The organism is Rhodococcus sp. NPDC003322 (assembly GCF_053589555.1).
Window position 1 is genome coordinate 113360 of record NZ_JBSFSC010000004.1, and the last position, 451988, is coordinate 565347.

General features: G+C 70.1%; 434 protein-coding genes, 6 tRNA genes, 2 other RNA genes, 3 pseudogenes and 2 riboswitches (1 of these 447 cut by a window edge). Of the genes and pseudogenes, 257 read left to right on the plus strand and 188 right to left on the minus strand.

Going from position 1 to position 451988, the window contains the following annotated elements; genetic code table 11:
• The 4 genes in view from murJ to ACWDUM_RS16755 are tightly spaced (each overlapping or abutting the next) and all read right to left on the minus strand, a layout consistent with a single transcriptional unit that may run on beyond the window.
• Positions 1-668: the beginning of a murein biosynthesis integral membrane protein MurJ gene (gene murJ / locus ACWDUM_RS16740; RefSeq protein ID WP_450134831.1), read on the minus strand. 814 nt of this gene lie to the left of the window's left edge; the window shows 668 of its 1482 coding nt (coding positions 1-668); it begins with the start codon at positions 666-668; its stop codon lies beyond the left edge, outside the window.
• Positions 581-1342, minus strand: coding sequence for a lysophospholipid acyltransferase family protein (locus ACWDUM_RS16745; protein WP_450134832.1), 762 nt, complete (start codon positions 1340-1342; stop codon positions 581-583). Before ACWDUM_RS16745 ends, murJ begins: the two co-directional genes overlap by 88 nt.
• Complete coding sequence (locus ACWDUM_RS16750; RefSeq protein ID WP_450134833.1) at positions 1278-1583, minus strand: MGMT family protein; 306 nt, start codon at positions 1581-1583, stop codon at positions 1278-1280. The genes ACWDUM_RS16745 and ACWDUM_RS16750 overlap by 65 nt, the downstream gene beginning before the upstream one ends.
• Positions 1584-2369 carry an alpha/beta fold hydrolase gene (locus tag ACWDUM_RS16755; protein WP_450134834.1) on the minus strand — a complete coding sequence of 262 codons (786 nt, stop codon included), beginning with the start codon at positions 2367-2369 and terminating at the stop codon, positions 1584-1586.
• 243 nt (positions 2370-2612) lie between these two features.
• Between ACWDUM_RS16755 and ACWDUM_RS16760 the strand changes: the two genes are divergently transcribed.
• Together ACWDUM_RS16760 and ACWDUM_RS16765 are read left to right on the plus strand one after the other, a co-directional pair.
• On the plus strand, positions 2613-5888 hold the full coding sequence (locus ACWDUM_RS16760; RefSeq protein WP_450134835.1) for an ATP-dependent helicase: 3276 nt from the start codon (positions 2613-2615) through the stop codon (positions 5886-5888).
• Positions 5885-9301, plus strand: a complete 3417-nt coding sequence (locus ACWDUM_RS16765; protein WP_450134836.1) for an ATP-dependent helicase — start codon at positions 5885-5887, stop codon at positions 9299-9301. Before ACWDUM_RS16760 ends, ACWDUM_RS16765 begins: the two co-directional genes overlap by 4 nt.
• On the opposite strand, the gene ACWDUM_RS16770 is transcribed toward ACWDUM_RS16765, so the two are convergent.
• Complete coding sequence (locus ACWDUM_RS16770; protein ID WP_450134837.1) at positions 9245-9616, minus strand: DoxX family protein; 372 nt, start codon at positions 9614-9616, stop codon at positions 9245-9247. The genes ACWDUM_RS16765 and ACWDUM_RS16770 overlap by 57 nt on opposite strands.
• 213 nt (positions 9617-9829) lie before the next feature.
• Here ACWDUM_RS16770 and ACWDUM_RS16775 point away from each other — a divergent pair, with 213 nt between their 5' ends.
• A complete protein-coding gene (locus ACWDUM_RS16775; RefSeq protein ID WP_450115779.1) occupies positions 9830-10891 on the plus strand; it encodes a potassium channel family protein in 1062 nt (353 codons plus the stop codon).
• 181 nt (positions 10892-11072) lie between these two features.
• On the opposite strand, the gene ACWDUM_RS16780 is transcribed toward ACWDUM_RS16775, so the two are convergent.
• Positions 11073-12362, minus strand: a complete 1290-nt coding sequence (locus tag ACWDUM_RS16780) for an MFS transporter (RefSeq protein ID WP_450134838.1) — start codon at positions 12360-12362, stop codon at positions 11073-11075.
• Between the two features lie 261 nt (positions 12363-12623).
• On the opposite strand from ACWDUM_RS16780, the gene nudC reads away from it, so the two are divergent.
• Complete coding sequence (gene nudC, locus ACWDUM_RS16785) at positions 12624-13505, plus strand: NAD(+) diphosphatase (protein WP_450135192.1); 882 nt, start codon at positions 12624-12626, stop codon at positions 13503-13505.
• 125 nt (positions 13506-13630) lie between these two features.
• Here nudC and ACWDUM_RS16790 read toward each other — a convergent pair whose 3' ends face one another.
• Positions 13631-13888 carry a mycoredoxin gene (locus tag ACWDUM_RS16790; RefSeq protein ID WP_450115777.1) on the minus strand — a complete coding sequence of 86 codons (258 nt, stop codon included), beginning with the start codon at positions 13886-13888 and terminating at the stop codon, positions 13631-13633.
• Positions 13889-14020: 132 nt separating this feature from the next.
• Here ACWDUM_RS16790 and ACWDUM_RS16795 point away from each other — a divergent pair, with 132 nt between their 5' ends.
• Complete coding sequence (locus tag ACWDUM_RS16795) at positions 14021-16210, plus strand: ATP-dependent DNA helicase UvrD2 (protein WP_450134839.1); 2190 nt, start codon at positions 14021-14023, stop codon at positions 16208-16210.
• A 500-nt stretch (positions 16211-16710) separates the two neighbouring features.
• Positions 16711-17004, plus strand: coding sequence for a WhiB family transcriptional regulator (locus ACWDUM_RS16800; RefSeq protein ID WP_450115775.1), 294 nt, complete (start codon positions 16711-16713; stop codon positions 17002-17004).
• 66 nt (positions 17005-17070) lie between these two features.
• Here the strand turns inward: ACWDUM_RS16800 and ACWDUM_RS16805 are convergent, their stop codons facing one another.
• Positions 17071-18009 carry an exodeoxyribonuclease III gene (locus ACWDUM_RS16805; RefSeq protein ID WP_450134840.1) on the minus strand — a complete coding sequence of 313 codons (939 nt, stop codon included), beginning with the start codon at positions 18007-18009 and terminating at the stop codon, positions 17071-17073.
• Between the two features lie 173 nt (positions 18010-18182).
• On the opposite strand from ACWDUM_RS16805, the gene ACWDUM_RS16810 reads away from it, so the two are divergent.
• Positions 18183-20540 carry an arylsulfatase gene (locus tag ACWDUM_RS16810; RefSeq protein ID WP_450134841.1) on the plus strand — a complete coding sequence of 786 codons (2358 nt, stop codon included), beginning with the start codon at positions 18183-18185 and terminating at the stop codon, positions 20538-20540.
• A gap of 13 nt (positions 20541-20553) precedes the next feature.
• Complete coding sequence (locus tag ACWDUM_RS16815) at positions 20554-21555, plus strand: HAD family hydrolase (RefSeq protein WP_450134842.1); 1002 nt, start codon at positions 20554-20556, stop codon at positions 21553-21555.
• A gap of 53 nt (positions 21556-21608) precedes the next feature.
• On the opposite strand, the gene ACWDUM_RS16820 is transcribed toward ACWDUM_RS16815, so the two are convergent.
• Positions 21609-22127 (minus strand): nitroreductase family deazaflavin-dependent oxidoreductase, encoded by a 519-nt coding sequence (locus tag ACWDUM_RS16820; RefSeq protein WP_450134843.1) that lies wholly within the window; start codon positions 22125-22127, stop codon positions 21609-21611.
• Between the two features lie 36 nt (positions 22128-22163).
• Positions 22164-23336: an aromatic ring-hydroxylating oxygenase subunit alpha gene (locus tag ACWDUM_RS16825; RefSeq protein ID WP_450134844.1), complete on the minus strand. Its 1173-nt coding sequence runs from the start codon at positions 23334-23336 to the stop codon at positions 22164-22166.
• Between the two features lie 171 nt (positions 23337-23507).
• Here ACWDUM_RS16825 and ACWDUM_RS16830 point away from each other — a divergent pair, with 171 nt between their 5' ends.
• Positions 23508-24125: a TetR/AcrR family transcriptional regulator gene (locus ACWDUM_RS16830; RefSeq protein WP_450134845.1), complete on the plus strand. Its 618-nt coding sequence runs from the start codon at positions 23508-23510 to the stop codon at positions 24123-24125.
• 14 nt (positions 24126-24139) lie between these two features.
• Here the strand turns inward: ACWDUM_RS16830 and ACWDUM_RS16835 are convergent, their stop codons facing one another.
• The 3 genes from ACWDUM_RS16835 to ACWDUM_RS16845 form a co-directional block, all read right to left on the minus strand.
• Complete coding sequence (locus ACWDUM_RS16835; protein WP_450115769.1) at positions 24140-25480, minus strand: ABC1 kinase family protein; 1341 nt, start codon at positions 25478-25480, stop codon at positions 24140-24142.
• A 22-nt stretch (positions 25481-25502) separates the two neighbouring features.
• The gene (locus ACWDUM_RS16840) at positions 25503-26360 is read right to left on the minus strand and encodes a hypothetical protein (RefSeq protein ID WP_450134846.1); all 858 of its coding nucleotides are present in this window, start codon (positions 26358-26360) and stop codon (positions 25503-25505) included.
• 98 nt (positions 26361-26458) lie between these two features.
• Complete coding sequence (locus tag ACWDUM_RS16845) at positions 26459-27841, minus strand: zinc-dependent metalloprotease (RefSeq protein ID WP_450134847.1); 1383 nt, start codon at positions 27839-27841, stop codon at positions 26459-26461.
• Between the two features lie 146 nt (positions 27842-27987).
• On the opposite strand from ACWDUM_RS16845, the gene ACWDUM_RS16850 reads away from it, so the two are divergent.
• On the plus strand, positions 27988-29010 hold the full coding sequence (locus ACWDUM_RS16850; RefSeq protein ID WP_450134848.1) for a YlbL family protein: 1023 nt from the start codon (positions 27988-27990) through the stop codon (positions 29008-29010).
• A gap of 104 nt (positions 29011-29114) precedes the next feature.
• Here the strand turns inward: ACWDUM_RS16850 and ACWDUM_RS16855 are convergent, their stop codons facing one another.
• Positions 29115-29735, minus strand: coding sequence for a PPA1309 family protein (locus ACWDUM_RS16855; protein WP_450115765.1), 621 nt, complete (start codon positions 29733-29735; stop codon positions 29115-29117).
• Between the two features lie 158 nt (positions 29736-29893).
• Between ACWDUM_RS16855 and ACWDUM_RS16860 the strand changes: the two genes are divergently transcribed.
• Positions 29894-32872 carry a UPF0182 family protein gene (locus tag ACWDUM_RS16860; protein WP_450134849.1) on the plus strand — a complete coding sequence of 993 codons (2979 nt, stop codon included), beginning with the start codon at positions 29894-29896 and terminating at the stop codon, positions 32870-32872.
• Positions 32873-32948: 76 nt separating this feature from the next.
• Here the strand turns inward: ACWDUM_RS16860 and ACWDUM_RS16865 are convergent, their stop codons facing one another.
• Positions 32949-33527, minus strand: coding sequence for a transglycosylase family protein (locus ACWDUM_RS16865; RefSeq protein WP_450134850.1), 579 nt, complete (start codon positions 33525-33527; stop codon positions 32949-32951).
• Between the two features lie 502 nt (positions 33528-34029).
• On the opposite strand from ACWDUM_RS16865, the gene ACWDUM_RS16870 reads away from it, so the two are divergent.
• The 3 genes from ACWDUM_RS16870 to ACWDUM_RS16880 all read left to right on the plus strand — a co-directional run bounded on the left by ACWDUM_RS16870 (position 34030) and on the right by ACWDUM_RS16880 (position 35610).
• A tRNA-Met gene (locus tag ACWDUM_RS16870) sits at positions 34030-34106 on the plus strand.
• 272 nt (positions 34107-34378) lie between these two features.
• Positions 34379-34452, plus strand: a tRNA-Met gene (locus tag ACWDUM_RS16875).
• Between the two features lie 201 nt (positions 34453-34653).
• Positions 34654-35610: an NAD(P)/FAD-dependent oxidoreductase gene (locus tag ACWDUM_RS16880; protein ID WP_450134851.1), complete on the plus strand. Its 957-nt coding sequence runs from the start codon at positions 34654-34656 to the stop codon at positions 35608-35610.
• On the opposite strand, the gene ACWDUM_RS16885 is transcribed toward ACWDUM_RS16880, so the two are convergent.
• Positions 35596-37221 (minus strand): acyl-CoA synthetase, encoded by a 1626-nt coding sequence (locus ACWDUM_RS16885; RefSeq protein WP_450134852.1) that lies wholly within the window; start codon positions 37219-37221, stop codon positions 35596-35598. The two genes, ACWDUM_RS16880 and ACWDUM_RS16885, sit on opposite strands and share 15 nt — an antisense overlap.
• Before the next feature lie 210 nt (positions 37222-37431).
• Here ACWDUM_RS16885 and ACWDUM_RS16890 point away from each other — a divergent pair, with 210 nt between their 5' ends.
• Positions 37432-38283, plus strand: a complete 852-nt coding sequence (locus tag ACWDUM_RS16890) for an alpha/beta fold hydrolase (protein WP_450134853.1) — start codon at positions 37432-37434, stop codon at positions 38281-38283.
• A gap of 115 nt (positions 38284-38398) precedes the next feature.
• Here ACWDUM_RS16890 and ACWDUM_RS16895 read toward each other — a convergent pair whose 3' ends face one another.
• Positions 38399-39604: an acyl-CoA dehydrogenase family protein gene (locus tag ACWDUM_RS16895; RefSeq protein WP_450134854.1), complete on the minus strand. Its 1206-nt coding sequence runs from the start codon at positions 39602-39604 to the stop codon at positions 38399-38401.
• 21 nt (positions 39605-39625) lie between these two features.
• Positions 39626-41062 carry an acyl-CoA dehydrogenase family protein gene (locus tag ACWDUM_RS16900; RefSeq protein WP_450134855.1) on the minus strand — a complete coding sequence of 479 codons (1437 nt, stop codon included), beginning with the start codon at positions 41060-41062 and terminating at the stop codon, positions 39626-39628.
• A 185-nt stretch (positions 41063-41247) separates the two neighbouring features.
• Here ACWDUM_RS16900 and ACWDUM_RS16905 point away from each other — a divergent pair, with 185 nt between their 5' ends.
• The 4 genes from ACWDUM_RS16905 to ACWDUM_RS16920 all read left to right on the plus strand — a co-directional run bounded on the left by ACWDUM_RS16905 (position 41248) and on the right by ACWDUM_RS16920 (position 45407).
• Positions 41248-41928: a response regulator transcription factor gene (locus tag ACWDUM_RS16905; RefSeq protein WP_450116705.1), complete on the plus strand. Its 681-nt coding sequence runs from the start codon at positions 41248-41250 to the stop codon at positions 41926-41928.
• On the plus strand, positions 41925-42908 hold the full coding sequence (locus ACWDUM_RS16910) for a HAMP domain-containing sensor histidine kinase (protein ID WP_450134856.1): 984 nt from the start codon (positions 41925-41927) through the stop codon (positions 42906-42908). The genes ACWDUM_RS16905 and ACWDUM_RS16910 overlap by 4 nt, the downstream gene beginning before the upstream one ends.
• Positions 42909-43007: 99 nt before the next feature.
• Complete coding sequence (locus ACWDUM_RS16915; protein ID WP_450134857.1) at positions 43008-44501, plus strand: DUF4153 domain-containing protein; 1494 nt, start codon at positions 43008-43010, stop codon at positions 44499-44501.
• Between the two features lie 69 nt (positions 44502-44570).
• Positions 44571-45407, plus strand: coding sequence for a MerR family transcriptional regulator (locus ACWDUM_RS16920; RefSeq protein WP_450134858.1), 837 nt, complete (start codon positions 44571-44573; stop codon positions 45405-45407).
• Positions 45408-45454: 47 nt separating this feature from the next.
• Here the strand turns inward: ACWDUM_RS16920 and hisN are convergent, their stop codons facing one another.
• Together hisN and ACWDUM_RS16930 are read right to left on the minus strand one after the other, a co-directional pair.
• Positions 45455-46237 carry a histidinol-phosphatase gene (gene hisN / locus ACWDUM_RS16925; RefSeq protein ID WP_450134859.1) on the minus strand — a complete coding sequence of 261 codons (783 nt, stop codon included), beginning with the start codon at positions 46235-46237 and terminating at the stop codon, positions 45455-45457.
• A gap of 30 nt (positions 46238-46267) precedes the next feature.
• A complete protein-coding gene (locus tag ACWDUM_RS16930) occupies positions 46268-46765 on the minus strand; it encodes a beta-class carbonic anhydrase (protein WP_450134860.1) in 498 nt (165 codons plus the stop codon).
• Positions 46766-46909: 144 nt separating this feature from the next.
• Between ACWDUM_RS16930 and prfB the strand changes: the two genes are divergently transcribed.
• The 7 genes from prfB (at position 46910) to ACWDUM_RS16965 (ending at position 52535) form a co-directional block, all read left to right on the plus strand.
• Positions 46910-48013, plus strand: a complete 1104-nt coding sequence (gene prfB / locus ACWDUM_RS16935; RefSeq protein ID WP_450116711.1) for a peptide chain release factor 2 — start codon at positions 46910-46912, stop codon at positions 48011-48013.
• Complete coding sequence (locus ACWDUM_RS16940) at positions 48014-48907, plus strand: mechanosensitive ion channel family protein (RefSeq protein ID WP_450116712.1); 894 nt, start codon at positions 48014-48016, stop codon at positions 48905-48907.
• Entirely contained in the window at positions 48904-49362 is a 459-nt protein-coding gene (locus tag ACWDUM_RS16945) for a hypothetical protein (protein WP_450116713.1), read from the plus strand. The genes ACWDUM_RS16940 and ACWDUM_RS16945 overlap by 4 nt, the downstream gene beginning before the upstream one ends.
• Before the next feature lie 76 nt (positions 49363-49438).
• Entirely contained in the window at positions 49439-50128 is a 690-nt protein-coding gene (gene ftsE / locus ACWDUM_RS16950; RefSeq protein ID WP_450116714.1) for a cell division ATP-binding protein FtsE, read from the plus strand.
• Between the two features lie 51 nt (positions 50129-50179).
• Positions 50180-51085, plus strand: coding sequence for a permease-like cell division protein FtsX (gene ftsX, locus ACWDUM_RS16955; protein WP_450116715.1), 906 nt, complete (start codon positions 50180-50182; stop codon positions 51083-51085).
• A 90-nt stretch (positions 51086-51175) separates the two neighbouring features.
• Entirely contained in the window at positions 51176-51652 is a 477-nt protein-coding gene (smpB, locus tag ACWDUM_RS16960) for an SsrA-binding protein SmpB (protein WP_450134861.1), read from the plus strand.
• A gap of 22 nt (positions 51653-51674) precedes the next feature.
• On the plus strand, positions 51675-52535 hold the full coding sequence (locus tag ACWDUM_RS16965) for an EamA family transporter (RefSeq protein ID WP_450134862.1): 861 nt from the start codon (positions 51675-51677) through the stop codon (positions 52533-52535).
• A 9-nt stretch (positions 52536-52544) separates the two neighbouring features.
• Here ACWDUM_RS16965 and ACWDUM_RS16970 read toward each other — a convergent pair whose 3' ends face one another.
• Together ACWDUM_RS16970 and ACWDUM_RS16975 are read right to left on the minus strand one after the other, a co-directional pair.
• The gene (locus tag ACWDUM_RS16970; protein WP_450134863.1) at positions 52545-54599 is read right to left on the minus strand and encodes an elongation factor G; all 2055 of its coding nucleotides are present in this window, start codon (positions 54597-54599) and stop codon (positions 52545-52547) included.
• A gap of 91 nt (positions 54600-54690) precedes the next feature.
• Positions 54691-56790, minus strand: coding sequence for a membrane dipeptidase (locus tag ACWDUM_RS16975; RefSeq protein ID WP_450134864.1), 2100 nt, complete (start codon positions 56788-56790; stop codon positions 54691-54693).
• A 188-nt stretch (positions 56791-56978) separates the two neighbouring features.
• Here ACWDUM_RS16975 and ssrA point away from each other — a divergent pair.
• Positions 56979-57349, plus strand: a transfer-messenger RNA (tmRNA) gene (ssrA, locus tag ACWDUM_RS16980).
• A gap of 102 nt (positions 57350-57451) precedes the next feature.
• Entirely contained in the window at positions 57452-57784 is a 333-nt protein-coding gene (locus tag ACWDUM_RS16985; RefSeq protein WP_450116720.1) for a hypothetical protein, read from the plus strand.
• Between the two features lie 24 nt (positions 57785-57808).
• On the opposite strand, the gene ACWDUM_RS16990 is transcribed toward ACWDUM_RS16985, so the two are convergent.
• Both ACWDUM_RS16990 and ACWDUM_RS16995 read right to left on the minus strand, forming a co-directional pair.
• Complete coding sequence (locus tag ACWDUM_RS16990) at positions 57809-58996, minus strand: lipase family protein (RefSeq protein WP_450116721.1); 1188 nt, start codon at positions 58994-58996, stop codon at positions 57809-57811.
• A 205-nt stretch (positions 58997-59201) separates the two neighbouring features.
• A complete protein-coding gene (locus ACWDUM_RS16995; protein WP_450134865.1) occupies positions 59202-62471 on the minus strand; it encodes an arabinosyltransferase domain-containing protein in 3270 nt (1089 codons plus the stop codon).
• Positions 62472-62543: 72 nt separating this feature from the next.
• On the opposite strand from ACWDUM_RS16995, the gene ACWDUM_RS17000 reads away from it, so the two are divergent.
• The 7 genes from ACWDUM_RS17000 to ACWDUM_RS17030 all read left to right on the plus strand — a co-directional run bounded on the left by ACWDUM_RS17000 (position 62544) and on the right by ACWDUM_RS17030 (position 67946).
• Positions 62544-63242: an LON peptidase substrate-binding domain-containing protein gene (locus tag ACWDUM_RS17000; protein WP_450134866.1), complete on the plus strand. Its 699-nt coding sequence runs from the start codon at positions 62544-62546 to the stop codon at positions 63240-63242.
• Complete coding sequence (gene crcB / locus ACWDUM_RS17005) at positions 63242-63652, plus strand: fluoride efflux transporter CrcB (protein ID WP_450116724.1); 411 nt, start codon at positions 63242-63244, stop codon at positions 63650-63652. Before ACWDUM_RS17000 ends, crcB (ACWDUM_RS17005) begins: the two co-directional genes overlap by 1 nt.
• Before the next feature lies 1 nt (position 63653).
• Positions 63654-64031 (plus strand): DUF190 domain-containing protein, encoded by a 378-nt coding sequence (locus ACWDUM_RS17010; RefSeq protein WP_450134867.1) that lies wholly within the window; start codon positions 63654-63656, stop codon positions 64029-64031.
• The gene (crcB, locus tag ACWDUM_RS17015) at positions 64028-64396 is read left to right on the plus strand and encodes a fluoride efflux transporter CrcB (protein ID WP_450116726.1); all 369 of its coding nucleotides are present in this window, start codon (positions 64028-64030) and stop codon (positions 64394-64396) included. The genes ACWDUM_RS17010 and crcB (ACWDUM_RS17015) overlap by 4 nt, the downstream gene beginning before the upstream one ends.
• A gap of 88 nt (positions 64397-64484) precedes the next feature.
• Positions 64485-64931 (plus strand): hypothetical protein, encoded by a 447-nt coding sequence (locus ACWDUM_RS17020; RefSeq protein WP_450134868.1) that lies wholly within the window; start codon positions 64485-64487, stop codon positions 64929-64931.
• A gap of 52 nt (positions 64932-64983) precedes the next feature.
• Positions 64984-66627, plus strand: coding sequence for a phosphoglucomutase (alpha-D-glucose-1,6-bisphosphate-dependent) (gene pgm, locus ACWDUM_RS17025; RefSeq protein ID WP_450134869.1), 1644 nt, complete (start codon positions 64984-64986; stop codon positions 66625-66627).
• Between the two features lie 20 nt (positions 66628-66647).
• Positions 66648-67946, plus strand: coding sequence for an MFS transporter (locus tag ACWDUM_RS17030; protein WP_450116729.1), 1299 nt, complete (start codon positions 66648-66650; stop codon positions 67944-67946).
• On the opposite strand, the gene ACWDUM_RS17035 is transcribed toward ACWDUM_RS17030, so the two are convergent.
• Positions 67863-68642 carry a VIT1/CCC1 transporter family protein gene (locus tag ACWDUM_RS17035; RefSeq protein WP_450134870.1) on the minus strand — a complete coding sequence of 260 codons (780 nt, stop codon included), beginning with the start codon at positions 68640-68642 and terminating at the stop codon, positions 67863-67865. The two genes, ACWDUM_RS17030 and ACWDUM_RS17035, sit on opposite strands and share 84 nt — an antisense overlap.
• Positions 68643-68724: 82 nt before the next feature.
• Here ACWDUM_RS17035 and ACWDUM_RS17040 point away from each other — a divergent pair, with 82 nt between their 5' ends.
• The 3 genes from ACWDUM_RS17040 (at position 68725) to ACWDUM_RS17050 (ending at position 70285) form a co-directional block, all read left to right on the plus strand.
• Positions 68725-69213 carry a MauE/DoxX family redox-associated membrane protein gene (locus ACWDUM_RS17040; RefSeq protein ID WP_450135193.1) on the plus strand — a complete coding sequence of 163 codons (489 nt, stop codon included), beginning with the start codon at positions 68725-68727 and terminating at the stop codon, positions 69211-69213.
• Positions 69214-69261: 48 nt separating this feature from the next.
• Positions 69262-70008, plus strand: coding sequence for a DsbA family protein (locus ACWDUM_RS17045; RefSeq protein WP_450134871.1), 747 nt, complete (start codon positions 69262-69264; stop codon positions 70006-70008).
• Positions 70009-70212: 204 nt separating this feature from the next.
• Positions 70213-70285 (plus strand) — tRNA-Ala (locus ACWDUM_RS17050).
• A gap of 107 nt (positions 70286-70392) precedes the next feature.
• Here ACWDUM_RS17050 and ACWDUM_RS17055 read toward each other — a convergent pair.
• Positions 70393-70695, minus strand: coding sequence for a helix-turn-helix domain-containing protein (locus ACWDUM_RS17055; protein WP_450134872.1), 303 nt, complete (start codon positions 70693-70695; stop codon positions 70393-70395).
• A gap of 34 nt (positions 70696-70729) precedes the next feature.
• On the opposite strand from ACWDUM_RS17055, the gene ACWDUM_RS17060 reads away from it, so the two are divergent.
• Together ACWDUM_RS17060 and ACWDUM_RS17065 are read left to right on the plus strand one after the other, a co-directional pair.
• Positions 70730-71005: a MarR family winged helix-turn-helix transcriptional regulator gene (locus ACWDUM_RS17060; protein ID WP_450134873.1), complete on the plus strand. Its 276-nt coding sequence runs from the start codon at positions 70730-70732 to the stop codon at positions 71003-71005.
• 171 nt (positions 71006-71176) lie between these two features.
• Positions 71177-72082, plus strand: coding sequence for an SDR family NAD(P)-dependent oxidoreductase (locus ACWDUM_RS17065; protein ID WP_450134874.1), 906 nt, complete (start codon positions 71177-71179; stop codon positions 72080-72082).
• Between the two features lie 152 nt (positions 72083-72234).
• Here ACWDUM_RS17065 and ACWDUM_RS17070 read toward each other — a convergent pair whose 3' ends face one another.
• From ACWDUM_RS17070 to ACWDUM_RS17080, 3 genes are read right to left on the minus strand one after another with little or no spacing between them, the layout of a single operon-like run.
• Positions 72235-73824 carry a bifunctional 3-(3-hydroxy-phenyl)propionate/3-hydroxycinnamic acid hydroxylase gene (locus ACWDUM_RS17070; protein WP_450134875.1) on the minus strand — a complete coding sequence of 530 codons (1590 nt, stop codon included), beginning with the start codon at positions 73822-73824 and terminating at the stop codon, positions 72235-72237.
• On the minus strand, positions 73725-74399 hold the full coding sequence (locus ACWDUM_RS17075; RefSeq protein ID WP_450134876.1) for a YceI family protein: 675 nt from the start codon (positions 74397-74399) through the stop codon (positions 73725-73727). Before ACWDUM_RS17075 ends, ACWDUM_RS17070 begins: the two co-directional genes overlap by 100 nt.
• Positions 74400-74439: 40 nt before the next feature.
• Complete coding sequence (locus ACWDUM_RS17080) at positions 74440-75729, minus strand: glycosyltransferase (protein ID WP_450134877.1); 1290 nt, start codon at positions 75727-75729, stop codon at positions 74440-74442.
• A 183-nt stretch (positions 75730-75912) separates the two neighbouring features.
• Here ACWDUM_RS17080 and ACWDUM_RS17085 point away from each other — a divergent pair, with 183 nt between their 5' ends.
• Both ACWDUM_RS17085 and ACWDUM_RS17090 read left to right on the plus strand, forming a co-directional pair.
• Complete coding sequence (locus ACWDUM_RS17085) at positions 75913-76962, plus strand: type III polyketide synthase (RefSeq protein ID WP_450134878.1); 1050 nt, start codon at positions 75913-75915, stop codon at positions 76960-76962.
• Between the two features lie 223 nt (positions 76963-77185).
• Positions 77186-78394, plus strand: a complete 1209-nt coding sequence (locus ACWDUM_RS17090; protein WP_450134879.1) for an N-acetylmuramoyl-L-alanine amidase — start codon at positions 77186-77188, stop codon at positions 78392-78394.
• A gap of 100 nt (positions 78395-78494) precedes the next feature.
• Here ACWDUM_RS17090 and ACWDUM_RS17095 read toward each other — a convergent pair whose 3' ends face one another.
• Positions 78495-79175: a hypothetical protein gene (locus tag ACWDUM_RS17095; protein ID WP_450112655.1), complete on the minus strand. Its 681-nt coding sequence runs from the start codon at positions 79173-79175 to the stop codon at positions 78495-78497.
• A gap of 228 nt (positions 79176-79403) precedes the next feature.
• Between ACWDUM_RS17095 and ACWDUM_RS17100 the strand changes: the two genes are divergently transcribed.
• The 3 genes from ACWDUM_RS17100 to ACWDUM_RS17110 all read left to right on the plus strand — a co-directional run bounded on the left by ACWDUM_RS17100 (position 79404) and on the right by ACWDUM_RS17110 (position 83522).
• Positions 79404-80426, plus strand: coding sequence for a CobW family GTP-binding protein (locus tag ACWDUM_RS17100; RefSeq protein ID WP_450135194.1), 1023 nt, complete (start codon positions 79404-79406; stop codon positions 80424-80426).
• Positions 80427-80645: 219 nt separating this feature from the next.
• The gene (locus ACWDUM_RS17105; RefSeq protein ID WP_450112656.1) at positions 80646-80855 is read left to right on the plus strand and encodes a hypothetical protein; all 210 of its coding nucleotides are present in this window, start codon (positions 80646-80648) and stop codon (positions 80853-80855) included.
• Between the two features lie 24 nt (positions 80856-80879).
• Positions 80880-83522, plus strand: coding sequence for a LuxR C-terminal-related transcriptional regulator (locus ACWDUM_RS17110; protein ID WP_450134880.1), 2643 nt, complete (start codon positions 80880-80882; stop codon positions 83520-83522).
• 43 nt (positions 83523-83565) lie between these two features.
• Here the strand turns inward: ACWDUM_RS17110 and ACWDUM_RS17115 are convergent, their stop codons facing one another.
• The 4 genes from ACWDUM_RS17115 to ACWDUM_RS17130 form a co-directional block, all read right to left on the minus strand.
• Positions 83566-85110 (minus strand): DEAD/DEAH box helicase, encoded by a 1545-nt coding sequence (locus ACWDUM_RS17115; protein WP_450134881.1) that lies wholly within the window; start codon positions 85108-85110, stop codon positions 83566-83568.
• Between the two features lie 347 nt (positions 85111-85457).
• Positions 85458-85871 (minus strand): molybdenum cofactor biosynthesis protein MoaE, encoded by a 414-nt coding sequence (locus ACWDUM_RS17120; protein WP_450112852.1) that lies wholly within the window; start codon positions 85869-85871, stop codon positions 85458-85460.
• Complete coding sequence (gene moaCB / locus ACWDUM_RS17125; RefSeq protein WP_450135195.1) at positions 85864-86808, minus strand: bifunctional molybdenum cofactor biosynthesis protein MoaC/MoaB; 945 nt, start codon at positions 86806-86808, stop codon at positions 85864-85866. The genes ACWDUM_RS17120 and moaCB overlap by 8 nt, the downstream gene beginning before the upstream one ends.
• Before the next feature lie 41 nt (positions 86809-86849).
• Entirely contained in the window at positions 86850-88034 is a 1185-nt protein-coding gene (locus ACWDUM_RS17130) for a molybdopterin molybdotransferase MoeA (protein ID WP_450134882.1), read from the minus strand.
• Positions 88035-88135: 101 nt separating this feature from the next.
• On the opposite strand from ACWDUM_RS17130, the gene moaA reads away from it, so the two are divergent.
• Positions 88136-89203 carry a GTP 3',8-cyclase MoaA gene (moaA, locus tag ACWDUM_RS17135; RefSeq protein ID WP_450134883.1) on the plus strand — a complete coding sequence of 356 codons (1068 nt, stop codon included), beginning with the start codon at positions 88136-88138 and terminating at the stop codon, positions 89201-89203.
• 31 nt (positions 89204-89234) lie between these two features.
• A complete protein-coding gene (locus tag ACWDUM_RS17140; protein ID WP_450134884.1) occupies positions 89235-89474 on the plus strand; it encodes a MoaD/ThiS family protein in 240 nt (79 codons plus the stop codon).
• 16 nt (positions 89475-89490) lie between these two features.
• Here ACWDUM_RS17140 and ACWDUM_RS17145 read toward each other — a convergent pair whose 3' ends face one another.
• Positions 89491-90261 carry an SDR family oxidoreductase gene (locus tag ACWDUM_RS17145; RefSeq protein WP_450134885.1) on the minus strand — a complete coding sequence of 257 codons (771 nt, stop codon included), beginning with the start codon at positions 90259-90261 and terminating at the stop codon, positions 89491-89493.
• Between the two features lie 4 nt (positions 90262-90265).
• On the minus strand, positions 90266-91105 hold the full coding sequence (gene nadE, locus ACWDUM_RS17150) for an ammonia-dependent NAD(+) synthetase (RefSeq protein WP_450134886.1): 840 nt from the start codon (positions 91103-91105) through the stop codon (positions 90266-90268).
• Positions 91106-91157: 52 nt separating this feature from the next.
• On the opposite strand from nadE, the gene ACWDUM_RS17155 reads away from it, so the two are divergent.
• The gene (locus ACWDUM_RS17155) at positions 91158-91712 is read left to right on the plus strand and encodes a nucleosidase (RefSeq protein WP_450134887.1); all 555 of its coding nucleotides are present in this window, start codon (positions 91158-91160) and stop codon (positions 91710-91712) included.
• A gap of 18 nt (positions 91713-91730) precedes the next feature.
• On the opposite strand, the gene ACWDUM_RS17160 is transcribed toward ACWDUM_RS17155, so the two are convergent.
• Both ACWDUM_RS17160 and ACWDUM_RS17165 read right to left on the minus strand, forming a co-directional pair.
• A complete protein-coding gene (locus ACWDUM_RS17160) occupies positions 91731-92516 on the minus strand; it encodes an META domain-containing protein (protein ID WP_450134888.1) in 786 nt (261 codons plus the stop codon).
• A gap of 36 nt (positions 92517-92552) precedes the next feature.
• Positions 92553-93131: a TetR/AcrR family transcriptional regulator gene (locus tag ACWDUM_RS17165; protein WP_450135196.1), complete on the minus strand. Its 579-nt coding sequence runs from the start codon at positions 93129-93131 to the stop codon at positions 92553-92555.
• A gap of 138 nt (positions 93132-93269) precedes the next feature.
• Between ACWDUM_RS17165 and ACWDUM_RS17170 the strand changes: the two genes are divergently transcribed.
• Positions 93270-93833: an NAD(P)H-dependent oxidoreductase gene (locus ACWDUM_RS17170; RefSeq protein WP_450112666.1), complete on the plus strand. Its 564-nt coding sequence runs from the start codon at positions 93270-93272 to the stop codon at positions 93831-93833.
• A 65-nt stretch (positions 93834-93898) separates the two neighbouring features.
• On the opposite strand, the gene ACWDUM_RS17175 is transcribed toward ACWDUM_RS17170, so the two are convergent.
• The 6 genes and pseudogenes from ACWDUM_RS17175 to ACWDUM_RS17200 all read right to left on the minus strand — a co-directional run bounded on the left by ACWDUM_RS17175 (position 93899) and on the right by ACWDUM_RS17200 (position 97867).
• On the minus strand, positions 93899-94387 hold the full coding sequence (locus ACWDUM_RS17175) for an FBP domain-containing protein (protein ID WP_450112667.1): 489 nt from the start codon (positions 94385-94387) through the stop codon (positions 93899-93901).
• Positions 94388-94465: 78 nt separating this feature from the next.
• Positions 94466-95824, minus strand: a complete 1359-nt coding sequence (locus tag ACWDUM_RS17180; protein ID WP_450134889.1) for an APC family permease — start codon at positions 95822-95824, stop codon at positions 94466-94468.
• A gap of 303 nt (positions 95825-96127) precedes the next feature.
• Positions 96128-96310, minus strand: a pseudogene (locus ACWDUM_RS17185) (three-helix bundle dimerization domain-containing protein); the annotation flags it as partial.
• 114 nt (positions 96311-96424) lie between these two features.
• Positions 96425-96712, minus strand: coding sequence for a hypothetical protein (locus ACWDUM_RS17190; RefSeq protein WP_450134890.1), 288 nt, complete (start codon positions 96710-96712; stop codon positions 96425-96427).
• 35 nt (positions 96713-96747) lie between these two features.
• Complete coding sequence (locus ACWDUM_RS17195; RefSeq protein WP_450134891.1) at positions 96748-97023, minus strand: hypothetical protein; 276 nt, start codon at positions 97021-97023, stop codon at positions 96748-96750.
• A gap of 82 nt (positions 97024-97105) precedes the next feature.
• A complete protein-coding gene (locus ACWDUM_RS17200) occupies positions 97106-97867 on the minus strand; it encodes a putative protein N(5)-glutamine methyltransferase (RefSeq protein ID WP_450135197.1) in 762 nt (253 codons plus the stop codon).
• A 293-nt stretch (positions 97868-98160) separates the two neighbouring features.
• On the opposite strand from ACWDUM_RS17200, the gene ACWDUM_RS17205 reads away from it, so the two are divergent.
• Entirely contained in the window at positions 98161-98862 is a 702-nt protein-coding gene (locus tag ACWDUM_RS17205) for a TetR/AcrR family transcriptional regulator (protein ID WP_450134892.1), read from the plus strand.
• Between the two features lie 124 nt (positions 98863-98986).
• Here the strand turns inward: ACWDUM_RS17205 and ACWDUM_RS17210 are convergent, their stop codons facing one another.
• Positions 98987-99271: a hypothetical protein gene (locus tag ACWDUM_RS17210; RefSeq protein ID WP_450134893.1), complete on the minus strand. Its 285-nt coding sequence runs from the start codon at positions 99269-99271 to the stop codon at positions 98987-98989.
• A 323-nt stretch (positions 99272-99594) separates the two neighbouring features.
• Between ACWDUM_RS17210 and ACWDUM_RS17215 the strand changes: the two genes are divergently transcribed.
• Entirely contained in the window at positions 99595-100275 is a 681-nt protein-coding gene (locus tag ACWDUM_RS17215) for a TetR/AcrR family transcriptional regulator (protein ID WP_450134894.1), read from the plus strand.
• 33 nt (positions 100276-100308) lie between these two features.
• Here the strand turns inward: ACWDUM_RS17215 and ACWDUM_RS17220 are convergent, their stop codons facing one another.
• Positions 100309-100785 (minus strand): MaoC family dehydratase, encoded by a 477-nt coding sequence (locus ACWDUM_RS17220; RefSeq protein WP_450134895.1) that lies wholly within the window; start codon positions 100783-100785, stop codon positions 100309-100311.
• 172 nt (positions 100786-100957) lie between these two features.
• On the opposite strand from ACWDUM_RS17220, the gene ACWDUM_RS17225 reads away from it, so the two are divergent.
• From ACWDUM_RS17225 to ACWDUM_RS17255, 7 genes and pseudogenes are all read left to right on the plus strand, one after another.
• Positions 100958-101776, plus strand: a complete 819-nt coding sequence (locus ACWDUM_RS17225; protein ID WP_450134896.1) for an SDR family oxidoreductase — start codon at positions 100958-100960, stop codon at positions 101774-101776.
• 71 nt (positions 101777-101847) lie between these two features.
• Positions 101848-103074: an acyl-CoA dehydrogenase family protein gene (locus ACWDUM_RS17230; protein ID WP_450134897.1), complete on the plus strand. Its 1227-nt coding sequence runs from the start codon at positions 101848-101850 to the stop codon at positions 103072-103074.
• Positions 103075-103077: 3 nt separating this feature from the next.
• Positions 103078-103595: pseudogene (locus ACWDUM_RS17235) on the plus strand (SDR family oxidoreductase).
• A complete protein-coding gene (locus ACWDUM_RS17240) occupies positions 103588-103761 on the plus strand; it encodes a hypothetical protein (RefSeq protein WP_450134898.1) in 174 nt (57 codons plus the stop codon). Before ACWDUM_RS17235 ends, ACWDUM_RS17240 begins: the two are co-directional and overlap by 8 nt.
• 10 nt (positions 103762-103771) lie before the next feature.
• Positions 103772-104527, plus strand: a complete 756-nt coding sequence (gene fabG / locus ACWDUM_RS17245) for a 3-oxoacyl-ACP reductase FabG (protein WP_450134899.1) — start codon at positions 103772-103774, stop codon at positions 104525-104527.
• Positions 104528-104599: 72 nt separating this feature from the next.
• Positions 104600-105583 carry an NADPH:quinone oxidoreductase family protein gene (locus ACWDUM_RS17250; protein ID WP_450134900.1) on the plus strand — a complete coding sequence of 328 codons (984 nt, stop codon included), beginning with the start codon at positions 104600-104602 and terminating at the stop codon, positions 105581-105583.
• 53 nt (positions 105584-105636) lie between these two features.
• Entirely contained in the window at positions 105637-106413 is a 777-nt protein-coding gene (locus tag ACWDUM_RS17255; protein WP_450134901.1) for an SDR family oxidoreductase, read from the plus strand.
• A gap of 54 nt (positions 106414-106467) precedes the next feature.
• Here ACWDUM_RS17255 and ACWDUM_RS17260 read toward each other — a convergent pair whose 3' ends face one another.
• The 6 genes from ACWDUM_RS17260 to ACWDUM_RS17285 all read right to left on the minus strand — a co-directional run bounded on the left by ACWDUM_RS17260 (position 106468) and on the right by ACWDUM_RS17285 (position 113937).
• The gene (locus ACWDUM_RS17260) at positions 106468-107103 is read right to left on the minus strand and encodes a TetR/AcrR family transcriptional regulator (protein WP_450134902.1); all 636 of its coding nucleotides are present in this window, start codon (positions 107101-107103) and stop codon (positions 106468-106470) included.
• Positions 107104-107136: 33 nt separating this feature from the next.
• Positions 107137-108771 carry an FAD-dependent monooxygenase gene (locus ACWDUM_RS17265; protein WP_450134903.1) on the minus strand — a complete coding sequence of 545 codons (1635 nt, stop codon included), beginning with the start codon at positions 108769-108771 and terminating at the stop codon, positions 107137-107139.
• Positions 108772-108837: 66 nt separating this feature from the next.
• Positions 108838-109848, minus strand: a complete 1011-nt coding sequence (locus ACWDUM_RS17270; protein ID WP_450134904.1) for a VOC family protein — start codon at positions 109846-109848, stop codon at positions 108838-108840.
• Positions 109845-110711, minus strand: a complete 867-nt coding sequence (locus tag ACWDUM_RS17275) for an alpha/beta fold hydrolase (protein WP_450134905.1) — start codon at positions 110709-110711, stop codon at positions 109845-109847. Before ACWDUM_RS17275 ends, ACWDUM_RS17270 begins: the two co-directional genes overlap by 4 nt.
• Positions 110708-112291, minus strand: coding sequence for a bifunctional 3-(3-hydroxy-phenyl)propionate/3-hydroxycinnamic acid hydroxylase (locus tag ACWDUM_RS17280; RefSeq protein WP_450134906.1), 1584 nt, complete (start codon positions 112289-112291; stop codon positions 110708-110710). The genes ACWDUM_RS17275 and ACWDUM_RS17280 overlap by 4 nt, the downstream gene beginning before the upstream one ends.
• A 164-nt stretch (positions 112292-112455) precedes the next feature.
• Positions 112456-113937: a carboxylesterase/lipase family protein gene (locus ACWDUM_RS17285; RefSeq protein ID WP_450134907.1), complete on the minus strand. Its 1482-nt coding sequence runs from the start codon at positions 113935-113937 to the stop codon at positions 112456-112458.
• 163 nt (positions 113938-114100) lie between these two features.
• On the opposite strand from ACWDUM_RS17285, the gene ACWDUM_RS17290 reads away from it, so the two are divergent.
• The 5 genes from ACWDUM_RS17290 to ACWDUM_RS17310 all read left to right on the plus strand — a co-directional run bounded on the left by ACWDUM_RS17290 (position 114101) and on the right by ACWDUM_RS17310 (position 118460).
• On the plus strand, positions 114101-114535 hold the full coding sequence (locus tag ACWDUM_RS17290; protein WP_450112694.1) for a MarR family winged helix-turn-helix transcriptional regulator: 435 nt from the start codon (positions 114101-114103) through the stop codon (positions 114533-114535).
• A 75-nt stretch (positions 114536-114610) separates the two neighbouring features.
• The gene (locus tag ACWDUM_RS17295; protein ID WP_450112695.1) at positions 114611-115069 is read left to right on the plus strand and encodes a MarR family winged helix-turn-helix transcriptional regulator; all 459 of its coding nucleotides are present in this window, start codon (positions 114611-114613) and stop codon (positions 115067-115069) included.
• Between the two features lie 154 nt (positions 115070-115223).
• A complete protein-coding gene (locus ACWDUM_RS17300; protein ID WP_450135198.1) occupies positions 115224-116867 on the plus strand; it encodes a DHA2 family efflux MFS transporter permease subunit in 1644 nt (547 codons plus the stop codon).
• Positions 116868-116952: 85 nt separating this feature from the next.
• Positions 116953-117549, plus strand: coding sequence for a CHAP domain-containing protein (locus tag ACWDUM_RS17305; RefSeq protein ID WP_450134908.1), 597 nt, complete (start codon positions 116953-116955; stop codon positions 117547-117549).
• 98 nt (positions 117550-117647) lie between these two features.
• On the plus strand, positions 117648-118460 hold the full coding sequence (locus tag ACWDUM_RS17310) for a DUF1206 domain-containing protein (protein WP_450134909.1): 813 nt from the start codon (positions 117648-117650) through the stop codon (positions 118458-118460).
• A gap of 26 nt (positions 118461-118486) precedes the next feature.
• On the opposite strand, the gene ACWDUM_RS17315 is transcribed toward ACWDUM_RS17310, so the two are convergent.
• The gene (locus tag ACWDUM_RS17315) at positions 118487-119323 is read right to left on the minus strand and encodes a siderophore-interacting protein (protein ID WP_450134910.1); all 837 of its coding nucleotides are present in this window, start codon (positions 119321-119323) and stop codon (positions 118487-118489) included.
• A 138-nt stretch (positions 119324-119461) separates the two neighbouring features.
• On the minus strand, positions 119462-119662 hold the full coding sequence (locus ACWDUM_RS17320) for a hypothetical protein (RefSeq protein ID WP_450112699.1): 201 nt from the start codon (positions 119660-119662) through the stop codon (positions 119462-119464).
• A 33-nt stretch (positions 119663-119695) separates the two neighbouring features.
• On the opposite strand from ACWDUM_RS17320, the gene ACWDUM_RS17325 reads away from it, so the two are divergent.
• The 5 genes from ACWDUM_RS17325 to ACWDUM_RS17345 all read left to right on the plus strand — a co-directional run bounded on the left by ACWDUM_RS17325 (position 119696) and on the right by ACWDUM_RS17345 (position 124126).
• Entirely contained in the window at positions 119696-119929 is a 234-nt protein-coding gene (locus ACWDUM_RS17325) for a redoxin NrdH (protein ID WP_450112700.1), read from the plus strand.
• 24 nt (positions 119930-119953) lie between these two features.
• The gene (gene nrdI, locus ACWDUM_RS17330; RefSeq protein WP_450112701.1) at positions 119954-120412 is read left to right on the plus strand and encodes a class Ib ribonucleoside-diphosphate reductase assembly flavoprotein NrdI; all 459 of its coding nucleotides are present in this window, start codon (positions 119954-119956) and stop codon (positions 120410-120412) included.
• The gene (nrdE, locus tag ACWDUM_RS17335; RefSeq protein WP_450134911.1) at positions 120370-122556 is read left to right on the plus strand and encodes a class 1b ribonucleoside-diphosphate reductase subunit alpha; all 2187 of its coding nucleotides are present in this window, start codon (positions 120370-120372) and stop codon (positions 122554-122556) included. Before nrdI ends, nrdE begins: the two co-directional genes overlap by 43 nt.
• A gap of 49 nt (positions 122557-122605) precedes the next feature.
• Complete coding sequence (gene nrdF, locus ACWDUM_RS17340; protein ID WP_450135199.1) at positions 122606-123568, plus strand: class 1b ribonucleoside-diphosphate reductase subunit beta; 963 nt, start codon at positions 122606-122608, stop codon at positions 123566-123568.
• A 171-nt stretch (positions 123569-123739) separates the two neighbouring features.
• A complete protein-coding gene (locus tag ACWDUM_RS17345; RefSeq protein ID WP_450134912.1) occupies positions 123740-124126 on the plus strand; it encodes a VOC family protein in 387 nt (128 codons plus the stop codon).
• A gap of 3 nt (positions 124127-124129) precedes the next feature.
• Here the strand turns inward: ACWDUM_RS17345 and ACWDUM_RS17350 are convergent, their stop codons facing one another.
• From ACWDUM_RS17350 to ACWDUM_RS17365, 4 genes are read right to left on the minus strand one after another with little or no spacing between them, the layout of a single operon-like run.
• Positions 124130-124603 (minus strand): NUDIX hydrolase, encoded by a 474-nt coding sequence (locus tag ACWDUM_RS17350; RefSeq protein WP_450134913.1) that lies wholly within the window; start codon positions 124601-124603, stop codon positions 124130-124132.
• A 1-nt stretch (position 124604) separates the two neighbouring features.
• Positions 124605-125696 (minus strand): HtaA domain-containing protein, encoded by a 1092-nt coding sequence (locus tag ACWDUM_RS17355; RefSeq protein WP_450134914.1) that lies wholly within the window; start codon positions 125694-125696, stop codon positions 124605-124607.
• Complete coding sequence (locus tag ACWDUM_RS17360) at positions 125680-126756, minus strand: ABC transporter substrate-binding protein (RefSeq protein WP_450112706.1); 1077 nt, start codon at positions 126754-126756, stop codon at positions 125680-125682. The genes ACWDUM_RS17355 and ACWDUM_RS17360 overlap by 17 nt, the downstream gene beginning before the upstream one ends.
• A 36-nt stretch (positions 126757-126792) precedes the next feature.
• Positions 126793-126924, minus strand: a complete 132-nt coding sequence (locus ACWDUM_RS17365; RefSeq protein WP_450134915.1) for a hypothetical protein — start codon at positions 126922-126924, stop codon at positions 126793-126795.
• 353 nt (positions 126925-127277) lie between these two features.
• On the opposite strand from ACWDUM_RS17365, the gene ctaD reads away from it, so the two are divergent.
• From ctaD to ACWDUM_RS17380, 3 genes are all read left to right on the plus strand, one after another.
• A complete protein-coding gene (gene ctaD / locus ACWDUM_RS17370; protein ID WP_450134916.1) occupies positions 127278-129008 on the plus strand; it encodes an aa3-type cytochrome oxidase subunit I in 1731 nt (576 codons plus the stop codon).
• 149 nt (positions 129009-129157) lie between these two features.
• A complete protein-coding gene (gene serB / locus ACWDUM_RS17375; protein WP_450135200.1) occupies positions 129158-130378 on the plus strand; it encodes a phosphoserine phosphatase SerB in 1221 nt (406 codons plus the stop codon).
• A complete protein-coding gene (locus ACWDUM_RS17380) occupies positions 130378-131127 on the plus strand; it encodes a peptidyl-tRNA hydrolase (protein ID WP_450134917.1) in 750 nt (249 codons plus the stop codon). The genes serB and ACWDUM_RS17380 overlap by 1 nt, the downstream gene beginning before the upstream one ends.
• Positions 131128-131151: 24 nt before the next feature.
• Here ACWDUM_RS17380 and ACWDUM_RS17385 read toward each other — a convergent pair whose 3' ends face one another.
• The 3 genes from ACWDUM_RS17385 to ACWDUM_RS17395 form a co-directional block, all read right to left on the minus strand.
• Positions 131152-132156 carry an ABC transporter substrate-binding protein gene (locus tag ACWDUM_RS17385; RefSeq protein WP_450134918.1) on the minus strand — a complete coding sequence of 335 codons (1005 nt, stop codon included), beginning with the start codon at positions 132154-132156 and terminating at the stop codon, positions 131152-131154.
• Between the two features lie 80 nt (positions 132157-132236).
• Positions 132237-132977 carry an ABC transporter ATP-binding protein gene (locus ACWDUM_RS17390; protein WP_450134919.1) on the minus strand — a complete coding sequence of 247 codons (741 nt, stop codon included), beginning with the start codon at positions 132975-132977 and terminating at the stop codon, positions 132237-132239.
• 13 nt (positions 132978-132990) lie between these two features.
• Complete coding sequence (locus ACWDUM_RS17395) at positions 132991-133788, minus strand: ABC transporter permease (RefSeq protein WP_450134920.1); 798 nt, start codon at positions 133786-133788, stop codon at positions 132991-132993.
• 225 nt (positions 133789-134013) lie between these two features.
• Positions 134014-134124, plus strand: a riboswitch (TPP riboswitch).
• On the opposite strand from ACWDUM_RS17395, the gene ACWDUM_RS17400 reads away from it, so the two are divergent.
• The 8 genes from ACWDUM_RS17400 to ACWDUM_RS17435 all read left to right on the plus strand — a co-directional run bounded on the left by ACWDUM_RS17400 (position 134116) and on the right by ACWDUM_RS17435 (position 141541).
• On the plus strand, positions 134116-135459 hold the full coding sequence (locus ACWDUM_RS17400; RefSeq protein ID WP_450134921.1) for a purine-cytosine permease family protein: 1344 nt from the start codon (positions 134116-134118) through the stop codon (positions 135457-135459). Its footprint overlaps the riboswitch before it by 9 nt.
• Positions 135456-136061, plus strand: coding sequence for a TenA family protein (locus tag ACWDUM_RS17405; protein WP_450134922.1), 606 nt, complete (start codon positions 135456-135458; stop codon positions 136059-136061). The genes ACWDUM_RS17400 and ACWDUM_RS17405 overlap by 4 nt, the downstream gene beginning before the upstream one ends.
• Positions 136058-136672: a thiaminase II/PqqC family protein gene (locus ACWDUM_RS17410; RefSeq protein WP_450134923.1), complete on the plus strand. Its 615-nt coding sequence runs from the start codon at positions 136058-136060 to the stop codon at positions 136670-136672. The genes ACWDUM_RS17405 and ACWDUM_RS17410 overlap by 4 nt, the downstream gene beginning before the upstream one ends.
• Positions 136673-136727: 55 nt before the next feature.
• A complete protein-coding gene (locus ACWDUM_RS17415) occupies positions 136728-137558 on the plus strand; it encodes an ABC transporter ATP-binding protein (RefSeq protein ID WP_450112716.1) in 831 nt (276 codons plus the stop codon).
• A gap of 70 nt (positions 137559-137628) precedes the next feature.
• Positions 137629-138438, plus strand: a complete 810-nt coding sequence (locus tag ACWDUM_RS17420) for an NUDIX hydrolase (protein ID WP_450134924.1) — start codon at positions 137629-137631, stop codon at positions 138436-138438.
• 75 nt (positions 138439-138513) lie between these two features.
• Entirely contained in the window at positions 138514-139293 is a 780-nt protein-coding gene (locus tag ACWDUM_RS17425; protein ID WP_450112718.1) for an enoyl-CoA hydratase/isomerase family protein, read from the plus strand.
• 99 nt (positions 139294-139392) lie between these two features.
• Positions 139393-140379, plus strand: a complete 987-nt coding sequence (locus tag ACWDUM_RS17430; protein WP_450134925.1) for a class I SAM-dependent methyltransferase — start codon at positions 139393-139395, stop codon at positions 140377-140379.
• Between the two features lie 7 nt (positions 140380-140386).
• Positions 140387-141541, plus strand: a complete 1155-nt coding sequence (locus ACWDUM_RS17435; RefSeq protein ID WP_450134926.1) for a THUMP-like domain-containing protein — start codon at positions 140387-140389, stop codon at positions 141539-141541.
• Between the two features lie 33 nt (positions 141542-141574).
• On the opposite strand, the gene ACWDUM_RS17440 is transcribed toward ACWDUM_RS17435, so the two are convergent.
• From ACWDUM_RS17440 to ACWDUM_RS17465, 6 genes are all read right to left on the minus strand, one after another.
• Entirely contained in the window at positions 141575-142321 is a 747-nt protein-coding gene (locus ACWDUM_RS17440; protein WP_450135201.1) for a sirohydrochlorin chelatase, read from the minus strand.
• Between the two features lie 31 nt (positions 142322-142352).
• Entirely contained in the window at positions 142353-143639 is a 1287-nt protein-coding gene (locus ACWDUM_RS17445; protein WP_450134927.1) for a sulfate adenylyltransferase subunit 1, read from the minus strand.
• A gap of 109 nt (positions 143640-143748) precedes the next feature.
• A complete protein-coding gene (gene cysD / locus ACWDUM_RS17450) occupies positions 143749-144684 on the minus strand; it encodes a sulfate adenylyltransferase subunit CysD (RefSeq protein WP_450112722.1) in 936 nt (311 codons plus the stop codon).
• Positions 144681-145430, minus strand: a complete 750-nt coding sequence (locus tag ACWDUM_RS17455; RefSeq protein ID WP_450112723.1) for a phosphoadenylyl-sulfate reductase — start codon at positions 145428-145430, stop codon at positions 144681-144683. Before ACWDUM_RS17455 ends, cysD begins: the two co-directional genes overlap by 4 nt.
• Positions 145427-147148: a nitrite/sulfite reductase gene (locus ACWDUM_RS17460; RefSeq protein ID WP_450112724.1), complete on the minus strand. Its 1722-nt coding sequence runs from the start codon at positions 147146-147148 to the stop codon at positions 145427-145429. Before ACWDUM_RS17460 ends, ACWDUM_RS17455 begins: the two co-directional genes overlap by 4 nt.
• A gap of 136 nt (positions 147149-147284) precedes the next feature.
• Positions 147285-147374, minus strand: a complete 90-nt coding sequence (locus ACWDUM_RS17465) for an Ms4527A family Cys-rich leader peptide (RefSeq protein WP_450112725.1) — start codon at positions 147372-147374, stop codon at positions 147285-147287.
• Between the two features lie 132 nt (positions 147375-147506).
• Between ACWDUM_RS17465 and hemW the strand changes: the two genes are divergently transcribed.
• Together hemW and ACWDUM_RS17475 are read left to right on the plus strand one after the other, a co-directional pair.
• Positions 147507-148721 carry a radical SAM family heme chaperone HemW gene (hemW, locus tag ACWDUM_RS17470; RefSeq protein WP_450134928.1) on the plus strand — a complete coding sequence of 405 codons (1215 nt, stop codon included), beginning with the start codon at positions 147507-147509 and terminating at the stop codon, positions 148719-148721.
• Positions 148722-149088: 367 nt separating this feature from the next.
• Positions 149089-151986, plus strand: a complete 2898-nt coding sequence (locus ACWDUM_RS17475; RefSeq protein WP_450134929.1) for a UPF0182 family protein — start codon at positions 149089-149091, stop codon at positions 151984-151986.
• A gap of 60 nt (positions 151987-152046) precedes the next feature.
• On the opposite strand, the gene ACWDUM_RS17480 is transcribed toward ACWDUM_RS17475, so the two are convergent.
• Entirely contained in the window at positions 152047-152349 is a 303-nt protein-coding gene (locus ACWDUM_RS17480; protein WP_450112728.1) for a type II toxin-antitoxin system VapB family antitoxin, read from the minus strand.
• 196 nt (positions 152350-152545) lie between these two features.
• Here ACWDUM_RS17480 and hrcA point away from each other — a divergent pair, with 196 nt between their 5' ends.
• From hrcA to ACWDUM_RS17495, 3 genes are all read left to right on the plus strand, one after another.
• Positions 152546-153571, plus strand: a complete 1026-nt coding sequence (hrcA, locus tag ACWDUM_RS17485) for a heat-inducible transcriptional repressor HrcA (RefSeq protein ID WP_450112729.1) — start codon at positions 152546-152548, stop codon at positions 153569-153571.
• 119 nt (positions 153572-153690) lie between these two features.
• Complete coding sequence (gene dnaJ / locus ACWDUM_RS17490; protein WP_450112730.1) at positions 153691-154842, plus strand: molecular chaperone DnaJ; 1152 nt, start codon at positions 153691-153693, stop codon at positions 154840-154842.
• 18 nt (positions 154843-154860) lie between these two features.
• Entirely contained in the window at positions 154861-155622 is a 762-nt protein-coding gene (locus tag ACWDUM_RS17495) for a 16S rRNA (uracil(1498)-N(3))-methyltransferase (RefSeq protein ID WP_450134930.1), read from the plus strand.
• Between the two features lie 47 nt (positions 155623-155669).
• Here the strand turns inward: ACWDUM_RS17495 and ACWDUM_RS17500 are convergent, their stop codons facing one another.
• On the minus strand, positions 155670-156548 hold the full coding sequence (locus ACWDUM_RS17500) for a helix-turn-helix domain-containing protein (protein WP_450134931.1): 879 nt from the start codon (positions 156546-156548) through the stop codon (positions 155670-155672).
• Positions 156549-156650: 102 nt separating this feature from the next.
• Between ACWDUM_RS17500 and ACWDUM_RS17505 the strand changes: the two genes are divergently transcribed.
• The 6 genes from ACWDUM_RS17505 to ACWDUM_RS17530 all read left to right on the plus strand — a co-directional run bounded on the left by ACWDUM_RS17505 (position 156651) and on the right by ACWDUM_RS17530 (position 163010).
• Complete coding sequence (locus ACWDUM_RS17505; RefSeq protein ID WP_450134932.1) at positions 156651-157331, plus strand: SDR family NAD(P)-dependent oxidoreductase; 681 nt, start codon at positions 156651-156653, stop codon at positions 157329-157331.
• 61 nt (positions 157332-157392) lie between these two features.
• The gene (locus ACWDUM_RS17510; protein WP_450134933.1) at positions 157393-158154 is read left to right on the plus strand and encodes an alpha/beta hydrolase family protein; all 762 of its coding nucleotides are present in this window, start codon (positions 157393-157395) and stop codon (positions 158152-158154) included.
• Positions 158155-158325: 171 nt separating this feature from the next.
• Positions 158326-159498, plus strand: a complete 1173-nt coding sequence (locus ACWDUM_RS17515) for an ATP-binding protein (RefSeq protein ID WP_450134934.1) — start codon at positions 158326-158328, stop codon at positions 159496-159498.
• A 72-nt stretch (positions 159499-159570) separates the two neighbouring features.
• Positions 159571-160353 (plus strand): PASTA domain-containing protein, encoded by a 783-nt coding sequence (locus ACWDUM_RS17520; protein WP_450134935.1) that lies wholly within the window; start codon positions 159571-159573, stop codon positions 160351-160353.
• Positions 160354-160458: 105 nt separating this feature from the next.
• Positions 160459-160908: a hypothetical protein gene (locus tag ACWDUM_RS17525; RefSeq protein WP_450134936.1), complete on the plus strand. Its 450-nt coding sequence runs from the start codon at positions 160459-160461 to the stop codon at positions 160906-160908.
• 56 nt (positions 160909-160964) lie between these two features.
• A complete protein-coding gene (locus ACWDUM_RS17530) occupies positions 160965-163010 on the plus strand; it encodes a DUF222 domain-containing protein (protein WP_450134937.1) in 2046 nt (681 codons plus the stop codon).
• A gap of 250 nt (positions 163011-163260) precedes the next feature.
• Here the strand turns inward: ACWDUM_RS17530 and ACWDUM_RS17535 are convergent, their stop codons facing one another.
• From ACWDUM_RS17535 to ACWDUM_RS17545, 3 genes and pseudogenes are all read right to left on the minus strand, one after another.
• Entirely contained in the window at positions 163261-163509 is a 249-nt protein-coding gene (locus ACWDUM_RS17535; protein ID WP_450134938.1) for a DUF7683 domain-containing protein, read from the minus strand.
• Positions 163510-163522: 13 nt separating this feature from the next.
• Positions 163523-163672, minus strand: a pseudogene (locus ACWDUM_RS17540) (colicin E3/pyocin S6 family cytotoxin); the annotation flags it as partial.
• 129 nt (positions 163673-163801) lie between these two features.
• Positions 163802-165202: a hypothetical protein gene (locus ACWDUM_RS17545; protein WP_450134939.1), complete on the minus strand. Its 1401-nt coding sequence runs from the start codon at positions 165200-165202 to the stop codon at positions 163802-163804.
• A gap of 122 nt (positions 165203-165324) precedes the next feature.
• Here ACWDUM_RS17545 and ACWDUM_RS17550 point away from each other — a divergent pair, with 122 nt between their 5' ends.
• On the plus strand, positions 165325-165939 hold the full coding sequence (locus ACWDUM_RS17550; protein WP_450134940.1) for a QsdR family transcriptional regulator: 615 nt from the start codon (positions 165325-165327) through the stop codon (positions 165937-165939).
• A gap of 125 nt (positions 165940-166064) precedes the next feature.
• Positions 166065-166433: an STAS/SEC14 domain-containing protein gene (locus ACWDUM_RS17555; protein WP_450134941.1), complete on the plus strand. Its 369-nt coding sequence runs from the start codon at positions 166065-166067 to the stop codon at positions 166431-166433.
• Positions 166434-166442: 9 nt separating this feature from the next.
• On the opposite strand, the gene ACWDUM_RS17560 is transcribed toward ACWDUM_RS17555, so the two are convergent.
• Complete coding sequence (locus tag ACWDUM_RS17560) at positions 166443-166985, minus strand: AAA family ATPase (protein ID WP_450134942.1); 543 nt, start codon at positions 166983-166985, stop codon at positions 166443-166445.
• A gap of 13 nt (positions 166986-166998) precedes the next feature.
• Complete coding sequence (locus tag ACWDUM_RS17565) at positions 166999-168579, minus strand: MFS transporter (protein WP_450135202.1); 1581 nt, start codon at positions 168577-168579, stop codon at positions 166999-167001.
• A 173-nt stretch (positions 168580-168752) separates the two neighbouring features.
• Here ACWDUM_RS17565 and ACWDUM_RS17570 point away from each other — a divergent pair, with 173 nt between their 5' ends.
• The 5 genes from ACWDUM_RS17570 (at position 168753) to era (ending at position 173489) form a co-directional block, all read left to right on the plus strand.
• Complete coding sequence (locus ACWDUM_RS17570) at positions 168753-169397, plus strand: TetR/AcrR family transcriptional regulator (RefSeq protein ID WP_450112744.1); 645 nt, start codon at positions 168753-168755, stop codon at positions 169395-169397.
• 139 nt (positions 169398-169536) lie between these two features.
• On the plus strand, positions 169537-170625 hold the full coding sequence (locus ACWDUM_RS17575; RefSeq protein ID WP_450135203.1) for a PhoH family protein: 1089 nt from the start codon (positions 169537-169539) through the stop codon (positions 170623-170625).
• Between the two features lie 66 nt (positions 170626-170691).
• Positions 170692-171234 carry an rRNA maturation RNase YbeY gene (ybeY, locus tag ACWDUM_RS17580; RefSeq protein ID WP_450112745.1) on the plus strand — a complete coding sequence of 181 codons (543 nt, stop codon included), beginning with the start codon at positions 170692-170694 and terminating at the stop codon, positions 171232-171234.
• A gap of 6 nt (positions 171235-171240) precedes the next feature.
• Entirely contained in the window at positions 171241-172575 is a 1335-nt protein-coding gene (locus ACWDUM_RS17585; RefSeq protein WP_450112746.1) for a hemolysin family protein, read from the plus strand.
• Complete coding sequence (gene era, locus ACWDUM_RS17590) at positions 172572-173489, plus strand: GTPase Era (protein ID WP_450134943.1); 918 nt, start codon at positions 172572-172574, stop codon at positions 173487-173489. The genes ACWDUM_RS17585 and era overlap by 4 nt, the downstream gene beginning before the upstream one ends.
• 15 nt (positions 173490-173504) lie before the next feature.
• Here the strand turns inward: era and ACWDUM_RS17595 are convergent, their stop codons facing one another.
• A complete protein-coding gene (locus tag ACWDUM_RS17595; protein ID WP_450134944.1) occupies positions 173505-173804 on the minus strand; it encodes a putative quinol monooxygenase in 300 nt (99 codons plus the stop codon).
• A 130-nt stretch (positions 173805-173934) separates the two neighbouring features.
• On the opposite strand from ACWDUM_RS17595, the gene ACWDUM_RS17600 reads away from it, so the two are divergent.
• A complete protein-coding gene (locus ACWDUM_RS17600; RefSeq protein WP_450134945.1) occupies positions 173935-174579 on the plus strand; it encodes a dihydrofolate reductase family protein in 645 nt (214 codons plus the stop codon).
• Between the two features lie 18 nt (positions 174580-174597).
• On the opposite strand, the gene ACWDUM_RS17605 is transcribed toward ACWDUM_RS17600, so the two are convergent.
• Positions 174598-175155, minus strand: a complete 558-nt coding sequence (locus tag ACWDUM_RS17605) for a TetR/AcrR family transcriptional regulator (protein ID WP_450134946.1) — start codon at positions 175153-175155, stop codon at positions 174598-174600.
• A 1-nt stretch (position 175156) separates the two neighbouring features.
• Complete coding sequence (locus tag ACWDUM_RS17610) at positions 175157-176617, minus strand: amidase (RefSeq protein WP_450134947.1); 1461 nt, start codon at positions 176615-176617, stop codon at positions 175157-175159.
• Positions 176618-176754: 137 nt separating this feature from the next.
• Between ACWDUM_RS17610 and recO the strand changes: the two genes are divergently transcribed.
• The 5 genes from recO to ACWDUM_RS17635 all read left to right on the plus strand — a co-directional run bounded on the left by recO (position 176755) and on the right by ACWDUM_RS17635 (position 179641).
• A complete protein-coding gene (recO, locus tag ACWDUM_RS17615) occupies positions 176755-177564 on the plus strand; it encodes a DNA repair protein RecO (protein WP_450134948.1) in 810 nt (269 codons plus the stop codon).
• A complete protein-coding gene (locus ACWDUM_RS17620; protein WP_450134949.1) occupies positions 177521-178333 on the plus strand; it encodes an isoprenyl transferase in 813 nt (270 codons plus the stop codon). Before recO ends, ACWDUM_RS17620 begins: the two co-directional genes overlap by 44 nt.
• Entirely contained in the window at positions 178330-178731 is a 402-nt protein-coding gene (locus ACWDUM_RS17625; protein WP_450112754.1) for a hypothetical protein, read from the plus strand. Before ACWDUM_RS17620 ends, ACWDUM_RS17625 begins: the two co-directional genes overlap by 4 nt.
• A 453-nt stretch (positions 178732-179184) precedes the next feature.
• Positions 179185-179406, plus strand: a complete 222-nt coding sequence (locus ACWDUM_RS17630; protein WP_450112756.1) for a hypothetical protein — start codon at positions 179185-179187, stop codon at positions 179404-179406.
• A 31-nt stretch (positions 179407-179437) separates the two neighbouring features.
• Positions 179438-179641 carry a hypothetical protein gene (locus tag ACWDUM_RS17635; protein ID WP_450112757.1) on the plus strand — a complete coding sequence of 68 codons (204 nt, stop codon included), beginning with the start codon at positions 179438-179440 and terminating at the stop codon, positions 179639-179641.
• A gap of 111 nt (positions 179642-179752) precedes the next feature.
• Here the strand turns inward: ACWDUM_RS17635 and ACWDUM_RS17640 are convergent, their stop codons facing one another.
• Genes ACWDUM_RS17640 through ACWDUM_RS17650 form a run of 3 tightly spaced genes read right to left on the minus strand, consistent with a single transcriptional unit; the run spans position 179753 to position 181314 of the window.
• The gene (locus ACWDUM_RS17640) at positions 179753-180487 is read right to left on the minus strand and encodes a Clp protease N-terminal domain-containing protein (RefSeq protein ID WP_450112758.1); all 735 of its coding nucleotides are present in this window, start codon (positions 180485-180487) and stop codon (positions 179753-179755) included.
• Between the two features lie 55 nt (positions 180488-180542).
• The gene (locus ACWDUM_RS17645) at positions 180543-180959 is read right to left on the minus strand and encodes a Fur family transcriptional regulator (RefSeq protein ID WP_450112759.1); all 417 of its coding nucleotides are present in this window, start codon (positions 180957-180959) and stop codon (positions 180543-180545) included.
• Between the two features lies 1 nt (position 180960).
• A complete protein-coding gene (locus ACWDUM_RS17650; protein ID WP_450134950.1) occupies positions 180961-181314 on the minus strand; it encodes an ArsR/SmtB family transcription factor in 354 nt (117 codons plus the stop codon).
• A 199-nt stretch (positions 181315-181513) separates the two neighbouring features.
• Here ACWDUM_RS17650 and ACWDUM_RS17655 point away from each other — a divergent pair, with 199 nt between their 5' ends.
• Positions 181514-182905: a glycine--tRNA ligase gene (locus ACWDUM_RS17655; RefSeq protein WP_450112761.1), complete on the plus strand. Its 1392-nt coding sequence runs from the start codon at positions 181514-181516 to the stop codon at positions 182903-182905.
• Between the two features lie 62 nt (positions 182906-182967).
• On the opposite strand, the gene ACWDUM_RS17660 is transcribed toward ACWDUM_RS17655, so the two are convergent.
• Together ACWDUM_RS17660 and ACWDUM_RS17665 are read right to left on the minus strand one after the other, a co-directional pair.
• A complete protein-coding gene (locus ACWDUM_RS17660) occupies positions 182968-183708 on the minus strand; it encodes an ABC transporter permease (protein ID WP_450112762.1) in 741 nt (246 codons plus the stop codon).
• A gap of 12 nt (positions 183709-183720) precedes the next feature.
• Positions 183721-185742: a TPM domain-containing protein gene (locus ACWDUM_RS17665; protein ID WP_450134951.1), complete on the minus strand. Its 2022-nt coding sequence runs from the start codon at positions 185740-185742 to the stop codon at positions 183721-183723.
• A gap of 142 nt (positions 185743-185884) precedes the next feature.
• On the opposite strand from ACWDUM_RS17665, the gene ACWDUM_RS17670 reads away from it, so the two are divergent.
• Together ACWDUM_RS17670 and ACWDUM_RS17675 are read left to right on the plus strand one after the other, a co-directional pair.
• Positions 185885-186562: a YdcF family protein gene (locus ACWDUM_RS17670; RefSeq protein ID WP_450112764.1), complete on the plus strand. Its 678-nt coding sequence runs from the start codon at positions 185885-185887 to the stop codon at positions 186560-186562.
• Positions 186559-187854: a deoxyguanosinetriphosphate triphosphohydrolase gene (locus ACWDUM_RS17675; protein ID WP_450134952.1), complete on the plus strand. Its 1296-nt coding sequence runs from the start codon at positions 186559-186561 to the stop codon at positions 187852-187854. Before ACWDUM_RS17670 ends, ACWDUM_RS17675 begins: the two co-directional genes overlap by 4 nt.
• Before the next feature lie 11 nt (positions 187855-187865).
• Here the strand turns inward: ACWDUM_RS17675 and ACWDUM_RS17680 are convergent, their stop codons facing one another.
• On the minus strand, positions 187866-189053 hold the full coding sequence (locus tag ACWDUM_RS17680) for a dipeptidase (RefSeq protein WP_450134953.1): 1188 nt from the start codon (positions 189051-189053) through the stop codon (positions 187866-187868).
• A gap of 61 nt (positions 189054-189114) precedes the next feature.
• On the opposite strand from ACWDUM_RS17680, the gene dnaG reads away from it, so the two are divergent.
• Positions 189115-191019 (plus strand): DNA primase, encoded by a 1905-nt coding sequence (gene dnaG / locus ACWDUM_RS17685; protein WP_450134954.1) that lies wholly within the window; start codon positions 189115-189117, stop codon positions 191017-191019.
• A 15-nt stretch (positions 191020-191034) separates the two neighbouring features.
• On the opposite strand, the gene ACWDUM_RS17690 is transcribed toward dnaG, so the two are convergent.
• Positions 191035-191274 (minus strand): hypothetical protein, encoded by a 240-nt coding sequence (locus ACWDUM_RS17690; RefSeq protein WP_450112768.1) that lies wholly within the window; start codon positions 191272-191274, stop codon positions 191035-191037.
• A 138-nt stretch (positions 191275-191412) separates the two neighbouring features.
• Here ACWDUM_RS17690 and ACWDUM_RS17695 point away from each other — a divergent pair.
• From ACWDUM_RS17695 to ACWDUM_RS17705, 3 genes are all read left to right on the plus strand, one after another.
• Positions 191413-191485: transfer RNA gene (locus tag ACWDUM_RS17695), tRNA-Asn, on the plus strand.
• A 248-nt stretch (positions 191486-191733) separates the two neighbouring features.
• Entirely contained in the window at positions 191734-191883 is a 150-nt protein-coding gene (locus ACWDUM_RS17700) for a hypothetical protein (protein WP_450134955.1), read from the plus strand.
• A 92-nt stretch (positions 191884-191975) separates the two neighbouring features.
• Positions 191976-192049, plus strand: a tRNA-Ile gene (locus ACWDUM_RS17705).
• A 16-nt stretch (positions 192050-192065) separates the two neighbouring features.
• Here ACWDUM_RS17705 and ACWDUM_RS17710 read toward each other — a convergent pair.
• Positions 192066-192302 carry a hypothetical protein gene (locus ACWDUM_RS17710; protein WP_450134956.1) on the minus strand — a complete coding sequence of 79 codons (237 nt, stop codon included), beginning with the start codon at positions 192300-192302 and terminating at the stop codon, positions 192066-192068.
• A 537-nt stretch (positions 192303-192839) separates the two neighbouring features.
• On the opposite strand from ACWDUM_RS17710, the gene ACWDUM_RS17715 reads away from it, so the two are divergent.
• Positions 192840-194411: a S1C family serine protease gene (locus tag ACWDUM_RS17715; protein ID WP_450134957.1), complete on the plus strand. Its 1572-nt coding sequence runs from the start codon at positions 192840-192842 to the stop codon at positions 194409-194411.
• A gap of 129 nt (positions 194412-194540) precedes the next feature.
• Positions 194541-195008 carry a DoxX family protein gene (locus ACWDUM_RS17720; protein ID WP_450134958.1) on the plus strand — a complete coding sequence of 156 codons (468 nt, stop codon included), beginning with the start codon at positions 194541-194543 and terminating at the stop codon, positions 195006-195008.
• A gap of 64 nt (positions 195009-195072) precedes the next feature.
• Here the strand turns inward: ACWDUM_RS17720 and ACWDUM_RS17725 are convergent, their stop codons facing one another.
• A complete protein-coding gene (locus tag ACWDUM_RS17725) occupies positions 195073-195384 on the minus strand; it encodes a hypothetical protein (RefSeq protein WP_450134959.1) in 312 nt (103 codons plus the stop codon).
• Positions 195385-195471: 87 nt separating this feature from the next.
• Here ACWDUM_RS17725 and ACWDUM_RS17730 point away from each other — a divergent pair, with 87 nt between their 5' ends.
• The 5 genes from ACWDUM_RS17730 to ACWDUM_RS17750 all read left to right on the plus strand — a co-directional run bounded on the left by ACWDUM_RS17730 (position 195472) and on the right by ACWDUM_RS17750 (position 199363).
• Entirely contained in the window at positions 195472-195990 is a 519-nt protein-coding gene (locus tag ACWDUM_RS17730; RefSeq protein WP_450134960.1) for a DinB family protein, read from the plus strand.
• Between the two features lie 225 nt (positions 195991-196215).
• The gene (locus tag ACWDUM_RS17735) at positions 196216-197343 is read left to right on the plus strand and encodes an NDMA-dependent alcohol dehydrogenase (RefSeq protein WP_450134961.1); all 1128 of its coding nucleotides are present in this window, start codon (positions 196216-196218) and stop codon (positions 197341-197343) included.
• Between the two features lie 120 nt (positions 197344-197463).
• Positions 197464-198279: a serine hydrolase domain-containing protein gene (locus tag ACWDUM_RS17740; protein ID WP_450134962.1), complete on the plus strand. Its 816-nt coding sequence runs from the start codon at positions 197464-197466 to the stop codon at positions 198277-198279.
• Between the two features lie 137 nt (positions 198280-198416).
• Positions 198417-198935, plus strand: coding sequence for a DUF3145 domain-containing protein (locus ACWDUM_RS17745; RefSeq protein ID WP_450134963.1), 519 nt, complete (start codon positions 198417-198419; stop codon positions 198933-198935).
• A gap of 224 nt (positions 198936-199159) precedes the next feature.
• Positions 199160-199363 carry a cold-shock protein gene (locus tag ACWDUM_RS17750; RefSeq protein WP_450112778.1) on the plus strand — a complete coding sequence of 68 codons (204 nt, stop codon included), beginning with the start codon at positions 199160-199162 and terminating at the stop codon, positions 199361-199363.
• A 76-nt stretch (positions 199364-199439) separates the two neighbouring features.
• Here ACWDUM_RS17750 and ACWDUM_RS17755 read toward each other — a convergent pair whose 3' ends face one another.
• The 6 genes from ACWDUM_RS17755 to aceE form a co-directional block, all read right to left on the minus strand.
• The gene (locus ACWDUM_RS17755) at positions 199440-200873 is read right to left on the minus strand and encodes an acyl-CoA carboxylase subunit beta (protein ID WP_450112779.1); all 1434 of its coding nucleotides are present in this window, start codon (positions 200871-200873) and stop codon (positions 199440-199442) included.
• Positions 200874-200966: 93 nt separating this feature from the next.
• Entirely contained in the window at positions 200967-202208 is a 1242-nt protein-coding gene (locus ACWDUM_RS17760) for a KasA/KasB family beta-ketoacyl-ACP synthase (protein ID WP_450112780.1), read from the minus strand.
• Between the two features lie 8 nt (positions 202209-202216).
• Positions 202217-202498, minus strand: a complete 282-nt coding sequence (gene acpM / locus ACWDUM_RS17765; RefSeq protein ID WP_450112781.1) for a meromycolate extension acyl carrier protein AcpM — start codon at positions 202496-202498, stop codon at positions 202217-202219.
• Between the two features lie 119 nt (positions 202499-202617).
• Positions 202618-203526 carry an ACP S-malonyltransferase gene (locus ACWDUM_RS17770; RefSeq protein WP_450112782.1) on the minus strand — a complete coding sequence of 303 codons (909 nt, stop codon included), beginning with the start codon at positions 203524-203526 and terminating at the stop codon, positions 202618-202620.
• A gap of 128 nt (positions 203527-203654) precedes the next feature.
• Positions 203655-204923 (minus strand): PucR family transcriptional regulator, encoded by a 1269-nt coding sequence (locus ACWDUM_RS17775; protein WP_450134964.1) that lies wholly within the window; start codon positions 204921-204923, stop codon positions 203655-203657.
• Between the two features lie 275 nt (positions 204924-205198).
• Positions 205199-208012: a pyruvate dehydrogenase (acetyl-transferring), homodimeric type gene (gene aceE / locus ACWDUM_RS17780; protein WP_450134965.1), complete on the minus strand. Its 2814-nt coding sequence runs from the start codon at positions 208010-208012 to the stop codon at positions 205199-205201.
• 282 nt (positions 208013-208294) lie between these two features.
• Here aceE and ACWDUM_RS17785 point away from each other — a divergent pair, with 282 nt between their 5' ends.
• The 3 genes from ACWDUM_RS17785 to ACWDUM_RS17795 all read left to right on the plus strand — a co-directional run bounded on the left by ACWDUM_RS17785 (position 208295) and on the right by ACWDUM_RS17795 (position 209357).
• Positions 208295-208717 carry a DUF3052 domain-containing protein gene (locus ACWDUM_RS17785; protein ID WP_450112785.1) on the plus strand — a complete coding sequence of 141 codons (423 nt, stop codon included), beginning with the start codon at positions 208295-208297 and terminating at the stop codon, positions 208715-208717.
• 65 nt (positions 208718-208782) lie between these two features.
• On the plus strand, positions 208783-209247 hold the full coding sequence (locus ACWDUM_RS17790) for a peroxiredoxin (protein ID WP_450112786.1): 465 nt from the start codon (positions 208783-208785) through the stop codon (positions 209245-209247).
• Positions 209248-209285: 38 nt separating this feature from the next.
• Positions 209286-209357, plus strand: a tRNA-Val gene (locus ACWDUM_RS17795).
• Between the two features lie 39 nt (positions 209358-209396).
• Here ACWDUM_RS17795 and ACWDUM_RS17800 read toward each other — a convergent pair.
• The 3 genes from ACWDUM_RS17800 to ACWDUM_RS17810 all read right to left on the minus strand — a co-directional run bounded on the left by ACWDUM_RS17800 (position 209397) and on the right by ACWDUM_RS17810 (position 210791).
• Positions 209397-209765: a hypothetical protein gene (locus ACWDUM_RS17800; protein WP_450135224.1), complete on the minus strand. Its 369-nt coding sequence runs from the start codon at positions 209763-209765 to the stop codon at positions 209397-209399.
• Positions 209766-210315: 550 nt separating this feature from the next.
• Positions 210316-210510 carry a three-helix bundle dimerization domain-containing protein gene (locus ACWDUM_RS17805; protein ID WP_450134966.1) on the minus strand — a complete coding sequence of 65 codons (195 nt, stop codon included), beginning with the start codon at positions 210508-210510 and terminating at the stop codon, positions 210316-210318.
• Positions 210511-210572: 62 nt separating this feature from the next.
• Complete coding sequence (locus ACWDUM_RS17810) at positions 210573-210791, minus strand: three-helix bundle dimerization domain-containing protein (protein WP_450135204.1); 219 nt, start codon at positions 210789-210791, stop codon at positions 210573-210575.
• A gap of 401 nt (positions 210792-211192) precedes the next feature.
• Between ACWDUM_RS17810 and ACWDUM_RS17815 the strand changes: the two genes are divergently transcribed.
• The gene (locus ACWDUM_RS17815; RefSeq protein ID WP_450134967.1) at positions 211193-212698 is read left to right on the plus strand and encodes a hypothetical protein; all 1506 of its coding nucleotides are present in this window, start codon (positions 211193-211195) and stop codon (positions 212696-212698) included.
• Here the strand turns inward: ACWDUM_RS17815 and ACWDUM_RS17820 are convergent.
• A complete protein-coding gene (locus ACWDUM_RS17820; protein WP_450134968.1) occupies positions 212689-213165 on the minus strand; it encodes an SRPBCC domain-containing protein in 477 nt (158 codons plus the stop codon). The genes ACWDUM_RS17815 and ACWDUM_RS17820 overlap by 10 nt on opposite strands.
• Before the next feature lie 16 nt (positions 213166-213181).
• Here ACWDUM_RS17820 and ACWDUM_RS17825 point away from each other — a divergent pair, with 16 nt between their 5' ends.
• Entirely contained in the window at positions 213182-213508 is a 327-nt protein-coding gene (locus tag ACWDUM_RS17825) for an ArsR/SmtB family transcription factor (RefSeq protein ID WP_450112789.1), read from the plus strand.
• Between the two features lie 365 nt (positions 213509-213873).
• Here the strand turns inward: ACWDUM_RS17825 and ACWDUM_RS17830 are convergent, their stop codons facing one another.
• A complete protein-coding gene (locus tag ACWDUM_RS17830; protein ID WP_450134969.1) occupies positions 213874-214866 on the minus strand; it encodes a GlxA family transcriptional regulator in 993 nt (330 codons plus the stop codon).
• 72 nt (positions 214867-214938) lie between these two features.
• Here ACWDUM_RS17830 and ACWDUM_RS17835 point away from each other — a divergent pair, with 72 nt between their 5' ends.
• Positions 214939-216234: an MFS transporter gene (locus ACWDUM_RS17835; protein ID WP_450134970.1), complete on the plus strand. Its 1296-nt coding sequence runs from the start codon at positions 214939-214941 to the stop codon at positions 216232-216234.
• Positions 216235-216270: 36 nt separating this feature from the next.
• Here ACWDUM_RS17835 and ACWDUM_RS17840 read toward each other — a convergent pair whose 3' ends face one another.
• From ACWDUM_RS17840 to ACWDUM_RS17855, 4 genes are all read right to left on the minus strand, one after another.
• On the minus strand, positions 216271-216789 hold the full coding sequence (locus tag ACWDUM_RS17840) for a DUF2231 domain-containing protein (protein ID WP_450134971.1): 519 nt from the start codon (positions 216787-216789) through the stop codon (positions 216271-216273).
• A 44-nt stretch (positions 216790-216833) separates the two neighbouring features.
• Entirely contained in the window at positions 216834-218099 is a 1266-nt protein-coding gene (locus ACWDUM_RS17845; protein WP_450134972.1) for a sensor histidine kinase, read from the minus strand.
• Positions 218096-218770 carry a response regulator transcription factor gene (locus tag ACWDUM_RS17850; protein WP_450134973.1) on the minus strand — a complete coding sequence of 225 codons (675 nt, stop codon included), beginning with the start codon at positions 218768-218770 and terminating at the stop codon, positions 218096-218098. The genes ACWDUM_RS17845 and ACWDUM_RS17850 overlap by 4 nt, the downstream gene beginning before the upstream one ends.
• Before the next feature lie 542 nt (positions 218771-219312).
• Positions 219313-220122: an alpha/beta hydrolase gene (locus ACWDUM_RS17855; RefSeq protein ID WP_450134974.1), complete on the minus strand. Its 810-nt coding sequence runs from the start codon at positions 220120-220122 to the stop codon at positions 219313-219315.
• Between the two features lie 102 nt (positions 220123-220224).
• On the opposite strand from ACWDUM_RS17855, the gene ACWDUM_RS17860 reads away from it, so the two are divergent.
• Positions 220225-220722, plus strand: a complete 498-nt coding sequence (locus tag ACWDUM_RS17860; protein ID WP_450134975.1) for an acyltransferase — start codon at positions 220225-220227, stop codon at positions 220720-220722.
• Positions 220723-220740: 18 nt separating this feature from the next.
• Here the strand turns inward: ACWDUM_RS17860 and ACWDUM_RS17865 are convergent, their stop codons facing one another.
• Positions 220741-221118 (minus strand): type II toxin-antitoxin system Phd/YefM family antitoxin, encoded by a 378-nt coding sequence (locus tag ACWDUM_RS17865; protein ID WP_450112799.1) that lies wholly within the window; start codon positions 221116-221118, stop codon positions 220741-220743.
• A 138-nt stretch (positions 221119-221256) separates the two neighbouring features.
• Between ACWDUM_RS17865 and ACWDUM_RS17870 the strand changes: the two genes are divergently transcribed.
• Positions 221257-222249, plus strand: coding sequence for a cobalamin biosynthesis protein (locus ACWDUM_RS17870; protein ID WP_450134976.1), 993 nt, complete (start codon positions 221257-221259; stop codon positions 222247-222249).
• On the opposite strand, the gene ACWDUM_RS17875 is transcribed toward ACWDUM_RS17870, so the two are convergent.
• The 3 genes from ACWDUM_RS17875 to ACWDUM_RS17885 are packed head-to-tail and all read right to left on the minus strand — an operon-like array spanning position 222175 to position 224312.
• Positions 222175-223140: an SURF1 family cytochrome oxidase biogenesis protein gene (locus ACWDUM_RS17875; RefSeq protein WP_450134977.1), complete on the minus strand. Its 966-nt coding sequence runs from the start codon at positions 223138-223140 to the stop codon at positions 222175-222177. The two genes, ACWDUM_RS17870 and ACWDUM_RS17875, sit on opposite strands and share 75 nt — an antisense overlap.
• Before the next feature lie 52 nt (positions 223141-223192).
• Positions 223193-223663: a low molecular weight protein-tyrosine-phosphatase gene (locus ACWDUM_RS17880; RefSeq protein WP_450112802.1), complete on the minus strand. Its 471-nt coding sequence runs from the start codon at positions 223661-223663 to the stop codon at positions 223193-223195.
• The gene (locus ACWDUM_RS17885) at positions 223653-224312 is read right to left on the minus strand and encodes an HAD-IA family hydrolase (RefSeq protein ID WP_450134978.1); all 660 of its coding nucleotides are present in this window, start codon (positions 224310-224312) and stop codon (positions 223653-223655) included. Before ACWDUM_RS17885 ends, ACWDUM_RS17880 begins: the two co-directional genes overlap by 11 nt.
• A 56-nt stretch (positions 224313-224368) precedes the next feature.
• Between ACWDUM_RS17885 and cobC the strand changes: the two genes are divergently transcribed.
• From cobC to ACWDUM_RS17910, 5 genes are all read left to right on the plus strand, one after another.
• Positions 224369-225406: an Rv2231c family pyridoxal phosphate-dependent protein CobC gene (gene cobC / locus ACWDUM_RS17890; protein ID WP_450134979.1), complete on the plus strand. Its 1038-nt coding sequence runs from the start codon at positions 224369-224371 to the stop codon at positions 225404-225406.
• Complete coding sequence (locus ACWDUM_RS17895) at positions 225403-226530, plus strand: Nif3-like dinuclear metal center hexameric protein (RefSeq protein ID WP_450134980.1); 1128 nt, start codon at positions 225403-225405, stop codon at positions 226528-226530. Before cobC ends, ACWDUM_RS17895 begins: the two co-directional genes overlap by 4 nt.
• Positions 226531-226672: 142 nt before the next feature.
• Positions 226673-227410 (plus strand): zinc ribbon domain-containing protein, encoded by a 738-nt coding sequence (locus ACWDUM_RS17900; RefSeq protein WP_450134981.1) that lies wholly within the window; start codon positions 226673-226675, stop codon positions 227408-227410.
• Complete coding sequence (locus ACWDUM_RS17905; RefSeq protein ID WP_450134982.1) at positions 227407-228540, plus strand: bifunctional RNase H/acid phosphatase; 1134 nt, start codon at positions 227407-227409, stop codon at positions 228538-228540. Before ACWDUM_RS17900 ends, ACWDUM_RS17905 begins: the two co-directional genes overlap by 4 nt.
• A gap of 318 nt (positions 228541-228858) precedes the next feature.
• Entirely contained in the window at positions 228859-230256 is a 1398-nt protein-coding gene (locus tag ACWDUM_RS17910; protein ID WP_450134983.1) for a dicarboxylate/amino acid:cation symporter, read from the plus strand.
• A gap of 21 nt (positions 230257-230277) precedes the next feature.
• On the opposite strand, the gene ACWDUM_RS17915 is transcribed toward ACWDUM_RS17910, so the two are convergent.
• A complete protein-coding gene (locus ACWDUM_RS17915) occupies positions 230278-230802 on the minus strand; it encodes a DUF1697 domain-containing protein (RefSeq protein ID WP_450134984.1) in 525 nt (174 codons plus the stop codon).
• Between the two features lie 37 nt (positions 230803-230839).
• On the opposite strand from ACWDUM_RS17915, the gene rnpB reads away from it, so the two are divergent.
• The 3 genes from rnpB to ACWDUM_RS17930 all read left to right on the plus strand — a co-directional run bounded on the left by rnpB (position 230840) and on the right by ACWDUM_RS17930 (position 233458).
• Positions 230840-231269: RNase P RNA component class A (rnpB, locus tag ACWDUM_RS17920), an RNA gene on the plus strand.
• Positions 231270-231782: 513 nt separating this feature from the next.
• The gene (locus ACWDUM_RS17925; protein WP_450112810.1) at positions 231783-231965 is read left to right on the plus strand and encodes a hypothetical protein; all 183 of its coding nucleotides are present in this window, start codon (positions 231783-231785) and stop codon (positions 231963-231965) included.
• A 92-nt stretch (positions 231966-232057) separates the two neighbouring features.
• A complete protein-coding gene (locus ACWDUM_RS17930) occupies positions 232058-233458 on the plus strand; it encodes an RNB domain-containing ribonuclease (protein WP_450135205.1) in 1401 nt (466 codons plus the stop codon).
• A gap of 10 nt (positions 233459-233468) precedes the next feature.
• On the opposite strand, the gene ACWDUM_RS17935 is transcribed toward ACWDUM_RS17930, so the two are convergent.
• The 4 genes from ACWDUM_RS17935 to panB form a co-directional block, all read right to left on the minus strand.
• Positions 233469-234335, minus strand: a complete 867-nt coding sequence (locus tag ACWDUM_RS17935; protein ID WP_450134985.1) for a CHAD domain-containing protein — start codon at positions 234333-234335, stop codon at positions 233469-233471.
• Between the two features lie 51 nt (positions 234336-234386).
• The gene (gene pip, locus ACWDUM_RS17940) at positions 234387-235346 is read right to left on the minus strand and encodes a prolyl aminopeptidase (protein ID WP_450135206.1); all 960 of its coding nucleotides are present in this window, start codon (positions 235344-235346) and stop codon (positions 234387-234389) included.
• Positions 235347-235402: 56 nt separating this feature from the next.
• Positions 235403-235843, minus strand: coding sequence for a hypothetical protein (locus ACWDUM_RS17945; protein WP_450134986.1), 441 nt, complete (start codon positions 235841-235843; stop codon positions 235403-235405).
• A 149-nt stretch (positions 235844-235992) separates the two neighbouring features.
• Positions 235993-236868, minus strand: a complete 876-nt coding sequence (gene panB, locus ACWDUM_RS17950) for a 3-methyl-2-oxobutanoate hydroxymethyltransferase (protein ID WP_450134987.1) — start codon at positions 236866-236868, stop codon at positions 235993-235995.
• Positions 236869-237052: 184 nt separating this feature from the next.
• Here panB and ACWDUM_RS17955 point away from each other — a divergent pair, with 184 nt between their 5' ends.
• The 4 genes from ACWDUM_RS17955 to ACWDUM_RS17970 all read left to right on the plus strand — a co-directional run bounded on the left by ACWDUM_RS17955 (position 237053) and on the right by ACWDUM_RS17970 (position 243735).
• Positions 237053-238615 (plus strand): alpha/beta hydrolase, encoded by a 1563-nt coding sequence (locus ACWDUM_RS17955; protein ID WP_450134988.1) that lies wholly within the window; start codon positions 237053-237055, stop codon positions 238613-238615.
• A 52-nt stretch (positions 238616-238667) separates the two neighbouring features.
• On the plus strand, positions 238668-240008 hold the full coding sequence (gene glnA, locus ACWDUM_RS17960) for a type I glutamate--ammonia ligase (RefSeq protein ID WP_450112816.1): 1341 nt from the start codon (positions 238668-238670) through the stop codon (positions 240006-240008).
• Positions 240009-240015: 7 nt separating this feature from the next.
• Positions 240016-243030 (plus strand): bifunctional [glutamine synthetase] adenylyltransferase/[glutamine synthetase]-adenylyl-L-tyrosine phosphorylase, encoded by a 3015-nt coding sequence (locus ACWDUM_RS17965; RefSeq protein WP_450134989.1) that lies wholly within the window; start codon positions 240016-240018, stop codon positions 243028-243030.
• Positions 243031-243198: 168 nt separating this feature from the next.
• Positions 243199-243735 (plus strand): C40 family peptidase, encoded by a 537-nt coding sequence (locus tag ACWDUM_RS17970; protein WP_450112818.1) that lies wholly within the window; start codon positions 243199-243201, stop codon positions 243733-243735.
• 68 nt (positions 243736-243803) lie between these two features.
• Here the strand turns inward: ACWDUM_RS17970 and ACWDUM_RS17975 are convergent, their stop codons facing one another.
• Entirely contained in the window at positions 243804-244484 is a 681-nt protein-coding gene (locus tag ACWDUM_RS17975) for a GntR family transcriptional regulator (protein WP_450112819.1), read from the minus strand.
• Between the two features lie 127 nt (positions 244485-244611).
• Here ACWDUM_RS17975 and ACWDUM_RS17980 point away from each other — a divergent pair, with 127 nt between their 5' ends.
• The 3 genes from ACWDUM_RS17980 (at position 244612) to ACWDUM_RS17990 (ending at position 247517) form a co-directional block, all read left to right on the plus strand.
• Positions 244612-245502: a sulfurtransferase gene (locus ACWDUM_RS17980; RefSeq protein WP_450134990.1), complete on the plus strand. Its 891-nt coding sequence runs from the start codon at positions 244612-244614 to the stop codon at positions 245500-245502.
• A 63-nt stretch (positions 245503-245565) separates the two neighbouring features.
• Positions 245566-246414 (plus strand): hydroxyethylthiazole kinase, encoded by an 849-nt coding sequence (gene thiM / locus ACWDUM_RS17985; RefSeq protein ID WP_450134991.1) that lies wholly within the window; start codon positions 245566-245568, stop codon positions 246412-246414.
• Positions 246411-247517: an LLM class flavin-dependent oxidoreductase gene (locus ACWDUM_RS17990; RefSeq protein WP_450134992.1), complete on the plus strand. Its 1107-nt coding sequence runs from the start codon at positions 246411-246413 to the stop codon at positions 247515-247517. Before thiM ends, ACWDUM_RS17990 begins: the two co-directional genes overlap by 4 nt.
• A 27-nt stretch (positions 247518-247544) precedes the next feature.
• Here ACWDUM_RS17990 and ACWDUM_RS17995 read toward each other — a convergent pair whose 3' ends face one another.
• The 8 genes from ACWDUM_RS17995 to glnA (ACWDUM_RS18030) form a co-directional block, all read right to left on the minus strand.
• The gene (locus ACWDUM_RS17995) at positions 247545-248519 is read right to left on the minus strand and encodes a glycine betaine ABC transporter substrate-binding protein (protein WP_450134993.1); all 975 of its coding nucleotides are present in this window, start codon (positions 248517-248519) and stop codon (positions 247545-247547) included.
• A gap of 18 nt (positions 248520-248537) precedes the next feature.
• Positions 248538-249287, minus strand: coding sequence for an ABC transporter permease (locus ACWDUM_RS18000; RefSeq protein WP_450112824.1), 750 nt, complete (start codon positions 249285-249287; stop codon positions 248538-248540).
• Positions 249284-250576, minus strand: coding sequence for an ATP-binding cassette domain-containing protein (locus ACWDUM_RS18005; RefSeq protein ID WP_450134994.1), 1293 nt, complete (start codon positions 250574-250576; stop codon positions 249284-249286). Before ACWDUM_RS18005 ends, ACWDUM_RS18000 begins: the two co-directional genes overlap by 4 nt.
• On the minus strand, positions 250573-251226 hold the full coding sequence (locus ACWDUM_RS18010; RefSeq protein ID WP_450135207.1) for an ABC transporter permease: 654 nt from the start codon (positions 251224-251226) through the stop codon (positions 250573-250575). The genes ACWDUM_RS18005 and ACWDUM_RS18010 overlap by 4 nt, the downstream gene beginning before the upstream one ends.
• A 181-nt stretch (positions 251227-251407) precedes the next feature.
• On the minus strand, positions 251408-253534 hold the full coding sequence (locus tag ACWDUM_RS18015; RefSeq protein ID WP_450134995.1) for an oxidoreductase: 2127 nt from the start codon (positions 253532-253534) through the stop codon (positions 251408-251410).
• A 93-nt stretch (positions 253535-253627) separates the two neighbouring features.
• Positions 253628-254449 (minus strand): class I SAM-dependent methyltransferase, encoded by an 822-nt coding sequence (locus tag ACWDUM_RS18020; RefSeq protein ID WP_450134996.1) that lies wholly within the window; start codon positions 254447-254449, stop codon positions 253628-253630.
• A 98-nt stretch (positions 254450-254547) separates the two neighbouring features.
• Entirely contained in the window at positions 254548-256155 is a 1608-nt protein-coding gene (locus ACWDUM_RS18025) for an AMP-binding protein (protein ID WP_450134997.1), read from the minus strand.
• Between the two features lie 314 nt (positions 256156-256469).
• Complete coding sequence (glnA, locus tag ACWDUM_RS18030; RefSeq protein ID WP_450112829.1) at positions 256470-257906, minus strand: type I glutamate--ammonia ligase; 1437 nt, start codon at positions 257904-257906, stop codon at positions 256470-256472.
• A 189-nt stretch (positions 257907-258095) separates the two neighbouring features.
• Between glnA (ACWDUM_RS18030) and ACWDUM_RS18035 the strand changes: the two genes are divergently transcribed.
• Entirely contained in the window at positions 258096-258569 is a 474-nt protein-coding gene (locus tag ACWDUM_RS18035) for an RDD family protein (protein ID WP_450112830.1), read from the plus strand.
• Between the two features lie 177 nt (positions 258570-258746).
• Here ACWDUM_RS18035 and ACWDUM_RS18040 read toward each other — a convergent pair whose 3' ends face one another.
• The 5 genes from ACWDUM_RS18040 to sucB form a co-directional block, all read right to left on the minus strand.
• Positions 258747-259502, minus strand: a complete 756-nt coding sequence (locus ACWDUM_RS18040; protein WP_450134998.1) for a DUF4191 domain-containing protein — start codon at positions 259500-259502, stop codon at positions 258747-258749.
• An 86-nt stretch (positions 259503-259588) separates the two neighbouring features.
• Positions 259589-260620 (minus strand): lipoyl synthase, encoded by a 1032-nt coding sequence (lipA, locus tag ACWDUM_RS18045; RefSeq protein ID WP_450135208.1) that lies wholly within the window; start codon positions 260618-260620, stop codon positions 259589-259591.
• Between the two features lie 43 nt (positions 260621-260663).
• Positions 260664-261428: a lipoyl(octanoyl) transferase LipB gene (gene lipB, locus ACWDUM_RS18050; protein WP_450134999.1), complete on the minus strand. Its 765-nt coding sequence runs from the start codon at positions 261426-261428 to the stop codon at positions 260664-260666.
• Between the two features lie 49 nt (positions 261429-261477).
• A complete protein-coding gene (locus ACWDUM_RS18055) occupies positions 261478-262368 on the minus strand; it encodes a TIGR01777 family oxidoreductase (RefSeq protein ID WP_450135000.1) in 891 nt (296 codons plus the stop codon).
• A 141-nt stretch (positions 262369-262509) separates the two neighbouring features.
• Positions 262510-264240 carry a 2-oxoglutarate dehydrogenase, E2 component, dihydrolipoamide succinyltransferase gene (sucB, locus tag ACWDUM_RS18060; protein ID WP_450135001.1) on the minus strand — a complete coding sequence of 577 codons (1731 nt, stop codon included), beginning with the start codon at positions 264238-264240 and terminating at the stop codon, positions 262510-262512.
• 277 nt (positions 264241-264517) lie between these two features.
• On the opposite strand from sucB, the gene ACWDUM_RS18065 reads away from it, so the two are divergent.
• A complete protein-coding gene (locus ACWDUM_RS18065) occupies positions 264518-264850 on the plus strand; it encodes an oxidoreductase (RefSeq protein WP_450112835.1) in 333 nt (110 codons plus the stop codon).
• A 59-nt stretch (positions 264851-264909) separates the two neighbouring features.
• Here the strand turns inward: ACWDUM_RS18065 and ACWDUM_RS18070 are convergent, their stop codons facing one another.
• Positions 264910-266424, minus strand: coding sequence for a leucyl aminopeptidase (locus ACWDUM_RS18070; protein WP_450135002.1), 1515 nt, complete (start codon positions 266422-266424; stop codon positions 264910-264912).
• A 140-nt stretch (positions 266425-266564) separates the two neighbouring features.
• Here ACWDUM_RS18070 and gcvT point away from each other — a divergent pair, with 140 nt between their 5' ends.
• Complete coding sequence (gene gcvT / locus ACWDUM_RS18075) at positions 266565-267659, plus strand: glycine cleavage system aminomethyltransferase GcvT (protein ID WP_450135003.1); 1095 nt, start codon at positions 266565-266567, stop codon at positions 267657-267659.
• 85 nt (positions 267660-267744) lie between these two features.
• Positions 267745-268848, plus strand: coding sequence for a branched-chain amino acid aminotransferase (locus ACWDUM_RS18080; RefSeq protein ID WP_450112838.1), 1104 nt, complete (start codon positions 267745-267747; stop codon positions 268846-268848).
• A gap of 219 nt (positions 268849-269067) precedes the next feature.
• Here the strand turns inward: ACWDUM_RS18080 and ACWDUM_RS18085 are convergent, their stop codons facing one another.
• Entirely contained in the window at positions 269068-269946 is an 879-nt protein-coding gene (locus ACWDUM_RS18085) for a sigma-70 family RNA polymerase sigma factor (protein ID WP_450135004.1), read from the minus strand.
• 130 nt (positions 269947-270076) lie between these two features.
• On the opposite strand from ACWDUM_RS18085, the gene ACWDUM_RS18090 reads away from it, so the two are divergent.
• A complete protein-coding gene (locus ACWDUM_RS18090) occupies positions 270077-270706 on the plus strand; it encodes a peroxiredoxin-like family protein (protein ID WP_450135005.1) in 630 nt (209 codons plus the stop codon).
• Here ACWDUM_RS18090 and ACWDUM_RS18095 read toward each other — a convergent pair.
• The 4 genes from ACWDUM_RS18095 to ACWDUM_RS18110 are packed head-to-tail and all read right to left on the minus strand — an operon-like array spanning position 270669 to position 274132.
• Positions 270669-271427 (minus strand): adenosylcobinamide-GDP ribazoletransferase, encoded by a 759-nt coding sequence (locus ACWDUM_RS18095; protein WP_450135006.1) that lies wholly within the window; start codon positions 271425-271427, stop codon positions 270669-270671. The genes ACWDUM_RS18090 and ACWDUM_RS18095 overlap by 38 nt on opposite strands.
• A 5-nt stretch (positions 271428-271432) precedes the next feature.
• The gene (cobT, locus tag ACWDUM_RS18100; protein WP_450135007.1) at positions 271433-272569 is read right to left on the minus strand and encodes a nicotinate-nucleotide--dimethylbenzimidazole phosphoribosyltransferase; all 1137 of its coding nucleotides are present in this window, start codon (positions 272567-272569) and stop codon (positions 271433-271435) included.
• A 42-nt stretch (positions 272570-272611) separates the two neighbouring features.
• Positions 272612-273154: a bifunctional adenosylcobinamide kinase/adenosylcobinamide-phosphate guanylyltransferase gene (locus ACWDUM_RS18105; RefSeq protein WP_450135008.1), complete on the minus strand. Its 543-nt coding sequence runs from the start codon at positions 273152-273154 to the stop codon at positions 272612-272614.
• Positions 273155-273157: 3 nt separating this feature from the next.
• On the minus strand, positions 273158-274132 hold the full coding sequence (locus tag ACWDUM_RS18110; RefSeq protein ID WP_450135009.1) for a helix-turn-helix domain-containing protein: 975 nt from the start codon (positions 274130-274132) through the stop codon (positions 273158-273160).
• Positions 274133-274216: 84 nt separating this feature from the next.
• Between ACWDUM_RS18110 and ACWDUM_RS18115 the strand changes: the two genes are divergently transcribed.
• Together ACWDUM_RS18115 and ACWDUM_RS18120 are read left to right on the plus strand one after the other, a co-directional pair.
• Positions 274217-274423: a hypothetical protein gene (locus ACWDUM_RS18115; protein ID WP_450135010.1), complete on the plus strand. Its 207-nt coding sequence runs from the start codon at positions 274217-274219 to the stop codon at positions 274421-274423.
• A gap of 89 nt (positions 274424-274512) precedes the next feature.
• Complete coding sequence (locus ACWDUM_RS18120) at positions 274513-274827, plus strand: hypothetical protein (protein ID WP_450135011.1); 315 nt, start codon at positions 274513-274515, stop codon at positions 274825-274827.
• Positions 274828-274910: 83 nt separating this feature from the next.
• Here the strand turns inward: ACWDUM_RS18120 and ACWDUM_RS18125 are convergent, their stop codons facing one another.
• Positions 274911-275576, minus strand: coding sequence for a DUF3043 domain-containing protein (locus tag ACWDUM_RS18125; RefSeq protein ID WP_450112848.1), 666 nt, complete (start codon positions 275574-275576; stop codon positions 274911-274913).
• A gap of 82 nt (positions 275577-275658) precedes the next feature.
• Between ACWDUM_RS18125 and ACWDUM_RS18130 the strand changes: the two genes are divergently transcribed.
• The 3 genes from ACWDUM_RS18130 to ACWDUM_RS18140 all read left to right on the plus strand — a co-directional run bounded on the left by ACWDUM_RS18130 (position 275659) and on the right by ACWDUM_RS18140 (position 278358).
• Positions 275659-276792, plus strand: a complete 1134-nt coding sequence (locus ACWDUM_RS18130) for a glycerate kinase family protein (RefSeq protein WP_450135012.1) — start codon at positions 275659-275661, stop codon at positions 276790-276792.
• A 61-nt stretch (positions 276793-276853) separates the two neighbouring features.
• Entirely contained in the window at positions 276854-277237 is a 384-nt protein-coding gene (locus ACWDUM_RS18135) for a HesB/IscA family protein (protein WP_450112850.1), read from the plus strand.
• 155 nt (positions 277238-277392) lie between these two features.
• Positions 277393-278358, plus strand: coding sequence for a carbohydrate kinase family protein (locus ACWDUM_RS18140; RefSeq protein WP_450117251.1), 966 nt, complete (start codon positions 277393-277395; stop codon positions 278356-278358).
• Positions 278359-278447: 89 nt separating this feature from the next.
• On the opposite strand, the gene asnB is transcribed toward ACWDUM_RS18140, so the two are convergent.
• Positions 278448-280373 carry an asparagine synthase (glutamine-hydrolyzing) gene (gene asnB, locus ACWDUM_RS18145; RefSeq protein ID WP_450135013.1) on the minus strand — a complete coding sequence of 642 codons (1926 nt, stop codon included), beginning with the start codon at positions 280371-280373 and terminating at the stop codon, positions 278448-278450.
• Between the two features lie 215 nt (positions 280374-280588).
• Between asnB and ctaC the strand changes: the two genes are divergently transcribed.
• The 4 genes from ctaC (at position 280589) to ACWDUM_RS18165 (ending at position 283401) form a co-directional block, all read left to right on the plus strand.
• Positions 280589-281659 carry an aa3-type cytochrome oxidase subunit II gene (gene ctaC / locus ACWDUM_RS18150; protein WP_450117253.1) on the plus strand — a complete coding sequence of 357 codons (1071 nt, stop codon included), beginning with the start codon at positions 280589-280591 and terminating at the stop codon, positions 281657-281659.
• Between the two features lie 72 nt (positions 281660-281731).
• Complete coding sequence (locus tag ACWDUM_RS18155; RefSeq protein WP_450117254.1) at positions 281732-282148, plus strand: cytochrome c oxidase subunit 4; 417 nt, start codon at positions 281732-281734, stop codon at positions 282146-282148.
• Positions 282149-282331: 183 nt separating this feature from the next.
• Positions 282332-282952 (plus strand): DUF1109 domain-containing protein, encoded by a 621-nt coding sequence (locus ACWDUM_RS18160; RefSeq protein ID WP_450135014.1) that lies wholly within the window; start codon positions 282332-282334, stop codon positions 282950-282952.
• Positions 282953-283173: 221 nt separating this feature from the next.
• Positions 283174-283401, plus strand: a complete 228-nt coding sequence (locus ACWDUM_RS18165; protein WP_450135015.1) for a sigma factor-like helix-turn-helix DNA-binding protein — start codon at positions 283174-283176, stop codon at positions 283399-283401.
• Positions 283402-283500: 99 nt separating this feature from the next.
• Here the strand turns inward: ACWDUM_RS18165 and qcrB are convergent, their stop codons facing one another.
• The 4 genes from qcrB to ctaE all read right to left on the minus strand — a co-directional run bounded on the left by qcrB (position 283501) and on the right by ctaE (position 287824).
• The gene (qcrB, locus tag ACWDUM_RS18170; protein WP_450135016.1) at positions 283501-285168 is read right to left on the minus strand and encodes a cytochrome bc1 complex cytochrome b subunit; all 1668 of its coding nucleotides are present in this window, start codon (positions 285166-285168) and stop codon (positions 283501-283503) included.
• Positions 285165-286301, minus strand: coding sequence for a cytochrome bc1 complex Rieske iron-sulfur subunit (gene qcrA, locus ACWDUM_RS18175; RefSeq protein WP_450116076.1), 1137 nt, complete (start codon positions 286299-286301; stop codon positions 285165-285167). Before qcrA ends, qcrB begins: the two co-directional genes overlap by 4 nt.
• Positions 286298-287149, minus strand: coding sequence for a cytochrome bc1 complex diheme cytochrome c subunit (gene qcrC, locus ACWDUM_RS18180; RefSeq protein WP_450116077.1), 852 nt, complete (start codon positions 287147-287149; stop codon positions 286298-286300). Before qcrC ends, qcrA begins: the two co-directional genes overlap by 4 nt.
• Positions 287150-287212: 63 nt before the next feature.
• Positions 287213-287824 (minus strand): aa3-type cytochrome oxidase subunit III, encoded by a 612-nt coding sequence (ctaE, locus tag ACWDUM_RS18185; RefSeq protein ID WP_450116078.1) that lies wholly within the window; start codon positions 287822-287824, stop codon positions 287213-287215.
• Between the two features lie 126 nt (positions 287825-287950).
• On the opposite strand from ctaE, the gene ACWDUM_RS18190 reads away from it, so the two are divergent.
• Both ACWDUM_RS18190 and trpD read left to right on the plus strand, forming a co-directional pair.
• Positions 287951-288400 carry a hypothetical protein gene (locus ACWDUM_RS18190; protein WP_450135017.1) on the plus strand — a complete coding sequence of 150 codons (450 nt, stop codon included), beginning with the start codon at positions 287951-287953 and terminating at the stop codon, positions 288398-288400.
• Positions 288401-288507: 107 nt separating this feature from the next.
• On the plus strand, positions 288508-289566 hold the full coding sequence (trpD, locus tag ACWDUM_RS18195; protein WP_450135018.1) for an anthranilate phosphoribosyltransferase: 1059 nt from the start codon (positions 288508-288510) through the stop codon (positions 289564-289566).
• Between the two features lie 75 nt (positions 289567-289641).
• Here the strand turns inward: trpD and ACWDUM_RS18200 are convergent, their stop codons facing one another.
• The gene (locus ACWDUM_RS18200) at positions 289642-289917 is read right to left on the minus strand and encodes an Lrp/AsnC family transcriptional regulator (protein WP_450116081.1); all 276 of its coding nucleotides are present in this window, start codon (positions 289915-289917) and stop codon (positions 289642-289644) included.
• Between the two features lie 35 nt (positions 289918-289952).
• Complete coding sequence (locus ACWDUM_RS18205; protein WP_450135019.1) at positions 289953-291665, minus strand: DEDD exonuclease domain-containing protein; 1713 nt, start codon at positions 291663-291665, stop codon at positions 289953-289955.
• Between the two features lie 133 nt (positions 291666-291798).
• Here ACWDUM_RS18205 and ACWDUM_RS18210 point away from each other — a divergent pair, with 133 nt between their 5' ends.
• The 5 genes from ACWDUM_RS18210 (at position 291799) to ACWDUM_RS18230 (ending at position 296810) form a co-directional block, all read left to right on the plus strand.
• The gene (locus ACWDUM_RS18210; RefSeq protein ID WP_450135020.1) at positions 291799-292068 is read left to right on the plus strand and encodes a hypothetical protein; all 270 of its coding nucleotides are present in this window, start codon (positions 291799-291801) and stop codon (positions 292066-292068) included.
• A gap of 128 nt (positions 292069-292196) precedes the next feature.
• Positions 292197-292361, plus strand: a riboswitch (cyclic di-AMP (ydaO/yuaA leader).
• Between the two features lie 12 nt (positions 292362-292373).
• Positions 292374-292940: an NlpC/P60 family protein gene (locus ACWDUM_RS18215; protein WP_450116084.1), complete on the plus strand. Its 567-nt coding sequence runs from the start codon at positions 292374-292376 to the stop codon at positions 292938-292940.
• A 222-nt stretch (positions 292941-293162) separates the two neighbouring features.
• Positions 293163-294206 (plus strand): NlpC/P60 family protein, encoded by a 1044-nt coding sequence (locus tag ACWDUM_RS18220; RefSeq protein ID WP_450135021.1) that lies wholly within the window; start codon positions 293163-293165, stop codon positions 294204-294206.
• Positions 294207-294280: 74 nt separating this feature from the next.
• A complete protein-coding gene (locus ACWDUM_RS18225; protein WP_450135209.1) occupies positions 294281-295585 on the plus strand; it encodes a hypothetical protein in 1305 nt (434 codons plus the stop codon).
• Positions 295586-295685: 100 nt separating this feature from the next.
• Positions 295686-296810 carry a glycosyltransferase family 4 protein gene (locus ACWDUM_RS18230; protein WP_450135022.1) on the plus strand — a complete coding sequence of 375 codons (1125 nt, stop codon included), beginning with the start codon at positions 295686-295688 and terminating at the stop codon, positions 296808-296810.
• 68 nt (positions 296811-296878) lie between these two features.
• On the opposite strand, the gene ACWDUM_RS18235 is transcribed toward ACWDUM_RS18230, so the two are convergent.
• A complete protein-coding gene (locus ACWDUM_RS18235) occupies positions 296879-298687 on the minus strand; it encodes an AMP-dependent synthetase/ligase (protein WP_450135023.1) in 1809 nt (602 codons plus the stop codon).
• A 116-nt stretch (positions 298688-298803) separates the two neighbouring features.
• On the opposite strand from ACWDUM_RS18235, the gene ACWDUM_RS18240 reads away from it, so the two are divergent.
• The 6 genes from ACWDUM_RS18240 to ACWDUM_RS18265 all read left to right on the plus strand — a co-directional run bounded on the left by ACWDUM_RS18240 (position 298804) and on the right by ACWDUM_RS18265 (position 303091).
• Positions 298804-299196 carry a polyketide cyclase / dehydrase and lipid transport gene (locus tag ACWDUM_RS18240; RefSeq protein ID WP_450116088.1) on the plus strand — a complete coding sequence of 131 codons (393 nt, stop codon included), beginning with the start codon at positions 298804-298806 and terminating at the stop codon, positions 299194-299196.
• A gap of 34 nt (positions 299197-299230) precedes the next feature.
• A complete protein-coding gene (locus tag ACWDUM_RS18245) occupies positions 299231-299668 on the plus strand; it encodes an SRPBCC family protein (protein WP_450116089.1) in 438 nt (145 codons plus the stop codon).
• Positions 299669-299697: 29 nt separating this feature from the next.
• Positions 299698-300918: an ArsA family ATPase gene (locus ACWDUM_RS18250; protein WP_450135024.1), complete on the plus strand. Its 1221-nt coding sequence runs from the start codon at positions 299698-299700 to the stop codon at positions 300916-300918.
• Positions 300915-301319, plus strand: coding sequence for a hypothetical protein (locus ACWDUM_RS18255; protein WP_450135025.1), 405 nt, complete (start codon positions 300915-300917; stop codon positions 301317-301319). Before ACWDUM_RS18250 ends, ACWDUM_RS18255 begins: the two co-directional genes overlap by 4 nt.
• Positions 301316-302281 carry an ROK family protein gene (locus ACWDUM_RS18260; RefSeq protein ID WP_450135026.1) on the plus strand — a complete coding sequence of 322 codons (966 nt, stop codon included), beginning with the start codon at positions 301316-301318 and terminating at the stop codon, positions 302279-302281. Before ACWDUM_RS18255 ends, ACWDUM_RS18260 begins: the two co-directional genes overlap by 4 nt.
• A gap of 93 nt (positions 302282-302374) precedes the next feature.
• Positions 302375-303091: a lysophospholipid acyltransferase family protein gene (locus tag ACWDUM_RS18265; protein ID WP_450135027.1), complete on the plus strand. Its 717-nt coding sequence runs from the start codon at positions 302375-302377 to the stop codon at positions 303089-303091.
• Between the two features lie 8 nt (positions 303092-303099).
• Here the strand turns inward: ACWDUM_RS18265 and ACWDUM_RS18270 are convergent, their stop codons facing one another.
• On the minus strand, positions 303100-304452 hold the full coding sequence (locus ACWDUM_RS18270) for a glycosyltransferase 87 family protein (RefSeq protein ID WP_450135028.1): 1353 nt from the start codon (positions 304450-304452) through the stop codon (positions 303100-303102).
• Between the two features lie 64 nt (positions 304453-304516).
• Here ACWDUM_RS18270 and ACWDUM_RS18275 point away from each other — a divergent pair, with 64 nt between their 5' ends.
• From ACWDUM_RS18275 to ACWDUM_RS18285, 3 genes are all read left to right on the plus strand, one after another.
• On the plus strand, positions 304517-305008 hold the full coding sequence (locus ACWDUM_RS18275; protein WP_450135029.1) for a polyadenylate-specific 3'-exoribonuclease AS: 492 nt from the start codon (positions 304517-304519) through the stop codon (positions 305006-305008).
• A 91-nt stretch (positions 305009-305099) separates the two neighbouring features.
• Entirely contained in the window at positions 305100-306485 is a 1386-nt protein-coding gene (locus ACWDUM_RS18280; protein ID WP_450116096.1) for a class II 3-deoxy-7-phosphoheptulonate synthase, read from the plus strand.
• A 150-nt stretch (positions 306486-306635) separates the two neighbouring features.
• Positions 306636-307394 carry a VOC family protein gene (locus tag ACWDUM_RS18285; RefSeq protein WP_450116097.1) on the plus strand — a complete coding sequence of 253 codons (759 nt, stop codon included), beginning with the start codon at positions 306636-306638 and terminating at the stop codon, positions 307392-307394.
• Positions 307395-307446: 52 nt separating this feature from the next.
• Here ACWDUM_RS18285 and ACWDUM_RS18290 read toward each other — a convergent pair whose 3' ends face one another.
• Complete coding sequence (locus ACWDUM_RS18290; protein WP_450116098.1) at positions 307447-307848, minus strand: hypothetical protein; 402 nt, start codon at positions 307846-307848, stop codon at positions 307447-307449.
• 64 nt (positions 307849-307912) lie between these two features.
• Positions 307913-309943, minus strand: coding sequence for a Stk1 family PASTA domain-containing Ser/Thr kinase (gene pknB, locus ACWDUM_RS18295; protein ID WP_450135030.1), 2031 nt, complete (start codon positions 309941-309943; stop codon positions 307913-307915).
• Positions 309944-310066: 123 nt separating this feature from the next.
• Between pknB and ACWDUM_RS18300 the strand changes: the two genes are divergently transcribed.
• A complete protein-coding gene (locus ACWDUM_RS18300; protein WP_450116100.1) occupies positions 310067-310432 on the plus strand; it encodes an Rv2175c family DNA-binding protein in 366 nt (121 codons plus the stop codon).
• A gap of 56 nt (positions 310433-310488) precedes the next feature.
• Here the strand turns inward: ACWDUM_RS18300 and ACWDUM_RS18305 are convergent, their stop codons facing one another.
• The 5 genes from ACWDUM_RS18305 to ACWDUM_RS18325 all read right to left on the minus strand — a co-directional run bounded on the left by ACWDUM_RS18305 (position 310489) and on the right by ACWDUM_RS18325 (position 316762).
• Complete coding sequence (locus ACWDUM_RS18305) at positions 310489-311361, minus strand: hypothetical protein (RefSeq protein ID WP_450116101.1); 873 nt, start codon at positions 311359-311361, stop codon at positions 310489-310491.
• Between the two features lie 59 nt (positions 311362-311420).
• Positions 311421-312410, minus strand: a complete 990-nt coding sequence (locus ACWDUM_RS18310) for a phytoene/squalene synthase family protein (RefSeq protein WP_450135031.1) — start codon at positions 312408-312410, stop codon at positions 311421-311423.
• Position 312411: 1 nt separating this feature from the next.
• Positions 312412-313968: an alpha-(1->6)-mannopyranosyltransferase A gene (locus ACWDUM_RS18315; RefSeq protein ID WP_450116103.1), complete on the minus strand. Its 1557-nt coding sequence runs from the start codon at positions 313966-313968 to the stop codon at positions 312412-312414.
• A gap of 143 nt (positions 313969-314111) precedes the next feature.
• On the minus strand, positions 314112-315674 hold the full coding sequence (gene crtI / locus ACWDUM_RS18320) for a phytoene desaturase family protein (protein WP_450116104.1): 1563 nt from the start codon (positions 315672-315674) through the stop codon (positions 314112-314114).
• Positions 315674-316762 (minus strand): polyprenyl synthetase family protein, encoded by a 1089-nt coding sequence (locus ACWDUM_RS18325; protein ID WP_450116105.1) that lies wholly within the window; start codon positions 316760-316762, stop codon positions 315674-315676. Before ACWDUM_RS18325 ends, crtI begins: the two co-directional genes overlap by 1 nt.
• Positions 316763-317008: 246 nt before the next feature.
• Here ACWDUM_RS18325 and metF point away from each other — a divergent pair, with 246 nt between their 5' ends.
• The gene (metF, locus tag ACWDUM_RS18330) at positions 317009-317974 is read left to right on the plus strand and encodes a methylenetetrahydrofolate reductase [NAD(P)H] (protein ID WP_450116106.1); all 966 of its coding nucleotides are present in this window, start codon (positions 317009-317011) and stop codon (positions 317972-317974) included.
• Between the two features lie 4 nt (positions 317975-317978).
• Here metF and ACWDUM_RS18335 read toward each other — a convergent pair whose 3' ends face one another.
• From ACWDUM_RS18335 to ACWDUM_RS18355, 5 genes are read right to left on the minus strand one after another with little or no spacing between them, the layout of a single operon-like run.
• On the minus strand, positions 317979-319121 hold the full coding sequence (locus tag ACWDUM_RS18335; protein WP_450116107.1) for a glycosyltransferase: 1143 nt from the start codon (positions 319119-319121) through the stop codon (positions 317979-317981).
• Between the two features lie 22 nt (positions 319122-319143).
• The gene (locus ACWDUM_RS18340; RefSeq protein WP_450116108.1) at positions 319144-319878 is read right to left on the minus strand and encodes a DUF3153 domain-containing protein; all 735 of its coding nucleotides are present in this window, start codon (positions 319876-319878) and stop codon (positions 319144-319146) included.
• Positions 319872-320708, minus strand: a complete 837-nt coding sequence (locus ACWDUM_RS18345) for a carotenoid biosynthesis protein (protein ID WP_450135032.1) — start codon at positions 320706-320708, stop codon at positions 319872-319874. The genes ACWDUM_RS18340 and ACWDUM_RS18345 overlap by 7 nt, the downstream gene beginning before the upstream one ends.
• Before the next feature lie 13 nt (positions 320709-320721).
• On the minus strand, positions 320722-322299 hold the full coding sequence (locus tag ACWDUM_RS18350; RefSeq protein WP_450116110.1) for a phytoene desaturase family protein: 1578 nt from the start codon (positions 322297-322299) through the stop codon (positions 320722-320724).
• 19 nt (positions 322300-322318) lie between these two features.
• A complete protein-coding gene (locus ACWDUM_RS18355; protein WP_450116111.1) occupies positions 322319-322909 on the minus strand; it encodes a GNAT family N-acetyltransferase in 591 nt (196 codons plus the stop codon).
• A 202-nt stretch (positions 322910-323111) separates the two neighbouring features.
• Between ACWDUM_RS18355 and ACWDUM_RS18360 the strand changes: the two genes are divergently transcribed.
• The 24 genes from ACWDUM_RS18360 (at position 323112) to ACWDUM_RS18475 (ending at position 350871) form a co-directional block, all read left to right on the plus strand.
• Positions 323112-323513 carry an SAV_6107 family HEPN domain-containing protein gene (locus tag ACWDUM_RS18360; protein WP_450116112.1) on the plus strand — a complete coding sequence of 134 codons (402 nt, stop codon included), beginning with the start codon at positions 323112-323114 and terminating at the stop codon, positions 323511-323513.
• Positions 323514-323702: 189 nt separating this feature from the next.
• Positions 323703-324119 carry a DUF3040 domain-containing protein gene (locus ACWDUM_RS18365; RefSeq protein WP_450116113.1) on the plus strand — a complete coding sequence of 139 codons (417 nt, stop codon included), beginning with the start codon at positions 323703-323705 and terminating at the stop codon, positions 324117-324119.
• Between the two features lie 446 nt (positions 324120-324565).
• Positions 324566-324997, plus strand: coding sequence for a division/cell wall cluster transcriptional repressor MraZ (mraZ, locus tag ACWDUM_RS18370; protein ID WP_450116114.1), 432 nt, complete (start codon positions 324566-324568; stop codon positions 324995-324997).
• Positions 324998-325257: 260 nt separating this feature from the next.
• Entirely contained in the window at positions 325258-326214 is a 957-nt protein-coding gene (rsmH, locus tag ACWDUM_RS18375) for a 16S rRNA (cytosine(1402)-N(4))-methyltransferase RsmH (protein ID WP_450116126.1), read from the plus strand.
• Positions 326211-327047 carry a hypothetical protein gene (locus ACWDUM_RS18380; protein WP_450135033.1) on the plus strand — a complete coding sequence of 279 codons (837 nt, stop codon included), beginning with the start codon at positions 326211-326213 and terminating at the stop codon, positions 327045-327047. The genes rsmH and ACWDUM_RS18380 overlap by 4 nt, the downstream gene beginning before the upstream one ends.
• 65 nt (positions 327048-327112) lie before the next feature.
• Complete coding sequence (locus ACWDUM_RS18385) at positions 327113-328942, plus strand: peptidoglycan D,D-transpeptidase FtsI family protein (RefSeq protein WP_450135210.1); 1830 nt, start codon at positions 327113-327115, stop codon at positions 328940-328942.
• 183 nt (positions 328943-329125) lie between these two features.
• Positions 329126-330775: a UDP-N-acetylmuramoyl-L-alanyl-D-glutamate--2,6-diaminopimelate ligase gene (locus tag ACWDUM_RS18390; protein WP_450135211.1), complete on the plus strand. Its 1650-nt coding sequence runs from the start codon at positions 329126-329128 to the stop codon at positions 330773-330775.
• Positions 330772-332283, plus strand: a complete 1512-nt coding sequence (locus ACWDUM_RS18395; RefSeq protein ID WP_450135034.1) for a UDP-N-acetylmuramoyl-tripeptide--D-alanyl-D-alanine ligase — start codon at positions 330772-330774, stop codon at positions 332281-332283. The genes ACWDUM_RS18390 and ACWDUM_RS18395 overlap by 4 nt, the downstream gene beginning before the upstream one ends.
• Positions 332280-333359 (plus strand): phospho-N-acetylmuramoyl-pentapeptide-transferase, encoded by a 1080-nt coding sequence (gene mraY / locus ACWDUM_RS18400; RefSeq protein WP_450116117.1) that lies wholly within the window; start codon positions 332280-332282, stop codon positions 333357-333359. The genes ACWDUM_RS18395 and mraY overlap by 4 nt, the downstream gene beginning before the upstream one ends.
• A 125-nt stretch (positions 333360-333484) precedes the next feature.
• A complete protein-coding gene (gene murD, locus ACWDUM_RS18405) occupies positions 333485-334933 on the plus strand; it encodes a UDP-N-acetylmuramoyl-L-alanine--D-glutamate ligase (protein WP_450135212.1) in 1449 nt (482 codons plus the stop codon).
• Positions 334920-336647: a putative lipid II flippase FtsW gene (gene ftsW / locus ACWDUM_RS18410; protein ID WP_450135035.1), complete on the plus strand. Its 1728-nt coding sequence runs from the start codon at positions 334920-334922 to the stop codon at positions 336645-336647. Before murD ends, ftsW begins: the two co-directional genes overlap by 14 nt.
• Positions 336648-336649: 2 nt before the next feature.
• Entirely contained in the window at positions 336650-337792 is a 1143-nt protein-coding gene (gene murG, locus ACWDUM_RS18415) for an undecaprenyldiphospho-muramoylpentapeptide beta-N-acetylglucosaminyltransferase (protein WP_450135036.1), read from the plus strand.
• A gap of 59 nt (positions 337793-337851) precedes the next feature.
• Complete coding sequence (murC, locus tag ACWDUM_RS18420; protein WP_450116130.1) at positions 337852-339315, plus strand: UDP-N-acetylmuramate--L-alanine ligase; 1464 nt, start codon at positions 337852-337854, stop codon at positions 339313-339315.
• A gap of 83 nt (positions 339316-339398) precedes the next feature.
• Positions 339399-340091: a cell division protein FtsQ/DivIB gene (locus ACWDUM_RS18425; protein WP_450135213.1), complete on the plus strand. Its 693-nt coding sequence runs from the start codon at positions 339399-339401 to the stop codon at positions 340089-340091.
• A 260-nt stretch (positions 340092-340351) separates the two neighbouring features.
• The gene (gene ftsZ / locus ACWDUM_RS18430; RefSeq protein ID WP_450135037.1) at positions 340352-341581 is read left to right on the plus strand and encodes a cell division protein FtsZ; all 1230 of its coding nucleotides are present in this window, start codon (positions 340352-340354) and stop codon (positions 341579-341581) included.
• Positions 341582-341592: 11 nt separating this feature from the next.
• Complete coding sequence (gene pgeF / locus ACWDUM_RS18435; RefSeq protein ID WP_450135038.1) at positions 341593-342321, plus strand: peptidoglycan editing factor PgeF; 729 nt, start codon at positions 341593-341595, stop codon at positions 342319-342321.
• The gene (locus ACWDUM_RS18440) at positions 342314-343054 is read left to right on the plus strand and encodes a YggS family pyridoxal phosphate-dependent enzyme (RefSeq protein WP_450135039.1); all 741 of its coding nucleotides are present in this window, start codon (positions 342314-342316) and stop codon (positions 343052-343054) included. The genes pgeF and ACWDUM_RS18440 overlap by 8 nt, the downstream gene beginning before the upstream one ends.
• Positions 343055-343104: 50 nt before the next feature.
• A complete protein-coding gene (locus ACWDUM_RS18445; protein WP_450116124.1) occupies positions 343105-343719 on the plus strand; it encodes a cell division protein SepF in 615 nt (204 codons plus the stop codon).
• Positions 343720-343839: 120 nt separating this feature from the next.
• Positions 343840-344127: a YggT family protein gene (locus ACWDUM_RS18450; protein ID WP_450114821.1), complete on the plus strand. Its 288-nt coding sequence runs from the start codon at positions 343840-343842 to the stop codon at positions 344125-344127.
• 147 nt (positions 344128-344274) lie between these two features.
• Positions 344275-345117 (plus strand): DivIVA-like cell division protein Wag31, encoded by an 843-nt coding sequence (gene wag31, locus ACWDUM_RS18455; protein WP_450114735.1) that lies wholly within the window; start codon positions 344275-344277, stop codon positions 345115-345117.
• A gap of 50 nt (positions 345118-345167) precedes the next feature.
• The gene (locus ACWDUM_RS18460; protein WP_450135040.1) at positions 345168-345437 is read left to right on the plus strand and encodes a hypothetical protein; all 270 of its coding nucleotides are present in this window, start codon (positions 345168-345170) and stop codon (positions 345435-345437) included.
• A 298-nt stretch (positions 345438-345735) separates the two neighbouring features.
• The gene (gene ileS / locus ACWDUM_RS18465; RefSeq protein WP_450114823.1) at positions 345736-348876 is read left to right on the plus strand and encodes an isoleucine--tRNA ligase; all 3141 of its coding nucleotides are present in this window, start codon (positions 345736-345738) and stop codon (positions 348874-348876) included.
• Between the two features lies 1 nt (position 348877).
• Positions 348878-350230: a DNA polymerase IV gene (locus ACWDUM_RS18470; protein WP_450114736.1), complete on the plus strand. Its 1353-nt coding sequence runs from the start codon at positions 348878-348880 to the stop codon at positions 350228-350230.
• 143 nt (positions 350231-350373) lie between these two features.
• Complete coding sequence (locus ACWDUM_RS18475; protein WP_450114737.1) at positions 350374-350871, plus strand: hypothetical protein; 498 nt, start codon at positions 350374-350376, stop codon at positions 350869-350871.
• A 78-nt stretch (positions 350872-350949) separates the two neighbouring features.
• Here ACWDUM_RS18475 and ACWDUM_RS18480 read toward each other — a convergent pair whose 3' ends face one another.
• Together ACWDUM_RS18480 and ACWDUM_RS18485 are read right to left on the minus strand one after the other, a co-directional pair.
• On the minus strand, positions 350950-351684 hold the full coding sequence (locus tag ACWDUM_RS18480; protein WP_450135041.1) for a sensor domain-containing protein: 735 nt from the start codon (positions 351682-351684) through the stop codon (positions 350950-350952).
• On the minus strand, positions 351681-352604 hold the full coding sequence (locus ACWDUM_RS18485) for a hypothetical protein (RefSeq protein ID WP_450135042.1): 924 nt from the start codon (positions 352602-352604) through the stop codon (positions 351681-351683). The genes ACWDUM_RS18480 and ACWDUM_RS18485 overlap by 4 nt, the downstream gene beginning before the upstream one ends.
• Positions 352605-352674: 70 nt before the next feature.
• On the opposite strand from ACWDUM_RS18485, the gene lspA reads away from it, so the two are divergent.
• From lspA to rarD, 4 genes are read left to right on the plus strand one after another with little or no spacing between them, the layout of a single operon-like run.
• Positions 352675-353319, plus strand: a complete 645-nt coding sequence (gene lspA / locus ACWDUM_RS18490; protein ID WP_450135043.1) for a signal peptidase II — start codon at positions 352675-352677, stop codon at positions 353317-353319.
• The gene (locus ACWDUM_RS18495; RefSeq protein ID WP_450114741.1) at positions 353319-354245 is read left to right on the plus strand and encodes an RluA family pseudouridine synthase; all 927 of its coding nucleotides are present in this window, start codon (positions 353319-353321) and stop codon (positions 354243-354245) included. The genes lspA and ACWDUM_RS18495 overlap by 1 nt, the downstream gene beginning before the upstream one ends.
• The gene (locus ACWDUM_RS18500; protein ID WP_450114742.1) at positions 354226-354894 is read left to right on the plus strand and encodes a hypothetical protein; all 669 of its coding nucleotides are present in this window, start codon (positions 354226-354228) and stop codon (positions 354892-354894) included. The genes ACWDUM_RS18495 and ACWDUM_RS18500 overlap by 20 nt, the downstream gene beginning before the upstream one ends.
• Entirely contained in the window at positions 354891-355904 is a 1014-nt protein-coding gene (rarD, locus tag ACWDUM_RS18505; protein WP_450135044.1) for an EamA family transporter RarD, read from the plus strand. The genes ACWDUM_RS18500 and rarD overlap by 4 nt, the downstream gene beginning before the upstream one ends.
• Positions 355905-355959: 55 nt before the next feature.
• On the opposite strand, the gene ACWDUM_RS18510 is transcribed toward rarD, so the two are convergent.
• Positions 355960-356409, minus strand: a complete 450-nt coding sequence (locus ACWDUM_RS18510; RefSeq protein ID WP_450135045.1) for an iron chaperone — start codon at positions 356407-356409, stop codon at positions 355960-355962.
• A gap of 141 nt (positions 356410-356550) precedes the next feature.
• Complete coding sequence (locus ACWDUM_RS18515; RefSeq protein WP_450114748.1) at positions 356551-357573, minus strand: alpha/beta hydrolase; 1023 nt, start codon at positions 357571-357573, stop codon at positions 356551-356553.
• Positions 357574-357721: 148 nt separating this feature from the next.
• Here ACWDUM_RS18515 and dnaE point away from each other — a divergent pair, with 148 nt between their 5' ends.
• On the plus strand, positions 357722-361267 hold the full coding sequence (gene dnaE, locus ACWDUM_RS18520) for a DNA polymerase III subunit alpha (protein ID WP_450114749.1): 3546 nt from the start codon (positions 357722-357724) through the stop codon (positions 361265-361267).
• An 18-nt stretch (positions 361268-361285) separates the two neighbouring features.
• Here the strand turns inward: dnaE and ACWDUM_RS18525 are convergent, their stop codons facing one another.
• Complete coding sequence (locus tag ACWDUM_RS18525) at positions 361286-361660, minus strand: CD225/dispanin family protein (RefSeq protein ID WP_450114750.1); 375 nt, start codon at positions 361658-361660, stop codon at positions 361286-361288.
• Positions 361661-361839: 179 nt separating this feature from the next.
• Here ACWDUM_RS18525 and ACWDUM_RS18530 point away from each other — a divergent pair, with 179 nt between their 5' ends.
• Positions 361840-362460 (plus strand): class I SAM-dependent methyltransferase, encoded by a 621-nt coding sequence (locus ACWDUM_RS18530; protein WP_450135046.1) that lies wholly within the window; start codon positions 361840-361842, stop codon positions 362458-362460.
• A 27-nt stretch (positions 362461-362487) separates the two neighbouring features.
• On the opposite strand, the gene ACWDUM_RS18535 is transcribed toward ACWDUM_RS18530, so the two are convergent.
• The gene (locus ACWDUM_RS18535; protein ID WP_450135047.1) at positions 362488-362715 is read right to left on the minus strand and encodes a hypothetical protein; all 228 of its coding nucleotides are present in this window, start codon (positions 362713-362715) and stop codon (positions 362488-362490) included.
• A gap of 109 nt (positions 362716-362824) precedes the next feature.
• Here ACWDUM_RS18535 and ACWDUM_RS18540 point away from each other — a divergent pair, with 109 nt between their 5' ends.
• The 5 genes from ACWDUM_RS18540 to ACWDUM_RS18560 all read left to right on the plus strand — a co-directional run bounded on the left by ACWDUM_RS18540 (position 362825) and on the right by ACWDUM_RS18560 (position 369538).
• The gene (locus ACWDUM_RS18540; protein ID WP_450135048.1) at positions 362825-363259 is read left to right on the plus strand and encodes a nitroreductase family deazaflavin-dependent oxidoreductase; all 435 of its coding nucleotides are present in this window, start codon (positions 362825-362827) and stop codon (positions 363257-363259) included.
• A 38-nt stretch (positions 363260-363297) separates the two neighbouring features.
• Positions 363298-365073 (plus strand): pyruvate dehydrogenase, encoded by a 1776-nt coding sequence (locus ACWDUM_RS18545; RefSeq protein WP_450135049.1) that lies wholly within the window; start codon positions 363298-363300, stop codon positions 365071-365073.
• A 75-nt stretch (positions 365074-365148) separates the two neighbouring features.
• Positions 365149-366489, plus strand: coding sequence for a threonine ammonia-lyase IlvA (gene ilvA, locus ACWDUM_RS18550; RefSeq protein WP_450135050.1), 1341 nt, complete (start codon positions 365149-365151; stop codon positions 366487-366489).
• A 154-nt stretch (positions 366490-366643) separates the two neighbouring features.
• Positions 366644-368002 (plus strand): 4-aminobutyrate--2-oxoglutarate transaminase, encoded by a 1359-nt coding sequence (gene gabT, locus ACWDUM_RS18555; protein WP_450135051.1) that lies wholly within the window; start codon positions 366644-366646, stop codon positions 368000-368002.
• Between the two features lie 78 nt (positions 368003-368080).
• A complete protein-coding gene (locus ACWDUM_RS18560; protein ID WP_450135052.1) occupies positions 368081-369538 on the plus strand; it encodes an NAD-dependent succinate-semialdehyde dehydrogenase in 1458 nt (485 codons plus the stop codon).
• A gap of 48 nt (positions 369539-369586) precedes the next feature.
• On the opposite strand, the gene ACWDUM_RS18565 is transcribed toward ACWDUM_RS18560, so the two are convergent.
• Both ACWDUM_RS18565 and ACWDUM_RS18570 read right to left on the minus strand, forming a co-directional pair.
• A complete protein-coding gene (locus ACWDUM_RS18565; RefSeq protein ID WP_450135053.1) occupies positions 369587-370705 on the minus strand; it encodes a hypothetical protein in 1119 nt (372 codons plus the stop codon).
• Positions 370706-370911: 206 nt separating this feature from the next.
• Positions 370912-371499, minus strand: coding sequence for a TetR/AcrR family transcriptional regulator (locus ACWDUM_RS18570; protein ID WP_450135054.1), 588 nt, complete (start codon positions 371497-371499; stop codon positions 370912-370914).
• 75 nt (positions 371500-371574) lie between these two features.
• On the opposite strand from ACWDUM_RS18570, the gene ACWDUM_RS18575 reads away from it, so the two are divergent.
• Both ACWDUM_RS18575 and ACWDUM_RS18580 read left to right on the plus strand, forming a co-directional pair.
• Positions 371575-373107 (plus strand): MFS transporter, encoded by a 1533-nt coding sequence (locus ACWDUM_RS18575; RefSeq protein ID WP_450135055.1) that lies wholly within the window; start codon positions 371575-371577, stop codon positions 373105-373107.
• Positions 373108-373187: 80 nt separating this feature from the next.
• Positions 373188-373817 (plus strand): TetR/AcrR family transcriptional regulator, encoded by a 630-nt coding sequence (locus ACWDUM_RS18580; protein ID WP_450135056.1) that lies wholly within the window; start codon positions 373188-373190, stop codon positions 373815-373817.
• On the opposite strand, the gene treZ is transcribed toward ACWDUM_RS18580, so the two are convergent.
• Positions 373814-375574, minus strand: a complete 1761-nt coding sequence (gene treZ, locus ACWDUM_RS18585; RefSeq protein WP_450135057.1) for a malto-oligosyltrehalose trehalohydrolase — start codon at positions 375572-375574, stop codon at positions 373814-373816. The two genes, ACWDUM_RS18580 and treZ, sit on opposite strands and share 4 nt — an antisense overlap.
• A gap of 1125 nt (positions 375575-376699) precedes the next feature.
• On the opposite strand from treZ, the gene ACWDUM_RS18590 reads away from it, so the two are divergent.
• A complete protein-coding gene (locus ACWDUM_RS18590; RefSeq protein ID WP_450114763.1) occupies positions 376700-377113 on the plus strand; it encodes a hypothetical protein in 414 nt (137 codons plus the stop codon).
• A 141-nt stretch (positions 377114-377254) separates the two neighbouring features.
• On the opposite strand, the gene ACWDUM_RS18595 is transcribed toward ACWDUM_RS18590, so the two are convergent.
• The 4 genes from ACWDUM_RS18595 to ACWDUM_RS18610 all read right to left on the minus strand — a co-directional run bounded on the left by ACWDUM_RS18595 (position 377255) and on the right by ACWDUM_RS18610 (position 383518).
• A complete protein-coding gene (locus ACWDUM_RS18595) occupies positions 377255-378064 on the minus strand; it encodes a mycofactocin-coupled SDR family oxidoreductase (RefSeq protein WP_450135058.1) in 810 nt (269 codons plus the stop codon).
• A 105-nt stretch (positions 378065-378169) separates the two neighbouring features.
• Positions 378170-380479, minus strand: a complete 2310-nt coding sequence (gene treY, locus ACWDUM_RS18600; RefSeq protein WP_450135059.1) for a malto-oligosyltrehalose synthase — start codon at positions 380477-380479, stop codon at positions 378170-378172.
• Between the two features lie 4 nt (positions 380480-380483).
• Positions 380484-382619, minus strand: coding sequence for a glycogen debranching protein GlgX (gene glgX, locus ACWDUM_RS18605; RefSeq protein WP_450135060.1), 2136 nt, complete (start codon positions 382617-382619; stop codon positions 380484-380486).
• Positions 382620-382717: 98 nt separating this feature from the next.
• On the minus strand, positions 382718-383518 hold the full coding sequence (locus ACWDUM_RS18610) for a siderophore-interacting protein (RefSeq protein WP_450135061.1): 801 nt from the start codon (positions 383516-383518) through the stop codon (positions 382718-382720).
• Between the two features lie 102 nt (positions 383519-383620).
• Between ACWDUM_RS18610 and ACWDUM_RS18615 the strand changes: the two genes are divergently transcribed.
• On the plus strand, positions 383621-384559 hold the full coding sequence (locus ACWDUM_RS18615) for an ABC transporter substrate-binding protein (RefSeq protein ID WP_450135062.1): 939 nt from the start codon (positions 383621-383623) through the stop codon (positions 384557-384559).
• 21 nt (positions 384560-384580) lie between these two features.
• Here ACWDUM_RS18615 and ACWDUM_RS18620 read toward each other — a convergent pair whose 3' ends face one another.
• Positions 384581-386629: an acyltransferase family protein gene (locus ACWDUM_RS18620; RefSeq protein WP_450135063.1), complete on the minus strand. Its 2049-nt coding sequence runs from the start codon at positions 386627-386629 to the stop codon at positions 384581-384583.
• A gap of 173 nt (positions 386630-386802) precedes the next feature.
• Between ACWDUM_RS18620 and ACWDUM_RS18625 the strand changes: the two genes are divergently transcribed.
• From ACWDUM_RS18625 to bioD, 3 genes are all read left to right on the plus strand, one after another.
• Positions 386803-388086 (plus strand): adenosylmethionine--8-amino-7-oxononanoate transaminase, encoded by a 1284-nt coding sequence (locus ACWDUM_RS18625; protein WP_450135064.1) that lies wholly within the window; start codon positions 386803-386805, stop codon positions 388084-388086.
• 74 nt (positions 388087-388160) lie between these two features.
• Positions 388161-389321, plus strand: a complete 1161-nt coding sequence (locus ACWDUM_RS18630; RefSeq protein ID WP_450135065.1) for an 8-amino-7-oxononanoate synthase — start codon at positions 388161-388163, stop codon at positions 389319-389321.
• Positions 389318-390052, plus strand: coding sequence for a dethiobiotin synthase (bioD, locus tag ACWDUM_RS18635; protein ID WP_450135066.1), 735 nt, complete (start codon positions 389318-389320; stop codon positions 390050-390052). Before ACWDUM_RS18630 ends, bioD begins: the two co-directional genes overlap by 4 nt.
• Here the strand turns inward: bioD and ACWDUM_RS18640 are convergent.
• Positions 390003-391289, minus strand: coding sequence for a cytochrome P450 (locus tag ACWDUM_RS18640; RefSeq protein ID WP_450135067.1), 1287 nt, complete (start codon positions 391287-391289; stop codon positions 390003-390005). The two genes, bioD and ACWDUM_RS18640, sit on opposite strands and share 50 nt — an antisense overlap.
• 85 nt (positions 391290-391374) lie before the next feature.
• On the opposite strand from ACWDUM_RS18640, the gene ACWDUM_RS18645 reads away from it, so the two are divergent.
• From ACWDUM_RS18645 to ACWDUM_RS18660, 4 genes are read left to right on the plus strand one after another with little or no spacing between them, the layout of a single operon-like run.
• The gene (locus ACWDUM_RS18645; protein ID WP_450114774.1) at positions 391375-391659 is read left to right on the plus strand and encodes a hypothetical protein; all 285 of its coding nucleotides are present in this window, start codon (positions 391375-391377) and stop codon (positions 391657-391659) included.
• A complete protein-coding gene (locus ACWDUM_RS18650) occupies positions 391656-392474 on the plus strand; it encodes a hypothetical protein (RefSeq protein WP_450114775.1) in 819 nt (272 codons plus the stop codon). Before ACWDUM_RS18645 ends, ACWDUM_RS18650 begins: the two co-directional genes overlap by 4 nt.
• A gap of 37 nt (positions 392475-392511) precedes the next feature.
• Positions 392512-394461, plus strand: coding sequence for a fumarate reductase/succinate dehydrogenase flavoprotein subunit (locus tag ACWDUM_RS18655; RefSeq protein ID WP_450135068.1), 1950 nt, complete (start codon positions 392512-392514; stop codon positions 394459-394461).
• Entirely contained in the window at positions 394458-395207 is a 750-nt protein-coding gene (locus tag ACWDUM_RS18660) for a succinate dehydrogenase/fumarate reductase iron-sulfur subunit (RefSeq protein WP_450135069.1), read from the plus strand. Before ACWDUM_RS18655 ends, ACWDUM_RS18660 begins: the two co-directional genes overlap by 4 nt.
• A gap of 4 nt (positions 395208-395211) precedes the next feature.
• Here ACWDUM_RS18660 and ACWDUM_RS18665 read toward each other — a convergent pair whose 3' ends face one another.
• Complete coding sequence (locus tag ACWDUM_RS18665; RefSeq protein ID WP_450135070.1) at positions 395212-396048, minus strand: nitrilase-related carbon-nitrogen hydrolase; 837 nt, start codon at positions 396046-396048, stop codon at positions 395212-395214.
• Positions 396045-396836 (minus strand): IclR family transcriptional regulator, encoded by a 792-nt coding sequence (locus tag ACWDUM_RS18670; RefSeq protein WP_450135071.1) that lies wholly within the window; start codon positions 396834-396836, stop codon positions 396045-396047. Before ACWDUM_RS18670 ends, ACWDUM_RS18665 begins: the two co-directional genes overlap by 4 nt.
• 172 nt (positions 396837-397008) lie before the next feature.
• Between ACWDUM_RS18670 and ACWDUM_RS18675 the strand changes: the two genes are divergently transcribed.
• From ACWDUM_RS18675 to ACWDUM_RS18730, 12 genes are all read left to right on the plus strand, one after another.
• On the plus strand, positions 397009-398061 hold the full coding sequence (locus ACWDUM_RS18675) for a polyamine ABC transporter substrate-binding protein (protein WP_450135072.1): 1053 nt from the start codon (positions 397009-397011) through the stop codon (positions 398059-398061).
• A complete protein-coding gene (locus ACWDUM_RS18680) occupies positions 398061-399011 on the plus strand; it encodes an ABC transporter permease (protein WP_450135073.1) in 951 nt (316 codons plus the stop codon). Before ACWDUM_RS18675 ends, ACWDUM_RS18680 begins: the two co-directional genes overlap by 1 nt.
• Entirely contained in the window at positions 399008-399820 is an 813-nt protein-coding gene (locus ACWDUM_RS18685; protein WP_450135074.1) for an ABC transporter permease, read from the plus strand. Before ACWDUM_RS18680 ends, ACWDUM_RS18685 begins: the two co-directional genes overlap by 4 nt.
• Complete coding sequence (locus tag ACWDUM_RS18690; protein WP_450135075.1) at positions 399817-400941, plus strand: ABC transporter ATP-binding protein; 1125 nt, start codon at positions 399817-399819, stop codon at positions 400939-400941. Before ACWDUM_RS18685 ends, ACWDUM_RS18690 begins: the two co-directional genes overlap by 4 nt.
• Positions 400938-401624: a DUF1028 domain-containing protein gene (locus ACWDUM_RS18695; protein ID WP_450135076.1), complete on the plus strand. Its 687-nt coding sequence runs from the start codon at positions 400938-400940 to the stop codon at positions 401622-401624. The genes ACWDUM_RS18690 and ACWDUM_RS18695 overlap by 4 nt, the downstream gene beginning before the upstream one ends.
• Positions 401617-402816: a M20/M25/M40 family metallo-hydrolase gene (locus tag ACWDUM_RS18700; protein WP_450135077.1), complete on the plus strand. Its 1200-nt coding sequence runs from the start codon at positions 401617-401619 to the stop codon at positions 402814-402816. Before ACWDUM_RS18695 ends, ACWDUM_RS18700 begins: the two co-directional genes overlap by 8 nt.
• A gap of 71 nt (positions 402817-402887) precedes the next feature.
• The gene (locus ACWDUM_RS18705; RefSeq protein ID WP_450135078.1) at positions 402888-404234 is read left to right on the plus strand and encodes an MmgE/PrpD family protein; all 1347 of its coding nucleotides are present in this window, start codon (positions 402888-402890) and stop codon (positions 404232-404234) included.
• Positions 404235-404318: 84 nt separating this feature from the next.
• On the plus strand, positions 404319-405494 hold the full coding sequence (locus ACWDUM_RS18710; protein WP_450135079.1) for an acyl-CoA dehydrogenase family protein: 1176 nt from the start codon (positions 404319-404321) through the stop codon (positions 405492-405494).
• 83 nt (positions 405495-405577) lie between these two features.
• On the plus strand, positions 405578-406126 hold the full coding sequence (locus ACWDUM_RS18715; RefSeq protein WP_450135080.1) for a flavin reductase family protein: 549 nt from the start codon (positions 405578-405580) through the stop codon (positions 406124-406126).
• Entirely contained in the window at positions 406123-407295 is a 1173-nt protein-coding gene (locus ACWDUM_RS18720) for an NAD(P)/FAD-dependent oxidoreductase (protein WP_450135081.1), read from the plus strand. Before ACWDUM_RS18715 ends, ACWDUM_RS18720 begins: the two co-directional genes overlap by 4 nt.
• A complete protein-coding gene (locus tag ACWDUM_RS18725) occupies positions 407292-408527 on the plus strand; it encodes an allantoate amidohydrolase (RefSeq protein ID WP_450135082.1) in 1236 nt (411 codons plus the stop codon). The genes ACWDUM_RS18720 and ACWDUM_RS18725 overlap by 4 nt, the downstream gene beginning before the upstream one ends.
• 82 nt (positions 408528-408609) lie before the next feature.
• Positions 408610-408774 (plus strand): hypothetical protein, encoded by a 165-nt coding sequence (locus ACWDUM_RS18730; protein ID WP_450114778.1) that lies wholly within the window; start codon positions 408610-408612, stop codon positions 408772-408774.
• Between the two features lie 61 nt (positions 408775-408835).
• On the opposite strand, the gene ACWDUM_RS18735 is transcribed toward ACWDUM_RS18730, so the two are convergent.
• From ACWDUM_RS18735 to ACWDUM_RS18755, 5 genes are all read right to left on the minus strand, one after another.
• Positions 408836-409252, minus strand: a complete 417-nt coding sequence (locus ACWDUM_RS18735; RefSeq protein WP_450135083.1) for a DoxX family protein — start codon at positions 409250-409252, stop codon at positions 408836-408838.
• Between the two features lie 16 nt (positions 409253-409268).
• The gene (locus ACWDUM_RS18740) at positions 409269-409760 is read right to left on the minus strand and encodes a pyridoxamine 5'-phosphate oxidase family protein (RefSeq protein WP_450135214.1); all 492 of its coding nucleotides are present in this window, start codon (positions 409758-409760) and stop codon (positions 409269-409271) included.
• Positions 409760-410557: a lipase family protein gene (locus ACWDUM_RS18745; RefSeq protein WP_450135084.1), complete on the minus strand. Its 798-nt coding sequence runs from the start codon at positions 410555-410557 to the stop codon at positions 409760-409762. Before ACWDUM_RS18745 ends, ACWDUM_RS18740 begins: the two co-directional genes overlap by 1 nt.
• Before the next feature lie 58 nt (positions 410558-410615).
• Positions 410616-411722, minus strand: a complete 1107-nt coding sequence (locus ACWDUM_RS18750; RefSeq protein ID WP_450135085.1) for a lipase family protein — start codon at positions 411720-411722, stop codon at positions 410616-410618.
• A 97-nt stretch (positions 411723-411819) separates the two neighbouring features.
• A complete protein-coding gene (locus ACWDUM_RS18755; protein ID WP_450135086.1) occupies positions 411820-413154 on the minus strand; it encodes a lipase family protein in 1335 nt (444 codons plus the stop codon).
• A gap of 214 nt (positions 413155-413368) precedes the next feature.
• Here ACWDUM_RS18755 and ACWDUM_RS18760 point away from each other — a divergent pair, with 214 nt between their 5' ends.
• Positions 413369-413890, plus strand: coding sequence for a hypothetical protein (locus ACWDUM_RS18760; protein ID WP_450135087.1), 522 nt, complete (start codon positions 413369-413371; stop codon positions 413888-413890).
• A gap of 35 nt (positions 413891-413925) precedes the next feature.
• On the opposite strand, the gene ACWDUM_RS18765 is transcribed toward ACWDUM_RS18760, so the two are convergent.
• On the minus strand, positions 413926-414513 hold the full coding sequence (locus ACWDUM_RS18765) for a TetR/AcrR family transcriptional regulator C-terminal domain-containing protein (protein ID WP_450114785.1): 588 nt from the start codon (positions 414511-414513) through the stop codon (positions 413926-413928).
• A gap of 142 nt (positions 414514-414655) precedes the next feature.
• On the opposite strand from ACWDUM_RS18765, the gene bioB reads away from it, so the two are divergent.
• From bioB to ACWDUM_RS18780, 3 genes are all read left to right on the plus strand, one after another.
• The gene (bioB, locus tag ACWDUM_RS18770; RefSeq protein WP_450135088.1) at positions 414656-415669 is read left to right on the plus strand and encodes a biotin synthase BioB; all 1014 of its coding nucleotides are present in this window, start codon (positions 414656-414658) and stop codon (positions 415667-415669) included.
• Between the two features lie 11 nt (positions 415670-415680).
• Positions 415681-415911, plus strand: coding sequence for a biotin synthase auxiliary protein BsaP (gene bsaP / locus ACWDUM_RS18775; RefSeq protein WP_450135089.1), 231 nt, complete (start codon positions 415681-415683; stop codon positions 415909-415911).
• A gap of 197 nt (positions 415912-416108) precedes the next feature.
• Complete coding sequence (locus tag ACWDUM_RS18780; RefSeq protein ID WP_450135090.1) at positions 416109-416723, plus strand: DUF2567 domain-containing protein; 615 nt, start codon at positions 416109-416111, stop codon at positions 416721-416723.
• 16 nt (positions 416724-416739) lie between these two features.
• Here the strand turns inward: ACWDUM_RS18780 and ACWDUM_RS18785 are convergent, their stop codons facing one another.
• Positions 416740-417429, minus strand: coding sequence for an NUDIX hydrolase (locus ACWDUM_RS18785; protein WP_450114789.1), 690 nt, complete (start codon positions 417427-417429; stop codon positions 416740-416742).
• 93 nt (positions 417430-417522) lie between these two features.
• Here ACWDUM_RS18785 and nadA point away from each other — a divergent pair, with 93 nt between their 5' ends.
• From nadA to nadC, 3 genes are read left to right on the plus strand one after another with little or no spacing between them, the layout of a single operon-like run.
• Complete coding sequence (gene nadA / locus ACWDUM_RS18790) at positions 417523-418554, plus strand: quinolinate synthase NadA (RefSeq protein WP_450135091.1); 1032 nt, start codon at positions 417523-417525, stop codon at positions 418552-418554.
• Entirely contained in the window at positions 418554-420197 is a 1644-nt protein-coding gene (locus ACWDUM_RS18795) for an L-aspartate oxidase (protein WP_450135092.1), read from the plus strand. The genes nadA and ACWDUM_RS18795 overlap by 1 nt, the downstream gene beginning before the upstream one ends.
• Entirely contained in the window at positions 420194-421057 is an 864-nt protein-coding gene (gene nadC / locus ACWDUM_RS18800; protein ID WP_450135093.1) for a carboxylating nicotinate-nucleotide diphosphorylase, read from the plus strand. The genes ACWDUM_RS18795 and nadC overlap by 4 nt, the downstream gene beginning before the upstream one ends.
• A 50-nt stretch (positions 421058-421107) precedes the next feature.
• Here the strand turns inward: nadC and ACWDUM_RS18805 are convergent, their stop codons facing one another.
• On the minus strand, positions 421108-422556 hold the full coding sequence (locus ACWDUM_RS18805) for a cellulase family glycosylhydrolase (RefSeq protein WP_450135094.1): 1449 nt from the start codon (positions 422554-422556) through the stop codon (positions 421108-421110).
• Positions 422557-422606: 50 nt separating this feature from the next.
• Positions 422607-424799, minus strand: a complete 2193-nt coding sequence (locus ACWDUM_RS18810) for a phosphocholine-specific phospholipase C (RefSeq protein ID WP_450135095.1) — start codon at positions 424797-424799, stop codon at positions 422607-422609.
• A gap of 129 nt (positions 424800-424928) precedes the next feature.
• Between ACWDUM_RS18810 and ACWDUM_RS18815 the strand changes: the two genes are divergently transcribed.
• Positions 424929-425342, plus strand: a complete 414-nt coding sequence (locus tag ACWDUM_RS18815) for a VOC family protein (protein ID WP_450114795.1) — start codon at positions 424929-424931, stop codon at positions 425340-425342.
• A 22-nt stretch (positions 425343-425364) separates the two neighbouring features.
• On the opposite strand, the gene rhtB is transcribed toward ACWDUM_RS18815, so the two are convergent.
• Together rhtB and ACWDUM_RS18825 are read right to left on the minus strand one after the other, a co-directional pair.
• Positions 425365-425997, minus strand: coding sequence for a homoserine/homoserine lactone efflux protein (gene rhtB, locus ACWDUM_RS18820; protein WP_450135096.1), 633 nt, complete (start codon positions 425995-425997; stop codon positions 425365-425367).
• 54 nt (positions 425998-426051) lie between these two features.
• The gene (locus tag ACWDUM_RS18825; RefSeq protein WP_450135215.1) at positions 426052-427326 is read right to left on the minus strand and encodes a glycoside hydrolase family 1 protein; all 1275 of its coding nucleotides are present in this window, start codon (positions 427324-427326) and stop codon (positions 426052-426054) included.
• A gap of 166 nt (positions 427327-427492) precedes the next feature.
• Here ACWDUM_RS18825 and ACWDUM_RS18830 point away from each other — a divergent pair, with 166 nt between their 5' ends.
• Positions 427493-428329, plus strand: coding sequence for a thioesterase family protein (locus ACWDUM_RS18830; RefSeq protein WP_450135097.1), 837 nt, complete (start codon positions 427493-427495; stop codon positions 428327-428329).
• Here ACWDUM_RS18830 and ACWDUM_RS18835 read toward each other — a convergent pair.
• Complete coding sequence (locus ACWDUM_RS18835) at positions 428296-429093, minus strand: slipin family protein (RefSeq protein WP_450135098.1); 798 nt, start codon at positions 429091-429093, stop codon at positions 428296-428298. The two genes, ACWDUM_RS18830 and ACWDUM_RS18835, sit on opposite strands and share 34 nt — an antisense overlap.
• A complete protein-coding gene (locus ACWDUM_RS18840; RefSeq protein WP_450135099.1) occupies positions 429090-429563 on the minus strand; it encodes an NfeD family protein in 474 nt (157 codons plus the stop codon). Before ACWDUM_RS18840 ends, ACWDUM_RS18835 begins: the two co-directional genes overlap by 4 nt.
• 418 nt (positions 429564-429981) lie before the next feature.
• Between ACWDUM_RS18840 and ACWDUM_RS18845 the strand changes: the two genes are divergently transcribed.
• Both ACWDUM_RS18845 and lnt read left to right on the plus strand, forming a co-directional pair.
• Complete coding sequence (locus tag ACWDUM_RS18845) at positions 429982-430926, plus strand: alpha/beta hydrolase (protein ID WP_450135100.1); 945 nt, start codon at positions 429982-429984, stop codon at positions 430924-430926.
• Positions 430923-432389, plus strand: coding sequence for an apolipoprotein N-acyltransferase (lnt, locus tag ACWDUM_RS18850; protein WP_450135101.1), 1467 nt, complete (start codon positions 430923-430925; stop codon positions 432387-432389). The genes ACWDUM_RS18845 and lnt overlap by 4 nt, the downstream gene beginning before the upstream one ends.
• Before the next feature lie 57 nt (positions 432390-432446).
• On the opposite strand, the gene ACWDUM_RS18855 is transcribed toward lnt, so the two are convergent.
• A complete protein-coding gene (locus ACWDUM_RS18855) occupies positions 432447-433130 on the minus strand; it encodes a FadR/GntR family transcriptional regulator (RefSeq protein ID WP_450135102.1) in 684 nt (227 codons plus the stop codon).
• A gap of 64 nt (positions 433131-433194) precedes the next feature.
• Between ACWDUM_RS18855 and ACWDUM_RS18860 the strand changes: the two genes are divergently transcribed.
• Positions 433195-434502, plus strand: a complete 1308-nt coding sequence (locus tag ACWDUM_RS18860; protein ID WP_450135103.1) for an MFS transporter — start codon at positions 433195-433197, stop codon at positions 434500-434502.
• Between the two features lie 61 nt (positions 434503-434563).
• On the opposite strand, the gene ACWDUM_RS18865 is transcribed toward ACWDUM_RS18860, so the two are convergent.
• The gene (locus tag ACWDUM_RS18865; RefSeq protein ID WP_450135104.1) at positions 434564-435217 is read right to left on the minus strand and encodes a hemerythrin domain-containing protein; all 654 of its coding nucleotides are present in this window, start codon (positions 435215-435217) and stop codon (positions 434564-434566) included.
• Positions 435218-435310: 93 nt separating this feature from the next.
• On the opposite strand from ACWDUM_RS18865, the gene ACWDUM_RS18870 reads away from it, so the two are divergent.
• The 11 genes from ACWDUM_RS18870 to hisF all read left to right on the plus strand — a co-directional run bounded on the left by ACWDUM_RS18870 (position 435311) and on the right by hisF (position 444328).
• Positions 435311-436462, plus strand: coding sequence for a helix-turn-helix transcriptional regulator (locus ACWDUM_RS18870; RefSeq protein WP_450135105.1), 1152 nt, complete (start codon positions 435311-435313; stop codon positions 436460-436462).
• Positions 436463-436590: 128 nt separating this feature from the next.
• On the plus strand, positions 436591-437928 hold the full coding sequence (gene hisD / locus ACWDUM_RS18875) for a histidinol dehydrogenase (protein WP_450135106.1): 1338 nt from the start codon (positions 436591-436593) through the stop codon (positions 437926-437928).
• Positions 437925-439058 (plus strand): histidinol-phosphate transaminase, encoded by a 1134-nt coding sequence (locus tag ACWDUM_RS18880; protein WP_450135107.1) that lies wholly within the window; start codon positions 437925-437927, stop codon positions 439056-439058. Before hisD ends, ACWDUM_RS18880 begins: the two co-directional genes overlap by 4 nt.
• Complete coding sequence (gene hisB, locus ACWDUM_RS18885) at positions 439055-439669, plus strand: imidazoleglycerol-phosphate dehydratase HisB (protein WP_450114808.1); 615 nt, start codon at positions 439055-439057, stop codon at positions 439667-439669. Before ACWDUM_RS18880 ends, hisB begins: the two co-directional genes overlap by 4 nt.
• Positions 439670-439680: 11 nt before the next feature.
• A complete protein-coding gene (locus tag ACWDUM_RS18890; protein WP_450114809.1) occupies positions 439681-439836 on the plus strand; it encodes a hypothetical protein in 156 nt (51 codons plus the stop codon).
• A gap of 79 nt (positions 439837-439915) precedes the next feature.
• Entirely contained in the window at positions 439916-441079 is a 1164-nt protein-coding gene (locus ACWDUM_RS18895; protein WP_450135216.1) for an MFS transporter, read from the plus strand.
• Positions 441076-441705, plus strand: a complete 630-nt coding sequence (hisH, locus tag ACWDUM_RS18900; protein ID WP_450135108.1) for an imidazole glycerol phosphate synthase subunit HisH — start codon at positions 441076-441078, stop codon at positions 441703-441705. The genes ACWDUM_RS18895 and hisH overlap by 4 nt, the downstream gene beginning before the upstream one ends.
• Positions 441702-441929 (plus strand): hypothetical protein, encoded by a 228-nt coding sequence (locus tag ACWDUM_RS18905; protein ID WP_450135225.1) that lies wholly within the window; start codon positions 441702-441704, stop codon positions 441927-441929. Before hisH ends, ACWDUM_RS18905 begins: the two co-directional genes overlap by 4 nt.
• Positions 441930-441980: 51 nt before the next feature.
• Entirely contained in the window at positions 441981-442715 is a 735-nt protein-coding gene (priA, locus tag ACWDUM_RS18910) for a bifunctional 1-(5-phosphoribosyl)-5-((5-phosphoribosylamino)methylideneamino)imidazole-4-carboxamide isomerase/phosphoribosylanthranilate isomerase PriA (RefSeq protein WP_450135109.1), read from the plus strand.
• A 9-nt stretch (positions 442716-442724) separates the two neighbouring features.
• Positions 442725-443558, plus strand: coding sequence for an inositol monophosphatase family protein (locus tag ACWDUM_RS18915; RefSeq protein ID WP_450135110.1), 834 nt, complete (start codon positions 442725-442727; stop codon positions 443556-443558).
• Positions 443555-444328, plus strand: coding sequence for an imidazole glycerol phosphate synthase subunit HisF (hisF, locus tag ACWDUM_RS18920; protein ID WP_450114813.1), 774 nt, complete (start codon positions 443555-443557; stop codon positions 444326-444328). The genes ACWDUM_RS18915 and hisF overlap by 4 nt, the downstream gene beginning before the upstream one ends.
• On the opposite strand, the gene ACWDUM_RS18925 is transcribed toward hisF, so the two are convergent.
• Complete coding sequence (locus tag ACWDUM_RS18925; protein ID WP_450135111.1) at positions 444315-445154, minus strand: alpha/beta fold hydrolase; 840 nt, start codon at positions 445152-445154, stop codon at positions 444315-444317. The genes hisF and ACWDUM_RS18925 overlap by 14 nt on opposite strands.
• Positions 445155-445292: 138 nt before the next feature.
• On the opposite strand from ACWDUM_RS18925, the gene hisI reads away from it, so the two are divergent.
• Entirely contained in the window at positions 445293-445637 is a 345-nt protein-coding gene (gene hisI, locus ACWDUM_RS18930; RefSeq protein ID WP_345345785.1) for a phosphoribosyl-AMP cyclohydrolase, read from the plus strand.
• Between the two features lie 17 nt (positions 445638-445654).
• Positions 445655-446959 carry an MFS transporter gene (locus ACWDUM_RS18935; protein ID WP_450135112.1) on the plus strand — a complete coding sequence of 435 codons (1305 nt, stop codon included), beginning with the start codon at positions 445655-445657 and terminating at the stop codon, positions 446957-446959.
• Here ACWDUM_RS18935 and ACWDUM_RS18940 read toward each other — a convergent pair.
• The 3 genes from ACWDUM_RS18940 to ACWDUM_RS18950 all read right to left on the minus strand — a co-directional run bounded on the left by ACWDUM_RS18940 (position 446927) and on the right by ACWDUM_RS18950 (position 450194).
• Positions 446927-447550: a class I SAM-dependent methyltransferase gene (locus ACWDUM_RS18940; RefSeq protein WP_450135113.1), complete on the minus strand. Its 624-nt coding sequence runs from the start codon at positions 447548-447550 to the stop codon at positions 446927-446929. The genes ACWDUM_RS18935 and ACWDUM_RS18940 overlap by 33 nt on opposite strands.
• A gap of 81 nt (positions 447551-447631) precedes the next feature.
• Positions 447632-449821, minus strand: coding sequence for a heavy metal translocating P-type ATPase (locus tag ACWDUM_RS18945; RefSeq protein ID WP_450135114.1), 2190 nt, complete (start codon positions 449819-449821; stop codon positions 447632-447634).
• Entirely contained in the window at positions 449814-450194 is a 381-nt protein-coding gene (locus ACWDUM_RS18950; protein WP_450135115.1) for an ArsR/SmtB family transcription factor, read from the minus strand. The genes ACWDUM_RS18945 and ACWDUM_RS18950 overlap by 8 nt, the downstream gene beginning before the upstream one ends.
• Before the next feature lie 130 nt (positions 450195-450324).
• On the opposite strand from ACWDUM_RS18950, the gene ACWDUM_RS18955 reads away from it, so the two are divergent.
• Both ACWDUM_RS18955 and ACWDUM_RS18960 read left to right on the plus strand, forming a co-directional pair.
• Positions 450325-450981: a DsbA family protein gene (locus tag ACWDUM_RS18955; RefSeq protein WP_450135116.1), complete on the plus strand. Its 657-nt coding sequence runs from the start codon at positions 450325-450327 to the stop codon at positions 450979-450981.
• On the plus strand, positions 450956-451597 hold the full coding sequence (locus ACWDUM_RS18960) for a vitamin K epoxide reductase family protein (RefSeq protein WP_450135117.1): 642 nt from the start codon (positions 450956-450958) through the stop codon (positions 451595-451597). Before ACWDUM_RS18955 ends, ACWDUM_RS18960 begins: the two co-directional genes overlap by 26 nt.
• Positions 451598-451988: the final 391 nt, after the last annotated feature.

Sequence of the window (451988 nt, forward strand, 5' to 3'; positions counted from 1 at the left end):
TGACTGATCGCGACGTACAGCAGTACCCACCCGGCCAGTCTCGTGCCGGCGCGGACCGGTCGCCATGTGTACGGCACCGGCCGCACCTGCCAACTCCACCGGAATCCGGTACGTCGCAACGCAGCCACCGTCCAGATGGCCTGTCCCACGATACCGATCGTGGTTCCGACACCCAGAATCAGAACTTGGGTAGTGGTCATCGTTGACGGCAACAACGTCACAGGTCCCGGTACCGCCGCGAAGATCCCGACCGTCGTAAGCACGATCAGATTGTTGACCACCGGCGCCCAGGCCGCGGGCGCATAACTGTCACGCACGTTCAGCACGGCCGTCACGGTCGCGGCGACCGCGTAGAAGAAGATTTCCGGCAACAACAGGTACGCCAGCACCGTCGCCAATTGCGACTGCTCCGCATCGGACACCAGCGCGGCGACCAGCAACGGCGCGCACGCCACCGCCAGGACGGTGATGACCGCGGCCGCGAGAACCGTTGCCAGCAGTAGACGCTGCGTGAAGATCCGCGAGTACGTTCGACCACGGAGCCGCGCACGCGCAAGCACCGGGATGAAGACGCTGCTCATCACGCCGCCGAGAAGAAGCTCGTACACCATGTTCGGCATGCTGTTCGCGCCGTTGTAGGCATCGCCGACCGCCGCTGTTCCCAACACGGCAGCCAACGCAAGGGTGCGGAGAAACCCTGTCGCTCGACTGGCCGCGGTTGCCAATGCGACAGCACCGGTCGCGCGCGCAAACCCGCTCTGAGAAACTGCCATCCGACCATCGTGCACGACCACGTGAGCAGGCGAGGGTTGCCCGCATCCGTGGCTGCGCGGCCGCCGTCCCCACCTGCGTTCCGAAAAGGTGCCAGCTCCGACGGTTCGAGGATCTCGACCCCAACCCTGCGGCACCACCACGGCACACAGGGATCGGGTCGGGTTCCCGTGATCCTCACCGGCACGAGGGGGACACCGGTGTCCATCGCGATGCGGACAGTGCCCGTGCGCCCTCGATGGAGACGACCATCGGGCGATCGTGTCCCCTCTGGGTGCTCCTCCGCTCGATGATCCGGGCCGCGGCCTCGAGCGCCGGTGACGCCCCCGCCCCCGTCGATCGACCGGGATCTGACCCAAGGCAGCGAAGAACCACCGTCGAACACGACCGTTGAAGCCGTCCCCGTTGCAGTACTCGGTCTTCGCCAGGAACGTGACCGCCTTCTCGCCGCCAGCGTCACGGTGATCCACCCGGACCCGAGCCTGTGGCCACCGGTTCGGTGTCGGCTACCCGATTCGGAACCGGTGCCGGGCGGCGCCGAGATCGATCCGCCCGTCGTGGATCGGAACATCTTCGGCGGCAAGACGTTCCAGCTGCCGTGCCGCGAGGTGCGGGGCGGGACGACCGGAGGCGGGCACCACCCGGTGCCACGGCAGGTCCGAGCTGTCGGTGCGCATGATCCAGCCGACCGTCCGCGGGCTCGTGAGGCCGGCCGCCGCGGCGATGTCCCCGTAGGTGGCGACCCGCCCGGCAGGGATCGCCGCGACCAGGTCCCGGACGCGTTCGACCTGCTCCTCGGTGGTCGCGGCCATCTACAACAGCTTCTCGATCAGTGCGGCCACCTCGGCGGGCCGCGAGTTGGCGACCATGTGGTCGACGTCCATCTCCACCACCGTCAGCCGGTCGCCGAGGCGCTCGGCGAGGGCGGCGCGGAACGCGGGCGTCACGTACGGCGGCTGCACCCGCATCGCCTGAACCAGCACCGTCGGCAGGTCCGCGGGTGGGAGCACCATCGGCCGGGCCAGCTCACCCCACGACGCCACGACCGCGGGCACCGCGTATCGCCAGCCGACGCGCCCGTTGTCGAGCGTGATCAGGTGTTCGGCCATCTCCTCGTCGAGCACGCCCTCCGCGACGTCGGCCCAGGCGCCGTGCACCTTCTCCGACCGCGCCTCGGCGGCATCGGTGTAGTCGGGGTAGCGGACGGTCAGGTCGGCGATCTCGAGCATCCTCGCGGGATCGAGACCCATCGCCGGGTCGAGCAGGAGCAGCGCCCGCACCTTCTCCGGTGCGCGGGCGGCCAGGTGTACCGCGACCGCGCCGCCGTACGAGTGCCCGACGAGGACCACCGGTTCCGTGGTTTCGGCGGCCAGCACCTCGAGCAGGGAGTCGACGTGGTCGGCGAGGCCCCACGGAGGGCTCCACGTCGACCGGCCGTGCCCGCGCAGGTCGGGCGCGATCATCCGGGCGCGCGGCAGGTGCCCGTCCGCCAGATGTCGCCACCTCTTGCCGTGGCCCGTCAGCCCGTGCAGGGCGAGGACCGGAGGCCCGTCGACGGGGCCGAAACGATGGATCTTCAGGTCGGACACGGCAGTCATTGTGCCCGACCGCGCGGGGGCGGGCCGGGCGTGGTTCAGGCCGGTTCGCGACAGTGCAGGTGCACGACGCCCGATCTGAAGCGGTGCTCGTCGACCAACTCGGGTTCACGAACAGGTGGTACTCGTAGACCGGGCCCGCCCGGTGGCGGCGTCAACGGTGGGCAACGTGCAGCCCGACGGAGCCGGCGCCGGTGGGACGACGCTCGCGCGGGGCTGTCGGTGGACCGTGATGGAATGCCCGTCATGAGCGACGAGCGGGCGGATCGGCCGGGCACCACCCTGGTGCGGCGCGTCGCGCGTACCCCGGACCGTCGCACCTGGGGGCCGGAGGTTGCCCCGTTGCTCGCCGCGGCCTCGGCACGCGGGAACCGCGACCGGCGGCCGTGGCAGGTGCTCGGCGGCCCGGGTACCGGCAAGACGTCCCTGATCGTCGATCTCGCCGCCGCCCGGATCGGTGGACCGGACGGCGACCCGGAATCCGTTCTCGTACTGACGCATTCGCGTAAGGCCGCGACTGCGGTGCGGGAGCAGATCACCACCGCACTGCTCGGGGCGGGGGAGTCGAGGGCCACCCGCGAGCCGTTGGTGCGGACGGTGCACTCGTATGCGTTCGCGGTGCTGCGACTGCAGGCGGCTGCGCACTCGAACCCGCCACCGCGGCTCATCACCGGTGCCGAGCAGGACGCCGTGCTGCGCGAGCTGCTGCGCGGCGACCTGGAGGACGGCGCGGACTACTGGCCCGAGCGGCTTCGCCCGGCGCTGCCGATGGTCGGGTTCGCGGCGCAGCTGCGCGACCTGATGCTCCGCGCCGGGGAACGCGGCCTCGGCCCCGAGGACCTGATCCGGCTCGGGCGCGAGCACGACCGGCCCGAATGGGTGGCCGCGGGCACGTTCGTCACCCGGTACGAGCAGGTGATGCTGCTGCGCGGATCCGTCGGTGTCGAGGCACCGGAGGCCACCGCGCCGGCGCTCGACGCCGCCGAACTGGTCGGCGCCGCGCTGACCGCCTTCGCCACCGACCCCGACCTGCTGGACCGCGAACGCGCCCGGATCCGGTGCCTGCTCGTCGACGACGCCCAGCACCTCGACCCGCAGGCGGCCGAGCTCGTGCGGCTGCTCGGACGTGGCGCGGACCTCGCGATGGTGGCCGGCGACCCCGACCAGGCGGTGTTCGGGTTCCGCGGCGCCGACGCCCGGTACCTGACCGACCTCGCCGATCCGGGCAGCGACCGGCAGGTGGTGCTGCGCACGAATCACCGCAGCGCCCAGAAGATCTCCGCGGTCACCGCGCGCATCGCGGGCCGGCTGCCCGGGTTACCGCCGCACCGGGGAGCGCGGCCCGTCACGGACGAGGCGGGCGACGCCTCGGTCGCCGTCCTCGCGACCGCGGGCAAGGAGTCGGCCCTGATTGCCGACACCCTGCGGCGTGCGCACCTGCGCGACGGCGTGCCGTGGTCGCGGATGGCGGTGATCGTCCGCTCGGTACCGCGGGTGCTCGCGCCCCTGCGACGGTCGCTGCTCGCGGCCGGGGTGCCGGTCACCACCGCCGCCTCCGAATTGCCACTGGCGCGGCAGCATGCGGTCGGCGGGCTGCTGCTCGCGCTGCGGGCGATCGCCGGCGGACCGTTCACCGGTGAGGACGCGCTCGCGCTGGTGTCCGGGCCGGTCGGCGGCGCGGACCCGGTCACACTGCGTCGGTTGCGCCGCGGGCTGCGCCGCGTGGAACTCGCCGCCGGGGGCGAGCGGGATTCCGCGGAACTCCTGCGCGCCCTGATCGTCGAGGGCGAGCAGGAACACCAGCAGGTGGTCGACAAGCTGACCGACGGCGAATTCGGCGCCCTGCGCCGCACCTTGACCGTGCTGTCCCGGTCCCGCAAGGCGTACCGCGAGGGCCGTGGCGTCGAGTTCGTGCTGTGGTCGTGCTGGCAGGCGACCGGACTGGAGAAGCGGTGGTCGGCGGCGTCCGTGCGCGGCGGCCCGATCGGTGCGCAGGCCGACCGCGACCTGGACGCCGTGGTCGCGCTGTTCGACGCGGCCGCCAACTATGTCGACCGACTGCCCCGGGCCAGCCTCGCCGGGTTCGTGGACTACCTTGCCGACCAGGAGATCCCGTCCGACCCGCGGTCGGCGGCGGCGGGACCGGAGGCCGTGTCGGTGCTCAGCGCGCACGCCGCGGCGGGCCGGGAGTGGGACGTCGTCGTGGTCGCCGGTGTCCAGGAGGGATTGTGGCCGGGGCTGCGCGCCCGCGGCACCCTGCTCGGTACCGAGGCCCTCGTCGACCTGACCGCAGGCGTCGCCGACCCCGGCGAGACCACGCTGTCGCGGACGGCGCCGCTGCTGGCCGAGGAACGCCGGCTGTTCCTGCTGGCGTGCAGTCGCGCCCGCCGCACCCTTCTCGTGACGGCAGTGCGCGCGGCCACCGGCGACGCCGACCTGGAACCGTCCCGGTTCGTCGACGAGCTGCTCAGCGCCGACGAGGAACTCGGCGACTCGGCCGCCGACCTGGCACCCGCCCTGCCGAGCCGGGTGCTGGCGCTGCCGTCCTTGATCGCGGAACTGCGCCGCGTGGTGTGCGACCCGGAGCTCGCCGACACCGATCCCGACAAGCAGCACCGCGCGGCAACCCAGCTCGCCCGGCTCGCCCGCGCCGGGGTGCGTGGCGCCCACCCCGAACACTGGTACGGGGTGGCCGACCCCAGCACCACCGAGCCGCTGTGGCGGCCCGAGGACGGCCCGGTCCCGTTGTCCCCGTCCACGATCGAGCAACTCGACGCGTGCCCGCTGCGATGGGCGCTCGAACGCCACGGCGGCAGCGACGGGGAGAACACGCACGCCGTTACCGGCACCCTCGTGCACACCCTGGTGCAGGCGGTGGCCGGGAAGATGCCACGCGACCAGGTGCGCCGGGCCCTCGCGACCGCATGGGACGCAGTCGATCTGGGATCGCAGTGGTATTCGCGCCGCGAGATGGACCGGACCGCGCAGATGATCGACTCGTTCTCCGAGTGGCTGCGGCGCACCCGCGGTGAACTGACCGAGGTCGGTGTGGAGGTCGCAGTCGACGGGGTGCTCGAGGCCCGCGTGGAGGGGGAGCCGGCGGTGCTGCTGCGCGGCCGGATCGACCGGCTCGAACGCGACGCGGACGGCCGCCCCGTCGTCGTGGACGTCAAGACCGCTCGCACCCCGGTCAGCAAGGAGACCGCCCAGCAGCACGCTCAGCTCGCCACCTATCAGCTCGCTGCCGCGCGGGGCGCGATCGACGGCGAGCCCGCCGCGCAGCCCGGCGGCGCGCGACTGGTCTTCGTGGCCAAGGCGAACCGCAAGGACGGCGCCACCCAGCGGCTGCAGGAACCGCTGACCGAGGAAACCGAGGAACAGTGGCTCGACGTGGTGCACGCAGCAGCGGCGGCGACCCAGGGCCCCGGATACTGGGCACGGCCGAACGACGGGTGCCGGCACTGCCCGGTGATCGGGAGCTGCCCGGCCCAGGAGGAGGGACGGCAGGTGACCCAGTCGTGAGCGCCCGGATCTCGCCCGCGGCGGTGGCCGCCGCACTCGGGCAGTTCCCGCCGACCCCGGAGCAGGCCGCGGTGATCGCCGCGCCGCTCGGCCCGACCCTCGTCGTCGCAGGCGCGGGCGCGGGAAAGACCGAGACGATGGCCGCGCGCGTGGTGTGGCTCGTCGCCAACGGACTCGTCGACCCGGAACAGGTGCTCGGCCTGACCTTCACGCGAAAAGCCGCACAGCAGTTGACGTCCCGGATCCGCAAACGCCTCGCACGCCTCGCGCATCCCGAGGTGGTCGGCGCGCTGGGGCTGAGCGAGGAACTGCGCGGCCGCATCCTCACCGGGGAACCGGAGGTCAGCACCTACCACTCCTACGCGGGCCGGCTGCTCACCGAGCACGGGCTGCTGCTGCCGATGGAACCGTCCGCCGAACTGCTGTCCGAGACCGCGCTGTGGCAGCTCGCGCACCGAGTCGTCAGCGCCTACGACGGCGACCTCGACACCGACCGCAACCCCACCTCGCTCACCGAGGCGGTGCTCGCGTTGTCCGGGCAGCTCGCCGAACACCTTGTCGAACCCGACGACCTGCGGGAGGCCCACACCGAGCTCGACAAGCTGATCCACACGTTGCCCGCCGGGCCACGGCAGCGCGGCGGGCCGAAGAAGGACCTGCTCGACCTGCTCGAGACCCAGCACGAGCGGGTGGCGCTGCTGCCGCTGGTACAGCGGGTCTCCGACGCGCTGCGCCGCGAGGGCGCCCTCGACTTCGGCAGCCAGATGTCCCTCGCCGCCCGCGTCGCCGCCGAACATCCCGAGGTCGGCCGCTCCGAACGGGAGCGGTTCCGGGTGGTGCTGCTCGACGAGTACCAGGACACCGGGCACGCGCAGCGCGTGCTGCTGTCGTCGCTGTTCGGTGGCGGCGAGGACGGTTCCCTCGCGCTGACCGCGGTCGGCGACCCGATGCAGTCCATCTACGGCTGGCGGGGTGCGTCGGCCGCGAACCTGCCCCGCTTCGCGACCGACTTCCCGCTGCCGGACGGGCGGCCCGCGCCACGCCTCGAGTTGCTGACCAGTTGGCGAAACCCTTCGGAGGCACTCGAACTCGCCAACGCCGCCTCGGCGTGTCTGCGCGAACGCGGGGTGCCGGTGCCGGAACTGCGTCCGAAACCCGATGTGGCGCCCGGCGACATCCGTCTCGCACTCCACGAGGACGTCGACCGCGAACGCGACTGGATCGCCGAACGGATCGCCGCCGAGTACGCCGACGCCGCCAAGCGGGGCGAGGCGCCGCCGACCGCGGCGGTGCTGATCCGTCGCAACGCCGACGCCGCGCCGATCGCCGCGGCACTGCGCCGCAGGGGATTGCCCGTCGAGGTGGTCGGGCTCGGCGGCCTGCTGCACGTCCCCGAGGTCGCGGATGTGATCGCGATGCTCCGCCTGGTCGCCGACCCGCTCGCGGGCAGCGCGGCCGTGCGCGTCCTGACCGGTGCCCGCTGGCGACTCGGCGTCGCCGACCTCGCGGCCCTGTGGCGGCGGGCGCGGGAACTCGCGGTCGGCGCGGCGCGCGGCGCGGGAGGTGCGGTCACCGACGCCGCCAGCCTCGACCAGGCCCTGGACGCGGCGCTGCCCGGGGAGTACGCCGAGCAGGCAGGCCTGGCCGACGCGATCGCCGATCCCGGGGCGCCGTCACGGTATTCACCCCTCGGTCACGCCCGTATCGGCGCGCTCGCGGCGGAACTGACGTCGCTGCGCGAACGGATCGGGCAGCCGCTCACCGAACTCGTCGCCGAGGTGGAGCGGGTGCTCGGCATCGGCATCGAGGCACAGGCCCGGCTGCCGTGGACCGGCCCCGGTGGCGCCGGGCGCGAACACCTCGACGCGTTCGCCGACGCCGTCGCCGGCTACGGCCGCAACCCGTCCGCCACCCTGACCGGGCTGCTGGCCTTCCTCGCCGCGGCGGAGACGGTCGAGAACGGACTCGCCCCGGGCGAGGTCGAGGTCGCCCCGGACCGGGTGCAGGTGCTGACCGTCCACTCCTCGAAGGGGCTCGAATGGCAGGTCGTGGCCGTCCCGCACGTGGTCGAGGGGGTGTTCCCGTCCGGCACCGCGACCGGCACCTGGCTCGGCTCGGTCGCCGAACTGCCCCCGCAGTTGCGCGGAGACCGAGCCCAGGACGGTGACGGGTCCGACGGGGTGCCGGTGCTCGACCTGGAGAACGTCTGCGACCGCAAGGATCTCGAGGACGCGCTCACCGCCCACAAGGAGGCACTCGGGCGCCGCAAGCTCGAGGAGGACCGCCGGCTGTTCTACGTGGCGCTCACCCGCACCGAGCGGGCGCTGTATCTGTCCGGGTACCACTGGTCCGAGTCCGGCAGCAAGCCGAAGGGGCCGTCGGAGTTCCTGACCGAGATGCGCGCGGTAGTCGAAACGTCATCGGAGGCCGGTCGTCCGATCGGGATCGTCGAGCACTGGGCTCCCGACCCCGAGCCGGACGTGGAGAACCCGCTCACCGCGGACCCGGTGAACGTGCAGTGGCCGCAGGACCCGTTGGGGGACAGGCGTACCGCGGTCGATCACGGGTCGGAGCTGGTGCTCGCCGCGCTGTCGGCGACCGAACCGGCCGCGGCTCCCGAGGCCGCCGACGAAAATCCGGACCCGGAGGGCTGGGCCGCGGACGTGGACGCGCTGCTCGCCGAGCGAGCGGCCCGGGCGGCGGCCCGGGCGGAGGTGGCACTGCCGAACCAGATGTCGGTCAGCCAGCTCGTGGACCTCGCGGCGGCCCCCGACGAGCTCGCCGCTCGCCTGCGCCGGCCGCTGCCGTTCCCGCCGAACCCGCTGGCACGCCGGGGCACCGCGTTCCACGCCTGGATCGAGCGCAGGTTCGGAGCGACCCGGCTACTGGACATGGACGAGCTGCCCGGCGCCGCGGACACCGACGGCGCCCCCGACGGTGACCTCGAGGCACTCCAGGAGGCATTCCTGCGGTCGCGGTGGGCGCACCGCAGCCCCGTCGAGGTGGAGGTGCCGTTCGAGACCTCCATCGCAGGCACCGTGGTGCGCGGCCGGATCGACGCGGTGTTCGCCGACCCCGACGGCGGGTGGACGGTGATCGACTGGAAGACCGGCGCCGAACCCAGCGCCGCGAACGAGCATGCCGTCGCAATGCAGTTGGCGGCGTACCGGATCGCGTGGGCGGAGCTGATGTCGGCGCGGGCGCTGGCCCGCGGCGGCGACCCGGTCGATCCCTCCCGTGTCCGGGCCGCGTTCCACTACGTGCGGACCGGCCGCACCATCGCACCCGAGGACCTGCCCGACGCCGCCGACCTGGTGCGCCTGATCGAGACCGCAGGCGCCGAGGCGACGGCGGGCTCAGCCCTTGCGCCGCACCTTCAGCGCGGCGACGACGAGCGGGATCTGCAGCGGTAGCCGGGCCACCGCGACGGCCTTCGCCGGCACCGACTTCCTGTCGCTGCGTAGCCAGTCGATCGCCATCTGGACGTTGGCCGGGAAGACGGCGACGAACAGGGCGGCCGCGAGGGTGCCGCCGATCCGGCGGGTGCGGGGCACCGCCAGCGCGGCCCCGATCGCGAGTTCGGCGGCGCCGGAGACCTGGGTGTAGGTGCGGGCGCGGCCCGGCAGCAGGCGCGGGACGATCGCATCGAACGGTTTCGGGGTGGCGAAATGCAGCGCACCGGAACCGAGCAGCAGCGAGGCGAGGGCGGGGGCGGGGGAGATGGGCACGGCTCCACCCTGGCCCACCGCGGTGGAACACGCCAGGGCTGGGGAGGTGACGGTGTCGTGGCCGGGGAGATGAGGGCCGTGTGGTCGCGGAGTCGGGTGCGGGGCCCGGGCGCGGGCGCGGGCGGGTCGGAAGACTGACCGCGTGGCCGCGCGCGATCCGCCGGTGGCGAGGGTTAGGCTCCCTGCCGATGTATGCGAACTGGAGTACCAACCATGGCCGGTAAGTTGCGCCAGCGACTGCGCGTCCAGGAGAACCTCACCGAGCGGCCCGACTACGCGCTGGTCGGTGTGTTGCGGATCCCGGAGGCGGTGCGCAGTCCCTCCCAGCTGATCTTCCGGCGCCTGATGATGGCCGCTGCGGTGCTGGCACTCGCCGTCGCCGTCGTGTACATCGACCGCGACGGGTACAAGGACGCGCAGGAGAACCCGCTGTCGCTGCTCGACTGCATCTACTACGCGACGGTCTCGCTGTCGACCACCGGATACGGTGACGTGACGCCACTGTCCCCGAGCGCGCGGCTGACCAACGTCCTCCTCATCACCCCACTGCGGGTGCTGTTCCTGATCATCCTGATCAGCACGACCTTGGCGGCGCTCACCGAACGGTCGCGACAGGCATACAAGATTCAGCGTTGGAGGCAGAGCATGCGCAATCACACCGTCGTCGTCGGCTACGGCACGAAGGGTCGGACCGCGGTCGACGCGATGCTCGGTGACGGCATCAAGCCGTCCGACATCGTGGTCGTGGACACCGACCAGGTGGTGCTGGACACGGCGGCCGGGCTCGGCCTGGTGACCGTGCTCGGCGACGCCACCAAGTCGGACGTGCTGCGCCTCGCCGGCGTGCAGAACGCGGCGTCGGTGATCGTCGCGGCGAACCGCGACGACACCGCGGTACTCGTGACGTTGACCGCGCGCGAGGTCGGTCCGAAGGCGAAGATCGTCGCCGCGATCCGGGAGACCGACAACGCGCACCTGCTGCGGCAGTCCGGCGCCGACTCGGTGGTGGTCTCCTCCGAGACCGCGGGCCGCCTGCTCGGCATCGCGCGGACGACCCCGACGGTCGTGGAGATGATCGAGGACCTGCTCACCCCGGAGGCCGGGTTCGCCATTGCCGAACGGGAGGTCGAACCCGACGAGGTCGGCGGCTCGCCGCGGCACCTGTCCGACATCGTCCTCGCCGTGGTGCGCGACGGGCACCTCGTGCGGGTCGGCGCGCCCGAGGTGGACGCGGTCGAGGCGACCGACCGACTCCTCTACATTCGCCGCGTCTGATCCCGGTCGCGCGTACCCGAGCACCGCGCGCCGGTTCCGGCCCATCGGCAGTTGTCTGCCTCGATGGTGGGAGACCGCCGGGATGACCTGAAAATGGGCCCGGCGGTGTCGGATCGAGTCGAGGCAGACGGTCCGGGCGCCCGCCGTTCGGTGAACGTCGGTGCGCAGGGCCGGGTTCGGGTCAGCCCAACGGTTCGAGAATTCCCTGTGGCGCAGGTGGCACGGGGCGCTTCTCCGACATGAACCGACCGGTCGCGAACACCACGGCGCACGCGAGCACCGCCAGGCCCGCCCCGACCGCCACCGAGATCGCGGCCGAATGGCCACCCGAGCCGGCGACCTCCCCACCGAACCAGTTGCCGACCGCGGTGCCCAGGGTGATGCCGGCGCTGAGCAGGGTCATGACGAAGCCGAGCCGCCGCGCGGGTGTCCGGTCGCCCGCAACCTTGAACAGCGTCACGAGGATCGGGCCGATCGGGGCGCCGATCAGCAGCAGGACGACCGCCATCTGCCACGGAACACCCGGCAGCCACAGCAAGGCCAGCGCAGGGACCAGCACGACGGCACACGCAAGCCACCGCGCCGACGCGGTCAGACGATGACTCCACCGAGACACGCTCAATGCAGCTGCGCCGGACGTCAATCCGAGTGCCGCATAGATGAGCCCGCCGCTCCCCGGATGCCCGGTCTCGTCGGCGAAGACCGCGGTCGTGGTGGCCAGCGAGCCGAAAATCGTTCCGACACCCACCATGCCGGCGAGGAGAACCGCAACCAGGCTCCACGGCACCGGGACCGGATGGTCGCCGAGTTCCCGATCGGCGGTCGGGCCGCTCCTCGTCACGGGAGCCGCGAAGTCGGCGCTGGGGTGCAGCGCAAACCAGGGGACCACGATCGCGGTGAGCGCGACGATCACATAGAGCGGTGCTGCGGGGCCGAAAATCGAGGCGATGATGCCAACGGCCGCGGGACCGAGGACGAATCCGAGTTCGTCGATCGTGCCTTCGTAGCCCTGCGCTTCCGCCACGGCCCGCTCCGAACCGCGTTCGGACAGCCCCCGGATCCAGCGCACTCGGGTCATCGGACCACACTGCGGCACCACGATGCCGGCGGCGACCGCCGCGACGAGCAGAGGCGGTGACACGGTGTGAGCATCGTCGCCGGTTGCCCCGGTGGCGAGCACTGCGATGACGGCCGCCGCATAGGCCACGGTCGCGACGAGGAGGGTCAGCCGTTGGCCCCAGCGATCGGATGCCACCCCGGACAGTGGTGCGCCGACAGCGACACCGACGCCCGTTGCGGCCGCGGCGATGCCGGCCGCGGCGAAATCGGACGACGACGCGACGACATAGGTGAGAACACCCATGACCAGCATCGACAGCGGCAGTCGAGCCAACGCCGATATCGGGAAGTACGCGGTTCCGACGAGATCGTGCATGGCACGGAAGTGGGAAGGGTTCGAGTTGTGGGTCATCCGCACCTTTTCGGACGGTTTTCTCCATGGAGAAACCACGCGCGGCGTCCCTGCCTCCCGCCGTGCCGAACCCTGAAGCAACCCGCCGAGTCTAACGGAACGTTCGCGCATGCCACCGGCGGCGAGTTCGACCGCAACGTCGGCGACGGAAATCCGCCCGGGGGCGACGCGCGGTTCCGCTGCTCGCCACCGCCTCTCCACGCGCCTGCTGCCGACGTCCGCGCCGTGTCCACCTAATGTGGGTGCGTGGCTGATTTCGTGATGACCGAGGTCCCGTTGCTGTCGCGCTCGGCGCTCGATCGGGCGGAGGAATTGCGTTCCGACACCGACGCGTTGCGCGCCGGATGGGCGGAGGCGCTGGTGTTGCGGATCAACCATCGCGGACAGGCGCGTGTCGACGGAACGGACCTGGTGCTCGAACCGGCCATCTCGCTCGGTGACGAACCCGTCTCGGGCGCGGTGTTCCTCGGCCGACGCGAGGGCCGTCACCTGTGGGCGGTGCGGGTGCCTGCGATGATCGGCGAACTCGCCGACCTCCGCATGATCGGGCACCGGCTCGACGATTCCAGTGCGGGCCTGCTGACCACCGCGGTCGCGGTGCTGAACTGGCACGCCGCCGCCGGATTCAGCGCAATCGACGGGGCGACGACCACGCCGACGATGGCCGGCTGGTCACGGCTCAGCAGCAGCACCGGCCACGAGGAGTTCCCGCGCACCGACCCGGCCGTGATCTGCCTGGTGCACGACGGCGCCGATCGGGTGCTGCTGGCGCGCAACGGAACCTGGCCCGAGCGGCGGTTCTCGGTGCTGGCCGGGTTCGTGGAGGCCGGGGAATCGCTGGAGTCGTGTGTGGCGCGGGAAATCGCGGAGGAGGTCGGGGTGACGGTTCACGACATCCGGTACCTCGGTAGTCAGCCGTGGCCGTTCCCGCGGTCGGTGATGATCGGCTTCTCGGCGGTTGCGGATCCCGATGCGCCGCTGATCTTCGCCGACGGGGAGATCGCGGAGGCCCGCTGGTTCGGTCGCGACGAGGTGCGCGACGCGCTCGCGCTGGGGGACTGGTCGTCGCCCGCGGAGGCGCCGCTACTGGTCCCCGGCTCGGTCTCCATCGCCCGCGGCATGCTCGAGGCGTGGGCCAAGTAGCCGGCTCCGCCGGCGCGGCCAAGTAGCCGGCTCCGCCGGCGCGGCGAAATAGACGGCTCCGCCTGCGCCGCGCACACACGGCGACGGCCGCCTCCGCCCGGGGGGCGGCCGTCGTGCGGTCCGGCTCAGACGCCGAGGACCTTCTTCACCTCGGCGAGGCTGGGGTTGGTGGCCGTGCTGCCGTCCGCGAACTTCACGGTCGGGACGACGTGGTTGCCGCCGTTGACGCTGCCGACGAACTCGGCCGAGGCGGGATCGTCCTCGATGTCGATCTCGACGTAGCTGATGCCGTTCTCGTCCAGCTGCTTCTTGAGCCGGCGGCAGTACCCGCACCAGGTGGTCGAGTACATGGTCAGGGCGGGGGCGGTCTCGGTTGCGGTCACGCGGCATATAACACCACGGTCGCGGCGAATTGTTCCGTGCCGCGTCGCCGCCGGTGAGTGATCTTCACCCCAACGAGGGTGAAAAACACTCACATGCGGCGCAGGCGCATCAGGCTGTCGGACCGCCCTGTCATGATGGAGTCCATGTCAGCGCGCGCCCAGGATTCCCGAGACAACGTCACCGGTGACAACGTCGAGGGCCTGGACCCGCAGCAATCCGCCGCCGTCCTCGCGCCGCGCGGTCCCGTCTGCGTCCTCGCGGGTGCGGGCACCGGCAAGACCCGCACCATCACGCACCGGATCGCCCGGCTGGTCGCGGACGGTCACGTCGCGGCCGGTCAGGTCCTCGCCGTGACGTTCACCGCGCGAGCCGCGGGCGAGATGCGTGGCCGGCTGCGCACCCTCGGTATCGGCGAGGGCGCCAACCAGGTGCAGGCCCGTACCTTCCACGCCGCGGCGCTGCGGCAGTTGCGGTACTTCTGGCCGCAGGTGATCGGCGACACCCAGTGGGAGCTGGTGGACCGCAAGTTCGCGATCGTCGCGCAGGCGGCGAACCGTGTGGGATTGCCGACCAACACCGAGAGCGTGCGGGACCTGGCCGGGGAGATCGAGTGGTCGAAGGCGTCGCTGGTCGCGCCGGAGGACTACCCGGCCGCCGCGACCCGGATGCGCCGCGAGCCCCCGGCCGACGCGGCGAAGGTGGCCGACGTGTACGCCGCGTACGAGTCGCTCAAGGTCCGCGGCGACACGATGCTCCTCGACTTCGACGACCTCCTCCTGCACACCGCGGGCGCTCTCGAGGAACACACCGCGGTGGCGCAGGAGTTCCGGGACCGCTACCGCTGCTTCGTCGTCGACGAGTACCAGGACGTCACGCCGCTGCAGCAGCGGGTCCTCGACGCCTGGCTCGGCGAACGCGACGACCTGACCGTCGTCGGCGACGCCAACCAGACCATCTACTCGTTCACCGGAGCATCGCCGCGCTACCTGCTGGACTTCTCCAGGCGGTTCCCGGACGCGACGGTCGTCCGTCTCGAACGCGACTACCGGTCCACGCCCGAGGTGGTGTCGCTGGCGAACCAGGTCATCGGGGCCGCACGCGGGCGGATCGCAGGCACCCGGCTGCAACTGATCGGCCAGCGCCCGCCCGGCCCGGCGCCGACGTTCGCCGAGTTCGACGACGAGCCCGCGGAGGCCGCGGCGGTCGCGCGGTCGGTGAAGAAGCTGATCGACTCCGGAGTGCCCGCCGCGGAGATCGCGGTGCTGTACCGGATCAATGCGCAGTCGGAGGCGCACGAGCAGGCGCTGACCGAACTCGGCATCCCGTTCCAGGTCCGAGGTGGCGAGGGGTTCTTCACCCGGCCGGAGGTCCGGCAGGCCGTCGGCGCGTTGCGGCAGACCGCATCCCGCGAGGACCTGCCGGACGGCGCGGACCGCGGCCAGGCTCTGGTGACACTGGTGCGGGCCGTGCTCGTGCCGATGGGCCTGACCGACACCGAGCCCGCCGGTGCGCAGGCCCGGGAGAAGTGGTCGTCGCTCACCGCGCTCGTCACGTTGACGGAGGAGCTGCTCGTTCACCAGCCCGACCTCGACCTGGCCGGGCTGCTACGCGACCTCGCCGCCCGCGCCGAGTCCCGGCACCCTCCGACCGTCCAGGGCGTGACGCTGGCGTCGTTGCACGCCGCGAAGGGTCTCGAATGGGACGCGGTGTTCCTGGTCGGGCTCACCGACGGCACTCTGCCGATCCAGCATGCGTTGGGCGACAAGTCGACTCCGCCCGACGAGGCGGCGGTCGAGGAGGAGCGCCGGCTGCTGTACGTCGGGGTCACCCGTGCCCGCGAGCACCTGCAGCTGTCGTGGGCGTTGTCCCGAACGGCGGGTGGACGCCGCTCACGCCGCCGGTCGAGGTTCCTGTACGACCTCGTTCCGGAGGATTCGCCGGCCTCCCGGATCGCGGCACCCGTCGCGCAGAAGAAGCGGCCCCGCTGCCGGGTCTGCGGAAAACAACTCCTCGGCACGGCTGCGACGATGCTCGGCCGCTGTGAGACCTGCCCGTCGAACATCGACGCCGCGTTGTTCGCCTCACTCAAGACGTGGCGGCTGGAGAAGGCGAAGGAACTGAAGGTGCCCGCGTACGTCGTCTTCAGTGACACCACCCTCACCGCGATCGCCGAGCAACAGCCCAATGACGACCGTGCTCTGGTCGCGATCCCGGGGATCGGCGCGAAGAAACTGGAACGGTTCGGCGCCGACGTCCTGGCGGTGGTGCGCGGGGAGGATCCGCTCTCCGTCGCGCAGCCGACCCTCATCGAGGGCGCATAACCGCAGGTCAAAAATGGGTTGTGCGGTTCCGGCGGTACCGCTTACCCTGGTTTTCGACGTTGCGGGCTTTCGGCCTGCCGTCACGGCCGGCCTGCGATGCTCGCGCATCGACGGGATCGCAGGACGACAGTTGTCGCACGAACGACAGCGGTCGCACACAGGAGAGGGAGGTGATCGGAACCATGATCGATCGGAACAGCAGCGCGCAGGGATACGCGTCGTCCGTTCTTGTCGGCGGCGCCGCTCACTTGCCCGCCGCCATGTGGGCGGAGGCGCCGAAGCGCGTCGTCCGCCGTCGCACACATGCAGCAGCCCTGTCGTCCGTGCCCCGGATCGCACACCGAGACCACACTCGGTAGCAATCTCCTCCCCGGCCACGGACGCCCCAGCGGACCGTGGCCATTCGTGTTTTCGAGTACCTCCCCAGAAGGGGACGACGCTCCAGGACAGGTCACCGGTTCGCACCCCGAACCCATCGACGAGTCCGTAAGGAGCACGACGTGTCCACCGCGACAGTCCGCACCATCACCGAACCCACCATCACCGGGCCGGTGCAGCGCGAATTGCCTTGCCGTGCCGACAATCCCGACCTCTGGTTCGGGGAGACCCCCGCAGAACTGGAAACGGCCAAGTCCCTCTGCGCACAGTGCCCGGTTCGGGCGCGCTGCCTGAGCGCGGCCCTCGACCGCGCCGAGCCGTGGGGCGTGTGGGGCGGAGAGATCCTCGACCACGGCGTCGTGATCGCCCGCAAGCGCCCCCGCGGCCGTCCCCGCAAGGTCGCCGTCTGCGCCTGAGGCGGCGCCGCACCGCCGTTCGGCCGAAGGGCACCTCAGTACGCTTCAGGCGCACGACGGTGCCCTTCAGCCGGGGGTGGGGCCGAGCGAATCGAGCTGGTAGTCGACGACGACCGGTGCGTGGTCACTCATCCGGCGGTCGGCGCTCGGCTCACGGTCGGTGCCCGCGGCGACGGCCGCCCGCGCGAGCCCAGGCGTCGCGAGGTGGTAGTCGATACGCCACCCCGTGTCGTTGGCGAACGACTGCCCCAGCCACGACCACCACGAGTACGGGCCGTCGGTGTCGGGATGGTGGCTGCGGACGACGTCGACCAGCGTGCGGGGCGACAGGATGGAGCCGAACCACTCGCGTTCCTCGGGGAGGAATCCCTCGGCCTGGTTGCTGCGCCGCCAGTTCCGCACGTCGTGGCGGGTGTGCGCGATGTTGAGATCACCCATCAGCAGCAGTTCCCGGCCGCGGGCACGCGCGTCCAGACGCGAGCGCGTCAGCTGGCGCGCGAACCCGTCGAGAAAACGCATCTTGCGTTCGTAACGCGCACCGCCGTCCGGTGCCTCCCGCATCCGCCCCGGTTTCTGGAGATGCGCGGGCAGACCCCCCTTCGGGAGGTACAGCGACGCGACGGTGATCGGCGCGTCGGCGAGGTCGACCTCGACGTACCGGCCCTGCGGGGCGAACTCCCGTAGTCCCCGGGCCAGCGGTACCGGGTCGAGTTCGGTCGTGTCGGTGTGGACTTCGCCGGGTGCCCGTACCAGGGCCGTGCCGCTCCACGTCCGCACCGCGACGGGAGCGTGCCGTGTCAGGATCGCGACGCCATTGCGTCCGGCCAGCATGCCCTCGTCGTAGGCGAGGTGACAGGAACCGAAGACTCCGGGGGGAATCGCCGCCGCGCGTGCGCGCACCTCCTGCAACGCGACCACGTCGGGTTCCCGCTCGGCCAGCCACTCCTCGAAACCGCGACGCTGCGCGGCCCGGATTCCGTTGATGTTGAAGGTCGCGATCCGCACGGTCGCCCAGTGTATGCAGCCGCGCCAGGCGGTCACCCGGATGGCGGCTGCGCGGTGTGTCGACCCGGAATTGCGTGTCCGGGTTCGCGAATACCGGTCTCGTGTCGACTCTAGCGATCGTCGGACCGATCGTGCTTGGCTGGAAGAGGGGACCCCGATGAGGAGCCGACATCATGGCCAAACCATTCCGAGGCGTCGTCAATCTCGACATTCGTGACTCGGTCCCGGACTGGGGACCGTACGAGCAGCCGAAGGCCCCGCCAGGTGTGCCGAACGTGCTCTACATCGTTCTCGACGACGTCGGGTTCGGTGCCCTGGGCTGCTACGGCGGCCCGATCGAGACACCGAACATCGATCGGATCGCGGCGAACGGGCTGCGGTACGGCCAGTGGCACACCACCGCCCTGTGCTCACCGACCCGATCCTGCCTGATGACGGGCCGTAATCACACCACCAACGGTATGGCGTGCATCAGCGAGGCAGCTGTTGGCTTCCCCGGCGCGAACGGTCACATCCCACCCGAATGCGCCACCCTCGCCGAGATCCTGGTCGATCACGGTTTCAGCACCGCGATGGTCGGCAAGTGGCATCTGTGCGCCGAGGACGAGATGAACATGGCGTCCAGCAAACGGCACTGGCCGACCGGCCGCGGCTTCGACCGCTTCTACGGCTTCCTCGGTGCCGAGACCAACCAGTGGTACCCGAACCTCGTGCACGACAACCACACCGTCGAGCAGCCTGCCACCCCGGAGCAGGGCTACCACTTCAGCGTCGACATCACCGACAAGGCCATCGAGTACATCGACGACGTCAAGGCGATCGCGCCGGACCGGCCGGTGTTCCTGTACTACGCCCCCGGCTGCGCCCATGCCCCACACCATGTTCCGCAGGAGTGGGCGGACCGGTATCGCGGCAGGTTCGACGAGGGATACGAGGCGATCCGCGAGCGCACCCTCGCCAGGCAGAAGGAACTGGGTCTGGTCCCGGAGAACACCGAGTTGCCGCCGCTGAACCCGATCGGCACCCCCGACGCACGGACCGGTCCCGACGGGCAGCCGTTCCCCCCGTTGGACTACACGCGGCCCTGGGACACCCTGTCCGCCGACGAGCAGCGGCTGTTCGCCCGGATGGCCGAGGTGTATGCCGGTTTCCTGTCGCATTGCGACGACCAGATCGGTCGAATGCTGGACTATCTCGAGGAGATCGGCCAGCTCGACGACACGCTGATCATGCTGGTCGCCGACAACGGTGCCAGCGGTGAGGGCGGTCCCAACGGCTCGGTCAACGAGAACAAGATCGCCAACGGTGTGCCCGACGACCTGGCCGAGAACCTCGCGAAGCTGGACGAGCTGGGCGGCACCAAGACCTACAACCACTACCCGAACGGGTGGGCGATGGCGTTCAACACCCCGTTCAAGATGTGGAAGCGATACTCGTTCAACGGCGGTACCTGCGATCCGTGCATCATCTCGTGGCCGGCGAACATCGCCGCCCGCGGTGAGACCCGAGACCAGTACCACCACGCCATCGACCTGGTGCCGACCGTGCTGGACTGTCTCGGCCTCGAATTGCCCGACGCGATCAAGGGTTACACGCAGCATCCGTTGCAGGGTGTGAGCATGCGCTACAGCTTCGACGCGAAGACCATCCCGACGGCGAAGCACACCCAGTTCTATTCGATGCTCGGCACCCGGGGGATCTGGCACGACGGGTGGAAGGCCGTCACCACCCATCCGGCGATCAGCGGGTGGAGTCATTTCCCCGACGACACCTGGGAGGTGTACCACACCGACGTGGATCGGGCCGAGCTGCGCGACCTCGCCGCCGAGGAGCCCGGCAAGCTCGCCGAACTCGTCGGCCTGTGGTTCCACGAGGCAGGCGCCAACCGGGCGTTCCCGCTCGACGACCGCTCGGCCGTCGAGATTCTCACCACCCCGCGTCCGCAGCTCGCGGCGCCCCGGAACCGCTACGTGTATCGGGGCGGGGGTGCCGAGGTGCCCGAGTCGGTCGCGGTCAACATCCGCAACCGGTCCTACTCGATCGGGGCCCTGGTCGATCTGCCCGGACCGGGAGCTGCCGGGGTGCTGCTCTCGCACGGCAGCCGGTTCGGCGGGCATGCCCTGTACGTCAAGGACAACCGGCTGCACTACGTGTACAACTTCCTCGGCAGCGAGGAGCAGCGCATCAGTGCGACCGAGGACCTGCCGACCGGGGAGAAACTGGTCTTGGCCGCGTCGTTCGACAAGGAGGGCGAGGACCCGCCCGGCACGGCTCACGGGGTGCTGCGCCTCTACTACGGCGACCGCCAGGTCGGCGAGGGCCGGATCCGGACCCAGCCCGGAAAGTTCGGCATCGCCGGCGAGGGTCTCACGGTGGGGCGCAGCACCGGGGAGACGGTCACCGACGACTACCCGGGCACCGCACCGTGGGCGTTCACCGGCGGGACCCTGGACCGGGTGGCGATCGACGTCAGCGGCGAACCGTACGTCGACCTCGAACGCGAGGCGGTCGCGATGCTCTCCCGTGAATGACGGGGGCGTCACAATGACGGATGCGGCGCCGGCCGCACCCGCTGCGGGCTCGACGCAGGGGGAGTCCCGCCGACTCGGGAGCGGAGATCCGCTCCCGAGTTGGCGGGAGGGGGCCACCAAACGGGCCATCCTCGGCTTCGTCCGATCCGTGACGGCCGAGGGGGATTCCACGGTCCCGATCGAGGAGCGGATCGCGGTCTTCGACAACGACGGCACCCTGTGGTGCGAGAAGCCGATGCCCATCCAGCTCGACTTCATCCTGCGTCGTCTCGTCGCCATGGCAGAGCAGGATCCGTCGCTGCGTACCCGCCAGCCCTGGCAGGCCGCCTGCACCCGCGACTACGGCTGGCTGACCGGTGTCCTGACCGACCACTACCGCGGCGACGACAGCGGGGTGAAGGTGTTCGCCGTCGGGGTACTGACGGCGTTCGCCGACATCACGGTGGAGGACTTCGAAACCCAGGCCGACCGATTCCTCCGCACCACCGACCATCCCACCCTCGGCCGTACCTACCTGACGTGCGGCTACTCGCCGATGATCGAGTTGCTCGGCTACCTCGACGCCAACGGGTTCCGCAACTACATCGTCTCCGGCGGCGGCCGCGACTTCATGCGGCCGATCAGTCAGGACGTGTACGGGGTGCCCCGCCAACGGGTCATCGGAAGCAGCGCCTCACTGACCTGGAGCGGCGACGGCCCTGGCGGCGCGCTGATCCACCAACCCGAGTTGGACGTGCTGGTCGACGGTCCCGAGAAGCCGATCCGGATCTGGAGCCGCGTCGGCCGACGGCCCCTGCTGGCGGCCGGGAACAGCAACGGCGACATCCCGATGCTGCAGTTCTCCGAGCAGCCGGACCGGCCCTCGCTGCAACTGCTGGTGGTCCACGACGACGCCACCCGTGAGTTCGACTACCGGGAAGGCGCCGAACAGGCGATCGACCTCGCAGGCACCAGGGACTGGACCGCCGTCAGCATCAAGGACGACTGGGCGACCGTGTTCGACCGACGAGGGTAGGCGCAGCGACAACCGGAGACCGCCACCGGAGAACCGGAGGTCGACCGACGCCGTCACCGGGACCGCTCGGCAGGGGAGCGCGGTCGCAGCAGAACCACCGGAATCTCCCGCTCGGTCCACGACTGGTAGGTGTCGAAGTCGGCGTAGGCGTCGACGAGGATCGGCCACAGCCGGGCCCGCTGCCCGGGATCGGCTGTGGCGGCGGTGACCTCGCGGCGCCGACTGCCCACCTGGATGCGCGTGTCCGGGTTCGTGCACAGGTTCCGGTACCACTGCGGATGTTTCGGCAAGCCGCCCTGCGATGCGACCACGACGATGTCCGGTCCGTCCTCGATGTAGAGCAGCGGGGTGGTGTACACCGTGCCGGACTTGCGGCCCCGGTGCTCGAGCAGCAGCGTCGGGACGGGTTTGTGGAATCCGGCACCGAAGCGCCACTTTCCCCCGATGCGTCCACCGGTGCGGCGGTAGAGCCAGACCTGGGACCGGCCGACGTACTTGAAGATTCTCGGCAGTAGGGGGGAATCGAGTTGCCCTGGTCGGGGCGGTGTCGCGCCTGCGGTCCGTCCGGTCATGGTGTCAGCTCCTTCGCGTGTCGCGTGCCGGCGTCGTCACCCGAGCGCCACGCCGAGTTCGGCGGCGAAGGTCTTGATCATGTGCTGTACGCCGATCTCGTTGCGGCCGATGATCATGTGGTCGTGCTGGCCGCGCCGCACCCCCTCGCCGCACTGCGGCAGCATCGCGAAGTCCTCGTCGCGGACCGCGCCGTGCACCTGGGCGAAGACGGTGTCGTACAGGTCGCGTTGTTCGTCGGTGGTCGCGGGGATACGGGCCATCCAGCTGTGGCGAAGGGTGCACCGCGTCGGGGATCCGGCGGGAAGCATGTCGAGGATCTCGACGCCGACCGGGCTGTTCGCGAGGATGAGATTGGGGTAGATCCAGTAGATCACGCCCATGTTCGCCGACGGGTCCCACGAACCCTCTGGATTGGTGTCCAGGTCGGCAATCCAGTTGAACGGGAAGCCCATTCGGTGGTGCCTGCCGAACGCGTCGTGAATCGAGGTGTTGGCGACGGTGTTCTGGCCGATCACGCTCTCGGAGTGGACGAACGGGAAGTGGTAGCTCTCGGCGAACGCCTCGAGCGCACCCTTCCAGCTGACGTCCGACTCGAATTCGCGCTCGTCGTGGTAGCCGTAGGACCGGTAGTCGAACCGGGCCAGTTCCGGCCCGAGGGGGCCGAGATGTGCGTCCACGTCGATGGATTCGTCCGCGTTCAGGACCGCCCAGACGAATCCGTGCCTCTCCTGGCTCGGGAGTTCCACCAGTCCGTAGTCGGCGCGGTCCATGCCGGTGAAGCCCTCCTTGCCCGGTACGCCAACCAGGTTCCCGGTGTTCTTGTAGGTCCAGGCGTGGTACGGGCAGGTGAACCGGGTGGTGTTGCCGGACCCGCAGGCGGGCATCGCGCCGCGGTGCCGGCAGTAGTTGAGGAAGACGTGCGTCGTGCCTGCGCCGTCCCGGGTGACCAGCAGCGAGTCGCCGAGCACGCTGCGCACGACGTAGTCGTTCGGTTGCCCGACCTGCGCGCTGGGCACGATGGCCAGCGGGGTGCGCCGCAGGATCTGCGCCTCCTCGACCTCGGTGATCTTCGGGTCCCGGTAGTAGTGCAGCGGCACGCGCAGCGGTGAGTCCGCCATGTCGGTCGTGCCGTCCAGCACATGCCGGAGCGCGCGCCGGGTGAGGTCGTCCACCGTGTCGGTGTGTCGGGTGTCGGGCTGTGTGGTCATCGTCTGTCCTTTCCCGCGCCGGTCGGCCGCAGTGTCGAGACCATACAACAGGGCATGTTTGTATGGCCTGGTTTCGGTGGATCCGCGCCGCCGCCCGAGGTCCACCCGGCGTGATCGCGCACGGGTAGGGTTCGACCGACAACTTCGCTGGGCAGGAGGGATGACGGGCCGATGCGCACACACGGCTGGTCGGGCGCCACCCCCGCCGACGACGACGAGGCGATCGCCCGCATCCTCGCCGCGGCCCGCCGCGCCGTGGACCGCTCCGGCGGTGACATCAGCATCACGGAGGTGGCCCGGGACCTCGGTGTCACCCGGCAGACCGTCTACCGGTACTTCCCGACCACGGAGGCACTGCTCGGCGCCACCGCGATCGCCCAGGCCGGCCCGTTCCTCGACATCCTCGCCACGCATCTCGGTGGGATCCGCGACCCCGCGGAGGCCGTCGTGGAGGGCATCGCCTACACCCTCGAACAGATACCCGAGGAGAAGTACCTGAACATGGTGCTCGCGCCCGGACGGGCCAGTGCCTTCTCTGCGGGCGTCACCTCGGACACCGCGCTGGCGTTCGGCCGGTCGATCCTCGAACGGTTCGCCGTCGACTGGGCCGAGGCCGGTCTGGCCGGTGCGAACCTCGACGAACTGGTCGAGCACATGCTCCGCATCGTGCAGTCGTTCGTCATCGATCCCGGTCGTCCACCCCGCAGCGGCGACGAACTGCGGCTCTACCTGAGGAAGTGGGTCGCCCCTGCGGTGGATCGAATCCGGTCACAGGCCGGCGCGCACTGACCGGACCCCGGGTGTTACTCGGCTCGCCGCACGTCCTCGGTGAAGCCGGGCAGCCACCGCGTCAGGATCCCCATGTAAGGGGCCTCGGCGTCGAGCTGGGCGCAGATGCCGACCGACCCCAACAGCACCCGGAAGATCATCACGTACTCGGGCGGCATGTTCAGCGCGCGGGCGGTCCGGAAGTGTTCCGACGAGAAGTCGGTCGCGGTGCCTGCCGCGCGCTGCAGCCACGACCGGGTGAAGTGGAACGACTCGGTGTGGATCGGGTCGGTGAAGGGGCGCAGGTAGTTCGCGATCTCGGCCTCGGTGACATTGCGACCGGGAAGCACGAAACCGTTGCCGCGCAACAACTCCGTCAGCTCGTCGAACCGTTCCTCGAGGGCGAGCCGGACCATCCTGCCGAGGACTGGGGGAAGTCCGCCGGGCATCGGGGCACAGGCACCGAAGTCGAGGACGCCGAGGCGGCCGTCGTCGCACAGCATGAAGTTGCCCGGGTGAGGGTCGCCGTGCAGCAGCTCGACGCGGGCGGGGGAGGCGAAGTGGAACTCGGCCAGCCGCGCACCGGCGATGTTGCGCTGCTCGGCCGTGCCGCTGCTGATGACCGTCGACAGCGGCGTCGCGTCCATCCACTCGGTGATCACCACCTTCGGGGAGCTGGCCACCACCTTCGGGATCGCGAACTGCGGGTCGCCGGCGAACTCGGCGGCGAACGCGCGCTGATTGTTCGCCTCGATCCGGTAGTCCAGTTCGTCCTCGGTGCGAGCGCTGAGTTCGTCGAGCACCGGCTTGATGTCGGCGCCCGGCATCACCGCGGTGAACATGCCCGCCATCCGGGACAGCGTCTTAAGGTCGGCCCGCAGTGCCTCGTCGGCGCCGGGGTACTGGACCTTCACCGCCACGTCACGACCGTCCGACCACACCGCCCGGTGCACCTGCCCGATGCTCGCCGACGCGGTCGGGGCGTCGTCGAAACTGGCGAATCGTTCCCGCCACCGGGTGCCGAGCTGCGCGTCGAGGACGCGGTGCACCTTGCGGGCGGGCAGTGGCGGCGCCTCCGCCTGCAGCTTCGTCAGCGCGTCCCGGTACGGCTCGGCGAACTCCTCCGGGACCGCCGCCTCCATCACGCTCAGCGCCTGGCCGAGCTTCATCGCGCCGCCCTTGAGCTCGCCGAGCACCGTGAACAACTGTTCGGCCGCCTGCTGGGTCAGCTTCGCGTCGATCTCGTCCCGGTCGCCGCCGGCGAGCTTGCGACCGAAGCCGACGGCCGCACGCCCCGCGATCCCCAGCGGGATGCTCGCGAGTTTGGCGGTGCGGGCTGAGCTGCGGCGGGGAATGTCGGGCACGCCCTCAATCATGGCGGACGATCGCCGCCTTCGCCTACACCTCAGGTGAGCAGCCGCAGTCCGGGTGTGTCGGCCACGGTCGACGTACCAGCCGCGGCGACCGAAGGTCGAGTTCGAGGGTGGCGTCGAGGCTGGCGGGAGGGCGACTCGGGTCGCCGTCGATCAGCGCGGTGAGTTCGCTCACGGCCAGCGCGACGGTCGCGAGCACGGCGTCCGGGGTGGCGGTCCCGACCCGCCCGAGCAGCTGCGCCGCCAGGTGCGGCCACTCGGCGTCCAGGCCGGTGCGGGTCAGGTCGGCGCAGCGCAGGCAGCTGGTGCGGCCCGGCACCACCAGCGGCCCGACGACCCCGCGTCCGTCCCGCAGCCGAACCGGAAGGTGCGCGGTGCCCGCCGCCATCAGGTCGGCGACGGTCTGCGGATCCGGAACGAGGTCGTCGGTGAGCACCACGCAGTCGATGCCGTCCGTCGGCGGGCCGACCCCGGCACGGTCCGGGACCGACCGTCCGATCCGGACGCGGCCGTCACCGAGCGCGGTCGTGAGACCGTCCGCGAGCGGGCCGCGGCCGTGCAGGTGCACGCTGCGCACCGTCGGCTTCCGGCGGAACGGCAGCAAGGCGCCCACCCGGGCGAGCTCGGACAGGATCTGCCCGATGTCGTCGCTGTCGACGCCCACACGGTTGGCCTGCCAGACGATCTCGGCGCGGCTGTGGTGCCCGTCGAGCAGTCGCAGCAGGTCGGCGAGCGCGGCGGCGGTGACGCCGGCGGGCGGCCGCAGCAGCAGCGCGGTCTCCGGGTTCCAGCCGAGTTGAAGGGTGCCGCTCGGCCGGGTCAGGACCGGGGTGCGGGGGTCCAGGCGCGGCCCGTCGAGCGGGGTGGTGGCGAGGCGGGTCATGCGGGCAGCGTGCCAGCACGCACCCGCCGCGGAGGTGCCCCGCGGCGGGTTGTCCACAGGGTGGCAACCCCGTGGACCTGCGGTTTCGTCCCTATCCGCTAGTTGCTCGGGGAGTCGGGTTCGCCGGTCTCGCCGCGCTCCTCGCGTTCGCGGGCCTGCAGCGCTTCGAGCTGGGCGATCGGATCGTCGAACGTGCTGGATCCACCGCCGACCACCCGGTCGACGAATCCGGCCGGGCTGTCCAGGTCGCTCGAGTCCGGAAGCAGGTCCGGGTGCGCCCACACCCCGTCGCGGCCCTCGGCGCCGGAGGCGTCGGTGAGCTGTCGCCACAACTGCGCCGCCTCGCGGACCTTGCGGGGGCGCAGTTCGAGTCCGACCAGGGTGGCGAACGTCTGTTCCGCCGGGCCGCCCGTCGCGCGACGGCGGCGCAGGGTCTCGCTCAGCGCCGCCACCCCGGGCAGTCGCTCGCCGAGAGCCTGCGCGACCACGACCTCGACCCAGCCCTCGATCAGGGCGAGCAGCGTCTCCAGGCGCTCCAGCGCCTGCTTCTGCTCCGGCGTCGTCTGCGGCTCGAACGTGCCCTGCTGCAGCAACTCCTCGAGCTTCGACGGGTCGCTCAGCGCGCTCGGGTCGAGACCCTGTGCCGCCTCCTCGATCGCCGAGAAGTCCATCTTGATGCCGCGCGCGTACTCCTCGACGGTGGCGAGCAGGCGCTGCCGCAGCCACGGCACGTGCACGTACAGCCGCTGGTGCGCGGCCTCGCGGGCGGCCAGGAACACCAGGACCTCGCGGTCCGGTTGCTCGAGGCCCTCACTGAACTTCTCCACGGCCGCAGACAGCAGCGCGGCCACCCCGTTCGGACCGAGGGGAAGCCCGATGTCGGTGGAGGTCAGCACCTCGGACGCGAGCTGCCCGAGGGCCTGCCCGAGCTGAGAGCCGAACGCGAGGCCACCCATCTGGCCGATCATGCCGAGCATCGGTCCGGCCATCTGCCGGGCCTCCTCCGGCAGTCCGGACACCCACATACCCGACACCTGCTCGGCGACCGGGTCACACAGCCGCTTCCAGGTGTCGATGGTGTTCTCCAGCCAGTCGACCGGCGTCCAGGCCACGGTCCGGGTGGCGCCGGCGGGCAGCTGCGTCGCGCCGTCGAGCCACAGCTCGGCGAGGTGCGCGGCGTCGGCGATCGCGGACGCGGACCCGGACGACACCGGGGTGACGGAACCGATCTGCTGCAGCGCCAGCTTCTTCGCCACGTCGTAGTTCACCGGACCGGACTGGCCGCCGGTGCCCATCGCGCTGCCCATGCCGCTGAGCATCTGCCCGAACTGGGTCAGCATCTGACCGAGCGCGGCGGGGTCGAAGCCCTCGGCGTTGAAGCCGAACGGCATCCCGCCCGGCCCCGTCGGACCGCCGCCTGCGTTCTTGTCGCGGTCGGGGTCGTCGTCGGAGTTCGAGAAGCCAAACGGCGGATTGCTCATACGTCAACGGTACAAGGCCGTGCGCGCGTCGGTGGCAGCGGAAATCACGCCGAGCGCGAACACGCGGACCGAGAACACGGAGAAACCGGCCCGCGTGCGGCCGGTGCAACGGCGGCCGCCGACCGCCGACCTCTACGCTGGGCCGAGTGAATCGACGGATGCTCACCCTGGTTGCTGCGCTGGTGCCGGTCGTGGCGTTGCTCGGGCTCGGGACGGTCGTGCAGGTGCCGTTCGTGGCGCTCGGACCCGGTCCGACCTTCAACACGCTCGGGGAGGTCGAGGGCAAGCAGGTCGTCGACATCGAGGGCACCGAACTGGATCCGACGACCGGGAACCTGAACATGACGACGGTGTCCGTGCGCGACGGGCTGACCGTGTTCGACGCTTTCGGGTTCTGGCTCAGCGGCCGCTACGGCCTCGTGCCCCGCGAGGAGGTGTACCCGGCCGACCGCAGCCGTGACCAGGTGCAGGAGGAGAACGCCGCCGACTTCGCCCAGTCCGAGGAATCCGCGGAACTGGCCGCACTGCACTTCCTGAACAAGCCGGTCGCGCTGGAGGTCACCGACGTCTCCGCCGACGGTCCGTCCCACGACCTGCTGCGCACCGGTGACCGCATCGTGAGCATCAACGGGACGCCGGTCCGGACCGTGGGTGAGGTGCAGCGCTCCGTGGCGGACCTCGCGCCGGGAACCGTCGCGACGATCGTCGTCGAACGCGACGGCGGTCAGGTGACGGTGCCGGTCACGCTCGGCGCCCGGCCCGGACACGACGACGTGGGCTATCTGGGGATCACCCCCACCGAGAAGCCCGACGTGCCGTTCACCGTCGACTTCAACCTCGCCGAGATCGGCGGCCCGTCGGCCGGGCTGATGTTCACGCTCGCCGTGATCGACAAGCTGTCGCCGGGCGAACTCAACGGCGGCGGGTTCGTCGCAGGCACCGGCACCATCGACTCGGACGGTGACGTCGGCCCGATCGGCGGCATTCCGTACAAGCTGATCGCGGCCCGGGAAGCCGGCGCGACCACGTTCCTGGTACCGGCGAAGAACTGCGACGAGGCCAAGCAGCGGGTTCCGGACGGGCTGCGACTTGTGAAGGTCGACAACCTCACCGGCGCGGTCGACGCGCTCGAGTCGCTGAACTCCGGCGGCGACGCCCCGTCCTGCTGACCGACCGCTCCCGCTGATCGACCGAATGTGGGATTCGGTCAGTCAGACCGACCGAATCCCACATTCGGTCGGAAGGGTGGGGGCCGGGTGGCGGGGGACAGGGGTCACCAGTCGTCGTCGGTGGCCTCGAAGGTCGCGTGCAGCGCGTGGACCAGTCCGGGGGCCAGGTTGTCCCCGGTGCGCAGTTCCGGCTCGGCGAACGGGTCGTCGTCCTCGTCGGGCGCCAGCGCGATCGCGCACTCGGACCGGCCGTCCCGCAGGACCGCGGCGAACAGCCTCGCCGCACGGCGGTCGGGATGCGAGCCCGCTGCCGCGCGGATGACGTCGTCGGCGGCGTTGTCACCGGACAGGGCCACCGAGACGGCGGAGTCCAGCTCCACCTCGGCGGTCGGGGGCAGCACCAGGATCTCCTGGACGAGCAGGCATCCGGCCACCCCGTGCGACCAGCTGGTGGTGCCTAGGTACTCCTCGAGCGCGGCGGCTCCGCCGTGCAGGTCGTCGGGAAGTGGATGCTGTTCGATGGGCGTCAGCTCGGACCCGGCTTCGAGCTGGTCGATCAGATGCGGTTCGGCCACGGCGATCGCCGCCGTCGGGACGAGTGCGAACATCCGCGGTGGCTGCCCCCAGCCGTCGGGCTCGACGTGGCCTGCGACCTCCTGAACGCACCGCGGCAGGGCGTCGTCGGAGATCGGGTCCGGGTGGGATGTGCCGTCGAAGTCGCTCACCTGTTCATCCTCGCACCCGGACGACGCAGCCGGACAACCCGGACGACGCACCCGGACAACCCGGACGACGCCGGTGGTCACATCGGTAACCCACGTAGAGTGGGACAAAACACCCTGCGGCCCGCTCGTCGTGCCGCCCGACCACGGGAGCGTGACACGTGGGCATGCGGCCCCCCACCGGATTACCTTCGTTGTCCAGACGGAGCCGAGTGTTGTTGGTACTGGCGCTTGTTGTGGCCGTACTGCTGCTGATCGGGCCGAGGCTGATCGACACGTACGCGAGCTGGCTGTGGTTCGGCGAGGTCGGGTTCCGAGGCGTCTTCACGAAGGTCCTCGTCACCCGGATCCTGCTGTTCCTCGCCGTCGCCCTCCTCGTCGGCGGTGCCGTGTTCGGCGCGTTGCTGCTCGCGTACCGGTCCCGTCCGGTGTTCGTACCGGCCGCGGGGCCCAACGACCCGATCGCCCGGTACCGGACGACCGTGATGAGCAGGCTCAAGCTGTTCGGCGTGGTCGTGCCGGTCGTGATCGGCGTGCTGGCCGGGCTGGTCGCGCAGTCCAGTTGGGTTGCGGTGCAGATGTTCATGCACGGCGGCGACTTCGGGCAGCATGACCCGCAGTTCAACCTCGACGTCGGGTTCTACGCGTTCGATCTGCCGTTCTACCGGTTGGTCCTGAACTGGCTGTTCGTCGCGGTGCTGATCGCGTTCTTCGCGAACCTGGTGACGCACTACATCTTCGGTGGTCTGCGGCTGACCGGGCACGAGGGAGCCCTGACCAAGGCGGCGCGCATCCAGTTGGCGGTCCTTGCGGGCACCTTCGTCCTGCTCAAGGCCGTCGCGTACTGGCTCGACCGCTACTCGCTGCTGTCGAGCAGTCGGAAGGAACCGACGTTCACCGGCGCCGGTTACACCGATATCAACGCGGTGCTGCTCGCGAAGCTCATCCTGATGGCCATCGCCATCATCTGCGCTATCACGTTCTTCGCGGCGATCTTCCTGCGGGACATGCGGATTCCGGCGCTCGCCACCGCGCTGCTCGTGCTCTCGTCGATCCTGGTCGGCGCGGTCTATCCGCTGCTGGTCGAGCAGTTCTCGGTCAAGCCGAACGCCGCGGTCAAGGAGCGCGAGTACATCGAGCGCAACATCGCGGCGACCCGGCAGGCGTACGGGATCTCCGACGACAAGGTGACGTATCAGCCGTACTCCGGTGACGGCACGAAGGCCCCGCAGGACGTGCCGGCCGACGTCACCACGATCGCGAACGCCCGACTGCTCGATCCCAACGTCCTCTCGCCGACGTTCACCCAGCAGCAGCAGCGGCAGAACTTCTACGGGTTCCCGCCCACTCTCGACATCGACCGCTATGACCTGGGCGGCGAGAAGCGGGACTACGTGGTCGCGGCGCGCGAGCTGTCGCCGAACAACCTGCAGGGCAACCAGACCGACTGGATCAACAAGCACACCGTGTACACCCACGGTGACGGTCTGGTCGCGGCGCCCGCCAACAGGGTCACCGCCCCGGTGCTCGACCCGACGCAGGACACGTCCAACAACGCGGGCTACCCGATCTACACCGTGAGCGACATCGCGTCCCAGCAGCAGGGGACGCAGGTCATCAAGGTCGATCAGCCGCGCGTCTACTTCGGTGAGGTGATCGCCCAGGGTGACGCCGACTACGCGATCGTCGGCAGCGGCGACGGCTCGGCTGCCCGTGAGTACGACACCGACACCTCGAAGTACACCTACACCGGGCAGGGCGGCGTCCCGATCGGGAACTGGTTCAACCGGTTGACGTTCGCGGCGAAGTACGCCGAGCGCAACATCCTGTTCTCCAGCGTGATCGGCTCCGACTCGAAGATCATCTACAACCGGGACCCGAAGACGCGCGTGGAGAACGTCGCGCCGTGGCTGACGACCGACGGTGATCCGTACCCGGCGGCGGTCGGCGGCCGGATCGTCTGGATCGTCGACGGGTACACCACCCTCGACAACTACCCGTACGCGCAGCGCAGCTCGCTCGAGGGGATGGTCGAGGACAGCATCGACCAGACGACCGGTCGGCCGTTGCCGCGCAAGGAGGTCTCCTACATTCGCAACTCGGTGAAGGCGACCGTCGACGCGTACGACGGCACGGTGACGCTGTACCAGGTCGACGACCAGGATCCGGTGCTCAAGGCGTGGATGGGTGTGTTCCCGGACACGGTCCAGCCGAAGAGCGCGATCAACGACGACCTGCGTTCGCACTTCCGCTACCCGGAGGACCTGTTCAAGGTGCAGCGGGAGATGCTCGCGAAGTACCACGTCGACGATCCGGGCGAGTTCTTCACCAACAACGCCTTCTGGTCGGTGCCGAACGAGCCGACGGTCGAGGGCTCGAAGCTCAACGAACCCCCGTACTACGTGCTCGTCGGTCAGGAGGGAACCGGCAAGCCGGTGTTCCGGTTGACCAGCCCGATGGTCGGTTTCCGCCGCGACTTCCTGTCCGCGTACATCGCGGCGGACTCGGACCCGGAGAACTACGGCAAGATCACCGTGCTGCAGTTGCCGCGGGACAAGCAGACACAGGGTCCGGCGCAGGCGCAGAACTCGATGATCTCCGACGCCCGAGTCGGCTCGGAGAAGGCACTCCTCGAGCGCACCAACAAGATCCAGTTCGGCAACCAGCTGACGTTGCCGATCGCGGACGGCGGGATCCTGTACGTGGAGCCGATGTTCACCGAGCGCAGCGGCGCGAACAACGCGACGTTCCCGCAGCTGACCAGGGTTCTGGTCAGCTACCAGGAGCCCGGGCCGACCGGTCGAGTGCGGGTGGGGTACTCGGCCACCCTGGCCGATGCCCTGAACCAGGTGTTCGAGATCGGAACGGGCAGCGCCGCAACGGCTCCCGGCGGAACGGTCACCGAGCAGCAGTCGACCGGTAACACGCCCGCACCGGTGGTCCCGGCGCCGGAGCAGACGACCCAGCCGCCGGCGCCGCAGCCGGGTGGAACCATCAATCGGGATGCCGCGGTTGCCGAGCTCGACGCCGCGCTCGCCGCAGTGCGGTCGAGCCAGCAGAGTGGCGACTTCGGCGCCTACGGTGCGGCGCTCGACCGGCTGCAGAAGGCGGTCACCGACTACCAGAGCCTGCCGAAGTAGTCGGGCCGGAACCGGCGAAAAGGGCGCCCCGCCGATCGAATTCGATCGGCGGGGCGCCCTTTTTCGTGTGCTCGGCTCAGCGGGTGATGCCGGCCAGGTAGATGCTGTTGGCGGCGATCAGCTCACGCAGCTGGTCGCCGTATCCGTACTGGTCGGCGGTGGCGACAGCGGCGTCGGTGGCCTGCTGCACCTGGTCGGCGCTGGGGGCCGGGAGGTTCTCGGGCAGGGCCGGCACGGTCGCGACCGGCGGAACCGAGGCGGGCAGGTCGACGGCAGGCACGGGGGCGGGCTCGGGCTCGGGAGCCGGCTCGGGCTCGGCGGCCGTCAGGTACTGACCGCAGTGCGGCCACGCGCCGGCGCCCTGGGTCGCGAGGACGTTCTCCGCGACGCGGATCTGCTCGGCCTTGGAGGCGGTGTGCGGGGAGCCGCTGCCGCCGTTCGCGGCCCAGGTGCTCTGCGAGAACTGCAGGCCGCCGTAGTAGCCGTTGCCGGTGTTGGTCGCCCAGTTGCCGCCGCTCTCGCACTGCGCCACGCCGTCCCAGTTGTAGGCGGCGGCGGAGGCGGTGGCGGTGCTCAGGGCCATCGGGGCCGCGGCGAGGGCGGCGGTCGCGGCGACAGCGCCGAGCGTGCGCGTGGTTGTCTTACGGATGGTCATGCGGGGTGAATCCTCTCCGCGCTTGCCGACGGGGCCGCGTGGTGCGATCGGTGCCGGTGTGGCCGTGGCGGACAGACTGCTGTTCGTCGCCCGGCGTCGTCACTGGCACGCCCGTCCCTGCCCCTCGAAGGTTTGGGGGTTCCGATCCCGCGGGGCAGGTCGAGCAGCGGCGGGTCGGCTGGGCCCGGTGGTTTCGGGCCGGGATCGACGCTAGCCAACAAATTGCTGTGGGTCATCTCCGTCGAACTTCGGCCTGCCGCAACGCAAGTCGCCGATGTAACGCGGCTTTCGCCAGGTCATCCCGGCGCGTTGCGTCTCGCGGGCAGCTCCGTTATCCCGTCGTAATGTGGTGGGGATCACCGAATTTCGGTGAAGTGCGCCACAGGTTTCCGCGGCGCCGGGCGCGCGTCGGTGGCGCGGAGGCGCGATCGGCGGCCGGTTTCCCCGGTTGTGCAGGCGATTTGTGTTCGGTTCTTCCGTTCGTGTAACTTCGTTCATGCAGCGCGGGGTGGAGCAGCTCGGTAGCTCGCTGGGCTCATAACCCAGAGGTCGCAGGTTCAAATCCTGTCCCCGCTACCAAGAACGAAGGACCCGGTACCCAGGTACCGGGTCCTTCGTCGTTTCCGGCCATCGTTGTTTCCGGCCGTCGGCGTTTCCGGGCATTGTCGGCTTCGAGCGTTGGTCCGCTCCGGGGTCTGGCCCGCCGGCCGCGGGGCCCGCCGGCGGCGCACTCCTTCGCGTCATCTCCGATGCCGCGTCGGGCTGTTTCGGGTGGCTCGATGTGACATCGGCAACCATCGGGGAGGGGTGGTCAGAAGTGCTCCGGAAGTCGTGTACAGTGGTCAGTGCAGCGCGGGGTGGAGCAGCTCGGTAGCTCGCTGGGCTCATAACCCAGAGGTCGCAGGTTCAAATCCTGTCCCCGCTACGAAGACGAAGGCCCCGGTACTCAGGTACCGGGGCCTTCGTCGTATTCGCGTTTCCCCGGATCGTCGACGTCGGCGCGGCGGCATCGAGGATCCGGCGGTGCTCCGATGATCTTGCATTTTCAGCAAATCTCCTTGTCGAAATCGCGCGATCTGGCGGACAGTGGATTCCGGACCGGAGCGATACAGGGAACGGAGACGCGATGAACGACAGATATGACGTGGTGATCGTCGGTGGCGGTGCAGCGGGACTCGGAGGGGCGCTCTCGCTGTCGCGGGCTCGCCGGTCGGTCCTGGTGGTCGACGCGGGCCGGCCGCGAAACGCGCCCGCCGAGCACATGCACAACTACCTCGGCCGTGAGGGCGCGAACCCGCGGGACCTGCTGCGGATCGGACGCGACGAAGTGGCCGGGTACGGAGCCGAGTTCGTCGACGGGGAAGTTGTCGCTGCCGCGGCGACGGACGCCGGCTTCCGGATCCGGCTCGGTGACGGTCGGGAGGCCACGGCGAGGCAACTGCTGGTCACCACCGGACTCGTCGACGAACTCCCCGATGTGGCGGGATTGCGCGAACGCTGGGGGCGTGACGTGCTGCACTGCCCGTACTGCCACGGGTGGGAGGTCCGGGACGGCGCGATCGGCATTCTCGCGACGAGTTCGCTTGCGGCGCACCAGGCGTTGATGTGGCGACAGTGGAGCTCCGACGTGGTGGTGTTCGCCCACACCGCCCCGCCGTTCGGCGCCGCGGACCTCGAGAAGTTCGCCGCCCGCGGCATCGAGGTCGTCGAGGGCGCCGTCACCGGGCTCGAGGTCGACGGGGATCGGCTGACCGGGGTGCGGGTCGCCGGCCGCGGGGTGATCGCGCGCCAGGCGCTGGTGGCGCCGCCGCGGTTCGAGGTGCACACCGAGTTCCTGCGTGGTCTCGGGCTCGAACCCGTCGCACAGGAGATGGGTGGCGAGGTCATCGGCACCCACCTGCCTGCGGACCCGACCGGGGCGACGACCGTGCCCGGGGTGTGGGTCGCGGGGAACGTGACCGATCCACGCGCACAGGTTATTTCGGCTGCCGCCGGGGGAGTGCAGGCCGGCGCGATGATCAACGCCGCGCTGATCGAGCTGGACGTCGAGGCCGCGCTCACCGAGCGTTCACGCGTCGGGTAGGTCGATCTCGTGCAGCCCCTGCCGCAGCAGCTTGCCGGTCGCATTGCGGGGCAGCTCGTCCAGGAAGACCACCTCGCGTGGAACCTTGTACCGCGCGAGGTGTTCCTTGACGAACGACTTCAGCGCCTGGGCGTCGACCTCGGGCGATCCCGGCGCGGGCACCACGAACGCCCGCAGGCGGTGGCCGAATTCGAGGTCCTCGACACCGATCACCGCGGCCTCCGCGACATCCGGGTGGTCGGCGAGCAGGTTCTCCACCTCGAGCGGGTAGACGTTCTCGCCGCCGGAGACGATCATGTCGTCGTCCCGGCCGTCGACGAACAGCAGCCCGCGGTGGTCGAAGTGGCCGACGTCTCCGGTGGACAGCAGACCGTCGATCCGCTCCTTGTCACGGCCGTCCGTGTAGCCGTTGAAGCTCAGTCCGCTCGAGACGAAGATCCGGCCCACCACACCCGGTTCGTCGATCCGGCTGCCGGCGTCGTCGTACAGCCCGACGTGGCAGGTGACGGGTGGGCGTCCCGCGGTCCCTGGAACCAGGGCCAGGTCGGCGGGCGTGGCGACCGTCGCGACCGCGACCTCGGTGGAGCCGTACAGATTGTGCAGCACCGGCCCGAACGCGTCGGTGGTGCGGCGGCACAGGTCGGGGGAGATGGACGAGCCGGCGGCGAAGACGATCGACAGGTTCGTGGTGTCGAACCGGGCGAGGACGTCCGGGCCGAGGTCGACGATCCGCTGCAGCATCGTCGGGACGACCACGAGGACGTCGGCGCGGTGGTCGGCGGTCAGTTGGACGGTCTGCAACGGGTCGAACCGACGTTGCAGCACCACCGTCTGGCCGAGGGTGAGCGCGAGCCCGAGTTGCGAGATCCCGGTGCCGTGGAACGCGGGCGCGGCCATCACCATCGTCTGGCCCCGGCGCAGCGGTACCCGGTCGAGGAACTGTGCCGACGCCAGCGGCGAGGTCCGCTCCCGCGGCGCCCCCTTCGGCGTGCCGGTGGTGCCGCTGGTCAGCAGCACGAAGCTGCCGGGCACCGGCGGCGCGGCCATGGGAGCGCTGCTGTGTCCGATGAGCTGATCGTCGAGCCGGGTGGTGCCGTCGGCGGACCGACCCCACGCCACGTACCGCCGCACGTCCGGTGGTAGCCCGGCCGCAACCGCGGCGAACTCCTCGTCGTGGACGAACGCCCGAACCTGTTCGCGGGCAGCGATGTCCACCAACTGCGGGGTGGCGAACCCGGTGTTCATCAGGACCAGCTTGGTGCCCAGCTTCGCGGCGGCGAGCATCGTGAGCACGAGTCCGCGGTGATTGCGGCACATGACGCCGACCACGGACCCGGGGGTGACGCCGTCCGCGGCCCAGGCGCGCGCCAGCGCGTTCGACATGCCCTCGAGTTCTGCGTACGTGAGCTGGCCGCGTTCGTCGACGATCGCGACGACATCGAGACCGGCGGTGGCGTGGGCGTGCACCACTCCCGCGAACGGGCCGTAGCGCTCGGCCGCACGGATCGAGGCGAGCCCGCGATCGAGGCGGGGGAACGGCACCAGGCCCGATCGCGCCATCACCCGGATCGCGCCCAGAGTGTCGGTGACCTTCGTCAGAGCGCCTGGCATCGCTTCCCCCTGCGGAGTGCTCCGGTGTGTGTTGGGTCACAGGGTAGACCGTGAGTCGGTGGCGGGCACGGGTAACGATCGGGTGCGTCGGCCTGCTGGTCGCAGTCTCTTCGTACGGTCCTCGGCCAACCCCGCTGCACTTGGTCATCGCGGTGGCCGGGGCGATGCCGATCCCGCCTCCAGGATTGGAACGTGTTCTAGCCTTGCGGCATGGACGTGACCTACGAGGGGACCAAGAGGGAAGTCGCCACCGACAAGGGTGTGCTGCGCTATCACGAGGCGGGCGAGGGGCCCCCGCTTCTGCTGTTGCACGGCTCCGGGATCGGGGTCAGCGGGTGGCGCAACTACCGAGGCAACCTGGGTGTGTTCGCCGAGCACTTCCACTGCTACATCCTCGAGTTCCCAGGATTCGGCGTGAGCGACCCCGTCGGTGGGCACCCCGTGCTGACCGCGGGGTCGTCGGTGCTGCGCTTCATGGATGCGCTGGGCATCGAATCGGCCGCGATGATCGGCAATTCCATGGGCGGGGTCGTCGGCGTCAATGTGGCCGTGAAGCGTCCCGAGCGGGTGAACAAGCTCGTCACCATCGGTGGGGTTGGGCCGAACATCTTCAGCCAGAATCCGAGTGAGGGCACGCGGCTGCTGCAGGATTTCGCCGACGGTCCCAGTCGCGAGAAGCTGGTTCGGTGGCTCGAGTGCATGGTCTACGACCGTGCCGTGATCACCGAGGAGCGAATCGAGGAACGTTGGGAAACGTCCAACGATCCGGAATCACACAAGACGCTGGCCGCGATGTACGGCTCCGAGGCGTTCGAGGCCCAGCAGCAAGCGATGGCCAACTCGGACGCACCGCCGTACTGGTCGATGATGGGCAAGGTGCAGTGCCCGACCCTGCTGACCTGGGGTCGTGACGACCGACAGTGCCCGCCGGACATGCCGATGATCCCGATGCGACTCATTCCCGATGCGGAGTTGCACATCTTCCCGAAATGCGGGCACTGGGTGATGGTCGAAGCCAAGGAGGCATTCGAACGGATCACCCTCGAGTTCCTGCTCAGGTGACCTGGTATCCGCTCGCGGACCCGGTGCGGGACCACGGTCGGTGTAGACGCATCCGTCCCCGTCGCGGTGGTTGCGACGGGGACGGACGTCGTGATGGAACTGGTTGTCGTGCAGACTACTTGAGCTCGGACGACGACTTGCCGAGCAGGCGGCGGGCGATGATCAGCTGCTGGATCTGCTGCGTGCCCTCGAAGATGTCGAGGATCTTGCTGTCGCGGGCCCACTTCTCGAGCAGTGGCCGCTGCGAGTATCCCTGGGTGCCTGCCAGCTCGACGGCCTTGAGCGAGGCCGCCGTTCCGGTGCGGCCCGCCTTCGCCTTCGACATCGACGCCTCGAGCGAGTTGGGCTTCTTGTTGTCCGCCATCCAGGTGGCGCGCAGCGCCAGCAGGTACGCCGCCTCCCAGTCCGCCTCCAGGGCCAGGAACTCGGCGGCGGCGGCGTGCTGGTTGTTCGCCGGGGTGTCGTACGAGACCTCGACGCCGGCCTCGGCGAGAATCTCACGCAGCTCCTCGAGCACCGCGCGGCCGAGGCCGATGGCCATGCCGGCGACAATCGGTCGGGTGTTGTCGAAGGTCTGCATGACCCCGGCAAAGCCCTTCTCCACGTTGACCTCCGGGTCGCCGAGGATGTTGTCCTTCGGGATCCGGCAGTCCTGCAGCAGCAGCACCGCGGTGTCGGACGCCTTGATCCCGAGCTTGTGCTCGAGCCGCGCGACGGACAGGCCCGGGGCGTCCCGCGGCACGACGAACGACTTGATCGCGGCGCGGCCCTTGGTCTTGTCCACCGTCGCCCACACGACGATGTGGGTCGACCGCTCGCCGGCGGTGACGAAGATCTTCTCGCCGTTGAGCACCCACTCGTCGCCGTCGAGCGCGGCGGTGGTGGTGACGGCCGCCGAGTCGGAACCGAAGCTCGGCTCGGTGATGGCCATCGAGGCCCACACCTTGCCGAACCGCTCGAGCTGCTCGTCGGTCGCGACGGCCGCGATGGCGGAGTTGCCGAGGCCCTGGTACGGGATGGACAGCGTCAGACCGACATCGCCCCAGCAGGTTTCGATGACGTTCATCAGCGACGCCATGTTGCCGCCGTTGGCGTTGCCGATCACGGACGGGGCGTCACCGCGGCCGAGCGCCGCACCCGAGGCACCGGTGCCGGAGTCGTTGAGGCCCTCGACCATCGCGGCCATCGTGTCGAGCTCGACGGGGTACTCGTGCTCGGCGAGGTCGTACTTGCGTGAGACGGGGCGCAGGATCTGCGCCGCGACCTGGTGCGCCTGGTTGGCGGACGCCCTGAGCTTGCGGGGAAGTTCGAGATTGATCATTGTCTGTGGTCTCCTGTGGCGTCAGATGAGGACGATGCCCTCGGCAACGCCGATGGCGCGAAGGTCTCGGTACCAGCGCTCGACCGGGTGCTCCTTGGTGAAGCCGTGCCCGCCGAGCAGTTGTACGCCGTCGAGGCCGATCTGCATTCCCTTGTCGGTGGCCAGCTTCCGGGCGAGTGCGGCCTCGCGGGCGAAGGACCGCCCCTGTTCCGCGCGGGAGGCGCCGCGCAGCGTCACCAGCCGCAGGCCGTCGAGTTCGATCGCGATGTTCGCGACCATGAACGCCACCGCCTGGCGGTGGCTGATCGGTTCGCCGAATGCCTCCCGCTCGTTGACGTACGGGATCACGTAGTCGAGGACGGCCTGCCCGGTGCCGACCGCGAGTGACGCCCAGCCGAGCCGGGCCAGCCGGATCACGTCGGCGTAGTCGGCCGCGCGCTGGTCGGCGTCGCCCTCGCCGAGGATGGCGGACTCGGGGACCGCGACATCGGTGAGGTTCAGCCGGCCCAGGCCCGCGGCACGCAGACCCATACTCGGGTCCGCCTCCACGACAAGGCCCTTCGCGTCGGACTCGACGATGAACAGGGCGGGACGGCCGTCCAGTTCGGCGGCGACGACGAACAGCTCCGCATCCGCGGCGGCGGGCACCATCGACTTGACGCCGTTGAGCTTGTAGCCGCTGGGGGAGCGGACCGCCTTCGTCTGCAGCGCGAACGGGTCGAACAGGGCACGCGGCTCGGTCACGACCAGCGCCGCGGCCGGCACGTTCTCGCCGGTGAACGACGGCAGGTATGTCTTCTGCTGCCCCTCGGAACCGAACTGGGTGAGCGCGACCGCTACCCCGCTCGGCGCGAGAATCGGCAGCGCCAGACCCATGTCGCCGTGGGCGAGGGCCTCGGCGACCAGCGAGTTGGTCACCGCACCGCGCTCGGTGGCGACACCCTCGAACTCCTCGGGCACGTTGATCAGGGTGATGCCGAGCTCGGCGGCGCGCTTGCCCAGGTCGGCGGGCGAGGCGGCGGCCTCGTCTGCGTCGTGGGCGGCGGGGCGCAGGATCTCGGCCGCGAAGTCGCGGACGGTCTCGACGATCATTTGCTGCTCGTCGGTGGGGGTCAGATCGAAGAAGTCGGCGTTCTTCGCCTCGCCCGCGGGCAGACGGGTCGGCTTGCTGCCTCCTGCCACCTTCGCGAACGTGCGGGTCGCGGCGCCGAGCGTCTTGAAGCCGGTCTTGGTGCCCTCGTATGTGACCCGGTTGATCGGCTCGCGGAGGTTGTACTTCTCGGCCAGGTCGGACCCGGTGATCTTGGTCAGCACGCGCATGGCGGCGCCCATCGCGTCCCGCTTGATCGGGTTGAGGCCGACCGCGGAGGTGTCGCGGGGGCGGCGAGCCGGCGAATCGTCTGTGCGGCGAGCGGCACCGTTCGTTGTCACAACGCTGTCTTGCTTGCTCATGATCACCATTTCTCGGTGTTCGGTCTCGGACGGAAGTATCTTACTGCGGAGTAAGAAGTGAAGTCGAGAGTACACCGGAATTGCCGCTCGACAAGGTGTCCGTGGACCACTTCGGCCGCTCCGCCGATCCTCCACGGAACCTTCACAGGTCCCTCCCGGAATTCCCACATCCGGGCCATACAGTCGAGGCCATGACCCAGCGCACCGTACTCGTGGTGGAGGACGACCGGACCATCGCCGACGCCATCGCCGCCCGGTTGCGGGCCGAGGGGTACGCGGTGCGGACCGCCTCCGACGGTCCCGCGGGCGTCCGCGAATGCGCCTCCTGCCTTCCCGATCTCGTCGTGCTGGACGTGATGCTCCCCGGATTCGACGGCCTCGAGGTGTGCCGCCGGATCCAGGCCGAGACCCCCGTTCCGGTCCTGATGCTCACCGCCAGGGCCGACGAGACCGACATGGTGATCGGGCTGGGTGTTGGCGCCGACGACTACCTGAGCAAGCCGTTCAGCATGCGGGTGCTGGTGGCCCGGGTGGCGGCTCTGTTGCGGCGGGTCGAGCGGGCGGGCGCAGGCCCGGACACCGAGGTGCTGACCCTCGGCGCCCTGGCGATCGACCTGACCGCCCGGCGGGTCCGGCGGGACGGCGCCGAGGTGCACCTCACCCGCACCGAGTTCGACCTGCTCGCCCACCTGGCGACGAGGCCCGGCGCCGCGATGGCGCGTGACGCCCTGCTCGAACACGTGTGGGGGTGGGGCGGTGGTGCGACCAGCCGTACCGTCGACAGTCACGTGAAGGCGCTGCGGCGCAAACTCGGCGGCGACCTGATCCGCACCGTGCACGGCGTCGGCTACGCGGTCGAGGTGCCGCGATGAGATGGCCCCGGCCCCTCGACCCGTTCCGCTCGTTCAAGGTCAAGACCGGCCTGCTGGTGGTGGTATCGGTGTTCGCGGCGTCGGTGACGTTCTGGTTCGCCTCGAACTGGCAGTTCCGCTTCGCGCTCGGCGTCGCGCTGCTGGTTTCGCTCGCGGTCACGCAGGTTCTCGCCCACGGGATGACGTCACCGCTGCGGGAGATGACGGCGGCCGCGCGGGCGATGGCCACCGGCGACCTGTCCCGGCGAGTCCGTGCCACCTCGCGCGACGAGATCGGTGAACTGGCACGGGCATTCAACCAGATGGCCGAGGACCTCGAGGCCGACGACCGGTACCGGCGGGAGCTGATCGCGAACGTCTCGCACGAGTTGCGGACCCCGATCGCGGGCTTGCAGGGAGTGCTCGAGAACGTCGTCGACGGTGTCGTGGAACCGGACGCCGCGACACTGCGTACCGCGCTCGACCAGACCGAACGGCTCGCGGACCTGGTGCGTGACCTGCTCGACCTGTCCCGGCTCGAGGCCGGGGTGGTTCCGGTGCGCCGGACGGACTTCGAGGTCGTACCGTTCCTGCGGAAGGTGATCGACGAGCGTGCCGACCAGGCCGCCGCGGTCGACATCCGGCTCGACGTGCGCCCCGCGACGTTGCGCGCGAATGCCGACACCGCCCGGCTGCACCAGGTCGTCGCCAACCTGGTGGACAACGCTCTGCTGCACGGGGCGTCGACGCACGTGCTCTTGCGGGCCTCGTCGGACGCGGCCGGCGCGCTCGTGCTCGACGTGCACGACGACGGGCCGGGGATCGCCCCGCCGGATCGTGCCGGTGTGTTCGAACGGTTCACCCGGGGCGGCACCAGCGGCGGTGGCACCGGCCTCGGTCTCGCCATCGCACGGTGGGCGGTCGACCTGCACGGCGGCCGGATCGGGGTGCTCGACACCGAGTCGGGATGCTGCATCCGGGTGGAGATTCCGCCCGCCTGAAACCACGAAAGCACTTCGGGACGTGGACCGTTCGGGTCCACGCGTCCCGCGATGGCGCCTGCCCGCATCGGTCCGGGCGGCGCACGGAAGGAGAAGCCCATGACCACCTCGACCGTAGGACCACCCGCGGTGACACCGGTCGCAGGCCCGGCCCGGGCGAGTGCATGGCGTCCCGACCGGACGTCGGTGGCGCCGCCCGCGGCGATGTCGGCGGCGCTGGGCGCGGGCGTGCTCGCCGCGGCGCTGCTGGGGGCCCCGAGCATCGCCTACCCACTCGTCGGCGCGGCCGTCGTTGCCGCTGCACTGACCAGCGTGCGCCCCCGGCCGACCCGCGGCCTGCTGCTCGGCTGCGCTGCCGCGGTGCTGCTGCTCGCGGTGGCGGCGGTGCGAGACGAGCCGGTGCTGGTGGCGCTGTCCGTCGCGGCAAGTTGGCTCGTTGCGTCGGTGGCGCTGCTCGGGGTCCGCACCTGGACGGGACTGCTGCTCGCCCCCGCGGCGCCCTTGTGCACACCGGTGCGGGTGACCGGTTGGGTGCACCGAGGGTGGGCGCGGGGCCGGGCCGGGGCCGGTGTTCGCGTGGGTCGCGTCCTTGTCGTTTCCGCGGTGAGCGTCGGCCTGGTCGCCGTGTTCGGATCGCTGTTCGCCGCAGCCGATCCGGAATTCGAGAGGCTCGTCGGCGGAGTGGTTCCGCGTGTGCACGTGGACGATCCGGTCGGGCGGATCCTGCTGGGGGCGATCGTCGCGGCCGCCACGTTGTCCCTGACCTACCTGCGGCGGCAACAGCCCCGGATCGACACTCTGGCCCCGTCGCCGGGGCGGTCGATCGTCCGCTGGGAGTGGGCCGTTCCGCTGGCCGCCCTGGATCTGCTGTTCGCCGCGTTCGTGACCGTCCAGGCGAGAACGCTGTTCGGCGGTGACGGCCACGTCCTCGGCACCCGCGACCTCACCTATGCGGGATATGCGCGCCAAGGCTTCTGGCAACTGTGCGCGGTGACCGCGCTGACACTGGTCGTGATCGCTGTCGCGGTCCGCAAGGCCGACCTGACGGCGCCCCGCGGCCGGACGCTCGCCCGCATCCTGCTCGGGGCCCTGTGCCTGCTCTCGCTGGTCGTGGTGGCCTCCGCGCTGCACCGAATGTCGCTGTACCAGAGTGCCTTCGGGTACACCCGGCTGCGCCTGTGGGTGTCGGCGGCCGAGTTCTGGTTCGGTTCCGTGTTCGCGCTGCTACTGGTCGCGGGAATCCGCATGCGTGGACGTCTCCTGCCCCGGGCCGTGCTCGCGTCGGCCGTCGCCGCCCTGCTGACCTTCGCGGCCCTCGGCCCCGACGGCCACGTCGCCGACCGCAACGTCGAACGTTACGAACGAACCGGCGACATCGACGTCGACTACCTGCGCACCCTGTCGGTCGACGCGGTGCCTGCGTTGGACCGACTTCCCGAACCGTTGCGATCGTGCGCGCTCGCCGGGACGGGCACGCCCACCGCCGCACCGTGGTACGAGTTCAACGCCGCCCGCGCCCGTGCCCGCGACATCCTGCGCGAGCGACCCGTCGACCCGGACGCGGTCTGCGCCGGCCCTGTCGTGGTCGGCTGAACTCGACGCCCGCGGATCCGGGAACGGCCGTCTTGACCCTGACATCGTGTGAGGCCGCAGACTCGGGACATGACCGACACCACCGAGTTGATGTCCATCGGGGAGTTCTCGTCACTGACCCGGATCAGCGTGCGGATGCTGCGGCACTACGACGCCCACGGCGTGCTGATCCCGGCGGTGGTCGACGACGCCAGCGGCTACCGCAGGTATCACCCGGAGCAGACCGCCGATGCCGCGCGCATCCGGCGGCTGCGGGACGTCGGGTTCGGCGTGTCCGCCATCGGGGCGCTGCTCACGACGGCCGGGACTCCCGCCTACGTGCGTGCGCTGCAGATGCACCGCCGCACCCTGGCCGAGGAGGCCGAACTGGCCCGGACCCGACTGATCGCCCTGGACCGCATGCTCGACGAGACCATCGAGGAGAAGACCATGACCGGAGTCGAACTGACCGAGATGCCCGCCCACACCCTGGTGTGCCTGCGCGGCACCGTCGCGAACTACGCCGCCGAAGGTGAACTGTGGCAGCGTTTCCTACCCGACCTGCAACGCCAGGGCATCACACCGACCGGCCCCGGCGGATGCATCGAACACGACGGCGAGTTCCGTGAGACGGACGTCGACGAATCGGTGTTCCTGCCGGTCGCGCCAGGGACGGTCGCCCTGGAACCGCTGACGACCGTCCCCGTCCCGGTCCGGCGCGTGGTGGTGGCCACCGTGACCGGGCCGTACGACCAGGCGATCCCGCGCGCCCACGAGGCGATCGCCGCGTACCTGGCCGAGCACGGACTGTCCGCGTCGCGGACCCCGGACGACGTGACCACGCACCACTTCAACGTCTACCGCAACGACCCGAGCAGCACGCCCGAGGCGGAACTGCAGACGGCGGTGTATCTGCCCGTCAAGTGACCACACCGGCGCCGCGCCCGGAACCCGGGCGCGGCGGCGGTCACCGGTCAGCGCAGTCGCCGCAGAACCTCTTCGTGCAGCGGACCGTTGGTGGCGACGGCGCTGCCGCCGTGCGGGCCGGGTGTGCCGTCGAGTGCGGTGAAGCGCCCGCCCGCCTCACGGACCAGCAGATCCAGCGGTGCCAGGTCCCACAGCGACACCTCGGGTTCGGCGGCGATCTCGAGGGTCCCCTCGGCGAGCAGGCAGTAGGACAGGAAGTCGCCGTAGCCGCGCACCCGCCACACCGCGTCGGTCAGGTCCAGGAACCGGTCGCGGATGCCGAGGTCGCGCCAGCCCGACAGGCTCGAGAAGCTCAGGCTCGCCGACTCGAGGCGGTCGACGGCGGACACCGTGATCCGCCGCGGCTCCGCGGCCTCGAAGGTCGTGAACGCGCCTGCGCCGGCGGACGCCCACCACCGCCGCGAGAGGGCGGGGGCGCTGACCACGCCGACGACCGGGACTCCGTCCTGCAGCAGGGCGATCAGCGTCGACCACACCGGCACGCCGCGGACGAAGTTCTTGGTGCCGTCGATCGGGTCGACCACCCACTGCCGGCCCGTGAAGTGGGCCTCGCCGCCGAACTCCTCACCGAGGACCGCGTCGTCCGGACGTTCCTTCGCGAGGATCGCCCGGACCTCCCGCTCCACCGCGAGATCCGCGTCGGACACCGGCGTCAGGTCCGGCTTGTCGTCCACCCGCAGGTCCAGGGCGCCGAATCGGTCCCGGGTGATGGCATCGGCGGCGTCGGCGATGCGGAGGGCGAGGTGCAGGTCGGCGGAGAGATCGGTCACGGATGCACAGGTTACCGCCGCCGCCTGTGGTCACGCCGCGGCGGCGACCTCACGCAGCAGTCCGGTCGTGACGTCGAAGACGAATCCGCGCAGCGACGTCGTCGCCGTCACGAACGGACTGGTCTCGATGCGCAGCAGCGACTGGCGCACATCCTCGTCGAGGTCGCCGAACGCCTCCGCCGACCACGCCGGCTCGATGCCGGTCTCGTCCTGGATGCTGCGCTTGAAGGCGTCATCGGTGAATGTCAGCATCCCGCAGTCGGTGTGGTGGATCAGGATTATCTCGGTGGTGCCGAGCAGGCGCTGGCTGATCGCGAGGGACCGGATCTCGTCGTCGGTGACGACGCCGCCCGCGTTACGGATCACGTGTGCCTCGCCGTCCTCCAGACCGAGGATCCGGTACACGTCGAGCCGGGCGTCCATGCAGGCGAGCACTGCGACGTGCCTGCTGGGTGGGAGCGGCAACGGGCCGCTGAACGTGCGGGCGTAGTCGGCGTTGTTGCGCAGGTATTCGTCGGTCACGCTCATCGTTGCTCCGTTCGTCGGGCAGAGAAATGGTCCGTGCATCGAACGCCGCACTTCCCGATCGCACAAGGGTTCTGCGCACCTCGGCCGCGGGCGAGCGGCGGCGGACGGCATTGCAGTCCGCCGCACCCGGTAGCCTTGACTCTTGTGCATCCCGACGTTTCCTCAGACCTCGCCGAACTCGACACCACCCTGACCACCGTCGAGACGGTGCTCGACGTCGAGGAGTTGCGCCGGCGCATCGACGAACTCGAACACCAGGCCGCCGACCCCGACCTGTGGAACAACCAGGAACACGCGCAGCAGGTCACCAGCCAGCTCTCGCACGCCCAGGCCGAGCTGCGTCGCGTCGTCGACCTGCGGTCGCGGCTCGACGACATGTCGGTGCTCTACGAACTCGCCGAAGAAGAGGGCGCCGACGCGGTGGCCGACGCCGACGCGGAGCGGACGAGCCTGCGCGCCGACATCGAGGCGATGGAAGTCAAGACCATGCTGTCGGGGGAGTACGACCCCCGTGACGCGCTGGTCAACATCCGTTCGGGCGCCGGCGGCGTCGACGCTGCGGACTGGGCCGAGATGCTCATGCGCATGTACATCCGCTGGGCCGAGAAGCACGGCTACGGCGTCGAGGTCTACGACACGTCCTACGCCGAAGAGGCGGGCATCAAGTCCGCGACCTTCGCGGTGAAGGCGCCGTACGCGTACGGCACCCTGTCCATCGAGATGGGCACCCACCGGCTCGTCCGGATCAGCCCGTTCGACAACCAGGGCCGCAGGCAGACCTCCTTCGCCGAGGTCGAGGTGCTGCCCGTTGTCGAGACCACCGACCACATCGACATCGACGAGAACGACGTGCGCGTCGACGTCTACCGCTCGTCCGGCCCGGGTGGACAGTCCGTCAACACCACCGACTCCGCCGTGCGCCTGACGCACATCCCGACCGGCATCGTCGTCACCTGTCAGAACGAGAAGTCGCAGCTGCAGAACAAGGTGTCCGCGATGCGGGTCCTGCAGGCCAAACTCCTCGAGCGCAAGCGCCAGGAGGAGCGCGCCGAGATGGACGCGCTCAAGGGCGACGGCGGCAGCTCGTGGGGCAACCAGATGCGCTCCTACGTCCTGCACCCGTACCAGATGGTCAAGGACCTGCGCACCGAGTACGAGGTCAACAACCCGTCCGCGGTGCTGGACGGCGACATCGACGGGTTCATCGAATCCGGCATCCGCTGGCGGATGCGCGGAGAGCAGGACTAGTTGACCACCCTCGCGGTCGGCTGGGGCCCGGAGACGACCAACTTCGAGACCTGGCTGAAATCGAGCGGCCTGGAGATCGTCCTCTACGTTCTCGGGGGACTGCTCGTGGGCCGGTTCCTGTCCTGGGCGGGCAATCGCGTCACCGATCGCATCGACCTGAACTACAACCAGGGCGACGCCCTGGTGCGGTCCGAGGCTACCAAGCACCGGCACGCGCTCGCACAGGTGATCACGTGGGTGGCCGTCACGATCGTGTACGCCCTCGTCGCGATCGAGGTACTGCAGCGGCTCGGTTTCTCCGTCAGCAGTCTCGTCGCACCGGCCACCGTGCTCGGTGCGGCCCTCGGTTTCGGCGCGCAGCGAGTGGTGCAGGACATCCTGGCCGGCTTCTTCATCATCGCCGAGAAGCAGTACGGCTTCGGTGACGTCGTGCGGATCGCGATCACCGGCTCCGGCGACGACGCCTACGGCACCGTCGAGGACGTGACGCTGCGGGTCACCCGCCTGCGGTCCTCCGACGGTGAGGTGATCACCGTCCCGAACGGGCAGATCGTCAAGGCGGTCAACCTGTCGAAGGACTGGGCCCGCGCCGTCGTCGACGTGCCGATCCCGGCGACCGCGGACCTCAACCACGTCAACGACGTGCTGCGCACGGTCTGCCGGGAGGCGTTCGCCGACCTCGACCTCGAACCGCTGCTGCTCGACGCCCCGACCGTGATGGGCATCGAGTCCATCGAACTCGAGACGGTCAACATCCGGGTCGTGGCCCGCACCCTGCCCGGCAAGCAGTTCGAGGTCGGGCGCGCGCTGCGGATCCGGGTCGCGGCCGCGTTGCGCCGCGAGGGCATCTTCCTCGGCCCCGACCTGACCACAGACCACGGAGACGCGACGTGACCCGACGCGACGGCACCGAGAGCGGCCTGATCTCGGACGAACCGATCAAGCCGGCGCGGAAATGGACGTGGCCGAAGCACCTCGGGCGGATGCGCACCTCGACGGTGCTGCTGATCGTCGGCTTCCTGGCCGCCGCCCTGCTCCGGGGCTACTTCATCCAGGGCGAGCCGCAGCCGAACCAGGAAACCGGGGTTCAAGCACCGGCCGCGGAGACCACCTCGCAGCCGGTGCCGCAGCGGAGCACGACGACCGTGCACGCGACGACACCCACGACCGTGACCACGACACCGTCGCCCAGCGCGTCGTCGCCGAGTCCGGCGGAGGCCGGGACGAGCGCGACCCCGACCACGTCGCCGCTGATCGTGTTGCCGCCCGGGCTGGTTCCGTCCGGTGTGGAGCTGCCGCCCGGAGTGGTGGTCGAGACCACCACCGAGCCTGCGCCGACGACACCCTGACCGCCGCCGCACCCACGACCTGCGCGCCCGTCGTCCGCCGGTGCGGCGCCGCCGGGCATGTCTAGACTGGCTCCTCGTGATCAGCGTGGAGAGTGTGTCCAAGTCCTACAAGGCGTCCTCGCGTCCCGCGCTGGACAAGGTGACCGTCTCGATCGACAAGGGCGAGTTCGTCTTCCTGATCGGCGCGTCAGGCTCCGGGAAGTCGACGTTCATGCGCCTGCTCCTCAAGGAGGAGACCCCGACGTCCGGGGACATCCACGTCGCCGACTTCCACGTCAACAAGCTCACGGCCCGGCGGGTGCCGAAGCTGCGGCAGTCGATGGGCTGTGTGTTCCAGGACTTCCGGCTGCTGCCGCGCAAGACGGTCTCGGAGAACGTGGCGTTCGCGCTCGAGGTCATCGGCAAGCCGCGGAACATGATCGAGCGGACCGTGCCCGAGGTGCTCGACCTGGTCGGCCTGTCCGGAAAGGCGGACCGCCTGCCGCACGAGCTGTCCGGCGGCGAGCAACAGCGTGTCGCGATCGCGCGCGCGTTCGTGAACCGGCCGCTGGTGCTCCTCGCCGACGAGCCGACCGGCAACCTCGACCCGGACACCAGCGGCGACATCATGCTGCTGCTCGAGCGGATCAACCGGACCGGCACCACGGTCCTGATGGCCACCCACGACAACCACATCGTCGACTCCATGCGCCGCCGAGTGGTCGAACTCGACCTCGGCCGCGTGGTGCGCGACGAGGCCCGGGGCGTGTACGGCGTGGGGCGTTAGCCCCGCACGCGTCCGAGATCCAGCCCCGACACACGAAGGACACCACTCCCGATGCGCGCCAGCTTCATCCTCGGCGAGGTCTTCACCGGACTGCGCCGCAACATCACAATGACGATCGCGATGATCCTCACCACCGCGATCTCCCTCGCCCTGTTCGGCGGCGGCCTGCTTGTCGTGCAGATGGCAGGCAAGACGCAGCAGATCTTCCTGGACCGCGTCGAGGTGCAGATCTTCCTCACCGACGACGTGTCCACCTCGGATCCGGGGTGCACCCAGGACATCTGCAAGGGGCTGCGCGAGGACCTGGAGAACACCGACTCGGTGGTGTCGGTGCAGTACCTCAACCGCGACGACGCGGTCGCGGACGCGAAGGAGCGGGTGTTCAAGGACCAGCCGGAACTGGCGTCGATGGTCAGCCCGGAGGCACTGCCCGCGTCGTTCAAGGTGCGGCTGTCGGACCCGGACAAGTTCGGCGTGGTCGAGGACGCGTTCATGCTCCGGCCCGGCGTCGACAGCGTTCTCAACCAGCGTGACCTCGTCGAGCGGCTGTTCAGCGTGCTCGGCGGCATCCGCAACGCCGCGTTCGCGATCGCGATCGTGCAGGCGATCGCATCGATCCTGCTGATCGCCAACATGGTGCAGATCGCGGCGTACACCCGCCGTACCGAGGTCGGGATCATGCGACTGGTCGGCGCCACCCGCTGGTACACGCAGTTGCCGTTCCTGCTGGAGGCGATCGTCGCCGCGCTGGTCGGCGCGGTGCTCGCGATCGCGGCGCTGTTCACGGCCAAGAGCCTGTTCATCGACGACGTGCTCACCGACGTGTACGACGCCAACATCGTGGCCCGGATCTCCAACAGCGACGTGCTGCTGGTCTCGCCGATCCTCGCCCTCGTCGGCGTCGGCATGGCCGCCGTCACCGCGTACGTGACGTTGCGCCTGTACGTGCGTGAATAACCGGTTGCCCGATCGAACTATCCTGGTCTGTGGTGAAACCGATTCACCGCTGATCGTTTGCTCACCGCTGTGGACCGAAGGGGCCCGAACGTGAAGGAAAAGGGCCGCAAGGTCATCGCCACCAACCGCAAGGCGCGGCACAACTACACCATCCTCGACACCTTCGAGGCCGGGATCGCGCTCGTCGGCACCGAGGTCAAGAGCCTGCGTGAGGGCAAGGCGTCGCTGGTGGACGCCTTCGCGACCGTCGACGACGGCGAGGTGTGGCTGCGCGGACTGCACATCCCCGAATACGGGCACGGCAGCTGGACCAACCACTCGCCGCGACGCACCCGGAAGCTGCTGCTGCACCGCCGTGAGATCGACAACCTGGTCGGCAAGTCCCGCGAGGGCAACCAGACGCTGGTGCCGCTGTCGATGTACTTCAGCGACGGCAAGGTGAAGGTCGAACTCGCCCTCGCCAAGGGCAAGCAGGACTACGACAAGCGGCAGGACATCGCCCGCCGCACCGCCGAACGTGAAGTCACCCGCGAGCTCGGACGTCGGGTGAAGGGCATGAGCCGCTGACTTCGCCGCGGCGGCGCGAGCCGTGACGGCTGTCCTGCTCGCCCTGCTCGCCGCCGTCGGATACGGGGTGAGCGACTTCGTCGGCGGGCTCGCCTCGCGGCGCGTCGCGGCGTTGCGGGTGGTCATCGTCTCGTACCCGGTCTCGCTGCTGATGGCCCTGGCCGTCGCCCCGCTCGCCGGTGGTTCGCTGACGTGGTCGACCGCGCTGTGGGGCGCCGCGTCCGGGGTCGCCTCCGGGATCGCGGTGTGGTGGTTCTACCTCGCGCTGGCGGACGGGCCGATGTCTGTGGTCTCCCCGCTCACGGCGATCCTCGTCGCCGGGATCCCCGTGCTCGTCGGGTTCGCGACCGGGGAGCGGCCGGGTGCCCTCGCCCTCACCGGTGTCGTCCTGGCGCTGGTCGCGGTGGTGCTCGTCAGCCGCGAGACCCCCGAAGCGGCGGGGGAGGCCGTCGACGGGCATCGGGCCCGGTTCACCCCGGCCGTCGCCTGGCTGACGGTCGGGTCCGGCGTGGCGTTCGCGCTTTCGTTCGTGAGCCTGCACCGGATCGGGGACGGAGCCGGGCTGTGGCCGCTGGCGGTGTCGCGGGCCGCGGCGACCGCCGTCGTATGGGTGGTCGCGCTCGGGGCGCGGCAGTTCGCAATGCCCCCGCGGCAGGTCGCGCGGCTCGCCGTCGGGATCGCGCTGCTCGACGTGGTCGCGAACGGTGCCATGCTCTACGCGTTCTCGGGCGGAATGCTCTCGCTCGTCGCGGTGATCGGATCCCTGTACCCGGCCGCGACCGTGCTGCTGGCGATGACGATGCTCGGCGAAAGAGTCGGCCGGCTGCAGCAGGTGGGGATGGGCCTCGCGGTCGCCGCGGTCGCGCTGATCGCCCTCGCGTGAGCGAGTCCGTCAGCGCGCGGCCGCGCCGTTGCCGGTGTACTTCGCGGCGACCGAGGTCGGCATCACCTCGTAGCGCAGGTGCGCGCGGGCGAACTCGGCGGTGCCGTGGGTGAGTGAGCGCAGATCCACCGGGTACCGGGCCAGCTCGATCTCCGGGACCTCCGCCCGCAGCAGCGCGGTACCGGGTTCGGTGGTCTCGGTGCCGAGCACGTGCCCGCGCCGGGCCGACAGGTCGCCGAGCACCGCGCCCAGGTAGTCGTCGGGCAGGATCACCCGCACCGCGGCGACCGGTTCGAGCAGGCGGATCTCGGTCCGGCTCGCGGCGTCCTTGAGTGCCAGCGCTGCGGCCGTCTGGAACGCGGCATCCGACGAGTCCACCGAGTGCGCCTTCCCGTCGACGAGGGTGACCCGCACGTCGACGAGAGGATGCCCGGTCGCGACCCCGGACCGGAGCTGGGTCCGGACCCCCTTCTCCACCGACGGGATGAAGTTCTTCGGGACCGCGCCGCCGACCACCCGCACCGCGAACTCGAAGCCCTCCCCGGCGGGCAACGGTTCGACCTCGAGGTCGCAGATCGCGTACTGGCCGTGACCTCCGGACTGCTTGACCAGCCGACCGTGCCCGGCCGAGCTGGCGCCGAACGTCTCCCGCAACGCCACCTGATACGGCACGGTGTCGACATTCACCCCGTGCCGGGTGCGCAGCCGGTCCAGGGTGACCTCGGCGTGCGCCTCGCCGGTGCACCACAGCACCAGCTGATGGGTCTGCGGATTCTGCTCCAGCCGCAGCGCGGGATCCTCGACGGTCAGCCGGGCCAGCGCCTGCGACAGCTTGTCCTCGTCGGCCTTGCTGTGCGCCTCCACCCCGATCGGCAGCAGCGCCGCCGGCAGCGGCCAGAGCGGCATCGGTGCGGTCGCGGGATCGTCGGCGAGCGTGTCACCGATGTGCGTGGACGCCACCTTCGGCACGCACACGATGTCGCCGGCGATCGCCTCGGGGACCGGATGGGTCGACTTCCCGAACGGTCCCGCAAGCGTCGTCACCCGGTCCTCCACGGCGCCCTCGGGTCCGAGCACCTGCACCCGCGAGTCGGGGCGTAGCGTGCCGCTGTACACGCGCACCAGATTGATGCGGCCCACGTAGGCGTCGCCGGTGATCCGCACGACCTGCGCGGTCAGCGGTGCGTCCGGGTCCGCGGTCGGGCCGGGGCCCGCCCGGTGCGTCGGATCCGGGAACGCCCCGGCGATCAGGTCGAGCAGTTCCGCGGCGCCGAAACCGGTCTCGGTGACCGCCAGCGCGGGATGGAGTGTGCAGTCGACGATCTCGTGCCGCAGCCCGGCGAACAGCGAGTCGGTGTCGAGTTCCTCGCCGGCCAGGTAACGCTCCATCAACGTGTCATCGAGGCCGGAGATCGCCTCGACGAGACTTTCCCGGGCGGCGGCGGTGTCGGGTGCGGCGCCGACCTCCCCGTAGCCGCGGCCGGTCAGCAGGTCGACGGAGCCGCTCGGGGTGCCGCCGTCCAGCACCGGCACGAACACGGGCCGCAGGGTGTCCGGCCCGAGACCGAATGCGTCGTGGCAGGCGGTGAGGATGTCGTCGAAGCTCTCCCTGGCGAGGTCGAGTTTCGACACCGCGATCGCCCGCGGCACCCCGAACTCCGTCGCCTCCCGCCACAGTGCCCGGGTCGGTGCCGTGACCGGGTCGGTGGCCGAGACGACGAACACCGCGGCGTCCGCGGCCCGCAACCCGGCGCGCAGTTCCGCGTCGAAGTCGGGATGTCCGGGTGGGTCGAGCAGATTGATCCGCACACCGTTCCAGTCCAGCGGCAGCACCGTGAGTTGCACCGACCGCTGCTGCTGGTGCTCGATGTCCTCGTAGTCGGACACGGTCGTGCCGTCCACCACCCGACCGGCCTTGCCGATCGCGCCGGTGGTGAGGGCGAGCGATTCGGCGAGGGTGGTCTTGCCGACCCCGCTGCACCCGACGAGCACCACGTTGCGGATCTGTTCGGGACCGGTGACGGGCGCGGCCTGGCTTGCGCGGGACGAAGTTCGGTCGGCCACGTCGGCCTCCTCGCGGTAGCGGTGTCGGCTCGCAGTCGAGTCTAGGCCCGCAGCCCCACCGCAACCGGACGATTCGACACCGCCGCCCCGTCTACTCGGCGACCCGCTCCCACATCTGGAGGTACGCCTCCGCGCCGCGGCTCATGTCCTCGATGATCCGATCGCCGTCGTCGCCGGCCACGTTCCGCATGTCCTCGATCCAGTCGGGGATCAGCCCGTACTGGGCGACGCCGTCGACGTTCAGGTCGAAGACGCGTTCGCCGGTCCGCTGCCGGTCCATCACCGTGCCGCCGTCGAAGGTCGTGTACGGGTAGTGCAACGGATCCGCCGCGGCGTTCGCACGCGGACGGGCCTGCGGACCGAACCCGTTGGTGTCCGCGCCGTATCCGAAGCCGAAGTAGTGGTCGTCGCTGCGCATCTCGCGGGCCTCACGCCACGCGGAGACGAAGTCCTCCTTCTTCGGATCGTCCTGCAGGCTCGACGCGTACGCGGCGACGAACCCGCCGAGCGCGTAGATCCGCCGATAGTTGAGCGGATCGGTCCAGCTGTGACTCGACACCACACCCGAGTACTTCGCCTCCTCGAGGATGCGCAGGGTGTCCTCGGCGGTCTTCACGCTCATGTGGTCGACGTCGACGATCATGCCGCGTTCCATCATGCCGCGGACCATGTGCTCGCCGAGGTCGGTCAGGCCGCGGGTGTTGCACAGCGGTCCCGACGGGTACACCGGGGTGGTCACTCCCGGCGGCAGCGCGGCGAGCGCCTCGGCCGGACCGTCACCCACCGACAGCAGCTCGTTGTCGTGCTCGGGTGTCGTGCACGGCTCGGCCTCCCAGAACCGGCCGGTTCCGATGAAGTTTCCGACGTTGACCGCCACACCCTGGATCCCCGGGTCGAAGCGCACGCCGCCGAAGGCGTTGTCGAACTTGTGGGTGACGATCATCTGCCGGACGCCCATCGCGTACACCTCGTCGAGGCCGCGGTCGATGTCCGCCTCGGTGCACTGCGGCACGTCGTTCCGGATGCTGCAGCCGAACGGCTCCGACGTCTCGATGCCGATGGTGACGGCCAGTTTCCCCTCGCTCGCGACCTTGCGGACCTCGGCGGGGGAGCTGACGATCCGGAACCAGCCGCGGCCCGGTCCGCCGTACTGCGCGTCGATGTAGTCCTGCATCTCGTGCACCTGCTGCGCCTGCGCACGGATGGTGTCCATGTCGTTGCACGAGCGGTTCTTCAGCGGGTACACGTCGCACAACACCCGGTTGTTGACCAGCAGGTTGGTGAAGATCCGCAGGCCGCCGCGCCAGGCCCGCTCGACCCACCGGTAGTAGGTCTGCTCGTGGGTCAGCGAGTCGGCGTTGGGCCAGTCCTCGAAGGTGGGCCAACCGACGGTGTCGTGCTCGGCGACCGGGCTGCCGTGCGAGAGGATGTTCTCCAGCAGTGCCGGGAACCCGTCGGTTCCGTGGTCGGCGCAGTCGCGCAGGGCGACGGTGATGCCCTGCGGGTCGAACGGGGTGCCGCAGTGCACCTGGCCGCCGATGAACAGGTTGGCGTCGAGGTGCACGTGGGCGTCGATGAAGCCGCGCACCTCGCCGTTCGGTCCGGTCCCCGACAGTGGGGTTCCGGTCGCGTTCACCTCGGAGTCGGGGAAGTCCGCGCAGCCCGACGTCGGGACGAGGGTGAACCGGCCGCCGTCGGGGTCGACACCCGGATCGGTGGAGAACAGTCGTCCCTGGTTGGCGGTGAGCTGGTCGCCGGTGTCGGTGGAGACGATGCTGTACACGCCGTCTGTGTGGGTGAGGGTCCAGTCCGTCGCGGGGGTCGCGTCCCGGGTCGGCACGATGGCCGAGTCCGCGGCGGGATCGGGCAGGAGTCCGCCAGCGCTGCCGTGGGAGAGCATGTTGCCACCGCGCGCGTAGAACATGAACCGGCCGAGCTGGGCGGCGTGCAACCGGAAGGGCTCGCCGTCGCCGGCGGTCGCGGCGTCGACGCGGTAACCCTCCGGGGTGAGCCGGGTGAAGGCGCCCGAGCCCTCGGACCGCAGTGCATAGCAGCCGTTCGCGAGCCCGAACACGGGGTCGTCGCCTGGGCCTGTGCTGGGCGGCTCGGGTGCGGCCGCGGCGGTCGCGGCGCCGGCAACGAGTGACAAGGCGACGGCGAACGCGGTCACGATGCGGGCTGCGGATTTCATCTGTGTCGGAAGTCTCCCCGTGGGACGGCTGTGGCGTGAATCATCCACCGAACTGGGTCCGCAGCGTAGGGGGATGCTGGACGAATGTCCAGGTTTGCGCTCGCCGACACGCCGGACTGGAAATCAGGATGATTTCTCGGCGCCGGGGCGTTACAGTGTGTGGTCCCAGCAAGTCGCTGGGTACGTGCGGGGCTGAACGGTTTCGACTGCGTACGTTTAGTTTGGGGAAGCGTGTCGGTGCAGGCAAGAGACCACCGTAAGCGTCGATGCAACCAATTAAGCGCCGATTCCAATCAGCGCGACTACGCTCTCGCTGCCTAAGTAGCGAAGCGTGTCTGTCAGTCCGATCTCGCCCTCGGGTCGGGTACTGGCATCAGCTAGAGGGCTTCACCTACCGGCTCGGTCACGGAGTCGGATGGGACATCAAACAGTGACTGGGATCGTCATCACGGCTTGTTCGCGAGACCGGGAGATCCAAGTAGAGGCATAGCGAACTGCACACGGAGAAGCCCAGGCAAATTTGCGTAGGACCCGGGTTCAATTCCCGGCAGCTCCACAAGAAAAGCCCCCCACTCGTACAGATGCGAGTGGGGGGCTTTCCTGTTTGGTCGGGATGAGCGCGACGGACGGGCGCTGTCTCGTTCCGGCTAGTGTTGGCGCCGTGGACACCAGCGATGTCGACTTCGCGCACACCGATCAGGCGGACCGCAAGCGGCGGGAGAAGGCGCTCGGTCTGGCCCGATTCGTGTGGGACCGCGGCATCAGTGGCGCGGAGCTGCTCGCGATGCCCGACGACCGGCTCCGCAAGCTGGCCCGCGCCGCCGGCGCCAACCCGCCGAGCACGAGGGAGACGTGGAGCGTCGTCGCCGAACTGCTCGACGAGAAGACCCGCTGGGCGGGTACGCATCCGGACGACCCGCGGGCGGTGCCCGCACACGCCGACGAGAAGATCACCTGGGTCAAGCCGCCGCTACCGCCGTGGCCGACGCACTGACCCCTCCGCCGACCGGAGCACCGGTCAGCAGTTGCTCGGCGCAGGCACCCCGGCGAAGCGGTCGCCGAGATATCCGAACGCGCCGGGGATGCCCTCGATGGCAGCGGGACCGTGATCGCCGGGCAGCACGTTGAACAGCACCCGCGTGCCGGACGCGCACCAGCGGCTCATGGTCGCGGATGTCGAGTCGAGTGGGGCCAACTGGTCCCCGGTTCCGTGCCAGGCGAACACCGGCGCCGCGGGGGATCGGGGATACGTCAGCAGGCTGTTCTCGTCGAAGACGGTGCGCATCGGGGGTGCCAGTACCCGGCCCGGGTCCTGCGTCACCTCGACGGTGCTGTGACCGGCGCCGCCGTCGATGATCTGCTGCGAGCAGGCGTTGACCATCTGGTCGCGCAACGCCACCCCGGCGGGAGTGAGAAAGGGCGAGACCATGATCTGCGACGGATACTCCCGTTCGAGTCCGAGGGTTGCGGCAAAGGCCAACCCGAACAGCGGATGCGGTGCCGGGCCGAGGCCGGCGGCCATCTCGCTCAGGTTGGTGGGCACCCCGCCCTGCGCGACCCCGACGATCGGCAGGTCGGGGGCGTAGGTCGGGGCCAGGGTCGCGGCCCAGCCGGTGGCCATGCCGCCACCGGAGTAGCCGACCAGACCCACCGGGCTGCGCACGAGGCGCATCTCGGGCACCTGCTTGGCGGCGCGGATCCCGTCGAGCACGATCTGCCCGCCCAGCCGGGCGGCGCCGTACGCGCTGGTCGGGCCGAGGTGGTCGGGCAGCGCCACGGCCCAGCCGCGCAGCAGCAGGGGGCCGAGGGCGGGGGCCTCGGTGAACTGGCCGTTGAACAGTGTGTGCGAGGGCCCGCACTGGGTGCCGAGCGAATTGATGATCGCCTGATACGACACCAGCGGGCGGTCCACGCCGCCGCGCGGCACCATCACCGTGGTCGCCGCCGCGATCGGGGCGCCGGACGAGTTCGTGGAGCGGAACAGAATCTGCCAGCCGTCGGCGTTGCCGTACCGGGAGACGTCGACGGGTCGGGTGCGGAGCACGTCGCCGTTGGCGCGGGCCGCGAGGTCGGGCGGCGCCCAGTAGAACGGATCCGGATCGGCGACCGGTGTCGTCGGTTGGGCCTGGACTGTGGGGGTGGCGAAGAGGAGGCAGGCGAGCAATGCGAATGCGGCCGCTGCGGACCGCCCGAGCAAGGTGCGCATGGAAGTCCCTTTCCGCCCTACAGCGTAAACGGTTCGCGGCCCGTGCGTGACGTTCACCACTGTCTGGGTGAAGATCGCGCACGGGCGCGCAGCGCAGCGGAGCCGCTTTGTTGCACGGGCGCGCAGCGCAGCGGAGCCGCCGCACTGCACGCCCGTTGCACGGGCGCGCAGCGCAGCGGAGCCGCCGCACTGCACGCCCGCACCGTCAGTAGGCGGTGTTGATCGGCCCCGTGGTCCATGTCCCGGATCGGGTCACCGTGCCGGTGTCGACGCGGGCCGGTCCGGCGGTCCTGTCGATCGGGACGAACTGCTCGATCGAGCCCCAGTCCCGGTCCCAGTCGTGGGCGAGGTACGACGGGATGGTGCGGGCGCCGAGGAGCATGCCGGTCCAGCCGAGCGGTCCGCCGCCGGCGTGGTCCTGCCAGCGTCCGGTGGTGATGGCGCCGTTCCGGTCGGGCAGGATCCGGAAGCCGGGCACCTCCGCGACACCGTTGCTGTGCTGCATCTGGGCCTGGCAGGGGAAGTTCAGTCCGACCATCCAGTCCAGCAGGACCGGCGTCTGCGTGCCGACGACCTCTTGCAGCGTCTGCGTCCGCGGTACCCGCGGCGGGGTGAACGCGAGCCACTGGTCGCCGGCGATGTCGTTGTCGGCCGCGACGATCCGCACGACGTCCGCCTCGGCGGGGAGGCGGTCGAGCGGCACCCGCAGGTTCCGCCACGACGGGACCGGACCGATGTCGATCGGGCCGGTCGCGCCGAGCGCGCGCACACCGCCGGCTTCGGTGACGCCGTACTCGACGTCGAGTCGCTGTCCGTAGGTGACGACGCCGTCCGCGTCGACGGAGTACACGCGCCCGGCGACGGCGATGGAGATCAAGTCGCCGCGCGAGCCGGACGCGTCCTGGTCCGGGAGCCGGTACCAGTCGGTCGTCACGGTCGCGGCGCCCGAGGCGCCGTAGCTGCCGAGGACCGGGGTGGTGTCCGGGTCGAGCCCGAACGGCAACGCCACGGTGGACCCGTTGACGCCTTCGCCGCCGAACCCGCCCGCGGTGCCCGCTCCGGCGGTGGATTCGGTGTCGTCGGTGCGGTCGATGGTGTTCGCGGTGCCCGCCGCCAGATCCTCCTCGTCGGGGGTGAGGTCGGCGGCGACACCGTTCGGGGTGAACCCGTCCGCGCCGCCCGCGGCCAGTGCCCCCGCGATGTCGCCGGACAGCGGTCGGAGGGTCGAGACGTTCGGGTCGGTCTCCAGCAGAACGTCGTTCGCCAGACCGCAGCTGTTCCCGGTGAGGGCGTCGATGTTGGACCGCGCGATCGAGTACGCCGGGTACTGGGAGATCGCGCCCTTCGCAAGCGAGAGCACCTCGAACAGCACCATTGCGGCCGCGGCGACGGCCAGCGGCGAGATCGCCCACAGCCGACCGGGTTCGCGGCGCCGGTCCGCGGTCGGGTGTACGTGGTACCAGGCCGCGACCGCGAGCAGGAGCATAGTGACACCGAGGAGCAGGGTCGCGAACCCGATGCCTGCGACGGACGGCGGCTTGTCCCACCACGGCACGCCGTAGCTCGACACGTACCACCAGCCGTTGATGCTGACGAACGACATGGTGACGGCGAACGCGACCGCCGCCGCGAACAGGGCGCGGTTGCGCCGCGACCGCAGCACGGCCGGTGTGACCGCGACCGCGGCGACCACCGCGACCGACGCGGCGAGGCCCGCGTAGATGCCGAAGTGGTGGGTCCACTTGGTCGGCGCGAACATCATCAGCACCATCGCGCCGAGGGTGATGCCGACGATGCGTCGGGTCGGCCCCTGGGCGGTGCCGGGGATCTGCCCGCCGCGGCGCAGCATCGCGATGATCACGGTGACCAGGGACAGGATCATCGCGAACACGGCGAACTTGCGCGACAGCGAACCGTCGACGCTGATCTGCAGCAGCCACTGGTAACGCAGGTACTCCATGAACCAGGGGTCGTCGGGGCCGATGGCGTGCACCTTCTGCATTTCGAGCACGGCAGCGAGGGTCTGGTCCGCGAAAATCAGGGCCAGCACCGACACCCCGGCCGCGATCAGCGGCAACAGCACGGCTGCGTAACCGGCCGCGACGCGGAGCGGAGCGGAGCCGGCGCCCGAGACACTGCGCGCGTGGTCGGCGATGATCCGGGCGATCGGTTTCGCCCCGGCGATCAGCGCGGCGAAACAGATGAGGCCGGACGGGCCCGCGGTGACGGTGATCGCGCCGATCAGGATGGCCGCGGCGGCCGGCAGCAGGCGGCGCGTCGCGACGGCTCGCTCGACCGAGCACCAGGTCGCGAGCACCCCGACCGCGACGATCGGCTCGGGCCGCAGGCCGTTGTTGAACGGCAGCCAGAACGCCAGGAACACCAGCGCTCCGGTCCACAGCGGGCCTCGGGACGCGCGGGCGGCGGCGCCGAGGCGCGGCGCGACCTCCCGGCTGATCAGCCACCAGCCGACCAGGCCGGCAACGAGCGCGGGCAGTCGCATCCAGATGCTCGCCGTGGAGACCTGCGTCATCCAGGCGAGGACGTCGTAGAACGGGGTACCGAACGGGGCCTCGGGGACGCCGAACCAGCGGAAGTAGTTCGCCATGTATCCGGCCTCGCCCGCGGCGCGGGCCATGCCGAGCTGGTAACCGTCGTCCGAGGTGTTCGCGCCGATCACGTGCCAGACGGCGAGGGTGCCGACGACCAGCGCGTCGATGCGGGTGAACGACCACCACCGGGCGGGCAGGATCCGCCGGGAGCGGCGGCCGTCGGCGGTGTCGATGCGGTGCAGCGCGACCAGCGACACCGCGGTCGCCAGCGCGGTCAGCACCATCGCGGCGAACTTGAGCGGCGTCGGGGAGGTGGTGAAGCGGGTGTCGAGCTGCGCGGTCACCGCCAACCCGTCCGGCGCGGGGCCGGCCAGTTGCGAGAAGATCCCGACCATCTGCGGCCGCAGGTCCTCGTCGAGGACGGTGGTGACGGAGTTCTGGCGGACTGTGGTGGTGGTGGCGTCGGCGTGCACGGCGATCGTGCAGTCGGGGCCGAGGGCGCCCACCGGCTTCGACAGCAGCACCCGGTTGCGGACGATCACGTCCAGACGGTGCGGGTCGGAATCGGTGACGACCTTCGCGACCAGGCCGTACCGCTCGGCATCCGGGGCGCCGACCGGGGACGTCGACACCACGACACCGCCGGCGTCGGCGAGTTGCGACACGGCGGAGCAGGGGATCGTGACGTCCAGATCGGTCGGCGCGTAGGACACCAGCGGCGCGGTGACACCGGTGGTCGCGCCGTCCTGCGGCCAGCTCACCGAGGCGACGGTCTGGCGGACGGGTAGGAACGGAATCGAGACGGCCAGCAGGATGCCGAGCAGTGCGCTGACCGCTGCGACCAGCCGCGGTCCGCGCAGTCCGGCGGGCGGTGCCGGAATTCTCGGTGGCGCGGGTTCGGCAGTCGTCTTCGTGTCCGTCACGTCTCGAAATGCTAACGACTCGTCCCGGCTTGCCTGCAGACCCGCAGGTCCCGGCCTTGTTAGCCTGACCGGATGTGGTGGGACGAAGGTGGGTACGGCAGCGCCGGCGCCTCGGGGGAGTTGCCGATGTTTCCGCTGGGCACGGTGCTGCTCCCGGGCGAGACGCTGCCGCTGCAGGTGTTCGAACCGCGGTACCTGACGATGGTCGACCACTGCACCGCCTCGCCGGACCGGCTGCGGTTCGGGGTGGTGCTCATCGCCCGCGGCCATGAGGTCGGCGGCGGGGACGAACGTACCGGGGTGGGCACCGTCGCCCGGATCGTGCAGTGCAGGCCCGTGCCCGGTGCGCGTCTGCTGCTCGGGTGCGTCGGGGAGCAGCGGATCCGAGTGGACGAGTGGCTGCCGGACGACCCGTACCCGCGGGCGCTCGTGCGGGTGTGGCCGGACGAGCCCTCGGTCCCGTCCGAGGCGCACGTCACGATCCTGACCGCTCGGATCGACGAGTTGACCGACGTGACCGCGGCCCTCGCCCGCGAACAGGGCGGGCAGGCTCCGCGTTACCCGGACTGGGACGAATTGCCCGCCGATCCGGGCGCCCGCGCTTTCGCGCTCGCGCGGACCCTGCCGCTGGGTCCGATCGATAAACTGCGAGTGCTGTCCGCGCCGGGGCCCGCCGAGCGGGTGATCGTGCTGGCGGATGCGCTCGCCGATGTCGTCGCCGCGCTGCGGTTCCGGCTCACTGGGCAGGGTGGTGCAGATCGGGAGGCGTGATGCGCGGTGACACGGCGGTGGTCGCGGCGGTCGCGGCCGGGGGCGCGGTCGGTGCTCTCGCGCGATACGGACTGACGCTGGCCATGCCGGTGCAGGGCGGGCAGCTGCCGTGGGCGACGGCCACCGCGAACGTGACCGGGTGCTTCCTGATCGGGATCCTGATGGTGCTCGTCACCGAGGTGTGGAGCGCGCACCGGCTGCTGCGGCCGTTTCTCGGTGTGGGGGTGCTCGGCGGCTTCACCACCTTCTCCACCTACGCGGTCGAGGTCCGCGGCCTGTTCGCGGACGGGCACGTTCCGCTGGCGTTCTTCTACCTGGTGGGCTCGGTGGTCGCGGCACTGGCCGCGGTCCTGGCCGGACTGTGGATCACCCGGGTCGTCGCCGGCGACCGGGTCGGGAAAGGAACCTGACATGCGTGCCGACGAGCCCACTCCCGCAGCGTCGCCCACCCACACGATCGAATCCCGGCCGGAACTGCGGTTGTCGATCATCCTCGGCCTCGACGACCTGTGGCATCACAAGCCCAAGTACCAGGAGATCGTGCGCCGGGCCCGGGACGCCGGCCTCGCCGGTGCCAGTGTCTGGCGGGGCATCGAGGGCTACGGCGCGTCCTCGCACATTCACACCACCCGACTGCTCGACCTCGCGGACGGGCTTCCGGTGCTGGTGGTGATCGTCGACGAGGAGTCGCGGATACGCGGGTTCCTGGAGGGCGTCGCCGAACTGCTGACCTCGGCGACCGTCACACTCGACCGGGTCGAGCGAGTACATGTGAGCGATCGGGCGTGACGGTTCTGCTGGTCCTGCTCGGCGGGGCGGTCGGGGCCCCCGCACGTTTTCTCCTCGACCGCGCGGTCCAGTCCCGTCACGACAGCGCGTTCCCGTGGGGGACGCTCAGTGTCAACGTGATCGGATCGCTGATCCTCGGCGGGCTCGCCGGCGCCGCAACCGCCCACGACAGCGCGCTGTGGACCCTGGTCGGCACCGGTTTCTGCGGCGCGCTGACCACGTTCAGCACCTTCGGCTACGAGACGGTGCGGCTGTTCGAGGATCGGGCACGGCTCTACGCCGTCGCGAATGTCGTGCTGAACGTGGTGGCCGGGATGGGCGCGGCCGTCCTCGGGTTCGCCGCGGCCGGCGCGATGGTCGGATGACCGGCACGCGCGACCCGGATGTGATGGAATCGCCCCCGGCGTCGCAGGGCGCGAATGGACCACGCCGCCAAGGCCGACCGGGAGTGAGATGACATCGACGAAGGTCCGTGCCGTTGGCGGGGGTGTGTCGGCGGCGGTGGTGGCGGGGCTTCTCGTCGGGGTCGTCTCGCGGGTGCTGATGCGGGTGACCACTCTCCTCGCCGGGGGTTCGCCGCACCTGTCATGGCGTGGGTCGGCCGCGATCGTGATGATCTACGCGGTCGTGATGCTCCCGGGTGCGATCGTGGCCGCGCTGACGACGCGGCGCGGATCCACCCTGCCGCTGGTTGCGGGTGCGGTCCTGCTCTTCGTCCCCGCGATCGGGGTCGCGACCGAGGAGATCGGACATCCGGCCGATGTCGGCGCGGTGCGACTGGCCGGTGCCGCGCTGTGCGCGGCGGCGGTGTTCGCCATGCTGGCGCTGCTGCCGGTGGTGACCCTGCGTCTGGTCCGGCGCTGGGTTAGGGTGCCCCGGGCGTCCTGGGCGGCCGTGTGATGCGCGGCCCGTCCGCACCGACGACAACCGAGCACCGTCCCCGAGGAGGACCATGGCGCACGAACGAGCCGGACAACCCGCGCAGCCCCGGGACCTCGAGGATCTTCCTGCGCTGGTGACGGCCTATTTCAGCCGCACCCCGGATCCCGAGAACCCCGACCAGCGGGTGGCGTTCGGCACGTCCGGGCACCGGGGATCGAGCCTCGACGGCGCGTTCAACGAGGCGCACATCCTGGCCACCACGCAGGCGATCGTCGAGTACCGGGCGAGTCAGGGCTACACCGGGCCGCTGTACCTGGGCCGCGACACCCACGCCCTGTCGGAGCCTGCGTGGACCAGCGCACTGGAGGTGCTCGGCGGCAACGGCGTCGACGTCCTGATCGACGCGGCCGGTCGCTACACCCCGACTCCCGCCGTGAGCCACGCGATCCTCCGGCACAACGCCCACCTGTCGTCCGCGCTCGCCGATGGCATCGTCGTCACCCCGTCGCACAATCCGCCGCGCGACGGCGGTTTCAAGTACAACCCGCCACACGGCGGCCCGGCCGGATCCGATGCGACGTCGGTGATCCAGGACCGGGCCAACGAGCTGCTGGCCGCCGGCCTCGCCGGGGTGCGGCGGGTGCCCCTCGCGACCGCGCTGGCGACGGTGGCGCGACCGTTCGACTATCTGGGCAGCTACGTCGACGACCTGCCGCACCTGGTCGACCTGGACGCGATCCGGGCGGCCGGGATCCGGATCGGCGCGGATCCGATGGGCGGCGCCGCGGTCGATTACTGGGGTGCGATCGCCGAGCGGCACCGCCTCGACCTGACCGTCGTCAATCCGCTGGTTGATGCGACGTGGCGGTTCATGACCCTCGACAGCGACGGCAAGATCCGGATGGACTGCTCGTCCCCGCACGCGATGGCGTCGCTGATCGGTGCCCGCGACCGGTACGACATCGCCACCGGCAACGACGCGGACTCGGACCGGCACGGCATCGTCACCCCCGACGCGGGTCTGATGAATCCGAACCACTACCTCGCGGTCGCGATCGAGTACCTGTACTCGCACCGTCCCGAGTGGGACGCGGGCGCGAAGGTCGGCAAGACGCTGGTCAGCTCCTCGATGATCGATCGGGTCGTCGCGGGCCTGGGACGTGAGCTGGTGGAGGTGCCGGTCGGGTTCAAGTGGTTCGTGCCCGGCCTGCTGTCGGGGGAGCTGGGCTTCGGCGGCGAGGAGAGCGCGGGGGCATCGTTCCTGCGCCGGGACGGCCGGGTGTGGACCACCGACAAGGACGGCATCGCGCTGGCCCTGCTCGCGTCCGAGGTGCTCGCCGTCACCGGTGCGTCCCCGTCGCAGCGCTACCGCGACCTCACCGACCGGTACGGCGATCCGGTGTACGCGCGGGTCGACGCCCCGGCCGACCGCGTGCAGAAGGCGGCGCTGGCCGCGCTGACACCCGACGCGGTCACCGCGACCGCCCTCGCAGGCGAGCCGATCATCGCGACCTTCACCGCCGCGCCCGGCAACGGCGCTCCGCTCGGCGGGTTGAAGGTGTGTACCGAGAACGCCTGGTTCGCGGCCCGGCCGTCGGGCACCGAGGACAAGTACAAGATCTACGCCGAATCGTTTCGTGGTGCGGACCATCTCGGGCAGGTGCAGGACGCGGCGCGGGAGCTGGTGTCCCGGGCGCTGGGGGTCACCGGCTGACGGACTAGCGTGGATCGGTCATGACTGCAGCCGAACCCGAACAGCAATCCCGGTCCACCCGGCTCCCGAGCGAGATCTGGGTGCTGGTGAGCGCCAGCTTCGTCATCGCCCTCGGTTTCGGCATCGTCGCGCCTGCGCTGCCGCAGTTCGCGGTCAGCTTCGGGGTCGGGGCGTTCGCCGCCACCGTGGTGATCTCGTCGTTCGCCTTCATGCGGCTGGTGTTCGCTCCGGTCAGCGGATCACTGGTGCAGCGGATGGGGGAGCGGCCCACCTACCTGACCGGTTTGCTGATCGTCGCCGCCTCGACCGCTGCGGTGGCCTTCGCGTCGAACTACTGGCAGCTGTTGGTCTTCCGTGGACTCGGCGGCATCGGCTCGACCATGTTCACCGTCTCCGCCTTCGGTCTGCTGATCCGGATCGCCCCGCCGCACATTCGCGGCCGCGTCTCCGGCCTGTACGCCACGTCGTTCCTGTTCGGCAGCATCGGCGGACCGCTCGTCGGTGCCGCCCTCGTCGGGTTCGGCCTGCGCGTGCCGTTCCTCATCTACGCGCTCGCCCTGCTGATCGCTGCGGCGGTCGTGTACTTCCGGCTCAAGGGTTCGGCGCTGGCAGCCCCCGAGAAGGCATCGGACGCGGTCACCATGTCCTTCCGGGAGGCCGTGCGCGAGCCGGTGTACCGGGCGGCGCTGCTGTCGAATTTCGCCAACGGCTGGGCCGTGTTCGGGGTGCGGGTCGCGCTGGTGCCGCTGTTCGTGGTGCAGGCACTGCACGCGAGCGACGGGTACGCCGGCATCGCGCTGACGGTGTTCGCGGTCGGCAACGCACTCGTCCAGATCCAGGCCGGCCGGCTCTCCGACCTCCACGGCAGGCGCCCGTTCGTGCTCGCGGGACTGGTCGTCAGCGGGCTGTGCACCGCCGGACTCGGATTCAGCCCGAACCTGTGGGTGCTGTTCGCGCTGTCCGCCATCGCCGGTGTCGGGTCGGGCCTGATGAATCCCGCGCAGCAGGCCGCGGTCGCCGACGTGGTCGGGTCCAAGGCCCGCGGCGGGCCCGTGCTCGCCGCCTTCCAGATGGCGTCCGACGTCGGGTCGGTCGTCGGGCCGCTCGTCGCCGGTGTCCTCGCGGAGCAGCTGTCCTACGGGACGGCGTTCGCGGTCACCGGGGCACTCACGCTGCCCGCGATCGCGGCGTGGCTGCTGGCGGCGCCGCGTTCAGCGGCGGCAGTGCGGGCCGGGTCAGGCCGGAACGCCGACACCGACGAGCAGACCGACCAGGTACGTGGCACCGACCGCGATGAGACCGAACAGCAGTTGCCGTAGCGCGCCGCGCACCCTCGGCTGCGACGTCAGGTGCGATGTGGTCGCGCCGACCAGCAGCAGGCCCGCACAGCCGACCGTCAGGCCCGCCACCAGCGACTCGAACCCGAGCAGGTAGGGGATCAGCGGAATGATCGCGCCGATCGCGAACATCAGGAACGACGACGCCCCCGCCACCAGCGGGGACGGCTTCTCGGTCGGGTCGACGCCCAGTTCGTGGGTCAGGTGGATCGTCACCGCCTGCTCGGCATCGCGGTGCACTTCCGCGGCTGCGACCCGCGCTGTCTCCTCGCTCATGCCCATGTCGACGAAGGTGCCCACCAGTTCGGTCTGCTCGGAGACCGGGTGCTTGCGCTGCGCCCGCGTCTCCACCTTCACCTCGGCGTCGATCTGCTGGTTCGCGGTGGACACGGACGCGTACTCACCGAGCGCCATCGAGAACGCGCCCGCGGCCAGTCCGGCGATGCCGCTCAGCACGATCTCGTGGGCACCGAGCCCGGCGCCGCCGACACCGGCGAGCAGTGAGGTGTTCGTCACCAGGCCGTCCATCGCGCCGAACGCCGCCGCGCGGAGCCAGCCGCCCGCGACGTTGGCGTGCTTGTGGTCGAATTCGTGCGGGAGCGCGCCGTGCGGAAGGCCCGGATTGCCGGGGTGTGGAAGCCCCGGCTTCGCCGGACGCGGGACGGGCGCATCATCCATGGCCTGAATCTACGCGTGCAGCGAGCGCGGGTGAGAGACGCGCGCCGTCGGTACCGTGAGAGACGTGTGGAATCGCGCAGAGGTGTGGAGGCCCGTCGTCAGCCTGCTGGCCCGGCTGGGTCTGGCGGCGGTGTGGCTGATCTCCGGAGGCATCAAGCTCGCGGACCCGACCCAGACGGTCGTTGCGGTGCGCGCCTACCAGTTGCTGCCCGAGGATCTGGTCCGGCCCGTCGCGGCCGTGATGCCGATGTTCGAGATCGCGTTGGGCCTGCTGCTGCTGATCGGACTGGCCGTGCGGGGGACGGCGATCGCGTCCGCCGCGATGCTGGTGGTGCTGATCTCGGTGATCATCTCGGTGTGGGCGCGCGGATTGTCCATCGACTGCGGTTGCTTCGGTGGCGGCGGTGTGGCCGACGTCGACGGCTGGGACTACGCCCGGGAGATCGCCCGGGATATCGGGTTCCTGGCGTTGTCGGTGTGGTTGATCGCGTTCCCACGAAGCCCGGTCGCGCTCGGGCCGGGGTCGAGTGCACGCCTCTCAGTGCGCGCTCAGACGGAGATGGCAGGGTAAGTTCCGAAAAATCTGAACTCGGACTATCCGGACCGGAGGACCGCACCTGTGAGCACGAAGAAGGTCAAGCCCGTCAAGGCTGCCCCGCAGCCGACCTCGAGCCGATCGACGTACATCCTCGGGGGACTGGCGGTGCTGGTGATCGCCGTGGTCGTCATCGCCGGTGTGCTGTGGAGCGCCAACCGCAGCAAGCCCCGCAACGAAGGCTACGGCGGGGTGTCGAACTCGGCGGTGCAGGTGACCACCGACGCGGAGGGCGTGGTCCGGCTGGGCCTGCCCGACGCCCGGACGACGATCGACCTGTTCGAGGACCCGATGTGCCCGTACTGCGCGCAACTCGAGCACACCAACGGCCAGGAGATCGCGCAGAAGATCGACGAGGGTCAGCTGGCGGTGCGGTACCACACGCTGGACTTCCTGAACCGGCTCTCGGCGAGCGGTGACTACTCCTCCCGTGCGGCCGGCGCGTTGATGTGCGTCGCCGACAGCGGCAACGCGATCGCGTTCTCCGCGTTCCACGGCGCACTGTTCTCGCCGGACAACCAGCCCGCCGAGAACGGCAAGACCGACCACAGCAACGCCGATCTCGCGCAGATCGCGAAGGATTCGGGGGCGGACGACCAGTCGGTGACGTGCATCTCCGACGGCGCGAAGGTCGAGCAGGCGACCGCGGCCGCCCAGACCGGCCGGCAGGCCCTCGCCGCCACCGGTGCGGCGGGCACCCCGGCGGTCATCGTGGACGGCACCGCGATCGACGCGCTCGGCGACCCGAACTGGGTGGCGAAGCTGAACTGATCCGACGAGTCACGGACGCCGGGATCGCCTCACCCCTCGGGTGGCGGTCCCGGCGTCCGGCTTTTCGGCGGGAAACCGCGATTTACCAGCCGATTTGTTGCGCTGACCGATGGTGGTGTAACTTTTTCCAGGCGAGAGCGGAACGGCCCGAAACGGCCGAGACACTCCCGCGAGGCCCGGGAGACCGGGTGAACAACAGAACACGGGGCTATGGCGCAGCTGGTAGCGCACCACACTGGCAGTGTGGGGGTCAGGGGTTCGAGTCCCCTTAGCTCCACAGAAAACGACGAGGGTCGACTTCCGAACGGAAGTCGACCCTCGTCGTTTCGTTTCCGTACCCGCGGTTGTCTTCCCGCTCGGATCTGTCGAGTGATGTCGGTCCGCTCAGGCCGTCGCCTTCGACAGCAGGGCGCGGGACCGGTGCAGGACCTCGTTGAGCACGCGCTCGGCGGCCGCGGTGTCGGCGGCGTCGAGCCCGGTCCAGATCGGCCGAGTGAGTTCGGTTGTTCGGGTGCCGATGCGGGTGACCAGTGTCCGCCCGTCGTCGGTGAGCCGGTCGTCGGCGATCAGTCCACGTTGGGTGAGTCCGGACAGCACCGCCTCGATGTGGGGCAGTGGCGCCGCGGCGCGGACGAACCCCGCCAGATCGCCGTTGCCGTCGAACTGGGTCGTCAGTCGCAGCGCCACCCATTCGGGTTCGGACAGCCGGTGCTCCGCGAGGATGCCGAAGGCCGACGTCGGCCGGCTGACGGGGATCGACCGCAGCGACGTCACGGCGGGCCTGGACGTCCTCTGCACTGCCGGGTGTGCCACCCGCACGCCCGATCCTGCGGACGGGCGTCGCAAGATCGTCTCACTCACCGAGCGGGGACGTGCGCGGCTGGAGAGACTGGACGTCGTGCTCGACGGCGTCCAGTCCGAGTTCCTGGCGCCGCTTGCACCCACGGAGCAGAGGGTCTTTCTGGAGCTGCTGGGACGGATGGTGCCCGACCGGTGACATACCACCCCGAGGCATGTCCTTCGGGGTCTGTCACAGAACGTCGACGGTTCGGTGCACACCGTGCGCGAACTCTCCCGTTGGGTTGTGCCGGATGTTTCACTTTCGGGACTTCTTCGGTACCAGTGAGTCCCGCGCGATCTGAGGGGTGCTGTGGCCTACACCGTCGTCATGACAGGAGCGACCCGAGGCATCGGCCGGGTCGCGGTGGAGCGGATTCTCGCCGGCGCGCCCGAGGCGGTGCTGGTGCTGCCGGCACGCGATCCCGGCGGAATCGAGGTCGCCACCCGGCTGAGCCGTGGCGGCAGGACGGTGGTGTCGATCCCGACGGATCTGACCTCGCTGCGTGGCGTCCGGATCGCGGCGGACGAGATCACGCGCAGGGTGGACGCCGGGGTGTTGCCGCCGCTGCGTCTCCTGGTCGCCAACGCCGGGTTGCAGCACACCGACGACACCACGGAGACCGCAGAGGGATTCGAGGCGACGTTCGCGGTCAACGTCCTCGCCAACCACGTCCTCGTCCGCCGTCTCCAGGACCGTCTCGCGGCGCCGTCACGGATCGTGGTCACCGTCAGTGACACGCACTTCGGCGACTTCCGGCACAACTTGGGCATGGTTCCGGCCCCGATGTGGCGGGCGCCGGAGGAGTTGGCGCGGGTGCGGGCGTTCCCCGCCCCGGACTCGACGGCCGCGGGCCGGACCGCCTATTCGACCAGCAAGCTCGCGGCGATTCACCTCGTGCACGAGTACGCCCGACGGCTCCCTCGGGGCGTGGACGTCGTCGGCTTCAACCCCGGTTTCGTTCCCGGAACCGACCTCGCCCGCGACGCCGGACCCCTCGCCCGGTTCGCGGTGCGCCGCGTGATGCCGCTGCTGGCCTTCACCCCGATGGCCACCGGCCTCGAGGCTGCGGGCCGTCACCTCGCTGACGCCGCCCTCGGGAACACGCCCGCAACCACCGGCGGCTACGTCGACCGTGCGGCCGCGGCCAGGTCCTCCGACGAGTCCTACGACCCGGAGCGGGAACGGCAGCTGTGGGAGGCCGTCGAGCGCCTCACCGCCGACCACGTCCGCTGAGGTGGAGAACTCGGCCGGCTCTGCGATGGCGGGCAAGCGTCATCGACGGCGTCGAGGACCGCGACGACATCGAGATGATGGTCGCGTCCGGCGGCGTGACGCGCACGTGTCCGGCTGCCGGCTTCGACGGAGCCGGGGGCAGGACCGCGCCGTCACAGAGGTCGGGTCCGTAGCGTGCGCGGGCCCCGGAACCGGCCGTATCGATCGACGGTTGCCAGCACCACCCGGTCCGGCCGGACCAGGGCGGCGCGCAGTCGATGCCGGCCCAGCCACGTCGCCGCGTCCGGGGCCGCGGCGGCCGGCACCCGCCGTGCGTCGACCTCACGGGTGAGAGCCTCGAGCGGGCCGTCTTCGGCGGTCCCGACGAGCGCGAACCCGGGGCCCAGCAGTTCGTCCGAGCGGCGGCCGTCGGACAGCACCCACTGTGGAACCGGCATGCCGATCGGGGAGCGCACGATCGTGAGGGCCCGCGGCGTCAACGCGCTGCCGCGGAGCCGGGGGGAGAGGAACCGTCGGGCGAGAGGATCCGGGTCCGGCAGCCGGGCGGCGCCGCGGAGCACGGCGTGGGCGGCGGGCAGCGGCGGAGCCGACATCACCCGGCCGACGAGGACCGCGCCGCGGATCGCCTGGGTGACGTGTGCCCGGCGCTCCGGCTGGTAGGTGTCGAGCAGGCACTCGTCGGCGTCACCCGCGTGTACCAGGGCGATCTTCCACGCCAGATTCATCGCGTCGCGCTGCCCGGCGCCGAGCCCCTGCCCGATGAACGGGGGCGTCTGGTGCGCGGCATCGCCGAGCAGGAACACCGGCCCGCGGCGCCAGGTGTCGGCGACCGCGGCGCGGTGCGAGTACACGGTGCTGCGCAGCACCGTGTACTCGCCCGTCGGGAACCACGGGTCCAGACGACCGCGCACGGCGTCCTCGTCGACGGCTTCGGCGGTGGGCAGCCGGAACTCCCAGCGGTACCGGTCCTCGCCGATCTGCATGTACGTTCCGGACCGTTCGCCGCCGCAGATCTGGTGCACGCCCGGCCACAGCTCCACCGCGCGGGCGGCCCGGACGTCCACCACCAGCCAGTGCTGGTCGAACCCGAGATCGCGCATGCGCGAGCCGATCTGCCTGCGCAGTGGGCTGTTCGCGCCGTCGCAGGCGAGGACGTGGCGTGCGCCGACGGTGCGGCTCCGACCGTCACCGAGGTCGCGGACGGTCACCTCGGCGCCGCCCGCCGGTCGAGCCAGCACCGACACGACCTCGTGGCCGGTGAGCAGCGTGGCCTGCGGGTGCCGGGTGAGGTGCGTCCGGAGGACCCGTTCGAGGTCGGGCTGGTCGAACATGTTGGTTTCCGGCCAGCCGTGCACGCCGACGTCCCGGTCACGCCGGATCTCGACGAGGGTGCGCAGGGCCGGATCGACCAGTCGCATGCCGAGCGCGGGCCGGCACACGGCCGCGACGTCCTCGGCGGACCCGGCGGCCTGCGCGATCCGCAGCACCTCGTCGTCCAGGTGCACGGCCCTCGGCAGCGGATACGGCTCGCGATGCCGCTCGACGACGACACAGTCGACGCCGCGCCGGGCCAGCAGTGTGGCGGCGGTCAGCCCGGTGGGGCCGGCTCCGACGACGAGGACGCCGGTGGCGGACGCGGGAATCAGGACCGGCTCAGCACGATCGAGAACTGCACCTGGCCGGCGTCCTCGACCACGATGTTCGGGAAGGTTGTCGGCTTCTGAACCTGGTAGTCGGACCACGCGACGTCGACGGCGCCCGCGGTCTCGAGCGTCTCGCCCGACCGCCGGATGTCGAAATCGGTTGTCACCTCTCGGCTCTGACCGCGCAGGGTCAGCTTCCCCGTCACCGGAACCGACACCGCCCGACCGTCTTCCGGCACGGCCGCGAGGTCCACCGGCTCGGTCACCTCGAAGGTGGCCTTCGGGAAGCTGCCGGTGTTCATGACGAACATGTCGAAGTACGAGTCGCGGCGGCCGTTGTCGGTGGCGATGCTGGCGACGTCGACCTCGACGGTTCCGGTGGTCAGCTTCGAATCCTGCACGGTCGCCGTGCCGTTCACGGTCGACGTCTGGCCGCGCACGAAGACCCGCTGTCCGTTGAGCGTCTCCCAGACCTCGTATCCGGCCGCCGAGGTCGGTTGCACGGTCCACTCGCCGTCGAGTGACCCGGACCCGCCTTCCGACGTGCCCGACAGTCCCAGTGCATCGGGCTGGTCGCCGTGCAGGAACTTCGCGTAGGCCCACGGCCCGACGCCGATGGCGAGCGCCGCCACCACGACCACCGAACCGAGGATCCACCACAGACGTTTGCGCATGAGCGAGAAACCTAGCGCATGGCGGGTGCCCCGTGGGGCGCTATGTTTCGTACCGAGCGGTCCGTCGAACCCGACATGAGATCAGTTCGGCGGCATCGAGATTCGCCAATTCGTCGGCGAGTGTGCAAGCCCGGTTACGGTAACCGGGAGTACGCAGGACGGTGTCGACCGCACGCCGGATCGCGGCAGGCGAGGGGGAACCGGCACGAATCCGGATACCGGCCCCGGATCGGGCGACGCGCGCCCCGATCTCGGCCTTGTCCTCGGTGCTGCCCGCGACGACGAGCGGGGTGCCGTGGGAGAGTGCGAAATGCACACCGCCCCAACCGCCGTTGGTCACCATCACGTCGACGTGGGGAAGCAGCAGGTCGAACGGCACGAACTCGGTGACGATCAGATTCGGGGACGTCCGGCGGACGGTCTCGACCGGGCGGCCCCCGGTGGTGACCACGAGCAGGGCATCGGTTCCGGTCAGGGCGTCGATCGCGGGCTCGATCAGTGTGCTCAGGTCGTGGTTGTCCAGGGTGCCCTGGGTGATCAACACGACCGGTCGGTCCGTGTCGAGCCGAGACCACCAGGGCGGTGCCGGACTGTCCTCGGGAGCGGCGGGAAGGATCGGTCCGACGAAGCTGATCCGGCCGCCGATATCGGTTCGCGGATACTCGAATCCCGGTGTGGTCAGCACGAACACGTCGTCGGCGAGGAGAGGCCAGTCGAGCAGGAAGCACGCCGGATCCGCGCCGGTCGCCCGGCGGGTCTGTGTGGCCGCGATCCCCTGGGCGCGCCGCATCACGACACCGCGGGCGCCGGCGTTGAGTGCGCGATTGCGGAGTCGACCGAGCCGACCGGTCGAGGGCGGCAGTCCCGGGCCGAACGGTGCGGTGTCGATGCTCGTGGCCATCAGGGGAGATGTGCAGACCGCGAACACATTTGGGCGACCGTCCGGTTTCGTTCCGACGAGGGGGAGGGCGCCCATGAAGAGATTCTCGGCGATCACGGTGTCGGCGCCCTCGCGTTCGACCGCGTCGACGACCGCGCGGTACTGGTCGGCGGCCAGCGCCGCGAACATTCGCTCGGCGTCGAAGAGGGAACGCAGGAACGCCGGCCGGCGCCGACGGCCGGGAAACCGCTCGTCGAGGGCGGATTCGTCGTAGTCGCAGGTCGGGGGCAGTGGCAAGAACCGGATCCCGGCGCGCTCCGCCCGGTCCTCGAACCTGCGTCCGGTGAGGATCGCGACGTCGCAGCCGTCCCGCACGAGCCGCCTGCCGATCGCGAGCATCGGCTGGACGTGGCCGGTCAGGGGTGCGCTGCACAGCAGAATCGAAGCCACACAGGTCCTTTCGGGGGCGGGTCACCAGGGGTGTCGAGAGTGGTGTGGGGGATCGGCCGCCAAACGTACCCCTTGCGCCGGCGTTGAGGGTGGGCTAACTTCTCGATCGTCAAGGGTTCAACGACCGCACCCTGGGCCGTCTCTCGATTCCTCCCACTCTCATCCCTCCCGGAGTGCCCCCTCATGACCACTGCGTTCATCAACCGGATCAGCACCGTCGTGCCCGAACACGATGTGCACCAGGCATTCGTCGACTTTGCCGACGGCACTTTCACGGAGCGGCGCAAGCAACTGCTGTTCCGGAGAATGGCGGAACGGTCCCAGATCTCGCACCGGTGGGCGGGCATCGGCTCGCCCGAGACCTTCTACGGGGACGACCCGAACTCGGTGGACACCGAGACCCGGATGATCGAATTCGAGAGGAGCGCACCGGGTCTGGCGGTCCGTGCGGTCGAGGGGCTGGAACTCGGTGACCGCGCGGCGGAGATCACCCACCTGATCGTGATCACCTGCACCGGCTTCTACTCGCCCGGAATCGACTTCGAGCTCATCAAGAGTTGTGGCATCAGCCCGTCGGTGGAGCGGACCCAGATCGGGTTCATGGGCTGCCTCGCGGGGATCAACGGCCTCAAGCTCGCCCACCACATCGTCCGGTCCGAGCCGAGCGCTCGCGTGCTGGTGGTCAGCCTGGAACTGTGTTCGCTGCACCTGCAGCGGTCGGAGTCGCTCGAGACCATGCTCTCGTTCCTCGTCTTCGGCGACGGCTGTGCCGCCGTGCTGGTCAGCGCGGACGAGGAGGGCATCGCAATGGATTCCTTCAAGGCCGTCATGGTGCCGGGCTCGCCCGAGCTGATCACCTGGCGGATCGGCGACATCGGGTTCGACATGGTGCTCTCCGGGAAGGTGCCCGGCACCCTTGCGCGCGCACTCGACGAACCCACCCTGAAGGAGATTCTGGCGGGGGCGGACCGGGAGTCGATCGACCTGTGGGCCGTGCATCCGGGTGGCCGATCGATCCTCGACGCGGTGGAGGACGCGATCGGGCTGGCGCCGGACGCGCTGTCCGCCTCCCGTCACGTGCTCGACAACTACGGCAACATGTCGTCGGCGACCGTGCTGTTCGTGCTCGCCGAGATCATGAAGCGGGCCCGTGACGGCGGCCCGACCGGCACCGGCTGCGCGATGGCCTTCGGGCCGGGGCTGACGGCGGAGACGATGCTGTTCCACATCTGACGCCGCCGGGCGGGCGGGGCCGGCTCGGCGCGTCAACGGGAGGTCACAGAACGTCAACGGTTCGCGCTGCGCGGGTGCCGAACCCTCCCGTCGGGGCGTGTCGGATGTTTCACTTGGTCCGCTTGTGACAAGAGGGACTGATGTGACAGTTCCGCCTGCCCCGCTGGAAGGAGAGCGGCGCCCCGGGATCCGCCCGGCCGTGCGTCCGTCGAAGCCTATGAAGATGACCACCTGGAAGTCCGGCGCCGCGATCTCCGCCGTTGCCCTGACCACCCTTCTGCTCCCGGTCACGGCACTCGCCGACCCGAGCGGGGACGCCGCGGCGGCGGAGGCGGTCGCGGAGACCGGTGCGTCACCGACCCCGCTCGTCGGCAAGAAGGTCTTCCTCGACCCGGGCCATCAGGGCACGAACCACAGAGAGAACCTCGCGCGGCAGGTGGACGACGGCCGCGGCGGCACCAAGGACTGCCAGACCACCGGCATGACGAGTCTCGGCGGAACCCCCGAGCACACCATCACCTGGGACGTCTCCCAACTCGTCAAGGCGGGACTCGAGAAGCTCGGCGCCACGGTCGAACTCAGCCGCCAGGACGACTCCGGCTGGGGAGGCTGCGTCGACGAGCGAGCCCGCGCCGCCAGCGCGTCCGGCGCCGATCTCGCGGTGAGCATCCACGCCGACTCGACGGCCGCGGGGGAGGACGACACGAAGCACGGCTTCCATCTGATCGTGCCGACGCTGCCGATCCCCGACGAGAAGGTCGACGAGGTCCAGTCCGGCCCGGGCCTGGCGGCCTCGCACGCGATCCGGGACGCCTACGTCAAGGGCGGATTCGCGCCGGCGAACTACGCCGGTGTCGTCGACGGCATCCAGAGCCGCAGCGACATCGCCGGACCCGCGCTGACCACCGTGCCGCTCGCATTCGTGGAGATGGGCAACGGATCCAACCCGGACGACGCCGCCGTCCTGGACAGCCAGGACGGCCGGCTCAAGCACGCCGTCGCGATCATCGTCGGCGCGGTCGACTATCTGATGGGCGTGAGCGGGACCGCGACCCCGGCGGCGCAGGCAACCGTCACGACGCCGACGAGTGCGGCTCCCACGACGACCGCGGCTCCCACGACAACCGCGGCACCCGCGGCAGCGGCAACCGCCGAGCCGGCGACAGCGACGACCAGCGTTCCGGCGACGTCGACGCCGGCAACGTCGAGTCCGACCACCACCGCGACGTCGTCGACCACCACCGCGACCCCGGCGACCACCAAGGCGCCGTCGGGCGAGTCGTCGCCGGCGACTGTCGTCACCCAGGGGCTGGCGGCGTTGCAGACGCTGCTGTCCACCTTCGGTCTCGACGGCCTGCAGAACCTCGCCGACACCGCGAACCTCGGGGTGTTCGCGGACCTGCTTGGAGTGTTGCTCAAGGTGCTCGGCTGAGCCGAGGTCGTCGCGAGCTCCGACGTCCACCCGTAACCACGACGAGGGCCGGACACCGTTGCGGTGTCCGGCCCTCGTCGGTTACGGCGCGGCGCGTGGATCAGGCGCCGGCGGCTCCGGCGAGGAGCGCGTCCGAGACCGGAGCGCTGGCCTCGAGTGAGCCCGAGTCGAGCAGTCCCGAAGCGGAGGCCGAGTCCGCGGACGCGGTGTCGGACGAGGCGGAGTCCGCGGACGCGGTGTCGGAGGAGCCGGCGCCGAGCAGTTCGTCGAACCAGCCTTCGAGTCCGAGATCGGCGGAACCCGAATCGCTGGACGCGGCGGCGAGGGAGCCCGTGCCGAGGAGGCCGCCCAGTGCCAGTGACGCGACCGAACCGCCCATCTTGGCGGAGCCGGAGTTGACGTCGAAGGCGAGCAGCGAGCGCTCGACGCAGCCACCCGCGACGACGGAGATCACGGCGGCCGGGCCGTTGGTGATCGCGAGGATGCGCTTGCTCACGGCACTGACGAAGACGCCGACGTTCTTCACCGTCGCCTCGTCGGTGGCGGTGCCGATCAGCGCACCGAGTCCGCACTCGCGCAGGGCCTTGACCGTGATCTCGCCGGCGGCGGTCTGGATGGCGCCCGCGGCGTCCTCCGCGGTCGCGGCCCGCTCGATGGTGTCGATCACGGTGGACCCGGTGGAGACCTCGGCCGGTTCCGTGACCGGTTCCGCGGTGGCGAATCCGGCGCCGAGGCCGAGCGTCAGTCCGAGAGCGCCGATCACGGTCGCAGTACGCTTCATTGTCATCTTTCCCGCCCTGTGAGCCCCGCTGTCGCGAGGGAGGTGAACTGCCGAGAGGCGCCGTTATTACATCGTGACCCGAGGGTGTCCGCAACGCTCAGACCTGCGGATGTGACCGGAACCACCGACCGGACGGTCTGCGAAACTCGATGTTTACGCGGCCTTAACGAGATTCACTAGCATGGCGCAGGAATCGACGGCGGTGAACGCGAAGGGTGTGGGGTGACGGTGGTGCGGCGGCTGGTTCCGGTGGTGCTCGTCGCCGGGTTCCTCGGCTCCGGGAAGACGAGCCTGCTCAACAATCTGCTCCGGGGTGACCACGGGGTGCGGATCGGGGTGATCGTCAACGATTTCGGCTCCGTCAACATCGACGCGATGATGGTCGCCGGGCAGGTGGACTCGACGGTGTCCCTGAGCAACGGCTGCCTGTGCTGTGCGGTCGACGTCGGGGAGATGGACGCGATGCTCGATCGGCTCACCCGGGCGGACATCGACGTCATCGTCGTCGAGGCGAGTGGCCTCGCCGAGCCCCGCAACATGGTGCGGATGATCCTCGGCAGCGAGAACCCGCGCATCGGTTACGGGGGACTGGTCGTCGTGGTCGATGCCGCCGAGTTCGACGACACCCGGCGACGGCACCCCGAACTGGATCTGCACGTGCGGATGGCGGATCTGCTGGTGTTGAACAAGACCGACCTGATCGACGACGTCGCGGTGGATGCCCTGCGAGGCCGAGTCGGCGCACTGAACGACCGCTCGCCGGTGCTGGAGACGACTCACGGCCGGGTGGACTCCCGGTTGCTGTTCGACGAGGTCGTGCGAGTCGACGAGGGACCGCGGCAGATGAGCCTCGACGAACTGCTGGTCGAGGACCAGTGCGGCGACGGGGACCACGAGCATCTGCACGACCGGTACCGCAGTGTCACGTTCACCAGCGCCGCGCCGATCGAGCCGCGGGCGCTGGTGCGGTTCCTCGAGGATCCGCCCGCCGGGCTGTACCGGGTGAAAGGCTTTGTCTACTTCGGGATTCCGGGACACACCCAGCGATACCTGCTGCAGACGGTGGGGCGCCACATCCGGTTCGACCGCGCGCCGTGGCGGCGGGGACACGAACGCGGAACCGAGCTGGTGCTGATCGGGTCCGGAATCGACGAAGAGGCCGTGCAGCGCGGTCTCGCGGCCTGCGTGGCGTCGACGCCCGGCGCCGCCGACGCGATGACCGCGGTGCACCGGTACGTGATCGGCGGCTGATCCGGGCATCGGTTTCCGGAAACTCCGGTCGGGGCAGCGAGTGTGGCGAGGGCCGGGATGGGGTAGTCAACCACTCGCACTCGACGGCCGTCGCGGCCGGACGATGGCAACCGGAGTGGTCGCCGGCATGGGTGACCGCCGTGACGAAGGGGGAGAACGATGCGCACCCGCCTCCGGGCTCGTCCCGACCGCACGCTCGGCTGATCGGACGGCAGTCCGATGGCCGTCGACCGCGCGCGGGCACTGGCGATGCTGCCGGAACCGTACGCGCTCGCGTTGCGGTTGTCGGACGCCGGTGTCGACGCCCCGGCGATCGCCCGTCGGGTGGGGGTCGACGCGTGGGCCTTCCCGACCTTCATGCGGCTCGCGCGAGCCAAGCTCGCCGCGCTGCTGACCAGTGAGAACGGCGAAGGATCGTGGAGTCGGTGACAGACTGGGCGGTACGATACCGGCATGTTCAGCGCCTGGCCGCTGACCGGACGCACCGAGGAACTCGGGCTGATCAGCGACGCGTTCCACGCTCCCGGTACCCGTGGTGTCGCGATCGCAGGCGCGGCGGGTGTCGGGAAGACCCGCCTGGCGACGGACGCGGCGGCAACGGTGCCCCGGGGGACCCGGGTTCGGTGGCTGCGGGCCACGGCGTCCGCGCGGACCTTGCCGCTCGGAGTGTTCACCGACATCGACATCGTGGGGGACACCCCGCACGGGCGGATCCGTTCGGTCATCGACGCGATCGCCGGCGGGACCGACCGCTCGCCCCCGACGCTGCTGGTCGTCGACGACGCGCATCTGCTGGACGAGCTGTCGGCGCATGTCGTGCACCAGGTCGCGGTGCGGGGCCTGGCGACTGTGGTGCTCACGTTCCGCACCGGTGAGCGCTGTCCCGACGCGATCAGCGCACTGTGGCGGGGACCCCAGCTCGATCGCCTCGAACTGCAGCCACTGTCCGCGATCGAGACGAGGTCGCTGCTCGAGACGGTGCTCGGTGGTCACCTCGACGCCAGCAGCGGACAGGTGATGTGGGAGCTGACCAGAGGCAATCCGCTGTACCTGCGCCAACTCGTCGCCGACGAGTTGAGGACCGGCCGCCTGGCCGAGGTCGAAGGTGTGTGGATCTGGTCCGGTACCCCCGTGGCCACTGCGGGTCTGATCGATCTCATCGATGCTCGAATGGGTCAGCTCGCGCCGCCGGTGGGCACGGTGCTGGACTGCCTGGCCGTCGCCGAACCGCTCGGTGTCGCCGTCCTCAACAGGGTGTGCGGCGCCGAGGCGGTCTGTCGGGCGCAGACCTGCGAGCTGATCACCGTCACCGCCGACCGGAAGACCGCGCGCCTCGCCCATCCGCTGTTCGGTGACGTGCGCCGGGCGCGCGCCGGGTCGCTGGCACTGGCGCGGCTGCGTGGACGGATCGCCGTCGTACTCGCGGACGAACCGGGCGGGCCTCGAAACCTGGTACGGCGGGCGACACTGCTCGTCGAGTCGGATCTCGAGCCCGACCGGGTCCTTCTCGAACAGGCCGCGGAGGCGGCGTTCGCGCTGACGGATCCGTTCCTGGCCGAGCAGCTCGTGCGCGCCGCGCTCGGCGGCGGGGCGGGCCGCAGCGCACGGCTCCTGCACTGTCTGGCGCTGGGGACGCTGGAGTACGGTCCTGCCGCGGAAACCGTTGCGGCGCTGCTCTTTCGTTCGGCAGCCGGTCCGGCGGAACGCTGGCAGATCACCGCGCTGAGGGTGGCCAACATGCTGTGGGTGCTCGGCCGCCCCGAGGAAGCCGCTCGTCTGCTGTCGGAGGCGGAATCCGATCTGCCCGACGACGACGCCCGTGTCGGTCACCTGGCGCTGATCGCATCGACGGCCGCGGGTCTCGGTCGCCCGCAGCTGGCGGAGCAGATCGCCCGCGGTGTGCTGAGCAGCCCGCCGCGGTCGGGGCTGTTGACGATGATGGCGGTGTGGGCGCGTGTCATCGCACTCACGGACCTGGGTCGGATCGCGGAGCTGGCGAACGTTGCTCGTGAGGGATACCTTCTCGCCGACCGGGCGTTCGATGCGTCGAACCTGCGGTTCGGACTCGGACTTCTCGAGTCGTTCGGGTTGTCGCTGTCCGGCAGGCACGCCGAGGCGTTCCGGGTCGCCGACGGGTTGCTCGACCACCTGCTCGACCATCCCGGGCACGCCACCGCGATCGTGTCCAGCGCACTCGGCATGGTCAGGCTTCACGCAGGCCGACTGAACGAGGCTGCCGGGCACTTCCGTGAGGCGGTGGCGCGCGCCGAATCGCAAACGGCACCGACCCGGATCGATGGTGCGCGGACCACCAGCGTCCAGGTGCACGGCTTCCTCGGTCTCGCGATGGTCGAGGGGATGCGCGGGCACGCCGCCGCCGCCGGCGACGCGTATCGAACGGTTCCCGGCTTCTGGGGAACCGATTTCGCCACCTGGCGGCCGATGATGGCGCTCGCGCGGGCATGGGTGGCGGCCGCGGGCGGTGAGGTCGGTGCGGCACGAACCATCGTTCGTGACGCCGCCGACGACGCGCGCCGGGCCGGCAGGGTGGCTCAGGAAGTGCTGCTGCTGCAGACCGCGACCCAGTTCGGGGACCCCGGTGGTGACTCGCGGCTGGCGGAACTCGAACGGATCGTGGAGGGGCCACGAGTGGCTCTCGCGGCCGGCTGGGCCGCCGCGTTCGCGCGGCACGATCCGGATGCGCTGACGGACGTGTCCGCGCGCTACGAGTCGGCCGGCGACCTGCTGGCCGCCGCCGACTCGTCCGCACAGGCAGCGGCGCTGTATGCCCGGCGGGGACGACGTGGCTCGGCCCTGACGGCGCTGGCCACCGCCCGCCGTCTCGCCGATGCCTGCGGACGGGCCGACACCCCGGCTCTGCGTGCCGCGGCACAGCCGGTCCCGCTGACTTCGCGGCAGCGCGAGATCGTCACCCTGGTGGCGCGCGGCATGTCGAATCGGGAGATCGCCGAGAAACTCACCCTGTCGGTCCGGACGATCGAGGGCCACCTGTACCGCGCGGCGCAGAAGGCCGGTGTCGCCACCCGCGGCGAGCTGGCGTCCGTCCTGCAGGGCACCGAGTCCTCGGCCGGGTGATCGGTCCGCCCCGACAGGGACGGACCGATCACCGGTCATCGTGTCAGGGCCGGGTGGCGCGCCGGCGACGCTGGTTGCTGCCGCCGCCCTGATCGGCGCCGCCGGAACGCGGCGTCTCGCTGCTGTAGACGGTGGTCGACCGCTGTCCGGCCGCCCCCTGGCCGCGGCCACCGCCGCCGCCGCGACGGCCGCGCGTGCCGGAAGTGTCCGAGCCACCGCGGTTTCCGGCCGCTGCGCCCTGGCCGCCGCGTCCCCGACCCTGCGCGCCTCCGCGGCCCTCACCCTGACCGCGACCGGAACCCCGGGTGCCGGCCTCGGTGGTGCCGCGCCGCTGTCCGCCGCCGCGCTGGCCTCCGCTGCGGCGCCCGCCGCCCTGACCGGAAGGCTGCGTCGTCGGCTTCGGGGCCGGCACGACGTGCGGCGCGATCTCGCCGACGAGTTCGGTGACGGCGGGGGAGTTGGCGGTCACCTGCTGCGGCGTGACGGTGATCTTGGCCTTGCGCATCAACTGCACGAGATCCTTGCGCTGCTCGGGCAGTACGACGGTGACCACGTCGCCGGCGCTGCCGGCGCGGGCGGTGCGACCCGAACGGTGGAGGTACGCCTTGTGCTCGGCGGGCGGGTCGACGTGCACGACCAGTTCGACGTCATCGACGTGCACACCGCGCGCGGCGACGTCGGTGGCCACGAGCACCCGGGCCTCACCGGACGAGAATGCAGCCAGGTTCCGGTCGCGGGCGTTCTGGGACAGGTTCCCGTGCAGATCCACCGACGGGATACCGGCCTCGGTGAGCTGCTTGGCGAGCTTGCGGGCCTGATGCTTGGTGCGCATGAACAGGATTCGGCGACCGGTACCGGACGCGAGCTTGTGCACGAGATCCTTCTTGTCCGCGGCACCGGAGACGTCGAAGACGTGATGGGTCATCGCGGCGACGGGGGAGTTGGCCTCGTCGACGGAGTGCAGCACCTGGTTGTGCAGGAACTTCTTGACCAGGATGTCGACGCCGTTGTCGAGGGTGGCCGAGAACAGCAGGCGCTGACCGGAATCCGGCGTGGACTTGAGGATCCGGGTCACGCCCGGCAGGAAGCCGAGATCTGCCATGTGGTCGGCCTCGTCGAGCACGGTGATCGAGACGGTGTCGAGGAACACCAGTCGCTGCTTCATCAGGTCCTCGAGGCGTCCCGGGCAGGCGACGACGATGTCGACGCCGGACTCGAGCGCCTTGACCTGACGGTGCTGGGAGACGCCACCGAAGACAGTGGTGACCTTCAGGCCGGCGGCGTCGACGAGTGGCTGCAGGGTGGCGGTGATCTGCGTGGCCAGTTCGCGGGTCGGCGCGAGGATCAGCCCGCGCGGCTGGTTCGGGCGACGCCTGCCGGCGAGATCGCCGGACAGTCGCGCGACCATCGGGATCGAGAACGCGAGGGTCTTGCCGCTGCCGGTCTTGCCGCGGCCGAGCACGTCGCGGCCGGTGAGCGTGTCGGGGAGGGTGTCGACCTGGATGGGGAAGGGGGCGGTGATCCCGTTGGCGGCGAGCGCCGTCACGAGGGGAGCGGGCACGCCGAGTTCGGCGAAGGACGCGGTCATGGGTTGTCGAGTGCCTTTCGGGCATCGGGTTGCACCGCGCAGCACGAAAGAACCCGAAGATCCACGCGCAAGAGCAGCACAAGTGTGGCGAGATTGCCGGTGGGCAAAATCGATCGCCGTAAGAAGAGTTCGTGCTGGGCACGTGAAAACCGTTCCACGACGGCTGGCGCCGTGAAGCTCGCGCCGAGTGGGACCAGCATAGCCGACCGCCCAGGTACGCCGCCGTTGCCCGGGTCACACCGGGTGGGGGGCCGGCGCCCACCCGGTGCCCGACGGTTACCGGCGGTTCGCGCGACTGGTGCAGCCCGGCTTGCAGGCGTGGTCGGCGACGGTCGCCGACGAGCCGGTTACAGCCCCACCCACTCGGTGACGCCATCGGCGAAGTGCTGCCGCTTCCAGATCGGCACCTCGGACTTGATCCGTTCGACGAGCAGGGCACAGGCGGCGAAGGCCTCGGCGCGGTGCGGGGCCGCCACGGCGGCGACCAGCGCGAGGTCCCCGACTGTCAGTGGTCCGACGCGGTGGACGGCGGCGACCGGAAGGCCGGACTCCGCGGACACCTGCTCGCAGCAGCGGCGCAGGAACTTCTCGGCGTCGGGGTGCGCCGAGTACTCGAGCGCGGAAACCGACTGCCCGCCATCGTGGTTGCGCACGACACCGGTGAACAGGACCACCGCGCCGTGTTCGGGCCCGGCGACCGCGGCGTCCACCGCGGCGGGGTCGATCGGTTCGGCCGAGACGGCCGCCAGCAGGTCACGCATCATGCATCCCTCCACCGGACACCTGCGCAAGCAGGTGATCGAGAATCGGCTCCAGCACGGCGATTCCGTCCCGTACCCCGCCCGGCGAACCGGGGAGGTTCACCACCACGGTCCGGCCGGACAGCCCGACCAGGCCACGGCTCAGCGAGGCGTGCACGGTCTTCTCGGTTCCCTTGCGGCGCATGGCCTCCGCGACCCCGGGCAGTTCGCGGTCGAGGACGGCGGCGGTCGCCTCCGGGGTGCGGTCGGTGGGGGAGGCACCGGTGCCGCCGGTGCTCACGACCAGGGACGGGCCGCCGGTGAGGGCCTCGGCGAATCCCGCGGCGATGTCGGCGTCCGCGTACACCAGCGGTCCGCGAACCGAGAAGCCCAGACTCTCCAGCCAGGACGCCAGCACCGGTCCAGTGGTGTCCTCCCGGGTGCCGGCGGCGCCGCCGGTGGACGCGACCAGGACAACCGCGGACCGCGCTCCGGGGGAGGCGGCCTCCGGTTCCGAGACCTCGGCAACCTGGTCGCGCACCCAGTTGCCGCGCTTGCCGCCGGACTTGGTCAGCAGCCGCACCCCGTTCAGCACCGCCGCGGGGTCGACGGCCTTGACCATGTCGTGCAGCGTCAACCCGGCCACCGCGACCGCGGTCAGCGCCTCCATCTCGACCCCGGTCTGCCCGGTGGTCTTGGCCCGCGCCTCGATGGTGATGGTGGTGTCGGTGAATCCGAACTCGACCTTCACCGATGACAGCGAGATCTGGTGGCAGAGCGGGATCAGTTCGGAGGTCCGCTTCGCCCCGGCGATCCCGGCGATGCGGGCAGTGGCCAGCACGTCGGCCTTGGGCATGTCGTCGGCGCGCACCAGCGCGATCACCTCGGCGGTGGTCTCCAATTCGCCCGCGGCGACCGCGATCCGGGTGGTCACCGCCTTTGCACCGACGTCGACCATCCGGGCCCGGCCCTCACCGTCGAGGTGAGTCAGGTCTCCGCTCACAGCTCCCACACCCGCACGTCGTCTCCCGCCTGCATCGTCGTCACGTCCTCCGGAATGTCGAGAAGTACATCGGCCCTGGCCAGGGCCGCGACCAGGTGTGAGCCCGGCCCCGACTCCAGTGTCACGCCGTCGGGAACCCGGCGGCCGCGCAGGAACTGCCGTTTGCCCGGAGGCGATTTCACCGGGCCGGTGAGCTTGGCGTGGTCCGCGGGCAGAGGTGCGAGCCCGGCCGCACGGCGCAGTTCCGCCCGGGCGAACACCTCGAACGAGACCAGGGTGCTGACCGGGTTGCCGGGGAAGCTCAGCACCGGGACGCCGTCCACCTCGGTCAGCCCCTGCGGGCCGCCCGGCTGCATCGCCACGTGCCCGAACCAGCCGCCGAGCGGGGTGAGCACCTCGCGCACCACCTCGAAGTCGCCCATCGACACACCGCCCGACGTCAGCACGACGTCCGCGAGTTCGACTGCCCGGCCCAGGATCTCCCGGAACTGGTCCGGACTGTCGGTGCTGCGGTCCACGTACGTCGCGTCGCCGCCGTTCGCGACCACGCTCGCGGCCAGGGCGATCGAGTTCGAGTCGTGGATCTGACCCGGTCCCAGCGGGGTTCCCGCCGGGACCAGTTCGGCACCCGTCGCGATCACCGCGAACCGCGGACGCCTGCGCACCGGTACCTTCGCCAGACCCACGGCGGCGAGCATGGCCAGGTGCCGGGCGGTCAGTGCCACACCGGCGGAGAGCAACAGGTCGCCGGTGCGGACGTCGCTGCCGCGGTCGCGGACGAACTCACCGGCACGACGGGGCACCAGGATGCAGACCCGGTCGCCGTCGGCGTCGGTGTCCTCGACCGGGACCACGCAATCGGCGCCGTCGGGGAGCGGGGCTCCGGTCATGATCTTCACCGCGGTACCGGGCGCGAGCCGGTCCACCCCCGGATCGCCGGCCGCGACCGTCGCCGCGATCGGCAGCGTCACCGGGGTCTCCCGAACCGACTGCGCGGCGACCGCGAAGCCGTCCATCTGCGAGTTCCGGAACAGTGGCAGGTCGATCGGCGCGTGGAGATCGGCGCCGAGCACCCGCCCGAGCGCGTCGGGCACCGGAACGTGTTCGCTGGCGGATGTCAGGGCGCGGTCGAGCAGTAGTCGCACCCGGTGTGCGTGCTCGTCCACGGATCTGCTGGTCATGGCCCTCCCTGCGGCTCGGCGACCAATCCTAAGCATGCCCGCACCGGGTGCATTGTGGCGACCAGTGGTCATACTGGTGACGTGACAGAGGTGACGACCCGATGACTGCGACCGCCAGGCCGGTTGAGATCGGGTTGCCGCGCGTGCGAACCGGGTCGGACAGCACGGACCGACCGGACATTCCGGAACTGGTGGACCGGTTCGGCCGCGTCGCCCGCGACCTGCGCGTGTCCATCACCGAGAAGTGCTCGTTGCGCTGCACGTACTGCATGCCCGCGGAGGGGCTGCCGGTGATCCCGCAGAGCCGGTTGCTCTCGGCCGACGAGATCGTGCGACTCGTCCGGATCGCGGTCCGCGATCTGGGGGTGCGGGAGGTGCGGTTCACCGGCGGCGAGCCGCTGATGCGCCGCGACCTCGAGGACATCATCGGCGGCTGCGCCCGCGCCGTGCCGGGCACGCCGCTGTCGATGACCACCAACGCCGTCGGACTGGAGCATCGGGCGGCCGCGCTCGCCGACGCCGGGCTGACCCGGGTCAACATCTCCCTCGACACCGTCGACCGTGCCCACTTCGCGGAACTGACCCGCCGTGACCGGTTGCCCTCGGTACTGGCGGGGATCCGGGCCGCGGCCCGCGCCGGGCTGACGCCGCTGAAGATCAACGCGGTCCTGATGCCCGAAACGCTCGGCGGTGCAGCAGATCTGCTGCAGTGGTGTCTGGACGAGGGTGCGCATCTGCGGTTCATCGAGGAGATGCCGCTCGACGCCGACCACGCGTGGGCGCGGTCGGCGATGGTCGATGCGCGGCACCTGCTGGACGTGCTCGGCGAGCGGTTCGACCTCACCGAGGCCGGGCGCGAGGACCCGTCCGCGCCGGCGGAGGAGTGGCTCGTCGACGGCGGGCCCGCGACGGTCGGCATCATCGCCTCGGTCACCCGCAACTTCTGCGCCGACTGTGACCGCACCCGGCTCACCGCCGAGGGCACCGTGCGGTCGTGTCTGTTCAGCGACACCGAGATCGACCTGCGGGACGCCATGCGGTCCGGGGCGACCGACGAAGAGCTCGCCGGGTTGTGGCGCGGCGCGATGTGGGACAAGTGGGCCGGGCACGGCATCAACGCGGCGGGCTTCGAGCCGCCGAAACGGAGCATGGGGGCGATCGGTGGCTGAATCAACAGCTGTTGCGACAGGTGTGTCGACGGTGACGGTGCGGTACTTCGCGGCGGCCGCGGACGCCGCGGGATGTGCGCAGGAGGAGCTTCCGCTCGCCGCCGGCGCGACCCTCGGCCACCTGCGGTCCGCGCTCGTCGACCGGCACGGTGCGGCGATGGAACGGGTGCTGGGTGTGGCGGCGTTCCTGCAGGGCGACGAGCTGACCCGCGACCTCGACATCCCGGCGGCCGCGCAGGTCGACGTGTTGCCGCCGTTCGCCGGCGGCTGACCGGTTCCCCGGTGGGTCAGCGCTGTTCGGTCAGCCAGCGCTCGAAAGTGATCGTGCCGTAACGGTTCTCGGGCGTCAGGTTGCGGCCCTCCCGGAGGAAGCGGCCGGACGCGCCCGGGATCGGCAGCTGCAGTACCACCGCGCGTGAGCCGGTGACCCGCTTCCAGGTCCGCGCGAGCTCCCGCATCGACGCCACCTCGGGTCCGCCGGCCTCGACCCGTTCGGCGGGCGTCTCGGCGAGCGCGGCGTCGGCGAGCGCCCGCCCCACCTCGGCGGGTGCGATCGGCTGGAATCGTGCCCCCCGCACCGCAGGCAGCACACCGAACCGCGCGGTGGTCGCGAACACCGCGCGCAGCAGGGTGTGGAACTGGGTGCACCGCACGATCGTGGTGTCCAGCCCGGACGCCGCGTGGATTCGTTCCTGCTCCGCCAGCGCCTCGTAGTAGGAGAACGACAACCGGTCGACGCCGACGATGGACAGCAGCACCACCCGCCGGACCCCGGCGTCCCGGGCCGCGGCGATCAGCGTGCGGGCGCCGTCGGTGAACACCGGCCGGGTGGCCTTGGTGCGTCCGTCGACGGCGCTGACGAGCACGTCGACCCCGGTCAGCGCCTCGGCCAGACCCGCACCGGTCATCAGGTCGCCGGGTGTGTGCCGCGCGCCTGCGGGCAGATCGGCCGGCGCGTGGCGGCTGAGCACCCGCACGGTGTGGCCACGGGCGGCGAGCTCCGCGACCGCCGCCGAACCCGCGGTCCCGGTGCCGCCCGCGACCAGCACGGTGCTCATTACGTCACTTCCACCAGTCGTCGAGCGGGGAGACCGGCACGTTCCGCTTGTGCCGCGTGTTCAGGTACATCGTCTCGAGCTTCTCCGCCACCCGCGGAGTGACGGTGCGGCCCTCGAGGTAGTCGTCGATCTCGCTGTACCGCAGGCCCAGCGCCTCCTCGTCCGGCAGCGCAGGCCGGTCGTCCTCGAGATCGGCCGTGGGCACCTTCCGCCAACTGGTCTCCGGCGCGCCGAGGTGCTGCAGCAGCGCCGCACCCTGACGCTTCGACAGGCCGGTGAGCGGGGTGACGTCGACGCCGCCGTCGCCGTACTTGGTGAAGAAGCCGGTGATCGCCTCGGCGGCGTGGTCGGTGCCGACCACCAGGTGTCCGAGCTCGCCGGCGATCGCGTACTGGACGACCATCCGTTCGCGGGCCTTGACGTTGCCGCGCACGTAGTCCCGCAGTTCGCCGATGTGCCCGAGGATCTCGGCGAGGCCCGCGGCGCTCTCGGTGGCCGCGGCGTCCGCACCCGGCTTGATGTTCACGGTGATCGACCGGTCCGGCTGGATGAACTTCAGCGCGATCTGTGCGTCGTGCTCGTCGGCCTGTACCCCGTACGGCAGTCGGACGGCGACGAATTCGGCGTCGTGGCCTTCGGCGCGCAACTCCTCGGCGGCGAGCTGGCACAGCCGGCCGGCCAGGGTGCTGTCCTGGCCGCCGCTGATGCCGAGGACGAAGCCCTTCGCGGGCGTCGATCGCAGGTACGCCTTGAGGAAATCGACCCGCTCCCGCACCTCGGCGGCGGGGTCGATCGTCGGCTTCGCGCCGAGTTCCTCCAGGATTCGAGCACGTAGTGTGGCCATGCGGTGACTCTAGTAAAGGGCCCGCCCTTGTGCGAAGGCTACTGTTCCCCGGGTGACCGATCTCCCAGTCCTCGTCGTCTCCGCCACCCTCGCCGAGGCCGCCCACGTCCCGTCCCGGTTCGAGGTGCTCGTCACCGGCATCGGGAAGGTGGACGCGGCGATCGCGGTCACCGAGGCGCTCGCTCTGCGCTCGGCCGGCGCCCGGCCGACGGTCGTGAACATCGGCACCGCGGGCGCGCTGCACGGGCACCATGCCGGGCTCTACGTGCCGTCCGAGGTCCTCAACCACGACCTCAGTGCCGAGGTGCTGCGGACGCTGGGTTACCCGGCGCAGGAACGGATTTCGCTGGAGAACGGGGACGGGTCGGTGCTCGCCACCGGGGACGTGTTCGTATCCGACCCGGTGCTGCGCGACGAGTTGTCGCAGCGCGCCGACCTGGTCGACATGGAGGGTTTCGCGGTCGCGGCCGCCTGCACCCGGATGGGCGCGCAGTGCCGGCTGGTCAAGCACGTCAGCGACCAGGCCGACGAGTCGGCGATGGACTGGCCGGCTCGGGTGGACGCCAGCGCCCGGATCCTCGGCGCCTGGCTCGCCGACCACTACTGAGTCGGCGAGCCGGCGCGGCTACTGGGCGTGCAGGCCGAGTCCGTGGCCGTTGGTGTTCATCAGGCGCATCCGGTCCGAGTCGATCGTCACGGTGGTGGTGCCGTCGAGCGCGGTGAGGACGGCCTGCTCGACCTCCATGACCTCCGGGGGACACATCATGCGGGTGGTGCCCAGCGGACCGAACGTCACGGTGTCACCGGCGACCTGCGCGCTGCCCGTCATCGCATTGCATCCGGTCGACCCGGTGACGGTGCCGTCCTCCGCGATCTGCAGTATCGGCGAGGACTCCTCGATCGCCCGCGACGACGTGATCGCCGTCGGGCTGATCGTCGAGTCGACGACCCACGTGGTGCCGGTCAGCGGCCGGTCCGGCTGCGCGACCTTCTTGTCGAGCAGGGTCACCGCCGACGCGTCGGTGCGCAGGTGCAGGGTGTCACCGTCGACGTCCCACTCGGGGCTCGCGGCGAAGAAGTCCGCCAGCCACACGTCGGAGGCGCCGCGCTCGCCGACGCAGGCCATCATCGTGGTGGCCAGCGGGCCGGTGGTGATCCGGCCGCCCGAGAAGTCGGCGGTCCCGGTGGCGCGGTTGCAGCCTGCGGTCCCGGCCAGCCGGTCCGGTGCCGCGAACGACACGGTCAGTGGTCCGCCACCGGGAATCTGGGTGCCCACGACCGTGGTCGAGACGAACGTGCGGCCGAGCAGGTCGGCCTGCGGCGACGCCGGGGACGCGGAACTGGAGTTCGAGCAGGCGGAGAGGGCGGCGGCGGTCAGCGCCACGAGGCCCACGATTCGGAGGGTGCGCATGGCCTGCAGGGTAGTGTCCGAATCCGCCGATTCGGCTCAGGTCGACGTAACCCGGCGCGCCAGGTCCTCCCAGGCGTCGGCGATGCGGTCGATCGACATGCCCAGGTCGCGGATCAGGTGCAGGACCAGCGAGGCTTCGAGCGGCGCGAGCAGGCTGTGCGCCAGCAGTGGCACGTCGCCTGCGGTTCCCGCCTGGCGGAGCAGGGTGGCCACATGCGTCAGGCTCACGTGCCGGGCCGGTCCCCCGAAGCGCAGTTCGGGGGAGGTCTCGACGGCGCGCAACACGTCGCCCTGGACCTCGACCATGGACAGACGGGCCCGGCCGAAGGCGATGAGCCGGTCGAGGGGTTCCGCGCCGGGGCCGAGCGGCGGGGGACCGAACATGAACGCCTGCTGGAGTTCGGTCTCGGTGTGGTCGAGCAGGGCGTGCATCAGCCCGGACCGGCTGCCGAAGCGGCGGAACACTGTGCCCTTCCCCACACCGGCCCGGGCGGCGACGGCGTCCATGGTGACGGCGTCGGCACCGCGTTCGGCGACGAGCAATGCGGCCGCGTCCAGCAACAACGCCCGGTTGCGGGCGGCGTCGCAGCGCTCGGCCTCGTGCGGCTGCGCCATCGGGACGGGAGTGGATTGCACGTCGCGATGCTACCCCGCCGGGAATACAACCGGACCGTGGTCCGGTTAAGGTTGGCGTACTGGATCGAACCAGCCCACGAACCCAGCCCGACGTATCCCTGTGAAGGATTTGCCCCCATGTCTCAGACCCGTGTTCTCGCCCTCGTCGGCAGCCTCCGCGCCGCGTCCGTCAACCGCCAGCTCGCCGAGACCGCCGTCAAGGGTGCCCCCGAGGGTGCCGAGGTGACGATCTACGAGGGCCTGGGCGACGTGCCGTTCTACAACGAGGACCTCGACGCCGCCGGCGCCCCCGCCGCCGTCGAGGCGCTGCGTGCCGCTGCCGGTGAGGCCGACGCCCTGCTGCTCGTCACCCCGGAGTACAACGGCACCATCCCGGCCGTGCTGAAGAACGCCATCGACTGGATCTCCCGCCCCTACGGCGCCGGTGCCGTCAAGGACAAGCCGGTCGCCGTCATCAGTGCCTCGCCGTCCGGCAACGCCGCGCAGTGGGCCCACGAGGACACCCGCAAGGCCGTCAAGATCGCCGGCGGCTCCGTCCTGGAGGACGCCTCCATCTCCATCGGTGGAACCATCGACAAGTTCGGTGACAAGCACCCCAGCGAGAACGCCGAGGTCGCCGGACAGGTCGCCGCCGTCGTCTCCGGCCTCGTCGCGGCCGCAGGCGAACTCGTCAACGCCTGACACCGTCTGTCACCCGGGCCCGGGCGGTGCAACACGCACCGCCCGGGCCCGGGTGCATCCGGGGGTCAGTTCTGCAGGCCCGCGACGAACGAGGTGATGTTGTCGCGGACGCGCTGCACCTTCTCGTCGAGCGTCAGGGTCTCGCGGTACCGGTTGCCGGCCGAGGGCCGCCGCTTGTTTCGTGCGTACAGCGAGCACGCGAGGTCGGTGCACATGTAGATGCCGATGGTGTTGCCCCGCCGGCCGGACTCGCCTGCCTTCTGCGCGGTCATCAGTGAGACGCCGCCGCCGGTGTGCGTGGTCTTGCAGATCGCGCACATCTGGGCCTTGCCGGTTCCTCCGGTTTCGTAGCGGAACGCGACCCCGTCCAGCTCGTCGTCCCGGGGGACCACGATGTAGCAGCGCCCCCGCAGGGTCGGGTCGCTCCAGCCGAGAAAGTCCAGGTCCTCCCAGGGACGTCCGGCGAGATCCTTCGGTACGGACAGGCGCTTGGCGTCGCCCTTCGAGCAGTTGACGAACGACGCCCGGATGTCGGCCTCGGTGACGGGCAGCATGACGAAGAACGCTTCTTTCGATCGAACGGGTGCAGTCCCCACCGACGCTACGACTGCGGGCTGGGACGGGCAACGGATTTATCGGGTACGGCGGGCGCGTACACGGCTCCAGCTCAATTCGAGGACGACGGCCAGTACCAGGATCGCCACCATCCCGGCGAACGTCTCCGGAGCGGTCCGCAGGGTTTGCACCGCGAACACGGCGAGCACGATGGCGGTCAACGCGATGCCGGCGACGAGGATCGAGGTACGGGCCCGGATCTCCTTCCTCAGCCGAAACGCGCCGATCGAGGTCACCAGGAAGATCGCCAATGCGACAACGCTGCCGAGCGAGGCGATCGCGGTGAGGTCGACGAACAGGGCGAGGAGCAGGATCAGTACCGCCGTGATGGTCAGCCCGACCGTGCCACCGATTCTGGCGCGTTTGCCGAACACCGGCGGGAACGAGCCGGCCTCCGCCAGCTTCGCGGTCGAACCGACAGCCGCGTAGAGGTTCGCGTTCGCCGACGACGAGGTGGCCAGCAGCGCCGCGAACGCCATGATCGCGAAGCCGGCGTCCCCGAGTGTCGGCTTGGCGGCAACGGCAAGGGCGGTGTCGCCGTTGGCGATCACCTCGTCCACCGTCAGCGTGCCGAAGACCCCGACCGAGATCAGGATGTAGAGGGCGATGGTGATGCCCAGCGCCAGGTACATCGCGCGCGGCAGGTTGCGGCTCGGATCCGGGAGGTCCCCGCCGGTGAAGCTGACCACGGTGAAGCCGAGGTAGGCGAAGAACGTCAGCGCCACGCTCGAGATGATGTCGACCACCGGGGGATAGGTCGACCGCGCGAGCAGATCGGGCTCGATCTGCGCCAGGGTGACGACGACGAAGACCGCGAACACGGTCAGGAGAACCACGACGATCGCGGTCTGGACCCGGTCGATCAGCGTCGTGCCGACGATGTTGACCGCCGCCACGGCCACAACCACGGCGCCGGTGAGGATCCTGCTCCACACCGGCGAGTCGTCGAAGAACAGTGCGGCACCGTAACTGCCGAACGACACGGCGACCATGGCGGTGACGATGACGGCCGCGAAGTAGAGCAACCACGAGGCGATGGCGGTGGTGTGGCCGCGGCCGTATGCCTGGAGCAGGAACGTCACGATGCCGCCGCGGGACGGATACCGCGCGCCGAGCTTCGCCACCGCATAGCCCTGCAGTGTGGCCACGATCCCCGCGACCAGGAACGAGACCCACACCGCCGAGCCCGCCACCGCGCCCGCCTCACCGAGGAGCGCGAAGATGCCTGCCCCGACCATCGAACCGACGCCCAGGAACGCGGCACCGCGCACGGTCATCGCCTTGGTCGAATCACCGCCCTCATGATCGGCGGCGCGATGACTTCCGCCGTCACTGCTGCCCGGGGCGCCGGGGACCGTGCCGTTCACATCCCTCATGGTCCACCCTCTCAATCGTTGCGGGGCGCTTTCGGTGTCGGGATCCGGCGGTGTCGAGGTTCGGCGGTGTCGAGACTCTGCAAGTACGAGCCGTACTCGGCGACAGAAGGATTGGTGCCGAGGACTCGCGGCCGCTCAGACGGCCTGCGCCGTCGCTGGGAGTGACACCGCGCCGGTCACGGGCACTGGTGGGTCGACCTCCGGCATGACCACCGGGCCGGGCACGGAGGTCATCGATCGGGGCGGCGGATCCGACGTCGGCGCCACCACCGTCGGCGCCATCACCACAGGCGGTCCGGTCTCGAGCTCGCGGCGGGCGGCCTTCTCGACGAGGAGTGGAACGAAGTCGCGAATCCTGCTGTCGGCGAATCGCGCGTGAATTCGGCGCACGACGGCCTCGACGTCCGTGGGTGTGAGGGACGGGTGCCGGGTGATCAGGCGCTCGACGACGCGGTCGATCTGCAGTGGTTCGTCATCACCCGTCATTGTCTGATGGTCGGTGCGCGTTGAGGCCGGGTCAAGGCACGAGATGGCAACAGAGAGATCACATCTGAGGGTTTCTCCAGGGCAGGTGCCGAAGCGGGGGATCGGTGCCCGGTGTCAGGCGAGCGTGACCCGCATCATCTCGGTCCGCGCCACGACCCGGTCTCGTTCGCCGGCAAGCGCGAGCCTGCGTTCGTCGTTCATGTATCCGTCCAGCGCCGCCTGGGACTCGAACGTGAACAGCTGGATCTCGAGCGGCTGGTCGTCGGTGCCGTCGGTGCGGGCGCGCTGCAACACCCGGCCGCCGTGCTCGGCGACGAGTTCGAGCACCCGATCCTCGTATGCGACGAGCCCCTCGTCCTCGCCGGGACAGGCCCACAGCAGCACGCACAGTGAAATGGTCACCGCCGCAGCGTAACCCCTGCCGCGGTACGCGCCGCTCACGCGCAGCAGCGCGAAGAGGGGAGTTCGGGTGCGGTCCGCATGCTCTTGAGCTCCTCGTGGTCCGCGCCGAGCCGGGCGAGAGCGCCGGTGGCGGAGACCCTGCCGCGATGTCGGACGACCCAGAGCCGGATGGACGGATGCATGAGTTCGGTCGGATCCAGCGCGTGTTGGCTCGACGCCGGTGCGGTGGGAGCGATGTCGTCCAGGTGAGCCTGCAGAAAGGCCGCGAGGCTCTCGTCGTCGAAGTCCGCCCGTTCGATCAGGGGTTCCACCCGTGAATCATCTCGCGGTGCCCGTCGCCGGTTCGACGCGGTGCCTGCGGCCGGACGATCGGAACCCGGCGCGGCATCCGGGCTACGCGGGTTGTCGGGAGTTCTCGGCGGGCGCCTGCGCGATCACGACGGTTGCGCCCGAGTCGGCGCAGTGCGTCACCCGTGGGGCGAGACCGACCTGTGCGCAGGCGGCGGCGGTCAGGTCGGCCTGATGCTCACTGGTCTCGATCAGGAGGTGCCCGCCCGGTGCCAGCCATTCCGGTGCGCCCGCGGCCACCCGTCGGTGGATCTCGACGCCGTCGACGCCGCCGTCGAGGGCGGTGTGTGGTTCGTGTAGCCGCGCCTCCGGGGGCATCGTCGCGATGGCGTCGGACGGCACATAGGGTGCGTTCACGGCCAGCAGGTCGACGCGCCCGCGCAGGCTCGTCGGCAGCGCCTCGTACAGGTCCCCGTGGTGCACCGCGGCGGGTGCGATGTTGCGCTGCGTGCACCGCACCGCGGCGGGATCGATGTCGCTGGCGTGCAGGATGATCGGCCTGGAGGTCGATGCGAGCGCCGCGGCCACCGCCCCCGACCCGCAGCACAGGTCCACCACCACGGAACCGGTGGGAGCCAGCAGGGGGGCGGCCTGGCGCACCAGGAACTCGGTGCGACGACGAGGCACGAAGACGCCCGGTTCGAGCACGATCCGCAGGCCGTAGAACTCGGCCCAGCCGAGGATCTGCTCGAGCGGACGCCCCGACACACGGTCGTCGACCATCGCCGTCAGGTGCTTGCTGTCGTGCGCGGCGTCGAGTAGCAGGCGTGCCTCGTCCTCGGCGAACACGCACCCCGCGGCGCGCAGGGTCGCGACGACATCGGCCGGGGTGGGGGACTGGGGTGTCGTGGGCGGGCCTCACTGTCACTCGACTGGGGACTCTCTTGCGGGCGCCCATCATCGTGGACCACGCGCGGGCGGTTCGCATCCGGATTTCCCTGTCGGCCGCCGGCGCCGGATCCCTCGGTGACCTGAGCCTCCCCGGGGCGCGGACGCCGACGGTGATCGCCACGCAGCACGCTCGGGTGCCGGTCGGGCGGGTAGGCGCACCGACGGGTGGATGAAATGCCGCTGGTCGCGGCGTTGCTATAAAGGTGTCCATGTCACGACCCGCAGCAAAGGAAGCACACGAGGACGCGCCGCCGTCGATGGCGAACTCCGCGCTGCTCCGTGAACTCCCCGCCACCGAGCGTGGTCTGCGCACCCGGTCGGCCCTGATCGCCGCCGCGCGCACCGTGTTCGAGCGGGCGGGCTACCTCGACACCCGGCTGATCGACATCACCAAGGAAGCGAAGTGCTCGGCCGGCTCCTTCTACACCTACTTCTCCAGCAAGGAGGAGATCTTCGCGGCGGTGCTGGAGCTGGCGCAAGAGGACATGATGCACCCCGGCATGCCGCACGTCGCTGCCGACGACGACCCGGCCGCGATCATCGAGGCGAGCAACCGCGCGTACTTCGAGGCGTACAGGCGCAACGCCAAACTGATGGCACTGCTCGAGCAGGTCGCCAGCATCGACCCGGAGTTCCGGAAGCTGCGGCAGCGGCGAGCGGATGCCTTCGTGTTCCGCAACGCCCGCAGCATCGAGGCACTGCAGAAGCGAGGAATGGCGGACGCGGAACTGGATCCGCTGCTCGCTTCGCGTGCGCTGTCCGGGATGATCAGCCGCCTCGCGTTCGGGTACTTCGTGACCGGCGATTCGATGAGCGAGGGCCGGAAGGTCGACCTCGGCGAGCTCACCGCAACCGCGACCCGGCTGTGGGTCAACGCCCTGCGCATTTCCATCGACGACCGGGCCTCGTAGCGAGAAAGCGGGTCGCGCAGGCGCTCTCGCCTGAGGAGCTCACTCGGACACCGCCTCGAGTCCGCCGCGTGGGTTCCGATCGATACGGCGACCGTCCTCGCCCACGCGGGCGCCGGGCCCCGGTCTACGAACTCGCTGCGTTGTGGAAGACCGCGGCGAGAAGGTCGATGTCGACGACGATGGTGCAGGCGCCGTTCGGTGGGTGGGTGGCGGCGAACGTCGCGATTGTGTTGGCATCGAGTTCGAACGCGTCCAGGGCGCCATGGGTGCCGACGGCGACGACCAGCATCGTGTCCCAGGCGGGGACCTCGCCCCATTCCGTGACCGCCAGGTACAGGGAGGTTGCCTCGGGTGCGATGTGCAGTGCCTCGGATGCGAGTGCGACCGTGGCGGCGTCGACCGTTGTCATCGTCAAGTCCGTTCGGGCGCAGGGACAATGGTGAGATCGATCAGTGCTGGGAACTTCGTGTCGCGACTGCCCGGAGAGCAAGGCCGGATCGTCTCTCGATCTTTGAGGGGAAGGCTACCCAGGGTCGGGCAGCCCAGCCTGTGAAACTGGAAAACAACCGGGCGCCCGGTATGGAAAAAGTGCGGCGGGCGGGCATCCGGAACGGCCGGGGTTCATCGGGGTCTCGAGAGCTCCATCCGGCCACATGCCCGATGGCGGCGTCGATGCGGAGTTGGCCAGGAACTCAAGTCAAACTTGACGTCGGTTTCATGTATAACCAGGGGGTGGAGACGACTGCACCCGAAGGGGATCGCGGCGACCGTCCGGGGTCGGCGCCGCAGCTGCGGGAACCGCCCGCCACCCGGCGCGGTGCTCGGACGCGGGCCGCGCTCGTCGCCGCCGCGCGGGCTGTGTTCGAGCGGGACGGCTACCTGGACGCCCGGTTGACGGACATCACGAAGGAGGCGGGCTGCGCGACCGGCACCTTCTACACCTACTTCTCCGGCAGGGAGGAGATCTTCGCCGCAGTGCTCGACGAGGCGCGGCAGGACATGATGCACCCGGGTATGGGGCGGGTTCGTGACACCGACGATCCCTACGCGGTGCTCGAGGCGAGCAACCGGGCGTATCTCACGGCATACCGGCGCAACGCCAGGCTGATGGGTCTGATGGAGCAGGTCGCGCACGTCGATCCCGGGTTCCGGCGGTTCCGGACCGACCGCGCCGAGGCGTTCATCGCCCGCAACGCGCGGGGCATCGCGGATCTGCAGGAGCGTTCGATCGCCGATCCCGGGATCGACCCGATGACGGCCTCCCGGGCGCTCTCCGGGATGGTGAGCCGGCTGGCGTACGAGGTGTTCGTGTCAGGGGAGGCTGCGGACGGTGGTGCATACGACCTCGAGGGGTTGGTGTTCACCGTGACGAGACTGTGGGCGAACGCCCTGCGGTTCCCCGGGCGCGACTGAGTCGAAGGCGCGGCCGGGGAGGCCGGGTGTCGGTCAGGACGCGGCAGCGACGCGGGCGATGGACTCGGCGACCATCACCGGCTTGTCGGAGCCCTCGCGCTCGACCACCTGGCTGGTGGTGACCTGGATCCCGCCGGGAACCTCGTCGGCGGACACGACGGTGACGCGCATGCGAATCCGCGAGCCCACCGGCACCGGGGCCGGGAAGCGAACCTTGTTGTAGCCGTAGTTCAGGCCGTGGGTGAATCCGTCGAACGCGAGCAGCCGGCTCGACAGGTACGGGCCGAGTGAGAGGCTGAACAGGCCGTGCGCGATGGTGCCGCCGAGCGGGCTCGCCGCGGCCTTCTCCGGGTCGACGTGGATCCACTGATGGTCGCCGGTCGCGTCCGCGAACGCGTTGACGCGCTCCTGGGTGACCTCGTACCACTCGGTCGGGCCGAGCTCCCTGCCGACGAGTGCGGCCAGATCGGCGGCCGTGCTCGGGCGGACGGGAACGGTGGTGGTGTCCATGTTTCTCCCTGGAAGTCGCTTGTTTGCATTCGGGACGTCGTGTGGCCGCCGGGCCGGGGCCCCGACCCGGGCTTGAACCTGACGCCGGATTCAATTATACAGAGAGGGAGATCTGGATCACGTCCATCGGTCGGTCGCGTCCTCATCAGCGAAACGAAAGCGGGGCACGTCAGTGAAGGTTGCAGGCAGGGTTGCCGTCGTCACCGGTGGCGGCGGGGGGATCGGTGGCGCGATCGCGCAGGCGCTCGCCGCCTCGGGGGCACGCGTCGTCGTTGCGGACCTCGACGGTGCCGCCGCGGCTCGGGTCGCGGACGGGATCAACGCCCACCATTCGGGTGCCGCGGTCGCGGCGGGAGTCGATGTCGCCGACGCCGAGGCCATCCGCGGACTGATCGCGTTGGCGGAGAAGGAGTTCGGTCCGGTCGACCTGTACTTCGCGAACGCGGGTATCACCGGCGCGCCCGGGCTCGACGCCGACGAGGCCGCCTGGGACCTGGCGCTCGACATCAACCTGCGTGCCCACATCCGTGCCGCCCAGCAGCTGGTGCCGGGCTGGGTCGAGCGCGGCGAGGGCTACTTCGTCAGTACCGCCTCCGCGGCGGGACTGCTGACCCAGATCGGTGCGGCCGCCTATGCCGTCACCAAGCATGCCGCCATCGGCTTCGCCGAATGGCTCAGCGTCACCTACGGAGATCAGGGCGTGAAGGTCAGCTGCCTGTGCCCGCAGGGCGTCAACACCAAGCTCCTGTTCCCCGACGAGGACGCCGCCGACGGCCTTGCCGCGACCGCCGCGAAGGCCGTCACTTCTGCGGGCGACGTGCTCGAACCCGCCCAGGTGGCCGCCGACACCCTCGCCGCCATCGACGAGGAGCGCTTCCTGATCCTGCCGCACCCCCAGGTGCTGGACATGTACCGGCACAAGGGCGCCGACTACGACCGCTGGCTGCGCGGCATGCGCCGCTACCAGGCCTCCCTCCAGAACCAGGGATGACCACATCGGGGTTCACGGAGGGCCGCGAGCCCGAACCCCGAATCCTCCCGCCCCACCCCTCAGGAGTTCTCATGTCCATGTTCGACATCTCGGAACGCGCCCAGCAGCTGCAGAAGGACCTGCTGGAATTCATGGAGACGCACGTCTACCCGGCCGAAGCCGTGTACGAGGAGCAGATGCGTGCCTCCCGCAACCCGCACTTCCAGCCGCCGATCCTGGAGGAACTCAAGGCCGAGGCGCGGAAGCGGGGCCTGTGGAACCTCTTCCACCCGCACCCGGGCACCGGGGCCGGCCTGACCAACCTCGAGTACGCGCCGCTCGCCGAGATCATGGGCCGCAGCCACCTCGCGTCCGAGGCGTGCAACTGCAACGCACCCGACACCGGCAACATGGAGGTCCTCGAACTCTTCGGAACCGACGAGCACAGGGAGAAGTACCTGAAGCCGCTCCTGGACGGCACCATGGCGTCCGCGTTCGCGATGACCGAGCCGGCCGTCGCCAGCTCCGACGCGACCAACGTCGAGCTGTCGATGGTCAAGGACGGCGACGAGTACGTCCTCAACGGCCGGAAGTGGTTCGCGTCCAACGCCCTGCACCAGAACTGCAAGGTCATGATCGTGATGGGCAAGACCGATCCCACCGCGGCGCCACACCGGCAGCAGTCGATGATGGTCGTGCCGATCGACGCCCCCGGCGTCACTGTGATGCGTGGTCTGCCCGTCTTCGGCTACCAGGACCGCGAGGGCCACGCCGAGATCGACTTCACCGACGTCCGGGTTCCGGCCAAGGACGTGCTCAAGGGCGAGGGTGAGGGCTTCGCGATCAGCCAGGCCCGCCTCGGTCCGGGCCGCATCCACCACTGCATGCGCGCCATCGGCATGGCCGAACGTGCCCTGGAACTGATGTGCACGCGCGCGCAGTCCCGGGTCACCTTCGGGAAGCCGGTCGCCGACAACGCCAACATCCAGGACTGGATCGCCGAGGCGCGCATCGACATCGAGATGATCCGGCTGCTCACACTCAAGGCCGCCCACCTGATGGACACCGTCGGCAACAAGGAGGCACAGACCGAGATCGCCGCCATCAAGGTCGCCGCCCCGAACATCGCGCTGAAGATCGTCGACCGCGCCATCCAGGTGCACGGCGGCGGCGGCGTCACCGACGACTTCCCGCTCGCGATGGCCTACGCACACCTGCGCACCCTGCGTCTGGCCGACGGCCCCGACGAGGTGCACAAGCGCGCCATCGCCCGCCGCGAACTGCGTCGGTACCGCGACCTGCGCCCGGAAGGCTTCTGATCCATGACGAACCAGGACCTGAGCGGCAAGACGGCGATCGTCACCGGCGCCTCCCGCGGCATCGGCCTGGCGGCCGCGCAGGCCCTCGCCTCGGCCGGTGCCAACGTCGTGCTGACCTCCAGGAAGCAGGAGGCGGCCGACGAGGCCGCGGCGCGGATAACCGGCACTGCGATCGGTGTCGGCGCGCACGCGGTGGAGGAGGACCAGGCGCGGCGCTGCATCGAGGTGACCGTCGAAAGATTCGGCAGCATCGACATTCTCGTCAACAACGCGGGCACCAACCCGGCGTTCGGCCCGATGATCGCGCAGGATCACGGCCGGTTCGCGAAGACCATGGACGTCAACCTCTGGGCGCCGTTGCTGTGGACCGGCCTCGCCGTCGAGGCGTGGATGGGCGAGCACGCGCATTCCTCGCCTCCGACGCGGCGTCGTGGATCACGGGGGAGACCATGGTGATCGACGGCGGCCAGCGCCTCGGCAACGCCGCGATGTACCGGAGCGGAGCGTCGCACGGTGTCTGAGCCTGCTCGGGACGTCGTCGGGATCGACCCGGCGGCCGTGACCCGCTGGTTCGGTGACTTCGGGACGGTGGCGCGGATCGACGCGCTCGTGCACAAGGCCCGCGAGATCGCTGACGCGGCAGGCATCCAGAGCATTTCGACATCCACCCACTCAATTTTCACGTAGGAGACACGACATGAGTGAACGTAGGACCGCGATCGTCACCGGCGGCGCGCGGGGTATCGGCGCCGCCGTCGCCACGAAGCTCGCTGCCGACGGCTTTGCCGTGGCGGTGGTCGACCTCGACGAGTCCGCATGCGTCGGCACCGTCGACGCCATCGAGGCCGCGGGCGGTACGGCGCTGGCCGTCGGCGCGAACGTTGCCGACGAGGCGTCGGTCGAGGCCGCCGTCGAGCGGGTCGCCGCCGAACTCGGGGCACCGACCGTGCTGGTCAACAACGCCGGCATCACGCGGGACAACATGCTGTTCAAGATGACGGTCGAGGACTGGGACTCGGTGATGAACGTGCACCTGCGCGGCGCGTTCCTGATGACCCGTGCTGCGCAGAAGTACATGGTGGAGGCCAAGTTCGGCCGCATCGTCAACCTGTCCAGCGTCTCGGCGCTCGGCAACCGGGGCCAGGCCAACTACTCGGCCGCGAAGGCAGGTGTGCAGGGCTTCACCAAGACCCTCGCGATCGAGCTGGGCCGCTACGGTGTCACCGCCAACGCGATCGCTCCCGGTTTCATCGAGACCGAGATGACCGCCGCCACCGCCGCGCGGGTGGGAGTCGACTTCGAGGACATGAAGAGGGCCGCCGCCGCGGAGATCCCGGTCGGCCGCGTCGGACAGCCGGAGGACATCGCCAACACCGCCGCCTTCCTCGCCGGCGATGGCGCCGGATTCGTGTCCGGTCAGGTCATCTACGTCGCCGGCGGACCGAGGGACTGACCCGGACCGCGCCGATCCGGCTTTCCGCCGAGTAGGTTCGATCCACCCCCCACACCCGTCAGGAGAAACATCATGAAGGCATGGCGCGTCAACGAACTCGGCGAGCCACGCGACGTCCTGAAGCTCGAGGACGTCGCCGAACCGACCGCCGGTGACGGCCAGGTACTGGTGAAGGTGCTCGCCGCTCCGGCGAACTTCCCGGACGTGCTGCTGTGCCGCGGCGAGTACCAGGTCAAGCCACCGCTGCCGTTCACGCCGGGTGTCGAGTTGTGCGGCGAGGTCGTGGCCGTCGGCGCCGGCGTCACCCGTGCCGCGGTCGGCGACCGCGTGGTCGGTACGGCGACGTTGCCGGGCGGCGCGTTCGCCGAGTCCGCGGTGATGGACCAGGCCTGCGTGTTCCCGGCGCCGCAGGCCCTCGACGATGCCGAGGCCGCGGCCCTGACCATCGGTTACCAGACGGCGTGGTTCGCGCTGCACCGCCGCACCCGGATCGTGGAAGGCGACCACCTGCTCGTGCACGCCGCCGCCGGTGGCGTGGGCAGCGCCGCCGTGCAGCTCGGCAAGGCCGCCGGTGCAAAGGTGATCGGCGTGGTCGGTGGGCCCGAGAAGGCCCGGTATGCCAAGGAACTCGGCGCGGACCTGGTTGTCGACCGGCGCTCCGAGGACTTCGTGGGGGCGGTCAAGGAGTTCACCGGCGGCCACGGCGCCGACATCGTCTTCGACCCGGTCGGCGGCGACGCCTACGCCGGTTCGACCAAGTGCATCGCCTTCGAGGGCCGCATCGTGGTCATCGGGTTCGCCGGCGGCACCATCCCGCAACCGGCCCTGAACCACGCGCTGATCAAGAACTACTCGATCGTCGGCCTGCACTGGGGCCTGTACCAGGCGAAGAACCCGGCGATCATCGACGACTGCCACACCGAGCTGACCCGGCTCGCCGACGAGGGCCTGCTCAAGCCCCTGATCGGCGAGCGACTGGCCCTCACCGACGTCGCAGACGGCGTCGCGCGGCTCGGCGACGGAAGCACCGTCGGTCGCCTGGTCTTCCAGCCGTGATCAGGTCACCACACCACACGAACCGGAGTCCTCATGCCTGAAGCGGTCGCATCATGACCGGCCTGTTCGATGTCGTCGGCAAGACCGTCGTCGTCACCGGCGGCACCCGCGGCATCGGCCTGATGATCGCGAAGGGCTTCGCCGAAGCCGGTGCACGGGTGATCATCTCGTCTCGCAAGGCCGATGCGTGCGAGTCGGCCGCCGCCGAGCTGTCCGCGGCAGGCGACGTGGTCGCCCATCCTGCGGACCTGAGTACCGCGGAGGGCGTGGCGGACCTCGCCGCGTTCGTGGCGCGGACCTTCGACCGGGTGGACGTGCTGGTCAACAACGCGGGCGCCACCTGGGGAGCGCCGGTCGACGAATTCCCCGCCTCCGGGTTCGACAAGATCCTCGGACTCAACGTCACGTCGGTGTTCGCGTTGACGCAGGCGTTGCTGCCCCAGTTGCGGGCCGCGGCGAGCGCGGACGACCCGGCACGGGTGATCAACGTCGGGTCGATCGACGGACTGGTGGTCTCGGGCACGGAGAACTTCTCCTACGGGGCGTCCAAGGCCGCGGTGCACATGCTCACCCGGAAGCTGGCCGCGACGCTCGCGGCCGAGCACATCACGGTGAACGCCGTTGCGCCGGGACCGTTCCCGACGAAGATGATGGCGTTCGTCCTCGACGACCCCGAGCTGAAGTCGGCAGTCGAGGGCAGCGTCCCGCTGGGGCGTATCGGCACCCCGGAGGACATCGCGGGCACCGCGATCTTCCTGTCGTCGCGGGCCGGTGCCTACCTCACCGGGACGGTGATCCCGGTGGACGGAGGGCTCAGCGGTACCCGCTGACCACTACCGCCCGGACCGCGTCGCGGCCCGGGCGGTTCCGGCGGTCCGTCCCCGTCAGGCGGTGAGCGTCGCGTGCAGGGCGACGATCGCGGTCGGGAGGTGCGCCAGGATCTCCTCGGCCGCGATGCCCTCCGCCCGCTGGGCGAGGATGGTGCCGTCGATCGTGCTCAGCGCGAAGCGCGAGAGTGTCAGTGCTACGGGATCGTCGGCGTCGAGCCCGAACGCCACGGAGCCGACACGGCACAGCAATTCGATCGCGGTCGCCCGCACCCGGCGCACCACCTCGAGCGCCCGCTCGGCCTCGCCGGTCGGCGGCTGCATCGTCATCACCGTCACCAGGCGCAGGAAGTCGGGCTGGCGATCGAGTTCAGTGGTCAGCGAGCCGAGCATGACCCGAAGTCTTGCCTCGGGATCCTCGGGTAGTCCCGGATCTGCGCGCATGGCGGCAACATCGGGCATGGCGGCGAAGAACCGTCGCGCGCCGCGTTCCATCACCCCGAGCAGCACCCCGTCCTTCGACCCGAAGTAGTGGTAGATCGAACTGAGGGGGATCGAGGCCTCGCTGACGAGCTGCGAGACCGACACGGCTTCGTAGCCGTGCTCGGCCATCAGCCGCTCGGCGGTGTCGAGCACGAGTTCCCGCGAGCGCGCCCCGCGCTTGTTCGGCTTGACGGATCGCTGCTCGCTCATGGGACAAGAGTATCGGGGCTGGTCGTGGGCTGATTACAGGTGTGCGACCACCTTTCCCCGTAGGCGGTTCACCAGCGGATCGAGGTCCTCAGGAAGCGAATCCGCACGCCACGCGACATGGCTGTCGGCGCGGACGATCAGCAGCTTGTGCCGGAAGGCCGGATGCGGAAGCGGCTCGGCATCGACGACCTTCACGGGCAGCCTGCCGTCCTCGATCGCGGAGACATCGACGGTGCGATCGAAGCGGATGAGTGTGTAGTCCGGTCCGAGGAGATCGAGGATGCTCTCGGTGCCGATCCGGAAGTGCGGCAGTCGGCAGCCCGGAACGGTCGAGGCGACATGCTTACCCATGTCGTACACCGGAGCGGGCTCGCCGTCGCCGACGATGATGGGTGAACTGTCGTAGTAGTAGCCGAAGTTGAGGCCCTCGGGCGACATCTGCGCGAAGTTGATTGCGAACAGCTTCCGGCCGAGGCGCCTGCGCAACAGGCGCCCGACGAGATTCGGTGCGCTCAGGATCTTCGGTGCCGACCGCTCCGACATCGCCGCGGCGTTCTCCTCGAGCTTGGACATGGCGAAACGCGAGACCTGGTCGGTGATCGGAAGGCGTTCGGCCTCGTAGGCATCGATGATGGCGGGGTCGGCCCATCCCTTGGCGACCGCGCACAGCAGCCAGGAGAGGTTCATCGCGTCGGCGATACCCGCATTCATGCCGTAGCCCGCGAAGGGCACCCAGAGGTGTGCGGCATCACCGGCGATGAACACACGGCGATCGCGGAATCGTTCGGCGACGAGCCGGCGGCCAACCCAATCCTCGTGACGGACAACCTCGAAGGGGAAATCGGGTCCCACGCCCAGCACATCGCGGATCGACCGGTCGGAGTCGAGCGCGCCGAAATCCTCCTCGCCGGCGGGCAGGGCGCGATGGACCAGCCAGAGTTCCTCGCCGTCGATCGCGACGACATTGCCGCGGACCCTGTCGTTGACCACCCAGCTCATCCACGCGGGGCGGCGGTCGCCTAGCAGTCCCTTGATCTCCTTCGAACGCACCAGACTCGTGCGTGTGCGAGCGATTTCGGCGTCACCGGCGAGTTTCACCCCCATCTCCTTACGGACCCGGCTCGACCCGCCGTCACAACCGGCGAGATAGGCGGCCCGAAGGTCGAAGGTGCGGTCCTCCTCGAGGGCGCGGCACTCGACCGTCACTCCATCGTCGTCCTGGCGGTAGCCGACGAGTTCGGTGCGCGGCAGGAAGCGCACATTGGGGAGCGAGGTCAACTTGTCGCGCAGGATCGGCTCGAGCCAGAGCTGGCTCTCGCGCACCATGGACTCCGGTGTCGGCCAGTCGCTGTCGTGGAATCCGGGGAGGGTGCGCTCGGCGCGCGACGGCATGACGATCCGCGTCAGTTCGGGGCCCGCAAAGCTGGTCGTGTAGACGGTGTCGGTCGGATAGTCGTCGGGCAGGCCGGCCGCCCGCACCTGATCCGCGATCCCGAAACGACGGAACGTCTCCATGGTGCGCGCGGCGACGGTATTGCATTTCGCGTCCGGCGGAGCGTCCGCCCCGCGGGATTCGAGAACGACGACCTCGACGCCGCGCATCGCGGCATCGATGGCGAGACAGGTGCCGACGGGGCCGGCGCCTGCGACGATGATGGACTTCTCCATGGTCAAACCCCTGTTGTCCGTTCCGGTTCTCGGTAGCTCTGGTTCTCGGTCAGCCCTGGTTTTCGTTCAGCCCTGCGGCCCGTAATCCGCAATTCCGTTGCCGGACAGGGCGGGCACCCACTCCTCGCGCTCGGTCAGCGATGCCAGCCCCCGGCGGAACTGTGCGAGCTTGTACGCGATGGTCTCGCCCTCACGCTTGTGGCCCCAGATGCTGAACCCCTGATGAGTCGTCGGTTCCCACGTCGACTCGTCGACGACGATCGGGTTCCAGCCCACCTCCCACTCGAAACCCGACGGCGTACCCGCGTAGAACGACAACTCCCGGTCGTTTGTGTGCTGGCCGATTTCCCACATCATCGGGAAGCCCAGCTCCGTCACCCGCTGGTACGCGGCGACCATCTCGTCGAGGGTTGTGACCTGCACGTTGACGTGCTGGATGCTGGTCCGGAGCGGGTCCATCGGCACGCCGCGCACCGACGCGATCGCGACCGAGTGGTGGCGTTCGTTGACCCGCAGGAACCTGGCCTTCAGCCGCACGCCGCTCATCCGCTCGTCGATGTAGTCCGACAACCGGGCGTCGAAGACCGTGGTGAAGTAGGCGCGCATCTGCGTCGGCCTCGTCGACGTGATCGCGACATGACCCAGGCCCGCCTCGCCGGTGACGAAGCTCGACGTGGCGCGCAGCGGGGCTGCGCTGAGCCGGGCGGTGGTGAAGATCTCCTGCGCAATGCCTTTCGGCCCCGGGAAGCGGAGCAGACGCTCGACACCGCGCAGCGCGCAGTCCTCCGCGTTGCCCTCGCGGATCGGCACGCCGGCCGCCGCCACGCGGGCCACGATGCGGTCGAAGGACTCGTGGTCGTCGACCTGCCAGCCGAACGCGGTCACGTCCTCCCCGGGGCCGCGGCGAAGCAGGAACCGGCACTCGTGGTCGTCCATGCGAAAACGCATCGTGCGCGCGTCGAGGCCGTCGACGTGCATCCCGATCGCGTCCGCGCCGAATCGCCGCCAGTCCGAGAACTTCTCGGTCTCGATCACGACGTAACCGAGGTGGACGTTGCCGAAGACGGAGGCGGTCACGGACGCTCCTCGGTGAGGAAGGCGCGGGTGACGGCGTTGAACAGGCCGGAGCGTTCCCACTGCACCCAGTGCCCGGTGTTCGCCACCGAGAGCAGATCGCAGTTCGGCATCGTCTTCGCGAGGGTCGTGCCGCCGCTCGGCTTGTTGACCTTGTCCTCCGCACCCCAGACCACGAGCGTCGGCGTCGCCAGCGAGCGCAGTCGCTTGTCGCGCGTGAAGTCCATGCGCACCATGGTCCGCAGAGCGGTCGGACCGGACGGCCGGCGCAGCGGCGGGTTCGCGACGACCTCGGGATCGATGCTCGCGGCGTAGCGCTCGTCGATCACCTCGTCGGGAAGAAGATGATCGTCGTACACGAGGTAGTCGCGGATGAACCGCTCGAGCTTCTCCCGAGACGGGCCGTCACCGCCGTAGTACCCGAGCAGGCACTGCAGTCCCGCCGTCGGAACCCCACGCGTGGTACCGATGCCGCCGGGCCCCATCAGCACCATGCGGCGCACCCGCTCCGGGGTGTCCAGCGCGAGGCGCAGCGCGCACGCGCCGCCGTAGGAGTTGCCGACGAGATCGGCCTGCTCGACGCCGAGGACTTCCATGAGTCCGCGGATGCCGTCCGCCAGCGCCCGGAACGGATCGCCCTGGTCGATGCCCTTGTACGAGCGGCCGTAGCCGGGCAGGTCCGGCACGATCACCCGGAAATCGGCCGCGAGAGCGGCGATGTTCCGCGAGTAGTTGGACACCCCGGACGCCCCCGGTCCGCCGCCGTGCAGCAGCAGCACGGTCGGTCCCGCGCCGGTCTCGGCGTAGAAGATCTCCTTACCGTCGGCCGTGGTGACGGTCCGCTCGGTCAGCTTTGCAGCGGTCATGCGTCTTCTCCGATCGTGTGGTTCGTGGTGTGCGGGTGGACGCGCAAGCCCGGAGGGGGCGCGGGCAGGTGTCCGGAAGAGCCTGCGGCATACACGAATCCGTCGGGCCGAACCGCGAGGACGTCGGCGTCGTGATCGTGCATCCAGGTGGTGAGGGTGCCCGCCGCGTCGACCAGTCCGCCGCCCGAGACCGAGCCCGGTGGACGGATCTCGAGGGAGCGGACACCGCCCGCGTCCCAGGACGGTTGCGGTCGCCGCGGACCCAGATGCAGGATCGTCCACTGCTGCCCGAGGATGTCGTCGAGGCGTTGCGGCCGGTCCTGCCCCGCCGCCGTGACCCACGGCTGCGGAATCTGCCGCCCGAGCGCGGCGCCCTTGCCGCCGGATCGGAATCCCTTCGGGTAGTGCGCCTCCGGGATCCACAGGTGCTCGATCGCGAAGTCGGTGAACCCGGGGATCTTCGACAGCGCACGCATCGTGTGGTTTCTCATCGTGGCCACCCACGGGCGGCGCTCGACGATCAGCCTGCCGGTGTTCACGGCCCGGCGGGTGACCTCCCGGACGTGCGGCATCCGCTCGGTCTGGTAGGTGTCGAGCACGGACTCGGGGAGCGAGCCGCGCAGCACTGCCTCGAGTTTCCAGCACAGGTTCGCCGCGTCACGGACCCCCGCCGACATCCCCTGGCCGATCCACGGCGGCATGGCGTGTGCGGCATCACCCGCGAGGAAGATCCGGCCGACGCGCCACCGGTCGGCGAAACGTACGTGGTGGCTGTAGACGACCGCGCGCAGGATCTTCACGTTCTGCTCGGTGATGCCCTGGCCGCGCAGGATCCGCCAGATCGCCGCGTCCGTGGACAGTTCCTTCTCGTCCTCGCCGTCGCGGACCGGGAACTCCCAGCGGTGATGGCCGAGCGGGGTGGGGCAGTCGACGGTGGGGCGGGCCGGGTTGCAGTGGAACCGGAGTCGGTCGTGTCCCGGCCACTCCTGGAGGACCTCCGTGTCGATCACCACCCAGCGTTCGCCGAATGTCCTGCCCTCGTAGCCGATGCCGAGCTGGCCACGGGTGGGGCTCGACCCGCCGTCCGCGGCGATCACGTAGCGGGCACGTTCACGCACGAAGGAATCGGTCTCGAGGTCCGCCAGCATCAGGGTCACGTCATCCGGGTTCTGGATCAGACGCAGACACTCGTGGCCCAATCTGACCTCGACGTTGGGGAATCGGTCCACGCCGTCCCGGAGAACCTGCTCCATCGCGGGCTGGTAGATGAACTGCTGCGGGGCATGGCCGCAGCCATGGGAAACGGCCTGGACCTCGGAGAACGGCCGCCCAGCGGCGTCGACGAACGCAACCGTGCCGCCTTCGAGCATGTCTGCGTCGAGGCGGTCGGCGAGCCCGACCTGCTGCCAGATGCGCAGCACCTCCTCGTCGGTGGAGATCGCGCGTGCTCTCGCGTAGATGTCCGGATCTCGTTCGACGACAAGCACGTTCAGCCCTGCTTGTCCGAGGAGGTTGGCTGCGGTGACACCGGTGGGGCCGTATCCCACGATGGCGACGTCGTAGACGGGGTGCTCGCTCACGTCGAGGCTCTCATTTCGTAGTCCGCACATTTGGAGTGATCGCTACAATAAGTTGTGGCCTGGGTAACGTCAAGGAGTTCGCCTGCCCCGGCCGAGTGGGTGGGCACGACCGCCGGACCGCGCCGCCGAGTGCGGTGCGGGTCCGTGCCGGTGGTCGTGGAGGCTCAGCGAATCCCGTGCCAGAGCGCGCGCAGCTCGGGGCGGGGATCCTTCACGTGCTCGGCGTCGCCGCCGAAGACGCGCACGGTGCGATCGGTGCCGTAGGCGGGCCATCCCGGGTCGCCGGTGCGCACGAAGTCCACCCAGGCGCGGTGCATCTCGTCGGCGAGCGCCTGCGGCGGGTGCGGCCCGGCCAGTGGCTCGAGGTCCGGCCCGTGCAGGTTGTCGAACACGAAGCCGATCTCGAGCGCGTGGGTGGAGCCCAGTCGGCCGTCCAGCTGTGGAGTCCGCCAAGTGAATTCGTAAACGAAGGTGTCCGCGGCATGGGCGGAACGGGCCTCGGCCACGCGAATCGCGGGGATCCAGAACGTGCGGTCGCGCAGCACCGCGGCCAGCACCTCGCCCGGGGTCGCCCCGTGGCGGTCCTTCCGGTAGAGCGCCACCGCGGCATCCGGATCGAGGCCCAGTCCGGTCGCGGCGAGGGCGAGCACGTCCTCGTGCAGGAAGTCGGCGACGCCACTGGGCATCAGGAAGAGCGTGTGCTCGTCGGCGTTGCTGCCGACGAGCACGTCCACATCGGTTCCGGCGCCCGCGGCGAGGGCGTCGATCGGCCGGGTGGTGAGCACCTCGCCGTCCAGGCATGGCTCGAACGCCATCGAGTCGGTGGCGATCTCGTCCCACACCGCGGGGTTGGGTTCGCGGGCGATCCGCGCCGACACCGTCGCCTGCGCGTCGACCAGGTCTGTCGGAGCCACCGACGAGAGGCCCGCCAGGGTGGGTGGCACCGCGAGCAGGTCCGCGACCGCCGCCGTCACCTTCTTTGCGGTCTCGGCGGCCATCACGTGGTGGCCTGCGCCGCTCTGGGCAATCGCCCGGGTGAACAAGCCGGCCGCGGCCGGCGCCGACAGCAGCGTGACCACGCTCATCCCGCCCGCGGACTCACCGGCGATCGTCACCCGGTCCGGGTCGCCGCCGAAACAACCGATGTTGTCCCGGACCCATCGCAGCGCCGCGATCTGGTCGAGCAGTCCGCGGTTCGCCGGGGCCCCGTCGATCAGCAGAAACCCCTCGGCTCCGAGACGGTAATTAATTGTGACGCAGACAATTCCGTCGCGGGCGAACGCGCTGCCGTCGTAGGCGGGGACGGAGCCGGAGCCGTTGACGAAGGCGCCGCCGTGGATCCAGACGAGGACCGGGGCCCGGCCCTCGAGGCTCGGGGTCCACACATTCAGGTTCAGGAAGTCGTCGCCGGGGTGGTCCGGCTCGGGGAGCAGTCGATCGAGCGGGCTGGGGTACGGGGGTTTGGGTGCGGTCGGCCCGAACTCGGTCGCCCGGCGAATCCCGTCCCAGTGGGGTGGGGGAGAGGGTGCGGCGAACCGGTGCTCGCCGACCGGTGGGGCGGCGTACGGCATGCCCTTGAACGAAACGACGCCGCCCTGTGAGGTGCCCAGCACGGTGCCCTGGGCGATCGCGACCAGTGGATCCACGGCTGCCTCCCGGTGTTCCGCAAAACATGGGGTTGTGGACCATCTTCCATCGGTGGAGGTCGCAGGTGAAGGGTTCGGCGCGCCCCGGTCACGCCTGGTTGGATGGTCGCGGGTGCGGCGTCGGGCTCGTCGGGCGTCGGGTGAGTGAAGGAGTGCTGGCAACGTGGGACCGGATCCGATCGCGGAGCTCGAGGTCGAGCTGGTGGACATGTGGCGCCGTGGCAGCGTCAGCTCCAGGGAGCGGGCGCACGAGATCGACCCGAAGCTCGATCCGGCCTGCTACCCCCTGCTGATGCTGCTGACCCGGAACGACGACGCTGTGCCGATGGCGACGTTGATCGCCACGCTCGGCCTGGAGAAGTCCACGCTCAGCCGGCAGATCGACGCGCTGACCCGGTTGAGCCTGGTGCGCCGGATCCCGGACCCCTCCGACGCGCGCGCGAAGCTGGTCGAGTTGACCGCCGACGGCCGGACGCGGCTCGTTGCCCAGCGGGACGAGCGGGTCTCGCAGTGGCGGCGGACGCTGGGCCAGTGGGATCCCGCCGACCTGCGGACGCTGTCGGCCCTGCTGCGCAGGCTCGGCAACGAGGTGGGGTGAGGGTCACACCCCAGATAGTTGCTGGATGCAATCAACTGGGTTTATGGTTGCAACCATCAACTAATGGAGGGTGAGATGGTCAGTCCGGAGTCCGCGTCGAATCTGATCGAGTCGATGCGTGGTCTGGTCCGGCAAGCCCGCACCGTCGCGGCACGGGGTTCGCATCGTGGAATGCTGCCGCCGCCGCTGGGGGCTCTGCTGGCGCACATCGCCTGCGCGGAGGGCAACCGTCCGAGCATGCTGGCGGAGGATCTGCGGGTGACGCAGTCCGCGCTCAGCAGGCAGATCGCGCACGCCGAGTCGCTGGGATACGTGGTGCGCACCCCCGATCCGCTCGACGGCAGGGCCTCCCTGCTGACGCTGTCGGAGGAGGGAGCCAACGCCCTGCAGGTGCACCGAGAGGTCATGCTCGAGTGGGCCCGGTCGGCGATGGCCGACTGGACCGACGAGGAGGTCGACGACCTCACCGCTCGCCTGGATCGGCTTCGCGGCGCGGTCGGCTCCGTTCCGAGCCCGGTGACCGGCGCGCACTGATCCGCGCGCATCGTCTTCCCCGGCCGGCGCCCGACGTCGGCCGCACTTGTTTTCCGCGCGTACCGCGCGGACCTATTTCTCAAAAGGAGTGAACATGAGTTCGTCGACGTCTCCGGACAGTCCACCAGCTCTCGGCGACGAGTCGGTGGGCGGGATGACGCACAAGCAGAAGATGGAGGCCCTCGTCGGCCTGCTGCTCGGCATGTTCGTCGCGTTCCTGTCGTCGACGATCGTGTCGAACGCGCTGCCGACGATCATCACCGAGTTGCACGGTACCCAGGACCAGTACACCTGGGTCGTCACCGCGACGCTGCTGGCCTCGACCGCGACCACCCCGATCTGGGGCAAGTTCGCCGACCTCGTCAGCAAGAAGCTCCTGATCCAGCTGTCGCTGCTGCTGTTCACCCTCGGCTCGGTCCTCGCCGGCCTGTCGTCGAGCGTGCCGATGCTGATCGGCTTCCGCGTCATCCAGGGCCTGGGCCTCGGTGGCCTGCAGGCGCTCGGCATGATCATCATCGCCGCGATGTTCAGCCCGCGTGAGCGCGGCCGCTACCAGGGACCGATGGCCGCGGTGATGGCCGTCGCGACCGTCGCCGGACCGCTGATCGGCGGCGTGATCGTCGACACCAGCTGGCTCGGCTGGCGCTGGTGCTTCTTCGTCGGTGCACCCCTCGCCGTGATCGCGCTCGTCGTCATCGGCCGCACGCTGAACCTGCCCGTCGTCAAGCGGGAGGTGAAGATCGACTACGTCGGTGCCACCCTGATCGCCGCGGGCGTGAGCGTGCTGCTCATCTGGGTCACCCTGGCCGGCAAGAACTTCGCCTGGGCCTCGGCCACCTCCTACGAGCTCGTCGCCGCGGGCGTCGTGCTGCTCGGCCTGGCGATCTTCGCCGAGACCAAGGCCAAGGATCCGGTCGTCCCGCTGCGCCTGTTCCGGGACCGCACCATGACGCTGGCCACCCTCGCCAGCATCGCCGTCGGTGTCGCGATGTTCGGTGGCGCCGTGTTCCTCGGCCAGTACTTCCAGATCGCGCGTGGTTACTCGCCGACCGCGGCGGGTCTGCTGACCCTGCCGATGGTGATCGGGTCGATGCTGTCGGCGACGGTCTCCGGCTCGCTGATCACCAAGTTCGGCAAGTGGAAGCGCTTCCTGATCGTCGGTGCGATCGGCATGGCCGCCGGCTTCCTGCTGCTGTCGACCACCGACCACGAGACCAACATGGTCCTGATCGGGGTGTACCTGTTCATTCTCGGCGCCGGCATGGGCATGACCATGCAGAACCTGGTTCTGCCTGTGCAGAACAACGTCGCGCCGACGGACCTCGGTTCGGCCACCGCCACCGTGGCGTTCTTCCGTTCGCTCGGCGGTGCGGCCGGCGTCTCGGTGCTCGGCGCGGTGCTGTCCACGCACGTGTCGGACCTGATCGCCAAGGGTCTCGTCGCGGCCGGTGTCGACATGAGCCAGGCCGGCGGCTCCGGGGCCGGGCTGTCGAACCTGAAGGAGCTGCCCGCACCGATCTCCGCGATCGTGCGTGGCGCCTACGGTGACGCGACCGCCCGGGTGTTCCTGATCTCCGGCATCCTCGCTCTGCTCAGCCTCGTCGCGATCGCGTTCCTCAAGGAGGTCGCGCTCAAGACCCACAGCGGCATCGAGCAGCTCGAGGCCGAGCGGGCCGCGCAGGGTGCGGCCGACGTCCTGTCCGTCGGCGGTGCCGACGCCGAGCTGATCTCCGAGATCGACGAGCTCGAGGACCGGGCCGACTACGAGAGCCGAGCCGGACGGCACGCCAAGAGCTGACCGACTTCTCACGTGACGAAGTGTGGGACCCCTCCCGGATGTCGGGAGGGGTCCCACACTCGTCTGTCTGGCTATGTTGGGTGCCATGACGACGCCCACCCCGACCCGCACCCGCCGCCGCGCGCTCGTGTGGACCGCCGCTGCCGTCTCGCTCCTCGCAGTGCTCGTCGTGGGCGTGCTGTGGGCGGTGCCCAGCCGCTACCTGCCGTGGGACACCACCGGCTTCCCCGACGTGGACCGCGGCGCGCTGTCCGCGCAGCAGGTCGCGGTCGTGGACCTGCTCGAGGCCGAACACGACGCCCAGCGGCCGGGGACGTTCTACTCCGAGGGTGTGAAGGAGCCGTGGTGCGCGGACTTCGTCAGCTGGATCATGCGGGAGGCGGGGCAGCCGCTGTCGAACCCGAACTCCGGGCACTGGCGCATCCCCGGCGTGTACACGCTGCAGGAGTACTACCAGTCGGAGGACCGGTTCGAGCCGGTCGGCGGCGGCTACCGTCCCGTCGTCGGTGACGTCGTGCTCTACGACAACTCCAGTTGGGTGGGCCAGCACACCAATGTCGTCGTCGCGGTCGACGGGGACACCGCGACCACCGTCGGCGGAAACGAGTTCGGCAAGATCCGCGTCCACACGGTCGACTGGGCGGAGGACTCCGCGGTGGTGGGATTCGGGCGCCTGGCGTGAGCCCGAGCCAGGCATGATCGGTCCGCGCCGGGGGTAATCACGTCAGAGTTCGCGCTGCCGGACGGCGGCGTCGGATCCCGACAACCCAGGGGCGGATCATGACCGAGAATGCCGTCAATCGTGCGGTCGACAGGGCCACCGACAGCACCGCCTTCGAACGGGCGGCGCGTGGCGGGCACCTGATGAGCGGGTTCGTGCACCTACTGATCGGGTACGTCGTCGTCCGGCTGGCGTTCGGTGGCGGCGGCACCGCCGACCAGTCGGGGGCACTGGGCACGCTGGCCTCGACCGCGGGCGGCGCGATCGTGCTCTGGATCGGTGTTGTCGTCTTCGTCGCGATGGGACTGTGGCGTCTCGCGGAAACCGTGATCGGACCGCACGCGACGGAGACCACGCCGCGGGAGGGTGCGTCGCTCTTCGACCGGGCCAAGGCATTCGGACTGGCAGTCGTCTACTTCGCGTTCGCGTACTCCGCATTCCGGTTCGCGCGGGGAAGCGGCAAATCCAGCGGGGAACAGAACGCGGGCCTGAGTGCCCGCCTCATGGAGTCGGATGGCGGAAAGGCGGTGCTGGTCGTGGTGGGGCTGATCGCGATCGCGATCGGGGGCTATCACGTGTACAAGGGTGCGTCGAAGAACTTTCTCGACGACCTGAGGACGTCGGGTGGGGCGGCCGTCGAACTGCTCGGCGTCGTCGGCTACGTCGCCAAGGGGCTCGCCATCGTCGGCGCCGGGATCCTGGTGATCGTCGCGACGCTGCGGTCGGACCCGTCCAGGGCCACCGGCATCGACGGCGCGGTGAAGACCTTGGGTGAGGCTCCGTTCGGGCAGTTCCTGCTGGTGGCGGCGGGAGTCGGGATCGCGTCGTACGGGCTGTACAGCTTCGTCATGGCCCGCTACGCCCGCATGTGACGCGGTGGTGTCGCGCCGACGGCCCCCTACAGGTCCGCTTCCGCCAGCGCGTCGTCGATCGCGTCGCGGACCTCGTCGGTGGTCTTCCCGGACGCGAGCTCGCGGGCGGCGAGCTCCTCGATCCGAGGCTGCACGCGGGCGTACCGGGCGAGCCATCGCTCTTTGTCCGCCTGCCAGTAACCCATCACGTGGTAGCGGTCCGGCGCCCACCCGAGCGTGCGGCGCAGGTGGGCGCGGATCCGTCGGGACGTGGTCGTTTCGCCGCACGACCACAGGTACGCCACCGAGTCGAGCCCGTCGAGACCGATGAGCGCGTCGAGGAGGACGCCGGGGGAGCGGCCGTCGTCGGTGCTCGTCAGCCAGGTCACCGTGACGTCGGCCTCCGTGTGCCATTCCTGCCGGTCCCCGTCGTCGGGGATCTCGGCGACGACACGGGCAGTGACGCCGGCAGGGAGCGATTCGACGATTCGGCCCGCGGCGGGCAGCGCGGTCAGGTCGGCGAGCAGGAGCAGGTGCCGGGCGCCGGGCGGTGGACGCCACCACCCCTTCGCTGACGACAGGTGCACCGGGTCGCCGGGCGCGGCGGACCGGGCCCATTCGGCGGCGGCGCCTCCCGCGTGGACCGCGAAATCGACGTCGAGGAGGTGTCGGACCGGATCCCACCCGCGCACGGAGTAACTCCGGCGGTGGTCGTCGCCCGCGGCTCCGGCTCCGAAGGCGATCAGGACCCGCTCGTCGGGCTCCCCGCCGGTGGTGAATCCGGTCGCTGCGTCGACGGTGAACCGGATCCGCCGCAGGTTGGGTGAGAGGGGCGTCACGTCGGCGACGGTGGCCGGGTGCCGGGGGTCGTCGCGGGTCGTCACGGGCTCACCCTAGGACGACCAGGCACATCGCAGCGAACACCGTGGTGGAATCCGGATCGAGTGACGTGGAACACGCCGTGGGCGACGCGCCGGTGACCTGCGCAAAGGCTTACGACCTGGGAATTTCACGATTGTCGTTCACAACATCTCGCGTGTTGCGGGAATGTCGGCCACAAGGTGTAGTGTCTTATCCACCGAGAGGGCAGTGCCGGAACGGTCGAGAATTGCGGGCCGCGGGGCTGCTTCAGTAGGGGAGATCGGCGTCACCGACGTCGACACGATCCGGCTGTTGACGGTCGTGCCGACCGCGTTCAGAAGTGCCGAGTAAACACCGTTCACTGATCGATTCGTAAGCCAAGGGGAAGAGGACTTATGAGCATCACCGTCTACACCAAGCCGGCATGCGTTCAGTGCAATGCGACCTACCGGGCGCTCGACAAGGCCGGTATCGAGTACTCGATCATCGACATCACCGAGAACGCCGAGGCGCGTGACTACGTGATGGCGCTGGGCTACCTGCAGGCGCCCGTCGTGGTTGCCGGCGACGACCACTGGTCCGGCTTCCGTCCCGACCGGATCAAGACCCTGGCGACGAGTGCCGCCTGAACAGATCGACGGAGATGATCGGCCGTGACCTCGCTGGTCTACTTCTCCAGTGCGTCGGAGAACACCCACCGCTTCGTGTCGAAGCTGGGGATCCCGGCCACCAGAATTCCGCTCCACGACCGCGACGGCGCGTTCGAGGTCGATGAACCGTACGTCCTGATCCTCCCCACCTACGGGGGAGGCACGACGGTGACCGGCCGGGACACGAGCTACGTGCCCAAGCAGGTCATTCGGTTCCTCAACAACGAACACAACCGCTCGCTGATCCGCGGCGTCATCGCTGCGGGCAATACGAACTTCGGCGAGTCGTATTGCTATGCCGGGAACGTGATTTCGCAGAAGTGTCGGGTTCCGTACCTGTACCGATTCGAACTCATGGGCAGCGCCGAAGACGTATTGGCCGTCCGGGACGGCCTCGGACAATTCATGGAGAGTGAACAGTGGCACCGACAATCACCGACGCAGCCCCGGCTGGGAGTGTAGAACGCGCTACGGCACGACCCGATGCGTCCGCGGGGGAGCTCGACTACCACGCGTTGAACGCGATGCTCAACCTGTACGGCCCGAACGGCGAGATCCAGTTCGACAAGGACCGTGAGGCGGCGAACCAGTACTTCCTCCAGCATGTCAACCAGAACACGGTCTTCTTCCACAATCAGGACGAGAAGCTGGACTACCTGATCAAGGAGAACTACTACGAGCGTGAGGTTCTCGACCAGTACACCCGCAACTTCGTCAAGGAACTGATCGACCACGCCTACGCGCAGAAGTTCCGGTTCCCGACGTTCCTCGGCGCGTTCAAGTACTACACCTCGTACACGCTCAAGACGTTCGACGGCAAGCGTTACCTGGAGCGGTTCGAGGACCGGGTCTGCATGGTCGCGCTCACCCTCGCGGCCGGTGACGAGAAGCTCGCGACGCAGCTGGTCGACGAGATCATCTCCGGCCGCTTCCAGCCGGCCACCCCGACCTTCCTCAACTCCGGCAAGAAGCAGCGCGGCGAGCCCGTCTCCTGCTTCCTGCTGCGCATCGAGGACAACATGGAGTCCATCGGCCGCTCCATCAACTCGGCGCTGCAGCTGTCCAAGCGCGGCGGCGGAGTTGCGTTGCTGCTCAGCAACGTTCGCGAGCACGGTGCCCCGATCAAGAAGATCGAGAACCAGTCCTCCGGTGTCATCCCGATCATGAAGCTGCTCGAGGACTCGTTCTCGTACGCCAACCAGCTCGGTGCCCGGCAGGGTGCCGGTGCGGTGTACCTGCACGCGCACCACCCGGACATCTACCGCTTCCTCGACACCAAGCGGGAGAACGCGGACGAGAAGATCCGCATCAAGACGCTGTCCCTCGGCGTGGTCATCCCGGACATCACGTTCGAGCTGGCGAAGAAGAACGAGGACATGTACCTCTTCTCGCCGTACGACGTCGAGCGCATCTACGGGGTGCCGTTCGCGGACATCAACGTCACCGAGAAGTACTACGAGATGGTCGACGACAAGCGGATCCGCAAGTCGAAGATCAAGGCGCGCGAGTTCTTCCAGACCGTCGCCGAGCTGCAGTTCGAGTCCGGTTACCCGTACATCATGTACGAGGACACCGTGAACCGGGCCAACCCCATCAAGGGCAAGATCACCCACTCGAACCTGTGCTCGGAGATCCTGCAGGTCTCGACGCCGTCGGAGTTCAACGACGACCTGTCCTACAGCAACATCGGCAAGGACATCTCCTGCAACCTCGGGTCGCTGAACATCGCGAAGGCGATGGACTCGCCGGACTTCGCGAAGACCATCGAGGTCTCCATCCGGGCGTTGACCGCGGTCGCCGATCAGACCTCCATCGACTCGGTGCCGTCGATCAAGAAGGCCAACGACGAGGGCCACGCGATCGGTCTCGGGCAGATGAACCTGCACGGCTACCTCGCCCGCGAGCGGATCCACTACGGATCCGAGGAGGGCATCGACTTCACGAACATCTACTTCTACACCGTGGTGTACCACGCGATCCGCGCCTCGAACGAGATCGCGAAGGAGCGCGGCACGTACTTCGCGGGCTTCCCGGACTCGAAGTACGCATCGGGCGAGTACTTCGACAAGTACACCGATCAGGTGTGGGAGCCTGCCACCGATCGGGTGCGTGCACTGTTCGCCGATGCGGGCGTGCACATCCCGACCCAGGACGACTGGCGTGAGCTCAAGGCGTCGGTGCAGAAGCACGGCATCTACAACCAGAACCTGCAGGCCGTCCCGCCGACCGGGTCGATCTCGTACATCAACCACTCCACCAGCTCCATCCACCCGGTGGCGTCGAAGATCGAGATCCGCAAGGAAGGCAAGATCGGCCGCGTCTACTACCCGGCGCCCTACCTGACCAACGACAACCTGGAGTACTACCAGGACGCGTACGAGATCGGGTACGAGAAGATCATCGACACCTACGCCGCGGCCACCCAGCACGTGGACCAGGGCCTGTCGCTGACGCTGTTCTTCAAGGACACGGTCACCACCCGCGACGTCAACCGGGCGCAGATCTACGCGTGGCGCAAGGGAATCAAGACGCTGTACTACATCCGCCTGCGGCAGATGGCACTGGAGGGCACCGAGGTGGAAGGTTGCGTCTCGTGCATGTTGTGAGGCCTGCGAACGATCTTTCGAACGGAGTGAGGACATCGTGAGCCAGAAGATCAAGCTGATCGACCGGGTGTCGGCGATCAACTGGAACCGCGTACCCGACGAGAAGGACTCGGAGGTGTGGGACCGTCTCACCGGCAACTTCTGGCTGCCGGAGAAGGTGCCGGTCTCCAACGACATCCCGTCGTGGAACACGTTGACCGCGGGCGAGAAGCAGCTCACGATGCGGGTCTTCACCGGCCTGACGCTGCTCGACACCATCCAGGGCACCGTCGGCGCCGTCAGTCTCATCCCGGACGCGCTGACCCCGCACGAGGAGGCGGTGTACACCAACATCGCGTTCATGGAGTCGGTGCACGCGAAGTCGTACTCGAGCATCTTCTCGACGCTCTGCTCGACCCGTGAGATCGACGACGCGTTCCGCTGGTCGGAGGAGAACCCGAACCTGCAGCGCAAGGCCGAGATCGTTCTCGAGTACTACAACGGGGACAGCCCGCTCAAGCGGAAGGTCGCCTCGACGCTGCTCGAGTCGTTCCTGTTCTACTCGGGCTTCTACCTGCCGATGTACTGGTCCTCGCGGGCCAAGCTCACCAACACCGCGGACCTGATCCGGCTGATCATCCGCGACGAGGCGGTGCACGGCTACTACATCGGCTACAAGTACCAGCGCGGGCTCGAGCAGCTCACGCAGGAGGAGCGCGACGACCTCAAGAACTACACGTTCGAGCTGCTGTTCGAGCTGTACGACAACGAGGTCGAGTACACGCAGGACCTCTACGACGAGGTCGGTCTCACCGAGGACGTCAAGAAGTTCCTGCGCTACAACGCCAACAAGGCGCTGATGAACCTCGGCTACGAGGGGCTGTTCCCCAAGGACGAGACCGACGTCAACCCGGCGATCCTGTCGGCACTCTCCCCGAACGCGGACGAGAACCACGACTTCTTCTCCGGGTCCGGCTCCAGCTACGTCATCGGCAAGGCAGTCAACACCGAGGACGAGGACTGGGACTTCTAGGTCCCGGGCCTCGCGCCGCTCTCTGCATCCCGACCGACCGAATGTGGGATTCGTTCAGTTCAACTGACCGAATTCCACATTCGGTCGTTGGCGGTAGGTGCACTTCAAACGCGACCAGAACCGGTCTAGCGTCGAACCTGGCGAATTCTCACCTATCGCTAGGAGGCGGCGATGAGCGGTCGAGTGGTGCACTTCGAGGTCCCGTTCAGTGACGGGAACCGGGCACGGGCGTTCTATCGGGAAGTGTTCGGCTGGACGCTCACCGAGATGCCGGAGCTCAACTACACCGGCGTCGCGACGGGGCCGGTCGCGGAGACCGGCATGCCTGCCGAGCCGGGCTACATCGGCGGCGGCATGTTCGAGCGGGAGCCGTCGTTTCCGCAGGGTCCGGTGATCACCATCCACGTGGAGAGCATCGACGACGCGCTCGCGAAGATCACCACACTCGGCGGGGAGCCGGTGGGGGAGAAGACGGTGGTCGGGGAGATGGGCTTCGCCGCCTACTTCAAGGACCCCGAGGGCAACGTGATGGGACTGTGGGAGACGAAGTCCCCGTGACCGTCAGCGGCTGAACCAGGTCTCCCGATCCCCGCGCAGGGCCTTCTCGATCCGGCCCATCGAACTGTCGTTCAACGGCGAGGGCAGCGCATCGGGGGAGAACCAGCCGACCTCGAGGTTCTCCTCGTCGGCGGGATGCGGCCTGCCGCCGGTGTACCGGGCCACGAAGCACAGGTCCAGGTACTGGGCCCGGTCGCCGTTGGCGTGCGTCAACGGCGGCGTGACGTCCACGCTGGACAGCCGGACCAGTTCGACCTCGACGCCGGTCTCCTCGCGAATCTCCCGGACGATCGCCGCGGCCGGTTGCTCACCTGGTTCGAGGATCCCGGACACGATCGCCCAGCGGCCGTTGTCGGACCTGCGGGCCAACAGGATTCGCCCGCCCTCGTCGAGGACCACCGCGCTCACGCCGGACAGCCACAGCGGGGCGTGTCCGACGTGAGCGCGCAGTTCGGTGATGAACTCGGGGACGGGCATGTCAGTACCGGAATGTGACGGGTGCGGACTGCTGACCGGAGTAGGGCAGCAGGATGGACGGCGCCAGCGGCACCGCGAATCGGGCCGGCACGTCGGTGAACCCGGTGACACCCGGGCGGGCCGGAAGATCCAACTGGGCGAACCGGATTCGGGTCATCGCGTCGGTGCCGACCATGTTGCCGTCGGAGGTCTCGGCGGACAGGAAGGTGCCGCGGTCGGTGAACTCGATCCACGGGTCCGCCAGCGCGATCTCCGCCAGGTGGAACCGGGTGAACGAGACCACGGTGCCGCGGTACCGGACGGTGCCGAGACCGGTCGCCGGATCGACGTCGGCACCCTCGAGTTCGAACCCGAACCGGCCGTCGCCTCGGACCGAGGCGCCGTCGCTGCCGACGACCGAGCCCTGGGTCGTGGTCTTGACCAGGTCCGTGTATCCGGGCGCGATTCCCCACAGCAGGTCCTGGGCGGGTGCCACCGGGGCGTTCGCTCCGGGCGACGGATCGAAGGTGACCGGGACGGACAGTTCCTCGGCGGCGTTGACGGCGTCGGCCGCGGCATACGTGTACACCCCGTACACCGCGTCGGGTGTGGTGGTCGCGGGCTTCTTCACGGTGAGCGTGGCGGTGAACGAGCCGTCGTCGGCGAGCGGCACCCACTGCTGGCGGATGGTGCGCCGGAAGTCGAACGGGGCGTCGGGGACCCGGTTCAGGGCGTCCTCGGACATCACCCACGCGGTGGCCGAGCGCTGCTGCCCGACCCGGGACTCGGCGGGTGCGCCCTCCGACGGTCGCCAGTGCGGGGCGAAGGCGCCGAACGCGACGAACGTGCCGTGCGGCACGCCCGGCGGCACCGGGGCCGGCAATCCGCTGGTGTTCGCCTGCGGGTCGAATCCGGTGCCGCGCACCACGATCCGGTCTCCCTCGTGGACGGCGGTGTTCCCGAGTGGGGTGATGCCGTCGGCGCCGAGGAGCTCGATGTGCGCACTCGCCGTCGGGGCGGGGGTGGCGGACACCGCGGGCGCGGTCAGCGCCGACCCGATCAGTGCCCCGCCGAGCGCGGCGACCAGCAGCCGGGACCTAGTTGACGTAGCCATTGAGTGATGCTTCCAGATCGTCGAGGATGCCGCGGGCGGCCACCACGCCGATGCCCGTCATCCAGATCTCGTCGTCGACCTTGAACACGCGCCCGTCCTTCACGGCGCCGAGGCCCTGCCACAGTCCGCCGTTCATCACCTCGACGCCCTGGGTCTGGGCCTCGTCGCCGAAGAAGCTGACATAGATGACGTCACCCTCGGCCTTCGTCAGTTCCTCTTCGCTGATCTCCGCGAAGCGACGGTCCTTGGCGCCCTCGAGGCGCTGGAACGGGGGACGCTGCACGCCCGCGTCGGCGAGAACCTGACCGGAGAAGCTCTCCGGGCCGTACACCCGGATCGATCCGGGCCGGAACCGGACGATCGACGCCTGGGTCTCCGAGGCGCTGAGCGACTTGCCCGTCTCGACCGCCGCGGTCTGGTACTCGTCGAGGAGCCGGTGGGCGTCGGCGCCGCGACCGAGGGCGGTGCCGTCCAGGAGGAAGTTGTCCTTCCAGGTGATGCCGACCTTCTCGGTGTAGACCGTCGGGGCGATCGCGGCCAGGCGCTCGTACGCCTCGGGGGCACGGAACTTGGTGCCGAGAATCAGGTCCGGCTGCAGCGCCGCGATCTTCTCGAAGTTCGGTTCCTGCAGGGTGCCCACCAGTTCGACGCCCGCGATGGTGGGGCCGAGGTACTTCGGCTGCGATCCGATGGCGTCGGCGGCGGCCGCGCCGACGAGCCGGTCCTGCAGGCCGAGTGCGCACACGGAGTCGAGCTTGTCGGTGTCGAGGACCACGATCCGCTTGGGGTCGGCCGGGACCTCGGTCTCGCCGGCCGCGTGCGTGACCTTGCGCACCGTGCCGGTGACACCCGCCGGGTCGACGGGGGCGGTCGGACCGCACACGTTCTCGGTGTCGCGGTCGTTGCCGAGCACGCCGGCGCCGGCGACGTTGGTGGTGCTGCGCACGATGGTGCTCGCGGCGTCGTCGGTGTCGGAGCCGCCGCACGCGGTCAGGACCAGGGCGGTCGCCGCCAGCAGGGCGACAGGGGCGGTGCGGCGGGCGAGGGTGGGCTTGCGCATGTGAACTTCTGTCCTCTCGGGTGGGGCACGACGAGACTATCCGCGCTGCGGGTCGACCCCGAAGGCCTCGGCGAGGTCGCCGACGGCGACCGCATCGCCGGCGTGCTCGGTGCGGGTGTCACCGGGACGGTCGGGCAGCCCGTCGGCCCGGTGTGTGACATATCCCATTCGATCGGTTGCGAGGATGTCGGGTTAGGTAAGGGAAACCTTAACAATCGATCGGGTTGTCCCTGTGTCGTGAGGTCGGTGCGCCGACCGTCCGCGGTGCGTCCGGCGCGGTCCCGGCCGGGAGTGTGGGTCCCCGGCGCGTCGCGGGGCCGCCGCCGTCGTCCCTGGTCAGAGGAGAACAGATGGCGGGAACGGACACGAAGTACGACAGTGGGTAGGACCGGCTCCGCGGATCGCGGGGCGACGGTCTACGATTCCTCAGAGCGCAAGCCATGAGGATGTTCGTCTCGCAGCCCGAGGTGGACGTCCTGAGCGAGCCTGCGGAGCGACCAAGGGCACATTCAGGAGGATCAGTGACTGCCGTAGCGCCCCAGCCAGTCCCAGAGCTAACGGCCAAACGGCCGTTCCCGGCGAGACTGGGACCCAAGGGCTCGTACATCTACAAGATGATCACCACTACGGATCCCAAGGTGCTCGGGATCATGTACATGGTGACGTCGTTCGCGTTCTTCCTCATCGGCGGCCTGATGGCCCTGCTGATGCGTTCGGAACTCGCGATCCCCGGCATGCAGTTCCTGTCGAACGAGCAGTTCAACCAGCTGTTCACCATGCACGGCACGATCATGCTGCTGATGTACGCGACGCCGATCGTCTTCGGCTTCGCCAACTACATCCTGCCGCTGCAGATCGGTGCGCCCGACGTCGCGTTCCCGCGTCTGAACGCCTTCAGCTACTGGCTGTACCTGTTCGGCTCCACCGTCGCGACCGCAGGCTTCATCACCCCGGGTGGTGCCGCCGACTTCGGCTGGACCGCCTACGCGCCGCTGACCGACGCGGTGCACTCGCCCGGCGTCGGCGCCGACCTGTGGATCCTGGGCCTCGGCGTCAGCGGCCTCGGCACCATCCTCGGTGGCGTCAACATGATCACCACCGTGGTGTGCCTGCGTGCCCCCGGCATGACAATGTTCCGGATGCCGATCTTCACCTGGAACATCCTGGTGACCAGCGTCCTGATCCTGCTCGCCTTCCCGCTGCTGACCGCGGCGCTGCTCGGCGTGTTCGTCGATCGCCAGTTCGGCGCCCACATCTTCGACCCCGCCAACGGCGGCGTCATTCTGTGGCAGCACCTGTTCTGGTTCTTCGGCCACCCAGAGGTGTACATCATCGCGCTGCCGTTCTTCGGCATCGTCTCGGAGATCTTCCCGGTCTTCTCGCGCAAGCCGATCTTCGGTTACAGCGGCCTGGTGTACGCGACCCTCGGCATCGCCGCCCTGTCCGTCGCGGTGTGGGCGCACCACATGTACGCCACCGGCGCCATCCTGCTGCCGTTCTTCTCGTTCATGACGTTCCTGATCGCGGTCCCGACCGGTGTGAAGTTCTTCAACTGGATCGGCACCATGTGGAAGGGACAGTTGACATTCGAGTCGCCCATGCTGTTCTCGGTCGGCTTCATCGTGACGTTCCTCTTCGGTGGCCTCTCGGGCGTCCTGCTCGCCAGCCCGCCGCTCGACTTCCACGTCAGTGACACGTACTTCGTCGTCGCGCACTTCCACTACGTGCTCTTCGGCACCATCGTGTTCGCCACCTACGCCGGCATCTACTTCTGGTTCCCGAAGATGACCGGACGGATGATGGACGAGCGTCTCGCGAAGTGGCACTTCTGGCTCACGTTCATCGGCTTCCACACCACCTTCCTGGTGCAGCACTGGCTGGGCAACGAGGGCATGCCGCGTCGCTACGCGGACTACCTGCCGTCCGACGGATTCACCTCGCTGAACACGATCTCCACGATCGGCGCGTTCATCCTCGGGGCCTCGACGCTGCCGTTCCTGTGGAACGTCTTCAAGAGCTACCGCTACGGCGAGGTCGTCACGGTCGACGACCCGTGGGGTTACGGCAACTCGCTCGAGTGGGCGACGTCCTGCCCGCCGCCGCGGCACAACTTCACCGAGCTGCCCCGGATCCGTTCCGAGCGCCCGGCGTTCGAGCTGCACTACCCGCACATGGTCGAGCGGATGCGCGCCGAGGCGCACGTCGGCCCCGGCCACAAGCAGGCCACCGCGGTCCTGGAGGACGCGCACTAGGCGTCGCACACGCGTGACCACGAGGCCCCGCCCGAGATTCGGGCGGGGCCTTCTGGTTACTGCGCGAGCACGATTGGCACAATGAATGGCGATACCCGTGGCGGTGCCCGCGGGATGGAGGGAGTTTCTCGGTGGGTTCGGATGCCTCGATGAAGTCGGGGACCACGGTTCTGGTCACGGTGACGGGTAAGGACCGGCCCGGTGTCACCTCGGTGCTGCTGGCCGCGCTGTCACGCCACCAGGTCAGCCTGCTCGACGTCGAACAGGTGGTCATCCGTGGACGGCTGACGCTCGGCGTGCTCGTCGAGTGCCCGGCGGACCCGGAGGCGCTGCAGGAGGCGCTCGAGGACGCCATGGCCACCGTCGGAATGGCCGTGGACGTCGAGATCGGCGCCGACGCCGGCGATCGTGTCGCGCCGTCGACGCATGCCGTCGTGGTGCTCGGCAGCCCGGTCACCGCCCGCTCCTTCAGTCACATCGCGCGGGAACTGGCCAAGCAGGGCGCCAACATCGACTCCATTCGTGGCGTCGCCGACTACCCGGTGACCGGCCTCGAGCTGATGGTCACCGCGGCCGACACCAGCGGCGAGACGGACGGACGGCTGCGCACCGGGCTCTCCGAGCTGGCGATGGTCGAGGCGGTCGACATCGCCGTCGAACGGGCCGGGCTGGCGCGCCGGGCCAAGCGGCTCATCGTGTTCGATGTCGACTCCACCCTGGTGCAGGGCGAGGTCATCGAGATGCTCGCCGCCCACGCCGGCGTCGAGGACAAGGTCCGCGAGGTCACCGAGTCCGCGATGCGCGGCGAGATCGACTTCACCGAATCCCTGCACCAGCGGGTGGCGACCCTCGCCGGTCTCGACGCGTCGGTGATCGACGAGGTCGGCCGGGCGCTGGAGCTGACCCCCGGCGCCCGCACCACGATCCGGACGCTGCGCCGCCTCGGGTTCCACTGCGGCGTGGTGTCCGGTGGATTCCGTCAGGTCATCGAGGGTCTCGCGCACGAGCTCGAACTGGACTTCGTCGAGGCCAACACCCTCGAGATCGTCGACGGCAAGCTCACCGGACGGGTTGTCGGCGACGTGGTCGACCGGGCCGCGAAGGCCGTCGCGCTGCGCAAGTTCGCCGCCCAGGTCGGTGTGCCGCTGGAACAGACCGTGGCGGTCGGAGACGGCGCCAACGACATCGACATGCTCAATGCCGCCGGTCTCGGTGTCGCGTTCAACGCCAAGCCTGCGCTGCGCGAGGTCGCCGACACCGCGCTCTCGCACCCGTTCCTCGACGCGGTGCTGTTCGTGCTCGGCGTGACCCGCGACGAGGTCGAGGCCGCCGACGCCGTCGACGGACTGGTGCGCCGAGTTCCGCTCTGATGTTGCCCGAACTGGACGCCCATTTCGCGGCCCGGCACGCGGTCCTCGCGGCGGGCTACGGGCACCGGCCCGACCCGGACGATCCGGCGCAGGTGCTGGCGATGCCGCTGGTGCTGCACATCCCGAAGGTCGACCGGCCCGCTCGGAGCGCGCTGCTGGAGGCCGCGGCCGCCGCGACCGCCGCGCTGTGCCTCGACGAGCGCGTCGGGGTCGGACCGGACGGCGAGGCGGGGCCGTGGCGGCGCGACTACCTCGCGTGGACCGACGCCCGGATCCGGAAGGTGGCCCGCCGCGCCCGCGGTGCGCAGTGGTTGGCCGCGCAGGACGTCGACGGGGTGACCGTCGAGGTCGACGGCGCGCAGGCCCGGGCCTTCGTGCCCGGACCGGTCGGCGCCCTCGACACGCGGATCCGCAAACTGCAGATCGGGGGCACCGATCTCGACCACGACGACCCGGGCGACCCCGCCGCAGGCGTGCCGGTGCTGTGGTTGGACGCCGAACTCGGAATGACCGTCGGCAAGGCCGCCGCCCAGGTCGGGCACGCGGCGATGCTGCTGGCCGGTGCCATGAGCGCCCGGCAGGCGGCGGAATGGGCCGCGAACGGCTTCCGCTGCTCGGTCCGCGACGCCGACCCGCAGCGCTGGTCCGCGTTGGCCGCGGAGGTCGACGCCGGACGGGCAGTGGCGGTACGCGACGCCGGATTCACCGAGGTCGCACCCGGGTCGATGACGGTCATCGCCGCCCTCTGACCCGCCCGGCCGGGGAGCGGCGTCCTAGCCCTCGAACCTCCGGTCGACCGCCCCGGCGAAGTCGACCGTGCCGGGCAGTTCCCCGGCCGCGGTGAACGCGTCGGCGATCTCCTGCTCGGAGGCCACCACGGCATCGGTCAGTGGAATCGGCTGCTTGATCGACCGGGTCCAGGTGGTTCGCGACGCGTCGGGGCTGATCGAGGTGAGTTCGGCGTACTTCGCGGACCATTCGTCGAGGTTGTCCTGCGACCACGCGGTCGCCGCGGCGTAGTGGCCGAGGAAGTCGTCGACGGCCGCGGTCTTGCCCGGATCGTCGAGGGCGGCGCCGGACGCGGCCCAGAAGTTGTAGCCGTTGGCGGCCTGGTCGGCGGTCGCGATCACCCGCGCGCCGGATTCCTTCTCGGCGATCGCGGTGTACGGATCCCATGTCGCCCAGGCGTCCACGTCGCCCTTGGTCAGCGAGGTGTATCCGTCGGCGGGGGAGACGAACACCGTCTCGACGTCGGTGCGGTCCAGACCCGCCTTCTGCAGCTGCAGCAGCAGGTTCGCGTGCGCCGAGCTGCCCTTGAACGTCGCGATCTTCTTGCCCTTCAGATCCGCCACCGACGTCGCCGGGGAATCCTTGCCGACCAGGATCGCGTCGCCCTGACCGGTCGCCTCGAGCGCCCCGACGATCTTGATGTCCGCCTTCGACGCGGCACCGAAGATCACCGGGGTGTTGCCGGTCTGGGCGAGGTCGATGCCGCCGGCGCTCGCGGCCTCGATCAGCGGCAGTCCCGCGGTGAACGAGGAGAACTCGATCTTGTAGGGCAGGTTCTCGAGCTGTCCCGACGCGCGCAGCAGAACCTCGATGGACGTGGCCTTCTGGTCACCGACCTCGAGGGTGACGGTGGACAGGTCCACCGGTCCGGTCGCTGCCGCTTCGGTGGCGTCGCCGTCGGATCCGCCGCACGCGGTGAGTGCCAGCGCGGTGGCGGTGATCGCGGCCAGTCCGACGAGTCGTCGACGGCCGAAGGTGCTGAGTTTCATTGGGCGTGGTCCTGTTTCGGTGAGGAGCGGTCGGCGGTGTGAAGTGGCGGCGGTGGGAAGTGGCGGCGGTGGAGTCGGGCTCAGGTGGGTACGCCGAGCAGTTCGAGCAGTCGGGCGGAGTACTCGGCGGTCTCGGCGGTGGCGCGTCTGCGCGGGCGGGGCAGGGCGATCGGCACCTCGTGGGCGATGCGGCCGCCGTCCAGAATCACGGCCCGGTCGGCCAGTGCCACCGCCTCGGTCACGTCGTGGGTCACGAGGAGGACGCCGAATCCGTGCTCGGCGAACAGGCCGAGCAACAGGTCGTGGACCGAGAGCCGGGTCAGCGCGTCCAACGCACCGAACGGCTCGTCGAGCAGCAGCAGCGTCGGTTCCGCGACCAGCGCCCGGGCCAGGGCTGCTCGCTGCGCCTCGCCGCCGGACAGCGTCAACGGCCACGCGTCCCGGCGATGCCCGAGACCGACCTCGCCGAGCACCCGGGCCGCCCGGTCGCGGCGTCCCGGACCACGGCGGGGGTCGGGCAGGCCGAGTTCGACGTTCGTGGTCACGTCGAGCCACGGGACCAGCCGGGGTTCCTGGAAGACGACGGTGGGGTATCCGTCGGTGGTGACCTGCCCCTCGTGGTCGCCGGACAGGCCTGTCAGGGCCCGCAGCAGAGTCGACTTGCCCGATCGGCTGCGTCCGAGCAGGGCGACGATCTCGCCGCGGCGGATCTCGAGGTCGATCCCGTCGAGTACGGGCCGGCCACCGAAGCTCTTCCGCAGACCGGTGACTCGGGCGGCCGGAGCCGTGGACACCGGCGAGGCGGTGATGGTGTCTGTCATGACGTGGTCCTCCTCAGGCCGCGGCGGGCTGCCAGCGCAGCGCCCGCCGCTCCAGCCCGCGTACCAGTGCATCCGTGACCAGCCCGAGCAGTCCGTACACGAGCAGGCCGAAGATGACGATGTCGGTGCGCAGGAACTCGCGCGCGTTGTTCACGATGTACCCGAGACCCTTGCTCGCGTTGATCTGCTCGGCGACGATCAGCGAGAGCCATGCCACGCCGAGGCTCTGACGCAACCCGACCAGGATGTGCGGCAGCGCACCGGGGATCACCAACCGGCGCAGCCGCAACACCTGGCCGAGTTCGAGGAGCTTCGGGTCCAGCTGACGGATCCCGGCAAAGGTGTTGAGGTACAGGGGAAATGCAACGCCGAGCGCGATGAGGAAGACCTTCGGTTCCTCCCCGATGCCGAACCAGATGATGAACAGCGGGATCAGGCCGAACAGCGGTACGGTTCGTAGCATCTGCAACGGCGGATCCACGATGTACTCGCCGATCCGGCCGATACCGGCGACGACTCCGAAGCCGACGCCAAGCACGGCGCCGAGCGCGAACCCGATCAGGACCCGCTGCCCGGACACGAGCAGGGCGTCGGTCAGCGCACCGGAACGAAAGACCTCGACGCCGGCCTCGAGGATCACCGACGGCGCGGGCAACACCCGCTCGGACAGCAGTCCGGTCCGGCTGCCGATCTGCCAGACGAGCAGCAGCGTGAGCGGTGCAAGCGCCCGCAGCAGACCGCGGCGGCGGTGGTGCGCCTGCGACCCGGCGGACGGCGCAACCGGCGCCTCTGCGGCAGTGGTCACGGACAACGGAACCCCCTCTGATGGCCCCGCACACGGCGGGTCAGGGCGTCATGGTGCGCGGGCGGGCCGACGTCGGGAAGGTTTGGAATCAGCGCGAGCGATACCGTCGCGCAGCCGGGTCGGCTCGATGGGCGCAGCCGGGTCGGCTCGATGGGCGCAGCCGGGTCGGCGTTCTTGCGGGGCAGGGGGCGGCTTGGACTGCGCCGTGACGACGGCCTAGTGTGAGCGTCGTCCATCCAGCACGGGAGCCCTGGCGTCGTAGGGCTGAGAGGGAGCACGGCTGCTCCGACCGTCACACCTGATCCGGGTCATTCCGGCGTAGGGAGCAGTGCGATGTCCGTCGTACCGACACGTCCGTCACCGGGGTCGGCTCAGGCCGAGCCGTCCTTCACCCTGGACGAATCACCAACCCGCACCCTGGGATTCGGCGCGCAGGTCGGCCTGTGGGGCAATCTCGGAATCTCCCTGCTGCTGCCGGTCGCTGCGACGTTCGCGGTGCTGCAGGGACAGTCGCTGCTCGCCACGCTGCTCGCGGTGGTCGTCGGTGCGCTGATCGGGTCGGCGTTGCTCGGGCTGTGTGCAGCCGCCGGCGCCTCGGTCGGCGCCCCCGCGATGGTGATGATGCGCGGCTTGCTCGGTACCCGGCTCTCCGCGCTGCCGACGGTGCTGAACCTGGTGCAGTGTGTCGGTTGGGCGACCTTCGAGGTGTTCGTGATCGCGGAGACCGCGGCCCGGCTGACCGGGTGGCAGCGGTGGCCGTTCGTGCTGCTCGGCGGTGTGCTGGCGACGGTGATGGCGCTGTACCCGCTGCGGGTGGTCAAGATCCTGGCCCGGTATGCGGTCTGGGCGGCGCTCGCGTCCACGGTGTACCTGCTGGTGAACGTGCTGATGAAGGATCTGCCGTCGCTGACCGAGGGCAGCTTCGCCGGGTTCTGGACCAGCGTCGACCTGGTGATCGCGATGCCGATCTCCTGGGTTCCGTTGGCCGCCGACTACGCCCGGCACTCCCGGTCCCCACGGGCGGCGTTCCTCGGCGCCACTGTCGGCTACGGCGGCGCCACGGTCGCCTTCTTCGCGCTCGGCGTCCTGGCGTTCGTCGCGTTCGGGCTCGAACCCGGCTTCGACGTGATCGGCAGCCTGCTGGTCCTGCCGCTGGCGGGGGTTGCGCTGCTCATCCTGCTGGTCGACGAGGTCGACGAGGCGTTCGCGAACATCTACTCCACCGCGATCAGTGCGCAGAACCTGCGACCGAACCTGGACCGCCGATTCCTCGTGATCGGGGTCGGCGTGGTCGCGACGCTGCTCGCACTGACGGTCGACGCATACAGCTACGAGCCGTTCCTGTTCCTGATCGGTGCCGTGTTCGTGCCGCTGACCGGAACCTTCCTGGCATCGTTCTACCTGCTCCGGCGCGGCCACTGGGACGTGTCGGCGCAGTCGCCCACCCGCTGGGTGATGTTGGTGCCGTGGGTCGCCGGGTTCGTCGTCTACCAGCTGGTGACGCCGACCTACTTCACCGGCTTCGGTGCCGGCTGGACGCGCTGGTGGACGAATCTGCAGTCGTCGCTGGGGATTCCGGCCTCCGGCTGGTCCGCGTCGCTCGCCGCGTTGGTGGTCGCCGCCGGGCTGGCGTTGCTGCTCGGCCTGATCGACAAGCGAAAGGTGGTGCGGGCGTGACTCTCTCGTCCCGACTGCAGGAGAAGGGGCGGGCGCTGCTCGCGGAGCAGCTCGCCCACCCCACGGTCGTGGGGATCGCGCGCGGCGACCTGGATCCGGCACTGTTCCGCGGCTGGCTCGAGCAGGACTACCTGTACCTGCTCGACTACACCCGGGTGTTCGCGCGCCTGGCGTGGCAGGCCCCCGACGGGCACCTCGGCTATCTGGTGGACCTGGCGCACTCGACGCTGCACGAGGAGTTGAGTCTGCACCGAGAGCTGTCCGAGCCGTTCGGTGCGGACTTCGGCACCGCGGTCAAGAGCCCGCAGTGCGCGGCGTACACCGAGTTCCTGCTCGAGTCGGCCGCGGACTACGGGCGTGGACTGGCGGCGCTGCTGCCGTGCATGTGGGGGTACTCGCAGCTGGGCCTTGCCCTCGCGCAGGACCCGCCCGCCGATCCCCGCTACCGCCGCTGGGTGGACACCTACGCGGATCCGGGATTCGCGGCGCTCGCCGACCGGTGTGCGGAGATGCTGGACGAGGCGGCGCCGGACGAGGCGGTCGCGGAGGAGGCGTTCATGACGGCGATGCGGCACGAGCTCGCGTTCTGGGACGCGCGGTGAGTACGACGGCGCAGGCCCTGCTGTTGGGCGAGGCGCAGCGGTGGCAGCGGTCGGCGGAGCACCCGTTCGTGCTCGCCACCGCGGACGGCACCCTGCCGGAGGCGGCCTTCGACCGCTGGTTGCTCGAGGACCACGCCTTCGTCGTCGAGTTCCGGCGGTTCCTCGGCGGGGTGCTCAGCCTCGCCCCCGACGAGCGTTCCCGGGACGTCATCGCGGGCGGAATCGCCGCTCTGACTTCGGAGCTCGACCTGTTTCGTGCGGAGCTCGAGCGGCGAGGTCTGGATCGACACGGGCACCGGCCGAGCGACGGGTGCATCGCATACACCTCGTTCATGCTTGCGAGCCTGCACGACGGCTACGACGTCGCGTCCGTCGTGCTGTACGGGATCGAGAAGGCCTACCTGGACGCCTGGACGACCGTGCGGCAACGTGCCGCCGACGCCGAGTCGCGGTACCGCGAGTTCATCGACAACTGGAGCGCGGCGCCGTTCGCCACGTACGTCGAGGACCTGGGGGCGTTGCTCGGGGAGGGAGAACCCACCGACGCGCAGCGCACCGCGTTCGGGCGGGTCGCGGTGTTCGAGGAGCAGTTCTGGGACGCGCTGGTGTGACCCCGCGACACGCGCCTCTGATCCCATTTCACTCCCGCAACACCGGTGCGGGAAGATGACTGCCGTGTCCGAACCTGATCCCGATCTGCTCATCGACTTCGACGACGTCCTGATCCGCCGCGGCGGCGTGACCCTGGTGGGTCCGGTGACCTGGAAGGTGGAGCTCGACGAGAGGTGGGTCGTGCTCGGCCCGAACGGTGCGGGCAAGACCTCGTTGCTGCGCATCGCCGCAGGCGAGGTCCACCCGACGTCGGGCAATGCGAATCTGCTAGGCGAGACACTCGGACGGGTCGACGTCAACGAACTCAAGCCCCGGATCGGGTTGTCGTCCTCGGCGCTCGCACACCGGGTGCCCGCCGACGAACTGGTCAAGGACCTCGTCGTCTCCGCCGGCTACGCCGTCCTCGGCCGCTGGCGTGAGCGATACGAGGCGATGGACACCGACCGTGCGGTGGAGATCCTCGAGAGCATCGGCGCCGAGCACCTGTCCGATCGCACCTACGGCACCCTCTCCGAGGGCGAGCGCAAGCGGGTGCTGATCGCCCGGGCGCTGATGACCGACCCCGAACTGCTGCTGCTGGACGAGCCCGCCGCCGGCCTCGACCTCGGTGGCCGCGAGGAACTCGTCGCCCGCCTCGGCGACCTGGCCGCGGACCCGGATGCGCCGGCGACCGTGCTGATCACCCACCACGTGGAGGAGATCCCGCCGGGCTTCACGCACGCCCTGCTCCTGAAGGAGGGTGAGGTGGTCGCGCAGGGTCTGATCGACGACGTCATCACCGCCGAGAACCTGACCACCGCGTTCAGCCAATCCATCGCCCTCGACCGCGTCGACGGCCGGTTCTTCGCCCGCCGCAGCCGCCTGCCCGGTCAGCACCGCCGCTGACCCCACCCCCTTCCCATGCCGGGGAGGGGCTGACGGGGGAGGGTGGTTCGCGGGGCGTAAGTTGCGTCACATGGCTTCGAACGAACTGCATCCCGACGTCCCGGTGAAGGACGCCTCCACCGTCATCCTGGTGCGCGACGGCGCGTCCGGTCCGGAGGTGTTCCTGCTGCGCCGCGTGGCCGGCATGGCCTTCGCAGGCGGGATGACGGTGTTCCCCGGCGGCGGTGTCGACCCGCAGGACGCGACCGCGGACGTCGCGTGGGCCGGGCCCTCGGTGTCGTGGTGGGCCGAGCGGTTCGGGGTCGACGAGGCGCGGGCGAAGGCGTTGGTCTGCGCGGCGGTGCGGGAGACGTTCGAGGAGTGCGGGGTGCTGCTCGCCGGGCCGACCGCGGACACGGTCGTCGCCGACACCGCCGGCTACGCGCAGGCGCGCAAGCAGCTCGAGGCGCGGGAGTTCTCGTTCAGCGAGTTCCTCTCCCGGGAGGGCCTGGTGCTGCGCGCGGATCTGCTTCGCCCGTGGGCGAACTGGATCACCCCGGTCGGTGAGCACCGCCGCTACGACACCCGGTTCTTCGTCGCCGCCGCGCCGACGGGACAGACCGCGGACGGCGAGACGTCGGAGGCCGCCGAGGTCGCGTGGCAGACGCCCGAGGAAGCGATCGCCGACTGGCGGGCGGGCAGGACGATGCTGCTGCCGCCGACGTGGACGCAGCTCCGGTCGATCGCCGAGTTCGGGTCGGTGGACGCGGTTCTCGCGGCCGAACCGGAGATCCCCCGGATCCTGCCGACGCTCTACCAGGAGGAAGGTCAGCTGCGGGTGCGGTTCCCGGGACAGGACCCCTACTACGCCGCCGGAGTCCATCCCTGGAGCAACCGGTAGCGCCGCCGGATTGGTTCGGAGCAAGCGGTAGCGCCGCCGGGATTCGGTTCAGGCGCAGGCGGTAGCCTTCCGCACATGGCTGAGTTCGTAACCCTCGAAGTTTCCGACGGCATCGGCACCATCCGACTGGCCCGTCCCCCGATGAACGCCCTGAATCGTCAGCTGCAGGAGGAGCTGCGGGCGGCGGCGCGTGAGGCCACCGTCAACGACGAGGTCAAGGCCGTCATCGTGTACGGCGGCGAGAAGGTGTTCGCGGCGGGCGCGGACATCAAGGAGATGGCGGAGATGACCTACGCCGACATGGCTCCGATCGCCGGTGAACTGCAGTCGGCGCTCGGCGCGATCGCGGACATCCCGAAGCCGACGGTCGCCGCGATCACCGGCTACGCGCTCGGCGGCGGACTCGAGATCGCGCTCGGCGCGGATCGGCGGATCGCCGGCGACAACGCCAAGGTCGGTGTCCCCGAGGTGCTGCTCGGCGTCATCCCCGGTGGTGGCGGCACCCAGCGCCTGGCTCGGCTGATCGGCCCGGCCAAGGCGAAGGACATGGTGTTCACCGGCCGTTTCGTCGGCGCCGAGGAGGCGCTGCAGATCGGCCTGATCGACGAGATGGTCGCCCCCGACGAGGTGTACAACGCCGCCCGTACGTGGGCGTCGCAGTTCGTGGGGGGCGCCTCCCGTGCGCTGGCCGCCGCGAAGGCGTCCATCGACCAGGGGCTGGACACCGATTTGAACACCGGCCTGAAGATCGAGGCCGCCCAGTTCGCCGCCCTGTTCGCGACCGAGGACCGGACCATCGGCATGGCCTCGTTCATCGAGAACGGCCCCGGCAAGGCGAAGTTCGTCGGCAAGTGACGCCGGTGTCCCGGGCGGTGCGTTTGCGTGCCGCCCGGGGCCCGGGAATTTGAAAAACTAGAACTTGTTCATTGCTTACTGCAGGGTAGGCTCTCCTCCATGACTGCAAGCCCGAACAACGGCGTCGACCCGGCGCCGAACCCGCACGCCACGGCCGAAGAGGTCGAGGCGGCGCTCAAGGACACCAAGCTGGCCCAGGTCCTCTACCACGACTGGGAGGCCGAGACCTACGACGAGAAGTGGTCCATCTCGTACGACGAGCGCTGTATCGAATACGCCCGCGGGCGTTTCGACGCGGTCGCGGGGGATCAGCCGCTGCCGTACGAGCGGGCGCTCGAACTGGGCTGTGGCACCGGCTTCTTCCTGCTCAACCTGATGCAGGGCGGCGTCGCGAAGACCGGGTCGGTCACCGACCTGTCGCCGGGCATGGTCAAGGTCGCGCTGCGCAACGCCGAGGGCCTCGGCCTGCCGGTCGACGGCCGGGTCGCCGACGCGGAGCGGATCCCCTACGACGACAACACCTTCGATCTCGTCGTCGGGCACGCCGTCCTGCACCACATTCCGGACGTCGAGCAGTCGCTGCGCGAGGTCATCCGGGTGCTCAAGCCCGGCGGGCGCTTCGTGTTCGCCGGTGAGCCGACCACGGTCGGCGACTTCTACGCCCGCTGGCTCAGCCGTGCCACCTGGTACGTGACCACGAACGTCACCAAGCTGGGTCCGCTGCAGGGCTGGCGTCGCCCGCAGGCCGAACTCGACGAGTCCTCCCGCGCCGCAGCGCTCGAGGCGGTCGTCGACATCCACACCTTCGACCCGGACGACCTCGAGAAGATGGCGCGTTCCGCCGGGGCGGTGCAGGTGCACGCAGCCACCGAGGAGTTCACGGCCGCGATGCTCGGATGGCCTGTGCGCACCTTCGAGGCCGCGGTGCCCGAGGGCAAGCTCGGCTGGAACTGGGCCAAGTTCGCGTTCGGTGGCTTCAAGGCCCTGAGCTGGGTGGACGAGAAGATCATGAAGCGCGTCGTCCCTCGCGGCTTCTTCTACAACGCGATGATCACCGGCGTGAAGCCGGGCAAGAAGGAGTCCTGACTCACCGGTGGGATACGACTTCACCACCTCGGATGTCCGGTATCTGAGCGCCGCCGCCGCCGACCTCGCCGAGGTGGATCGTCTGGAGTTCTCGCCGCGCACGCACCTGGCCGACATCGGCCGGGTGCGTACGCGTTTCGGGGACCGGGCCGGTGCGCTCGTCGAGACGGTGCTGCTCCGACGCCGCGCCGAGGGCAAGCTCGCCGGACACGACTGGCTGCTCACCGACGACGCGTTGCAGCAGGCCACACCGACGGTGGTCGCGGGCCGGCGGGCGCTGCGGCTCGCCGGCCGGGACGTGCACGACGTCACCTGTTCCATCGGGGCGGAACTGTCCGCACTCGTCGGGATCGCGGGCGTGGTGCTCGGCAGCGATCTCGACCCCGTCCGCCTCGCGATGGCGGCGCGGAACGTGCCCGGAGCCACCGTGATCCGCGCGGACGCGCTGGCGCCGTGCAGTCGGGGCACGGTCGTGCTCGCCGACCCCGCCCGGCGGTCCGGGGGCAAACGCAGGCACGACCCGGCCGCGCTGATGCCGCCGCTGCCGGACCTGCTGGACGTGTACTCCGGCCGTGACATCGCGGTCAAGTGTGCACCCGGCCTGGACTACGACCAGCTGGGCTGGGACGGCGAGGTGGAGATCGTCTCCCTGTCCGGCGGGGTGCGTGAGGCATGCCTGTGGTCGCCGGGTCTGGCGGGCGCCGGGGTGCACCGGCGTGCGACGGTCCTCGCCGCCGACGGCACCGGCTGGGAGATCACCGACGCCGAACCGGACGAGATCCCGGAACGGGAGCCGGGGGAGTGGATCGTCGACCCGGACGGTGCCGTGGTGCGGGCCGGGCTGGTGCGGCACTACGCCGCCCGGCACGGGCTCTGGCAGCTCGACCCGCGGATCGCCTACCTCACCGGCGACACGGTGCCGACGGGGGTGCGCGGCTTCCGGATCCTGGCGCAGCTCAAGTACTCCGAGAAGGCGCTGCGTCAGGAACTGGCCCGCATGGGCTGCGGTGTCGCGGAGATCCTGGTCCGCGGTGTCGACGTCGACCCGGCGGTGCTGCGGCCCAAGCTCAAACTGAAGGGCGGCCGCTCGCTGAGCGTCGTGCTCACGCGGATCGGCCGCACGCCCACGGCGTTCGTCTGCGAGCCCGGCGCCCGCGCGTAACTCTCCCTGCGGGTGGGTGCCGGCGAAGCGGTGTCAGGCGGCGCGGGTGGTCGCGACGAGCTCGAGGCCCTCGCGGTACCGATCCAGCACGACCTCCACGAGCAGTGGATGGTCGCCGATCACGTCGGCGCGCAGCGCATCCGGGGCCACCGCGTCCGTCGCGGTGTCGATGCGGTCCGTGAGCAGCCCGGGTGCCAGGAACCAGGGGGCGACGACGATGCGCCGCGCACCGTCCGCCCGCAGTAGTGAGACCGCCTGCGACAGTGACGGATCGGTGGTCGCGAAGCACACCCGCACACCGGACCACGACGTGCCCGCGAGCAGCCGTGGCGCGATCGCGGCGGTGCGGTCGTTGGCCTCGGCGCGGGACGAGCCGACCGCGGCGAACACCACCCCGACCTGCGGGTCGTCGAGCGCGACGCCGGCAGTGTGCACACGGTCCCGGACCGCGCCGACGAGGCGGTCGTCGTCGCCGAGGACGTCGGCCTGCACCAGATCCAGGCCGCGGTGCCGCGCCCGCGCGGCCGCGAGCAGTCCCGGCAGGTCCACGCGGGCGTGGAAGGCGTTGCCGAGCAACAACGGCACGACCACGGCCGACGAATGGCCCTCCGCGGCGACGGTGTCGACGACCTGGTCCACCGACGGGGCCGACAGGTCGAGGAAGCAGAGCCGGACGTCGAGATCCGGCCGGGCGCCCCGGACCGCCGCCACGGCCGCCGCGACGGACCGCGCCGAGCGCGGGTCGCGGCTGCCGTGGGCGACGAGGATCATCGGCGGCATCGCCGCGGCGATCAGGGGCGGTGTCACCGAGCTAGACCCGCTCGCCCAGTTCGACGGCGGCGATCGCGTCGCCGACCAGCCCGGCAGCGAGGGTGTTGCCACCGGCGGGGTCGATCAGCAGGAAACTCCCGGTGTGCCGGTTCACGCGGTAGTCGTCCGCGACGATCGGCTCCGCGACGCGCACCGAGATCTTGCCGATCTCGTTGAGCTGCAACGATGCCGGGCTCGGCTCCGTGGTCAGCTCCTGCTCGTCGAACCGCTCGACAATGGCGCCGACGATGGCCTGCGTGGTGCGGGTGCCGTGCTTGAGCAGCAACCGGGCACCGGGGTGCAGCGGCTTCTCGGCCAGCCAGCACACGGTCGCCTCGAACTCGCCGAGCGGCTCCGGGGCGTCCTGCGGCGAGGCGATGGTGTCGCCGCGGGAGATGTCGACCTCGTCCTCGAGCACCAGCGTGACGCTGCGGCCCGCGTGCGCGGCGGCCAGCTCCCCGTCCGCGGTGTCGACCCGCGCGACGGTGGTGCGGATGCCGGACGGCAGCACCACGACCTCGTCACCCGGGCGGACCTCGCCGGCGGCGACCTGGCCCGCGTACCCGCGGTAGTCGGGGAACTCGGAGGTGCGCGGCCGGATCACGTACTGCACCGGGAAGCGCAGGCCCACACGGTGCGGCTCGGAATCGACCGGAACCGACTCGAGGTGCTCGATCAGCGTCGGACCGTCGTAGTACGGGGTGTTCTCGGAGCGCACGGCCACGTTGTCGCCGTGCAGCGCGGAGACCGGGATCTCCACGACGTCCTCGTCCGCCCAGCCCAGCGACGAGGTCAGCTCGTTGAACTCGCGGGAGATGTCCGCGAACACCGTCGCCGGATCCTCGACGAGGTCGATCTTGTTGACGGCCAGCACAAGCTTCGGCACACCGAGCAACGCGAGGACGGCCGCGTGCTTGCGGGTCTGCGAGATCACACCCTTGCGGGCGTCGACGAGCAGAACCACCAGCTGCGCGGTCGAGGCGCCCGAGACGGTGTTGCGGGTGTACTGGACGTGACCGGGGGTGTCCGCCAGCACGAAGCTGCGCTTCGGGGTGGCGAAGTACCGGTACGCGACGTCGATGGTGATGCCCTGCTCGCGTTCGGCGCGCAGGCCGTCGACCAGCAGCGAGAGGTCGGGGGTGTCGAGGCCCTTGTCGACCGACGCGCGGGTGACGGCGTCGATCTGGTCGGCCAGAACGGATTTCGTGTCGTACAGCAGCCGGCCCACCAGGGTGGACTTGCCGTCGTCGACGCTGCCGGCCGTAGCCAGGCGCAACAGGTCGCTCATGATCAGAAGTAGCCCTCTCGCTTGCGGTCTTCCATGGCCGCTTCGGAAACTCGGTCGTCGCTCGCCCCGGGACGTGCACTGTGCGTCGCGCTCGGTCCGGTGACGCGCATCAGAAGTAGCCTTCGCGCTTGCGGTCTTCCATGGCCGCTTCGGAAACTCGGTCGTCGCCGCGCGTTGCGCCGCGCTCGGTCAGCCGCGACGCCGCGACCTCGGCCAGGATGGCGTCGTTGTCGGCGGCCTCGGACAGCACCGCGCCGGTGGTGGAGCCGTCACCGACGGTGCGGTAGCGCACCGACAGGGTCTGCACCTGCTCACCCTCGCGCGGTCCGCCCCACACGCCGGAGGTCATCCACATGCCGTCGCGCTGGTACACCTCGCGCTGGTGGGCGTAGTAGATGCTCGCCAGTTCGATGTCGTCGCGGGCGATGTAGCGCCAGATGTCGAGCTCGGTGAAGTTGCTCAGCGGGAACACCCGCACCTGCTCGCCGGGGGAGTGCTTGCCGTTGTACAGGTTCCACAGCTCCGGGCGCTGCTTCTTCGGGTCCCAGCGGCCGAACGAGTCGCGCAGCGAGAAGATCCGCTCCTTGGCCCGCGAGCGCTCCTCGTCCCGGCGCCCGCCACCGAAGATCGCGTCGAAGCGGTGCTCGGCGATCGCGTCGAGCAGCGGCACGGTCTGCAGCGGGTTGCGGACGCCGTCGGGCCGCTCCGTGAGCCGGCCGTCGGCGAGGTAGTCCTCGACGTTGGCCACGTGCAGGCGCAGGTTGTACTTCTCGACGACGTGGTCCCGGAACGCCAGCACCTCGGGCAGGTTGTGCCCGGTGTCGACGTGCAGCAGCGCGAACGGGATCGGGGCCGGCCAGAACGCCTTGATCGCCAGGTGCAGGAGCACCGTGGAGTCCTTGCCGCCGGAGAACAGGATCACCGGGCGCTCGAACTCGCCGGCGACCTCGCGGAAGATGTGGATGGCTTCGGATTCGAGGGCCGCGAGGGTGTCGAAGTCGGCGCCGTCCAGAAGCGGTCGGATGTCGGTCAGTTCAGCAGTCATGAGGCGTGCAACCCGCATTCTGTCTTGGAGTTGCCGGCCCAACGTCCGCTGCGCGGATCGGAGCCGGGAGCTGGCTTGGAGGTGCAGGGCGCGCACCCGATGGACGGATAGCCCTCGTCGACGAGCGGATTGACGAGGATGCCGTGCCTGTCGATGTAGTTCTGCATGTCCTCGTCGGACCAGGCGGCGATCGGGTTGATCTTCACCAGGCCGAAGCCCTCGTCGTACGAGATCAGCGGTGCGTTGGCCCGGGTGGGTGCCTCGACGCGGCGGATGCCGGTGACCCACGCCTTGTATCCGGCGAGGGTGTTCTTCAGCGGCACCACCTTCCGCAGCCGGCAGCACTCGTTGGCGTCGCGGGCGAAGAGGTCCTTGCCCAGCAGGGCATCCTGTTCGGCGACCGTCTGCTCGGCCTTGGCGTTGATCACGTTGACCCCGTAGACGGCCTCGACGGCGTCGCGGGTACCGATCGTCTCGGCGAAGTGGTAGCCGGTGTCGAGGAACAGCACGTCGACGCCGGGATGCACCTGCGCCGCCAGGTGCACGAGCACCCCGTCCTGCATGTTCGACGCGACGATGTACTGGCTGCGCTGATTCCCCGTCGCTACGCTCGCCGCCCCGAAGGTGTCCTCGGTCCAGCGCAGGAGTTCCTCGGCGGACGCGCCGTCGAGACTTGCCGCCCCCTGCGCGGCAAGGTCGCGGAGATCGGCCTCGGTGGCGTCGGTCAGGTCGAGACCTGTTGTCATCGCAAATCCTCCTCGTCCGCACGGACTGCCCATTCGGCGAACCGTTCGCCCTCGTTGCGGTGCTTGACGAACTGCCGCACCACGCGCTCGATGTAGTCGCCCAGCTCTTCGCTGGTCACCTTGTGCTGGCGCAGCTTGCGGCCGAACGCGGCGTCGAGGCCGAGGCTGCCGCCCAGATGCACCTGGAAGCCCTCGATCTGGTTGCCCTCGCCGTCGTCGACCAGCTGGCCCTTGAACCCGATGTCCGCGATCTGGGAGCGGCCGCACGAGTTGGGGCAGCCGTTGATGTTCACCGTGATCGGCACGTCGAGGGAGGCGTTGATGTCGGCCAGCCGCTCCTCGAGTTCCGGCGCGAGCACCTGGGACCGCTTGCGGGTCTCGGTGAAGGACAGCTTGCAGAACTCGATGCCGCTGCACGCCAGCAGGTTCCGCCGCCAGTGCGACGGCCGTCCGTGCAGGCCAAGAGGTTTGAGCTCGTCGATCAGCCATTCGACCTTGTCGTCGGGCACGTCGAGCACGATCAGCTTCTGGTACGGGGTGAAGCGGACGCGGTCGGAGCCGACGGCGGCCACCGCGTCCGCCACCTTGGTCAGGATGGTGCCCGAGACCCGGCCGGCGATGGGGGAGAAGCCGATCGCGTTGAGCCCGTTGCGCAGCTTCTGCACCCCGATGTGGTCGATCGGACGGGCCGGCTTCTCCGGGGCGGGGCCGTCGATCAGCTTCCGCTTCAGGTACTCGGTCTCGAGCACCTCGCGGAACTTCTCGATGCCCCAGTCCTTGATCAGGAACTTCAGCCGCGCCTTGCTGCGCAGGCGCCGGTAGCCGTAGTCGCGGAAGATCGAGACGACCGCCTCCCACACGTCCGGCACCTCGTCGAGCGGCACCCACACCCCGACCCGCTGCGCCAGCATCGGGTTGGTGGACAGGCCGCCGCCGACCCAGAGGTCGAGTCCAGGTCCGTGCTCGGGGTGGTTGACGCCGATGAACGCGACGTCGTTGATCTCGTGGACCACGTCCTGCTGGCCGGAGATCGCGGTCTTGAACTTGCGCGGCAGGTTCGAGTAGGCGGGGTCGCCGATGTAGCGGCGGACGATCTCGTCGATCGCCGGGGTCGGGTCGAGGATCTCGTCGAGCGACTCGCCCGCCAGCGGGGAGCCGAGGACGACGCGCGGGCAGTCGCCGCATGCCTCGGTGGTCTTGAGGCCGACGGACTCGAGGCGGCGCCAGATCTCCGGGACGTTCTCGATCTCGATCCAGTGGTACTGGACGTTCTCCCGGTCGGAGAGGTCGGCGGTGTCGCGGCCGAACTCGGTGGAGATGCCGCCGAGGGTGCGCAGCTGCTCGACGTTCAGTGCGCCGGCGTCGCAACGCACGCGCATCATGAAGTATCGGGCCTCGAGCAGGTCGATGTTCTCGTCACCGGTGTAGGTGCCGTCGTAGCCCTGCTCGCGCTGCGTGTAGAGGCCCCACCACCGCATGCGGCCGCGCAGGTCGGACTTGTCGATGCTGTCGAAACCCTGCTTCGAGTAGATGTCCTCGATGCGGGCGCGGACGTTGAGGGGGTTGTCGTCCTTCTTGGTCTGCTCGTTGGCGTTGAGCGGCTCGCGGTAGCCGAGGGCCCACTGGCCCTCGGAGCGACGCTTGACCGGCCGCGGGGTGCGGGCGCGGGGTGCGGCCTCGGTATCCGCGGGGGGTGACGAGTCGACGGACTGCGACATCAGGGCGCTCCAAGATCTGCTTCAGGTGGATCTTTACGGGCGCCGGTCTACCGGGGCATGGCTGAGGCGGGGAGGGCTGTCCCCGCGTTGCCCACATTCGAGACCGGCCGGGACTGGCGGGGTGCTGGGAATGCGTCTACGCAGAAGAGGGAAGACAGCAACAGCTACAGACGCGCTTGAGATCGACATGGCGGCGAGCCACGAGCACAATCCCAAGTCCGGTCACGCCGACGATTGTGCCAGATCACACCGCCGATTCCGACACCCCGGCGGACATTTCCCCCGGATTGGGGGGAAATGCGCAGGGCAGCGGCCGGTGTGGGATGGGTCACTCCCGCGCCGGTGGAACACTGGAGGGGTGAGTACACCCCTTACCGAGCCGGCCGCGGCGGAGTTCGCACTGCCCGACGACGCACTGGTCGGTGTCGGTTCGCGGCCGTTCGGTATCTACGTCCATGTCCCGTTCTGCGCCACCCGCTGCGGCTACTGCGACTTCAACACCTACACCGCGGGCGAGCTCGGCACCTCCGCGTCACCGCAGTCGTGGCTCGAGGGGCTGCGCCGCGAGCTCGACGCCGGCGCCGCGATGCTCGGCCGCGACGGCCGAGCGGTGCCCGCGGCGCAGACGGTGTTCGTCGGAGGCGGCACTCCGTCGCTGCTCGGCGGCGACGGGCTGGCCGAGGTGCTCGACGCGGTGCGTGCCAGCTTCGGTCTGGCCGTCGGCGCGGAGGTGACCACCGAGTCCAACCCGGAGTCCACGTCCCCGGAGTTCTTCACGGCGATCCGCGACGCCGGGTTCACGCGGGTGTCGCTCGGTATGCAGTCCGCCGCGCAGCACGTGTTGCGGATCCTCGATCGCACCCACACCCCGGGTCGGGCTGTCGCGGCGGCCCGGGAGGCGCGTGCGGCCGGGTTCGAGCACGTCAACCTCGACATGATCTACGGCACCCCCGGCGAACGCGACGCGGATCTCGACGCCACCCTGGATGCGGTGCTCTCCGCGGGCGTCGACCATGTCTCCGCCTACGCGCTGATCGTCGAGGACGGCACCGCCCTGGCCCGTCGGGTGCGCCGCGGCGAACTTCCCGCTCCCGACGACGACGTCCTCGCCGCTCGCTACGAGCGCATCGACGCTCGGCTCGCCGACGCGGGCCTGCACTGGTACGAGGTGTCGAACTGGGCGGCCGGTGAGAAGTCCACCTGCAGGCACAACATCGGGTACTGGGACGGCGGGGACTGGTGGGGCGCCGGGCCCGGCGCGCACAGTCACGTGGGCGGCGTGCGCTGGTGGAACGTCAAGCATCCGGCCCGTTACGCGGACCGGTTGGCGTCCGGTGTGCTGCCGGTCGCGGACAGTGAGGTCCTCACCGCCGAGGATCGGCACGTCGAACGGGTGATGTTGAGTGTCCGCCTGCGGACCGGGCTGCCGCTGTCCGAGCTGTCGGACAGCGAACGCGCGGCGGCCGCGCGGGTCGTCGAGGACGGGCTCGCGGTGGCGGATGCCGACCGGCTGGTGCTGACCGATCGCGGGCGGTTGCTCGCCGACGGGGTGATCCGCGACATCGTTGCGTGAGTGGACTTTTCGGCCATTCGGGTGGGTGAGTCGCCGCCGGGTCGTCGCCCAGGATATTTCGGGCAAATACGACACGCCGCATCGATCGGTGGATGGCGGTTCGTCGCTGCGGGCACCCTCGTCAACGTCTTCGGAACCCACACCCGGGCGATCCAGAGTCCTGTGGTCGAGGCACTCAGCCGGCGACCTGCGGGAGGAGTGGGGCGAGGACCACGCGGGCCTGGTGCTGCCCTGCGACGGGCGGGGTGCCCCGGCCTCCGACTGACGGTGGTCCGGCCGCGGCGTCACGGCCCGAAGACGGCGTTCCCGGCCCGGTCCGGCTACGTAGAATTGGGACACACGGCCGAGTGCCGACGAGGGCAGGAAAGTGGGTATGCCCGCCGCCAAGGATCTACCGAGGTTGTCGCGACGCAGTCGCATCCTGCTGCTGGCCGCGGCGTTCCTGCTCGTGGCGCTGGTCTTCGTCCCGCCGCTGGTGCACGCGTACACGGACTGGCTGTGGTTCGGTGAAGTGGGCTTCCGCAGGGTCTGGGCGACCGTGCTGGTCACCCGGGCGCTGACGTTCCTGGCGGTGTCCACGCTGGTCGGCGGTGCGATGGCACTGGCGGCTCTTCTGGCGTTCCGGGCGCGGCCGGTGGTCGCTCCCCGCAACGGGTCGGACGACCCGATCCAGGTGATCCGGATGATCGTGCTGCGGCGGCCGCGGCTGTTCGGGCTGGGGATCCCGGTCATCGTCGGGCTGCTCTGCGGGCTGATCGCGCAGACGAACTGGACCACGATCCAGCTCTTCCTGCACGGCGGCTCGTTCGGCGTCACCGACCCCCAGTTCGGTCTGGACGTCGGGTTCTACGTGTTCGACCTGCCGTTCTACCGCGCCGTGCTGAACTGGCTCTTCGCGGCCATCATCCTGGCCTTCGTGACCTCGCTGGCGACCCACTACCTGTTCGGCGGAATCCGGGTGTCCGAGGAGGCGAGTGGCGTGACGTGGGCCGCCCGCGTGCAGCTCGCGGTGCTGGTCGGCACGTTCATCCTGCTCAAAGCCATCGCCTACTGGTTCGATCGGTACGCCCTGTTGTCGAGCTCGCGCAAGGAACCGACCTTCGCCGGCGGCGGCTACACCGACATCAACGCGCTACTGCCGGCCAAGCTGATCCTGCTGGCCATCGCCGTCATCTGCGCCGTCGCCTTCTTCGCCGTCGTGGTGGTGCGGGACCTGCGCATCCCGGCGATGGCCGCGATCCTGTTGGTGCTGTCCTCGATCGTGGTGGGTGCGGTGTGGCCGCTGGCGGTCGAACAGTTCTCGGTGCGTCCCAACGCCGCCGACCGGGAGAGCCCGTACATCGCACGCAACATCGCCGCCACCCGACAGGCCTACGGCATCGGTGCCGACAAGGTCGAGTTCCAGCCCTATCCCGGCATCGGGACGAGGTCGCCACCGGACGTGCCCGCCGACGTGACCACGATCGCAAACGCCCGGCTGCTGGACCCGAATGTGCTCTCGCACACGTTCATCCAGCAGCAGCAGCTCAAGAACTTCTACACGTTCCCGCCGACACTGGACCTGGACCGCTACTCCGTCGGCGGTCAGTTGCGTGACTACGTCGTCGCTGCCCGCGAACTGACGCCGAGCAGCCTGAGCGGTAACCAGACCCAGTGGGTCAACATGCACACCGTGTACACGCACGGCGACGGGTTCGTGGCGGCCCCTGCGAACCGGGTCAACGCCGCGGTCCGCGAAGCGGCGACGGACACGGCCAGCAGCAACAGCGGCTATCCCGTCTACATGGTGAGCGACATCGCCAGTCAGGAATCCGGGCGCCAGCTCATCCGGGTCGATCAGCCGCGCATCTACTTCGGGGAGATGATCGCGAGAGCCGACCCGGACTACGCGATCGTCGGCGGTCCGCAGGGATCGGCTCCGCGCGAGTACGACACCGACAGCTCCACCTACACCTATGCCGGGACCGGCGGGGTTCCCATCGGGAACTGGCTCAACCGCGTGGCCTTCGCCGTCCGGTACACCGAGCGGAACATCATCTTCTCCAAGGCCATCGGGTCCGACTCGAAGATCATCTTCAACCGCGACCCGGCCGAGCGGGTGCGCCTGGTGGCCCCGTGGCTGACCACCGATCACGATCCCTACCCGGCCGTCGTCGGCGGGCGGATCGTGTGGATCGTCGACAGCTACACCACCGCGAGCAACTATCCCTACGCGCAGCGGAGTTCGCTCGACGACCTCGCGGCCGCACCGGAGGGCGCCGGAGCGGAACCGGGCCGCGAGGTGTCCTACATCCGGAACTCGGTGAAGGCCACCGTCGACGCCTACGACGGCACGGTGACGCTGTACCAGGTCGATCAGCAGGATCCGGTGCTGAAGGCGTGGATGGCGGCGTTCCCGGGAACCGTGCAACCGGCGAGCGCCGTCCCCGACGAGCTGCGGGCGCACTTCCGGTACCCCGAGGACCAGTTCAAGATCCAACGCGACATGCTGGCGAGGTACCACGTCGACGATCCACGCGAGTTCTTCACCACCAATGCATTCTGGTCGGTGCCGAGCGACCCGACGGTCGAGACCAACCCGTACCAGATGCCGTTCTACGTGCTCGCGGGCGACCAGGCCACAGCGGAGCCGTCGTTCCGGCTGGCAAGCGCGATGGTCGGCTTCCGGCGCGAGTTCCTCTCCGCCTACATCTCGGCGCACTCGGATCCGCAGGACTACGGCAAGCTGACCGTGCTCGAGTTGCCGACCGACACGCTGACCCAGGGCCCGCAGCAGATCCAGAACTCGATGATCTCGGACACCCGGGTGGCGTCCGAGCGCACGCTGCTGGAGCGATCGAACCGGATCCAGTACGGCAACCTGCTGACGCTGCCGATCGCCGACGGCGGCGTGCTGTACGTCGAGCCGCTGTTCACCGAGCGGATCGCGTCGGCGCAGAACACCTCCACGTTCCCGCAGCTGGCCCGGATGCTGGTGAGCTACCGGGAACCGGGTGTCACCGGTGGTGTGCGGGTCGGGTACGCCCCGACCCTGGCCGAGGCGCTCGACCAGATCTTCGGACCCGGTGTCGGCGGGTTGGCGACCGCCCCGGAGACCGGCGGTCAGCAGCCGTCGCCGGACACCGGTGCGCCCGCGCCTGCGCCCCCTGTGGCCGCGCCCCCGAACCCGGCCCTCGCCGACCTGAACGCGGCGCTGGCGCAGCTGCGGGAGGCGCTGGACCGGCTGCAGCGGGCGGTCGACTCCTATCAGAACGCCCCGCGATAACCGGCTTGGGCCGGTGCCCGACCCGTACCCCTTCCGGGGTGAACTCGAACCGTCGGCGCGTCAGTGCACCGTGTCGTGCTCGTACACGCGGGCGTGGAGCACGACCCGATTGCGCAGTGCGGATCGGACGGCGTGGTGCACCCCGTCCTCCAGATAGATGACGCCCTGCCAGAGCACCGCGTGCGGGAACAGGTCGCCGTAGAACGTGGAGTCCTCGGACAGCAGCCGGTCGAGTTCGAGGACCTTGGTAGTGGTGACGATCTCGTCGAGTCGGACCTGGCGCGGCGGAATCTTCGACCAGTCGCGGATCGACAGTCCGTGGTCCGGGTACGGCTTGCCGTCCCGGACTCCCTTGAAAATCATCTGGGCATCCGTCTCGTGGTCGGGCGGTGCTCGATGGCACCGCATGTCGGTGAGGCGCCACCACCCTAAGGCCTGCACGGCCGGTGGTCACGAGACGACTAGAATGCGGTCAGCCGGGGGTTTACATGCGTGCCCGGCGCGAGCATCGCCCTGCGACACCGGTCGAGGGGCACAGGGCGAGACGGAGGTGATCGGCATGGCGAGTACCGAGGAACGACGCTTCGAGGTGCTGCGCGCGATCGTCGCCGACTATGTCGCCAGCCAGGAGCCGATCGGGTCGAAGGCGCTCGTCGAGCGGCACAACCTCGGCGTCTCAAGCGCCACGATCCGCAACGACATGGCCGTGCTCGAGGCGGAGGGCTACATCACCCAGCCGCACACCAGCTCCGGACGCGTCCCCACCGACAAGGGGTACCGCGAGTTCGTCGACCGGATCGCCGAGGTCAAGCCGCTGTCCCCGGCGGAACGCCGCGCGATCCTCGAGTTCCTCGACTCCGGGGTCGACCTGGACGACGTGCTGCGGCGCGGGGTGCGGCTGCTGGCGCAGCTGACCCGCCAGGTCGCGGTCGTGCAGTACCCGACGTTGTCGGCGTCGTCGGTGCGGCACCTCGAGGTGGTCGCGTTGACGCCGGCGCGGCTGCTGCTCGTCCTGATCACGGACTCCGGCCGCGTCGACCAGCGGATCGTCGAGCTCGGTGACGTGATCGGCGACGACGACCTGGCCAAGCTGCGGGATCTGCTCGGCGGGGCCCTCGAGGGCAAGCGACTGGCCGCGGCGTCGATCGCGGTCTCGGAGCTGGCGGACGCCGCCCCGGAGGGCCTGCGCGATGCAGTGGTGCGCACCTCGACCGTGCTGATCGAGACGCTCGTCGAGCACCCCGAAGATCGTCTCGTGCTCGGTGGCACCGCGAACCTCACCCGCAACGCCGGCGATTTCCCCGGTTCGCTGCGGTCGGTCCTCGAGGCCCTCGAGGAGCAGGTGGTGGTGCTCAAGCTGCTGGCGGCGACCGGCGCGCCGGGTTCGGTGACCGTGCGGATCGGTGAGGAGACGCAGGTCGAGCAGATCCGAGGCACCTCGGTGATCACCACCGGGTACGGCGCGGGCGGCAACATCTTCGGCGGCATGGGTGTGCTCGGTCCCACGCGCATGGACTACCCGGGAACAATCGCGTCCGTCGCGGCGGTTGCCAGGTACATCGGCGAGGTGCTTGCCGAGCGGTGAGGTGTGCCCGGTGACGGCCACGAGGTGGCCGGTCATGCGTCGCGCCGGGATTGATCGACAGACGAACGACGCCAGAGACAGACGACGAGCAAGACAGCAACGAGGACGAGAGACGTAACGTGGCACGGGACTACTACGGACTGCTGGGTGTCTCACCCAAGGCGACCGATCAGGAGATCAAGCGGGCGTACCGCAAACTCGCCAGGGAACTGCACCCCGACGTCAACCCGGACGAGGACGCGCAGGCCCGGTTCAAGGACATCTCCACCGCGTACGAGGTGCTCTCCGACCCCGAGAAGCGTCGCATCGTCGACCTCGGCGGGGACCCGTTGCAGCAGGGCGGCGGCGGGGCAGGCGGTTTCGGCGGAGCCGGCTTCGGCGGCGGTCTCGGCGACGTGTTCGAGGCGTTCTTCGGTGGCGGCACCGGCACCCGGCGCGGCCCCCGTGGCCGCGTGCAGCCCGGTGCCGACTCGCTGCTGCGCACCAAGCTGACGCTCGAGGAGTGCGCGACCGGCGTCACCAAGCACATCACCGTCGACACCGCGATCCTGTGCGACGTCTGCACCGGATCCGGCACCAACGGCGACTCCAAGCCCGTCACCTGTGAGACCTGTGGTGGCGCCGGCGAGGTGCAGTCCGTGCAGCGGTCGTTCCTCGGTCAGGTCATGACGTCGCGTCCGTGCCCCACCTGCCGCGGCGCCGGGGAGACCATCCCCGATCCCTGCCACAAGTGCGGTGGTGACGGCCGGGTGCGGGCCCGCCGCGACATCGCCGTCAAGGTTCCGGTCGGTGTGGGCAACGGCATGCGGATCCGGTTGTCCGCGCAGGGCGAGGTCGGCCCCGGCGGCGGACCGGCCGGTGACCTGTACGTCGAGGTCATCGAGCAGGCGCACGACGTGTTCGTGCGGGACGGCGACGACCTGCACTGCACCATCCGGGTGCCGATGGTCGACGCGGCGCTGGGCACGACGGTCACCGTCGACACCATCATCGACGGCCCCACCGAGATCACCGTCGACGCCGGCACCCAGCCCGGATCGGTCGCGGTGCTGCGTGGCCACGGCATGCCGAAGTTGCGGTCCGGGGTGCGCGGCGACGTGCACGCCCACCTGGAGGTGGTGGTCCCGTCGAAGCTGGACGGCAAGCAGACCGCCGTCCTGAAGGACTTCAAGAACCTGCGCGACCGCGATCAGGCGGAGGTCGTGAGCAGCGGGTCGCACCAGAGCGGCGGGTTGTTCTCACGGCTGCGCGACGCGTTCAGCGGTCGCTGACGGGCGGCCGGAGAACGCATGGCCGCCACGGTGTTCTACCTCGATCCGCTGCCCGACGTCGGGGCGATCGCGGTCCTCGACGGCAAGGAGGGCCGGCACGCCGCCACGGTGCGCCGGATCCGAGTCGGTGAGCAGTTGGTGCTCGCGGACGGCCGCGGCGGCGTCGCCCGCGCGGAGGTCGTCGAGGTCGGCAAGGATCGGCTCGACCTGACGGTCACCGCCCGCGACGAGGTGGCGGCCGCGGCTCCGACCGTCACCCTGGTGCAGGCCCTGCCGAAGGCCGAGCGGTCCGAGCTCGCCGTGGAACTCGCCACCGAGGCGGGGATCGACGAGATCGTGCCGTGGCAGTCGTCCCGCTGCGTCGCCAAGTGGGAGGGCCCGAAGGCAGTCAAGGGTGTCGCGCGGTGGCAGGCGGTCGCGGTCGCGGCTGCGAAACAGTCACGGCGAGCGCACATTCCGCAGGTCTCGGAGCTGCACCGCACCCCGGCCGTGCTCGACCGGGTGCGCGCCGTCGTCGCGGAGGGCGGGGTCGTGCTTGTGCTGCACGAGTCCGCCACCGCGGAACTGGCGACGCTCGACCTGCGTGAGGTCCCTGAGATCGTGCTCGTCGTCGGGCCGGAGGGCGGACTGTCCGAGGAGGAGGTCGCCGCGGCGACCGAGGCCGGCGCGACCGCGGTGCGGCTGGGCCCGACCGTGCTGCGCACCTCGACGGCGGCCGCGGTGGCACTCGGCGCGCTCGGCGTGCTCACCGACCGCTGGTCCGCGGCGCCGCTGCAGTAGCGAACACCCGGCCCACCTCGGTATGCACCGGGCGGTTCCGGAACGGCTCACCCGGTGGTGTCCGTTCTCGTCACCGCCAGTGGTCGTCGATGGTCCGACAGGTCCTGCAGACCGGTGACCCGAAGCAGGTCGAGCTTTTCCTCGTCGGCGGATCCCGGCTCGACCGTGTAGACGACGATCCGCAGGTCGCCGCTACCCGGCGCGCCGAGGACGTCGCAGTCCACCGTGATGTCGCCGACAGCCCTGGTGTGCAGGACCTTTCGGCTCGACCGGTGCAGGGCCACGTGCGCCTGTGCCCAGCGCGCCGCGAACTCGGTGGACTCCGCGAGGAGACGGTCCACGAGGGCCCGTAGCGGAGCATCGTCGGGGTAGCGCCCCACGGCTGATCGCAGATCCGCGACCAGGTCCGCTCTGAATTCGTCCTCCCCGACGGTGGTGTGGCTGACGGGGATGGCCCCTCCGGTGAACACCCGCCAGACGAGGTTGCGCCGCAACCCGGACTGCGTCGAGGGGTCACCGAGGAGCGCCGCCCAGAGCGGATTCCACAGCAGGAGGTCGTGTGCGGCGCTGTACACGGCGACCGGCACGTCACCGAGACGGTCCACGATCCGCTGGACGCCGGGCCCCACGTGCCGCGGCAACGAGGCAGGCGTCGGAACGGCGACACCGGCGACCCGGTACAGGTGGTCGCGCTCCTCGTCGGTCAGGCGCAACGCCCGCGCGAGCGCACCGAGCAGCTGCGCCGACGGATTGGTTGCCCGGCCCTGCTCCAGCCTCACGATGTAGTCGACGCTGACGCCGGCGAGCATTGCGAGCTCTTCCCGCCGCAGCCCCCGGGCGCGACGACCCGTACCGGGCGGCAGCCCGACGTGTTCGGGCTGCACGCGGTCGCGCCAGGCGCGCAGCACGCGCGCGAACTCGTCCATGCCCCCATCCTGCTCGCTGCCGGTGCGCGGTGGGTGGTACTGCCGGTCCCACCGTCGATCGGTGCCTGGTGTGCGCGCCGGAGCCGCGGGAGCGTTGTGGACATGACCACGACATTGATCACCGGAGCCAACCGGAGCCTCGGCCTGGAGACCGCACGCCGACTCATCGACGCCGGCCACACCGTCTACGCAGGCATGCGTGACCTCGCTTCGGCGGCAGAGGTACAGAATCTCGGCGCCCATCCCGTGCAACTCGACGTCACGGATCAGCGCAGCATCGACGCGGCGCTCGCCCAGCTGCCCGAGCTCGACGTCCTCGTCAACAACGCCGGCGTCCTCGGCAGGTCCTTCGGCGTCGACGACCTCGATGTCGCCGCCATGCAGGAGGTGTTCGACACGAATGTCCTTGGCGTCGTGCGTGTCACGCAGGCTGCGCTGCCACTGCTGCGGCGCTCGGCGAACCCCGTGATCGTCAACGTCGCCTCCGGCGTCGGCTTCGCCCGGGCGCTGAGCACCCCCGGCACCGACGAGCACTTCGTCCGGGCGGTTCCGTATGCGAGTTCGAAGGCGGCCGTGATCGCCATGACGGTCCAGTACGCGAAGAACCTCCCGGAATTCCGGGTCAACGCGAGCGACCCGGGATACACGAGCACCGACTTCAACTGGCACCGCGGACACCAGACCGTGACCGAAGGAACCGATGCGACCGTGATGCTGGCCGGGCTGGGCCCCGACGGACCCACCGGGAAGTTCTTCAACCGCGACGGGCTCATCGACTACTGACCACGGCGTGCTCGCGTGGGCGGGGTGAGGCCGGCGTCGGCGCGACCGCGACAATGGGTTCATGCCACGCCTCCGCATCGACTACGGACCCGAACCCGCCCAGTTCGGGCATCTCTACACCCCCAATGGAGTGGACGGGCCGGTGCCGGTGGTGATGCTGCTGCACGGCGGCTACTGGAGCGCCGACTTCCATCTCAACCTGGCGACGACTCTGGCCTCGGAGCTGGCGCGACGCGGCGTGGCGGCCTGGAACGTCGAGTACCGGCGGGTCGGCGCGGGTGGCGGGTGGGCGGAGACCAGCGCCGACGTCGAGGCCGCGCTGGCCGCGACCGCGACGCTGCTGCCCGAGCATTCGACGGTCCCGCTCGATGTCGGCGACGTCCGGCTCGTCGGCCATTCCGCGGGAGCGCAGCTCGCGATGTGGGTTGCGGGGCAACGGGATTGTCCGGTGCGGCCCACCCGGGTGATCTCCCAGGCCGGCGCGCTCAACCTCGCCGCCCGTGCCGCCACCCGCAGCGGGGGAGCCGCGCTCGAAGCACTGTTCGGGGTGTCCTACGCGGACGACCCCCAGGTCTACCGGGACGCGTCACCACTGCACCGCGTCCCGACCGGGGTGCCGACGGTGTGCATCCACGGGGTCGAGGACGTGCAGGTGCCGGTGGCGGCAAGCCGCGCCTACGTGGACGCGGCCCGGGCGGCGTGCGACCGTGCAGTGCTGTGGGAGGTGCCGGGCGAAGGGCACAACGCCTTCCTCGACCGCACCACCCGCAGCTGGGCGCTGACCCTGGACGCCGTCCTCGGCGAGGATCCCTGGTCGGCTTAGACCGAGCCGGTGACCTCGACGATGTTGACCTCGAGCTTCGGCACGGTGGTTCTGCCGCCCGCCTGGGTGTCGTAGGTGAAGGAGCTGTCCTCCCTGACCACGTCCCGGTCCCATCAGCCTTTATCGGACATTATCTGCAAAGCTCATATAAACCTGGATAAGGTGTGATGCATGGATCCGGTGCTGAACCCCTTCAAGCCGGGCGCCGGCTTGCGTCCCCCGATTCTCGCAGGTCGGGACCGTCTCTTCGCCGACTTCGACGTGGTCAGCCGCCGGATCGCCGAGTTCGGGGAGGGGGACCGGGGCTGGATGCTGGTGGGGTTGCGGGGCGTCGGCAAGACCGTGCTGCTCGGCGAACTCGAACGGATCGCCGTCAACGCCGGCTGGATCGTGGCGAAGCTCGAGGTCCGCAAGACGCAACCGCTCACCGACGAGCTCGCCTCGAAGCTGGCCGTCAGCCTGCGCGCGACCACACACAGGCACGCGATCGACAAGCTGGCGCGGCTTCTCGGGGTGTTTCGGTCGTTCACCGCGAAGCTCAACCTCGGGGTGGTCTCCCTCGGTGTGGACATCGACCCCGCCAAGGGGTATGCCGACAGCGGGCGTCTCTCGCTGGATCTGGCAGACCTCTTTGTCGCGCTGGGGGAGTCGTCCCGCGACCTCGGCATCGGCACGCTCATCCTGATCGACGAGTTGCAGGAGGCCACGGCCGAGGAGATGGCGGCGGTGAGCGCCGCGGTGCATCAGGTGGGTCAGACGTCGCCTGCGCTGCCACTCTTCCTCGTCGGCGCGGGCCTGCCGTCGCTTCCGGCGCTGCTGGCCTCGGCCACCAGTTACGCGGAGCGGCTGTACCAGTTCCGGGAACTGACCCTGCTCAGCGAATCGGACTCGCGGGCCGCGCTCACGCAGCCGGTGATCGAACGCGACGCGCACTGGGAACCGGACGCGCTGCGAGTGGTCCTGGACGCGGCCCGCGGCTACCCGTACTTCCTGCAGGAGGTCGGAAAGGCGGTGTGGAACAACGCCGTCGGTCCGGTCTTCACGGTCGACGATGCGCAACTCGGAGTCGACGTGGCCCGGCACGAGGTGAACGCGGGCCTGTATCGCGCAAGGTGGGACCGCGCGACGCCGGCGCAACGAGCGCTGCTGCACGCCCTCGCGGAGACGGGAGTCGCGGGAACGGCGACGATGAAAGGTCTCGCGGCGGCGCTGGGGAAGAAGACCACCGCACTGTCGGTCCCGCGCGACGAGCTGATCAAGAAGGGGCTCGTCTACGCCCCGGAACGAGGACTGCTCGCGTTCACCGTCCCCGGTTTCGACGACTTCATCCGCACGGAGGAGTAGCAATTCGTGTCGGCGGTCCATGCCATGGTGGGCCCGACACGACGTATTGGCCTGGCGCTTCGGGAGTTACACGTGAAAAAGTTCGCGCCGTACTGGCGGGTCGCCGCCGGGTTCTTCGCGGCGGTCGGAACCTGGGTGGTCGTGCTGGATCTCGTCCACGGCAGGTTCGGGGATGTGCTCGTCGGTGTTCTGTTGGCGGCCGGGTTGTGGTACCTCGCAGTCGGCAAGCCGATCCGCGACAGTCTCGGGCGCAAGAAGGCGGAGGACGCGGCGCTCGCTGCCCGTGCGCAGGCGGGGCACGAGGCGTTCCTCGCCGGCGACCCGGCCGCGTTCGCGCCGCCGCCGCCCGCACCCGAGAAGCGTCCGGTGCGCCGCGGAGTGATCATCGCGGCCGCGGTCGCGGCGATTCTCGTGCTCATCGGGATCATCGGGGACATCAGCGACGGCCTCGACGACGACTCCGACTCCGAGCCCACCACGACGTCCGCGGCGGCGACCGCCGCGTTCGGTGCGCCCGCACCCTCGACCGTCAGGCCGACGTCGGCCGGGGCGGCGGTAGCGCAGTCGGTCCATTCGGCCGTGCCGACCACCACGGTCGCGGCGGCATCGGCTGCCACGGCCCCGGCGACCATGCCGAACGTGGTGTGCATGAATCTGCAGGACGCGCAGGACACCATCCAGGCGGCGGGCGTCTTCTACTCCCGAAGCCAGGACGCGACCGGTGAGGGCCGCAACCAGGTCATCGACCGCAACTGGGTCGTGGTCGGCCAGGCCCCGCCCGCCGGGAGCACCGTCGGTGAAGGGGAGGCGATGCTGTCGGTCGTCAAGGTCGGCGAGCCGGGAGACTGCTCGTGACCAGGAAGCCGGAGCGGTCGGCATGCTGAGCGGGCTCCGGCGGGCCGTGGCCGTAAGGATCCGCGACGTGGGCTCCTCCCCTCGGGGCTGCGTGCTCGACATGCGGTGAATCTGCAGATCGACACCCAGCGCGAACGGTGGGAGGTCGAACTGGCGCAGTGCCGGGCTCGTCGCTCCGCGCTGTCCGCGCGCATCAGGGACGAACGGTGCGGCTTCGACCCCGCCGAGAGCGAAGGCTCCCGAGTCGCGCTCAAAGCCCACCGCGACAATGAGTCCCGGATCGAAGAACTCCGGGACCTCCTGCGCCTCACGGCTATGCCGACCTACATGCCGCAGTTCGCAGTCAGGGAAGGTTCGGTCGTCACAGTGCGGTTCAGTGGCAGTGAACCATTGCGAATGATCGTTGCCCGGCACAGTCACAATGAGACGATCGAGCCGTGTCCGCCGGACACGCCACTCGGCCGCGAGCTTGTGGGGCGTCGGCGCGGCGACACCGTCACCTACATGGTCGCTGGACGTGAACGATCCGTGGCGATCATCGATCTGATCGTCTAGCGCATCGGATCTCCGAACACTGGCCAAGCACCTCGAACATATGTACGATAGAACTCATGTTCGAGTCGGGGGGTTCGATGCAGGCCGGGGCGGAGGCTCCCGGTGTGCTGTCGGGCGTCCCGGAGGTCGAATGGACGGCGGTGCTGCGCGAGCGGCACGCCGGGATCGCCCGGGCCCAGTTCCTCGAGGTGGATGCTGTCGCATCGGTGTATTTGGCGCGGTGCGCAGAGGATGCCCGGCGGGGCTGTAACGAGGCGTTTCAGGGCGAGTTCGCGCACGTTGAGGTCGGCGTGATGCTGACCGTGACCGAGCCGGTGGCGCGGCGGTGGATCGGGTTGGGCTTGGACTTGCGGTGGCGGCTGCACGCGACGTCGGTGGCGTTCTCGACCGGTCGCATCGATCAGTCTCGGGCCCAGGCCATTTCGGATGCGTTGGCGAACGTCTCACCCGACAAGGTGGAGTTGGTGGAGCGACTCCTTCTGGACGGGATCGAGGGGGCGACGACGTCGACGATCCGTCGCACCGCGCGCAGGTTGGTCGCTCGGCACGATCCGGCCGGTGCCAAAGCCCGGCGGGAACAGGGCGAGGCCGATCGTGACGTGCGGTTCCGCGCGAACGACGACGGCACGTGCTCGATGGAGGGCACGCTGCCCGGTCCGGCGGGTCAGGTGGTCGCAATGCGGCTGCGGACGATGTGCTTCGAGGTCTGCGGGAGCGATCCGCGCACATTCGCGCAGCGTCGGGCGGATGCATTGGTGGCATTGGCGGACGGGTCCGGTCGACTGCTGTGCCTCTGTGGTCGCACCGACTGCACACAGACGGTTCGCTCAAGTGAATCTCGACCGTGCGATTCCGGGACGGCTCCGCACCCATCGGTGTCCGACGTCGCTGCTCCGGATGCGGACGAATCCGCGCCGCAGTGTGTCGGTCTGGATGGTCACGGTGACGCTGGCGACCACCACGTCGGCTCCGCGAGGGAAGACGGCGCCGGCGCCGCGTCGGCAGTGGACGGCGTCGGCGCGATGCCGCCCGAGGTTGATGCGCGCGGTGCGGATGATGGCGTCGACAGCTCGGGTCTCCGCAATGCGCGATCCAATCGGTCTGGAAGTCGGGATGATCCGATCCTGCCGTCGTTACCCCCGGCGACGGTTCACGTCGGGGTGAACCTGACGACGCTCCTCGGGCTCGATGACCTGCCCGCGTATCTGGCTGGGCACGGATGGATAGACGCAGATCTCGCGCGGGACATCGCGGCGGACGGCACGTGGAGGAAAGTCCTGACCCTGACCGATGCGGATCGGGAGGCACTGCTCGACGCGCTGTGCGGTCACGCCGGACAAGGCGGTGGGGCGGGTGAAGTTGCGGCCGATGACGCCTCCGGCGACGTGTGGTTGTCGGGTCGTCGCATCGAAACGCTCGCACACGGAAAGATTCTGGGTATCGGCCGCGCGTTGACTGCCGCGGGGATCACGCCGTCGGCCATCCGGGAACGCAGCAGGCGTCGACGAGAACAGCTGACGTACCGGCCGTGTCAGCGGCTGGCGGAGATCGTGCGCGCCCGGGACGGAATCTGTCGATTCCCCGGATGCAGCGTTCGGGCGGTTTCCTGCGACATCGACCACACGGTCCCGTTCGACCACGCGAAGCCCGCTTCGGGCGGCTGGACGGTCGAGCAGAACCTGGCCTGCCTCTGCCGTCGGCACCACCGCCTGAAGACGCTCGGGCGGTGGAACGTGCGGCAGCTCGGAGGTGGGCGACTCGAATGGACCACTCCCTCCGGTGAACTCGTCATCACAGAACCCCTCGGTGAATTCAGCGCCGACGCGACCGCACCACCGTGCGACACGGGCACGGCGAGTCGGGATGAGCAGTCGTCGGACGCTGCGGGCTGTGCTGTGAGGCCGCTCGACGGTGCAGGTTCGTCGGTACAGCCGCCCGACATGGACGGCTCCGCCGCAACCTCGCTCAAGAGCGCCGGCCCGGCGGTACCGCCAGGTGACGATGGGCGCTCGAACGCGGAGAGTGCAGCGCCGCGGGGTGTGACGCTCACCGATCCGCACGAGCTCGCCCGATTGTTCGGACAACCCCGCGGTAGGGGGTAGAGGCCGACCTGAAATACCTGCTCGACAGCTGGCCCAAGCCGATCGCCGTGGTCGACCGAGCCTGCAACATCAAGGTCTACGACCTCGACCGGCCCGTCACGGTCCCGGTCGACGACGAACCGGCACCGTTCTGATCGCGGTGCGTGAATATTCGCATGCACTTCGACTCGCCGGCACGCGGTCCTGGCGTTCGACCCGAACAGTTGGCGCGCAGGAATAGTGGTCCGCGGCGGGCCTGAAGTAGTCGGTGTCATTCACCATAGAAGCCGACCTGATAGTCCCACGAGTCGTCGATCGTGAATGGTTCGCCGATGTACTCCGCGAAGGTGTGGAGCATTACCGGTGAAATGTCGTAGCCGCCCGCTTCGAGTGGGTATTTCACTCCGCCGATCCTCACGGTGTCTCCGAGGTTCAATAGATCCTTGAGAGTTTCCGTACTCAATCCCGGCATGGGATAGTCACGAACTTGCAGTTCGGAGTCCTTGTCGAAAGCCTCCAAGTACCACATACGTTCATCGCTCCGATCGACGTGTCGGATCAGCCGGCCTTGTTGGCGCACTCGCGTGGGGGTCGGACTCGCCTCGGTGCCCTCCCGCCCTTGTCGTATTCTCGACCGCGCCGTGCTGATAGTCCCACACGTACGTATTGCCCTTGTTGTCTTGCGATCTGGTGCACTGCTGGTAGCTCCGGCGAACGCTTTCTTGAAGGTTGGCGACGTGCTCCTCGGGACGCGGCGGCCCGGCGGGGTGGTACCCACCCCGCCGGGTACCACCCGTCGAACGGGCCGGCGCTCAGCGGTGCAACGGCGAGCAGCCCCGGGCCTCGAAATCGGCCTTGGAGGAGTACATGCCGTCGGGCAGGTACTGCCCCATCACGGCCTTCTCGTCGCCCGGTGTCCGGGTGTCCTGGACGGCGTGGCCGAACCCGGCCGACGGCAGCATGTTTCGCAGGATGAGGTAGCCGTCATCGGGATGGCCCGCGCCGTCGCCGGTCGGGGAGAGGGGTAGCCAGGCGACGCCGCAGGCTTCGGTGGCGTTCACCGGGCGGTCCTCCGGCAGGGTGGCCACGATGGTGAATCGGCGTGCCGAGTCGAGCGGCACCTGCTCGTCGTGGAGGCATCCGACCACCTTCGTGGTGGCCATCGACTCGTTGTTGCACAGCGACCAGTAGCGCATGTCCACGTCGTCGACGCGATCCTGACCGTTGAGGGTGCGCGGCGTCACCGGCATCGTCCCGGTCAGGGTGAGAACCTCGCCGAAGCCGCGGTTGGTCAGCGCCGCAACGTAATTGTTGTCCTTGTTCGAGTACTGGCCGCCGGTGCGTGCGGGGGTCCCGCTGCACTGCCCGAGGTAGCTGCACTGGAGGCCGAACGGCACGTTGTAGAAGGTTCGCCACGCCGGCTGCTGCTCGGCGGGGAAGGTCGCGGGCCTACCGGGCTGGTCCCGCAGCGAGAGGTAGGTGTCCAGCGGGAGCTTGTCCACTGCCGGTGTGGTCGTCGCGGCGGCAACGGCGCTGCACAGGGACTCCCCGGTGAGCACCTGCCCGTCGGTCAGGTGCAGCTCGGGCTCGGGCAGTCCGACGCCACCGGTCACGTCGCGGCCGTTGTCAGGCAGGTACAGGCGGTAGAGCAGGGTGGTTCGTTCCTGCCCGGGAACTCCCGCGTACAGGGTGTTCGGTGCGGCGGTCCCGGGATCCGTGGGCGGTGTCTCGTTCACGACGGTCGCGGTGTACGAGCGGGGGCCGTGCCCGTTGCGGGGAGCCCCGGGCAGGTACGGGTTCGTCGAGCCCTCGTCGGGCGCGGTCGACACGTCGTTCAGCGCGGCGGTGGGCGAGTTGGTGCTGATGTCGTAGGAGTTGAGCGACTGGTACCGGGCATGCGCGTAGTCGCCCCGCAGCACGAGGCGCGCGCCGTCCGGGATCGCGAACTGCGCTGCCCAGTACAGCGCCCCGGAGTCGGGGAAGGCGTAGTTGAGGTCCTGGTTCGTCGCCGAGAACGTCGGACCGAACCAGAAGCACGTGGACGTGGGGTGGTTCTGGTCGCCCGTCGACCCCCCGCTCGACCCGAGATCCGGGGCGCCGGAGCCCGAGGAGCCGAGGTCGAGGGGGCCCAGCGCCTGGGCGGCACCGGTCGGAAGCAGGGTGACGACCGCGGCGAGTGCCGCCGCTGTCACGAGTCTGGCGAGGGCGGGCATCCGTGCTCCTTGTGATCTGGGTAACAAAACGTGCGCTGACGATAGGGGCCCTATGGAACAAAAGTCAATGACGTCTCATTTGGAAAGGCGCAAGTAAACGTCCCATGCGCTACAGTCCGACCGTGAGTTCCCAGCCTGTCGACGGGCCGCCGTCGTTCCGTAAGCCGACCGCGAGCGATGCCCGCGCCATGGCGACATGGCTGTTCCGGCGGGGCGAGCGCGTGGACATGCACACCGTTGCGTCGCATCTCGACATCGGCCGGTCGACGCTCTATCGGTGGGTCGGGGATCGCGAAAAGCTCATGGACCAGGTGATTCTCGCGTCCATCGGGGACATCTGGGAGGATGCCCGCGGCGCCGCCGAGGGCGCGGGGATCGACCGCGCGCTCGACGCGACTCGGCGCTTCATGCAGGGCTGTGTCGACTTCGAGCCGCTCGCGACGTTCGCGCGACGTGAGCCGAATCTGGCGTTGCGGGTCCTGCTCGATCCGGACGGTCTCGTCACAAAGGCGCTCGCGCGCAACCTTTCTCGCGAGATTGCCGAGACGGCCCCGGATATCGCCGTTCCGGAGGAAACCTACGGCGTGCTCGCGCTCACCGCCACCGCGCTGCTCTGGGCACACGTCGCGGCGAGCCGTGAACCCGACATCGACGCGACGATCGCCATCATGCGTGCCGTGCTCGCCGCACACGTGCGGGATGCGGGATCGTCCGGCAAAGAACCGGGTCGACCGTAGGTTGCGGTGGACTTCGCGTCCGGCTGTGATCGCACCGACCCGGAAGGCGCGGGTCCCGGGCGAGTTCCGGATCCGTCGCGGCGAGCCTCCATGCATCGGCGGACGAGGTGGACCACAGTCGACGGATGGCCATCGAGAAGATTCCCGGACTTCCGGCCGGCACTCTCGGGTATCGCGGACTTGGCGTGGTGACCGCGGACGACTACCGGACGGTGCTCGACCCCGCGATCGAGGAGGCGACCGCCGCCCATCAGCGGGTCAACCTCGTCTACGTCCTCGGTGACGGTTTCGATCGGTACTCACTCGGCGCGATGTGGCAGGACTCGCGGCTGGTCGGCGTCTCGCGCGACATCTGGGGACGGTTGGCCCTGGTCACCGATCACGCCGGACTCGGCGAGGCCGTTCACCTGCTGGCCTTCCTGTTTCCCGGTGAGCTGCGGGTCTTTTCGACGGACCGGGAGGCCGACGCGATCGGGTGGGTGTCTGGCGGCTGAGGGCGTCGGTCACCCGGCGATCCGGTCGATTGAAGTCAGCGGGACCGTCGGATGGGCACGAAGCACGGCCTCCAGCCGCGCCGCGACGTCGGCGGGAGCGGTGCCCTCCGTGCTCAGGACCAGGTCGACGCCGGTGAGTGCGCGCATGGTGGTCGCGAGCCGGTGGGCGGCGTCAGCCAGTTCCTCTCTTCCCGACCAGGTTTCGGGCTCCCGGTCGAGTACCCGGCGTCGTACGGTCTCCGGTTCGGCGTCGAGACGCACGGTCAGGTGATCGTCCGCGCCGGTCGCGGCCGACAGTGCGTCGCCGTACGCGTCGTCCTCCACGGTTGCCGTGACGAGGAGGAGCGTGTGGCCGGCCTCGCGGTACGAGTCCGCGAGCATCGCCACGTTGCGCATCAGGCGCGGGACGTCGAGCGGCGGGTAGCAGCGTTCGAGTTCGTCGAGTTCGATCAGCGCGTTGGCGACGCCGGCGTCCCCGAGGCCGTCGTGTAGTTCGGTGACGACGGAGCTCTTTCCCGCGCCCGGTGGTCCGGTCAGCAGCAGCACGAACATGTCGGCCAGTGTGTCAGTTCGCGGACCGCCCGGGCAGGATCAGGGCGACCACCAGGGCCCCGACGGCCAGTGCCAGGCCGCCGACCAGGCTGGCCTGCCCGATGGCGTCGGCGAACGAGACGCCCGCGGCCTCCCGCAGCGGCTCCGCGAACGACGAGGCCAGCGGGTTGGCCGACAGCTCCTGTGCGACCAGCGTTGCGCCACCGACGGATTCGCCCGCGACCTGCATCGCGTAGTCGGCCTGGGCGGCCATGTCTCCGGTCAGTGTCGGGAGCGGTGCCGCGTCGATGAACCCGGCGATCGACTCCTTGTATCCGGCGGCCAGGATCGAGCCGAGGATCGCGATGCCGAGCGAGCCGCCGAGTTCGATGGCCGTGTCGTTCAGGCCGCCGGCCGCGCCGAGATCGTCGTCGGGGAAGCGATCCATGATCGCGTCGGTGGCGGGAGGTTCGGCCAGGCCGATGCCGAGACCGAGCAGCACCAGCGGCACCGCGAAGTCCAGGTAGCCGGAGCCGGCGTCCACCCGGACCAGCAGCAGGACCCCGGCGGCGGCGATCGCCATGCCCGCCACGATCGCCCACCGCACGCCGACTCGTGGGGCGACCCGCCCGGCCGCGAGCGCGCCGACCGAGACCGCCGCGGCCAGCGGCAGCAGCCGGACTCCGGTCTCGAGCGGGCCGTAGCCGAGGACGAACTGGAACTGCTGGGCCACGAAGTAGATCGCGCCGAATGCGGCGAGGAACAGCAGCAGCACTGCCAGGGTGGCGCCGCCGATCGTGCGGTCACCGAGCTTGCGGACGTCGAGCAGCGGCTGTGGATGCCGCAGTTCCCAGACCACGAACGCGGCCAGGGCGCAGGCCGCGAGGGCCGCGGCGGCGACCGGTCCGGCAGTCCACCCGAAGTGGAAGCCGTTGATGATCGCGTACACCAGGGCGCCGATCGCGACCACCGAGAGCAGTCCGCCGGCCCAGTCGATCCGCCCCGCCTTTTCGGCCCTCGACGGCGGCACGAGGATCAGCGCGGCGAGCGCCGCGACCGCGGCGATCGGCACGTTGATCAGGAAAGTGGCATTCCACGAACCGGATTCGAGGATCCATCCCGCCAGGAGCGGCCCGAACGCGATGGCCAGACCGGACGTCGCGGCCCATGCCGCGATGGCGCGGGAGCGTTCGGCTCGGGGGAACGTCGCGACCAGCAGCGACAGGGTCGCCGGCATGATGATCGCCGCGCCGACGCCCATGGTGATCCGCGCGGTCACCACCGCGGTGGTCGTGTCGGCGAGGCTGCCGTAGACGGCGCCGGCGCCGAACACGAACAGTCCGGTCAGCAGCGCGCCGCGGCGGCCGTACCGGTCGCCGATGACGCCGCACAGCAGCATCAGTGCCGCGTAGGGGACGGTGTAGCCGTCGATCACCCACTGCAGCTGCGAGCTGGTGAGCGCGAGGTCGCGGGTCATGTCGGGCGCCGCGACGATCAGCGCGGTGTTCGCCATGACCACGATCAGGAGCGAGAGGCACAGCACGCCCAGTGCCGCCCATCTCCATCGATAGGGAGTCTCGTCGGTGGTGGTCGGTCGGGTGGCGAGGAAGGTCACGGTCGGCTCCGTTCCGGGCGTCACGACTATTGATTGCACACTGATGTGCAAGTTAGTTTGTTGCACAGTGGTGTGCAATGACGGTGTGGCGGGTATCACCGCCCCCGCGCGGTGCGCCGAACGCCGCGTCGGCGGCGTGGAACACTGCGAGTGTGGAAGTTGGTGCTGGTGGGGTGAGTGAGCCGGTCCGGCCGCGGCGCAGTCAGGCCCGCGCCAACCGGTCGCGCATCATCGAGGCCGCGATCGGGGCCTTCGCCGCCGACCCGGACGCGAGCATGGACGACGTCGCACGGGCGGCGGGAGTGGTCCGCCGTACCGTGTACGGACACTTTCCGAGCCGCGACGCCCTGGTCGAGGGCATCGCCGACGAGGCATCGGCGGCCCTGCTGACAGTTCTCGACGGAGTGCCCGCACTGCCAGGCCGACCGGACCTGGCGTCCGCGGTGCTCGCGCTGCTGACCTGGCCGATCGGCGACCGCTTCCGGGTGCTGCTCACGTTCGCCCGCAAGGAACTCGGCGAGGAACGCATCCGCGATCTGCTCGAACCGGCCCGGGCTCCGAGCGTGGCACTGGTCGAACGCGGTCAGGCCGACGGGGTCTTCTCCTCGTACCTGCCCGCACCGGTCCTGGTCACGATGACCGAGGCGGTGGCACTCGCGCTGTTCGAGGAGGCCAACCGCGGTCTGGTCAACGATGCGGGGGAGTCGTTCGCGGTCGCGTCGCTCGTGATCGTCGGCCTGACGCCCGATCGGGCCGCGGAAGTGGTCGACGAGGCCCTGCGCTGGTTGCGTGAGAGCGCCGCCACACCCGGGGTCTGACCGCCCTTTACTCGGTGGGAAGGCCCGCGCGAGCGAGATAGACTGCGAACACCACCATCGCCGGATCAGGGAAGCAGGCCATAGCAACCACGTGAGTGCAGACAGCGAAACGGGTGAGACCACGGTGTCGTCGTCCGCCATGTCCGGATCCGGTGTCTCGGCGCGGACGGCCGACCGGCAACAACGCCCCGCACAGCGCTCCGTTCGATCCAGCATGGAGGTTCCACCCGAGTCGGTGCTGCCCCTGCTCGGATCGACCGACGAGAACCTCAAGGCACTCGAACGGTTGCTCGCCGCCGACATCCACGTGCGCGGCAACAGCGTCACGCTGACCGGCCGGGTCGAGGACGTCGCGCTGGCCGAGCGGGTGTTCGGCGAACTCGTCGCCATCGTCGGCCGCGGCCAGACGCTCACTCCGGATGCGGTGCGCCGCAGCGTGTCGATGCTGACCGACGGTGCGGGGGAGTCCCCGGCCGAGGTGCTCAGTCTCGACATCCTGTCGCGGCGCGGCAAGACGATCCGGCCGAAGACCGTCAACCAGAAGCGGTACGTCGACGCGATCGACGCCAACACCATCGTGTTCGGCATCGGACCCGCAGGCACGGGTAAGACGTATCTGGCGATGGCGAAGGCCGTGCAGGCGCTGCAGTCGAAGAACGTCAGCCGGATCATCCTGACCCGCCCGGCCGTCGAAGCCGGAGAGCGGCTCGGATTCCTGCCCGGCACCCTGCACGAGAAGATCGACCCGTACCTGCGGCCGCTGCACGACGCGCTGCACGACATGATGGATCCCGAGGCGATCCCGAAGCTGATGCAGGCCGGGGTGATCGAGGTGGCGCCGCTCGCGTACATGCGAGGCCGCACCCTCAACGACGCGTTCATCATCCTCGACGAGGCTCAGAACACCACCGCAGAGCAGATGAAGATGTTCCTCACCCGGCTCGGATTCGGGTCGAAGATCGTCGTCACCGGTGACGTCACCCAGGTGGACCTGCCCGGTGGGCAGCGTTCCGGCCTGCGCGCGGCGGCGGAGATCCTCACCGACATCGACGACATCCATTTCGCGGAACTGACCAGCGCCGACGTCGTGCGGCACCGGCTCGTCTCCGACATCGTCGACGCCTACGATCGCTACGACTCCGACCGGCTCGACGACGTCAAGCTCGGCAACCGGGCACAGCGGCGAGCCGCCGAGACATCGCAGCGGCGCGCGGCGGCGCGGCGCTGACCGAACCGGAATTTTCGAAGTGAGCCCCCGCACCGACGCCGACGCGGCCCGAGGAGAACGGCACAGATGAGCATCGAGGTATCCAACGAGTCCGGGATGGACGTGTCCGAGGCGGAGCTGGTCAGCGTCGCCCGGTTCGTGATCTCCCGCATGGACGTGCATCCGGCGGCCGAGCTGTCGATGGTGCTCGTGGACCTGGACACCATGGCGGACCTGCACATGCGCTGGATGGACCTGCCCGGTCCGACCGACGTGATGTCGTTCCCGATGGACGAGCTCGAACCCGGCGGGCGGCCCGACGCGCCCGAACCGGGTCCGGCGATGCTCGGCGACATCGTGTTGTGCCCGGCGTTCGCCGCGGACCAGGCCGCGAAGGCCGGTCACTCCACTGCTCACGAGCTGGCGCTGCTCACCGTGCACGGCGTCCTGCACCTGCTCGGCTACGACCATGCCGAGCCGGAGGAGGAGAAGGAGATGTTCGCGCTGCAGAACAGCCTGCTCGCCGAGTGGTACGAGGACCTGGACCGGCAGCAGCGCGAGGCCGAACTGGCCGCCCGCGACAGCCGGCTGCTCGGCAAGACCGGCTTCGTCGGGCCGACCGATGAGTGATCACCGGTGACCGGTGCCGTCGTACTGATCCTGTTCGCTGTCGTCCTCGTTCTCCTCGGTGGGCTGTTCGCCGCCCTCGACTCCGCGCTCAACACCGTCTCGCCGGCCCGCGCCCTGGAGATGGCCAAGGACGAACGTCCCGGCGCCCAGCGGCTGCTTGCGGTCGTCGAGGACCGGCCCCGCTACGTCAACCTGATGGTGCTGCTGCGCATTGCCGCCGAGATCAGTGCGACGGTGCTGCTCGCGGCGGGTCTGCTCGAACTGCTCACGCGTGGCTGGGCGCTCGCGGTCACCGCAGTGGTGATGGTGCTGGTCAACTACGTCGTGATCGGTGTCGGGCCGCGCACCGTCGGCCGTCAGCACGCCTATTCGATCGCGCTCGCAGCCGCGCTGCCGTTGCAGTGGCTCGGTGTCCTGCTCACCCCGATCAGCCGGCTGCTCATCGTCATCGGCAATGCGCTCACCCCCGGCAAGGGATTCCGCAACGGACCGTTCGCGTCCGAGATCGAACTGCGTGAGCTGGTCGACCTGGCGCAGGAGCGCGGCGTCGTCGCCGACGAGGAACGCCGGATGATCCAGTCCGTCTTCGAACTCGGCGACACCCCGGCCCGTGAGGTGATGGTGCCGCGACCGGAGATGGTGTGGATCGAGGCCGACAAGTCGGCCGGGCAGGCCACTTCGCTGGCCGTGCGCAGCGGACACTCGCGAATCCCGGTGATCGGTGAGAACGCCGACGACGTCCTCGGCGTGGTGTACCTGAAGGACCTGGTGCAGAAGACGTACCACTCCACCGACGGCGGCCGCGGCGTCACCGTCGCCGAGGTGATGCGGCCGGCCGTGTTCGTGCCCGACTCGAAACCCCTCGACAGCCTCCTCGCGGAGATGCAGCGCGACCGCAACCACATGGCGCTGCTCGTCGACGAGTACGGCGGCATCGCCGGACTGGTCACCATCGAGGACGTGATCGAGGAGATCGTCGGCGAGATCGCCGACGAGTACGACACCGACGAGATCCCGCCCGTCGAGGACCTCGAGGACGGCCGCTACCGCGTCTCGGCGCGGCTGCCGCTCGAGGACCTGGGCGAACTGTTCGACCTCGAGATCGACAGCGACGAGGTCGACACCGTCGGCGGCCTGGTCGGCTACCAACTCGGCCGCGTGCCGCTGCCCGGCTCCGAGGTCGTGGTCGCCGCCGGCGACGACTCGGACACCGCCGAGCGCCTCGTGCTGCGGGCCGAGGGCGGCAGCGACATGCGCGGCCGCGTCCGGATCACCACCGTTCTCGCCTGGCGCGCACCGGAACCCGACGACGCCGACACCGACACCCAGGAGCACGCATGACCACCACCGAATTCCGTTCCGGCTTCGTCTGTTTCGTCGGCCGCCCGAACACCGGCAAGTCGACGCTGACCAATGCGCTGGTCGGCAGCAAGATCGCCATCACCTCGTCGCGGCCGCAGACCACCCGGCACACCATCCGCGGCATCGTGCACCGCGACCACGCGCAGCTGATCCTGGTCGACACCCCCGGTCTGCACCGCCCGCGCACCCTGCTCGGGCAGCGGCTGAACGACCTTGTGCGCGACACCTATTCGGAGGTCGACGCGATCGGCCTGTGCATCCCGGCGGACGAGAAGATCGGTCCCGGCGACCGCTGGATCCTCGAGCAGGTCCGGCAGGTCGCGCCGCGCACCAAGCTGATCGGCATCGTCACCAAGATCGACAAGGTGAGCAAGGACCAGCTCGCGCAGCAGCTGATGGCCGTCTCCAAGCTCCTCGGACCGGACACCGACGTGGTGCCGGTGTCCGCCTCGTCGGGGGAGCAGGTCGAGGTGCTGGTCGACGTGCTGGCCTCGCACATGGAGGAGGGTCCGGCGTTCTACCCGGACGGCGAGCTCACCGACGAGCCCGAGGAAACCCTGATGGCCGAGCTCATCCGCGAGGCCGCGCTGGAGGGCCTCGGCGACGAGCTGCCGCACTCGCTGGCCGTCGTCATCGAGGAGATCGTCGAACGCGAGGGGCGCACGGAGAAGCAGGGCGAACTGCTCGACGTGCACGCGCTTCTGTACGTCGAACGCCCCAGCCAGAAGGGCATCGTCATCGGCAAGGGCGGTGCCCGGCTGCGCGACGTCGGCACCAAGGCCCGCACCCAGATCGAGAAGCTGCTCGGAACCAAGGTCTACCTGGAACTGCACGTCAAGGTGGCCAAGGACTGGCAGCGCGACCCGAAGCAGCTGGGCCGGCTCGGCTTCTGATCCCCTCCTCCCCGGTCAGAGTTTGTCGGCGAGGACGTCGAGATTGCTGATCTCCGGCGGCACGGAGAACAGTTCCTCGGCGCGCTCGCCGAGAGCCTTCGCGACGGCCCCACCCAGATGCGCCGCCCGCCCGGCCTCGTCGGGGAACGCGTCGATGATCCCGAACGACGACGGTCCGAACCGCACCGCGAACCACGCAGTGGTGTCCGGCTCCTGTTCGACGAGCGGCACCGCCGACCGCAGGAACTCCTCGACCGCGTCCTCCTTGCCTGCCTTCGCCTCGAGCCGGACCAGCAGTGCCTTGGTGGTGACCATGGGAACCTCCTCGGTTCAGTCGACCAAGAACCAGCATCACACCGCCGGGTGTCCTTGGGAAGGTGCCTGTCCGTCGACGCCAGGAGGTCTACCTTCCAAGGAAGGACAACCACCTCAACTGGAGGACGGCATGGGTCTCATCCACATCGAGCTGTTCGCAACCCTCGACCTCGTCGGGCAGGCACCCGGCGGCCCCGAGGAGGACCCGGTCGGGTTCCCGTTCGGCGGCTGGCAGGCGCCCCTGCTGGACGAGGTCTCCGGGGCGCAGGTCGGTGCCGCGTACGAGGGCACGGACGCCCTCCTGCTCGGCCGACGGACGTACGACATCTTCGCCGCCTACTGGCCCCATCAGGAGGGCGGCGAGGACAACGAGATCGCGACGCTCTTCAACAGGGTCCCGAAGTACGTGGCGTCCCGCGGCAGGCCCGACCTCTCGTGGGCAGGGTCCACGCAACTCGGCCCGGATCTGGTGACCGCGGTGCGTGAGATCCGGGACCGGCACGAACACGTGAAGGTCGTCGGAAGCCTGAACCTGGTCCAGACCCTCCTGCGCGAGAAGCTCTTCGACCGCCTCGACCTCTGGGTGCATCCGATCGTGCTCGGCGTCGGGAAGAAGGTGTTCGACGGCGGCGCCGTGCCCACCAACCTCACCCTTCTCGATGCGCCGGTGGCCGGTCCGAAGGGCACGGTGTACCTGCGCTACGGGCTCGCCGAGGGCACGCCGCGGACGGGCGACATGACCGCACCCGACCGCGGTGCCGGACCGGACGACTGAAGCCGCCCCGGCGCCGCGTCAGCCGCCGGCGAGCAGCCGCAGGATCGCGACGGAGACGTCCTGCGGCACGCCGGTCGCGACGCGGCGCAGCTGCAGACCGGCGATCGTCGCGACCAGGGTCGGGGCGACTGCGGCGGCGTCCGGCACCCCGAGGGCCTCGAGGATCGTGACGGTCAGGGCGTCGTAGGCGGCGAAGCACTCGTCGGCGGCATCCTGCAGCGACGGGTCGCGGCCGGCCTGGATGTACAGCTCGAACGGAGCCAGACGCTCGGCCGACCAGCCGAGGTCGCGAACCACCTGTTCGGTCAGCGACGCGGCGTCGACGATGCTCAGTCCCCGGTCCCGGTAGCTCTCCGCGAGGGTCGTCAGCCGGGCGGTCTCGTCGGTGACGAAACCGAGCAGCGCGTCGCGCAGCATGTCCGTCCGGGTGGGGAAGTGGTAGGTGATCGAGCCGAGCGACACGCCCGCCTGCGCGGCGATCCGCCGATTGGTCACCGCCGCGACGCCGTCCGTGCCGATCACGTGCAGCACCGCGTCGAGGATCCGGTCCCGGGCCGGCGCCGTCTGCGTCGTCATTTCACCACCACCGGTCGGGACGCACCGTGTCCCAGCGCAGTTCGCGTTCGAGCTGCGCCGCGAGCGCCACCAGCATCGGCTCGGTGGAGGCGTGACCCATCAGCTGCACGCCCCGCGGCAGCCCGTCGGCGGTGAACCCGGCGGGGACGTTCACCGACGGCCAGCCGAGCACGTTCCACGGCCAGGTGTACGGGCACGCGGCGGTGATCACCTTGTCGGTATCGAAGTGTCCGGTGTGGTCGATCGCGTGGACCGGAGGCGGCGGGGTCGCGGTGGTCGGGGCGAGGATCACGTCGAACTCGGAGAAGATCGCGCCGATCCGCCGCCGGATCCGCGGCTCGGCGGCGCGAGCGGCGCGCAGCGGCAGGCCGCCGAGCAGGCGTCCGTTGCGGGCGTTCGCGAGGGTGCGCGGGTCGAGCAGCGACGGGTCGGGTGCGCGTCGTCGCCACAGCTCCAGCCCGGCCATCGACCGGGGAAGGAAGTTGGCGCCCAACGTGATTCCGTAGTCCGGGTCGGCGAGGACCACCTGGTGCCCGAGCCGGCGCAGGGTGTGTGCCACGGCGCCGACAGCGCCGAGCATCTCCGGGTGCAGCGCGGTCGGGGTCGCGGTGAACGGCCGCTTCAGCGACAGCGCGATCCGCAGCGGTCCGGGGTCGCGGTCGGCGGCCTCGCGGACGGTGACCGGCCGTGGCGTGTGCAGGTCGCCGTCGTGCGGTCCGGCGACGAGGTCGAGGAGCAGCGCCGCGTCGGCGACCGTCCGCGCGAGCGGGCCGATCACGGTGATGCCGTGGAACGCCTCGGGATCCGGCCAGGTGGAGATCCGTCCGCGCTGCGGCTTGATGCCGACCAGGTTGGTCCATGACGCCGGGATCCGCACCGAACCGGCGCCGTCCGAGCCCAGTGCGGCGGGCACGAGTCCCGCCGCGACCGCGGCGGCGCTGCCGCCCGACGAGCCTCCCGGGGTGCGGCCGCGGTCCCACGGGTTGCGGGTGTGGCCGAAGCTGCCGCCGGTGAAGGGCCACTGGCCGAACTCGGGGCTGTTGGTCTTGCCGACGATCACCGCGCCGGCGGCGCGCAGGCGGCGCACCACCTCGGAGTCGGCGGTCTTGGCGGGGAAGTCGCCCGCGCAGCCGAATGCCGTGGGTTCGCCGGCGACGTCGACGTCGTCCTTGACGGCGATCGGGACGCCGAGCAGGGGGAGCCGCTCGCCCGCGGCGAGACGGCGATCGGCGTCGGCGGCCTCGGCCAGCGCGGCGGTGCGGCGCACCACCTTGAACGCGTTCAGGGTCGGCTGGGCGGCGGCGATGGCGTCCAGACTGCGGGTGACCATCGCGACCGCGGTGGTCTCGCCGGCGGCCAGCGACCGCGCGCACTCCTCGAGCGACGGCCAGGCGCGGTCGGACCCCTCGTTCCCGACCGCGCCCGCCCGCGGTGCCCCCTGTTGACCGGTGTCAACGCTCATGTCGCGCCCCCTGTTCGTTCGAACGAACGGTAGCAGCGGCTCCGCCGCCCGTGAGTCCTTTTCGCCCACTCGCGGGTCAAGAGGACTCACGGCGCGGGGGGTGCGGGGGTGACGGTGCCCCGTGGGAGACTGGTTCGGTGAGGTTGTACCGGGATCATGCGGTGGTGCTGCGCCAGCACAAGCTGGGCGAGGCGGACCGCATCGTCACCCTGCTCACCCGCCAGCACGGTCTGGTCCGGGCGGTTGCCAAGGGCGTGCGCCGGACGAAGTCGAAGTTCGGGGCCCGGCTCGAACCGTTCGCGCACATCGACGTCCAGCTCTACCCCGGCCGGAGCCTCGACGTGGTGACCCAGGTGCAGACCCTCGACGCCTTCGCCACCGACATCGTCGACGACTACGGCCGCTACACCACCGCGTGCGCGATCCTCGAGACGGCCGAGCGGCTGTCCGGGGAGGAGCGGGCCCCGGCGCCGCGGCTGCACCGGCTGACCGTCGGCGCGTTGCGGGCGGTCAGTGACCAGATCCGTCCGCCGGAGCTGATCCTCGACGCCTTCCTGCTGCGGGCGATGGGCTTCGCCGGCTGGGCCCCGGCCCTCGACGAGTGCGCCCGTTGCGCCGCTCCCGGACCGCACCGCGCCTTCCACGTCGCGGCCGGGGGAGCGGTGTGCGTGCACTGCCGTCCGCCCGGTGCGGCCACCCCGTCACCCGGCGTGCTGGACCTGATGAGCGCCCTCGACCGCGGCGAATGGGCGTACACCGAGACCGTCTCCCCGGCGGTGCGCTCCCAGGCGTCCGGGCTGGTGGCCGCGCACCTGCAGTGGCACCTGGAACGGCAGTTGCGGACGCTGCCGCTGATCGAGCGGTCCCGGCCGCATGCCGCCGTCGACGAGGCGGTCGGGCAGGATGAAGGGCGTGATCCGACGACGCGCACCGCAAGCCTCGCCTGACCGGGAGATCCGGCCCCCCCGCCCGCACCCGTCCGGTGCCCGGCCCCCGATCATTCAGCCGGAACTGATCCCCCGGCACGTGGCGCTGGTGATGGACGGCAACGGTCGCTGGGCGCAGGAGCGGGGCCTGCCCCGCACCGCCGGTCACGAGCGCGGCGAGGCCGTGCTGATGGACACCCTCGAGGGCTGCATCGAGATCGGCGTCAAGTGGCTCTCGGCATACGCGTTCTCCACCGAGAACTGGAAGCGCAGCCCCGAGGAGGTCAAGTTCCTCATGGGGTTCAACCGGGACGTGATCCGGCGCCGGCGTGACGAGATGCACGAGATGGGTGTGCGGGTGCGCTGGGCGGGACGGCGGCCGCGGCTGTGGGCGTCGGTGATCAAGGAACTCGAGATCGCCGAGGAGATGACCAAGGACAACGACGTGATGACGCTGACGATGTGCGTCAACTACGGCGGCCGAGCCGAGATCGCCGATGCGGCAAGGGAGATCGCGCGGCGGGTCGCGGCCGGGGAGATCAACCCGGAGAAGGTCACCGAGGCGACCGTCGCCCGGTTCCTGGACGAGCCGGAGATGCCCGACGTCGACCTGTTCCTGCGGCCGTCCGGCGAGCAGCGCACCTCGAACTTCCTCATCTGGCAGTCCGCCTACGCGGAAATGGTGTTCCAGGAGAAGCTGTTCCCCGACTTCGACCGACGTGACCTGTGGGCGGCGTGCGTGGAGTACGCCTCCCGCGACCGGAGGTTCGGTGGGGTGAAGGAGCAGTGAGCGAGGACACCGCACAGGTGCTGCAGGGCCGCGCCCGCGACACTCTCGCGCACTTCGTGACCGTCACCGAAACCGACGACGGCTCACTGGGATTCGAGTACGCCGGGGCGCTGTGTTCGCTGCGGGCGGTGGCCCTGGCTCCGGGACTGGAGGTGCTGGCGCTGACGGCGGTGCTGGCCTGGGACCGGCCGGTCAGCACCACACTGCACCGCAGGGTCGCCGACAAGAACGCGGCGCTGCAGTTCGGACTCGTCTCCGTGATCACCCGCGGCCGGTTCGCCGATGTCATCCTCCGGTACACCTTTCCGGCCGCCGGACTGACCGACGAGGCGTTGACCACGATGCTCCTGCTGGTGCTTTCCGGGGTGGATGACAGCAGGCAGGGCCTGCTGCCGTAGCGGAGGTCGCCCGACCCCCCGGGCCGGCTCCCGCGCCGGTACCCCCAGGATTTGGGGGTACCGGTCGTGCATCGGGCCGGCACAGACTGGGGACATGGGCGTGAGGCTAAATGCCGAGATGCTCCGTTCGACCGTGCGGGATGTTGCCCGCGCATCAGGTGACACATCGGAGTTTCGGCATGCGATCCTCGGGGCGATCCGGTCGTAGATCCCGTACGACCGGGCTTCTTCACGAAGGCCGGGGTGAACGGCCGCCAGGAGCTGGTCGCGCACCTGTTCCATTCCCATTCCCTGGGTGAGGAAGGTGTACTCGGGAGTCATTCGGTGCGAATGGATTTGCGGGGATCCATTGGTTGCGCAGATGCGAATCGCTGTTAACATACGTGCCCGAGGGGGTTGCGATCCGGTCCGGCCGCAGACCTGTCGACAGCGATCACGAGGGGGCGTCGCCTGATGAATGCGCTCGACCGAATCCTGCACTACGAGATGAAGGTCTCCGAGTTCCTCGGAGTCCTGATCCTGGTGGGCATCCCGTACTTCGTCATGGGCGTCGTGTGGACGCTCACGCACACCGATCACCTGCGGGACATGCACGGACTCGACGTCGTGATCTCGTTCCTCGGTTCCGTCGTGTGCTGGCCGGTGCTCACCTTCTCGAATGTGTGCATGACGTGAGGCATGGTCGGTTGCGAGCGGAGATCCGTCGATGATCCTTCTGGTTCGGCTGATAGACCTCGGCGTCCTGTACCTTCGGATCCTCGGTGGCAGGGTGGAGGTCGCCGGTGCGGTGCGTGCACTCGCCTGGATTGCCTTCGTGTCACTCGCGCTGCTGGGCCTCGGCCTGTTCGGGTTCGTGGTGGTGCACCTGCTCGACGTCATCTCCGCAATCACCGGCGACACCTACCGCTGACCCCGCTGCCGGTGGTCGGGCAGTCCGACCCGAGGTTCGCCTACCCGCCGTACACCGACCGCGCGCAGGCGGTGATGCGGCGGATGTTCCGACCGATCCGTTGGCGTCCGCTCAGGACTCCTTCGGTGTGAGTGCGGCGAGGGCCGCGGTGAGGTCCGCCTCGAGTCGGTCGCGGTCGACGCCCAGGCCCGACAGCGGACCGTTGCCGTCCTCGACCTCGAGCAGTGCGAGGAGAACGTGCTCGGTGCCGATGTAGTTGTGGCCCAGTCGAAGTGCGTGACGGAAGGTCAGTTCCAGTGCCTTGCGTGCGGCGGTGTCGTAGGGGATCAGTTCGGGTGTCTCGTCGGCAGGCGCGGGCAGGGTGGCGGTGACGCCCTCGCGGACGGCGTCCACGGTCACGGACTGCCTGCCGAGGAGCAGCAGGGCCAGCGACTCGGGTTCGGCGAGCAGGCCGAGGGTCAGATGAGCGGGCGTGACCTCGACTGAGCCGGCGGCCTTGGCCTCGTTGTGCGCCGCGGCGACGACGTTGCGTGCCCGCGGGGTGAACCGGTTGAAGCCCTGGTTCGGATCGAGGTCGGCGGCCGTGCCGGGATCCTTCGGGGTGAACCGCTTCTGCACGGCCTGCTTGCTGACGCCCATGCTGCGGCCGATGTCGGTCCAGGAGGCGCCGGTGCGGCGGGCCTGGTCGACGAAGTGGCCGATCAGGTGGTCGGCGACATCGCCGAGGTGGTCGGCGGCGAGCACCGCATCGGAGAGCTGTTCGAGCGGATCGGCGTGGACCTTCTTGATCGCGTCGATCAGGTCGTCGAGCCGGATCTTGGGGGTGAGTTGTGTGGGTTCCGACATGCGTCAACTCTAAGTTGACGATGGGGGATCGTCAACCATTGGTTGACGAGAGTCGTCACGCGGTGGCGCAGGTGCGGCAGGTGCCGAAGATCTCCACGGTGTGACTGGCGTCGGTGAACCCGTTGGCCTCCGCGATCGACTGTGACCACCGCTCGACCTCCGGACCGTCGACCTCGACGGTGAACCCGCACGACCGGCACACCAGGTGATGGTGGTGGCCCGACGAGCAGCGGCGGTACACCGACTCCCCGGTGTCGGTGCGGAGCATGTCGACGGTGCCGGCCTCGGCGAGGGTCTGCAGGGTGCGGTACACGGTGGTCAGGCCGATGCCCTCGCCGCGCTTGCGTAACTCGTCGTGCAGATCCTGGGCGGACCGGAACTCGTCGATCTCGTCCAGGAGCGCCGAGATCGCGCTGCGCTGCTTGGTCGCGCGCACGCCGACCACCACCGGGATGCGGGGCTTGTCGGTCACGTCAGTGTCCTTCCTCGGCGTGGGCGACGGCGTCGATCACGATGTGGGCGAGATGGTCGTCGACGAGGCGGTAGACCACCTCGCGCCCGGAGCGGTCGCCGCGAACCACGCCCGCGGACTTGAGGACTCGCAGGTGCTGGCTGATCAGCGGCTGTGTGACCTCCAGTGCGTCGACGAGTTCGTGCACGCACCGCGGAGCCTCGTGGAGTTGCAGGACGATCGCGATCCGCACCGGCGCGGCCAGGGCTCGCAGGAGGTCGCCCGCGGCGTCCATGGTCTCGCGACCCGGCAGTTGTGCGGGGGGAGTGGCTTCGGCGCCGGGGCTGTGCAGGCCGTCGGCGTCGGTGATGCTCACTTCGGCGTACTCCTTCGCGGTGGATGTCCGGGGTGTCGTGCTCGGGCTCACGGTGACCTTATTGCAAACCGTATCCATTTTGATATGCACGAGTATGCATGTCAAACGGTGAATTGGGGTGCGCTCGCCCCTGCCGATAGGCTGGGAACGCACGTCCCTATCCACACAGCATCTATTACCCAGATGGAGAGCTTCCCCAGTGGCACCCAAGTCCAAGGTCGAAACCGTCGCCAACCTCGCCAAGCGTCGAGGTCTCGTCTTCCCATGTGGCGAGATCTACGGTGGCACCCGGTCCGCCTGGGATTACGGGCCGCTCGGCGTCGAGCTCAAGGAGAACATCAAGAAGCAGTGGTGGCGGTCGATGGTCACCAGCCGCGACGACGTCGTCGGCCTGGACTCCTCGGTCATCCTGCCCCGCCAGGTGTGGGTCGCGTCCGGCCACGTCGGCGTCTTCAACGACCCGCTCGTCGAATGCCTGAACTGCCACAAGCGGCACCGGCAGGACCACCTGCAGGAGGCGTACGCCGAGAAGAAGGGTCTCGACAACCCCGACGACGTCGCGATGGACGTCCTCGTGTGCCCCGACTGCGGCACCGTCGGTCAGTGGACCGAGCCCCGCGACTTCAACATGATGCTCAAGACCTACCTCGGCCCGGTCGAGTCCGAGGAGGGCCTGCACTACCTCCGCCCGGAGACCGCGCAGGGCATCTTCGTCAACTTCGCGAACGTGCTCACCACCTCCCGCAAGAAGCCGCCGTTCGGCATCGGCCAGATCGGCAAGAGCTTCCGCAACGAGATCACCCCCGGCAACTTCATCTTCCGCACCCGCGAGTTCGAGCAGATGGAGATGGAGTTCTTCGTCAAGCCCGGTGAGGACGAGGAGTGGCACCAGTACTGGATCGACACCCGCCTCGCCTGGTACACCGACCTCGGCATCAACCCGGACAACCTGCGTCTCTACGAGCACCCCGAGGCCAAGCTGTCGCACTACTCCAAGCGCACCGTCGACATCGAGTACCGCTTCGAGTTCCAGGGCAGCGAGTGGGGCGAACTCGAGGGTGTCGCGAACCGCACCGACTACGACCTGCGCGTCCACGAGGAGTCCTCGGGTCAGGACCTGAAGTACTTCGACCAGGCCACCGGTGAGCGCTACACGCCGTACGTGATCGAGCCGGCGGCCGGCCTGACCCGTTCGCTGATGGCCTTCCTCGTCGACGCCTACCAGGAGGACGAGGCGCCGAACGCGAAGGGTGGCGTCGACAAGCGCACCGTGCTCCGCCTCGACCGCCGGCTCGCGCCGGTCAAGGCGGCGGTGCTGCCGCTGAGCCGCAACGAGGCACTGAGCCCGAAGGCCAAGGATCTCGCGGCGACTCTGCGCAAGAACTGGAACGTCGAGTTCGACGACGCCGGCGCGATCGGACGTCGCTACCGCCGCCAGGACGAGATCGGCACCCCGTTCTGCATCACGGTCGACTTCGACACCCTCGACGACCACGCCGTCACCGTGCGTGAGCGCGACACCATGGAGCAGGAGCGGGTCTCCCTCGACAAGGTCGAGGGCTACCTCGCGCAGCGCCTGATCGGCGCGTAAGCACCTCCGGCACCTGTGCGCGCTTTCGGTGGCTCCCGCCACCGAAAGCGCGCACAGGTGCGTCAGCGCCTGACCACCCCGCGGGCGACGAGTTCCATCGTCACCGAGACCGCGCAGGTCTGCGCCAGCAGGACTCCGACGAGCACCAGGATCTGCACGGCCCCCGCCTGCACCGCGGATCCGCTCGCGAGCAGGACACCCACGAAGGCGCCCGGCAGCGTCACCAGCCCGACCGTGCGGGTCTGATCGAGCCCCGGCAACAGGGCGTCCGCGGCGCTGTCGTGGACCACCAGCATCCGCGAATCCCGTTCGCTCAGGCCGAGACTGAGCGCCGCCTCCACCTCGCCGCGCCGCTGTCCGATGGCATCGAGTGCGCGTTTGGCGGCCAGTGAGGTGGACGTCATCGCGTTACCGAGGACGATGCCGCCGATCGGGATCAGCGCGACACCCTCCAACGGCACCACACCGCTGAGCAGCATCGGGGGCAGGACCGCCGCCATGCCCGTCGCCAGTGCCGCGGTCAGCCACATCCCGGATCGGCCGGACCGCGATCGGCGGGCGGCGGTGACCGAGGCCGCAACGAACATCACGACCAGCACCGCCGCCGCCGACCACAGATGTCGTAGCGCCGCCGCCAACACCAGCGAGACCGCGGCCAACTGGGCGGCGCCGCGGGCCGCGGCCGCAGGCACCGACCACGGACGGTCGAGCCCGGCGACCCGGTACACCACGGCCGCGGCGAGCGCCATCGCCGCGCACAGCAGCGCGAGCGCGATCCCCGGGTGAGCGAGGGCCGCACTCATGCCCATCGGTCCCTAGAACCGTCCGCTGCGGCTGATCCGGCCGGAACTGCTGGGGCCGCCGAACGATCCGGGCCCCCGGCCGCCGCCGCTCCGGTAGCCGCCGCCGCGGTTGCCCCAGCCGCCGCTCATGCCGCCGCGCATCATCGAGTCGATCAGGATGCCGCCGAGGATCGCTCCGTTCATGCTCGACTGCTGCTGCTGCGGCCGCCAGCTGGCCTCCCACTGCTGGACGTCCGACTGGGCCAGTCGCAGGGCCCGGCCGCTGAGGTCGCCTGCGGCCTTCGCGTGCTGCAGGGCCTGCGACGGATCGGACTGGGCGAGCTGCCGCGCGCCGTCGAGGTGTCGCTGCGCCTCGGACAGGCGGGTGCGGGCCTCTGCGCCGACCGCGCCGCGCCGCGTGGCGATGAAGTCGGTGGCCGCGGTGATCTGGGCCTGCGCAGCGGTGATGTCCTGCGTCAGACGTTGCGCCGTCCGTTCGGCGGTGGCCTTGGCCTCGGTCGCGGTGGCGATCACCTCGTCGAGCGCGGCGTCGGCCTTGGCGAGTTCTGTGAACGCACCGAGCGGGTCGCTGTCGCGAGTGGCCTCCGCCTTCGCGAGAGCCGCCTGTGCGGCGGCCTTCGCGGCAGCCAGGTCCGCGCCGCCGTGCGTGGCGAGGGCGTCGGCGTCGGTGATGTCCTTGCGGGCGTCCTCGATCGCGGCGGGCAGCGTCGCCATCGCGGTTCGGATGTTCTCCGCGGCGTGGTCGATTCCGTCGAGCAGTTCCCGGACCTGGTCGAGAGCACCCTCGGCGGCCCGGATCGCGACGACCGCCGGGCCCTGCTTGCCCGCGGGCCTGCTCGCGGCCTCCCGGCCCGCGGTGATGTTCTGGTCGGCGTACGCCAGTTGCTCACGCGCCAGCGCGATGTTGCCGTCCACCGAGGCCAGTGCGGGAGCGGGGAACTCGCTGCGCAACGAGACCAGGGTCTTCTCCGAATCGGGGATCCGGACCGTCATCTCGACCGTCCGCTGGGTGAGCGCGTCGAGCCGGGCCGGGGCGTCGATCAGCAGGTCCCGCATGCCGTCGAACTCGGTCACCCGGTCGTTGAGCTCGCGGTCGGCGCGGCTGCAGGTGGCGATCAGCTCGACGAGCATGTCGCGCTGCTGGTCCGGGGTCTCCGGGATGTCGTCGTCGAGCCGCTGCCGGATCGTGAACGCCGACGCGAGAGTCGACTTGGCGCTCTCGTATGCGGCGGTGAACGGGGCGGTCGCGGCATCGCCGAACTCGCCGCGGGCGAGGTTCAGTTCCTCCTCGCTGGTGCGGATCGCGTTGTCGGTCTCGACGAGGACCTCCTTGGCGCGGGCGTCGAGGGCGGCGATCGGCAGCGTCGCCACCGCGGCCGGGTCGGTCCAGTCGATCTCGGCGTTGCCGGACCTGCCGCGTCCCGCCGTGCTCTTGCGGCGGCGGGTGTAGAGCACCGCGCCACCCGCGACCACGACGACCGCGCCGCCGATCACCAGATACTTGACGCCGGAACCGGATCCGGTCGACGACATCGCGTCGGACAGCCCGCCGGCGGCGGACACCGCGGCGCCGGCCCAGTCCTCCTGGCGCAGCGCCGGCACGATCGCGTTCCGTTCGATGTCCTCGACCTCGGACGCGGACACTCCGGAGATCCCGGACGGGACACTGAACGAGTACGCGCGGTCCCCGGTCGCGACGGCCAGCAGGGCGGTCCCGTTGCCGAGGCTGCTCAGCTGCTCCGTGCGGCCGGCCCACGCGTCGGCGTCCACGCCGTCGAACGAGTCGACGTACACCACCCACAACTGCACCTGGTGCTCGTCGAACAGGCTGTCCAGCGCGGCCTGGACGTCGGCGCGTTCGGACCCGTCGAGCACCCCGTTCGGATCGGTGATCTGGGAGGGCAGCCGCGACGGGGCGTCCGCTGCGGCGGTGGCGGGCAGACCGAGCAGGGCGATCAGGGTGGCCACGAAGGCGAAGGCCGCGGCGACCGCGCCCCTGCGTCGACCGGCAACGACGGGGTGTGCGAGTGACATGATCACGAATCTATCGGTTGCGGCGTCGATAGCGGTGACATCGAACGGTGCTGTCACCGCATGTCCTTCGTCACCGACCGGCCGCGGCGCCGCCGGGGCGGCGGTGACCGGTGTCGCGCCCGTCGGCTGGCAGACTTGTGGAGTGAGTTACGCAGCAGCACGCCCCCACGACGACGAGCGTCTCGGGTTCACCGGCACCGTGGCCCGGTGGCTGCGGCGTGCGGTGGTCGGGGCCCTCCTGATCGGACTGCTGTTGGTCGGGGGGACCGCGGTGCGGGTGTGGCAGGTGGCGCGGATCAACGACACCCGGTCCGCGGACGCGATCGTGGTGCTCGGCGCGGCCCAGTACTCGGGGACCCCGTCGTCGGTGTTCGAGGCCCGGCTCGAGCAGGCCGTGAAACTGTTCGAGCGCGGCGTCGCGCCGACGGTGGTGACGGTCGGCGGTAAGCAGGTCGGTGACCTGTACACCGAGGCGGCGTCCGGCAAGAACTACCTGATCTCCCGGGGCGTTCCGGAGGACCGGATCATCGCGGTCGAGGAAGGGTCGGACACGCTCCGCAGCATCGAGGGCGTCAGCCGGGTGATGGGGGAGCACTCGATGACGTCCGCGGTCCTGGTCAGCGACCCGTGGCATTCGTTGCGCACCCGCACGATGGCCCGGGACGCCGGCCTCGAGGCGTGGACGGCGCCGACCCGGCAGGGGCCCGCCGTGTTCACCCGGGAGTCGCAGTTGCACGGAATTGCCAGGGAGACAGGTGCATTGCTGTGGTACCAGCTGACCCACTTCTCCGCCGACTTCCCGTACACGGCGGTGCAGTGACCGTGTCCGCGTACACCGAGCACGACCTCGACCGGCGTGTCGCCGAGGCGCCGAAGACGGCCGGGCTGCCGGGCACCTCGTCCTCGCGCAGCGACTTCTCCCGCGACCGGGCGCGGGTGCAGCACAGCGCCGCGCTGCGCCGGCTGGCGGACAAGACGCAGGTGGTGGGGCCGCGGGACGGTGACACCCCGCGCACCCGGCTGACGCACTCGATCGAGGTGGCGCAGATCGGCCGGGGCATCGCCGACGGCCTCGGCTGCGATCCGGACCTGGTGGACCTGGCGGGCCTCGCCCACGACATCGGGCACCCCCCGTACGGACACAACGGGGAGAAGGCCCTCGACGAGGTGGCCGCCGACTGCGGCGGTTTCGAGGGCAACGCGCAGAACCTGAGGATTCTCACCAGTCTGGAACCGAAGGTCCTCGGACCGGACGGTGTCAGTGTCGGGTTGAACCTGACCCGCGCCGCCCTCGACGCCGCGATCAAGTATCCGTGGACCCGTCCGGAGCCGGGCGCGAAGTTCGGGGCGTACGACGACGACGCCGAGATCCTCGCCTGGGTGCGCGAAGGCGACCCTGCAACACGGGTGCGGGACGGCGTTCCCGGCATCCGGCGGTGCCTCGAGGCGCAGGTGATGGACTGGGCCGACGACGTCGCGTATTCCGTGCACGACGTCGAGGACGGGGTGATCGCCGGCCGGATCGACCTGCGCGCGCTCGCCGACCCCGCCGAACGCCGTGCGCTCGCCGAGATGGGTGCCGCCGAGTTCCGAGGGCTCGTGGCCGACGACCTGGTCGAGGCCGCGAGCCGGCTGTCGGTGCTGCCGGTGGTCGTCGAGGTCGGACGCTACGACGGCACCCTCGGCTCGTCGGTGGCGCTGAAGAACCTCACCAGCGAGCTGGTCGGCCGGTTCGCGACCGCAGCGGTCACCGCGACCCGGCAGGTCGCCGGCGACGGTCCGCTGTCCCGGTACGCCGCCGACCTGGAGATCCCGCCGGTCGTGGCGGCGGAGGTGGCACTGCTCAAGACCGTCGCGCTGCGGTACGTGATGTCCGACGCGGGGCACCGCACCCGGCAGGACCGGCAGCGGGACCGCATCCACCGCGTCGCGCAGTGGCTGACGCAGACCGCGCCGAGCTGTCTGGACCCGATCCTGCTGCCGGCGTGGGAGCGGGCCGGTGACGACGGCGCCCGCACCCGGGTGATCGTCGACCAGATCGCCTCCTACACCGAGAGCCGTCTCGAACGCGTCGACAAGCAGAGCCTCGGCGCGCAGGCGGCCTGGGGTTAGGCGCGAGGCGACTAACCGGGCAGCGTCTGTGCAATCACCCGCAACGTGTTGCCGCCCATGATCGCGCGGATGTCGTCGTCGCTGTGCCCGCGATCGCGCAGTTCCTGGGTGATCACCGCGATCTCGCCGGTGTCCCAGGCGACCGTGGTGGAACCGTCGTAGTCACTGCCTAGCGCGGCGGTCTGCAGGCCGCCGACGGCGATCACGTGCTCGATCGCGTCGACCACCGCGGCGGGGGTCAGCTCGCACACCGCGGCGTCCCAGTAGCCGATGCCGACGACGCCGCCGGTCGCCGCCACCCCGCGGATCTCGTCGTCGGTCAGGTTGCGGTTGACGTCGCAGGTGGCCTGGACGCCACCGTGGCTGGCTACGACCGGCTTCGTCGCCCTCGTCAGCATCTCCGCGATCGCCGGGTGGCTCGCGTGCGCGATGTCGACGATCACCCCGCGCTGCTCCATCTGCTCGAACACCTGCCGTCCGAAGTCGGTCAACCCGTCCTTGTCCACCCCGTGCATCGAGCCGGCGACCTCGTTGTCGAAGAAGTGGGTGAAGCCGGCCATCCGCATGCCCGCGTCGTAGAGCCGGTCGAAGTTCTCGATTCGCCCCTCGAGGTTCTGCAGGCCCTCGACCGAGAACAGCGCGCCGGTCACGTCCAGGCCTGCCGCCCGATCCGCGAGCAGCGCCTCGAGGTCGTCCCGGGTGCGCACGACCCGCAGCCGCCCGTCGGAGTCCGCGGCCGCCGTCTCCAGCTTCTCCGCGTGGTACAGCGAGCGTTCCAGCAGCGACCCCCACGTGCGCGGCGGCTGCAGCTGAGCGATGGTCAGCAGGGTGATGTTGTCGGTCTCGCCGGTGTTCGAGTCGTAGTTCTGCCCCTTCGGCGACTTCGACACCGACGAGAACACCTGCAGGGCCACGTTGCCGTCCTGCAGGCGCGGCAGGTCCATGTGGCCGCGGGAGGACCGCTCGAGCAGGTCGCGGTCCCACATCAGGGTGTCCGAGTGCATGTCCACGATCTGCAGGCTGTCGTGCAGTTCGCGGGTTTGCGGGGCGATCTCCGGCAGTGCCGTGTCGATGGTCTTGTTCTGCGCTCGCTCGACGATTCCGGGGGCGAGCGCGAAGAACGCGACCGCGGCGACGGGGACGAGGACGGCGACGCCGATGGCGGTGCGGCGCACCCACCGGCGTGAGGAAGGCGACATGGCGCGAATCCTAGGTCGTCCACCGTGCGGGGTTCCCGGAACGTGCACCTAGACTGTGCTCGTGGCCGGCCGAATTCCTGAACGAGACATCGCGGCCATTCGGGAACGCACCCGCATCGAGGACATCGTGGGGGAGTACGTCGCGCTGAAGAACAGCGGCGGCGACTCGATGAAGGGCCTGTGCCCGTTCCACGACGAGAAGTCCCCCTCGTTCCACGCCCGCCCCAACCACGGCACCTTCCACTGCTTCGGCTGCGGCGAGGGCGGCGATGTCTACTCGTTCCTGCAGAAGATCGAGCACATCTCGTTCGTCGAGGCGGTCGAACAGCTCGCGGACCGGATCAACTACACCATCTCCTACGAGGGCGGCGGGCCGTCCGTCCAGCGCGACCGCGGCACCCGGGCCCGGCTCGTCGCGGCGAACGCGGCCGCGCAGCAGTTCTATGCCGCCCGGCTGCGGGAACCGGACGCCCAGACCGCGCGCGACTACCTGACCGAACGCAACTTCGACGGTCAGGCGGCGCTGACGTTCGGTTGCGGCTATGCCCCCGACGGCTGGGACACCCTGACCAAGCACCTGCTGACGCAGGGCTTCGAGGCCAAGGAGATCATCGACGCCGGCCTGGCCACGCCGGGCAAGCGGGGCACCCCGATCGACCGGTTCCGGCGCCGCCTCGTGTGGCCGATCCGCAACCTGGGCGGCGACGTGATCGGGTTCGGTGCCCGCAAGCTGTTCGACGACGACACCATGCCGGGCAAGTACATCAACACCCCGGAAACCATGCTGTACAAGAAGTCGCAGGTGCTGTTCGGCCTCGACCTCGCCAAACGGGACATCGCCAAGGGCCACCAGGCGGTCGTCGTCGAGGGCTACACCGATGTGATGGCGATGCACCTGGCGGGGGTCACGACCGCGGTCGCGGCGTGTGGCACCGCGTTCGGTGACGACCACCTGGCGATGCTGCGTCGCCTCCTGATGGACGACAGCTACTTCCGCGGCGAGGTGATCTACACATTCGACGGGGACGCGGCGGGGCAGGCCGCGGCGATGAAGGCGTTCGAGGGCGACCAGAAGTTGGCCGGACAGTCCTTCGTGGCCGTCGCACCGGACGGGATGGATCCGTGCGAGCTGAGGCAGGCGTCCGGTGACGCCGCGGTCCGCGACCTCGTCGCCCGCCGCGTCCCGATGTTCCGGTTTGTCGTGAAATCGCTACTGGCCGAACATGATCTGGAGACCGCCGAGGGGCGGGTGCAGGCGCTGCGGCGGACGGTGCCCGTGGTGGCGCGGATCAAGGACGCGGCTCTGCGGGAGGACTACGCGCGCCAGCTCGCCGGCTGGATCGGCTGGGACGACATCTCCGCGGTGGTGCGGCGGGTCCGGGACGAGTCCCGTCGTGCCGCGTCCCACCGCGGGAAGGCGGAGCCGGAGAAGAGGTTCCGGGAGGAACCGCAGGCGCCGGCGGCGCCCGCCGGGCCGCCGCGCCCCAACCCCCGCGACCCGACGCTGTGGCCGCAGCGCGACGCCCTCAAGGCCGCGCTGCAGCACCCGGAGATCGCCGGGTCCGTGTTCGACTCGCTGCCCCCGGAGACCTTCACCCACCCGGCGTACGCGCTCGTGCGGCAGGCGATGGCCGACGCGGGCGGCACCGCCGCAGGTCTCGGCGGCGCCGAGTGGATGGACGCGGTCGCCAAGCTCGCCGACCCCTTGCAGTCGTTGGTCACGGAACTGGCCGTCGAACCGATCCGGGCCTCCGACGTTCCCGACTACGTGCCGCGCGTCCTCGCGCGCCTGCAGGAGGTCTGGGTGGGTCAGCAGGTCGCCGACCTCAAGTCGCGCCTGCAGCGCATGTCCCAGGCCGACCGGCCGGACGAGTACATGTCGCTGTTCGGCGACCTCGTCGCGCTCGAGCAGTACCGGCGCAGCCTCCTCGAGCAGGCCGTCGGCGACAACGCCGAGGACCTCTGAGGACCGCGGTCCGCCCTACAGGCGGTCGCGGGGCACGTAGATCTGCGTGTTCTCGTCGATCGGCTTGAGAGGCTCGAGCTTCGGCTGCGGGTTCAGGCTGTCGGAGAGCTTCTGCCTGCCCACCTCGATCGCCTTCTTCGTCGCCGGGCTCTCGATGATCGCCTTCGTGGTCCGGGTGATCTGTTCGTAGCGGGCGCGGCCGGCCTTCGTGCCGAGCACGTATCCCGCCGCGACCCCGATCAACAAGCGCATCATGAACTGCTTTCCCTCCTGTCGAACGGCCTGACCAAGTGTGCCTGACCGGCCCACGGGCAGGCGATTTGGTACCAGGGTGGGTCTATGGGTTAAAGTCTGTTCCGCAGCCAAGAGAGAAACACCGGCTGCCGAAGGTAATCCCCTGTAGCTCAATTGGCAGAGCTTCCGACTGTTAATCGGACGGTTGCTGGTTCGAGTCCAGCCGGGGGAGCCGCGAAAACCCCTCCATCTGCTTCGCGCAGGTGGAGGGGTTTTTTCGTTTCCGTGCGGCGTACGGGAACGGCAAAGGTCCCCGACCTGTGTACGCAGGTCGGGGACCTTCGTCGTCCGCGGCGTCGCCCCGGGGCCGGACGTGACTCAACTCATACCGGCCTCCGGGGACGATCAGGGACCTTCGCCCCTGTTGTCGCCGTGTCGAGGGTGGAACGCTCGCATTGTCGACGAAGGGCGAGGAAGAAGATGCAGAATTCGCGAACTCTGTCCAACACACATCTGCTGGCACCGCGCGATGCCGACGAGCGGGTGGCGCGGGCGCAGTTCGTGCTGGCGATGCTCATTGCGGTCGCGGTCGTCGCATCGGCCGTCCTGCTCGTGGTGGCGATGGCGTAGTCGACGGGGAGACACCTGACCCGGACATCCGCCCGCTGCGGGTCCGTCGGGGGTGCACCGGTAGCATTCGGTGCGCCCGCAAGCGGGCGGATGGGGCGGTAGCTCAGTCGGTTAGAGCCGTGGACTCATAATCCATTGGTCGCGGGTTCGAGCCCCGCCCGCCCCACGGAAGTTGTTGCAGTTCAGGCCCCGCACCCGGTCCGCTGGGTGCGGTTCAGTGCTTCCCAGGCGGCGTCGTAGCGTTTGACGGTCGCTTCGTCGGTATCCCCGAGCAGAGCGTCCAGCAGGCAACGCGGGTTGTGACGCCAGGCGTGCGCGGCATGTGCAACGACATAGTTGGGGAACAGACCCAACCGAGCCAGTGCGTGAATCCAGTCGCCGATCTCACCCTGGTGGATGCGTTCGACGGTGTCGGCCATGTGCGGCAGGTCACATCTTCGGTCGCGCTGCGCCTGGGGTCATGCGTGGAACTACCTGGTCACATACCTGCTTTCGTCACGCGAGTCGCCTGCCTCCCGCACGGCAGGCGACGGAGGCACTGCTGCCTCGAACCGGAGGGCCGACGCGTGCGATGTCGGTGTCGCGACAGGCCGCGTCGTTGCCCGAAGTGGCCCCGCAGTTCGGCGTCGCCGCGATACCGTGCCCGCAGGGGTCGGCTGCCGGCCGCGCGGCACCCCCAGATTCCCGGCCGGGGAACTCCCCAGAAACCTGGGATGGCTCCGGCGTGCCGGATCGCGAACGCTGAGCCGGTGACGAATTCAGCTGCGGCAACGTCCGGCGTGGAGCCGGCGCCGGTCCCGGCCCGTGGGCCGAAAAGGTTCCCGCGACATCAGGACTGCTGACTCTGTCCTCGGGACACCCGGTCCCGGCAGGCTGACCGACACCCCCTGCGTCATCGCCGTGGGCGAGCTCACCTGACCTTCCCGCGCCGCCCGCGCTTTCTCCACAGGAGCACCATGAAACACATTTCGCACCGCCGACTCCCGGGCCGAGCACGTATCGGCGCCTCGGCCGGGCTCGTGGCCGGCGCGCTGCTGCTGTCCTCCTGCTCGTTCTCCTTCTCGATGGGCGACGCCGATGCCTCTGACGGTGGCGTCGGGTTCGACGACCTGCAGTCCGCGACCATCCAGCTCGAGGCGGTCGGCACCTTCGTCTCCCCGCAGGAGGGTGCCTACGAGGCGGCCGGACGCGGATCGGGCTTCCTGATCTCCTCGGACGGCTACGCGCTGACGAACAACCACGTGGTCACCGGCGCGGGCACGCTGAAGGTGTGGCGGGGCGGCGACCAGAGCAAGACGCTCAACGCCCAGGTCAAGGGATCCTCCGAGTGCCTCGATCTGGCCGTCGTGAAGATCGACGGAAACGACCTGCCGTACATCGGGATTCGTGAGGACGACGTCGCCACCGCCGACGAGGTGTACGCGGCGGGGTACCCGCTCGGCGATCCGACGTTCACGATGACGAAGGGCATCGTGTCCAAGGCGGACACCCCCGCCGACACACCGTGGGCGTCGCTGGAGCACGTCATCGAGCACGACGCCCGGATCCGCAGCGGCAATTCCGGTGGACCACTCGTCGATCCGGACGGTCGCCTCGTCGGCGTCAACTATGCGGGCGACGAGCAGCACGACACCAACTTCGCGATCCATCGCGACGAGGTGCGCCGGGTCGTCGACGACCTCCGGGACGGGAAGAACGTGCTCAGCCTCGGCATCAACGGGGAGGCCGTGACCTCCGACGACGGTGAGGGGCTGGGCATCTGGGTCAACTCGGTGGCATCCGGATCATCCGCCGACAAGGCCGGCGTGGAACCGGGCGACCTGCTCACCAACATGGAGGGCGTCGCCCTCGGCGCCGACGGAACGCTCTCCGAGTACTGCAACGTCCTCGAAACCCACGGCCAGGACGCCACCCTGTCCGTGGAGGTCTACCGGCCGGCCACCGACACCTACCTGCGCGGCCAGTTCAACGGCGACCCGCTGGAGGCGACCACCACGGTCAGCTCCGGACTGGTCGGGGGCGCCGGGGCGCCGACCGCTCAGGCCACCGCCGCCGGGTTCACCACGGTGACCGACGATTCCGGTGTCGTCAGTGTGCAGGTGCCCGAGTCGTGGTCCCAGGTCGACGGAACACAGTTCGTGGACGACAAGGGCAACTCCTACTTCGGGGTGGAGGCCAGCTCGAATCTCGACCAGTACAAGAACGGCTGGGGGGCGGTCGGCGCCACGGTGCTCGGGTCCGAGGAGGCGGTCGCGAACTCCACGCCGGAGGATCTGCTGAACATGGCGGGCAAGGACCTGCCGGCGGCCGGCTGCGTGTCCCGGGGACGGATGGACTACAGCGACGCCCTGCACACCGGCCGCTTCGAGGCCTGGGAGAACTGCGGACCGGAGAAGGCGAAGTACATCTTCGTGGCGGCGCAGGCGGACAGCGGCCGCTATCTCGCGCTGGTGGCGGTCCAGGCGAACAGCGAGGCGGACGTCGCCGCCGCCGATCGGGTGGTGAACAGCTTCACCGTCGATCTCTGACGGCGTCGGGTGGTTCGCCGAGGTCGGCGAGCCACCCGGGCGGGGTGAGTGGGCGGTCGGGAAAAACCTGACTCGCCGGTAGTTAGGCTAGCCATGCTTAACTTCGTCGTTGTGACAAACACTTCGCGCATGCGCGCACACTCGACCCGCGACTACGCACTCGCCGCCTTCCGGATCGTGATCGGGTTCCTGTTCCTGTGTCACGGCACCACCAGCCTGTGGGCCTGGCCCGCCGAGCCGTACGGCGGCCACACCGCGCAGTTCGGTGCGTGGCCCGGATGGTGGGGCGCCGTCATTCAGGTCGTCTGTGGCGCGGCCCTGATCCTCGGCCTCGGCACCAGGGCCGCCGCGTTCCTCGGATCGGGTTCGATGGCGTACGCCTACTTCTGGAGTCACCAGGCCGACGGCGCTCTGCCGATCCAGAACGACGGCGAATCCGCGGCACTGTTCTGCTGGGCGATGTTCCTGCTGATCTTCCTCGGCGGCGGCGCGCTGTCCGTGGACGGACTGCTGCGCCGACGACCAGGCTCGAGCCAACCGGCCGGCGACGGGGGAACGACCGTGCCGACGGGCTCGTCGGCACTGGTCGACGCCTGAGCGCTGCAGACACATTCGACCGACGGTGGGGGCGTCCACTTCGGGGGAGCGGACGCCCCCACCGTCACTTACCGTGTGCCGCCTTGTATTCCAGCGCGTACGCGATCTTGCCGGGCTTGTCGTCCGAGTACGGCTTCGACAGTTTGCCGAATTCGCCCTTGTCCGCGGCCTTCCCGGCGTTCCACTGGGTGAGGGTGCCGAGTTGGGCCGCGGTGAAGTCGTCGTCGACCGTGGCGTCGCCGGGCAGCGCGGTCTGGGCGCGGGTGACCTGCTCGACGGTGGTGAGGTAACTCGCGGCGTCGTGCGGGTCCCAACCGCTCAGGTCGCCGCCGCCCCCGGCGCGAAGCCAGGAACCCCGGTTGCGTGGCGCGCTCACGGTCGCCGACCGCGGTGAGCGGCAGGTGGCGTTCGGGCGTCCGCCGACCGTCCTTGCGGTGCATGCACACCTGCGTAGGGTGGGCGCATGGCGATCACTCCGGACACCAAGAACTGGACCTGGGTCGTCGAACGACCCTGCCCCGACTGTGGATTCGACCCGTCCACGGTCGAGTTCGGTCGGTTGCCGGAGCTGGTCCGTGCCAATGCCGAGCGCTGGCCGGCGGTGTTCGCCCGCCCGGACGTCGCGGTCCGTCCCGACGAGCACACGTGGTCGGCGCTCGAGTACGGCGCACACGTGCGCGACGTGTTGCGGATCTTCCGTGAGCGTCTGGCCCTGATGCTCGACCGCGACGAACCCGAGTTCGCGAACTGGGACCAGGACGCGACGGCGGTCGCCGAGCGCTACCACGAGCAGGATCCGCGGGAGGTGGCGGCAGAACTCGGGGCCGCGGCCGAGGCGATCGCCGACGCGTTCGCTGCGGTGCCGGATCACGCGCTCGGGAGGCGTGGGCTGCGCAGCGACGGGTCGGCGTTCACCGTGCGGACCCTGGCGGTGTACTTCCTCCACGACCCGGTCCATCACCTGCACGACGTGCACGGATGACGGACGCGGTTCCGGCCTTCGGGCACCTGCTCGAAGCGTCGTCGACACGCTGACATGACCGGCCGGTAACCGCTTCCGACCTGGCGATACGCCTCTACGTTAGAGCCTGTTACGGAATTCTTCTAGAACGTGTTCCAAAACGCCGATTTTCGGGCTATCGTGTGCGCTTGTGATCACCGTCACCTCGATCACCTGTAGTTGACGTGGACGAAAGGCCGGAACGAAATGAAGACAAAGGGCGCGCTGCTGTGGGGTCTCAACGAGCCGTGGTCGGTCGAGGAGATCGAGCTGGGTGATCCCCGAGAGGGCGAAGTCCAGATCCGTATGGAGGCGGCCGGTATGTGCCACTCCGACTACCACCTCGTCACCGGCGCCACGCCGATGCCGTCCTTCCCGGTGCTCGGCGGGCACGAGGGCGCCGGCGTCGTCACCAAGGTCGGCCCGAACGTCAAGCGGCTGAAGGAAGGCGACCACGTCGTCCTGTCCTTCATCCCCGCCTGCGGCACCTGTGATCCGTGTACGCAGGGTCATTCGAACCTCTGCGACCTCGGCATGGGTCTGCTGACCGGCCAGTCCATCTCCGACGGTTCGTACCGCATCCAGGCCCGCGGCCAGAACGTCATCCCGATGTCGCTCCTAGGCACCTTCTCGCCGTACATGACCGTGCACGAGTACTCCGCGGTCAAGATCGACGAGCACGTCCCGTTCGAGGTTGCCGCGCTCGTCGGCTGCGGCGTCACGACCGGTTGGGGCTCGGCGACCAACGTCGCGCAGGTTCGCCCCGGCGACTCCGTCGCGATCGTCGGTGTCGGCGGCGTCGGCATGGCCGCGCTGCAGGGCGCGGTGGTCTCGGGTGCGCGCAATGTCATCGCCATCGACCCTGTCGCGTCCAAGCGCGAGCGGGCCCTCAAGTTCGGTGCCACCCACGCCTACGCCAGCCTCGAAGAGGCCATCGTCCCGGTCATGGAACTGACCTGGGGCAAGATGTGCGACAAGGTCATCCTCACCATGGGTGAGATGGACGGCGCGATGGTCGACCCGGCGCTGACGCTGACCGCCAAGGCGGGCACCTGTGTCGTGACGTCGATGGGCAACATGTCCGACATGGACGTGAAGATGAACCTCTTCCTCTTCGCGATGCTGCAGAAGACCCTCAAGGGCAACGTCTTCGGTGGTGCCAACCCGCGCCACGAGATCCCGATGCTCCTCGACTTGTACAAGTCGGGTCAGCTGAACCTGCAGGACATGATCTCCAACACCTACAGCCTCGAACAGATCAACGACGGTTACCAGGACATGCTGGACGGCAAGAACCTGCGCGGCGTCATCAAGTACACCGACGCCGACCGCTGACGTCGCCGCAGTGCTGACGTCGCTGCAACAGTGACGTCGCTGCATCACCCGACGCCGGGCCGCCCACCGCGGGCGACCCGGCGTCGTCGCGTCCGGGACCCCTCCTCGTAGGCTGACGGGATGCACAGTCTCGCCGCGATCGACAGCTGGCCCGTCGACCACGCCGCTGCCGCGGCAATCGGCCCGGACGGGGTGCTCGCCACGGCGGGGGAGCAGGACCGGGTGTTCGCGTTGGCGTCGGTGACCAAGCCGCTCGTCGCCTACGGGGTGCTCGTCGCGGTCGAGGAAGGTGCGGTCGAGTTGGACCAGCCCGCCGGCCCGCCCGACGCGACCGTGCGACACCTGCTCGCCCACACCTCGGGTCTCGCGTTCGGTGACCGGACCGTGCAGGCGCCTCCCGGGACCAAGCGCATCTACTCGAGCGCCGGGTTCGAGGTTCTCGCCGAACTGGTCGAGTCCGAGACTGCGATCGCGTTCCCGGAGTACCTGCGCCAGGCGGTGTTCGAGCCTCTCGGTATGACCGGCACCGCACTGGAGGGATCGGCCGGGCACGGCGCCCGCGCCACCACCGCGGACCTGACCCGCTTCGCGCTGGAGCTGCTGAGGCCGCGGCTGCTGTCGGTGCCGACCCTGGCCGAGGCGACGACGGTCCAGTACCCGGGACTGCGCGGTCTGCTGCCCGGTTACGGAGTGCAGCGGCCCAACGACTGGGGTCTGGGGTTCGAGATCCGCGCGCAGAAGTCGCCGCACTGGACCGGTACCACCAACTCGGCGGCCACCTACGGTCATTTCGGGCAGTCCGGCACGTTCCTGTGGGTCGATCCGGCGCGCTCGCTGGCCTGTGTGGCACTGTCGGACCGGGCCTTCGGCGACTGGGCGAAGGAGGCGTGGCCTCCGGTGAGCGACGCCGTCGTCGCCGAGTTCGGAAAGCACTGACCGGTCCGCCGCGGCGGATTCCCATTTCAACTGGCGTACCACCCGGCACAGGGGGCACACTGTTACCGCGCCGTGGCACGACCGCGACGACAGAGGCCGTTGGGGAAGACGACCCTCGTCGAAGCTGGAGGTGCCCTGTGCGCGAATGGGATGAGTTCGTCGACGCGACGAACGGTGTGCTTCACGTGCACTCGTCGCCCGCGGCGCTGTGCCCGCACATCGAATGGGCCCTCGCCGCCACCCTCGACTGCCGCGCCAATCTGCGGTGGACCTCCCAGCCCGCCTCGCCCGGCCAACTGCGGGCCAGCACCGACTGGATGGGTCCGGTCGGCACGGCGGCCCGGCTCGTCAATGCGCTGCGCGCCTGGCCGATGCTGCGCTTCGAGGTCACCGAGGAGGCCAGTGAGGGTGTGGACGGCGAACGCTACTGCCATGCGCCGGCACTGGGTCTGTGGCGCGGCTCGATGAGCGCCAACGGGGACGTGATCGTCGGGGAGATGCGGTTGCGGTCCCTGATCGCCCAGCACGGCGGCACCGACACGCTCGCGGTCGAACTGCAACATGCCCTCGGCTCGGAGTGGGACATCGAACTCGAGCCCTACCGCAGCGGCAGTGAGGGCGCCGAGGTCACCTGGCTGCGCCGCGACGTCGGCTAGACGCACCGGGGAATCATTGCGGGTGCCGGTGCGTTGAAGCAGTCGGCCGTAGTTTTTGTGTGTTTGTGTACCAACTGCACGCTCGCAAGGAAACAGTGTTGCGGGCGCCGTGCAGCCCTTCAGGTACCTGAGAAATCCCGTTCAGTGTCTGGAGACGCGCGTTGCGTCTGAAAACCGGCCCGGTCCGCAAGGTGCGGTCCGACCAGCCCTGAAAAGGAGTTTCCATGACTCAGGGAACAGTCAAGTGGTTCAACGCGGAGAAGGGTTTCGGCTTCATCGCGCAGGACAACGGGGGCCCGGACGTGTTCGTGCACTACTCCGAGATCACCGGTTCCGGATTCCGGAACCTCGAGGAGAACCAGCGCGTGGAGTTCGAGATCTCCCAGGGCGCCAAGGGCCCGCAGGCGACTGGCGTCCGCGCGGTCTGACACCGACCCGCCACGAAACGACGAGGGCCCCGACCGTTGCGGTCGGGGCCCTCGTCCGTTCACACGTCGCGCCGGATCACAGCGGGATGTTCTTGTGCCGACCGCGGCGGGCGGGAGCGGCGGCGAGCGCCGTGGTGAGCAGACTGCGGGTCTGCGCCGGCTCGATCAGTTCGTCGACGACGCCGATCGACATCGCTCGCCCGACGCCGCCGGCGATCGCCTCGTGCTCGGCGGCCAGGCGGTCGTGCAGCGCCTCGCGCTCCTCCTCTGGGGCAGCCGCCAGGGCCCGCTTGTGCAGGATCCCGACCGCGGCCTTTGCGCCCATCACGGCGACCTCGGCCTCCGGCCACGCGTACACCGCGGTGGCGCCGAGGGCCCGGGAGTTCATCGCGATGTAGGCACCGCCGTAGATCTTCCGGGTCACCAGGGTGACGCGGGGAACGGTGGCCTCGGCGAAGGCGTGCAGCAGCTTCGCGCCGCGGCGCACCACACCCTCCCATTCCTGGCTGACGCCCGGCAGGTAACCGGGGACGTCGACGATGACGACCAGCGGGATGCCGAACGCGTCGCACAGCCGCACGAACCGGGCCGCCTTCTCCGCGCTCTCGGAGTTCAGGCAGCCGCCCAGTCGCAGCGGGTTGTTCGCGATGACGCCGACGGTGCGGCCACCGAGCCGGCCGATGCCGGTGACGATGCTGCGCGCCCAGTTGCCTTGCAGCTCTTCGAGACTGGACTCGCCGTCCACGTTGTCGAGCAGTTCGTGCACGATCGGACGGACGTCGTAGGCACGCTTGGCCGACTCGGGCATCAGGGCCCGGAGGTCGGTGTCGCCACGGCGGGCGGCGTCCACGTCGAACTCGCCCTGATCGGCGATCATCGACACCAGCCGGCGGGCGCGGTGCAGCGCGTCGAGTTCGTCATGAGCGGCGATGTGCGCGACACCGGACTTCTTGGTGTGCGTCGCGGGGCCGCCGAGCGACTCCATGTCGACCTGCTCGCCGGTCACCGAACGCACCACGTCGGGTCCGGTGACGAACACGCGGCCCTCGGGCGCCATGATGACGACGTCGGTCAGCGCCGGACCGTAGGCGGCCCCACCGGCGGCGAAGCCGAGGACGACGGAAATCTGGGGGATCAGGCCGGACGCGCGGACCATGGCTTCGAACACGAGGCCGACGGCGTGCAGGGCTTCGACGCCCTCCGCCAGCCGGGCCCCGCCCGAATGCCAGACCCCGACGATCGGGACCTGCTCCTCGATCGCGGCGTCGATCGCCGCGACGATGTGTTTGCAGCCCTCCACTCCCATGGCGCCGCCCATCACGGTGGCGTCGGAGCAGTAGGCGATGGTGCGGACGCCGTCGATCTCGCCTGACGCGGCGAGGACGCCGGACTTGTCGCGGGGATGAAGCGTCGTGGTGGTCCCGGCGTCGAACAGTTTCTCGAGCCGGGCGAGGGGATCGCGAGGGTCGAGCTGCGAATCGGGTCTGGTGACTGGATCCAGAATGGTCATCGCCGGTCCTCCTTCATAGCGAGCCGCTGACTGTGGGGGAGGTGAGGGGCCCGGCTTCCGGGCCCCTCACCTGTCGAACTGCGAGCCGACCCGTCAGGCGCGGCCGAAGGCGAGCGCAACGTTGTGCCCACCGAATCCGAACGAGTTGTTGATGGCGAAATCGATCTGGCCGGCGCGGGATTCCCCCTTGACGACGTCCAGGTCGATCTCTGGATCCTGATTGTCGAGATTGAGCGTGGGGGGAATGACCCCGTCACGCACACTCAGGACCGTGAGCACCGATTCGAGCGCACCGACGGCGCCGATCGAGTGCCCGAGCGCGGACTTCGGTGCGTACACCGCGGCGTGGTTGCCGACCGCGGCGTTGATGGCCTTCGCCTCGGCGGTGTCGCCGATCGGGGTCGCGGTGGCGTGCGCGTTGACGAACGAGATGTCCGACTTCGCCAGTCCCGCGGTTTCGATGGCCCGGGTCATCGCCCGCGCCGCTCCGGTGCCCTCGGGGTGCGGCGCCACGATGTGGTAGCCGTCCGAGGTGATGCCCGCACCCAGCAGTCGTGCGTGGATGGTGGCACCGCGCGCCTTCGCGTGCTCCTCCGTCTCGAGGACCATCATCGCTCCGGCCTCGCCGAAGACGAATCCGTCGCGGTCCTTGTCGAACGGCCGCGACGCACCCGTCGGGTCGTCGTTGCGCGTGCTCAAGGCCCGCATCATCGCGAAGCTCGCCGTGGCGACCGCGTCGAGTTCTCCCTCGACACCACCGGCGACGACGATGTCGGCGTCACCGAGCGCGATCATCCGGTACGCATGCGCGATGGCCTCCGAACCCGACGAGCAGGCGGAGACGGGCGTGATCACACCGGCGCGAGCGCCGAGTTCGAGTCCGACGGTCGCGGACGGACCGTTCGGCATCACCATCTGCACGGCGAACGGGGACACCTTGCGGTACCCGCCCTCCCGCAGCTTGTCGACCGCGTCGATGAGCGATTCGCCGCCGCCGAGGCCGGTGCCGATCACGACACCGAGGCGGTCCTTGTCGACCTCCGGGCTGCCGGCGTTCTCCCACACCGTGCGGCCCAGCGTCAGGGCGAGGCGCTCGGCGAAGCTCATCCGCCGGACCTCGACCCGGGAGAGCGACTCGTTTGGGCTGACCTTGAGCTTGCCACCGATCCGGACCGGGAGGTCGAACTCGTCGACGAAACCGGTCAGCGTGCCGATGCCGCTCTCGCCGGCGAGGAGGGACTTCCACGTGGCATCCACGTCACCTGCGAGTGACGTCGTAGCCGCGAGACTGGTGACGACGACGTTGGGCAACGTCCGCGGAGATGTGGAAGACACGTCGAGGCTCACTCGCTGTCGGTGGAGCCGGTCTGGACGCCCTCGGCCTCGAGCTTCTGGATGTACGTGACGGCGTCACCGACGGTGCGCAGGCTGGCGAGATCCTCGTCGGGGATCTTCACGCCGTACTTGTCCTCGGTCTGCACGGCGATCTCGACCATGGAGAGCGAGTCGATGTCGAGGTCGTCGACGAAGGACTTCTCGATGGTCACCTCGGACGGCTCGATGCCGGTGACTTCCTCGATGATCTCGGCGAGACCGGCGATGATTTCTTCCTGGCTGGTGGCCACTGGGTGGCTCCCTTCTTGATGGTGTTATTTTCGGGTCCTGCGTTCGACCGGTCCTCGGATCGGTCGAGTGCTGCAAGTGTGTGTGTTCATTCGAGTCACGGCGTGGGGCCGTGTTCGGTTCAGCCGAGTTGGGCGATGGCGTCCAGATCGGCGGGGGTCTTCAGGGCGAGCGTGGGGGTGCCCTTCATTTCGCGCTTGGCGATGCCCACCAGCGTGCCGGCCGGCGGGAGTTCGACGACCGCGGCCACTTCGGCGCCGCGGAGGTATGCGCTGCACAGATCCCACCGGACGGGCCGGGTGACCTGCGCGGCCAGCTTGGTCAGGGCGTCGGCGCCGGAGGCGACCGGCTGACCGTCGGCGTTGGACAGCAGGGTGCGCGTCGGCTCCTGAGGCGCGATCTGCGATGCCGCCTCGGTGACCGCGTCCTGGGCGGGGCCCATGAACCTGGTGTGGAATGCGCCGGCCACGGGCAGTGCGCGGACGCGAGCCTTCTCCGGCGGGTTCGCGGCCAGTTCCTCGAGCTTGCTGAGCAGGCCGGCGGCGACGATCTGACCGGCGGCGTTGCGGTTGGCCGGTTCGAGGTCGAGCTCGGCGAGCCGGGCGAGGACCGCGTCCTCGTCGCCGCCGAGGACCGCGGACATGCCGGTCGGTTCCAGCGCGCACGCCTTCGCCATCTCGGAGCCGCGCAGTGCGGCGAGCGCGACCGCGTCGTCCGCGGAGATGACGCCGGCGATGGCGGCGGCGGCGAGCTCACCGACGGAGTGGCCCGCTGCCACGAGGTCGGCCGGAACCTGACCGCGGCGTTCGAGTTCCTCGAATGCCAGCAGCGCGGACGCCACGACGAGCGGCTGGGTGACGGCCGTGTCGGTGATCTCCTCCGCGGTCGCGGTGGTGCCGAGCCGGCCGAGGTCCAGACCGGCGGCCTTGGACCAGATCGCAATGCGATCGGCGGTACCCGGCAGCTCCAGCCAGGGGCTGAGCATGCCGGGGGTTTGGGACCCCTGACCCGGGGCGAGCAACGCAATCACAGGAATAAGGGAACACCGATCGCCGGGTTCCGCGGGGTGTTGTTGGCGATGAACCTTGGACAAGTGTTTTGTAGGGTTCCAACAAAACAGCTTGTCGGGAGTGAGCATCGTACTTCAATCGTTGTGCGTTACACCCTGAACCCGTGATCTGTTGCTGATGTTACCGAAGTGGCTGAACGGGAGGGTTCGTGATTGGTTCGTGTCAGCCTTCCTACTGTTGCTGCGATTCGGAGTACGTACGCGTCCCGTGGGTTGGTGGGATCGCGCCGGGTGATCTCGGCGATTTTCTTCAGGCGATACCGCACAGTATTTGGATGGACGAACAGTTGACGGGCACACGTCTCCACGGCGGCACCGCAATCCAGGTAGGTGTCGAGAGTGTCCGCCAGCGCGGACCCCGCCGCGGCGAGGGGACGCACCAACTGGTCGTTGAGGGCGTCGAGCGCGGCGCGGTCCCCGAGTAGCGCGCGTTCGGGGAGCAGCTCACCCGCGTGCACCGGCCGGGGCGCTCCCCGCCAGCCGGTCACGGCGTCCATTCCGGCCAGCGCCTCCACGGCGCTGAAGTGGGCGGTGCTCAGGGTTCCGGTCGTCGGGCCGATCACCACCGGGTCGGGGGAGAACGCGGCCAGCAGATCGGTCAGGAACGGTCGATTCTCCGGCGACGCCTTCACGTCGCCGGAGACCACGGCGACCAGGCGCGACCCCTGGACCACCGCCAACGCGGCGCGGCCGTGCCGCTGCGCGATGGTGTGCACCGTGCCGACCACCGAGACGCCCTGGTCCGGCGGCGGGGTGCCGACCAGGACGGTGGCCGGCGCGTTGGCGTCCCAGTTCAGCGTCGCGGCGCGGGAGAGCATGTCGGGTCCGCTGTCGCCGCGGACCACCGCATCCACCACCAGTGCCTCGAGCCGGGTGTCCCAGGCGCCGCGCGACTCGGCGGCACTGGCATACACCGATGCCGCCGTGAACCCGAGCTCGCGCCCGTACCTCAGCACCGCCTCGGTCAACGCGATCAGCTGCTGGTCGTTGCGGGCGAGCGCGGGCAGCCACTGCTCGAAGAACTCCATCGCCACCCGCACCATGTCGACCGTCTGACGCAGCGTCAGGCGCCGGGCCAGGTCCTGGGGGATCACCTGGAAAGCGTCGAGGCTGAACCGGACGTCGCTGTCCTCCGGGTTCCGCAGCCACTCGAGGAAGTTGACGATGGCGGTCTGCACCAGCAGCTGGACGCTGGCGCGCTGGTCCGCGTCCAGGTCGGCGAAGAACGGCAACTGCGTCTGCATCGACGAGACCGCCTCGGTGGAGAGCCGGCCCGAGAACTGCTTCACCCGGCGCAGCAGTGCGTCCGGCAGCGGCGCCCGCGGTTCACGCCGGTGGGCGAAGGGGGTCGAAATCATCGGTGGCGGCGACGTCGGGTCCGTGCCACGCGGGGCGCCGGCCGGTGCCAACGCATCCGCCCCCTCGAGACGGGGCGTGGTCGCGGCTCCCGACTCTCCGGCTCCTGATTCTCCGGACCCGGGCTCGCCGGATTCCTGTTCACCCATGACTCCGAAACCTACGCCACGGCGCAGGTCCGGGCGCGATGCACGGGTGCGGCGACCCGGTGAGGGTCGGGACGGCGAACGCCCCGGCACCGAGTCGGTGCCGGGGCGCTGTCGGGGGTGCCGGGGATCTAGGCGCTGCCCGGATCCTTCATCGACGTCGGTGCGGCGAGCACGTCGTCGATCCGGTACTGCCGGGCGGCCGCCGCCGGGGTGTTGTGCTCGACCTTGCCCGCGCGGGCGAGACCGGCCAGCACCGCGACCGCAATCGACTCGGCGTCGACGTTGAAGAAACGTCGTGCCGCCGTGCGGGTGTCGGAGAAGCCGAACCCGTCGGTGCCGAGGGTGGTGTAGTCGCCGGGAACCCACTGCCGGATCTGGTCCGGAACCGAGCGCATCCAGTCGGAGGCCGCGACGAACGGGCCCTCCGCGCCGGAGAGGGCGGTGGCCACGTACGGGGCCGGGGGAGCGACGTCCGGGTTGTGCAGCGCCTGCCGGTCGCACTCGATGCCCTCACGGCGCAGCTCGCCCCACGAGGTCACCGACCACACGTCGGCCGACACACCCCAGTCGTCGGCCAGCAGCTGCGCGGCACGCAGGCCCTCCGGCATCGCGACACCGGACACCAGAATCTGCGCCTTCGGGCCGAGCCCCGTGCCGCGGTGGTACAGGTAGATGCCCTTGAGCAGGCCCTCGACGTCGAGGTTCTCGGGCTCCGCCGGCTGCACGTACGGCTCGTTGTAGATCGTCAGGTAGTAGAAGATGTTCTCGCCGCCGAACCCGGCCTCGCCTTCGGTACCGCCGTACATCCGCCGGATACCGTCCCGGACGATGTGGGCGATCTCGTAGGAGAACGCCGGGTCGTAGGTGACCGCGGCGGGGTTCGTCGACGCCAGCAGCAGCGAGTGCCCGTCCGCGTGCTGCAGGCCCTCACCGGTGAGGGTGGTGCGGCCGGCGGTGGCGCCGAGCACGAAGCCGCGGGCCATCTGGTCGGCCGCGGCCCACAACCCGTCGCCGGTGCGCTGGAACCCGAACATCGAATAGAAGATGTACAGCGGGATCATCGGCTCGCCGTGGGTGGCGTAGGAGGTGCCGACCGCGGTGAACGACGCCGTCGAGCCGGCCTCGTTGATGCCCTCGTGCAGGATCTGGCCGACGCTGGACTCCTTGTACGCCAGCATCAGTTCGGCGTCGACGGAGGTGTACAGCTGGCCGTTGCGGTTGTAGATCTTCAGCGACGGGAACCACGAGTCCATACCGAACGTGCGGGCCTCGTCGGGGATGATCGGCACGATTCGCTTGCCGATTTCCTTGTCGCGCAACAGTTCCTTGATGACCCGCACCAGCGCCATCGTGGTCGCGACCTCCTGCTTGCCCGAGCCCTTGCGGATCGGGTCGAGGGCGGAGATGTCCGGCACCGGCAGCGGCGCGGCGTCGGTGCGCCGGGACGGCAGGAATCCACCGAGCTGCTTGCGGCGGTCGAGCATGTACTGGATCTCGGGGGCGTCCGGCCCGGGGTGGTAGTACGGCGGCAGGTAGGGATCCTTCTCCAGTTCCGCGTCGGAGATCGGGATCCGCTGCAGGTCGCGGAACGCCTTGAGGTCGTCGAGGGTGAGCTTCTTCATCTGGTGCGTGGCGTTGCGGCCCTCGAAGTGCTTGCCGAGGGTGTAGCCCTTGATGGTGTGCGCCAGGATCACCGTCGGCTGGCCCTTGTGCGCCATCGCCGCGGCGTAGGCGGCGTGGATCTTGCGGTAGTCGTGCCCGCCGCGCTTGAGGTTCCAGATCTCCTGGTCGGTCAGGTCCTTGACCAGTTCCTTGGTGCGCGGGTCGCGGCCGAAGAAGTGCTCGCGGACGTAGCCGCCGTCGTTCGCCTTGTAGGTCTGGTAGTCACCGTCCGGGGTGACGTTCATCAGGTTGACCAGCGCGCCGTCCTTGTCGGCGTGCAGCAGGGAGTCCCACTCGCGGCCCCACACGACCTTGATCACGTTCCAGCCGGCACCGCGGAAGAAGGACTCCAGCTCCTGGATGATCTTGCCGTTGCCGCGGACCGGACCGTCGAGGCGCTGCAGGTTGCAGTTGACGACGAAGGTGAGGTTGTCGAGGCCCTCGGTGGCCGCGACGTGCGCCAGGCCACGCGACTCGGGCTCGTCCATCTCGCCGTCGCCGAGGAACGCCCACACGTGCTGCTGCGAGGTGTCCTTGATGCCGCGGTCGTGCAGGTAGTGGTTGAATCGTGCCTGGTAGATGGCATTCATCGGGCCCAGACCCATTGACACGGTGGGGAATTCCCAGAAGTCCGGCAGCAGGCGCGGATGCGGGTACGACGGCAGGCCGCCCTCGGCGTGGCTGGCCTCCTGGCGGAAACCGTCCATCTGCTCGGCCGGGATCCGGCCCTCGAGGAACGCGCGAGCGTAGATGCCGGGCGAGGCGTGGCCCTGGACGAAGATGTGGTCGCCGCCGCCCGGGTGATCCTTGCCACGGAAGAAGTGGTTGAACCCGACCTCGTACAGGGCCGCCGACGACGCGTACGTCGAGATGTGGCCACCGACGCCGACACCCGGGCGCTGTGCGCGGTGCACCATGATCGCGGCGTTCCACCGGATCCAGGCACGGTAGCGGCGCTCGACCTCCTCGTCACCGGGGAACCAGGGCTCGTTCTCGGTGGGGATGGTGTTGACGAAGTCGGTGGAGGTCAAGGCGGGGATGGCGACGTGATTCTCGCCGGCGCGCTCGAGCAGTCGCAGCATCAGGTAACGTGCGCGCGTCGGCCCCGAGCGCTCCAACAGGTCGTCGAAGCTTTCGATCCACTCGCCGGTCTCGTCGGGATCGATGTCGGGAAGGTAGGACGCGACGCCCTCACGGATGACGCGCACACGGCCGTCGGAACCGGGAGTGGGACTGGGCGCCAGGGGAGATACCGGGTCCTGGGTCTGCTCGGACAACATTTGCTCCTCATCGCGGTGGACGCTCGGTGTGGCGTCCTATCCATCCGCGTCGCCAACTGTGACGGCAACACGGTTTGTTCATGATGGTGATCTGAATCCAATCCTGCCAAACCGCGTCGGCAATGGTGCGGGCGAGTCTCATTCGTCCACCGTCGAAATATTTGTTCGCGCGATTCGGCCCGGTCCGCTTGCGCGGAAGGCTTCGAGCATGTTCGCTTTCACTACCGATCACCACCGATCGGAAGCTGGAGGTTCAGCTCGAACACTTAGGAGGACACCACCGTGGTCGCCGCGGCCGACGCCCAGAACTACGTCCAGAAACTGGGCATCACCCAAGACATGTCTGTACAGGAACTGGGTTGGGACGAGGACACCGACGACGACCTGCGGGCGGCCGTCGAAGAGACCATCGGCGGTGAGCTCCTCGACGAGGACTCCGACGAGGTGATCGACGTGGTCCTGCTGTGGTGGCGGGACGGCGACGGTGACCTGGTCGACGCGCTGATGGACGCGATCGGGCCGCTGGCCGACGAGGGGTTCGTGTGGGTGCTGACCCCGAAGACCGGTCAGCCCGGGCACGTCGAGCCCAGCGAGATCGCCGAATCGGCACCGACCGCGGGGCTGACGCAGACCTCCGCCGCCAATCTGGGATCCTGGTCCGGTAGCCGGCTGGTGCAGCCGAAGGCACGTCCCGCCAAGCGCTGACCGCCGAACCTGGGGAGCGGCGCCTCCGCGGCGCTCCCCAGACCGTCGAGACCTAGGAGTTCGTCATGCCGTTGGCCGTGGGCACCGTCGCGCCCGACTTCACGCTCAAGGACCAGAACAACCAGGACGTGTCGCTCTCCGACTACCGGGGGCGCAAGAACGTCCTGATCGTGTTCTACCCGCTCGCCTTCACCGGCACCTGCCAGGGCGAACTGTGCCGCGTTCGGGACACCCTGCCGACGTTCGAGAACGACGACACCGCCGTCGTCGCGATCTCGGTCGGTCCGCCGCCCACCCACAAGATCTGGTCGGCGGAGCAGGGTTACACCTTCCCGCTGCTGTCCGACTTCTGGCCGCACGGGGAGATCACCCAGGCGTACGGGGTGTTCAACGAGAAGGCCGGCTACCCCAACCGCGGCACCTTCGTCGTCGACAAGGCCGGAATCATCCGGTTCGCCGAGATGAACGGTCCCGGAGAGGCCCGTGACCAGGGAGCTTGGGAGAAAGCGCTCGCCGCGCTAGATTCCTGAGTGCAATTCGGCGAACGAATTCTCGTTCGCCGAATTCCGGGCGTGTAGCTCAGTGGTAGAGCTCTGGTTTTACACACCAGCGGTCGGGGGTTCGAAACCCTCCGCGCCCACCGAGGTGAATGTGGCATTGACGCAGGTGAATGGCACATTCACGGCCACATCGATTTCGGTCCGGACAGTTGTCCCGCGGCCGCGCGCCGTCGAGCAGCGTCGAGTGCGTTGGCCACAACGTCAAGGTCGTTGTCGAAAAGATCCGCGTGTACGTCGAGCGTCATGGCAGCCGAAGCGTGCCCGAGCATCCGCTGCATCGCCTTCACTGTTTCGTATCGAGACATCCGAGAATGCCGGCCAGGACAGCATGAGCCCGGATCACGATGGTGAGCGAGTAGCCCTTGCGTGAGGACTTTCGCCGGATCGTCGGGATCGCGAATCTCGGTGACGAGCTCCGTGATCCACACCTCGACGTGGCTGATCTCGATCTTCGAGAGGCTGCCACTTGCCCGACTGCGGCTCAACATGCACACGCCATGAGTACTCCAGCGACCTGTACGCAGAAGGCTTGAACTTTCCCTCCCCGGCCTGCGCTCGCCACGACAACCTCTCTCGAACGAGTGTGCGAATCGAACTACGATCGACCCATGGCAGGCCACGCTGAACCCGCGCCTGCGCGATGCCCGAACGGCCACCATCTCGGCCCGAGTCGTGTCCTGGTCGGATGGGAGCAGTGCGCGTGCACGCCGCACGGTGGGCACCGGACGCACTACTGCCGCGAGTGCGGGGCGATTGTGCGGCGGCCGCCGTGCAGCGGGGCGGATCCGCAGAGGGACCGCTGGGCGAAGCGAGGCCCGGGCGTCGAGGGCTGATGAAGTCGGGGCGGCCCGCCGACACAGTCGGGGGAGGGTCGGCGGGCCTTCGTCGTTTCGCCGAGGGGCAACACGACGCACGCGGAAGACTATGCGCACGAATGGTTACTACCAAGTACGCGACCAGCCGGTTTCATGAACAAACGTCCACCTGTTCAGGCCTGATCAACAGTCGTGGACGCCCGTTCTGGCGAATGGTGGACGCCTACCCGTCGGCGAGTTGGGCCCGGATGCGCCGCTCGATGAACAGGGGGACGAACTCTCGGATCGGCCGGTTGTAGAAGTCCTCGTGTGCCCGGCCGATCATGGCGTCGATGTCACTCTCGCTGAGGTGCGGGTAGTCCTTCTTGATCGCCGCGGCGACTTCCTTCAGCGCGGCTTTCTCGCTCTTCTTCGCCATAGCGGCAGTGCACCACGGTGACGTGAACTGGCGATTGAATCTGCCTGGCAAGTTCCTGTGGGTTACTGCTGGGCGATCGGTGCGTCGCCGCTCAGTTCGTGTTCCGCGTGCCGTTCGATGAGCAGTGGCACGAAGTCGCGGACGGGGCTGGTGGTGAAATGGGCGCGGGCCCGGGTTACGGCGTCTCGGATGTGGGCTGCCGATCTCTCTGGGTGTTGGCCATCAGACGTTTGGTCGCCAGGTCGATCAGGTGTTGTTCCTCTGCGGGCAACATGAGGCAGTGTGACGCCGTATGCCGTTGCCCGTCAATGGGCCTGGGTCAGTGCATCAGGTAGACAACCAGCGCCAGCATCAGAACCACTGACGCGGCGGCGACGAGCATGCTGGGCCAGATTCTTGGTTTGGAGTCGTCGAAGGGAATGAACACGGCGGCACCTCGAAGTGTCGGTGCGGCCGATGGGCTTCGAAACCGGACGGGGCGCGGGCTGCGCCACACGGGTGGGGTGGCCCCGACCGGACCTGGTGGGTGGTGATCGGGGCCGATGCGCCCGACTCAAGAGGGTGGATGCGAGCGCATCACCGTCGACGGTAGCCACCGTTGGACCTGGGGATGCGGATTCGACCGCTGTGAAGCAACTCCCGGCCATCCGGCGATGTCGGTGCTGCGGCCTACGGTGCGCGCATGGATATCGGGCTGTGGTTCGGTTGGATCTGTTCGTTGTTCGTCCTGATGTATCTTGCGTCGTTTGCGCTTGCCGGTGCGGCTGCATTTCGCTCGCCCGCGTGGAATCCGACGCTCCATCGTGCTGCCGGTGTCGAGTTGACCCGCCGAGGGTACTTTGCGAGGCCTACGTCGACCGTCGAGGACGCCGCCGCGGCCGGTATGTGCGGGACAGCGGTGCAGTCCGCCGACGAGGATGAGGATTCGGGGATCGTCGATCTCATCCGTCTTCTGGGCTGCGGGAGTGACGACGACGAGATGGTCGATGATCTCGATTCTCGGCGCGATGCCTTTCTGGAAACTGCGGTGCGGCGTCAGTTCGCGCGAGTGGAGAACGTCGCCGATCTGCGGCTCGCCAGTCGACTGTGGCGATTCCAGCGCTTCCTGAACGAACTGGAGATCGGTGCTCGAGGCGCCTGGTGGCTCGGCCGGCTCAGCCTCGACAAGCAATCGGCGGCGATCCGGAATTACGCGACGCAGGTTGCATTCGGTGCGACATTGCTCGGAGTTGTCTGGTGGACGGTGGGTACGGCGCTCGACGCCTCGGACAGGGATCTCCTGACGACCGTCGCGAAGTTCACCGGGTGTGGCGCTTTTCTGGGAGCACTGTTCGCGATTGCGCAGTTCTGGCGCAGTCTCCTCGTCTTACGGTGGGGCCCGATTTCTCGGTGGACCGGTCGAGGTGTCCTCACCGGTGCCGGACTCGTCGCTGTGGTGTCCGCCTTGTTTCTGAGTGGAGTTTCAGGTGCCGCCGCGGGCGCGGCGGAGTACCTGGCGAGGGCAACGGATCGTTTCACTTCCACCGGGCTTTCCGTCAGCATCGGTGGTGTTCTGCTGATCGCGGCACTGCTGTGGGTGGTGTGGCGATCCGTATCGGCAATGCGTCGCGGGCGCGGAACGCCGAGCGAGCGACTCGGGACGGCGGCCGTTGCGGTCTTCTTGATGGCGATGACCGTGCCAGTGGCGCTCATGGTTCTCCGGCTACCGCTCGAGTCGGCATTCACGGCATCGGCTTGGGTGGCGGTTGTCGGGGGCGGATTGTTGGGTGGCGCGGCGATGCTGGCCTGGTGTCGTGAGTGGTGGGTGCGGTATCGAACACTCGTGGACGCGGGTTATCCGTTGCGTCGGTACGGATTCCGTTGGTCGATGCTGTTGACGTGGTCAGTTGCCTTCGCGGTGTTCGCGGTTCTCGCCGGCACTGCGGACGGCAGCAACCACCGATCGAGTCCGGGCGTCGAGGTGGTTGTCGAGTGTGCTCTCGCCGTGCTCGCAATTGTTGTGGTTCTTCTGCTTCCGCCGGGACTGGTCGTGACGTACTTGTTCGTTCGCCGGGTGAACGCGCAATACCAGCGTCGCGAGATGGAGCGGCACAGTACCTTCTTCGACGCAGGCACCGTGACGCGCGCTCTGATGGAGAGTCGGGAACGAGGTTCGGTGGCCGACCCCGCACGCGAAAGTCACTTGTAGAAGCCGTCGCGCAGGTTGATTCCGTGCTCGACCCACACCTTGAGCGCGGCGAGCATGCCGGTCCAGCCCTGGCAGTTGCCGAAGGCGCTCTTCGCGCCCTCCTCGGTGGCTTGCCACGCCGACTCGGTGATCGTGACCAGGGTCCGGGTGTCGTCGTCGACGGGTTCGAACTCGAATGTGGTGGTGGTCCTGCCCGCGTCGGAGGTGGTGGCCGTGCCGGCCCACTCGATGACGATGCGGCGCGGCGGTTCGGCCGCGACGACGGTGACGGGGAAGGCTCCGGGGAAGTCGGCGAAGTCCCACGTGACCTCGGAGTTCGACTCCAGCCGGCCGCGGGCGCCGCCGGTGGTGAAGTACTTCGACAGCTGCTCGGGGTCGGCGACGGCCTCGTACACCTCGGCGCAGGGCCGCGAGACGTGACCGGAGACGGTGAATGTCAGTGCGGTGAGGGTGTTCTGCTCAGACATGTTGTAATTTTACAACATGTCTGTGGGTGGCCGCGAGGAATCGGACGACGACCGGGTGTTCAAGGCGCTGGCGTCCGGGACGCGGCGGCGGATGCTCGACGTGCTGCGGGAGTCGTCGTGCACGACCGGCGAGCTGTGCGCGCGATTCCCCGAACTCGACCGCACCACCGTCCTCCAGCACCTGAAGGTGCTCGAGCGCGCCGAACTCGTGACCGGTCGCAGTGTGGGGCGGGAGCGACGCCTGACGCTCGCACCCCTGCCGATCAAACGCATCCACGACCGCTGGATCGGCGAGTACACCCGCGCCGCCGTCGACCTGCTGGACAGGCTGGGGCGCGAATGAACGCGCCGCCGGGCCGACGGTGGTGCGGTCAGCGGTTGCTGGTCACTGCATGAGGTACATCAGCAGCGTGAGGACGAGGGCGACGACCGCGGCGACAAGGAGCATGCCGGGCCAGATTCTCGGTTCCGAACTGTCGAAGTGATCGTGCATCACGGCACCTCTTGACGTGGTGGGCGATGGAAGCCGGGCTGCCCCGGCCGATCCGGGTCGGGTCGACCGGGGCGGACGCGACCCGACCCGGAGGGATGGGTACGGGTGCTCCAGCGCCGACTCTAGGCATGGTCCGGCGTGCGTGAGTGCGACTTTCCCCGGCGTTCACCTGGTGTTCGGCGACGCGCCGTCCAGGGCGCGTGGGTGGGTGGTGTCTACGGGGTGGCGGGCGCTGTCGTGGCCGCGCCGGCCTCCCCGCGGAAGGTCCGGCGGTACGCGGACGGGGGGACCCCCAGCTGTGCTGCCATGTGCTGTCGCAGGGAGGCGGCGCTGCCGAAGCCGACGTCGGCGGCGATGGTGTCCACCGGCAGGTCGGTCGTCTCGAGGAGCTGGCGCGCCCGGTCGACGCGGCGGGTGATCAGCCACTGCGCCGGAGTGGTTCCCACCTCCTCGCCGAACCGCCGGGTGAAGGTGCGCACGCTCATGTTGGCGTGCCGCGCGAGCCGGGAGAGTTGCAGCGGCTCGTCCAGCCGTTGCAGGGCCCAGTCCCGCGTCGCCGCCGTCGATTCCGCGGTGTGTGCCGGGATCGGCCGCTCGATGAACTGGGCCTGCCCGCCGTCCCGCCACGCCGGCACGACGGAGCGTTTCGCGACCCGGGTGGCGACGTCCGACCCGTGGTCGCGGCGCACGATGTGCAGGCACAGGTCGATGCCCGCTGCGACGCCGGCCGAGGTGAGCACGTGGCCCTCGTCGACGAACAGGACGTCGGGGTCGACCCGGACCTGCGGATAGGTGCGCTGGAAGTGCTCGGCGTGCCGCCAGTGGGTGGTGGCCCGCAACCCGTCGAGCAGGCCCGCGGCGGCGAGGACGTACGACGCGATGCAGATCGACACGTACCGGGTGCCCGGGCGGATGAAGCCGAACGCCTTCTCCAACTGCTCGGGCAGGTGGCCGTCGCGGGTGGCACCGAGTTCGTACGTCGCCGGGATCACCACGGTGTCTGCGGTCGCCAGCAGCTCCGGGCCGTGGTCGACCGACACCGTGAAGTCGGCCTCCGTGCGGACCGGGGTGCCGTCCGCGGTGCACGTGAGCACCTCGTACAGCGGGGCGCCGTCCCTGTCCTCGGCCATCCCGAACACCCGCGAGGGAATACCCAGCTCGAACGGGACCACTCCGTCCAGCGCGAGAACCACCACCCGATGCACCATGGCTGGATTCTTTCACATGTTGGCGTTCACGCCAGTGGTTCGCGAGGGTCACCATCGCGCAGACTGGTCGCCGTGACTTCCGAGCTCGTACGCCCCGCCGCTGCCGGTACGCCCCCGCGAGTGCACTACGCCTGGCTGGTGGCCGCGGTCGCGTTCCTCGCACTCGTCGGTGCGGCGGCGTTCCGGGCGGCACCGTCGATCCTGATCGACCCACTGCACGACGACTTCGGCTGGTCCCGGGCCTCGATCTCCTCGGCGGTGTCGATCAACCTGGTCCTGTACGGGCTGACGGCACCCTTCGCGGCGGCGCTGATGGAGCGGTTCGGCCTGCGCGCGGTGGTGTCGGCGGCGCTGCTGCTCGTCGCAGCGGGCAGCGGGCTGACGGTCTTCATGACCACCCAGTGGCAACTCGTCCTGCTGTGGGGCGTCCTCGTCGGGCTCGGCACCGGATCGATGGCGCTGGCGTTCGTCGCGACCGTCGTCGACCGCTGGTTCGTCGCCCGCCGTGGCCTGGTCACCGGCATCCTCACCGCCGGCGGCGCCGCCGGGCAACTGGTGTTCCTGCCGGTCCTCGCCGCCGTCTCCGAGGCCCACTCCTGGCGGACGGTCGCGCTGACGGTGTCGTTCGCGGCGCTGGCGGTCGTGCCCCTGGTGCTGCTGTTCCTGCGCAATCGCCCCTCGGACGTCGGAACCGTTCCGTACGGCGCCGCCCCCGACTTCGTGGAGCCGGAACCGGCGGCGCAGTCCGGCGGAGCGGTGCGCCGCGCGCTCGCGGTGCTGGCCGCGGCGGCGAGAACCCGAGTGTTCTGGCTCCTCGCCGGGACCTTCGCGATCTGCGGTGCGAGCACCAACGGGCTCGTCGGGACCCACTTCGTGCCCGCCGCCCACGACCACGGCATGCCAACCACGGCCGCCGCGAGCCTGCTCGCGGTGATCGGTATCTTCGACGTCGCCGGCACCATCGCGTCCGGCTGGTTCACCGACCGCTTCGACTCGCGCAAGCTCCTCGGCGCCTACTACCTGCTCCGCGGCCTCTCGCTGATCTTCCTGCCGATCCTGTTCGCGGAGACCGTGCACCCGCCGATGATCGCCTTCGTCATCTTCTACGGTCTCGACTGGGTCGCGACCGTCCCGCCTACGGTTGCGCTGTGCCGCAAGCATTTCGGTGCCGACGCCCCGATCGTGTTCGGATGGGTGCTCGCCTCGCACCAGATCGGCGCCGGGCTGGTCGCATTCCTCGCGGGCCTGGTGCGCGACCGGTTCGGCGGCTACGACGCCGCGTTCTACGTCGCGGGCGGACTGTGCGCGATCGCGGCCGTCATGTCGCTGGCCATCGTCGGGCGGGGCCGCGAGCCGGTCACCGTCTGACGCGGCGAGTCCGAGGTCGTTCGAGGCGCCGACCGATCAGCGCGGCGCGGCGGCCGACTCGTTTGCCTGGTCGTGCCACACGGCGGTCGCGCCGCTGTCGCCGATCCGATAGACCTGGACCACCGATCCGACGGCCACGGCGATGCCCAGGACCGTCAGTGCGATTGCCACGATCTGGGATGCCCGCCCCTCCGACGATCCGGTGCGCGCGCTCCACCACTGCCGTACCCGCGGCCGATGTAGCGCCCACCATGCCGCCGCGACCGCGAAGACGCCGACCGACCAGACCAGGAGTTGGTCGCCGAGTTCGGCGTGGATCCGCACCAGCGGATCGCGGGGGACCCGGTGCTCGAGCCACTCGCCGGCGTGGGTGGTGAGCGGGACCAGCACCAGCGTCACGAACGCCACCACGGGGGTGACGGCCCCGAGACGCCGCCGGGCTGCCGGCCAACACAGTGAGAGGAGCAGGAGCAGGGCGGAAAGCGGGACCAGGACCACCACGAAGTGCACGAGCAGTGGATGGATCGGCAGGCCGTTGAACGTTGTGGGCCCCATGTTGTGACTCGCCTCCGTCGGATGTGTGTGTGACCGTCGCCAGACTAGGTCCGGATTCTTGGAGTCTGCTGGGAGTTCGCGGGCAGGACGAGGGTGAACGTGGAGCCCTGTCCCTCGACGGAATCCACGAGCACCTCACCGTCGTGTGCTTGCGCGACCTCGCGGACGAGTGCGAGGCCGATCCCGTGCGCGCGCCGACCGGAGGGCTGGTCGGGCCCGTGCGCGAATCTCGCGAACAGTCGGGGCAACTGCTGGGGCGAGACGCCGACACCGGTGTCGGTCACCGCGATACGGACGAGTCCGGCGCCGACCCCGATGCGGACGATCACCCGTCCACCCGGCCGGACGTGAGTGACGGCATTGTCCATCAGGCCGTGCACCGCGCGGCGGAGCGCCGGCCGCGAGCCGGACACGAAGGCCGGGTCGGCATCCGACTCGACGTCGATTGCGACTCCGAGGGATCGGGCGTGGGCCGTCATGCTTTCGCCGATCTGCTCGCACAGCACGGCCACGTCGACCGGCTCGCGGGCGGCCGGACCGGAGTCCAGCGAAGCCGAGAGCAGAAGATCCTCGACGAGTTCGGTCAACGCCCGGGTGTCGTCGACGATGCCGTCGAGCTGCTTCGAGAGCTCCGCCGGTTCGATCCGTTGCGCCCGCCTGGCGAGCAGTTGCGCCCGGGTGTGCAGGACGGTCAGCGGTGCCCGCAGTTCGTGCGAGGCATCCGCGACGAACCGGCGCTGCAGCGTCAACGCCTGCGCCAATGGTCGAATCGATCTGCGGGACAACAGGATCACGACCAGTGTCGAGGCTGCGATACCGGTGATCTCGGCGAGGAGCAGGGCCGACAGCAGGCGGTCCCGGCCGGCGTGGAACGGTTCGAGGTCCACGAGCGCGACTGCGCGTCCGCCGTGGATGTCGGCGACGAGCCCGCGATAGTCCCGGTCGCCGTCGCGGACGTCCACGAAACCGGGCGGACCGTCGAGGAGCTGCACGGCCCGGGACGGGGCGCCCGCGCTGACCGCTGTCGCCCCGTCCGGGCCGCGGAGCGCGAGTGCCGTTCCCGGTGGCGGATCGTCGACGTCCTCGGCGGTCTCGACGACGGACCGCAACTGCGACTCCACCTGTCTGGACTGGGCGCGGCCGTCGACCAGGAACGCGACGACGCCCACCACCATCAGGACGAGGGCGAGGGCGACCGCCGCTTGCAGCGACACGACGCGACCGGCGCGCCGCAGCAGCAGTTCGTCGCCGATCACCGCGGCCGGTCGGGTAGCGAGGGCGGGTCTGCGACGGAACGAACGGGTGGTCACCGGGAGCCGATCCGGTACCCGACGCCCCGGACGGTGCGCACCACGTCGCGCCCGAGCTTTCGGCGCAGGTAGTGCACGTACGTGTCGACGGTTCCCGGCGTGCCCGCCGCGCCGAACGCGGCGTCGAGAAGTTGTCCGCGGGTGAACACCTGGCCGGGCGACCGGGCGAGTACCGCCAACAGTGCGCACTCGCTCGCCGACAACTCGACCCTGCCGTCCTCGCCGACCACCGTCCGGCTCGCCGGCTCCAGTTGTCGCCCCGCGACCGGCAGCAGTTCGGCGGCGTCGAACCGGCGGCGGCGCAGCGCGCGCAGCCGGGCAAGCAGCTCCGGGATCTCGAACGGCTTGACGAGGTAGTCCTCGGCGCCGGCGTCGAGTCCTTCGACCCGGTCGAGGAGCATGCCCCGGGCGGTGAGCACGAGAACCGGGGTGCCGATGCCGTGTCGCCGGAGTGCGCGGAGCACCTCGATGCCGTCACGTCCGGGCAGGCCGCGGTCGAGAACCACGACGTCGTAGCGGCGGGTGAGGCCCAGGTGCAGCCCGGTCGGGCCGTCCCCTGCGGTCTCCACGCGGTACCCCTCGTCGGTGAGCAGTTCGACGAGTAGGTCGGTCAGGTGGGTGTCGTCCTCGACGAGCAGGACGGCTGGGAGCTCGGGGACAGGTGCGGGCACGGTTCGAGGGTGCCACCGCCCGGCTCGCACGTCCGGTGGGATGGCCGGTCCCGGTCCACGTCCGGGACCCGTCCCGGTCCGCCCCCCCGGCACCGGGAGGACATCCGACGATGCGCTGGAGGACCTGGACAGCGGCCGAATCGCCTGGAGATCCCGGGGACGCTGTCTCGGTGATCGTCCGCAGGGACTGCCACCGGGCGGCCCGACAATCGTGCCGGACGTCACAGTGAGAGTTCACCTTCTCTTCACCGGTGCCGCGACGGATCTCACTACCGTGGTCAGGGACCGAGGCGTCCGGTCGACGGCATCTCGGTCCGCGAAACTGCGTGAGCTCGAAGAACACTCCGTCCGCCTGCCCAGGGAGGTGTACTCATGGAACTCCTCGCAGCCCTGACCCTCGTCGCCGCTCCGATTGTGGTGCTCGCCGTCTACCTCACCTTGAGTGCGGTGTTCCTGCTCGAACTTCGCAAGCGTGAGCGTCACGAGGACGAACCGCCCGCGGACCGTCCGAAACCCGCGCCGCCCGCTCGGAGCCCGCGCCCTCAGCCGTGTCGTGTCCCGAGATCGTGGCGATCGAGGAAGTCCAGCGCCAGGTCCGCGACCTCGCGCCACCCGTTGTCGGCGGTGAGGGAGTGCCCCCGGTCGGGCAGCACCGAGTACTCGGTGGCACCGGTGTTGCGACGCTGAATGTTGTACTGCGACCGGACCAGTGACTCGGGAACGGTCCGGTCCGCACCGCCCGCGACCAGCAGCAGCGGGCCGCGGGCAGTGCGGGTGTCGATCTTGGTGGGGCCGCCCGCGATGTTCGCCAGCGCCGCCTGGAACAGCGGCCGCGCCGGACCCGGGATGGTGTAGGTCTCGAACAGGTGGTCCGACTCCTCCCGCGGCACCGCGCTGGCGTACCCGCGGTGATACGTCTCCGGCGTGTGCGACCACGTCTTCTTCCGCAGGCCCGGTCGGCTCAGGATCGGCAGGACGGTCTGCACCTGCGTGCGCGGCAGCCGCAGCACCCCCTTGAACTGGGCCGGTGCGATCGCGACCGCGCCGCGCACCAGGCCGTCGCCGAGCAGCTTCTGCGCGATCAGCCCGCCGAACGAGTGCCCCACCACGATCGGCTGTGTCGGCATCGCCTCGACGACGGTCCGATAGTGCCGGGCGACCTCCCCGATCCCGACCCCGTTCAGCTCGTCGGGGTTCTCCCTGGTGGCCGCCACGGTGTCGCCGTCGCCGGGCCAGCCGGGGGTGATCGGTACGTACCCACGGGCGGCGAACAGGTCGCGCCACGGCTGCCAGCTGCTCGAGTGCATCCACGGACCGTGCACGAACACGACGGGAATCGGGTCGGGTTCCATCACGATCTCCTCAGGGGTCTCGGCAATCTGTGCTCCGGCGGGGGATGTCTCGGCAGGACGCTGCGGCGTCAAGCGTAGAGCGCGCGCGGCTATCGTGACGCGATGCGCCTGATCACGATCATCCAGTCCTCCCCGTTCGTGCCGGTGTGGCTGCGGATCCTGTTGCTGCTCGCCGCGGGTGCGCGGGTCTGGGGCGCGGGCATCTATGCGGGATGCCACTTCGGCGGCAAGGACATTCGCATGGGGGTGGGGACCTTCGTCAACCGCGGGGTGCTGTTCGACGGGACCGCGCCGATCACGCTCGGCCGGCAGGTGGCTGTCGGGCACGGTGCCAAGTTCATCACCAGTAGCCACGAGATCGGTCCGGAGGGCGGGCGCGGGGGCCGGGTGTTCCACCGGCCGATCACCATCGGCGACGGCAGCTGGATCGGCGCGGGCGCGATCGTGCTGCCCGGGGTGACGGTCGGTCCCGGTTGCATCGTCGGGGCGGGTGCCGTCGTCACCCGCGACTGCGAACCCAACGGCCTCTACGCGGGCAACCCGGCGCGGCGGGTGCGGGACCTGCCGGTCGGCGTCCCGCGATCCGGCGCGCAGGTGTGACGGGAGCGCGATTCGGGGTCACCGGGTCTTCTTCTTCCGCTTCTTTCGCTTCTTCCGCGCCTGGGCCCGGGACCCTCGCTTGCGCTTCTCGGCCGAATGCGTGGCCGCATCGCCGCTCTCGGTGACCTGCTCTTCGGGGGCAGGCGCGAGCGAGCGGGCCATCTCCCTCCGCAGGCTCTCCATCAGCTCCGGTGAGCGGAGCAGGAAGTTCGCCTCCTGCAGCGCGGTGTACCGCGCAAGCGAGATGAGTACGGCGCTGTTGCTCTTGCCGGCGATCTCCACCGCGACCGTGTTCTCGTTGACGTCCCGGATGAGCGATGCCAACCGTTTGCGCGCGGACTTCACCGTCGCCACCACCGCCGTCGACTCCATTCGCCGCTGAACTGACTCCGGCATCCTTCCACCACCGAGCGGTGAATCGGACACGGACACGACAATCTCGTCGAACCGGTGTGGGATCGGGGAGGGACGAAGCGTCGGGGCGTGCGACGGGCACCACCGGCCCGGGAGACCACGATTGGTACAACTACCGGTGTGACTCGACCCAGGATCTCTGCCCGCGCGACCGGCATCGTCCTGGGCGCTCTCGCCGACCGAGCCTTCGCCGATCCGGTGCGCCGGCATCCGGTCGCCGGCTTCGGGACGGCCGCGGCGGCCCTCGAGCGGTTCACCCACCGCGACTCGCGTGCGGCCGGGGCGCTGCACACCGGACTCCTCGTCGGTGCCGTCGTCGGTGGCTCGGTGCTCGGGTCTCGCGCGGCGCGCCGGCTCGGCTGGGCGGGGGAGACGGCCGCGGTCGCGGCGGCGACCTGGACCGCGCTCGGCGGCACGTCGCTGACCCGCGTCGGGAACCGGATGGCCGACCGGCTCGCGGCCGACGACCTCGCCGGGGCACGCCAGCTGGTGCCGTCGCTGTGCGCCCGGGACCCGCAGTCCCTCGACGCCGACGGCATCGCCCGCGCCACCGTCGAATCGCTCGCCGAGAACACCTCCGACGCGACCGTCGCCCCGCTCGTGTGGGCGGCGGTCGCCGGGGTGCCGGGGGCGCTCGGGTACCGGGCGATCAACACCCTCGACGCGATGATCGGCTACCGGTCGCCGCGGTACCTGCACTTCGGCTGGGCGGCGGCCCGCCTCGACGACGTGGTGAACCTGGTGCCCGCCCGGGTGACCGGACTACTCGCGGTCGCCGCCGCCCCGGTCGTCGGGGGCTCACCGCGGTCGGCGGCGCGCGCGTGGCACCGGGATGCGGCCGCTCACCCGAGCCCGAACGCCGGGGTCGCGGAGGCGTCGATGGCCGGAGCGCTGGGCGTGCGGCTCGGCGGCCGCACCGAATACCCGTACGGCGTCGAGGAACGGCCGACCCTCGGTGACGGCCCGGCCCCGCGAGTCACCGACATCGCGCGGGTCGCGCGGCTGTCGACGGCGGTGCAGGCCGGTGCGGCCCTCGGGTCAGCGGCGCTTGCCGTAGCGGTCGGCGAGCTTCGCCTCCGTCGCCGTCATCGTCTCGGGCTCGGCCGGCGCTGAGCGGCCGAACCGGCGCCGCGGGAGGACGATGTCGTCGTCGTGCTCCGCGGTGTCGGCGGTGGCGACGGTGACCGCGACCGTCCGGGCCGGGTCCTCGGCGGGGGCGGGGACCTCGTCGGCCGGAGCCGCGGGCTCGACGACCGTGCGTTCGCGTTCGCGTCGCCGTTCCCGCAGTTCGGCGCGCACGAAGTAGGCCAACCCGAGCGGCGCCATGACGCCGAACGCGAGCCACTGCAGCCCGTACGACAGGTACGGCCCGGCGTCGAGTTGCGGCAGCGGGATCGGGGTCAGCGACCCGGGCTGGTCGGATGCGAGCTGGAACCAGCCCTCCAGGAGCGGCAGACCGACGGCAGCGCCGACCTGCCCGGCGTCGACGTAGTAGACCTGGATGACGCCGTTCTCGGTGAGGGGCTCCTTGCCTGCGATGGTGCCCTCCGACGCGCGGGCACGGGCGGTGACCGTCACCTCTCCGGCCGGGGGCGGGTCGATCGGCGGTGCGAGCGTGCCCTGCACGGGGCGGACGTAGCCGCGGTTGACCAGGATCACCGGGCCGCTGGACAACCGCATCGGCGTGAGCACCTCGTAGGCGGGGTCACCCTCGATGGACCGCAGCCGCACGAGCGCCTCGTGGTCGGGGAGATATGTGCCGGTCGCGGTGACCTGTCGCCACTCGTCGTCCGCCGGGATCGGGCCCGAGGTGGGCAGGATCGACTCGACCGGAACGGGGTCGGCGTCGATCGACTCCTCGATCAGCGTGTTGCGGTGCGAGGTGTTGGTGTTCTTGCCGAGCTGCCACGGCGCCAGCACCGTGAAGCACATGTAGGCGAATCCGGCGACGACGACAGCCAACGCGACCCAGCCCGGACGCAGCAGAAACTTCAGCCTTCCCACGACACCACGGTACTGGGCGGGGATGGAGACCCCGAAATGTGCGTGTGCGGGATCACAGCCGTTCCCGCACCCAGTCCAGCAGTCCCGGAATCGCGGCCTCGATCTGCTCACGCACCAACTCGAAGTCGTCGAGGTCGCCGTAGTACGGGTCCGGCACCGAGTCGCCGTCGGCGTCCGGGTCGAAACTGCGCAGCAACCTGCGCCGGTCGGTCGGTACGCCCAGGTGCGCGAGCGCCCGCTCGTGGCCGCGGTCGAGAGCGACCACGAGGTCCGCGCCCAGGTGATCGCGTCCGACCTGCGCGGCGCGGTGCCCGGTCGGATACCCGTGCGTCGCGAGCACCTCGGTGGTCCGGTGGTCGGCGTCGTCGCCGACGTGCCAGTCGCCGGTCCCTGCGCTCGACACCCGCACCGCGTCGGCGAGCCCGGCATCGATCAGGTACCCGAGCAGGATCTTCTCCGCCATCGGGGAGCGGCAGATGTTCCCGGTGCACACGAAGGTGACGTGGAGTCGTTCAGCTCGCATGGAGGATCGCCCCCAGATCGGCGACGGTCGCCGCGGACCACGCGGCGTCCGCGGCCTCCGAGTCCGCCCCGTATCCCCAGTGCACGAACACCGTCGGGATGCCCCAGTGCGCGGCGCCGTGCACGTCGTGGACACGGTCGCCGACCATCACCACCCCGGCGGTGCCTCCGGCGACCGGTGCGACGCCGAGTCCGCGCAGCGCGTGCTCGATGACATCCGCCTTCGCCCGCCGGGTGCCGTCCGCGGACGCGCCCGCGATCACCTCGAAATGGTCGGAGAGACCGAAGTGGTCGAGGATGCGGACCGCGAACCGCTCCGACTTCGACGTCGCCACCGCCAGCCGGGTGTCGGTCCGCGACAACGCGGAGAGCAGGTCCGCGATCCCGTCGAACACCTCGTTCTCCGCCCACCCGACGCTGTCGTAGCGGTCGAAGTAGGCGGCCAGCGCCCGGTCCGCGGTCGCGTCGTCGAGACCGACCGTGCGCAAGGTGTCCGCCATCGGCGGGCCGAGGATCAGCCGGGCCAGGTCGCCGTCCGGTTCCGGCGCGCCGACCGACGCCAACGCGTGCCGGAATCCGGACACGATGCCGGGCGCGGAATCGGTGAGGGTGCCGTCGAGGTCGAACAGGGTGATCGCGGGGGAACTCACTCGTCCATCCTGCCTGCCTCGATCGGCGAGCACCGGACCGCCATAGACTGCCGGTCGTGGACACCCCAGCTTCCGGCGGCATCGACCTGCGCCACCACGGCGACGTCGATGCGGTGCCCGGGCTGTCGGACTTCGCCGTCAACGTCCGCGGGGACGGCCCCCCGGGCTGGCTCGGGGCCCGCCTCGCCGCGGCGCTGCCGACCCTCGGGCGGTATCCGTCGGCCGACGCGGACCACGCCGCCCGCGCGCAGGTCGCCGCCCGGCACGGCCGGCACCCGGACGAGGTGCTACTGCTGTCCGGCGGCGCGGAGGGGTTCGCGATGCTGCCGCGCCTCGGGTCGCGGCTGGCGGCGCTGATCCACCCGTCGTTCACCGAACCCGAGTGGGCGCTGCGGGAGGCCGGGGTCCCGGTGCACCAGGTGGTGCTGCCGCCGCCGTATCGGCTCCGCGCCGCCGCGGTTCCGGACGACGCGGACCTCGTGGTGCTCGGCAACCCGACCAATCCGACGTCGGTGCTGCACCCGGCGGACGAGGTGCTGGCGCTGCGTCGCCCCGGTCGAATCCTGGTGGTGGACGAGGCGTTCGGGGACGCGGTGCCGGGCGAGCCGGAGTCGCTGGCCGGCCGGTCGTTGCCCGACGTACTGGTGCTGCGGTCACTGACGAAGACCTTCGCGCTCGCCGGGCTGCGCTGCGGCTACGTGCTCGGTCCGCCGGAGTTGCTGGCGCGGCTGCAGGTCGGTCGGGCGCACTGGCCGTTGGGCAGCCTGCAGCTCGAGGCGATCCGGGCATGCAGCGAACCGGAGGCGGTCGCGTGGTCGGAATGTGAGGCGCGGCTGATCGAGGACGAACGCGCCGCGATGGTCGAGATGCTCGGCGCCGCCGGGGTGGACGTGGTCGGGCCGGCGCGGGCCCCGTTCCTGCTGCTCCGGGTTCCCGACGCCGACCTGGTTCGGAAGAAACTGCAGGAGAAGGGGATCGCGGTCCGGCGTTGCGACACCTTCCCCGGATTGGATCCGGACCACATCCGTGTCGCCGTCCGCGCCGCCGCGCCGGCGCACGCCCTGGTGACCGCACTGACGGAGGTTCTGGCATGAGTGTTGTCCTGGCCGAGGTGATCTCGGCGCTCGAGGAGGCGTACCCGCCCGCGCTCGCGGCGAGCTGGGACTCCGTCGGGCTGGTGTGCGGTGACCCCGCCGACCGGGTGAGCCGGGTGATGGTCGCCGTCGACGCGACCGTGGCCGTCGTCGACGAGGCCCTCGCCTGGGGTGCGCAGCTGCTGCTCGTGCACCACCCGCTGCTGCTGCGCGGAGTCGACACCGTCGGCGCGCACACCCCGAAAGGCGCTCTGCTGCACCGGCTGATCCGCGGCGGGTGCGCGCTGTACACCGCGCACACCAACGCCGACTCCGCCGACCCGGGGGTGTCCGACGCGCTCGCGCACGCGCTCGGGCTGACCGTGACCGGCCCGTTGGACCCGGCGCCGTCCGAGCCGCTCGACAAATGGGTGGTGATGGTGCCCGGCACCGACACCGCCGTCGTGCGCGAGGCGCTGTTCGCGGCGGGAGCGGGGCAGGTCGGCGACTACAGCTGCTGCAGCTGGACCGTCACCGGCACCGGCCAGTTCCTGCCCGGCGCCGACGCCAACCCTGCGCTCGGGACCGTCGGACGCGTCGAACGGGTCGCCGAGGACCGGGTGGAGGTCGTCGCGCGGCGGGCGCTGCGGTCGCGGGTGCTTGCCGCGTTGCGGTCGGCGCACCCGTACGAGGAGCCGGCGTTCGACGTCCTCGAACTCGCCGACACCGGCTCCGCGCTCGGCATCGGCCGGGTCGGGGAGCTCCCTGAACCCGAGTCGCTGCGGGAGTTCGCTGCGCGTGTGCGCCGCGCGCTGCCGGAGACGGCCTGGGGTGTCCGTGCCGCCGGCGACCCGGACACGGTCGTGCGCACCGTCGCGGTGTGCGGCGGCTCCGGCGACTCCTACCTGGGGGCGGCCCGGGCCCGCGGTGTCGACGCCTACGTGACGGCGGACCTGCGGCACCATCCCGCCGACGAACACCTGCGCGGCGGGGGACCGGTCCTCGTCGACGTCGCGCACTGGGCCAGCGAGCAGCCCTGGTGCGCGCAGGCCCGCGATCTCCTCGAGGCCCGCTTCGGCGGCGGCGACGGCTGGGCCGCCACCGTCTCCACCGTCCGCACCGACCCCTGGACCCTCGGCGGCTGACCCCGCCGCAGACCGGGTGAAGGGCACCTGCGTTCGGGTGAACCGGACAGAGGTGCCCTTCACCCGTTCGGGGAGGGGCTCTGCGGGCGGTACGGTATGCGATACCCACCACCGCCGAACACCAAGCAGGAGCGAAGCCCGCGTGAACGTCGAACCCCGGATCCAGGCCAAGCTGCTCGACCTCGCCGCGGTCGACACCGAGCTGACCCGGATCGCGCACCGCAGGCGCACCCTTCCCGAACAGGAGGAGGTGCAGCGCCTCGAAGCCGACCGGGTGGGACGCAAGGACGCCGCGGTCGCCGTGCAGATCGTGCTCGACGACCTGGACCGCGACATCGCCAAGCTCGAGGGCGAGGTCGAGGCGGTCCGCAAGCGTGAGGACCGGGACCGGCAGCTGCTCCAGAGCGGCACCGTCGGCGCCAAGCAGCTCACCGAACTCGAGCACGAGCTCGCCAGCCTCACCCGCAGGCAGGAGGCCCTCGAGGAGGACCTGCTCGAGGTGATGGAGCGGCGTGAGGCCACCCAGGCCGACTACGAGCACGCCGGCGGCCAGGTCGACCAGATCGACGACGCCCTCGTCGACGCCGGCCGCCGCCGCGACGACGCGCTCGCCGACCTCGACGCCGCGCAGCAGCGCTGCGAGGCGGACCGGGCCGCGCTCGTCGGCGAATTCCCCGAGGACCTGCTCGCCCTGTACGAGCGTCAGCGCTCCGGCGGCGGGGCGGGGGCGGCGTTGCTGCAGGCTCGCCGCTGCGGGGCATGCCGCATCGAGATCGACCGCGGAGAGGTCGCCCGGATCGCGGCCACCGCTCCCGACGTCGTCGTCCGGTGCCCCGAGTGCAGCGCAATCATGGTGCGCACCAAGGAATCCGGTCTGTGACTGCGCCGGATGCTCGTTCCGCGGGCTCCACTCGTGTCATCGTCGAAGCCGACGGGGGATCGCGGGGCAACCCGGGCCCGGCCGGCTACGGCGCCGTCGTCTTCGACGCCGGCCGCGAGCGGGTGCTCGCCGAACGCAACGAGGACATCGGCATCGCGACGAACAACGTCGCCGAGTACAACGGCCTGATCGCCGGGCTGACCGCCGCGGCCGATCTCGGTGCGGACGTCGTCGACGTGCGGATGGACTCCAAGCTCGTCGTCGAACAGATGTCGGGCCGCTGGAAGGTCAAGCATCCGGACATGATTCCGCTCGCGCGGCGCGCAGGGGAGCTGGCCGCGGGGTTCGACGTCGTCACCTACACCTGGATCCCGCGTGCCCAGAACTCGCACGCGGACCGGCTCGCGAACGAGGCGATGGACGGCGCCGCCGGTGTGCCCGCCGACGTCCCCGAGGTGGCGCCGGTGCCCGCGGCGACCGAGAAGACGCCGACCGCTCCCGGCTGGACCGGCGCGGTCGGCAAACCGACTCGCCTGCTGCTGTTGCGGCACGGACAGACCGAGCTGTCGGTGGAGCGGCGGTACTCCGGTCGCGGCAACCCGGAGCTGACCGACGTCGGGCGGGCGCAGGCGGCGGCCGCCGCGACGCGCCTCGGGTCCCGCGGCGGGATCGAGGCGGTGGTGTCGTCGCCGCTCGGCCGGGCCCGGCAGACCGCGCAGGCGGCCGCGGATGCGCTCGGTCTCGAGGTCGTGGTTCACGAGGGTCTGACCGAGACCGACTTCGGCGCGTGGGAGGGTCTGACGTTCCGGGAGGCGAGCGAGCGCGATCCCGACCTGCACCGCCGCTGGCTCGGCGACACGTCGGTGCGTCCGCCGGGCGGGGAGAGCTTCGACGAGGTCCGCGTCCGCGTCGACGCCGTCCGCGACGACCTGACCCGCGAGCATCCCGGCCGGAACGTGCTGGTCGTCTCGCACGTGACGCCGATCAAGACGCTGCTGCAGCTCGCCCTGGACGCCGGACCGGCGCTGCTGTACCGGCTGCACCTGGACCTCGCGTCGCTCTCGATCGCCGAGTTCTACCCCGACGGCGGCGCCTCCGTCCGCCTCGTCAACGACACCTCGCACCTGTAGGCGGCTGCGTCCCCCGCAAGCGGGAGGTGTCCCCAGCCTGTGCGCCTTTCGGGTGGCTCCGGTCACCGGAAAGGCGCACGGGCGCGAAGCGCATTCTTTAGCGGGGGTAACATGTCGCGGGTGACCCCGCTGCTGACCTGCCGACGCTTCGTCGACAACTGTCTGCAGTCGAGCGCCGTCTGTACCCGCTGACCCCGGTCGACGCACACGTCCCGGGACGGCCGCCCGTTCGCCGCGGCCGTCGGATTCCACTCCAATGTCAGCCTCCCTCGCGCACACCTGTGATTCGTGCTGCGCGCCCGCAGAAAGGTCCGTCGAATGTCGGCCCCCTCCAGCGCCCCGACCGGGCGCCGCCTACCCGCGTGGGCAACCTCCTTCGGTACCCAGATCGTGATCGGTCTGGTCGCCGGAGTCCTGATCGGCCTGCTCGCCCGCTCGATGCCCAAAGCGGACGACGGTAACCCGAACTGGCTGGTCGGCACGATCACCACCATCGGGTCCAGCTACGTCGCGCTGCTCACCGTCGCGGTGATCCCGCTCGTGTTCACCGCGATCGTCAGCTCCATCGCGAACCTGCGACAGGTCGCCAACGCCGCGCGCCTGGCCGTGCAGACCCTGCTGTGGTTCGCGATCACCGCGCTGATCGCCGTCGTCATCGGCATCGTCGTCGGCCTGATCGTCCAGCCCGGTGCCACCACCACCGTGGACGCGGCCGCCGCCGCAGCACCGAAGTCGTCCGGGTCGTGGTGGGCGTTCCTCACCGGCCTCGTCCCGCAGAACTTCCTCGCCCTCGGCGCCAAGACCACCGTCACCGACGGCGTCGCGAGCACGTCGCTGAGCTTCAACGTGCTGCAGCTGCTGGTGATCGCGATCGCGATCGGTGTCGCAGCGCTGAAGGTGGGGGAGAAGGCGCAGCCGTTCCTCGACTTCAACGCGGCGCTGCTGGCGATCGTGCAGAAGGTGCTGTGGTGGATCATCCGCCTGGCCCCGATCGGCACCGCCGCGCTGATCGCGAAGGCCGTCGCCACCTACGGCTGGGACGCACTGGGCCAGCTCGGCTGGTTCACCGCCGCCGTCTACCTGGGCCTGGCCCTGGTGTTCTTCGTGGTCTACCCGGTGCTGATCCGGGTGCACGGGCTGTCGGTGCGCCGGTTCTTCTCCGGGGTGTGGCCTGCCACCCAGCTCGGGTTCGTGTCCCGTTCCTCGATCGGCACCCTGCCTCTGACCGAGCGGGTCACCGAACGCAACCTCGGGGTGCCCCGTGAATACGCGTCGTTCGCGGTGCCGCTCGGCGCGACCACCAAGATGGACGGCTGCGCCGCGATCTACCCGGCGATCGCCGCGATCTTCGTCGCCCAGTTCTACGGTCTCGACCTGACCCTGACGGACTACCTGCTGATCGTCGTCGTCGCGGTGATCGGCTCCGCGGCCACCGCCGGGACCACCGGGGCCACGGTGATGCTCACCCTGACCCTCTCGACGCTCGGGCTGCCGCTCGCCGGTGTCGGCCTGCTGCTGGCGGTCGAACCGATCGTCGACATGGGCCGCACCGCTCTCAACGTCACCGGGCAGGCTCTGGTCCCGACGATCGTCGCGAAGCGCGAGGGCATCCTCGACGAGGAGTTGTACAACGCCGAGCGGAACGGCGACCCGTTCGCGGACGAGGACGCCGCATCCGCGACACCGTCGAGCGACCGGGAACCCGTTCACGCCTGACCGGTGGAGCCGCGAGCGCACCTACAGCAGTTTGCGGAGGGTGCGCAGGTTTCGGTTCGTGGTGGTGGACTTGTACCTCGCCCTGCCGGTGAGCTTGCCGAACGGGCTCGTCAGCGTCTGGCCGCGCTCGACATGCCAGTACAGCACCCCGTCGCCGAGCTGCAGGGCCTCGTCCCCGAGGTCGAGGGTGTCGGCGGCGGCGACCAGGTCGTCGAGCACCGCCGGGTCGGACGAGAGCAGCACGTACGGATGCCAGCCCTCGCGGTCGGCATCGAACGGGAAGCGCTCGACGATCCTCGCCAGGGTCGGCTGATCCACCAGCACGATCCAGGCCTCGTAGCCGAACCGGTCGCGCAATGCCGCCTCGATGTCGGACTTGATGCCCGCAGCGTCGGTGCGGTCGGAGTCGAACAGGACGTTGCCCGATGCCAGCACCGTCTTCACCTTCGCGAACCCGGCGCCGGAGATCGTGTCCGACAGGTCGGCCATCTTGATGTTGATCCCGCCGACGTTCACACCCCGCAACAGGGCCACGTACCGTGTCATGCCCAGACCCTAGTGCCGGGTAGTCTGTACGGGCGGACGAGTTGGTCGGGCGGCCGCGGCGAAGGGAACCGTACGCAGCCAGCGTGCAGGCCCGGCGCCGAGGAAAGTCCGGACTCCACAGAGCAGGGCGGTTGCTAACGGCAACCCGGGGTGACCCGCGGGACAGTGCCACAGAAAACAGACCGCCGGCCCATGGCCTTTCGAGGCCATGGCGTCGGTGAGGGTGAAACGGTGCGGTAAGAGCGCACCAGCACCCCGGGTGACCGGGGTGGCTAGGTAAACCCCGCCCGGAGCAAGGTCGAAGGCCGCACCTTCACAGGTGCGGCTGCGCAGGTGTTCGAGGGCTGCTCGCCCGAGCCTGCGGGTGGACCGCTCGAGGTACCCGGCAACGGTGTGCCCAGATGGATGGTCGCCGCCCGGCGTTTCGGCGCCGGGAACAGGATCCGGCTTACAGGCCAACTCGTCCGCCCACACCGGTCCGTCGGCGCGAACGCCCCGACGCACCGATGCCGCCCATGTCGAAGGGCGGAGGATTCCGCCGGTGTCGAACGGCCCGGATTCCGGCCGTGTCGAATGGCGGAGATTCCGGCCGTGCCGAAAACGCGAAAATGCCCCCGTCCGTGGACGAGGGCACTGTCGACGCGGGAAATCTAGACCGGGTTGATCACGAGAAGGGTCGCCCAGTGCTTCGCTTCCTTCTCGCCCAGGTGCGGAAGCAGTGCGTCGAAGAGCAGGTAGGACATCGGCTCCATGGTTGGGGGGTTCTCCGTTCGGGGTCGTTGCAGCGCAGCTGATCCAGGACAGATCAAAAGGCCACGATCCGCCGAGGGAAGTCGACGATCCGTGGCCCGCTACGGCGTAAGAATCTCATGCTTGTCACTTCCGCTCAAGGCTTGTCCCGGATTTGTTGCGGCCGGGACTCGAATTCACACGCGCGTCACCTGATGGCCGGACGACGGGAGATGGCGCACACTGGACCGATGAGCGACGACGAGCAGTGGTACTACTGCGTTTCCGACGGTTCGGTGCGACAGGGCAAGGACGCGCGCGGGCTCGATCGGATGGGACCGTATCCGGACCGGGCGACCGCGGAACGGGCGCTGGAGATCGCGGCCGAACGGAACAAGGCCGCGGACAAGGCCGATCACGACTGGGATGACTGACGGCCGAACCGCCGGCTGAACGGTGGTGTCTCGCGCGGACCGTTGCCTGTCGAAGGCGTATCGGCACGGGGCACTAGGCTCGGTTCGTGACCATGCGAATCTCCGCCCGCGGCATCGACTTCGAAGCGGTCAGGGAAGCCTTCTCCCTGCCGGGTGACTTCCCCACCGCAGCGTCCGCCGAGGCCGAGTCGGCGCGGGACCGGTTCGCCTCCGACCGGGTCGACCGCACCGACCTGCCGCTGGTCACGATCGACCCGCCGGGGTCGATGGATCTCGACCAGGCACTGCATCTGGAGCGGACCGCGGCCGGGTTCGTCCTGCACTACGCGATCGCGGACGTCGCCGCGGTGGTCGAGCCGAACGGTCACCTCGACCACGAGACCCGGCGCCGCGGGCAGACCTACTACCTTCCCGACGGTTCGTTGCCGCTGCACCCGCGGGTGCTGTCGGAGGACGCTGCGAGCCTGCTTCCCGACCGGGTGCGGCCGGCGGCGCTGTGGCGCATCGAACTCGACGATCGCGCGGAGCCGGTGACGTTCGGGGTGAGCCGGGCGTTGGTCCGGTCGGTGGCACGTTTCGACTATGCGGGGGTACAGGCGGATTCGGCTACCGGGTCGCTGCATCCCTCGATCGCGGCGCTGCCGGAATTCGGCAAGCTGCGGCTGGCGTCAGCGGTGGACCGCGGGGCGATCGAGCTGAAGCTTCCGGAGCAGACGGTGGTGTCCGACGGCGACGGCGGCTGGCGGCTGGACATCGAGCCGCGCACCGAGGTCGACGACTGGAACGCCGAGGCGTCCTTGCTGACCGGGATGTGCGCGGCGCGACTGATGCTGGACGCGGGGGTCGGGCTGCTGCGGACGCTGCCGCCCGCCCCGGCCGACGCGGTGGTCGCGTTGCGCCGCTCGGCGCGGGCACTCGGAGTGGGCTGGCCGGCGGCGATGCCGGTCGGCGAGATGCTCGCCGGTCTGGAGGCGAACGCACCCGACACGCTGGCGATGATGAGCGACGCGACGGCTCTGCTGCGCGGCGCCGACTACGCGGCGTTCGACGGCGAGGTCCCGGAGCTGACGGTGCACGCCGGAATCGGTGCCCCGTACGCGCACGTCACCGCCCCGCTGCGGCGCCTCTCGGACCGGTTCAGTACCGAGATCTGCCTCGCGGTCACCGCGGGAGACGAAGTGCCGCAGTGGGTTCGGCAGGTGCTGCCCCTGCTGCCGGAGTTGATGCGCGGATCGGACCAACTGGCGGGCAGGGTGGAACGCGCCTGTCTGGACCTGACGGAGGCCAACGTGCTCGCCGGCCGCGAGGGGGAGCGGTTCGACGCGGTCGTGCTGCGGGGCGCCGACGGCAAACGGGACGCCGAGGTGTTCGTCGAGGATCCTGCGGTGATCGCCCGGTGCGCAGGCAATCCCCCGGAGGGTGAGCGGGTGTCGGTGCGGCTGGATCAGGCGGACACCGAGGAGCGGACGGTCCGCTTCGCGTACGACGCCTGAGCGTCCGCACTCACAGGTCCCGGCGGCGATCCTTGATCGCAGCCACTTCCGCCCGCGCGCCCTGCGCCGACCGGTCGGCGCGCGCCGTCTCCTCGGCGGCGACCACCCCGTAGGTGAAGGTGTCCTCGCCCGCCGCCCGGGCGCGGTCCGCGGCCGCAACCACCTCGGCCCGCGCGACCACCGCGTCCTGGTGTTCGCCGAGCACCGTCTGCAGTCGTTCCGCCGCCACCGCAATGCGTTCGGCCCGGGGGCGGGACGCGGTGATCGCCTCGGCCGCGTAGCGCAGGGCCTTCGCTCGTTTGCGGGTGGTGTGCAGGGCATCCGGCGGGCCCGGCGCCTCGTCCCGATCGCGCAGTCCGGCCTTCCGTCCCGCCTTCATGACCCGTCCGTGAGCCCGGCGCAGCTCGGCGTGTGGGCGACCGGCGCTCGCGGGGTCGGCGCACAGGGCGTCCAGGGCCGCGACGAGGTCGCGGTGTCGCGGTCCGGCCAGTGCCGCCACGGCGTCGGCGTGGGCGGCGGCATACCCCGCGCGGTGCGCGTCGACCAGCCGGTACCGCACCGGGCCGCGCAGCACGTCCGGCGGCAGCGCGTCGAGGACCGTCGCGAAGTGGTCGGCAACCACCTCGGCGTCGCGTGCGCGGCCGAGTACCGATCCGAGCCACCGCAATTCGTCCCGCACCGGGTCGGCGGCGTCCGCCGGGAAGATCGACCCGTACGTTCTGATCACACTCCGCAGTCGCCGCGCCGCGACCCGCATCCGGTGCACGGCGTCCGGCTCGTCCGCCCGCACCGCGTCGGTCAGCCCGGTGAGCCGGTCCCGCTGCTCACGGACGTACTCCAGCACCGCCGCGCGGTCCGCTTGCCTGTGCTTGCCCACAGCACAGGTCTACCGCACCCGCGCGGGCGCCGCATGCCCCCGCGGTGCGTGTCACCGGTTCCGGAACGAGTCCGTCGCCTCGACCAGGTGATGGGTGATGCCGGGTTCGCCGGCGGCATGGCCGGCGTCGTCGACGATGTGCAGTTGCGCGGACGGCCAGGCCCGGTGCAGCGCCCACGCCGTCGTCACCGGGCACACCACGTCGTAGCGGCCCTGCACGATCACCGCCGGGATGTGGGTGATCGCGTCCACGCTATCGAGCAGCTGGTTCTCGGCGAGGAATCCGTCGTTGACGAAGTAGTGGTTCTCGATCCGCGCGAACGCCAACGCGAACCGCTCCTCCGAATTCCGCTCCACGTGATCGGTTTTCGGCACCAACTCGCTGGTCGCGCCCTCCCAGGTCGACCACGCGACCGCGGCGGCCGCCGCGACGTCCGGGTCCGGGTCGTGCAGCAGCCGGTGATACGCCTGCACCAGGTCGCCGTCGCGTTCGGCTTCCGGTACCGGGGCGAGGAACTCCTCCCACCGGTCCGGATAGATCGCGCTCGCGCCGCCGTTGTAGTACCAGTCGATCTCGCTGCGGCGCAGCAGGAAGATACCGCGCAGCACCAGCTCGGTGACCCGGTCCGGGTGGGCCTGCGCGTACGCCAGTGCCAGCGTCGACCCCCACGAGCCGCCGAACACCTGCCAGCTTTCGACCCCGAGGTGCTCGCGCAGCTTCTCGATGTCGGCGATCAGGTGGGCCGTGGTGTTGACCGACAGGTCGGCGCCGTCCGCGACATGCGGGGTGGACCCACCGCACCCGCGCTGGTCGAACAGCACGATGCGGTAGGCGGCCGGGTCGAAGAACCGCCGATGGTCGGGGGTGGTGCCGCCGCCGGGGCCGCCGTGCAGGAACACCACCGGCTTACCGTCCGGGTTGCCGCTCTGCTCCCAGCGGATGCGCTGCCCGTCCCCGACGTCGAGCATCCCGGTCAGGTGCGGTTCGATCGGCGGGTACGGACCGCGCATCGCCCGGGCGGCACCGCCACCGCGCATCGCCCGGGCGGCACCGCCACCGTGCTCCATCAGAAGCCGATCAGGCCGGAGGCGAGGTCGGGGATCTCGAGCGCGGACATCGCGCCCTCCCGCACGTCCGGGCACTGCGCGGAGGTGATCACGTCGACTCGGGCCTTGTGTGCGACCAGGTCGATCATGTTGATGCCGTTCTGCGCTGCCCAGGTGCCCACGACGGTGTTCAGGCCGCCCTTGCCGATCGTCGGGGTGTAGGTGCGCCAGTTCTGCAGCTGGGCGGCCATGTCCGAGCACAGCTTCTCGGCCTGCGTGGTCGTGACCCCGCCGGAATCACCCGGGATCACCGTGCCCGGCGCTGCGGCGCCGCCGGTGCCCGGAGCCGGAGCGGCGGAGGTCGGGCCGGGGGCCGGTGTCGTCTCGGTCGCGCACCCCGCGGTCAGGCCGAGGACGGCGGCGGCACCGGCGACGGCGAAAGCGTAACGGCGGAAGGACATGTGGTGACCCCAGTCTGTCGAAGAGGAACCCGTCGAGCAGTCAACGGACGCGGACGGCGCCCGGTTCCCCGGGCGGCGGCCACACCGTAGTGTGCCACCGCCCGGAGAGCCCGGGACCGGGCCGCGCCGACCGGGGGAGTCCGTGTCGGTCAGAAGCTGTGTTCGGCGGCGGGGAACGTGCCCACCCGCACCTCGTCGGCGTACGCGGCGGCCGCGCCGCGCAGCGTCTCACCGACCGTGGCGAACTTCTTCACGAACTTCGCGGTCTTGCCGCTGGTGTAGCCGGCCATGTCCTGCCAGACCAGCACCTGGGCGTCACATTCGACGCCGGCACCGATGCCGACCGTGGGGATGGTCAGCTTGCGGGTGACCTGCCCGGCGAGCTCGGCGGGCACCATCTCCATCACCACGGAGAACGCGCCCGCCTCCTGGACCGCGATCGCGTCGGCGACGAGCTGTTCGGCACCGTCGCCGCGGCCCTGCACCCGGAACCCGCCGAGGCTGTTCACGGACTGCGGGGTGAAGCCGATGTGCGCCTGGACCGGGATGCCGGCGGAGGTCAGTGCCGCGATCTGCGGGGCCACGCGCTCGCCACCCTCGAGCTTCACGGCGTGCGCCTGTCCCTCCTTCATGAAGCGGAAGGCGGTCTCGAGCGCCTGCTGCGGCGACGCCTCGTAGCTGCCGAACGGCAGGTCGGCGATCACCAGGGCGTGCGGGGCGCCGCGGACCACGCCGCGGACCAGGGGGAGCATCTCGTCGACGGTGACCGGGACCGTGGTGTCGTAGCCGTAGACGACGTTTGCGGCGGAATCGCCGACCAGCAGAACCGGGATGCCGGCCTCGTCGAAGATTCGGGCCGTGGAGTAGTCGTAGGCGGTCAGTTCCGCCCAGCGCTGTCCCTCGGCCTTCATCGCCTGCAGGTGGTGGGTGCGGATCTTGGTGCGCTTGGCCGGCTGGGCCGGTGCGCCGCCGTACACGGGAGCGTTCTCGGACGCAGAGTTCGCGGACGCAGGATTCTCGGACATCAGTGTCCCTTTCGTGCCTCGAGGCCCAGTGCGGGTCCCCGGGTTGTGGGTGATGACAAGCACAGTCTGCCATCGTCGGACCCCGCCGCGACCGTGCGGTTCGTCACACCGCCGTTCGGCAGGTCCTGGACCCGCCGAACGGCGAGGAACTGGGCGTTCGCTGGTGCGTGGCACCATCGAGGCCATGCGTATGAGGACTCCCGCGGCGCTGGTCGCGGGTATTGCGGTGGCCGCACTCGTCGCCGGCTGCGCCGGGGGCGGGACCGAGACCGGGACGCCGACTCCTGTCGAGTCGGCGGCTCCGACGTCGGGCGCGGGCGTGGTCCCGGTCGGGCTCGAGCGGTTCTACACCCAGGACGTGCACTGGGAGTCCTGTGCCGACTACGAGACGGACGGTCCGCTCGCGAGCGGCCTCGAGTGCGCCCGCGTCACGGTGCCGGTGGACTACGACAACCCGACCGGCGACACCGCGCAGGTCGCGATCTCGCGTAGCGCCGCGACCGGGGACCGGATCGGCTCGCTGCTGGTCAACCCGGGCGGGCCCGGGGCGTCGGGACTGTCGATGGCGACCGCAGCGGACGGCACCGACCTCGCCGAGCGGTTCGACGTGATCGGGTTCGACCCGCGCGGGATCGGGGCGTCCACCCCGCAGATCCGCTGCCTGACCGACGCCGAGTTCGACGCCGACCGCGCCGATCCGCGGGTGGACATGAGTCCCGAGGGGATTGCGCACTCCGAGGCGGTGAACGCCGACTACGCCGCCAAGTGCGCGCAGCGCACCGGAACCGAGTTCCTCGCCCACGTCGGTACCCGTGAGGTGGTCCGCGACATGGACGTCATCCGGTCGGTGCTCGGCGACGAACAGTTGAACTTCCTGGGCTACTCGTACGGCACCCGGTTGGGTTCGACCTACGCGGAGACCTTCCCCGGCAACGTGCGGGCGATGGTGCTCGACGGTGCGGTCGACCCGCAGCAGGATCCGGTCGAGGAAACGGTGTTGCAGGCGGCCGGGTTCCAGCGGGCGTTCGAGGACTTCGCCGCCGACTGCGCGACGAAGGCGAACTGCCCGCTCGGCTCGGACCCGGGACAGGCGGTGCCGCGGTTCCGGGCGTTGGTGGACCCGCTGATCACCCGGCCGGCCGAGACTACGGACCCGCGCGGGCTGGGGTATCAGGACGCGATCACCGGTGTGCAGCAGGCGCTGTACTCGCCGCAGTTGTGGGGTGCGCTGCGCAGCGGCCTGTCCGCGCTGGAACAGGGGCGCGGGGACTCGCTGCTGCTGCTCGCCGATCAGTATCAGGGCCGCGGTGACGGTGGCAGCTACAGCAACATCAACGACGCGTTCAACGCGGTCCGCTGCGTCGACGATCCCGCGGTGACCGACCGCGCGGTGGCTGCGGCCGGTGACGACGCCTACCGGCGGGCGGCGCCGTTCCTCGACGACGGTCGCGGCACCGGGAACGCCCCCCTCGACGCGTGTGCCTTCTGGCCGGTGCCGTCGACCTCCACGCCGCACGCCGTCGACGCGGCGGGACTGCCGCAGGTCGTGGTCGTGTCCACCACGGAGGACCCGGCGACGCCCTACCAGGCGGGCGTGGACCTGGCCAAGCAGCTCGGCGCGGCGCTGATCACCTACCGCGGCACCCAGCACACGGTGGCGTTGAACGGGGTCTCCTGCGTGGACGATCCGGTGGTCGCGTACCTGATCGACCTGGCCGCTCCCGGCGCCGACCTCACGTGTTCGTAACCACTCCTGCGATGTAACACAGATTTAACGCGCGATGCCTACTCTCGCGTGCATGGATCGCCAAAAGGAATTCGTGCTCCGCACTCTCGAAGAGCGCGACATTCGTTTCGTCCGACTGTGGTTCACCGACGTGCTCGGCTACCTCAAGTCCGTGGCGATCGCCCCGGCCGAGCTCGAGGGTGCCTTCAGTGAGGGCATCGGCTTCGACGGTTCGGCCATCGAGGGCTTCTCCCGCGTCTCGGAGGCCGACACCGTCGCCAAGCCGGACCCGTCGACGTTCCAGGTGCTGCCGTGGGAGCACAAGGACGGGCGGCAGCACTCGGCCCGGATGTTCTGCGACATCGCGATGCCGGACGGGACGCCCTCGTGGGCGGATCCGCGGCACGTGCTGCGCAGGCAGCTGAGCAAGGCCGGCGACCTCGGGTTCAGCTGCTACGTCCACCCGGAGATCGAGTTCTTCCTGCTCGAGAACGGTCCGATGGACGGCACCCGGCCCGTCCCCGCCGACAGCGGCGGCTACTTCGACCAGGCCGTGCACGACTCGGCGCCGAACTTCCGCAGGCACGCCATCGACGCGCTCGAGCAGATGGGCATCTCCGTCGAGTTCAGCCACCACGAGACCGCGCCGGGTCAGCAGGAGATCGACCTGCGCTACGCGGACGCGCTGTCGATGGCGGACAACGTGATGACCTTCCGCTACGTCGTCAAGGAGGTCGCGCGGAACGAGGGCGTGCGCGCCAGCTTCATGCCGAAGCCGTTCGCCGAGCACGCGGGCTCCGCGATGCACACGCACATGAGCCTGTTCGAGGGCGAGAACAACGCCTTCCACAACCCCGACGACCCGAACCAGCTGTCGGAGACCGGCAAGGCGTTCATCGCCGGCATTCTCGAGCACGCCAACGAGATCAGCGCCGTCACCAACCAGTGGGTGAACTCCTACAAGCGGCTCGTGCACGGCGGCGAGGCGCCGACCGCCGCGTCGTGGGGGCCGTCGAACCGGTCCGCGCTGGTGCGGGTGCCGATGTACACGCCGAACAAGGCGTCGTCGCGGCGTGTCGAGATCCGCAGCCCCGACTCCGCCTGCAACCCGTACCTGACGTTCGCGGTGCTGCTCGCGGCCGGTCTGCGCGGCATCGAGAAGGGCTACGAGCTGCCGCCGGAGGCCGAGGACGACGTGTGGTCGCTGACCGCGGCCGAGCGCCGTGCGATGGGCTACAAGGAACTGCCCGGCAGCCTCGGGGAAGCGCTCGCGGAGATGGAGCGTTCGGAACTCGTCGCGGAGACACTGGGCGAGCACGTGTTCGACTTCTTCCTGCGCAACAAGCGGCGGGAATGGGAGGACTACCGCAGCCAGGTGACGCCGTTCGAGCTGCAGAGCTACCTGGGGCTGTAATCCGACGATGGTCAAGCCACCCACGGCCCGGTCCACGATCCCCGGCGTCGGTCGACTCGGTCTCGTCGAGGCCACCGCGCCCGGCGAACTGGCGGCACTGGACTGGGTGAACACCGACAGCGTCGAACTGCTGTGGTCGCTCTCGCGTGCGGCGAACGCGGACCTGGCGCTGCGCACCCTGGTCCGGATGCGCGAGGGCCTCGGTGAGGGCTGGGCCGAACTCGACGCCGCCGTGCGCGCCGACACCGGCCTGCGGGGCCGGCTGTTCGGGGTGATCGGCGCGTCGAGTGCGCTCGGCGACCATCTGGCCTCGGACCCCGAGAAGTGGCGGCTGCTGCGCGGGGACGTGTTGCTGCCGACCCACAAGGAACTGACCGACGAACTGCTCGCCGCGGTCCAGGCCGTCCCCGACGCGTCCGCGTCCGAGACCAACCTGGTGTATCGCGCCGGAATCACCGGACCGGACGCCGTCCTTGCGCTCCGCAGGACGTATCGCGACCAGCTGATGGTGCTCGCGGCGATGGACCTGGCGGCGGTCGTCGAGAACGAGCCGGTGCTGCCGTACCAGGCGGTCGGGCGCCAGCTGTCGGACATGGCGGACGCCGCCCTCACCGCGGCCCTTGCGGTCGCCGTCGCGGCCATCTTCCCGGACGGCCCGTGCCCGTCCCGGCTCGCGGTCATTGCGATGGGCAAGTGCGGTGCGCGCGAACTGAACTACGTCAGCGACGTCGATGTCGTGTTCGTCGCCGAGCCGGCCGACTCCACGACCAGCCGGCTGGCCGGAGAGCTGATGCGGATCGGCACCTCCGCGTTCTTCGAGGTCGACGCCGCGCTGCGCCCGGAGGGCAAACGCGGTGAGCTGGTCCGCACCCTGGACTCGCACATCGCCTACTACAAGCGCTGGGCCAAGACGTGGGAGTTCCAGGCGCTGCTCAAGGCTCGCCCGGCCACCGGTGACCTCGAGCTCGGCCAGCGCTACTTCGACGCGCTGAACCCGATGGTGTGGACTGCCGCCGAACGTGAGGACTTCGTCCCCGAGGTGCAGGCGATGCGCCGGCGGGTGGAGGAGATGGTCCCGCCCGAGCTGCGCGAGCGGGAGATCAAGCTCGGCCGCGGCAGCCTGCGCGACGTCGAGTTCGCCGTGCAGCTGCTGCAGTTGGTGCACGGCCGGGCGGACGAGTCGCTGCGGGTGCAGAGCACCATAGACGCGCTGACCGCCCTCGCCGGCGGCGGCTACATCGGCCGTGACGACGCCGCCAACCTCACCGCCTCCTACGAGTTCCTGCGGCTGATCGAGCACCGGCTGCAGCTGCAGAAGCTCAAGCGCACGCACACCCTGCCGCCGGCCGAGGACGAAGAGGCGTTGCGCTGGCTGGCGCGGGCGGCGCACATGCGTCCCGACGGACGTCTCGACTCGCTCGGAGTGCTGAACGCGGAGGTCAAGCGCAACGCGCACCGCATCCGGCGCCTGCACGTCAAGCTGTTCTACCGCCCGCTGCTCGAATCCGTTGCGCGCCTGGACAAGGAGGCGCTGGTGCTCGGCCCGGATGCCGCCGTCCGTCAGCTCGCCGCACTCGGGTACGTGGCGCCGGAGAACGCCCTCGGACACCTCAAGGCGCTCACCTCCGGCGCGTCGCGCAAGGGCCGGATCCAGGCCCTGCTGCTGCCGACGCTCCTCGAATGGCTCAGCGACACACCGGATCCCGATGCCGGGCTGCTCGCGTACCGGCGGTTGTCGGACGCGATGGTCGACGCCGACTGGTATCTGCGGGTGCTGCGTGACGAGGGCGCGGTCGCACAGCGGCTGATGATCGTGCTCGGCTCGTCGGCCTACATCCCGGACCTGTTGATCAAGGCGCCGGACGTGCTGCGGCTCTTCGCCGACGGCCCGACGGGGCCCCGGCTGCTCGACGCCGCGCCCGAAGAGGTGGCGCGCGGGATCCTCGCTTCGTCCGCGCGGTACGACGATCCGGTCCGCGCGGTCAATGCGGCCCGGTCGTTGCGCCGGCACGAACTGGCCCGGGTGGCGTCCGCGGACGTGCTCGGCATGCTCGACGTCCAGCAGGTGTGCCACGCGCTGTCGTCGGTGTGGGTTGCGGTGCTCGGTGCCGCACTCGACGCGGTGATCCGCGCGAGCGAGGCGGAGCTGGGGGAGCCGGCGCCTGCGTCGCTCGCGGTGATCGGCATGGGCCGGCTCGGCGGCGGCGAACTGGGTTACGGCTCGGACGCCGACGTGCTCTTCGTCTGCGAGCCGCGGATCGGCATCGACGAGACGCGGGCCGTCAAGTGGGCGAACCTGGTCGCCGACCGGGTCCGCCAACTGCTCGGGGCCCCGAGCACCGATCCGCCGCTCGAGGTCGACACCGGTCTGCGTCCGGAAGGCCGGAACGGTCCGGTCGTGCGCACGCTCGCGTCGTACCAGGCGTACTACCGGCAGTGGGCGCAGGCATGGGAGATCCAGGCGCTGCTCCGAGCGCACGCGGTCACCGGCGACGAGGACTTGGGGCTGCGGTTCCTGCACATGATCGACGAGTTCCGCTACCCGGAGGGCGGCGTCTCGGAGACCGCGGTGCGCGAGATCCGGCGGATCAAGGCCCGGGTCGACTCCGAACGCCTGCCGCGCGGCGCCGACCCGGCGACGCACACCAAGCTCGGGCGCGGCGGGCTCGCCGACATCGAGTGGACGGTGCAGCTGATCCAGCTCCGCCACGCGCACGAGGTGTCCTCGTTGCACAACACCTCGACCCTCGAGACCCTCGACGCGATCGGGGCGGCGGAACTGCTCGCCGAGACCGATGTCGAGTTGCTGCGCGAGTCGTGGCTGACCGCCACGCAGGCCCGCAACGCGCTGGTGCTGGTACGTGGAAAGCCCACCGATCAGCTGCCCGGGCCCGGGCGTGTGCTCTCCGCGGTCGCGCAGGTCGCCGGTTTCGACGGCGGTGACGCCAACGAGTTCCTCGACAACTATCTGCGGGTGACCCGGCGGGCGAAAGCCGTGGTGGAACGGGTTTTCGGGGCCTGACATTCCGCGTTGTCGACGGCGTACGACGCTACGCGGCGACTCCGTGTTTTCCGCTTTACGGGTATACGCATAGGTATTTCCACGGTCGTCCGACTTTCGGGCCCCCTGGATTCTTCGTTGGCAGAGCCGGCACCGTGTCGGCGGGAGAATCCCGGAGGACCAGCGAAGATGTCGAAGCACCGCATGCCAAGCACCCGGCGAACCTCACGATCCGTTCGTGGCCTGGTTGTGGCCGCCGCGATCGCCGGTGGGGTGCTGGCGCTGCCGGCCGTCCCGGCGGCCGCACAGCCGATCACGATCCCCGGAGTGGGAACCGTCGAGATCCCCGGCCCCGGTTCGGCGCCCCTCCCGGCGCCGATGGCGACCAACGGTCAGCGTGCGCTCGACGCCGCGCTGTCCAAGCTGGGATCCCCCTACGTGTGGGGCGCGACCGGCCCGAATGCCTTCGACTGCTCGGGCCTGGTGCAGTGGGCGTACCGGCAGGCCGGCGTCTCCGTGCCGCGCACCACGTACGACCAGGTGAACGGCGGCAGCCCGGTCGGGCGCGGGAACCTGCAGCCCGGTGACGTGGTGCTGTTCAACGGCGCCGAGCACGTCGGCCTGTACGCCGGCGGCGGCATGGTCGTGCACGCCCCGACCACCGGTCAGCCGGTGAAGAAGGCGCCGCTGGACTCGATGCCGTTCTACGCCGCTCGCCGGTACTGAGGCGGCTGCGCCGCTCGTGCGCGGTTTGCGGGTCCCCACACCCGCAAGCCGCGCACGAGCGCGTAGCGCTACTCGCCGGCGAAGAGACGGATGCGCTGCTCGCGGCTGCGCTCGAGGTGGGTGCGCATGTGCTCGCGGGCGGCGCGCTCGTCGCGGGCGCGCAGCGCGTCGAGGATCAGGTCGTGCTCGGAATTGAGCAGGTCCGGCTCGCCGTAGTTCGACGGCGGGCCGCTGTCGTAGATCCGCAGCTGGGTGGTCAGGCGGACGAGCAGCGTCATGATCGTCGTGTTGTGCGCGGCCTGCCACAGCGCCTCGTGGAAGCGGAAGTTGCCGGTGCGGACCGCTGCGTCGTCGTCGGCGTCGCAGCACGACCGGTGCAGCCGTTCGAGCCGGGCCATGTCGAGGTCGGTGTGCCGGATCGCGGCGGCTCCCGCGGCCTCGGATTCGAGAGCGACGCGGGCGGCGTAGATCTCGATCACGTCCTCGGGTGTGCCGGACCGGACCCGGAACCCGCGCGCCGCTCGTTCCAGGAGCCCGTCGTGGGCGAGCCAGTTCAGTGCTTCGCGGATGGGGGTGCGCGAGGCGCCGTACGTCTCGCTGAGCTGCGTCTCGTGCAGCGGCGCGCCCTGCGGGAACTTGCCGTCGAGGATGTCCGCGCGCAGCCGTAGGTACTGCTTCGAGGTCTGATCCGACCGGCCCGCCGCACCGGTGAGCATCAGGGTGCCCAGGTCGTCGTCCTCGCGCGTCATCGTGTCCTCCCTCGTTTTCGGTCGCGGTCCGCGGCCGCCGCGATGATTATGCCAGGGAAGACATTCGAATACTTGCGTATACGCTCGTCCTCATTTAGGTTCGGTTCGTTCGAACTTTCAGGAAGGCGTGAGCGTGCACAACCCACCGTTGATCGGGGTCGACGAGCTGTCCGACGCGATCGGTCGCGGCGACACTCCCGTCGTCCTGGACGTCACCGTCCTCCTCGCCCCCGCGCGCTTCGACGGCGACTACCGGCCGGAGTCCGGCGGAGCGCTCTGGCGTGATGCCCACGTTCCCGGCTCGCGGCACGTCGATCTCCTCAGTGCGTTCTCGGACACCGCCAATACCCTGCACTTCAGTCGGCCCCCGGTCCGACAGCTCGCGGACGAGCTTGCGGCACTGGGCATCTCGGCGGGTGTCGATGTCGTGGTCTACGACCAGGGCTCGATGACCTGGGCCTCGCGGGTGTGGTGGCTGCTGCGCAGTGTCGGTGTCGAGGCACGCGTCCTCGACGGGGGTCTGGCCCGGTGGACGGAACTCGGCCTGCCGGTCGAGACCGGCGACGCGGCGCCGTCGACCGCGGTCGCCACCGATCCCGGGCTGCACTACCGGCCGCTCTGGGTGGACCGTGCCGACGTGTCCGCGATCGTAGAGGGCGACGCGCCCGGCACCCTGGTGTGCGCGCTGGCCCCCGCGCAGTTCTCGGGTGCCGAGCAGACCCGGTACAGCCGGCGCGGGCACCTCCCCGGCAGCCGCAACCTGTCCGCGAAGAGCCTGCTCGACGACGATGGACTCGTTCGCGGCGTCGACGAGGTGCGGGCGCTCGCCGAGGACGCCCTCGCAGGCGCCGAGCGGCCGGTCGTCCTCTACTGCGGTGGCGGCGTGTCGGCGTGCCTGACCGCGCTCGGTCTCGTCCTCGCCGGCCACGACGACCTGCAGGTGTACGACGGGTCGATCGAAGAGTGGTCCGCTGACCCGGCACTGCCGATGGTCACGACCGCAGGTGGTGACGAATGAAGCGATGTCACCGGCGCCGATAGTCCCGAACCCTCGAAACCCTCTCTGCCACAGGAATTCTCCATGACCACTGCCCTGACCTCCGACGACCTCGGTCGCGCCCTCGACGCCCTCCGCGCCGGGGTCCCGCTCGTCCACTCCCTGACCAACGTCGTGTCGGCGAACTTCCTGACCAACGTGCTGCTCGCGGCCGGCGCCAGCAACGCGCACATCGACAACGCCCACGAGGCCGGTGACTTCGCGCGGATCGCGGGAGGTGTGCTGGTCAACCTCGGCACCCCCGACGACGGCACCGCAGCGGCGTTCACCGCGGCCGCGGAGGCCGCGCACGACTCGGGCACCCCCTGGGTGCTCGACCCCGTCGGCGTCGGCGGCCTCGCGTGGCGCAGCGGCCTCGCCGTGGACCTGCTGAAGTACCGGCCCACCGCGATCCGGGGCAACGCGTCCGAGATCATCGCGCTGGCCGGGCTCGGCGGCGACACCCGCGGCGTGGACAGCTCCGACGACCCGGCCGCCGCCGTGCCCGCGGCCCTCGCCCTGCTCGACCACGCCGAGGTCGTCTCGGCCTCCGGACCCGTCGACCACCTGGTGGGACGGGCCGCCGACGGCAGTGTCGTCGGGGTCCGGATCGGCGGCGGCAGCGCGATGCTGCCGCGCGTCACCTCCACCGGCTGCTCGCTCGGCGGTCTCGTCGCCGCGTACCTCGCGGTGGCACCGACCCCGCTGATCGGGCTCGCCGCCGCGCACGCGCACGTCGCGGTCGCGTCGGAGATCGCCGAGGCGAACGCGTCCGGCCCGGGATCGTTCGCCGTCGCCTATCTCGACGCGCTGTACACCGTCGACGCCACGACGCTCGCCGATCGCGCCCGGGTCGAGACCTTCGACGCGACCGAGAAGGCCGGGAACCTGTGAGCATCAAGACCTTCTGGTACCTGACCCAGGCCGACGGCGACTTCCCGTGGAGCCCGGGCGGGCTGTACCCCGTCGACGGGCAGCGGCAGATCGAACTCGCCAAGACCATCGACGAGGGCGGCTTCGACGGCGCCCTCGTGGCGACCTGGTCGAACGATCCGTTCCTGTCGGCGACGTGGGCGGCCTCGCACACCTCGCGGATGAAGTTCCTGGTCGCGGTGTACGCCAACATGACCCCCGCCCGGCTGCTCGCCGAGAAGGCCCTGACCTTCGACGCGTTCAGCGGTGGCCGGCTGATGATCAACTCCGTCAACGGCCGCGACAACATCCTCACCAAGTACGACATGAACGTCGAGCACGACCGGCGGTACGAACTGGGGGAGCAGTACTGGGCCGACTTCCGGCGCTACTACCGCGAGGGCACCGAGTCCAACTTCCCGAACACCCCGCTGCGCGTCGACTCGGCCGAGGGGCACACGGTTCCGCTGTGGGGCACCGGTGATTCGGCTGCGGGACTGGCGAACTCGGGCAAGGTCCTCGACGCCTACCTGGCGATGCTGCGGGAGACGGCGTTCATCGAGGAGAAGTTCGCCGGTGCGCGGGCGGCGGCCGCAGCGGCCGGTCGCGAGTTCAGCGACTTCGGTGCGCTGTCCGGGGTGATCGTGCGCCCCACCCGGGACGAGGCCATGGACCGCTTCCGGTCGCTGTTCGAGAAGGCCGGCATCGACCAGATCACCGACGTCCTCGACAAGGCGGTCCGCAGGCGGACCGGCGGCGCGCAGGATCTCAAGACGTTCACCGCCCGGGACGCCCAGCGGCAGGGCTGGGTGAACACCATCGTCTCCGGGAAGATCCCGGAACCGGAGGACCTGTACCTCGGTGACGGCCTGTACGCCGGCATCACCGCCTGGTCTCCGCTGGACATCTTCGCGACCGGCTCGTCCGCCGTCTACTACGTGGGCGATCCCGACGAGATCGCCGGGCACGTGCGGACCCTGCGCGATCGCACCGGCCTGACGTCGCTCATCCTCGCCGGCTGGCCGCTGATCGACGAGGCGAAGCAGGTCGCCGAGCACCTGATCCCGCGCTTCCGCGCACTGTAGGCGGCTCCGTCACTGTTCACGACGTGCCTAGGGAATGGTGACGAAGCCCTTGTCGGCCAGCCAGTTCCGGGCGACGTCGGCGGGCTCGCGGCCGTCGACGTCGACCTGGCGGTTGAGTTCGCTGATCTCCTCGTTGGTCAGCGCCGCGGAGATCGGGGCCATCACCTCGGCGATCTCGGGGTGCTCGCGGGCGAACTCCTCCCGCATCGTGATCGCCGGGTTGTACTTCGGGAAGAACGACCGGTCGTCCTCGAGCAGGACCAGATCGAGGGCGACGATTCGGCCGTCCGTGGTGAACACCTCGCCGAACTTGCACTGCGTGCCGTCCGCGGTCGCCTGGTAGATGATGCCGGTCTGCAGCAGGCGCTTGTCCGCCTTGGTGGGATCGAACCCGTACGCGGCGGCCATGCCCGGGTAGCCGTCCTGCCGCACGTTGAACTCGGTCTCCACGCACGTGGTCGCGGCCGCCGGGTCGCGTTCCACCAGCGCCGCGTAGTCCGAGAGGGTGCGCACCCCGGTCGCGTCCGCGGTGGCCCGGTTGGTGGCCAGGGCATAAGTGTTGTTCATCGGTGCGGGATCGGTCCACACCATGCCGTTGCGTTCGAGGTCCTCGTCCCGGACCGCCTCGAACTGCGCGGTTGGGTCGGGGATCGGCTGCTCGTGACCGAGATAGTTGATCCAGCCGGTGCCGGTGTACTCGTAGGTGACGTCGATCTGCCCGGCGAGCTGCGCGTCCCGGGTGCTGTTCGACCCCTGGATGTTCGTCAGGTCGCGCACGTCCGCCCCGGCTGCGGATAGGGCGAACTCGATGATGTAGCCGAGGATGATCTGCTCGGTGAAGTCCTTGGATCCCACGGTCACCGGGACGCCCTCGAGTTCCTCGACCGGGGTGATGCTGCCCGGCCCGACCTCCAGTGGCACGGCGCCGCCGGACTCGAGACCGCACGCCGACAGGGTGGCCACCACCGCGGCCACCGCGACCATCGCGCGCAGGGTTCTCATGACAGGGCAGCTTTCATGTCAACGCAACCCCTTCGGGCCGAGGTACACCTCGGCGAGCGCACCGAGCCAATCGACGAACAGTGCCAGCGCGACGGCGAGCACCGCGCCGACCACCAGGGTGACGTTGTCGCGCAACTTGTAGCCGGTGTCGATGAGGATCCCGAGCCCCCCGGCGCTGACCAGGAAGCACAGTGTCGCGGTGCCGACCGCGAGCACCAGCGACGTTCGCAGTCCGGCGAGGATGTAGGGCACCGCCATCGGGAACTCCACCCGGCGCAGCACCGTCACCGCGGACATGCCCTGGCCGCGGCCCGCGTCGATCAGCGCGGGGTCGACCTCCTGGTAGCCGAGGATCGTGTTGCGCAGCACCGGAAGCAGCGAGTAGAAGGCGATCGGCAGCACCCCGATCCAGAACCCGGTGGTGCGGGTGGCGAGGTAGAACAGCACCAGTAGGCCGATCGCGGGCGCCGCCGCCCCGACGTTCGCGATGCCGACGAAGAAGGGCGCCACCCGGTTCCAGCCGGGACGGGTGAGCAGGGTGCCCAACGGCACCGCGAGCACCAGCACGATCGCGACGACCGCGACCGTGATCAGCACGTGCTCCCACGTCAGGTTCGCGATGTTCGAGATGCTGATGCTGGCCTGCTGGGTGGCGGTGAGCTCCCGGTTGAACGCCCAGAACAGCACTCCCGCAACCAGTATCAGCACCAGCACCGGCTGGACCAGCAGCCGGGCCCGTTCCGATCGGCCCTCGGCGACGGTGCTCACGGCGTCGCCTCCTCCGCGGGGACCGCCTGCGCCCCGGGGACGGCCGGCCGGGATCCGCCGTGCCGGCCCGTCGGCTCGATCCAGCTGGCGTCCGCGTGCTCGTCGTCGTGGTCGCCCGCGTGCTCCTCGCGCAGTTCGCGCAGGGCCGCGACGAGGATGTCGATGGTGATCAGGCCCGCGTACTCGCCCCGCCGGCCGGTGACGACCGTCGACGCGCTCGACTCCGCCAGCAGCGCCTCGAGCGCGTCCTGCAGCGTCGACTGCACCGAGACGAGCTCGCCGACCGGATCACCCACTCCGCGGAGCGACGTCGCGTGCGCCAGATGCGGGGGCGACACCCACCGCAGCGGCCGGTTCCGGTGGTCGAGGACCAGTCCCCACCGGCGCTTGCGGGCCAGCAGCGCGTCCCGGAACTCCTCGACGGATCCGTCCTCGTGGACGGTGGGGCAGTGCAGCAGCCGAACGTCCCGCACCCGGGTCAGTGTCAACTGCTTGAGGGAGGCGTCGCCGCCGACGAACCCGGCGACCGTCTCGTCCGCCGGATTGGCCAGGATCGCCTCCGGGGTGTCGTACTGCAGGATGCGGGATTGGTTGCCCAGCACCGCGATCCGGTCACCGAGCTTGACGGCCTCGTTGAAGTCGTGGGTGACGAACACGATCGTCTTCCCGAGTTCGGACTGCAGACGCAGCAACTCGTCCTGCAGCAGGCCGCGGGTGATCGGATCGACCGCGCCGAACGGCTCGTCCATCAGCAGCACCGGGGGATCGGCGGCCAGCGCCCGGGCCACCCCGACGCGTTGCTGCTGACCGCCGGACAGTTGCCGCGGGTAGCGGTTCCGGTACGTGTCGGGGTCGAGGCCGACCAGGTCGAGCATCTCGTCGACGCGGGCCGCGATGCGCTTGCGGTCCCACCCGACCAGTCCGGGCACGGTCGCGATGTTCTTGCCGACGGTGACGTGGGGGAACAGACCCGCCTGCTGGATGGAGTACCCGATTCCCCGTCGCAGCTTGTCCGCGTCGATGGACAGCGCGTCCCGGCCGCCGATGGTGATGGTGCCCGACGTCGGTTCGATGAGCCGGTTGATCATCCGCATCGTGGTGGTCTTGCCGCAGCCGGACGGGCCGACGAACACCACGGTCTCGCCGGCGGGGATCGTCATCGAGACACCAGCGACGGCGGGCGTGGGCGCGTTCGGGTACCGCTTGACGACCTCGTCCAGGACGATCTCGACACCGTGGGCCCCGGCGCCTGCGCCGCCGTGATTGTCGTGCTGGTCGGCGGCGCTCATCGGATTCCCTTCGACGTGGTCAGCTTGCCGATCACGACGTAGATGCCGTCGAGGATCAGCGCGAGGATGACGATGAGCACGGTGCCGGTCAGCGCCTGCGGGACGGCGTTCGGGCTGCCGACGCGGGAGAGGCCGGAGAAGATGAGATTGCCCAGTCCAGGGCCCTTCGCGTAGGCGGCGATCGCGAGGATGCCCATCAGCATCTGGGTGCTCACGCGCATGCCGGTCAGGATCGACGGCCAGGCCAGCGGCAGTTCGATCCGGCCGAGGATTCGCAACCGGCTCATCCCGACCCCGCGGGCCGCGTCGCTGACCGCCGGGTCGACCGACGCCAGGCCGATGATGGTGTTCCGGATGATCGGCAGCAGCGCGTACAGGACCAGGGCCGTCACGGTCGGGCGCACACCGAGCCCCATGATCGGGATTAGCAGGCCCAACAGCGCGAACGAGGGAACCGTCAGGATGGTGCTGGCCAACCCGGTCGCGACGGTGGAGCCGAACGGACTGCGGTAGACGGCGATGCCGATCCCGACGGCGAGGATCGTCGCCAGGATCACCGACTGGACGACGGCGCTGACGTGCAGGAACGAGTCGGTGACCAGTTGCTGGCGACGGGCGCTGACGAATTCCCACCAGGTCTGCAGATCCACCGCGCGCTCACCTCCCACTGTTCCGTTGGTCACAGATCACCTTGCTCCCGGGAGAGTGCCCGTGCAACGTTCGGGGAATCGTGGCGTGTCCCGTTGAGGTGGATCGTCCGGAAACGGGTCGAGGCCCGTCCACCCCGGGAAGGGGCGGACGGGCCTCGGTGACCGGGCCGCGTGGTGTGACTCAGATCTCGGTGGCGACCTTCCACGCGGAATGCATCGCACCCTCGATGTAGTCGACGGAGCCTGCGTCGCCGACCACGCGGACGTTCACACCGGACGCGCCGAGGGCATCGGCCAGCGGAGCTGCGGCCGACACCCCGGTCGCCACCACGACCAGCGACGCCGGCACGGTGAGGGTCTCGCCGCCGGCGGTGAACTCGACGGTCTTGCGGGTGATGCGCTTGACCGTCGCCTTGCGGTAGATGTTCACGCCCACCTCACGCGAGTGCTTGACGGCGGTCCAGCGCCGCGGCATCGCCATCGGCACACCGAGCTGCTGGCCCTCTTCGATCAGGGTGACGCGGCTGCCCCGCTCGGCGAGGAACTCGGCGAGCTCGAGGCCGACCAGCGAGCCGCCGATCACGACGACGTTGCGGGTCATCGGAAGGAACTTGAGGAATCGGCGGCTCAGGTCACGAATCCTGCCCGGGCTCTTGGTGATTCCGGTCAGCCCTGCCAACTTGCCCAGTGCACGGAAGAGCGCGGACTGCTCGGAGACGTCACCCGATCCGCTCATCAGTGCGCGCATCGTGTCGCCGGTCTGCACGTGCGGCAGATTGCCGCCGGGTACGTTCGGGCGTTCGCGCACCGCGCCGGTCGCGACGACGACCTCGTCCGGGTTGAGGGCACGCACCGACGCGGCGGTGGCCGTGGTGTTCAGCCGCACCTCGACGCCGAGCCGTGTCACCTCGCTCGTCAGCCAGTTCAGCAGCCGTTCGTTGTCCGGGGTGGTCAGCGTGGAGAACCACAGCGTGCCGCCGACGCGGTCGGACTTCTCCAGGACCGTGACGCGGTGGCCCCGCTCGGCGGCGACGCGCGCGGACTCGAGTCCGCCCGGGCCGGAGCCGACCACGACGACGTGCTTGCGGGCCTTGACTGCGGGGAACGGCAGCAGGGCCTCGTTGCCGAGTGCGGGGTTGACCGCGCACAGCGGCGTCTCGTCCCAGAAGTTCTCCTGCACACAGACGTAGCAGTTGATGCAGGGCCGGACCTGCTCGGCCCGCCCGGCCTTGAGCTTGCCGACCAGACCGGGGTCGGCGAGCAGTTGACGGCCCATTGCGACGAAGTCGGTCTTGCCCTCGGAGATCATCTTCTCGCTGACCTCGGGGAGCATCCGGCCGACGGTGATCACGGGAATCGACACCGCGCGCTTCACGATCGCCGCATTGTCGGTGTAATAGCCGACCTTGTCGGGCAGCGGACCGTCGGTGAAGTTCGCGAAGGCGTTCAGTGCGGTGCCTGTGACGTGGATGGCGTCCGCGCCGGCCTTCTCGAACAGGGCCGCCGCGGCGGCTGCCTCGTCGGCGGTCAGGCCGTCGGACTCGCCGTACTCCTGCCCGGCCAGGCGCACGATGATCGCCAGGCCGTCACCCACCTTCTCCTTGACCGCGCTGATCACCTCGCACGCGAGCCGGGCGCGGTTCTCCAGTGACCCGCCGTACTCGTCGGTGCGCTGGTTCGAGTAGCGGCTCAGGAAGCCGCCGAGGACGTAGTTGTGGGCGCAGTGGATCTCGACCGCGTCACCACCTGCGGCCAGGACGCGGCCCGCGGCCTCGGCGAACATCCGCACCAGCCAGTCGAGGTCCTCCTGGGTGGCCTCGTGGTAGGTCGCCCGCTTGCCCTCCTGGATGGCGGCCATCTTCCCGAGTTCCTCGGGGGTGCAGTCGATCATCGCGCTCATGTCGCCGGGCGGCTTCGGAATGGACGGCACCAGCTGCGGGCGGCCGTCGAGATTGTCGATGCGGGCGACCTTGCCGTGGTGCACCATCTGCACGCACAGCTTGCTGCCCGCCTCGTGGATCGCGTCGGCGAGTGCCTTGAGGCCGGGGATGAACCGGTCCTCGGACAGCCCCGGCTCCTTGCGACTGGTGCAGCCCGCCGGATAGGCCACCGCGGCGCATCCGGTGATGATCAGGCCGGTGCCGCCGGCGGCGCGGGCCGCGAAGTGATCGATGTCGCCCTGGTGGATCTCGCCGTCCTCGCAGAGGTTCATGTCCATCGCGGGCAGAACGACGCGGTTGTCCAGCGTCATCGGCCCGATGCTGCCGGGAGCGAGGAGGTGCGGAAATGTCTGGATGCCGGTGGTCACGAATCGAAGCTATTGCGGAGGGTGCCGTGGATGTGGCAACTTCTCGCTGATCGGGACCGGACACCCCCGCAGCCGGTGCTCGCCGGGCAGGAGTCAGGCCAGGTTCGGCAGACGCTCCACACGACGGGCGGTGTGGAGGACGGCGCCGAAATGGCGCCGCACCCGGTGGTCCGGTCGGTCGTCGATGCGTCGGCGGATCTCGCCGTGGAGACGCTCCCGCTGCCACCCCGCCATCGCGATGTGGCTCGAGAAGGTGTCCAGAAGCGCGAGGTAGCCGTCCGCGTCGTAGCCGACCTCCCAGTCGAAATGACGCACCGCGACACCCTCGAAGAGCCCGGTCGCCTCGATCTCCGCCCGATGATCGGCGAGTTCGCCGGGGCGGGGCCAGACCGTTCCGGGCGGCATTCCTTCGCCGATCTCGTCGTAGATCGGCTGGATGTCCTGGAAGAAGGGGTCGCCCTCGTCGGGCACGACGTGCAGCGCCGTCCAGAACGCAAGATGCCCGTGTGGGTGAAGGAGCCTGGCGGCCTTGCCGTATCGCATCGCGGGGTCGATCCAGTGCCACGCCGTCGCAGCGAACACGAGGTCGAAGGACACCGACGGCGCCGGCTCCCAGGTTTCGAAGTCGGCGCAGACCACCTCGGCGTGCGCGAACGGCGCGAGGTTCTCCCGCGCGACCGCGGCCAGCGCTGGGCCCAGTTCCACCGACGTGACGGCGAAACCGCGTCGTGCCAGCTCGACCGTCGCCTTGCCGGTTCCGCCGCCGACCTCCAGCAGGGAATCGCCCGGCGTCACCCCGGTCGCGCGGACGAGTTCGTCGAAGAGCGCAGGCGGGTACTCGGGCCGGGCCCCGTGATAGGCCCGCGCGGCACGGTCGAACGTGCTCCGGCGGTCGGTGCGGCGGGCGGCGGGCATGTCGTCGATCATCCCGGACGGCCGTGCGGCCCAGCGACACGAGTGGCGGGCGACACCCCTGGGCGACCGGGTGGCCGCCCAGGGGTGCCGCCACCTTCCTAGGACGATGCCATGGAAGTCGCCCAGCGGTAGTCGGCCTTGCCGGCCGGGGTCCGCTTGACTTCATCCACGAGGACCACCGAACGCGGGATCTTGTACCCGGCGAGGGACTTCCGGCAATGTTCCTGGACTTCGTCGAGCGTGAGCTCGGACGAGTCTGGATAGGTCGCGATCACCGCTGCGACCTGCTGGCCCATACGCTCGTCCGGGATCGGCACAACGAGTGCATCCGAAATCGACGGATGCGCATGCAGCGCGGCCTCGACCTCTTCGGCGAAGACCTTTTCGCCACCGGTGTTGATGCATTGCGAGCCGCGCCCGAGGAAGACGATGGTGCCGTCCGCTTCGACCCGGCCCATGTCGCCGAGCACCGACATCCGGACACCGTCAGCGCGGGTCGGGAACGTTCGAGCTGTCTTCTCCTCGTCCTTGTAGTAGCCGAGCGGGACGTTGCCGATCCGAGCGATGTAGCCGATGTCATCGGAGCCTGCGGGGATCTGCTCGAATCGCTCGTCGACGACGATCATGTTCGGCGACGGCGGCATCCGCAGGTTGCCGGCTTCGTCGACGGTGAACGCTCCGTCGTTGCCCGACTCGGACGCACCGAAGTTGTCGCGCAGCAGCAGGTCCGGCTTCACCGCGAGCATCCGGTCGCGAACGCTGGTCGACCAGATCGCGCCGCCGGAGGTGATCGAGAACAGCGAGCTCATGTCGACCTCGCCGTTGCGGCGTTCCATCTCGTCGACGAGCGGCAGGCCCATGCCGTCGCCGACGATGAGAATCACCTGGACGCGGTCCGTCTCGATCGACTCGACGACCTTCTCCGGGTTGAAGTCCCGGCGCAGCACGACGCGCGCGCCGAGTGTGAAGAAGGTGAACAACGAGTACAGCGCGGCGCCGTGCATGAGCGGCGCCGCGATCAGGAACGCCAGGTCGGGGAACTCCTTCGCCGCGGCCGCGACCTCCGCGAGATCCTGCCGGGCGCCCTCGCCGTACGGGTTGCCGCCGGAGAGCGGCTTGCGGAAGAAATCGTCCTGACGCCACATGACGCCCTTCGGGTACCCGGTGGTACCACCGGTGTACAGCACGTACAGGTCGTCACCGGAACGAGTCGCGAAGTTGCCGGTCGCCGGCTGGTCGCGAGCGTCGGCGAAGTCGACGAGGGCGACGCCGCGGGCTGCGGCGGCGGCCCGAAGTTCGTCGGTTGTGTCGCCGACCACGACCACGGTCCGGATCAGCGGGCAGGACTCGAGCAGACCGGCGAGGGTCACCTGATGCTCGGGAAGCTCGACGACGACGGCGGCGGAGTCGGAGTTGGTGAAGATGTACTCCAGCTCCGCGGGTGTGTACCGGTAGTTGACGTTGATCGGCACGGCGCGGAGCTTGACGAGGCCGAGGATGCTCGTGACGTGCTCAACGCTGTTCTTCAGGAACAGGGCGACGTGATCACCCGCCGAGACACCCGCCGCGGTGAGCATCGCGGCAGTCTTGTTCGCCTCTCCATCCAGCTCAGCGTAGGAGAGGTTCTCGCCCTCATAGCTCAGTGCGACACGATCGGGCACTGCGGAAGCGACCGTTTCGAAGACGTCCGCAAGGTTGAACTGCATCGGGTTTCCTTTCGCGACACCATGGCGACCGTCCCAACCTAGAACATGTTCCATTGGCGTACAGGCAAAAGGAATCACCTTGTGTTGGTGAACGGCTGTCCTTGGCTCGAGCAGTCACCCGAGGAACACCGGTGATCCACGGGTGGACGTCCACGCGCACATGTGGCCGGATGCAGACGAGTCGGCCCGCCTGGCGATCGGTTCAGTGATCGCCGGGCGGGCCGACTCGAAATCTACTGCGGACGAACCGCGGACGGAATCAGGCGCTCCAAGATGATTTGCCAGGTCAGAGCCCTGATTCCAGTGCCGACTCTTTACACGTCGTAGTAGAGCTGGAACTCGTAGGGGTGCGGCCGCAGGTTCACGGGCGCGATCTCCTGCTCACGCTTGATGGAGATCCAGGTCTCGATCAGGTCGGTGGTGAACACGCCACCCTCGGTGAGGTAGTCGTGATCCTGCTCGAGCCGGTCGATGACGGCAGACAGGCTGGTGGGGGCCTGCGGGATGTTGCGGGCCTCCTCCGGCGGGAGCTCGTACAGGTCCTTGTCGACCGGAGCCATCGGCTCGATCTTGTTCTTGATGCCGTCCAGGCCGGCCATCATCTGCGCGGCGAAGTTCAGGTACGGGTTGCCCGAGGAGTCCGGCGCGCGGAACTCGAGGCGCTTGGCCTTCGGGTTGTTGCCCGTGATCGGGATGCGGACGGCCGCGGAGCGGTTGCGCTGGCTGTAGACCAGGTTGATCGGGGCCTCGTAGCCCGGAACCAGGCGGTGGTACGAGTTGATCGTCGGGTTGGTGAACGCGAGCAGCGACGGCGCGTGGTGCAGGATGCCGCCGATGTACCAGCGGGCCAGGTCGGACAGACCCGCGTAGCCGGCCTCGTCGTGGAACAGCGGCTTGCCGTCCTTCCACAGCGACTGGTGGACGTGCATGCCCGAGCCGTTGTCACCGAAGAGCGGCTTCGGCATGAAGGTGGCGGACTTGCCGTGCTGCCAGCAGGTGTTCTTGACGATGTACTTGAACAGCTGCAGGTCGTCGGCCGCGGCGAGGAGGGTGTTGAACTTGTAGTTGATCTCCTGCTGGCCGCCGGTGCCGACCTCGTGGTGGCCGCGCTCGAGCTCGAAGCCCGCGTTGGTCAGGTTGGTGGAGATCTCGTCACGCAGGTCGACATAGTGGTCGTACGGGGCGACGGGGAAGTAGCCACCCTTCGCGCGGACCTTGTAGCCGAGGTTCGGGCTGCCGTCGGCGTTGCGCTCGTTGCCGGTGTTCCAGGCGCCGGAGACGGCGTCGAGCTTGTAGAACGCGCCGTTCATGTTCGACTCGTAGGAGACGTTGTCGAAGATGTAGAACTCGGCCTCGGCACCGAAGAAAGCGGTGTCGGCGATGCCGGTGGACTTCAGGTACTCCTCGGCCTTCCGGGCGACGTTGCGGGGGTCGCGGCTGTAGGACTCACGGGTGAACGGGTCGTGGACGAAGAAGTTGATGTTCAGCGTCTTGGCGGCACGGAACGGGTCGATCTGCGCGGTCGAGACGTCGGGCAGCAGCATCATGTCCGACTCGTGGATGGACTGGAAGCCGCGGACGGACGAGCCGTCGAACGCGAGGCCGTCCTCGAAGACATCCTTGTTGAACGCCGAAGCCGGGATCGAGAAGTGCTGCTGGACGCCGGGCAGGTCGCTGAATCGGATGTCGACGTACTCGACCTGCTCGTCGGCGATGTACTTGATGACCTCTTCGGCCGTGCTGAACGCCACGCTTGTGCTCCTTCAGTTGGGTCCCAGCCAGTGTTGATTGCGGCGGGTTCGTCGAGGCGACGGTATGGACTCGGTGTTGCCCAACAATCAAGTCCGTGTTTCGCCAGTGTTACACGTCGCGATTTACGACGTAGGTCACATCGTGCACGCGACCGTTGTGAGGTGCCGGGGTGCGCTTATCCTGGACACATGGCTCGTATGACTGGATCCTGGCTCTCCGGCCCGACGGCCGCACTCCCGATCGACGACGACGGTACCCCGAAGTACCGGGGAGAGCGGATCGGGCTACCCGAGAGCGGCCCGGGGTCGCTGGTCGGTTCCGGCCGCCGCCTCGCCGCGCTGATGATCGACTGGCTGATGGCCGGCGGCGTGTCGATCCTGCTCCTCGGCGGCGACGCCCTCGACAGCCGGCTGTCCAGCGTCGTGCTGATGGTGTGGTTCGTGGTCGGTGTCGTGACCGTGACGCTGTTCTCGTTCACGCCCGGCCAGTACTGCGTCGGACTGCAGGTCGCGCGGATCGACAAGCCGGTCCCGGTCGGCATCGTGCGGGCGCTGGCCCGTCAGGTGCTGCTGGTGTTCATGGTCCCGCCGCTGATCACCGACACCGACGGTCGCGGCATGCACGACCGCGCCACCGGCACCGCGCTGGTCCGGTCGCGCTAGAAACTTCCGCTGGGGTGAGGCTCCGGCCCCCGGGTGCGTGTTTCCGGCCCCGAACGCACAGAACGCTCACGACCACGTCACTCGAATCGAGAGATTCGGCGAGAGGCGGTCGTGAGCGTTCTGTGCATCAGGTGAGATGACCGGGGAGCGGCCGAAAACACGCACCTGCGCGAAGCGCTAGCGGCGGCGGATCGTGCGCTGCACGCCCTTCATCTTCGCTCCGCCGGGGACCGGGCCCTTCGGCATCGCCGGGCCGCCACGGTTGCCGAGTGCGGCGAGCCGCCCCTCGATGGAGTCCATCCGCTTGGTGTCGATGTTCTTCGGCAGCTTCATCAGGTACTTCTGCAGCTGTGAGAGCGGCACCTGGCCCTCGTCGTTGCCGACCACGATGTCGTAGATCGGGGTGTCGCCGACCAGGCGGGCGGTCTTCTTCTTCTCCTGCGCGAGAAGCGATTTGACGCGCTGCGGGGCGCCCTCGGCGACCAGGATGACGCCCGGGCGGCCGATCACGCGGTGCACCGCGTCGAGCTGGGTGGTGCCGGCGATGGTGTTGGTCACCCGCCAGCCGCCCTGCAGGTTGTCCAGCGCCCACGCCGCCGCACCGGCCTGACCGTCGGCCTTGCCGTAGACGGTCTTCTGGACGCGACGACCGAAGATGACGAACGCGGCCAGCACGCCGAGCAGGATGCCGACCGGCAGCAGGAACCACTGGATCCCGAAGATGAGACCGACCAGGAAGAACACGACGGCGAGGCCGACGACGGCGCCGATCATCAGCGGCAGCAGCAGCTTGTCTTCCTTGCGCTGCAGATTGAACGCCTGCCACAGCTGGCTGCGCCGTTCCTTCGACGCCGCCCTGCGGGCCGCTTTCGCAGCGGCCTTCGCTTCCTTGCTTGCCTTGCCCGTTTTTCCGGACTTACTGCCGTTCGCCATACCTCACAGGATACGACCCGGGCCCGCCGCCGATCGCACCCGACCAGGGATGTCGGGTCGGGGCGGCGGGACGCCGGGTTCGGCGGTCAGGCGCGGGCGAGGCGCTCGATCAGCGAGCCCGCCTCCTGGGAGGCACTGCCCTCCTCGGCGAGGTGGGCCTGTCCGGCGGGGAGGGGACGGCCGTGGTGGGCCATGGCCTGGGCGTAGAGACGGCCGGCGCGGTAGGAGGAGCGGACCAGCGGTCCGGCCATGACACCGGCGAAGCCGAGTTCGGTGGCGAACTCGGAGTGCTCGACGAATTCCTCCGGCTTGACCCAGCGTTCGACGGGGTGGTGGCGCGGCGACGGGCGCAGGTACTGGGTGATGGTGATGATGTCGCAGCCGGCCTCGTGCAGGTCCACCATGGCCTCGCGGACCTCGTCGGGGGTCTCGCCCATGCCGAGGATCAGGTTCGACTTGGTGACCAGGCCGAAGTCGCGGGCGGCGGTGATCACCGCGAGGGAACGCTCGTAGCGGAACGCGGGCCGGATGCGCTTGAAGATGCGGGGGACGGTCTCGAGGTTGTGCGCGAGGACCTCGGGGCGGGCGTCGAAGACCTCGGCGAGCAGATCGGGGTGGGCGTGGAAGTCGGGGATGAGATTCTCGACGCCGGTGGTGGGGTTCAGCTCATGGATCTGGCGGACGGTCTCGGCGTAGAGCCAGGCGCCCTCGTCGGGGAGGTCGTCGCGGGCGACGCCGGTGATGGTCGAGTAGCGCAGGCCCATCGACTGCACCGACTCGGCGACGCGGCGGGGTTCGTCGCGGTCGAGGGCGGCGGGCTTGCCGGTGTCGATCTGGCAGAAGTCGCACCGTCGGGTGCACTGGTCGCCGCCGATGAGGAAGGTGGCCTCGCGGTCTTCCCAGCACTCGTAGATGTTGGGGCAGCCGGCTTCCTCGCACACGGTGTGCAGGCCCTCGCTGCGAACCAGCGTCTTGAGCTCGGTGTACTCCGGGCCCATCTTCGCGCGGGTCTTGATCCAGTTGGGTTTCCGCTCGATCGGGGTCTCGGCGTTGCGGACCTCGATGCGAAGGAGCTTGCGCCCTTGTGGGGCGGCGGCCGGGGAGTTTTCGGGTGCCACAGTCACGATGCGATGCTACGCCGGTCGCTTCGGCCGCCCGCGCTCAGCCGAAGCGGTGGGTGGTGAATGCGGGTTCGGGGGTCGTCGCGTCCTCGAAAGTGACGCGTTCGATGTCGCGTTCGGTGACCGGCATCGTGCCGTCGAACGCGGCGGTGACAGCGGCGACGACGGCCGGAAGCACGTCGGCGGTCGTCACCGTCGCGCCGAGTTCACCCGACAGTGACGCCACGCCGGCATCGCGGATACCGCAGGGGACGATGTCGTCGAACCGGTCGAGCGCCGCATCGCAGTTGAGCGCGAAGCCGTGCAGGGCCACCCCGCGCTGAACTCGCACGCCGATCGCGGCGATCTTGCGTTCGGGCAGCCACACACCGTCCCTCAGGCCGGCGGGCAGCCATACCCCGGACCGGCCCTCGACGCGGCCGCAGGTGAGCCCGAGATCGACGCAGACGGTGATCAGTGCCTCTTCGATGCGGCGCACGTAGTTGACCACGTCCACCGGCTCGGCGAGCTTGACGATCGGGTAGCCGACCAGCTGGCCGGGTCCGTGCCAGGTGATCTTGCCGCCGCGGTCGACGTCGATCACGGGTGTGCCGTCGGTGGGCCGGTCCTCCGGCTGGGTGCGGCGGCCCGCGGTGTACACCGAGGGATGCTCGAGCAGGAGGAGTGTGTCGCGGCCGCGGTCCTCGGCGCGCTCACCGGCAAGGCTCCGCTGCAGTTCCCACGCCTCCAGGTAGTCGACGAGTCCGAGGGGTCGGACATCGAGCGGCTCGGCGCTGAAACGGACGGAGGCGGTGGCGCTGCTCATTGTCGACACGTTACGCCTGGACGGAGGAGGAGGGCGCCCGGCACCCGCGTCAGCGCGCGAGGGCGGCGGTGAGCGCCTCGTCGATCGTGTTGTGGCGGAACGTGAATCCGGCCGACTCGAGTGCGGCGGGCAGTGCGCGTTGACCGTGCAGCACCGCCTCGTCCGCGAACTCGCCGACCGCGGCGCGCAGCGCGAACCCCGGCACCACCCAGGGGGTGGGGCGACGCAGCGCGTGGCCGAGGGCCTTCGTGAACCCGGCGTTGGTGACCGGGTTCGGGGCGGTGGCGTTCACCGGACCGGCGAGGGCACCGGACGTCAGCGCGAACCTGATCGCCGCGACCTCGTCGTCGAGGGAGATCCACGACAGATACTGCCGTCCGCTGCCGAGCCGTCCGCCGAGGCCGAACCGGAACAGCGGGCGCAGGCGACCGAGCAGGCCACCGTTCGGCGAGATCACCGTGCCGGTGCGCAGCAGCACCGTCCGGGTCCCGGCGTCCCGGGCGGGCTCGGTGGCGCGTTCCCAGTCCCGGCACAAACCGGAGAGGAAACCCGCACCCGCCGGGGCATTTTCGTCCACCACGCCGTCGCCGGTGTCGCCGTAGAAGCCGACGGCGCTCGCGTTGACCAGAACCGGCACGCCCCGGTCCGCGACGGCGTGTGCGAGCACGTCCGTGGGGGCGACGCGGCTGTCGCGCAGCAGTTGCTTGTATGCGCCGGACCAGCGCTGGTCGCCGATCCCGGCGCCGCAGAGGTTCACCACCGCGTCGACGCCGTCCAGTGCCCGGGAGTCGAGCACGCCCCGCTCCGGCGCCCACCGGAACTCGTCCCGCCCGGCGACGGGCCGGCGCACCAGGCGCCGCACCTCGTGGCCGTCCGCGTTCAGCGCGGCGATCAGAGTCGTCCCGATCAGTCCCGACGATCCGGCGACCGTCACCTTCATCGTTGTTTCGCCTCCTGGTGTCGACGGTCGAGCGGGGGCACCGCGTCACCGGCCGTCCGCCGCTGGGTGTCCCGCACCCTGAAACGGGCGGGGGCACCACCGAATTCGATGGTGCCCCCGCCCGCGTGGGTTGTCCGCGACCTACAGGCCGAGGTCGGCCTCGAAGGCCGCTTCCTCGAGCCGCTGCTTGATCGTGGTCAGGAACCGACCGGCGTCGGCACCGTCGATCAGGCGGTGATCGTAGGTGAGCGGCAGGTAGCACATCGACCGGACACCGATGGACTCGTTGCCGTTGTCGTCGGTGACCACCATCGGGCGCTTGACGATCGCGCCGGTGCCGAGCATGGCGGCCTGCGGCGGCACCAGGATCGGGGTGTCGAACAGCGCGCCCTGGCTGCCGATGTTGGTGATCGTGAACGTGCCACCGGCCAGCTCGTCCGGCTTCAGGCCGCCGGAGCGGGCGCGGGCCGCGATGTCGGCGATCGCGCGGGCCAGGCCGGCCAGCGACAGGTCGCCGGCGTTGTGGATCACCGGGGAGAGCAGACCCTGCTCGGTGTCCACCGCGATGCCGAGGTGCACGGCCGCGTGGTAGGTGATCTCCTTGGCGTCCTCGTTGTAGCTGGCGTTGACGTTCGGGTGCGCCCCGAGCGCCTCGACGACGGCCTTGGCGAAGAACGGCAGGAACGTCAGGTTCACGCCCTCGCGGTCGGAGAACCCGGCCTTGGCCTGCGACCGCAGTGCCGCGACCTTGGTGACGTCGACCTCGAAGGTCTGGGTCAGCTGCGCGGTGGTCTGCAGCGACTCCCGGGTCTTGACCGCCGTGATCTGGCGGATCCGGTTCACCTTCTGGGTGGTGCCGCGCAGGTGCGCGAGCTCCGGGCGGACGCCGGCCGGGGTGGTGGTGGCGGCGGCCGGTGCAGCTGCGGCGGGTGCTGCCGGGGCTGCGGCCGGAGCCTTCTTGGCCTCGGCGGCCGCGAGGACGTCCTGCTTGCGGATGCGGCCACCGACACCGGTGCCGGTCACGGTCGCGAGGTCGACACCGTTCTCGGTGGCGAGCTTGCGGACCAGCGGGGTGACGTACGGGGTTGCATCGGCGGCCGGAGCGGCGGGCGCCGGAGCGGCGGGCGCCGGAGCCGGGGCGGGCGCGGGAGCCGGAGCGGCAGGCGCCGGAGCCGGGGCGGGCGCGGGAGCCGGAGCAGCAGGTGCCGGAGCCGGGGCGGGCGCGGGAGCCGGAGCGGCAGGCGCCGGGGCGGCGGCGGGTGCGCCGGAGCCGATCACGGCGAGCTGCGCACCGACCGCGATGGTGTCGTCCTCCTGCGCATTGATCTCGAGCAGCGTGCCCGCGACCGGCGAGGGGATCTCGGTGTCGACCTTGTCGGTCGAGACCTCGAGCAGGGGCTCGTCGACCGCGACCTCGTCGCCGACGGCCTTGAGCCACCGGGTGACGGTGCCCTCGGTCACGGACTCGCCCAGTTCGGGCATCGTGACCGGGGTGCCGGACGCGGGGGCAGCGGGAGCGGCGGCGGCCGGAGCGGGCGCCGCGGGGGCCGGTGCAGCGGCCGCGACGGGCGCGGGAGCCGGAGCGGCAGGGGCGGGCTCGGCGGGAGCGGCCGGAGCCGGAGCGGGGGCCTCGTCGGCGCCACCGATGATGCCGAGCTCACCGCCGATCTCGACGGTGTCGTCCTCCTGGGCGACGATCTTGGTCAGCACGCCCGCAGCGGGGGAGGGAATCTCGGTGTCGACCTTGTCGGTGGAGACCTCGAGCAGGGGCTCGTCGAGTTCTACCGTGTCTCCCTCCTGCTTGAGCCACCTAGTGACGGTTCCCTCGGTGACGCTCTCACCGAGAGCCGGCATCTGGACGGAGAAGGCCATTTCTTTTGACTCCTCGACAATTGTGTTCGGGTTGTTGAGTTGGTCGACTTGTGGTCGAAAAACATTCTGCAATACAGCTGCTGTCGCGGGGTCGGTGGCGGTGGACGAGCCAATCGACCGGGCGGCCACGCGGCGGTGCACGTTCATCCTTGCATTGATCGATTTCCGGCGTCCCCTGAGGGGCTTGTCACATCGTCCTCACGAACCTCACAGCAATCGCTGGCAGACTGCAATGTCCAGGATGTGTCGATGTCGGCCAGGTGACGAGGTGAGGGCCATGGGACTGCGCGAGATGTTCGGGCGCAGGCGCGGGCGGGACGAGCGCACCAGCGGTGCCGATGCCCGCCATCTGGCGGACTGGGCGCGCACCCATGTGGGGGTGGAAGCGTTCGTCGAGCCGCGCACCACCGTCACCCCGGTGACGGTGGTGCTGGTCGCGGCCGACGGGCAGTGGACCCGTCGCGCGGTCGGCGGCGAGCGTGGGGCGCGCAAGCTCGGTGAGGACCTGCGCATCCCCGTCTACGACGTGCGCAAGACCGGCTATCCGCAGCGGATGCGCGACCACGACGCTCGGCAGAGAATCCTGCGCAACCGCGCCCGCGAGGCCTGACGGCTCGTGCGCGGTTCGTGGGTGTGTGGACCCGCAAACCGCGCACGAGCGCGAAGCGCCTAGCCGTTGGCGGCGATGTCCTCGAGGACGCTGATCATCGTGCGGACCGGGACGCCGGTGCCGCCCTTCGGCGTGTAGCCGAACGGGCCTCCGGTGTTGTAGGCCGGGCCGGCGACGTCGATGTGCGCCCACTGCACGCCCTCGGACACGAACTCCTTCAGGTAGGTGGCCGCGACGAGCATGCCGCCCCACCGGTTGTTGGTGACGTTCATCAGGTCCGCGACCTTGGAGTTCAGGTCGCCGCGCAGCTCACGCGGCAGCGGCATCGCCCAGGCGTTCTCGCCGATCTCCTGGGAGATGCGGGCGACCCGGTCCCGGAACTCGTCGGTGCCCATCACGCCGGGGGTGCGGGTGCCGAGCGCGACCATCTGTGCGCCGGTCAGGGTCGCGGTGTCGATCAGGTAGTCCGGGTTCTGTTCGCATGCCTTGACCATCGCGTCGGCGAGGATCAGCCGGCCCTCGGCGTCGGTGTTGATCACCTCGACCGTGGTGCCGCCGTACTGGGTCAGCACGTCGCCGGGGCGCTGCGCGGTGGCGGACGGCATGTTCTCGGCCATCGGCGCATAGGCGTCGACGCCGACCTTCAGGCCCAGCTTCGCGGCCAGGACCGCGGTGGCGATGACGGCCGCGGCGCCGCCCATGTCGGAGGTCATGTTTTCCATGCCTGCGGCCGGCTTGATGGAGATGCCGCCGGTGTCGAACGTGATGCCCTTGCCGACCAGTGCCACCTTCTTCACGCCGCGACCGGCGGGGCTGTGGGTGAGCCGGACCAGCCGGGGCTGACGCGAGGAACCCTTGCCGACGCCGAGGATGCCGCCGTAGCCGCCCTTCTCGAGGGCCTTCTCGTCGAGGACCTGGACCTTGAGCCCGGCGGCGGTGCCGAGTGCCTTGGCGCGGGCGGCGAACTCCTCCGGGTACAGGTGGCTCGGCGGGGTGTTGACGAATTCGCGGGCGACGGCGACGGCCTCGGCGATCGCGGCGGAGCGGGCCAGTTCGTTCTTCGCGGCGGCGGTCCGCGGGGAGGACACCAGCAACTCGACCCGGCCGAGGGGCTGCTTGTCGGCACCGGGCGCGGACTTCGCCTTGAAACCGGTGAACGTGTAGGCGCCCAGGTAGAAGCCCTCTGCGGCGGCACCCAGGTCGAGTCCCGACAGGGTGGTCGCGGCGACCGCGACGCCGGTGAGCGCGCGGGCCGCGGCGCCCGCGGACTGGCGGATCTGCTCGGCGTCCACGTCGTCCGCAGAGCCGAGACCCACGGCGACGACGCTCGCCACCGACAGTCCGGCCGGCGCCGGAATGCGGGTGATCTCCTCGGCCTTGCCGGTCGCTCCCACCGCGACGAGCCCGGCGAGAACCGCTTCGGCCGTGGCGTCGTCGAGCACGTCCCCGACGGATGCCTCGGGTCCGTCCGGCCCTGTGGTCAATCCGATGACGAGGACGTCGACGCGCTTGGCGATCGAGCCGGCGAGAACGAGCTCCGGGCCGAGCGGTGTATCGGACTTGGCAGGGCTCACATCTACTCCTGGGGTGTGAAGGATTGCGTTGTCGGCAACTGTAGTTCGCGCCGTCCGAGTGAGTGCGACGTGTGCGGGGTCGGCCTCGGCCTTCGTTCGCGGCGGGTCGGCCCGCGCCGCGTCGGCTAGCGTGATGCCCCATGAGCGAACTCCGGCAGGGCCCACTCCACGCGATGCACACCGAACTCGGCGCCACCTTCGCGCCGTTCGGCGGTTGGGAGATGCCGGTGTCCTACACCGGAGTCGTCGCCGAGCACACCGCGGTCCGGGAGACGGTCGGGGTGTTCGACGTCAGCCACCTCGGCAAGGCATCGGTCGTGGGCCCCGGGGCGGCCGCGTTCGTGAACGACTGCCTGACAAACGATCTCGCCAAGATCGGTCCCGGCAAGGCGCAGTACACCCTGTGTGCCAACGAGACCGGCGGTGTCGTCGACGACCTGATCGCCTACTACGTCTCCGAGGACGAGGTGTTCCTGGTGCCCAACGCCGCGAACACCGCGGCCGTGGTCGCCGCGCTGGTGGCGCAGGCGCCGGACGGAATCGCCGTCACGGACCTGCACCGGAACTTCGGTGTCCTCGCGGTGCAGGGACCGAGGTCCACGGAAATTCTTGCCGCGCTTGGGCTTCCGTCGGACATGGACTACATGGCCTTCGCGGACGCGACTTTCGAGGGTGCACCGGTGCGGGTGTGCCGCACCGGTTACACCGGCGAGCACGGCTACGAACTGCTGCCGTCCTGGGACGGCACCGAGGCGGTGTTCCGGGCGCTGGTGACCGCGGTGCGGGCCGCCGGTGGCGAGGTCGCCGGGCTCGGCGCCCGCGACACCCTGCGCACCGAGGCGGGCTACCCGCTGCACGGGCACGAGCTGTCCACCGAGATCTCCCCTCTGGAAGCACGCTGTGGCTGGGCGATCGGGTGGCGCAAGCCGCGGTTCTGGGGTCGTGACGTGCTGCTCGCGCAGAAGGAAGCCGGGCCCGCCCGCACCATGTGGGGGATCCGCGCCCTCGACCGCGGGGTGCTGCGGCAGGGGCAGTCGGTCCTCCGCGACGGCGCCACGGTCGGCGAGACCACGTCGGGCACCTTCTCGCCGACACTGAAGGTGGGCATCGCGCTGGCACTGCTCGACACGTCGGCCGGGCTCGCGGCGGGCGACGAGGTGACGGTCGACGTGCGTGGCCGGGCGCTGCGGTGCGAGGTCGTCGCGCCGCCGTTCGTGCCGTTGCACACGCGCTGACGCAAACCACGGGCGGCGGGCAGGGAAGCACGAAAATCCGTGGTCGCGCAATGTCGTGCACGACGCGTTCGCTAGGATTCTGCGCATGACTGGTGTCCAAGACTTCACGCGCGTTCCGCATCCCTCACCTGCCTCGGAGCAGGAGCGCGCGCGAGTACTGGCCGCCCCCGGATTCGGGAAGTACTTCACCGATCACATGGTCACCATCGACTACAGCGACGAGCAGGGCTGGCACAACGCCACCGTGCAGCCGTACGCGCCGTTGCAGATGGACCCCGCGACGATGGTGCTGCACTACGGTCAGGCGATCTTCGAGGGTCTCAAGGCGTACCGCCAGGCGGACGGCTCGATCGCGTCGTTCCGGGTGTCCGCGAACGCCGAGCGGCTGCGCACCTCGGCCCGCCGCATGGCGATGCCGGAGCTGCCCGACGAGCTGTTCCACCGCTCGATCACCGAGCTCCTCGCCGTCGACGGCGACTGGGTTCCAGCCGCGGGCGGCGAGGAGGCGCTGTACCTGCGGCCGTTCATGATCTCCACCGAGATCGGTCTCGGCGTGCGACCGGCGAACAGCTACAAGTACCTGCTGATCGCCTCGCCGGCCGGCGCGTACTTCTCGCAGGGCGTCAAGCCGGTCAGCGTGTGGCTGTCCACCGAGTACGTGCGCGCCGCTCCGGGAGGCACCGGCGCCGCGAAGTTCGCGGGCAACTACGCCGCCTCGCTGGTCGCCCAGGCGCAGGCCGCTGACGAGGGTTGCGACCAGGTCGTCTGGCTCGACGCGATCGAACGCAAGTACGTCGAGGAGATGGGCGGGATGAACCTCTTCTTCGTCTTCGGTTCCGGGTCCGAGGCCCGCCTCGTCACGCCGGAGCTGTCCGGGTCGTTGCTGCCCGGTATCACCCGCAACTCGCTGCTCACCCTCGCCGCGGACGCCGGCTACGCCGTCGAGGAGCGTCGCATCAGCACGGACGAGTGGCGCGAGAAGGCCGCATCCGGTGAGATCACCGAGGTGTTCGCCTGCGGCACCGCCGCGGTCATCACCCCGGTCGGCTCGGTCAAGTCCGCGGCCGGTGAGTTCAGCATCAGCGGTGGGGAGCCGGGTGAGGTCACCATGGCCCTGCGCGACACGCTCACCGGAATCCAGCGCGGCACCTTCGCCGACACCCACGGCTGGATGACCACCCTGGCCTGACGGCTCGAGATCACGTGCCCGGCGGCGCGGCGCTCATGACGAGCGCTGCGCCGCCGAGTGCGTTCACGGCCCGGACGAATCGGTCACGACCATTCGGGGCTCCGACTGCGGTCGCGGCGACGGCCACCTCGATCCGCGCCGAGGACGTCGCCCGTGGTTCCGTCGTACCGGCGCGCACAGTGCCGAGTGAGAACAGTGCCGAGTGAGCGCGACCGCAGCTCAGTCGAGACCGGCGGCGGGGATCCGGGACAGCCGTGCCGGGTCGGCAAGGATGTCGATCTCGACGATCCGGTCGCCGCGGACCGTGACGCCGAACACCGCGAACAGCCGTCCCTGCGCGATCCCGACGATCCCGGCGGCGCCGTTGACCAGCGCGGGGTGCGCGAACCGGGCCAGCCGGGCATAGCCGAGCACCCGCTCCGCGACCGCCGGTGCACCCCGGTCCAGCGCCGACGCCGCTCCGCCCGCGTCGGCGCGCAACACCACATCCGGGTCCAGCACCGTGAGCAGATCCTCGAAGCTGCCGCCTCGCGCCGCGGCGAGGAACGCATCCACCACCGCGCGTTGCCGGGCCCGGTCCGGCGCCGGGGCGGGGACACCCCGGACCCGGCGCCTGGCCCGGCTCGCCAACTGGCGGGCGGCGTCCGGGGTGCGTCGCACCATCGGAGCGATCTCGTCGAAGGGGACCGCGAACATGTCGTGCAGCACGAAGGCGAGGCGCTCCGCGGGAGCGAGCGTGTCGAGGACGACCAGCATCGCCAACCCGACCGAGTCGGCGAGCACCGCCTCGTGTTCGGGTCCGGTGACATCGGGGCGGGTCACCACCGGATCGGGTACGTGCACGCCCCTCGGGTCCTCCGGTCGTGCCCGGCGTGCGGCCAGGATGTTCAGACACACGTGCGCGACGACGGTGGTCAGCCACCCGTCCAGGTTCCGGATCTCGTCGCTGTCGGCGCGGTCGAGGCGCACCCACGCCTCCTGCACGGCGTCCTCGGCCTCGCTCGCCGATCCGAGCATGCGGTAGGCCACCGCCCACAGTCGCGAACGCCGCTCGTCGAACCGCTCGGCGACGTCCACCCGGTGCGCATCGTCGTTCATCGGTCACATTCCTCCGCACTCGCCGGTCACAAGGGATGACCGGGCAAACCCGGTCGATGTGACGGCGATCGGCACCCGGACATCCGGCCCGGTCACCCATCGAATCACGGATAGGGAGGAACACGAGACCATGACCATCAACGACCGTCCCGCCGCACGCGGGACCCACCCGGCACCCGGCGACGTGGTGCCGCCGCGAACCCTGACGACGATCTCCGGTGACCGAATCACCCTGCCCGACCCCGGGGCGCTGACGCACCTGCAGTTCCGGCGCTTCGCAGGCTGCCCGATCTGCAATGTCCACCTGCGGGAGATCGCGCGCCACGTGGACGAGATCGAGGCCGCAGGTGTTCGCGAGATCGCGGTGTTCCACTCCACGGCCGAGGCGATGCGGCCGTACCAGGGGGACCTTCCGTTCGCGGTGGTCGCGGACCCGGACCGGTCGCTGTACCGCGAGTTCGGGATCGAGTCGGCGCCGGGAGCGGTGCTGCATCCGCGCGTGTGGTCCGCGCCGTTGCGCCCCGGGAGCTGGGCCGTCGTGATGCGCGCCGTGCGGGCGGGCGGCGCGATCGGCCCGGGCGGCGAGAGCATCCTCGGTCTGCCCGCGGACCTGCTGCTCGCGCCGGACGGTTCGATCCTCGCCGCCCGGTACGGCAGGCACGCCGCCGACCACTGGTCGGTGGACGAGCTGCTTCGGCTCGCCGCGGCAGCGAATGTACGGCTCAGCCGCCCAGCAGGAACCCGAGGGCCGCGAGGGTGACGGTCAGCTCGATGGCCGCACCGAGGACGTCGCCGGTGACACCTCCGAAGCGGTGGGCGCAGTGCCGGGTCAGCCCGGCTGTCGCGGCGAGGACCGTGGCCACGACGACAGGGCCCTGCCACCACCTGTCCGGGACCGCCGCCGCGGCGGCGACGACCGCGATCACCGTCCACGCCAGGCACACCCAGCGGCTCTGGGTTCCGGCGACGAGCGCGCCGAAACCGGTCGGGGCTGCCGCGGACAGGGCCGGTCGGCAGGTGGTCACGGCCGCCACCCGCCCCACCGCCACCGCGATGACGACCGCTGCCCACTGCCCGGCCTCGGCGAGCGCGCCGAACGAGAGTGCCTGCCCGCCAAGGCAGATCAGCAGCGCGGCCGCACCGAACGGGCCGACGCCGCCGCTGCGCATCACCTCCAGTGCGCGTTCCGGCGGGCCGTAACAGCCCAGGCCGTCGACGGTGTCCGCGAGACCGTCGACATGCATCCCACGCGTCGCCAGCGCCAGGACGGCGACGGCGACCAGCCCGGCGAGCGCCGACGGAACCCAGGCGGCGACCAGCAGCCACGACACCGCCGCCGCGAGCAGGCCGAGCAGTACGCCGACCACCGGCGCCGCGGTGATGGCCCGCCTGCCCGAGGTCCGGTCGATCGGCGGATCGCTCTCGCGGTGCGGGACCGGCAGCACCGTCAACCACGACAGGGCCAACCGCAGTCCGCCCACGTCGGTCAGTCCGTCGTCGCGTCGGCGCCGGTCGCCGGGTCGGCGGGGGAGTCGCCGGCGTCGCGGGTGCTGACACCGGCATCGGCGAACGTCGCCATGTTCGCGAGGGTGGCGACCGCACCCTGCAGCACCGGCAATGCGACCACCGCGCCGGAGCCTTCACCGAGGCGCATGCCCAGGTCGAGGATCGGGTCGAGTTGCAGGTGACGCAGCGCCAGGACGTGCGCCGGTTCGGTGGACCGATGGCCGGCGACCCACCAGTCGCGAGCGCCGGGAGCCAGTTGCTCGGCCACCATCGCCGCCGCGGTCACCACCACGCCGTCCACGATCACCGGGGTGCGACGCACCGCGGCCTGTGCGAGGAATCCGGCCATCGCGGCCAGGTCGGCGCCGCCGCCGATCCGGAGCAACGCCACCGGGTCGGTGACGTCGCGCCGCACCCGGCGCATCGCGTCACGGATCGCGGCGGTCTTGCGGGCCCAGCCGGCGTCGTCGACGCCGGTGCCGCGGCCGACCGCGGCGACCGGCTCGGTGTCGGTGATCGCGGCGATCAGGACGGTCGCCGGGGTGGTGTTGCCGATGCCCATCTCGCCGGCGATCAGCAGGTCCGCGCCGGCGTCGACCTCCTCGTCCGCGAGCGCCCGGCCGGCCGCGATCGCCCGGAGGGTCTCGTCGGCGCTCATTGCGTCCTCGCGGTCGATCGCTCCGCTCGACCGGCGCACCTTGTACCGGGACACGGCGGGGTCGGTGTCGGCGTCGACCGCGATGTCCACCACCCGCACGCCGACGCCGGTGGTCTCGGCGAGCGTGTTGACCGCCGCGCCACCGGCGAGGATGTTGGCGACCATCTGGGCGGTCACCTCCGCCGGGTAGGCGGACACCCCGTGCCGGGCGACGCCGTGGTCGCCGGCGAACACGACCACGCGGGGGCGCTCGAACAGGCGCGGCGGGCACCGGTCCTGGCAGGCGGCCACCCAGCCGGCGAGGGACTCGAGCCGGCCGAGGGAACCGGCGGGCTTGGTCAACTGCCCCTGCCGGGCGTCGGCGGCGGCGCGGGCCGTCACCGACGGTGCGACGACCGGGTCGAACGCGGCCCCCGTCGCGCCTTCGGGCTCGGGTGTGGAGTTCGATTCGGTTGTCACAGTGGACCTTTCATGTCGATGCTGGTCGTGTTCGGCGTCGCGTCACTTCAGGCGCACGGTCAGTCCGGCGATCGCGAGAAACACCTCGTCGCAGACCTGAGCGAGCCGTCCGTTGAGGGCGCCGATCTCGTCCCGGAACAGCCGTCCCGAGCGGGTCTCCGGAACCACGCCGAGCCCGACCTCGGGACTGACGAGTACGAGTGTGCCCGGGTAGCCCGCGACCGCGTCCACCAGGGCGTCGCAGCGGGGGGTGACGGTTCCTCGCGGCGCGTCCCAGGCGTCGGCGTCGTCGAGTTCCGCGGTCAGCCAGGTGCCGAGGTCGTCGACGAGGGTCGCCGGACCGCTCTCACCCAGGATCGCGGAAAGACCGGGTCCGCGGCCGCATTCCACGGTGGTCCAGTGTGCGGGCCTGCGGACGCGATGCTCCGCGATCCGGGCGGTCCAGTCCACGTCGGCAGGGTCGACGCGCGCGGTCGCGACATAGCGGACGTCGCCGCCCGGCATCAGCGACTCCGCGTGTCCGGACTTGCCGGAGCGTGCCCCGCCGAGGACGAGGACGCGGCGCGGTCGGGCGGGGGAGTGCACGCGCTAGACGGTACCAACGCGCATGTCGGCCGCGCCGAAGCGGCGGCGGTAGTCGGCGGGGGCCAGACCGAGTCGGCGGTGGAAGTGGTGGCGCAGCAACGCCGCGGACGAGAAGCCGCACCGGCGGGCGATCTGCTCGAGGCCGTCGTCGCTCTGCTCCAGCAGTTGCTGGGCGAGCAGAACCCGTTGGGCGGTGAGCCATTTGACCGGCGTGCTTCCCGTCTCGGCGGCGAACCGGCGCGCGAAGGTGCGCGAGGACATCGCCGCCCGCGCGGCGAGCGATTCGACCGTGTGCTGCTCGTCGAGATGCTCGGTCATCCAGGACAGCGTCTCCGCGATGCCGTCGGCCGCGCAGACCGGCACCGGTCGTTCGATGAACTGGCGCTGCCCGCCGTCGCGCTGTGGGGCCACGACCATGCGGCGGGCGATCGTGTTGGCGACGGCGGTGCCGAGCTCGCGCCGCACCACGTGCAGGCACGCGTCGATACCGGCGGCGGTACCGGCACTCGTCACGAGCGGGCCCTCGTCGACGAACAGGACGTCGGGATCGACGATCGTTGCGGGGAACGCGCGGGCCAGTTCGTCGGCGTGGCTCCAGTGGGTGGTGCAGGTGCGGCCGTCGAGCAGGCCCGCGGCCCCGGCGAGAAAGCTCCCCGAGCAGACCGTCAGGATCGTCGCGCCGGAGTCGGCGGCCGCGCGGACGGCGTCGATCACGGCGTCGGGGTACCCGCTGTGGTCCGCGAACGCCGGGATCACGACCAGGTCCGCACCGACGAGCCCGTCGAGTCCCCGGGTGGCGGTCAGGGTGACGCCGGGGCTGGTGGTGGTCAGCGGTGCGCCGGGGGTGGCGCCGCACACGCGGAAATCGATGGCCGGCACCCCGAAGGCGGTGCGATCGAGGCCGAACACCTCGCAGACGGTGCCGAACTCGAACATCGAGATGCGGTCGACGACGAGGACCGCGACGGTGGAGAGCACGGGTTCAGTCTATGGCTGGATATTGACGAAGTGGGTCGTTCATGCCACTGGTGGCATGAAGTAGGCGGTCGAACAATTACTGCCATGACCGGATTCCTCGTCATTCTCGGATGTCTCGTCCTCGCCGCCACGTGCGGTGCCCTCGTGCGTCGTCGACGCCGCTCGGTTCTGTCGCCTGTCTCCACGGTCCGACTCCGCCGACCGTTCGGGTCGGCCTCTGTCGACGATCGGGACGCCGTCCGGATCGACGCCGATCTGGCGGTGCTGCGCGGCCGGGCGCCGCACCACTGAGGTGCCGGTCCCGGCCGGCACGCTCGTCGGTGTCGGTCGCACGACGTATCGTCGAAGCCACCCGATGGGGCGGGAAGCAGGTGGGAAGCGTGACATCGATCTTCGAGCGCGCGCAGCGCGCGGTACGGACCACGGCCGTGTACGGCGAGCCGTACGAGACCCCGGACGGCGCGACCGTCATCACCGTGGCGCGGGTGCGGGGCCTGCCCGGCGGCGAAGCCGCGTCGTCGACGCCGGTGGGCGTGTTCGTCGTCCACCAGGGCGAGGTGACCTGGCGTGCCGCAGTCGACGAGTCGCGAATCGCACGCCTGGGCCTGACGATCGGCCTGGTGTCGGCGACGCTCGGAACGTTGGCGGTCCTGCGGCGTCCGCCCTGGCCGGACCTGCGTCGATTCGTCGACTGAGCGAACCAGGACGGCAACGCGGACGGGCGCCGCACTGATGGTGCGACGCCGGTCCGGGAGTGCTGTGGTTGCGCGGGTGGCCGTCAGACGGCGTCGCCGGGCGAGACCTGCGGCTGCGGCGCGCGCATCTTGCGGATCTGTGACGCGCGGACGAAGGCATACCAGCCGAGTTTGAACCCGCCGTCGATGGAATCGGGGTACCGCTCGCGAACCTTGTTGTTGATCTGGCGGCCCATGATCACGCCCTCGACGACCATGAACAGCATCATCACGAACATGCCGAGGGTGACGAAGGCCTGCAGCGACGGGTCGAGGAACATCGCCAGGATCAGCAGCACCGCGAGCGGCATGAACAGGCCGACCAGGTGGCGCCGGGAATCGACGAGGTCGCGGACGTACGCACGCACCGGTCCCTTGTCCCGGGGCAGCAGGTACTTGTCCTCGCCTGCGAGCATCCGCGCGCGGCGGTCGGCGGCGTCGGCGCGACGCTCGGCCGACGCGAGCTTGCGCTCCTCCTTCGAGCCGCGGCTCTCCTTGCGCCGCGCCCGGGCCTCCTTCGACGTCATCGGCGCGGGAGCGACGGGGCCCCGTCGCCTGCCCTCGGCCTCGCGGCGGCTCGGCGTCGGCCGGCCCTTGCCCTCGGTGACGGCGGACGACGTCGGGGTGGTCGGCTCAGGAGTGGTCGACTCGTCGACCCCGTCATCTCCGTTGTCTGGATTGTCGGGGTTTCCTCGGCGCAGCAGTTTCACCCCACCAGGCTACTTGCTGGGCAGGCGAGGTCACGACCTGGCACGTCCGGCGCGCACCGGCACCCCGTCCTATGCTCGCCCGATGCGCGTGCTGATCGCCCCGGATTCGTTCGGCGACACCCTCACCGGCGTCGAGGCCGCCGAGGCCATCGCCGTGGGGTGGGGGCGGGCCCGTCCCGACGACGTGCTCACCGCGGCGCCACGGTCGGACGGTGGCCCCGGCTTCGTGGACGTCCTCGCGGTGCACGGCGGCGAGGTGTGCACCGCGACGGTGTCGGGTCCGCTCACCGCGACCGTCGCCGCCCGCTGGCTCCGGGCCGGGGACGTGGCGTACATCGAATCCGCACAGGCGTGCGGACTGCACCTGCTCGACCCCGATCCCGCCACCGCGGTCGCCGCGCACAGCGCCGGCGTGGGAGAACTGATCGCCCTCGCGGTCGAGGCGGGTGCCCGCACCGTCGTCGTCGGCCTCGGGGGCAGCGGCTGCACGGACGGCGGCCGCGGACTGATCCGGGCACTGGGCGGCACCGACGACGCGGCAGGGTTCGCCGCCGCCCGGTCCCGGCTGGCCGGGATCCGGCTGATCGCGGCCACCGACGTCGAGAACCCCCTGCTCGGACCTCGTGGCGCGGCGGTCGTGTTCGGACCGCAGAAGGGCGCCGACCCGGCGGCGGTGGAGGTGCTCGAGGAGCGCAATGCGGTGTGGGCGCGGGTGCTCGACACGGCGGCGGGCCGCCGGTCGGGTGCGGCGGCGGGCCGCCGGTCGGGTGCGTCGGTGTCCGAGGCGGTCGGGGCGGGGGCGGCCGGTGGGATCGGCGCCGCGCTGCTGGCGCTGGGCGCGGACCGACGCTCCGGCGCCGAGGTCGTCGCGGACGTCACCGACCAGCACGCGCTGCTCGAGGTCGCCGACCTGGTGATCACCGGTGAGGGACGCTTCGACCACCAGTCGCTCGGTGGGAAGGTCGCGGTCGCGCTCGCGCGGGCCGCGCGGGACCGCGGCATCCCGGTGCTGGTCCTGGCCGGGCAGGTGGCTGTCGACGGCGCCGATCCCGACCTCGGCGCACTCGGCCTGGCCGGTGTCCACTCGGTGTCCGAGCACGCCGGGTCCGTGCGGTTGGCCATGACGGATGCCGCCGCGCAGCTCGCGAGCCTGGCGCACAGCGTCGCCTGCGGGTGGGACGAGCGCCCGGCAAGTCGAGGCCAGCGGCGGGAATAGTGCCCCGCGGAGTACGGTTGAAGCGTTCACGGGTTTTGGTACGAGCGAACAGGGAGAGCCCATGACAGTGCAGAACGAGAGCGCAGTGCAGTCCGAGAGCGCCGTGCAGGACGAGGCTGCGCACAAGGTCGTGATGAGCGACGCCGCGGCCGCGAAGGCCAAGGCACTGCTCGACCAGGAGGGTCGCGACGACCTGGCCCTGCGCATCGCCGTCCAGCCCGGTGGCTGCGCCGGACTGCGCTACCAGCTGTTCTTCGACGACCGCAGCCTCGACGGCGACCTCGTCGTCGACTTCGGCGGCGTCAACCTCGCCGTCGACCGGATGAGCGCACCGTACGTCGAGGGCGCCACCATCGACTTCGTCGACACCATCGAGAAGCAGGGCTTCACGATCGACAACCCGAACGCCACGGGCTCCTGCGCCTGCGGCGATTCGTTCAACTGATCGTCCGCACCGACACCTCCGGCGCGGCACCCACACGGGTGCCGCGCCGGAGGCGTGTTCGGGGTCCGGGCCGCGCCGGAGGCGCCCGACGCGCGACGCAGCCGGGTACCGTGATGGCTTTGCACAGTGCACAGTCGAACTGAAAGGTCTCACGCGTGACAATCGCGGTCACCGGTTCCATCGCCACCGATCACCTGATGCGTTTTCCCGGGCGCTTCGCCGACCAGCTGATCGCCGACCAACTCCAGCACATCTCGCTGAGCTTCCTCGTCGACGACCTGGTGGTCCGTCGCGGTGGCGTCGGCGGCAACATCGCCTTCGCGATGGGTGTTCTCGGCGGCTCGCCGCTGCTGGTCGGTGCGGTGGGCGCCGACTTCACCGAGTACCGCGGTTGGCTCGAGCAGCACGGCGTCGACTGCGCCGCGGTCCGGGTGTCGCAGATCGCGCACACCGCCCGGTTCGTGTGCACCACCGACGAGGACATGGCTCAGATCGCATCCTTCTACCCGGGCGCGATGAGTGAGGCCCGCGACATCTCCCTCGCCGACCTGCCCGCAGGCGTCGACCTGGTGCTCGTCGGCGCGAACGATCCCGCCGCGATGGCCCGCCACACCGAGCAGTGCCGCGAACTGGGGCTGCCGTTCGCCGCGGACCCGTCGCAGCAGCTGGCGCGGCTGTCCGGCGCCGAGGCGCGGGAGCTGATCGGCGGCGCGAAGTACCTGTTCACCAACGAGTACGAGTGGGCGCTGCTGCTGCAGAAGACCGAGCTGACCGAGCGGGAGATCGCCGACCAGATCGGGTTGCGGGTCACGACCCTCGGTGCGAAGGGCGTCGAGATCGTCGACCGGGAGGGGAACTTCGTCCGCGTCGGGGTCGTGCCGGAGAAGGCAAAGGTGGATCCGACCGGCGTCGGCGACGCGTTCCGCGCCGGCTTCCTGACCGGTCAGAGCGAGGGTCTGAGCATCGAGCGGTCCGCCCAGCTGGGGTCGCTGGTCGCGGTCCTCGTGCTCGAGACCGTCGGCACGCAGGAGTGGACCCTGGACCGGGACGAGGCCGTCAAGCGTCTCGCCGACGCATACGGGAACACCGCGGCCGAGGAGATCGGTGCGCTGCTGAAGTAAGTCGCCGGGCGCGGCGACCCGGCGTCCGCACGAACCCGAAAGGCCCCGCCCGAAACCCGGGCGGGGCCTTTTCGGTCGGTGTGCGGTGCCTAGACGTGGACCGGGTACACCGGCTCCTGGATCTGCGGCACGATGCGCTTCTCCACGAAGATGCCGTGCCAGACCATGAAGCACAGCACCGTCCACAGGCGGCGGCTGTGGTCCGAGGCGCCGTCCCGGTGCTCGTTCAGCATCGACGCGACCGCGGCCTTGTCGAAGATGTGGTCGGTCTGCGAGTCGGCGATCTGCTGGTGGGCCCAGTCGAACAGCTCGGTGCCGCGCAGCCAGTGCCGCAGCGGAACCGGGAATCCCAGCTTCGCGCGATGCAGCACGTGGGGCGGGACGATGCCCTCGAGCGCCTGGCGCAGCGCGTACTTCGTCGTCTGCTTGGTGATCTTCTGGTCCAGCGGCACCTGCGAGGCGACCTTGAAGACCTCGGTGTCGAGGAACGGCACCCGCAGTTCGAGCGAGTTCGCCATCGTCATCTTGTCGGCCTTGACGAGGATGTCGCCGCGCAGCCAGGTGAACAGGTCCAGGTGCTGCATCCGGGCGACCGGATCCCAGCCCGCCGACTGCGCGTAGATCGGTGCGGTGACGTCCTGGTGTGTCCACTCCGGCCGGAAGTCACGCAGGACGGCCCGCAGCTGCGCGTCGTTGAAGCTGCGCGCGTTGCCGTAGTAGCGCTCCTCGAGGGTCATCGAACCCCGGTTGAGCAGGCTCTTGCCCCGGGTGCCGTCGGGGATCCTCTCCGACAGCTTGCCGGCGGCCCGGCGCAGCGGCTTCGGCAGGTACTCGAAAGGCTTGAGCGACAACGGTTCCCGGTAGATGGTGTATCCGCCGAACAGTTCGTCGGCGCCCTCTCCGGACAGCACCACCTTGACGTGCTTGCGCGCCTCCTTGGCGATGAACCACAGCGGCACCAGGGCCGGGTCGGCGACCGGATCGTCGAGGTACCAGATGATCTCGGGGATCGCCGCCGCGAACTCGGCGGGGGAGACGACCTTGGTCACGTGCCGGGCGCCGATCGCCGCCGCCGACTCGGCGGCGACGTCGATCTCGGAGTAGCCCTCACGCTCGAATCCGGTGGTGAAGGTGATCAGCTTCGGGTTGTGGCGCATCGCCAACGCGGCGATCGCGGTCGAGTCGATGCCGCCGGACAGGAAGGACCCGACCGTCACGTCCGCCCGCATGTGCTTGGCGACCGAGTCCTCGAGCGCCTCCGCGATCTCCCGGTAGCGCGACTGCTCCGAGCCCGGCGTGAACGGCCGGACCGGGAACTGCGGGGTGAAGTAACGGGTGATCCGGGGCTGCTCGCCGGGCCGGATCCAGACGTACGACCCGGACTCGAGCCGCCGGATCCGCGCGTGCAGCGTCTCCGGCTCCGGGACGTACTGCAGCACGGTGTAGTGCTCGGTCGCCCGCGGGTCGAGGTCGGTGTCGATGCCGATCACGTCGGCCAGTTCGAGCAGGCTCTTCTTCTCGCTGCCGAACGCGGTGCCGCCGGCGCCGGTCGCCAGGAAAAGCGGCTTGATGCCGAACGGGTCGCGGGCGACGAACAGCTCCCGCGTCTCGGTGTCCCAGATCGCGAACGCGAACATGCCGCGCAGCCGGCGCACGGCGTCCGCACCCCAGAAGTGGAACGCCGCGACGATGGCTTCGCTGTCTCCCTCGGTGCGGAACGTGGCCTGGTGGTCGCGGGCGAGTTCCTCGCGCAGTTCCAGGTAGTTGTAGATCTCGCCGTTGAAGGTCAGCGCATAGCGGGTCGGATTGTCCTCGGGACCCCAGCGCAGCGGCTGATGGGAGTGTTCGATGTCGATGATCGACAGCCGGTTGAAGCCGAACACGAGGTCGTCGTCGTGCCAGGTTCCGTGCTCATCGGGCCCACGGTGTCGCAGGCAGTGCATCGCGGAGTCGACCCGTGAGACGGCGGCGTCGGTGGTTCCGTCGGAGGTCAGTAGCCCGAGCAGTCCACACACAGCGTCCAGTACCTCAATTCGCTTCGGGGGGAACTCCACACCCGCGTGAACAGGCGTGGAGGGGATTGCAGATTGATTCTGCCGAGTATGCCGCAGACTCGCCGAACCGCCGGGTGTGACCCGAGGGTGGATAGGCGGCGGCTTTGGTCTACGCTGCGTAGTATTCGGGTGTCCCGCTGGGCTGCCCCTATCAATTTTGCGGCGATCAGGAAGGCGTGAACGTGGCGCAGAGTCGGATCCTTCGGCGAGCGGGGCTAGCGGTCTCATTGGGACTGGCCGCCATGCTGCTGTCGGGATGTTCGATCGACAATTCGGTGCTTCGCTTCGGATGGCCGTCGGGCATCACTCCGCAGGCAGAGCGAATGCGCGAACTGTGGACCTGGTCGGTCATCGCGGCCCTGTTCATGGGCGTGATCGTGTGGGGCCTGACGTTCTGGACGGTCATCTTCCACCGGAAGAAGAAGGACTCCCCGGAGTTCCCGCGCCAGACGGCGTACAACGTCCCGCTGGAGTTGCTGTACACGGCGGTGCCGTTCGTCATCATCGCGGTGCTCTTCTACTTCACCGTGGTCGTGCAGAACTACGTCACCGAGAAGAAGGACAACCCGAACGTTGTCGTCGACGTGACCGCCTACCAGTGGAACTGGAAGTTCGGTTACCGCAGCATCGACCTCGGTGACGGCACTGCCAAGTACGACGGCGTCGACAAGGAGGCCCAGGCGGCCGCCGAGGCCCCGCGCGAAGAGCAGGTCATCCACGGGCACGAGGTCCCGGGTCCGCTGGCCGGCAAGAGCGAGCACGACCTGTCGTACCTGCGTTACGACACCATCGAGACCGTCGGGTCCAGCAACGAGATCCCGATCCTGGTGCTGCCGACCGGCAAGCGGATCCAGTTCGATCTCGCCGCCGCCGACGTCATCCACTCGTTCTGGGTTCCGGAGTTCCTGTTCAAGCGGGACGTCATGCCGAACCCGGAGGAGAACCACTCCGACAACGTCTTCCAGATCAGCGAGATCCAGAAGGAAGGCGCGTTCGTCGGCCGTTGCGCCGAGATGTGCGGCACCTACCACGCGATGATGAACTTCGAGGTCCGCGCCGTGAGCCCGGAGAAGTTCGCCAAGTACATCGAGCTGCGCAAGCCGGTGAACGAGGGTGGTCAGGCGCTGTCCACCGCAGAGGCGCTCGCGGAGATCGGTGAGTCGCCGGTCGCGACCTCCACCACCCCGTTCAACACGGAGCGCACCTACCGCCAGGCCACCGAGGTCCTCGAGGGCGAGTACCAGTAAGCCTGCTTCGGCACCCAAGAACATGCGGGGCCTGACGGCCTCCGACGACCTCGCGACAAAGGACGAGCTGATATGAAGATCGAAGCCAAGCTCTTCGAGATGTTGACGGTGTTTTTCGTCTTCATCGCAATCGTGTACGGCATCTTCACCGCCATGTCGAGGACCGGTGTCGAGTGGGCTGGCACCACCGCGCTCGTCCTCACCGCCGGACTGAGCCTGATCATCGGCACCTACTTCCGGTTCGTGGCCCGTCGCCTCGACACCCGCCCGGAGGACTACGAGGAGGCCGAGATCTCGGACGGCGCCGGCGATCTGGGCTTCTTCAGCCCGGGCAGCTTCTGGCCGATCCTGCTCGCCGGTGGAGCCGCTTTCACTGCCGTGTCGCTGGCCTTCTTCCAGCCGTGGCTGATCGTGGTCGGTGCCGTGCTGGTCATCGCGTCCGCTGCCGGCCTGGTGTTCGAGTACCACATCGGGCCTGAGAAGCACTGACGGCGGTGCCGTCGGCCTGAGGGCTGACCGGAGTTTTCGCGCGGAGGGCGCCACACCCGAACGGGTGTGGCGCCCTCCGCGTTTCGGTGTCTCTGTCATACTCTGGCGAAACGTTCACGAACCGGGCATGTCGGGCGGGATGTCCCGTCCGATGCGCATGTCCGTAGGCGATGGGGGAGCGCCATGACACGGACGCCGTCCGTGCGGCCGGGTGCGGACGCGGACGCGGACGCTCGGCCTGCGAAACCACCCGGCCCGATCGTCCTGGCCGTCACGGTGGTCGCGGTCGCCGTACTGGTGTTCCTGTTCGCGGACTGGTGGCCCGGTACCCGGAACCTCACCGTCGCGGACCGCTTGTTCTTCGGTGGTGTCACGGTCCTGGTACTGCTCGTGACGGGCCTGGTGTGGGCGATCAAGACCCTCTACCTCGTCGGTCGGGATCACAGGTGGTCGTGGTGGATCGCCGCCGCTCCTGCGGTGGTCGCCGTCGGCGCCGTGATCGCGTGGTTGCTGCCGGTGGCCGACTTCGACTCGGCCCGAGCACGGTTCGACGCCTACGTGGCCGCGATGCCCGACGACCCGGACTTCACCGCCGAGGGCGTCCGCCTCGGCGGTGTCGAGATCTCCCGGGTGTTCCGGGACCGCGACGGTGCGGTCTACTTCGTCGACGACGACGGCACCTTCCTCTCGGTGTCGTCGGGGTGGGTGTACTCGCCCGCGGGTGCGCCGGCGGGCTACGACGACTTCACGGCCACCGACCTCGGGGGCGGCTGGTACAGCTACACCGCCGTGTGGAGGGACTGACCCACCTGAGGTCGGCGGGTGGCGGTGTGGGGGAGCGGTGGAAAGGATGGCGGCAGGAATCGCCAAGACGCCGGCACGCCGGCGGCGCGTGCGCGCGGGCGTTTCGTGCCCGCGGCTGACTCTCGAACGCTCCGGCCCCACCCGGGACGGGCCTCGTTGTCCCAGTGGTGCGGGACATCGGTCCCTTCCGGTCGGGACGTAGTGTTCGACATCATCGTCTGGTGACGACAAGCGGACCGGCCCACACGATGATCGCCGAGCTCCCCGAGCGCCAGCGTGGGGTGTTGCACCTTCGCGTGATCCGAGGACTCTCGGTTCAGCGCACGGCGGAGATCCTCGGGAGCAGTCCGACCGCGGTGCTCCTGACCCAGCACGAGGCGCTCAACGCGCTGCGCAGGCAACTGGTGACGCCGGGAGCTCCGGACGCGGGCGGGCCACCACATCCGTGATGCGCCGCGGCCGAGGAGACACCGTGCGACGCAGAAACGGGGAAGGCCCCGAACCCGGAATGGGTTCGGGGCCTTCCCCGTTGACTGCGCTGACCGGAATCAGTGCTTGGCGTCGTCCTCGGAGGAGGGGAGGCCGTGCACCTTGTCCTGGTACGCCTTGAGGATCGCGAGCTGCTCGTGCTCCTTCTCGTGATCCGCGGCGACGAGCGCCGTGGCCTCGTCGGCCGGGTCGGCGAACAGCAGGCTGCCGGAGCCGGGCTTGCCGGCGGCACCGAGCTTGTTCATCTTCTTCGGGATCGCCGCGCCCTGGTACTCCAGCGGGATCGGGTGTCCGTGATCGTCCACCGGGCCGAGCGGCTGGTGAACCTCGACGTACTCGCCGTGCGGCAGGCGCTTGATGACGCCGGTCTCGATGCCGTGCTCGAGCACCGCGCGGTCGCTGCGCTGCAGACCCAGGCAGAACCGGTAGGTGACGAAGTAGGCGATCGGGGGCAGCAGCACCATGCCGATACGGCCGATCCACGTCATCGCGTTCAGGGAGATGTCGAACTTGAACGCGATGATGTCGTTGATGCACATGATCGTGAGGATCGCGTAGAAGGTGACGGCCATGACGCCGATACCGGTGCGGACCGGCACGTCACGCGGACGCTGCAGCAGGTTGTGGTGCGCATCGTCCTTGGTGAACTTCTTCTCGATCCACGGGTAGGCGATCAGCACCGCGAACACCAGGCCCATGATCACCGCGACGGCGAACACCGCGGGAACCGTGTAGCGGCCGAACGGGTAGATCTCCCACGCCGGCCACAGTCGGGCCAGGCCGTCCGTCCACATCATGTAGATGTCGGGCTGGCTGCCTGCGGACACCTGCGACGGGTTGTACGGGCCGATGTTCCAGATCGGGTTGATCTGCAGGACGCCACCCATGAGGGCGAGGATGCCGAAGGTGAACGCGAAGAACGCGCCACCCTTGAGGGCGAACACCGGGAGGATGCGGACGCCGACGACGTTGGTCTCGGTGCGACCGGTGCCGGGGAACTGCGTGTGCTTCTGGTACCAGACCAGCGCGAGGTGCGCGCCGATCAGGGCCAGGATGATGCCCGGCACCAGGAGGACGTGCGCGACGTACAGGCGCGGGATGATCAGCGTGCCCGGGAAGTCGCCGTCGAAGATCAGGAACTGCAGCCAGCTGCCCACGATCGGGACCGACAGAGTGATGCCGGACAGGGCGGCGCGGAGGCCGGTGCCGGACAGCAGGTCGTCGGGGAGGGAGTAGCCGAAGAAGCCCTCGAACATCGCCAGGATGAGCAGCAGGCAGCCGATCACCCAGTTCGCCTCACGCGGGCGACGGAACGCGCCGGTGAAGAAGATGCGCAGCAGGTGGATGATGATCGACGCCGCGAACATCAGTGCTGCCCAGTGGTGGATCTGCCGGACGAACAGGCCGCCGCGGACCTCGAACGAGATGTCCAGGGTGGTTGCGTAGGCCCGCGACATCTCGACACCGCGCAGCGGCTGGTAGGCGCCGTTGTAGACGACCTCTGCCATCGACGGGTCGAAGAACAGGGTGAGGTACACACCCGAGATCAGAAGAATGATGAAGCTGTACAGCGCGATCTCGCCGAGCATGAAGGACCAGTGCGTCGGGAAGACCTTGTTGATCTGCTTGCGCATGCCGGCCGCGAGGTGGTACCGCGAGTCCAGGTTCTCGCCCGCCTTCGCGGCGTGCGCTGCGGCCTTCGACGGGCCGCCAGTGATGGTTGTCATGAACGACGCTCCCAAAATCCGGGGCCGAGGGCCTCGACGAAGTCACCGTTGGCGACGAGGAAGCCCTCTTCGTTGACTGTAATCGGCAACTGGGGGAGGGCGCGAGCGGCGGGACCGAAGATCGGCTTACCGAAGTGCAGGGCGTCGAACTGCGACTGGTGGCACGGGCACAGGATCCGGTTGGTCTGCTGCTCGTACAGCGAGGTCGGGCAGCCCAGGTGGGTGCACAGCTTCGAGTAGGCCCAGTAGTCGCCGAAGTTGAAGCTCTCCTGGCCCTTGCGGCGGACGGCGCGGTCGCTGTCCTCGGTGCGCAGGCGGAGCAGCATGACCGGGTTGTCGGCACGCTTGAGGGCGTGCGCGAGCGCCTTCTCGTCACCACGCTCCGACTCGCGGAACGGGAACACCGTCTCCATCGCGCCGGCGTCCATGTCCTCAGGGCGGACCAGGACGATGTCACCGGGACGGCCGGTGTTGCGGCGCAGGTAGATCGTCTCGCCGGGGAACTGCGGGGTCCAGCCCGAGGTCCACAGGTCGGACTTGTCGCCCTTGGCCCACGGGTTCTTGATCAGGCCACCGAGCGGCATGATCGCCATGATGCCGAGCGCGCCGGCACCGAAGCCGAGGCTGCGCTTGATCATCTTGCGGCGACCGATGGTCGAGGTCTCCAGCGAGTCGCCGAGCTCGGCGACGATCGTCTTGCGGTCGACCTCCTGCGAGCCGCCGTCGTGGCGGTCCTGGATCGAGACCTCTTCCGGCACGAACTTCTTGGTGAACAGCACCGCACCGACACCGAGACCGAGGATGGCCAGACCCATGGTCAGGCCGATCAGCGGGGTGTACAGGCTGTACATGCCGTAGCCCTCTTCGCCCATGCCCTTGTACTCCCAGGGCCAGAAGAGGTAGATCGCGATGAACGCGATCGCGGAGATACCGGCGAGCGCGAACCAGTAGGCGACGGCGCGCTCGGCGCGCTTCTCCGCCTTGGTTCCCTCGACCGGCCAGCGCTCACGACGGAACGCGACATCGACCCCGTCGAGGTTGGTGCCCAGCGTGACGAGTTCGTCGCGACTCATCGCGTCGAGCTCCTCCTGGGTGTAGTTCTTCGGCGTATCGCCGTGACCGGCGTCGCTCATGACCTTGCTCCGATCCACAGTGCTGCGCCGACAATGGCAACAATTCCGATGGCCCACATGGCCATGCCCTCCGACGCGGGACCGAAGCCGCCGAGGCCGTAGCCGCCGGGGTTCTTGGTCTCACTCGCGGACTTGATGAAGGCGATGATGTCGCGCTTCTCGTCCGGGCTCAGCTGGCGATCGGAGAACTTGGGCATGTTCTGCGGGCCGGTAACCATCGCCTGGTAGATCTGCTGCTCGTTCGCCGGGTCGAGCGTGGGCGCGAACTTGCCGGACGACAGTGCGCCGCCGCGGCCGGTGAAGTTGTGGCACGAGGCGCAGTTCAGGCGGAACAGCTCGCTGCCGCGGGCGACGTCGTTGCCGCGCAGCGAGGTGGTCGCGATTTCGCCGTTCTCGTCCCGCACGACGGTCGGGCCGCCGCCGTTGGCCTGGATGTACGCACCGAGGGCGTCGGTCTGGGCGGCGTCGAACTTCGGCGCCTTGCGCTCCGCCTGGGCCTCGTTGCGGGCCGCGGGCATACGGCCGGAGGAGACCTGGAAGTACACGGCGGCCTCACCGACACCGATCAGGCTGGGGCCACGGTCCTGCACACCCTGCAGGTTGGCTCCGTGGCAGGTGACACACGAGGTGTCGTACAGCTGCTTGCCCTCGCGGATCAGCGCCGACTGGTCGTCGGACGCGGTCGCGACCTGCGGAGTCGGGGTGAGCGCCGCGGCGAGGAAGCCGGCGCCGACGAGTCCCATCATCAGGATCAGGGCGCCGGTGACACGGCGACGGAACTTGCGCTGACGACGGGCTGTCGTGGCAGTCGCGCTGTCGGCGGCTGCTGAAGGGGGGGATGAACTCATCTGTATCCCTTTGGTCTCGCGGGACGGACTGAACGGACTTGGGCTGGGTACTGCGTTCAGCTTCTAACGGATGAAATAGATGGTGGCGAACAGGCCGATCCACACGATGTCGACGAAGTGCCAGTAGTACGAGACAACGATTGCGGCAGTTGCCTGCGCGGGGGTGAACTTGCTGACCTTGGTTCGCACGATCAGGAAGACGAAGGCGACGAGACCGCCGATGACGTGCAGGCCGTGGAAACCGGTCGTCATGTAGAAGACCGATCCGTAGGCGCTGCTCGACAGGGTCGTGCCGTGCTCCACCAGATGGATGTACTCGTACGCCTGGCCGAGCACGAAGAAGGTGCCCATCGCCAGGGTGAGGATGTACCACCGGCGCAGGCCGAAGACGTCGCCTCGTTCGGCGGCGAAAACGCCCATCTGGCAGGTGAACGACGACGCCACGAGCACCGCGGTGACCGGCACGGCGAGTGCCAGGTTCAACTCCGTGGGCTCCGGCGGCCAGTTGCCGTTCGCCTGCGCGCGCGCGACGAAATACATCGCGAACAAACCAGCGAAGAACATCAACTCGCTGGACAGCCAGACAATGGTGCCGACGCTGACCATGTTCGGCCGGTTCAGCGAGTGCACGCGCTGGGTGATTGCGGATCCTTGGGTCCCTACTGCGCTCGTCACAGAAGGAAGTATGACGCGTTGTCGTACGCGAGGACCACCCGGGTCCGTCATGGGCGCGTCGCCGGCGGTTTCCAGTATGCCCGAGCCCGCGATTGTGCAGGTCGAGGCTCATGGGAGGGTGGGTTCATGACTCGGGCACGTTGGTGGCACACCCTTTTCGGACGACGACGAACCGCACCGCTCGACCGTGACCGAACCGACCTCGTGGTGGTCGCGTCGAGCTTCGACGACGCCGAGGCGTGCAGCACCGCGCTCGACCGCGGGGCCGCGACGGCGCCGGCGTGGGCGGCGGAGGAGGAGGTGGTTCTGCGACACCACCTGAGGCTGCCGGCCGAGGGTGTCCAGCGGGCCGCGGAGCTGGCGGCCCAGGACGGCTACACCGTCTCGCAGACGCCCCCGCACCCACCGGAGGTGTCGGCCGACGATGCACTCGTGTCCGTCACTCTCGTGCGCACCCAGGTCCTCGACGCGCTGCACTGCGCCCAGGAGAAGTCGCGGATGGCGGGACTGGCGCAGAGGGCGGGAGGCACGGCCGTGGGGTGGGACGCCCTTCAGCCTTCCGGTGGCACCGACTGACATCCGGTCGCAGGGCCCGTCGGGAAGCTGCGGAACCGCCACGGGTACGGAACCGTGCACTGACTAAGCTTCATCCGGATCACAGCGACGACGAAGAGGCGGTTGGAATGGGGACGTGGCCCGAGGTGCTCGGCGCTCTGACGGACGGACGGGATCTGGACGCGGCCACCGCCTCGTGGGCGATGAGCGAGATCATGTCGGACAACGCCACCTCCGCCCAGATCGCCGCGTTCGGTGTCGCTCTGAAGATGAAGGGGACGACCCCGTCCGAGGTGACCGGGATCGCCGACGCGATGCTCGCGCACGCGCGCACCCTCGACCTCGACATCGGCGACTCCGCCGCAGGCAACACCGACGCGGTCGACATCGTCGGCACCGGCGGCGACCGGCAGCACACCGTCAACATCTCGACGATGGCGTCGGTGGTGGTCGCGGCGGCAGGTGTGCGGGTGGTCAAGCACGGCAACCGGGCCGCGTCGTCCAAGAGCGGCGGCGCCGACGTCCTCGAGGCGCTCGGGGTGCGGATCAACCTGGACCCGGGCGCGGTCGCGCAGTGCGTGCGGGAGGTCGGGATCGGGTTCTGCTTCGCCCCGACGTTCCATCCCGCGTTCCGGTTCACGTCCGGGCCGCGCAAGGAGATCGGTATCCCGACCGTGTTCAACGTGCTCGGACCGCTGACCAACCCGGCCCGGCCCCGGGCGGGGCTGATCGGGTGCGCGTTCGCGGACCTGCAGCCGGTGATCGCCGACGTGCTCGCCGGTCGGGGCGTGTCCGCGCTGGTGGTTCGAGGCGACGACGGACTCGACGAGATCACCACGTCGACCACCAGCACCGTCTTCGTCGTCGACGGCGGGACGGTCCGCGAGGACCGGATCGATCCCACCGAACTCGGTGTGGAGCGGGTGCCCCTCGACGCCCTGCGCGGCGGGGACGCCGAGGCGAACGCGGTGATCGCGCGGGCGGTGCTCGCCGGTGAGCGCGGCGCCGTGCACGACGCCGTGGTGCTCAACGCCGGCGGCGCGATCGCCGCCTACTCCGGACTGGGCGGCGACCTGAACGACGCACTGCGTGCCGGCATGCAGCGCGCGGTCGACGTCATCGACAACGGAGCCGCCGCGGCGCTGCTTGACCGCTGGGTCGCGGTGAGCGCGCGCCTGGCCGGCTGAGGCCGCCCACGACACAGCGGGAGGGATGACGGGGACCCTCGTCCGGCCGGACCGGGCGAGGGTCCCCGTCGTCGTTCACTCGCCGATGGAGAAGGCGGCTTCGACGTCGGCGCTCGCGTAGGAGCGGAACGCGATGTGAGTCGTGGTGCGCAGCACTCCGGCGACCTTGTTGATCGCGCCGGTGACGACGTCGGCGATCTGCTCGTGGTCACGGACCTTGACGATCGCGATCAGATCGACGTCGCCCGCGCACGAGTACACCTCGGAGACGCCGGCGATGTCGGCAACGGCCTGAGCGGTCTCGGGGATCCGGTTCGCCTCGGCATGGATGAGGACGATGGCGTTGATCATCTCGCTCCTTATTACAGGGGGTGGGCCTGATCAGACTAGGGCCCAAATGCCGGGGACCCCGCCCCGCGGGCCAGCGCGCACCACTGCTGCCAGGCTCCCGCGCCGCGAGCGGGCTCCCCGTACCCGTGGCTGGTGCGGACGATCCGGATGCCGGGGGAGTCGAGCCAGCTCGCGATCAGCCCGACCTCACCGGCGGTGGCGCCGCGCAGTGGTGACGGTTCGGCCAGCACGGTCTCGGCCGACAGCGCCAGCGCGTCGACGACCGGCATCGGAGGCACCCCGCGCGGAGCCACCCCGGCAGAAGCGAGACGGCCCGCCCTGATGACCGCGAACTCCCACCCGCCGCCGTCGCGGGGCCGCGCCGCGATCAGTTCGTCGACCGCGGCGACCGCGGCCAGCCGCTGACCGCGGCGCAGTGCGATGCCCAGCGTGGCGGTGCGGTCACGCAGCCGGGCCGCGCTCTCGAACAGTTCTGCCGTCGCCAGCTCGCCGATCCGGGTGCGCAGTCGGTGCAGCGGGTCGTCGTCGGTACCGCGAATCAGGGCACGCACGACTTCGACGGCGGCGCCGTACTGCTCCGAATCCTGCGGGGTGTTCCCGGCGGGGCAGCCGCCGACCGCCTCGTCGGGACAGTCCGGGCCGTGGACCTGGTCGCGGCGAATCTTCTTGGTGCAGCTGCGAAGTCGACACGACTCGGTGATGGTCGCGGCGACCTCGGTCGCGTCGGTGCGATTGGTGAACGGGCCGAGGGCGTCGACGCCGGCGCGGCGGGTGATCGACAGCCGGGGGAACGGTTCGTCGGTCAGGGTGATCCACCACGCGCGCTTGGGGAACTTCGAGCGCCGGTTGTACGGGGGTGCGTGCGCGGCGAGCAGTCGCAGTTCGCGCACCCCGGCCTCGAGTCCGTGTGCACACTCGACGTGGTCCACCCGGGTGGCGAGCGCCACCATCTCCTTCATTCGGGCGCGGGTCTCGGACCCGGTGAAGTAGCCGCGGACCCGACGCTGCAGATTGACCGCCGTGCCGACGTAGAGGACCTCGTCCGACGGGCCGCGGAACAGGTAGACGCCCGGGGTCCGGGGCAGGTGCGCGGCCAGGCCCCGTTTGCCGCGTTGGGCCGCCGAGACGTTGGGCAGGTAGTCGACCAGCTCCGGGTAGCTGTGCACCCCGAGATTGCCGACCCGTTCGATCAGGGCGTGCAGCACGTCGACGGTGGCGCGGGCGTCGTCCAGCGCGCGGTGCGTGGGCCGGGTGCTGACCTGGAACAGGTCCGCCAGCGCGGAAAGCTTCACCGACGGCGCCTCCTCCCTGGACAGCACCCGGCGGGCGAGCTTGACCGTGCACAGCACCTGGAACGGCGGCCAGGCGAGGTCGTGTCGCGACACCGCGGCCTTCAGGAATCCGATGTCGAACGGGGCGTTGTGGGCGACCAGGACGGCGCCGCGGGCGAACTCGAGGAAACTGGGCAGTACCTGTTCGATCCGTGGTGCGTCGACGAGCATCGCCGTGGTGATTCCGGTGAGCTGCGCGATGAAAGGAGGAATGGTGCGGCCCGGGTCCACGAGTGTGCCGAGTTCGCCGATCACCTCGCCGCCCCGGACCTTCACCGCGCCGATCTCGGTGATGGCGTCGTCGCCGGAGTTGCTGCCGGTGGTCTCGAGGTCGACGACGACGAACGTGGTGTCCCGCAGCGGGGTGTCCAGCTCGTCGAACGTCAGCTGGCGTGCGGTGGCGTCGCGGGAACTCACGGGGCACAGGCTAGGCGGGGGTGCCGACAGCCCCGGCCGGCCTGTCCCCGCCAACCTGTCGGAGCGACTCGCTAGCTTCCGTCGGAGAGGCCGGATGACACGCCGGTTCGGCGCGAGTGAGACGAGGGTCACAATGATCGTGGATTGCAGCCGGTGTGCGGTTCGGGACATCGCCTGTGGCGACTGTGTGGTGACCGTGCTCCTCGGCTACCCGGCGCCCGAGGGTTCGACGCAGACCGCGCGGTCCGGTGTGGTGGCCCGTATGAGTATTGAGCAGGATGAACGAGCGGCGATGGCGGCGCTCGCCGACGCGGGGCTGGTGCCTCGACTGCGGCTGGTGCCCACCGTCGATCCGGCACAGACCGGCCGGTCGTTATCGCTTCGTGACCCGGGCGTTGCCTGACGGTCGTACAGTGTCGAAAATGACCGATTTGACCGGTTGTCGGTCTCGTTCGGGTCGACATTGCCGGGTGCGCTTCGTAATCTCGTTGAGACCTTGCGGAGTCTTGCAGCGCCACACCGGCGCAGCATCGCGAGGTACCGCCTAAACGATGTCCCGCAAGGGAATCGTGCCGGGAACCCACGTTTCCACTGGGGTGAATCCCGTCGGAGCGCACACCGCGTGCCGTCGGGTAGGGCTGATCTTCCCAGCCCGAACCCGTCAGCTAACTCGGTCGGCGGAGGAATGGAAGAAAGGCACCTCCTTTCGTGGCAACACTGAGCTCCAAGGCACGGCGCGTCGCCGTCGCCGGCATCTTCACCGTCGGCGCGATCACGGCCACCGCGGCGCCCGCACTGGCCGAGCCCGTCACGGTCCCCGGCGTCGGCACCTTCGACATCCCCGGCGTTCCGGCGCAGACCATCGAGATCCCCGGTCTCCCGCAGCTCCCGGCGGCGCCCGGCGCCCCGGCCCTCGTTCCCGCTCCGGTCCTCACCGCAGGCCAGAAGGCCGTCGAGGCCGCTGCCAGCAAGATCGGAGCCCCCTACGTCTGGGGTGCAGCCGGACCGGACGCCTTCGACTGCTCCGGCCTCGTGCAGTGGGCCTTCAAGCAGGCCGGTCTGAACCTGCCCCGCACGAGCTACGACCAGGCCGCGGCCGGCACCCCGGTGTCGACCGGCAACCTGCAGCCCGGTGACGTGGTGTCCTTCTACGGCGGTTCGCACTCGGGCATCTACGCCGGCAACGGCGAGGTCATCCACGCCGCCACCTCCGGTACTCCGGTCAAGCGTGCCCCGATCTCCTCGATGCCGATGGACGGCGCACGCCGCTACTGACATCCCGCACGCCGTGGCCGGGGAAGTGCCACGGCGCACATGTGGCACTTGCCACTCCGACGGGCTCGTCGATCCAGCACGGATCGGCGGGCCCGTCGCCGTTTGTGCAGGACGGCGCCCGCGTGAGGCAATGTCACGATTCAGCCGGGGTGGACACCGTCGTATGCCGTTCCGTAACCTTGCCGAGACCTTCCGGCGAGTAAGAACAGGAGTGCCCGGCTCGTGGCTTCACTGAGGAGGCGGTCCACCGCGATCGCAACCGGCGCGCTCTCCCTCGTCCTCGTCGCCGTCGGCGCCGGACCGGCGACAGCCGATCCCGCCATCGACAACCCGACCGCGGCGCTCGAGCGTCTGTCCGATCTCTCGCGCAAGTCCGAGCAGGCCACCGAGGCGATGCACAACGCGCAGATCGACCTCGACTCCAAGCTCTCCGTCCAGCGGGATGCGGAGCTCAGGCACGAGCAGGATCAGCGCCGCCTGGACGAGGCGCGCGCGACGATGGCCCAGTTCCAGCCGGCCGTGGACCGGTTGACGATCGCCAACTACCAGGGCGGACGGGTCAACCGTCTGTTCGCGGTGATGGTCTCCGACTCGCCGCAGCAGTTGCTCGACCAGATGTCCACGCTCAGCGTGCTCTCCACCGACACCGCCGCCCAGGTGCGCAAGTTCAAGGAGGCCGGTGACGAGGCCGTCGCGGCCGAGGAGGCCTCGCGGCGATCCGCCGACGACGCGCGGACGGCGACCGAGCACGCCCGCTCGATCAGCGACGACCTGCAGCGCACCCAGAGCGACCTGCAGGAGCAGATCGGGCAGGTCACCCAGGCGTTTGCGGCCCTGACGAGCGCCGAGAAGGCAACGCTCGCCGGTTCCGCCTTCCCTCCCGGATACGATCCCGCGATCGTGCTCAAGGGCCTGGTCCCGGGTGCCAACTCGAGCGCACTGCAGGCGGCCCTGACCCAGGTCGGCAAGCCCTACGTCTGGGGCGCGACGGGGCCGGACGGCTACGACTGTTCCGGCCTGATGGTGTGGGCCTACAAGCAGATCGGCAAGTCGCTGCCCAGGTCGAGCCAGGCCCAGGCCGCTGGCGGCACCCCGGTTCGCAAGCAGGACCTGCAGCCCGGCGACCTGGTGCTGTACTACTCCGACGCCTCGCACGTGGGCATGTACGCCGGCAACGGCAACATCGTGCACGCGTCCACGTTCGGCGTCCCGGTGAAGGTGGCACCGCTCGACGCCTACCCGTTCTACGGCGCCCGCCGGTACTGACCATCGAACAGGGGGATGCGCCGCGGTCGCCGCGTCGCCGGATCCGGACCTGGGAGGCGCTCGCGTTCTCCGGCCTGCTGATCGTCGTCGCGGGCGCCGCGGGCCTGGTGCTGCACCAGAATTCCGCCGAACCCGGCTCCGGGGCACCGTCCACCGCCGCGGTCAGCCCGTTCGAACAGGCTCGGCGCGCCGGCGTCCAGGACCTGCTCGACCGATGGGCCGGAGCGACTCGCGCCGGCGACGCGTCGGCACTGGCGGAGCTGTTCGACCCCGGAGCGATGCCGGAGTTCCTCGCCGCCGAGGTGCGGCGGATGGGCAACCTGGCGGCGGTGCCACTCGCGGACTGGGGCTACGAGATCGGCGGCGGCCCGGAAACGCCGGTGCCGAGCGACCTGGCCGAACAGTTGCAGGCCACCGACGTGTGGGCTCCGCAGGTCTATCTGCGCTACGCGATCGAGGGTGCGGACCTCGGTCCGACGCGCAAACCGGTCTCGCTGGTGGTGGCGCGGCGCGGGGACACGTGGAAACTGGTCTCCGATCGACCGTTGCCCGAGTACGACCGGCGAACCTGGCGTGGCCCCTGGGATTTCGGTCCGGTGGTGGCCCGGTCGGTGACCACCGGCGGGGCCACCTCCGTGGTGCTCGGTCACCCGTGGCAGCAGGACCGGGTGGACGCGGTCGCGGCCGAACTCGTCACCGCCGTACCCGCCGTCGGTGACGTGTGGGGTACCGACTGGTCGCGGCGGGCGGTCGTGGTCGTCACCGCCGATCAGGACGAGTTCGCCGAGCAGGTCGGCGCCGCCCACAGCGGTTCCGACATCGCCGCGGTTGCGGTCTCCGACGCCGTGACCCCGGACTCGGACATCGTGACCGGGCAGCGAATCGTCTTCAGCCCCACCGCGGGTGAACGTCTCACCGAGAGCACGCGCCGGTCGGTGCTCCGTCACGAACTCACACACGTCGCCACCCGCGCCGAGACGCGGGACGGATCCCCGATGTGGGTGCTCGAGGGCTTCGCCGACTACGTCGGCCACCGGGTCCCCAACAGTGACACCGGCGGCGGTGTCGACGTCCGCACCGCCGCGCCGACGGTGTCGGCGGCCATCGCGGTGCACGGACCGCCGGTGAGGCTGCCGTCCGACGCCGACTTCGCCGCCGGGGGCGAACGGGCGCTGGCCGCCTACGAGTCGGCATGGACGGTCGCGGCATTCGTCGCGGACCGGTTCGGGGAGGACCGGCTGCGGGCGCTGTACCGGGAACTGTCGACCGGACCCGTCGACGCCGCCCTGGTCGACGAACGGATCGGTCGGGTACTCGGGGTGCCCGGCCCGGAGATGGTCGCGCAGTGGGGCTCCTGGCTCACCGAACGGGTGTCCTGACCCCGGAGCCACCCCGGCGCCCGGAGCCTCGACCCCGGTGCCGGCGATCCGTCGCCGACCCGGGGCGCCCGCAGGGAGGGCCACCGAATACGGTGGAGGCATGCGCCGAACCCTGTTGGTGACGAACGACTTTCCACCGCGACCGGGCGGCATCCAGTCCTACCTGCAATCCCTGACGGCCGCGCTGCCTGCCGACCAACTCGTCGTCTATGCGCCGCGGTGGCGCGGCGACAGTCACACCAGGTTCGATGCCGCGCAGCCGTTCGAGGTGGTCCGTCATCCCACGACGCTGATGCTGCCGACGCCGCTGGTGGCACGGAAGGCCGCGAAGCTCGTGCGCAGCCACGGCTGCGACAGCGTGTGGTTCGGCGCCGCCGCGCCGCTGGCGTTGCTCGGTCCGCACCTGCGGCGAGCCGGCGCGGAGCGCATCGTGGCGAGCACTCACGGACACGAGGTCGGGTGGTCGATGCTGCCCGGGGCCCGGCAGTCGTTGCGCCGGATCGGCGACACCACCGACGCGATCACGTACGTCAGCAAGTACACCCGGCGCCGGTTCGCCGCGGCGTTCGGGCCGCGGGCCGGGCTCGAGCACGTCCCGCCCGGGGTGGACAGCGAGACCTTCCGACCGGATCCGGCGGCGCGCGCGGAATTGCGCTCCCGGTACGGGCTGGGGGAGCGGCCGACGATCCTCTGCCTGTCTCGCCTGGTGCCGCGCAAGGGACAGGACGTGCTGATCCGCGCGTTGCCGCGGATCCGGCGATCGATCGACGGCGCGGTGCTGGTGATCGTCGGTGGCGGGCCGTACGACGAGTCGTTGCGGCGACTGGCGGCCAAGGTCGGTGTGGAGGAGCACGTGGTGTTCACCGGTGGGGTTCCCGCGGCGGAACTCGCCGCGCACCACACCATCGCCGACGTGTTCGCGATGCCGTGCCGCACTCGCGGCGCGGGGCTGGACGTCGAGGGACTGGGCATCGTGTACCTGGAGGCGTCGGCGACGGGTGTTCCGGTGATCGCGGGCAACTCCGGGGGTGCGCCGGAGACGGTGCGCGAGGGCGAGACCGGGCACGTCGTCAACGGCCGGTCGGTGTCCGCGGTGGCGGATTCGGTGATCTCGGTGCTCGTGGACCGCGACCGGGCCGCAGCGATGGGCGTCGCGGGCCGCAAGTGGGTGTCCGAGCAGTGGCGGTGGGATGTCCTGGCCGCCAAGCTCTCCGGACTGCTGTAGGTGCTGCCGCGCCTGTGCGCCTTTCCGGTGGCCGGAGCCACCGGAAAGGCGCACAGGCGGCGAAGCCGCTACTTGCTGTAGATGGCCTCGATCTCGGCGCCGCGGTTCTGGTGGATGACGTTGCGCTTGAGCTTGAGTGTCGGGGTCAGCTCGCCGGTCTCCTCGGTGAAGTCCAGCGGCAGGATGCGGTACTTCTTGATCGACTCGGCGTGCGAGACGAGCTTGTTCGCCTCGGCGATCGCGGCGTCCACCTCCGCGACCAGGTCGATGTCGGCGACCAGGTCCTCGATGCTCGACCCGGCGGGCTTGCCGTTGCGTTCGAGCCAGCCCGGCCACGCCTCCGGATCGATGGTGATCAGGGCGCCGATGAACGGCTTCTGGTCGCCGACGACGAGCGCCTGGCTGATCAGCGGGTGGGCGCGCAGGTAGTCCTCGAGACCGGCCGGGGCGACGTTCTTGCCGCCGGCGGTCACGATGATCTCCTTCTTGCGGCCCGTGATGCTCAGGTAGCCCTCGGTGTCGAGGGACCCGAGGTCGCCGGTGTGGAACCAGCCGTCCACGATGGCGGCCTCGGTGGCGGCTTCGTTCCGCCAGTAGCCGGTGAACACGACCGGGCCGGACAGCAGGACCTCGCCGTCCTCGGCGATGCGAACGGCGTTGCCGGCCAACGGCTTCCCGACGGTGCCGATCTTCTGGTTGCCGGGCGTGTTGACGGTGATCGCAGCGGTGGTCTCGGTCAGGCCGTAGCCCTCGTAGATCGTGACGCCGAGGCCGCGGAAGAAGTGGCCGAGGCGGGCGCCGAGCGGCGCACCGCCCGAGATGGCGAGCTGGCACTGGCCTCCGAGCGCGGCCTTGAGCTTGCCGTACACCAGCTTGTCGAACACGGTGTGCTTGAGATTGAGCACGAACCCGGCGCCGCCGGTGTCCTGTGCCTGGCTCCACTGCACGGCCACCTCGGCGGCCATGTCGAAGATCTTGCCCTTGCCCTCACCGTGCGCCTTCTGCTGGGCGGTGTTGAACACCTTCTCGAACACGCGGGGCACGGAGAGGATGAAGTCCGGCTTGAACTCACCGAACGTGGCGACGATGTTCTTGGTGTCGGACGTGTGGCCGACGGTGGTGCCCGCGTTGAACGCGGCGAGGCTGACGGCGCGGGCCAGGACGTGGGCGAGCGGCAGGAACATCAGGTTGCGCCGACCCGGCTGCAGCAGGGCCCCGAACCCGGACGTCGCGATGGCGTGCGACTCGGCGATCAGGTTCGAGTGGGTGAGCATGCAGCCCTTGGGCCTACCCGTGGTTCCGGAGGTGTAGATCAGGGTCGCCGGGTCGGCGGCCTTCAGGGCGGCGGTGCGGGACCGGACCTCGTCGTCGGCAATCCCGGCGCCGCGCTCGACGAGGGTGGAGATCGCCCCGGGCGCGCCCTCGGCGGGCTCGATCTGCAGGACCGTGGTCACGGCGGGGAAGCCGCCGGTGACGTCGGCGACGGTGCGGGAGTGATCGTCGGTCTCGACGATCAACCCGACCGCGGCGGAGTCCTCGAGGATCCACCGGACCTGTTCGGCGGAGGAGGTCTCGTAGATCGGCACGGTGACGCCACCGGCCGACCAGATCGCGAAGTCGAGGATCGGCCACTCGTATCGGGTCCCGGACATCAGTGCGACCCGGTCGCCGGCCTGAACGCCGGACGCGATCAGACCCTTGGCGACCGCGGTGACCTGCTCGGCGACCTCGCGCGCGGTCACGTCCGCCCAGACGCCACCGGTGAGCCGCTTGAACAGCACCAGGTTCGGCGTCGCCGCGGCATGGGTGTACACCGCGTCGACCGCTGACCCGTCGGCCGGGACGGCGAAGTTGAGGGGGACACTGAATTCACGCACGCGATGCCTCCGAAACCTGTGGATACTGACGAGTAGGTATTACTCCGGTCCACCTTAAACCCTGCCGGATGCGACCTGCGCCACGTCCATGGCGGCGGATATGTGAAGCTTGCGGGGTGAGCAGCATTCAGGTCGCGGACCAGACGTTCATCGCCGCGGCACCCGAACGGGTCGCCGAGTGCCTGTCGGCGCAGTCGAAATGGGGCCGCTGGTGGCCCGACCTCCGCCTCGAGGTGCGGGAGGACCGCGCCGAGAAGGGGATTCGGTGGACCGTCGGCGGCGCCCTGACCGGGACCATGGAGGTCTGGCTCGAGGCCGAGCTCGACGGCACGATCGTGCACTACTTCCTGCACGCCGAACCCGCAGGGGTGACGCCGGAGAACGTCGCGAACCTCGACCTCGCCGCGATGAACCATGCCCGCCGGCTCGCAGGCAAGGTCGTCACTTTCGAGGCGAAGCGCGAGCTCGAGGCCGGTCGGCCCGCGGGAGAGTCCCCTCTGCCCCGGTGACGCCGGACCAGCCGTAGGAAAGGAACGTTCCCGCATGGCCGAGAAGACCAAGAGGTCGATCACCATCGCCGCGACGCCGCGGCAGGTGATGGAAGTGATCGCGGATTACCCCGCCTACCCGGAGTGGGTGGCGGCGGCGAAGTCCGTCGAGGTGCTCGAGACCGGTCCGTCCGGGCGGGCACGACGGGTCCGGTTCGTCCTGGACGCGGGCATGGTCAAGGACACCTACGTGCTCGAGTTCGAGTGGTCCGGGGACGGGCAGTCGGTGTCGTGGGAACTGGTCGAGGGTGAGATCCAGAAGGCGCAGTCCGGCTCGTACACGCTCGAACCGCAGGCCGACGGGGCAACGCTGGTGACGTACGAGCTGACCGTGGACCTGACGATCCCGATGATCGGGTTGTTCAAACGCAAGGCCGAGAAGGCGATCACCGACACCGCACTCAAGGAGCTGAAGAAGAGGGTGGAGGGCTGACACCGCGGGAGGACGACGCGCACCCTCGGGTGCAGTTCGTCGTCGGCAAGGGAGGCGTCGGGAAGACGACGGTGGCCGCGGCAACCGCACTCGTGCTGGCGCGCAAGGGATCTCGGGTGCTGCTCGTGTCGCTCGACCAGGCCCACTCGCTCTCCGACGTGCTCGCGACCGACCGCGGGCCCGGAACGGCGGATGCGATTCGCGACGTCGCGGGCGCCGGTCGTTCCGGCGGCGGCGTGGAGTTGCTCGAACTCGACACCCTCGCCGTGCTGCAGGGGCGGCTCGCGGCGGCGGCCGCGCTCGTGCCCAGCGGCCCGGAGCACGACCACTCGCTGTCGCTGCCGGAACCGGAGGAACTGACCTCGCTGCCCGGCGCGCAGGAACTGGTCGGGCTCGCGGAGGTCGCCCGGCTCGCCGGGAGCGGCGACTGGGACGCGGTGGTGGTCGACTGCCCGGCAACGGCGGATGCGCTGCGGCTGTTGACCGTCGCGGATCTGGTCGCCGACGGGGTGGAGCGGGTCTGGCCGCAGCACGTACGCGTGACGATGGGGTCGGGTTCACCGCAGTGGCAGCTGCTGGCCGCGCTGCTGGTGGATCGGCTGGTCGACTCGACCGCGCCCGTCCGCACCCTTCTCTCGGATGCGGAACGGGCCGGAGTCCGGCTGGTCGTCGGCGCACGGTCGGTGGCGGCGGCGGAGGCGCGCCGGACCGTCACCGCGTTGGCGCTGCTGGGTATCGCCCTGGACGATGTCGTGGTCAATGGTGTTCTGCCGCAGGATGATTCGATTACGTTCGGTGACGAGGCGCCGCCGTCGGCGCGCTGGTACGCGCGGCGTCGGGGCGACCAGGAGGGTGCCGTCGCGCAGTTGCGCGCGGCGCTCTCCGGGACCCCGGTGCTCGTCGCCCACGACGGGGGTGGCGAGCCGGTAGGGTGGGACGCTCTCGGCGCCGTCGCCGATGATCTCGAACCGGCGGGTGCCGCGGGGGAGCGGCGCGGACCGACGGTGGAACACGAATCGGGGGTGGGGGTGGACTCGGTGTACGCGCTGCGGGTTCCGCTGCCGCTGGTCGACCCGGCGTCGCTGAGCCTCGGCCGGGTCGGCGACGACCTGCTGATCGGGGCGGCGGGGGTGCGGCGGCGGCTGCCGTTGGCGTCGGTCCTGCGGCGCTGCGACACGGTCGACGCGGGGCTCGAGGGGGACGACCTGGTGGTCCGCTTCCGGCCCGACCCTCAGGTGTGGCCGCAGTGAGCGCCGACCACGCGGCCCTGATGGCCGAGCTGAGGGCGCTGGCGAACGCGGCCCTCGACCGCCTCGAACCGCTCCTGGAACGTGCCGCGGACGTGGCCGCCGCCGTCGCTCCCGAGCGTGGTGAGGACGGTGCTCACGAGGACGGTGAGGACCGTGGCTCCGCGTGCGGCTGGTGCCCGGTCTGTGCGCTCGTCGCACTCGTGCGCGGCGAGTCCCACGACCTGCTGACGCTGGTCGCCTCGCAGCTCTCCGCGCTGCTCGCGCTGGTGCGGGCGCTGCTCGATGAGCACGACGGACACGGCGGGCCCCCGGAGGGCGGCCCCGACGGCGACACGACCCCGCCGCCGCGCCGCGCCTTCGTGCCGATCCAGGTGCGGATCGAGGACAATCCCACGGCATGAGCAACGAGTCGGAAGCGGCGCCGACCATCGGCGTCGACGTGGGCGGTACCAGCATCCGGGCCGCGGTCGTCGATGCCGCCGGGGAAGTGCTCGACACGGCGCAGGCGCCGACCCCGCGATCTGCGCCGGCGCTCGAGGACGCCCTCGACCGCACGCTTCGGGAATTGATCTCCCGCAACGAGATCGGGGCCATCGGACTCGCGGTTGCGGGTTTCGTGTCGGAGGACCGGACGATCGTGCGATTCGCGCCGCACCTGCCGTGGGTGGACGTGCCGGTGGCACGTGACCTCGGCCGGCGGCTCGGCCTGCCGGTGGTGCTCGAACACGACGCGAACGCGGCGGCGTGGGCGGAGCGGCGATTCGGTGCCGCGACCGGCGGCGGCAACGTCGTCACGGTCGCGGTCGGCACGGGAATCGGCGCGGCCCTGCTGGTGGACGGGCATCTGTACCGGGGCAGTCACGGGGTGGCCCCCGAACTCGGACATCTGCAGGTGGTGCCCGACGGGCGGCCCTGTGCCTGCGGCAAGCGCGGCTGCTGGGAACGGTACTGCAGCGGGACCGCGCTGGTGGAGACCGCGATCGAGTTGCTCGCTGCCGACCCATCCGGGTCCACCGTGCTCGCGGCGGAGGTCGCACGGGATCCGGGATCGCTCACCGGCCGCCGGATCGCAGGCGCCGCCCGCGACGGGGACCGCGTCGCGGTGCGCACGATGGCGGAGTTCGCCCGCTGGCTCGGCGTCGGTCTGGCGATGGTCGCCGACGTCTTCGATCCCGAGCTGATCGTGATCGCCGGGGGCGTGGCGAGCTCGGCGGGCCTGTTCCTCGACGAGGCCCGCGAGCACTACGCGCGCGCCCTGACCGGGGCGGGGCACCGGCCGCTGGCGCGGATCCGGACGACCCAGCTCGGCGAGGCGGCCGCGATGGTCGGGGCCGCTGACCTGGCCCGCGCGGCACTGCGGTAGCCATGCCGTGACCGGCATCACACGCGGCTTTCCCGTGTGGCCGGGCACACGACACGTCGGTACAGTTCACGGCACACGAGTTCGGGAGGCGCCATGTGGTACTGGCTTTTCAAGTACATCCTTCTCGGGCCGATCCTGTTCGCGCTCGGCCGACCCAGAATCGAAGGGGCGCACAACCTTCCGGTGCACGGCCCGGTCATCCTGGCGAGCAATCACCAGGCGGTCATGGACTCGTTCTACCTGCCGTTGCGCGCGCCGCGGCGGATCACCTTCCTGGCCAAGAGCGAGTACTTCACCGGCCCGGGACTCAAGGGACGCTTCCAGAAGTGGTTCTTCACCGCCGTCGGCCAGGTGCCGATCGACCGCACCGGCGCGGACGCCGCGGCGGACGCCCTCGCCGCCGGACTGCGGGTGCTCGGCGACGGCAAGCTGCTCGGCATCTATCCGGAGGGCACCCGCTCCCCGGACGGCCGGCTCTACAAGGGCAAGACCGGGATGGCCCGGATGGCCCTCGCCGCGGGTGTCCCGGTGATCCCGGTCGCGATGATCGGCACCGACAAACTCAACCCGATCGGTTCGCGCTGGCCGCGTCCGGCGAAGATCGTGATCCGGATCGGGGAACCGATCGACTTCTCCCGGTTCAGCGGCATGGCCGGCAATCGGTTCGTGGAACGGGCCGTCACCGACGAGGTGATGTACAAGCTGATGCAGTTGTCGGGTCAGGAGTACGTCGACGTCTACGCCGCCAGCCTCAAGTCCGGGGTCGCCGGCCACGCGGACCCCCGGGTCCCCGCCACCCGGGCCGGGTGACCGGGGCGTCAGGCCACCGGCACCGGCTGGGCCGTCGGTGCCTCGGCCGCCGCGGGTACCGACAGCCGGACGAAGGCCAGCAGCGCCAGCGTCGCCATGCCCCACCACACGTACGACGACGCCAGGAACTGGTCCCACAGCGGCCAGCCGAGGCCGCTGGTCCGCCCCGGGGTGAGCCGCCAGTGCGGGGCGAGCACCAGGAGCGCGATCCCGCCGAGCGTCCACCCGGTCCACAGCGCCCGCCGGCCCGGTTCCTGTCGGGACCGGCCGAGCGCCAGGTGCCCGAGAGCCATCAGCAGCGGCACCGCCCACACCCAGTGGTGCGACCACGACACCGGCGAGATCAGCAGGCCGAGGACCGCGGTCGCGGTCAACGCGAGAACCGGATGCCCCGCCGCCAGGGTCCGCCGCACCGCGACCACCGCGATCGCCAGCACAAGCAGGCAGCACAGCAGCCACACCGCCGACCGGGCCGTGCCCTCGAGCCCGAGGCGGGCCAGCATCCCGGTCAGCGACTGGTTCGCCGCGTACGCGGGGCGGCCGATCCGGTTCGAGTCCAGCAGGGTCTCGGTCCAGTACTGCTTGGCGTCGGAGAAACACACCACGAACCCAAGCCCGGTCCCGAGCAGGAACCCGCCCGCGGTGGCGACGACCGCCCGAATGTCCTTGCGCAGCAGGAAGTACAGCACGAACACGGCCGGGGTCAGCTTGATCGCGGCGACGAGGCCCACCAGCAGTCCGCGCGGCCACGGCGTGCGCGGCAGCAGGCAGTCCGCGGCCACGAGTGCCATCAGCACGATGTTGATCTGCCCGTAGTCGAGGGTGGAGTACACCGGCTCGAGGAGCAGGGCGCCGGCGAAGACCGCAGGCACCGTCCACACCGCCACCCGGCGGTCGATCACTCCGAGCGAGCGCAGGGTCAGCGCGACCGTGGCCAGCAGCGCGGCCAGCGAGAGGACGGTGAGGACGATTCCCGCCTGGTGCAGGCTGATCGCCGACAGCGGACTGAACACGATCGCGGCGAGCGGGGGATAGGTGAACGGCAGGAGGGACCCGAGCGCGGTCGGCGGCATCTCGCCGTACAGCGCCGTGCCGTTGGCGAGGGCGGTGCCACCGAGCCGGTAGACGTCGAGGTCGATCCGGTAGTAGTCGCCGAGGTCGCGCAGCCACGGGAACCCGACCAGGTTGTAGGCGATGCCGACCAGCGCTGCGACCGCGATCGTGATCCGCAGCGCGGCACCGGCCGGGGTGCCGGCGCGGGGGAACCAGGTCCGGTCCGTCGACTCCGCTGACGTGGTGAGGTCACGGGCGGGTGCCCCGGCTGGGTCGGCGGTGGGCCCGGGGTCGCGGGGAGTCGGCACCAGTCATCCTTCGGGTCGGGGGCGGTCGCATCACCAGTGTGCCGGGCGCATAGGGTTGCCCGTCGTGCGCTACTTCTACGACTGCGAGTTCATCGAGGATGGTCGCACAATCGACCTGGTTTCCATCGGTGTGGCCGCCGAGGACGGTCGCGAGTTCTACGCCGTGTCCACCGAGTTCGACGCGACCCGGGCCGGCAAATGGGTGCGCAGCAACGTGCTTCCCAAGTTGCCGCCGCAGTCGTCGCCGGTGTGGAAGAGCCGCGACAAACTCCGCGACGACCTGCTCAAGTTCCTGATCCCGCGGCCCGGTGTGGTGCCGGAACTGTGGGCGTGGGTTGCCGCGTACGACCATGTGGCCCTGTGTCAGCTGTGGGGTGACATGACGGCGCTGCCGCAGTCGATGCCCCGGTTCACGCGAGAACTCAAGCAGTACTGGGAGGACGCGGGTCGGCCCACGCTGCCGGCCGCCCCTGCCGACGCCCACGACGCGCTCGCCGACGCGCGGCACAACCTGGCGAAGTTCGAGGCGATCCGGATCGCCTCGACGCTGCGCTGAGCCGGGCGGGTCCTCGGCGCCTGCGGTCACGGTCGGGCGTCGATCACACCCACCCGTGTCGGTCACCACGGTGACCGAATATCCTGGACAGGTGAACTGGACAGTCGACGTGCCGATCGACCGCTTGCCCGAACTTCCGCCGCTGCCCGCGGCGCTGCGACAGAAGCTGGACGAGGCGCTGAGCAAGCCCGCCGCGCAGCAGCCGTCGTGGCCCGCCGATCAGGCAGCCGCCATGCGCACCGTCCTGGAGAGCGTCCCGCCGATCACGGTGGCCAGCGAGGTCGAGGACCTGCAGGCGCAGCTGGCGTCCGTCGCCCGCGGGGAGGCGTTCCTGCTGCAGGGCGGCGACTGCGCGGAGACCTTCGCGGACAACACCGAGCCGCACATCAAGGGCAACATCCGCACCCTGCTGCAGATGGCCGTCGTGCTCACCTACGGTGCCTCGCTCCCGGTGGTGAAGGTCGGCCGCATCGCCGGTCAGTACGCCAAGCCCCGCTCGTCCGACACCGACTCGCTCGGCCTGCTGTCGTACCGCGGCGACATGGTCAACTCGCTGGTCGCCGACGAGGCGCTCCGCGTGCACGACCCGTCGCGGCTGGTCCGCGCCTACGCCAACGCGAGCGCCGCGATGAACCTGGTGCGCGCCATCACCGCCGCCGGCGAGGCGGACCTGCACCGCGTGCACGACTGGAACCGCGAATTCGTCGCGTCGTCGCCCGCCGGCGCCCGGTACGAGGCCCTCGCCGCCGAGATCGACCGGGGTCTGCGCTTCATGGACGCCTGCGGCGTCGTCGACCCGAACCTGCAGTCCGCGAAGATCTTCGCCAGCCACGAGGCCCTCGTCCTGGACTACGAGCGGGCGATGCTGCGTCTCGACGAGACGGGTGACCACCCGAAGCTGTACGACCTGTCGGCGCACTTCCTGTGGATCGGCGACCGCACCCGTCAGCTCGACGGCGCGCACATCGCGTTCGCGGAACTGATGGCCAACCCGATCGGCCTGAAGATCGGCCCGTCCACCACACCCGAGATGGCCGTCGAGTACGTCGAGCGGCTCGATCCGACGAACAAGCCGGGCCGGTTGACGCTGATCTCCCGGATGGGCAACGGCAAGGTGCGCGACCTGCTGCCCGGGATCATCGAGAAGGTGCAGGCGACCGGGCACCAGGTGATCTGGCAGTGCGACCCGATGCACGGCAACACCCACGAATCGTCCACCGGCTACAAGACCCGGCACTTCGACCGGGTGGTCGACGAGGTCCAGGGCTTCTTCGAGGTGCACAACGCGCTCGGCACCCACCCGGGCGGCATCCACGTGGAGCTGACCGGCGAGAACGTCACCGAGTGCCTCGGCGGCGCCCAGGACATCTCCGACGTCGACCTCTCGGGCCGCTACGAGACAGCGTGCGATCCGCGTCTGAACACCCAGCAGTCGCTGGAGCTGGCGTTCCTGGTCGCCGAAATGCTGCGCGGCTGACCAACGTTCGTGCCCGCCTCGGCCCGTCCCGGATTCTCCGGGGCGGGCCGAGGCGCGTGCGGGGTCGACGCGTTCGGGTCGAAACGTGTCGGCCCCCGGCGTTACGGTCGCGGTGATCGATGAATCCACACCGACAGTGAGGCACGCATCATGAAGATCACCGAAACGCAGATCGGCGCCCCCTGCTGGGCCGAACTGGGCACCACCGACGTCGCGGCGGCCGGCGCGTTCTACGGGGCACTGCTCGGCTGGACGCCGGAGGCGAACCCCAACCCCGAGGCGGGCGGCTACACGATGCAGCTGCTGGGCGGCGACCCGGTGGCGGCGGCCAGCCCGCTCCACCAGGAGGGCCAGCCCGTCGCGTGGACCGCGTCGATCGCGGTCGCGGACGTCGACGCCACCGTCGCGAAGGCGACCGCGGCCGGTGGCGCCGTGCTCGCCGAGCCGATGGATGTGTTCGACCTCGGCCGGTTCACCGTCCTCGCGGACCCGACCGGCGCGGTGATCTCGCTGTGGCAGGCGAAGACCTTCTCCGGCGCGGCCCGGCTGAACGAGACCGGCGCGCTGTGCTGGATCGAACTGCGCACTCGCGACACCGCCGCCGCACAGAAGTTCTACACCGAGGTGTTCGGCTGGACGGTGAACGCGGGGGAGGGCTACACCCAGTTCGGAGTGGCGGGCCAGGACTTCGGCGGAATGATGGCGATGGGCGAGGACTTTCCGGAGGGAATCCCGCCGCACTGGGCGCTGTACTTCGGTGTCGACGACGTCGACGCATCCGCCGCCCGTGCCACCGAGCTTGGCGGTGTGGTGCACGTTCCAGGCACCGACATCCCCGGCACCGGCCGCTTCGCGGTGCTCACCGACCCGCAGGGCGGCGCGTTCGCGATCTACACTCCGGCGCGCTGACGCCCTTCACGTCACAGCGCCGACGCGCTCGCGGGGGTGACGCGGGTGCGGCTCAGCTGCCCGCGCTCCACACCGGGTAGACGTAGTGCCCGGGCCCGCCACCGGGCAGGCTCGACCCGGACACGTTCGGGAAGTCGGCAGGCAGCCGCACCAGCTCGTGCGGGTTGCCGTCCCGGTCGGCCTGCCAACAGCCCGTCAGCACTCCGTGGAAGGCGGTGCACACGATGCGGGTGCTGGTTCCGTAGGGGGAGGTGAGCCGGTCCTTCGCGACGAACGGGTTCCAGTACTCGGGGTTGTCCGGAGTCAGGAAGTGGGTGTTGCCGAACGGGACCGACGGCGACGGGTAGTCCGGAATCGGCGGCCACTCGTCTGCAGCGTTCGCTGCGGCGGGGGCACCGATCAGGGCCGCGGCGACGAGACCGGCGAGAGTGAACGAACGCAGGCGAACGGACATCGGGACTCCTCCGGTGGGTTGTCCTGCCTGTCGGGGCGCGCGGCGCGCGCGTTACCCCGCGGGATCAGGGCAGCGCCGTGAGCGTCACCGTGCTGCCCGGCTCGACGCGGGTGCCGGAGCCGGGGTTCTGGCTGATGACCAGGGACCGATCCGATTCGGAGACCTGGCGCACCTGCACCTCGAGACCGAGCCCGACCAGTTCGTCGCGGGCGGAGCCGACGGAGCGGCCGATCATCGACGGCACCTTCACCGCGGTCGAGACGGTCAGCGTCACGCTGGAGCCGGCGCCGACGCGGCTGCCCGACGTCGGTTCGGTGCCCACCACGTCGCCGGAGTCGACCCCGCTGTCGAACACCTCCCGGGTGTCGGAGACGACGATCCCGACGGCGTCGAGGGCCGCGCGGGCCTGGTCGACACTCTTGCCGCGCAGGTTCGGCACCTCGACGGGCGGTGACCCCTTGCTGCGGATCACCTTCACCTGGGAGCCGACCGCGAGCACGGTGCCGGGGCCGGGTTCGAGCGCCGCGACCGCACCGGTCGGGGCCTTGGTGCTGAACGCCTCGCCGCCGTCCACCGGAACGAAGGTGTGGGCTCGCAACGAGTCCTCCACAGCGGCGACATCGGCACCGACGGTCAGATTCGGCACCGCCGGCTTGCCGAGGGAGACCCGCACCGCCACCGAACCGTCCCGGGGCACCCGGGCGCCGGAGTCGGGGTCGGTGCCGAGGAGGACGTCCGTCGCGGCGGTGTCCGAGTACTCGCCGCGGATCTCCGTGGACAGCCCGGCCGCCTCGATCGCCGCGGTGGCCGCGGCCCGGTCCATCCCGGCGACCGAGGGAACCGATGTGTAACGCCCGGACCCGAGCCACCAGCCGCCGAGGCCGACCAACGCGGCGAGCAGCAGGATCACCGTCAGCCAGATCAGCATCGCGCGGCGGGAGCGGGCCCGGTCGGCCGCGAAATCGGGGTACTCGTACTGCGCAGGTCCGCGTCGGTGTCGGTCGTCGTCGGGCGCGGGCTCCACTGCCTCGCGATGGGTTTGCGTGGTGACGACCTTGGTGGGCTGCGGGGTGACGTGCTCGACGCCCGGGTGCGCGACGACCGCGGTCGCCGTCGACGTCACCTCCGTCGGGGCTGCGCCCTTCGGGCCCGCGCCGGCGACCTCGGTGGGTGCGGCGGCACCCGCCACCTGTCTCGCCGCGCTCAGGTGCTGGGCCGAGCTGCGGGGCGCGGGCACCCGGTAGCTGGGCAGCCCGAGCTGACGCGCCGCGCCGCGCAGGGCGGCGGCCATCTCCCCGGCATGGGAGTACCGGTCCTCGGGGTCGCGCGCGGTCGCCTGCAGGACCAGGCGGTCGAACTCGGCTGGCACGCCGGGGATCGCCGAACTCGGTGCCGGCACGTCGGCGTTGATCCGCTGATACGCGATCGACAGCGAGGTGTCGCCGGTGAACGGCGTTCTGCCGGTGAGCATTTCGAACAGCAGCACACCGGTCGCGTACACGTCGCTGCGTGCGTCGGCGTTGCCGGAGGTCACCTGCTCGGGGGACAGGTAGGCGGCGGTGCCGAGAATCACGCTCGACGACGTGGCGTTCGATCCGGCCACGGCGCGGACCAACCCGAAGTCGGCGATCTTCACCTCGCCGGAATCGGAGATCAGCACGTTCTCCGGCTTGACGTCGCGGTGCACCAGCCCGGCCTGGTGGGCCACCGCGAGCGCATCGAGCACCGGTCCGGCGACGGCGGCCGCGGCGTGCGGAGGCATCGGACCGCGTTCGCGCAGCAGTTCGCGCAGGGTGCCGCCCGCGACCAGTTCCATCACCAGGAATGCGTGCTCCCCGTCGATGCCCTGGTCGTAGACCGCGACCAGCCCCGGGTGACTCAGCCGGGCCACCGCGCGCGCCTCGAACTCGAATCGGGACAGGAACTGAGGGTCCTGCGCGAACTTGGGGTCCATCACCTTGATCGCGACCGGCCGATCCAACCGAAGGTCCATTCCCCGGTAGACCATCGACATGCCACCCCGCGCGATCGGGGCGTCCACCCGATAGCGTCGTTCGATCAGCTGGCCGATCAGCCGCTGGTCACCTGGCCCCACCCGCGTTTACCTCGTCTCCCTCGTCGTCGCCGAGTCGTCCGCTCCGGTCGGGCGGTCGGCAGTGTCCGGATCGATGGTAGCCAGCGGCGTCACCGGGTGGCCGAACCCGATACGGTTACGGGTGTGAGTGCCATTCCGTACACCGACGACGTCCTCGATCCCAGTGTCTCGCTGCTGCAGTTGCCCGATGTGGCGAAGGTGCTCGGCCTGGTGGTCACCAAGGTGCATCAGATGCTGCGCGACGGCGAGCTGATCGCGGTGCGCCGCAACGGCATCATCTCCGTCCCCGAGGCCTTCTTCGCCGGGGACGACGTGGTCCGACTCCTGCCCGGACTGCTGATGGTGCTGCGTGACGGCGGCTACACCGACGCCGAGATCCTGCGGTGGCTGTTCACCGAGGACGAGACCCTGCCCGGCACGCCGATCGACGCGATGCACACCGACTCGGCACGTGAGGTCGTGAGGCGCGCTCAGGCGATGGCCTTCTGACCCCCCCAGCCGGCCGGGCGCCGCGGCACGCCACGAGGGTGGACGTGGCGTCGGCGTCACCGGTCGACGGCACCGGTGGTGTCGGACCATTCGCTCGTGAGCTGACGGTAGCGGGGCGTCGAGCCGGCCGGGCAGTCCTCGAAGCCGCCGGGAACCGCCCAGCGCGCCAGCACCGCGCGGGCGGCCTCCCGGAGCTTCTCGTCCTGCTCCAGGAACTGCATCACACGCCGACACGGCGGCCGGTCCCCGACCAGGGCTGCGAAATCCGGGCAATCGCGCAACAGCCGTTCGAACAGTGCCTCCTGCGTCTGTAGCGGAAGCGGGAGCTCACCCGGTGGTGCGAGCGCACCCCAACCGGAGGTGTAGAGCAGAAAGGCCGATGGCCGTTCGCGGCCCTGGAGGGTCAAGCGACACTTGTCCGCGGGGACCAGCCGACGGACGTAGTTCGATTCCGTCGCGTCGAGACAGCTCAGCTGCGCCCGATCGAGGAGCGAAACGAACACCGCCGCCCGCGCCCCCGGACGGTACGTCGGTGTCGCGGCGACGTAGCCGGGTCTGCTGACATGCGCGCTGTGACTCACTTCGAGGTCGTCGACGGTGGCCCGGAAGAACGGCACGGTTGTGTCGACATCCGCGCTCGCGCACTTGCGCCGAACTACCCCCGGTGAGGCGTTGCAGCCCACGGCAACCACCAGGTAGCGGTTGTCCACACCGGCGGCATTCGATGCGCGTAGCGCGTGTTCGAGCGTGACCGACCGCGCGTCGCCGCCCGATCGCACCCGCGCTCGGCCCAGCCTGTTTCCCTCGCTCGGAACGAGACGGTCGTAGCCCCGCTCGTGGAGAAGCCCGCCGCGCGTCGGCCGGGCTCCGGGATAGAGCCACGGCGACCGTGTGATGTCGTCGGAGTTCGGGTCGACGGTGGAACCCACACCGTCCAGTATCGCCGCGGCGCCGAGTCAGGTCCGCCCGCGTCCACGATCGACCGCGCTCACTCGGCGGGGGCGGGCGCGGCCGGGCGGCTCGCGGTGTGGCGGACCCGTCCGAGTGCGGGCACCGCGAGCGAGCCGACGAGCCGCGGCGCCGTGATCGAGATCCGCCGGCGGCGCGGCACCACCACTCGCCGCCGCAGGACCGGGTAGCCACCGGCTTCGATCTCGTCGAGGATCGCCGAGTACAGCTCGAACGCGGCGACCAGGCCGGGCCGCGCGCGGGGGGACAGCATCGCCAGGCCGGGCTCCGCGACCCGGTACCAGTTCCGGTTGATCGCGATCAGGTGGGCGAGGGCCCGGGCGATCCGCGGGTCCGGCCGCCCGTCGGCGCGGCGGGCCCGCAACAGGTCGGCGTCGACACCGAACGCGGCGAGTTCGTCGGCGGGCAGGTAGATCCGGCCCCGGTCGAGGTCCTCGCCGACGTCGCGGAGGAAGTTCGTCAGCTGGAACGCCTCGCCGAGCGCGGCGGCGGCGGGTTCGGCCTCGGCTCGCGGGGTGACGGTGCCGAGCACCGGCAGCATCTGCAGGCCGATCGCGGCGGCCGAGCCGCGCATGTACTCCCGCAGGTCGGCCATCGTCGCGTACGTCGCCCGGAACTCCGGTGCACCCGGGACATCCATCCGCATCGACGCCAGGAACACGGTGAAGTGTGCCGGGTCGATGCCGTAGCGACCGATGGTGTCCGCGACCGCGCGGACCTCGGGGCGGGCGCCCGCGACGGTGCCGGCCAGTGCCGCAGCCAGCTCCGCCTCGACGGCGTCGATCTCGGCCAGACAGTCGGCGGGAGAGCGGCCCGCGAGCGCATCGACGTCGACGATGTCGTCGACGGTGCGCGCGAAGCCGTACAGTGCGTGCACCGCGGGCCGGTCCCGTCGGGGCAGCAGCCGGGTCGCGAGGTGGTAGCTCTTGCCGTGCTCCGCAGCGAGCCGTCGGCAGTGCCGGTACGCCCCGTCGAGGTCGACGGGAGTCGGGTCGTGCAGCGCGGTCATCTCAGGCCCGGTCGGGTGCGAGCGGCGCGTCCGCCGTGGTCGCCGCGACCTTCGGCTCCCGCACCGAGCGCAGCCGCAGCGGGTCCACGGTGACCAGCGAGCGGGCGGCGACGACCGCCGCGAAGGTCGCGAGCAGCACGTGCGGCAACGAGTACAGGCCGATCGATCCGTCCGGGTTGAACACGAGCATCAGCCACGTCGACAGGCCGACGAGGACCATCAGCGTCGTGGTCGACATCGCGAACCCCGCGGCGATCGCCAGCGGCCACGAGTAGTACCAGGGCAGCGCGGCGGGGGAGAGCAGCACGATCACGACCAGCGCGACGAGGATGCCGAGCACCGCCTGGCGCTCGGTCTTGCGGAACCGCCACCAGACGGCGACCAGCGTGGCGATCATGACAAGCGCGGAGATCGCCCGGGTCACCTCGAGCACCGGGCCGAGGCGCAGGCCGGTGAACCACGACGTGGAGACGGTGACGATGTGCGCGAGGATCGTCGGCAGCGACAGCCAGTTGATGATCTTTGCCGAACCCTGCAGCGCCGTCAGCCACCCGAGCCCGACGCCGGCAACGAGGGAGCACACCGCGAACACCGCCGCGAACACACCGAACCCGGTGCCGGCGGTACGCACGAACGACACCAGCGGCGACGGGGGCTGCCTGCCCTCCGCCTGTGCCCGCTCGCGTTCGTGGATCATCCAGATCCACACGAGGAACGGCAGCGCCACCCCGGCCATCGCCTTGACCGCGACACCGAGGGCGATGACCGCGATCCCGGCGACGTGTTTACGGTCGAGGACCAGGGTGATGCCGGCGACCATCAGGCCGACCATCAGAAGTTCGTTGTGCACCCCGCCGACGAGATGGATCAGGACGAGGGGATTGAGGACGGCCAGCCACAGCGCGGTCGACGCGTCGCCGCCCAGCTGGCGCGCCAGTCGCGGCAGCGCCCACATCAGCAGCGCCAGCCCCGGAAGCATCGTCAGCCGCAGCAGCATGGTGCCTGCGATCACGTTGTCGCCGGTGATCGCGGTGATGCCCTGCCCGAGCAGCAGCGACACCGGACCGTACGGCGCAGTGGTGGTGGTCCACACGTTGCTGACGTTGTCGAGCAGGATGCCGGGGTTCGCCACCGGGCCGACGGCGTACGGGTCGAAGCCGTCCCGCAGCAGCGCGCCCTGCGCGAGGTACGAGTACGCGTCACGGCTGAACAGCGGAACCGACAGCAGCAGCGGCCCGGTCCACGCGGCGATCACCCAGCGCAGCTCACCGACCTCGACGAGCCCGGCGCGTACGTTCCGCCCGATCCGCACCCATGCCGCGATCATCAGCAGCACGCCGATCCAGACGACGAGCGTCGACAGCACGAAGCCGTGACCGAACCGCAGCCACGACAGGTACATCGCCTCGAGCAGCGGGTCGCGGCGGCGGACGGCCCCGGAGCCGAATCCGCCGAAGGTGATCATGATCGCACCGAGGACGCCGAGGACAGCGGCGTGCCCGACGTCGCTACGCAGGAACGCGGCCGCCGAACGCGGCCGAGTGGTGGGGGACGACATCGGTTACTGATCTCCCCCTGTTCGGCTGGACGACGGCGAATCGGCTTGACGAGGCCACCGCCGCGACGCGGTGGAACGGTGACGGCCACACAGTTTAGTGGTTGCGGGGCCGGACCCGGGAAACGAGCCCGCCGCGTCGCTGTTCACCTGGCGTTCGACCGGTGGACGGGATCACGGCCGAGGATCCGCGCGGCGGCGAGTTTCCCGGACAGCAACACCGTCGGCACCCCGACCCCGGGGGTGGTGCCGCAACCGGCGAGGACGACGTTCGAGGCGCCGGTGGTCAGGTTGCCGCGCCGGAAGGGGCCGGTCTGGACGAACACGTGGGCGGCGGCGAAGGGGGAGCCGTCCGACATGCCGCGTTCGGCCCAGGTTCGTGGCGTGTCGACGACGTCGACCCGGAAGTGCTCGGCGATGCCGCGGTAGCCACGGGCCTCCAGCACACCCAGCAGTTCCCGGACGTACGGCTCACCGAGGGCGTCCCAGTCCAGCGGGGCGCTGCGCAGGTTCGGGCACGGCGCCAACACCGACAGCGGTTCGTGCTCGACGCCGTCGCGGACCACCCGCAGTGACGGGTCCGTGCACGCCGGGCGGGTCAGCAGCACGGAGGGATCGCTCATCAGCCGGCCCCGGCCTGCGTGCGCGGTGATCTCCGCGAAGGTGCGTTCCCAGGCGTCGCCGAAGTCGATGGTGTGATGGCCGCTGTCCGCCCACTGCCGCGCCACCTCCACGGGGACCGTGCCGTGCGCGACGACGGCGGACGGCGAGTGCCGCACCGGGCGGCGGGGCAGGCGCCGCCGCGGCAGCAGCGCCTCACCGGCGCCGAGGTCCGCGGTCAGCACGACCGCGTCGGCATCGTGGGCGGTGCCGTCGGCGGTCCGCACTCGGCGGGCCCGGTCTCCGTCGTACTCGATCGACGTGACCTCCGCGCCCAGTCGCACCTTCCCGCCCGCGGACGTGAGCGCTTCCGCCATCGCCTCCGCGACCCGCCGCATGCCGCCGTCCGGGAAGTACACCCCCATCGACGTGTCCATGTGCGCGATCGCGCCGTACACACCGAGGGCCCGCGACGGCGCGACGCCCGCGTACAGGGCCTGGAACGTGAAGATCCGCTGCAGTCTCGGGTCGTGGACCCACCGGGCGACCCGGGGGCCGAGCCGGCCGAACCCGCCGCGGCGGAGCAGCGTCCACAGGTCGCGGCGGGCCGCCGGGGTGCGCACCAGATCCAGCGGCGAGTCGAAGTTCGCGTCCATGAAGTTGTCGAAGTCGGCGCCGAAGATCGTCGCCAGCCAGGCCCGCAGCCTGCGGTAGCCGTCGGCCTCGGCGTCGCCGCACACCCGCGCGACCTCGGCGGCCATCGCCTCCTCGTCGGCGAACACCCGAAGGGCCGAGCCGTCTGCGAACCGGGCGTGGTAGGACGGGTCGAGTTGGCGCATCCGCAGCGGTGGGGTGACCGATGCGGGTTCCGCCCCGACTGCGGCGAGCGCCTCGTCCACCAGCTCGGGCATCGTGAGAACCGTTGCGCCGTTGTCGATCTCGTAGCCGGGCCCGACGTGGACGCCCACCCGGCCGCCGACCGTCGCGTCGCGTTCGAGGACGGTGACCTCCCGGCCGGCGCCGCGCAGGTGCAGCGCCGCCGCCAACCCGGACAGGCCCGCCCCGATCACCACCACCCGGCCGGTGGGGCCGGGCACCGCGCGCACCATCAGGCGTTGCGGCGGCCCACCGCGACCGCCATCTCCCGCAGGCTCGCCTTGGCGGCCTCGGTCGCCGACGACGCGTCCAGCGCGCGCAGTCCGGTCGTCGTCAGCTCGTCGATCCTCGCCTGCACCGCCTCGACGGCACCGAGGTCGGTGATGACCTGCCGCATCCGATGCACCTGGTCGTCGTTGAGGTCGGCGCCGATGCCGCGGCGCAGGAAGTCGGCGGTACCGGGATCGGAGGCGTCCGCCCGCACCAGCGCCTCCGCGAACAGCACCGTCCGCTTGCCCTCGCGCAGGTCGTCGCCGGACGGCTTGCCGGTCACCTCGGGATCGCCGAACACGCCGAGCAGATCGTCCTGCAGCTGGAAGGCGATGCCGATGTCGGTGCCGAACTCCCGATACGCCGCGATCAGGGCGTCGTCGGCGCCGGCCAGCGCCGCACCGAGATGCAGCGGGCGCTCGATCGTGTACGCGGCCGTCTTGTAGCGATTGATCCGCAGGGCCGCCGCCACCGACTCGTCACCGGTGACCTCGGTGCTCACGTCCAGGTACTGGCCGCCGAGCACCTCGGTGCGCATCGCGGACCACACGCGTGCGATCCGGGCCTGCGCGTCCGCGTCGACGCCGGACTCGCGGATCAGGTCGTCCGCCCACGCCAACGCCAGGTCGCCGAGCAGGATCGCGACCGACTCGCCGAACTTCGCCGGATCGCCCGACCAGCCGCCCACCCTGTGCCGGTCCGCGAACTCCACGTGCAGCGTCGGGAAGCCACGCCGGGTCGCGGACGAGTCGATGATGTCGTCGTGCACGAGCGCGCACGCCTGGACCAGTTCCAGCGCCGAGCAGACCCGCAGCACCGCGGCGGCGTCCGGTCCGTGCTCGTCCCCGCCTGCGCCGAGCCACCCCGTCCATGCGAACGCGGGCCGCACCCGCTTGCCGCCGCGCAGCACGAACGCCTCCAGGGCGGCGGCCGCGTCGGAGAAGGTCCCGCCGATGTTGTCGGTGATCGGACGCCGGGAGTCGAAGAAGGTGCGCAGTGCCGACTCGACGGCCGCGGGTACCGAGGTGGTCGAATCGGGAGGGGTACTCATGACGGCCACCCTAGGGCATCTCTCCCAATCCCCTTTTCGGCGCATCTGGCGCCCAATCGCCGCCCTGCGGCGTTGTCGTCGGCGCCGATACAACCCCGGTATCGGCTTCTCCTCCGCCTTCCAGGACGACGATTGTTTCGCCAGATGCATCCGAGAGGGATTGGGAGACACGCCCTGGTGGTGGCCGGAGAGCGGCCGGAGCGGTGGCCGGGAAACCTCGCCCAGGCCCGCCCCTATGATTGACCCGTGACTTTTGATGCCGTCAGGGGGCGGTCCAGCGAGGGATGGGCGTCGCAGACCCCGTCGATCGTCGACCGTATCGGTACCGCCGGAGGGCGGATCCCGTTCTCCGTCGAGTTCTCTCCGCCGCGCGACGCCGACGCCGAGGCGCGGTTGTGGCGGGCCGTCCGCGAGTTCGAGCGGATGGGTCCGGCGTTCGTGTCGATGACCTACGGTGCCGGCGGATCCACCCGCGACCGCACGGTCCGCGTCACCGGTGAACTCGCCGAGGAGACCACCCTGCTGCCGGTAGCGCACCTGACGGCGGTGGGCCACAGCGTCGACGAACTGCGCACCATGTGCGGCGCCTACGCGGACCGCGGCATCAGCAACATCCTGGTCCTGCGTGGCGATCCGCCCGGCGACCCGCTCGGCGAGTGGGTCAAGCACCCCGACGGCGTCGAGTACGCCGAGGACCTCGTCCGGCTGGTGCGGGACATGGGCGACTTCCACGTCGGCGTCGCGTCGTTCCCCGAGGGCCACTACCGCGCCCCCGACCTCGACCACGACACGAAGTACCTGGTGTCGAAGCTGCGCGCCGGCGCCGAGTACTCGATCACCCAGATGTTCTTCGACGTTGACGACTACCTGCGGCTGCGGGACCGGGTGGTCGCGTTCGACGCCGAGCAGGGCGAGAAGCCGATCATCCCCGAGATCATGCCGATCACGTCGCTGCGGTCGGCGCGGCGCAGCCTCGAGCTGTCGGGCTCGAAGTTGCCCGCCCGACTCGAGGAGCGGCTCACGAAGGCCGCCGGTGGCGGTCCGGAGGAGAATCGGGCCGCGGTCCGGGAGGTGGGCATCGAGGTGGCCACCGAACTCGCCGAGCGGTTGATCTCCGAGGGCGCACCCTGCCTGCACTTCATCACCCTGAACTTCGCGCGGGCCACCCGCGAGGTGCTGACCAACCTCGGTTTCGCCAGCAACGCGGCATAGGTGCTCACGGGCGGTGGAGCCGCCTGCCCTTCCATGCGAGGGTGCCGCGGCGGTGCCGTAGGTGGGAGTCGACGGTCAACGCGGCCAGTACCAGCATCGACAGCGGATGCGCGGCGGCGTCCACCGCGTCCCGCGTGGACGGTCGCCGGCCGGACTCGACGCCGCGTGCCAGCAGCCGTGACGCGACGGCGCCGCCGTAGGCCGCGAGTCCCCAGCGACGGTGCCCGCCGGTGACCGCGGACAGTGGTGCCAGTACGTACGCGACCGTCCCGGCCCCGAGCACCGCGGCCGCCCCGGCAGGGGAGCCGAACTGTGTCCAGAGCCACCGCCCGTGGCCGTCCCGCACCTGCGTTGCCGAGGTGTACATCCGGCAGCAGGCCAGGGTCCCGGCCGCTGCGACCGCGGTCTGCCGGCCCGCGCGGCGCAACACCCGGGCCAGTTCCAGATCCTCCGCGACGTCCCCGGCGACCGCGTGATGTCCGCCGACCGCGCGGTAGCCGTCGGCATCGAACACCAGAAACTGACCGCACGCGACCGCCATCGACGGCCGCAGGCTGCGGTTCGCGATCGGGAGGGGCGCACTGGCCAGCCACGACCAGCACAGCAGCGGCTGCAGGAGGCGCTCGACCGGTGACACGGCCACCTGGTGGGGCCACGGGCACAGCAGGTCCACCCGCAGGCGGCGCAACGTGGTGACGGCGGCGGCGACCGCGTCCGGCATGAGCTGGACATCGGCGTCGAGGAACACCAGTGCGCCGACGGGTTCGGCACCCACGAGGTCGGCGAGGTGCGCGCACGCCGCGGATTTGCCGACCCAGCCGGGCGGCGGGTCGCCCTCGCGGCGGTGAACCGTGAACCGGGCGTCGGTACCGATCGCCGCCATCGCGGCCTCGAAGGTGCCGTCGGTCGACGCGTCGTCGAGTACCAGCACCCGCAGATCGGGCAGCCCCCGCTGAGCTCGCAGATCGGCGATCAGCAGCGGCAGGGTGGTGGCCTCGTCGCGGGCGGGGACGCACACGGTGACCGGCTCGGTCACGGCGAGACCGGGACGCAGCCGGGGCATGGTGGCCGCGTTGACGGCCGCGATCGCGGCCCCGGCCGCCGACAGCGCCGCGCCGAGCCGGATCGCACCGTGCACCGGCCGCACCCGACGCCCCCCGTTCCGGGGATCAGTCCTGCTCGATCTTCGCCCGGTTGGCGCCGTCGCTGCGCAGGTAGCGAGGGGAGCGGTCGCGCTGGGTGTAGGCCATCACTCCGACGATCAGTGCGACACCGAGGGTGACGCCGCCGATGATGCCGGCCCAGCCTGCGAACCCGCGGGTGCTCGGGTCCTGGTAGCGGACCTCGGCCCGGAGCGTGTTGACCTCTCCGGGGGACAGCTTCCAGGTGACGATCGAGTCGCCGTCGCGGTTGCCGTTGGTGGTGGCCACCCGGGCCGGGAACGCGACGCTGATCTGGACGTCGCTGCTGTCGGGCACGGCCTTGAGGTCGGCCTTGCCGTCGAGGACCACGACGTCGCCTGCGCGCTGGAAGTTCAGCTGCACGGACGGACCGGCCTGACCGGACATCGATCCGAGCTGCTGCACCTCACCGAAGGTCAGGTCGCTGAAGAACACCTGGGAGCCGACGTAGCCGTCCTGCTTGTACTCCTGCACCCGTACCTTCCCGACGAGTGAGTCCGGCGGCGTCAGTTCCGGGCCCGTGTCCGTCTCGCTGGTGGGGACGGTGGCCGCGACGATCTGACCGGACACCCGGTCGTCGGCGGACACACCCATCGACACCTGGACCCGCAGGCAGCCGCTGAGCAGGGGGACGGCCAGCAGCAGCAGGGCGGTCAGCGCGGCCAGTCGGGTACGGGGGCGTCGGACACGGGACCGTTCATCACTGGTTCGGGGCGTCAGCACCTGGCCATGGTGCCAGCCCGGCTCAGACGCGCGAGCAGCGGCACGCCGACTACGCCCATGCCGACGAGTCCGTACCCCGACGACCACCCCAAATCGGGCAGGAACACCGCGTGGGCCAGGGCGGACCCGAGCCACGTCCACAGGAACAGCGCGAGCGGGACCGCATCGGCGGCCGGGCTCGGGTCGACACCGGTACACCTGAGGTCCAGCCAGGTCAGGGTCGCCGCGATCGCGGCGGCGACCAGCAGCCAGCCCGCGTAGTTGGTCCAGGGGATCGGCTCGAGGCCGGGTGGGCTCGGGTGCGCCGAGCACCACTGCCACTGGCCGTCGGCGACCATCTGGGGATCCAGGAAGAGATCCCACCCGACGATCCCGACGGTGGCGAGTGCCGCCCGGGTCAGGGGGCGGCCCCGGTCGACCACGTGGGTGACCGCGCACCACACCGGGTAGCAGCCCGCCGTCCACGCCAAGGGCACCAGGAGTGGCACCGCGGCGAGCGACGGTCCGAGGCGGTCGGTTGCGTAGTCGTAGCACCCGAACGGGATTCCCGTGCCGGTGCCGACGACCTCCGACAGCAGCCCGAGCCCGGCGGTGACGACGAGCAGTGCTGCGGCCCACCGGAACCCGCGCGTGGACCAGGCGTGGGTCACCGCCGCCACGGCGAGCGACAGCACGACGACCACCGTCACGGTGTCCCGTGCGGAGCCGTCCATCAGGGGGTAGGCGATCTGCGCGGTGACGGCGACCACCGACGCGACCAGCGCAGGCGCGGTGCGCCACGCGTGCGCGGCGGGGGCACGCGGTGACGGTGCCGGTGTGACTCGCGTCATGGCCCGTCGCGTGTCATCGTCTCAGGAGCCGGCGCAGCCGCCCGAACCTGCCGTCGGACAACGCAACCCGAGCGGCACTGCGCCCGCTGGACCCGGACACCCCGCCGCCGGGGTGGGTGGACGCCCCGGTCAGGTACAGGCCGGTCGCGTCGGGTACCCGGTAGCCGGACAGTTCCGGCAGCGGACGCCACATGAACATCTGGTCCAGGGACATCTCCACGTGCATGACGTTGCCGCCGATCAGCCCCATCTCCGATTCGAGGCTCGCCGGGGTCTGTACCAGCCGGTGGCGGATGGACGCGGTGAATCCCGGTGCGAACCGTTCGATTTCGGCGACGATCCGATCGCCCTCGGTCTCTGCCAGGTCCGACCAGCTGCGGCCCCCGCTCAGCGCGTACGGATGCCACTGCGACCACAGCGTCGCCTGGTGCTCGCCGGGCGGGCACAGGCTCGGGTCGAGGCCGCTGAAGCTCATGGCGAGCACCGCAGGCGCCGGGGGCAGTTCCCCGGCGAGTGCCGCGCCGTGCGCCAGTCGCAACTGCGCACGGTCGGTGACGAGCAGCTGCAGGCCGGAGGTGGCCGTCGCGCCCTCGGGGGCACTCGGGTACTGCGGCAGCGCGTCCGTGCCGAGCCGGAGCACCATGCCGATGCCCGGCCCGACCCGGATCCGGCGCCGCCAGTCCGCGATCCGGGCGGCGTCGTGTCCGCCACGCTCGAGCAGGTCCAGGGTGGTCAGGATGTGGCAGCCCGCGACCACGACCTTCGACCGCACTTCGCGACCCGACGCGGTGCGGGTCAGCCAGCCGTCGCCGCTGCGGCGCAGCTCGACGACGCCGTCCCCGAGCCGGACGGTGCCGCCGTCGGCGGTGAGCCGCGACGCCAGCGCCGCGGTCAGGGCGCCACTGCCGCCGACCGCGCGGCCCGGCGGAATCGTGTGCATCAGGGCGGCGAACCCGACCATCGGGGCGGTGCCCGGCTCGGACATCGGCGGTCCCGACTGGGCGCCGAACCAGGCCAGGGCCGCCTTGAGGCGCTCGTCGTCGAACCAGTCGTCGAGCAGCGCGTCCCCGGACGCGAGGAACTCCCGAGACAGGGTCGTCGGCCCGTCACCGGTGTCGAGTCCCCAGAACGAGCGGACCAGACGGCCACCGGTCGGTGGGGCACCGAACGCCCGCATCACCGACGCCGTTCGCGGTCCCCACGTGCCGACGAAGCGGCGGTACGCGTCGGCGTCACGCGTTGAGCACGCCGCGGCGATCGAGCGGCAGGTTGCCTCGAGGTCGCGGTGGAAGACGATGCCCGGTCGCGGATCTCCCGGCGGTGCCGGTGCGAACGCCCACGGGTCGCAGTCCAGATAGCGCAACCCGTGTGCGCCGAGGTCGAGTTCCTCGACGATCCCCGTGTGCCGGATCATGATGTGCGCAGAGGAGCCGCGGTCCACCCGGTGTCCGGGGAACCGTTCGACGGTCGAGACGGCGCCACCGAGTTCGGTGTCGCGTTCGAGCACTTCGACGGCCCAGCCTTCGCGCGCGAGATAACATCCCGCGACGAGCGCATTGTGTCCGGAACCCACCACCACCGCGTCGATCACGACGCCAAGGCTATAAGGGTCAGAGCGGCAGCGGACGCCCCAGCACCGCGAACGGGCGGCTGTCGCCGGTGAACCGGAAGTGCCGGACCACATCGGTGAACCCGAGCCTGCGGTAGAGCCGCCACGCCCGGTTGTTCTCGTTCGGCACCTCGGGAGTGGACAGCAGCACCCTGGACTCGGGGCGGTCGGTCAGCAACAGTCGCAGCAGCGCACCGCCGGTGCCGTGCCCCTGGGCGCGGGGCGAGACGTGCAGCTCGGTGAGTTCGAAGTAGTCGCCGAGCACTGCCTCGATCTCGTCCGGATCGGCGCCGGACCGGCGCATGCCGTCCCGAACCTGCTGCTGCCACCACTGGTGGGGTGCGCCGCGGTAGCCGTACGCGATGCCGACCATCGCGTCGGCGCCGGAGGAATCGGGAGCGAACGCGGCGACACCGCGCCACCCGGGCCGGGCGGTGTGCTCGGTCCACATCGGGGCGCGATGGATCTCGGTGCCCTTCGGGTAGCTCATCGCCTCGACGTAGATGGCGAGAGCTTCGGGCAGGCGGCCGCGCAGGTCGGCGGCGGACAGTTCGACCAGGCGGGGGACGGGGGTGGTGTCGACCGGACTCACCCTCTCTCTTGACTCCGTGTCGGTGGGGGCGGTTATATTGAATAGGTCGAACGAATGTTCGATACCGGCAATCCGGTGGAGCGTGAGGGAAGCGCGCTTCGCCGGATTGCACGGCAGGCGGGTGCGGGGGTGGATCCGGGGGGCGACGCGGGTCCGGGTGCTGTTCGGATTCCGCGGGCAATGCAGGGGAGGTGTTCGGCAGATGGCAATTCGGGTGACTCTGCTCGACCGGGCGGACGCACTGCTGGCGGAGGCGGCCGGGGCGCGTGATCCGGCGGACCGGTTCCGGGCGGCGTACCTGGCGGCGTTGCGCGGTGCGGGCGCGGCGCTCGCCGGTCGCACGCCGCGCTCGCGGTCCCGGAGTGCGTGGGTGCTGTTGAGTCGGGTCGAGCCGGACCTGTCCGGGTGGGCGGAGTTCTTCGCGTCGCACTCCGACACGCGGGCCGCGATCGAGGCCGGCATCTCCCGCACGATCACCGCAGCCGAGGCGGATCGCTTCCACGGAGAAGTGTCCAGGTTCCTGACCGTGGTCGAAGAGCGCCTCGAGGTCGTGGGCGGCCGGGGCCTTCGGGGTGAGGGCGGTCTCGTCCGCGCGTCGGCATAGGGTCGGGCGGGCCTGCCCACCAGGGCATCTGTGTGTCCGAGGGAAAATCTCGGGCAACTCGTTGTCGGAGTAGGTGGTACGGGGTGACGTGTACTCGTATCATTGACGACAGGTAGCCGCGAACGTCGGCAACCGGTCGATTCGACCCAACGATTCGGCCGCCAACTTGATGTGCCGGGGGAGGTAACCGTGCCACTCTCCGAGCACGAGCAGCGGATGCTCGATCAGATCGAGAGCGCTCTCTACGCCGAAGACCCTAAGTTCGCGTCCTCTGTGAGGGGAGGCCGTATGCGTGCGGCCTCGAGCAAGCGTCGGATGCAGGCGGGGGCCCTCTTCGTCCTCGGACTCGTTCTCCTGGTTGCGGGGATTCCCCTCGCAGCCAAGGCGGGCGTATTTCTGATCATCAGTCTGCTCGGCTTCCTTGTGATGTTCGGTGCCGGAGTTCTGTTCCTCAGGTGGGGATCAGGTCCGGGTGTGAAGGCGGGATCGGGCGAGAAGTCCGGGCCCGCGTCGTCGGCCAGTAAGCCTTCGGGCGGCCGTAAGAGCGGCGGCGGATTCTCGTCCCGCATGGAAGACCGATTCAAGAAGCGGTTCGAGCAGGAGTAGCGAACTCCGGCTTCGACTCGCAGCGAAAAGGCGCGACACGGTGTGTCGCGCCTTTGTCGTGTCTGCACGTCGTGAGTGCGTGGTGGGCGTGCCCTCGGGCCGTCCCCGCCGCGCCCCACCGGTGCCCCCCACCGCGCCCCACTGCGAGCCCCACTTCGGTCCGCGTAATTGATCCTCGCGGCCCGAAGTGGTCGATGAGCTGGGACATTCGGCGGGCCGTGTGGCCACGCTCTCGGTGAGATCAACGTCGTGGTAGACGACACACGAAAATCCCCCCACCTTCCGCCACTGCTTTGACCTGCAATGACGGTCCGAAAGTCGTGAAGGTTGCGGCATGTTCGCCTTGTGTGTGGGGGAAAGTGGGGTAACGTGGTGCGCACTGGTTCACCGGGGTGAACCACAGGGTGAGGCCGTTCGTTTCTCGGAACGACTGGGGAGGTGTCGAGATGTTTCTCGGTACCTACACGCCGAAGCTCGACGACAAGGGGCGACTGACGTTGCCCGCGAAGTATCGCGATGCACTGGCGGGAGGGTTGATGGTCACGAAAGGGCAGGACCACAGCCTCGCGGTGTATCCGCGCGAAGAGTTCACCGCCCTCGCCCGACGGGCCGCAGCGGCCTCACGGAGCAACCCGGAAGCCCGGGCCTTCGTCCGCGCGCTCGCGGCGGGAGCCGACGAACAGCACCCCGACTCCCAGGGGCGCATCACCCTGTCCGCCGACCACCGGCGCTACGCCGGCCTGACGAAGGAATGTGTGGTCGTCGGATCGGTCGACTTCCTCGAGATCTGGGATGCCCAGTCGTGGCATACCTATTCCGAGGAGAACGAGGAAACCTACTCCCAAGCCAGATCCGAATCCCTCAGCGACATCCTGTAGCCGCCATTCGTCATCGGCGGATGCCGCGCGGCCTCTGCCCGATACCGACCCTGACGCACTTCCCCAGCGCCAGGTTCGGTGGATCGGACAGAGACCTCGCGGCACCCGCCCCCACCTCGACACCCGGTCGGGACCGACCGCAGCCACGACCGACGACGCAGAAGACCGAACAGGACCGCAAGGGAGAACTCGTGGACGACGAAGCGAACCCGCCCGCGGAGGATTCCGGCCGGGTCCCCGAGTTCGGTCACGTCCCCGTGATGCTCACTCGCGCAGTGGAACTCCTCGGGCCCGCGATCACCCGCGAATCCGAGGACGGGTCGGGTGCGGTGATGATTGACGCCACCCTCGGCCTCGGTGGACACTCCGAGCACTTCCTGCAGGCGTACCCGGGACTGCGCCTGATCGGTCTCGACCGCGATCCCGCCGCACTGGAGATCGCGGGAGGCAGGCTCGAGCGGTTCGGTGATCGAGTCACCCTGGTGCACACCAGGTATGACGGCATCGCCGATGCCCTCGAGATCGCGGGGTACGACCAGGTCGAGTCGGTACACGCCATCCTGTTCGACCTCGGGGTGTCCTCGATGCAACTCGACGAGGCCGACCGCGGTTTCGCGTACTCCGTCGACGCCCCGCTGGACATGCGGATGGACCCGACCCGGGGCCAGACTGCCGCCGACATCCTCAACACCTACAGTCACGGCGAGCTCGCCCGGGTCCTCAGTACCTACGGCGAGGAACGCTTCGCCGGGAAAATCGCGTCGGAAGTGTTGCGACGCAGGAAGATCGAGCCGTTCACCACCAGCTCGCAGTTGGTCGAGGTGATCTACGCGTCCATTCCGGCAGCGACCCGGCGCACCGGCGGGCATCCCGCCAAGCGCACCTTCCAGGCACTGCGGGTGGAGGTCAACGGCGAACTCGACTCGCTGCGCGCGGCGATCCCCGCGGCGCTCGACTCGCTCGCGGTCGGTGGCCGCGTGGTGTTCATGTCCTACCAGTCCCTGGAAGACCGACTGGTCAAGCAGGAGCTGACCCCGCGCACCAAGTCCCGGAGCCCGGAGGGCCTGCCGGTCGAGTTGCCGGGTATGGGACCGGAGTTCGAGATGCGCACGCGCGGTGCCGAGCGCGCGAGCGAGCAGGAGATCGAGGAGAACCCGCGGGCGGCACCGGTGCGATTGCGCTGTGCCGAACGAATTTCGAGGAGGGCGACGGCATGACAGTTCCCGTGCGATCGGCTGCCGTGCGCGAGCGTGGCACGACGACTTCGGTCCGCCCCCGCACCAGTGGACGGGCACCGGCGACCACCGGCGACCGCTCCACCGCGCGGCCCCAGGCCGGTTCCCGGTCGACCGCGGCCCAGCGCGCATACGCCAAGCGCAACCAGCGGGCCGCGATCACGGCCCCCGTCTCCCGTACCAAGCGGGGCGCCTTCACCGCTCGAATCCCGTTCGTGGCGACCATCATCGGTCTCCTCTCGGTGGGGCTGGCGATCACGCTGCTGCTCACCACCCGGGCCGCCGAGGACTCATACAAGCTGAGCGCGGCAAAGGCGCACAACCAGGAACTCGTGGAGAAGAAGGCCGCGTTGGAGCGCGACTTCCTTGCCGCGAACTCGGCGCCGGAGCTCGCCCGCAAGGCGGCCGCACAGGGCATGATCCCGGCCAGGGACGTGGCCCGGCTCGTCGTCGCCGACAACGGCGCGGTCACCGTGGTCGGTGATCCCAAGCCGGCACAGGGCGCGCCGGTCGTGCCGCCGCCGGCACCGGCCGCGCCTGCCGGTGGGGCCACCCTCAACGCCGGCACCGCCCGCGGGACCGGACTGGCCGCCGCGAATCTTCCCGCGGTCGGCTCCCGGGCGGCCACCCCCGCACCGGTGTCCCCGGCGCCGGCGGCTCCGGTCCCCGCGCCCGCCGCGCAGGCCGTCATCGCCGCACCGGCGCCGGCCGCCACGCCGCAGGCAGGCAATCCGCAGCAACCCGCAGCGCAGGATGGACAATTGGTCCCCATGGCGCGAGGAGAACAGGCAGGTAACCAGGGCGGTCCGCAGTGAGTGGAGGCCGCCCCTCCCAACCCCGTCGCACAGCTCCGCGCGGCGGGGTTCGCCGTTCCGGCAACATCCGGACGCGGCGCGCCGATCTCGGCGAGTCGACGAGCTTCCGGTTCCGGCACCGCACCGGCCGGTTCGTCATGTTCGCCGCCCTCGGCATTGCGGTACTCCAGTTGCTGTGGATCCAGGGCGTCCAGGCGCCGCGCCTGTCCGCGGAGGCCGCGGACCAGCGCTCGACCACCCTCGTCGACCCGGCCACCCGCGGGTCCATCACCGACCGCAACGGCAAGCCGATCGCGTTCACGATGGAGGCGAAGGCGCTGACGTTCCAGCCGCCGAAGGTCCGCAAGGAGATCGAGGAGGCCGCGCGGAAGAAGGGCGAGGAGCCCAAGGTGGACGACCGGCTCGAGGCCATCGCGAAGGGCATCCACGACAAGCTCGGCGATGCGGCGCCGCAGAAGGACGTGCTCGCCAAGCTCAAGAGCAACCTGACCTTCGAGTACCTGGCCCGCGGCGTGGACCCCGACGTGGCGGCGAAGATCGTCGACGAGTTCCCTGAGGTCGGGCTCGAGCGGCAGGACATCCGCGAGTACCCGGGCGGCGCGCTCGCCGCGAACCTCGTCGGCGCCACCGGCTGGAACGGGCACGGCCTGCTCGGCCTCGAGGACTCGATGGACTCCACCCTCGCCGGCACCGACGGCTCCCAGACCTACGACCGCGGCTCCGACGGCGCCGTCATCCCAGGCAGCTGGCGGGACAAGCAGCCTGCCGTCAACGGCTCCGGGGTGGAACTGACCATCGACGCGGACCTGCAGTACTTCGTGCAGCAGCAGGTGCAGCAGGCCAAGGACCTTTCCGGAGCGAAGAACGCGTCCGCGGTGGTCCTCGACTCGCACACCGGTGAGGTCCTGGCGATGTCGAACGACAACACCTTCGACCCGTCCATCGGCGTCGGCAACAACGTGAAACGGGAGATGGGCAACCTGGCCGTCAGCACCCCGTTCGAACCCGGCTCGGTGAACAAGATCGTCACCGCCGCCGCGGCGATCGAAGCCGGACTGACCACTCCCGACGAGGTGCTGCAGGTGCCCGGGTCGATCCAGATGGCCGGGGTGTCCGTCAAGGACGCGTGGGACCACGGAGTGGTCCCGTACACCTCGACCGGCGTGTTCGGGAAGTCGTCGAACGTCGGCACCCTGATGCTGGCGCAGCGGGTGGGGGAGGACCGGTTCGCGGACATGCTCGGCAAGTTCGGGCTCGGTCAGCGCACCGAGGTCGGGCTGCCGGGTGAGAGCGCCGGCGACGTGCCCAGCCGGGACCAGTGGTCGGGCGGAACCTTCGCGAACCTGCCGATCGGCCAGGGTCTGTCGATGACGCTGCTGCAGATGGCCGGGATGTACCAGGCCATCGCCAACGACGGGATGCGGATCCCGCCCCGGATCGTGCGGGCCACGGTGGACGCCGACGGGAACCGCACCGCGACCGAGCACCCGGAGGGCGTGCAGGTGGTCAGCGAGCAGACCGCCGCCACCGTCCGCGACATGTTCCGATCGGTCACCCAGCGGGACCCGATGGGCTACCAGCAGGGCACCGGGGCCGCCGCCTCGGTCGAGGGATACCAGGTCAGTGGAAAGACGGGTACCGCGCAGCAGGTCGACCCCGGCTGCAAGTGCTACTCGAACTCGAATTACTGGATCACCTTCGCCGGCATCGCGCCCGCCGACAAGCCCCGCTTCGTGATCGGGATCATGCTCGACGCGCCGGTTCGCAGCGCGGACGGGTCCGGCGGGCAGTCCGCGGCGCCGCTGTTCCACAACATCGCCGCGTGGATCCTGCAACGAGACAAGATCCCGCTGTCCGCGGACCCGGGCCGGCAGCTGGTGCTCCAGGCCGACTGACCGAGCTCGCCGGTACTCACCCCACCGGGATGCGAATCTCCGTTTCCAGATCAACGCCGGTAACGTGACACGTCGGTCCGTCGACCGACATCGCGACCGGACCACCCCGCCACCCGAACCCTCGAGAGGAATCACCTGCCCGTGCAAGGGACCAACGAGAGCGCCGAGGCGGGTCCGCCGAGTGTGACCCCGGAGGCGGGTCCGCCGAGTGTGACCCCGGAGGCGGGTCCGCCGGCTGTGACCCCCGGACCGCGACCGACGCACCCTCCGTCCACGGCCGTGGCCGGTCTGGCAGAGCTCGTGGGCGCCGAACTGCGGTGGATCGGCGGCGGTGCCGGCCGGGCTCACGGCGGCGGTGCCGCGCAGGACCACGGTGACTCGGCGGACGTCACGGTCACGGGAATCGACCTGCGGGCGCAGGGCGTGCAGCCGGGAGACCTGTTCGCCGCGCTGCCGGGCGCACGCGCCCACGGCGCCGACTTCGCGGCCACCGCCCTCGACCGGGGTGCGGTCGCGGTCCTCACCGATCCCGCCGGCCTGGAGCGGATCGCCCCGCCCGCGGCGCCGCTGCCGGTGCTGGTGCATCCCGATCCGCGTGCGGTGCTCGGGATCGTCTCCGCCGCCGTGTACGGCAACCCGTCGCAGCGGCTGCGGATCGTCGGCATCACGGGCACGTCGGGCAAGACCACGACCTCGTACCTCGTCGAAGCCGGACTGACCGCCGCCGGCCGTCATCCCGGACTGGTCGGCACCATCGAGACCCGCATCGACGGACGTCGCGTCCCGAGTGCGCTGACGACGCCGGAGGCGCCGCAGCTGCATGCGCTGTTCGCGGCGATGCTCGAACGCGGCATCGACACCGTGGTGATGGAGGTGTCCAGCCACGCGCTCGCACTCGGCCGGGTCGCAGGCACCGAGTTCGCGGTCGGTGCGTTCACCAACCTGTCGCAGGACCACCTCGACTTTCACAGTGACCTCGACGACTACTTCGCCGCGAAGGCGCGGCTGTTCGACCCGGCGTCGACGGTGCATGCCGCCCGCGCGGTCGTCTGCGTCGACGACGAGTGGGGCGCGAAGATGGCGACCGTCGCCGGCCCCGACACCGTCACCGTGAGCACCACCGGCACGGGAGCGTGGACGGCGTCCGGGGTCACCACCAGCGCCGACGGCACCCAGAGCTTCGCGGTCGTCACTCCCGACGGGCAGAACCTGACCGCCACGCTGCGCCTGCCGGGCCGGTACAACGTGGCCAACGCGCTGCTCGCGCTCGCCGTCCTGCACGAGTGCGGCGTCGCGCCGGCCGACGCGATCCGCGGGCTCGCCGAGGTCGACGTGCCCGGCCGGGTGCAGCGCATCGACCGCGGCCAGCAGTTCCTCGCGGTCGTCGACTACGCCCACAAGCCGGCGGCACTCGAGGCCGTCATCGCCACACTGCGCGGCCAGAGCAGCGGCCGCCTCGCCGTCGTCGTAGGTGCAGGCGGAGACCGTGACCAGGGCAAACGCCCACTGATGGGTGAGGCCGGGGCGCGTGGAGCCGACCTGCTGGTGATCACCGACGACAACCCGCGCAGCGAGGACCCTGCCACCATCCGGGCCGCGCTGCTCGAGGGCGCGCGGGCGGTACCCGAGGACCGGCGCGGCGAGATACGTGAGATCGGCGACCGCGCCGAGGCGATCGCCGCGGCCGTCGAGTGGGCGGGCCCCGGTGACATCGTGCTCGTCGCGGGCAAGGGACACGAGATCGGACAGGAGATTGGTGGGGTGAAGTACCCATTCGACGACCGCGAGGTCGTCGCGGAAGCCATCGACCGAGTGAGCGGAGCGGCTCGATGATCGAAATGTCCCTGGCCCGGATCGCCGAGATCGTCGGCGGCACCCTGCACGACGTCGCGGACCCGGACGCCACCGTCACCGGCACCGTCGAGTTCGACTCGCGCAAGGTGACCGCCGGGGGACTGTTCCTGGCGCTGCCCGGCGCCCGCGTCGACGGTCACGACCACGCTGCCGCGGCGATCGAGGCCGGCGCGGTCGCGGTGCTCGCGGCCCGTCCGGTCGGGGTGCCCGCGATCGTCGTCGCCCCGCTCGGCCCGTCGGACAGCAACGCCATGGCCCTCGAACACGACACCGACGGGTCGGGCGCCGCAGTGCTCGCGGCACTCGGCCGGCTCGCACACGCGGTGACCACGGAGCTTTCGGGTCTGACCGTGGTCGGCGTGACCGGCTCGTCCGGCAAGACGTCCACGAAGGACCTCCTCGCCGCGGTGCTCGCCCCGCTGGGGTCGGTCGTTGCGCCGCCCGGATCGTTCAACAACGAACTCGGTCACCCGTGGACCGCGCTGCGCGTCGACGCCGGCACCGACTATCTGGTGCTCGAACTCTCGGCCCGGGGGATCGGGCACATCGCGCAGCTGGCCGCGACGGTGCCGCCCCGGATCGGTGTCGTCCTCAACGTCGGGACCGCGCACCTCGGCGAGTTCGGCTCGCAGCAGGCGATCGCGACCGCGAAGGGTGAGCTGGTCGAGGCGCTGCCGTCCGCCGAGGACGGTGGTGTCGCGGTCCTCAACGCCGACGACCTGCTGGTCGCCGCGATGGCGCAGCGCACCCGCGCCCGCGTCGTCACGGTCGGGCAGTCCGCGTCGGCCGACGTGCGCGCGGTCGACGTTCACCTCGACGACCAGGCGCGCGCCGAATTCACTCTCGTCGCCACCCAGGGCAGCGCCCGGATCACCCTCGGCGTGCACGGCGAACACCAGATCGGCAACGCGCTCGCCGCCGCCGCCGTCGCCTTCGAATGCGGCGCGAGCATCGAGCAGGTCGCGACTGCGCTCGGCGCCGCCCGCGCGGTGTCGGCGAAGCGGATGGACGTGCGTACCCGCGACGACGGTGTCACCGTCGTCAACGACTCCTACAACGCCAACCCCGACTCGATGCGGGCCGCGCTCAAGGCGCTGGTCACCATGAGCCGCGCCGGCGCGCAGCCGCGACGCACCTGGGCGGTGCTCGGCGAGATGGCCGAACTCGGCCCGAACACCGTCGTCGAGCACGACGCCATCGGCCGACTGGTGGTCCGCCTGGACGTGACCCGGCTGATCGTCGTCGGCGAGGGCAGGCCGCTGCGAGGCATGCATCAGGGCGCGGTGATGGAAGGGTCCTGGGGCGAGGAGTCGATCCTCGTGCCCGACCAGGACGCGGCGCTCGAGATTCTGCGACGTGAGGTGCGGCCCGGCGACATCGTGCTGGTCAAGGCATCGCAGTCGGTGGGCCTGTGGACGGTGGCCGACGCGCTTCTGACGGACCCGCCTGTGGACGACCCCGAGACGAACGAGGAGCACGACCGGTGAGACAGATCCTCTTCGCGGGTGGCATCGCGCTCGCGGTGTCCATCCTGCTGACCCCGGTGCTGATCAAGATGTTCTCCCGTCAGGGTTTCGGACAGGAGATCCGGGTCGAGGGCCCGGCCAGCCACCAGGCCAAACGCGGCACCCCCACGATGGGTGGCGTCGCGATCATCATCGGCCTCTGGGCCGGCTACTGGGGATCGCACCTGATCGGCATCGGCTACGACGCCGACGGCCCGCGCGCCTCCGCGCTGCTGGTCCTCGGACTGACCACGATCCTCGGCGCGGTCGGCTTCCTCGACGACTTCATCAAGATCCGCAAGCAGCGCAACCTGGGCCTGAACAAGACCGCGAAGCTGGTCGGCCAGCTGATCGCCGCGGTCCTGTTCGGTGTCCTCGCACTGCAGTTCCGTGGAGCGTCCGGGTTGACGCCGGGCAGTACGCACCTGTCGTACGTCCGGGACATCACCACCGTGACCATGGGGTCGGTGGTGTTCATCCTGTTCGTGTACCTGCTGGTCAGTGCCTGGTCCAACGCGGTGAACCTGACCGACGGCCTGGACGGACTGGCCGCGGGATCGATGACGATGGTGCTCGGCGCCTACACCGTCATCACGTTCTGGCAGTACCGCAACGCGTGCGAGACGAACCCGGCCAAGGGCTGCTACGACGTGCGCGACCCGCTCGACCTGGCGCTGATCTGCGCCGCCGCGGCAGGCGCCTGCATCGGCTTCCTGTGGTGGAACGCGGCGCCCGCGAAGATCTTCATGGGCGACACCGGTTCGCTGGCCCTCGGTGGCCTGCTCGCCGGCCTGTCCATCGTCACCCGTACCGAACTGCTGATGGTCGTCGTCGGCGCACTGTTCGTCGCCGAGGCGGCGTCCGTGGTGGTGCAGGTCGCGGTGTTCCGGTCCAGCCGGCGCCGGGTGTTCCGAATGGCGCCGTTCCACCACCACTTCGAACTCGGTGGCTGGGCCGAAACGACCGTGATCATCAGATTCTGGCTGTTGGCGGCGATCGCGTCCGCGGTGGGCCTGGCGCTGTTCTACAGCGAGTACCTCGCGGTGGTCGGGGACTGACGGTGACCGCGACGACACGGCCATCCCTGCCCGAGGCTTCGCCCGAGGGCGCGCCATCCCTGCCCGAGGCTTCGCCCGAGGGCGCGCCATCCCTGCCCGAGGCTTCGCCCGAGGGCGCGCCTTCCCTGCCCGAGGAGCTGGCGCGGCTGCGCGGGGCTCGAGTGCTGGTCACCGGCGCGGGCATCTCCGGTCGGGCGTTGATCGCCCCGCTTCGTGACCTCGGGGCGGAGGTCACCCTCACCGACGGCAATGCCGAGGCGCTCGCGACTGCCGCGGCCGAGCACGGCGTTGCGACCGCGACGCCCGACGAGGCGGCCGCCGCCGTCGTCGACTTCGCCCACGTGATCACCAGCCCGGGCTGGCGACCGGACTCCCCGGTGCTCTCGGCCGCAGCCGGTGCGGGCATCGCGATCTGGGGTGATGTCGAGTTCGCGTGGCGGGTCGACCGCGCGGAGCTGTACGGTCCGGCCCGACAATGGCTGGTGGTGACCGGCACCAACGGCAAGACGACCACGACGTCGATGCTCGAGTCGATCCTGCGGGCGGCCGCCGTCCCGGCCGTGGCCTGCGGAAACATCGGCCTGCCCGTCACCGATGCGTTGCGCGCACCCGACGGCTACCGGGCGCTGGCCGTCGAGCTCTCGAGCTTCCAACTGTTCTGGGCGCCGTCCGTACACCCGACCGCGGGTGCCGTGCTCAACATCGCCGAGGACCACCTCGACTGGCACGGCGGCATGCAGGGCTATGTCGACGCGAAGGCGCAGGCACTCACCGGTGGGGTCGCGGTGCTCGGTCTCGACGACCCGGTCGCCGCGTCGCTGTCCGATCGGAGCCGGGCCGAGCGCACGGTCGGCTTCCGGCTCGGTGTCCCCGGACTCGGAGAACTCGGCATCGACGGAGACCGGCTGGTGGACCGCGCCTTCGCGGCCGAGCCCACGGGCGAGACCCTCGCGTCCGTCGAGGACGTCACCCCGGCCGGACCCGCCGGGCTGATGGACGCCCTCGCCGCCGCCGCCCTCGCGCGCGCCGTCGACGTGCCCGCGACCGCGGTGCGGGACGGGCTGCGGAACTACCAGGTCGGGCCGCACCGCGCGGCCCCGGTCGCCGAGGTCGCGGGTGTCACCTACATCGACGACTCGAAGGCCACCAACCCGCACGCGGCCCGAACCTCGCTGCTCGCGCACCAGCGGGTGGTGTGGATCGCCGGCGGACTGCTCAAGGGCGCGCACGTCGACGACCTGGTCGCCGAGGTCGCCGACCGGCTCGTCGCGGCGGTGCTGTTCGGTCGCGACGCCGGTGAGATCGCGGACGCACTGGCCCGACACGCGCCGCAGGTCCCCGTCCGGCGCATCGAAGAGGGGCACGATGAGCTGGTGACCTCGACCGACGCGCCCGAAGCGGTGATGGCGCGCGCGGTACAGGTCGCCGCCGAGGTCGCGGCACCCGGCGACGCCGTGCTGCTGGCGCCTGCCGCCGCCTCGCTCGACATGTTCACCGACTACGGCCACCGCGGACGAAGCTTCGCGGACGCCGTGCGCGCGCTGCCGGGCGACCAGGACCATGTCGACGGCTGAGCGGCGCAGCCCCGCACCCGGTGACAAGGGCCGCGCTCCTGCGGCCGGCGACAAGGGCCGCCGCCCCGTAGCCGGCGACAAGGGCCGCACTCCTGCGGCCGGCGACAAGGGCCGCCGCCCCGCAGCGGGCGCCAAGGGGCGTCCGGCTGCCCGCAAGGCCTCCGGCGGTACCGATCCACGCCGGTCCGCACTGTCGCTGAGCGGCGTCCGCGCCCGGTTCGGTGCCTGGCTGTCGCGGCCCCTCGCGTCGTTCCACCTGATCGTCACGATCGCCACGCTGCTCACCGTCCTCGGCCTGGTGATGGTGCTCTCGGCGTCGAGCGTGGAGGCGTACGCGGACACCGGGTCGGCATACAGCATGTTCACCACCCAGGTGATCTACGCCCTGCTCGGCGCCGTGCTGTTCTACCTCGCCCTGCGCATCCCGGTGCACGTCCTGCGCAAGCTCGCCCTGCCCGCCTTCGTGGTGTCACTGATCATGCTGTTCCTGGTCCTGATCCCGGGCATCGGCACGATGTCGGGCGGTGCGCGCCGCTGGTTCACGCTCGGGACGTTGTCTTTCCAGCCGTCCGAGCTGGCGAAGGTCGCGCTCGTGATCTGGGGCGCGCACGTGCTGGCCACCCGGCGCCCCGGCGCACCCGTCAAGGAACTGCTCATCCCACTGGTCCCGGGTGCGCTGCTGGCGTCGCTGCTGGTCATCCTGCAGCCGAACTACTCGACGACCGTCACGTTCGTGATCGTGGTCGGCGCCCTCCTGTGGTTCGCCGGGTTGCCTGCGAAGTTGTTCGGGGGCGCGGTGATCGGCGTCGGGGTCGGTGCGTTGGCCCTGGCCTTCTCGGCCGATTACCGGGCCGCCCGCATCTTCGGCTTCCTGAATCCCGGCGACGATCCGCAGGGCGCGAACTACCAGAGCCGCCAGGCGAAGTTCTCGCTGGCCGACGGCGGCCTGTTCGGTCGGGGCCTGGGCCAGTCGCGGGCCAAGTGGAACTACCTGCCGAACGCCCACAACGACTTCATCTTCGCGATCATCGGCGAGGAACTCGGCTTCATCGGCTGTGTGGCGGTCCTCGGACTGTTCGCGCTGTTCGTCTACGCGGGCCTGCGGATCGCGATGCGCTCGGTGGACCCGTTCCTGCGGCTGCTCACCGCGACCGCGACCACCTGGATCCTCGCGCAGGCGATGATCAACATCGGGTACGTGATCGGGTTGCTGCCGGTCACCGGACAGCAGTTGCCGCTGGTGTCGGCCGGTGGCACCTCCACGGCGATCACGCTGCTGATGTTCGGCATCATCGCCAACGCCGCCCGGCACGAACCGGAGGCCGTCGCTGCGCTGCACGCCGGTCAGGACGGCCGATTCGGTCGGCTGCTGCGGTTGCCGAAGCCCGAGCAGTACTCGCCGGGCAAGGCCGCCGCCGCGCGTCGCGAGGCGGCGGACAAGGCCGACCGCAAGCGGGCCGCGCAGCGGGAGGCGCAGCGCCGCGCCGCGCAGCAGCGGGAGCGGCGCCGCCGGGAGGACCAGCATCGTCGCGACGAGCAGCGCCGCCGCGAGGAGCAGCGTCGCCGGGAGCAGCAGGGTCGCCGGGCTCCACAGGGACAGGGGCCGGACCCGCGCCGTCGGCAGGCACTAGCATCGGACCCGCGGCGGGACCGGTCGTCCGGACGTCGCGAAGACCGTGACCGTGGCTTTGGTGAACGAGGGTTTCGTAGGTGAGTGTGAGCGGTAGATCGTCCGGACTGTCCGTCGTCGTCGCGGGGGGTGGTACCGCCGGACACATCGAGCCGGCACTGGCGGTGGCCGACGCGTTGCGGCGACTCGACCCGTCGGTGACGGTGACCGCTCTCGGCACCGAACGCGGACTCGAGACCACGCTGGTCCCCGATCGCGGATACCCGCTGGAACTGATCCCGCCGGTGCCGCTGCCGCGCAAACCCACGATGGACCTGCTGCGGTTGCCGGGCCGGGTGCGCGCCTCGGTGCGTCGCACCCGCGAGGTGCTCGACGCGGTGCAGGCCGACGTGATCGTCGGGTTCGGCGGGTACGTCGCGCTGCCTGCGTATCTCGCCGCGGGCAAGGGGATCACCCGCAGGCGTCGCGCCGTCCCGGTCGTCGTGCACGAGGCCAATGCCAGTGCGGGCATCGCGAACAAGATCGGCGCCCGGGTCGCGACGCGCGTCCTCGCGGCGGTGCCGGGGTCGGGAGTGGCCGCCCGCGGCCGGAGCGACGCCGAAATCGTCGGCATCCCGGTGCGCTCGTCGATCACCGGCCTCGACCGTGCCGGTCTGCGGGCGCAGGCGCGGGAGCACTTCGGGTTGCCCGACGAGGGGCCCGTTCTCCTGGTGACCGGCGGATCGCAGGGGGCCCGCTCGCTGAACGAGGCGGTTTCCGGCGCCGCCGAGGCGCTCGCCGCGGCGGGGATCTCGGTGCTGCACGCCCACGGACCGAAGAACACCCTCGAGGTCACCCAGCACAACCCTGCGGCGCCGTACGTCGCGGTGCCGTACCTGACGCGGATGGACCTGGCGCTCGCGGCCGCCGACGCCACGGTGTGCCGGTCCGGCGCGATGACCGTCGCGGAGATCTCCGCCGTCGGACTGCCCGCGGTGTACGTGCCGCTGCCGCACGGCAACGGGGAACAGGAACTCAACGCCGAGCCGGTCGTCGCGGCCGGCGGCGGTCTGCTGGTCGCGGACGCCGACCTGACTCCGGCGTTCGTCGCCGACACGGTGGTGCCGTTGCTGCGCGACGGGGATCGGCTCGCAGCGATGGGGGCCGCGGCGGCGGGGGCCGGGCACCGCGACGCGGCGGACACGGTGGCGCGGGTCGTTCTCGAGGTGGCGAAGGGTGGACAGCTGTGAGCACGAACTCCGGCGGTACGAAGGCAACGGGGTTGCCCGCGCATCTCGAGCGCGTGCACATGGTCGGCATCGGCGGTGCCGGGATGTCCGGCATCGCCCGCATCCTGCTGGCTCGCGGCGGCCAGGTGTCCGGGTCGGACGCCAAGGAGAGCCGGACCGTGCTGTCGTTGCGGGCGCGGGGCGCACAGGTGCGCATCGGGCACGACGCCAGCGCACTCGACCTGCTGCCCGGCGGCCCGACCGCGGTCGTCTCCACGCATGCCGCGATCCCGAAGGACAACCCGGAACTCGTCGCCGCCGCCGAACGCGGCATCCCGGTGATCCTGCGGCCCGCGGTGCTGGCCTCGTTGATGGAGGGGCACCGGACGCTGCTGGTGGCGGGCACGCACGGCAAGACGTCGACGACGTCGATGCTCGTGGTCGCGCTGCAACACTGCGGTGTCGATCCGTCGTTCGCGGTCGGCGGAGAACTGAACGAGGCCGGAACCAACGCCCACCACGGGTCCGGCGACGTGTTCGTCGCGGAGGCCGACGAGAGTGACGGGTCGCTGCTGCAATACGGCCCGAACGTGGTGATCGTGACCAACGTCGAGGCCGACCATCTCGACTTCTTCGGCAGCGCCGAGGCGTACGTCCAGGTGTTCGACGACTTCACCGACCGGATCGTGCCGGGCGGCGTGCTGGTCGTGTGCCTCGACGACCCCGGGTCGGCGGCCCTGGCCGAGCGGGTCGTCGCGCGAGGTCTGCCGATCCGCGTGCTCGGCTACGGCAGCGGTGACGCGGCGGGCCCCGGTGGTCCGGAGAGCGCCGTCCCGCTCGAGGCGCAGCTGCTGTCCTGGGAACCGCGCGACGTGGGCGGGGTGGCGCACGTCCAGCTCGCCGGTGAGGCCGCGCCTCGGGCACTGCGGCTGTCCGTCCCCGGCCGGCACATGGCACTGAATGCACTGGGTGCGCTGCTCGCGGCCCGCGAGGCCGGCGCCGACATCGACGAGATCGTCGACGGGATCAGCGGATTCGGTGGGGTGCATCGCCGCTTCCAGCACACCGGCCGGGAGAACGGCGTCCGGGTGTTCGACGACTACGCCCACCACCCGACCGAGGTCCGCGCGGTGCTCGAGGCGGCGCGGGAACTGGTGCGCACCTCCGGCGGACGGGTACTGGTGGTGTTCCAGCCGCACCTGTACTCGCGGACCGCGGCGTTCGCGACCGAGTTCGGTGGCGCACTCGACCTCGCCGACGAGGTGGTCGTGCTCGACGTGTACGGGGCGAGGGAGAAGCCGCTGCCCGGTGTCAGTGGCGCGCTGGTTGCGCAGGCGGTCACGCGGCCCGTGCACTACCAGCCGGACCTGTCGATGGCGCCGCGTCAGATCGCCGGACTGGCTCGTCCCGGTGACGTGGTCATCACGATGGGCGCCGGTGACGTGACGATGCTGGGCAAGGAGATTCTCGGTGCCCTCGCCGCGGCTCCGGCCGGGTCGCGGTCGCGCCCGGACGCGACGGGACGGGCCGGGGAGTCGGTGTGAACCGGCCGCGGGGAACGCGGGCGACGAAAGCCGAGGGAGCACGTCGCCCGGAACCCGCCCGTTCGAAGGCCCGTCCGACCCGCATCCGGGCCGGGTCCGCGTCGCCCGCGGTTCGCCGGAAGCGCAAGCCGATCTATCTCGCCGCGGCTGCGGTGGCGGTGGCGGTCGCGCTCGGTCTGGTGCTCTGGCTGACGCCGTTGCTGTCGGCGCGCACGATCTCGGTCGTCGGGAACGTCGGTGTGCCCAGCGAGGAGGTTCTCGCCGCGCTGGCGATACCGGTCGGCCAGCCCCTGCTGCGGGTCGACACGGGTGCGGCGGCGCAGCGCGTCGCGTCGATCGCGAAGGTCGACCACGCCCGCGTCGAGCGGCAGTACCCGTCGACGATCCGCGTCACGGTGGTCGAACGGGTGCCCGCGGTGTTCTACGACATGCCGGAGGGCACTCACCTGATGGACGCGTCCGGCGTCGCGTATGCGATCGAACCGGCGCCACCGGGGGTTCCCCGCCTGAAGGTGGCGTCGCCGGGTAGGGACGATCCGGCGACGGTGGACGCGCTGACCGCGCTGAACGCGCTGCCCCCGCAACTGCGCCCGCAGGTGACGGAGGTGTCGGCGGGGTCGCTGTCCGACATCCACCTGACGCTCGCCGACGGTCGGGAGCTGGTGTGGGGGAGTGCGGACTCGTCGGACCGCAAGGCGGCGATCGCCGTGCCGTTGCTCGGTCAGCCGGGGAAGGTGTACGACGTGTCGAGCCCTGACCTGCCGACCATCCGGTGACGATCCCTGCGGCACACGGTCCGTCGACAAATCGGCGTGTCCGTCGGCGCGCCTGCTGGGCATGTACGGCACCCGCCCGTAGCGTTTCGGCTCAGTCATCCACTTGACATAACTGTAAGTCTATGGTTGAGGTTGAGGGTTTACCCGATCCACCTGGTGGTGAAGGGCACCTGCACCACCAGTAACCTCAGCGCCACAAGTAACGTCAGCATCGCCGGTAACACCCAGCGCGAACACACATACACGGAAGGCGAGAGCCCATGACGCCCCCGCACAACTACCTCGCCGTTATCAAGGTCGTCGGTATCGGCGGCGGCGGTGTGAATGCGGTCAACCGCATGATCGAGCAGGGACTCAAGGGAGTCGAGTTCATCGCGGTCAACACCGACGCCCAGGCCCTGCTGATGTCCGACGCCGACGTCAAGCTCGACGTCGGACGTGAACTGACCCGCGGACTCGGTGCCGGAGCGGATCCGGAGGTCGGCCGCAAGGCCGCCGAGGACCACAAGGACGAGATCGAAGAGGTGCTCAAGGGTGCCGACATGGTCTTCGTCACCGCAGGCGAGGGTGGTGGCACCGGAACCGGTGGCGCGCCGGTCGTCGCCTCGATCGCGCGCAAGCTCGGCGCGCTGACGGTCGGCGTGGTCACCCGCCCGTTCTCGTTCGAGGGCAAGCGTCGCGGCAGCCAGGCCGACAACGGCATCCAGGCTCTGCGAGAGTCCTGCGACACCCTGATCGTCATCCCGAACGACCGGTTGCTCCAGCTCGGCGACGCCGCGGTGTCCCTGATGGACGCGTTCCGCTCCGCCGACGAGGTGCTGCTCAACGGTGTCCAGGGCATCACCGACCTGATCACCACGCCCGGCCTGATCAACGTCGACTTCGCGGACGTCAAGGGCGTCATGTCCGGTGCGGGCAGCGCGCTCATGGGCATCGGTTCGGCCCGCGGTGACGGGCGTGCGATCCAGGCCGCCGAGGCCGCCATCAACTCGCCGCTGCTGGAGGCGTCGATGGAGGGTGCGCGCGGCGTGCTGCTGTCCATCGCAGGAGGCTCGGATCTCGGCCTGTTCGAGATCAACGAGGCCGCCTCGCTGGTGCAGGAGGCCGCGCACATCGACGCCAACATCATCTTCGGCACGGTCATCGACGACTCGCTCGGTGACGAGGTCCGGGTCACGGTGATCGCGGCCGGGTTCGACGGCGGTGCGCCGGTGCGGCGTGCCGAGGCGCCGCCGCAGCAGCAGCAGGCTTCCGGTCGCGGCACCATCGGCGTCGCCCGCGCCGGGGAGATCGGCCGTTCACCGGTCGCGGAGGAGGCGGCGCCCGTGTCGCACACCCCGCAGCACAGCGCGGAGGTGCGGGAGCCGCGCCGCGAGCCCGCCCCCGCGGCGCTGCCGCCGATCCCGGTCGGTACCCAGGCGCGCGCGGTGCCGGTCCAGGACGAGGACGGCGACGACGACGTCGACGTTCCCGACTTCATGCGCCGGTGACGGCTGTTTCCGTGGCACCTGCGGTTCGGGTTCGTCGAGTCGTCACGTCCCGCGCCGGCGGTGTCTCCGCGGCGCCGTACGACTCGTTCAACCTCGGTGACCACGTCGGTGACGATCCGGCGGCGGTCGACGCCAATCGGCGTCGGCTCGCCGCCGGCATCGGGCTGCCGTTCGAGCGGCTGGTGTGGATGGAGCAGATTCACAGCCGGAACGTGACCGTGGTGACCGGTCCCGTCGACGCGCCGGTCGAGGCGACCGACGCGCTGGTCACCACCGAACGGAACCTGGCGCTGGTCGTGCTGACCGCGGACTGTGTGCCGTTGCTGCTCTCCGACGACGAGGCCGGGGTCATCGCCGCGGTGCACGCCGGTCGGGTCGGCGCCAGGATCGGCATCGTGCCGCGGGTACTCGACGCGATGATCGCGCAGGGCGCCGAGATCTCCCGCATCGGCGCGTTCCTCGGACCGGCGGCGAGCGGGCGGCAGTACGAGGTGCCCGCGGCGATGCAGGCCGATGTCGAGGCCCATCTGCCCGGCAGCGCCACCACCACCGAACGCGGCACACCCGGCCTGGACCTGCGCGCAGGTCTGCGTCGCCAGTTGCTCGAGGCCGGTGTCGGCGGCGTCGCCGAGGATCCGCGGTGCACAATCGAGGACCGGATGTTGTTCAGCTACCGCCGGTCCGGAGTCACCGGACGCATCGGCGGGGCGATCTGGATGGAGCCGATCGACGGTGACTGAGGGCGACACCGGGCAGCCGGATCGCGCCGCGCAGATCGCGACCGCGCTGGCCGCGGTGCGGAACCGGTTGACGCTGGCCTGCACTGCAGCCGGGCGTGCGCCGGGCGAGGTGCAGTTGTTGCCGGTGACGAAGTTCTTCCCGGCTTCGGACGCCCGGATCCTGTACGACCTGGGGTGCCGCGAGTTCGGCGAGTCCCGGGAGCAGGAGGCGTCCGCGAAGGTGGCCGAGCTGGCCGAGCTGAGTGATGCCAAGTGGCACATGATCGGCAGCCTGCAACGCAACAAGGCTCGCGCCGTCGCGCGGTGGGCGGACACGGTCCACTCGGTCGACAGTGAGCGGCTGGTCGACGCGCTCGCGTCGGCGGCGGTCGCGGCGCAGGGCGCGGGGGAGCGGAGCGGACCGCTGCGGGTGCTGCTGCAGGTGAGCCTGGACGGCGACCCGAAGCGCGGCGGCGTTCCGCTGCCGGAACTGGCGGCGCTGGCCGAACGGGCCGCCGCCGCAGAGGGTCTCGTGTTCGGCGGATTGATGGCGGTCCCGCCGCTGGGCGCCGCCCCCGACGAATCTTTCGCTACACTCGCGGCCGCCCACCAGGACGTGTTGCGTGACCATCCGGACGCGCGCATGTTGTCGGCGGGGATGACCGCAGACCTCGAGAGTGCGGTTCGACACGGATCAACGTGCGTGCGTGTCGGAACCGCTCTGTTGGGTTCGAGGCCGATAGCCTCGAAATGAACTGATCGGCGTCCCGACCGATTATCCGCCGCGCCAAGGAAGGTCGATCGATGAGCACTCTGCACAAGTTCAAGGCTTACTTCGGCATGGTTCCGCTCGAGGACTACGAGGACGACTACCTCGACGAGCCTCGTCGGGCCCCGCGAAGCCGATACGAGGACGGCGTCGACGGCGGATACGACGACCCCGGTTACGGCGGACGCGACGACATCGACGACCGGCAGCCCGCTCCCCGGCGGATGGAGCCGCTGCCCCCGCGTTCCTCGCGGCCGAGTCCGTCCGTGGGCTCCGCGCCCCGTCCCACGTCGACGCACGGATCGCTGGCGGTCAACACGCAGCCGCGGATCGAGAGCCGGCGCGCCCCGGTCTTCGACGAGGGCGGGCCGCTGTCGAAGATCACCACGCTGCGCCCCCGGGACTACGGGGAGGCGCGCATCATCGGTGAGCGGTTCCGCGACGGCACCCCGGTCATCATGGACCTGGTCGAGATGAGCAACGCGGACGCCAAGCGATTGGTCGACTTTGCCGCCGGCCTGGCGTTTGCGCTGCGTGGCTCGTTCGACAAGGTGGCCACGAAGGTGTTTCTGCTCTCACCGGCGGACATCGACGTCTCCGCCGAGGAGCGCCGCCGGATCGCGGAGAACGGCTTCTACAATCAGAAATGACCAGGTACTGCCGGGTCTCGGCAGTAGCAATGTGAGGGGTGCGACCGGGTGGACCCGGTCGCACCTGGCATTGAACGGCCCGGTTTTGAGAGTGTCGGACACGTCAGGCAGAGTGGTGGAGTGCCCTTGTTCGCGGTGATCTACTTCGTGCTGTTCGTGTTCTGGCTGCTTCTCATCGGCCGAATCATCGTGGAGTTCATCCGGACATTCGCCCGGGACTGGCGGCCGACGGGCTTCGTCGTCGTCGTTCTCGAGGCGATATTCACGGTCACGGATCCGCCGATCAAGTTGCTACGGCGACTCATCCCGTCGATCTCCCTCGGCGGTGTTCGGTTGGACCTATCAATCATGGTCTTGCTTTTCGTCGTGTTCATCCTGATGCAGGTCACTCAGGGACTTGCCGCGTGACGTGCACGAATAGGGGACTGGCGCTGGCTGAAGGGGCGGGTGTGGAAGAATGACCCGCAGTTACAACGTGAATACGTGGTCCTGCAGTGGATGCGCCATAACTGAATGCTTGCTTGACCGCCAACAGATGCGCGAAGGGATCCTTCCATGCCGCTGACACCAGCTGATGTTCACAACGTCGCGTTCAGCAAGCCTCCGATCGGAAAGCGTGGCTACAACGAGGACGAGGTAGATGCCTTCCTCGACCTGGTCGAGCAGGAGCTCGCCCGCCTGATCGAGGAGAACGCGGACCTGCGCCAGCGTGTCGGTGAGCTCGACCAGGAGCTCGCGGACGCCAAGAAGGCGCCGCGTCCCGCTGCAGCCGCTGCGCCGGCGCCCGCCCCGGCCCCTGCACCCGCCCCGGTTCCGGCCCCGGTGGTCGAGGCGCCGAAGCCTCCCGCTCCCGCCCCGGCCCCTGCGCCTGCGCCCTCCCGCGCCGGCGGCGCCGAGGAGGCCAACCTGCAGGCCGCGAAGATCCTCGGCCTCGCTCAGGAGATGGCCGACCGCCTCACCGGCGACGCGAAGAGCGAATCCGAGCAGCTCGTGTCGAGCGCCCGCTCGAACTCCGAGCAGCTCGTCAGCGATGCCCGGACCCGCTCGGAGGCGATGATCTCCGACGCCAAGCAGAAGTCCGAGGCCCTGCTCGCCGACGCGCAGACCCGCTCGGAGACCCAGCTGCGGCAGGCCAAGGAGAAGGCCGACGCTCTGCAGGCCGACGCCGAGAAGAAGCACACCGAGATCATGGCGACGATCAACCAGCAGCGCAGCGTGCTGGAGGGTCGGATCGAGCAGCTCAAGACGTTCGAGCGCGAGTACCGGGTGCGCCTGAAGTCCTACCTGGAGTCGCAGCTGGAGGAGCTCGAGCAGCGCGGTTCGGCGGTCCCCGTCGACGGCGGCCAGGAGAGCTTCGGGTCCGAGGGTTCCAAGTCGTTCGCCAAAGGGAACAACTGACCGGGCCCCGATAGGGCCGCGGTCGTGACGGCTCGTGGCAGGGGGCATAGATGCTGGTCCTGACCCTTGCGATGGCGGCAGTGGGGTTCGCCCTGCTGGTGGTCGCCCTCATGACGGGCTCGGTCGTGTGGGCCTGGGGATGCATCGTGGTCTGCGTGGTCGGTGCGGTGTTGCTGCTGGTGAGTTCCTTGCGCGGCGGCACCGCACCGGACACCGACGCCGGGGGCGGAGGGCACCACTCGGCCGACGGCAAGGGTTCGCCCGGCGGCCCGGCCCCTGATCTACGAGACGGGCCGGGGCGATTTGACGGCTCCGACTAGAATCGGATGTCAGACACGGCGTTGATCCGGCCATCACCGGGGAGCCTTCGGAAGAACGGCGTCGAGCCTGCCCCCATCGGGTGTCTCGGCGCTCAGTAGAACCGAACGGGTTCGGCCCGTCACAGCCGACGTACGAGTGGTCCGGACGGTGCGGTTTGTGTGAACCGGGCGTCCGGGCAAGCGGGGTGGTACCGCGGCAACGGCGCACAGGCGTCCACGTCGTCCCCGTGCCAGAGACAGCAGGCACGAGGGAGCACGAACTGTGTCCGACAACAGCGCGTCCGGCAACACCGGAGATGTGAGCGCCACCTATCCGCGCTTCGACCTGACCGGCGGCCGCTCCGGCGCCGGCGTCAACTTCCCCGAACTCGAGCAGCGTGTGCTCGCCGAGTGGGATGCCGACGACACCTTCCGCGCGTCCATCGCGAACCGCGAGGGTGCCGAGGAGTTCGTCTTCTACGACGGCCCACCGTTTGCCAATGGTTTGCCGCACTACGGGCACCTGCTCACCGGCTACGTCAAGGACCTGATCCCGCGCTACCAGACCATGCGCGGCAAGAAGGTCGAGCGCCGCTTCGGCTGGGACTGCCACGGCCTGCCGGCCGAGCTCGAGGCCGAGAAGCAGCTCGGCATCAAGGACAAGTCGCAGATCGACGCGATGGGCCTGGCCGAGTTCAACGCGTACTGCAAGCAGTCGGTGCTGCGCTACACCGACGAGTGGCGCGACTACGTGACCCGGCAGGCCCGCTGGGTCGACTTCGACAACGACTACAAGACCCTGGACCTGGACTTCATGGAGTCGGTCATGTGGGCGTTCAAGTCGCTGTACGACAAGGGGCTGATCTATCAGGGCTTCCGGGTGCTGCCGTACAGCTGGTACGAGCAGACCCCGCTGTCGAACCAGGAGACCCGCCTCGACGACGCATACAAGATGCGTCAGGACCCGGCGGTCACCGTCGACATGGTGCTCAGCGTGCCCGGCAGTGACCTGGACGGCGCGAATGCGCTGATCTGGACCACGACGCCGTGGACGCTGCCGTCCAACCTGGCGGTCGCGGTGCACCCGGATGTCGACTACGTGCAGGTCCTTGGCGCGGACGGCAAGCGGTACGTCCTCGCCGCAGAGCGGGTGGGCCACTACGCGCGCGAGTTCGGTGAGTCGCCCGAGGTGCTGGGCGAGTACAAGGGCAGCGACCTCGTCGGCCTGTCGTACACCCCGCCGTTCGACTTCTTCCACGGCCCGGGCAAGGGGCACGAGAACGCGCATCGGGTGCTTTCGGCCGATTACGTCACCACCGACTCGGGTACCGGAATCGTGCACCTCGCACCGGCTTTCGGTGAGGAGGACATGGACGTCGCGACGGCGAACGGCATCGAGATCGTTCAGCCCCTCGATCCGGGCGGCAAGTTCACGTCGCTCGTGCCGCCGTACGAGGGCCTGCAGGTCTTCGACGCCAACCCGGTGATCATCAAGGACCTCAAGGCGGCAGGAAAGCTGCTGCGGCACGAGACGATCGAGCACTCCTACCCGCACTCGTGGCGGTCGGGTCAGCCGCTGATCTACATGGCGGTGCCGTCGTGGTTCGTCGCCGTGACCAAGTTCCGGGACCGGATGGTCGAGCTGAACCAGGAGATCACCTGGGTGCCCGAGCACATCCGGGACGGCCAGTTCGGCAAGTGGCTGGAAGGCGCCCGGGACTGGAACATCAGCCGGAACCGCTACTGGGGCAGCCCGATCCCGGTGTGGATCTCGGACGATCCGGCGTACCCGCGGATCGACGTGTACGGCTCGCTCGATCAGCTCGAGGCCGACTTCGGGGTGCGCCCGACCGATCTGCACCGGCCGATGATCGACGAACTGACCCGGCCGAACCCGGACGATCCGACGGGCAAGTCGACGATGCGTCGCGTCCCGGAGGTGCTGGACTGCTGGTTCGAGTCCGGCTCGATGCCGTATGCGCAGGTGCACTACCCGTTCGAGAACAAGGACTGGTTCGACGGCACCGGCGGCCAGGACCCGCACAACCCGGGCGACTTCATCGTCGAGTACAACGGCCAGACCCGCGGCTGGTTCTACACCCTGCACGTGCTGGCGACCGCGTTGTTCGATCGTCCGGCGTTCAAAACCGTTGCCGCGCACGGCATCGTGCTCGGTGACGACGGCCTGAAGATGAGCAAGTCCAAGGGCAACTACCCGGACGTGAAGGAGGTGTTCGACCGGGACGGCTCCGATGCGATGCGCTGGTTCCTGATGTCGTCGCCGATCCTGCGCGGCGGCAACCTGATCGTCACCGAGCAGGGCATCCGGGAGGGCGTCCGGCAGGCGCTGTTGCCGATGTGGAACGCGTGGAGCTTCCTGCAGCTGTACGCGTCCAAGCCGGGCACCTGGCGCACCGATTCGCCGAACGTGCTGGACCGGTACATCCTCGCGAAGCTCGCCGCGACGCGGGACGCGATCACCGACGCGCTCGAGGTCAACGACATCGCCGGGGCGTGCGACGAGCTGCGCACGTTCTGCGACGCGCTGACCAACTGGTACGTGCGCCGCTCGCGCAACCGGTTCTGGGACGAGGACCGGGACGCGATCGACACCCTGCACACGGTGCTCGAGGTGACCTGCCGGCTGGCGGCGCCGCTGCTGCCGCTGGCGACCGAGGTGATCTGGCGTGGCCTGACCGGTGGTCGTTCGGTGCACCTGGCCGACTGGCCGAGCGCCACCGAACTGGTGCCCGACGCGGAGCTGGTCGAGTCGATGGACGAGGTCCGCAACGTCTGCTCGACGGTCCTGGGTCTGCGCAAGGCGCAGAACCTGCGGGTGCGGTTGCCGCTGCCCGAGGTCACCGTCGCCGCGGCCGACGCGGAGCGACTTCGGCCCTACCTCGGCATCATCGCCGACGAGGTCAACGTCAAGAAGGTCGACCTGACCGGGGACGTCGACGCGCACGGGAAGTTCGAGCTGGTCGTCAACGCCCGCGCCGCCGGGCCGCGGCTCGGCAAGAACGTGCAGACCGTCATCAAGGCCGTCAAGGCCGGCGACTGGAGCGAGACCGACGGTGTGGTCAGTGCCGCCGGGATCGAGCTGCTGCCGGAGGAGTACACCCGTCGCCTCGTCGCCGCCGAGCCGGAGTCGACTGCCGCGCTGCCCGAGAACGCCGGTCTGGTGGTGCTCGACTCGCAGGTCACCGAGGAACTCGAGGCCGAGGGCTGGGCGAAGGACCGGATCCGTGAGCTGCAGGACGCGCGCCGCGCAGCCGGGCTCGACGTCTCGGACCGGATCGCCGTCACCCTCGAGGTGCCCGCGGACCGGGCGGACTGGGCGCAGCGCCACCGCGACCTGATCGCCGGCGAAATCCTTGCCACCACACTGGAACTGGGCGCCGCCGGTGCCGGTGCCGTGGACCTCGGCGAGGGCGTCCGGGCCGTCATCACGAAGGCCTGACATGAACCGGCCGCCCACGCAGCGGCGGTGGGTCCTGCACCTGGACATGGATGCGTTCTTCGCATCCGTGGAGCAGCTGACCCGCCCGACGCTGCGTGGGCGGCCGGTCCTCGTCGGCGGCCTCGGAGGTCGCGGCGTCGTTGCCGGCGCCAGCTACGAGGCTCGCGCGTACGGCGCGCGGTCGGCCATGCCCATGCACCAGGCGCGGCGGCTCGTCGGGGTCGGGGCGGTGGTCCTGCCCCCGCGCGGGGCGCTGTACTCCGCGGTCAGCGCGACCGTGTTCGACACGCTGCGCACCCGGATGCCGGTGCTCGAGATGCTGTCGCTGGACGAGGCGTTCGGCGAGCCACCGGAACTCGTCGGTGCCGACGCGGGCGAGGTGCGGGAGTTCGCGGAGGGCCTACGGGCGCTGATCCGGGAGAACACGGGCCTGGTCGCGTCGATCGGCGCCGGATCGGGCAAGCAGATCGCGAAGATCGCGTCCGGACTCGCGAAACCGGACGGTGTGCGGGTGGTCGCCGCCGACGAACAGCCCGCCCTGTTCGAGGCACTTCCGGTGCGCAAGCTGTGGGGAATCGGGCCGGTCGCGGAGTCGAAGCTGCGCAGGCTCGGCATCGAGACGATCGGTCAGTTCGCCGCGACGAGCGAAACCGAGGTCGTCACGCTGCTCGGCGCGACGGTCGGACCGGGCCTGCACCGGCTCGCGAAGGGCATCGACGACCGGCCGGTCGCCGAACGCGCGGACGCGAAACAGATCAGTGCCGAAACGACTTTCGCGACCGACCTGGTCACTCTCGACCAGCTGCGGGCGGCGGTCGAACAGACCGGAGGCCACGCCCACGGCAGGCTCCTGCGGGACGGCCGGGCCGCCCGGACGGTGGTGCTCAAACTCAAGAAGGCCGACATGACGATCGTGACCCGGTCGGCGACGCTGCCGTACGCCACCACCGACCGGCAGACGCTGATCGCGACCGCGCGCCGACAACTGATCGATCCGCGCGAACTCGGCGCGGTCCGCCTCGTCGGCGTCTCGCTCGGCGGGTTGACGACCGCCGCGCAGGGGTCGCTGTTCCCGGATCTCGACCACGGCGAGGGCGCCGCGGACGATGTGAATCCGGACACAGCCGCGATTCCGGATCCGGCGCGCACCACCCCGGTGGGTCCCGTGTCGCGGTGGCGGCCCGGGCAGGACGTGCGGCACGTCGACCACGGTCACGGCTGGGTACAGGGCTGCGGGCACGGGGTGGTGACGGTCCGGTTCGAGACCCGGTCCACCGGTCCGGGGCCGGCGCGCACGTTCCCGGAGGGTGACGAGGCTCTCGAGGCCGCGGATCCGGCGGACAGTCTTCGTTAAGGAACCCCTTATTTTTCCCGTGTTAACTAAGGTGACACGTGCTCGCGCGACGGATCCGGCCGACGGACTCGTCCGGCGCGCACCAGGACGCACTGAATTGTGTTTGCCCGGGAAATGTTCCACCAACGACGTAAGGACACGCATTGATGCTCCGTAAGACTCTCGTGGCCGGTGTCGCGGTTGCGGCCGCCCTGACCCTCGGCGCCTGCAGCTCGGACGGTGACACCACCGACTCGACCACCACCAAGAAGGCGACGACCACCGCCGCGGCTGCCGCCACCATCGACTCCCCGCCGGCGCCGACGGCCGCCGAGCTGAACGCGATGCTGGTCAAGGGCCTCGACCCGGCCACCCCGGTCGAGGAGAAGGTCACCCTGGTGCAGGACGGCTCGTCCGATCCGGGTCTGTTCGACCAGGTCGCCGCCGCGGCGAAGCAGAACAACGCCACCGTCACCGTCGTGGACCCGATCCTCGACAACGGCGACGGCACGCTGACCGCCACCGTGAACCTCGACATCGGCGGCCAGGTCAACCCGGGCACCGCGACCTTCGTCGTGGAGAACGGCCAGTGGGTGCTGTCGAAGGAGTACGCCTGCAACATGATCAAGCTGGCGAACCTGACCTCCCCGGCCTGCGTCTGACGCACGGTCCTCGAATGCCGGCACCCCTCGTGGGTGCCGGCATTCGGCGTTCTCGGGCCCGGCGGCCGAGGGCGGCGCCTAGTCGGTCCCGGCGCGGAGCCGGTCGACGGCGGTGCGGGCGAGGCGGGTCAGGACCGCGGGCTCGATCGGCTGCTGTCCGGTCGCGGTGACCTGCACCACCGCACCGCCGACGACGGCGACGACGGTGTCGGAGGTCATGGTGAATCCCTCGCTGCTGGTTTCCAGGCGCACCGCGACGGAGGCGTCCCCGACGGTGGGCTGGTCGAGCCCGCCGAGCCGGTAGTGCACGGTGACTCCGTCGGCGTCGGTGCCGGAGTAGTCGGCGCACGAGGCGAACGTGCTCTGCACGGCGGTGAACGCCTGTGCCGCACCGGAATCGGGGTACGCGGCGGCATCGGTGTCGATGCTGGTGAAGTCGGGGCCGGCGAACCGGGCGACGCCCTGGGCGGCGGCGCCGGGCACCTGGTCGGCGATCGGGGCGAGCACCCCGGCGCACGCCTGCGGATCGGTGGAGGACCTGTCCGACTCCGAATCCGCGGCGGCCTCGGGCAGTCCCAGATCGGCGACCGGGTCGGGGAGCGCCGCGAATCCGGCCGGCAGGTCTGCGACCGTGAGCAGCGCGGCCGTCAGCCCCGCCTCGTCGACCGTCGTCGTCGCCGGTGCGGTGGGGGCCGCGACGGTGGTCACCGGAGGCAACACCGGGTCGGAGGAGTCCTCACCGCACGAGACCAGCGCCGGTGTGACCGCGAGTGCGGCCACCAGCCCCGCCACCCGCATTCGTCCGGCGGTCACTGCTGCGACCACCGGACGCTGTTGGTGGTCGCCTGCCGCAGCCGGGTGGTGCTGTTCGGGTCGGTGTAGGTCTGTTCGCCGCTGACGGTGACGGATCCGTCTACGGGCAGCGGCGCCCCGAGGCCCACGACGAGGGTGCCGGTGCCGGACATCGTGAACGTGTCGATGTTGAGGGTTCCGGTGTCGCCGGGCAGGTCCCAGACCGGGGACACGGGCGTCTGGGTGACCGAGACCTCGACGGTGAGCCGGTCACCGTCGCGCTCGCGCAGCGTTGCGGTGGTGACCTGGTTCAGGGTCATCCCGCTCATCACCTGTTGCTGCATCGTCCACACCGCGCCGACTCCGATCTCGGCGTCGGGGAATGCGACACCGCGGTACACGGCCTGGTAGAACGCCTGCTCGATGGCGGACCGGGCGATGTCGCGGGAATCGGGGGCCGGCGTGATCCGGAGGGCGGTGACGGCCCCGGACGGCTGGACGGTCAGTCCGGCCTTGGATCCGTCGGAGGACGCCAACGCGTCCTGCAGTCGTGGGTCGGGCGAGCGCATCGCTCCCAGGGTCAGGTCGACGGTCAGCGCCGGATCGGCCGGGCCGGTGACCACCGCGGTCAGCGGCATCGACACCTCCGGGGTGGACAGGTCCTGCTGGGGCTGGTCACCGATCTGCTGGTAGATCTCCGAGCGCGTCGTCATCACGACCTGCTGGGCGACGCCCGCACCGGGGTGGAGCACTATCCGCTCACGCGGCTCCGCGCCCGGGTCGATGACGGTGGTGGTGATCGCGGAGATCGGAACCGTGGTCTCCTTCGCGGTATCGGTGGCGGCGGGTGCGGGCCCGTCGTTGTTGCTGCAGGCGGCGGCGAGGGCGACCGCGGCGAGGGCGGCGGTGACCCGCCCGGCCCGATTCGAGAACACTGACACCCGTCCAGGTTAGCCACGCCGCAGGTGTGCGGGCCCGCAGCGGACGGTGCCTGCAGCCCCGGCCCGCCCCGTGAGGGATGATGGCGGGGTGAGTGATGCGGAGAAAGGGGTGAACCCCACGCCTGAAAGTGCTGCGGCACCGCCCGTGGAGGAATCGGGATCGGACGCCGGACGGCATCCCCTGCGGATGCGGATGCTGGTCGTGATCGCCGCGGTGGTTCTCGTGCTGGACCTGGTCACCAAGATCGCGGCCGTGCGTTTCATCGAGCCGGGGAATCCGATCCACATCATCGGTGACGTGGTCACCCTGAAGCTGATCCGCAACCCCGGTGCGGCCTTCTCGATGGCGACCGGGATGACGTGGCTGCTGACCCTGGTCGCGATCGCCGTCGTCGTTGCCGTGATCAAGATCGGTCGCACCCTGCGGTCGCCGTGGTGGGCGCTCGGCCTGGGCCTGGTGCTCGGCGGTGCGCTCGGCAACCTGATCGACCGGATCTTCCGCGCACCCGGACCGTTGCAGGGCCACGTCGTCGACTTCGTGTCGGTCGGCTGGTGGCCGGTGTTCAACGTCGCCGACTCGGGGGTCGTGTGCGGCGCGATCCTGCTCGTCCTGCTGACGCTGTTCGGGATCAACCCGGACGGCACCCGCGGCCAGGCCGACGAACCCACCGATGCCACCACCGCCACCGACGAGCCCAGCGAGAAGGAGTCCTGATGCGCGAGACGCGTTCCATGCCCGTACCGGACGGCTTGGAGGGCATGCGGGTGGACGCGGGGCTGGCGCGGCTGCTCGGGTTGTCGCGCACCACGGTGGCGTCGCTGACGGACGAGGGGTCGGTGCTGGTCGACGGCAGCGCAGTCGGCAAGTCGGACCGGCTGCCGTCCGGTGCGTGGCTGGAGGTCACGCTGCCGGAGCCTGCCCGTCCGCTGACCGTCGAGGCGCAGCCCGTCGAGGGCATGGACATCCTGTACGCCGACGACGACGTCGTCGCCGTCGACAAGCCGGTCGGTGTCGCCGCGCACGCGAGTGTCGGCTGGACCGGCCCGACGGTCGTCGGGGGACTGGCCGCGGCCGGGTTCCGGATCTCCACCTCGGGAGCGCACGAACGACAGGGCATCGTGCACCGGCTCGACGTCGGCACCTCCGGTGTGATGGTCGTCGCGACATCGGAGCGGGCGTACACGGTCCTCAAGCGGGCGTTCAAGCAGCGCACCATCGACAAGCGGTACCACGCGCTGGTGCAGGGCCACCCGGATCCGTCGAGCGGCACCATCGACGCGCCGATCGGCAGGCACCGCAGCAACGACTGGAAGTTCGCGGTCACCGCGGACGGCAAGCCGTCGATCACCCACTACGACACCGTCGAGGCGTTCCAGGCGGCGAGCCTGCTCGACATCCACCTCGAGACCGGTCGCACCCACCAGATCCGGGTGCACTTCTCGGCGTTGCGGCACCCGTGCTGTGGTGACCTGACCTATGGCGCCGACCCGCGGCTCGCGGAACGGCTCGGTCTGGAACGGCAGTGGCTGCACGCGCGGTCGCTGGGGTTCGCCCATCCGGCGGACGGCCGGTGGGTCGAGATCACCAGTGAGTACCCGAAGGATCTGCAGCACGCCCTGGATGTCCTGCGGAGTGCGTGACCGGGTCGCCGCCGCGATCGCCGTGGCGTGCGCGCTCGTTCTCGCCGCGGTGGTGATCGCGCTCGGGGTGGCGAACCCGCCGGAGCCGGCGCCCATCACCACGGACCGGCTCGGTCCGGATTCGGGTGAACTCGTCGCCGACTATCTGACCCGCGCGGCGGCGACGCTGGAACCGGGCGCCGCCGACGTGCGGTGGGGGCTGGTCGGCTTCGACACCGAGGTGACCGCGGAGCAGGCCGGGACGCTGCTCGGGGACAACGTGATCACGCAACTGTGGTTCCGGGTCCCGATCGACCGCGTGCAGACGCCGATCGTCCCGGTCGGGGTCGCGGGCGCCGATTCGATCGCCCGCGCACCCGGATACGCGGCGGTGCAGTTGCACGGGACCACCGGTGAGTGGGACCGTCAGGGCCGGATCGATGCGGTGTCGGCCTCGAGGCTGGCCGGGAACTGTGCGTGTGTGGTTGCGGCGACGGTGCGCGCACCGCAGAGCGATCTCGCCGCGCTCGGCGCGGTCCCGGGCGTGCGGTCGGTGGAGGCGCTGCCGGAGGACGCCGTCTTCGGACGGTTCGCGGTCCGGCCGCTACTCCCCGAGCAGACGGTGACCGTGGTGCCGGGCCCCGACGACGGTGAGGTGCCGGAGCGATGAGCGAACCGGTCGCGGCAGCGACGAGCGAGGGCAGGGGCCCGCGCCGTGACCGTGTGCGCGGCCCGCGCGGTGACCGTGTGCGCGGCCCGCGCGGTGACCGTGAGGTCGGCATCGCGGCAGCCGTCGGCGCCTACGTCCTGTGGGGGATGTTCCCGATCTTCTTCGGTCTGCTCGCGCCAGCGGCGCCGGTGGAGATTCTCGCGCAGCGGATGCTCTGGACGCTGGTGGTGATGTTCGCGGTCGCCGCCGTGGTCGGGCGGTTGTCCCGGTTGCGCACCCTGACGCTGCGGTCGGCGCTGATGGTCGTGGCGGCCGCGGCGGCGATCTCGATCAACTGGGGCGTCTACATCTATGGGGTGACGTCCGGCCGGGTGGTCGAGGCGGCCCTCGGCTACTTCGTGAACCCGCTCGTCAGCGTGCTGCTTGGGATGCTCGTGCTGCGGGAGCGGATCAACCGCTGGCAGGCCGTCGCCCTCGGGTTCGGTGCGCTCGCCGTCGTGATCCTGACGATCGACTACGGCCGCCCACCGTGGATCGCGCTGGTGCTGGCCCTGAGTTTCGGGGCCTACGGCCTGATCAAGAAGACGATTCCACTCGATCCGGTGACCAGCCTGACGGCGGAGGGGATCGTGACCGCGCCGTTCGCGATCGGCTACCTGGTGTGGCTCACGGTGGCGGGCACGAGCACGTTCCTCGGGCACGGCGCCGGTCACACGGCGCTGTTGATCTCGGCGGGCGTGGTGACCGCGGTGCCGCTGCTGCTGTTCGGTGCGGCCGCCCAGCGGGTGCCGCTGGTGACGCTCGGCATCATCCAGTACCTGAACCCGGGCCTGCAGATGATGTGGGGTGTCGTGGTGCTGCACGAGGCCATGCCCGCATCCCGCTGGGCCGGTTTCGCGTTGATCTGGCTGGCCCTGGCGGTGTTCACCGCCGACGCGGTGCGTCGCGTGAGGCGCGGGCGACGGGAGGGGGAGCTGACCGACGCCGCCCGTGGGGTGGCAGCCGACTGACGTCGCCGCTGCCGGACGGAGGATCGGCCGTTGCCGCTTGCCGAACGCGGATCGGCTATCCGGCGGCCTTGCGCACGAGCGCACGCAGTCGCTGCTCGATCTCGTCGGTCACCTCGAGCACGGCGAACGCCGTCGGCCAGAACGAGCCGTCGTCGAGGAGCGCGTCCTCGTTGAAGCCGATCGAGCCGTAGCGGGTGTCGAACTTCGACGCCGGCTGGTAGAAGACGACGACCTTGCCGTCGCGCGCATAGGAGGGGAAGCCGTACCAGGTCTTCGGGTCGAGGTGCGGGGCCTCCTCGGTGACGACCGTGTGCAGGCGCTCGGCGATCTGCTTGTCGGCCCCGGTCAGCGCGGCGATCGCGTCCAGGCAGGCCTGGGCCTCGCGCTCCCTCTTCGCCGCGCCCTTTCCGTTGCGGCCCTGCGCGCGGAGTTCGGCGGCGCGCTGCTTCATCGCGTCGCGTTCGGCGGCAGTGAAGGTCGTCTCGTCGCCGGTGTTCGACGCCATGGGGTTCGTCCTTTCGCGGCTGGGGCGAGGCTGCGCGACCAATCATTGCACCGCCGAGGCATGCGTGCGTGGTCGATGCGAGCGCGTCGTGCGGTGTCGACGGGGTCCTGCAGGACCTCGTGTGCCGTGACGGTCCGACCGCTACCGGGTGTGCGCCGCGAGGAACGCGACGGTCTTCTCCAGTGCGGCCGCACCGGCGGCGGTGTCCAGGTCGAACTGGTACTCGTGTGCCAGCGGCGGCTCGTGGTCGTCGGGATAGAACACCTCGGTGACGTCGACGCCGAGGCGGGTCAGCGCCTCCGCCAGCGGGCGCGACTGGGTCGCGGTGAGCGGGTCGGCGTTGCCGCCACTGAGATAGGTGGGCGGAAAGTCCGCGGTGACGTGGCGGAGGGTGGACATCTGCGCCGCGGCGGGTGAGCCCGCGACGTCGCGGACGCCGGTGTACGCCCACAGGGAGTGGTCGGCGCCCCACCCGATCAGTCCGGAGCCCCCGGTCATCGCGGGCACGTCGTAGATTCCGCAGTTCAGCACCACCGCGCGCAGCCGGTCCGGCGTCAGGGCCGGCACCACGCCGATCTCGGCGGCGTAGCCGGGGTCGGTGACGGCCGCCGCGAGCTGGCTCGACAGCTGGGCGCCCGCCGAGTCGCCGGCCAGCACGATCCGGTCGGGGTCGATGTGCAGGTCTCGCGCGTTGGCGATCAGGTGTGCGTGCGCGTCGTTGAGCTGGTGCACCGCGGTGGGGTACGTCCGTTCCGGGCCGAGGGAGTAGCCGACGGAGACGACGGTGTATCCGCGGGCCGCGATCAGCCGGTGGTAGGTCGCATAGTCGCTCCGGTGGCCGGAGATCCACGCGCCGCCGTGGGTCCACACCACCGTGGGCAGCGCTCGGTCGGTGCCGACGGGGAAGTGGACGTCGAAGAGGGCGTCGGGGTCGTCGTGGCGGTACCGCATGCCGGTGACCGACTCGACCCCGGTCGGCTCGTGGACCGCCAGCGCGGCGTTGGCGTCCGTCGTCGCCCGGCCGAACACGCGGCGGATCAGCAGTGCGCCCGGGCGCGGGCTGAGGATGCACCGGGCCGTGATGCCGCCGGCCAGCCCGGCCAGACTCCACAGCAGGACCCGCCCGTGCCGGGTGGGTGTCGGGGCGAGGGATTCGAGGGTCACGGATACTCCAGGTTCGGGTGCGGATCGGGGTCCGGTGGGTATCGTCCGTCACGTCGGCCACCGGTCGCCGCAGGTGGCCCCGGCGTGCCGGGATGAGGCACCCGGCGTGCCGGGAAATCGTGTCCGCCCGACCGCCTACACTCGGTGCGTGGCTGACTCCTTCGTCCATCTTCACAATCACACCGAGTACTCGATGCTCGACGGCGCGGCGAAGGTCGGTCCGCTGTTCAAGGAGGCCCAGCGGCTGGGCATGACCGCGGTCGGGATGACGGACCACGGAAACATGTACGGAGCCAGCGAGTTCTACAACAAGGCGAAGGCGGCCGGGATCAAGCCGATCATCGGCATCGAGGCGTACATCGCCCCGGAGTCCCGGTTCAACACCAAGCGCGTGCTGTGGGGCGACCCGAGCCAGAAGTCCGACGACGTGTCCGGCTCCGGTTCGTACACCCACATGACGATGGTCGCGGAGAACGCGACCGGTCTGCGCAACCTGTTCAAGCTGTCGTCGCGCGCGTCGATCGAGGGGCAGCTCGGCAAGTGGGCCCGGATGGACGAGGAGATCATCGCCGAGCACCACGAGGGCATCATCGCGACCACCGGCTGCCCGTCGGGGGAGATCCAGACCCGGCTGCGGCTCGGCCACGACCGCGAGGCCCTCGAGGCGGCCGCGAAGTGGCAGGAGATCTGGGGCAAGGACAACTTCTTCCTCGAGCTGATGGACCACGGCCTGTCCATCGAGCGCCGGGTCCGTGAGGGCCTGCTGAACATCGGCAAGCAGCTCGGCATCCCGCCGCTGGCGACGAACGACTGCCATTACGTCACCAAGGAAGCGGCCGAGAACCACGAGGCGCTGCTGTGCATCCAGACCGGCAAGACGCTCTCGGATCCGACGCGGTTCAAGTTCGATGGTGACGGCTACTACCTCAAGTCCGCGGAGGAGATGCGGGCGATCTGGGACACCGAGGTGCCCGGCGCCTGCGACAGCAGCCTGCTGATCGCCGAGCGGGTGCAGCCGTACGACGACGTCTGGACGCACCGGGACCGGATGCCGATCTTCCCGGTGCCCGAGGGCCACACCCAGCAGTCGTTCCTGCATCACGAGGTGATGCGCGGCCTGCGCGAGACCCGGTTCCCGGGCCAGTCGGTGCCGGAGGACTACATTGCGCGCGCCGAGTACGAGATCAAGGTCATCAACGAGATGGGCTTCCCGGCCTACTTCCTGGTGGTCGGCGACCTGATCAACCACGCGAAGGACGTCGGCATCCGGGTCGGTCCGGGCCGTGGTTCGGCGGCCGGGTCGCTCGTCGCGTACGCGATGGGCATCACCAACATCGACCCGATCCCGCACGGCCTGCTGTTCGAGCGGTTCCTCAATCCCGAGCGCGTGTCCATGCCCGACATCGACATCGACTTCGATGATCGCCGTCGCGGCGAGATGGTTCGCTACGCCTCCGAGAAGTGGGGGACCGACAAGGTCGCTCAGGTCATCACGTTCGGCACCATCAAGACGAAGGCCGCCATCAAGGACTCCGCGCGGGTTCAGTTCGGCCAGCCCGGCTTCGCAATCGCCGACCAGATCACCAAGGCCCTGCCGCCGCCGATCATGGCCAAGGACATCTCGGTGTCGGGCATCACCGACCCCGAGCACGAGCGGTACAAGGAGGCCGTCGAGGTCCGTCAGCTGATCGACACCAACCCGGACGTCAAGAAGATCTACGACACGGCGCTCGGTCTGGAGGGTCTGATCCGCAACGCCGGCGTGCACGCCTGCGCGGTGATCATGTCCTGCGAGCCGCTCACCGACGCGATCCCGGTGTGGAAGCGCGCACAGGACGGCGCGATCATCACCGGCTGGGACTATCCGTCGTGCGAGGCCATCGGTCTGCTGAAGATGGACTTCCTGGGTCTGCGCAACCTGACGGTCCTCGGCGACGCGATCGAGAACCTCAAGGCCAACCGCGGCATCGACCTGGACCTCGACAAGCTGCCGCTGGACGACCCGGCGACCTACGAGCTTCTGGCCCGGGGCGACACCCTCGGCGTCTTCCAGCTCGACGGCACCGCGATGCGCAGCCTGCTCAAGCTGATGAAGCCCACCGGCTTCGAGGACATCGTCGCGGTGCTCGCGTTGTACCGGCCGGGCCCGATGGGTGTGAACGCGCACACCGACTACGCCAAGCGCAAGAACGGCCTGCAAGAGGTCAAGCCGATCCATCCGGAGCTCGAGGAACCCCTGAAGGACATCCTTGCCGAGACGTACGGCCTGATCGTCTACCAGGAGCAGATCATGCAGATCGCGCAGAAGGTCGCCGGGTACTCCCTCGGCCAGGCCGACCTGCTGCGACGCGCGATGGGCAAGAAGAAGAAGGAGATCCTCGACGAGGCGTACGACGGGTTCGCCGCGGGCATGAAGGAGAACGGCTTCTCCCAGGCGGCGATCACCGCGCTGTGGGACACCGTCCTCCCGTTCGCCGGCTACGCGTTCAACAAGTCGCATGCCGCGGGCTACGGCCTGGTGTCGTTCTGGACCGCGTACTTCAAGGCCAACTATCCGTCCGAGTACATGGCCGCGCTGCTGACCTCGGTCGGTGACGACAAGGACAAGTCGGCGATCTATCTGGCGGACTGCCGGTCGATGGGCATCACCGTGCTGCCGCCGGACGTCAACGAGTCGGTGGTGAACTTCGCTTCGGTCGGCGAGGACATCCGGTTCGGTATGGGCGCGGTCCGTAACGTCGGCGCCCACGTCGTGGAGTCGATCATCGCGGCCCGCACCGAGAAGGGGAAGTTCACCGACTTCTCCGACTACCTGAACAAGATCGACGCGCAGGCGTGCAGCAAGAAGGTCACCGAGTCGCTGGTCAAGTCCGGGGCGTTCGACTCGCTCGAGCATCCGCGCAAGGGCCTGTTCCTGGTGCACACCGACGCGATCGACGCGGTGATGGGCACCAAGAAGGCGGAGGCCGTCGGCCAGTTCGACCTGTTCGGCGGCGCCGACGCCGACGAGTCGATCGCGTCGGTGTTCAACGTGAAGGTGCCCGACGAGGAGTGGGACACCAAGCACAAGCTGGCCCTGGAACGCGAGATGCTCGGCTTGTACGTCTCCGGGCATCCGCTGGACGGGGTGGAGCACGTGATCACGGCGCAGACCGACACCCCGATCGCCGCGATCCTCGAGGGGCAGGCCGGCGACGGCGCGCAGGTCACCGTCGGCGGCATCCTCGCGTCGGTGACGCGCCGGATCAACAAGAACGGATTGACCTGGGCGGCAACCGAACTCGAAGGTGTCGGGGGCGCCTCGGTCGAGGTGATCTTCTTCCCGCAGGCCTACTCGGTGTACGGGATGGACATCGCCGAGGACTCGGTGGTGCTCGTCAAGGGCCGGGTCAACGTCCGCGACGAGCGGGTCTCGATCATCGCGAACGATCTTGCGGTGCCGGATCTCTCGGCGATCGGCGTGGCCAAGCCGCTCGCGGTGAGCCTGCCGACGCGACTGTGCACCCCGGACAAGGTGGGCGCGCTCAAGCAGGTGCTCACCCGGCATCCGGGTACCTCGGACGTGCACCTGCGCCTGGTCAGTGGGTCTCGCATCACGATGCTCAAGCTCGACGACAGCCTGCGGGTGGAGCCGTCGTCGGCGCTGATGGGCGACCTCAAGGCGCTGCTGGGTCCGGGCTGCCTGAGCGGCTAGCCGGCATTCGCAGCTGCCTCACCGCATCATGCGATTGTGGTGCCAGGTCACGTCGTAGGCGCCGCCGTGGGAGATCACCACGGCGGCGACGATGACGTACACGATCAGGAACAGCAGCAGCAGCCCGCCGAACAGCCACAGCGAGATCTGGCCGAGGCGGCGGACCCGCTCGGAGGCGTCCCGCGCGCCGGCCGGATCGCCGCCCGCCCACAGCGGGTACACGTCGACGGCGTGCGTGAAGGCGGAGAAGGCGAGTGGCCAGAAGAAGATCAGTGCCGCGACCGCCCAGCCCGCGTTGCTCGGGGGTCTCGGCGGATAGGCGGGACCGCTGCCCGGCGACGGGGGAGCGGATTCCGGTGGGGGTGTGGCCGTCGGTTCGGTCGGAGTGGACATGACGACTCCTGGTGGTGTGTTCCCACCAACCACAGTACGACCGGTTCGCGCCGGTCTGCCCTGATTTCGCAGGTAGAGCAGGGAACGTGCCGGAGTTCGACGGCCGAAGCCGGGGCAGTTCTTGCTTCTTCGGCAACGTCGGTTGTCCGACCGGCCGGTCTCGCTGCACAGTGGCGAGCATGACCACTGAGGCAGCCGAATGGGACGCGCGCTACGGCGAGAACGACCGCGTGTGGAGCGGGGAGCCGAACGGCACCCTCGTACGCGAAACGGCCGATGAGTCACCAGGACGCGCGCTCGATGTCGGTTGCGGCGAAGGCGCCGACGCGGTGTGGCTGGCCCGCCGGGGGTGGACGGTCACGGCACTGGACGTCTCACGGGTCGCACTCGACCGAGCCGCGGCCCACGCGGCAGCGGAGGGTGTGGACATCACCTGGGTGTCGGCCAGACTCCTGGATGCCGACCTGCCCGCGGGGAGTTTCGACCTGGTCTCTGCGCAGTACCCGGCGTTGCGCACCACACCCGACGGTGCCGCGGAACGGGCGCTGATCGCCGCGGTCGCGCCCGGCGGCACGCTGCTCGTCGTTCACCACGACCTGCGGGACGAGGCGGAGGCTCGCGAACACGGCTTCGACCCGGACGAGTGGGTCAAGCCCGGTGACGTCGCCGCGCGACTCGACGACAGCTGGAGTGTCGTCGTGAGCGAGATTCGTGAACGTTCGGTCAACGGCGGCGCGGGCGCGCATCACACCCACGATGTCGTTCTTCGCGCACATCGACTGCCGGACGACGCGGGGTAGCGCTGGGGTGCCGTCGACCGGCGGGGGTCAGCGGTTGGCGGTGTTCCACTGGATACGACGCGCCCACCACACGACGACGGTCGCGCCGGCGGCGACCAGGACGGCCGGCTGCAGGTTCTGCGCGACGATCAGCACGGTCAGGAAGACAAGCAGGCCCGCGACGAGGGCTTCGAGCTTGTACAGCGGCCACGCGGTCCCGGCGATGTCGATCGTGTCGCGGGAGTGCGACGTGTGGGGGTAACCGGCGGTGGACATGAGTTCAGGCTACCGGCGTGCAAGGTTTCGGTCCACCGAACAATTGTCTTGGAATGTGTGATGCGGGTCTCGGGCTGCGGCTGCGGCCGCCGCGGTGTTGACTGGTCGCATGCCATTGACCGGAGAATACGAACCCAGCCCCAGCAAGTGGGCCGCCGACCAGGCGGACCTGTACGAGAGCTCGGGCGGCACCGAGGGCACCACACTGAACGGCCGTGCCGTGGTGGTGCTGACCACTCGCGGCGCCAAGACCGGCAAACTGCGCAAGACGCCGCTGATGCGGGTCGAAAAGGGCGGAAAGTACGCGATCGTCGCCTCGCTGGGCGGCGCGCCGAAGAACCCGGTCTGGTACCACAACGTGATCGCCGACCCGCACGTCGAACTTCAGGACGGCACGGTCAAGCAGGACATGATCGCCCGCGAGGTCACCGGCGACGAGAAGGCGCAGTGGTGGGAGCTGGCCGTCGCCGCGTTCCCGGACTACGCGGAGTACCAGACCAAGACCGACCGGCAGATCCCGGTCTTCGTCCTGACGCCGCAGTAGTTCCCAGCCAGTTCCGGCTCGGCCGAACGGAGGTCGCCATGGCGCCCGGTACCGTCGCGGACCAACTCGTGGGGCAGCTCGTCGCCGCGGGTGTGAGCCGGATCTACGGCATCGTCGGCGACAGCCTCAACCCGATCGTCGACGCCGTCCGCCGCTCCGGGGGTGCGGCGGCGGGCGGCATCGACTGGATCCATGTCCGGCACGAGGAGGCGGCGGCGTTCGCGGCGTCCGCCGACGCGCAGGTCACCGGGGAACTGGCGGTCTGCGCGGGCTCCTGCGGTCCCGGCAACCTGCACCTGATCAACGGCCTCTACGACGCGAACCGGTCGGGGGCGCCCGTGCTCGCGATCGCCTCGCACATCCCGAGCGTGCAGATCGGCACCGGGTACTTCCAGGAGACCCATCCGGACCGGTTGTTCGTCGAGTGCTCGGTCTACACGGAACTGATCGGCGCGCCGGCGCAGGCGCCGCGGGTGGTGCACACCGCGATGCAGCACGCCCTCGCCGGGCCCGGCGTCGCGGTGATCACCCTGCCCGGTGACGTCGCGGACCGGCCCGCGGAGGGCGCGCCGCCCGCCCTGATCCGGACCCGGCCGCCGTCGATCGTCCCGGCCGCCGAGGACGTCGCCGCGCTCGCGGACGCGGTCAACGACGCGGAGCGGGTCGCGATCTTCGCCGGTGCCGGGGTGCGCGGCGCCCGGGACGAGGTCCTCGCCCTCGCCGAGCAGGTCGGTGCGCCGATCGGGCACACCCTGCGCGGCAAGGAATGGATCCAGTACGACAACCCGTACGACGTCGGAATGACCGGCCTCCTCGGGTACGGCGCCGCCCACGACGGAATGCACGACGCCGACCTGCTGCTGCTCGTCGGCACCGACTTCCCGTACGACCAGTTCCTGCCCGAGGGCGTCCGTACCGCGCAGATCGACTGCGACGCGGCCAAACTCGGCCGGCGCACCGGACTGGACCTGGCGGTGCACGGCGACACGCTCAGCACGCTGCGGGCGCTGACGCCGCTGGTTCGACGCAAACCCGACCGGGGCTTCCTCGAATCGCAGTTGACGCGGCACCGGACGCTGATGGACAAGGTCGTCGGCGCCTACACCGGAGACATCAGGCAGCGCACGCCGATTCACCCCGAGTACGCGGCGTCGGTCCTCGACGACCTGGCCGCGCCGGACGCGGTCCTCACCGCGGACACCGGGATGTGCAACGTGTGGACCGCCCGCTATCTGAGCCCGAACGGGTCGCGCCGGTTCCTGTCCTCCGCGTTGCACGGGTCGATGGCCAACGCGCTGCCACACGCGATCGGCGCGCAGGTCGCATGCCCGGGCCGGCAGGTGATCTCGGTGTCCGGCGACGGCGGGTTGTCGATGCTGCTGGGGGAGCTGATCACCCTCGCGGCGACGCGGCAGCCGGTCAAGGTGGTGGTCTTCGACAACTCGACCCTCGGGATGGTGAAGCTCGAGATGCTCGTCGACGGGCTCCCGGACTTCGGCGTCGACGTCCCGGGCGTCGACTACGCCGCGGTCGCCGCCGCACTCGGCATCTTCTCGCGACGTGTGGAGGACCCCGCCGACGTGGAATCCGGGCTGCGTGCGGTCCTCGACCACGACGGCCCGGCGCTGCTCGACCTCGTCACCGACCCGATGGCGCTGTCCCTGCCGCCCTCGATCAGCGCCGGCCAGGTGAAGGGCTTCGCGTTGGCGATGTCGAAGATGGTGATGAACGGCGGTGTCGGCGAGGCGGTGAAGATGGCGAAGTCGAACCTGCGCAACATTCCGCGCCCGTCGCAGTTCGGCGCAGGCGGGTGACCGGACCGCAGGACGTGGGCCGACCGAACGCGGCCCAGTTGATCACCGACGGCCGTGAAGTGGCAGCATGGACGGGTGTCGAATACCCGGGAACTTGCTGACGTGAAGGCTGCGCCGCTGGATGCGCGCGAGATCGATGCCGCCGCGAAGCGAATTTCCGGCGTCGTCGAGGCGACCCCGCTGCAGTACTGCCCCCGGCTGTCGGTTGCCACCGGCGCCAGGGTGTACCTCAAGCGCGAGGACCTCCAGGTGGTGCGCTCGTTCAAGATCCGCGGCGCCTACAACCTGATCGTGCAGCTCAGCGACGAGGAGCGGGCCGCGGGTGTGGTGTGTGCCAGTGCGGGCAACCACGCGCAGGGCGTCGCGTTCGCCTGCCGCAGCATGGGGATCCAGGGCCGGATCTACGTGCCCGCCAACACGCCGCGGCAGAAGCGGGACCGCATCCTCGCGCACGGCGACGGCTTCGTCGAGCTGATCGCCACGGGGGAGACGTACGACGCGGCGGCCGAGGCGGCCGCCGACGACGCCCGCCGCACCGGCGCCACGATGGTGCCGCCGTTCGACGACCCGCGCACGGCGGCCGGACAGGGCACCATTGCCGCCGAGATCCTGGAGCAGTTGGGGGAGGAACCGGGCGCGGTGATCGTGCCCGTCGGCGGCGGCGGCCTGATCGCCGGCATCGCCACCTACCTGCACGAGCGTTCCCCGAGTACCGCGATCATCGGGGTCGAACCGAGCGGTGCGGCGTCGATGACGGCGGCGCTGGTGGCCGGCGCGCCCGTGACGTTGCCGGAGATCGACCCGTTCGTCGACGGGACGGCGGTGCGGCGCATCGGCGATCTGCCGTTCGAGGTGATGGCGGGTCTCGGCGTCGAGGTGGTCACGCACAGTTCGCTGCCGTTGGTGGCCCGGCCCAGCGCCGGGGCAGGCAATTTCACGATGACCCATTCCGACGAGGGTGCGGTGTGCACCGCACTTCTCGGGCTGTACCAGAACGAGGGCATCATCGCGGAGCCGTCGGGCGCATTGTCCGTCGCGGCGCTCGCCGACATGGAACTCGAGCCGGGTTCGACGGTCGTGTGCCTGATCTCGGGCGGCAACAACGATGTCTCCCGGTACGGCGAGATCCTCGAACGTTCCCTCGTGCACCTCGGTCTCAAGCACTACTTCCTGGTGAACTTCCCGCAGGAGCCGGGCGCGCTGCGGCGGTTCCTCGACGAGGTGCTCGGCCCGGACGACGACATCACCCTGTTCGAGTACGTCAAGCGCAACAACCGGGAGACGGGGGCGGCGCTGGTCGGTATCGAGCTCGGCTCGGCGGACGGCATCAGCGCGCTGCTCGAGCGGCTGGCGGCCTCGCCGATGAAGGTCGAGCAGCTCGAACCCGGCTCGCCCGCGTACCGCTACCTGACCTGATCCGTCCGTCCGGGACCCCCGGATCCGGACGTTGGGGCCACATGGGTGCGCTGTGGGTGATGACGCTGCGGCGGCCGGACGCGAGCTGAGCCGGATGCCCTGACCGTCGCAAGTGGGTGTCACGAGGCGGCGATCCGGCGCACACTTATAGGCGATGCGTGCAGAGTTTCGGTATCGGCTCCCGCAACAACGGTTGGTGTCCACCGAGTTGCCCGGGCCGAGGTCGCGTGCCCTGACGGCCCGCCGGGAAGCGGTGGTGGCAGCCGGGGTGGCTTCCTCGCTGCCGATCTACGCCGCCGACGCCGACGGTGGAGTCCTCGTCGACGTGGACGGTAACTCGCTGATCGACCTGGGTTCCGGGATCGCGGTCACCGGTGTGGGGGCCGCCGATCCCGGCGTGGCCCGCGCGGTCTCCGAGCAGGTCGGACACTTCACCCACACCTGCTTCATGGTCACCCCGTACGAGGGCTACGTCCGGGTCGCCGAGGAACTCGCCGACCTGACACCGGGCGGCCACGAGAAGCGGTCGGTGCTGTTCAACTCCGGTGCCGAGGCCGTCGAGAACGCCGTCAAGGTGGCGCGGTCGGCGACGGGCCGGACGGCGGTCGTCGCGTTCGACCACGCTTATCACGGGCGCACCAACCTCACGATGGCGCTGACGGCGAAGGCGATGCCGTACAAGTCGCACTTCGGGCCGTTCGCGCCCGAGATCTACCGCATGCCGATGTCCTATCCGTTCCGGGACGCGCCCGGTCTGACGGGTGAGCAGGCCGCGGAACGCGCGACCACCGCGATCGAGAAGCAGATCGGTGCGGACAGCGTGGCCGCGCTGGTGCTCGAACCGATTCAGGGTGAAGGTGGATTCATCGTTCCCGCACCGGGGTTCATGCCCGCGCTCGCGGCCTGGGCGCGCGAGAACGGGGTCGTCTTCGTGGCGGACGAGGTGCAGACCGGTTTCGCCCGTACCGGAACCTGGTTCGCCAGTGACCACGAGGGCGTGGTGCCCGACATCCTCACGATGGCCAAGGGCATCGCCGGTGGGCTGCCGCTGTCCGCGATCACCGGGCGCGCCGACCTGCTCGACGCCGTGCACCCCGGCGGACTCGGCGGCACCTACGGCGGGAATCCGGTGGCCTGCGCGGCGGCGCTGGCCTCGATCGACACGATGCGCCGCCTCGACCTCCCCGCGCGGGCCCGCCAGATCGAGGACCTCGTGTTGCCGCGATTGCGGGCGCTCGCCGACAGCGTCCCCGCGGTCGGGGACGTGCGCGGCAGGGGCGCCATGCTCGGACTCGAGTTGGTCTCCCCGGGCACGAAGGACCCCGATCCCGCCCTGACGAGGGCGGTGGCCGCCGCGGCCTTCGCGCAGGGCGTCATCACCCTGACCTGCGGAACGTACGGCAACGTGATTCGGTTGCTGCCGCCGCTCGTGATCGGCGACGACCTTCTTCTCGACGGAGTGGACGTGCTCGTGTCCGCGATCCGCGGCCTCGCCGGAGGTGCCGGTGGCTGATCCGCCGATAGGGTTGGGGCGCGTCCCGTCGAGCGAGCCGGCTCCGTCGTGCACCGGCCCTGTACGCAAAGGAACACCATGAACAACTTCGATGAACTCCTCGCCGCGGTGCCCACCGGACTGTGGATCGACGGCAAGCCGTGTGACGCGTCCGGGGGCGGCACGTTCGCGGTGCACAACCCGGCGACCGGCGAGGTACTCGCCGAGGTCGCCGATGCGACCGCGGAGGACGCGCTGCGGGCACTCGACTCGGCGTCTCGCGTGCAGGGGGAGTGGGCGGCGACGGCGCCGCGGCAGCGCGCCGAGATCCTGCGCGCTGCATGGCAACTCGTCACCGACCGGGTGGAGGACTTCGCGCTGCTGATGACCCTGGAGATGGGCAAGGCGCTCGCGGAGAGCCGCGGCGAGGTGGCCTACGGCTCGGAGTTCCTTCGCTGGTTCAGCGAGGAGGCCCCGCGCATCCAGGGCCGGTACACCACCGCCCCGTCCGGCAACGGCCGGATCCTGGTGACGAAGTCGCCGGTCGGGCCGTGCCTGGCGATCACGCCGTGGAACTTCCCGCTCGCGATGGGAACCCGGAAGATCGGACCCGCACTCGCCGCCGGCTGCACGATGATCGTCAAGCCCGCCGAGGCCACCCCGTTGTCGATGTTGCTGCTGGCGCAGGTGTTCGCCGACGCCGGTCTGCCGGAGGGGGTGCTGTCGGTGGTGCCGACCTCCGACGCGGCGGCGGTCAGCGGTCCGCTGATGGCGGATCCGCGGCTGCGGAAGGTGACGTTCACCGGCTCGACCGCGGTCGGACGGAAGTTGATCGAACAGTCCGCGCCGCAGGTGTTGCGGGTGTCGATGGAACTCGGCGGCAACGCCCCGTTCGTCGTGTTCGACGACGCCGACCTCGACGCCGCGGTGGACGGCGCGATGGCCGCGAAGATGCGCAACGGGGGCGAGGCGTGCACGGCCGCGAACCGGCTGATCGTCGCAAACGCGGTCCGCGAGGAGTTCACCGCCAGGCTGACCGAACGGATCGCCGCCATGACCGTCGGACCCGGCTACGACGAGAAGAATCAGATCGGGCCGCTGATCACCGAGAAGCAGCGCAGCAGCGTCGCGGAACTGGTGGACGACGCGGTCGCGGCCGGTGCCCGCGTCCGCACCGGCGGTGGCCCAGTCGACGGTCCCGGCTGGTTCTACCAGCCGACGGTCCTCGACAACGTCCCCACCGATGCCCGGATCGTCGCGGAGGAAATCTTCGGCCCGGTCGCCGCGATCACCGGATTCGACACCGAGGAAGAGGCGATCGCCGCCGCGAATTCCACCGAATTCGGCTTGGCCGCCTACATTTACACGCAATCACTGGAACGTACGCTGCGGGTCGCCGACGCGCTCGAGTCCGGCATGGTCGGTGTGAACCGCGGCGTGATCTCCGACCCGGCCGCTCCCTTCGGCGGCGTCAAGCAGTCCGGCCTCGGCAGCGAGGGCGGCACCGAGGGGATCGAGGAGTACCTCGAGACCAAGTACGTCGCGCTGCCGTTGTGACACGGGTTGGGCCGCGGACGGGATGAACCGTCCGCGGCCCCGGGATGGTCAGTTGTTGATCGGGGTGAAGCCGCTACCCACGATGCCGCGCGGGTTGAGGTCGCCCAGGATGTTCTTCGCGGAGGTGTTGACCCACGGCGGGATGTCACCGGTGCTCGCGGCGACGATGCCGACCCACTTGCCGGTGCCCTTGAGCACCACCGGTCCGCCGGAATCCCCGCCGCTGAAGCCTGCTGCGGCGCGGATCATGCCGCGGCTCACATTTGTGATCATGCCGTTGCTGGGGGTTGTGATGACACCGGTTCCGAGGTCGGGGTCCCGGTCCGTCCTGGCTCCGTACAGTTCGACATAGTTGAACACGACGCCGGGCAGCGCCGGGGCGCCGCTCGAATCGGTGTAGATGGAATTGACCTTGAACGGCTTGCCGCTGCCTGCCGTGCTCGTGACCGGCTGACGGGTCTTGTTCAGGACCTGGCTGGACAATTGCACCTCAGGTGCGAACTCGATCACCATGTAGTCGGTGCGGCTGTCCAGATCTGTCACCCGGGCCTCCGGATCCTCGGGGCAGGGTTGCAGGAACCCGTCGAGTTCCTGATCCGCGGGAGCCCTCCCGTCGTCAACCCAGTCGCACACGTCCCCGTCGACCCAGCGAACCCATCCAATGGGGTTCACAACGGGCTTGGGCCTGCCCGCCTTCACCTCCTGGTCCGCCCACTTGGCGGTGTCGCGGTCGTACACGGGGTAGTCGTTGTCGGCAAGGACGGTGCCGCGAGCCGGGCCGGTGTACTTGATCGATCGCACGACATCACCACCCGGGGTGCTGAACGTCCTCGTCGTACCCGCCTTCCAACTTGCGGGCGGGCTGCAGTGGCCTGCGGTGATCCCGATCTTGCGTCCGGCGGAGTCGGTTCCGACGACTCCCATGGTGCAGTACTTGCTCACGTATGTGATGCCGTTGCCGTCCGCGCCCATGTCGCCGGTGAAGTCGATGAACATGCCTGGGTAGGCGGCCGGGGTACCCGCCGGGGGCGGGTACGCCGTCCAATCGTTGCCGTTGATGGCATCGATGAGGGCTGCGTTGGCAGTCGTCGCCGCGGCCGTGGCCGTCCCCACTGCGAGGGCGAGTGCGGTGAGGGTCCCGGCGAGCAGTCGGGTCGTGCGCTTCATTCAGTGTCCTGTCTGTGAACGAGCAAATGTGCGCGTGAGCGTACCGACAGGTCTATTTGATGGGCGCTGATTGCGAAAATGTCTGCCGCGCAAGGAAATCGATGATCATCGACGGGGATGTAGCCGCCCGGTAGCGGCCTCGACCGGAGGGAGTCGAGACGAATGTCGTGGCCGGTGGGTGGCCGCGTCGGGGTTCGGGTGTGGGGTTACTCGGGGGTGTCTGCGTTCTCGCGGCCGAGCAGTCGGTCGACGACCTTGCGGTGCAGTTCGGGTTCGGGCTGGGGGAGGCCCATCAGCGCGGCGAGATAGATGCCGTCGCCGACGAGGCGGACGATCTCGGCCCGGACCGGGTCGTCGATCTCGGCTTTCAGTCCGTCGTCCCAGGACCGCATCATCTCGATCACGGCCTGCTGCACCTCGCCGTGCCGGCCGTCGACCGAGCGCAGGGCCGCGATCGTGGACTGGAACAGCGCGAGTTCGTTGGTGGCGCCGGTGTCCATCGTCTGCAGGTACCACTCGGCCACCGAACGGCCGGACTCCGTCAACTGCTGGTCGGAGCGCTCGCCGAGCCGGCGCACCATGCCGGCGAGCAGCGCCTCCTTGGAGTGGAAGTGGTAGAGCAGTCCACCCTTGGAGACGCCGGCCTCGGCGGCGACGGATTCGAGGGTGACCTGGGCGAGTCCGCGGGTGAGCAGCAGCTTCTCGAGTGCGTCGAGAATGCGGTCGCGGGTGCTGGGCGCGGGGGCGTCTGTCACGGGAATCACTGTACCGGCTGGACGGTTGGCTGTTAGCATGGAGCGGCTACTGTACCGGCTGGACGGTTCAGTACGACATCCGTCGCCAATCTCGGAACCGAGGGGAGTCCTTCCGTGTCTGTCATCGCAGACCGCGCACAGTCGTCCGTCATCGCCGACCCCGGCCGGGCCACGCCACGCGACTGGCTCGGGCTGGTGGTGCTGGCGCTGGCTGTGCTGCTGATCTCGGTCGACGGCACAGTGCTCGACCTCGCGCTGCCGTTCATCAGTGCGGACCTGGCGCCGACCAGTACTCAGCTGCTGTGGGTCATCGACGTCTACTCCTTCGTCCTCGCCGGTCTGCTCGTGACGATGGGCACGCTCGGCGACCGGATCGGTCGGCGTCGTCTCCTGCTGATCGGCGCGGTCGGCTTCGGGCTCGCGTCCGCGCTGGCCGCGTTCGCGGTCTCCCCGGAAATGCTGATCGCCGCGCGTGCCCTGCAGGGCGTGGCCGGTGCGACGTTGATGCCTGCCACGCTCGGCCTGATCCGCACGATGTTCGTCGATCGGCGCCAGCGCACGACGGCCATCGCGGTCTGGGGTGCGATGGCGGGCGGCGGCGCGGCTGCCGGCCCGCTGATCGGCGGCTGGCTGCTCGAGCACTTCTGGTGGGGTTCGGTGTTCCTGGTGAACCTGCCGGTGATGCTCGTACTGATCATGTTCGGGCCGTTGGTGATTCGCGAGTCCAAGGATCCGAACCCGGGACGCTTCGACCTGCCGAGCGCCGCGCTGTCGATGCTGGCGATGATCCCCCTCGTGTATTCGATCAAGGAGTCCGTCGCGCACGGACCGACGTGGACGCTGGCGGCGGTCGGCGCGATCGGCCTGGTCGCGGGCTGGGCCTTCGTGCACCGTCAGCGCGTGCTCGATGCGCCGATGCTCGACCTGAGCCTGTTCGGCCGGCCTGCGTTCACGACCGGTGTTCTGACGAATCTGCTGTCGATCTTCGCGTTCGCCGGCGTGCTGTTCTTCGGCTCGCAGTACCTGCAGCTGGTGCTCGGGTACACGCCGCTGGAGGCCGGTCTGCTGATGCTGCCCGGAACCGCGATGAACATCGTGTTCTCGCTGCTCGCAGCGTGGTTCGTGCGGCGCTGGCAGCCGGGCACCGTCCTCGCTTCCGGCCTGGCGGTCTCCGCGCTCGGCGCGGCGGCGTTGACGTTGCTGCGTGCCGACGGCGGCCCCGCCGCGTTCGTCGTCGGATTCGTGCTGTGCGGAATCGGTGTCGGTATCGCGCTGACGTTGACCTCCGACCTCGTCGTCGGTTCGGTGGAATCGGATCGTGCGGGTGCCGCCTCCGCGGTGTCGGAGACCGCCTACGAACTGGGTATCGCGCTCGGTGTCGCGGTTCTCGGCAGCGTGGTCCTCGCGATCTTCCGGGGCAGGCTCGACGTCTCCGGTCTGGACGAGGCCGCGGCGCACGCCGCGCAGGAGACCCTCGGCGGGGCGGTCGTCGTCGCGGAGCAGGCGCCGGACGCGGTGGGCGCCGCGCTGCTCGAGTCCGCCCAGCACGCCTTCGTCAGCGGCACGCATCTGGCGGCAGTGATCACCGCCTGCGTGCTGGCCCTCAACGCGGTGCTGGTGTACCGGATCATGAACCGGAGCTCCTAGGCCGCGGTGCTGCCGGGCCGCGGTGTTCTTCGGGTGCGGCCGGAGAGCGACGTGTCGCCATTTGAGTAGATGATGAATAGGTGACCGACGGCAAGAGGGCCCACCGCTCGACGCTGCGCGCGGAGCAGGCCGCCCGGACCCGTGTCACGGTGCTCGACGCCGCGACCCGGTGCTTTCTCCGCGACGGATACGCGGCGACCACGATGAAGCGGATCGCCGCCGAGGCGGGTGTCGCGCCGCAGACGGTCTTCGCGCACGGCGGCAAGTCCACACTGTTGCTCGCCGCCGTCGACCGCGTGCTGGCCGGTGACGACGAGCGGGTCGCGCCACGCGATCGGGACGTCTTCCTCGGCGTGGTCACCGCGCGGTCCAAGTCCGCCAAGCTCGCCGCCCTGCGCCGCGTCGTCGAGACCCGGCCTGCCGCTGAGGCGGGGCTGGTGCGGGAGTTTCGGCGAGCGGCCGGCGGCGACGCCGCGATCGCGGCCGCCTGGGCCGACTACGAACAGCGGCGCTACGCGGGCCTGCATGCCCTCGTCGCCTCGTTCGGGCCCCTCCTGCGGGACGGCCTCGACGTCGACGGGGCGACCGACATCGCGTGGTCGGTGTTCACCTCCGCGACCGGAGACATGTTCGTGAGTGGCAGGGGATGGTCGACGGCCGAGTACGCGCGCTGGCTCGCGGATGCGGTGGATCGGCTGCTGCTGCGCTAGTGGCCGGGGCCGGGTCCGGGGCCGGCGTCGAGCACGACGAACGAGTGTCCGGGGACGACGGTCGCGGCACCGGTCGCGTCCTGGGTCGGTGGATCCCACCACAACAGCGGGGTGCCGCCGGCCGGGACCGTCACCGGATCGGGCCCGAGATTGCACGCGACGCGAATCATGCTTCGGTGCAGCACGATCCACCGTGCATCCTCGTCGTAGGCCACGTCGAGACGGTCGAGCCACGGGTCGCTGAGCTCGGCCCGCTCCGCCCGCAGTGCCAGCAGGTCCCGGTACGTCCGCAGCAGCCGGGAGTGCGGTTGCGTCTCGAGTTCGGTCCAGTCGAGTTTCGATCGCAGGAAGGTCTGCGGATCCTGTGGATCGGGAATCTCGGTGGCCGGCCAGCCGTGGGCGGCGAACTCCGCGATCCGTCCTGCCGCGGTCGCGGCGGCGAGTTCCGGTTCCGGATGCGAGGTGAAGAACCGGAACGGCGTGCTCGCGCCCCACTCCTCGCCCATGAACAGCATCGGCGTGTACGGGGAGCACAGGATCAGCGCAGCCTTGATCGCGAGCTGCCCGACCGTGAGGTACTCGCCCGGCCGGTCGCCGGTGGCGCGGTTGCCGATCTGGTCGTGCGTACAGGTGTACGCGAGCAGCGCGCTCGCCGGGGTGCGCCGCACATCGATCGGCCGGCCGTGGACACGGCCGCGGAAGCTGGAGTAGGTGCCCGCATGGAAGAACCCCTGGCGCAGGGTGGTGGCGAGGCACTGCAGTGAGCCGAAATCGCCGTAGTATCCCTGCCTTTCGCCGGACACCGCGGCGTGCACCGCATGATGGACGTCGTCGTCCCATTGGGCGTGCAGGCCGTACCCTCCGGCGGACCGGGGTGTGATCAGCATGGGGTCGTTGAGGTCGGACTCGGCGATCAGGGTCAGGGGCCGGTTCAGGTGTGTCGACAGCGCCTCGGTTTCGACGGCCAGCTCCTCGAGCAGGTGAGTGGCGGTGCGATCGTGCAGGGCGTGCACGGCGTCCAGTCGCAGGCCGTCGATGTGGAACTCGCGCAGCCAGCGCAGTGCGTTGTCGATGATGTACCGGCGTACCGGGCCGGACTGCGGACCGTCCAGGTTGGGGGATGCGCCCCAGGTGTTGAGTCCGGTCGACAGGTAGGGGCCGAACCGGTCGAGATAATTGCCGGACGGACCGAGGTGGTTGTAGACGACGTCGAGAATCACGCCGAGTCCGCGGCGGTGGCAGGCGTCGACGAAACGCTGGAGTCCGTCCGGGCCGCCGTACGGCTCGTGGACCGTGTACCAGAGCACCCCGTCGTAGCCCCAGTTGTGCTCGCCGTTGACGCCGTTGACCGGCATCAGTTCCACGAAGCCGACACCGAGATCGACCAGGTGGTCGAGGCGGTGGACCGCGGAGTCGAAGGTGCCCTCCGCGGTGAACGTGCCGACGTGCAGTTCGTAGACGGCGCTGCCGGCGAGCCGGCGGCCGGTCCAGGTGGAGTCGGTCCAGCCGCCGGGGTCGACGGCGTGCAGCATCGACGGCGCGTGCACCCCTTCCGGCTGCCGCGCAGAGCGCGGGTCGGGCAGCACGGTGGGGTCGTCGTCGAGGACGAACCCGTACCGGCTCTCGGCGTCGGCGTCCACATCGGCGTGCCACCAGTCGTCCTCGTCCCGGGTCATCGGGTGCGTCGCCCCGTCGAGATGAAGGCGCACCTGTCGGGGTGTCGGGGCCCAGACCTCGAAGTGCCGTGTTCCGCTCATCGGTCCAGGATGCCGGACTCGACCCGGGAGCGGAGACCCCCAAATTTGGTCAATCGTTCAATTGGTTGGTTGTCCAGTTGATTTGATTGCGCGCTAACACTTGGCTAACCCTAGATCTTGTGACACGCTCACGAGGAATTCGGTGTAAGTTCCAATTCGAATTGATTGCGCGTTGATCAAGGCTCGAGCTGTGCGGTATGGGGCATCGCACAGCGAAGGTTGATGCGTCAGTCAATTACAGGTCAGCTAACCGGGGAGGGTTGTTGAACGTGGCATATGTGAGTACATGGCGTCGGGACGGTGTCGGAGCGGAGCCGGGTGGGTCCTGGCGGAGTGTCGAGGCGCTCGAGTCGTGCGCCGTGCCGGGGTGTTCGCGATCCGTCGGTGCCGCGGGTGACGCGTGCGCGAGATGCCGGTCCGCCTACGGGGACGTGATGGGCTTCGGAGGCTGGACGTCGGCTCGTGCCGAATGCTGGCTCTGCGGTGGGCACGCGACCGTCGCCGGTGCCGCCTGCCGCGACTGCGCGTCGGTCGTCGACCGCACGAGCCCGGTGGCCGCGGGGCTCGGATGCGTCGGTGCCTTCGGCACAGTTCCGGTCCGCCGGACGGGGTAGCGAGTTCGCCTGTCGTCGGCATTGCCGTTCGCCTGAAGGGCGGCGTCCCTGCTCTTCGGCGCGCTGTCCGGGTGCCGTCGAGTCCTGGCCGGACTGATCGGGCGCTTGGTGAAACGGTTCTCGGGCGCGTCGGATCTTCCTGTCGTTTCGTGCGCTTCCATGAAAGCCGTTGTATCCGAGTTTGATCCGTGTTCCATTGGATGGTTGTGCTGTCCGCGGATTCGGCGCGCCCTGCCGCGATGTGGTGGCCCGTGGCGAAATCGTCGACGGTCTGAGTGCACTTTCACCCCTCGGTGTCGTCGTCTCTCGGTCAGCCTGGCACGAGGGGCTGCGGACGTCGGTGAGGGGGAGGTGACGCAGGCGTGTCGGAGTCGTTCGATCACGCGCGGAGTGGGCGACGGGTGAACTCGGCGGGGGTTCCGTCGGCGCCGGCCGGTGGGGTGACATCGGCGTCAAGCTGTGTCAGGATAACCCTGACAAATTTGTCAGACGAACCCTGACAGGAGTTGTGATGAGCAGTGTGATCGAGCGCGCGCTCGCCGCTGATGTGACGGCGCAGGCATCGGCGGTCACGGTGGCCGCGCTGGCCGAGGTGGGCAGGCAAGCCGATCTGATCGTCGGGGCGGGACCACTGCCGGGCACCCCGGAGTGGGAGGCGGAGGAGGGGACCGACATTCCGCTCGAGCGGCAGCTCGCGTGGCAGCTCACCTCGCTGCGGCTGCAGTTGGCGGCCGGTCTGGATTGCGCCGACACGGTGGTCGTGCTGCGGGCCGGCGGTGTCACGTGGGCGTTGATCGCCCGCGCCGCGGGAATCACCCGGCAGTCCGCGCACGAGCGCTGGGGCGGCCGGGTCCGCGAGATCCTCGATCGCCACGGCGAGGGCATGCCCGACAGCGTCGCGGACGACGAACCGCCGACCGGATAGCGTCCCGGTCGGCGGTTCGGTGGAGATCGGCTGAGGTCGGCGGGCGGCGTTGCCGCACCGGGCGCGATGCGGCGTTGCCGCACCGGGCGCGATGCGGCGTTGCCGCACCGGGCGCGATGCGGCGTTGCCGCACCGGGCGAGTCAGCGAGCGGCGTTGCCCAGGTCGATCGGCATGTTGATGCCGGTGATGTGGTGCGCCTCTTCCGAGCACAGGAAGGCCACCACGTTCGCGACGTCCTCGGGCTCGCTGAAGCCGTACGGAAGCGACGGCATGAAGGCGGGGGCGAGGGTGTCGGAGAACTGCTCGAGCAGCGGCAGCATGTCGGACATGATCATGCCGGTGTTCACGCCGAAGGGGTGGACGCTGTTGACGCGGATCCGGTGCATGCCGAGCTCGTTCGCCATGGTGCGCGTCAGGCCGGCGATGCCGGCCTTGCTGGCGACGTAGTGGCCGACGAAGGGGGCGCCCTTGAGGCTGGAGACGGAGCTGGTGACGACGATGGACCCGCCCTCGCCCTGTTCGATCAGCTTCGGGATCGACGCCTTGCAGGTGTGGAACACGCCGGTCAGGTTGACGTCGATGGTCTCCTTCCACTGTTCGAGGGTGATCTCCCAGGACAGCGCGGAGGAGCAGATGCCGGCATTGGCGACGACGTGGTCGAGGCGCCCGAACGCCTCGAGGCCGGCGTCGAGGGCGGCGGTGACGGCGTCGAAGTCGCGGACGTCGGCCTTGGTCGCGACGATCTTGCGGCCCTGCTCCTCGACCAGGCGGACGGTCTCGGCGAGGTCCTCCTCGGTGGCGCCCTCGTACGGGGTGGACGCGAACTTCGTGCACGCGTCGAGCGCAATGATGTCGGCGCCCTCGGACGCGAACTTCACGGCCTCTGCCCTGCCCTGCCCGCGGGCGGCGCCCGTGATGAATGCGACCTTGCCTTCGAACCGATTGCCCATGTCGTCGAAATCCTTCGTTAGCCGTGATCAGTTGTGCCGTGGCTCACGGTAGGCGCTGAAACGGCACGGCGTGCCGGTTTGTCTCGTTGGGTGGTATGTCGCCCGTCACTCTCGGACCAGCAGCGCGACCCAACGGCGGGCGAACAGGGTTGCGAGCTCGGCGTAGCCGTCGAAACCGTGACCGGTCAGCCGGTCGGTCCATCTGCCGGGGGGAAGCGGCAGCACGGTGTCGTCCCAGCCCCGCTCGAACAGTCGGACCGTGAACCGGGCGGACACCGCGATCACCTCCTCTCCGCGCAGGAACCCGACCAGGTGATCGGCGGCGGGTCCGTCCGCGAGGACGGGCGAGTACGAGGCACCCACGAAGCACCACGGCCGCTCCCGACGCAACCGCAGGGACTCCCGGACGACGAGGAGCTTGCCCGCCTCGTCGACGGCCCCGCCCGGATACAGCCCGGCGAGCAGCCGGCGACGCACGTCGAAGCCGACCGGCCGCCGATTGTCCGGGTCGACGAGCGAGTCCTCCCACAGCTCGGTGCCCTGGTACACATCCGGAATGCCGGGTCCGGTCAGCTGCAGCAGTTTCTGGCCGGCGGACACGATCCGCCCGTGCGGGGCCAGTCGCCGAACGAACGCCGACATCGACCGCGCCACCGGTCCGCCCAGCACCGCGTCGATCCAGTCGTGCACCCGCGTCTCGTACTGCTCGTTCACCGCCGCCCAGTCGGTGTGTACCGCGGCCTCGCGGACCGCCTTCGTCGCGTATTCGTGGAGCCGGCGATGCAGGGTGGTGGTCGGGTCGCCGGTGGCAGGCCAGATTCCGAACATGGTCTGCCACAACAGCAGTCCGGTCACCGGGTCGGGGCTGGGGGCGAGCTCCTCCCATTCGCGCACCGCCCGGGCCCAGGCGTCGGGCGCCTGCGACAGGACACCGATCCGCGCGCGCACGTCCTCGCCGCGTTTCGTGTCGTGCGTCGACAATGTCGTCATCGCCGCCGGCCACCGACGTGCCCGCTCGGCCTGCATCAGGTGGAACTGCGGGACCGGGATCGCGAACCGGCCCGGATCTCCGCCGACCTCCTGGAGTGAGGTCAGCCGGGCGGTGCGGTAGAACAGTCGGTCCTCGACGGCCTTGGCCGTCGCCGCGCCGCACACCTGCTGCAGCCGCACCGCGGCCTCCCGGTTCGCGAGCAGTGCCCGTGTCACGATCGAGAGCGTCCCCGTCAGGTCGGGCCGGGCGTCGGCGGCTGCGGCGACTGCGGCACCGAGCAGTCCGGCACCGGTCCGGTAGTCGGTCCGGTAGGTGGGTATGCGGGCCACCGTCTCGATCAGCGCCTCGGTGAGGGGTGCGGTGTCCACGACCGCGCCGGCGCGGATCGTCTCGGCCAGCCGCCGCACCTCCGGCGCCAGGCCGCCGCGGAGCACCTCGATCTTCGCCGCATGTTCGGCGGCGGCCAGCGCGTCGGCGTCGCCGGCGTCGCCGGTCCGCTCCCGGTGCAGCGCGGTGAGCGGTCCGGCGCCGGCCGGGTCGAGGAACACGCCGCCGAACTCGGCGAGGGCGTCGTAGCCGGTGGTTCCGTTCACCGGGAGGGTTGGGTCGAGGTGTTCTCCGGGGGTGAGGATCTTCTCGATGACCAGCCAGCGGTTCGGCCCGACCAGATCCCGCAGTTCGGTCAGATACCGGGTGGGATCGGCGAGACCGTCCGGGTGATCGACGCGCACACCGTCGACCAGATCCTCCGTGAACCAGGAGGCCGGTTCGCGGTGCGTAGCGGCGAAGACCGCGGGATCCTCCTGACGCAGCGCGGCCAGCGAGTCGACGGTGAAGAAGCGGCGGTACCCGATCCGTCCGCTGCGCCAGGACACGAGTTCGTACGCCTGTCGGGCGTGCACCAGAGCGGGATCGTCGCCCTCGGTGCCGGGCGCGATCGGGTACCGGTGCTCGTGATAGGTCAGGACCGGCTCCGGGCCGGTGGCGTCGACCCGCAGCGCGTCGACGCCGTCGTCGCCGAGGAGCGGGATCGCGATCCGTTCCCGTGTCCAGTCGATGTCGAACCAGCGGGCGTGTTCCGAGTCGCGACCGAACCGCAGTACGTCCCACCACCACCTGTTCTGGTCGGGCCTGTCGACGCCGACGTGGTTCGGGACCAGATCGACCACCACGCCCATCGCCCGCCGGCGCAGATCCGCGACCAGCGCCTCCAGCGCTCGCCGGCCGCCGAGCGCTTCCGAGACGGTGGTCGGGTCGGTGACGTCGTAGCCGTGCGCCGAACCGTTGACGGCCGTCAACAGCGGGGAGAGGTAGACGTGGGACACGCCGAGTTCCTCGAGGTAGTCGGCCAGCTCGCGAACCTGGTCCAGGGTCAGCGAATCCGGTCTCAACTGGAGTCGGTACGTCGACGTGATCGGCTCCAACGTCTCACTCCGCCCGGCGCAGAACGGTCAGTGATCGTGCCGGCACCTTCAGCGCCGCCCCGCCGTCGATCCTCGCATCGGACTGTCCGGTCGCCACCGCGGTGTCGAGCACGACCTCCCACTGCCAACCCGAACCGCCGTACGGCACGGTGAACTCCAGGTCCTCGTCGTGCGCGTTGAAGCACAGGAGGAACGAGTCGTCGGTCACCGGTTCGCCGCGGTGGTCCGGCTCCCGGATCGCGTCACCGTTGAGGTAGGCGCTCAGGGACTTGCCGAAGCCGCTGCCCCAGTCCTGCTCCGTCATCTCGACGCCGTTCGGCGTCAGCCACGCGATGTCACGGGCGTTGCCGCCCTGCACCGGCCGGCCCTCGAAGAATCTGCGCCGTCGGAAGACGGGATGCGCGCTCCGCAGTGCGATCACGCGTCGAGTGAACTCGAGCAGGTCCGAATTCGTCCGAGCCAGGCTCCAATCCATCCACGACAGGGGGGAGTCCTGGCAGTACACGTTGTTGTTGCCGGACTGGGTGCGGCCCATCTCGTCGCCGTGCGCGAGCATCGGGGTGCCCTGGCTGAGGAACAGTGTGGCGAGGATGTTGCGGCGCTGGCGGGCCCGCAGTTCGAGGATCTCGGGGTCGTCGGTCGGGCCCTCCACCCCGCAGTTCCAGGACCGGTTGTGGCTCTCCCCGTCCCGGTTGTCCTCGCCGTTGGCGAGATTGTGTTTCTCGTTGTAGGACACCAGGTCCGCGAGGGTGAACCCGTCGTGCGCGGTGACGAAGTTGATGCTCGCACTCGGCCGGCGGCCCGTCGCCTCGTACAGGTCCGACGAGCCGGTCAGCCGGGACGCGAACTCGCCCAGCGTCGCCGGCTCACCCCGCCAGTAGTCGCGGACGGTGTCGCGGTACTTGCCGTTCCACTCCGTCCACAGGCCCGGGAAGTTGCCGACCTGGTAGCCACCCTCGCCGACGTCCCACGGTTCGGCGATCAGCTTGACCTGGCTGACGATCGGATCCTGCTGCACCAGATCGAAGAACGCCGAGAGTCGGTCCACGTCGTGCAGTTCGCGGGCCAGCGTCGATGCCAGATCGAACCGGAACCCGTCGACGTGCATCTCGGTCACCCAGTAGCGAAGTGAGTCCATGATCAGTTGCAGGGTGTGCGGGTGCCGGGCGTTGAGGCTGTTGCCGGTGCCGGTGTAGTCCATGTACGCCGACTTGTCGTCGTCGACGAGTCGGTAGTAGGCGGCATTGTCGATGCCGCGGAAGTTCAGGGTCGGGCCGTCGTGATTGCCCTCGGCGGTGTGGTTGTAGACCACGTCGAGGATCACCTCGATGCCGGCCGCGTGGTACGCCCGCACCATCGCCTTGAACTCCGCGACCGCGCCGGACGCCTTCGCCGCCGACGAGTACCCCACATGAGGGGCGAGGAACCCGAAGGTGTTGTAGCCCCAGTAGTTTCGCAGTCCCTGGTCGATCAGCACCTGGTCGTGGAGGAACTGGTGTACCGGCATCAACTCGATCGCCGTCACCCCGAGCCCGGCCAGGTGGTCGATCACCACCGGATGCGCGAGACCGGCGTACGTGCCTCGAAGCTCCTGCGGGACACCGGGATGTGTCGCGGTCATTCCCTTCACGTGCGCCTCGTAGATGACCGTCTCGTGGTAGGGCCTGCGGGGTGCCCTGTCGGACTGCCAGTCGAAGTACGGGTTGATCACCACGGTGGTCATGGTGTGGCCGAGGGAGTCCTCGCCGAACGTGCGCAATACGTAGTCGCCGGGGGTACCCCCTGCACGGAGTGCTTGGGGGCCGAAGGCGCCGTCGAACGCCTTGCCGTACGGGTCGAGCAGCAGCTTCGACGCGTCGGCCCGCAGTCCCTGCTCGGGGTCGAACGGGCCGTGCACCCGGTAGCCGTACCGCTGGCCCGGCACCACACCGGGCAGGTAGGCGTGCCAGACGTAGCCGTCCACCTCGGTCAGCGGGATCCGCTCCTCGCTGCCGTCCCGTGCGATCAGGCACAGCTCGACCGCCTCGGCGACCTCCGAGAACAGGGAGAAGTTGGTGCCGGCGCCGTCGTACGTCGCGCCGAGCGGATAGGCGTTGCCCGGCCACACGGATCGGGGTGCGGACGGTGCGGCGTCGGACATGGACTCGACCCTAGTGTCAGTCGGGCCGCGCCGTCGGACGGACGGGTGCCGGGCCGGCGCTCACCGTCGCGCCGGATCCGACTCCGTCGGGTAACGCCCTATGCCCTCCAGTAGCCGGTGAACTGCACGTGGTCCTTGGGGAAGTCGCGTTCGCCGACGAGGTGACGGCGGAGCGAGGTCACCAGCGCGGCCTCGCCTGCGAGCCACGCATAGGTGCGGGCCGGCTGGAGGTCGAGTTCGGACAGGGCGCGGTACGTCGCGTCCGCGCCCGCGGTCCGGGTCACGGTGACCCCGGCGGGGGCGGGGATGGGGAGGTCGAGGCCCGGTCCTCCGTCGACGAGCACGAGTTCGCCCTCTGCGTCGCGGGGGAGTGTCTCGGCCAGCCGGGTCAGGGCGGGAAGGGCCGTGGCGTCGCCGACGGCGAGGATCCGCTCGGTGCGGGGCAGCGCGCGGCTCACCCTCGGCCCCACGACTCCGATGGGTGTGCCCGGCCGGGCGCGCCGCGCCCAGTCGGTCGCGACGCCCACGTCGTGCAGGATCACGTCCACGACCAGTCCCGTCGAGTCGAGGCGGCGCACGGTGTACTCGCGGTAGATCACGTCGGGGTTCACCGGCATCACGAAGCCGCCGTCGCCGGCCACCTCCGGCAGCGCGATCGGCTCGGTTCCCGGCTGGGGGAAGAACAGGATGGCGACATCGTCGAACCCGGTGCTGACGACGGCCGGATGTCGGCCTGCGTCGTCGGTGAACGCGCCGAGCTGGGGTCCGGCGAGGTGAAGGCGCACGAGTCGCGGCTCCACCTGGGTGATGCGCGCGAGCTGCAACATTCGCACGCACGTCGGATGTGGTGTCTCGGAGCGGAATCGCGAGATCGCGCGGCGGGACTTCTCGCTGCTCATGCCGCGGGTGCTGTAGGGCGTGGGGGTTGGGCAGGCATGAGGCGACGATAACGCCAGAAGTTAGATTTCCCTAGCCTAAGTAGCTTGACCTAAGGTGACCCTATGTTCGGTTCACACGGAAGCTCGGCGCGCGTGAAACTCGGCGTCGCCGCGGCGATCTCAGCGCTCCTACTGGCCGCCTGCGGCACCTCCTCGACGGACGACGTCGCGGAATCCGATCAGGCCTACACCGTCGCCCATGCGATGGGGGAAACCACCCTGCCGGGTGTGCCCGAGCGCGTCGTCGTCATCGACTCGCCGCATCTCGACGCCCTCGTCGCCCTCGGCATCACGCCTGTCGGGGCGACGGAATCGGGTGCGGGGGAGGGCTTCCCGGGATACCTCGCGGACGACCTCGACGGCACGAAGAGCGTCGGGGCCACAGTCGAGCCCGACATCGAAGCCATCGCGGCTCTCGAACCCGACCTCATCATCGGTTCGAAGGTGCGGCACGAGAAGCTCTACGACCAGCTCTCGGCGATCGCGCCGACCGTCTACTCGGTGAATTCCGGTACCGAATGGCAGGAGCAGGCCCGCGTCACGGCGGCCGCGGTCAACGAGAGTGGCGAGATGGACGCGCTCCTGACCGAGCTGACCGACCGAGCGACCGCGGTGGGCAAGGACGTCGGCGCCGCCGGACGTACCGCGTCCATGGTGCGATTCCGGCCGACCAACTTCCGGCTGTACGGCCCGAGCACCTTCTCGGGCTCGATCCTGACCCAGGTCGGCTTCGACCTCGGTGAACGTGGCTGGAACGAGTACTCCATGCTCGAGCTCAGCCCCGAGCGCTACGCAGAGATCGACGGCGACGTCGTGTTCTACACGAACCCCGGGGGCGACCCGAACACGACCACCATGGGCACCGTGACCGGGCTCTGGGGTTCGCTCCCCGCGGTGCAGGGCGGTAAGACCTTCGAGTTCGACGACGAGACGTGGATGGTCGGCATCGGTGTGGTGGGTGCGAACGTCATCCTCGACCAGCTCGGCGAGGCGCTCGGCTGACGTTCGACCCTTCCGATCCGGTCACCACCAGCCGGTGGCCACGCCGAGTCGGCGATCCAGTTCGGGGGCGAGGCTGCGGACGTAGGCGGTGGTGAGGTGGTCTCCGTCGCGGTAGATCAGGCGGTTTCCCTCGACGACGCGGCAGCGGTCCGCGCGGCACACCGCGTCCGACAGATCCAGCGGGAACACCGTCGGCAGGTGCGCGGACGCCGCTTCGGCCGGATCCACGACGTCCAGGACCGCGGCCCGGTCGACGCCGCAGGTGTCGGCGTTGCCACCGTGCGCGAGACAGTCGGGTGCGCGATAGGCGATGCCGTTCTCCGACAACCACGGGGTGTCGCGCACAACCGTCATCGGCAGGCCGAGCGTGGCCATTCGGTCCCACACCCGCACGTAGCCGTCCGGGGTGTAGTCGCCGCCGACGTCGTCCGGGCGGGGACGGGTCGAGGTGCTGAACACCAGGTCGGGTGGTGACGCCTCCAGTTCGTCGAGCACCGTTGCGGTCCACCGCTCGCACTCGCCGTTCGCAGTGTCTTCGTCTACCGGCAGGATCGCCGGACATCCCACCTTCAGGTAGGTGTCGATGCGCAGGCCACGGTCGTGGGCGATGCTCTCGAGCGCGGGCAGCCAGTGTTCGGAGTGCGATCCGCCGATCAGTGCCACCGTGCGCGCCGCGTCGGATTCGCCGTACGAGCAGCGGATCACCTCGACCACCTCGTCGGTCGCCAGGCAGCCGTCGGCCCACGACGACGGGACGTCGAGATGCGCGACGAACCGGTTCGGCTGCTCTCCCCGCTCCGGAACATCGACGCCGTCGACGAGGACCGCCGCGCCCGGGTAGTCGCGGGGGTCGAGGTCGGCGATGTGGGCGACCTCGACCGAGCGGTTCGCGATGGTGCCGATCCAGCCCGTCGCCGTCGCGAACACCGCCACCGCGAGCGCCCCGACCCCGGCGACGAGTGCCGTCCGGCGCGGCGACGGGGCCCCGCGCCGGATCGGCTCCTCGACCAGGCGGGTCGTCAGATGCGCCAGCACCAGGGAGAGTCCGATCACCACCAGGCCGCCGCGCAGCCCGATGCGCTCACGGTCGGTGAGGACCAGCGCGAAGATCAGCAGCGGCCAGTGCCACAGGTACAGCGAGTAGGCGACGTCGCCCAGCCGGCGCAGCGGGGCCGAGCCGAGCAGCCGGGTGGCCCGGGCGTCCGCACCCGCTGCCGCACCGGCGACGACGATCGCGGCGGTCGCCGCGACCGGCACCAGTGCCCACGGCCCGGGGAAGTCGTGCCTGCCGTCGAGCAGGACCCCGGTGCCTGCGACGACGACGAGCCCGACCACGCCGAGCAGCACCCGTGCCTGCCTCGGCACCCGGATCCACGGCATCGCGCAGGCGAGCAGGCCCCCGGCGAGCAGTTCCCACAAGCGGGCGCCCGTGTCGTAGTACATCCAGGTCTGCGGCTGCGCACCGGACGCCGCGTAGCAGAAGGAGACCGCGGTTGCGACCGCGAGGATCGCGGTGATCGGACCGCGGACCGCGACACCGCGCAGCCGCAGCAGCCACGCACTCGCGAACACCGCCGTCAGCGCGAGCAGGTAGAACTGCCCCTGCACCGAGATCGACCACAGATGCTGCAGTGGACTCACCGACGGATCCGCCGCGAGATAGTCGGCTGCGGTGCGGGCCAATTGCCAGTTCTGCCCGAAAAGCAGTGCGGCCCGGCTCTGTTCGGCCAGCGCCAGCCACGCGGTCGGTGCCAGCAACAACGCGCCGGCGACCGCCGTCGCGGCCACCACGACGGCGAGCGGCGCGAGCAGCCGGCGAGCGGTTCGCGCCAGGATCGGCCGCGGATCGAGCGGCGACGACGATTCCGCCGCCCGCACCAGCGAACCGACGAAGAAGAACCCCGACAGCATCAGGAACACGTCGACGCCGCCGGACACCCGGCCGAACCAGACGTGGAAGAGCACCACCAGCGCTATCGCGAGGCCGCGCAGGCCGTCGAGGTCGGCGCGGCGCGTCGAGCCGGCTTGTCGGGCCGAGGCTTCGACGGGTGCGGCTGTACGGGCAGGCAACTCTCTCCCTGTGGTTGCGACGAGCTGAACGCGCGGTGAACGGTGCGTGCGGGGTTCGACGGACGAGTGTAGGTGGTACCGGTGGGCCCACTTACCGCAGGCGTTCGCACGGACTTCGCCGCGCGGAGTCCCGGCCCGTCGCGGCTCGTCGGGGGTCGCTATCGTCGGGCGACGTGACCTCGCGCTACTCGTCCGACCGCATCTCCGCCATCGACGCCGCCCACCTGTGGCATCCGTACGGGGCGTTCCCGGCCGGCACCGAGCCGCTCGTCGTGTCGGCCGCCCGGGGGACTCGGCTCATCCTCGCCGACGGCCGGGAACTCGTCGACGGCATGAGCTCGTGGTGGGCGGCCGTGCACGGCTACCGGCACCCCGTTCTCGACGCCGCCGTGACCGACCAGCTCGGCCGGATGAGTCACGTCATGTTCGGCGGGCTCACCCACGAACCCGCCGCCCGGCTGGCGGAGCTGCTCGTCGCGATCACCCCCGACGCGCTCGACAAGGTGTTCCTCGCCGACTCCGGATCGGTGTCCGTCGAGGTCTCGATCAAGATCGCCATGCAGTACCAGCGGGCGATCGGGCGACCCGAGCGGCACCGGCTGCTGACCTGGCGCGGCGGCTACCACGGGGACACGTTCGCGCCGATGAGCGTGTGCGACCCGGACGGCGGCATGCACTCGATTTGGACCGACGTGCTGGCGCGGCAGGTGTTCGCGCCCGCGCCGCCCCGTGACTTCGACCCGACCTACGTCGCCGAGTTCGAGGCGATCCTCACCGAGCACTCCGCCGAACTGGCCGCCGTCATCGTCGAACCGGTCGTGCAGGGCGCGGGCGGCATGCGTTTCCACGACCCCCGGTACCTGGCCGAGCTGCGCCGGATGTGCGACGAGCACGGACTGCTGCTGATCTTCGACGAGATCGCCACCGGCTTCGGTCGCACCGGTGAACTGTTCGCCGCCGACCACGCCGGTGTCGCACCCGACATCATGACGGTCGGCAAGGCCCTGACCGGTGGCTACCTGACGCTCGCCGCGGTGCTGTGCACCTCCGCGATCGCCGAGGCGATCAGCGCGGGGGAGGGCGGCGGCGTCATGCACGGTCCGACGTTCATGGGCAACCCGCTCGCGTGTGCGGTGGCCGTCGCGGCGGTGCAACTGTTGCTGTCGCGGGATTGGCGATCGGAGGTCGCTGCGCTGGGTGAGGGTCTCGATGCCGGGCTGGAGCCGGCGCGGACGCTGCCCGGCGTCGCGGACGTGCGCACGTTCGGCGGCATCGGCGTGATCGAGATGACGGAGCCGGTCGACATGCGCGCCGCCACCGCCGCGGCCGTCGACGCCGGCGTGTGGCTGCGGCCGTTCGGCAAGCTGATCTACGCGATGCCGCCGTTCATCTGCACGCCCGACGATGTCGCGACCATCGCGGCCGGCATGGTCGCCGCCGCGCGCAGCCAGCAGTGAGTTTCCGCTCGATGCGAGGTCCGTGGCCTACTTGAACGCTGTACTTGAACGGCGTTCAGGTACGCTCCCGTGCCATGACCGCTGCACTGAGTTGGCTCGACGAGATCGCGGACGCGCGTCGCGCGGCCGGTCTGCATCGCACGCTGCGGCCGCGGACGGCCGGTTCGCCGCTCGTCGACCTCGCCTCCAACGACTACCTCGGCCTCACCCGGCACCCCGAGGTGCTCGACGCCGCGGCGACCGCCCTGCGCCGCTGGGGCGGTGGCTCGACCGGTTCGCGCCTCGTCACCGGCACCACCGCCGAACATGAACTCCTCGAGCGTGAACTCGCCGAGTTCGTCGGCGCCGAATCCGGACTGGTGTTCGCCAGCGGGTACGCCGCCAACCTCGGCGCCGTCGCCGCACTGGCCGGCCGGGACGCGCTGATCGTCTCCGACGCCGGCTGCCACGCCTCGCTCGTCGACGCGTGCCGGCTGTCGCGGTCGCGGGTGGTGGTCACCCCGCACGCCGACGTGGACGCCGTCGCGACCGCGCTCGCCTCCCGCGCCGAACCGCGCGCCCTCGTGCTCACCGACTCGGTGTTCAGTGCCGACGGCGACCTCGCGCCGCTGCGGGACCTGCACCGGGTGTGCCGCGAACACGGCGCATTGCTGCTGGTCGACGAGGCGCACGGCGTCGGGGTGCGCGGCGACGGTGGCCGCGGCCTGGTGCACGAGGCCGGGCTCGCCGGTCAGTCAGACGTGGTGGTCACCGCGACCCTGTCGAAATCGCTTGCCGCCCAGGGCGGAGTGGTGCTCGCCGACGACCGCGTCCGCACGCACCTGATCGACACCGCCCGCACCTTCATCTTCGACACTGGCCTCGCGCCCGCCGCGGTCGGCGCCGCCCGCGGCGCGCTGGCCGTGCTGCGCCGCGAACCCGAGCGGGCGGCGGCCGTCCTCGACCGCGCACGCGACCTCGCCCGCATCACCGCGGCCGGTGAGCCGGAATCCGCGGTGGTGTCGGTGATTCTCGGCGACCCGCAGGTCGCGTACGACGCGTCGCTCGCGTGCCGCGACCGTGGGTTGCACGTCGGCTGCTTCCGGCCGCCGTCGGTGCCCGCCGGCACTTCCCGGCTGCGGCTGACGGCCCGCGCGAACCTCACCCCGTCCGACATGACGGTGATCGAGTCCGTGCTCACAGACGTGCTCTCCTCGGCCGAGTCGACCCCGGGCGTTTCGGCGGCCCACGCGTGACCATCCTGTGCGTCACCGGTACGTCGACGGATGTCGGCAAGACCGTCGTCACCGCGACGCTGGCCGCGCGGGCCCTGCTCGCCGGGCTGTCCGTTGCGGTGTGCAAGCCGGCGCAGACCGGGATCGCTGTCGACGAGCCCGGGGATCTGGCTGAAGTGCAACGGCTTTCGGGTGTCCTGGACGTTCTCGAGCTGGTCCGCTACCCGGAGCCGCTGGCGCCGGACACCGCCGCCCGGCGGGCCGGCATGCCGCTGCTCAGGCGCGCGGACGTGGTGTCGGCGGTCCGCGGGCTCGACGCCTCCCACGACCTGACCCTCGTCGAGGGCGCCGGGGGACTGCTGGTGCGCCTCGGTTCGGGGGGATTCACCCTCGCCGACGTCGCTGCAGACCTCGACGCGCCACTGGTGTTGGTCGCCGCCGCCGGGCTGGGCACCCTCAATCACAGCGCGCTGACCGTTGCGGCCGCGCGGCAGGCAGGCGTCGATTGCGTCGGGACGGTGATCGGGTCGTGGCCGGAGGATCCCGACCTGGCCATGCGGTGCAACCTCGCGGACCTCGCCGAGGTGACGGGGGTGCCGCTGCTCGGCCGGATTCCGGAGGGGGCGGGCAGACTGGGCCCGGACGAGTTCGCTGCGGCGGCGCCGGGCTGGTTCGATACCGATCCGATCGCCGCCCGGCCGCTCAGTGCGGCACCGGGCAGCCGCTGCCGTATCCGACGGGGAAGTGCTTGATTCCGTTGAGCCATCCCGACCGCAGCCGCTGCGGATCACCGAGCCGGCTGATGTCAGGGAGCCGGTCGGCGATCGCGTCGAAGATCAGGCCGATTTCCATCCGGGCCAGGTTCGCGCCGAGGCAGTAGTGGGGGCCCGAGCCGCCGAAACCGAGGTGCGGGTTGGGGTCGCGGGTGATGTCGAAGGTGGTCGGGTTGTCGAACACCTCCTCGTCGAAGTTCGCCGACGCGTAGAACATCGCGACCCGGTCGCCCTCGCGGATCAGCTGCCCGCCCAGCGTCGTGTCCGCCGTCGCGGTCCGCTGGAAGGACGTCACCGGGGTCGCCCAGCGCACGATCTCGTCCGCGGTGGTCGCCGGACGTTCCCGCTTGAACAGCTCCCACTGGTCGGGGTGGTCGAGGAACGCGATCATGCCGTGGGTGATCGCGTTGCGGGTGGTCTCGTTGCCTGCCACGGCGAGCAACAGCACGAAGAACCCGAACTCCTCGGGTGTCAGTTCGTCGCCGTCCACGTCCGCCTGGATCAGGGTGGTGACGATGTCGTTCGCCGGACACCGGCGCCGCTCGTCGGCCATGCCGTAGGCGTAGCCGATCAGCTGGGCGACGGCGTCCATGGGGTCGACGTCGTACTCCGGGTCGGCGCCGCCGATCATGTCGTTGGACCAGTCGAACACCTTCCTGCGGTCCTCCTGCGGGATGCCGATCAGTTCCGCGATCGCCTGCAGGGGCAGCTCGGCGGCGATGTCGGTGACGAAGTCGCCACTGCGGGCGTCGGTGCCCGCGGCCCCGGCGACGATCCGCTCGGCCCGGTCCGTCAGCGCCGCCCGCAGGCTCTCGATCGCGCGCGGTGTGAAGCCGCGGGCGACCAGTTTGCGAAGCTTCGTGTGCTCGGGTGCGTCCTTGTTCAGCATGATCAGCCGCTGGGACTCGAACGTCTCCCGGTCCACGTCGTCGTTCAACCGGACCAGGGCCCCGTTTCGCCAGCTGGAGAACAGTTCGCCGTCGCGGGAGATCGCCCGGACGTCCGCGTGCCGGGTGACCACCCAGTACCCCTCGTCCGGGAATCCGCCGACGTTTCGGGGCTGGGGATTCCACCACACCGGGCAGCTACGGCGCAGAGCCGCCAGCGCCTCGTGGGGGACGCCCGCCGTGTACACGGCGGGGTCGGTGAAGTCGTAGCCCGGCGGAAGATCGACGGCCGGCGCGGTCGCGTGGTCGGGCACCGTTTCGTGGGACACTGCCGAGTCCTTTCGGATCGCAGGCGAGTGCAAAGCATCTGCCGTACTGTGAGTGTCATCACATCATCTGTGGTCGGAGGTTCGAATGTCCACCAGCGAAATGATGGAGCTGCACCGCACAATCGGTCACCTGCGCCAGTGTGTCGGGTCGTTGCGGACGATGTACGGGGACGCGTCGGCCGTCCGCCGGCTCGCCAACGACGTCGAACGCCTCGGCATCGACGCCAGTGACCTCGACGAATCGCCGCCTCGCCTGGCGCATCCGGTCGCCGCCTCGGAGCGGGTCGGGGTGCCCGAGGGTCCCTACGACCAGGCACTGTGGCAGGGTGCCGACGACGAGGGCGTCGGCGGTCACCCGCACGAGCGGTGAGCGCACCGGCGAGAACCACGACCGGGGTCCGGTCGCCGGAGCGCGCGTCGATCGCGGCGCGCACTCTGCGAACGGACATCTGGTGGCGTCCGCCGCTGCTGACCACGATCGGCCTGGCGGTCTTCGTGGTGTACGCGACGATCCGCTCCTTCGTGCGGACCGCGTACTGGGTGGACGAGTACCACTACCTGACGCCGTTCTACTCGCCGTGCGTCAGCGCGTCGTGCGCGCCGGGGTCCACCCATTTCGGGGTGTGGGTGGGCGAACTGCCGATGTGGATCCCGCTCGCCTTCCTGTCGCTGCCGTTCCTGCTTGGGTTCCGGCTCACCTGCTACTACTACCGCAAGGCCTACTACCGATCGATCTGGCTGGCGCCGCCCGCGTGCGCCGTCGCGGAACCGCACGCCCGGTACACCGGCGAGACCCGGCTGCCGCTGATCGTGCAGAACTCGCACCGGTACTTCTTCTACGTCGCGCTGGTCGTCTCGGCGATCAACACCTATGACGCGGTCCTCGCGTTCCACGGCCCCGCAGGCGGATTCGGGTTCGGCCTCGGCACCGTGATCATCGTGGTCAACGTGATCCTGCTGTGGGCGTACACCGTCTCCTGTCACTCGTGCAGGCACGCCACCGGCGGCCGGCTCAAGCACTTCTCCGCCCACCCCGTCCGGTACCGGTTGTGGACCTGGGTGAGCCGGCTCAACACCCGGCACATGCAGTTGGCCTGGACCACCCTCGCCACGCTGATGATCACCGACTTCTACATCATGCTCGTCGCCAGCGGGACCATCTCGGACCTGCGATTCGTCAACTGACGGGTCTGCCAAACGATCGGGACAGAGGGGAGCGCCGGTGGCCGAGCTGGAGCGGCACGACTACGACGTGGTGGTCATCGGGGCGGGTGGCGCCGGACTGCGGGCGGTGATCGAGGCCCGCCAGCGGGGTCTGCGCGTCGCAGTGGTGTGCAAGTCGCTGTTCGGGAAGGCACACACCGTGATGGCCGAGGGTGGCTGTGCGGCCGCGATGGGCAATGCCAATCCAAAGGACTCGTGGCAGGTGCATTTCCAGGACACCATGCGTGGCGGCAAGTTCCTCAACAACTGGCGAATGGCCGAACTGCATGCCCGGGAGGCGCCGGACCGGGTGTGGGAACTCGAGACCTACGGCGCCCTGTTCGACCGCACCCCCGACGGCCGGATCAGCCAGCGCAACTTCGGTGGCCACACCTATCCGCGGCTCGCGCACGTCGGCGACCGCACCGGCCTCGAGATCATCCGCACCATGCAGCAGAAGATCGTCTCGCTGCAGCAGGAGGATTTCGCGGCCACCGGTGACCACGAGGCCCGGATCAAGGTGTTCGCGGAATGCACGATCACCGAACTGCTTCGCAGCGACGGCGCCGACGACGGCGGGGCGATCGCCGGGGCGTTCGGGTACTGGCGGGAGTCGGGGCGTTTCGTGCTGTTCACCGCGCCTGCGGTCGTGCTGGCGACCGGCGGAATCGGCAAGTCCTACAAGGTCACCTCGAACTCGTGGGAGTACACCGGTGACGGGCACGCGCTCGCGCTGCGGGCCGGCGCCAAGCTGATCAACATGGAGTTCATCCAGTTCCACCCGACCGGCATGGTGTGGCCGCCGAGCGTGAAGGGGATCCTCGTCACCGAGGGGGTGCGCGGCGACGGCGGCGTGCTGAAGAACTCCGACGGCGAACGGTTCATGTTCGACTACATCCCCCCGGTGTTCAAGGGCCAGTACGCCGAGACGGAGGACGAGGCCGACCAGTGGCTCAAGGACAACGACAGCGCCCGGCGCACCCCGGACCTGCTGCCCCGTGACGAGGTCGCCCGGGCGATCAACTCGGAGGTCAAGAACGGCCGCGGCACCGAACACGGCGGGGTCTTCCTCGACATCGCCTCCCGGATGCCCGCCGACGAGATCGTGCGGCGGCTGCCGTCGATGCACCACCAGTTCCTCGAACTGGCCGACGTCGACATCACCAAGGAACAGATGGAGGTCGGGCCGACCTGCCATTACGTGATGGGTGGCATCGAGGTGGACCCGGACACCGGATCGTCCGGTGTGCCCGGACTGTTCGCGGCGGGTGAGTGCTCCGGCGGGATGCACGGTTCCAACCGGCTCGGCGGCAACTCGCTGTCGGACCTGCTGGTGTTCGGCCGGCGCGCCGGCCTCGGGGCCGCCACCTACGTCGAATCCCTCACCCGCAGACCGCAGGTGGAGCAGTCCGCCGTCGACGCTGCCGCCGCGATGGCCCTCGCCCCGTTCGACCCGCCGCCGGACGGGGCGGTCGCCGAGAACCCGTACACCCTGCACCTGGAGTTGCAGCAGATGATGCACGACCTGGTCGGCATCATCCGCACCGACGCCGAGATCCGTTCCGCGCTGGACAAACTGGAACAGATCCGGCAACGCATCGAGTCGGTCGGCGTCGAGGGTCACCGGCAGTTCAACCCCGGCTGGCACCTGGCGATCGACCTGCGCAACATGGTGCTCGTCAGCGAGTGCGTCGCCAAGGCGGCGCTGCTACGCACCGAGAGCCGCGGCGGGCACACCCGCGACGACCACCCCGGCATGGACGCGTCGTGGCGCAACACGCTGCTGGTCTGCAGCCTCGTCGGCGGTGCGGACGCCGGCGGCCGCGTCGTCCCCGACGTCACCGTCGCGCCCGAGCCGCAGGAGCCGATGCGCTCGGATCTGTTCGCGCTGTTCGACTTCGGTGAGGTGGCCAAGTACTACACGGACGCCGAACTGGCCGAGCATCCCGGGAAGGGGGAGGAGCGATGAGCTACCAGGCGGCGTTCCGGGTGTGGCGGGGCGACATCGGCGGCGGCGATCTGCGCGACTACACCGTCGAGGTGAACGAGGGCGAGGTGGTCCTCGACATCATCCACCGTCTGCAGGCCACCCAGGCCCCGGACCTGGCCGTGCGGTGGAACTGCAAGGCGGGCAAGTGCGGATCGTGCTCGGCGGAGGTCAACGGCCGGCCCCGGCTGATGTGCATGACCCGGATGTCGACGTTTGCGCAGGACGAGGTCGTCACCGTCACCCCGATGCGCGCCTTCCCGGTGATCCGCGACCTGGTGACCGACGTGTCGTTCAACTACGCGAAGGCCAGGGAGATCCAGTCCTTCACGCCGCCTTCGGATCTGGCGCCCGGCGAGTACCGGATGACGCAGGTGGACGTGCAGCGCTCGCAGGAGTTCCGGAAGTGCATCGAGTGCTTCCTGTGTCAGAACACGTGCCATGTCGTCCGCGACCACGAGGACAACAAGGCCGCCTTCGCGGGGCCGCGGTTCCTGATGCGGATCGCGGAACTCGAGATGCACCCCCTCGATGTCGCCGACCGCCGCGACGTCGCCCAGACCGAGCACGGCCTCGGGCTGTGCAACATCACCAAGTGCTGCACCGAGGTGTGCCCCGAGGGCATCCGCATCACCGACAACGCGCTGATCCCGATGAAGGAACGCGTCGTCGACCGCCGCTACGACCCCGTGGTATGGCTCGGCAACAAGCTGTTTCGGCGGAAGTGACGCCCTACGTGGCGGGTACGGACTGCGCCACCACCTCGTACAGTTCGGGACGGCGATCGCCGAAGACATGGTTGACGCCGGAGATCTGTCGCTCACGCGCCGCTGTCAGCGACAGCGGAGCGAGCGCGAGCCCGGTGTCGTCGGGCGTGCCGCGCACCCATCCGGCGGTGTCGATGACGGCCGAGCCGCCGGTGAACTCCTGGCCGCGCTCGTGCCCGGAGCGGTCCGCGCACGCGACATGGACGTGGTTGGCGCGAGCGGCTGCGCGCGCCAGCATGACCTGCGGGGGTTCGTCGCCGTACGGGCGGGTCTCGAGCGCCCAGTTCGTCGGCACGGCAATCAGGTCGGCGCCCCGCATCGCCAGACTGCGTGCCATCTCGGGGAACTCCAGGTCGTAACAGATCAGGACGCCGACCCGGCCGAAGTCGGTTTCGAGGACCGGAGGCGCCTCGGTGCCCGCGGTGAAGAAGCGCTTCTCCCGGTTCCAGAGGTGCGTCTTGCGGTAGACCGCTCGGATACCCGTGGCGTCGACCATGGCGGCACTGATGTGGAGGTCGGGACCCGACCGCTCGGCGAAACCGCCCACGACCAGACCCGGAGAACCGGCGAGCGCCCTCGCCCATCGGGCGAAGACCGGATGCTCGGGTGTGATGGCGCAGGATCCGGCTTCGTCCACGGTGTCGAACATGTAGCCGCTCAGGCACAACTCGGGCAGGACGACGACGTCGGCGCCCCGTTCGCGGGCGGATTCGATGGCGCCGACGGTGATGTCCACGTTGGCCTCGAAGTCGAGGATCCGGGGGGCCGTCTGCATCACGGCCACCTGTGTCCGTTCGGTCATGCCTCACGCCCCAGTGGGAAGCGCTCGCCGTTCCGCAGTGCGAGGAGGTCCTCGAGTTCCTGTGCGGCTTCCTTCAGTTCGACCACCGCCTGATCGATCTTCGGCTCGAGGCGGAACGTCGGCCCGGAGACCCCGAGAGCGGCGATGAGCACCCCCCGGTAGTCGCGCACCGGTACGCCGACGGCCGCCAGTCCGACCTCGAACTCGTCAACGACGATGGAGTGCCCGCTGTCTCGGACCCGGGAGACGGCGTCCACGAGGTCCTCGACGGACCGCACTCCGCCCTCACGTGCACTGTGCAGCTGCTGCCCGGCGTACATCTCGCGGATCTCGGCGGAGGTTCGGTCGGTGAGGAGTACACGGCCGACCGACGTCGAGTGCAGCGACCAGTGCGCCGGCATCGCCTGGACCGAGTGGTTGGCCGTCCGCTCGGCCACGGTCAGCGCGTCGTAGCCGGAGCGGACGGAGAGGTACACCGACTCGTCCAGGCGGGTGAGCAGGCCGTCGAGTACCCCGCCCGCGCACTCCAGCAGGCGCTGGTCGCCGCTGACCTGGGCCATGTTGAAGATTCGCCACCCCAGCCGGAATGCGCGTGTCTTGGGGTCCCGGTCGACCATGCCGTACTCGGTGAGCACCTTGAGGCTGCGAGAGATCTGACTCTTGTCCATGTCGAGGATCTCGGCGAGTTGGGTGACGCCGAGTCCGCCGCTCTCGCGGGCGCGGCGGGTCTGGAGGGTCATCAGGACCTCCAGGCCGCGGCGAATGCTGGTGTCGCGTGTGGGGGGCATGACTGAAGCTTCCGTCATGAAATGCATCTGGCACAACAGCAATTGGCGTATTCGCAACATGCGAAACGAACTTGTAACGAGCGTGTCACCGATTGAGCATATCGTCGCAGACATACTTCTCGTGTTCATACGGCAACTGTGATTGCGATACTGACAACAGAGAAGAGTGGTCATGCGGGGCAAAACCTGGCGAGTGCTGACTGCGGCCAGCGCATGTGTGGTACTCGGGGCCGCACTGTCGGGGTGTGGTGGGGAATCCGGTGATTCCGACACCGTCACCCTGAAGTTCCTCAACTACGGCGACTGGGTCGGCGCGACCGAGATCGCGGACTTCGAGAGTGCCAACCCCGGCATCAAGATCGAGCAGTACGCCCTGCCCGACGGCGGCTCGTCGGCCCTGGCAGCCCAATTGGCCAAGGACAAGGGCGTTTACGACCTGGTCGCGGTCGGCAACGCCACCGCGGCCCGACTCGACGCAGGCAATCTGCTGGCAGATTTCGACCCGGCCACGGTTCCGAACCTGGAGAACATGCCGCCGCAGTACGTCGACGAGTTTCCCTGGGGAATCCCCACCGACCTCGGCAAGGTCGGGATCATCTACGACAAGGAGAAGGTCCCCAACCCTCCGACGTCGTGGAAGGAGCTGTTCGACAACGCCGCGCAGTGGACGGGCAAGATCGTGCTACCGGACTACGACCTCGACGTGCAGGCGATCGCGCTGCTCTCGCTCGGCTACGACATCAACACCACCGACAGCGGCGAACTCGAGCAGGCCGAGGCGAAGATCAAGGAGATCAAGCCGCACCTGCTCGCGTTCCAGCGCACCGGCCAGGCGAAGTCGGTCGTGGACGGTTCCGCGCTCATCGCGGTCGGCTACGACTACGCGTTCGCGGGCGCCGACGATCCCAAGCTCGGCTGGGTCTCGCCGAAGGAGGGCACGCCGGGCTACATCGAGGGCGTCGCGCTTCTTCCCGGGAGCACGCACACCGCGGAGGCCCTGAAGTTCCTCGACTTCCGCCTCGAGCCCCAGACCTACGGCGGCTTCATCAACAACACCGGCGCCTCCTACCTGATGCCGTCGGCCGAGCAGTACATCGAACCGAAGATCCTGGAAAACCCGGCGCTCCAGCAGAACACGGCATCGCCGTTCATGGCTGAGAAGTTCCTGTCGGCAGAGGACACCGAGGCGCGGGCCAAGATGTGGAACCGGATCAAGGCGTCCTGATGACCCAGGCACCACCCATGGCTCCGCCGGACACCGCGGTGCTCCGCGCAGAGGGGGCGGCGGCGACCCCGCCGCCGCCGAGTGACAGCGGCGCGCTGCGCCGCGGTCGGCACCTGTCCGGGATCCTGCTCGCGGCGCCGATGACGGTGTACGTGGCGGTCTTCTTCGTCGCCCCGCTCGTGCTCCTCGCGGTGTACAGCGTCATGAAATTCGATCTGCTCACCTTCCAGGTGAAGTCGGGCTTCACTCTGGAGAACTATCGCGAGATGTTCAGCGGTACCTACGTCGGCGCCGTGACGCGTTCGCTGGGAATGACGGTCCTCATGACCGCGGTGTGTGTCGTGCTCGGCTTCCCGGTCGCGCTCACCATCGCCCGCGCACGCGGCCGGCTCAAGGCACTCCTGCTGGTCGCGGTCATCGTGCCGTACTGGATCAGCTTCGTGGTGCGTACCTACGCCTGGCTCGAACTGCTCTCGCCGACCGGCGCCGTCTCGAAACTCGCCGCGCTCCTCGGAATCGTCCCGGAGGGAACCCAGCTCGGCTACTCGACGTTCGCGATCGGAGTCGGCATGGTCGCCGGCTACCTGCCGCTGATGATCCTGCCGATGTTCATGGCACTGGACCGGATCGACCCGGCACTGCAGGAAGCGGCCGCCGACATGGGGCTGAGCAGGCGCCGGGCCTTCTGGAAGGTCACCGTGAAACTGGCCATGCCCGGCAGCATCGCAGGCGTGCTCCTGGTCGGGATCCCGGCGACCGGTGAGTACACCATTCCGGCCATCCTCGGTGGTTCGAAGACGCTCATGGTCGGCAACGTCCAGGCCGAGCAGTTCCTCTCGACCGGCAACTACCCGTTCGGTGCCGCCATCGCGACGACGCTGATGGCCATCATGCTCGTCGTGCTCTTCGCCTCACGCAAACGCCTGGATCGATTGGGGGACATCACATGAAGCGCCGGATCAGTCCCGCCGCGATCGTGACCTGCCTTGTCTTCGCGTTCCTCTACCTGCCCATCGGCATGGTGATCGTCAACGCGTTCAACGCCAACGAGAACCTCGTCGGCTGGGGCGGTGCGACGTTCGAGTGGATCGCGGAAGCGTTCGCCGACGAGCGGGTGCGCCAGGACTTCCTGACCAGCTGCGTGATCGCCCTGCTCTCCACCGTGGTCGCGGTCGCCCTGTCGCTGGCCGCGGTGATGGCGGTCTCCCGTCTGCCGAAGAAGGCCGGTGCGGCACTGCAGACCCTCACCTACGCCAGGTTGATGATCCCGGAGGTCGTGATCGCCGCGGGCATCCTGGTGGTGATCCAGCGTCTCGGGCTGACCACCGGAACGTGGTCGGTCGTGGCCGGGCACATCGTGTTCTGTTCCGCCTACGCCACATTGGTGCTCCAGTCGCGCTTCGCGACCCTGACGGGTACGTACGACGAGGCCGCCGCCGACCTGGGCGCCTCGCCTCGCCGGGTGTTCCTGAAGGTGCTGTGGCCGATGATGATGCCCGCCGTCGTCATCTCCGCGCTGCTCTCCTTCACGTTCTCCTTCGACGACGTCGTCAGCACGGTCTTCCTGGCCGGGCCGGACACCGAGACCCTGCCGGTGCTGATCCTCAGCCTCGCGCGTCACGGCACGTCGCCGGAGGTCAACGCGATCGCCGTTGCCTTCATGTTCGTCTCGCTCGTCCTGATGTGCCTGGTCGCGTTGGCCTCCCTCTGGCCCTCCAAGCAGACACGTCGCGCCACCTCGGAAGAAGAAGTTGCATGACAACCACCGCCGACCCGGGTTACAGCCCCGCCTCGCTCAGGCTCGAGAACCTCGCGTGCTCCTTCGGTGACCACCATGTCGTGAAGGGCATCAACCTCGAGATCAAAGGGGGCGAGTTCTTCTCGCTCCTCGGTCCCAGCGGCTGCGGCAAGACCACGACGCTGCGCATGATCGCCGGTCTCGAGCAGTCCAACGCCGGTCGTATCCTCGTGGACGACAAGGAGATCCAGAACGTGCCGCCGCACAAGCGGCCGGTGCACACCGTCTTCCAGAACTACGCCTTGTTCCCGCACCTGACAGTCTTCGACAACGTCGCGTTCGGGCTCCGCGAGCGCAAGGAGAACAAGCAGGTCATCGAGGAGAAGGTCCGGAAGTTCCTCGACCTGGTCGAGTTGGGCGGCAAGGAGGATCATCGCCCGCGTCAGCTCAGTGGCGGCATGCAGCAGCGAGTCGCGCTGGCGCGTTCGCTGGTGCTCGGCCCCCGGGTCCTGCTGCTGGACGAGCCGCTCGGTGCACTGGACCTGCGGATGCGCCGCCAGATGCAGGTGCTGCTCAAGGCCGTGCAGCACGAGCTGGGCATCACCTTCGTCTACGTCACCCACGACCAGGAGGAGGCGTTCGCGATGTCCGACCGGGTCGGTCTCATGCAGAACGGCGACCTGGTTCAGGTTGCCTCACCCGCAGCGGTCTACCACGAGCCCGCGACCCGCTTCGCCGCCGGATTCGTCGGCGCCTCCAACAGTCTGGACGCTGTCGTCACCGGCTCGGGGCAGGGCTGGTACGACGTGGTGATTCCCGGCGTGGGCGAGGGTCGTGTCGAGGGAACCGGGGAGGTTCCGGCCGACAAGAATGTCACCCTGATCCTGCGGCCGGAGGTCGTCGGCCTCCAGTCTGTCGAGGACACCGACGTCCCGTCGACCGAGGGTCACGACTTCCGTGTCGAGGGCATCGCGAAGGACATCGCGTTCCTGGGTGCGCGCACCTCGGTGCGCGTCGAGCTGGCCGGCGGCCGGGTGATCACCGCCGACCTCGCCAGCCGCACCGTGCCCGCCGACGTCACCGTCGGTGCGCCGTGCCGGGTTTCGTGGCGCAGCGCCGACATGTGGACGGTGACCCGATGACCTACTCCATCGTCGCCCGGTGCGAGCGCACCGGTCAGTTCGGGGTCGCGACCGCCACGTCCGACGTCGCAGTCGGGGCCCGGGTGCCGTGGCTGCGCACCGGAGTCGGCGCGGTCGTCACCCAGCATCGCACCGATCCGCGGCTCGGTCCCCGCATGCTCGACCTGATGGCCCGCGGGGCCACCGCGGCCGAGGCCGTCGACGGTGTGCGCCATTCCAGCGTGCACGCCGACTGGCGTCAGCTCGCAGCAATCGGCCTCACCGGTCCCGGAATCGCTTGGACCGGTGCGCATGTCGATCGGATCGGCGTGTCCGTCGCCACTGCCGCCGACCATGTCGTCGTGGGCAACATCCTGGTCGGCGACGTCGTCGGCAAGGCCGCGAGCGCGGCCTTCGACGCCGATGCCGGCCTGGAACTGGGGGAGCGGCTGGTCCGCGCTGTCGAGGCGGGCCTCGCGGCAGGCGGCGAGCCGGACCCGCTCCGATCGGCCTGCCTGCGCGTGCACGGCAGCGAACAGTTCCCCCTCGTCGACCTGCGCGTCGACGAGCATCCGGAGCCCCTGCGCGAGCTGCGCCGGTTGTGGGAGCTGTACGGTCCGGCCGCAGGCGAATACGTCAGCCGGGCAATCGATCCCGATTCCGCGCGTGGTGTGGCCCCGGGTGCGGAGGAAGCCGATGTCTGAGCCGACACCCGCCTCCGTCGCCGAGCTCGCCGCGCTGCTCGAACCGCGGCTGCCGAGCATTCTCGACCTGGCCGTGGGGATCACCGCGGTCGAGAGCGGATCCCTGATGCCCGCGGGTGTCGACCGGGTCGGCGACCTGGTCGCCGAGCGGCTCGAGGCGCTGGGCTTCACCACGCGCAGGCACGAGATCGCGCCGGGCCGGGGCCGGGCGTTCGAGGCCACCCTCGAGACCGGAGAACCCGGACTGCATCTGCTCGTACTCGGTCACGCCGACACGGTGTGGCCGGAGGGGTCGACGGACGACTGGCCGGTCGTGACCGATGAGCCCATCATGTCCGGACCGGGTCTCGGCGACATGAAATGCGCTCTCTCGATGGCCGTCCACGCGATCGAGGCGGCACTCGAGACCTCGGTGCCGGGCGTCGCGTCGATCACCTACGCGCTGGTGTCGGACGAGGAACTGGGCAGTGTGGACAGCCGCGACTGGCTGGCGGACCTGGGCCGGCGCACGGACGTGTGCCTGGCCCTGGAAGCCGGTCTGGCCGACGGGGGCGTGATCGTCTCCCGCGGCGCGGTCGGGGCCATGATCGTCACCGCCCACGGCCGCACGGCGCACTGCACCGACGACACGGGCGCGAGTGCACTGCATGCGCTGGCCCCACTCGTCGAGGAACTGGAGTCGCTCACGAATCGGGCGCAGCGCACGCTGTGCAGCGTCGGAATTCTGCGCGGGGGCACCGCGCGTCAGGTCGTCCCCGACCGCGCCGAGCTCCACGTCGACCTGCGTGCCCCCGACGATGCGACGGGCGCGGCGCTGGTCGACGAGATCCGCCGTCGCGCTCAGGCGCGTGCGGGTGACGGCGTCACCGTCGAGATCTCCGGCGGCATCACCAGACCCGCACTGCCGCGCTCGGTCACCGGCCCCGTCTACGCGCTCGCCGAGGACCTGGCCTCCGCGGGAGGGCTGGCGATTCGCCGGATCGACGAGATGGGCGGATCGGACGCCAGTCTCGTCGGGCAGTTCGCGCCGCTCGCGCTCGACGGACTGGGGCCGATCGCCTTCGACCAGTGCAGCCGCGCCGAGACGGTGGCGCGCGACTCCGTCGTCCCACGCACGGCGCTGCTGGCCGCCCTCATCGGCCATGCCGGACAGCTCGCCGCACACGTGCCGAACCAGGAGGACCTCCGATGAGCCTCGACGCACCGACTCAGATTTTCAGTGTTGCAAATATGACGATTGAGGTTGCGGATAGCGCAAATGGTGTGAACAGTGACGTTCTGGACTTCGTCGTCGGGCTCACGTGGCAGCAGGTGCCGACCGAGGTGCGCCGCCGCCTGGGCATGCTCACCCTCGACGCCTCGGTCGCTGCCCGCGCCGGCACCCGGCTGAGTGCGGCGCGCATCATCACCGACTACGTCACGACCGCGATGGGTGGCAACGAGGCCACCTGTGTGCTCGATGGGCGGCGCGTCTCGGCGCCCGGCGCGGCGCTCGCGAACGGCACCGTGATGAACGCCGTCGACTACGACGACGGGCACTCCCTCGCCAAGGGACACCCGGGGGCGGTGGTCATCCCGGCCGCGCTCGCGGTCGCCGAGGCGACCGGGGCAAGTCACGAGGAGTTCCTCCTCGCCACACTGATCGGATACGAGGTGGGCATCCGTGCTGCAATGGCGCAGCACGACCGCTGGCCGCTGTTCCACAGCAGCGGAACCTGGGGTGCCATCGGCGCCGCCGCCGCGAGCGCCCGGTTGCTCAAGCTGTCGCCCGAGCAGGTCGACGCCGCGATCGGCTTGGCGGAGTACCACGCCCCCGTCGACCTGATCATGCGGGCGGTCGCCGAGCCCACCATGGCCAAGGACGCGATGGGCTGGGGCGCGCACGTCGGTGTCACCAGCGCCCAACTCGCCGCGGCGGGCTTCACTGCCCATCGTTCCGAGTTCGTCGCCGACCGCCTCGGTCACGGCGGCGCGGATCTGGGTTGCGAGTGGCAGGTGATGCGCACCTACGTCAAGCCGTTCCCGTGCTGTCGCTGGGTACATCCGGCGCTGACCGGCGCCGAGCTGGCTCTGCGCGTGGTCGGCCGCGAGCGGCTCGATCCCGCCGAGGTGACGGGCGTGCGGGTGCGCACCTTCCAGGCCGCGGCCGACCTGGCCCGGATGGTGCCGTCCACCAGTGAGGAGGCCCAGTTCAACCTGATCTGGCCGCTCGCCGCGTACCTGAGCACCGGCGGTTTCGGTCTGGAGTCGATCACGGGCCGTCTCGGGGATCCCGAGATCGCGCGGATGGCCGGTTTGATCGAGGTCGTCGTCGACCCCGACCTCGAGGCCGGGTTCCCCGCGGTCCGCCGCAGCGGGATCACGGTGACGCTCGCCGACGGCCGCACGGTCGACAGCGGGCTGTGCTCCGCCGCCGGGAACGAGGACGACCCGCACTGGGAGGACGTGGTGCGGGGCAAGTTCGCCTCCGTCTCCGACGAGCGCTGGGCTGCCTTCGGCGCCGAACCCCTGACCGCCGCGACCCGAGACCTTACGGCCGTCGACCCACTGGCCCCGCTGACCCATCCGCTGCCGCACCCGAGCGTCGAGGAGGGTCGCCAGGACACCTGATCCCGTTCCGCCTCAACGTATTCCATGCGGATGCCGTCTCGCACCCAAGAACGTCTCGCACCCAAAACCACCGAAGGAGAAACCATGACCTCCCCCGAGCAGACCAAGCGCCTCGCCGCCATCGACGCCCTCGCCCAGGGCTTCCGCGACCGCGCCCGCCACTACGACGAGGAGGCGATCTTCCCGACCGAGAACTTCGCCGAGCTGCAGGAGGCGGACCTCCTCGCGCTGACCCTCCCCGAGAAGTGGGGCGGTGCCGGCCTGTGGAGCGAGGGCGGCTTCGCCGAGTACTACGCGCTCATCGAGCACCTCGCCGCCGTCGATGCCCCGACCGCGCAGCTGTTCCAGGTCCACTCGCACGCCATCGGCATGATGTCCTACGCCGCCACCGACGCGCAGATGGAGAAGTACGTCGTGCCGATCGCCAAGGCCGGCGAACTGGTCGCCTCGGTCGGCAGCGAGTCGGTGCCGGGCAAGAACAACCTCGGCACCTCCAGCAGCCAGCTGGTCCGCAACGAGCAGGGCCAATGGGTTCTCAACTGCACCAAGCACTTCGCCTCTCTCGGCCCCGGTGCCTCGCACTACCTCATCTGGCTGGCACTGCCGGGAACGGAGAACTACGACCACCGCACCGTCGCCGTGCTGGTGCCGCGCGACGTCCCCGAGGTCGAGTTGATCGACAACTGGGACGTGCTCGGCATGCGTTCCACCGTCAGCTGGGCCGTGAAGGTCACCGACTACGTGCTGCCCGACGACGCGATCTTCGGTGAGCCGGGCTGGTGGGAGACCGGCGACACCCGCACGTTCACGCTCGCCTTCGCGGCCAACCACCTCGGTGCCGCCCGGGGCGCCCTCGACTTCTCGGTCGAGTGGGTGCGCGAGCGTCCGCAGCTGGCGGGCAGCGAACTGATCCAGTTCCAGCTGGGCGAACTGGCCGCCAAGCTCTCGACCGCCCGTGCGGGGCTGTTCCACGCCGCCGCGGCATGGGATGCGGGCCAGCGGTCGGAGGGCGAGTTCCGCGGAGTCCACGCGCTGACCGTCGCCAAGCAGGTCTCCCTCGAGGTCACCCAGCGCTGCCTCGACATCTGCGGATCGCGCTCGATGTTCAAGACCTACCCGCTCGAGCGTTTCTACCGCGACACCCGCGCGTTCTCGCTGCACTACCGGGTGGACAACTACACACGCAATCTCGGTGCCTCGCTGCTCGCGCAGGGGTTCTCGGTCAACGGCAACGGCGGCCTGACCCCCGTCCAGGCCTGATTCCCGACGCGCCAGTCCCTGCGCCCCACCACCACTTCGCATCATCACCACCACTTCGCATTATCACCACCACGGGAGCACCCATGCACTCGCCGACGACCGGCACCGACCCGACAACCCTCAAAGCCGCCTTTGCCGGTTTCCCCTCCGGAGTGACGGCGGTGTGCGCCGAGGTTGACGGCGAACCGGTCGGCATGGCCGCGAGTTCGTTCACCGCGGTGTCGCTCGACCCGCCGTTGGTGTCGGTCTGCGTGATGTCCGGATCACGCACATGGCGGCGACTGCAGGACGCGCCGCGCCTGGGCATCAGTGTGCTGGCAGCGGGCCAGGGCACGGTGTGCCGGGCGCTGGGGTCCGGGGCGGCGGATCGGTTCCTGGGCGTCGACACCGTCGTCACGCCCGACGGCGCCGTCCTCGTCCGGGGAGCGGGTGTGTGGCTGGAATGCGAGGTCGAGAACGTCGTGCCCGGAGGCGATCACGTCATCGTCCTGTTCCGCGTGCTCGGGCTCGACGTGAACACGGACCGGGAGCCGCTGGTGTACCTCGCCGGCAGCGTCCGCGACCTCGCACCCCGGACCCCGGTCGGCGTCGACCGACACGGGTCCGCATCACCCGAAGGAGTCCTGTCATGACCGGTCGTCGCGTGATCGTGGTCGGGGGCGGCCTGATCGGCCTCTCGATCGCCCGCGCCCTCACCGAACGGGGCATCGGTGACGTCCTGGTGCTCGAACGCCACAGCCTCGCAAGCGGCGGAACCGGCAAGTCGAGCGGGATCGTGCGTTCCCACTACGGTGTTCCGTCGATCGCCGCGATGGCGTGGCGCAGCCTGCCCACCATCGAGCGCCTCGGCGACGAGGTGGGCTTCCGGCAGGTCGGGTACATGGTCGCCGTGGGATCGGAGAACGAGGAGGCGTTGCGGGCGAACACCGAGATGCACCAGTCACTCGGCATCGAAGCGGAGATGATCGACCACGACCGGGCTGGTGCCCTGTGGCCCCATCTCAACCTCGAGGACATCGCGGCCTTCTCCTACGAGGCTCGTGGTGGCTACGCCGACGCGTCACAGCTCGCTCTGCACTTCGGGGCGGTGGCACGGGCGGCAGGCGCCAGGGTCCGGCAGAACACCGCCGTCGCGCGGGTGCTGACCACGGGTGGCCGTGCCACCGGCGTTGAGTTGGCCGGCGGCGAGATCCTCGAGGCCGACACCGTCGTCGTCGCCTCCGGGTGGTGGTCGGGCAAGCTGATGGCGGATCTCGGCATCGATCTGCCGATCGAGTCGCTGCGTTCGGAACTGCTCATGGTCGACGCAGGCGAGCCCCTGCGTGACCTGCCCGCGCTGTCGGATCTGGTGAGCCTGCAGTACGTGCGGATCGAAGGGTCGGGCGAGCTGCTGGTCGGCAACAGCGACCACAGCACGCCCAAGTTCGCCGACCCGGACTCGTACTCGAATCAGGCCGGTGAGGCGGGCCTCGAGCGGGCGGCGGTCAAGGTGCTGCACCGCTTCGACGGGTTCCCGAACCCGTCGGTGTCACACACCTACGCCGGCTGTTACGACATCACCCCGGACTGGAATCCCGTCATCGGGCCGGTCGCGATCGACGGCCTGTTCCTCGCTGCCGGGTTCAGTGGTCACGGGTTCAAGATCAGCCCCGCCGTGGGTGATCTGATGGCCGACCTGATCGTCGACGGCGACAGCCGGGACCCGGACGTCCCGGCGGCGGACTTCCGGCTCGAACGGTTCGCCGAGGGGAAGCTGCTGTCCAGCCTCCACTCGTACGTCGGGGCAGGAGAGATGCGGTGAGCGACGGGGCAAAGGCAGTCGCGGGCGACACCGTCGCGGGACTACTGGCGGAGATCGAGGACATCGGACGGGACCCGCAGCGTGGCGGATACTCCCGGCCGGTGCACTCGTCCGCCGAACACGAACTGCGGGAGTGGTTCGTCGCGCACGCGCAGAAGCGTGGCCTGGAGGTGGAGGTCGATCGCAACGGCGCGATCTGGGCCTGGCACGCACCCGACGGGTCCCGCGACGACGCGGTCGTGACCGGCAGTCACCTGGACTCGGTACCCGGTGGCGGCGCGTTCGACGGACCTCTCGGGGTCGCGTCGGCGCTGGTGGCGTTCGACGTGCTCCGTGACCGCGGCGCGCTCGGCCGCCGGCCGCTCGCTCTCGCGGTGTTCCCCGAGGAGGAGGGGTCGCGGTTCGGGGTGGCCTGCCTGGGATCCCGGCTGATGACGGGTGCCATCGATCCCGATCGGGCCCGGGCGCTGACCGACGTCGACGGGAACACCTTCGCGGAGGTCGTCGCCCGCGGCGGACTCGATCCGGCCCGCCTCGGTCCCGACCCGGAGGCGCTGGCGCGGATGTCTGTGTTTGTGGAACTGCACGTGGAGCAGGGCCGCGGACTGATCGACCTGGACCGGCCGATCGCGGTGGCGTCGTCCATCCTCGGTCACGGCCGGTGGCGGGTGAGCATCACCGGCGAGGGCAACCACGCCGGGACCACGTTGATGGTCGATCGGAGCGATCCGATGGTCGCGGCCGGTCGGCTGGTGTCCCGGATCCGGGACCTCGCCCGCGCGCAGTCCGCAGCCCAGGCCACGGTCGGTCGGCTGGTCCCCACGCCGGGCGGGACCAACGTCATCGCCTCCCGGGTGGACCTGTGGGTCGACGTGCGTCATCCCGAGGACACGGTCACGACCGTCCTGGTGGAGCAGATCCGTCAGGCGGCGACCCTGCTCGCCGCGGAGGAGGGCTGCGCCGCGGTGATGACCGAGGAATCGTTCAGTCCCACCGTCGATTTCGACCCCGCACTGCGGGACACCCTGGCAGGCGCGTTGTCCGACGCGCCGGTGCTCGGCACCGGTGCCGGTCACGACGCGGGTGTGCTCAAGGACCACGTCCCCACCGCGATGCTCTTCGTCCGCAATCCCACGGGCATCTCGCACTCGCCGAGCGAACACGTCGAGGTCGACGACGCCGAAGCCGGAGGGGTCGCGCTCGCGGATGCCCTTGGCCTCCTGCTGCGCTGAGACCGCGGGTCTGCCGAAAACCGGCGCCCCGCACCCGCGGCGCCAGTACTGTGACCGCAGTCACATCAGGTGGGAGGGTGTCGTGAAGGTGAAGTCGCTGGTTGCCGGGATCGTCAGTGCGGGTTTTCTCGGGGCGTGCGTGTGGGGAGCCGCCGCGTTGGTCTCGGCGGGCGTCGACTTCCCGGACAACGCGGTGTTCCAGTCGCCCGCATCGCATTCGGCGGTGGTGGCCGACCCGGGTCACTGAACTGGTGGCTCGGGCGGCCCCGTCGCCGAGGTCTCGGACCGCGGAGCTCGAGTGTTCGCGCTCAGTCGATCGTGAACAGCGGCCCGGTGATGGTCAGTCCGAGATCGCCGGTGTGCGCGAAGAACGCGAACAGCATCAGTGCCGCGCCGGCCAACGCCACGTCCTTGTTGAACTGGACCATCTCCGTCTGCCGCGCCGCCGGATCGGATTCGGTCCAGAACGCGTGCATGAGTGGCGCGGTCGGCGCCAGGAAGGCGACGAGCAGCAGCGACCCGAGGTCGGCCCAGACCCCGAGGAGCACACTCAGCGCGCCGACGACCAGAACCACACCCGACACCAGGACCGCGACCCGGGGGACCGGCACGCCCCTGGCCCCGGCGTACTGGGCCATCGCCTCGGACTGGGTCAGGTGACCTGCGCCCGACGTCAGGAACAACACGCAGAAGAGAATCCGACCGATCAGAACGACGATGTCCATCGTCCACCTCCTGTGTTCAGTGCTTGCGGACGACGCGTTCGGGTTCGCCCGGCCTCCAGATCGTGATGTCGAGATGGCCGTCGACGAGCTGGACGGCCGACGCACCGGTGATGTCCGCGGCGTAGAACGGGCGGAACTCCCTGCCCCGCAGGTCGAATCCGGTCTCCTCGAACAGTGCCGTCGCGAACCGTTGGTGCAGCCGCGGATCCCGCACGTCGTGGACGGTGCCCCACAGTTTCGCGTCACCGTCGCCGACCATCGAATCGACGGTCGCGGTGTGCAGGCAGAAGCGGGGATCGCGGCCCAGATCCCGGAACTTCGTGGTGTCCGGCATACCGGCGATCCACAGTTCGCCCTCGAACACCCGGGGTTCGATCGGGCTGATGCGGGGGAACCCGTCGGAGCGCAGCGTCGCCAGCATGCACAGGTTGCCGGTGGCGCGGTGGCGGCGGCGGAACACCGCCGACACGAGCGGTGCGGCCGCGGTGAACTCCTGCCAGGTGGTCATCATGGCCTGCAGCCGGGGTCGAGTGGAACGGCCGGTGAGAGACCGTGCAGGTAGGTGTTCATCGCGTGCGCACACCCGACACTCCACCGGGCGTAGCTCAGTGAGTTGAGCGCGTATCCGGTGGTGACGTGCTGATAGTCGCCTTCGGTGTCGACCGGGATCCATGGTGCCAGGTCGACGATGTTGTAGATCCGCCACGACACCTCGCTGAGCGAGGCATAGCGGGCGGCGAAGGCGGCGTCGCCGACCTTGGGGGAGGCGAAGGTCCACGCCTGTGGCCGCAACGTCGTGTTCGCCCACAGGTCCACCACGAGCATCGTCGTCAGCGCACCGCCGAGACTGTGCCCGGTGACCGCGAGGGGAACCTCGGGGTCGACGGCCACGCTCAGCCCGGCGATCCCCGGCATGGTTCCCGGCTGGCCGGGCGCCGCCGTCGTCATCGTCGAGTAGATGTCGTGGAAACCCTCGGCGACGGTGCCCCCGTTCGCCACCGAGGTGAACGGCACCCGGTCCCAGTGCAGGTCGTCGAACCACTCGGTGGGGGTGACGGTGCCGCGGATTGCGATCACCTGCATCGCGGGCGTACCCCCGATCGCGAGGTAGCCGTAGAACTCCGGTATCGCCGGGCCCACCAGGAAATCACTCATCTGAATGGTGCGCACCAGCGAAAATCCGGCGGGCAGTGGGACGGTCGCGGGCCTCGGGTCGTGCGGGTGGGCGCGGAACTGGGCGTAGGTGGCTTCCACGAAGGGGCCGAGCACCACTGCGGTGGTCGGGTCGAGAGGATCGAGTGTCATGGTCGGCTCCTCGTCGCGGTGGTCGGCGGCACGAGATGCACCGGGCCACCCGGTCGGGTCATGCCGGAGCGAACAGGGTCCGCACGAACGTGTTCGCCTCGCTTTCGGACGCCAGCATCGTCTGCAGGTGATCCTTGGGATAGACCTTGAAGGTGAACCGCTGGCCGTTCACCGCCAGGTCGGCGGCCAGCTTGAACGTCAACGGCGCGGGGACGATCGTGTCGAAGAGGCCCTGCCCCAGGAAGAGCGGCCGATCGTAGCCGCGCAGCGGAATCGCCAGCATCTCGCGGAGCGCGGCCAGGATGGGCGCGTCCAGTTGTCGCGAGAACAGTGCGCCGATCGACGTGGTGCCGATCGCGGTGGCCGCCTCCTCGTAGCAGAGCTGTTCCGCCTGCGCGAGAACCTCTCTGCCGCGCGCACTCAGGTACGAGTCGACGTCCACGTCCGGGCGCGTCGCGCGCAGTCCCGCCAGGACGTACGAGATGAACACCGTGGTTCCGGTCAGCGGCAGCGGCGGGAACAGCGGGCCGCCCAGCGGTGCGAGGTTCTCGATGTTCGACGGCACACCCAGTGCGACCGTGCCGCGGTAGTCGAGTTCCGGTGCGTAGGAGGTCGCGATCGTGGCCGCCACCATCGCCGCCTGCCCGCCCTGGGACTGGCCCAACGTCACCCACCGGTCCGACAGGCTCGGCTCCACGGCACGGGCGGCGCGGACCATGTCGACGACGGCGTGCGCCTCCGACGCCCCGTCCAGGTAGGGGTGCACGCCCTCGGTGCCGAGGCCGACGTAGTCGGTCGCGACGATCGCGTAGCCCTGCGCGAGCCATCGGCCCAGGTAGGGGCCTCCGATCTTGCCGGTGACGGTGGGTGCGCAGCCGTCCGCGATGCCGACGGCGCCGTGTGCCCACGAGAGCACCGGCCATCCTCCCGGCGGGGGAGTTCCCGGCGGAAGGAACACCGCGCCGGTGCTGGTCGCGGGCCGATTCTGTGCGCCGAGGGTGCCGTAGGTCAGTGCAGAACCGGAGACCGCGCCGGGGATCCACTGCTCCGCGGGCAGTGCGTGGACCGCGGTCACCTCACCCGGGGCGACCGTCGTCGTGGCCGCCGCGGGCGAGGTCGCCAGCACCAGTGCGGCGAGGGTTGCCGTCGCGAGTCGCGTGAGCACGGTTCTCAGTGGACCACGGGGGGAGTCGCGCGACGAATCATGTTGGTTTCGTCTTGGATTCGTCTTGATATCGGCCCGATGTAGGTGGGGTGAGCGCTCAGCGTGGGCCGATCGGTGCATCCGTGTACGACTCGAGGAGCCGGAGGTTGGTCTCGGCGTACGTCTGAGCTGCGCCGGGCGACAGCAGCGTCGACGGCGTGCTGACGATGTCACATCCCGGTGCGGTGGGAGCGCCGGTGAACCGGTCGCGCAGCCAGTTCAGCGTGTCCGAGGCGCCGGTGATGAGCACCGTCGCGTGCAGTCCGGTCTCGTGCCGCCGGTAGGTGACCGGGGTGCCGCCCCGGCAGTACTGGTCGACGAGGTGATCCACCGTGCCGATCGGGACGATCTCGTCGGTTACGGCGCTATAGACGTACACCGGCGCCGTGGGAGCGGCCGAGCCCAGCTTGATCTCCTGCACGGCGGCCGTGATCGCAGGCAGTTCCATCAGCTGCGCGTACGGGACCGTGAGGTAGGGGCTGTTGTCCCGGAGGATGTTCGAGGCGACGGTAGCGATCACGCACTGGTCACCCATCTCGTCCAGGGCGGCCCGACCCTCCGGGGTGAGGTGCGCGTCGATCTCGCGCGCGGCCTCCGGGAAGATCTGCCGGGTGCCTGCGATTCCGATCAACTGCAGACCCGCCCAGAACGTCCCGCTGAGGTGGTTCATGGCGACGGGGTCCGGGACCGGTGAGCCGAGCGCGGCGCCGCGGATGTTCAGCTCCGGCGCATACGACGGCTGCAGCTGCGCTGCCCAGCCGGTGGCGAGTCCGCCACCGGAGTAGCCCCACAGTCCCACCGGTGTGCCCGACGCGGAAAGTTCGAGCGGCGCGAACTGCTCGGCGGCCCGGACACCGTCCAGGACCGCGTAACCGGGCTCGCGCGGTGCGCCGATGCGTGCCGCGGGACCCTCGTGATCGGGAACCGACACCGCCCAGCCCTGTTGCAGGGCATAGGTGATGAAGGTCATCTCGCCCTGGGTGAAGAAGCCTCCGGGGCCGGAGCCGGCCTGCATCGTGACCGAGGGTCCGCACGCGGGATCGACGCTGTCGTGCGCGACCTGGTAGGAGAGCAGCGGCCGCCCGCCCGGAGCGGGCGCGCCCGCGGGCCGGATCACGGTGGTGACCGTCGCGGTGGGCTCACCGGCGAGATCGGTTGTCCGGTAGAGGAGTTGCCATGCCTCCGCGTTGAACGGCAGGACGGAGTAGGACGCGAGCTCCACGGGCCGCTCCCTCAGGATCGAGCCGGGTGTCGCGGATTCGAATCCGTCCGGGGGAGTGTAGAACGCGTCGATGGCAGGCTGGGCCTGTGCGGATGCCGTGGGGCCCGCGGCAGCGCCGGTGCCGAGAAGGGTCGTCGCGACGAGGGTGGCGAGGACTCCCGACAGGCGCATGAGCGGCAGCGTAGTCGGCCGGTCGCGAGTGCGAGGCGCCTTGTGTGACGTGACTCCCGCACGTCGGTGGCGGCCGGCGGACCGAGTGCGTGCTTCCATATCCGGAGCGAGGTGTTCCGGCTTCGCCGCCGGCGGGAGGAACGATCCAGATGCACTTCCACGTGGCCGGACGACCGGACCGCGAGCCCTGCTCCGCGCTCGTGGCGGTGACGCAGTGATCGACCCTCGGGTCGTGCGGCTCGGCGTCGCGGAGTCGATCGAGACGGTGCACGAGGTGGCGCAGTTGATCACTCGGTTGCGTGCCGCCGCAGAGGATCTCGGCAACCGCGAGGCCGTCGGTGCTCAGCTCGACCAGGCCGCCGCCGCGCTCGCCGTGGCAATGGATGCACTGTCGGGAGCCGCTGGGTCGCTTGCCGAGGTGACGCAGGTCGAGCGCGCCGAAAGAGGTGTGCCCGTCGGGGAGTACACCGCCGTCATCGACCCGGAGGGCGAGACTCGCTGGGTCGAGAGCCCCGAGCCGCTCGAGCGTGCGCGCACGTACCGGTGTATCCGCGTCGTCAGTGGACACGGCGGTGACGAGGTCGCGGTCGTGGAATTCGACTCGGCGGCCCGGTGGGAGCCGGGGATCTACGACAGGGTGCTGTTCGACGCGGGCTGGGTCCGTGTCGGGCCGTGGTGCGGGCAGAGCTTCTGCGCGGTCGAGCCGGGGCCGGGAGCGTTCCCCGGGTCCGACTGACCCTGCACGGCAGATCCGGTGCGCCCGGGCGCGGTTCAGCGCCGGGCGTGCTCGCCGAGCCGGCTGCGGACGCCGTCCACGAAGAGGCTCAGCCCGTAGTCGAAACGCGCTGTCCCGCTGGTGCTGTCGTACAGCGGCGAGGCGTCCTCGGTGAGTGCGCCGTGGCTGTCCATCTGCATCCGGGACTGCTCGTCCGTCGTCTGCCCGAGGATGTAGAACAGCAGCGTGTCGGCGGCGAACTCGGCTTCGTCGGCCGGCAGCCCGGCCTCGGTGCACGACCGTGCCAGGGTGTCGCGAGCGTCGTTGGTCGCCAGTCGCGCCGCGTAGGAGGCGGCCGCCAGCTCCGCGCCGTCGCGGTGGGCGAGCAGTGCGTCCCGGATGCGGTGTGCCAGCACGTCGAGGCGCTCGTCCCACGCGGATGCGTCGATCGGCCCGGACACCCGGCCGAGCATGTCGTCGGTGATCGCCGCCAGCAGCGTCTGCTTGTTTGGGAAGTGCCAGTACAGCGCGCCGGGCTGCACGCCGAGCGAGGTGGCCAGCCTGCGCATGGTCAGGTCGCCCAGGCCGTACTCGTCGAGGATGGTGATCGCCCCGGCCAGGACGTCGGCTCGTCGCAACTGCACGTGTTGTCCGTTTCCGTCGGTGTTGGTTGACACCATTTCACCACGACCCTAACCTGAACGGCGTTCAACTTGTACGGTGTTCAAGTTCGTCGAGCTAATCACTTCGCGATCGGAACACTCGCCCGGCATTCAGGAGTTACCCGTGACCCAGGCCCCCGTCCGCACCGACATCCTCGCGATCGCGCGGGAGCAGGTCCTCGAGCGTGGTGAGGGCCTGACCCAGGAGCAGACCCTGCAGGTGCTGCAGCTGCCCGACGATCGGCTCGAGGACCTGCTCTCGCTCGCGCACGACGTGCGCATGAAGTGGTGCGGTCCGGAGGTCGAGGTCGAGGGCATCATCTCGCTCAAGACCGGCGGCTGCCCCGAGGACTGCCACTTCTGTTCGCAGTCAGGGCTTTTCGCGTCCCCGGTCCGCGCCGCCTGGCTCGACATCCCGAGCCTGGTCGAGGCCGCCAAGCAGACCGCCAAGACCGGCGCCACCGAGTTCTGCATCGTTGCGGCAGTCCGTGGGCCCGACGAGAAGCTGATGGCACAGGTCGCCGCCGGTGTCGAGGCGATCCGGGGCGAGGTCGACATCCAGGTCGCGTGCTCGCTGGGCATGCTCACCCAGGAGCAGGTCGACCAGCTGGCCGCGATGGGCGTGCACCGCTACAACCACAACCTCGAGACCTCCCGGTCGCACTTCCCCAACGTCGTCACCACCCACACCTGGGAGGAGCGCTGGGACACCCTGCGGATGGTCCGCGAGGCCGGCATGGAGGTCTGCTGCGGCGGCATCCTCGGCATGGGGGAGAGTCTCGAACAGCGCGCCGAGTTCGCCGCCAACCTGGCCGAGCTCGAGCCCGACGAGGTGCCCCTGAACTTCCTCAATCCCCGCCCCGGCACCCCGTTCGGCGACCTCGAGGTGCTGCCTGCGGCCGACGCGCTGCGGGCCGTGGCCGCGTTCCGGCTCGCGCTGCCGCGGACGATCCTGCGCTTCGCCGGCGGCCGGGAGATCACCCTGGGTGACCTCGGCGCCAAGCAGGGCATCCTCGGCGGCATCAACGCCGTCATCGTCGGCAACTACCTGACCACCCTCGGCCGTCCCGCCGAATCCGATCTGGACCTGCTCGGCGAACTGCAGATGCCGATCAAGGCCCTCAATCAGACCATCTAGGAGCGCCCGCGATGGACACGCCTGTCGCCGATGCGGCCGAGCGGTACAACCCGTACACGGGGCTGCGGATCGTGCCCGGCGTCCCGGATTCGGTGCCCGCCGCCGCGGAGTTGGGGCTCGAGCCGCCCCGGTTCTGCGAGCACTGCGGTCGCCGGATGATCGTGCAGGTCAGTCCCGACGGCTGGTGGGCCAAGTGCTCGCGTCACGGGGTCAGCGACTCCACGGAGGGCGAGCGGCGCTGAGCAGGCCGGGGCGCACTGAGGGGGGCGCCCCGGCCGAGCGCACTGAGGGGGGCGCCCCGGCCGAGCGCACTGAAGGGGACGCCCCGGCCGACGGCCCGAGCCGAAGCCCTCGCGCTCGTGAGGTCCGGCGCGCACGATCGGGAGCCGTGTCCGCGTCGTGCGTGGCACCTCGCGGTGCACCTCTAAGGTGGATGATCGTGACCACCGAGACCGACACACCCGATGCGCAGCACGCGCCCACCGCGGCGGAGCGCCGGACCCGCCGGGCCGACACGGCCGCGGCCGCCCGCGTCGTCGTCGGGATCGTCGTGGTCAGCGCGCTCGCCGGGATCGTCTGGGGTCTGCTCGTGCCCGCACAGCACTTCCTGGTCGTCTCCGGTGGCGGCGCCGTGTCGTTGACGGGGGAGAGCGGTCACCAGTTCGACGCGGTTGCGCTGTTCCTGTGCCTGGGGGCGATCCTCGGGGTGCTGTCGGCGGTCGCGGTCTGGACGCGGCGGGCGCACCGCGGAGTCGCGCAGGTGATCGGGCTGGTCGTCGGCTCCGTGGTCGGCGCATCCGCCGCCGCGGTCGTCGGGCTCGGGGTGGCCCGGTTGCGCTTCCCTGGGGTCGAGGACCTCGAACTGGGGCAGATCGTGCCCGCGACGCCGGGGCTCGGCACGATGATGGCGCTGATCGCGCAACCGTTTGCGGCGTCGCTGGTGTACCTGCTGCTCGTCTCGCTCAGCTCGCGTCCCGATCTCGGTCGCACCGCCCCCTCCGCCGCCGTCGAGAGTGCACCTGCCGACGCCGCGTCGCGGCCGTTGCTCCGATAGCTGAACTCTCGCGGGATCAGGTGGGGGGCCGCAGCGCGGCGAACTCGTCGGTGACGCGCAACCGCGACTCGGCAAACCGGTACAGGGCGGGCGGACGGCCGCCGAAGCGTCCGGGCGCGGCGGTCGCGCCGGTCGCGACCAGCACCCCGCGCCGACCGAGGACCCGCTGCAGATTCGTCGCGTCCACCTGATAACCCAAAGCCGCGCAGTAGATCTCACGCAACGTCGACATCGCGAACTCGTCGGGCGCGAGCGCGAACGCGATGTTCGTGTAGGACAGTTTCGCGGCCAGTCGCGTGCGGGCGTGCTCGACGACGACACCGTGATCGAATGCGGTCGGGAGGAGAGCCGAGACCGGATGCCAGGCGGTGTCCGGGGGAATGTCCGGGTCGGCGTCGAGTGGGACGAGACCGAGGAATGTCGAGGCGATCAGCCGGACGCCGGGCACCCGGTGCGGATCGGAGAACACCGACAGCTGTTCGAGGTGCGCGACCTCCCGCACGTCGACCTTCTCGGCGAGTTGCCGCCGTGCCGAGGTCTTCAGATCCTCGTCGTCGCGTAGCAGTCCGCCGGGCAGCGACCAGGCGCCGCGTTCGGGTTCGAGGGCGCGCTGCCAGAGCAGCACGCACAGCTCGGGATTGTCGTTCACATTGCGAACCTGGAACACCGCGGTGAGCACTTCGTGGAGGGTGTTACCATTGGGCACGTTTTCGATCGTAAGTCGAAAACCCCCGAAACGGAAATCCGGGCAGCCCCCCGGCATTACCAGCGACACGGCTTCGCGGTAAGGAGAACGGCCATGACATCGACGTTGTGGGCAGGTGCAGGTCAGATCACCGACGGTCCCGGTGGCTACACCGGCGTCGAAGCCGGCCCCGAATGGGCCGCCGAGGTGCGACGACTCGCCAAGGAGCGCGGCGCGACGCTGCTCGCGCACAACTACCAGCTGCCGGCCATCCAGGACGTCGCCGACCATGTCGGGGACTCGCTGGCGCTGTCCCGGATCGCCGCCGAGGCCGAAGAGGACACCATCGTCTTCTGCGGCGTGCACTTCATGGCCGAGACGGCCAAGATCCTCAGCCCGGACAAGACGGTCCTGATCCCCGACGAGCGGGCCGGCTGCTCGCTCGCCGACTCCATCACCGCCGACCAGCTGCGGGAGTGGAAGGCCGAGTACCCCGACGCCGTGGTCGTGTCGTACGTCAACACGACCGCCGAGGTGAAGGGCCTGACCGACATCTGCTGCACGTCGTCGAACGCCGTCGACGTCGTCGCGTCGATCGACCCCGACCGCGAGGTGCTGTTCCTGCCCGACCAGTTCCTCGGGGCGCACGTCAAGCGCGTCACCGGCCGGCAGAACATGCACATCTGGGCGGGTGAGTGCCACGTGCACGCCGGCATCAACGGCGACGAGCTGACCGCCCAGGCCAAGGCCCACCCGGACGCCGAACTGTTCGTGCACCCCGAGTGCGGCTGTGCCACCTCCGCGCTGTACCTGGCCGGCGAGGGCTTCGTACCCGAGGACAAGGTCAAGATCCTGTCCACCGGCGGCATGCTCGACGCCGCCCGCGCCACCGGCGCCAGGCAGGTCCTCGTGGCCACCGAGGTCGGCATGCTGCACCAGCTGCGCAAGGCCGCGCCCGAGGTGGACTTCCAGGCCGTCAACGACCGCGCGTCGTGCCCGTACATGAAGATGATCACCCCCGCCGCCCTGCTGCGCTGCCTGCAGGAGGGCAAGGACGAGGTGCACGTCGACCCCGCGGTCGCCGAACGTGCCCGCAAGTCCGTGCAGCGGATGATCGAGATCGGCAACCCGGGCGGCGGCGAGTAGTGAACGGGCTCGCGCCCGGCGCCGGGGTGCACGACAGCTGGGAGGCGCACGCCGACCTGGTCGTGGTCGGCGGTGGGGTCGCGGGACTGACCGCGGCCCGCACCGCGACCCGCGCCGGCCTGCGGGTGCTCACCGTCAGCAAAGGCGGTCCCACCGACACCGCGACCGTGTACGCGCAGGGCGGCATCGCGGTCAGCAGCGGTTACGACGTCGACGCCCACGTCGCCGACACCCTCGCCGCCGGCGGTGGGCTGTGCGACGAGGCGGCGGTGCGGTCGATCGTCGCGGCAGGCGCGGACGCGGTCACGGCACTCGCCGACCTCGGCGCGGTGTTCGACCGCGGACGCGACGGTCAGGTCTCGCGCACCCGCGAGGGCGGGCACAGCGCTCGCCGGATCATCCACGCCGGGGGCGACGCCACCGGCGCCGAGGTGCAGCGGGCACTGAACGCGGCGGGCATGCCGGTGCTCTTCGGTGCCGCCGCCGCGCGGGTGGTGACGGGCGTCGACGGCGTCCAGGGCCTGGTCGTCCTGTCGGACAAGGGCTTCGGCACCGGCACCGACGGCACCGCCGTCGGCACCGGCATCGACAGCACCGCCGTCGGTGTCATCCACGCACCGGCCGTGCTGCTCGCCACCGGCGGCCTCGGTCAGCTGTACTCGTGCAGCACCAACCCGCCCGGTGCGACCGCCGACGGCATCGCGCTGGCCCTCGACGCCGGTGCGATCGTCGCGGACCTGGAGTTCGTCCAGTTCCATCCGACCGTGCTGTTCGCGGCAGGCGGGGTCGGCCGGCGTCCGCTGATCTCCGAGGCGGTGCGCGGCGAGGGCGCGGTTCTCGTGGACTCCCACGGGAATTCGGTGACCGCGGGTGTGCACCCGATGGGTGACCTGGCGCCGCGGGACGTGGTGTCCAAGGCGATCGCAGCACGGTTGCGGACGCTCGGGGAGGACCACGTGTACCTCGACGCCCGCCGCGTCGACGGCTTCGCGGAGCGGTTCCCGACCATCACCGCGTCCTGCCGGGAGGTGGGCCTCGATCCCGCCGCCGACCTGATCCCCGTCGCGCCTGCCGCGCACTACTCGTGTGGCGGCGTCGTCACCGACACCCACGGGCGCACCCGGGTGCCCGGCCTGCTCGCGGCCGGTGAGGTCGCGCGCACCGGGCTGCACGGAGCCAACCGGCTCGCCTCCAACAGCCTGCTCGAGGGCCTGGTCGTCGGAGAGCGCGCCGGGCTGGCCGCAGCCGAGCGCATCGGAACTTCAGTGGAGGTGGCCTCCTCGGATCTCCCTGCCGCGGAGGTGGTGTCGCGGGCCACGGTGCAGTCGCTGATGACCGCGCACGCGTCCGTCGTGCGCGACGGGGACGGCCTGTCCACGGTGTCGGTGGCACTGGCGAGCCGCGAGACGGTGCGGCCGTCGACCGTCACCGACCTCGAGGACGCCGCGCTCACCACGGCGGCGTCCGCGCTGGTGCTGGCCGCGTCCGCCCGCACGGAGAGCCGTGGCTGCCACACCCGGCTCGACCACCCCGACACCGACGACGCCTGGCGGCGGCCGCTGCCCGTGCGCCGCGAACCCGACGGCACTCTCGCCCTCACCGACCTCGTGAGCGCCGAACCGATCCCGACAGGAGCACGATGACCACCCTGGCTGACGGCCTCGACCGCGACGAGATCCGCGCGCTGGTGCGGGTAGCCCTCGACGAGGACCTGCGCTACGGACCCGACGTCACCTCGGTGGCGACCGTCCCCGAGGGGGCGGTCGCGAAGGCGTCCGTCGTCTCCCGCAGTGCCGGTGTGGTCGCGGGCATCGACGTCGGCCTGCTCGTCCTCGACGAGGTCGTCGGCGCGGGCAACTACGAGGTCCTCGCCCGCGTCGACGACGGCACCGCCGTGGCGGCGGGCGATGCGGTGCTGACCGTCTCCGCGCCGACCCGGGACCTGCTCACCGCCGAACGCACGATGCTGAACCTGCTGTGCCACCTGTCCGGCATCGCCACTGCCACCGCGCGGTGGGTCGAGGCGGTCGCGGGCACCGACTGCAAGATCCGCGACAGCCGCAAGACGCTGCCCGGGCTGCGGTCGCTGCAGAAGTACGCGGTGCGGATGGGCGGCGGCGTCAACCACCGGATGGGTCTCGGTGACGCGGCGCTGATCAAGGACAACCACGTCGCGGCCGCCGGGTCCGTGGTCGCGGCGCTACGGGCGGTCCGTGAGGTCGCGCCGGACATCGAGTGCGAGGTCGAGGTGGACAGTCTCGCGCAGCTCGACGAGGTTCTCGCGGAGGGCGTCGACCTGGTGCTGCTGGACAACTTCGCGCTCTGGGAGACCCAGTCCGCGGTGCAGCGCCGCAACACCCACTCGCCGAAGACCAAGCTGGAATCGTCCGGCGGCCTGACCCTCGACGTCGCCGCCGACTACGCCGGCACCGGCGTGGACTTCCTCGCCGTCGGCGCGCTCACCCACTCGGTGACGGTCCTGGACCTCGGTCTCGACATGTGACGCCGGCGCCCGGGCGGTGTCCGGGCGCCGACGCGGTCGCCGGCGCGGGCTCAGGCCGCCGGTGTCACCGTTACGGTCACCTCGTCGACACCGGACTCGGTCCGCACCGTCAGCAGGCGGTTCTGCCGGTCCCAGGTCACGACGTCCGCACCCGCGACCGTGACATCCCCGGGAAACCCGTTACGCGGCAGGTAGATCTCGGTGGGGGCCGTGACGGCGGGGTCAGGACGGAAGGTCAGCTCGAGGTGGTCGGTGGACGACGACCACTCGTGCGGTGTGCCCGCAACCGCGCGCGGGTAGGGCTTGTTCACGGTGTCGACGAGAATCGTCCGCGTCCCGTCCTCCAGGTACGGGCCCCAGGGACCGGGGTCGCTCGACCAGTACGCGACTCCCGCACCCATCTCCCGAGCCTCGGTGTAGACGCGATCGAGGTACTCCTGGGCGCCCGGCAGCGTGGTATCGAGCCCGAACTCGCCGAGGATGATCGGTGCCCCCTGAAGGACGTTCCCGGCGATGTGTTCGATGCTTGCGCGCCAGGTCTCGATGGTCGCGTCGGTGAGGTCCTTCGACACACCCGAGTAACCGTCACCGAGATCGAGGGGCAGCGGGTACAGGTGCGGGCAGTAGGCGATGCGTCGCTCGCCCGCACGGGGGTCGTCGATGTTGGTGAGCCCGCTCGGCACGCCCTGATTGACACCGACGGCCTGCGGGGCGACACACACCCAGCTGTCCTGGTCGGCCTGCCGAATGGCGTTGGTGGTCCGCTGGTACAGCGCGGCCAGCGGACCGGACTCGAACGCAGGCCCCTGCAGTGAGCCTCCCCACGGCTCGTTCATCAGGTCGTACGCCACGACGGTGTCGTTGTTCGCGAATCGTTCGGCGACCGCCCGCCACGCATTCGCGTAGTGCTCCGTCAGCTCGGGATGCTTGCCGGTGGTGTTCCAGAAGTTGTCGAATGCGCGGATGACGCCCGGCTCGACGTAATACAGCTCCCAGCGGTCCCTTTCGTTGACCGGAAGGCCGTCCATGTACGTCGCCCAACCCGGAGCCCCGTTGCCGGTCCTGCCGTCAGGGGTGATCGCGCCGGAGTAGAGGTCCTGGTGCATGTCGAGCATCACCTTGTAGCCGCGTTCGGCGTACCAGCCGACCCGGTCCTCGACCCGGTCCAGGTACGCCTGGTCGTACTGTCCCGGTTCGGGTTCCACGGAACGCCACGAGATCAGGAAGCGTACGAAGTTCGTTCCCATGTCGGTCTGTTCGCGGTCGAGGTCGGCTTCGGTGAAGGCAGGCATGCCGTCCGGCGCGCTCTTCGAGCTCGATGCCGTGTTGAATCCCCGCAGGATCAGTGACCGGCCGGCGTCGTCCTTGAGGTAGGTCCGCGTCGTGCCACCGCCACCGCCACTCCCGGACGTGGGCATACTGCTCTGTGCGGTCGCGATCCCGCCTCCGAGGATCAGTGTGCTCGTGACGATCAGGGATGCGAGCCGGATGCGGCGCATGAAACCTCCTGGTGTTCTGCGGGTCAGCGGGATGTCGTGCCTTGCGGTGGTCACGCCGGCTGGCTGGTGCTCTCTCGGCCGTTCTCGGTGTGTCCGACGAGTCTGCGCCGGAAGTCCGGGTCCTCCTCGACGGTGATGGTGCAGTCGTACCAGCCGTCGCCCGACGGAGCCGTCCACGACGCCCGGCCGCCGGATGCGAGTTGCCGGCGGCCCCCGTCGACGACGATCGTCAGAGCGTGCGGTCCCCGGTTCTCCACCGACAGGTCGAGGGCCATCGCGGTAGGGTCCGCCGACGCGGATACGTCGAGTGTCGCGGCCGCACCCTCGGCCGAGCCGGCGAACTCGCGTCGGAAGCCGTTCGGGCCCACCAAGAGCAGGTCGTACCGTGGGGCGGGCAGGTTGGCGGTGTGTGTGATCTCGCCGAGGACGTCGAAATGCCGCGGCTGGTCGAACTCGCCCGCGTACGGATACAGGGCCAGATGTGCCGACGACGCACCGGTGTTGGACAGGTGCACCGTCACCGAACGAGCGGCGGTGTCCACGCGGGCGTCTGCGCCGGGTTGATAGGGCAGCGCCCTGGCGGGCCGGGTGCCGCTCTCCTGCAGTGGCATTCGCTGCTCGACGGGTGGGGTCGGAGTCCATCGCGGCTCCAGCGGCGGGGTCGGCTGCGGCCGGGTGAGGGTGGGGCGAGCGCGTGGATGGGCGAAGTCGAACGCCGAGGTGAGGTCTCCGCTGACCGTGCGCCGCCACGGGTCGATCTCCGCCTGGGCGATCCCGAATCGCCTCTCCAGGAACTGGGCCACCGAGGTGTGGTCGAACACCTGCGAACAGACGAACCCCCCTACGGTCCAGGGCGAGATGATCGTCATCGGCACCCGCGGGCCGAGGCCCAGCGGTTGGTCACCCACCCATTCCGTGGCGGCGGTGCGGGGCGGGCGGGGTGGCGGGACGTGGTCGAAGTAGCCGTCGTTCTCGTCGAAGTTCACGATCACGGCCGTTTTCGCCCACAGGTCCGGGTCGGAGGCGATGGCGTCGAGCACCTGGTACAGCAGCGTCGCGCTCGCCGCGGGTGACGATCCGGAGGGATGCTCCGAATCGACCTCGGACGGAACCAGATAGCTGACCTGCGGCAGCCTGCCCGACTCGACGTCCTTCCGGAACTCGGCCGCGAGTGTTCCCGGTCGGGACCGGTACAGCGCGCGGTCGTACAGCTCACGGTCGGCCGGGGTGAGCTGATCGGCGGCGATCTCGAGCGCGCGCACCGCCGCGTCCTGGACCGGTGGGGGCATCGTCGGCAGCGCCAGGTAGAACCCCGCCAGGGTCTGCAGCTGGTAGGGGAGCAGGCCGGGGTGGCCGAGCAGGGCGGCCCCGACCTTCTTGAAGGTGGTGAAGTACTCGAGGTTGTTGTCCCCGAAGTTGTCCCACTCCTGGTACGTCTTCCAGGTCACGCCCGCCGCCTGCAGCCGCTCGGGGACGGTGGTCCACCCGTAGCCGGCATGCCAGGGGTCGTAGGCGGCGTTGGTGACGGCGCGGCCCTCCGGACCCGGATCCGACGACAGTGTCACGCCCGAGGACCCCGCCAGATCCGACGAGGCCGCGCTCTTCGGTAGCGGGGCGGGAGGCTCGAAACCGGTGTATCCGGACACCCAGTAGTTGCGGTTCGGGCTGGTCGACGTCGGTACCGAGCAGTGGTAGGCGTCGCAGATCGTGAACGCGTCCGCGAGCTCGTAGTGGAACGGGATGTCCTGGCGGTCGTAGTACGCCATCGTGGTGCCCGTCTTGGCCGCGACCCATCCGTCGTGCCAGCCGTCGGCAAGCGCCCGGTGGCCGCCTTCCCAGCTGTGGTCGAGGCCGGTGACGTTCTGGGCGTCCATCTGCTGCGCGGCGGCGGAGTCCCGGATGGGGAAGGGCAGCACCCTGCCGGTCGGTGCGGGCTGCTCGAAGACCGAGGCCCCGTCCCGGAGCCGCAGCGCGTTCGGGTCACCGAATCCCCGGACCCCACGCAGCGTTCCGTAGTAGTGATCGAACGACCGGTTCTCCTGCATCAGCAGCACGACGTGCTCGACCGACTCCAGGCCGCCGGGGGGCACCGGGGTCGCGAGTGCGCGCTGCAGGGAGGGTGGGAGCAGTGACGATGTGGCGACCGCCGCCACCGCGCCCGCGCTCGCTGTGAGAAAACTCCTCCGGGAGAAGGTGTTTCGGTTCGCATCCGGTGCGCTGTGGGTGGGGTCGGTACGGCTCACGATCCGAGACTGTAGACCAAACGTCCAGTTGTTTTGGGGGAGTGTGGGAATTCGCTGCGCCGAGCCATCGGGGCGGGGTCATGTCGTAGTGTGGTCCACGCCACTGTTCGGCCGACCCGAGGAGCAGCGATGAGTTCACGTCTCAACCCGTACATCAGCTTCAAGGACAACGCCCGCGAGGCGATGGAGTTCTACAAGGGTGTGTTCGGCGGCACCCTGAACCTGAGCACGTTCGGCGAGTTCGGCGACAAGGACGCGCCCGGTGCCGACGGCATCATGCACGCCATGCTCGAGACGCCACAGGGATTCACCCTGATGGGTGCGGACACCCCGCCCGGCATGGAACACAACCCCGGTACCAACTTCTCGGTGAGCCTGAGCGGTGACGACGCCGACGAACTGCGAGGCTGGTGGGAGAAGCTCTCCCAGGGCGGTCAGGTCGCGGTGCCGCTGGAGAAGCAGATGTGGGGTGACGTGTTCGGCATGTGCACCGACCGATTCGGTATCGGCTGGATGGTCAACATCGCCGGCGAGTCGTCCTGACGGGCGCTCACGCCGACGGCGCTCACACGGTCGCGGCCCGTCGCACCAGCGACAGGAACCCGGCGGCAGTGAAGAACAGGCCGGCGAACACCCGGCCGGTGATGCGCTGCTGCCGGGGCGAGCGCATGAACGTCAGCACCCGCGCGGCGAGACCGGTGTAGCCGGTCATCACGATCACGTCCACGCAGATCATCGTCGCCGCGATGATCGCGTACTGCGGGACCAGCGGCCGTGCCGGGTCGAGGAACTGCGGCAGCACCGCGAGCATGAACACCACGGCCTTCGGGTTGCTCGCGTTCACCAGAAAGCCGCGGGTCACCATGCCGAGCGCCGACCCGGTCGGCTTCGCGCTGTCGGTGTCGACCTCCGTCGGCGCGGCCCGCCACTGCCGGATCCCCAGATAGACCAGGTAGGCGACCCCGAACCACTTGATGACGGTGAACGCCACCGCCGACGACGCGAGGAGGGCGCCGACCCCGGCCGCCACGATCACGATCTGCAGCAGCAGTCCGAGTTGCAGGCCGAGGATGTTCCAGTAGCCGCGGCGCAGTCCGTGGCTGAGCCCGGACGACATCGACGCGATCGCCCCTGCGCCGGGGGACAGGCTGATCACCCACGCCGCGCCGAGGAAACCCAACCACACCTGCCACGTCACCCGAACAGCATAGGGGCAGGTCCGGTGCCACTTTCGGGCGGAGGGCCGGCGCCGTCAGCTGCCGGACGTCGCCAGGCAGCTCCGCGGCGGATTCACCAGCGAGCACACCGAGTCGGCCATGACGGGGCGGTAGTCGGCCGGGACGCCGTGGCCGGCGATCACCTCCCGGTACGTCGCGACCGCGTCGGTGGGTCTGCGGGTCAGGGTCGGATCGGTGAGCACGTCGACGGTGTAGAGGCCGAAGCGGTTGCGGTAGTTGCCCCACTCGTAGTTGTCGGTGATCGACCAGTAGTTGTAACCGATCACGTGGGCGCCGTCCGCCTTCGCGCGCTGCAGCCAGTAGACGTGATCCCGCAGATGGTCGGAGCGGGTGTAGCCGTCCGGGCGGGGCTTTCCGTCGTCCATCGGCATCCCGTTCTCCACCACGAAGATCGGCAGCTCCGGATACTTGTGCTCGAAATGCATTGCCGCGTGGTAGATCCCGTCCGGCTGCGGGCGGACGTCGTAGAACTTGTCGGTCGCGGCGGCCGCCGCGGTGAGGTTGTCCAGTGAGACCCCGTAGTAGTAGTCGAGACCGAGGAAGTCGAGCTTGTCGCGGACACGATCGGTGAACTGCCCGTCGATCACGTCCATCACAGCGGGGATGTACGCGACGTTGCTCGACACCCGGGCGCCCGGGTCGAGGCGGTGGATGACGTCGTACACGGCGCGGTGGGTGCGCACCATCCGGTCGAGCACCGCGGTGGCGTCGAGCGGGGAGATGCCGCCGAACGTGGTCTCCTTGAGCACGAACGCGGTCGGCTCGTTGAACGTGATCCAGGTGGCGCCCTGACCGGCGTAGCGGGCGATCACCTTGTCCGCGTTCGCCAGCCACAACCCGATCGTCTCGTCGGTGCGCCACCCGCCGCGGTCGGCGACCCAGCCGGGGTACACGAAGTGGTCGAGGGTGATCATCGGCCGCATCCCGTGCGCGCGGATCTGCCGCACCACGTCGTCGTAGTACGCGAACTCGGCCTCGTCCCAGCTGTCGGGTGTCGGCTGGACCCGCGCCCACTCCACCGAGAACCGGAACGTGTCGACGCCCATGGCCGCGGCGTTGGCGATGTCCTCGGCGTAGCGGTGCCGGAAGTCCGGGCCGCTGCCGTACGGATCGTGCGTCTTGCCCGCCGCGATGTAGCGCGACCAGTTGCTGTCCGGCGGCGGACCCTCGGCCTGGAACCCGGACGTCGCCACACCCCACTCGAAGTCGGGTCCGAGCGGGTCCGCCGCGGGCGTCGCGGTCGCGGGGGAAACCGCGACGGCGGGAAGGGTCAGGGCGGCGGCGAGCAGGGCGAGAAATCGTGCGAATCGGGCCACGGTGAGCAGGTTAGGGCAGAGTCGCCGACCGCTATGGCGAAACTCACAAAGAATTCCGTTCGATGGATTAACGGTTTCGGGGACGGGCCGCCGGGCGGCCCGGAATCATGACGGCGATCCTCTTCGAAAGGCGACGACCGTGACCGACCAGCTCGCGTTCTTCAGTTCGACCCCCGACGGCTTCGTTGCGCAACACTTCGCCGTCAGCAGGTGGTCGCCCGACATGGTCAACGGCGCCGCCCTGTGCGGGCTGATCGCGCGTGCCCTCGAAAAGGGCCACGGTGGAGACGGATTCGTGCCGGCCCGGCTCACCGTCGACCTGTTCGCTCCGGCGCGCACCGCGCCGCTGACCACCCGCACGACCGCCGTCCGCGACGGCAACCGGATCCGCGTGGCCGACGCCGAACTGATCCAGGACGGCCGGCCGGTGGTCCGCGCGACGGCGGTGTTCCTGCAGCCGTCGCAGCAGCCGCCGGGCCAGGTGTGGACCCGTGCGCTGCGGCCGTCGCCGCCGCCGGAGCACATCGCGCCGCCCACCGATGAACTGGTCCCGCCGTTCTTCGGCAGCGACGACCACCCCGAGGGCTGGTCGACCGCGATGCTCGAACATCAGGGAGCGAGCCGCAAACGCATGTGGGCCCAGCACCTGCCGGTCGTCGCGGGTGAGCCCCCCTCGCCGTTCGTGCGGGCCGCGATGGCCGGTGAACCAACCAGCCTGATGACCAACTGGGGTACCGAGGGCGTCGGGTACATCAACGTCGACATGACCCTCGTGCTCGCCCGACTGCCCGAGGGTGTCGAGGTGGGGATCGAGGCCGACGACCACATCAGCGCAGATGGTGTCGCGGTCGGCACCACGACCATGTACGACCGTCGCGGTCCGATCGGCACCTGCGTCGTCAGCGCCCTCGCCAACGCACGCCGTCAGGTCGACTTCGGCGGTCAGGGGGAGTTCGTGCTGCCCGAGAACGTCTGACCGTCGACGGCGGCGCCCGGGGTCAGAAACGTCCGCATCAGGTCGACCGGCAGCGGCACGACCACCGTCGACTTGCTGTCGCCGCCGACCTCGCGCAGCGTCTGGAGGTACCGCAACTGCAGCGTCGTCGGGTTCCGGGAGATCACCGCCGCCGCCTCCGCCAGCTTCGCCGACGCCTGGTACTCGGCCTCGGCGTTGATGATCTTCGCGCGCCGCTCCCGCTCGGCCTCCGCCTGCCGGGCGATGGCGCGCTGCATGCGTTCGGGGATCTCGACGTCCTTGATCTCGACGGTGGTCACCTTCACGCCCCACGGCTCGGTCTGCTGGTCGATGACCTTCTGCAGGTCCTCGTTCAGCCTGTCCCGGTCCGCGAGCAGGGTGTCGAGCTCGGCCTTGCCGAGCACCGAACGCAGCGTCGTCTGCGCGATCTGCGTGGTCGCGGCGAGGAAGTTCTCCACCTCGACGACCGCGCGATCGGCGTCCAGGACCCGGAAGTACGCCACCGCGGTGACCTTCGCGGGCACGTTGTCACGGGTGATGACCTCCTGGACCGGGATGTTCAAGGTCACCGTCCGCAGGCCCACCCGGACCATCCTGTCCACCACCGGGATCAGCAACACCAGGCCGGGCCCCTTGACGGCCTGTACCCGGCCGAGCCGGAAGACCACCGCGCGTTCGTACTCGCGCAGGACCCGGATCGCGGTGCCCGGGACGATCAGGGCGAAGATCATGAGGACCAGCAGCACGATCAGCAGCACGGTCATGGGAGTTCCTCCCAGGATTCGCGGCGGCGCACGTTCAGCGTGAGCCCGTGCACCGACTCGACGACGACGGATTCCCCCGCCTCGGGGCGGGGCGTCTGGGGGTAGCCGAACTCGATCTTCGCCATCCAGAGCCCGCCGTCGGCGCGGACCTGACCCGTCGCGCCGTCCCAGTTGCTCACGGTCGCCTCCCGGCCGACCAGCGCCTGGGGGCCGCTGTGAACCGGGGTCCTGCGGGTCGCGACCATCGTCCGTCCCAGTGTCGCGGCGCCGACCAGCCCGATTCCGGTGAGCCCGATCGCGACCGGGACCGCGACGACCTGCGCGACCCCGCCGGCGAGGAAGAGCAACGCGACGCCGCCGCCGATCAGCAGGGCAGACAGTCCCGAGAGCACTCCGGCCGTGGGCGCGTGCGCCTCGACCAGGATCATCACCAGGCCCAGTACCACGGCCACCACGCCGATCGTGGCCATCACGGCTCCCACACTCGCGCACCGGCGGCACAGCACGCCGGGAGGGTGGGCGCCTCGCGTAGCCACTTCGCGCCCGGCCCTCGACTTCCACGGTAATCCCGTCCGCGACGACCGGCCACCACGTGTGCCACCGATCGTCCCCGCCGGCCCGCCGCACGGTCTGATTCGGTTTCCTCGTGTTACGGGCTCGTAAATGTGTCGCAGGTCACGTACCATGAATCAGCTGCCCGTGAACTCAGGCAGCGCGGTCGGGTCGTAGTAGTCAAGTGCTCAGTTCGTTCGTGCTCGCCAGGAGCTCACGATGACAACGCAACCGTCATCAATTCAATCCTCCCCAGGACAATCCCCACGTCGCGGGCAGGTCCGCTGGCGCCGGGCGGCGACTTCCGTCGTCGCCGTCACCGTCGAACCGTGCTTCGTGCCGGGTGCCAGCGTCCGATCGCAGATCCTCGCCCATGCCGTCCGGCTCGGTGTCAAACCAGTCCTCAACGTCTGGGGTCGGTACCCGAGCCCGTTGTGGCCGGCGGGGCTACTCGACCAGTCCGTCCGGTACCTGCAGCCGGTGCGTGGGGTGAGCCGGCATCGTGTCCACCTCGACGAGTGCGACGCCGAATGGTGGCCGCGCCACCACGACGGTGACGGCGGCGGTGTCGCGATCCTCTACCTGCACGGCGGCGGGTTCCTGACCTGCGGACTGAACACCCACCGGGTGCTGTCGCTGCGGATCGCCGCGGCTGCGGGGGCGTCCGTCCTCGCCGTCGGATATCGGATGCTGCCGCGGCATCCGATCGCGGATTCGATCGCCGACTGCGTCTCGGGGTACCGGTGGCTGCTCGAGAAGGGGTATCCACCGGAGCGGATCGTCGTAGCCGGCGACTCGGCCGGCGGGTTCCTGACCTTCGCGACGGCACTGGCACTCCCGGAACTCGGACTTCGGCAACCGGCCGCCCTGGTCGCGCTGTCGCCGCTGACCGACCTCGACCCGTCGACCAAGCTCGCTCGACCCGAGGGCAATGCGTGTCCGCTCATTCCCCGTTCGGTGCTCGTCACCCTCGCGGACATCGCGGGACGCGCCGACGGCGCGACTCCGACCGTCTCGCCCGTCGACGGCGCGCTCGCTGGACTGCCACCGGTCCTCATCCAGGTCGGGTCGACGGAGATGCTGTACCCGGATGCAGAACTGATGGCGCAGCGTCTCGGTGCCGCGGGCGTGCCCGTGACCTTCGAGGTGTGGGACCGGCAGGTGCACGTCTTCCAGGCGGCCGCCGACATCCTGCCCGAAGCGGCCCGTGCGGTGGTCCGCATCGGCGAGTTCGTCCGAGACACCACCCGAGCGCCGGTACGGACCTCCGCGACGGGGTGAGCCGATGGCCGGCGCGCGGCGGCGCGCTGCTCGCCGGAGCCCTGCCTGCCCTCGCGTTTCCCGGCCCGAATCTGGCTCTTCTCGCATGGGTCGCCCTGGTGCCGGCGCTGCTGGTGTTGCGCGGATCCCGCTCCGGTGGGGACGCGGCGGTGCGCGGCTGGTGCGTGGGGGTGGGCCTGGTCGCCGCCACCCAGTACTGGGTGGCGCCCAATCTGGTCTTCTTCTTTCCACTCGGCGTCGCGGCACTCGCGCTGCTGTGGTCCGCCTGGGGCGTGCTCGCGTGGACCCTGCTGCGCGGCGTTCTCACCGCACGCCGTGCCGTGGCGGCGGTGATCGGGGTGCCCGCGGGATGGGTGCTGATCGAGGCGGTCCGGTCCTGGCAGTGGCTGGGCGGGCCGTGGGCGCTGTTCGGTGCGACGCAGTGGCGTCACCCCGCGGTCCTGGGGCTCGCCGCGGTCGGCGGGGTGTGGCTGGTGGGGTTCGCGGTGGTCGCGGTGAACACCGGGATCGTCGTCGCGGTCGCGTCGCCGGGTGTGTCCGGGCGGGCGGTGGGCGGCGCCGCGGTGGTGCTCGCGCTCGCGGCCGGGCCGGCCTGGTACTCCCTCGGACCGGAGCCGGCGACGGCCGGGCGACTGCGGGTCGCGCTGATCCAGGTCGAAACAGGACTGGCCGACAACATGATTCGACAGGAGGAGCTGACCCGCGCCGCCGCACCCGGGGCAGATCTGGTGGTGTGGGGGGAGAGCAGCGTCGACGTCGACCCGGGGGAGCGGCCCGAGGTGCTCGCCCGGCTGACCGCACTGTCCCGCGAGGTGGGCGCCGACCTGCTCGTCAACGTCGACGCCCACGTCGTCGGCACCGACGCGATCGCCAAGACCGCCACCCTGATCGACGGCACCGGGGTGGTCGCGACCTACCGCAAGACGCGTCTCGTGCCGTTCGGTGAGTACATCCCGTTCCGGGATCGGCTCGGCTGGCTGAGCCGCATCACCGCCGCGGCTGCGCAGAACCGGGTGCCGGGCCACGAGCTGGTGGTCATGGACACCGGCGGGACACGGATCGGGCCGCTCATCTCGTTCGAGCTGACCTTCCCGGACCTGGCGCGACAGCAGGCGAAGGGCGGTGCGGCGCTTCTCGTCTACCAGACCTCGACGTCCACGTTCCAGGGCAGTTCGGGTCCGGCGCAGTTGACGAGCGTCGGGGCGGTTCGCGCCGCGGAGACCGGCCGCCCCGTCGCGGTCGCGGCGCTGACCGGGGTGTCGGCGGCGTTCGACGCGCGCGGGCGGATCCTCGCCTGGCTGCCCGCTGCGGGCGCCGGGTCGCTGGTCGTGGACCTCGAGCCGTCCTCGGGGCGGACGCCGTACGTACGTTTCGGCGACTGGCTGCCCGCGGTGTGCGCGGTGGCCGTGATCGCGATCGCCGGCGGGACGGTGGTGCGGCGGGTCCGGCGCAGTCGCGGGTGAAGGTCGCCTGCGCCGCGACGCTGCAACTCGTCGGGGCGTGGTCGAGACGTTCTCCGCTCAGCGTCCCTCGCCGGCGCGGATGCGGACCGCGGTGAGGGTCAGGTCCAGGTAGCTGCGGGCGGCGGCGGTCGCGGCGGCCGGGTCGCGGGCCTCGACGGCGGCGACCGCGGCCCGGTGGTCGGCGGTGGACAGGTCGTGACCGTGCACGCCCTCGGTGTACGAGTAGGTGGCGCGCATCGGTTCCAGAAGCGCGCCGATCAGGTCCACCAGCACCGGGTTGTGCGCCGCCGCGACGATCGCGAGGTGGAAGTCGAGGTCGTGGGAGGCGAACACGGCCTCGTCGCCGTCGGCGGCGTCCCTCCCGTCGAGTGCGGTGCGCAGCCGTGTGAGGTCGTCCTCGGTGCGGCGTTCGCACGCCAGCGTGATGGCCTCGAGTTCGAGTGCGCGTCGCACCTCGTGCACGTGCAGCAACTCGGTGACGTCGACGACGCGGCCGAGCAGTCCGCCGATGTCGGTGCGGGCCCGCACGAAGGTTCCGGATCCGCGACGGATCTCGAGAATCCCGGTGGATGTGAGCGTCTTGATCGCCTCACGCACGGTGTTGCGGCCGACGCCGAGCGTGGCCATCAGTTCGGGCTCGGTCGGTATCCGGGCTCCGACGACCCACTCGCCACCTTCGATCCGTTCTCGGAGCCAGGCGAGTGACTGCTGGTAGGCGGTTCCCCGCTGCACTACTGACACGCGACCATCCTGTCACGCGGCTCATCGGATATCCTACGTCGGACGTCCTACCTATTGTCCCGAGGTGATTCCCACGTCCTCCGATGTGCTGTCCGACGCCGCCGCCTCCACCGGCCCCGCTGCCTCCACCGGCCGCGCTGCCTCCACCGGACCCGCTGGCGCCGCACCGCCGGTCCGCTGGCGAGGAAGGCACTTCCATGGGGTGTTCTACGTCCTGGTGATCGTGGTGATCGGCGCCAACATGCCCAGCGCCCTCTACGGCCTCTACCGCACCGAGTTCGGTTTCAGTGCGGCCGTGCAGACCGCGATCTTCGCGGTCTACGTCGCCGGACTGATCCCCGCGCTGTTGCTGTTCGGACCGTTGTCGGATGCGCTGGGACGCCGCGCCGTCCTCACCGTCGCGGTCGGCGCGGGGGTGGTCGGAGCGGCCACCCTGGCGTTCGCGGACAACACCGCGTGGCTGTTTCTCGGCCGTATCGCGCAGGGTGTCGCGGTCGGGACGGTGTCCGCGGCGGGGACGGCCGCCCTCGTCGAGCACGAACCCGACGGCAACCACAGCCGCGCAGCCCTCGCGTCCTCGCTGGGCGGTGCACTCGGTGCCGCGCTCGGCCCCCTGATCGGGGGTGTCGTCGCGCAGTACCTCCCCGATCCACTGCGCACTCCTTACGTGCTGTTCCTGGTCGGCCTGGTGCCCGCGGTGATCGCCCTCTGCCTGCTGCCCCGCGGTGACCGCGACCGCGGTGCCCGGCTCCTGCGCCTGCCCGCGGTGCCGATCACCATCCGGCGCACGTTCTGGATCTCGACGATCGCGGTCGCGTTGGCATGGGGTGCGGTCGGACTGTTCCAGTCGGTCGTCCCGTCCTGGATGTCCGGACTCCTCGGTGTGCAGAACCTCGTCGTCGGAGCGTTCGCAGCGTCCCTGGTGACGCTGGTCTCCGTCGCCACCCAGGCAGTGTCCGGGCGGCTGGCCGGGCGCCGGGCGGAACGGCTCGGGCTGGTGACGCTCGCCGTCGGCATGGTCGGGCTGCTGGTCGTCGACCTCACACCGTCCTTGGCGTTGCTGTTCGCGGTGACCGCGGTCGTCGGCGTCGGACACGGCCTGGCGTTCGCCGGTGGTCTGCGCAGCGTCAACGCCGCGGCCCTCGAACACGCCCCGGGCTCGCAGGGCGCTGTGATCGGTGCCTTCTTCGCGGTCAGCTACGTGGGGTTGGCCGTCCCCGCCATCTGCGCAGGCGTCGCGATCACGGCGTGGGGAATGCGCACCGCGGTGATCGGCCTCGCGGTGATCGGCGTGGTGCTGTGCGCGGGCACACTCGTCGCAGGCGGTCGAAGCGGCGGGCGTGCCGCGCGGGACCGAACCGGCGACCGGTAGCGGCCGGCCGCACACCGGATGCTGCCGCTGTCTCGGCGTGCCGGCCGGCCGTGCGGCGGCGTCACTCCCAGCGCCGCACCCGCCGGTACCGCGGATTCCAGCGGTACCGGTAGACCAGCCGCAGGGGAGGCGGGAGCACGCCGACCACGATGCGGACCCGGTGCTCCGGAGCACCCTCCGTCAGGTACGGCGCGGCGTCGGCGAGTTCCCGGTACGTCAGGTCGTGGATGGCGTGCTTCGAGACGGCACGAAATTCCTCGGCGGTGACCGTCTCCCGGATCAACGGCACCGCCTCGCGCTCCTCGTGGACGAGATGCGAGTGCAGGATGGAGACCAGGTCGTCGACCCGGTCGGCCAGCCGGTCGTGACCGTGGTCGGGATCGGCGAATGCCGACTCCACGGCGGCGAGCGCCGGATCGACGAGCGCATGCTCGGCCTCCATCGCGTCGAGCACCGCGACGTCTTCGGGGCGTTCTGTGAGCTTGCGCCGCATCAGCGGCCAGATGTAGGTGTCCTCGACGGTGTGGTGGTGGTGCAACTCGCGGGCGAAGCCGTGCCATCCGGTGAGCAGGGCGTCGTGAGCGCTGGGATCCTCGGGATCCCCCCGCTGTGCGGCCCGCGCCAGGCGCGCGGCGTCGCGGCGGAACGCATCGTGCAGGATTCCCATGATCTCGATGTCGGCGTCGGACATCCTCGTGGACTTGGTGGTCGTCATGGCGTTACCTCGGCTCGTCGAACTCTCCCCGGTTCGAGTGTCGAACGGCCGCACGGGGTTCCAATCCCACATTCGAGGGGGGAGGATCGGATCATGACCTCAGCGTCGCGAGCCGGCGCCCGGTTGCAGGCCGCGATCCACGATGCGGCGTCGACCGCCACGGACGCTGTCGACTTCCGCGGTGCGGCCCTCGAAGCAATCCTCGCGGTCGTCCCGTCCGACTGCTCCGTCCTTGCCCCGGTCGACCCGGCGATCGTCGTCCCGACCGCGGCGACCACGATCGGCTTCACCGACCAGACCCGTGCCTGCGAACTCGCCTTTGCACTGGAGTACGACACCACTCCGCCGGAGAACAGTTACGTGTCGTTGCTGCGCGGGCGGCGGGGGATCAGGACGATCGGGGAGGCGACCGGCGGCCGTGTCCGCGAGAGCCGGACCTATCGAGAGCTCCTCCAGCCGCTCGGATTGCGAGACCACATCCGCATGGTCTTCCGCGGGCGGGACGGGTTGTGTTGGGGGGTCGGCGATCTGATCCGCGGGCGGGGTTCGGGCTTCACGGGCGACGAGGTCGACGTGCTCGCGGGCGTGCTGCGCGATGTCGGTGACGGCATGCGCGCGACCCTGCTGCGGCAGGCCCCGCATGTGTGTGCCGCGGTCGACGGTGGACCGGCGATGGTGCTCGTGGGAGCGGACAACGAGTTCGAACTGGTGACCCCGGCGGCGCGGGACTTCTTCGCACGCCTCGACTGGGGTCCGCCCGACGGACTCGACCGGATGGCGCCCGTCGTGGTGGCCGCGATCAGGCAGCGCACGTTGCACTCGGACTCCATCACGCTGCGCACCCGCACCATCGACGGCGAGTGGGTCGTGATCCGGGTCGGGCGACTCGATCGGTGTGCGAGCGGCCGCGTCGTGTTGACGTTCGAACGTGCCCAGTTGCCGGAGATCGTCTCGCTGGTGGTGGCCGCGTACGGCCTGACCACTCGGGAGGCGGAGGTGCTCGCGCAGGTGTTCGCGGGCCGGACGCGGGACCAGATCGGGCGGCGGCTGCACATCAGCCCGTACACCGTGCAGGACCACCTCAAGAGCATCTTCGCGAAGACCGGGGTGAACAGTTGTCTGAGCCTGGTCGCGCGGCTGGTGTACACCGAGTACCGGCCGCGGCTGGGCGCTCCGGTGGGCCCGGACGGCTGGTTCGTGGCGGAGAACGATCGGCGCCGGGACGGCTCGCCGGTGGTGACGTAGCTCTCGCTGATCCCGAAGTGCCGGGCCGCGGCTTTGCCGGGTGCACGCGGCGTCGACGGTGGGCGAAAACCGGTAGCGCCTATCCTGGATAATCGACTGCACACACTTCCTCTTGTGAAGGGACCCTCATGCCTGCCCGCACCGAGCTCGCCCGCGTCGACCTGCGCGGACGAACCCCGTCCGTCGCCGAACTCCGGTCGGCCCTGCCCCGCGGCGGAACGGACGTGGACGCGGTGCTGCATCAGGTGCGTCCCGTGGTCGAGGCCGTCCGCGATCGTGGTGCCGAGGCCGCGCTCGAATTCGGGGAGAAGTTCGACGGGATCCGCCCCGCGCAGGTCCGGGTGCCGCGCGCCGAGCTGACTCGCGCACTCGCGGAACTGGACGCCGACGTGCGGGCCGCGCTCGAGGTCGCGATCGAACGCACCCGTAAGGTGCACGCCGACCAGCGCCGCACCGACACCACCACCGAGGTCGTGCCCGGCGGCACCGTCACCGAACGCTGGGTGCCGGTCGAGCGGGTCGGTCTGTACGTGCCCGGCGGCAACGCGGTCTACCCGTCGTCGGTCGTGATGAACGTCGTCCCCGCGCAGGCCGCCGGCGTCGAGTCGCTCGTCGTGGCCTCGCCGCCGCAGGCCGCGTTCGGCGGGCTGCCGCACCCGACCATCCTCGCCGCCGCCGAGCTGCTCGGCGTGGAAGAGGTGTGGGCCGTGGGCGGCGCGCAGGCGGTCGCCCTGCTCACCTACGGCGGCACCGACACGGATGCGAGCGAACTCGCCCCCGTCGACCTGATCACCGGCCCCGGCAACATCTTCGTCACCGCCGCCAAGCGGCTCTGCCGCGGCCTCGTCGGCATCGACGCCGAGGCGGGCCCGACGGAGATCGCGATCCTCGCCGACGGCACCGCCGATCCGGTGCACGTGGCCGCCGACCTGATCAGTCAGGCCGAGCACGACGTGATGGCCGCGTCCGTCCTGGTCACCACCTCGACCGAGCTGGCCGACGCCGTCGACGACGCACTGACCGCGCAGCTGGAGCTGACCAAGCACCGCGAGCGGGTCGTGACCGCGCTGGCGGGCAGCCAGTCCGGGATCGTGCTGGTCGACTCCATCGACGATGGGCTGCGGGTGGTCAACGCGTACGCCGCCGAGCACCTCGAGATCCAGACCGAGGACGCCACCGCCGTCGCCGCCCGGGTCCGCAGCGCCGGCGCGATCTTCGTCGGACCGTGGGCACCGGTCAGCCTCGGCGACTACTGCGCCGGCTCGAACCACGTGCTCCCGACCGCCGGCTGCGCGCGCCACTCGTCCGGTCTGAGCGTGCAGACCTTCCTGCGCGGCATCCACGTCGTCGACTACTCGGAGTCGGCCCTCAAGGACGTGGCGCAGCACGTGATCAACCTCGCCAACGCCGAGGACCTGCCCGCCCACGGCGAGGCCGTGCGGCTGCGATTCGAGTCGCTCCGGTGAGCGCCGTGCCCGGCGCGGCGGTGAGGGTCGACGACCTGCCGCTGCGGGAGAACCTGCGCGGCAAGTCGGCCTACGGCGCCCCGCAGCTGACCGTGCCAGTGCAGCTCAACACCAACGAGAACCCGCACCCGCCGACGCAGGCACTCGTCGACGACGTCGCCGAGTCGGTCCGTGAGGCGGCCCGGGAGCTGCACCGCTACCCGGACCGCGACGCGGTCGCGCTTCGGACCGACCTGGCCGCCTACCTGACGCGCCAGACCGGGGTTCCGGTCACCGTCGACAACGTGTGGGCGGCCAACGGATCCAACGAGATCCTGCAGCAACTGCTGCAGGCGTTCGCCGGACCGGGCCGCAGCGCAATGGGTTTCGTCCCGTCGTACTCGATGCACCCGATCATCGCCGACGGCACCGACACAACGTGGCTGCCGGTGATGCGCGGCGCCGACTTCGCCCTCGACGTCGAAGCGGCCGTCGCCGCGATCGCCGAGCAGCGGCCCGACGTCGTGTTCGTCACCAGCCCCAACAACCCGACCGGGCACAGCATCCCGATCGAGTCGCTGCGCCTGCTGCTCGACGCCGCACCGGGCATCGTGATCGTCGACGAGGCGTACGCCGAGTTCTCCGAGGAGCCGAGCGCGCTGACCCTGATCGACGACTACCCGACCAAGCTCGTCGTCTCGCGGACCATGAGCAAGGCGTTCGCGTTCGCCGGCGGCCGGCTCGGATACCTCGCCGCGGCACCGGCGTTCGTCGATGCGCTGCTGCTGGTGCGGCTGCCGTACCACCTGTCGGTGGTCACGCAGGCCGCCGCCCGGGCCGCACTGCGGCACGCCGACGAGACGCTCGGCAGCGTGCACGCCCTCGCCGCCGAGCGGGTGCGGGTGTCGAAGGCGCTGGCGGACACCGGGTTCCATGTCATCCCGTCGGACGCCAACTTCATCCTGTTCGGTGAGTTCGCCGACAGTGCCCGCGCCTGGCAGGCGTACCTGGACCGCGGGGTGCTGATCCGCGACGTCGGCATCCCCGGATACCTGCGCACCACCGTCGGACTCGCCTCCGAGAACGACGCCTTCATCGCCGCCAGCGACGAGATCGCCGCCACCGAACTCAACCGGGGAGAGAATCGATGACCGACCGCATCGCCAAGATCGAGCGGACCACCAAGGAGTCCTCGATCTCCGTCGAACTGAACCTCGACGGCACCGGCATCGTCGACATCTCCACGGGAGTGCCGTTCTTCGACCACATGCTCACCGCCCTCGGCGCGCACGCCAGCTTCGACCTGACGGTCAAGGCGGAGGGCGACATCGAGATCGAGGCCCACCACACGGTCGAGGACACCTCGATCGTGCTGGGTCAGGCCCTCGGACAGGCGCTCGGCGACAAGAGGGGCATCCGCCGCTTCGGTGACGCGTTCATCCCGATGGACGAGTCCCTCGTGCACGCCTCCGTGGACGTCTCCGGACGGCCCTACTGTGTGCACACCGGCGAGCCGGAACACATGCTGCACACGGTGATCGGCGGGTACCCGGGTGTCCCGTACGCGACGGTGATCAACCGGCACGTCTTCGAGTCGATCGCGTCGAACGCGCGGATCGCGCTGCACGTGCGGGTGCTCTACGGCCGCGACCAGCACCACATCACCGAGGGCGAGTTCAAGGCCGTCGCCCGTGCACTGCGTGAGGCCGTCGAACCCGACCCGCGGGTGACCGGGGTGCCGTCCACCAAGGGCGCGCTGTAGGCCGGGGGATCATGAGCACAATCCTGATCTACGCCCTGTTCCTGATCGCGGGTTTCGCGATCGGCGGCGCGTACTCGATGTGGAAGAACGACAACAAGCTCGGTGCCGGGGTGCTGGTGGCACTCGCGATCCTCGCGGCGGCCGGCGGCATCCTCCGGTTGATCTAGGACCGAAAACGACTCTGTGACATCACTGCTCCGCACTCGGACGCCTTCATTGCTCCGCAATCGCGGGGTGCCGGTGGCCATGCTGATGGGCTTCACGGCATTCGGCGGGTGGTCTCTTCTGCTGCCCGTCGTCCCGCTGGCGATCTCCCGGTCCGGGGGATCCGACGCCCTCGCCGGCGCCAGTACCGCGATCTTCATGGCGGCGACGGTCCTCACCCAGCTCGGCACCCCGCGCCTGCTGCACGCCCGCGGCTACCGTCAGGTGCTGGCGCTGGGCAGCCTGCTGCTCGGGGTGCCGGCGCTGGCGCTGCTGTGGTCCACCGCCGCGGTTCCCGCCCTGACCACCTCCGCGATCCGGGGAATCGGTTTCGGCCTGGTCAGCGTGGCGGGCAGTGCCCTGGTCGCCGAGTTGGTGCCACGCGCCCAGCTCGGTCGGGCGACCGGCGCCCAGGGCATCGCGATCGCGGTCGGGCAGATGATCGCGCTCCCCGTCGGCCTCGCACTGTTCGACCGTGGGCACGCGAACCTGGTGTTCGTTCTCGGCGCCCTGGTGCCCTCGCTCGCGGTGCTCGCCGTGGCGGCGCTGCCGTCCGTCCGGCCCACCCGCTCGGACGGGCAGGGGAGCAGGCCGCCGCTGTCGATGCTGCTCGTGCCGTGTCTGGCGATGCTGGTCGTCGCGTCGATGTACGGCGGGGTGTCGAGCCTGCTGCCGATCGCGATCACCGACCGGGCCGCCGTCGCGGGAGTGGCGCTGTCGGTGGTCAGCGGCGCGATGCTGATCGGACGGTACGGCGCCGGGATCCTGGTGGACCGGATCGGGGTCGGGCGGATCATGGTGCCCGCGTTGGCCTGCGCCGCCCTCGGTGGCGTGCTGTACGTCGGTGGGGTCCACGGTGACGGCTCCGTCGCGCTGCTGCTCGCCGGCTCGGCCGCGTTCGGGCTCGGCTTCGGCGCGGTGCAGAACGACGCCCTGGTGTCGCTGTTCACCGCGGCCGGACCGGGCCGGGTCGGTGCGGCGAGCGCGGCCTGGAACATCAGCTACGACTCCGGCACCGGAGTCGGCGCGCTGGCGCTCGGCGTGGTGGCTGGGATCGCCGGGTACCCCGCGGTGTTCGTGGTCGCTGCCGTTGCGGTCGCGGCGGTGATCCCGGTCGCGCTGCTGCGGGGTGCCCCGGCGGATCCGTCGCCGGGCGGACCGGGAATTCGGGAGGCGACCGTCCGGGCCGATAGAGTTGCGTCATGACCTCCGTCGCCCTCCTCGATTACGGCTCCGGGAACCTGCACTCGGCGCAGCGGGCCCTCGCGCGCGTCGGCGCCGACGTGACCGTCACCTCCGACCCCGAGGTCGCGCTCGCCGCCGACGGCCTCGTCGTGCCCGGCGTCGGTGCGTTCGCCGCGTGCATGGAGGGCCTCAAGCAGGTCCGCGGCGAACGGATCATCGGCAAGCGGCTCGCCGGCGGCCGACCCGTCCTGGGGATCTGCGTCGGCATGCAGATCATGTTCGAGCGCGGCGTCGAGCACGGCGTCGAGGCGGACGGTTGCGGCGAGTGGCCCGGCACCGTCGAACTGCTCCAGGCCGACGTGCTTCCGCACATGGGGTGGAACACCCTGCAGGCCCCCGCCGACAGCGTCCTGTTCGCCGGCATCGACGCCGACACCCGCTTCTACTTCGTGCACTCGTACGGTGTCCAGAAGTGGGAGCTGGCCGACGACACCCTGATCGCGCCAGCGAAACTGACCTGGGCCGAGCACGGCGGCCCGTTCCTCGCCGCCGTCGAGAACGGCCCCCTCTCGGCCACCCAGTTCCATCCCGAGAAGTCGGGTGACGCCGGCGCCGCGCTCCTCGAGAACTGGGTTCGCAGCCTGTGAGCGGGCAGCGCGGGAACCTGTCGTTCGGCAAGCTCGCGCTGTTCTCCATGGGTGCGGCCGCGGCGGTCCTGGTCCTGGTGACCGTCGTGCTCGCGGTGCTCAAACCCGGTCCGGTGGTCGGCCTGGTCATCGGCCTGGCCGGCGTGGCCGGAGCGATCGCGGCAATGGGCGTGGTGTCCACCCGGATGACGCGCCGCGCGTTCGACGACGACGCCGAGCAGTGACAACCCACCCGGGGCACGGTCCGCGTGTGTGACGCAGTAGGGTCGACGCACGTGAGCCTGGTCCTTTTGCCTGCGGTAGATGTCGTCGACGGTCAAGCTGTTCGCCTCGTTCAGGGGGAGGCCGGCAGCGAAACCAATTACGGTTCCCCCCGTGACGCCGCCCTCGCGTGGCAGAACGCCGGTGCCGAATGGGTGCACCTGGTGGACCTGGACGCCGCGTTCGGGCGTGGATCGAACCGCGACATGCTCGCCGGTGTCATCGGCGAACTGGACGTGAAGGTCGAGCTGTCCGGCGGCATCCGCGACGACGCCTCCCTCGAGGCCGCGCTGGCCACCGGCTGCGCCCGCGTCAACCTCGGCACCGCGGCCATCGAGAACCCCGAGTGGTGCGCGAGCGCCATCGCCCGCTTCGGCGACAAGATCGCCGTCGGTCTCGACGTCCGGAACGTCGACGGCCGGTACCAGCTGCGCGGTCGCGGCTGGGTCACCGAGGGCGGCGACCTGTTCGAGACCCTCGCCCGCCTCGACCGCGACGGCTGCGCCCGCTACGTCGTCACCGACGTCTCCAAGGACGGCACCCTCACCGGCCCGAACCTCGACCTGCTGCGCGAGGTGTGCGCCGCCACCGACGCCCCCGTCGTCGCGTCCGGCGGCATCTCCGCGCTGGACGACGTCGTCGCGATCGCCGGCCTGACCGAGCTCGGTGTCGAGGGTGCGATCATCGGAAAGGCGCTGTACGCAGGCCGATTCACGCTGCCCGAGGCTCTCGCCGCGGTATCCGGATAGTCTCGCCGTATGACCGACCCACACGAGTTGCTCACGGTTGCCGGGGGAGTGCTCGACGGGGTCGTCGACAGGTTCCTCGCCGGCGTCGGCGCGCCAAGCGCCGTCGCGAAGGGGCCGCGGGACTTCGCGACCGCGGTCGACCTCGAACTGGAGCGGAGACTGTCCGCCGAACTCGTCGACCGCACCGGGATCCCGGTGCACGGCGAGGAGTTCGGCGGTCCCGATCTCGACACCGGACTGGTGTGGGTGCTCGACCCCGTCGACGGCACCCTGAACTACTCTGCCGGACTGCCGAATGCGGGCATCCTGCTCGCGCTGCTCAGGGACGGTCAGCCGATCCTCGGGCTGACGTGGTTGCCGATGATGAACCGGCGCTACGCGGCCGTCGTGGACGGTCCCCTGCTGTGCAACGGTGAGCAACTGCCGCGGCTGACCCCGCGGGACCTGACGGAAACGATGGTCGGCTTCGGTGCGTTCAACCTCGACGGCCGCGGTCCGATCCCCGGCGAGTACCGGGTTCGGGCCCTGGCCCAGGTCAGCCGGGTGTGCCGGCGGCTGCGCATGCACGGGTCCACCGGCGCGGACCTCGCGTTCACCGCGGCCGGGGTGCTCGGCGCCGCGGTGGTCTACGGCCACCATCCGTGGGACAACGCTCCCGGGGTGGCGCTGGTGCGGGCGGCGGGTGGCGTCGTCACCGACCTCGCCGGGGAGCCGTGGCATCTCGGGTCGCGGTCGCTGCTCGCGGCGGCGCCGGGAGTGCACGAACAGATCTTGAACATTCTCGTCCCCCTGGGAGATCCGGGGGACTACCGGGACGGCGCAAGTCGGGAAGGAACGACATGAGTGTGGCGGTACGGGTCATCCCGTGTCTGGACGTCGACGCGGGCCGGGTGGTCAAGGGCGTCAACTTCGAGAACCTGCGCGACGCCGGCGACCCGGTCGAGCTGGCGGCGCTCTACGACGCGCAGGGCGCCGACGAGCTGACCTTCCTGGACGTGACCGCATCCACCTCCGACCGCGGCACGATGATCGACGTCGTCACCCGCACCGCCGAGCAGGTGTTCATCCCGCTCACCGTCGGTGGCGGGGTCCGCACCGAGGAGGACGTGGACCGGCTGCTGCGCGCCGGCGCCGACAAGGTCAGCGTCAACACCGCCGCGATCGCCCGGCCGGAACTGCTGCGCGAGCTCAGCCACCGGTTCGGCGCCCAGTGCATCGTGCTGTCCGTCGACGCGCGCACCGTCCCGGAGGGACAGCAGCCGACGCCGTCCGGCTGGGAGGTCACCACCCACGGCGGCAAGCGTGGCACCGGAATCGACGCGATCGAGTGGGCGCAGCGCGGCGCCGAGCTCGGGGTCGGGGAGATCCTGCTGAACTCGATGGACGCCGACGGCACCAAGGCCGGATTCGACCTGCCGATGATCCGCGCGGTCCGCGCGGCGGTGCACGTGCCGGTGATCGCCAGCGGTGGCGCCGGTGCCGTCGAGCACTTCGCGCCGGCCGTGCAGGCGGGAGCCGACGCGGTCCTCGCCGCCAGCGTCTTCCACTTCGGGGACATGACCATCGGGGACGTGAAGGCGTCCATGCGAGCCGACGGGATCACCGTCCGCTGACGTAGCCTCGCGGGTCGCCCCAGAGTGCTGTCACGGACGCGACCACCGAATCGGGATCGGCGATCAGTGGGGCGATGTGACCGCCGCCGCCCACTGTCACGCTGCGCGCGGACGGCATGATCGCGGCGGACGACTCGGCCTGGGCCGGCCTCCACATCGGGTCGTCGGCCGCGGCGATCATCACCGTCGGGACCTCGACCCCGGGCAGGGTGTCGGTCAGGTCCGGGCGATCGAGCATGACGGACTGCATCGCCCGCAGCATCGCGGCGCGGTCGGCGCGGCGGAACGCATCCATGACCCGCGCCGACGAGTCGGGATGCCTGGCGAGGCACTCGGTGCCGAGCAGGGCATTGGCCAGTGCACGGGTGACGGGGGACGCGGGTCCGGCGAACCGGTAGAGGGTGACCAGCGGCACGACGCGCACCCACCGCTCCGTCGGTGTCAGTGCGTGGACCGGGGTGCCTATGGTTGTCAGCGACCGGCAGCGTGCCGGGTGGAGCGCTGCGAACCTCAGCCCCACGTGGCCGCCCCAGGCGTTCCCCACCCAGTCGACGGCGTCCGTGATTCCCAGGTTCTCGAGGACGCTCACTGCCGCGCCGGCGCATGCATCGAGGTCGAAGCGGGCCGGTGCCGCGCCGCTGCCGCCGTGGCACGGCCCGTCGACGAGGATCAGCGTGCGGTCGACCGCCAGCGCATCGACAACCGTGTGCCACGAGTCCGAGTCGACGAACAGACTGTGCCACAGGAGCGCGGGTGGACCGGTGCCGACGCAGCGGACGGACAGCCGTCCGAGTGTGGTGGGGATGTTCCGGGAGCTGATCGTCATGGCCCCTCCCGATGACGCCTCGGATACCGAACCCTCGGTTTCCGAGTGTTCTCCGGTGGCGGTGAGCGAGTCAAGGCCGGTCGATGGTCGTGCACGCCCCGAGCGTCGACCGGAAACGTGCCACGGTATAACGGTCACATGAGTCTTGATCCCGCAATCTCGGCCCGGCTCAAGCGCAACGAGGCCGGTCTGTTCAGTGCTGTCGCGCAGGAGCGTTCGACGGGTGATGTGCTGATGGTCGCGTGGATGGACGACGAGGCCCTCGCCCGCACGCTGGAAACCCGTAAGGGAACCTACTTTTCGCGCTCCCGGCAGCAGTACTGGGTCAAGGGGGAAACCTCGGGCCACACCCAGTACGTGCACGAGGTGCGCCTCGACTGCGACGGCGACACCGTCCTGCTGATCGTCGATCAGGAGGGCGCGGCCTGCCACACCGGCACCCACACCTGCTTCGACTCCGACGTGCTGCTGCCGCGCCCCTGATCTCACCTGTAGAAGTGGTGAATACGCAGGTGTCCGTCCTCGACGACGCGGAACTGCGGCGGGTGCAGAAGCGCACATTGACCGTCGTCGTCCTGAGCCAGATCCTCGGCGGTGCCGGTCTGGCCGCCGGAATCACGGTCGGTGCCCTGCTGGCGCAGGAGATGCTCGGTTCGGACAGTCTGGCGGGCGCGCCGACCGCGCTGTTCACGCTCGGGTCGGCCCTCGCCGCCTTCCTGGTCGGGCGCATCACGCAGCGCCACGGACGCCGGGTGGGCCTCGGGCTCGGTTTCGGTGCCGGTGGCATCGGTGCGATCGGGGTGGTTCTCGCCGCCGCGAGCGACAACGTGCCCCTGCTGCTGGTGTCGCTGTTCGTCTACGGCGCGGGTACGGCGACGAACCTGCAGGCGCGGTACGCCGGGACGGATCTCGCCACGGCAGCGCGCCGCGGGACGGCGATCAGCGTGGCGATGGTGTCGACCACCCTCGGCGCGGTCGCGGGCCCGAACCTCGTCGAGCCGCTCGGTCACGTCGCGGAGGCGTTCGGCCTGCCACCGCTGTCGGGGCCGTTCCTGCTCGCCGCCGCTGCCTACCTCGCGGCGGGCTCGGTGCTGTTCGCGTTGCTTCGTCCGGACCCGTATCTCGTTGCCCGGCAACTCGATTCCGCTGACGTCGGCGCGGGCACCCTCGACGGCGCGCCGCCGCGTCCGGGGGTGGGCGCCTATGTCGGTGCCGCGGTCATGGTGCTCACGCAGGTCGCGATGATCGCCATCATGACGATGACCCCGGTGCACATGCGGGCGCACGGTCACGCGTTGGGGGAGGTCGGTCTGGTGATCGGAATCCACGTCGGCGCCATGTATCTGCCGTCGCTGGTCACCGGTGTCCTCGTCGACAGGATCGGACGGCTTCCGATGGCGGCCGCGTCGGGGGTCACCCTGCTGCTCGCCGGGGTGACCGCCGCGGTGGCGCCGGCCGATTCGCTCACGTTGCTGATCGTGGCGTTGGCACTGCTCGGCCTGGGCTGGAACTTCGGGTTGATCGCCGGGACGGCACTGGTCGTCGACGCCACCGTCCCCGAGAACCGGCCGCGCACGCAGGGGACGATCGACGTCCTGATCGCCCTCGCCGGTGCGGGCGGCGGCGCGCTGTCGGGAGTGGTGATGTCCGCGACCGACTATGCGACGCTCTCGCTCGGTGGTGGCGTGCTCGCGTTGCTTCTCGTTCCGGTGCTGTACTGGGCCCGCCGCGGAGCGCGCACCCCGTCGACCGGAGCGCCGCTCCTCCCGTCGTCAATCGGTGACGGGCCGGGCGACCCCGAGTGAGAGTGCGCCCATCATCTTCGGGGCACCCTTCTCGTAGAACGTGTCCAGGTCCCGGATCTCGAAGCCCGCGGATCGTACGAGGGCGGGGATCTCACGCGTGAGGTGGCAGCCACCGGCGACGGCCTTCTGAATCGGCTCGAAGCGGTACTGCCAGCGGCGCACCTTCTCGTGCGGCGCGAGCCCGTGTTCGACGAAGTGCAGGGTTCCGCCCGGCTTGAGGACGCGCCGCACCTCCTTCAAGGCTGCATCGACATCGGGGATCGTGCACATCGTCCACGTCGACAGGGCGGTGTCGAAGCTGTTGTCCGGGAACGGGAGTGACTGCCCGTCGAGCCCGGATCGCTGGACCGGAACGGTGGACGCCGACAGGCGTTTGCCGGCCAGCTTCCAGCCGAGGTCGGCAGGCTCGACCGCGCTGACCGAATCGACGGCGTCCGGATAGAACGGGACGTTGAGCCCCGACCCGAACCCGATCTCGACGACGCGGCCGTGCAGCCCGGCGCACGCCCGTTTCCGGGAGGGGCCGGTGACCGACATCCCGCACGAGACGTCCACGAGGCGTGGCACGATCCGATCCGAGTAGAACCCCATGAAAGCCTCCCGACCGGCTCGTTGTCCCTGGTGTGACTCCAGCATCGCACGGCCCCGCCAGGGCGGCCCGCGGTTCGGTGATCAGTGCGGACGGTCCGCCCCGTCGAGTTTTGCGGTCCGACCGGCGCGGGCCGGGCCGGGGTCTTCTTGGGTACAGCAGTCGCAGTCGTGACCCGGGGGACTGTTCGGCGCGACCGTGCGCGGTGTGATGGGCGTGCGCGTTGTCGATGATCCGGTCCGAGGGGTGTCGGTGGTCGTCGAGGGTGGTACGGGTGGTGGGCAGCACGCGTCGGCGAGACCGTGCACGGGTGCGATGCTCACGTGGATCGGACCCGCGGCGGTCGACGTAGAGGTGAGTCCGGGCAGTGTGGTGGAGCGGGCCGCGCGGATGGCGTTGCCGATGACGAGCACCTCGGCGAACTCGTGAATGAACACCACGGTCGCGAGGCCGAGGACACCGGTCGCCGCCAGCGGGATGAGCACGGTGATGATGGCGAGCGAGAATCCGATGTTCTGCACCATGATTCGGCGGGCGCGGCGGGCGTGGGCGAGCACCTGGGGCAGGTGGCGAAGGTCCTCGCCCATCAGTGCGACATCGGAGGTCTCGATGGCGACGTCCGTTCCCATGGCCCCCATCGCGATGCCGACGTCGGAGGTGGCCAGGGCCGGGGCGTCGTTGATGCCGTCGCCGACCATCGCGACCCGGCGGCCCGCAGCGAGGACCGGCAGCATCTTCGCCTTGTCCTCGGGGAGCAGTTCGGCGTGAACTGTGGCGATCCCGGCGTCGGCGGCCAGGGCGTGGGCGGTGCGTTCGTTGTCGCCGGTGAGCATCGCGACGTCGACGCCGAGTCGGCGCAGCCGGTCGACGGTCTCGGCGGCTTCGGGGCGCAGTTCGTCGCGGACGGCGATCGCCCCGATCGCCGATCCGTCTTGTTCGACGATCACCACGGTGGCGCCCGCCTCCTGCAGCCCGGCGACGTCCGCGGCCAGGGAGCCGGCGTCGATCCATCCGGGCCTTCCCAACCGCAGTGCACGGCCTGCGAGGATTCCGGTCAGTCCGTGGCCGGGCACCGCGATGACGTCGTCGGCCGGGGTCACCGGTGTGGCGGTGGCGGTGAGGATCGCTGCGGCGAGGGGGTGCTCGCTGCGTGCTTCGAGCGCGGCCGCTGCGGCGAGGACCTCGGCTTCGGAGATGCCGGGCGCGGCGGTCGTGGCGACGACCTGCGGAGCGTTGCGGGTCAGGGTGCCGGTCTTGTCGAGGGCGACGACGCGGATGCGGCCGAGTTCCTCGAGCGCTGCGCCGCCCTTGATCAACGCGCCGTGCCGGCTCGACGCCCCGATCGCCGCGACCACGGTGAGGGGGACCGCGATCGCCAGCGCGCACGGGGAGGCGGCGACGAGCACGACCAGGGCGCGTTCGATCCACAGCAGCGGATCGCCGAACAGCGAGCCGATACCGGCGACCAGGGCGGCGACGACCATGATCGCGGGAACGAGTGGCCTGGCGATGGTGTCGGCCAGTCGCTGCCCGGCGCCCTTGCGTTCCTGGGCTTCCTCGACGATGTGCACGATGCGGGCCAGGGAGCTGTCGGAGGCGAGGGCGGTGACATCGACCTCGATGGCGCCACCGCCGTTGATCGTGCCGGCGTACAGCTCGTCGCCCGGACCGGCCTCGAGCGGAACGGATTCGCCGGTGATGGCGGACAGGTCGAGGCTGGTGCGGCCCGAGCGGATCACGCCGTCGGTGGCGGCCCGCTCACCGGGGCGTAGCAGCATCCGGTCGCCGACCGCGAGATCGTCCGGCGCAACCGACATCTCGCGGCCGCCGCGCAGGACCGTCGCGGTCGGGGGCACCAGGGACAGGAGCGCTCGCAGTCCGCGTCGGGTGCGAGTGACCGCGTAGCGCTCGAGTCCCTCGGCGATCGAGAACAGGATGCCGAGCATCGCCGCCTCGGGGTACTGGCCGAGGGCGACCGCGCCGACCGCGGCGATGGTCATCAGGGTTCCGACCCCGATTCGCCGGTGTCGCAGGTTGGTCAGCGCGGCGGGCACGAAGGTCGACGCGGCGGCGACGACGGCCGCGAGTTCGAGTGCCGTGGCCACCGGGTGGGCTCCTGCGCGGCCAACCGCCCAGGCGAGGGCGAGCAGGATCGCCGCGGCGGCCGCGCACTGCAGCTCGCGGACCTGCCACAACCGGCCGGGGCCCCGGTCGGGCTCGGGTGCTCCGATCTGGGTGTCGGAGGGTGAGGGCCCGCAGCAGGCGTCAGACACGCTCGGACTCCAGTGCATCGATCTCGGGGGCGCCGACGACGGCGTCGACGAGTGCCCTGCCGCGCGGGGTCAGCGCGTACATCACCAGTCGGCCCTGACGGCGGGAGGTGACCAGTGCGGCGACCTTCAGCTGCCGCAGATGATGCGACACCAGGTTCTGGGCCTGTCCGACCACCCACGCCATGTCGCACACGCACAACTCGTCGCCGGCGCGCAGTGCGGTCGCGATGGACAGGCGGGTGGGGTCGCCGAGCGCGCGGGCCGCCGCGGCGGCGGGTTCGACACGTCCCGGCGTCGGGAGCTCGGCCCGGATCCGCTCGGCGTGTGGCAGGTCGAGGCAGAGCAGGTCGCAGGTGTCCGCGGGGTCGGTCATATCGATATTCTAATGGATATTGATATGACCGGGAACCGTCTCAGGTTCCTCATATCGCCGGCCGTTAGGGTGCCGACATGGAAAATGCGCCCTGTTTGTCCGGGTTATCCGCCGGATCGGATGCTGCCGCGTGACGCGCGGAGTGAAGATCTCGCTGGCACTGCTGGTCGCGTTCGTCGTCGCGGTGGCGGCGATTCTGCTGGTCGGTCGACCCGGAGAGGAGGCCGACGAATCCGCCGCGGATGCCGGTTCGAACCCGGCGGCGGTGGTGCGCGCGGACAGCCACCGTCTCTCGTCGGCGCCGGAGGGAAGTCCGACGTTCGTGGAGTTCCTCGACTTCGAATGCGAGGCCTGCCGGTCGGTGTATCCCGCGATCGAGGACCTGCGCGCCGAGTACGGAGACCGCGTCGCCTTCGTGGTTCGTTACTTCCCGCTGCCCGGGCACTTCAATGCCGAGCGAGCGGCCAGGGCCGTGGAAGCTGCTGCGCAGCAGGGCAAGTTCGAGCAGATGTATCAGCGGATGTACGAGACGCAGGCGGAGTGGGGTGAGCAGCGGGTCCCGAAGGATGACGTCTTCCGAGCCTTCGCCGTCGACCTCGGGCTCGACATGGCCGCCTACGACGCCGCGTACGCCGACCCGGCGACCGCGGCCCGGATCGCCGCGGACGTCGCCGACGGCGAAGCGCTCGGAGTGCAGGGCACCCCGTCTTTCTTCCTCGACGGCCAACGATTCGAGCCCTCCACCTATCAGGATCTGACCGATGCGTTCGACGCCGCCCTCGGCTGACGCCGACACCTCGGGAGCGGAGGTCGGTGCCAGCGCGCCGTTCGACCGGGCGCTGCCGTGGCTGCTGCTCGTCGGCGGCCTGACCGGGCTGGTGGCCGCGTTCGTGCTCACGGTCGAGAAGTTCGCCCTCGCAGCGGATTCGAACTACATCCCGTCCTGCAGCCTGAACCCGGTCCTCAACTGCGGTTCGGTGATGTCCACCGCCCAGGCGTCGGTGTTCGGCTTCCCCAACTCACTGCTCGGCATCGCCGGGTTCGCGGCGGTCGCGGCCACCGGCGCCGGGTTGCTGGCCGGCGCCCGCTTCGCCCGCTGGTACTGGCTGGGCCTGCAGGTCGGGGTGACCGCTGCGGTCGTGTTCGTGCACTGGCTGATCGCGCAGAGTCTCTACGTCATCGGTGCTCTCTGCCCGTACTGCATGGTCGTGTGGGCGGTGACCGTCCCGATCTTCTGGTACGTCACCCTGCGGAACCTGCACCACGGCACCTTCTCCCGTCCGATACGTGCCGAGGTGGTGTCGGCGGGAGGAAACCACCTCGTGCCGGTCACGGTGTGGTTCCTGGCGGTGGCCGCACTGGTGATCGACCGGTTCTACTCGTACTGGGCCACGCTGCTGTGACCGGCAGATGCGGGTCGGGGGTTGACAGGCGGTAGCGGTCGCTCCGCGGCGCCCTCGCCGGCGCTGCTGTCCGCCGGTCTGCCGGTTTGCCCTGCACACATCCCATGCGGACGTAAGATCATCTGCTGGGGGAGGGCATCCGAGGAGCCGCCCATGACGGAACCAGCACCGATCCCCGTGGCGTGCATCCACGGACCGTGGGATGCACACCTGCAGCCGGGGAATCCGGGGCGCACTTTTCAACGACGCCGGATACCGGGCCCACGCCCCAGGCCGGCCCGGAGACGCGGACCGCCGAGTCGTCGGAACTGATTGCCGGCACTCCTCCACAAGACGACGGCGCACCCGCGTAACGCAGTCTTCCCGTCCCGCCCGCACTTGACGTAGCCAG

Coding starts and splice junctions, on each gene's coding strand:
- ACWDUM_RS16745 (WP_450134832.1), bottom strand. CDS start 1,342: ATGTTCCGATCCACGACGGGCGGATCGATCTCGGCGCCGCCCGGCACC.
- ACWDUM_RS16750 (WP_450134833.1), bottom strand. CDS start 1,583: ATGGCCGCGACCACCGAGGAGCAGGTCGAACGCGTCCGGGACCTGGTC.
- ACWDUM_RS16755 (WP_450134834.1), bottom strand. CDS start 2,369: ATGACTGCCGTGTCCGACCTGAAGATCCATCGTTTCGGCCCCGTCGAC.
- ACWDUM_RS16760 (WP_450134835.1), top strand. CDS start 2,613: ATGAGCGACGAGCGGGCGGATCGGCCGGGCACCACCCTGGTGCGGCGC.
- ACWDUM_RS16775 (WP_450115779.1), top strand. CDS start 9,830: ATGGCCGGTAAGTTGCGCCAGCGACTGCGCGTCCAGGAGAACCTCACC.
- ACWDUM_RS16780 (WP_450134838.1), bottom strand. CDS start 12,362: ATGACCCACAACTCGAACCCTTCCCACTTCCGTGCCATGCACGATCTC.
- nudC (WP_450135192.1), top strand. CDS start 12,624: ATGACCGAGGTCCCGTTGCTGTCGCGCTCGGCGCTCGATCGGGCGGAG.
- ACWDUM_RS16795 (WP_450134839.1), top strand. CDS start 14,021: ATGATGGAGTCCATGTCAGCGCGCGCCCAGGATTCCCGAGACAACGTC.
- ACWDUM_RS16810 (WP_450134841.1), top strand. CDS start 18,183: ATGGCCAAACCATTCCGAGGCGTCGTCAATCTCGACATTCGTGACTCG.
- ACWDUM_RS16815 (WP_450134842.1), top strand. CDS start 20,554: ATGACGGATGCGGCGCCGGCCGCACCCGCTGCGGGCTCGACGCAGGGG.
- ACWDUM_RS16820 (WP_450134843.1), bottom strand. CDS start 22,127: ATGACCGGACGGACCGCAGGCGCGACACCGCCCCGACCAGGGCAACTC.
- ACWDUM_RS16825 (WP_450134844.1), bottom strand. CDS start 23,336: ATGACCACACAGCCCGACACCCGACACACCGACACGGTGGACGACCTC.
- ACWDUM_RS16830 (WP_450134845.1), top strand. CDS start 23,508: ATGCGCACACACGGCTGGTCGGGCGCCACCCCCGCCGACGACGACGAG.
- ACWDUM_RS16835 (WP_450115769.1), bottom strand. CDS start 25,480: ATGATTGAGGGCGTGCCCGACATTCCCCGCCGCAGCTCAGCCCGCACC.
- ACWDUM_RS16840 (WP_450134846.1), bottom strand. CDS start 26,360: ATGACCCGCCTCGCCACCACCCCGCTCGACGGGCCGCGCCTGGACCCC.
- ACWDUM_RS16845 (WP_450134847.1), bottom strand. CDS start 27,841: ATGAGCAATCCGCCGTTTGGCTTCTCGAACTCCGACGACGACCCCGAC.
- ACWDUM_RS16865 (WP_450134850.1), bottom strand. CDS start 33,527: ATGACCATCCGTAAGACAACCACGCGCACGCTCGGCGCTGTCGCCGCG.
- ACWDUM_RS16880 (WP_450134851.1), top strand. CDS start 34,654: ATGAACGACAGATATGACGTGGTGATCGTCGGTGGCGGTGCAGCGGGA.
- ACWDUM_RS16885 (WP_450134852.1), bottom strand. CDS start 37,221: ATGCCAGGCGCTCTGACGAAGGTCACCGACACTCTGGGCGCGATCCGG.
- ACWDUM_RS16890 (WP_450134853.1), top strand. CDS start 37,432: ATGGACGTGACCTACGAGGGGACCAAGAGGGAAGTCGCCACCGACAAG.
- ACWDUM_RS16895 (WP_450134854.1), bottom strand. CDS start 39,604: ATGATCAATCTCGAACTTCCCCGCAAGCTCAGGGCGTCCGCCAACCAG.
- ACWDUM_RS16905 (WP_450116705.1), top strand. CDS start 41,248: ATGACCCAGCGCACCGTACTCGTGGTGGAGGACGACCGGACCATCGCC.
- ACWDUM_RS16910 (WP_450134856.1), top strand. CDS start 41,925: ATGAGATGGCCCCGGCCCCTCGACCCGTTCCGCTCGTTCAAGGTCAAG.
- ACWDUM_RS16915 (WP_450134857.1), top strand. CDS start 43,008: ATGACCACCTCGACCGTAGGACCACCCGCGGTGACACCGGTCGCAGGC.
- ACWDUM_RS16920 (WP_450134858.1), top strand. CDS start 44,571: ATGACCGACACCACCGAGTTGATGTCCATCGGGGAGTTCTCGTCACTG.
- ACWDUM_RS16930 (WP_450134860.1), bottom strand. CDS start 46,765: ATGAGCGTGACCGACGAATACCTGCGCAACAACGCCGACTACGCCCGC.
- ftsX (WP_450116715.1), top strand. CDS start 50,180: ATGCGCGCCAGCTTCATCCTCGGCGAGGTCTTCACCGGACTGCGCCGC.
- ACWDUM_RS16975 (WP_450134864.1), bottom strand. CDS start 56,790: ATGAAATCCGCAGCCCGCATCGTGACCGCGTTCGCCGTCGCCTTGTCA.
- ACWDUM_RS16990 (WP_450116721.1), bottom strand. CDS start 58,996: ATGCGCACCTTGCTCGGGCGGTCCGCAGCGGCCGCATTCGCATTGCTC.
- ACWDUM_RS17000 (WP_450134866.1), top strand. CDS start 62,544: ATGTGGTGGGACGAAGGTGGGTACGGCAGCGCCGGCGCCTCGGGGGAG.
- crcB (WP_450116724.1), top strand. CDS start 63,242: ATGCGCGGTGACACGGCGGTGGTCGCGGCGGTCGCGGCCGGGGGCGCG.
- ACWDUM_RS17010 (WP_450134867.1), top strand. CDS start 63,654: ATGCGTGCCGACGAGCCCACTCCCGCAGCGTCGCCCACCCACACGATC.
- ACWDUM_RS17020 (WP_450134868.1), top strand. CDS start 64,485: ATGACATCGACGAAGGTCCGTGCCGTTGGCGGGGGTGTGTCGGCGGCG.
- pgm (WP_450134869.1), top strand. CDS start 64,984: ATGGCGCACGAACGAGCCGGACAACCCGCGCAGCCCCGGGACCTCGAG.
- ACWDUM_RS17030 (WP_450116729.1), top strand. CDS start 66,648: ATGACTGCAGCCGAACCCGAACAGCAATCCCGGTCCACCCGGCTCCCG.
- ACWDUM_RS17035 (WP_450134870.1), bottom strand. CDS start 68,642: ATGGATGATGCGCCCGTCCCGCGTCCGGCGAAGCCGGGGCTTCCACAC.
- ACWDUM_RS17060 (WP_450134873.1), top strand. CDS start 70,730: ATGCCGAAGGCCGACGTCGGCCGGCTGACGGGGATCGACCGCAGCGAC.
- ACWDUM_RS17065 (WP_450134874.1), top strand. CDS start 71,177: ATGACAGGAGCGACCCGAGGCATCGGCCGGGTCGCGGTGGAGCGGATT.
- ACWDUM_RS17075 (WP_450134876.1), bottom strand. CDS start 74,399: ATGCGCAAACGTCTGTGGTGGATCCTCGGTTCGGTGGTCGTGGTGGCG.
- ACWDUM_RS17085 (WP_450134878.1), top strand. CDS start 75,913: ATGACCACTGCGTTCATCAACCGGATCAGCACCGTCGTGCCCGAACAC.
- ACWDUM_RS17090 (WP_450134879.1), top strand. CDS start 77,186: ATGACCACCTGGAAGTCCGGCGCCGCGATCTCCGCCGTTGCCCTGACC.
- ACWDUM_RS17095 (WP_450112655.1), bottom strand. CDS start 79,175: ATGAAGCGTACTGCGACCGTGATCGGCGCTCTCGGACTGACGCTCGGC.
- ACWDUM_RS17105 (WP_450112656.1), top strand. CDS start 80,646: ATGGCCGTCGACCGCGCGCGGGCACTGGCGATGCTGCCGGAACCGTAC.
- ACWDUM_RS17110 (WP_450134880.1), top strand. CDS start 80,880: ATGTTCAGCGCCTGGCCGCTGACCGGACGCACCGAGGAACTCGGGCTG.
- ACWDUM_RS17115 (WP_450134881.1), bottom strand. CDS start 85,110: ATGACCGCGTCCTTCGCCGAACTCGGCGTGCCCGCTCCCCTCGTGACG.
- ACWDUM_RS17120 (WP_450112852.1), bottom strand. CDS start 85,871: ATGCGTGACCTGCTGGCGGCCGTCTCGGCCGAACCGATCGACCCCGCC.
- moaCB (WP_450135195.1), bottom strand. CDS start 86,808: ATGGTCGACGTCGGTGCAAAGGCGGTGACCACCCGGATCGCGGTCGCC.
- ACWDUM_RS17130 (WP_450134882.1), bottom strand. CDS start 88,034: ATGACCAGCAGATCCGTGGACGAGCACGCACACCGGGTGCGACTACTG.
- moaA (WP_450134883.1), top strand. CDS start 88,136: ATGACTGCGACCGCCAGGCCGGTTGAGATCGGGTTGCCGCGCGTGCGA.
- ACWDUM_RS17145 (WP_450134885.1), bottom strand. CDS start 90,261: ATGAGCACCGTGCTGGTCGCGGGCGGCACCGGGACCGCGGGTTCGGCG.
- nadE (WP_450134886.1), bottom strand. CDS start 91,105: ATGGCCACACTACGTGCTCGAATCCTGGAGGAACTCGGCGCGAAGCCG.
- ACWDUM_RS17160 (WP_450134888.1), bottom strand. CDS start 92,516: ATGCGCACCCTCCGAATCGTGGGCCTCGTGGCGCTGACCGCCGCCGCC.
- ACWDUM_RS17165 (WP_450135196.1), bottom strand. CDS start 93,131: ATGGCGCAGCCGCACGAGGCCGAGCGCTGCGACGCCGCCCGCAACCGG.
- ACWDUM_RS17170 (WP_450112666.1), top strand. CDS start 93,270: ATGTCTCAGACCCGTGTTCTCGCCCTCGTCGGCAGCCTCCGCGCCGCG.
- ACWDUM_RS17175 (WP_450112667.1), bottom strand. CDS start 94,387: ATGCTGCCCGTCACCGAGGCCGACATCCGGGCGTCGTTCGTCAACTGC.
- ACWDUM_RS17180 (WP_450134889.1), bottom strand. CDS start 95,824: ATGAGGGATGTGAACGGCACGGTCCCCGGCGCCCCGGGCAGCAGTGAC.
- ACWDUM_RS17205 (WP_450134892.1), top strand. CDS start 98,161: ATGTCACGACCCGCAGCAAAGGAAGCACACGAGGACGCGCCGCCGTCG.
- ACWDUM_RS17210 (WP_450134893.1), bottom strand. CDS start 99,271: ATGACAACGGTCGACGCCGCCACGGTCGCACTCGCATCCGAGGCACTG.
- ACWDUM_RS17220 (WP_450134895.1), bottom strand. CDS start 100,785: ATGGACACCACCACCGTTCCCGTCCGCCCGAGCACGGCCGCCGATCTG.
- ACWDUM_RS17230 (WP_450134897.1), top strand. CDS start 101,848: ATGTCCATGTTCGACATCTCGGAACGCGCCCAGCAGCTGCAGAAGGAC.
- fabG (WP_450134899.1), top strand. CDS start 103,772: ATGAGTGAACGTAGGACCGCGATCGTCACCGGCGGCGCGCGGGGTATC.
- ACWDUM_RS17250 (WP_450134900.1), top strand. CDS start 104,600: ATGAAGGCATGGCGCGTCAACGAACTCGGCGAGCCACGCGACGTCCTG.
- ACWDUM_RS17255 (WP_450134901.1), top strand. CDS start 105,637: ATGACCGGCCTGTTCGATGTCGTCGGCAAGACCGTCGTCGTCACCGGC.
- ACWDUM_RS17260 (WP_450134902.1), bottom strand. CDS start 107,103: ATGAGCGAGCAGCGATCCGTCAAGCCGAACAAGCGCGGGGCGCGCTCG.
- ACWDUM_RS17265 (WP_450134903.1), bottom strand. CDS start 108,771: ATGGAGAAGTCCATCATCGTCGCAGGCGCCGGCCCCGTCGGCACCTGT.
- ACWDUM_RS17275 (WP_450134905.1), bottom strand. CDS start 110,711: ATGACCGCTGCAAAGCTGACCGAGCGGACCGTCACCACGGCCGACGGT.
- ACWDUM_RS17295 (WP_450112695.1), top strand. CDS start 114,611: ATGGTCAGTCCGGAGTCCGCGTCGAATCTGATCGAGTCGATGCGTGGT.
- ACWDUM_RS17300 (WP_450135198.1), top strand. CDS start 115,224: ATGACGCACAAGCAGAAGATGGAGGCCCTCGTCGGCCTGCTGCTCGGC.
- ACWDUM_RS17305 (WP_450134908.1), top strand. CDS start 116,953: ATGACGACGCCCACCCCGACCCGCACCCGCCGCCGCGCGCTCGTGTGG.
- ACWDUM_RS17310 (WP_450134909.1), top strand. CDS start 117,648: ATGACCGAGAATGCCGTCAATCGTGCGGTCGACAGGGCCACCGACAGC.
- ACWDUM_RS17325 (WP_450112700.1), top strand. CDS start 119,696: ATGAGCATCACCGTCTACACCAAGCCGGCATGCGTTCAGTGCAATGCG.
- ACWDUM_RS17345 (WP_450134912.1), top strand. CDS start 123,740: ATGAGCGGTCGAGTGGTGCACTTCGAGGTCCCGTTCAGTGACGGGAAC.
- ACWDUM_RS17350 (WP_450134913.1), bottom strand. CDS start 124,603: ATGCCCGTCCCCGAGTTCATCACCGAACTGCGCGCTCACGTCGGACAC.
- ACWDUM_RS17355 (WP_450134914.1), bottom strand. CDS start 125,696: ATGGCTACGTCAACTAGGTCCCGGCTGCTGGTCGCCGCGCTCGGCGGG.
- ACWDUM_RS17360 (WP_450112706.1), bottom strand. CDS start 126,756: ATGCGCAAGCCCACCCTCGCCCGCCGCACCGCCCCTGTCGCCCTGCTG.
- ACWDUM_RS17365 (WP_450134915.1), bottom strand. CDS start 126,924: ATGGGATATGTCACACACCGGGCCGACGGGCTGCCCGACCGTCCCGGT.
- serB (WP_450135200.1), top strand. CDS start 129,158: ATGAAGTCGGGGACCACGGTTCTGGTCACGGTGACGGGTAAGGACCGG.
- ACWDUM_RS17380 (WP_450134917.1), top strand. CDS start 130,378: ATGTTGCCCGAACTGGACGCCCATTTCGCGGCCCGGCACGCGGTCCTC.
- ACWDUM_RS17385 (WP_450134918.1), bottom strand. CDS start 132,156: ATGAAACTCAGCACCTTCGGCCGTCGACGACTCGTCGGACTGGCCGCG.
- ACWDUM_RS17390 (WP_450134919.1), bottom strand. CDS start 132,977: ATGACAGACACCATCACCGCCTCGCCGGTGTCCACGGCTCCGGCCGCC.
- ACWDUM_RS17400 (WP_450134921.1), top strand. CDS start 134,116: ATGTCCGTCGTACCGACACGTCCGTCACCGGGGTCGGCTCAGGCCGAG.
- ACWDUM_RS17415 (WP_450112716.1), top strand. CDS start 136,728: ATGACTGCCGTGTCCGAACCTGATCCCGATCTGCTCATCGACTTCGAC.
- ACWDUM_RS17420 (WP_450134924.1), top strand. CDS start 137,629: ATGGCTTCGAACGAACTGCATCCCGACGTCCCGGTGAAGGACGCCTCC.
- ACWDUM_RS17425 (WP_450112718.1), top strand. CDS start 138,514: ATGGCTGAGTTCGTAACCCTCGAAGTTTCCGACGGCATCGGCACCATC.
- ACWDUM_RS17430 (WP_450134925.1), top strand. CDS start 139,393: ATGACTGCAAGCCCGAACAACGGCGTCGACCCGGCGCCGAACCCGCAC.
- ACWDUM_RS17440 (WP_450135201.1), bottom strand. CDS start 142,321: ATGCCGCCGATGATCCTCGTCGCCCACGGCAGCCGCGACCCGCGCTCG.
- ACWDUM_RS17445 (WP_450134927.1), bottom strand. CDS start 143,639: ATGAGCGACCTGTTGCGCCTGGCTACGGCCGGCAGCGTCGACGACGGC.
- cysD (WP_450112722.1), bottom strand. CDS start 144,684: ATGACTGCTGAACTGACCGACATCCGACCGCTTCTGGACGGCGCCGAC.
- ACWDUM_RS17455 (WP_450112723.1), bottom strand. CDS start 145,430: ATGACAACAGGTCTCGACCTGACCGACGCCACCGAGGCCGATCTCCGC.
- ACWDUM_RS17460 (WP_450112724.1), bottom strand. CDS start 147,148: ATGTCGCAGTCCGTCGACTCGTCACCCCCCGCGGATACCGAGGCCGCA.
- ACWDUM_RS17480 (WP_450112728.1), bottom strand. CDS start 152,349: ATGATTTTCAAGGGAGTCCGGGACGGCAAGCCGTACCCGGACCACGGA.
- hrcA (WP_450112729.1), top strand. CDS start 152,546: ATGGCGAGTACCGAGGAACGACGCTTCGAGGTGCTGCGCGCGATCGTC.
- ACWDUM_RS17495 (WP_450134930.1), top strand. CDS start 154,861: ATGGCCGCCACGGTGTTCTACCTCGATCCGCTGCCCGACGTCGGGGCG.
- ACWDUM_RS17500 (WP_450134931.1), bottom strand. CDS start 156,548: ATGGACGAGTTCGCGCGCGTGCTGCGCGCCTGGCGCGACCGCGTGCAG.
- ACWDUM_RS17505 (WP_450134932.1), top strand. CDS start 156,651: ATGACCACGACATTGATCACCGGAGCCAACCGGAGCCTCGGCCTGGAG.
- ACWDUM_RS17510 (WP_450134933.1), top strand. CDS start 157,393: ATGCCACGCCTCCGCATCGACTACGGACCCGAACCCGCCCAGTTCGGG.
- ACWDUM_RS17515 (WP_450134934.1), top strand. CDS start 158,326: ATGGATCCGGTGCTGAACCCCTTCAAGCCGGGCGCCGGCTTGCGTCCC.
- ACWDUM_RS17530 (WP_450134937.1), top strand. CDS start 160,965: ATGTTCGAGTCGGGGGGTTCGATGCAGGCCGGGGCGGAGGCTCCCGGT.
- ACWDUM_RS17545 (WP_450134939.1), bottom strand. CDS start 165,202: ATGCCCGCCCTCGCCAGACTCGTGACAGCGGCGGCACTCGCCGCGGTC.
- ACWDUM_RS17555 (WP_450134941.1), top strand. CDS start 166,065: ATGGCCATCGAGAAGATTCCCGGACTTCCGGCCGGCACTCTCGGGTAT.
- ACWDUM_RS17560 (WP_450134942.1), bottom strand. CDS start 166,985: ATGTTCGTGCTGCTGCTGACCGGACCACCGGGCGCGGGAAAGAGCTCC.
- ACWDUM_RS17575 (WP_450135203.1), top strand. CDS start 169,537: ATGTCCGGATCCGGTGTCTCGGCGCGGACGGCCGACCGGCAACAACGC.
- ybeY (WP_450112745.1), top strand. CDS start 170,692: ATGAGCATCGAGGTATCCAACGAGTCCGGGATGGACGTGTCCGAGGCG.
- era (WP_450134943.1), top strand. CDS start 172,572: ATGACCACCACCGAATTCCGTTCCGGCTTCGTCTGTTTCGTCGGCCGC.
- ACWDUM_RS17595 (WP_450134944.1), bottom strand. CDS start 173,804: ATGGTCACCACCAAGGCACTGCTGGTCCGGCTCGAGGCGAAGGCAGGC.
- ACWDUM_RS17600 (WP_450134945.1), top strand. CDS start 173,935: ATGGGTCTCATCCACATCGAGCTGTTCGCAACCCTCGACCTCGTCGGG.
- ACWDUM_RS17605 (WP_450134946.1), bottom strand. CDS start 175,155: ATGACGACGCAGACGGCGCCGGCCCGGGACCGGATCCTCGACGCGGTG.
- ACWDUM_RS17610 (WP_450134947.1), bottom strand. CDS start 176,617: ATGAGCGTTGACACCGGTCAACAGGGGGCACCGCGGGCGGGCGCGGTC.
- ACWDUM_RS17620 (WP_450134949.1), top strand. CDS start 177,521: ATGAAGGGCGTGATCCGACGACGCGCACCGCAAGCCTCGCCTGACCGG.
- ACWDUM_RS17630 (WP_450112756.1), top strand. CDS start 179,185: ATGAATGCGCTCGACCGAATCCTGCACTACGAGATGAAGGTCTCCGAG.
- ACWDUM_RS17635 (WP_450112757.1), top strand. CDS start 179,438: ATGATCCTTCTGGTTCGGCTGATAGACCTCGGCGTCCTGTACCTTCGG.
- ACWDUM_RS17640 (WP_450112758.1), bottom strand. CDS start 180,487: ATGTCGGAACCCACACAACTCACCCCCAAGATCCGGCTCGACGACCTG.
- ACWDUM_RS17660 (WP_450112762.1), bottom strand. CDS start 183,708: ATGAGTGCGGCCCTCGCTCACCCGGGGATCGCGCTCGCGCTGCTGTGC.
- ACWDUM_RS17665 (WP_450134951.1), bottom strand. CDS start 185,742: ATGTCACTCGCACACCCCGTCGTTGCCGGTCGACGCAGGGGCGCGGTC.
- ACWDUM_RS17680 (WP_450134953.1), bottom strand. CDS start 189,053: ATGTCGCCTTCCTCACGCCGGTGGGTGCGCCGCACCGCCATCGGCGTC.
- ACWDUM_RS17690 (WP_450112768.1), bottom strand. CDS start 191,274: ATGATGCGCTTGTTGATCGGGGTCGCGGCGGGATACGTGCTCGGCACG.
- ACWDUM_RS17700 (WP_450134955.1), top strand. CDS start 191,734: ATGCAGAATTCGCGAACTCTGTCCAACACACATCTGCTGGCACCGCGC.
- ACWDUM_RS17710 (WP_450134956.1), bottom strand. CDS start 192,302: ATGGCCGACACCGTCGAACGCATCCACCAGGGTGAGATCGGCGACTGG.
- ACWDUM_RS17715 (WP_450134957.1), top strand. CDS start 192,840: ATGAAACACATTTCGCACCGCCGACTCCCGGGCCGAGCACGTATCGGC.
- ACWDUM_RS17720 (WP_450134958.1), top strand. CDS start 194,541: ATGCGCGCACACTCGACCCGCGACTACGCACTCGCCGCCTTCCGGATC.
- ACWDUM_RS17730 (WP_450134960.1), top strand. CDS start 195,472: ATGGCGATCACTCCGGACACCAAGAACTGGACCTGGGTCGTCGAACGA.
- ACWDUM_RS17735 (WP_450134961.1), top strand. CDS start 196,216: ATGAAGACAAAGGGCGCGCTGCTGTGGGGTCTCAACGAGCCGTGGTCG.
- ACWDUM_RS17740 (WP_450134962.1), top strand. CDS start 197,464: ATGCACAGTCTCGCCGCGATCGACAGCTGGCCCGTCGACCACGCCGCT.
- ACWDUM_RS17750 (WP_450112778.1), top strand. CDS start 199,160: ATGACTCAGGGAACAGTCAAGTGGTTCAACGCGGAGAAGGGTTTCGGC.
- ACWDUM_RS17755 (WP_450112779.1), bottom strand. CDS start 200,873: ATGACCATTCTGGATCCAGTCACCAGACCCGATTCGCAGCTCGACCCT.
- ACWDUM_RS17775 (WP_450134964.1), bottom strand. CDS start 204,923: ATGATTTCGACCCCCTTCGCCCACCGGCGTGAACCGCGGGCGCCGCTG.
- aceE (WP_450134965.1), bottom strand. CDS start 208,012: ATGTTGTCCGAGCAGACCCAGGACCCGGTATCTCCCCTGGCGCCCAGT.
- ACWDUM_RS17790 (WP_450112786.1), top strand. CDS start 208,783: ATGCCGTTGGCCGTGGGCACCGTCGCGCCCGACTTCACGCTCAAGGAC.
- ACWDUM_RS17800 (WP_450135224.1), bottom strand. CDS start 209,765: ATGTTGAGCCGCAGTCGGGCAAGTGGCAGCCTCTCGAAGATCGAGATC.
- ACWDUM_RS17805 (WP_450134966.1), bottom strand. CDS start 210,510: ATGGCGAAGAAGAGCGAGAAAGCCGCGCTGAAGGAAGTCGCCGCGGCG.
- ACWDUM_RS17815 (WP_450134967.1), top strand. CDS start 211,193: ATGGATATCGGGCTGTGGTTCGGTTGGATCTGTTCGTTGTTCGTCCTG.
- ACWDUM_RS17820 (WP_450134968.1), bottom strand. CDS start 213,165: ATGTCTGAGCAGAACACCCTCACCGCACTGACATTCACCGTCTCCGGT.
- ACWDUM_RS17825 (WP_450112789.1), top strand. CDS start 213,182: ATGTCTGTGGGTGGCCGCGAGGAATCGGACGACGACCGGGTGTTCAAG.
- ACWDUM_RS17830 (WP_450134969.1), bottom strand. CDS start 214,866: ATGGTGCATCGGGTGGTGGTTCTCGCGCTGGACGGAGTGGTCCCGTTC.
- ACWDUM_RS17840 (WP_450134971.1), bottom strand. CDS start 216,789: ATGGGGCCCACAACGTTCAACGGCCTGCCGATCCATCCACTGCTCGTG.
- ACWDUM_RS17855 (WP_450134974.1), bottom strand. CDS start 220,122: ATGGAACCCGACCCGATTCCCGTCGTGTTCGTGCACGGTCCGTGGATG.
- ACWDUM_RS17860 (WP_450134975.1), top strand. CDS start 220,225: ATGCGCCTGATCACGATCATCCAGTCCTCCCCGTTCGTGCCGGTGTGG.
- ACWDUM_RS17865 (WP_450112799.1), bottom strand. CDS start 221,118: ATGCCGGAGTCAGTTCAGCGGCGAATGGAGTCGACGGCGGTGGTGGCG.
- ACWDUM_RS17880 (WP_450112802.1), bottom strand. CDS start 223,663: ATGCGAGCTGAACGACTCCACGTCACCTTCGTGTGCACCGGGAACATC.
- ACWDUM_RS17895 (WP_450134980.1), top strand. CDS start 225,403: ATGAGTGTTGTCCTGGCCGAGGTGATCTCGGCGCTCGAGGAGGCGTAC.
- ACWDUM_RS17910 (WP_450134983.1), top strand. CDS start 228,859: ATGTCGGCCCCCTCCAGCGCCCCGACCGGGCGCCGCCTACCCGCGTGG.
- ACWDUM_RS17915 (WP_450134984.1), bottom strand. CDS start 230,802: ATGACACGGTACGTGGCCCTGTTGCGGGGTGTGAACGTCGGCGGGATC.
- ACWDUM_RS17925 (WP_450112810.1), top strand. CDS start 231,783: ATGAGCGACGACGAGCAGTGGTACTACTGCGTTTCCGACGGTTCGGTG.
- ACWDUM_RS17930 (WP_450135205.1), top strand. CDS start 232,058: ATGCGAATCTCCGCCCGCGGCATCGACTTCGAAGCGGTCAGGGAAGCC.
- pip (WP_450135206.1), bottom strand. CDS start 235,346: ATGCGCGGTCCGTACCCGCCGATCGAACCGCACCTGACCGGGATGCTC.
- ACWDUM_RS17945 (WP_450134986.1), bottom strand. CDS start 235,843: ATGTCCTTCCGCCGTTACGCTTTCGCCGTCGCCGGTGCCGCCGCCGTC.
- panB (WP_450134987.1), bottom strand. CDS start 236,868: ATGTCCGAGAATCCTGCGTCCGCGAACTCTGCGTCCGAGAACGCTCCC.
- ACWDUM_RS17955 (WP_450134988.1), top strand. CDS start 237,053: ATGCGTATGAGGACTCCCGCGGCGCTGGTCGCGGGTATTGCGGTGGCC.
- glnA (WP_450112816.1), top strand. CDS start 238,668: ATGGATCGCCAAAAGGAATTCGTGCTCCGCACTCTCGAAGAGCGCGAC.
- ACWDUM_RS17965 (WP_450134989.1), top strand. CDS start 240,016: ATGGTCAAGCCACCCACGGCCCGGTCCACGATCCCCGGCGTCGGTCGA.
- ACWDUM_RS17970 (WP_450112818.1), top strand. CDS start 243,199: ATGTCGAAGCACCGCATGCCAAGCACCCGGCGAACCTCACGATCCGTT.
- ACWDUM_RS17975 (WP_450112819.1), bottom strand. CDS start 244,484: ATGACGCGCGAGGACGACGACCTGGGCACCCTGATGCTCACCGGTGCG.
- thiM (WP_450134991.1), top strand. CDS start 245,566: ATGACCACTGCCCTGACCTCCGACGACCTCGGTCGCGCCCTCGACGCC.
- ACWDUM_RS17995 (WP_450134993.1), bottom strand. CDS start 248,519: ATGAGAACCCTGCGCGCGATGGTCGCGGTGGCCGCGGTGGTGGCCACC.
- ACWDUM_RS18005 (WP_450134994.1), bottom strand. CDS start 250,576: ATGAGCGCCGCCGACCAGCACGACAATCACGGCGGCGCAGGCGCCGGG.
- ACWDUM_RS18020 (WP_450134996.1), bottom strand. CDS start 254,449: ATGCCCGCCGCCCGCCGCACCGACCGCCGGAGCACGTTCGACCGTGCC.
- ACWDUM_RS18025 (WP_450134997.1), bottom strand. CDS start 256,155: ATGCAGTTCAACCTTGCGGACGTCTTCGAAACGGTCGCTTCCGCAGTG.
- ACWDUM_RS18035 (WP_450112830.1), top strand. CDS start 258,096: ATGGCTCGTATGACTGGATCCTGGCTCTCCGGCCCGACGGCCGCACTC.
- ACWDUM_RS18040 (WP_450134998.1), bottom strand. CDS start 259,502: ATGGCGAACGGCAGTAAGTCCGGAAAAACGGGCAAGGCAAGCAAGGAA.
- lipB (WP_450134999.1), bottom strand. CDS start 261,428: ATGAGCAGCGCCACCGCCTCCGTCCGTTTCAGCGCCGAGCCGCTCGAT.
- ACWDUM_RS18055 (WP_450135000.1), bottom strand. CDS start 262,368: ATGAAGGTGACGGTCGCCGGATCGTCGGGACTGATCGGGACGACTCTG.
- sucB (WP_450135001.1), bottom strand. CDS start 264,240: ATGGCCTTCTCCGTCCAGATGCCGGCTCTCGGTGAGAGCGTCACCGAG.
- ACWDUM_RS18065 (WP_450112835.1), top strand. CDS start 264,518: ATGGGACTGCGCGAGATGTTCGGGCGCAGGCGCGGGCGGGACGAGCGC.
- gcvT (WP_450135003.1), top strand. CDS start 266,565: ATGAGCGAACTCCGGCAGGGCCCACTCCACGCGATGCACACCGAACTC.
- ACWDUM_RS18080 (WP_450112838.1), top strand. CDS start 267,745: ATGACTGGTGTCCAAGACTTCACGCGCGTTCCGCATCCCTCACCTGCC.
- ACWDUM_RS18085 (WP_450135004.1), bottom strand. CDS start 269,946: ATGAACGACGATGCGCACCGGGTGGACGTCGCCGAGCGGTTCGACGAG.
- ACWDUM_RS18090 (WP_450135005.1), top strand. CDS start 270,077: ATGACCATCAACGACCGTCCCGCCGCACGCGGGACCCACCCGGCACCC.
- ACWDUM_RS18115 (WP_450135010.1), top strand. CDS start 274,217: ATGACCGGATTCCTCGTCATTCTCGGATGTCTCGTCCTCGCCGCCACG.
- ACWDUM_RS18130 (WP_450135012.1), top strand. CDS start 275,659: ATGCGCGTGCTGATCGCCCCGGATTCGTTCGGCGACACCCTCACCGGC.
- ACWDUM_RS18135 (WP_450112850.1), top strand. CDS start 276,854: ATGACAGTGCAGAACGAGAGCGCAGTGCAGTCCGAGAGCGCCGTGCAG.
- ACWDUM_RS18155 (WP_450117254.1), top strand. CDS start 281,732: ATGAAGATCGAAGCCAAGCTCTTCGAGATGTTGACGGTGTTTTTCGTC.
- ACWDUM_RS18160 (WP_450135014.1), top strand. CDS start 282,332: ATGACACGGACGCCGTCCGTGCGGCCGGGTGCGGACGCGGACGCGGAC.
- qcrB (WP_450135016.1), bottom strand. CDS start 285,168: ATGACAACCATCACTGGCGGCCCGTCGAAGGCCGCAGCGCACGCCGCG.
- qcrA (WP_450116076.1), bottom strand. CDS start 286,301: ATGAGCGACGCCGGTCACGGCGATACGCCGAAGAACTACACCCAGGAG.
- qcrC (WP_450116077.1), bottom strand. CDS start 287,149: ATGAGTTCATCCCCCCCTTCAGCAGCCGCCGACAGCGCGACTGCCACG.
- ACWDUM_RS18190 (WP_450135017.1), top strand. CDS start 287,951: ATGACTCGGGCACGTTGGTGGCACACCCTTTTCGGACGACGACGAACC.
- trpD (WP_450135018.1), top strand. CDS start 288,508: ATGGGGACGTGGCCCGAGGTGCTCGGCGCTCTGACGGACGGACGGGAT.
- ACWDUM_RS18200 (WP_450116081.1), bottom strand. CDS start 289,917: ATGATCAACGCCATCGTCCTCATCCATGCCGAGGCGAACCGGATCCCC.
- ACWDUM_RS18210 (WP_450135020.1), top strand. CDS start 291,799: ATGATCGTGGATTGCAGCCGGTGTGCGGTTCGGGACATCGCCTGTGGC.
- ACWDUM_RS18230 (WP_450135022.1), top strand. CDS start 295,686: ATGCGCCGAACCCTGTTGGTGACGAACGACTTTCCACCGCGACCGGGC.
- ACWDUM_RS18245 (WP_450116089.1), top strand. CDS start 299,231: ATGGCCGAGAAGACCAAGAGGTCGATCACCATCGCCGCGACGCCGCGG.
- ACWDUM_RS18260 (WP_450135026.1), top strand. CDS start 301,316: ATGAGCAACGAGTCGGAAGCGGCGCCGACCATCGGCGTCGACGTGGGC.
- ACWDUM_RS18265 (WP_450135027.1), top strand. CDS start 302,375: ATGTGGTACTGGCTTTTCAAGTACATCCTTCTCGGGCCGATCCTGTTC.
- ACWDUM_RS18285 (WP_450116097.1), top strand. CDS start 306,636: ATGAAGATCACCGAAACGCAGATCGGCGCCCCCTGCTGGGCCGAACTG.
- ACWDUM_RS18290 (WP_450116098.1), bottom strand. CDS start 307,848: ATGTCCGTTCGCCTGCGTTCGTTCACTCTCGCCGGTCTCGTCGCCGCG.
- ACWDUM_RS18310 (WP_450135031.1), bottom strand. CDS start 312,410: ATGACCGCGCTGCACGACCCGACTCCCGTCGACCTCGACGGGGCGTAC.
- ACWDUM_RS18315 (WP_450116103.1), bottom strand. CDS start 313,968: ATGTCGTCCCCCACCACTCGGCCGCGTTCGGCGGCCGCGTTCCTGCGT.
- crtI (WP_450116104.1), bottom strand. CDS start 315,674: ATGGTGCGCGCGGTGCCCGGCCCCACCGGCCGGGTGGTGGTGATCGGG.
- ACWDUM_RS18325 (WP_450116105.1), bottom strand. CDS start 316,762: ATGAGTACCCCTCCCGATTCGACCACCTCGGTACCCGCGGCCGTCGAG.
- ACWDUM_RS18345 (WP_450135032.1), bottom strand. CDS start 320,708: ATGACGCGAGTCACACCGGCACCGTCACCGCGTGCCCCCGCCGCGCAC.
- ACWDUM_RS18360 (WP_450116112.1), top strand. CDS start 323,112: ATGGCAATTCGGGTGACTCTGCTCGACCGGGCGGACGCACTGCTGGCG.
- mraZ (WP_450116114.1), top strand. CDS start 324,566: ATGTTTCTCGGTACCTACACGCCGAAGCTCGACGACAAGGGGCGACTG.
- rsmH (WP_450116126.1), top strand. CDS start 325,258: ATGCTCACTCGCGCAGTGGAACTCCTCGGGCCCGCGATCACCCGCGAA.
- ACWDUM_RS18380 (WP_450135033.1), top strand. CDS start 326,211: ATGACAGTTCCCGTGCGATCGGCTGCCGTGCGCGAGCGTGGCACGACG.
- ACWDUM_RS18395 (WP_450135034.1), top strand. CDS start 330,772: ATGATCGAAATGTCCCTGGCCCGGATCGCCGAGATCGTCGGCGGCACC.
- ftsW (WP_450135035.1), top strand. CDS start 334,920: ATGTCGACGGCTGAGCGGCGCAGCCCCGCACCCGGTGACAAGGGCCGC.
- murC (WP_450116130.1), top strand. CDS start 337,852: ATGGTCGGCATCGGCGGTGCCGGGATGTCCGGCATCGCCCGCATCCTG.
- ftsZ (WP_450135037.1), top strand. CDS start 340,352: ATGACGCCCCCGCACAACTACCTCGCCGTTATCAAGGTCGTCGGTATC.
- ACWDUM_RS18445 (WP_450116124.1), top strand. CDS start 343,105: ATGAGCACTCTGCACAAGTTCAAGGCTTACTTCGGCATGGTTCCGCTC.
- wag31 (WP_450114735.1), top strand. CDS start 344,275: ATGCCGCTGACACCAGCTGATGTTCACAACGTCGCGTTCAGCAAGCCT.
- ACWDUM_RS18460 (WP_450135040.1), top strand. CDS start 345,168: ATGCTGGTCCTGACCCTTGCGATGGCGGCAGTGGGGTTCGCCCTGCTG.
- ACWDUM_RS18470 (WP_450114736.1), top strand. CDS start 348,878: ATGAACCGGCCGCCCACGCAGCGGCGGTGGGTCCTGCACCTGGACATG.
- ACWDUM_RS18495 (WP_450114741.1), top strand. CDS start 353,319: ATGCGCGAGACGCGTTCCATGCCCGTACCGGACGGCTTGGAGGGCATG.
- ACWDUM_RS18500 (WP_450114742.1), top strand. CDS start 354,226: ATGTCCTGCGGAGTGCGTGACCGGGTCGCCGCCGCGATCGCCGTGGCG.
- rarD (WP_450135044.1), top strand. CDS start 354,891: ATGAGCGAACCGGTCGCGGCAGCGACGAGCGAGGGCAGGGGCCCGCGC.
- ACWDUM_RS18510 (WP_450135045.1), bottom strand. CDS start 356,409: ATGGCGTCGAACACCGGCGACGAGACGACCTTCACTGCCGCCGAACGC.
- ACWDUM_RS18525 (WP_450114750.1), bottom strand. CDS start 361,660: ATGTCCACTCCGACCGAACCGACGGCCACACCCCCACCGGAATCCGCT.
- ACWDUM_RS18530 (WP_450135046.1), top strand. CDS start 361,840: ATGACCACTGAGGCAGCCGAATGGGACGCGCGCTACGGCGAGAACGAC.
- ACWDUM_RS18535 (WP_450135047.1), bottom strand. CDS start 362,715: ATGTCCACCGCCGGTTACCCCCACACGTCGCACTCCCGCGACACGATC.
- ACWDUM_RS18540 (WP_450135048.1), top strand. CDS start 362,825: ATGCCATTGACCGGAGAATACGAACCCAGCCCCAGCAAGTGGGCCGCC.
- ACWDUM_RS18545 (WP_450135049.1), top strand. CDS start 363,298: ATGGCGCCCGGTACCGTCGCGGACCAACTCGTGGGGCAGCTCGTCGCC.
- gabT (WP_450135051.1), top strand. CDS start 366,644: ATGCGTGCAGAGTTTCGGTATCGGCTCCCGCAACAACGGTTGGTGTCC.
- ACWDUM_RS18560 (WP_450135052.1), top strand. CDS start 368,081: ATGAACAACTTCGATGAACTCCTCGCCGCGGTGCCCACCGGACTGTGG.
- ACWDUM_RS18565 (WP_450135053.1), bottom strand. CDS start 370,705: ATGAAGCGCACGACCCGACTGCTCGCCGGGACCCTCACCGCACTCGCC.
- ACWDUM_RS18570 (WP_450135054.1), bottom strand. CDS start 371,499: ATGCTAACAGCCAACCGTCCAGCCGGTACAGTGATTCCCGTGACAGAC.
- treZ (WP_450135057.1), bottom strand. CDS start 375,574: ATGAGCGGAACACGGCACTTCGAGGTCTGGGCCCCGACACCCCGACAG.
- ACWDUM_RS18590 (WP_450114763.1), top strand. CDS start 376,700: ATGAGCAGTGTGATCGAGCGCGCGCTCGCCGCTGATGTGACGGCGCAG.
- ACWDUM_RS18595 (WP_450135058.1), bottom strand. CDS start 378,064: ATGGGCAATCGGTTCGAAGGCAAGGTCGCATTCATCACGGGCGCCGCC.
- glgX (WP_450135060.1), bottom strand. CDS start 382,619: ATGTCCGACGCCGCACCGTCCGCACCCCGATCCGTGTGGCCGGGCAAC.
- ACWDUM_RS18610 (WP_450135061.1), bottom strand. CDS start 383,518: ATGAGCAGCGAGAAGTCCCGCCGCGCGATCTCGCGATTCCGCTCCGAG.
- ACWDUM_RS18615 (WP_450135062.1), top strand. CDS start 383,621: ATGTTCGGTTCACACGGAAGCTCGGCGCGCGTGAAACTCGGCGTCGCC.
- ACWDUM_RS18630 (WP_450135065.1), top strand. CDS start 388,161: ATGACCGCTGCACTGAGTTGGCTCGACGAGATCGCGGACGCGCGTCGC.
- ACWDUM_RS18645 (WP_450114774.1), top strand. CDS start 391,375: ATGTCCACCAGCGAAATGATGGAGCTGCACCGCACAATCGGTCACCTG.
- ACWDUM_RS18660 (WP_450135069.1), top strand. CDS start 394,458: ATGAGCTACCAGGCGGCGTTCCGGGTGTGGCGGGGCGACATCGGCGGC.
- ACWDUM_RS18665 (WP_450135070.1), bottom strand. CDS start 396,048: ATGACCGAACGGACACAGGTGGCCGTGATGCAGACGGCCCCCCGGATC.
- ACWDUM_RS18670 (WP_450135071.1), bottom strand. CDS start 396,836: ATGCCCCCCACACGCGACACCAGCATTCGCCGCGGCCTGGAGGTCCTG.
- ACWDUM_RS18675 (WP_450135072.1), top strand. CDS start 397,009: ATGCGGGGCAAAACCTGGCGAGTGCTGACTGCGGCCAGCGCATGTGTG.
- ACWDUM_RS18680 (WP_450135073.1), top strand. CDS start 398,061: ATGACCCAGGCACCACCCATGGCTCCGCCGGACACCGCGGTGCTCCGC.
- ACWDUM_RS18685 (WP_450135074.1), top strand. CDS start 399,008: ATGAAGCGCCGGATCAGTCCCGCCGCGATCGTGACCTGCCTTGTCTTC.
- ACWDUM_RS18690 (WP_450135075.1), top strand. CDS start 399,817: ATGACAACCACCGCCGACCCGGGTTACAGCCCCGCCTCGCTCAGGCTC.
- ACWDUM_RS18695 (WP_450135076.1), top strand. CDS start 400,938: ATGACCTACTCCATCGTCGCCCGGTGCGAGCGCACCGGTCAGTTCGGG.
- ACWDUM_RS18700 (WP_450135077.1), top strand. CDS start 401,617: ATGTCTGAGCCGACACCCGCCTCCGTCGCCGAGCTCGCCGCGCTGCTC.
- ACWDUM_RS18710 (WP_450135079.1), top strand. CDS start 404,319: ATGACCTCCCCCGAGCAGACCAAGCGCCTCGCCGCCATCGACGCCCTC.
- ACWDUM_RS18715 (WP_450135080.1), top strand. CDS start 405,578: ATGCACTCGCCGACGACCGGCACCGACCCGACAACCCTCAAAGCCGCC.
- ACWDUM_RS18720 (WP_450135081.1), top strand. CDS start 406,123: ATGACCGGTCGTCGCGTGATCGTGGTCGGGGGCGGCCTGATCGGCCTC.
- ACWDUM_RS18735 (WP_450135083.1), bottom strand. CDS start 409,252: ATGGACATCGTCGTTCTGATCGGTCGGATTCTCTTCTGCGTGTTGTTC.
- ACWDUM_RS18740 (WP_450135214.1), bottom strand. CDS start 409,760: ATGACCACCTGGCAGGAGTTCACCGCGGCCGCACCGCTCGTGTCGGCG.
- ACWDUM_RS18745 (WP_450135084.1), bottom strand. CDS start 410,557: ATGACACTCGATCCTCTCGACCCGACCACCGCAGTGGTGCTCGGCCCC.
- ACWDUM_RS18755 (WP_450135086.1), bottom strand. CDS start 413,154: ATGCGCCTGTCGGGAGTCCTCGCCACCCTCGTCGCGACGACCCTTCTC.
- bsaP (WP_450135089.1), top strand. CDS start 415,681: ATGGACACGCCTGTCGCCGATGCGGCCGAGCGGTACAACCCGTACACG.
- nadA (WP_450135091.1), top strand. CDS start 417,523: ATGACATCGACGTTGTGGGCAGGTGCAGGTCAGATCACCGACGGTCCC.
- nadC (WP_450135093.1), top strand. CDS start 420,194: ATGACCACCCTGGCTGACGGCCTCGACCGCGACGAGATCCGCGCGCTG.
- ACWDUM_RS18805 (WP_450135094.1), bottom strand. CDS start 422,556: ATGCGCCGCATCCGGCTCGCATCCCTGATCGTCACGAGCACACTGATC.
- ACWDUM_RS18815 (WP_450114795.1), top strand. CDS start 424,929: ATGAGTTCACGTCTCAACCCGTACATCAGCTTCAAGGACAACGCCCGC.
- ACWDUM_RS18835 (WP_450135098.1), bottom strand. CDS start 429,093: ATGACCGTGCTGCTGATCGTGCTGCTGGTCCTCATGATCTTCGCCCTG.
- ACWDUM_RS18840 (WP_450135099.1), bottom strand. CDS start 429,563: ATGGCCACGATCGGCGTGGTGGCCGTGGTACTGGGCCTGGTGATGATC.
- ACWDUM_RS18865 (WP_450135104.1), bottom strand. CDS start 435,217: ATGACGACCACCAAGTCCACGAGGATGTCCGACGCCGACATCGAGATC.
- ACWDUM_RS18870 (WP_450135105.1), top strand. CDS start 435,311: ATGACCTCAGCGTCGCGAGCCGGCGCCCGGTTGCAGGCCGCGATCCAC.
- hisD (WP_450135106.1), top strand. CDS start 436,591: ATGCCTGCCCGCACCGAGCTCGCCCGCGTCGACCTGCGCGGACGAACC.
- hisB (WP_450114808.1), top strand. CDS start 439,055: ATGACCGACCGCATCGCCAAGATCGAGCGGACCACCAAGGAGTCCTCG.
- ACWDUM_RS18890 (WP_450114809.1), top strand. CDS start 439,681: ATGAGCACAATCCTGATCTACGCCCTGTTCCTGATCGCGGGTTTCGCG.
- ACWDUM_RS18895 (WP_450135216.1), top strand. CDS start 439,916: ATGCTGATGGGCTTCACGGCATTCGGCGGGTGGTCTCTTCTGCTGCCC.
- hisH (WP_450135108.1), top strand. CDS start 441,076: ATGACCTCCGTCGCCCTCCTCGATTACGGCTCCGGGAACCTGCACTCG.
- ACWDUM_RS18915 (WP_450135110.1), top strand. CDS start 442,725: ATGACCGACCCACACGAGTTGCTCACGGTTGCCGGGGGAGTGCTCGAC.
- hisF (WP_450114813.1), top strand. CDS start 443,555: ATGAGTGTGGCGGTACGGGTCATCCCGTGTCTGGACGTCGACGCGGGC.
- ACWDUM_RS18925 (WP_450135111.1), bottom strand. CDS start 445,154: ATGACGATCAGCTCCCGGAACATCCCCACCACACTCGGACGGCTGTCC.
- hisI (WP_345345785.1), top strand. CDS start 445,293: ATGAGTCTTGATCCCGCAATCTCGGCCCGGCTCAAGCGCAACGAGGCC.
- ACWDUM_RS18940 (WP_450135113.1), bottom strand. CDS start 447,550: ATGGGGTTCTACTCGGATCGGATCGTGCCACGCCTCGTGGACGTCTCG.
- ACWDUM_RS18950 (WP_450135115.1), bottom strand. CDS start 450,194: ATGACCGACCCCGCGGACACCTGCGACCTGCTCTGCCTCGACCTGCCA.
- ACWDUM_RS18960 (WP_450135117.1), top strand. CDS start 450,956: ATGCGTTCGACGCCGCCCTCGGCTGACGCCGACACCTCGGGAGCGGAG.